Raw genomic sequence first — 461,373 nt, 5'->3', positions numbered from 1 at the left:
CATCGGCCGGGTTGGCGGTCGTGTCGACCAACTTGAATTCGAGGCGCGCGGTCTTGCCGAGCAGGTCTTTCAGCTGCTGTGGGTTCTGGAGGCCCGGCACCTGCACCAGAATGCGGTTGTCGCCCTGGCGCACGATCGTCGGCTCACGCGTGCCGAGCGCGTCGATACGACGACGCACGACGTCGGTCGCATCCTCCATCGCGGTCTTGATCGCCTGGTTGAGGCCCGCCTGCGTCGGGGTCAGCACGAAGCGGCTGCCGTCGACGACCTGGATGTCCCATTCGCGCTGGCCGGTCATGCCGGCGCCGCCGCCGGTGATGCCGAGCAGGCGCTCGCGCGCCGCATCGACCTGCGCCGGGTTGCGCAGCATGAACGTGATCTGGTTGTTTCGCGTCGAAATGTCGCCGATGTCGATCCGGGGCGTGCCGTTGCGCATCGTCCCCTGGATCTGGTCGCGCATCGCCTCGATCCGCGTGTTGGCGAGATCCTGCGTATCGGCTTCCAGCATCAGATAGCTGCCGCCGGCGAGGTCCAGCCCCTTGTTGACGCGCGGGTGGAACGGCCAGTTCGCGGTCATCGATTCGGGCAGGAACGTCGGGATGGCCAGCGCGCACAGCAACGCGAGCACCGTCCAGATCGTCGCTACCTTCCAGCGCGGAAAGTCCAGCATCAGTCGTTCGCCGGCTTCGAATTGGGGCTCGTCACTTCGGCCAGCGTCGCCTTCACCACGCGGATGCGCGTGTTCGCGGCGATCTCGACCTCGACGAAGGCGTCCTCCACCTTGGTGACGCGGCCGACGATGCCGCCGGCGGTGACAACCTGATCGTTCTTCTTCACGCCCGCGATCGCGGCCTGCAGCGCCTTCATGCGGCTCTGCTGCGGGCGAATCATCAGGAAGTAGAAGACGACGAAGATGAGGAGCAGCGGTGCGAAGCTGATCAGCGAGGCAAGGCCGCCGGATTCAGCGGCGCCACCCGCGGTCTGGGCATAGGCTGGGGAGATGAACATCTGATCCGTGCATGGCTGATCGGCGGAGGAAATCCCCCGCACTGGAAGCGCCGCGCGCTAGCATCGCACGGCGACTTGCGCAATGTTGCGCCGCTGCAACGGCACACGTGACCGCATTGTATCGGCCAAGCGACGATCAGCGCTTGCATCGCCGGTTCGCCCCGCCTAAAGGCCCGCGCTCTGGGATCGGCAGCGAATGCCGCACGGTCCCTCGGTCGGGGCGTAGCGCAGCCTGGTAGCGCATCACACTGGGGGTGTGGGGGTCGCAGGTTCGAATCCTGTCGCCCCGACCATTTTATCTCGGAAATCGAACACGCTGAACGCGGCGCCCTGGGGCGTCTCGCGTCACGAATCGTGCCGTAGAGGCACCACTGCGAATGGTCAGCGTGGACGCGGCTGGCCGGCGGCTGACGGCCGCGACGCAGCATCGATGGCCGACAGGATGGCGGTGTGGATCGCGATCCGGGCCTCGGCGATCTGCTTGTTGGTCCGGGTGGGATTTACGCGATTGGTCAGCAGGATGACGAACGCGTCGCGCGACCGGTCGATATAGATCGATGTGCCCGTGAAACCGGTGTGGATCAATGCGTCGGGCGAGGCCAGGGGGCCGGCGAAGCTGCCGGCCGGATCGGGCATGTCCCATCCCAGCGCCCGGAAGCTCCCCGGCGGAAAAGCCGTCCGGGTGGTAAAGGCAGCAAGGCTGCCGGGCGTCAGGAATGGGCGACCATTGTGACGGCCATGGTCGAGATAGACCTGCGCGAGGCGCGCAAGGTCTCGCGCGGTGGAAAACAGCCCCGCGTGACCGGCGACCCCGCCGAGGACGAAGGCATTTTCGTCATGCACTTCGCCCCGCACCAGCCGATGACGAAATAGGTCGTCCTGCTCGGTGGGCGGTATCCGGTTGATCCGGCTGGCGGGGGGATTGAAGCCGGTGTCTGTCATGCCCAGCGGCGCGAACACCGCATCGTGCAGGAAGCGGTCGAGCGGCTGACCGGAAAGACGCTCGATGATCTCGCCCATCAGGATCATATTTTCGTCGCGATACTGGTAGTGCGTGCCCGGCGCCCAGGCCATCGGCATCCGGTCGATCAGCGCGAGCAGCTCCTGCCGGTTGCGGCTGTGCTGCCATAACAGATCGGACGTAAAGAGGCCCGAACTGTGGCTGAGCAGGTGGCGTACGGTGATTTTCTCGTGACCCGGCGTGCCGGCGAAGGACGGCAGATAGGCGACGACGGGGCGGTCGAGGTCGAGCAGGCCGCGGTCGTAGAGGATTTCCGCGGCGGTCGTGGTGCCGACCACTTTGGTGAGCGATGCGAGGTCGAAGATCGCATCGCGCGGCATGGGCGGCGCGTCCGGAGCGGAGGAGATTCGCCCGAAGGCCTTCAACGCGACCAGCCGTCCATGCACGCCGACCGCCACCACCGCGCCGGGGAACGCCTTGCCGACCCAGGATTGCACCTCCGCGAAGGCGGCGTCGAAATTGGGCGTGCGCTCTGCGGCGATGGCGGAGGTGGGGACGGGGGCTATCGTGACGGTGCTCAACGCGGACACGAGCGCCGCTACCCTGATGAGGCCTCTCATGGTCGAAGCTCCGTGATCGGGCGTATGGTCGCATCGACGGCGTGCCGGCTAAAGGCGAGGCGGCGCGGTTCGCCCGCGACCCAGGCGGCATAGCTGTCAGAATAATGCGGCGAGCGAGGGTCGATCGACTGGCCCGGCAGCGCGCAGACGAGCGATTCGTCCCAGTCGCCGACGTCACAGACGATCATGAAATTGGCCCCGTGGCTTACGGTGTAATCGCGCGCCGCGACATAGCCGCGCGCCATCACCGTGAAGGCATCGCCGCCCGATCGGCCGCCCTCGATCGCGGGGCTGACGGCGGCGACCTCGGGCAGCGCGGACAGCGGATGGCGCAGCACGACGCGGTGCGCGTCTCCCCAGTTCCAGCCATCGGGATCGGGCCCGAACGCGGCGATGGCCGCCTCCCATCCCGCGGCGAGCGCCGTCGCCAGGAGTCTATCCCGCGCGGTTGCAGCTTCGGGACCGAAGCGGGCATCGGGGTAGGACAGCATCGCCAGCATCGGCCGAGGATCGACGGATGTGACGAGGTCGCGCGCTGCATCCGGCACGATCGCGGAGAGAAAGGCCTTGCCGAGCGCGATCCAGACCATCTCGAACAGGGCAGCCGCCGCGCTGTCGGCCCCCAGACGGCAGTCCCAGTCGCGGAGTAGTGCGGCGGCGCTGGCTGCCGTCCCGTCCAGGTGGCCGGGCAACAATGCCACGAGCGCACGTGCCGGAAGCGACAGATCGTCGTGCTGCAGCGCGACGCTGTCGGCGAGACTATGCCTGTCCTGTTCTTCGAGCGCTTCGACGATCCGATCGTAGCGATAGGGCGCGTTCCAGATGAAGCTGCTGACCCGTTTGTCGGGGCTCCAATCGGCGGGTAGATTGAGCTGGTTGGCCGATGCGAACCAGCCGTCGGGCGGGTTCAGTATCGCCGGCATGTCCTCCTTCGCGACGATGCCCTGCCAGTCGTACCGTCCGTCGCCCGGAACCGGCATCAGCCCGTCGTGATGAGCGCTACGGATCGGCACATGGCCCAGCATCCGCCAGGCGGTGTTCCCGTCGCGATCGGCGTAGTGTAAATTCGTCGGCGCGACATGCAGGCGGACGGCCTGCGCCAGCGCGTCCCAGTCCCGCGCGAGGTTCAGCGCGATGATCGCAAAGGTCATGTTCGCGCCCGGTTGCAACGACACCGACGCCATCGCCGTTGCGCGTCGGCGCGACGGGTCGTGCGACAGAACCGGGCCGTGCACGCACTGGCGGATCGTGACGGTCACGTCCGCCGCGTCTTTCACCCGGATCGTCTCGGTCCGCGTCTCGAACCGCTTCCAGACGTCGTCGTGGCGATAGGTCTCCGGGTCGTCCGGGTGCAGGTCCAGGACGAACAGGTCTTCCTGATCGATGTGCGAGTTGGTGCGCCCGAACGCATAATGATCGGTGTGACCCTGCATGATGCCGGGCATACCCGGGCTGCCGGCGCCGATCACGTCGAACCCCGGCGCGGTCAGGTGCGCGATGTGGCGCGGCGAAAAGCCGCCGATGCCGAGATGGGGATCGTTGGCCAGGATCGGGCGACCGGTTGCGGAGCGGTCCGCGGCGATCGTCCACGCATTGCTGCCATGCGCGTCGCGGTCGAGCCTATCGTGGACGGGATCGTAGCGTGCCTGCACCGCCGCGTCCCATGGCAACGGCCCATCGGTCAGCGCGAGAACGCCGAGGTCGGCGTCGGACACCGCCGCCACGTCGAGCCCGTCGGGCACCACGGGCTGCCAATCCCAGGCGAGGGGCGTCATCAGCCGGTCGAGATCGAGCAGCCCGCGCGCCGCAAGCCGGGCGCGGCGCACCTCGTCGTCGGGCCGGCCCATGTCGCCGCTGCGGATGCGTACCAGATCGGCGATATCCCAGCGGAGCGGGGTCAGCCCCAGCGCAGCATATTCGGGCGGGAGCAGTGCGGGGTCCGCCTCCAGTTCCGCAATCCGGGCATTGATCCCGTCCACGTAAGCGCACGCGCACGCCACAACATCCGGCGGCAAGGCGTCGAGCTCTGCCGCGACATCGCCCCGGAACAGCAGCAGGCGGGCGGTGTGATCATAGGCCACGAACCGCGGCCCGAAGCTTTCCGCCAGCCGCCCAAGGTCGCGGCGCAGTTGCAGATCGATCTGGAACAGTCGATCGCGGGCGACGACATAGCCCTGCCCGAAATAGGCGTCGGGGATCGACCCCGCCCGGATATGGGGCACGCCCCATATGTCGTCGGCGATCGTCACCGGACCACGTGTTGCCGAACTGCTCATTCCGGCGACGCTGATCGCGACCCCGCGGCCGCATCGCCGGGCGGGGCGATGGCGGCGCGGGGTGTCGGGCGAGCTGCGCGACGATGGATCATCGTCGCCGCCCGGCTCAGCGCGTCTGGAAGCGGATGCCGACCCGGAAGGCGCGGCCAAGCAGATCCGAATAGGTGCTGTTCGCCGCCAGCCCGGTTTCAGGCAACAGGATAGGATCGCGGTCGAACAAATTGGTAACGTTGAGGAACAGCTCCGCGCGGCCGCCGCTGTGCGTTTCGATCTTGGTCGTCAGATTGAGGTCGAAATAGATGACGCCGGAGATCGAATTGTTGTCGATCGTCGGGAATTGCGAGACGGTGGCGGCGGGGCGGCCCGTCGGGCAATTGCCGTCGCAGACGATATACGCATTGCCATAGGTGCCGCTGCTGACCCCACGCGCGGTGCCGGTCACCGAGAAGCTGTCCGTCTCATAGCTGGCATTGAAGCGATAGATCCACTTGGGCGGGCTGATGCCGCTCAGCTGGCCGACGGTGTCGACCGGTATCACGTTCGGCACGCCGCTGTCGGTGATGTTGTGGATGTAGCGCGTCGCGAGGCCATGCAGCGTGACCGTGCCCGGCGCGCGCTGGATGATGTTGGCGAGCGGCAGGCGGTAGCTTGCGTCGAAGTCGATGCCGCGGACCCATTGGCGGGCGAAGTTGAACGGGCTGGCGCGGAAGAACAGCTCGCGATCGCCCGTGGGATCGGGGCCATAGGCGGCGCAGAATTCGGTCCGCCCCTCAAAGCAGCGGTTGATGATGTCCTGCGCGAAGAACTGGCCGATCGCGTCCTTCAGCTTGATGTCGAACCCGTCGACCGACGTCGAGAAGCCCGGCAGGAAGGTGGGCTGGAACACCACGCCGACGGAGACGGAGTCCGCCTTTTCGGGGCGCAGGTTCGGGTTTCCGGTGGTCGTCTCGCGGAAGGTGACCGTCGTGCGCCCCGTCGCCGGATCGGTCAACGTGTTGGTGCGTGACGTGCCCGACGCGTACAATTCACTGAGGTTGGGCGCGCGGATGTCGCGCGAGCGGGTGGCGCGGAAGCGGATGTCGGGGATCGGCTGCCACGTCGCGCCGAGCTTCCATGTCGTCACATAGCCCGACGTCGAATAGTCGGTCCCGCGCACGGCGCCGTTGAACTCCAGGCCCAGGCCCAGCGGCACGACCGTTTCGAGATAGGCTTCCTTGACGTTATAGCTGCCGAAGGTGGGCAGGAAATTGCCCACCGACCAGCCGGTCTGGAACTGCGTCGGCACCGAACCAGACACCGATTCGCGCCGATACTCGCCGCCCACCGCGACGCTGACGTCGCCCGCCCAGGTCGCGAATGGCGTGAGCGACAGGTTGACGCCCGCCACCGTCTGCTTGAGCTTCTGGTCGCGATAGGGGTCGCCCAGCACATAAGCGAAGGCGGCCGGGTTGGCGACGCCGATGCCCAGTCGGTTCAGCGGCACGCAGCCGTTGGTCGGCGCGGTCAGCGACGACCGGCACACGACGGTGCCAGCCGCCACGCCCAGCGCGTTGCCGGCCGGCGCCGCGACCGCATCGGTGGCATTGGCCATGTTCGCCGTGTTCATGATGTCGCGCAGCTGCTCGTGCGCGTTCGTCTCGCCATATTGGCCGTAGATGTTCCAGAACGCCTTGTGTCCGAAGGCCTGGAACTCACCCTCCGCACCGATCGCATAGCGCTGCACGTCGCGGCTGCTGTTGTTCTTGCGATAGGGCAGGTCCACTGCGGTGCTACCGACCGTCACCGACGTGACGGCCGCACGCTCCGCTGCGGTGATGAGGCCCGCGGACACCGCATTGGCGAGTGCGCTCTGCAAATAGGGATTGGCTGAGGACAGCGTGATCGACGTCGTCGACTGCGGGCCCGCGTTGAACAGCGTCTTCTGCCAATTGTACGAGGCTTCGGCGAAGAGCGTCACGCCGGTGGCGACTTCGTAGCTCAGCCGCCCGAAGGCGCCGCGGCGATCGTCGTCGGCGTCGAGGCCGATGTTGCGGCCCTGATCGTTGACCTGCCAGTCGCCGCCCTGCGTCAGCGAGGGCGCGGTCGCGCCACCGACCGCGGGGAAGGTGAGCGCGCCATATTGGAACTGGCTCGCCGCTGCGCCCTGGCCGAAATAGATGCCGCGCAGCCGATTGGCGACGCCGCCGCTGGAATTGAGGATGATGCCGCCGGGCGTGGTATTGGCGACACCCACCGGCTGGCGGATCAGGAATTGCGCCTGCCCGTTGGTGTTGGTGTAATTGGGGTTGGTGATCCGCACGACGCCGCGCGCGTTCCACTCACGATCCACGCGGAAAATGCCGTCGCGATGCGCCCATTCGCCGCTCAGCAACAAATGCCCGCGATCGTCGCTGCCGAAGGCAAGACCCGCCGCGGCGCTAAGCGAGTAATTGGCGCCGTCGCCGCGTTCGGTGACGCCGCTATCCGCCTGGATCTTGATGCCCTTGTACGTCTTGTCGAGCACGAAGTTGACCACGCCCGCAACCGCGTCGGAGCCATAGGCCGCCGACGCACCGCCGGTGACGATCTCGACGCTCTTCACCAAAGCCTGCGGGAAGGTGTTGACGTCTACCAGCCCGGTGACGCTCGATCCCACCGTGCGGCGCCCGTCGAGCAGCACCAGCGTACGGATTTCACCCAGCCCGCGCAGGTTGAGCGCGTTGATGCCGGCGAGACCGGAGCTGATCGCGAGGCGTGAGTTCGAGGGGCGGGTGGACCCGACCAGCGCCGGCAGTTGGTTGACGAAGTCGGCGATGTTGTTCGTCGGCGAGGTGTTGAGGATATCCTCCTGCGTCGCCACGGTCAGCGGCGTCGGCGACTTGAAGCCATCGCGCACGATGCGCGTGCCGGTGACCATGATGTCGTCCGGCGCGATGTCGCCGGGGTTGGTCTCCGGCGGGGGCGGACTGGCGTCGGCCGGCGCAGCCGGCGTCGTCTGCGCGAAGGCGGGAGCGGCGAGCGCCATCGACAAGGCCGTCAATGCGGTCCCGGTCGCCATCAACCCGCGCCATGATCCGTCCGTCATCTGCAATCCCCCTTATTCACGATCGTTTGGAACGTGATCACCCTGCGGCCGGTCATGGTCTTGTCGCTGATCCGGGCAGCGGCGATGGTGCAGGCGGGATGCAACCTAGGTCAAGGGTCGACCGACACCGATCGTTGGGTGGGCCATAGCCTGCGATTATGGTGGCATTGCGCGGTCCCGACGCCGGCCTATGCTCCGTCGCGAACCGCCCCGCCGACCGTTGCGCCGCCGATCTTGCGCGGCCGTATCGTGGGTCGGCCGAACAAGGGGAAACCATGGTCTCTCGCCGCACCTTCCTGCTCGGCGCCACGGCATTCGGCGCGCTCGCACCCTGGCGGGCGACGGCACGGCTGTCCGCCGCCCCCGCCTATGCGACGGTGCCGGGGCTGTCGCAGCCGATCACCATCGTCGACGATCTGTGGGGCGTTCCCCATATCCGCGCCGCGACCAAGGCCGATGCCTTTTTCGGGCAAGGCTATGTGGTCGCGCGCGACCGCCTGTTCCAGATCGACTTCGCACATCGCCGCGAGATGGGGCAGATGGCCGAGGTGTTCGGCGGGGACTTCGCCGCGCATGACGCGGCGGCGCGGCTGTTCCATTATCGCGGCGATTTCGACGCCGAGCTGGCGCGCATTCCGCGCGAGGTGCTCGACTGCGTGCGCGGCTATATCGCCGGCATCAACGCGCGGATCGCGGAGGTGGAGCGCGATCGGTCGTTGCTGCCGCTCGAATACCGTATCCTGGGCGTCATGCCGCTGCGCTGGGACGTGCGCGACCTCGTGCAGGCGCGGGGCGGCGGCATCGGCAATGTCGACGACGAGATCCGCCGCGCGCAGCTGGCGGCGTTGGGGTTGCTCGAACTCGACCAGCTGGTGGCGCCGCTACGCCCGTCGATCCCGCTCGAGGTGCCCGACGGACTCGACCCCGCGCAGGTCAGCGAGGCCGACCTGGGCGTGCTGCGGCTCGGCCCGCTGCCGTTCGGACGCGAGACGCATACGCAGGACCCGGACGAGCTGCTGAACGCCGCCAATGCCGGCTCGAATGCCTGGACGGTCGCGGGCAGCCGGACCGCGACCGGGCGCCCGATCCTGGCCAACGATCCGCACCTCGGCATCGGCGGGTTCGGCCCGCGCCATGTCGCGCATCTGACCGCGCCGGGGCTGGACGTGATCGGCGGCGGCGCGCCGGGCCTCGCGGGGATCATGCAAGGCCATACCGATCGCTTCGCCTTCGGCCGCACCAACTTCCACATCGACCAGGAGGATCTGTTCGTCCTGGAACTCGATCCGGCCGACCCCGAACGCTACCGCCACAACGGCGGGTGGAAGCGCTTCACGGCGGTCGACATCGCGATCCCCGTCAAGGACGCGGCGCCCCGCACCGTACGGCTGCGTTATGCCGTGCAGGGGCCCGTCATCGCCCACGATCCGGCCCGCTCGCGCGCCACCGCGCTCGCCTCGGTCGAGATGCAGCCCGGCGGATCGGGCGCGTTCGCCATGGTGGCGATCAACCTCGCGCAGGACTGGGACGGCTTGCGCGAGGCGTTCAAGCTGCACCCGTCACCAACCAATTTCCATTATGCCGACGTGCGCGGCCATCATGGCTGGCAGGCGATTGGTTTCTGGCCACAGCGCAAGCGCGGGCATGGCCTGCTGCCGGTGCCCGGCGACGGCCGTTACGACTGGACCGGAATGCGCGATTTCCGTGCCTTGCCCGGCGTCGTCGATCCACCGGCCGGCTGGTTCGCCTCCGCCAACCAGAACAATCTGCCGGCCGGCTGGCCCGCAGACCACAGCCCGGCTTTTTCGTTCCGCAGCCCTGCACGCTACGACCGGATCGCCGAGGTGCTATCGACGCAGACGCGTCACAGCGTCGCCGACAGTGTCGCGCTCCAACATGACACGCTATCGCTGCCCGCCCGGCGCTTTCAGGCGCTGCTGCCAAGCGCGCCATCCGCCGGGGCGGCTGCCGCCACGGCCATGCTGGCGCGCTGGGACGGCCGGATCGACGGCGCAAGCGGTGCGGCGGCGCTGTACGAGATCGTGCTCCGCGATCTCAACGCGAAGATGATCGCCGCACTGGTGCCTGAGCGCGCCCGCACCCTCATCCCCGCGATCGAGCCGCCCGAGCTGATCCGGGTCGCCGCCACGCGGCCCGACCTGATCGACGCTGCGCTTGCCGATAGCTGGGCCAAAGCGACGACGCTGCTCGGCAACAACCCCGCCGCGTGGCGGTGGGATACGCTTCACCGCGTCCGGATCGCGCACCCACTCGCCCGTATCCCCGCCATCGCCGCGGCCTTTCCGCCGATCGAGGTCGGTGGGTCCGGTGGTGACGGCTTCACCGTCATGGCGCGGTGGCTGGGCAACGGGCCGGACTGGCGGGTCGGCGGCGGCGCGAGCTACCTGCAGGTGATCGATGTCGGCGATTGGGATCGATCGGTCGTGCTCAATCTGCCAGGCCAGTCCAATGATCCGCGGTCCGTCCATCGCGACGATCAGGCGGCCCCGTGGATCGCGGGGCGGATGTTGCCCATGCCCTTCAGCCGGGCGGCGGTCGATGCGGTTGCGGCCGCCACCACCCACCTTCGACCCGAAAGGAGTCCGCGATGAAACGCCTCGCCCTGACCGCTCTCATCTGGTGCGTCGCCACCTCGGCGAGCAACCCGCGCGTCGATGTCGTGATCCACGGCGGCACGATCTATACGGGCGCGGAAGGCGCGCCCTTCGTCGGCGATGTCGAGCTGACCGGCGACCGCATCGTCTATGTCGGGCGACCGCGCGGCACCGCCGCAGGCGAGGTGATCGATGCGCGGGGGATGATCGTCGCGCCGGGGCTGATCGATGCGCACACCCATCCCGACAGCTACATCCGCTCGCCCGATCCCAAGGCGCGCCTCAACCTGCCGTGGCTGACGCAGGGTGTCTCGACGGTCGTGATCGGCGTCGACGGCTATGGCACGTTCGAGGTCGCCAAGGATGCGCACACGCTGGAGGCGAGCGGGATCGGCACCAATATCGTCCCCTTCGTCGGCTTCGGCGCGATCCGCACGCATGTGCTAGGGCAGGACGCCCGCGCACCCACGTCGGCCGAACTGGCGGAGGAACGGCGCCTTGCCGGCAAGGGGATGTGCGAAGGGGCCTATGGTCTGTCAACCGGCCTGTTCTATCCGCCGCAAAGCTTCGCGAAGACCGACGAGGTGGCGGCCGTCGCCAGCGAATCGGGCAAGCGCGGCGGGATGTACGACACGCACCAGCGCGACGAATCCAACTACTCGATCGGCCTGCTCGCCTCGACGCGTGAGGCGATCGCGATCGGGAAGAGCGCCGGCACGCCAGTCCATTTCGCGCATCTGAAGGCGCTGGGCGTGCCCGTGCAGGGGCAGGCCCCCGCGCTGATCGCCACGATCGAGGCGGCGCGGCGCGCGGGGCAGGCCGTGACGGCCGACCAATATCCGTGGCTCGCCTCGGGATCGAGTGTCGATGCCGCGCTGGTGCCGGGCTGGGCGATGGACGGCGGCTATAAGCGGCTGCTTGCGCGCTTCGACGATCCGGCGACGATGGCGCGGCTGAAATCGGCGATGGCGGACAATCTGAGTCGGCGGGGTGGGCCGGGGGCGCTGCTGCTCACCGCACAGGGCCAGCCGTGGACCGGTAAGACGCTCGCCGAGATGGCGACGACGTGGCACCTCTCCCCGATCGACGCGGCGATCCGCATCCTGCGCACGCCCAATGCGGCAGGCGACGGCCCGGCGGGGTCGGACGTCGCCAGTTTCAATATGGTCGACCGCGACGTCGACCTGATCATGAAGCAGCCCTGGGTCGTGACGTCGTCGGACGGATCGGACGGGCACCCGCGGCAATATGCGACCTTCCCGCGGCTGTATCGAACCTATGTCGTCGACCGGAAGGTCATCACGCTGCGGCAGTTCATCCGCCGCTCCACCGGCGCGACCGCGGACATGTACCGGATCCCGCAGCGCGGGTATCTTCGGCCGGGCTATTTTGCGGATCTCGTGGTGCTGGACCCCAAAGGCTATGCGCCCCGCGCAGACTATCTGCATCCCCGCGAAACGAGCGTCGGCGTCGTCGCATTATTCGTCAACGGCCGACGCGCGCTGACCGATGGCGCGGCGACCGGCGCCGCGGCCGGACGGGCGCTGCTCCGCCCGCGCCCCGCGGGCTGCGACCAATAGCCGAACGTTATAGGCAGCGCCGCGAGCGCGATTGGCACCATCGGCGATCCCCCCTCTATCATGCTGGCATCATGACCATTCCCGCTCCCTATCTGCTCTATCTCGGCCATTCCGATGACGAGATCGGCCTCAAGACCTCCCGCGGGCTCGCCGCCTTTCGCGGGGCGGATTGCGTCGGCGAATGGCGGCACAGCGATTGCCCCTTCACGCTCGGTCTGCCGCAGATGAATGCGGACACCGCCCGTGCCGCAGGCGCCCGTACGTTGGTGCTCGGCATCGCCAATCCCGGCGGACGCTTTCCCGGCTGGATGATCGGCGACGCGCTGGCCGCGATCCGTGCCGGGCTGAACGTCGCCTGCGGCCTGCACGAGCGGCTGCGCGACGTGCCGGAACTGGTCGAGGCAGCGAAAGCGGCGGGAGTCCAATTGTTCGACGTGCGCGACGCGCCCGCGGGCCTTCCCGTCGGCAACGGTCGCCGGCGTGCGGGCAACCGCCTGCTGACCGTCGGCACGGATTGTTCGGTCGGCAAGATGTACGCGACGCTCGGCCTGCGCGACGCGCTGCGGGCGCGCGGGGTCACCGCCGATTTCCGCGCGACCGGCCAGACCGGCATCCTGATCGCGGGCGAGGGCGTGCCGCTCGACGCCGTCGTCGCCGATTTCATCGCGGGCGCCATCGAAACGCTCGCTCCGGCACGCGAAGACGATGGCTGGGACCTGATCGAAGGGCAGGGATCGCTGTTCCACCCGGCCTTCGCCGGCGTGTCGACCGGGCTGCTGCACGGCGCGCAGCCGGCCGCGCTGGTGCTATGCCATGATCCGTTGCGTCCGCATATGCGCGGCCTGCCGCATTGCCCGATGCCGGGTCTTGCCGAATGCCTGGAGGCGAACCTGCGCGTCGCCCGGCTGACCAGCCCGAACGTGCGCGGCGTCGGCGTGGCGCTCAACACGGCGAAGCTCGACGAGCTGACCGCCCGCCGGATGTGCCGCGAGGCCGAAGATGCGCTGGGCCTGCCCTGCACCGACCCCTATCGCTTCGGGTCGGAGGCGATCATCGACCTGCTGCTGGAGACATCATGCGCCGCACCCTCATCGTTCGCCATGACCGCTTCCCACTAAGGGCGCCGTTCCGCATCGCCCGCGGCGTGAAGACGGCGGCCGATGTGGTGACGGTCACGATCGCGCAGGGTGACGCACGCGGATGGGGAGAGGGCGTGCCCTATCCCCGCTATGGCGAAACGATCGATGGCGCGATCGCCGCGATCCACGGTGTCCGCGCGCTGATCGAAGGCGGCGGATCACGGCAGGATCTCGCCCAGGCGATGCCGCCGGGCGCCGCACGCAATGCGGTCGACTGCGCTCTATGGGACCTGGAGGCGCGGATCGGCCGTACCGACGTCGCCGCGCTGGCGAGCGTCCCGCCCGTCTCGGCGCTGCCATCCGCGATCACGATCGGCATCGACACGCCCGAGGCCATGGCCGCCGTCGCGACGACGGTGGCGCACGTGCCGCTGCTGAAGATCAAGGTGAACCGCGACGAGGCCGCAGCCCAGATCGCGGCGGTCCGTGCCGCTGCGCCTGCCCCCCGGCTGATCGTCGACCCCAATGAAAGCTGGCGGGTGGAGGACATCGCCGCCTATCTGCCCCTGCTGCGCGCGCAGCGGGTCGATCTGCTCGAACAGCCTGTTCCGGCGGATGACGACGAGGGGCTGGCGGCCCTGGCCGGCGCGATCCCGATCTGTGCGGACGAAGCCTTGCACACCCGCGACCATCTCGATCGGCTGGCCGGCCGCTATAGCCATGTGAACGTCAAGCTCGACAAGACGGGCGGCTTGACTGAAGCGCTTGCGCTCGCTGGTGAGGCGCGGGAGCGGGGGTTTGGGGTGATGGTGGGCTGTATGGTGTGTTCGTCGCTGGGTATCGCGCCGGCGATGCTGGTTGCGAATGGCGCGGACTTCGTCGATCTCGATGGCCCGCTGTGGCTGGCGCAGGATCGCGACGGCGGCGCGCGCGATCACGACGGCATCCTGTCCGCACCGGCGCCTGGCTTTTGGGGCACGCTCGCTTGCGCCTGATCCGGGGCTGGTTCGCCATTCCGCTGTGGCAGCGGGTGGTCGGCGGGTTGATCCTGGGCGTCGCACTCGGGCTGCTGTGGCCTGAGGGGGCGGGCGCGATCCGGCTAATCGGCGATCTGTTCGTGCGCCTGATCAAGATGCTGGTGGTGCCGGTGGTGCTGGTCACAATCGCGGCGGGGATCGCCACGCTGGGTGATCCGCGGCGGCTGGGGTCGATCGGCCTGCGCACCGTGGGCCTGTTCGCGGCCACCACGCTGGTTTCGGTATCGATCGGCATGGCGGCAGGGCTGATCCTGCGCCCCGGCGCGGCCATGTCGCTGGGCGGCGTCGTGCCGCATGTGCTGGGTGCCGCAGTGACGCCGGCCGATCAGCTGCTGTCGATCGTGCCGCTCAATATCGTCGAGGCGCTGGTCCGCGGCGACATGCTGGCGATCATATTCGTCGCGGTGCTGCTGGGCACGGGGACCATCCTGGCGGGCGAGGCGGGCAAGCCGGTCGTGGCCCTGCTACAAGGCTTGTCGGCGGTGCTGTTACAGATCGTCCGGTTGGTGATGGAGGTGACCCCGTTCGGCGTCTTGGCGCTCATCGCACAGGCGGTCGCGGTCAATGGCGCAGGGGTGTTCGTCCATGTCGGCTGGCTGGCGCTGGCCGTGGTGCTCGCGTCGCTCGTCCAGATGCTGGTGGTGCATGCCGGGCTGATCCGCTTCGTCGCGCGCCTGCCGGTGACGCGGTTCTTCAAGGGGATCGTCGACGCGCTGGTCGTAGCCTTTTCGACCGCATCGTCATCGGCGACGCTGCCCGTCGCGCTGCGGGTGGCGCAGGACAATCTGGGCGTCTCGCGGGCGGTCGCTTCCACGGTCCTGCCGCTCGGCGCGTCGATCGGCAAGGACGGGACGGCCATGTATGTCGGGCTGCTTGGCCAGTTCGCGTTGCAGGCGCTGGGCATCGTTCCCGACGCGACAATGCTCGTCACGATGCTGCTGACCGGCGCGCTGGCCGCGTTCGGGACTGCACCCGTGCCGTCCGCCTCGCTGTTCATGCTGGCGGCGATGCTGTCGGCGGTGGGGGTCAGTACGGAGCAGACCGCGCTGGTGATCGGGCTGGTGCTGCCGTTCGACCGCCTGCTCGACATGACGCGCACCGTCCCCTCCGCCTCCGCCAATCTGACGGTGGCGACCCTGGTCGCGCGCGGCGAGGGGGCGTTGGACGCCGCGCGGTTCCGCGGGCCGGTGGCCGAATAGCCTCGGCTTCGCTAGGCTGCTGCCCATGAACCTGCGCCACATCGAGATTTTCCACGCCGTCTACGTCAACGGCTCCGTCTCGGCCGCGGCGCGCGCGCTCAACGTGTCGCAGCCGTCGGTCTCGAAGACGTTGCGGCACGCCGAAAGCCTGTTGGGGTTCGAGCTGTTTCAGCGCTCCAACGGCCGGCTGCTGCCGACCGAAGACGCGCACGCCCTGTTCGCCGATGTCGCCGACATTCAGGAACGCGTCCGCGCGCTGCGCGAGGCGGGCCGCAATCTGCGCGTCGGCGCGGGTACGACGCTTCGCATTTCCGCGCTGCCCAGCCTGGCGCTCAGCGTCCTGCCCGATGCGGTCGCGCGGTTTCTGACGCGCCACCCCGACGTCAGTTTCGATTTGCAGACCGTCCACCACGACGACCTGCTGCGCAAATTGTACGAGCGCGAAAGCGACATCGCGATCGCGAGCGAGCCGCCGCGCGGAGTCGCCTTGTCGCGCAGCTGGCTGGGCGAGGGGGAACTCGTGGTTCTGTATCGCGAACAGACCATGCCCGATGCGCCGCCCCGGATCGAGCTGTCGCAACTGGTCGATCAACCGATCATTTCGATGAAGGGCAGCGGCCCGATCGGCAAGCTGTTCGGCGACGAGATCGACCGGCTGGGTCTTGCATTGAACGAAGTTGCCGTTGCGCGCACTTTCTATATCGCCGCCGCTCTGGTGCAGGCGGGGGTGGGCGTCGCGATCGTCGATAATTTCACCGCGGCGGCGTCGATCAGCCAGGGCCTGTCGATGCGTCCGCTGCGCCCGTCGGTGACGTTCGATGTCCATGCGATCCACCTGCTCGACCGCCCGCCATCGGCGCTGGCCGCCGAGTTCCTGACCCTGTTGAGCGAGGAAATCGAACGTCGATGATCGGTACGGCCCTGCTGCTACCTCTGATGCTGGCGGGACAGGCGGCCCCGGCAGCCGCGCCGCCGGCGCCAAGCCCGCCCCCGCCCGGGGTGGCGGAGGCACTGGCGAAGGCGCCCCCCGGCACGCGCATCGGTTTGCTCGTGGTCGATGCCGACGGGCGGGAGATCGTCGCGATCCGGCCCGACGAGCGGTTCATCCCCGCCTCGAACACCAAGCTGTTCACCACCGCCGCCGCCTTTGCGACGCTCGACGTGGCGGCGCCGGATACGCGCGGTGGCGCAACGGTGCGGCTGGAGGGCACGGAACGCCCGACCGTGATCCTGGCGGGGCATGGCGATGCGCGGCTGTCCTCCGCGCCCGATTGCCGGGTCGATTGCCTGTCGACGCTGGCGACCGCGGTCGCGCAGCGCACCCGGATCGTTGGCGATGTCGTCGGCGACGATACCGCCTTCCCGGACGAGCGCTGGCCGCAGGGCATGAGCTGGAACAACATGGACAGCGTCTACGGCACCGGCGTGTCGGCATTGACACTCGACGACAATGCCGTGCCGCTGACGGTCGTGACGACGACGCCAGGATCGCCGCTGACGGTGACGGGCGACGGCTATTTCCAGATCGACAACAGCGCGACGACCGGTCCGGCTGGCAGCGCGCGCAGGCTGACGGTCGAGCGTATACCGGGCAGCGATCGCCTGCACGTGTCGGGCAGCGTTCCCACCGGCCATGCACCGATCGTCATCCCTCTCGGGATCGACGATCCCGCGCATCACGCCGCGTGGCGCTTCGCGCAACTGTTGCGCGCGGCAGGCGTGACGGTGACGGGGCGGATTATCGTGCGGCACCGCCCACCCGCTCCCGCGGCAATGCCGCAAGAGGTTGGCGCGCCCCCTTTGCCGGTGCTGGCTGGGCTGACCCCGCCGCCGTTGGCCGAGGATATCCAGCGCACCAACAAGATGAGCCAGAACCTCCACGGCGAACTGCTGCTGCGCCGGCTGACTCGCAGCGGGACGGTCGCGGATGGTCATGCCGTGGTCACCGCGACGCTGGCCCGCGCGGGCGTGGCGACGCCGGCGTTCGACTTCGCGGACGGGGCGGGCATGTCGAACTATAACCGCGTCACCCCACGCGCGACGGTGGCCTTGCTCCGCTGGGCGATGACCCAGCCGTGGGGCGCGGCGTGGCGGGCGACGCTGCCGATCGCGGCGACCGATGGTACGCTGATGCGGCGGTTCGTCGGCACGCCTCTCGCGGGACGGCTGTCTGCCAAGACCGGGACGCTCAACGCCGCCAATGCCTTGTCCGGCTATCTCACGGCAGCGAGCGGGCAGACGCTGATCTTCTCGGCCTATGCCAACGACATGGCGGGGGACGCGAGCGCGACCGCGGCGATCGATGCAGCCTTGGTAGCGGTTGCCGCTGCGAACTGAGCGACGGAGCTTAGGCCAGCAGCGCGGCCAGCGCGCTCGATGCGAGGAGCGGGGGCGGGGGCGGCAGTGGTATAGCGCGGGCCACCGGCGTTGCGATCGGCGCAAGCCCGGCGCTCGCGACGGCGGCGAGGACCCTGCGGCGGTCGATCATGCTACCCCCTCCTTCGCGCCGACGGAGAGCCCCGCCAGATACAGCGCGCCGTCCAGCGCATCCCCCAACGGCTCGCTCAGCCGCGCGACGGTCCGCGCCCGCAGCCACGGGCGCATCGCCTGCGACAGGCCACCCAGCAGCGCGCAGCGGGTCGCGCCGCGTTCGAAGATCGTTTCGATGAAGCGCTCGATATGGCCAGCGGCATCCTCGACGATCGACCTGGCGATTACGTCGTCCGCCTCCGCATGCGCCATCACCAGCGGTGCGAAACTGCCATAGTCACGCGGGGTCGCCTGATCCATCCACGCGATCGCTCGGGCGGTATCGTGGCCGAAGCGTTCGGTCACCGCCGCGCTCAGCGGCGTCGCGCGCGTGCGGCCATCCAGCGCCCGCATCGCATGGCGCATCGCACTGAGACCCAGCGCGGCACCGCTACCCTCGTCCGATATCGGGAAGCCATAGCCCCCGATCCGAAAGGTCTCGCCGTTGACGCGCACCAGAGCGATGCTCCCCGTGCCGATGATCAGGATCGCGCCATCGGCACCGCCGTGCGCCCCCAGGTTCGCAATCTCCGCATCACTTTCGAAGACCGTGGTGGCGAAGGGAAAGGCGAACCCCTCCAGCGCCGCGCGCACGCCGGAGCGGGAAATCCCGGCCACGCCCATCGCCGCGCTGGTCCGGGCCACATCCGCCGCGGTGAGACCGGCCTGCCGCACCACACAATCGGTCACGTCGCGCAGCGTCGCATGCAGTGCGATCAGCCCCAACCCGGCATTGGCAGGCCCGGCCTGCGCCTCGGCCAGCACCCGACCGTTCGCATCGACCAGACGGCTGCGGCAATGACTGCCGCCAGCGTCCACGCCCAGGAAAAAACGCGTCATTCCGGTCCCCCGCTATTGCGTCTGCACCTCTTCCAGCGTCGTGCGGAAGCGGCCGTCCAGCCAGTCGGTGATTTCGCGCGCGGCCGGATGGTCGATGGCACCATAGCGCGCGCGCAATTCGGCATGGCGCGGCCCCAGATTATCGAGCCCCGTATCCTGCAGCGGCAGGATGTCCCGGCGCAGCGTCGCGGCGAAATCGGGCCCCAGCACCGTTGTCGCCGCCGTCAGAAACGCCTGACCGTAGGCATAATCGTCTCCCTCGCGATAGCTTGCCGCCAGCGTCAGCGCCGGGATGCATGACAGCAACGGTTGCGAGGCGGGATTGATCGCATGGCCGCTGACATGGTTTCGGATCGCCGCGGATCGCCCGGTAAAGGCGCGCAGGTGAAGATATTGCGACATCCGCACACCATCGTTGACCGGATAATTGTCCCACAGGCAGACTTTGCGGCCCAGTTCGTCCTGCACCCGCTTCAGGTGCGCGACACCGATCTCGCGCGAAATCACCTCTTCGCCCGTCCAATAGACCTGGACACGCCGGTCGAGAAACCGGCCGAGATCGGCCAGATATGCCGGCGGGCGGCGGCCCCAGGCGCGTTCGAGGATGGGATCGTCCGAATAGAAGCTGGGGCAGAAGAACACCCGGCTGGCGCGGGTGGCGTTCGCGCAAAAATCGACCAAGTCCGCCTGGCTGCGCGCCAGATCGGGCAGTTCGGCGGGCAGATCGTCGAACAGGATGGCGAGGTCGTCGAGACCCAGCGTGTCGAGGTGCGCGAGCTTCCGCCGCAGCGCCGCGCGTGATGCCTCATCGAAGGGATGCGTGCTGCCGACCGGGGTCAGCGCTACGCCGAAGCGCACGCCCCGCGCCCGGCACTCGGCGGCGAAAGCAGCCAGCGCGGCGAACTGCTCGGGCGGGTGGGGTTCCTGCCAGCGTCGGCGTAGGAAGGGGTCGGCCTTGGGCCCGTAATGGTAGAATCGATAGCCGGCCGGGGCGAGCGTTCGCAGGACGGTGGTGCGATCGGCCCAGCTCCACGGCTTGCCGAACAGACCTTCGATCACGCCGAGGTTCACTGTCATAGCCGTACCTTTCTGCCGTCCCAGATCATTGGCCAGACGCCGCCACCACGCCACGCAACACCGTCTCGCGCAGCGCATCGAGCGATGGATATGGCTCGCCATCGGGACGATGGACGCGATTGGTGAGCAAGACGACGGTCAGCCCCAATTGCGGGGAGACGGCGAACCACGTGCCCGTAAAGCCGGAATGGCCGAAGAAGGGCGCCGCGATACCGGCGAGCTGCGTCTTGCGGAAGCCGAGCGCCTGATCGGGATCGAACGGCGTCTGCTCGAACGCCGACACCGTCGCGGCCGGCGCCAGCCGCCAGCGGCCGTAGCAGCCGCCGTTGCTCAGCACCTGCGCGTAGCGCGCAACGTCCGTCGCCGTCGAGAACAGTCCCGCATGTCCCGCGACGCCGCCCCAGCCGAGCGCGGCATTGGCGTCGTTAGCCTCGCCGACCAGCACCCGGCTGCGATAGCCCGAAAACGGCTGTGCCGGTGGGTAGGGGGCCTGCGGATAGGGTTTACCCGTTTCCGCCATCCGGCGCTGGTACGCATCCCCCTGCGACGTCGCCGCGGCTCGTCGGCGCTGACCCGCGTCCGGCAGGAACCCGGTGCCCGTCATGCCGAGTGGCCGGTAGATCTGCTCGCGTACGTAGCGATCCAGTGGGATCCCCGATACCTTGGCGACGACTGCGCCCAGGATCATGAAGCCGAGGTCCGAATAGGCAAAGCGCGCCCCTATGGGATAGCGCAGCGGTAGCGCCGCGAGATAGGGCAGGGCGCCTCCCGAGGGTACGCGATGCAGCCACGTCGGCTGCCATTCCCACACTCCGCTGCGATGCGTCAGCAACTGGCGCACGGTGATGCCGGCCTTGTCGGTATTGCGGAAGGCGGGCAGCAGCGTGCCGAGTCTGTCGTCGAGCGACACCTGCCCGCGCCCCACGAGGTGAAGCATCGCGGCGGTGGTCGCCTCCACCTTGGTGATCGACGCCATGTCGAACGGCGTATCGACCGTCATCGGCCGCGGCGGGGAGAGGGGGCGTAGATCGCCCTCCGGCGTGGAGGTCAGCGTCTGCGCATTGCCGAAGGCGACGCGATGCACGATCGCGCCATGATGCGCGATCAGCAGCACCGCGCCGGGGTACAGCGTGCCGACACCCCCCCGCACGGTGGAGTCAATCGATGCGAACCGCGTGTCGGGCCTTGGCGACTGATCGTGGAGGATCGGACAGCTGTCGGCCGCGGCCGCCGCACCGGCGGGCGAGGCGGCGAGACATGCCGCCCCTGCTACCAGCCACCCGACCCGCGAGAGGCGGTGGAAGCGGGCTCTGGCCGCGCCGCGGATCGTCCTGCCGTCCATGTCAGCGCGCATAGCATGACCGGTGCCGGCAACCCATTCCACCATGACGCCCGCCCATAACGAAGCGTCATAGGCTGCTTTCGCGACCGCGTTGGTCGACGGGATCGTCAGCGTTGCGCGACGTTGGTCGACCGGTCGCGGTCGGGCAGCTTATGGTCGGGGTCGAGTTCCGCCTTCACGACTGTTCCTGCGGGAACGGAGACTGCGGTCGATGCCTGACGGATCCAGGTTTCCGCGGGCAGGCGGACATCGCGTGTCGTGCCGTTCGCATAGGTCACGCGCAACGTCGCCGGCATCACCAATCGGTCGCGCGACGTGACCCGGACCAGCGGCGTCCCGTCCTTCGCCGTCTCGATCCCCGTCACGGCGAGATCGAGCTGCCAATTATGTGCGTACCAGCCGTTCCACCAATAGGACAAATCCTCGCCCGCCTCACTTTCCATCGCCCGGAAGAAGTCCGCGGGCTGCGGGTGGCGATAGGCCCAGGCGGCGATGAACCGGCGGAAGGCGGGGTCGAAACGGTCCGGCCCCAAGATCTGTTCGCGCAGCAGCACGAGGCCCAGCGCCGACTTGAAATAGGTGACCGGGTGCCGCCACTTTTCGATCACCGTATCTGCGCGGGACAGGATCGGCGGCGCGGTGGGATCGGCCAGGACGGGGAGAATCTCGTCGACCGGATTGCCGCCGCCTTCGGCATATTCGCTGTCGCGCTTGGGCGCATATTCGCCGCGATTGAAATCGTCCGACTGATAGACGTCGATGAACGTGTTGAAGCCCTCGTCCATCCACGCATGCCGCCGTTCGTCGAAGCCGACGATCATCGGAAACCAATTGTGCCCGATCTCATGCGCGGTAACCCAGAATAGCTCCTTGCCCGCATCTTCGGGCGCATCGAAGACGATGCCGGGATATTCCATTCCGCTGGTCGGGCCGGCGACATTGATCGCGGCCGGCCAGGGATAGGGATACCAGCGTGCCGAGAAGCGCTCGATCGTATCCTTCACATATTCGGTCGATCGGCCCCAGCGCGCGGTGCCGGCGCTTTCGGCGGGGTAATAGGACATGGCCAGCGAAGTCTTGCCGTCCGGTAGGCGGATACGCGCTGCATCCCAGGCAAAGGCGGACGAGGCCGAAAACGCGACGTCGCGCGTATTCTGCATGCGGTAATGCCAGGTCAGCGTGCCGGTGTGTCGCGGCCGTGACGCCGGGGCGCCGATCTCCGCGACGCTGCGGATCGGCACGGTCGTGTCGCTGCGCCGCGCCGCATCCAGTCGTGCGGCCTGCGTCGGGGTCAGGACCTCGCGCGGGTTCATCAACTCGCCGGACCCCGCCATCAGCATTGATGCCGGCAGCGTCACCCAATAATCGAAGTCGCCATATTCGAGGTAGAATTCCTGGGCGAGATACGGCGCCGTGTCCCAACCGCGCACGTCGTCGTACACCGCCATGCGCGGATACCATTGTGCGATGTCGTAAATCTCGCCGTCACGCGATCGACCCCAGGATGTGCGTCCACCCCATTCCCCCGGGATGGTGTAATGATAGCGGATCGTGACAACCGCCTTCGCATGCGGCGCAAGCGCCGTCGGCAGCCGCAGCTGCGCTCGCGTATCGCTGACCAGCGGCGTGACCGACACGGCCTTGCCGCTCCCGACCGCGACGCCGACCGCATCCAGCGTCATCCCGTCGGTATGGCCACCCGCCGCACCGCCGCGCGCCATCCCGCCGCGCGAGCCGGGCTTGTAGAGGTTCTGATCGATCTGCAGCCACAGGACGTCGAGCGTATCGGGGCTGTTGTTGGTATAGGTGATCGTTGCCGTCCCCGCGATCGTCTTGGCGACGGGATCGAGCGTCACGCGCAGCTGATAATCGGCGCGATTTTGCCAATAATCGGGGCCGGGCAGCCCGTTCGCACTGCGATAGCGGTTGATCGGCTGCGCCATATCGAACGGCGCGAACGTCTCGCGCGGTTGATAGTCCTGCGCGCTGGCGGCCGTGGCGGCCAGCGCGATCAGGAGCGGTGCGGGCCTCAACGGTCCAGCTTCGGCATCACGCGTTGCGAGACCAGCGCCTCTTCCGCGGCGCAGCCCTGCGGCCGGGGCGTCGCGGGATCGGCGCGCAACCGGTCGATCTCGGCGCGTGCGGCGGCCAGGTCCTGTTGGAAGGCCGGCTTGGTCCGCACCAGCGCCATCGTCGCGCTCGCTGACAGCATGCCGCCCTCGACCGCGCTTTCATTATGCGCACCGCAGACGAAGCGGCTGTCGCCATAGGCCCGGCCGCGCCGCAGGATCGGCCCGGCGCGATCGGGCGCCAGTTCGGTGAGGATCAGCGCCCAGGTCCATCCCCAGGTGGTATGCCCCGACGGATAATCGTAACTGTCGGCAAGCTGCGCGATGGGTTGGCACACCGGCCCCTTGTCCTGGTGATAGGGGCGGGCGCGGCGGTAATAATTTTTGGCGATGTTGGTCTGCGCGGCCGTATCCGCACCGGCGCGGGATATCAGGCGCAGCGTCAGCGGTGCGGTTTCCGGGGTCAGCGCGATGCCGACCGCGCAGCTGAAGTCGCGCATCAGCGCCGGCCGCGAGGTATCGGCGTCGTTCGTCGCGAGCTGCCACCGCGGTGTGCCGACCAGCTTGCGCGTCGCGCGGAAGATGATCCGGTCGGTCTCATAGCGGGGATCGCCCTTGCGCGGCGCCGGTTCGAGGACATGCGTCACGTCGAACTCCCCGGCGCTGAGGTAACCGGGATTGTCGCTTTTCGCGGTGCTGCCCCCCGCCGCGAAGGCGACGAGCAGGCCGCTCGCGACGATCGCGGCAATACGGATGGGACGGCGGGTGACGGGCGAGGGGAGGATGTCGATGGGCATGACCGCACTCGGATGTGAAACTCGGCGGTGACTTTGTATCATTCCCGCCGGCTCCACAACCGGCTGCGATCATGCCGATGGCTGTTCGTCGCTAAGGCGCCGCGCGCCGCTCGATCCAGGCATATAGGCTGGGTAGCAGCAGCAACGTCAGGATCGTCGAGGTGATGATCCCGCCGATCACCACGGTGGCGAGCGGACGCTGCACCTCCGCCCCCGCGCCCGTCGCGATCGCCATCGGCACGAACCCGACCGAGGCGACCAGCGCGGTCGACAACACCGGCCGCAACCGATCGTGCGCGCCCTGCCGCACCGCGTCCTCGACCGGCAGCGGATCGCCCTCGCGTCCATCGCGCAGCGCGTTGATATGGTCGATGAGGACCAAGCCGTTCAGCATCGCGATTCCGGACAAGGCGATGAAGCCGATCGCGGCGGTGATCGAAAAGGGCATGCCGCGCAGCCACAGCGCCAGGACGCCGCCGGTCACGGCAAAGGGGATGCCAGTGTAGACGATCGCCGCCTCGCGTACGCTGCCGAGCGCCGCATAGACCAAGGCGAAGATCAGGATCAGCGCCACCGGCACGACGATCGACAGGCGTCTCTGCGCCGCTTCCAACTGGTGATACTGGCCGCCGAACTCGATGCGATAGCCCGGCGGCAGCTCCACCTGCCCGTCGATCGCGGCTTTCGCCTTCTGCACATAGCCTTCGAGATCGCTGGTCGACAGATTGACCATCAACGCGGCCCGGCGGTTCGTGTCGTCATGCAGGATCGGCTCGACGATCCGCGTCTGCCGCAGCCGCGCGACCCGCGACAGCGGCACCATGCCGTACTCGCCGACCCGCAGGGGCAGCGCGAGAATTGCCGAAGGATCGGCGCGCAGGCTTTCGGGCATGCGGATCACGATTGCGTGGCGGGCGGGGCCATGCGGGATGAAGCCCACCTCCGCGCCCGCGAGCGCGTCGCGGATCGCATTGTTGACCTCCTCGGCGCCGAGATTGAGGCGGATCAGCGCGTCGCGGTCGAGGTCGACGACGATGCTCTTCGGGCGGCCGGCCGTTTCGAACTCGACGCCCTCGGTGCCGGGCAGTTTCTCCAGGATGGCCTTCGCCTTCGCGGCCGCCTGCTCCAGCCGGTCGTAATCGTCGCCGTAAATCTTGACCGATACGTCGGCGCGGACGCCCTCCAGCATCTCGTTGAAGCGCATTTCGATCGGTTGGGCGAATTCAAAGTTCTGACCGGCGTAGACGCGGCGTGCGACCTTTTCGATGCCGGCGATCAGCTCCTGCTTCGTGCGCGGCATGCCATCGCCGGTCGGCCAGTCCTTTTGGGGGCCGTAGAAGATATACAGGTCGTTCTCGTTCGGCGGCATCGGGTCGGTCGCCACCTCGCTGGTGCCGATGCGCGAGAAGGTATGCGTGACCTGCGGATAGGCACGGCGGATCGCAGCCTCGGTCCGCTGTTCGATCGCCAGGCTCTCTTCCAGCGACATGCCCACCGGGCGATAGACCATGGCGGTGATCGCGCCTTCGTCGAGCTGCGGCGTGAACTGCGATCCCAGCGTCTTGAACACGAGGAAGGTCGCAGCGAGCAGCGCCACCGCCCCGATGACGAGCAGTAGCGGGTGCGCCAGCGCCCGGTTCAGCACGGGCGTGTAGACGCGCTCCGCCATGCCGACGAAACCCTTGTGGTGATCGTCCTGCGCATCGGCAGCGGGGGAGCGGAGGAGCCATGCCGACAAAGCCGGGACGATCGTGAAGGTCCATGCGAGCCCGGCGACGATGGCCAGCATCACCGCCTGCGCCATCGGCTGGAACAGCTTACCCTCGACCCCGCCGAGGCTCAGCACCGGCACATAGACCAGAGCGATGATCGCGATGCCGAAGAAGGTCGGCCGCGCGACCATCTGCGCCGCATGCGCGACGACGTCGCGGCGGTCGTCCGCCGTCAGCGCCCCGCCCTTTTCCTGGCGACGCACGGCCATCAATCGCAGGCTGTTCTCGACCACCACGATCGCGCCATCGACGATCAACCCGAAGTCGAGCGCGCCAAGGCTCATCAGATTGCCCGACACGCCGATCGCATGCATGCCCGATACGGTGACGAGGAAGGCGAGCGGAATGACGAGCGCCACGATCAGCGCCGCCCGCCAATTGCCCATCACGAGCAACAGTACGAGCGCCACCAGCAGCGCGCCTTCGCCCAAATTCTTTTCGACCGTGTGGACGGTGCGATCGACCAGATCGGCGCGGCTATACTGGCGATCGATCACCATGCCCTTGGGCAGCGCCGCGCGGATGCCGGGCAGCGCGTCCTCGACCGCCAGCGCGGTTTCGCGGCTGTTTTGCCCGACGAGCATCATCACGGTGCCCAGCACCGTCTCACGCCCGTTCTGCGTCGCCGCACCCTGTCGCGGGGCCGCGCCGATCACGACATCGGCAAGGTCGCGCACCTGCAAGGGCAGTACGCCAGCGGCGAACTTGACCGGGATCGCGCCGATCTGCGTCGCGTTCAGCACGCGCGCGTCGGTGCGGACGGTGAAGCGTTCGGGCCCGCGCCGGATGATGCCGCCGCCCGCATTCTCGACATTCTTCGCCACCGCCGCGGCAAGCTCGCCAGCCGTGACGCCATGCAGCCGCAACCGCACCGGATCGGGCGAGACGACGAACTGTTCCTCCAGCCCGCCGTTCGAATTGACGTCGGCGACGCCCGGCACCGCGCGCAGCATCGGGCGGACGGTGTATTCCTGCGCCTCGTACAGCTCCATCAGCTGGCGCTGCGCGTCCATGCCCGGCGGCGGGCGGCGCCATTCGAGCGTATAGTAGTAAATCTCACCCAGACCGGTGGTGATCGGGGCGAGTTGCGGCGTGCTGCCGGGGGGCAATTGGTTCTGCACCGCCGTCAGCCGTTCGGTGACGAGCTGGCGCGCCTTCAGCTGATCGGTGCCGTCCTTGTAGAGCAACGTGACTTGGCTGAGCCCGGTCTTGGTCAGCGAGCGGGTCTGGTCGAGCCCAGGCTGGCCGCCCATCGCGCGCTCGATCGGCAGCGTCACCAGCCGCTCGATCTCCTCCGGAGCCAGCGCGGGCACCTGCGTGTTGATCTGCACCTGCACGCCCGTGATATCGGGGATCGCATCGATCTGCAGGTTGATGAACGACCACAGGCCGGCTGCGGCAACCAAGGCGGTGACGAGCGCCACCGCAAGCCGGTGGTGCGTGACGTAATGCAGCCAGCGGTTCATCGCGCCAGCGGTTCCCCGCCGTTGAGCGCGCGTAATTGCAGCAGCGCCTCCAGTGCCTCGCGCCGGGTGTCGAGCATCGCGTTGACCGCCTCGACATAGCTCTGCTGCATCTGCGTGTAGGTGGTCAGCGGGATGGCGCCCAACCGGTAGTTGCGATCAGCATCGACCGCCGCCTGAGCAAAGCGCTTGGGCGTCTCGCCGTCCCATTGCGCCAGCGCCTCACGCTTCGCCGCATATTGCGCCGCCTGATCGAAGACGTCGCGCGCGATCCGGCGTTCGGCATTGATCAGCGTCGCATTGGCCTGCGCCTGCCGACCCTGTTCGACCGCGACCTCACCCGCCTGCCGGTTCCACAGCGGAATACTGGTCGACAGGCGGACGCCGTAATTGGTTTCGCGGATGTCGGACCGGGCCCGGTCGTAATAAGGGCCGACGCTGACCGTCGGGATACGCGCTTTCTTCGCCAGATCGACGCGGAGCCCCTGCTGCTCGAATTGCGCACGCAGCGCCTTCAGCTCGAAATTGTTTTCGGACGCGCGGTTCGCAAGCACTTGGCCAGAGGGCAGGGCCGGCAGCGTCATATCGGGGCGGACGATGCGGATGCGGGCGGCGAAGGGCGCGCCGCGCAGCTGGTTGAGTTCGTAGAGGATCGAATTGGCCTCGGCATCGGCCGTCGCGGCGGTGCGCTCGGCGCCGATCGCGCTCGCCACCAGTGATGCAGCCTCCAGCTGCGGCGACGGCCCGGCGGGATCGCGCGAGACGATGACCTTCGCCAGCGTCCGCATCCGCCCGGCGACCTCGCGCGCAGCCGCGGCCTTTTCGTCCGCGGCAAACAAGCCATAGCCCAGCGAACGCGCGCGCGCGGCGAGCGTCGCGTCGAACTGCTGCAACCCGATCCGCGCCAGCGCCACCTGTCGATCGGCGATCGCCCGGCGCAGCGCGATACGCCCGCCGAACTCGATCGGCTGAACGACCGACACGGCGTAGGTCAGCCCTTCGCCGGTGACGGCGCCGCTGGTGACGTCCTGTGCGCGACGCTGGCCGAATTCCACCACCGCCTCGGGATCGGCCCAGCGCCCGGCCGCATCGCGTTCGACCCCCGCCGTCTCGATCTGCCGCTGGTAGAATTGCCGTTCGGGATTGTGGGTGACGACGTCCTGCGCCAGCGCATCGAGCGATAGCGCAGTGGACTGGGCCGCCGCGGGCGACGCCGCAACCATCAGACAGACGCACGCAACGGTCCGCATCGCAAACTCCGGATTCCTGTTGCCCGGCTGGTAGGCATCGGCGCGGCCAGGTGTCGACTAAATCAGGGTTTATTTTCCGGGACCGATCGCCGTCTGGCAGAATGTCCGTGTCCCCAGCCAAAGCGTGAGGAGCGGTCAGCGGCGCGCACGCGGGTCAAACCTAAATTGCTATTCAGTTGACCCCGACCCAGCCGCCCGGCGATCAGACCGGTCATGGCGCGCATCCTGCTTATCGAAGACGACGACGGCACCGCCGACGAGATCGGCCTCGAGCTGAGGTCCAGCGGTCATGACGTCACGCGCGTCGCCGCACTGGAACCGGCACGGACGTTATCGGCCGGCGAGCCCTTCGACCTGCTGATCCTCGATCGCCAGCTGCCCGATGGCGAGGGGCTGGAGCTGCTGTCCGACCTGCGACGGAACGGCCAGCGCACGCCTGCGCTGGTGCTGAGCGCGCTGGGCAGCCTGGACGACCGGGTGCGCGGCCTGCGCGCGGGTGGCGACGATTATCTGCCCAAGCCCTTTGCGCTTGTCGAACTGGTCGCGCGGGTCGAGGCGCTGCTGCGCCGGCCCAACGATACGCGGGCGACGCGGTTAATCGCCGGGCCGCTGGAGCTGGACCTGCTGGCCGGCACCGCGACGCGGGCCGGACGCCCGCTGGGCCTGCTGCCGCGTGAACTCAAGCTGCTCGACTATATGGTTCGCCGCGCCGGACAGATCGTGACCCGCGCGATGCTGTTGCGCGACGTCTGGGGCTATAGCTTCGAACCCGACACCAATGTCGTCGATGTCCACCTCGGTCGCCTTCGCCGCAAGATCGATGGCGAGGGCGAGACACCGATGATCCGCAACGTGCGCGGCCAGGGGTATGTCCTTGACGCGCCGCTTTGATCCGCGCACCCGATCGACCTGGCGCTGGGGCGGGGCGCTGGCGGCGATGCTGGTCGTCCAGTCGCTGGTGATGACCGCCGCCTTCTGGATGCTGGCCAACGGCAGCCACCGACGCGCGATCGAACATGCGCTTGGCGAGGATTGCGCCTTCTTCGCCTTGACCCCGGCGGAAGAGCGGCCCGAGGAATTGCGCGAAAAGCTGACGCGCGACATCCATCGCGATCGGTTCCTGGGGCTGTTCGATGCGCGCGGGCGCCTGATCGCGGGGAATATCGCGCGCCTTCCGACCGCGCCATCGAAGGGGCGATCGTTCATCGCCGACCTTGCGCCGACGGAATTGCCCGGCAAGCGAAGCGACGAAGCGCGCGTCATGGTCTGCCCCATGCCCGATGGTACGCGGTTGCTGACCGGTATCGACCTCGACGATACCGAAGAGGCGTTGCAGCTGATCTGGCAGTCCTTGCTGCTGGGGCTAGTGCCGGGCGTGCTGCTCGCGGTCGCCTTCGGCTTCGTCGCCGGGCGCCGCGCTGCGCGGCAGGTGGATACCGTCCGCCGCCTCACGCAGCAGATCGTGTCGGGGGATTTGGAACAGCGTCTGCCCGTGGCACCCTATCCCGACAGTTTCGGGCTATTGTGCGCGCATATCAACACGATGCTTGATCGCCTGCAGCAGTTGGTGGGCGACGTGCGCGGGATCGGTGACGACATCGCGCACCAGATGCGGACGCCGCTCACGCGCCTGCGCGCCCGGATCGATCGGGGGCTGCGCGATGCTGCCGATCCCGCGGCATTCGCCGCCGTCGCGGATCAGGCGCTTGCCGAGATCGACACGCTGCTTGGCATCGTCAGCGCGCTGCTGCGCCTGCGGGAGATGGAGGACCATGCCCGCCGCAGCCGCTTCGCGCCGGTCGACCTCGCGCGTCTGGTCGACGATGCCTGCGATCTGTATCGCCCCGCCGCGGAGGATCGCGGCCTGACGCTACACTGCTCGATCGCGCCGGTGCCGCCGGTCGAGGGCGACGCCAGCCTGCTGATGGAGGCGATCGCCAATCTGATCGACAATGCGATGAAGTTCGGCCCGGCGGGCGGGACGGTCCACGTTTCGGTGGGGCCCGTGGGCGAGGGCGCGGTCGTCACCGTTGCGGACGATGGCGAGGGCATATCGCTCGCCGACCGCGCCTTGGTGACCCAGCGCTTCTATCGCGCCCGGTCCGATGGCGGCGGCGCGGGGCTGGGGCTCAGCCTCGTCAAGGCGATCGCAGACCTGCACGCCTTCGACCTCCGCTTCGCCGACACGGGCAGCGCGGTGTCGCTGGTCGTCAGGTAACGCCGGCCGGGGCCGCAGCTATCGCGCGGCCCCGGCCGGCGGCACCGGCGCCCAGCCGAGGCCCAGCGCCTTTTGCAGCGAGACGTAATCGCCGGTGAGCGCGGCGAGGCCCGCCGACAGATTCTGCTCTGCCGCGACGCGCTGGCGTTCCGCATCCAGCGTGTCGATCAGCGTCGCGGTGCCGGCCCGGAACCGCTGCTGCATCAGGGCCGCCGCGCGATCGGCGCTGGCCTTGCTGCGCATCAGGCTCGCCACCGTTTCGCGACGTCGGCCGAAGCGCGACAGCGAATCCTCCGCGTCGCGCAGCGCCGCGAGCACCGCGCCCCGATATTGCGCCTCCGCCTCGTCGCGCTGGCCCTTGGCCTGATCCACGCGCGCCCGGCCCCGGCCGAAATCGAGGAAATTCCACTGCAGCATCGGCGCGGCGATGCCGAGCAGCTTGTCCGGGCTGATGTCCGACAGGCGCGTGCCGCCGAGGCCGATGAGGCCCAGGATGTTGAGCCGCGGGAAGCGCGCCGCATTGGCAATGCCGACTTGCGCGGTGCGCTGCGCGAGCTGGCGTTCGGCGGCGCGGATATCGGGGCGGCGTTGCAGCAGCGCGGCGGGATCGCCGACCGCCACCGACGCGGGCGGCAGCGGCACCGGTGCGGACGCCGTCAGCTCGGCATCGAGCGCGCCCGGTTCCTGCCCCGTCAGCACGGCCAGCGCGTTCAGATAACTCTCGAGCTCGGCCTGCAACGGCACGATCTGCCCATTGGTCGCCTCAAGCTGTCCGGTCAGGCGCTCCACGTCGAGCGCGGAGGCGGCGCCCTGATCGAACCGCTGGCGGGTGAGGTCGAGCATGCGCTGCTGCATCTCAGCCGAACGGCGCGACAGCGCGATCCGCTGCTGCCGATCGCGCAGCGCGACATAGGCGTTGGCGACATCGGCGGTCAGGCTGACCTGCGCATCCGCGACATTGGCCTCCGCCGCCTGCGCCTGCGCACGCGCGGCTTCGACCTGTCGGCGCTGACCGCCGAACAGATCGACCTCCCAGCTCGCATCGAAGCCGAGGTTGTACAGGTCGACCGCGCTCGCGCCGGTATCGCCCTTACCCGTCAGGTCAATGCCGGGGATGCGGGCATGCGCATAGACGGCCGAGGCGTTCGCGCTAGGTGCCTGATTGGCGCGTTGCAGCCGCAGGCCGGCGCGGGCCTGACGCAGCCGAGCCTCCGCCACCGCGATAGTGGGATTGCCCGCCAGCGCCTGTTGCTCGAGCGCGGTCAGCGTCGGGTCGTTCAGCTGCGTCCACCAGTCGGCGACGGCCGGCGCCGCGTTGATGGTCGCAGGCCCCGCCCGCTTGAAGCCGGTGGTGCCGGTCGCATCGGCGAGCGTCTTAGGCGGGCCCGCATAATTGGGGCCGACGGTGCAGGCGCCGAGCAGTAGCGCCGGGACGAGAAGGGGGAGGGTACGCATCAATCGCCTCAATGCATCGCCGCCATCTTGCCTTGCGGCAGGGGGCGCAGGAACAGTACCAGCGGCACGACACAGCAGATGCCGACCGACAGCAGCCAGAACAGATCGTTATACGTCATCACCAGCGCCTCGCGCTGGATCGTGCCGCCGAGCGCCCGCAGCGCCGCGGCGGGATCGCCCAGCGCCCGCCCCGTCGCGGCAAGGTAGGATTGCAGGTCGATCGAGTTGGCGTTCAGCGTCTCGTCGATCCGGCGCGCATGCAGATAGCTGCGCTGGTCCTGCAGCGTCGCGATGCCCGCGAGCGCGAACGATCCTCCGATGTTGCGCGCTGCGCTGAACAGCCCGGCGGCATCGCCTGCCTCCGATGGCTTGACCGACGCGATCGCCGCCTGGTTGAGGAATACGAAGCCCAGGATCGTGCCGACCCCGCGCAACAGCTGCGAATCGGTGAAGGCGCTGCCCACCGAGTCCGCCGTCAGCGTCGTGTCGAGGTGGCAGCTCATCGCCATCAGCAACAGGCCGGACGCCACCGCCAGCCGGATGTCGAGATGCCGGATCATGATCGGCACCAGCGGCATCATCAGCAAGCTGGGGATGCCGCTCAGCAGCACGACCTTGCCCGATTGCAACGCGTTATAATCCGCGATCGCCGCGAGGAACTGCGGGATGACGTAGCTGCTGCCGTAGAGCACCATCCCGAGCACCAGGCCCATCGTCGCGACGCTGCCGAACTGGCGGTCAAGCAACAGGCGCAGCTTTACCACCGGGTTCTTGGCGATGAACTGACCTGCAATCAGCATGACGAGGCCGAGCACGGTCAGCGCGGTCAGCTTGATGATGAGCGCCGACTGAAACCATTGTTCGCGCTGCCCCTCTTCCAGCACGACCGTGAGGCCGCCGAGCCCGAGCGCCAGGCCGGCGATACCGAGCCAGTCGGCCTTCAGCAGCTCCTCCAGATGCGCCTTTTGATGCGGCAGACCGACGAGCAGCAGCACGAGCAGCACCGCACCGACCGGCACGTTGAGGAAGAAGGCGTAATGCCAGCTGACGTTTTCCGTCAGATAGCCGCCGATCAACGGCCCGAGTACGGGGCCCAGAATGGCGGTGACGCCAAACAAGGCGGTGCCGATCGGCTGCTGCGATCGCGGCAGACGGGTCGCGATGATCGTCATCGCGGTGGGGATCAGCGCGCCGCCAGTGATGCCTTGCCCGGCGCGGCCGACGATCATCATGCCGAGCGACGTCGACAGGCCGCACACCACCGAAAAGCCGGTGAACAGGATCGACGCGATCAGCAGGAAAGTGCGCAGGCCCAGCACCCGTTCCAGCCAGGCGGCGAGCGGAATGATGATGATCTCGGCGACGAGGTAGGATGTGGCGATCCACGTGCCCTCGGTCCCGCTCGCACCGATCTCGCCCTGAATGACGGGGAGCGCCGAATTGACGATCGAGATGTCGAGCGTCGCCATCAGCGCGCCGAGGCTGCCCGCCGCCACCGCCAGCCACGCGCCGAGGTCGGCCCGCTCCGGCGGCGCGTCGGCGTCCCGCTTTGGCGGCGCCGTGTCGGCGGGGAGCGCCGCGCTGCTCATTGCGCCCGGCGTTCGTTATGCTGGTCCTGCTCTTCACGGATGCGCTTCACGGCACCCTTGGCCGAGCGTGTGTCGACCGTCACGTCGGCAGACATGCCCGGGACGAGCAGGGCGCGCGTTTCGGGGCCGGCATCGATCGCGATGCGAACAGGAATGCGCTGGACAATCTTGGTGAAGTTGCCCGTCGCATTCTGCGGCGGCAGCAGCGAGAATTGCGCGCCGGTGCCCGGCGACACGCTCTGCACGTGGCCCTTGATCTCAACACCCGGCAGCGCATCGACCTCCAGCGTCACCGGCTGGCCGACCCGCATCAGGCCAAGCTGCGTTTCCTTGAAGTTCGCCTCGACGTACAGCTGCTTGACGGGCACGATCGACATCAGGCGCGTGCCGGCCTGCGCGAACTGGCCGACGCGCACCGTCTTGTCGCCGACGCGGCCGTCGATGCTGGCGCGCAGCACGGTCGCCCCCAGGTTGACGTTGGCCGCGGTCAGCTGCGCCCGGCTCGCTTCGCCCTGGGCGCGCGCCTGCTGCACTTGCGCCTGCAGCGTGCCGACGCGACGATTGGCGCTGGTCAGCGCCGCCTGCGCGGCCGCGACCTGCGAATCGGCCTGACGCGCCTGGTTTTGCAGCTGCGACAAACGCTCGCGAGTCTCCGCACCGGACGCCGCCAGCGGCTGATAGCGGGCCACTTCGGCATGGGCGAAGGCGGCATCGCTGCGCGCTGCAGTCAGATCGGCCTGCGCCTTGGTGATGGCTGCCTGCTGTTCGCGGATCTGGGCGCGCACGCCCTCCGCATTCGCCCGCGCGACATCGATTTGCGCCTCGACCTGCGCGGCCTGGGCGCGATAGTCGCGGGCATCGATGCGCAGCAGCGGCTGCCCGGCCTTAACCGCCTGATTATCGGCGACGAACACCTGGTCGACATAGCCCGACACCTTGGGCGCGATCGTGACCGCATCCGCCTGGATATAGGCGTCGTCGGTCGCCTGCATGAACTTGCCCACGCTCTGGTAGCGGACATACCACAGCACGCCGCCGATCACCGCGGCGGCGAGGACCAGCAACAGGATGATCCGCACCCGTGGGTTCTTCAGCGGCGACGGCTTCTCTGTTTCTGCATCGTCCTGCGAGTCGGAATGATCGTCCTGCGTCTGCTCGTGGTCTGCCATGCTCTTCATCTTTTCAGACTGCGTGAGGCACCCTCATGCTCGCACTTGCAGCATAGCGCAAGACCATTTAATGAGGGTCCTCATATATGGCATGCACCGAAAACCTCGCCTCCGACCTGTTCAGCCTGTTCCTGCGCATGCACCGGATGATGAACAAACGCCTCGCGGAGCAGGGTGCATCGCTGGCACGCACGAAATTGCTGCTGTTCCTCGACCGGCGCGGCCCATCCCGCGCGGCGGACATCGCGGATTTCTTCGATCAGGCGCCGCGCACGGTAACCGAGGCGATCGACGGGCTGGAGCGCGACGGCCTCGTCGTCCGGCGACCGCATCCCCACGATCGTCGCGTCAAGCATATCTCGATCACCGAAGCGGGCGGGCGCGTGCTGGGCGAGACCGAACCGCTGCGGCAGGAGCTGATCGGCAGCGTGTTCGGCGCGCTGAACGACGACGAGCAGGCCCAGCTGTCTGTGCTGTTCGGGAAACTGTCTGTGGCGCTCGACGCGCAGGACGCGTCGGCCAACTGACGCACAATCCGGGCTATTTCCTTCCGATCCGGCCCATGTTATCCTTCGCCGGTCGCGCAACGACGCGATCGACAGGAGAGGTGCTATGGACCGGTATCAACCGACCTTGTGCCAATGCGGATTCGGAATACTGTGCTGCGCCAGCGGCATGGCGGCTTCGATCTGTGCGGTGACGTTCCTGCTGCTCGGCTGACCGCCGGCAGCGTCATGGCCGAAACCTTCGCTGCGCGTCAGCAGCAACGCCCGCCGTTGCGCCCGCCGTACCGGGCTTGCTGCCGGTCGCGAAAAAACGCGCTTTTGCTCATGACCGGCCGGTCCGGATGCGCCTCCGCCATATGCGCCCGGTATGTCTCGTAGGACGGCATGCCCACCAGCAGGTGCAGCGCATCGCGGAGCGTCCGGAGCGTGCGGGTGATCGTCACGCCGCCGCTTCCACGGTCGCCGGAAGTTCGCTGACCGAGGGCGCGTCGATCCGTCGCGCCGCCAGGCACGTGCGAACGCCATATGCCACGATCGAAACGACCACCGCCAGGAACAGCGCGCACAGCGCCGCGTCGATCCGGTCGTTCATCACGATCCGCTGCATCTCGGCCAGCGACTTCGCCGGCGCCAGCACCTCGCCGCGCGATGCAGCATCGGCGAAGCGGCTGGCATGAGCGAGGAAGCCGACACGCGGATCCGACGCGAACAATTTCATCAGGCTGGCGGTGACGGTGCAGAGCACCAGCCAGCTCGCGGGCAGGATCGTGACCCAGGCGTAGCGCTGCCGCTTCATGCGGAACAGCACGACCGTCGCCAGCGTCAGCGCGACCGCCGCGAGCATCTGGTTCGAAATGCCGAACAGCGGCCACAGCGTGTTCACGCCGCCCAAGGGATCGGTGACGCCTTGATAGAGGAAGAACCCCCAGGCCGCGACGCACAGACCCGTGCCGGTTAGACCCGGCACGATGGACGTCGCGTTGCGGAAGCTCGGCACCGCCAGCCCGATCAGATCCTGCAACATGAAGCGCCCGGCACGAGTGCCGGCGTCGACCGCGGTCAGGATGAACAGCGCCTCGAACAGGATCGCGAAATGATACCAGAAGGCCATCATCTCACGCCCGCCGATCAGCCGACTGAAGATATGCGCCATGCCGACCGCCAACGTAGGCGCGCCGCCTGCGCGGCTGATGATCGTCGTTTCGCCGACATCCTTCGCGGTCGCGGCGATCGTATCCGCGCTGACGGCAAAGCCCATCTTGGTGACCGCGGCGGATGCGCTGGCGGGATCGGTGCCGACGACCGCGGCGGGGCTGTTCATCGTGAAATAGACGCCCGGATCGATCACCGATGCCGCGACCAGCGCCATGATCGCGACGAAGCTTTCCATCAGCATCGCGCCATAGCCGATGAAGCGGGCATCGCCCTCGCTCGCGATCAGCTTGGGCGTCGTGCCGCTGGCGATCAGCGCGTGGAAGCCTGACACCGCGCCGCAGGCGATGGTGATGAACAGGAACGGGAACAACGACCCCGACCAAACCGGCCCGCTGCCGTCAATGAACTGGGTCAGCGCCGGCATGCGTAGCGGCGGGGCGACGACCACGATGCCGATTGCGAGCGCGGCGATCGCGCCGATCTTGAGGAAGGTCGACAGGTAATCGCGCGGCGCGAGGAGGAGCCACACCGGCAGCAGTGCGGCGATGGCGCCATAGCCGATCAGGATCCAGCACAGCTGAACCGGCGTATAGGTGAACCACGGCGCCAGCGTCGCCGATTCTGCGACATTCTGGCCGTAGACGATCGCAAGGATCAGGCCGACCAGTCCCAGCAGCGACACCTCGCCGATCCGTCCCGGCCGAATCCAGCGCGTATAGACGCCCATCAGCAGCGCGAGCGGGATGGTGGCGGCGACGGTGAACAGGCCCCAGGGACTGCCCGCGAGCGCGCGCACGACGATCAGCGCCAGCACCGCCAGGATGATCACCATGATCATGAAGGCGCCGAACAGCGCGATCGTGCCCGGCACCGCGCCCATCTCCATGCGGATCAGCTCGCCGAGCGAGCGCCCGTCACGCCGCATCGACAGGAACAGCACCATGAAGTCCTGCACCGCCCCCGCCAGCACGACGCCAGCGAGCAGCCACAGCATGCCCGGTAGATAGCCCATCTGCGCCGCCAGCACCGGCCCGACGAGCGGCCCTGCGCCGGCGATCGCCGCGAAATGATGGCCGAACAGCACGCGCCGGTCGGTGGGGACGAAATCGAGACCGTCGGGATGACGCACCGCCGGGGTGGGGCGGGCGGGGTCGATACCGACGATCTTGGCGAGATAGAGCGCGTAGAAGCGATAGGCGATCAGATAGACGGAGACCGCCGCGACGACGATCCAGACGGCGTTCACCGCCTCGCCCCGCGCCGTCGCCACTACGCCCAGCGCCGCTGCCCCGACCAGTGCGAGGACGATCCAGCCGATCCTGCTAGCGATGCCCATCCGTCTGTCTCCCTTTGCGGGAGATGCGTAGAGGGCGAGGGCAGGAGGGGCAACCGGCAGGCGCGTTACGTTGCGTTACAGTCGCCCCAAGTGCCCGTCAGCCCGGACGTGTTCCGGGGTCCACTCCGCGGCGAGGGGCATGGCAAGAGGCTCGAGCGTTGCCCTCGCCGCGCGGTGGACCCCGGAACGAGTCCGGGGTGACGGTGTGGGTGGGACGACCGCGCCGCCTCACCCCACCCGGTTCACCACCAGATCGTCCACCACCGCCGGGTCCGCCAGCGTCGACGTATCGCCCAGGCTCGACACATCGCCCTCGGCGATCTTGCGCAGGATGCGGCGCATGATCTTGCCCGATCGCGTCTTGGGCAGTGCGGGCGCGAACTGGAGCTTGTCGGGCGTTGCGATCGGCCCGATCTCCTGCCGCACCCAGGCGACCAGCGCCTTGTGCAGCTCGTCCGAACCCTCGCGGCCGGCGTTCAGCGTCACGTAGGCGTAGATGCCCTGACCCTTGACGTCATGCGGCATGCCGACGACCGCGGCCTCCGCCACCGCCTCATGCAGCACCAGCGCGCTCTCGACTTCGGCAGTGCCCATCCGGTGACCGCTGACGTTGATGACGTCATCGACGCGGCCGGTGATCCAATAGTAACCGTCCGCGTCACGGCGGCAGCCGTCTCCGGTGAAATAGCTGCCCTTGTAGGTGGTGAAATAGGTCTGGAAGAACCGCTCGGCATCGCCCCACACGCCGCGCATCTGACCCGGCCAGCTTTCGGTGATGCACAGGTTGCCCTGCGCTTCTCCGACCAACGGGCTGCCCTGATCGTCAACCAGTTGCAGCGTCACGCCCGGCAGCGGCTTGGCGGCAGAGCCCGGCTTCATCGGCACCGCACCGGGGATCGGCGCGATCATGATGCCGCCCGTTTCGGTCTGCCACCAGGCATCGACGATCGGCGCACGGCCTTCGCCGACGACGTCGTGATACCAGCGCCACGCCTCCGGGTTGATCGGCTCGCCGACCGATCCCAGCACCTTCAGCGAACTGCGGTCGGTCTTGCGGACGAAATCGTCGCCCTCCTTCATCAGCGCGCGCAGCGCCGTAGGGGCGGTGAACAGCGTGTCGACCTTATGCCGGTCGACAACCTGCCAGATGCGGCTGGCGTCAGGCCAGGTCGGCAGGCCTTCGAACATCACCGTCGTCGCCCGGTTCGCGAGCGGCCCGTAGAGGATGTACGTGTGGCCCGTCACCCAGCCGATATCGGCCGCGCACCAGAAGATCTGGCCGGGCTTGTAGTCGAACGCGATCTGATGAGTGAGGCTCGCCCACAGCAGATACCCGCCCGAGGTGTGCATCACCCCCTTGGGCTTGCCGGTCGAACCGCTGGTGTAGAGGATGAACAGCGGGTACTCGGCGTCCATCTCCTCCGCCGGGCAGTCGGTGCCGACTGCCGCCGCCGCGTCGTGATACCAGACGTCGCGCTCGCCCATCGGCACATCGGCGCCCGTCGCCTTGACGACGATGACCTTTTCGAGGCTAGGCGCGCGCGCCGCTGCTTCGTCGACGCAGGCCTTCAGCTTGATCCGCTTGCCGCCGCGCCGGCCCTCGTCGGCGGTGATCACGATGCGCGATCCGCAATCCTCGATCCGGCCCGCCAGTGCGTCCGCCGAAAAGCCCCCGAACACCACCGAATGGATCGCGCCGATCCGCGCGCAGGCGAGCGCCGCATAGGCCGCCTCCGGGATCATCGGCATGTAGAGGGTGACGCGATCGCCCTTGCCGACACCCTGGCTCTTCAGCACGTTCGCGAAGCGGCAGACCTCAGCATGCAGGTCGCGATAGGTGATGTGCCGCGCCTCTTCGGTCGGCACGTCGGGTTCCCAGATGATCGCCACCGTGTCGCCATGCGCGGCCAGATGCCGATCGATGCAATTGGCCGCGACGTTCAGTTTGCCGTCGGCGAACCATTTGATGTGGAAATCGGCCTCGGCGAACGACCAGTCGCCGGCGATCGTGGGCGTGCGCGTCCAATCGAGGCGCTTGGTCGCCTGATCCAGCCAGAAGCCGCCGGGGTTGCTCGTCGCCGCTTCGTACAACTCGGCATAGGTCTTGGGGTTGAGGCTGGCGTTGGTCCAATCGCCGGTGATTGGATAGATTTCTGGATCGGTCATCACGCTCCCCAACTCAAAACCGCGGGCACCTCCTCGGCGCCCGCGGCACTGCTTACCGATGCATCTCGCCCGGCGCCAGCCGTAGCGTCAGCGGCCGAGGAAGGTCAGCAGATCGTTGGTCAGTCGGTCCCCATGCGTGGCGAACAGGCCGTGGGGGGCGCCGTCATATTCCACCAGCTGGCTGTCCGCGATCGCCTCTGCCGCGGCGCGACCGGTGGCATCGATCGGCACCGTCACGTCGGACGTGCCGTGGATGATCAGAGTCGGCACGCGGAAGGCGCTGAGGTCGGGGCGGAAATCGGTGTGGCCGAACGCCTCGGCGCAGGCGAGCGTCGGTTTCAGTCCGGCCTGCATCGCGGTCGCCGTCGCCGCATCCAGCACCGCATCGCTCACCGGATGGCTGATCACGCCCACGCCGAAGAACTGCTTGAAGAAGGTGCTGCGGAAGAAGTGCGCCCGATCCTTCTGGATGTTCTCGCCGATCTCGGCCAGATCCGCCTCGGCGACGCCATTCGGATTGTCCTCGGTCTTCAGCATATAGGGGACGACCGATCCGACCAGCGCGGCGGCGATCACGCCCTTGCCGCCATGACGGCTCATGTAGCGCGCGACCTCGCCGCCGCCCATCGAGAAGCCGACCAGCGTCGCGTCGCTGTCCGCGCCGGTGGCGGCCATCACGTCGGCCAGATCGTCGGCGAGCGTGTCGTAATCATAGCCGCTCCACGGCTGACCCGACCGTCCGAACCCACGCCGGTCATAGGCGATCGCGCGGAAGCCCGCGTCCGCCAGCGCCATCATCTGCGGGTCCCAGCTGTCCGCCGACAACGGCCAGCCATGGATCAGGATCACGGGCCGGCCCGAGCCCCAGTCCTTGACGTAAATATCGGTGCCGTCGCGCGTTTTGATATAGGGCATGGCGATCATCCTCTCAGGCAATGCGCTGCACCAACGAGGCGGATCGGGCGGCCGTTCCGCAACTTAGATCACATTTCCGCGCAACCGCACGGATAGCCATCGGCGGCTGAAGGGGGTGGCGTCATCAGGTCCGGCCTGTCAGGATCGGCCGCGACAAGCGCCGGAATGGCGGAGTGGAGACGGATATGACGGTGAGGGTCAGGGCATCGCTGTTGGCGATGGCGATTGCGGCAACGGTATCGGCAGGCTGTTCGCGTGGCGCGGCGCCGGCCGCCAACCAGACGGCCACCGCGCCCGCGCCGAAGCCCGTCGCCACCCCCAGCAATTGGGCGCGCTTTCGCGACGGCTTCATCGAAAGCTGGTTCCGGATCGATCCCGCCTTCGCGGTGTATGAAGGCCGCCACGATTTCGACGGTCAGCTGCCCGACTGGAGCGCGGCGGGGCTGAAGCGCCAGTCCGAATTCCTGCACCAGACGATCGATCGCGCCAAGGCGTTCGGCGACGCCGATCTATCGCCGCAGGATCGGTTCGAGCGCGACTATCTGGTGCGCGTTGCGGAGGGCAAGCTGTTCTGGCTCGACGACGCCGACCAGCCGCATAGCAACCCGACCTATTATGTCGGCGGCGGCCTCGACCCCAACGTCTATATCGCGCGGCCCTATGCCGATGCGCCGACGCGGATGAAGGCGGTGATCGCCTTCCTGCAACGCGTGCCGGCGGCGGTCGGCAACATCCGCGCAAACCTGAAGACGCCGATGCCCTTATCGTTCGTGAATTACGGGGTGGCCGGCTTTAACGGCTTTGCCGATTATTACGGCGGCGACGCGGTGAAGGCCTTCGCCGACGTCGACGATCCCGCGCTGCAGGATCAGCTCAAGACCGCCTCCGCCGCCGCCAGCGAGGCAATGCGCGGCCTCGGGACGTGGCTGGCGTCGCAGCGCGGCAGCGCGACTCAGGATTTCGCGCTCGGCGCCGATCGCTTCCAGCGAATGGTCCGCGCGACCGAGGGCGTCGACGCCTCGCTCGACCAGCTCGAGGCGGCGGGTCGCGCCGACCTGAAGCGCAATCAGGACGCACTTACCGCCGCCTGCGCGCTCTACGCCAAGGGCAAGACGATCCCGCAGTGCATCGACAAGATGAACGCCGACAAGGCGCCCGACGGCCCGGTCGCCGAAGCCCGCCGCCAGATCCCCGAGTTGCGCGCCTTCGTCGTCAAGCACGACCTCGTGACCATTCCTGGCACCGAAGAGGCCAAGGTCGAGGAAAGCCCGCCCTACAACCGTCAGAATTCCGCCTATATCGATCCCGCGGGGCCGTTCGAGAAGAACGTGCCGTCAGTCTATTACATCTCGCCGCCCGATCCGGCGTGGGACAAGAAAACGCAGGATGCCTTCGTGCCGGGGCGCAAGGACCTGCTGTTCACCTCGATCCATGAGGTGATGCCGGGGCACTTCCTCCAGTTCCTGCATTCGAACCGGGCCAAATCGCCGATCGGTCGCCTGTTCGTCGGCTACGCCTTTGCCGAAGGGTGGGCGCATTACGCCGAAGAGATGATGTGGGAGGCCGGCATCGACAACGGCAAGCCCGAAACGCACATCGGTCAGCTCAGCAACGCGCTGCTGCGCGACTGCCGCTTCCTGTCCGCCATCGGCCTTCACGCACGCGGCATGACCCAGGCGCAGAGCCTCCAGATGTTCCGCGAACAATGCTATCAGGACGAAGGCAATGCGCGCCAACAGGCGGCCCGCGGCACCTACGATCCCGCGTATCTCAATTACACGATGGGCAAGCTGCTGATCCGCAAGCTCCGCGACGACTGGACCGCCAGCCGTGGCGGACCAAAGGCGTGGAAGGCCTTCCACGATCAATTCCTCAGCTACGGCGGCCCGGCGATCCCGCTCGTCCGCCAGCAGATGATGGGTGAGGACACCGCCCGGGCGGTGTTCTGATCGTGCCTCACCCGTCACCCCGAGCTTGACCCGGGGTCCCGCTGCTTCCGCGCATCGGGTTTAAAAGCGGGGCCCCGGCTCTTCGGCCGGGGTGACGGGATGCGCTCTGATGCCCCACCGCGACCCAGGCCGCGGTCTGATCTCACAATTCCTCCCTCGCTTCAGCGGGGGAGGGGGACCGTTCGCGCCAGCGAATGGTGGAGGGGGCGTTTCCGCACACGCCGAGTTCGCGGCATCTTCCCCCTCCGCAGCTTCGCTGCCACCTCCCCCTGGCGGGGGAGGACTGCACGATTTACCGCGACACCTGTGTCCCCGGCTGCTCGTCCTCCGCCTCGTCGCTGCGCGGATTGCGGATCGACGGGCGCAGTCGCGCAAGGCTGCACAGGCCCGCCACCAGCGCCAGTCCCGCAGCGACCAGCGGCGGGGTCGACGTCGCACCCACGCCCATCGCCAGCAGGGCCGCGACCAGCGTGGCGCCGGTCGTCTGGCCGACCAGCCGCACCGTGCCGACCAGTCCGCCTGCGGCCGCCGCCCGCTCGCGCGGGGCGGATCCGATGATCAGCCGCGCATTGGGCGGTAGGAACAGCCCGAACCCAGACCCGCACAGCGCCATCCGCCACGCGATATCGACATAGGTCGCATCCGCCGGCAGCAGCGCGATCAGCGCCAGCGCGACGATCGATACCGCCATGCCGATGCCGCCGAGCAACCCCGCGGGCACGCGGTCGGACAGCCAACCCGCCAGCGGCGCGACGATCATGTTGGTCAGCGGCCACGGCGCGATCGCCGCGCCCACCGCAGCTGCGCTCCAACCATAACCGTGCGTCAGCCGAAACGGCGTCGACAGCAGCAGCGTCATCGAGGCGGTGAAGGCCGTATAGGCGCCGATCGCCGACAGCGCGATCACGGGCTTCGCCAGCAGGTCGACCGGCAGGATCGGCTTGGCTTCGCCCCGCTCGCGGCGGATGAACACCCAGCCGATCGCAGCGCCAACCGCGACGATCGCGGCAGAGACGACCGGACTGTCGCCATGCACCGCACTCTCCGCCCCGGAAATGACCAGGCCGATCATGCTCGCGCACATCACCGCACCCAGCACGTCGAACGGTTCCTTGCGCGGCTGCGGCGCGGGCAGTGCGCGGCCGAGGACCAGGCTGATGATCGCAAAGGGCACCGCGCTCGCGAACACCCATGGCCAAGGCGCGATCCCCAGCACCAGCCCGCCCAAGGTCGGTGCCAGCGCCGCCGAGCTCGACACGACGACCGAATTGATGCCGAGGCCCCGGCCGAGCTGCGACGAGGGATAGATCGAGCGGATCAGCGCCGACGACACGCTCAACGCCGCCGCTGCGCCCAAGGCCTGCGCCGCCCGCACCACCAGCAGGAACGGCAGGCTTTTGGCGAAGAAGCACAGCACCGTCGCCACGGTGAACAGCAGCTGCCCGAACTGATAGGTGCGCTTCAGTCCGAACCGGTCGCCGAGGCCTGCGAAGGGCAGGATCATCATCGCGAGGATCAGCTGATAGACGGTGACCACCGATACAACCGCGCTGCTGCCGACGTGCAGGTCCGTCGCGATCGTCGGCAGCGCGACCGTGGCGATGCCGCCATCGATGATCGTCAGCGCGGTGCCGGCCGAAATCGCCCCGATCGCCACGAAGCGGCGGGGCAGGGGCAGGCCATCGCCGCTTTCGCGTGCCGGTGCCTTGCCCGTGGAGCCATTGCCCGGCACAACTGGTGCATCGCTGCTCGTAGTACCCTTGGGAGATTGTACCCCGATGATCGTCCGCACGCTGCTGATCGCCTCCACCATGCTTGCCGCGACCTCCGCCTTCGCGCAGAGCACGCCCGTGACCGATACCGATCCCTATATCTGGCTGGAAGACAAGGACGGCGCCAAGCCGCTCGCCTGGGTCGAGGCCGAAAACGCCCGCACGCTGCCCCGGTTGCAGAACGATCCGCGCTACAAGGGCTTTTACGCCGACGCGCTGGCGATTGCCTCTGCCAAGGATCGCATCCCGATGCCGAACCAGCTGTTCGGTCGCATCTACAATTTCTGGCGCGACGCCGATCATCCGCAGGGCATCTGGCGCTGGACGAGCGAGGCGGATTACGCCGCGCCCCAGCCCAAATGGACCGTCGCGCTCGATCTCGACGCGCTATCGAAGGCCGAGGGCAAGAAGTGGGTGTGGAAGGGCGCAAGCTGCCTCCATCCCGAAGAGCGCCTCTGCCTCGTGGCATTGTCCGAAGGCGGCGAGGACGCGATCAGCTACCGCGAGTTCGATCTGGCGACGGGGCAGTTCGTGCCCGGCGGCTTCTCGCTCCCCAAGTCGAAGCAGGGCGCGAGCTGGCTCGACAAGGATACGTTGCTCGTCAGCCGCGACTGGGGCGCCGGCACGATGACCGGATCAAGCTATCCCTTCGTCGTTAAGATGGTGAAACGCGGGCAACCGCTGGATGCCGCCAAGGAAATCTTCCGCGGCGCGCCGACCGATCAGCTCGGCACCTATGCCGGCGTGATCACCGACGGGCAGGGCCATCGTCTGGTCACGATCGAGCGCCGCACCACTTTCTTCGGCGGCGAGACGCATGTCTGGACGCCAGAGGGCACGAAGAAGCTCGACATTCCGGCGCGGACCTTCCCCGCCGGTATGGTCGCCGGGCAGGTGCTGTTCCAGACCAGCGACCCCTGGGGCGCCGTTGCCGCCGGCTCGGTCGCCTCGGCCCCGCTTGCCATGGTCGAAAGCGGCCGGGTGACCCCGACGATCTTGTTCGCGCCCAATCCACGTCAATCGGTGGACGAGGTCGTGACGACCAAGGACCATGTCGTCCTGATCTACAACGACAATGTGCGCGGGCGCGCAGCGGTCTACACGCCGGGCAAGGCGGGCTGGACAGCGCGGCCGATCGCCTTGCCGGACAACGTCTCGCTCGGCGTCGCCAGTGCCGACGATCGCAGCGACCATGGCTATATGACCGTCACCGGCTTCCTGACGCCGACGACGCTGCTGCCGCTCGACGCCGCGACGGCGAGCGTCGGCAAGCCGGTCAAGACGCTGCCGCCCAAGTTCGATTCGGCGGGTCTGGTGGTCGAGCAGCATGAGGCGACCTCGACCGACGGCACCAAGGTCCCGTATTTCATCGTCCACCATAAGGATATTCCGCTCAACGGCAGCACGCCGACGATCATGACGGCCTACGGCGGCTTCGAGCTGCCGATGCTGCCCGCCTATTCGGCGATCACCGGCAAATTGTGGCTGGAGCGCGGCGGCTCCTACGTGCTCGCCAACATCCGTGGCGGCGGCGAATTCGGTCCCGCCTGGCACGATGCCGGTCGCAAGACCAAGCGCCAGATCATCTACGACGATTTCGCCAGCGTCGCGAAGGCACTGTTCGCGCGCAAACTGACCAGCCCGCAGGAGCTGGGCATCTACGGCGGCTCGAACGGGGGCCTGCTGATGGGTGTCGAGTTCAACCAGCACCCTGACCTGTGGAAGGCGGTGACGATCCAGGTCCCGCTGCTCGACATGATGCGCTACGAACAGATCGAAGCGGGTAAGTCCTGGGTCGACGAATATGGCTCGGTCGACGTGCCGGCGGAAAAGGCGTTCCTCCGCACGATCTCGCCCTATCAGAATATCAAGAAGGGGGTGGCGTACCCCGAACCCTATATCTGGACGACGACCAAGGACGACCGCGTCGGCCCGCAGCATGCCCGCAAGTTCGCGGCGCGCCTGAAGGAATACGGCCTGCCGTATCTGTTCTACGAAGACACCGCCGGCGGCCATTCGGGCGATGCCGACATCGAACAGGGTGCGCGTCTGCAAGCGCTGCAGATGACCTATTTCGCGCAGAAGCTGATGGGTCCGGCGCAGCCCGCAAAATAATCGCCGCTGCCTCCCCGGTTTCGGCCGGGGAGCCTTGGCGGAGGGAGTGGGATTCGAACCCACGGTAGGCTTCCACCTACGGCGGTTTTCAAGACCGCTGCCTTAAACCACTCGGCCATCCCTCCGCGTGGAGCGCCCGAATACGCGCACCGCGCTTGTCCGTGCAAGCCCCGCGACGATAGGAGGTTCACGCGGGATGCCGGCTGTGGCACCTGCGAGGGCATGTGGGGGCATCCGATGACGCGCGGGCTGAAGGCCGGTTTGATGGCGACGATCCTGGCGATGGCTTCGGCCGGACCAGTCGCGGCGCAGGACGAGCAGGGCTTCCAGTCCTATCTCGGCACGCTGCGCGCGCAGGCGCTGGCCGAGGGTGTTACGCGTCGCACGGTCGATGAGGTGTTTCCGACGCTGACGCTCAGCGAGCGGACGATCGAGCTCGACCGCGCGCAGCCGGGCAATCCGGGTCGCACCGCGACGCCGCCGTTCGCGCCCTATCGGATCAGCCACGTCGATGCCGCGCGGATCGGCCGTGGGCGAAGCACCTATCAGGCGCAGCGGGCGCGCCTCGCCCGTGTCGAGCGGGAGACGGGCGTCCCCGAATCGATCATGGTCGCAATCTGGGGGCATGAAACGAATTACGGGGCCTATACGGGCAATTTCGATCTGCTTCGCAGCCTTGCGACGCTCGCCTATGAGGGCCGTCGGCGCGAGCTGTTCGCCAGCGAGTTCATCGCCGGCCTCAAGATCCTCGATCGCGGTATCCCGCGCGAGCGGCTGAAGGGCAGTTGGGCAGGCGCCACCGGTAATCCGCAATTCCTGCCCTCTGTTTACCTGCGCCTCGCCCGCGACGGCGATGGCGACGGGCGCGCGGATATCTGGACCAGCCCGGCGGATACGCTCGCCTCGATCGGCAATTATTTCGAGAATGCCGGCTGGCGGCCGGGTCAGCCGTGGGGGATCGCGGTGCGCGTCCCCGCCAGCTTCGACCGCGCCGCCCTGACGACGCGCATGGTGTCACCACGTTGTCCGCGCGTGTTCGAGCGGCACAGCCAGTGGCGGACGATGGCCGAATGGCGTGCGCTGGGCCTCGTGCCGCAGGGCAGGGGCTGGCCCGCCGACAGCGTGCAGGCGACGCTGATCGAGCCGGATGGCCCCAATGCCACCGCCTATCTGCTCACCAGCAATTACCGTGTGATCCTCGATTACAATTGCTCGAACTTCTACGCGCTGTCCGTCGGCCTGCTCGCCGACGCTGTTGAGGGCTGACGCGGCGCAGTTGCGGCGCTATGCCTGACCCATTCCACCCCTATTACCCTGCCGAAAGCCGAACCCGACGTCATGAAACCGCTGATCGCCGCTCCCTTCGCCATCGTCGCGCTCGCCATGCCCTCCGTCGCCGCGGCGCCGCAGTTCCAGGGCATCGCGCCGATCGCCTTCATGCAGGATCTGTCGTCGGGCGCGGTCCTGTATCAGCGTGACGCCGACCGCCGCATGCCGCCCGCATCGATGGCGAAGATGATGACGGTCTACGTGGCCTTCGACATGATCAAGAAGGGCGAGCTGAAGCTCGACCAGATGATCACCGTTCGCCCCGAGACCTGGGCCAAGTGGCATGGGCCGCAGGCGGGATCGACCATGTTCCTCTCGCCCAACGAAAACGTCAGCGTCGAGAACCTGCTGAAGGGCATCGTGACGCTGTCGGGCAACGACGCCTGCGTCGTGCTGGCCGAGGGTATTTCGGGCACCGAGCAAACCTTTACGGACCGGATGAATGCGCAGGCGAAGCGCCTTGGCCTCACCAACAGCCACTTCGGCACCGCCAACGGCTGGCCGGACAATGGCGTCACCTATGTGACCGCGCGCGACCTGGCGCATCTGGCCACCGCGACGATCCAGGATTTCCCGGATCTTTATAAGCGCTTCTACTCGCTGCCAAACTTCACCTGGGGCAAGACGCTGGGGGCAGGGGCCGACATTACGCAGGCGAATCGCGATCCATTGCTCGGCCGCGTCGCCGGCGCCGATGGCCTGAAGACCGGCCATACCGAAGAGGCCGGTTACGGCTTCACCGGCTCTGCTGAGCAGAACGGCCGGCGTCTGGTAATGGTCGTTGCGGGGCTGACGTCGTCCAAGGATCGCGCTGAGGAATCGGTGCGCTTCATGGAATGGGGCTTTCGCGCATGGCAGGCGAAACCCGTCGTCGCGGCGGGCAAGCAGGTGTCGACGGCGGAAGTGCAGATGGGCAGTTCCAGCAACGTCGGTCTCGTCGCGCCGCGCCAGCTGACCGTCACGCTGCCCGCGGGCGCCGTGCCGCAGATGAGCGCCAAGGTCGTCTACGAAGGTCCAATCAAGGCGCCGATCACCAAGGGCCAGCATATCGCCGACCTAGTCGTGACGTCGCCCGATTTGCCCGAACAGCGCCTGCCGCTGGTCGCGGACAAGGACGTCGGTCAGGCGGGCTTCTTCGGTCGCGCCTGGGCAGGGCTGACCTCGTTCTTCGGTTGATCGCGCAACCGCGATGACCGCGTTGTTCGGTAATGCCGAGGCGCAGGGGGCCTTCGCGGCCGCCCTGCGCAGCGGTGTGTTGCATCACGCCTGGTTGCTGGTCGGGCCGCAAGGCGTGGGCAAGGCACGCTTCGCCGAATTGGCGGCGTTGCGCATGCTGGCCGAGGCGAGTGCGAGCGGGGTAACCGCGCCGGGACTGACGGTGCCCGCCGATCATCCCACGCGCGCTCTGGTGGAGGCGGGGTCGCATCCCGACCTGCGTATCCTGCGCCGTCTGCCAAAGGATGCCGACAAGCCCGATCAGGATATCGCGCGGTCGATCAGCATCGCGCAGGTGCGCAGCCTGCAACCGATGTTTGCGACGACGCCGTCGATGGGCGCACGCCGCGTCGTCATTATCGACGCGGCCGATGATCTCGAGCGCAACGGCGCCAATGCGCTGCTCAAGAACCTGGAGGAACCGCCGGTGGGAACGGTGTTTCTGCTGGTGAGCCATGCCCCCGGACGATTGCTCCCCACCATTCGATCGCGATGCCGGGTCCTGCGCTTTGGCGCGCTCGACGAAGCCGACATGCGCCGTGCGTTGCACGACGCGTTGCCCGATGCCGATAGCGACGAGATCGGGATGTTGATCGCGGCGGGGGAGGGCTCGCCGGGGCGGGCGATCCGTTATGCGGGGCTGGACGTTGCCGGCCTCGACACCGCGATCGCCGCGATCGCCACCGACGGCGATCCGATGAACACACGCCGGGCGGCGCTTGCCAAGGCTTTGGCAGGGAAGGGGAATGCCGCGCGCTACGAAGTGTTCCTCGATCGGGTTCCGGCAATTATCGCGCGCGAAGCCCGTGGACGGGCGGGAGCGCGGCTGAAAACCGCGCTCGACGCTCAGGCTGCTGCGCGCGACCTCGCCGGGGCGGCGATGGGCCTGTCGCTCGATGCACAGGCGACGGTGTTCGAGATGGCGGCGATCGTCGCGCGGCTGCGCTGACGCCGCTTCACCTCGCCGGATCGATCGACTAGGGAAGCGCGCTATGGCCGATCCCTATTACATCACCACCGCAATCCATTACCCTAACGGCCGTCCGCACATCGGCCATGCCTATGAAATGATCGCCGCGGATGCGATCGCACGCTTTCAGCGGCAGGCGGGGCGCGACGTGCGCTTCCAGACCGGGACCGACGAACATGGGCTGAAGATGGCACAGACCGCGCGCACCCGCGGCATCGACGTGCGCGCCTTCGCCGACGAGATGTCGTCGTATTTCAGCGCGATGGCGGACACGCTCAACATCTCGTACGACCGCTTCATCCGCACCGTTGAACCCGATCACTATGCGGCCAGCCAGGCGATCTGGCAGGCGATGCGCGATGCCGGCGACCTGTACCTCGATCGGTATGAGGGCTGGTATTCGGTGCGCGACGAGGCCTTCTACGACGAGAAGGAACTGGTGGAGGGGGAAGGGGGCGCCAAGCTGTCCCCCCAGGGTACGCCCGTGGAGTGGACCGCCGAAGAAACGTGGTTCTTCCGCCTGTCGAAATATCAGCAACCGCTGCTCGACCTGTACGCCGCCAACCCCGATTTCATCCGGCCTGAGGCGCGCCGTAACGAGGTGATGCGCTTCGTCGAAGGCGGTCTATCGGACTTGTCGGTGTCGCGGACGAGCTTCGACTGGGGGGTGCCGGTGCCCGACAGCCCCGGACACGTCATGTATGTGTGGGTCGATGCGCTGACCAATTATTTGACCGGTGCCGGTTATCCCAACGATGCCGAGACGATGGCACGCTTCTGGCCCGCCGATTTGCATCTGATCGGCAAGGACATCACGCGCTTTCATACCGTCTACTGGCCGGCGTTCCTGATGTCGGCGAACCTGCCGCTCCCGAAGCAGGTGTTCGCGCACGGCTTCGTGCTTCACCGGGGCGAGAAGATGTCGAAGTCGGTCGGCAATGTCGTCAGCCCCGACGAACTGACCGATGCGTTCGGGGTCGATGCGGTCCGCTATTTCCTGCTGCGCGAGGTCAGCTTCGGACAGGACGGCAGCTATTCGGCCGAGGCGATCGTGACGCGCGTCAATGCGGAACTTGCCAACAGCTTCGGCAATTTGGCGCAGCGCACGCTGTCGTTCATCGCCAAGAATCTGGATGGTGCGCTGCCGGAGGCCGGGCGCAGCGATCCGGCGGACGCAATGCTGATCGAGGAGATGGTCATCGCCTGCGCCGGATTGCGGACGGCATTCGACGATCTGATGCTGAGCCAAGGCATCGAGGCATGGATGCGTGGGGTTTTCGCGTGCAATCAGTATATTGATGCTCAAGCCCCCTGGGCGTTGCGCAAAACCGATCCCGATCGGATGCATGCGGTGCTCGGGACGCTGGTGCGGGCGATCCGGATGCTGGCGATTGCGATCCTGCCCGTCGTGCCGCAATCGGCTGGCAAGGTGCTGGATCAGCTCGGCGCAGACGAGCGAGACCATGCCGCGATCGACGACGATGGCTGGTATGGCCGCCAGCAGGCCGCGGGCTTTACGATCGCACCGCCGTCGCCGGTCTTCCCACGGCTCGAACTGCCTGCCGCCGCGGCATGATGTTCGCCGACAGCCACTGCCACCTCAATTATAAAGGGGTGTTCGAGCAACAGGGTGACGTGCTCGCCCGTGCCCGATCGCGTGGGGTGGGGGCGATGCTCAACATCTCGACGCGCGAAAGCGAATGGGACGCGGTGGTCGCCACGGCAGAGCGTGAACCCGACGTCTGGGCTTCGATCGGTATCCATCCGCACGAGGCTGATCAGCATCCCGACGTCGACATGGCGCGCCTCGTCGACCGAGCAGCGCATCCGCGCATCGTGGGCATCGGTGAATCCGGCCTAGATTATTATTACGATCATTCCGATCGTGCCCGCCAGCAGGCAAGCTTCCGGAGTCATATCGGAGCGTGTCGCGAAACGGGGCTTCCCCTGATCGTGCACACCCGCGATGCGGAAGAGGACACGTTGGCGATCCTGCGCGATGAGATGAAGCAGGGGGCCTATACGGGCGTCATCCACTGTTTCACCGCGAGCGGCGCCTTTGCCGACGCGGCGCTGGAGCTCGGGTTCTACATCTCGATCTCGGGGATCGTAACGTTCAAGAATGCGCGCGACCTGCAGGAGACGGCGGCCCGCCTGCCGATCGAACGGCTACTGATCGAAACCGACGCTCCATTTCTGGCGCCGGTGCCGCATCGCGGCAAACAGGGCGAGCCTTCTTTCGTCGCGGACACCGCGACCTTCCTTGCCCAGCTGCGCGGCGAAGCGATCGAAGAGTTGGCGGCACGAACCGCGGATAACTTCTTCAGTTTGTTCAACAAGGCGCGCGCGTGAAGGTTCGCATTCTCGGATCGGGCACGTCATCGGGCGTGCCGCGGATCGGGAACGACTGGGGCGCTTGCGACCCCAATGAACCACGTAACCGGCGTACGCGCGTATCGTTGCTCGTCGAGCATGACGACACGCGTATCCTGGTCGACACAGGCCCCGATATGCGGGAGCAATTGCTTGCAGCCGATGTGTCGACGGTCGACGCGATCCTGTGGACGCATGACCATGCAGACCATTGTCATGGCATCGACGACGTTCGCCAGATTTTTCACGCCATGCGTCGGCCAGTCCCGGGCTACGCGCGGACAGGCACGCTCACCGCGCTCCGCCATCGGTTCGCCTATGTCTTCGCCGGCCGGCAGGGCTATCCGCCGACGGTGGAGAGCGCGGTGTTGCCGGACAGGCTGACGATCGGTGCGATCACGATCGATGTCGTCGATCAGCCCCACGGTCATATCACCTCGGCCGGCCTGCGCTTTTCCGCGGGTGGCGCGGTGGTAGGATATGCCACCGACTTTCACGAACTGACCCCGGCGATGCGCGCGCTCTACACGGGGCTCGACGTCTGGATCGTCGATGCGCTCCGCTATGCACCGCATCCGACCCATCCGCACGTGCCGGAGGTGCTCGACTGGATCGCGGAGCTTCGGCCGAAACGGTCAGCCTTTATACATATGGATCAGAGCATGGATTACGCCACGCTGGTCCGCGATCTGCCGCTCGGCGTCGAACCCGGCTACGATGGATTAGAATTCGTCCTATGAACCTCGACTCGGGCGGCCAGGCGGTCATCTATCTGCTGCTGCTCATCCTGCCGATCTCGGCGCTGATCGCCCGGCGGGTGCCGGTATTGCGGGTCGTTTTGTCGCTGGTCAGTTGGGCGGTAATCGCGGGGTTGCTGCTGGTGGTGATCACCGAGCGCGAACGGTTCGACCCATATCTGCAATATGTTACGCGACTGCTGAAACTAGACGACCAGAATGTCGTCGGCGAAGAAACCCGCATCAGAATGTCTGCCGACGGGCATTTCTGGGCGAAAGTGACGATCGATGGCGTGAACCGGCGCATGCTCGTCGATAGCGGCGCGACCCTGACGGCATTGTCTACGGACACCGCGGCCGCCGCGTCGCTGGACGTGAGAGACAGCCTGATCCCGATCGTGCTCAATACGGCGAACGGGCGCATCCAGGCGCGGAGCGCGACGGTGCGAGACCTGAAACTCGGCGATATCGTCGCGCGCGATCTGCCCGTGGTCGTATCTCCGGCGTTCGGCGACACCGACGTCCTCGGCATGAACTTCCTGTCGAAACTGAAATCGTGGCGGGTGGAGGGCAACACGCTAATCCTCGTACCACACCATCATCAAGAATTTACATAATGTATATTATCAATCTTACCGTGGACGTGCGATATGGCGGTTGAGCGGCTGTTGGCGATCATGGCGCGCCTGCGCGATCCGCAGCGCGGTTGCGAATGGGACGTGGCCCAGACCTGGGCGACGATCGCGCCCTATACGATCGAAGAAGCCTATGAGGTTGCCGATGCGATCGCGCGGAATGATGCGGACGATCTGAAGGACGAACTGGGCGATCTGTTGCTGCAAGTCGTGTTCCACGCGCGGATCGCGGAGGAAGCCGGTGTCTTCGCCTTTCCCGATGTCGTCGCCGCCATCAGCGACAAAATGGAGCGCCGCCATCCGCACATCTTCGGCGATGCGTCGCATAGCCCCGGTTGGGAGGAATTGAAGGCCGCCGAACGGCGCGATGCGACGCAGGACGATAGCGCGCTTGCCGGCGTCGCAGCGGGCCTGCCCGCTCTGATGCGCGCGGTAAAGCTGCAAAAGCGCGCCGCCCGAACCGGGTTCGATTGGCCCGACCAGACCGGCGCCATCGCCAAGATCATGGAGGAAATTGAGGAAGTTAAGACGGCTTCCGAAGATCAGCGCGAGGATGAGATCGGCGATCTTCTGTTCGCCGTCGTCAATTGGGCACGGCATTTGGGCGTCGATCCCGAAGCTGCCTTGCGATCGGGCAACGCCAAGTTCGAGCGTCGCTTCCGCGCCATGGAAGCCCTAGGCGGCGAGGCGTTCGCCGCACTGAGCCTTGATGACAAGGAAGCGCTCTGGCAGCAGGTCAAGCGCGGCTGAGCCCGTTCATCAACGCTGGAGAAAGCGTTCGTAGTCCCGCTCGGCGAGCCGAACCTCGTAGCGGGTCGACAGCCCCTCGCCCTCTTCTTCCTGCCCCAGGACTTCGCCATGCGCGTGCAGCCATGCGGCGCCCGCACCGTCTCCAGCCGGAAGCGTGATCCAATAACGGCGGTGGCCGGCGGTCAGCTTCGCCGCGACCTGCGCGATGAGCTGATCCACCCCTTCCCCATCCAATGCGGACAGCGCGACAACATCGTCGCGGCGCGCCGCTTCCACCAGCACGTCCTCATGCTGGTCTGCGTCGAGCAGATCGAGCTTGTTCCACGCCTCGAACCGCGGCGTTGTTTCGGACACACCGAGGTCGGCGAGAACGGCCTCGACGTCGGCGCGCTGCGCCTCGGTGTCCGGATGGGCGATGTCACGAACGTGGATCAGCAGATCGGCCGATACCACCTCTTCCAACGTCGCCTTGAACGCCGCGACCAACTGCGTCGGCAGGTCGGAAACAAAGCCGACAGTGTCGGACAGGATCGCCTTGTCGATGCCGGGTAGCGAGATCTGCCGGAGCGTCGGGTCGAGCGTCGCGAATAGCAGGTTTTCCGCCATCACATGCGCGCCAGTCAGCCGGTTGAACAGCGTCGACTTGCCGGCATTGGTATAGCCGACCAGTGCGATCACCGGCCACGGCGCGCGCTGGCGCCGTTCGCGGTGTAGCCCCCGGGTGCGGCTGACCTGTTCGAGTTCGCGCCGCAGTCGCGCCATGCGATCGCGGATCAGCCGGCGGTCGGCCTCGATCTGCGTTTCGCCGGGACCGCCAAGGAAGCCGAAGCCGCCGCGCTGCCGCTCGAGGTGGGTCCAGCTCCGCACCAACCGGCCGGCCTGATAATCGAGGTGGGCGAGCTCGACCTGCAACCGCCCTTCGGCCGTGGCGGCGCGTTCGCCGAAGATTTCGAGGATCAGGCCGGTGCGGTCGATCACCTTGGCCTCCAGCGCGGTTTCCAGATTGCGCTGCTGCACCGGCGTCAGGCTGGCGTCGAACACGACGAGATCGGCTTCGTCCTGCCGGACCTGCACGGCCAGCTGCTCAACCTGCCCGCTGCCGATAAGCGTCGCGGGCTTGGGCTGGCGGACGCGCACCGCCACCTTGTCGGTGACGACGAGGCCGATCGCGGCGGCGAGACCGGCGGTCTCCTCCAGCCGCGCCTCGGCGTCGCGATGCGCGTCGCCCTGATCGGGCAGGACGATCAGCGCGCGACCGCCACGGGCGAACTCGTCGCGGTCACGGTTAAAGCCAGTGCTCATCGCTTATTCGTCCGTCTCGCCCTCATCGGCGAGGTTCAGCGCACGCGACGGCTGGATGGTCGATACCGCGTGCTTGTAGACGAGCTGCGCCATGCCTTCCCGCTGGAGCAGCATGCAGAACAGGTCGAACCCGGCGATCTGGCCCTGCAGCATCACGCCGTTGATCAGGAACATCGTGACCGAATCTTCGGATTTGCGCACCGCGTTCAGGAAAATTTCCTGCAACAGCGGTTGCTTGCGCTGCGCTTCTCCCACGGATTCGATAATCCCGGCCAGGTCCATCGGGCCGGACGGCATGATCGTGGAGATGGCGTGCTTGTAGATCAGCTGCGACTGGCCGTCGCGGCGGAGCAGCACGGAGAAATTGTCGAACCAGGTAACGATACCCTGGAGTTTGACGCCCTTCACCAGGAACATGGTGACCGGGGTCTTGGAGCGGCGCAGCGAATTCAGGAAGAGGTCCTGCAGCGAGCCTTGCTTTTCGGCCATGAGTTGAGCCTTTTTCCGTTATTGGCGGGACGTTCGCCCGCTATCGCGCCGTTTCCCGGCGTCGGGATCGCCGCCCATGATAGGCAGCGACCCCGTATCTATGAACGAAGGCCCGTGCCGTAAAGGCGTCAATCCTCGCGCACGTCGGTAATGCCGAGCAGCTTGAGCTTACGGTGCAGCGCCGATCGCTCCATGCCGATGAAGCTGGCGGTACGGCTGATGTTGCCCGAGAAGCGACGGATCTGGACGCGCAGATATTCGCGCTCGAACGTCTCGCGGGCTTCGCGTAACGGCGCACCCATGATCGCGCCGCCACCTCCGCCGGCCAGATCGCCCTGATCGCCGAGAACCTCGGCGGGCAGGAGATCGAGGTCGATACGGCCGATGCGATCGCCCGGCGCGAGGATGATCGTGCGCTCCACGACGTTGCGCAGCTGGCGGACGTTGCCGGGCCAATCATAGCTTTGCAGCGCGACCATCGCATCGGGTGCGATCTCCGGGGTCGGTACGCGGCGTTCGGAGGCGTAATGCGCCATGAAATGCTCGACCAGCGACGGAATGTCCTCGCGGCGCTCGGCCAAGGCCGGCAGCATTACCGGCACGACGTTGAGGCGGTAATAGAGATCTTCGCGGAACCGCCCCTCGGCAATCTCCTGCGTCAGGTCGCGCGAGGTGGCGGACACGACGCGGACGTCGACCTTGACCGTTCGGGTGCCACCGATGCGGCTGAAGCTCTGATCGGTCAGCACGCGCAGGATACGCGCCTGCGTCGCGATCGGCATGTCGGCGATTTCGTCGAGGAACAACGTGCCGCCATGCGCCTGTTCGAGCAGGCCCGGCCGGACGAGGTCACCCCCCTCCTCCACGCCGAACAGCTCCTCCTCGACGCGCTCCGGCGTCATCCGCGCGGCGCTGACGATGACGAAGGGCGCTTCGGCGCGATTGCTCCAGCCATGCAGCAGGCGGGCGGCGACCTCCTTGCCGACGCCGGCCGGCCCCATGATGAGCACGCGGCTGCCGGTCGCGGCGACGCGCTTCAGCGTGGCGCGGACGCCGTTGATCGCGCCCGAGCGGCCGGTGAGGTCCGTCTCGCGACCGGCCGAGACGCGCAGGCTGGCGAGTTCGCGACGCAGACGTTCGGTTTCGGTCGCGCGGGCGACCAGCAGCAGCAGCCGCTCCGCCTCGAACGGCTTTTCGATGAAATCGCTGGCGCCGCGCCGGATCGCGGCGACGGCGGTGTCGAGATTGCCATGGCCGGAAATGACCAGCACGGGGATCGAGGGATCGCGCCGCTTGATCTCGTCGAGCAGTTCGAGACCGTCGAGGCGAGAGCCCTGCAGCCAGACGTCGAGCAGCACGAGCGACGGGCGTCGAGTGGCGATCGCCTCCAGCGCGGCGTCGCTGTCTGCGGCCGAGCGCGTGTCATAGCCTTCGTCCTCCAGAACGCCGGCGACCAGTTCGCGGATATCGTGTTCGTCGTCGACGACGAGGATGTCGAGCGCCATAATCTCTAATTCCGATTGCGTGTGAGTGCAGCAAGCTGGCCGGCACCGTCATGTTCGGTCACCGGTTCGGGTGGGGCTGCCCCCTGATCGAGCGCCGCGAGGGCCGCGGCATCGAATGTCATGCGCACCACGGTGCCGCCGCCATCGCGATCGGCAAAGGCCATGGTGCCGAAATGGTCCTCGACGATCTTCTTGACGATCGCGAGGCCCAGGCCCGTGCCGCGGGCGCGGGTCGTCATATAGGGTTCGACGATCCGATCGCGATCCGGCGGCAGGCCGACGCCCGTATCCGCGACCTCGACGACGATCGTCGTACCATCGTCATGTATGCCCATGGTGACAGCCCCGCCGCCATCCCCCTTGCTCTCAATCGCCTCGACAGCGTTCTTGACGATGTTGGTGAAGGCGCGACCAAGCTGGTGCCGGTCGCAGACGAGCTGCGGGGCGGGAAAATCGTGGTCGAGCGCGAAGCGGATCGCGGGATGGGCGACCTCGTGCAGGAACAGCGCCTGGCGAGCGATGTCGACGAGCGATTCCTCGCGGAACACCGGCTTCGGCATGCGCGCGAAGGACGAAAATTCGTCGACCATCCGCCTGAGGTCACCAACCTGCCGGACGATCGTTTCGGTCAACCGCGCGAAGGTGGTATCCGCGGAATCGATCTTGTTGCCGTAGCGGCGTTGCAAACGCTCGGCGGCGAGCTGGATCGGAGTCAGCGGGTTCTTGATCTCATGCGCGATGCGCCGCGCCACGTCCGACCACGCCGCGCGGCGCTGATCGAGCAACTGCTGCGTGATATCGTCGAAGGTCAGGATCGGCCCCGCGTCGGTCCGCGCGATCCGGACGGCGAGCGTCCGCGTCTCGCCGCCACGCACGACCTGGACGATCGCCTCGCGCTGGCCACTCGCCACCAGATCGGCGAGTTCGGGCGCGATGAGGGCCAGCGGCTGCCCGACGACGCTGTCGATGCCTGTGCCGATCAGTTCGGACGCCGAATTGTTGGCGATCCGGATCATGCCGTCTTCGCCCGAGGCGATCACGCCGGCCGACACGCCGGCCATCACCGCCTCGATCAAGGCGCGGCGGCTGTCGAGCTGATCGTTTGCGGTGACCAGCGCGCGATTTTGTTCCTGTAACCGCCCGGTCATTCGGTTGAACGCATTGGCCAGCGTGCCGACCTCATCCAAGGTGCGGGGATCGGGCACGCGCGTCGACAGATCACCGTCCGCGACGCGCCGCGCCGCGCCCACAAGCTCGCCCAGGGGGCGAACGAGACGGTCGGCAACGGCCAGCGCGATCCACACCGCAAGGGCCACGATCAGCAAGGAAATGCCGAGCAATGCGGAGTTGAACCGCAACTGCAGTGCACGCGACCGTGATTCCATATCTCGGTAGTCGGCCACAAGCTGCTCGCCGCGTTTCCATTGCTCGACCACGCTGGGATCGAAGACCCGTGCCACGTAGAGATAGGCGCCCTTGCCGTATTTGAACGGCATCAACAGTGCGGCGCGATCCTTGGCCTGAATGACCACGCTGGGCGTCCCGGAATCGATCTTCCTAATCATGCCGGGGGTCACGACGCGATCTAACCGGCGTTCGTACGGATTGACGAAGGCAATCGGAACCGGATCGCCTTTAAGAAAAATCGCCGTTTCAGACATGTTTCGCTGTTTAAGCTGAAAGACGAGCCCCCTGGCAAATGTTTCACTATTGATAGGGTAATCGCGCAAATATCCGGCAAGGTCGACGCGCATAGCGCTAGCCTCAGCGCTTATGCGATCGAGTTCTTGATTATAATTTATCTGCAACAGTGCAGTAGAATTCTCCAGCATTCCGCGGGCGCGGTCTGAATACCAGAATTCGACGCCGTATTGGAACAATAGAGAAGCGAAAATATTAACAAGTACGAGCGGGACAGCCGCGACGAGCGAAAACAGCGCAACGAGCTGCACGTGCAATTGCCCGTTGCCGCCAATCTGGGATTGTACGGCGCGCCGTCTGGCGATCCGCCGCCCGATCAGCATCATCAATGTCGTGCCGGACACCAGATTGGCGACGAGCAGCAACGCAACCAGGGGTGGTGAGATTACGCGGGTGTTGGATGCCCCACCCGTCAACACGAAATAGGTCGCGACGGCGATCGCCAACGCAATCGCCAGCACCAGCGCTTCGACCGCGGGCGTAATCCGCCGGCGGCGAACCGGTAACATGTCGTTCAAATCGGGCGTGGGGGCCGCGTGCATTCGTCCCTCCGTACAACGCGGATTGTTGCACGGAAACCACATAATTGTCGGTTGCGGTGGTTTGGGGCCACAGTACGATCAAGTGCAGCGGTCAGCCGCTACGGATCAATCGTCGCCCTTGGCGCTGATCCCCAGCGTATCCAATCGCTTGCGCAGCGTATTGCGGTTGAGACCCAGCGCCCGCGCCGCGCGTAGCTGATTGCCGCCGTGTCGGGCCAGCATCGCTTCGATCAAGGGTCGTTCCACCTCGCCGATGACGCGATCGTACAAGGTGCCATCGTCCAGGGCGCCGGGGCGCTCACGGGCGATCCGTTCGATCAGGTGGCGCACCGCCTCGGCGATCCCCGCGTCGGGCAAATCCATCTGTCCGCCCGGCACACCGATCATGTCGCGGATCGTCGCCGGATCGATCAGCTCATCTCGTGCCAGCACCGCGAGCCGGCGCATCAGGTTTTCGAGCTCGCGGACGTTGCCCGGCCAGTCATAGGCCGCGAGCGCGGCTTCCGCCTCCGGCTGGAGCTGGCGACGCGGCAAACCCTGGGCGGCAGCGCTGTCGAGGAAGTGACGGGCGAGCAAGGGAATGTCCTGCCGCCGGTCGCGCAGCGCGGGCAGCACGATGGGGACGACGTTCAGGCGATAGAACAGGTCCTCTCGGAATTGGCCCGAAGCGACCTGCTGCGTCAGGTCGCGATTGGTGGCAGCCACGACGCGCACGTCGGCCCGCATCGTCCGAGCGCCGCCGACCGTGGTGAACTCGCCCGACTGCAGCACCCGAAGCAAACGCGTCTGTGCGTCCATCGGCATGTCGCCGATCTCGTCGAGGAACAGGGTGCCGCCCGCGGCCTGTTCGAAACGGCCGGCGTTGCGCTGGCCAGCCCCAGTAAAGGCGCCGCGTTCGTGACCGAACAATTCCGCCTCGATCAACTCGCGCGGGATCGCGGCCATGTTGATCGCGACGAATGGCGCGCTCCGACGTCGCCCGAGATCGTGGATCGCACGCGCGACCAGTTCCTTGCCCGTGCCCGATTCGCCCGAGATTAGAACGGTAAGGTCCGTCGAAACCACCCGGGCGATGACCCGGTAGACGTCCTGCATCGCCGGCGAGCGACCGATCAGGGGGAGCGCGGGATCCTCCCCCTCCCCTTGCGGCGGCATTTCCGCGTGGCGGACCAGCGCACCGGCGACGGCGCGGGTGAGATCGTCGAGATCGAAAGGCTTGGGGAGATACTCGTACGCGCCAACCTCGTTCGCGCGCACTGCCGTCGTCAGCGTATTCTGTGCCGACAGGATGATGATCGGTAAATCGGGGTGGCGGGCGTTGACCTCTGCCACATGAACGATGCCGTCGCCGTCGGGCAGCACCACGTCGGTGATCAGCACGTCCGGCAGCCGCTGCGCCAGCGCACGATCGGCCTGCGACAGGGTTTCCGCCGTCTGGACGTCGTGTCCGGCGCGGCGCAACGCCTGCGCAACGACGGTGCGGATCGCAGCGTCGTCGTCGACGACCAGAACGCGGCTCACTGGACGGCCCGTGGCAGCAGGAGGCGCAGGGTCGTCATCTCAGGCAGTCCTTCACGGGCATATTGAACGATCCCGCCCATGTCGCGCATCAGCTTGTCGACCAGCGCGAGGCCAAGCCCCTGCCCCTCCGGCCGACCCGAGATGAACGGATCGAAGAGATATTCGGCAATGTCGGCGGGGGCGCCGGGGCCGTTATCGGTCACGCAGATCTCGATCGGCAAGGGCACGCGCGGGCCGCCCCGCGTCGCCGCTACCGACATGCCGTGGCGATAGGCGGTGGTGATGACGATGCGGGGATCGGCGACGGTCCGCGTCGCCTCCGCGGCGTTCTTGAGCAGGTTGATCAAAATCTGCAGCAAGGCATCGCGATTGATCGCGGCATGCGGCAGCGAGGGATCGAACCGCTCCTCCATCGACACGCCGCGGGCAAAGCCGGCGAGCGCCAGCCGGCGGGCATGGCCGATCAGCGGATAGATATTCTCCGACTGGATCGGCAGCGGGCGCGTGTCGCTGAAATCCTGCATACGATCGATCAGTGCCGCGATCCGGTCGACCTCGGTCACGATCAGCGTGGTCAGTTCACCGGCATCGAGCAATTGCGCAGCACCGCGGATTCCGGACAGCGGGTTCTTGATCTCATGCGCCAGCATCGCCGCGGCGCCACTTGCCGCGCGGGCGCTGGCCCCACGTCCGCCAAGCTGGCCGACGCTGCGCGTACCCGCAACGCTGTGCAGCGTGATGGCGCGCCAGCCGGGATAATCGGCGAGCTGCGCCTCGGAAAAGTCGACACGGATCTTGGGGCCGTGTGGCGTCGCGATCTCCGTGTCGTAGACGGCAAAGCCGTGCCCCGCCTGCCGATCGCCAGCCGGAGGGCGTGGCAGGATCGCCGATAGCGGCTGCCCGCGCATCACCCGTTCGGACAAATTGAGCAGCAGCTCCGCCTGGGCATTCCCGTGCTGAATACGGTCTTCACCATCGATCACGAGCACGGCGACGGGCAGCGCCGCGAACAGCTCGGCAAAGCCCGGACGGTCCGTCACAATCCTGTCAGGCGGCCTGGCGGACGGCCGCAGGGAGCTGATCACGGTATGGCGCGTAGAAATCGGCAAGCATCGCCTTTACCTTCGCGGCGCTCGGCTCCTGGTTCACGGCGTTGCGGAACTCGGCCGATCCGGTGAGCCCCTTGGTGTACCAACCGATGTGCTTGCGCGCCATGTTGACGCCGGTCATCTCGCCATAATGGTCGAGCATGGCATCGTAGTGCTCGACGATGACGCGATATTGTTCGTCGAGCGACGGGTCGGGAAGCCGTTCGCCGGTCGCGAAATAGTGCATCACCTGCCCGAGTATCCACGGCCGCCCATAGGCGCCACGGCCGATCATGACGCCATCGGCGCCGGACTGATCGAGGGCGTCCACCGCATCGTCGATCGTGCAGATGTCACCGTTTGCGATCACCGGCAGGTCGATCGCGTCCTTGACCGAACGGATGAAGCGCCAGTCCGCCGATCCCTTGTACATCTGGTTGCGGGTGCGCCCGTGGACGGTGATGAGCTTCACCCCAAGATCTTGCGCGATCCGCGACAGTTCGGGCGCGTTGAGGCTGTCGTGGCACCAGCCCATACGCATCTTCAGCGTTACTGGAGCCTTGACCGCCTTTACAACGGCGTCGATCAGGGCCGCGGCGAGTTTGAGGTCGCGCATCAGCGCCGAGCCGGCGTCGCCGTTGGTCACCTTGCGGACCGGGCAGCCCATATTGATGTCGATGATCGCCGCACCGCGATCCTCCGCAAGCTTCGCCGCTTCGCCCATCTCGTACGGGGTGCAGCCGACGAGCTGCATCGAGACCGGCTCTTCCGACAGGTGCCACGCGGCCTTCTGAAGCGACTGCCGTGTCTCGCGGATCGCCGCCTGGCTCGCGATCATTTCGGTGACGTTGAGACCGGAGCCATAGCGGCGCACGAGCGTGCGGAACGGCATGTCGGTGACGCCGGTCATGGGCGCCAGCACGACGGGCTGCTCGATCCGTATGGGACCGATCTGAATGGGCGTGAGATGGGCCATAAATCTGCCTGAAAAACAGGCAGCCCTTACCGTCCTATGCCCGCTCTGGCAAGCATTGCGGGTCTGCGCTAGGCGGCGGCGATGATACACAAGCAGCGGACGGTCGCGCTGATCGTGGCGGCGGGCAGCGGCTCGCGCGCCGGCGGTGCCATCCCGAAACAATATGCCCACGTCGGCGGCAAGGCTTTGCTCGCGCACGCTTATGCCGCCTTTGCCGGGCACACGGCGGTGGACGAGGTGGTGGTGGTGATTGCCGCGGGGGCGGAGCCGTTGGCGGCCGCCGCACTCGGGCCGGTGCGCACGATCGTCGGCGGAGCGACGCGGCGCGAGTCGGTCGCGCGCGGGCTTGCAGCGATCGAGGCCGACAGGGTGCTGGTCCACGATGCGGCACGGCCCTTCGTGCCGGCGCAGGTGATCGACCGGATATTGGCCGCGCTCGATACCGATGAGGGGGCGATCCCCGGCCTCGCCGTTGCGGACACGCTCGTGCGCGACGGTTCGGTCGTCCCGCGCGACGGGCTGTTCCGTGTGCAGACGCCGCAGGGCTTTCGCCTGCCCGCGCTCCGCGCCGCCCATGCCGGCTGGCCCGCCGATGAAGAGGCCACCGACGATGCGCAGATGGTGCAGCGGCTTGGCGGGAGCGTCGCTTTGGTGCAGGGCGATGCGATGCTCGACAAAGTGACGCATCCGCAGGACTTCGCCGCGGCCGAAGCCAAAATCGCCTGGGAGACGCGGAGCGCGTCCGGCTTCGATGTTCATCGGCTGGAAGCAGGCGAGGAATTGTGGCTGGGCGGCGTGCTCATCCCGCACGACAAGGGTTTGTCAGGGCACAGCGATGCCGACGTCGGGCTGCACGCACTGACCGACGCGCTGCTGGGCACGATCGCGGCGGGCGACATCGGCACGCACTTTCCGCCCAGTGACCCGCAGTGGAAGGGCGCCGACTCCGCGCAATTCCTGCAACATGCCGCCACCCTGATCGCCGACAAGGGCGGCCGCATCGACTTCGTCGACCTGACGCTGATCTGCGAGGCCCCGAAGATCGGGCCGCACCGCGAGGCCATGCGCACCCGCATCGGCGCGCTGCTCGGGCTGTCGGAAGACCGCGTCAGCATCAAGGCGACGACGACGGAACGGCTGGGCTTTACCGGCCGCGGCGAAGGCATTGCCGCGCAGGCGGTGGCCACCGTGAGCCTGCCGCGATGAAGACCGCGCTGCTCGCCGTCACAGCCCTGCTCGCGGCCGCGCCTGCCGAAGCGCAGAGCCGCTGCATCACCACGCCCGAGGCGGAGGCGATGACGCTGGTCGCCTTGCCCGATATCATCCAGCAGACCGGCATCGTCTGTTCGGCGCGCTTGCCAGCGACCAGTCTGATCCGGCGGACGGACAGCGACTTTCTGGCGCGCTACCAGTCCGCCGCGGATCGGGCGTGGCCCAATGCCCGTGCCGCGATCGTCAAATTGTCCGATCCGATGATCGATTCGCTGCTGCAATCCGAATTCGCCCGGCCGCTGTTGACGGCGGCACTGGCGCCGTTGCTCGTCGGCCGGATCAACCCCGCCGATTGCGGGACGATCGATCGCTTCGTGACGCAGCTCGCCCCCCTTCCCCCGCAGAACACCGCGGGGGTCATCGTAACGACCCTGCGCTACTTCAAGGCGGAAAAGGCGAAGGGCAAGGCGATCAACGTGCCCGACCTGCCGCTGTGTTCGGAGGCGCGATGATGGACAGCCTGCTCCCCGCGGAACTGATCGATGCCGCACGCCGTGTCGTGGAAGCGAACCGCGCCGCCGGACGGACCGTGGCGCTGGCCGAAAGCTGCACCGGCGGGCTCGTCGCGGCGGCATTGACCGAAATTCCCGGATCGTCCGACGTCTTCGGCGCCGGCTTCGTGACCTATTCGAACGAAGCCAAGATGCGCCTTCTGAAGGTCAATTCCGACGTGCTCGAAACGTTCGGCGCGGTGTCGATCGCCGTCGCCTGGAGCATGGCGCAGGGCGCGCTCGCCAATAGCGATGCCGATGTCGCGGTGGCGATCACCGGCATTGCAGGTCCCGGTGGCGGATCGGAAAAGAAGCCCGTCGGCACGGTCGTCTTCGCCCGCGCGGAACGGGGCGGCGACCCCGCCGATGTCCACGCCGATCGAAAGCAGTTCGGCGACCTGGGGCGCGGCGGAATCCGCCTTCAGGCGGCGCTGGTCGCGCTGGAACTGCTGCTGCCGTAAAGGACGCGGGCGCGGTCTTCGAACGCGCCGATCATCTTCCTGAGCGCGACGCCGAAGACCTGCCCGGCCAGCATTTCGAACATCCGGTTCTTGAACTGGAAGTCGACGCTGAAATCGACCGCGCAGCCGCCCTCCTCCGGGCGGAAGCGCCAATCGTTGTGCAGGTACTTCAGCGGCCCGTCGATATATTCGACGTGGATGCTGCCCGGGCGCTGCTTTTCGACCTTCGACGTGAAGGTTTCGCGCAGGCCCTTGAAGCCGACGATCATGTCGGCAAGCGTCGCGGTGTCGCTGTCCTGGCGCACGCGCATCGCGCTGACCCAGGGCAGGAACTCCGGATAGCGCTTCACGTCGGCGACCATGTCGAACATCTGTTCGGCCGAATACGGCAGATGCCGCGTTTCCGAATGTTTAGGCATGGACGGCGAGCTTGGCCTCACGCGCGGCACGCATCTTCGCGAAATCGTCGCCGGCGTGATAGCTGGAGCGGGTCAAAGGCGAGGACGCGACGAGCAGGAAGCCCTTGGCCCGGGCGATCGCGGCATAGCTGTCGAACGCCTTGGGCGTGACGAATTCGGCGACCTTCGCATGCCGCGGCGTCGGCTGAAGATACTGGCCCATGGTGAGGAAATCGATGTCGGCCGAGCGCATGTCGTCCATCACCTGATGTACCTCGAGCCGTTCTTCGCCCAGCCCCAGCATGACGCCCGACTTGGTGAAGATCGACGGGTCGAGCTTCTTGACGCTCTCCAGTAGCCGGATCGACGCATAATAGCGGGCGCCCGGCCGGATCGTCGGATACAGCCGCGGCACGGTTTCGAGATTGTGGTTGTAGACGTCCGGCCGCGCGGCGACGATCGCCTCGACCGCCGCTTCGTGCTTGTTGCGGAAGTCGGGCGTGAGGATTTCGATCGTCGTTTTCGGATTGGCGCGGCGGATCGCCTCGATCACCTTCACGAATTGCTTGGCGCCGCCGTCGGGCAGATCGTCGCGATCGACCGAGGTGACGACGATATGTTCGAGGCCCATCTGCGCAGCCGCATCGGCGACGTTGTTCGGCTCCATCGGGTCGACGGCGCGCGGCATGCCGGTCTTCACGTTGCAGAAGGCGCAGGCGCGCGTGCAGGTATCGCCGAGGATCATGACGGTCGCATGCTTCTTCGACCAGCATTCGCCGATGTTCGGGCAGGCGGCCTCTTCGCAGACGGTCGTCAGGCTCTTGGACCGCATCAGTTCACGCGTCGCGGCGAAGCCGGCGCTGGTCGGCGCTTTCACGCGAATCCAGTCGGGCTTGCGCTGGCGTTCGGGGCGGGCCACCGGAGTCATCTCGTTCATTCGGGCGAGATAGCGATGTCGGGCGGAAGGAACAACCATCGCTCGATTGTGACGTTGCTTTGCTGACGCGCCCGGGCGGGCACCAGTCGGCCGCAAACGCGTTATCCCCGCCGAACCGGACCTAGACCATAACGGAGGCACAATGACCGACTTTTCCGACATGATTGGTGGCTATCATCGGTTTCGCGACACCGGCTGGTCGGAACAGCGCGAGCGCTGGGACGAACTGAAGGACGGCCAGAGCCCGAAGGTGATGGTGATCGCCTGTTCGGACAGCCGCGTCGATCCGTCGCAGATCTTCGACACGTCGCCCGGCGAAATCTTCGTGGTGCGCAACGTAGCCAACCTGGTGCCCCCCTATGAGGTCGGCGGCGGCTATCACGGCGTGTCGGCGGCGCTGGAATTTGCGGTGACGCAGCTCGAAGTGCCCGAGGTGCTCGTGATGGGCCACGCGTCGTGCGGCGGCTGCAAGGCGGCGCTGACCCATGGCTTCGAGGATGCGAAGGCCGGCGAGGGCAAGTTCATCTCCGACTGGGTCGGGATGCTGGACGCCGCGCGCGAACGGGTGATTGCGAAGCACGGCGATGGCCCTGACGCTTCGCGCGAAATGGAGCATGAGGCGGTGCGCGTCAGCCTGAACAACCTGCGCACCTTCCCCTTCGTGGCGAAGCGCGAGGCGCAGGGCACGCTGAAGCTGCGCGGCGCCTATTTCGCGATCGCCGACGGCGTGCTGCACGTGATGGACGACGACGGCGTGTTCGCGCCGGCCTGAGCCCGAATGAGCCCTCTCCCGACAGTGTCGGGAGGGGGCTTACAGCGAACGCGCGTAGATCACGTCATCGCACAGGGCGCTGCCGACGCGATATTGGCGCGCGCCGACGACGTCGAAGCCTTGCCGTTCGTAAAAGGCGCGCGCGCGAGCGTTGCGGCCCAGCACGCCGAGCAACAGGCGTGTTTTACCCATCGCGATGGCGTCAGCGATGGCCTGTTGCATGAGGGCGCGACCAAGGCCGGTGCCTTGTGCGAGTGGCAAAGTGTAAATGCGGCGCAGCTCGATATCGCTGGCATGCGTGTCGACCGGCAGGTCGGGCGTGGTCAAAACGCTGTAGCCGACAGGGGCGGCGCCGATCGGATGTTCGGCAAGCGTGACGACGCTGCCGGGATCGCCGATCCATGCGGCAAAGGTCGCAGGCGCGCTGTTTTTCGCAACATGCGCGACGATGTCGGCGCCATCGATTATGCCGGCGAAGGTCGCCAGGAAGCTGGCGCCGGCAACCAAAGCGGCCGCGGGCGCATCCTCGACGGACGCACGCCGCAGCCGCCAGTCGGTCATCAGCCGACGATCTCTTCGGGCTTGAAGAAGTAGGCGATCTCGATTTCGGCGTTTTCGTCCGAATCCGAACCGTGGACCGTGTTGGCCTCGATCGACTCCGCGAGCTCCTTGCGGATCGTGCCGGCCTCGGCATTCGCCGGGTTCGTCGCGCCCATGATGTCGCGGTTGCGCTGCATCGCGTTCTCGCCCTCGAGCACCTGCACGACGACCGGACCCGAGATCATGAACTCGACCAGATCGTTGAAGAAGGGGCGCTCCTTATGGACCGCGTAGAAGCCCTCGGCCTGCTCGCGGGTCATGTGAATACGCTTCGACGCGACGACGCGCAGACCGGCGTCCTCCAGCATCTTGGTGACCGCGCCGGTCAGGTTGCGGCGGGTGGCATCGGGCTTGATGATCGAAAAGGTACGGGTCGCGGCCATGATGGTCACGGGCTCCTGTAATTTGGGAGGGGTTTGAAAGTGGCGCCGCCCTAGTCGCGGGGCGGCGGCTTTGCAACCGCTTCGGGTTCAGGCGGCCTGTTCCCAGCGGCCGGTATCGGACTGTTTCCAATAGCGCCGCTCCACCCCGTCGCGGCCGCCGAGCGCGCGCCAAGCCTCCCGCGCGGCGGCGATGTGCTCGTCCTCGAAGAAGTGGAAGGCGCGATCGAAGGCCAGTGCCTCGTCGCGCCACTGGCCATCGACCAGCGCGACGTGGCGGGCCTGGTTCGTCGGCGTGACCGCAGGTGCGAGCAGCACGGGCTGTACGCTGTCGTCCCCTGTCCCCGCCTGCGCGTGCGGAAGGAAGCTGTCGGGGCGGTAGGTCCACAGCAGGCGGTCGAGATCGGCCCGTTGCTCGTCCCGCGCGGTGACGATCAGCAGACGCGCGCCGCTTTCCACGACCTTTGCCGCGATCTGCGGCAGCGCGCGGTCGAGGGGCGTCGCGGTGAGGTGGTAGAAGTCGACCTGCATGCCAGGGGTGTAGCCTGCCGGAGGGCATGGCTCCACCCCCGCATCACTCACGCTTATCCTTCGAAATGCTCCGCGACGAGGCGGTCGAGCAGCTTCACGCCATAACCCGTCGCGCCCTTGTCGTAGGTCGCCGCGGCCTTGTCGCTCCACACCATGCCGGCGATGTCGAGGTGCGCCCATTGCACGCCCTCATCGACGAAGCGCTGGATGAACTGCGCCGCGGTAATCGAACCGGCGCCGCGCGGGCCGACGTTCTTCATGTCGGCGATCGGGGAATCGATCAGCTTGTTGTACGTGTCCGACAGCGGGAAACGCCAGAGCTTGTCGCCAGTCGCGGTGCCGGCGGCGAGCAGCTTGTCGGCGAGACCGTCGTCGTTGGAGAACAGGCCGCCATATTCGTTGCCCAGGCTGACGATCATCGCGCCGGTCAGCGTGGCGAGATCGATGATGGTCTTCGGCCGGAACGTCTGCTGCGTCCAGGTGATCGCATCGCACAGCACCAGCCGCCCTTCGGCATCGGTGTTGAGGATCTCGATCGTCTGGCCGGACATGGAGGTGACGACGTCACCGGGGCGCTGCGCGTTGCCATCGGGCATATTCTCGACGAGGCCCATCACGCCGACGACGTTGACCTTGGCCTTGCGCGCGGCGAGCGCCTTCATCGTGCCCGCGACCGCACCGGCGCCGCCCATGTCCCACTTCATGTCTTCCATGCCCGCGCCGGGCTTCAGCGAGATGCCGCCGGTGTCGAACGTCACGCCCTTGCCGACCAGCGCGAGCGTGGGATCGCCCTCCCCGGCACCGTTCCACTTGAGCGCGAGGATGCGTGCGTCGCGCACCGACCCCTGGCTGACGCCGAGCAACGCGCCCATGCCGTGTTCGCGCATTTCGTCCTCGCCGAGGACGATGATCTCGAGGCCCAGTCCCTCGACCGATTCGCGGACCTGCTCGACGAAGGTTTCGGGGTAGAGGATGTTGGGCGGCGCAGCGACGAGGTTGCGGGTGAGTTCGAGGCCCTGCGTCACGGCGTCCTGCGCGGCCCATGCGGCATCGGTGCCGTCGGGTGCCCCGGCGATCGTCAGCGTGGTCAAGCTCACCTTCTGCTTGTCGGTCAGCTTGGTGCGATAATGATCGTAGCGCCATGCGCGCTGGGCGGCGGCGGCGGCGAAACGCGCGGCGGCCTGCGGGGTGACGTCCGCGTCGCTCAGGTCGGCAACCAATTCGGTCGCGCCAGAGGTCAGCAACCGCGCGACCAGCGCGCCGCCCGCCTTGCTCCAGCCGGCTTCGTCACCGGACCCTACGCCGACCAGCAGCAGCTGTTTCGCCTGACCGTCGTCCGCGACGAACAACTCGACGATCGCGCCCGCCTCGCCGTCGAACCGTGCCGCCTTGGCCGCGGCATCTGCGATCGCGTGATGACCTTCCCCCAAACCGCCCCATTGCCCGCGACCGACAGCATCCTTGTCGATTGGAAGCGCCAGAATGGCGGGCGCGCTCGGCGCAGTGGAGGTGAAGGCGATCTGCATCTTTGGACTTTCCGACAACGACTATGACTGATGCCCGATCTAGGATCGCAGGCGGTGAAGCACAACGATTGCAGGTGCGCATCAGGGGTGCGATAGGCGGCAGACGTGCGGCGTCGATCAGGGCGAGGCCGCGGTGTACGGAAAAGGGTGCCGGGATCATCGTGTTGCGTTTCGACCTACTGGCCGGCTGTGCGCTCGCCGCGACCCTGTTCGCCGGATCGGCGCATGCGCAGGACCTGCAGAGCCGCCCCGTCGCGCCGCCATCCTCCAGCGATCCGGCTCTGTCTGCGCCTGCGGCCAAGCCCAACGATGCCGAGCAGGTGCAGTTCAGCGCCGGCAGCCTGATATATGATACGAACACCGACATCGTCACCGCGCTGACCGACGTGCGGATGTTTCGGCAGGGCGATCGCCTGCGCGCCGACAAGGTGGTGTGGAACCGGAAGACCGGGCGCGTCGTCGCCACCGGCAATATCGCGGTCACCAACCCCGAAGGCGACGTCGCCTACGGCGATTCGATCGAGCTGACCGATTCGATGAAGGACGGCGTCGTCGAGAATATGCTCGTCGTGCTGGAACAGGGCGGGCGCATGGCGGCCGAGCGCGGGCAGCGCTACGCCGACGGCACGCTCCAGCTCGACAAGGCGGCCTATACGCCCTGCACGGTCACCAATCCGCAAGGGTGCCCCAAGGAACCGTCGTGGAAGATCACGGCGATCCGCATCACCTATCGCCCGGATCGCGAGCGCGTGTATTTCGGGGGCGGGCAATTCCATCTGTTCGGCCTGCCCGCGCTTCCCCTGCCCGCCTTCTCGCTGCCGATCGGCGGCAAGGCGGAAAGCGGCCTGCTGGCGCCCGATTTCCAGCTCGATCGGGTCAACGGCCTCGAATTGGTGGCGCCCTATTATTTCCGGCTCGCGCCCAACAAGGGGCTGACGCTGACGCCGCACGTCTTCTCGGCCGTCTTGCCGATGATGGAGGCGCAATATGAGGCGCTGGGCACCAACGGCGCCTTCCGCATCACCGCCTATGGCACCGAAAGCCGGCGCAGCGACGATCTGGTCACGATCACCCCGACCGATACCGAGCGGGCCTTGCGCGGCTACATCGATGGCGTCGCCCGCTACCAGCTGTCGCCCTATTGGAGCGTCAGCGGTTCGGTGCGCCTGGCGAGCGACCGCACGTTCCTGCGCCGCTACAACATCTCGCGCGACGACCGGCTGCGCACGACGGCGTCGCTGGAGCGGATCGACCCCAATACCTATTTCGCGCTGACCGGCTGGTACGTGCAGTCGATGCGCGTCAACGATCCGCAAGGGACGCAGCCGATCGCGCTGCCCGAGCTCGATTTCCGCAAGCGGATGGACCTGGCCGGCGGGCGCTTGCAGCTGCAGGCCAACACACTCGCCCTTACCCGCACGGCCGGGCAGGATACGCAGCGCGCGTTCGTCGCGGGCCAGTGGGACCTTCGTCGCCTGACCAATTGGGGCCAGGAAGTGACGCTGACCGGCTATGCCCGGCTCGACGCGTACAACACGCAGGACACGCAGCTGACCAGCGTCGCCAGCTATCGCGGGCTGGAGGGGTTCCAGACGCGCGCGATCGGTGCGGTGGCGGTGGACGTGAAATGGCCGTTCGTCGGCAGCTTCCTGGGCGGCACGCAGCGCCTGACGCCACGGGTGCAGATCGTCGGTGCGCCGCGGATCGCGAACCTCGCCGTGCCGAACGAGGATGCGCGGGCCGTCGACCTCGAAGATTCGAACCTGTTCGCGCTCAATCGCTTCGCCGGGTACGACCGGTACGAGGACAGCAGCCGTGCGACCTATGGGGCGGAATGGTCCGTCGCGCTGCCCGGCGCGACGCTGGATGCGGTGATCGGCCAGAGCTATCGTCTGTCGGAACGGCCGACGATCCTGCCGAGCGGCACGGGCCTGTCGGACCGCTTTTCCGACATCGTCGGCCGGACGACGCTGCGCATCCGCGATTTCGTGTCGATCACGCATCGTTACCGCCTCGACAAGGACGGGCTGGCCGTGCGCCGCAACGAAGTGGATGCGACGATCGGATCGCGCTCCACCTATGTCATGGCCGGCTATCTGCGGCTCAACCGCAATATCTTCCCCGAAATCGAGGATTTGCAGGACCGCGAGGAATTGCGCCTTGCCGGCCGCGTCCAGTTCGCACGTTTCTGGTCGGCGTTCGGATCGACCGTGATCGACCTGACCGATCGCAACGAAGACCCGTTGTCGCTGTCCGACGGATTCGATCCGATCCGCCATCGTATCGGCGTGCAGTACGAGGACGATTGCATCCGGCTGGGGGCGACGTGGCGCCGCGATTATCAGGATACGGGCGACGCGCGCTCGGGCAACAGCTTCCTGTTGACGCTGGCATTGACCAACCTCGGTCGCTAAGCCGAAGTTCAGCTGCGACGGGGCAAGACGGGCCGCAAGGCCGTGCTGCGGCGCGCCCGCGCTTTTTGGGGTAACGGAACGACGTGACGCACAACATTCGACGCAATCTCCGCGGCAAGGCCGTGCGCCTGCTCGGCTGGACCGCGCTGGCCGCTTTCAGCACCGGCGCGATCGCGCAGACGGTCGCCGACCAGCAGGTGCCCGACACGAACCTGAACATCCCCGCAAACCTGCAGATCTTCGGCAAGCTCGACCCCAACGTCCGTAAGCCGACCGCGATCGTCAACGACACGGTCATCACCGGCACCGATGTCGACCAGCGCCTGGCGCTGACCGTCTTCAACAATGGCGGCCGCACGCCCCCGCCCGACCAGATCGACGAGTTCAAGCTCCAGATCCTGCGCCAGCTGATCGACGAGACGCTGGAAATCCAGGAGGCGAAGAGCGCCGAAATCACCGTGACGCAGGCCGAGCTCGACCAGAGCGAAGCGGGCCTTGCCAAGCGGTTCAACATGACCGTGCCGCAGCTGCGCGTCGCGTTGCGCAAGGCGGGCTCGTCGGAACGCTCGCTGCGTCGTGCGATCGAGGGCGAATTGGCCTGGAGCCGTTACCTGCGCCGCAAGATCGAGCCGTTCGTCAACGTCGGCGACGAAGAGGTGTCGGCGATCCAGAAGCGGATCGAGGCATCGCGCGGCACGGAGGAATATAACCTCAAGGAAATCTACCTGAGCGCCAATGACGCGAATCGCGCGCAGGTGTTCGCCAAGGCCAAGCAGATCATCGGCGAAATCCAGAAGGCGCAGCAGCCCTTCGAACTGTTCGCGCGCAACTATTCCGAAGCGTCGACGCGCGGCGTCGGTGGCGATCTCGGCTGGATCCGCCTCGTCACGCTGCCGCAGCCGCTCGCCGAGGCGACGCAGCAGATGCAGGTCGGCCAGATCGCCGGCCCGATCGAAACGCCGGGCGGCTTTTCGATCCTGTACCTTACCGACAAGCGGACGATCGGTGCGGCCGACCCGCGCGATGCGAAGCTGAGCCTGAAGCAGCTGACCGTCGCCTTCCCGGCGGGCACCACGCAGGCGCAGGCCTCGGCACGCGCCGCGACCTTTGCCAAGACGGTGCAATCGATCCAGGGCTGCGGCACGGTAGAGAAGATTGCTGCCGGCATCGGCGCCGAAGTGGTCGACAACGATTCGATCCGCATCCGCGACCTGCCCGCACCGCTCCAGGAAATTCTGCTGAAGATGCAGGTCGGTCAGGCGACCCCGCCGTTCGGTTCGCCGACCGAAGGCGTGCGCGCGCTGGTGCTGTGCGGTCGTGACGATCCGCAGGCCTCGGTGGTGCCGGGCGCTGCCCAGATCCAGGGCCAGCTGGAGCAGCAGCGCGTCAACCTGCGCGCGCAGAGCAAGCTGCGCGACCTGCGTCGTGACGCGGTCATCGAGTATCGTTGATATGACGGGCGGGGCGGCGCTGGCGATTGCGATGGGCGACCCCGCGGGGGTCGGCCCGGAGATTATCGCCAAGAGCTGGGTGGTGCGCACGCTGCGCAGCCTGCCGCCCTTTGCGATGGTCGGCGATGCCGGCGCCGTCGCGCGTGTGTGGGATGGCCCGATCGAGGTGATCGACGACATCGCCGAGGCGCCCGTCGTGTTCGATCGGGCGCTTCCGGTTTTGGCGGTCGAGCCCGCTGGAGACGTGGTGCCGGGCACGGCCACGATTTCCGGCGCGCGGGCCGCGCTGAGCGCGCTGGAATGCGCGATCGCGCTCGCACAGCGGGGCGCAGCGAAGGCCTTGGTCACGGGACCGGTCTCCAAGGCGCAACTCTACGGCATCGGCTTCAATCAGCCGGGGCAGACGGAATTCGTTGCCGAACGCTGCGGCGTGGCAGCGGAGGATGCGGTGATGATGCTGGCAGGGCCGTCGCTGCGCGTCGTGCCGCTGACCGCGCATGTGCCGCTGGCGGCGGTGCCGTCGCTGCTATCGGTCGATCTGCTCGTGACGAAAGCGCGGACGACCGCGACCGCCCTGCGGCGCGACTTCGGCATTGCCGCGCCGCGCCTGGCCTTTGCCGGCGTCAATCCGCATGCGGGCGAGAGCGGGACGATCGGACGCGAGGAGATCGACATTCTGGAGCCTGCGATCGCGCAGCTCCGTGCCGAGGGCATCGACGCCACCGGGCCGTTCGCGGCCGATACGCTGTTCCATGCCCGCGCACGCAAACATTATGATGCGGCCCTGTGCTGCTATCACGATCAGGCGCTGGTGCCGATCAAGACGCTCCATTTCGACGAGGGCGTCAACATGACGCTGGGCCTGCCGATCGTGCGAACCTCGCCCGATCATGGCACCGCGTTCAATCTGGCGGGCAGCGACCGGGCGCATCCCGGTGCGATGATCGCGGCGATCGCGATGGCGGGGCAGGCGGCGGACCGGCGCGCTCGGGCATGAGCGATGCCCCTGCGACCGGTGCGCCTGCGCCGGTCCTTCCCCCCTTACGCGACGTCATCGCTCGGCACGGTTTGAGCGCCAGTAAGGCGCTGGGGCAGAATTTCCTGTTCGATGGGCAGTTGCTCGCCCGCATCGCAGCGGTGCCGGGCCCGCTTGCGGGTGCCGAGGTGCTGGAGGTCGGCCCAGGTCCCGGTGGTTTGACGCGAGCGCTGCTCGCGGCGGGGGCGCAGGTGACCGCGATCGAGCGCGACCGGCGCTGTATCCCCGCGCTGGCCGAACTCGGTGAAGCCTATCCGGGCAAATTGCGCGTCGTCGAGGGCGACGCGCTGGAAATCGACGCGCCGACGCTGTTCGCCGGGCGGCCGCATATCGTCTCGAACCTGCCCTATAACGTTGGCACCGCGCTGCTCGTCGGCTGGCTGACGAGCGACTGGCAGCCGTGGTGGCAATCCTGCACGCTGATGTTCCAGAAGGAGGTTGCGGACCGGATCGTCGCCGACGCCGGGGACGATGCCTATGGCCGGCTCGCGGTGCTTAGTCAGTGGCGCTCGACCGCGCGGATCGCGATGCCGGTGCATCGCTCCGCCTTCACCCCGCCGCCCAAGGTGATGTCGGCCGTCGTCCATATTGTGCCGGGCGAAGCGCCGGACGGCGTCGATGTGCGCGTGCTGGAGCGGGTGACGGCGGCGGCCTTCGGCCAGCGGCGCAAGATGTTGCGCCAGAGCCTGAAGGGCGTGCCGGGCGCGCTCGCCGCGCTCGAGCGGCTCGGTCTGGACGCCACCCGGCGGGCGGAAACGGTGAGCGTGGCGGAGTTCGTTGCCCTCGCGCGGCAGGTCGGCGCCGGCGCTTAGGGCTTGGCGGTCGCCGGCTTCGCGTCGTTCTGTGCCGTCGTCACCGGCGGGCCCTTGGCGATGACGGCGGCGAGTTCGTTGGCCTCCGGGCAGGCGCCTTTGCAGAGCGTGCGGATCTTCGCGAGGTTGCCCTTCGCGACCGCGACGGCGCCCTTCATCACCAGCGCCTCGCCCTGCCCGCGCAACGCGGCGACATCGTTGGGCTCGAGCGTCAGCGCCTCGCGATACAGGCGGATCGCCTTGCCGGGCAGACCCCGCGTTTCGGCGACCTGCGCCAGCGTGATGAACGCCTGACGGTTGCGCGGATCGACCGCGAGGGCGGTTTCGAGCAGGTCGGTCGCCTGATCGAGATTGCCGGCGGCTTTGGCGGAACGTCCTTCGCTGAGCAATTGCAGCGACCGTGCGTCGATCTGGTCGTCGGGACGCTGGCCGCTGAGCGAAGTGGACACGCAGACGAGGGTCAGCGCGGCAGCAAGGGCGACGGACGTAACGCGCATGAAGGTCTCCACGGGGGGCACGCCCCGAGGACTAGCAGGCGCGGATCAGACGCGCGACAAAAAATCCGTCGGTGCCATGGCTTGCCGGATCGAGCCGCAGACCGGCACCGCGCGGGCTGCCTGCCGGCAGATCGAGCGGCTCGGCGCGCCAGTCCGAATGATCGGCGAGGAACGCCTCCACCTGCCCGGCGCCTTCGGCGTCGAGCAGTGAGCAGACGATATAGACCAATGCCCCGCCGGGTCGGACGAGTTCTGCCCCGACATCCAGCACGTGACGCTGTTGCTCGGCGAAACGCGCGAGCCGGTCGGCGGTGAGCCGCCACCGCGCCTCGGGGTTGCGGCGCCAGGTTCCGGTGCCCGAACAGGGGGCATCGATCAGCACCGTGTCGGCCGTCCCCACCCAGTCGGTCAGCGCTGCCGCCTCGCGCTTGGGATCGAGCAGGCGCGTTTCGACGATCGTCACGCCGGCCTTTTCGGCCCGCGGCGCCAGACGGGACAACCGCGCCCGATCGATATCGGTGGCGAGGATGTGGCCCTCGTTCCGCATCGCTGCGGCGAGCGCCAGCGTCTTGCCACCACCGCCGGCGCACAGGTCGACGATACGCTCGCCGGGCTGCGCAATAGCGGCGAGGCTGACGATCTGGCTGCCGGCATCCTGGACCTCGATCTGGCCGGCATAGGCATCGACGTTGGTGCCGGTCGGCAGGCGAAGCGCATCGGGCACGCCAGGGATCGGTTCGCCATCCAAGGCTGAAGCGATCGACGCCGGATCGGCGCGCAGACGATTGACGCGCACATCCAACGGCGCCCGGTCGATGAGAGCGGCCTGCTGATCGGGTGAGACGCCGGAGGCCGACAAGGCTGCCGCGAGCCACGAGGGCATGACACCGCTGGCCGCCATCGGTTCGTCCGCGCTGATCGGGGCAGGACCGTGCGCGGAGCCGTCGAAGGTCGCAGCGACCGCGGCGTCGCTTGCCGCCACCGACAGCATGGCGGCGCGGCCGGATGTCGGCACGTCCCCTGCTCGCCGGATCGCGGCATAGACGAGGTCGCGCACCGCGCGACGATCCTTCGATCCCGCATAGCGGCGCGTCGCGAAATAGCGCGCGATCAACGTGTCCGCCGCCGCGCCGCCGCTGCGCGCAGCGTCGATCACCGCATCGAGCAACTCGATCGCGGCCTGGGTGCGGGCGGCGGGCGTCACTTAGCGAGTCGGATAATTGGGCGCTTCGCGCGTGATCGTGACGTCGTGGACGTGGCTTTCCTTCAGACCCGCGCCGGTGATCTGGACGAATTGCGCGCGCGTCTGGAGGTCGGGGATCGTGGCCGAACCGGTATAGCCCATCGCCGCCTTGATGCCGCCGACCAGCTGGTGGATCACGTCCTTCGCCGGGCCCTTATAGGCGACCTGCCCCTCGATGCCTTCAGGCACCAGCTTCATCTGGTCCTTGATATCGCCCTGGAAATAGCGATCGGCCGAGCCGCGGCCCATCGCGCCGACCGAGCCCATGCCGCGATAGGATTTGTAGGCGCGGCCCTGATAGAGGAAGGTCTCGCCCGGCGCTTCCTCGGTGCCCGCGAGCAAGGAGCCGACCATGCAGGTCGAGGCGCCCGCGGCCAGCGCCTTGGCGAGGTCGCCCGAGGTGCGCAGGCCACCATCGGCAATGACCGGCACGCCCGCCTTCGCCGCCGCCTCGGCGCAGTCCATCACGGCGGTAAGCTGCGGCACACCGACACCTGCAACGACGCGCGTGGTGCAGATAGAGCCCGGGCCGATGCCGACCTTGATCCCGTCCGCCCCCGCATCGATCAGCGCGCGCGTCGCTTCACCGGTCGCAACGTTGCCGGCGACGACCTGCACCGAATTGCTGAGCTTCTTCACCCGCTCGACCGCGCGCGCGACGTCGCGGTTATGCCCGTGCGCGGTGTCGATGACGATCAGATCGCATTCGGCGTCGACCAGCGCCTCGGTCCGTTCGAAGCCCTTGTCGCCGACCGTCGTCGCGGAGGCGACGCGCAGGCGACCGGCGGCATCCTTCGTCGCCGAGGGATAGGTGACCGCCTTTTCGATATCCTTCACCGTGATCAGGCCGACGCACCGATAGGCGTCGTCGACGACCAGCAGCTTCTCGATCCGGCGCTGGTGAAGCAGGCGTCGCGCCTCTTCCTGCCCGACGTCGGTGGTGACGGTGGCGAGATTCTCATGCGTCATCAGCTCAGCGACGGGCTGCTTCGGGTTGCCGGCGAAGCGCACGTCGCGGTTGGTCAGGATGCCGACGAGCTTGCCGTCGCGTTCGACGACCGGAATGCCGCTGATCCGATGATGCGCCATCAGCGCCTGCGCTTCGGCGAGCGTCGCGGTCGGCGCGATGGTGATGGGGTTGACGACCATGCCCGATTCGAAGCGCTTGACCTGCCGCACCGCAGCGACCTGTTCCTCGATCGACAGGTTACGGTGGAGCACGCCGATCCCGCCCAACTGCGCCATGACGATCGCCATGTCGGCCTCAGTTACCGTGTCCATGGCGGACGAAAGGATCGGGATGTTGAGCGCGATGCCGCGCGTCAGCTGCGTGCGCGTATCCGCGGTGCTCGGCAGGATGTCCGACTCGCCCGGTACGAGCAATACGTCGTCGAAGGTGAGACCGAGCCGGATATCCAAGGTGCCATGTCCTCGCGGGAGGGGAGTAAGTGGCGGGCCATGTAACCGCAGTGCAGCAGAAGCGCTAGAGGGCCGTGCATGGCCAACGGACTGTGCTATCGTCGCACCACAGCGCGGGGCAGATTCGCGCGGCAAGGGGATACGACACCGATGGCCATCACGATCGCCGCCTTCGCCCTCGTCCTGGTGCTGTTCTACCTGATGACGAGCATCAAGATCGTTCGCCAAGGCTATCAATATACGATCGAACATTTCGGCCGATACACGACCACGGCGAGCCCGGGCTTCAACTTCTACCCCGCCTTCTTTTATCGCGTGGGGCGCAAGATGAACATGATGGAGCAGGTGATCGACATTCCGGGTCAGGAGATCATCACCAAGGACAATGCGATCATCTCGACCGACGGCGTCGTCTTCTTCCAGGTGCTCGACGCGGCCAAGGCGGCCTATGAGGTTTCGAACCTCTATACCGCGCTGCTGCAGCTGACGACGACCAACCTGCGCACCGTGATGGGGTCGATGGACCTCGATGAAACGCTGTCGAAGCGCGACGAGATCAACGCGCGACTGCTGTCGGTGGTCGATCATGCGACGGTGCCCTGGGGGGTCAAGATCACCCGCGTCGAGATCAAGGACATCCGCCCGCCGGCCGATATCGTCGCCGCCATGGGCCGGCAGATGAAGGCCGAGCGCGAGAAGCGCGCCAACATCCTGGAGGCCGAGGGCACGCGCGCTTCGGAAATCCTGCGGGCAGAAGGCCAGAAGCAGGCGCGGATCCTCGAAGCCGAGGGACGGCGTGAGTCGGCCTATCGCGATTCCGAAGCGCGCGAACGGGCAGCGGAGGCCGAGGCGAAAGCGACGCGCGTCGTGTCGGAGGCGATCGAGCAAGGCGGGACGCAGGCGATCAACTATTTCGTCGCGCAGAAATATGTCGAGGCGGTCGGCAAGTTCGCGACCAGCCCCAACGCCAAGACGATCCTGTTCCCGGTGGAAGCGACGCAGCTGATCGGCACGCTGGGCGGCATCGGCGAACTGGCGAAGGACGCGCTGGCGAAATCCCCTGCCCCCACCACGGCCAAGCCCGAACCGAAGCGCGGGCCGTTCGAATTGCCGCAGGCGTGACGCTCGACACGATCGGCGGGGCCGGCGGCGCGTGGCTCATCGCTGCGCTGGCGCTCGGCATTGCGGAACTGCTGATCCCGGGCGTGTTCGCGATCTTTCTGGCGGCGGCCGCAGCGGTCGTCGGCGCGGTCGTGCTGGTAGCGCCGGATCTGCCGCTGCCCGCCCAGATCGCGGCCTTCGCCGTCTGGAGCGTCATCGCGGTGCTGGTCGGGCGGCGCTGGTATCGGGACTTTCCCGTGTCGAGCAGCGACCCCAAGCTGAACGACCGGGCGGCGCGCCTGATCGGCGAGATCGTACTGGTCGACGTGGCGATCGGCGAGGCCGGCGGCCGGGTGCGGATCGGCGATGGCAGCTGGCCGGCGAGAGGACCGCATGCGGCAGTGGGGGACCGTGTCCGCATCGTTGCGGTCGACGGCGGCATGGTTACCGTCGAACAGGCGGGCGACTGACCGACGTTCATCGCGCCATTCGTCGCATCCATCCCGATCGGCCCTGTCGGATCGCGCGCGAACTGCTATATCCACAGGCGTGACGCAGAGCATTCCGCATCAATTTCCGGTTCCGATCGATCCGGCCGACATCGACTTCATGGGGCACGTCAACAACGCAAGCTATCTGAAGTGGGTGCAGGACGCCGTCGTCAGCCATTGGCAGAAGCTCGCGCCCGCCGATGCGGTCGCCGCCCATCTGTGGGTCGCGCTGAAGCATGAGATCACCTATCGCAAGCCGACGTTCCTGGGCGACGACGTGATCGCGACGGTCTTGCTGGAAAAGGTCCAGGGCGCACGCGCCTTCTACGACACCGTCATCCGCCGCGGTGAAGAGGTGGTCGCCGAGGTGAAATCGAGCTGGTGCTGCCTCGATGCGGAAACGCTGCGGCCCGCGCGGCTCGCGCGCGATATCGTCGAACGCTTCTTCCAGCTCGGCGAAGGGCCCCTGCCCGCCACGGGTCTGGTCGAACGCCGCTGACGACTCAGGCGATCGTCGCTTCGCAGGCGTAACCGCCCCATAACGCCCGCGTATCGGCCTGTCGGTTGGCTAGCGTGGCGAGGCTCGCGACCTCCTCCGCCAGATCGGCGCGCGGCGTCACGTCGAAATGGCGCAACCAGGCGAGGAACGCCGTGCGCCACCAGGCGGGCCAGCCGCCCTGCGTGCCGAAGTCCATCACCGCGAGCCGCCCGTTCGCTGCCGTGACCGCCAGCCCTTGTTGCAACGCGGCGCGCCAGGGTGGGATCATCGACAGCGTATAGCTGAAGACGACCCGATCGAACCGCGCAATGCCGAACAGCGCGACGGGATCGAAATCTGCGGCATCGGCCTGCGCCAGCGTGATCCGACCCGGCAGACCCGCCGCCGCAACCTTGGCCCGCGCCGTGGTCAGCATCGCGGCCGAGATATCGAGACCATAGAAACGCGCGTCCGGCCATGCCCGCGCTGCCCGGATCAGATTGCGTCCCGTCCCGCAGCCGACCTCCAGCACGGTCGCACCCGGCTGAAGATCCAGCCGATCGATCATCCGATCGCGCCCGAACAGATAATATTTGCGCGTCAGATCATAGATGTGGCGCTGGCCCGCGTAGATGCGGTCCATCCGCGCGGCATGATCCACCTCACGCATCCTGCAGGATGTAGAGGTGGACGCCGCCGTAGATCGCCGATCGATCCTGCGCGGTGAAGGCTTTCGATGCCTCGGCCTGATATGCCCAGCGCGACAGGACGGCGTCGGGGATGCGGCCGGGGATGATGTCCGCCTCCCCGGCGGTGCGGAACAGAATGCGGGCGCCGGGGCGCGCCGTGCGAGTGATCTGCGTCCACAGCGCAGACAGTTGCGCGTCCGTCATCCAGTCCTGTGCGTCGAGCAGGATGTAACGATCGCGCGACGCGTCGGGCAGGCCGGCGAGATGCTCGGTCAGATTGGCGTGGGCGAGCGTGATACGGCCGACGCGGTCGACGATGGCGTCATAATGCTCGGCTTGCAGATAGGGCGGCAGCGGCGCGGCGGGGCCTTCGCCGTACCGGCGGCCGAAGGCCTGCCAGGCGAAGTAATTATCCTTGAGGTCGAAACCACAGGCGAGCTTTTCCAGGCGCTGGCGGAGAACGCCGGCCATACGCTCCTCGCCGGCCAGCGCATCGAATTGCGCGGGGGGAATGCCAAGGCCGAACAGCGAGGCCGGCTGGTCGGTCAACCATTTGACGAAGCGCCGGTCGAAGACGGGCGCGAATTTGTGATCGAAGATCGCGCGCTGTTCCTCGATCGATCGCGCATCGAGCAGCAGGCGTGGATCGACGCCATTGAGCTTGGCGAGCAGATGCGCGGCGCCGATGAACCGGCCCAGCAAACCGCGCTTGTGAACGCCGTGCGCGAAGCCGCCGATGCGGCGTCGACCGATCAGGTCGCGGCCTTCCCAATAGCGGCGCGTCGGCTCGTCGATATGCGGGCGGATGTAGCGCTGATAGGCGTCGAGATTGTCACGGCTGGCGGCGTGGCCGAAGAAGCGCAGGAAGCTCGCGTGATCCGGCAAGTGCCGGGCCGCGGCGAGCTTCAGCGTGCCGAGCGCGATATGCGCGGTGTTGAGATCGACCGCGGTGATCGCCGCCGGGTTGGCGGTCAGATACGACAGCGCGTTGCAGCCGCCCGATGCGATGGTGACGACGTGGCAGTCCGGCGTGATCGCCAGCGCTGCCATATCGACGACCGGGTCTTCCCAGATCTGCGCATAGACGAGGCCGCGAAATGCCCAGGTGAAGGCGCGCTCCAGCAGGCCCTGTTTGGAAAGATGGCCGTGCCGCTGCATCGCGGCGGCCACGGCCTTCTGCGTGTTACCCGTCATCTGCCCACCCCTCGGCTGTGCGTCGAGCGGCGCCATGCGCGCAGATTGTGACGCGCCGGGGAAAGTCCTGCGATGATCGCATGACAGCGCCGCGAGCCCCTCCGGGCCCGCGACGCCATGCGCGCGTCAGGCGGCTTCGGTCGCCTTCACCTGCGGCGCGGACTGACGGACGCCCTCGTCGACATGGTCGGCGAATTGCGCGAAATTCTCGACGAACAGGTCGACCAGACGCGCGGCGGTTGCATCGTACGCGTCCTTATCCGCCCAGGTGCTGCGCGGGTCGAGGATGGCGGCATCGACGCCCGGCACCGCAACCGGCACCTGGAAGCCGAAATTGGGATCGGTACGGAACTCCGCGTCCTTCAGGCTGCCGTCGAGCGCGGCGTTGAGCAGCGCCCGCGTCGCTTTGATCGGCATGCGGTTACCGACGCCGTACTTGCCGCCGGTCCAGCCGGTGTTGACCAGCCAGCAGTCGACGCCGCCCTTGGCGATGCGCTCCTTGAGCAGATTGCCGTAGACCGACGGGTGACGCGGCATGAACGGCGCGCCGAAGCAGGTCGAGAAGGTCGCATCCGGCTCGGTCACGCCGATCTCGGTGCCGGCCACGCGGGCGGTATAGCCCGACAGGAAATGGTACATCGCCTGATCCGGCGTCAGCTTGGCGATCGGCGGCAACACGCCATAGGCATCCGCCGTCAGCATCACGATGTTCTTGGGCACGCCCCCCATATTCTCTTCGGAGGCATTGGGGATGAAGTCGATCGGATAGGCGCCGCGGCTGTTTTCGGCGAGGCTATTGTCGTCGAGGTCGAGCTGACGTGTGACGGGGTCCATGACCACGTTTTCTAGCACCGTGCCGAAACGCTTGGTGGTCGCGAAGATTTCCGGCTCGGCATCGGCCGACAGGCGGATCATCTTGGCATAGCAGCCGCCTTCGAAATTGAAGACGGCCGTGTCCGACCAGCCGTGTTCGTCGTCTCCGATCAGCGTGCGGCTGGCATCGGCGCTCAGCGTCGTCTTGCCGGTGCCCGACAGGCCGAAGAACACCGCAGTCGATCCATCCGCGCCCATATTGGCCGAGCAGTGCATCGGCATGACGCCGGTCGTCGGCAGCAGATAGTTGAGCAGGCCGAACACGCTCTTCTTCATCTCGCCGGCGTAGCGCGTGCCGCCGATCAGGATCAGCTTTTCGGTGAAGTTGACCGCGATCACCGTCTCGCTGCGCGTGCCGTGACGTGCCGGGTCCGCGCGGAAGGTCGGCAGATCGATAATCGTATATTCGGGCTGGAAGTCGCGCAGTTCATGCTCTTCAGGGCGGACCAGCATCGTGCGGATGAACAGATTGTGCCAGGCGAGTTCGTTGATGACGCGCACGCGGACGCGGTTTTCGGGCTGCGATCCGCCGTACAGATCCTGGACGAACAGATGTTCCTTGCTTCCCAGCGCCGTCAGGAAGTCGGCCTTGAGCGCGGCGAAATGCTCCGGCGCCATCGCCTTGTTCGACTTGCCCCACCAGACGGTGCCGTCGGTTTCGGCATCGCGAACGATGAACTTGTCCTGCGCGGACCGGCCGGTGTGGGCGCCGGTTTCGACGACCAAGGGTCCGTCGGCGCTGAGCTTGCCCTCGCCGCGCGCGACGGCGGCCTCGACCAGCCGCGCCGTCACCAGGTTCCAATGCAGGTCGGCGCGCGTTTCGATACCCTGTGCGGCAAGACCCGCGTGCGGAATGCGCTCGTTCACAATCATCCTCCCATGACTCGCCACGGCCTGCACATCCTGGGGAGGGGCTGTGCGCACGCCGCTGATGTTCCATCATATAGGACACGGCGTTTAACACGTCAAACACTTGCAACGGGGCGGGTGTTGAGCCGCGGCACGCTTTGCCCTAGGCCAGCTCTATGGATCGAAGGCGCCCCCGAGCATGACCGCGACGATCGCGCTGGTCGACGACGACCGCAATATCCTGACGTCCGTGTCCATCGCGCTCCAGACGGAGGGGTTCCTGACCCGCGTCTATTCGGATGGCGAGACGGCGTTGAAGGCCCTGACCGACAACCCGCCCGACCTTGCCATCTTCGACATCAAGATGCCGCGGATGGATGGCCTCGAACTGCTTCGGCGATTGCGCGAGAAGAGCCAGATTCCGGTCATCTTCCTGACCAGCAAGGACGACGAGCTGGACGAGGCGCTCGGCCTGGCGATGGGCGCGGACGATTATATCGCCAAGCCTTTCAGCCAACGGCTGCTGATCGCCCGCATTCGCGCGATCCTGCGTCGGACCGAGGCGGTGGCCAGCCCCGCGGAGGAAGGCGATACGACGGCGGCGGCCCCGCTCATCCGCGGGCGCCTGTCGATGGACCCGGCGCGGCATCGCACCACCTGGGATGATGCGCCGGTCACGCTGACCGTCACCGAATTCCTGATCCTCGAAACGCTCGCGCAGCGCCCGGGGATCGTGAAGACGCGCAACCAGCTGATGGATGCCGCCTATCAGGACGACATCTACGTCGACGATCGGACGATCGACAGCCACATCAAGCGGCTGCGACGCAAGTTCCGACAGGTCGATCCCGAATTTGACGCCATCGAGACGCTGTATGGCGCCGGCTACCGCTTCTCCGAAGAGTGAAGGCAGCGACCGGCGACGCGAGGCGAGCGACCTCGCGCTCCGCTGGTCGGGCCAGATCTCGCTCACCCGCCGCATCCTGGCGGTCAACATCTTCGCGTTGCTGCTGTTGGCGGGTGGGTTCTTTTACCTCGATTCGTACCGCAGCCGGCTGCTCGACGCGCGGGTGGCGCAATATGTTCGCGAAGGGCGGCTGATCGCCGAATCGCTGGCGATGGTGGGGCCGGAGCAGCGGGACGATTTGATCACGCGACTGGCGCGGGACACGGGTGCGCGGCTGCGTATCTTCGATGGTGGCGGGCGGACGATCGCCGACAGCCGGGACCTCGGCGTCCGCAACGCGGTGCTGCTCGACCCGGACAAGCAGGCGTGGAACCAGAGCGTCGCCCGCTTCCTCGACGCGGCGATCGATACGATCGTCGGCGCGGTCCGCCCACCCTTGTACCGCGAGCGCGGGGACGGACGCGAATGGCCTGACGTTTCCGTCGCGGCAGCGCAGAGCAAGGTCTCCGGCAGCATCTGGCGCGCGCCCGATCGCACCCCGGTCATCACCGTCGCGGCGCCTCTGCCCGGCAAGCGCGTGGTGATGAGTACGATCAACGCGCGCGACATCACGCAGACGGTGCGGATCGAGCGGTTCCGGCTGAGCATCGTGCTCCTCGTCGTGACGCTCGTCTCGGTGCTGCTGTCGTTGTTCCTGGCACGCACGATCGTCAGGCCGCTGCGACGGCTGGCGCGGGCGGCGGTGCGGGTGCGGCTGGGGCGTGCGCGTGAGGTCGTGGTCCCGCGCCTGCCGTCGCGCCGCGACGAGATCGGCAGCCTCGCTCGCGCCCTGTCCGACATGAGCCTCGCACTCCGCGCGAGGATCGATGCGACGGAGGCGTTTGCGGCCGACGTGACGCATGAGATGAAGAACCCCCTCGCCTCGCTGCGATCGGCGGTCGAGGGGCTGGGGCGGGTGAAAGACCCCGAGTTGCAGGCCCGCCTGCTCGGCATCGTGCGCGACGACGTGCATCGGCTCGATCGGCTGATTACCGACATTTCCGAGGCATCGCGTCTCGATGCGCAGCTCAGCCGCGCGCATTTCGAGCCGATCGATGTCGCCGCGATGATCCATGCGCTCGTCGCCCAGCGCATCGAGCGCGTCGTGGAGCGGCACATCCGGTTGCGGGTCGACGATGATGGCCAACCGCTGGTCGTGCTCGGTGAGGGCGCGCGCTTGGAGCGGGTGTTCGAAAATTTGATCGAGAACGCGTTATCCTTCTCGCCTGACGGTGGCCTCGTCGCCATCGCCGCGGCACGGAGCGACGAGGACGTCGTCATCCGCGTCGAGGATGAAGGCCCCGGCGTGCCCGAAGAAGCGCGTGAGGCGATCTTCCGGCGGTTCCAATCGATCCGGCCCGAGAGCGAGGCGTTCGGCCAGCATAGCGGCCTGGGCCTCGCCATTGCGCGAACCATCGTCGAGGCGCATCAGGGCAGCATCATCGTCGAATCGCGCGAAGACCGGCTGGCGGGCGCGCGGTTCGTCGTGCGCCTGCCGATCGCGGGCGCGCCATCTGCGGCGGACTGAGCATCATGACCATCCTTTCGTCGGAAATGCTGCACGCGACCAGTGTCGCGATCGATGGGCATGTCGTGCTGATCCAGGGTGTGTCCGGCATCGGCAAATCCGATCTGGCGCTGCGCCTGATCGATCGCGGCGCAGTGCTGGTCAGCGACGATCGCACGCTGGTGGTGCGGCAGGGAACCGCCCTGCTCGCGCGGGCGCCGGACACCATCCGTGGCCGGATCGAGGTGCGGGGCCTCGGCATCGTCAGCCTGCCACAGGTCGATGACCTGCCGGTCGCGCTGGTCGTGCATCTGGGCGGCGAGCCCGATCGCATGCCCGAGCGGCGACAGCGCCTGCTCGCAGGGATCGCCGTCCGCGAGCTTTCCTTCGACGCGCATCACGCCTCGACCCCGCTGAAGATCGAATGGGCGGTCCGCCAACCCGGCGCGACGCCCGCGTGACACGCCCTCTCCTCTTTGCCCGCATTGCAGGGACGTATTGATGACCAAGGACATTCTGCTCGTCACCGGCCTGTCGGGGGCGGGCAAGTCGACCGTGCTGAAGACGCTGGAAGACCTGGGATGGGAGGTGGTCGACAATCTGCCGCTCGCCCTGCTGGATCGTCTGTTGGAAGCGCCGCTGGCGCAGGGGGCTGCGGATGGCGCGCAGCCGCTGGCGTTGGGTATCGGTGCGCGGACGCGCGACTTCGACCCGAAACGGATTATCGAGCGCATCCGCGCGCTGCGTGAAGGCCATGGGCTCGACGTCGGCATGCTGTTTCTCGATTGCGCGGGCTCCGAGCTCGAGCGCCGCTATTCGGAAACGCGACGGCGCCATCCGCTGGCACCGGACCGGCCGGCGAGCGACGGCATCGCCCGCGAGCGCGAGTTGCTGGCGCCGCTGCGCGAATGGGCGAATCGTCTGATCGACACCACCGACCTCAGCGCCAACATGCTCGCGCAAAAGGTGCGGTCGACCTTCGCGGTGTCGGGCAGCGACGCGCCGGTGCTGTCGATCCAGTCGTTCGGTTTCGCCCGCGGCATCCCGCGCAATGCCGATCTGGTCTTCGACATGCGGTTCCTGCGCAACCCGCACTGGGACCCCGTGCTGCGCCCGGGCACTGGGCTGGACGCCGACGTTTCCGCTTATGTTGCGGCAGACCCCGCCTATCCCGCCGCGATGGCGCAGATCGGCAGCCTGCTCGAACTGCTGATTCCGCGCTATCGCGCTGAGGGGAAAGCCTATGTCAGCGTCGCGATCGGCTGCACCGGCGGGCGGCATCGCTCGGTCCATGTCGCGGAACATCTCGCTCGACGGTTGCGCGACGCGGGTTTTTCGCCCACCATCACGCATCGCGACCTGGGGGCCGCACCGCAGGACTCGCTCGAGGGGCCGCCGGCCAGCAAATGAGTAACGTAACCGATATGATTGGCCTGGTTCTGGTGACGCACGGACGGCTCGCCGAAGAGTTCGTGACCGCCATGGTGCATGTCGTGGGGCCGCAGGAGCGGATCGCCACCATCTCGATCGGTCCCGACGACGACATGGAAGAGCGCCGCGCGGATATCGCCGCGGCGATCGCGGCGGTCGATACGGGGCGCGGCGTCATCGTGCTGACCGACCTGTTCGGCGGAACGCCCTCCAACCTCGCCATCTCGCTGATGACGCGCGGGCATGTGGAGGTGATTGCGGGGATGAACCTGCCCATGCTGATCCGGCTGGGATCGGCGCGCAAGTCGATGAAGGTGGTCGAGGCGGTCGCTGCGGCGCGCGAGGCGGGACGCAAATATATCTCGGTCGCATCCGAGGTGCTGGGCGAGGCGGCGGCATGAGCGCCGGGATCGAGCGCACCGTCCTGATCACCAACAAGCGCGGCCTGCACGCGCGGGCGAGCGCCAAGTTCGTGACCCTCGCCTCCAGCCAGCCGGTCGAGGTGCAGGTGCGCAAGGACGATGGCGCCGTCACGGGCACGTCGATCATGGGGCTGATGATGCTCGGCGCCGCCAAGGGCGATTCGATCACGATCAGTGCAGCGGGCGACGGGGCCGAGGCGGCGGTGAGCGCCTTGTGCGAACTGGTCGAGGCGAAGTTCGGCGAAGACTGAGCGGGGCGGCCCGCCGCATTTCGGGTGGCGTTCCGTCTAGGGCAGCGCCGCGGCTAAGCCGCGTCGTCGGACGCGGCTGTCGGCCGCGCCGGCCGGGCGTGTCGCTTTTGCCTTGCGTCAGCCTCCGGCTGGCGCGAAGGCCCGACACGCCATGCCCCGAGAGATTACCGCCTTTTCCAACCCGCTGGTCAAATATGCCCGCGAGCTGCGCGACAAGAAGCATCGTCGCGGCGCTCGGCAGTTCATGGCCGAGGGCCTGCGCATCCTGACCGAAGCGCGCGAGACGGGCCGCCTGCCCCGCATCCTGTTCTATGCGGCAGCCAATGCCGACCATCCGTTGGTCCATGCGCTGTCGATCGACGTCGAGATGGCGGGCGGCGAATCGATCCAGACGACGCCCGACATTCTGTCCAAACTGTCGGGCAAGGATAACCCGCAGGCCGTCGTCGGGGTGTTCGACGAGTTCGATCGCACGCTTGCCGACCTCGACCGCAACAGTGCCGGCATCTGGCTAGTTGCCGAGCGGCTGCGCGATCCGGGCAATCTGGGCACCATCCTGCGCACCGCCGATGCGGTGGGGGCCGGCGGGCTGATCCTGATCGGCGAGTGCGTCGATCCCTTCTCGGTCGAGGCCGTTCGCGCGAGCATGGGGGCGCTGTTCACCGTGCCCGTGGTTCGGAGCGGTTGGGAGGAGTTCCTCGGGTGGCTTCGGCATGGGCCGGGACAACTGGTGGGACTGAGCCTCGACACCACCCACGACTATCGCGGGGCGACCTATGCCGCGCCGACGTTCCTGCTGACGGGCAATGAGGCGCAGGGGATGCCGACGGACTATGCCGCGGCGTGCGACCTGCTGGTCAAGATTCCGATGCTGGGCAAGGCGGACAGCCTGAACGCTGCGGTGGCGACGGCGGTGATGGCCTATGAGGTGCTGGCTCAGCAGAGCCGGTGACTGCCCGTTCTTGCAACATGAACACCTTAGCCAAAACGGTCGCGGCTGATCGTTTCGATTGCCGTACCCATGCAGCCAACAGCAAGGCCGCAGGGTACAGCAAGCGATCTACCCGCCGATCATGCCGCTGATGCGCACCGCGCCACCGTCGTTGAAGACACGGCCGGATACCATGCCACTGATCCGGGCGCGGGCCCCCTCTTCGACATAGACGTCGCCCGCGACCATGCCGCTGATGCGGACGTCGCAGCCGGGACGGATGACGACATCGCCGGCGACCATCCCGGCAATGCGGCCGTCCTGATCCATCACGATATCGCCGGGGTGCATGCCCTTCATCGCGGGGTCCTCATTCGGCTGCGTCGGGAAGGCGCAGTACGTCATCGCCGTAGCGCGCCAAGGCCTCGACCGGTTCCGCAACGCCGATCTCGCGTGCCCCGGGTTCGATGTTGAGGTCGCGGAACTTGCGTGCGGACACCAGAGCACGGCTCTCAAAGCTCGACACGAAGCTGTTGTAATTGTTGACCGCAGTGGTGAGGCCGCTGCCGACCTTGCGCAGATCCTCGCCGGCCTTGGCGAGACGGTCGTACAGTTCCTTGCCCAGCGCGCCGATCGCACGGGCTTCGCTGGCAAGCTTCTCCTGACGCCACACCGCCGCGACGGTGCGGGCGATGGCGATGAGGTTGGTGGGGGTGGCGAGCAGAACCTTCTTGTCGAAGGCATAGTCCCACAGGCCGGCGTCATGCTCCAGCGCGGCGGAGAGGAAGTGTTCGCCGGGAACGAACATCACGACATATTCGGGCGTATCGTCGAACTGCGACCAATAGGCCTTGGCGCTGAGGCCATTGATATGCGCGCGCATCGAGGCGGCATGGGCGGTGAGGCCGATATGGCGCTCGTTCTCGTCGACCGCGCCGAACGCGTCCTGATAGGCATTGAGCGACACCTTGGCGTCGATGATGAGCGACTTGCCGCCGGGGACGCGGACGATCGCGTCGGGGCGCAGGCGGCCCCCTTCCCCGTCCGCGACGCTGACCTCCATCGCGAAATCGGTATGCTCGGCAAGTCCGCAGGTTTCGAGGACGTTGCGCAGCTGCTGTTCGCCCCAGCGACCGCGGGCCTTGGGCGCGTTGCGGAGCGCGTTAACAAGCTTGGCGGCCTCGCCCGAGACGCGTTCCTGGCCGAGGCGCATCTGTTCGATCTGCCCCTTGAGGTCGCCGAAGGCGTCGCGGCGCTCGGCCTCGACCTTGGCGACGCCCTCTTCGTAACGCGCCAGGCGATCGTTGACTGGCTGGAGCAGTGACTTGAGGTTGCTGCCGGCAAGCTCTTCGGACTGGCGGAAGCGTGCCTCGGCGCGATCGAGAAACGCCTTTTGCGCGTCGGTCAGCGCCTTGTTGGCGAGATCGTTGAACTGCGTCGCCATCAGCTCCTTCGCTTCGCGCATGTCGGCGAGGCGGGCTTCGAAGGCCTCGCTCTGTGCCTGCATCGCGGCGAGATCGGCGCGGGCGGCATCGCGATCGGCGCGGATCGTCGCCAGTTCGCGGCGGAGCAGGTCGGCAGCGGCGAGGCTCTGATCGATCTGGGCGCGCAGGTCGATAAGCCGGACCTCCGCGGCCTCGACCTGCGCGCCGGCGGCGGCAAGGTCGGCGCGTGCCGCGTCGCGGTCGCTGCGGACGGCGAGGAGTTCGGTGCGCAGCGCGTCGGCGGTGGCGATGCGATCATCAACCTGCGCGCGCAGGCCGGCGAGTTCGCGCATCGCGTCGTTGCGTTCGCGCTCCACCGCGTCACGCGTCCGGGCGACGAGCTCAGCGTCGGCGACCTTGCTCTGCGCGACCGCCAGATCGGCGGCGAGTCGGCCGCTGCGACGGGCCGCCAGCAGCCAACCGATCAGCAGGCCGGCGGCAAGCGCGAGAATGGCAACGACAAGCAACTGGTCCACGAACGTCCCTTCGAAAGGTCACAAAAGTCACGCCGAAGAGGGTGTTTTTCCGTGACGATCCCTTGACCTATGCCGGGAACATAGATCGAACGAAGCGTGTAGGACAGCCCCTTTTTCAATCCGACCGGCTGACAGGTTGGACTCGCGCAACCGGGCGGCTACGATAGCGCTCACAAGAGGCAGGGGAGAATGTCGTGGGCAGTGGTTGGCTGGGTGTCATGGGCGCCGCGGTGCTGGTGTCGGGCGCGGTGCCCTCCGCGGCACAGGTCAGCGTCGCCGGCGATCCCTTTGCAAGCGACCCGACCGGGATCGTCGCAGATCCCTGCCCAGCCCATCCCAAGGTCAGCTGGACCGAGCAGCAACTGCACACTCTGACCCGCGATTTCGGGCAGCTATGCCGCTATCGCGCCGCCAATGCCGCGCTGACGGAACGGCCGCGGGTCGTGTTCGCCGGGGATTCGATCACGGACAATTGGATCAATTTCGATCCAGCCTTCTTCAGCAACGGCGTGATCGATCGCGGGATCGGCGGCCAAACGTCGCCGCAGCTGCTCTTGCGATTCCGGCAGGACGTGATCGACCTGCACCCGCAGGCCGTCCACATCATGATCGGCTCCAACGACATCGCCGGCAACACCGGTGCAGCGACGATCGAGACGGTGGAAGGGCATATCGCGAGCATGGCGGAACTGGCCCGCGCGCATGGCATCCGGGTGATCCTCGCCTCCGTGCCCCCGGCCGGCGCCTTCCCCTGGGCGAAGGACAAGCAGCCGGTGCCGCAGATCGCGGCGCTGAATGCGTGGATCCGGGAATATGCCCAGCGCGAAGGGTTCACCTATGTCGATTATCATCCCATGTTGGACGACGGGCAAGGCGCGATGAAGCCGGGGCTGGCGAGCGACGGCGTGCATCCGACGGCGGCGGGCTATGCGGCGATGCGGCCGGTGGCCGAGGCGGCGATTCGCCGGGCGCTGGGTGAACGGGGAGCGGGCCGATGACGCGCCTCGCCCTGATCGCCGCGCTGCTGGCGGTCAGCGCGCCCGCCTATGCACAGCGGCTGGCGACCGTCGAGCGCCATGGGGCGCTGGTGTCGGTGGAGCCCTACGGACCGGGGATCGTGCGCGTGACGATCGCGACGGATCGGGGCCAAGCGGAAGGCCAACCCGGCTATGGCATTTCCGGCAAGAGCGATGCCGCGGGCTGGACCCGACAGCAGGGCAGCGACGGCGGCGACGTCTTCGCCTCGGGCAACCTGCGCGTCACCGTGGCGGCGCAACCCTGGCCCAAGCCGCCGAGCCAGATGGAGCGCTATTTCGCCCCGTCCCTCCCGCCCGTGTCGATCCGCTTCGACCGTGCCGACGGCACGCCGCTGACCGCGATGACCGGGTGGGAGATGGCGCCGCACGACGTGACGGGCGAGCATACGTTCCGCGTCGGCGCGACCTTCGGCGACACGCCCGACACGCATTATTACGGCCTGGGCCAATATCAGGACGGCGTGCTCGACCTGCGCGGGCGGACGATCGACTGCCGCCACGATTACGATCGCCCCGCCGGCGAAGCGGTGTGCGTGCCGTTCATGGTGACGGACAAAGGCTATGCGATCCTGTGGGACAATCCGTCGGCGACGATGGTCTCGCCCGGCCTGCACAGCCAGACGCATCTGCAATCCAACGTCGGCGAGCGCGTGTCGTTCTTCGTCATCGCCGGGCGGACCAGCGACGATCTGTATGCGGGCTATGCCAGGCTGACCGGCGCGACGCCGCTGCCGCCTAAATCGGCGTTCGGCCTGATCCAGAGCAAGGCGCGCTACGAGACGCAGGCGGAGCTGACCGCCGTGGCGGACGGATACTGGCAGCGCCGCTATCCACTCGACATCATCGTGCTCGACTGGTTCTACTGGACCCGGATGGGGCAGATGGACATCGACCGGACGGCGTTCCCCGATCCGGTCGCCATGAACGCCCATCTGAAATCGCAGGGCGTCCGCAGCATCGTGAGCATCTGGCCGCGGTTCGAGAAGGAGAGCCGCTGGTTCGACACGCTCGCCGCCAAGGGCTGGCTGCTGCACGACGCGGAGGGCAAGCCGGTGGACGAACTGCCGATCCGGTCGGATCGGGCGGGTGCGCTGATCGACAGCACCAACCCGAACGCACGCGCCTGGTATTGGGGCAAGATCCGCGACGATATCTTCAGCGCCGGCTTCGATTTCGCCTGGCTGGACGAGACCGAACCCGATCTGGTGCCGGACGGCTTCCATTATGCGATCGGCACGGGTGATCGCTATCACAACGTCTTCCCGCTGCTGCATACGCTGAGCGTCGCGGAAGGCTCGGCGCGCGACCGGCCGGATATGCGCAACCTGATCCTGTGCCGGGCGGCGTATCTGGGGACACAGGCCAATGGCTGTCTGTTCTGGTCATCGGACGTGCGATCGACGTGGGAGGCGTTGCGGCGGCAGGTGCCGGCAGGGCTCGGCATGACGGCAAGCGGGATCGCCTATTGGTCGAGCGATACGGGCGGGTGGCAGTGGCCCAACGGCCCGGCGGCGCAGCGCCCCGTGCTGATCGATCCGGCGGGGGCGACCGCCATGGCGCCGTCGTATCGCGACTATCCCGAGCTGTTCGTGCGCTGGTTCCAGTATAATGTGTTCACGCCGACGCTCCGCATCCATGGCCAGCGACCGGCGACGGCGATCTGGGACTATGGCACGGCGGCCGAACCGGTGCTCGCCGCATCGCTGCGGCTGCGGTACGAGCTGCTGCCCTATATCTATGCGCTGGGACGCCAGACCAGCCTGACCGGCGCACCGTTCATGCGGGCGCTGTTCATGGACTTCCCCAACGACGCGGCGGCCAAGACGCTGGGCGATGAATATATGTTCGGCCCCGCCCTCTTGGTCGCGCCCGTCACCGAACAGGGGGTGACCAGCCGCCGCGTCTATCTGCCCGCCGGGACGGACTGGTACGATCTGTGGACGGACAAGCGCCACACCGGCGGCCAGTGGATCGACGCGGCGGCGCCGATCGACCGCATCCCGGTGTTCGTACGCGCCGGATCGATCCTGCCGATCGGAGAGCAGGTGCAAAGCACCGCACGCGAGCAAGGGCTGGCCAAGGTCCGCGTCTATCCGGGGCGGGACGCACGCTTCACGCTGTATGACGACGACGGGACGACCAACGCCTGGCGCACGGGGGGCGGACGCAGCGCGACATTGGTGTGGGACGATGCCCGCGGCCAACTGTCGGTGGAGGGGCGGCTGCCGACCGGGCAGGCGCTGGATCCGCTGGTGATGGTGATCGGGCGGTAGCGGCGCTGCGTCCTTGACGGCAGCGGCGGCGAGGCCAATGATAGCGATAACGAAAGTTGGAGAGGCTATCATGGCACCGCCGTCGCGACGCGATATTTTGGGAAGCGCGGCGCTCGCCGTCGCCGGCATGGCGGCGCCGGCTGCATGGGCCGCGCACCCCGCCGACAGTCTGGAGGCGATCGCCGCGCGCAAGGGGCTGCGCTTCGGATCGGCGATCCCGTGGCAGCCGGGCTCGCCGCCGGGCCTGCCGGTCCGCGACCCGGCCTATGCGCGGCTGATCGCCCAGCAATGCGGGCTGGTCGTCGCCGAAAACGAAATGAAGTGGCAGCGGCTGCGCCCGGCGCCCGACGTGTTCGACTTCGCGCCCTTCGATACGATCGTCGCTTGGGCGGAGCACAACGGCCTGGCGGTGCGCGGGCACAATCTGTTGTGGCATCAGCCGAAATGGCAGCCAAAGTGGCTGAACGCCTATGATTTCGGCAGCCGGCCCCGTGCCGAGGGCGAACGGCTGCTGACGACGCATATCCGCACCGTGCTCGGTCGGTATGGCAACAAAATCCGCAGCTACGACGTCGTGAACGAGGCGGTCGATCCGGCGGACGGCCACCTCTACGAGACCGCGCTGTCGAAGGCGATTGGTGGCGCGGAGCCGACGCTGGACCTTGCCTTCCACACCGCGCGCGCAGCCGCGCCGGGCGCGCAGCTGGTCTATAACGATTATATGAGCTGGGAACCGCACAACGAGGCGCACCGCGCGGGGGTGCTGCGGCTGCTCGAGGGGTTCCGGCGGCGCGGCGTGCCGGTGGACGCGCTGGGCGTGCAATCGCACCTCATCACGCAGAGCACGGATGCCCGCGCCGATGTCGGGCGGTTGCAGGGCGAGTGGCGGCGCTTCCTGGATGCGGTGACGGGGATGGGCTATGCGTTGCTGATCACCGAGCTCGACGTGCGCGACAACAACCTGCCTGCGGACATTGCGGTGCGGGATCGTGCGGTGGCGGACTTCACCCGCGGCTATCTGGACGTGACGCTCGCCTATCCGCAGCTGCGCGACGTGCTGGTGTGGGGCCTGAGCGATGCGCACAGCTGGATTCCGGGGTTCGAGCCCCGCGCCGATCGTGCCGCGCGGCGCCCGACCCCGTATGATGCGGCGCTGCGGCCCAAGCCGATGCGCACCGCCATTGCGGACCCCTTTGCCGCGGCGCGTCCGCGCTGATCCGTTTCCGGACCGGCATGAAGCCGGCCGGCCATACAGGGAGACGATGATGAGGGTTATGTTCGCAGCGGCGCTCGCCATAGTGCCGCTGAGCGCCGTGGCGGCGGGACAACAGGCGGCGCCGGCACAGGGGAGCATCTTCGACAAGGCGATCAATCAGCCGGGTATCGGATGGAGCATCTATGGTCCCGGCCAGACCGCCAAGCAGGTGCCGGCGACGGACGTGCCCGGCGGTGCCGCCGTGCGCGTGCAGGTGAGCAAGGCGGGCGCGAACGTATGGGACGTCGGCGCGATCTATCCGACGATCAAGCCGATCGCGGCCGGCGAAACGCTGCTGGTGATGGTCTATCTGCGCGCGCCCGATGCCAAGGACGGCGCGACCGTGCCGATCCCGGTCAACGTCGGCGGCGCCGATGCCCCCTACCCGCAGATTACCGGCGAGACGGTGAACGTCGGCGCTGGCTGGAAGCGCTATTTTGTGTCGGGCGTGTCGAACCAGGCGTTCGCGGCGGGCAAGGCGCGGATCGGCATACAGCTCGCCGGAGCGAAGCAGGTGATCGAGGTGGGGCCGGCGTTCCTGCTCGATTTGGGCGCCGGGTTCGATCGGTCGAAGCTGCCGCATAACTGACGGATACGAACAATGGCCGGCACCTCGATCACGAGGAACCGGCCCGGCACGGTGGAGGCGGCGGGGATATCCCGCCGCCTTTTTCGTCAGAAGTTGCCGCGCAGGATGAACGAGAAGCGGCGGTCGTTCATGAAGTAGGAACGCGGGGCGAGTTGGGCGGGATCGCCCGTATACGCCTGCAATGTCTTGGTGACGGTGTTGGTCAGGTTCACGCCTTGGACGCCGATCTTGATCGCCTTCGTCACATTCAGGAACGCAGACGCGTCGAGCTGACCCGAGGCGTCCTGGAAGATCGACGTATAGGGGAAAATCACGTCCGCCGCGGTCAGCAGATACTTCGAGCGCCAGTTGTAGGCGGCACGCAGCGAGATCGGCCCCTTTTCGTAGAAGAGCGTCGCGTTGACGTTGTGCTTCGACAGGCCCTCCAGCGGCAGGCTGCCACGCACCGTCTGCGCAGCCACGTTCGTCACCGGCGCACCGCCGTTGAGGAACGAGTTCGGCAGGCCCGAGCTTTCGATATACGAATAATTGCCGGTGAAGCCGAAACCGTTGAGGAAGCCGGGCAGGAAGCTGAACGTCTGCTGGTAAGCGACCTCGACACCCTTGATCTTGCCGTGACCGTTATAGTTCGCCGGCCCGCGGGTCAGCAGCGGGAACGTGACGCCATTGTTCTGGAGCGGCAGGCTGACGACCGACTGGTAGAAGAAGTTGGACACATCCTTGTAGAAGGCGTCGACGGTCAACGACCCGACCTTCGAGAAGTACCATTCCGCCGTTGCGTCGAACTGCCATGCCGTTGCCGGCTTCAGATACGGATTGCCGACCGTGCTGAGGAAGTTGCCGTTGCCGTCAATCGTGATCTGCTGGAAGTTGCGGATCAGCGCTGAATCCGGCCGTGTCAGCACCTTCGATCCGGCGAGACGCGCGATCAGGTTACGCGTGACACCGAACTTCAGGTTCACGCTCGGCAGCCAGTAGGTGTAGCTGTTCTTCGCCTGATTGTAGAGGTTGACCGAGTTTACCCCGGCGAACTGCTGCAGCAGCGCATAGCCCGTCGGCCCCAGGTTGCAGACGCCTCCAGGCGTGCTGGGCGTCGCACCGGGAGGGGCACCGGCAGGGGGAGCCGCGATGGCGCAACGCGAGCTGTACGGGTTCGAGATGTTCAGCGTCGCCTGGTTGGGCACCGTGGTCGTGCCGAACGAATCGAGACCCGTGCGCACATAGCGGACGCCGGCGTTGCCGCTGAAGTCGAGACCACTGCGCGACTTGAACGAAATCATCGCATAGGCGGCGGTATCGCGCTGATGCACGCGCTGGATTTCGCTGGGCAGATAGGGCGTGCCCGCCACAACGCCCGGACGCTCGGCGAGCGGCAGCCACTGCTGCTGCGTATTGCCGTTCTGGTTGCGCGATACGGCTTCCACCTGCTTCAGGAAGTTCACCGCCGTGCCGTAGCCGTTGATCATGTCGCCATTGTAGAAATAGGCGCCCGGCGGCGAGTTGGTGGCTCCGCGGAAGAAGTTGGGGAAGGTGTAATATTGCGCCTGGTTGCCGCCGTATTGATCGAGCGTGACCGGATAATTGCCCGCCCAGATTTCGCTGAGCATGCCCCAATTATACGTCGAATACTTCACATTCTGGTCGCGATCGGCATAGCGTGCGCCGAAACGGGCCTTGTTGAAGAAGCTGTCCTCGGCGAAGTCGTAGGTGACGTCCGCCTTGAACTGATATTCCTGACCGACGCTATCTTCGCTGTGGTCCATCGCGGCGCGCCAATATTGCGCGCGGGGATCAGCAAAATACTGGGCGTCGGTTTCGCCCGCGAGGATCGTATTCGCCGGCTGCGCCCAGCTCGCCGACAGCGTGTTCGGCTTATGTGAGATGACGCTGGGCAGCTTGCCCGTCAGATCCAGCTCCTGATCGGCGAAGGTCGCGCCGAAGATGCTCAGGCTGTAGTTATTGTGTTCCGACCGCGTATAGTCCGCATCGAGGTTGATCGACCACCGCTCAGCCGGATGGATTTCGGCGTTGAGGCCGTAATCGCTGACGAGGTTGCGATCATAGGTCTGCCCGCGCGCGAGCTGAAGCTGCGCGCCGCCGGTCGGCAGGAAGGTGGTGGCCGGCGCGCCGCTACGGCTGGTGCGATAGCCGGTGCCCGGCGACGTGATGTAGCCACTCTGAAACAGCCCGTTCGAATCGTAGACGTAATTCTTGAACTGGCCGACCGGGCACTCCGCCCGCACCGTGCCATTGCCGTTGTATAGCGGGCCGTCGTTGTTCTGCACGCAGCCGACCGGGAAGGTGCTGTATTCCGACAGATCGGGCGCCGCTTCGAACGTGTGCTCATCCGTCGTGTTGGTGGTGTGCGAGCGCAGATATTGCGCGGTCAGCAGGAAGGACTTGTCGCGCGTTTCGAACTGCGCGGCCAGCGCGATGCCGTCGCGCTTACGGTCGAATTCCTGCGTGCGATACTGGCCGCCGAGCGGGGCATAGGCCTTGGGCAGCAGATCGGCGAAGCCATCCGCCCCCGCCGTCGATGCCGTGCCGCACGCCGATCCGGCCGGCGGCAGCGTCGTCGTGTTGCTGTTGCTCGGCAACGGGTTGCGGCAGACGAGCACGCCATTGCCGTTCTGGAAGGGCACCTGCGTGTTGTCGCGCGTCTGGAAGTTGGTGATCTGCACGCCATCGGCGCGGCTGCGGATACGTGAATAGGATAGATCGCCCAGGATGCCGAACGTGCCGATCCCGGTTTCGAAGGTGTCGCTGATCAGGATCGAGCCCGTCGGCGTCCACTTCTTGCGGAAGTCGCCGTAATTCCCCTCGGCATCGACGCCCATGTGGAAGCCGCGATTGTCGAAGGGCTTGCGCGTGTTGAGGTTGACCGTACCGGCGAGGCCGCCCTCGATCGCGGCGGCGGTGACGTTCTTGTACACCTCGACCGAGCCGAGCAGTTCGGCGGGAACGTCCGAGAAGTTGAGCGACTGGCCACCGATGCCCGCCGCGAAGGCATCGCGGCCGTTGAATTCGGACCGAACGAAGTTGAGACCGCGGACGACGACGCCCGATCCTTCGACAGAGAAGTGGTCGGGATCGTTGGCGGCAGCGAATCGGCTGATCGACACGCCCGGCACGCGCTGCAGCGCCTCCGTGACCGAGCGATCGGGCAGCGCACCGATGTCGGTCGCGGTGATGGCATCGACGACGGTATCGGAATTGCGCTTGATGTTCTGCGCATTGGCGAGGCTCTGACGAATGCCGGTGACGACGATGTCGTCGGGCGATGCCGACGTATCGCTCGCCTGCGACGTCGCGGCCGGATCGACCTGTGCGCTCGCGGCGGGCGTGGTGGCCGACGCGGTGCCTGCGGTGCCAGTGCCGGCCTTCGCCGCGGTCGGGGAGGTTTGTTCGGTCTGCTCGACCGATTGCGCATGGGCGACGCCCGTTACGCTGGCGATGCAGAGGGCTCCCACCGAGGCGCCGCGCAGGAGGCGGACGAGCGATGTGGCAGTGGAATGCGATGGCGCGGTTGGGCGCATGATGATCCTCCCCAATGAGCCGCACGGTTTCGAATCCGCGGGTCTCCTGTTCTATTTGTCTGAGCAGAGCGGCGGTCCAACTGCAATGGTTGCGGTAACGCCCGCTCCGGTGCCATTACATTTTATGTCTCCAGTGTGATTTTCAAGCAACATTGGCGCATCATCCGAACTGCTGTAGGACATCGACCGGAGAAGACACCGCATGGAATGGGAGCGCCACCATACGGGTGTCGGGGAGGGATGAGGATGGCCGGGGAACGGCAACGGACGACCCGCGTGGTCATCGTGGGCGGCGGGACCGCGGGCTGGATGACCGCGGCGGCGATCGCGCGATTGCTGCCGCATCGCGCTGAGGTTCACCTGATCGAATCGGAGGCGATCGGCGTGGTTGGCGTCGGCGAAGCCACCCTGCCCCATATCCGTGCCTTCAACGAACGGCTGGGCATCCCCGAGGCGGAATTCATGGCGCGGACGCGCGCGACGTTTAAGCTGGGGATCGAGTTTCGCGACTGGGGTGCGATCGGCGACAGCTATATCCACCCGTTCGGTACGTTCGGCACCGGATCGGGCGCGGTCGATTTCCACCATTATTATACGCGACTGCTGCGCGAGGGCGCCGAGCTGCCGCCGCTCGACCGGCTGTCCTATGCCTGCGCGCTGGCGCGCGAGGGGCGGTTCGCCATGCCGGAGATGGACCGGCGGTCGCTCGCGGGGACGTTCGGCTATGCCTATCAGTTCGATGCGCTGCTGTTCGCGCCCTATCTGCGCGGTCTTGCCGAAGAGATGGGCGCACGGCGCAGCGAAGGGATCGTTGTCGACGTGGAACGCGATGGCGAGAGCGGCGATATCGTCGCGGTAACGCTGGCCGATGGCACGCGGATCGAAGGCGACCTGTTCGTCGACTGCTCCGGCTTCCGATCGCTGCTGCTGGGCGAGGCGTTGGGCGAGCCGTTCGAGGACTGGTCGCGCTGGCTGCCCGCCGATCGGGCGGTGGCGATGCCGTGCCGGACCGAGACGGCGGTGACGCCCTATACTAGCGCGATCGCGATGCCGGCGGGGTGGCGCTGGCGCATCCCGCTGCAACACCGCACCGGCAACGGCTATGTCTATGCCAGCGACTTCCTGAGCGACGATGCCGCCGCCGCCGCGCTACGTGGCGTGGTGGAGGGCGAAGCGCTCGCCGACCCGCGGCCGCTGCGCTTCAAGGCGGGGCGGCGGCGGCAGAGCTGGTCGCACAATTGCGTTGGGATCGGGCTGGCGAGCGGGTTTCTGGAGCCGCTCGAATCGACCAGCATCTATCTGGTGCAGCAGGCGATCACGTTGCTGATCGAGCTGTTCCCGGACGGGCGCACCAGCGCAGCGGATCGCGACGAGTTCAACCGTGTGATCGACCTGGAATATGACCGGATCCGCGACTTCCTGATCCTGCACTATCACGCGACGACGCGGAGCGACTCGCCGTTCTGGGATTATGTGCGGACGATGCCGATCCCCGACAGCCTGTCGGAGAAGCTGGAGCTGTGGCGCCGGCGCGGCCGGGTGGTGAAGTATCGTGAGGGCGTGTTCCTGGATGCATCGTGGATCGCGGTCTACATGGGCCAGGGCATCGTACCGCAGGGGTGGGACCCGCGCGCCGATGCGGCCCCCGGCGGCGACCTGCGTCGTGGCATTGGCAATCTTGCCGAACAGATTGCCGCAGAGGTGGGGCGACGGCCTGGGCACCGCGCGTTCATCGACGGCTATTGCCCGATGGCGGACGCGGCGTGACGCAGGATCGCGCCATTCGCAGCATTCTGGTGGCGGGGGGCGGGATCGTCGGCTGGCTGGCCGCCGCCGCCTTGAAGCGGCGCGCGCCGTTTCTGGCGGTGACGCTGCTCGACGCGGCGCCGTCGCCGAATGCGCTGGCCGATCGGATCGCCTACACCCTGCCCTCGCTCGCCGGTTTCCATGCCGATCTGGGCATCGGTGACGAGGACGCCGTGGTGCGCACTGGTGCCGGCTATCGGCTGGGCACGCGCTTCGTCGGGTGGGGACGCGACGACGCGGACTATGTCCATGCCTATGATCATTATGGCCAGGCCTTTGGCGCGACGGCGTTCCACCTGCACTGGCTGCGCGCCGAGCGGGAGGGGGCGGTGCCGCGGTACGACGCGTTCGCGCCCGCCGCCGCGCTCGGTCGGGCCGGGCGATACGCACCGCCGACGCCGGGAACGATCTTCGCTCGGCATCAGCCGGGGCTGACGCTGGACCTGCCGCGCTACACGCGGATGATCCGGGCCTTTGCCGCCCATGTCGGCGTGGACGTGGTGGCGGGAGAGATCGGCGACATCGCACGCGACGGCCGTCGCGGGATCGCGGCGGTGGCGCTCGCCGACGGGAGACAGCTGGCAGCGGACCTGTACGTCGATGCGACCGGGCCCGAGGCGCGGCTGCGCGATGCGATCGACACCGCGCGCGACGATTGGGGCGCGTGGCTGCCGTGCGATCGGGTGATGCTGGCCGATGGGCCGCCGGCCGAGCCGCCGCTGCTGACGCCTGTCACCGCGCATGCGGCGGGCTGGTCGTGGAATGGCGGCACGTAGCGCGGCATCGTCTATGCCGCCGATCGGCTGGCCGATGACGATGCAGTAGCAATGCTGGGGACGGCCGGTGCTGCGCCTGTCATAATCCGACCGGGGACGCGCCGGGAGCCTTGGCGTGGCAATTGCGTCGCGATCGGCGACGCCGCGACGGCAATCGATCCGCTGGAATGGTGCAACCTGCACCTGGCGCTGAGCGCGATCGATCGCCTGATCGCGATGCTGCCCGACCGGGACATGGCGCCGGTGGAGGCTGCGGATTTCAATCGCCAGACGCTCGCGGAGGCGGAACGCGTGCGGGACATGCTGGCGCTGCATTATCGCGCGACCGCCCGGCCGGAACCGATGTGGCGGGCGGTGGCCTTCGCGGCGCCGCCGGATAGCCTGGCCCATACCCTACGCCAGTTCGAAGAGCGCGGGCGCCTGCCCTTCTACGGAGAGGAAACCTTCACGCGCGACGGCTGGGCGGCGGTACTGATCGGTCAGGGGATACGCCCGCGCCGGATCGATCCCTTGGCCGACGCCGTGCCGCTGGCCGACGCGCATGCGGCGATGCATGGCATCACCGATGCCATCGCGGCAGCGCTGCCGCATGCCCCCACCCATGCCGCCTGGCTGGCGGCGCAAGCGAGGCGCCTGGCCCGATGACCCTGCCCGTCCCCGACCATGCCATCCGCAGTATCGTCATCGTCGGCGGCGGCACCGCCGGCTGGATGGCCGCCGCCGCGTTCTCGCGCCTGCTCAACACCGGCTATACGCGCGTCACGCTGATCGAATCGGAAGAGATCGGTACGGTCGGCGTCGGCGAAGCGACCATCCCGCCGCTGCTGAATTTCAACCGGATGCTGGGGATCGACGAAAACGAGTTCCTCGCGGCGACCGCAGGCACGTTCAAGCTCGGCATCGAATTTCGCGACTGGGGCGCGATCGGCGATCGCTACATCCATCCGTTCGGCACCTTCGGGCAGGATTTGCAGGGCATATCCTTCCACCAGCTGTGGCTGCGCGAGCGCAGCCGTCGGGCGATTCCGGACATCACCGCCTGGTCGATGAGCGCGCAGGCGGCGGCGCGCGGGCGGTTCGGCCGAGCGCGCGAAGATGCGCGCTCGCCGGTGCGCGAGCTGTTCTACGCCTATCATTTCGATGCCTCGCTCTATGCGCGCTATCTGCGCGGTTACGCCGAGCGCGGCGGGGTGACGCGGATCGAGGGGCGGATCGCCGACGTCCGGTTGCGGGGCGAGGATGGCTATGTCGAGGCCCTGACGCTCGTCGACGGGCGGCAGGTGGCGGGCGACCTGTTTATCGACTGTTCCGGCTTTCGCGGGCTGTTGATCGAGGAGGCGCTGCACACGGGCTATGAGAGCTATGCGCAGTGGCTGCCTTGCGACCGGGCGGTGGCGGTGCCGTGTGCGCTGCCCAGTGCGCGCGAGCCCGATCCGTACACCCGTGCCACCGCCCGTGCGGCCGGCTGGCAGTGGCGTATCCCGCTGCAGCACCGGATGGGCAACGGCTATGTCTATTGCAGCGAATTCCTGTCCGACGAGGCGGCGGAGTTCGATCTTCTCGCCAGCCTCGAGGGCGAGCCGCTGGGCGATCCCCGCCGCCTGCGCTTCACCGCGGGACGGCGGCGGCAGAGCTGGAACCGCAACGTCATCGCGCTGGGGCTGTCGAGCGGCTTCATCGAACCGCTCGAATCGACCAGCATCCATCTGGTCCAGGCGGGCATTCAGCGGATCGTCGCGATGTTCCCCGACACGCGCTTCGACCCTGCCGAACGCGACGAATTCAACCGCCAGCTGCACGATCTGTACGAGGACATCCGCGACTTCATCATCCTGCATTATGCCCAGACCCGGCGGACCGACACGCCATTCTGGGATCGCGTCCGCACCATGCCGCTGCCGGACAGCCTGACCCGCAAGCTGGAGCTGTGGCGCGGCAAGGGGCGGCTGTTCCGCGAGGGTTACGATCTGTTCAGCGTGCCGAGCTGGGTCGCGGTGTGCCTGGGCCAGGGGCTGGTGCCATCGACCTGGGAGCCGGCCGCAGACGCGCTGGACGAAACTCTGGTCGCCGAGGCAATGGAGACGATGCGGCGCGGCTATGCGGACACCGCCGAGCGGCTGCCGACACATGGCGATTTTCTGCGGATGGTGGCCCCTTCCCCGCTCGCCAATTGGGGGCAGACCCGATGAGCAAGGCCTGGGCGCTGCTGTTGCCGCTGGCGCTGGCGGGCGCGGCGCCACCTCCCCCGGCGGTGTATCTCAACCAGATCGGCTTTCGCCCCGATACGGCGAAATGGGCGATCCTGTCGGACGATGCCAAGGCGCCGCTGCCCTGGCGCGCCGTCGATGCAAGCGGTAAGGCTGTAACGGAGGGCAAGACCCGGCCGTTCGGCGACGATGCGGCATCGGGCGATCACGTCCATCAGATCGACCTGAGCGCGGTGCGGGTGCCCGGCACGTATCGGCTGACGGTGGATGGCGTGACCAGCCACCCCTTTACGATCAAGGCCGACACCTATGCGCCGCTGGCCCGCGCGGCGCTGAACTTCTTCTACCAGAACCGCGCCGGCATCGCGATCGACGCGCGCTTTGCCGGTGGCCCGCAATGGGCACGCGCGGCGGGGCATCCGCATGAGGTTGCGACCTGTTTTGCCGGACGCGATACCGCCGGCACGGTCTGGCCCGGGTGCCGCTATACATTGGACGTGACCGGCGGCTGGTATGATGCGGGCGACCACGGCAAGTATGTGGTCAACGGCGGCATCGCACTGTGGACGTTGCAGAACCTCTACGAGGTCAATGCCGCGGCACCGCCGTTCGCCGATGGCAGCGCGGTGCTGCCCGAGGCAGGCAACGGCATCAACGACCTGCTCGACGAGAGCCGATGGGAAATGCGGTTCCTGCTGGCGATGCAGGTGCCGGATGGCACGCAACTGGCGCTGCCGGTCGGGCCGCAATCACGCCGGCCGATGACGCTGACCAGCGTCGATGCCGGTGGCATGGCGCATCACAAGGTGGCCGATCGCCACTGGACCCCGCTGCCGACCATCCCCGCCGAGGATCGCGAGGAGCGGTTGCTGTATCCGCCGAGCACCGCCGCCACGCTGAACCTGGCAGCCACCGCCGCGCAATGCGCGCGGATCTGGCGAGTGATCGACAAGGCCTTCGCGCATCGCTGCCTGGTGGCGGCCGGCAAGGCCTACCGAGCGGCGGTGCGCAACCCGGATATCTATGCCGCACAGGATTTTGACGGCAGCGGCGGCTATGGCGACACGCACCTCCACGATGAGCGCTATTGGGCGACCGCGGAGTTGTACGCGACGACCAAGATGCCAGAGCTGGCCGAGGCGCTGCATCGCATGCCGCTGCATGGCGCACCGCTGTGGGGCGAAGCGGGCTGGGCCAATGTCGGGACGCTGGGGACGATCACGCTGGCGACCGCCGATGGCGTCCCCTTGGCCGAACGCGATGCGGCACGGGCAAAGCTCGTGGCGCTCGCCGACGCATTCCTGGCGGAGCGGGAGCGGTCGGGGTATCACCTGCCCTATGCGACCACCGACTATGTCTGGGGATCGAACGGCGCGATCCTGAGCCGCGGCATCGTGCTCGCCCTGGCGGCGCGCTTTACCGGTGAGGCGCGCTATCGCGATGCGGTGGTCGATACCGCCGATTACGTGCTGGGGCGCAATCCGCTGGATCAGAGCTATGTCACCGGCTTCGGATGGAAGCCGATGCGGTACCCGCACCATCGCTTCTGGGCGCATCAATTCGACGCGCGACTGCCGGGGCCGCCGCCGGGCGTGCTGAGCGGGGGGGCGAACAACACGTCCTTCGCCGATCCCGTCTCGGCCTCGCTGAAGGGGCGATGCGTCGCGCAGCGGTGCTGGCTGGACGATTCGCGGGCCTTTGCGGACAACGAAGTGGCCATCAACTGGAATGCGCCACTGGTCTGGGTCGCGGCGTATTTGGCGATGCCGCGCTAGGCATCGGGTTGAGAGGATCAGGCGGATGAGGGCGGCATGGCGGGACCGGGAGCGGCGGACGACGATGGTGACGGGCGGCACGCTTCTGCTCGCCGGGATAGCGGCGGCGGGTTGGGCGCAGGGGCCGCACTGGGTGCCCGCCTGGGGATCGGCCCAGATGGTCGCCGCCCAGGCCGAAGCCGACAAGCTGGCAGCGCTGGGGCCGGTGACGGTGCGGCAGATCGTCCACCTTTCGGGCGGTGGCACGATGGTGCGCGTGCGGCTGTCGAACAGCGCCGGCACTGCGCCGCTCCGGATCGACGCCGCCGCGCTGGGCAAGGGTGCGCCCGCCAGTGCTATTGTCACCGCCAATGCGCGGCTGACCTTCTCGGGAGCACCTGCGGTCACCATTCCGGCGGGCGCCGACGTCTATTCGGATCCGCTGCCGCTTGCGACCAAGGCGGGGGACGATCTGACGATCAGCCTGTTCTTCCCCGATGCGCCCGCCCCACGCACCGGCCACCCCGGCGCCCGCGCGACGACCTTTGCGGCGCGCGGCAACCAGACCGCCGCTACGACGCTGACCGACCCGCAGACGATCGGCGGATGGTGGAGCCTCGCCGATGTAGAAGTCAGCGGTGGTGGCACGACGGGGACGATCGTCGCGATCGGCGATTCGATTACCGATGGCCGCGGCGTGCGTGACGATGCGAACACGCGCTGGCCCGACGAATTCGCGCGCCGCCTGTCCGCGAACCGCGCCACGGCGGGCCTGTCGGTGGTCAACGCCGGGATCGGCGGCAATCGGGTGCTGCTCGACGGCGCCGGCCCCAATCTGCTCGCGCGCTTCGATCGGGACGTGATCGACCGGCCCAACGTGCGCGCGGCGATCGTTTTGGAAGGCGTCAACGATCTCGGCACATTGACCCGCGACCGACCCGTGGATGCCGCGACGCATCGCGCGATGGTTACCGCCATCACCGCTGCGTATCGCCAAATCGCGGCGCGAGCTCACGCGCATGGCATCCGGCTGATCGGTGGTACGATTACGCCGCTGGTCGGCAACGCCAATTATCATGCCGGCCCCGAAACCGAGGCGGACCGGCAGGCGATCAATCGCTTCATCCGGACCTCCGGCACGTTCGATGCGGTGGTCGATTTCGACGCGGCGGTCCGCGATCCGGCACATCCGGATCGGCTGCTGCCCGCTTATGATACGGGGGACCATCTTCATCCGAATGAAGCCGGCTATCGCGCGATGGCCCAGGCGATCCCGCTTTCGCTCTTCGCCGAGCGACGCATCCTTGGCGCCGCCGCCCCGATCACGGTCGGGCCGCGGCCCCCGTCGCGGCAGATCGCGCTGACCTTCGACGACCTGCCCGCGCATGGTCCGTTACCGATCGGGGACAATCGCCTGCGCATCGCGCAGCGCATCATCGCGGCGCTGAAGGCCGAACGGGCGCCCGCGTTCGGCTTCTACAACGGCGGCTTCGCCAGCGATGCGACCGCGCCCCAGGTGGTCGCGGCGTGGCGGCGTGCCGGGCTGCCAATCGGCAACCACAGCTGGAGCCACGGCAATCTGGCGACGACGACCGCCCCGGCCTTCCTCGCCGACGTCGCTCGCAACGAGCCGGCGCTGGCCGCGGCCGGCAAAGGCAGCGACTGGCGCTGGTTCCGCTATCCCTTCCTCAGCGAGGGCAAGGACATGGCGCAGGTCGGCGCGGTGCGCGCAGGGTTGCGGGCCAAGGGCTATCGCATCGCCGCGGTGACGATGAGCTTTGGCGATTATGGCTGGAACGATGCTTATGCGCGCTGCGTCGCGAAGAACGACGCCGCCGCCATCACGAGCCTCGAAACCAGCTTTCTCGCCGCCGCACGCGCGCAAGCGCTCCGATCGCGCGCCTTGTCGCAAGCCGCGCTGGGGCGCGACATTCCCTATGTGTTGCTGATGCATCTGGGGGCGTTCGATGCACGGATGATGCCGCGCCTGCTGGCGCAGTATCGCGAGATGGGCTTTACCTTCACGACGCTGCAACGCGCGGAGGCGGACCCCTTCTACGCGGCAGCGACCGATCTGGCCTTGCCGGGCCCCAGCCCGACGCTGGAAGCGGCTGCGGCGGCGAAAGGGGTCCCCATCCCTGCCGACGCCCCGCTGCCGCCCGCCACGCTCTGCACGTGACGGGGCGGCGCATGCGTCAGACCAAGGCGTTGCGGCGGATCAGTTCCTTATACCACAGAGCGCTCAGCTTCGGCGTCCGCTTCTGCGTCGCGAAGTCGACGTGGTGGATGCCGAAGCGCTTGCCATAGCCATCCGCCCATTCGAAATTGTCCATCAGGCTCCAGAGGAAATAGCCCTTGAGCGGATAGCCTTCGGCGGCTGCGCGGCGGAACTGGCCCAGGTAATTGCGCAGGTACATGATCCGGTCGGAATCATCGACCAGCCCGCTCGCGTTGACGGGATCGTCCGCCGAACAGCCGTTTTCGCTGATGTAGATCGCCTTAGGCTTCCACAATTCGCTGACCGCCCGCACGCCCCAATAGGCGACCTCCGGCCCCACATACAGCCAGGGCGATGCCATCCGCGGTGACGAGGGCAGATGCGGCAGCGGCGTGTAACCGCGCGGCGCCGACGGATCGGCCTTCACATAGGTCGGCGTATAGATGTTGAGCGCGACGAAATCGATCGGACTGCCGATCGCCGCCATGTCGCCTGCCTGCACCTTGGGCGCGTCGGCCCCGGCGGCGCTAAGATAGCTGTCCGGATAGGCCCCCTCCATGATCGCGGTCAGGAACATGGCATTGTCGTCGCGCAGCGCCTTTTTCGCCGCCTCGATATGATCGGGCGTCTCGATGACCGGGACGAAGATGTTGGCGTTGTCGGCAAGGCCCACCTCGGTCCCGGCCCGCGCGCTGGCGCGAATGGCCTGCACCCCCAGGCCATGCGCCAGCACGCCATGATGGCGGACCTGGTTGACCTGTCCTTGGGGCAGCTTCAGCCCCGGCGCGTGGATACCGACCATATGGCCGAGATCGGTGAAGCAGCGCAGCTCGTTGACCGTCATGAAGCGGTGGACGCGGTCGGACAGCTTGCCCGCCATGACGCCCGCATAGTCGGCGAAGGCCTTGGCGGTGTCGCGGTTCTGCCAACCGCCGGGCAGCGCCTGCGGCAGATCCCAGTGGAACAGGGTGACGTTGGGCTGGATACCCGCCGCCAGCAGGCCGTCGATCACGCGGTTGTAATAGTCGATGCCCTTCTGGTTCGGCTTGCCGCGACCGTCGGGAAAGATACGCGACCAGGCGATCGACAGGCGATATGCCTTTACGCCGAGGGCCTTCAGGAGGGCGATGTCGTCCGTGTACCGGTGATAGCTGTCGCAGGCGACGTCGCCGGTATCGCCATTGGCGACCTTGCCCGGCGTATGCGAGAAAACGTCCCAATTCGTCTGCCCTCTGCCGTCCTCCGTCACCGCGCCTTCGATCTGATACGAGGCAGTGGCGCAGCCCCACAGGAAATCCTTGGGAAAGCTGAGGTCTTGCGGCTTCATCGGATCGGCGCCCGCAACCGTCGCGAAGCCATTCGCCGCCAAGCCGGCCGCGCCGCCCAACATGCCCTTCGTCAGAAAATCACGGCGATCCATGCGCTCTCTCCCATCGTGATATCGTTAGCATGACGTGTGTCAGAAGATTCGCCCGATGGGAAGCGGGCGACCGTTCTTATGGCTGGAGCCTTTTCTCGTGTCGATGATGGCGCTACCATAGCCGAAAAGGCGTCACCGTCGAGCGCCGATTATTGAGAGGGCCTGTCATGAAACCACTGTTTGCCTTGCTGCTCGTCGGAACGAGTGCCGCGGCCGGTGCCGCGCCCCGGCTCGATGGCGTCCTGACCGACCATGGTGTGATCCAACGCGGCCAAACCGTCGACCTGTCGGGCGATGCGGCCCCCGGCGAAACGGTGATGGTGACGCTCGCCGGGCACAGCGTCACCGCCCGCGCCGACCGCAACGGCCGCTTCGCTGCTCAGCTTCCCGCGCTGCCCGCCGGCGGCCCCTATGACCTGACCATCGCCGCTCCGAGTGGCGCCGTGGTCGTACGCGACCTGCGGGTGGGCGATGTGTTTCTCTGTTCGGGGCAGAGCAACATGGAGATGACCGTCTCGAGCGCGCAGGACATGATCGCCGACGCGCATGCCCCCGCCGACGACAGACTGCGGCTGCTCACGGTGGCGAAGGTGTCTTCCGCGACGCCTCTGGCCCGCTTTGCCGAACAGCCCCGCTGGGTCGCGGCGACACCCGACAACGTCCCCGCCTTTTCGGCCGCCTGCTATTACATGGTGCAGGCGCTGCGCCGCACCGCCGACGTGCCGATCGGCGCGATCCATTCGAGCTGGGGCGGGTCGCGGATCAGCGCGTGGATGAGCGACGCCGCGCTGCGCGCTGCCGGCATGGCGGATGCCGCCGACCTGCTGGCGCTGTATGCGCGCGATCCCGCCGCGGCCAATGCGCGCGCGATGGCCGCGTGGGAGGATTGGTGGCGGAAGGGATCGGGCGATGCAGCAGGACATGAGCCTTGGCAGCCGGAAGCGCGGCTCGACTGGCGGCCGGTGCCGTCGATGACCAACTTCGAATATTGGGGCGTGCCGGAACTCGCCGATTATAACGGTATGCTCTGGTATAGCCGCGATATCGATGTCTCGGCTGAGCAAGCGCAGGGCCCGGCGACGCTCACGCTGGGCGCGATCGACGATGCGGATCGGACCTGGGTCAATGGTAAGGGGGTTGGCGGCAGCAGCCTGGCATCGCAGATGCGGGTCTACGCCCTGCCCGCCGGTACGCTGACCGCTGGACGCAACGTCATCACCGTCAATGACGATGACGTCTACGCGCTCGGCGGGATGACCGGTCCGGCCGAGGCGATGCGGATCACCTTTGCCGATGGCAGCAGCATTCCGCTGGGTTCCGGCTGGCGTTACGCGATCGCCAAGCGCTTGAACGGTGCGGCGCCGCGCGTGCCCTGGGACGACATCAACGGCGCGGGCACGCTGTACAATGCGATGATCGCGCCGCTGGGGCAGACGCACGTCGCGGGCATCGCCTGGTATCAGGGTGAATCGGATACCGGCATTCCGGGATACGACCGGCGCCTTGCCGCCATATTTGCCGACTGGCGCACGCGGCTGGGCAGCTCGCAGGCGGCATGGGGCGTCGTGCAGTTGTCGTCCTACGGCGCCATCCCCAGCGCGCCGAGTGAAAGCGGCTGGGGCGAGGTACGCAACACGCAACGCGTGGTTGCCGAGCGCGACGGACGTGCGGGCATCGCGGTATCGCACGATATCGGAGATCCACTGGATATCCACCCTGGTGAGAAGCATGCGGTGGGCCAGCGGCTTGCCCGCGTCATGCGCGCCATCGTCTACAAGGACGCCATCGGCGCGTCGGGGCCGGCCATTGCGACAGCCCGCACGAGCGGCACCGGCGTGGCGTTACGGTTCACTGGCGTCACCGGGATGCTCCATGCGCGGGGCGCAACGCAGGCGATCGGCTTCGAACTGTGTGACGCTGCGCCGGGCACGTGTCGCTTTGCCGCGGGCACCACGGTCGGTAACGATGGCGTGATGCTGTCGGGCGACGGCAAGCCCGTCACGCGCGTGCGCTACGCATGGGGGGACAGCGCGATCACCAACCTGACCGACGATGCCGGGCTGCCGGTGGGGGCGTTCGAGATATCGGTGTCCTGAACGCCGGTCCGCCATCCCGTCATTCGCACGATTGATGGCCCTATCGTCAATTCGGATTTGCGATTGGTGGCGCGAGCGGCTTTATCGGCGCGATGGCTACTTCGACGACCAATCCGCTGCTCGATACCGATGCGCTGCCCCGTTTCGCCGAGATCACGCCCGAAATGATCGCGCCTGCGCTGGACGTCGCGCTGGCCGAACATCAAGCGACGGTTGCCGCGATCAAGGCGGCAAAGCCCACCGATTTCACGTCCGTATGGCTGCCCTATGAGCGGGCGAACACGCGCATCGACGCGATCTGGTCTGCGGTGTCGCATCTGCACGGCGTTGCCGACACGCCCGACATTCGCGCGGCGCACGCCGAAGCGCAGCGCCGGCTGACCGAGCATAGCATCGCCGTCGGGCAGGACCGCGACTTCTACGACATCCTCGTCGGCCTGACGACATCGCCCGAGTTCGCCGCCCTGCCGGTGGCCGATCGTGTCGCAGTGGAGCATGCGGTGCGTGATTTCCGCCTGTCGGGCGTGGCACTGGATGCCGGGGATCGCGACCGCTTTCGCGACATCTCGGTCGAATTGTCGGCGCTGTCCAACGCCTTCGGCAGCGCGGTGCTGGATGCGACCGAAAGCTGGAGCGAGCATGTCACCGACGTGGCGCTGCTCGATGGCGTATCGGACGCGGACAGGACGATGTTTGCCGCCGCCGCAAAGGCCAAGGGGCTCGACGACTGGCTGGTCACGCTGCAGCAACCCAGTGTCAACGCCATCCTGACCTTCGCGACGAACCGCGATCTGCGGGCGCGGGTCTATCGCGCGTCGGCGACGCGGGCATCGGATCAGGGGCCGGATGCCGGAAAGTTCGACAATTCGCCGCGCATCGCCCGCATCCTGGAGGTGCGGCATGAGGCCGCCCGGCTGCTGGGCTTTGCGGATCCCGTCGAATGGTCGCTCGCCACCAAGATGGCACCCAATGCGGGCGAGGTGCTGGCCTTCCTGCGCGACCTGGCGCGCCGGGCCAAGCCGGCCGCGGAGCGGGACCTCGGCGAATTGCGGGCATTCGCCGCCGCGGAGTTGGGCATCGCCGATCTGCAGCCGTGGGACGTCGGCTTCGCCTCGAACAAGTTGCGCCAGTCGCGCTACGCGGTCGACGAGCAATTGGTGCGCGCCTATTTCCCGGTCGAGCGCGTCGTGGCGGGGTGGCAGGCGCTGCTGACCCGGCTGTTCGGCGTCACGCTGGTCGAGCGTCACGACGTGTCGCTCTATCATCCGGATGCGCGCTATTTCGACGTGATCGACGAGGGCGGCACGGTGGTGGCGGGGATGTACCTCGACCTCCACACCCGCGCCGGCAAACGGGGCGGCGCCTGGATGAGCGAGGCACGGCCGCGGCTGCATGACGGCAATACGATCGCCAATCCGGTGGCCTATCTGGTGTGCAACTTCCCGCCGGCGAGCGAGGGGTCGCCGGCGCTGCTAAGCCACAACGACGTCACCACCTTGCTGCACGAGACGGGCCACGTGCTCCACCTGCTGTTCACGCGGGTGAACCGGCCGAGTATCGCCGGCACCAACGGGTTCGAATGGGACGCGATCGAGCTGCCCAGCCAGCTGATGGAAGATTTCGCCTGGGATGCCGATGTGCTGACCGGCATGTCCGGCCATGTCTCAACCGGCGAGCGCCTGCCGCAGGACCTGTTCGATCGGATGGTGAAGGCGCGGCATTTCCAGGCGGGGCTGTTCATCGTCCGCCAGGTCGAATTCGCGTTGTTCGATCTGCTGCTTCACTTGGGCACGATGGGATCCGACCCAATCGAGGTGATCGAGGCGGTGCGCGCCGAGGTGGCGGTGATCCGCCCGCCGGCGTGGAATCGCTTTCCGCATGCGTTCAGCCATATCTTCGCGGGCGGCTATGCCTCGGGCTATTACAGCTATCTGTGGGCGGAACTGCTCGCCGCCGACGGCTTCGACCGCTTCCGTGAGGCGGGCCTCGTCGACCGCGCGACCGGGGATCTGTTCCGCGAGGAAGTGCTGGCGCGCGGCGCGACACGGCCGGCGGCGGACAGCTTCCGCGCGTTCCGTGGTCGCGACCCCGATCCGGTCGCGATGCTGGTGCGGCACGGCCTGCAATGATGCGGACGCGAACCGACCGAACCTGGCTGGCCGAGGCGGTGCGGCGGATCGAGGCGGACTTCAACCGCTCCGCCGACACGCATCTGATCCGCGTCGACCTGCCGCGCTTTCCGGGCATCACGCTGTATCTGAAGGACGAAAGCTCGCATCCGACCGGCAGCCTGAAGCATCGGCTGGCGCGCTCGCTATTCCTCTACGCCTTGTGCAACGAGTGGATCGGGCCCGACACCTGCGTGATCGAGGCGTCGTCGGGCTCGACCGCAGTGAGCGAAGCCTATTTCGCGCGGATGCTCGGGCTGCGGTTCATCGCGGTGGTGCCCGCCAGCACCGCGGCGCCGAAGCTCGACGCGATCCGTTTCCATGGCGGCGAAATCCATACGGTCGACGATCCGCGTGCGATCTACGAGGCATCGCACCGGCTCGCTGCGGAAACCGGCGGTCATTTCATCGACCAGTTCACCTATGCCGAGCGCGCGACCGACTGGCGTGGCAACAACAACATCGCCGAATCGATCTTCGCGCAAATGGCGGCGGAGGAGCATCCGGTGCCGTCCTGGGTGGTGTGCGGCGCAGGAACCGGCGGCACGTCGGCGACGATCGGGCGGTTCATCCGCTATTGTCGCTATGACAGCGAATTGTGCGTCGCCGACCCCGTGCATTCGGTCTTCCACCGCCATTTCGAGGATGCCACGGTAACCGCCTTGCCCGAAGGCTGCGGTTCGCGGATCGAAGGGATCGGCCGCCCCCGCGTCGAGCCGAGTTTCGTGCCGAGCGTCATCGACCGTATGATCGCGGTCGAGGATGCGGACAGCATCGGCGCGATGCGCGCGCTGTCCGACCGGCTGGGGCGGCGGGTCGGCGGGTCGACCGGCACCAACCTGATCGCCTGCATGACGTTGATCGACGACATGGCGGCGGCGGGCCGCACCGGCAGCGTCGTCACATTGCTGTGCGACGGGGGCGAGCGATACGGATGCACCTATTACGACGATGCGTGGCTCAGCGCCCATGGTGTCCATTGGGAAGCCGCAGCGGCGCGAACCGCTGCGTTCCTGGGGTCATAAGGCGGCTTACACCTTGGCGGCGCTCGCCCCGCCTTCAGCATAAAGCGTGGCATAGCGGCGGGTGATCGTCGGCAAGGCGTCGTCGATCCATGCCGCCATCCGCTCTTCCTCGCCGAGCGATTGCGACAACAACGTCGTCGCCGAGCTGAACCCACCGTCTTCGGCGAGCGTCAGCAGCGATTTGTACGCCGCGATCTCGAAATGCTCGAAGGCGTAGTTGGCGAAGCTGTTCTTCAGGATCTCGTCGCCCGCCGGAACGTGGGCGATCGCCGCCATGGTGCCGGACAGGCTGAGCGCCGCCTCCTTCAACAGCGAACCGCTGGTGTCGAACCCTTCGAGCAGTTCGTCGAGCCGGGCGATCTGCTGGTTGGTTTCCTCGATATGGCGGCGGAGCTGGTCGGCGACTTCGGGATAATGTTCGATGCGGCTGACCTGCGGCGTCATGATCGACAGCGCTTGCTTTTCCACGGCGTGCGCATTGCGCAGGCCGACGATGAAGAGGTCGTGCAGGCGGTCCGGCTGGGCTGTCATGGCGTGCTGTCTTTCGATCGTTGAAGGGGACGATCGATCAACGGCCGGATGGCGCCCAAGTCTCGGCTCTATATAGGTTTTTCTAGTTGATCGGGATCAGGACGGCGCGAGCAGAGCCTGCCCGGCGCCGTCCCGAAAGCCTAGGCTGCGACCGGAGCCTCGGCCAGCGCCGCGCGGATCGCATCGACCGCGTCGGCGGCCTTGCTGCCGTCGGGGCCACCGCCCTGCGCCATGTCAGGACGGCCACCGCCGCCCTGCCCGCCGAGCACCGCCACCGCCTTGCGCAGCAGGTCGACCGCAGTGATGCGTCCGACCAGATCGTCGGTCACGCCGACCGCGATCGAGGCGCGGCCATCGTTCACCGCGACCATCACCGCGACGCCCGAGCCGCCGAGGCGCTGTTTGGCCTCGTCGACCGCACCGCGCAGCCCCTTGGCATCAAAGCCGTCCAGCACCTGGCCGATGAATGCGACGCCGCCGACCTGCTCCGGCCCCGCCGGGCCACCGGCACCGCCGCCCATGGCGAGCGCCTTCTTCGCCTCGGCCAGCTCACGTTCCAACCGGCGTCGCTCGTCGAGCAGCGCGGCGACGCGGGCGGGCACCTCGTCGGGCGTGGTCTTGAGCGTCGCTGCCGCCTCGCGCAGACGTTCGTCGCGGCCGACTAGATAGGCGCGCGCCGCCTCGCCGGTCAGCGCCTCGACACGGCGAACGCCGGACGACACCGCGCCCTCGCCCACCACCTTGAACAGGCCGATGTCGCCGAGCGCGTTGACGTGGGTGCCGCCGCACAGCTCGATCGAATAGGTCTTGCCGCCATCCTCGGTGCCCATCGACACGACGCGGACTTCATCACCATATTTCTCGCCGAACAGCGCCATCGCGCCTTCGGCGATCGCCTCGTCCGGCGTCATCAGGCGGGTGGTGACCGTGCCGTTGCCGCGGATCTGGGCGTTGACCGCGGCTTCTGCGTCGGCGAGTTCGGCCGGCGTCATCGCGACCGGATGCGACACGTCGAAGCGCAGGCGTTCCGGCGCGACCAGCGAGCCCTTCTGCGCGACATGCGTGCCGAGACGCTGACGCAGCGCCTCGTGCAGCAGGTGCGTCGCCGAATGGTTGGCGCGGATCGCGGCGCGGCGGGCGACGTCGATCTGTAGCTTCACCGCATCGCCCACCGTGATCGACCCGGCCTCGACCACTGCATGATGGACGAAGATGCGCCCCAGCTGCTTCGACGTTTCGGTAACGGTGGCGCGCAGGCCCGCGTCGGTCGAGATCGTACCGCTGTCGCCGACCTGGCCGCCGCTCTCGCCATAGAAGGGCGTCTGGTTGACGATGATCGCGACGGTATCGCCCGCAATCGCCGTGTCGACGCGTGCGCCGTCCTTGACCAGCGCGACGACTTCCGCCTCGCCGATATCGGCCGAATAGCCGATGAATTCGGTCGAGCCGGTTTCCTCGGCGATGTCGAACCACAGATCGTCCGACGCCTTGGCGCCAGAGCCCTTCCATGCCGCCCGTGCCGCGCGCTTCTGTTCCGCCATCGCGGCGTCGAAGCCGGCGCGATCGACGTGCAGACCCTGCGTGCGCAGTGCGTCCTCAGTCAGGTCGTAGGGGAAGCCATAGGTGTCATAGAGCTTGAACGCGGTTTCACCGGCGAGCGTATCGCCCTCGCCCATGCCCGCGGTCGCCTCGTCGAGCAGCTTCAGGCCCTTGTCGAGCGTCTTGCGGAACTGCGTCTCCTCCTGGCGCAACGTCGCCTCGATCAGCGGCTGCGCGCGGACGAGCTCGGGATAGGCCGCGCCCATTTCGGCGACCAGCGCCGGCACCAGCCGGTGCATCAACGGCTCCTTCGCGCCGAGTAGATGCGCGTGGCGCATCGCGCGGCGCATGATCCGACGTAGCACGTAACCGCGACCTTCGTTTGCCGGCAGCACGCCGTCGGCGACGAGGAAGCCCGACGAGCGCAGGTGATCGGCGATGACGCGATGCGACGCGCGCCGCTCGCCCTCGGCATCGGTGCCGGTCAGCGAGGTCGATGCGGCGATCAGCGCCTTGAACGTATCCGTATCGTAATTGTCGTGGACGCGCTGCAAGACGGCGGCGATGCGCTCCAGCCCCATGCCGGTGTCGATCGACTTCTTGGGCAGTTCGCCGACGATCTCATTGGCCTCCTGCTCATATTGCATGAACACGAGGTTCCAGATCTCGACGAACCGATCGCCGTCCTCGTCCGGGCTGCCGGGAGGGCCGCCGAAGATATGGTCGCCGTGATCGTAGAAGATTTCCGAGCACGGCCCGCACGGCCCGCTGTCGCCCATCGCCCAGAAATTGTCCTTGGTGGCGATGCGGATGATCCGCTCTTCGGGCAGGTATTTGGTCCAGAGGCCGTACGCCTCGTCGTCGGTGTGGTAGACGGTGGCGGTGAGCTTTTCGGCTGGAATACCCCAGACGCTCGTCAGCAACGTCCAGGCATGGTGGATCGCCTGTTCCTTGAAATAGTCGCCGAACGAGAAATTGCCGAGCATTTCGAAGAAGGTGTGGTGGCGCGCAGTATAGCCGACATTGTCGAGGTCGTTGTGCTTGCCGCCGGCGCGTACCGACTTCTGGCTGCTGGTCGCCGTGACATAGGGCCGGGTTTCCAGCCCCGTGAACACATTCTTGAACGGCACCATGCCGGCGTTGACGAACATCAACGTCGGGTCGTTCTGCGGCACCAACGGCGCGGAGGGTACGATGGTGTGGCCCTGCGACGCGAAGTAATCGAGGAAGCCGCGGCGAATATCGTTGGTCGAGATCATAGGCGTCGTGACTTAGGCGAGAGCGCCCCTCCCCTCAAGCATGATCGGCGGCCCAGCGCAGGCCGCCGGGCAGATCGATCGCGGCGAAGTCCATCTGCAAGACGCGGCGGCGCAGGCCGGACGCGCTGCGCGCCGACGCGTGCAGGATGGGCGTGGCGTAGAACCAGACACCGCCCGCCTCTGCGAGGCACGTCGCGGTGCCGCATCGGGCAACGACGTCGGGAATCGCGTCTTCGGCGAGAAGCCCCATTCGGTGTGTTCCCGGGGCGACATCCAGCGGTGCATTGTCCGCCCCGACGGGATCGAGGTGCAGGCGTACGGTCAGCATCGTTTCCAGCACGTCGATCGGTGGTGCGACATGCAAGCGCCCCTGTTTTACCGTCCATGGACCATAACCGGGAGCATCGACGCGTTCGGCAACCTCGATCGTGCGATCCTGATGCCAGCCGAGCGCCCAATTGCTCGCGTCGCGCTTGTCGAACAGCAGCGCCCGTACCGGCCGCGCGGCGGAACCGATCAAGTGCCGGACATCGTCGTGGATGGCGCGGCAGGCGCTCAAGCGGGCCGCGTCTCCCGGTGCGATCCGCAAACCCGGGCGATCGGCAGGCATGGCGTCGAACAGCCGCTCCAGTTCGGCGAGCGCCGCAGCGTCGAGCCGTCCGGGCCATAGGGTGAAACCCTGCTCTGCCAGCGCCCGCTTCATCCGAACGGCTGTTCGATCGAACGGGGCGGCGTGCTGAACCAGCGGGGGCCATCGGTGGTCATGTGGAAGCAGTCTTCCAGGCGAACGCCGAACTTCCCGGGGAGGTAGAGGCCGGGTTCGTTGGAGAAGCACATGCCAGGTGCGAGGCGGGTCGTTTCGCCGCGGACCAGATTGACGGGCTCGTGGCCGTCCATGCCGATGCCGTGACCGGTGCGGTGCGACAGGCCGGGCAGCTTATAGTCGGGGCCGTAGCCGAGGCTGGTGTAATAGCGGCGGACGGCGTCGTCGACGCTGCCCGCGGTGGCCCCGAGCTTCGCGGCGGCGAAGGCGACCTGCTGGCCGCGGGCGACCTGATCCCAGACCTTGCGATGGTCTGCGCTGGGCGCGCCCTTCGGCACCCAGGTGCGTGAGACGTCGGACTGATAGCCCTGCACGGTGCAACCGCAGTCCATCAGCAGGATTTCGCCCGGCGTGACGCGATATACCTCGCGGCTGCCGTGGGGGAGCGCCGCGGCGGGGCCGATCAGCGCGAGCGCGAATTCGGGATCGCCGCCCAGTTTCCGCGTCGCGGCGTTCATCAGTGCGCCGATCTCCGCACCGGTCATGCCGGTTTCGACGCGGGGGGCGAGCCAGCGATAGGCCGCCAGCGTGACGTCGGTCGCAGTCTGCATCAGCGCGAGTTCGGCCGGCGTCTTCACCATGCGACAGCCGAGGACGATCGGGTTGGCGCTGACTTGGCGTGCGGCGGGTGCGAAGCGGGCGAGGTCGGCGGGGATGAAGCTGCGGACGGTTTCCTCAATGCCGATTTTCGCGTTGGCGAGGCCGCGCTCCTTCAGCCAGCCGGCGACGATGGCGAGCGCGTTGCCGTCCTCCTGCCAGACGCTCACCTCCGCGGGGACGGCGAGCGTCTGACGCACCGAGGGTTCCTCGAAGAAGGGCGTGACGATCAACGGTTGACCCTCGCGGGGCAGGATGGCGAGCGTCGGCCGCTCGCTGCGACCCCAGCGCACGCCGGTGAAGTAGATCATCGACGATCCCGGCTCGATCAGGACGGCGCCGATGTCGTTCTGCGCCATCAGCGCCTGGGCACGGGCCAGGCGGCGGCCGCGTTCGTCGGGACCGATCGGCTGGGCGCCGGTGGTGATGTCACGCAACTCGGACAGGTCGGGTTCGGCGGCGCGGAGGATGGCCGACGAGAGCAGCGGCGTGGCGGCGGCCGCAGTGAGAAACGTGCGGCGCGAAGGGGTGAAGGGCATCGCGGAACGATACGGCGCTTGACCCGGCGCTCGCAATCCCCTTCCCTTAAGCGCGAATCCGGGAGGGAATGAATGGCCAAGCGGCTGACTGTGTTTATTGTTATCGGCCTGTTGCTCGGCATCGTTACCGGCCTGATTCTGAACGGCTGGCTGGACGACGGCACGCCGGAGGCCGCGGCGCGGCTGAAGGCGATCGCCGGCTATTTCACGATCGGCACGACGGTGTTCCTGCGGCTGATCAAGATGATCATCGCGCCGCTCGTCTTCGCGACCCTGGTCAGCGGCATTGCGCAGATGGGCGATACCGCGGCGCTGGGGCGCGTCGGGGCGAAGGCGATCGGCTGGTTCATCGGCGCGAGCCTGGTGTCGCTCGGCCTTGGGCTCGTCCTGGTCAATGCGATCCATCCGGGCGTCGGCATCAACCTCGCCCTGCCGCCCGCCGGCACCGATGCCGGGGTTGCGACCGCGGCATTCAGCCTCGACAAGTTCATCACGCATATCGTCCCCGCATCGATGATCGAGGCGATGGCGACCAACGAGATCCTCCAGATCGTCGTCTTTTCGATCTTCGTCGGCGTCGCGCTGACCGCGGTGGGCGAGCGTGGCGCGCCGCTGGTGCGGGCGGTCGACGGCCTCGTCGCCGTCATGCTGCGGATCACCGACTATGTGATGCGCGTCGCGCCGGTGGCGGTGTTCTGCGCCGTGACCGCAACCCTCGCCGAGCGCGGTGCCGGGGTGATCGGGCAGCTCGCCTTCTTCATGGGCAGTTTCTATTTCGCGCTCCTGTGCCTGTGGGCGGTGCTGCTCGGCGTCGGGTTCCTCGTCATCGGGCCGCGGATCAAGGATCTGATCCGCTACGTTCGCGAGCCCTTGCTGGTCGCCTTCACCACCGCCTCGTCGGAAGCGGCCTATCCGCGGATGCTGGAGGCGCTCGACAAGTTCGGGGTGCCGCCGCGGATCGCGAGTTTCGTCCTGCCGCTGGGCTATTCGTTCAACCTCGACGGGTCGATGATCTACATGACGTTCGCGTCGCTGTTCATCGCCCAGGCCTATGGCATCGACATGCCGCTGGGGACGCAGGTGGCGATGCTGCTGTTCCTGATGATCTCGTCCAAGGGCATTGCGGGCGTGCCGCGGGCCAGCCTGGTGGTAATCGCTGCGGTGCTGCCGGTGTTCGACATTCCGGAGGCGGGGCTGCTGCTGATCTTGGCCATCGACCATTTCCTCGACATGGGCCGCACCGCGACCAACGTGATCGGCAATGCGGTGGCGGCGTCGGTCGTCGCCAAGTGGGAGGGCGGCTTCGATCCGCGCGAGCCGGCCGAGATCGACCCGGCGGTGGCGGAGGGGCCGGCGTTGCCGCCGGCCACCAGCTTCAGGCACTAAACGCCGAAGATCAGGCGTAGGCGTAGGGCCCGCCCTGCGCCAGCGCGGCCTGGTAGGCCGGGCGGGCATGCACCTTTTCCAGCCAGGCGATCGTCGCCGGGCGAGCGGTATCGAGACCGGCGCGGCTGCGCGCCGCCTCCAGCGGGAAGCTCATCATGATGTCGGCGGCGGTCATCGCGTCACCGGCGAACCACGGGCGCTGCTTCAGCTCCGATTCGACATAGTCGAGGTGGACGTCGATCATCGGCTGGATGCGCTTCATCGCAGGTTTGCCCATCAGCGGCACCTTGCTGAGGACGAGCTTCAGCAGCAGCGGCGGCATCAGCGAGCCCTCGGCATAATGCAGCCAGAAGCGGTAGCGGAGCGCCGAATCGCGGTGCGCGGGCGCGCCCAGACGGCCGTCCGCCTTCTCGACCAGATATTCGACGATCGCACCGGTTTCGGCGATGACGTGGCCGCCGTCCGTATCCTCGATGACGGGCGACTTACCCAGGGGGTGGACCTGCTTCAGCTCGGGCGGCGCCAGCATCGTCGTCTTGTTCCGCTCGTAGCGCTTGACCTGATAGGGCAGGCCCAGTTCCTCGAGCATCCACAGCACGCGCTGCGACCGGCTGTTTTCGAGATGGTGGACGATGATCATGGCTGTTCCCCTGTTGCGGTCGCGCGCCAGATCCAGGCGGAGGCCGGGAGCGCGACGATGCCGTCGGCTGTATAACGCTGCAATGCCGATTTGAGCCGATCGTCGAGCGATGGATCGGCGGCGTCCTTGAGTGCCGAGGCGAGCGGGCCGATGTGGTAGAAGAAATCGGCGGCATCGGCGACCGGATCGGGGCCGGCCCCGGCGACATACGCGAAGTCGATGCGGGTGGCGCTGTCGACGCTCCAGCCCGCCTGGGTCAGGATTGCGGCAGTGGCGGTCCGGTCGGCGAACCCGAAGGGCCCGGGGGCGTAGCCTTCGAAGGGCTGCGGGCGGCTGCCGGTGACCTGCTCGATCAGATCGGACGCCCAGACATTGTCGCTGCGGTCGCGGAAGCAGGAGAAGACGAGGCGGGCGCCTGGGCTAGCCGCGGTGCGGAGCGTGGCGAAGGCGGCGACGGGATCCGCGAAGAACATGACGCCGTGGCGCGAGACGATGAGGTCGGCGGGCGGGAGTTGCGGGGCCAGCGCGATGGCGTCGCCATGATGGAAGGTTACCGCGCCGCAGTCACCGGCTCGGGTGCGCGCCGTCCGGATCAGGTCGGCGGACAGGTCCAGGCCGGTGACAGTGGCGTCGGGGCGGGCGTCGGCGAGCGCGAGGCTGGTGGCGCCGGGGCCACAACCGATGTCGATCGCGTGGAAGGGGCCGGCCGGGGCGGCGCTGCGGATCGCGGCGTCGAGATGCGGAGACAAATTGGCGAAGGAACGGTCGGTGCGCTGCCATTCGGCGGCCCAGGTGCGGCCGACGCGACCGGTCCAGTCTGTGGCGGTGGTCATGGGGTGGGTCCGGTTGTGATGGGGTGGGCGCACGTCTGCCCCTTGCTCCGCGTCACCCCGGACTTGTTCCGGGGTTCACTCAGCCGCGGGGGCGAGGCCTGAGCCTCCAACCTTTCCCGTGCCGCACGGTGGACCCCGGAACAAGTCCGGGGTGACGTGGTGAGTGTGGATCGGGCAGGAACGACACCCGCCCCGCCCATACGGCTGCGTGCAAGGCGTGAGGAGCGATACTGATTACGCCCCCAACCCATTTCCGCCAAAACGAGCGTGGAAGTGGACGAAGTGGAGGATACGTCGGCGTCCGGAGCGCCTCCATGCGAAAGGGGCCCGCCGTTGCCGGCGAGCCCCCTCGTAGCATCCGATGGGATGGCGCGGCGATCACAGATCGTCGTCGGCTTCCGGGCCGGCCATCATTTCCTCGGCGACCTTTTCGGTGCGCTGGCGGATCGCCTTTTCGAGGCGGTCGGCCATTTCGGGGTTTTCGCGCAGGTAGTTCTTGGCGTTCTCACGCCCCTGCCCGATCCGCACCGAATCGTAGGAGAACCAGCTGCCCGACTTTTCGACGAGGCCCGCCTTCACGCCGAGGTCGAGGATCTCGCCGATCTTCGAAATGCCCTCGCCGTACATGATGTCGAATTCGACCTGCTTGAACGGCGGCGCGACCTTGTTCTTCACCACCTTCACGCGCGTGGTGTTGCCGGTGACTTCCTCGCGGTCCTTGATCGCGCCCGTGCGGCGGATGTCGAGGCGGACGGAGGCGTAGAACTTCAGCGCGTTGCCGCCCGTCGTCGTTTCCGGATTGCCGTACATCACGCCGATCTTCATGCGCAGCTGGTTGATGAAGATCACCATGCAGCGCGAGCGGCTGATCGAGCCGGTGAGCTTGCGCAGCGACTGCGACATCAGGCGGGCCTGCAGGCCGACGTGGCTGTCGCCCATCTCGCCCTCGATTTCGGCGCGCGGCACCAGCGCGGCGACCGAATCGACCACCAGCACGTCGATCGCGTTCGAGCGGACGAGCGTGTCGGTGATTTCGAGCGCCTGTTCGCCGGTGTCGGGCTGCGACACGATCAGTTCGTCGATGTTGACGCCCAGCTTCTTGGCATAGACGGGATCGAGCGCATGTTCGGCGTCGACGAAGGCGGCGGTGCCGCCGTTCTTCTGCGCTTCGGCGATGACATGCAGCGCAAGCGTCGTCTTGCCCGACGATTCAGGGCCATAGACTTCGATCACGCGGCCGCGCGGCAGGCCGCCGACGCCCAAGGCGATGTCGAGGCCGAGCGAGCCGGTCGAGATCGCCTCGACCTGCATCGTTTCCTTCTGACCGAGCTTCATCGCGCTGCCCTTGCCGAAGGCGCGGTCGATCTGCGCGAGGGCGGCGTCGAGCGCCTTTTGACGGTCTGCGTTTGCGGTTGCCATGCCGGTGTCGATCACTTTCAGATTGGCGGCCATCGGGAGGGTTCCTCGCTAGAGCAAGCGCGCGGCATGAGCAACGCGTCTGTTCTGTATGTACGATGTTTGTTCCATGAGAACAAGAGAGGAACTTTGGTTTTGGGCCATGGAGTTGGTGGATATGGTTCGCGCGAAGACGCGAAGGCGCGAAGAGGTTTTGCGCGCGGAGGCGCGGAGGACGCGGAGGGGTTGCGCTTGTGGCAGCGGCGGCTTTTCGCAGCCTTTTGCGTCACCCTAGCGGAGGCTTGCGTATTTCTCGGCGCTGGTGGCGCGCTGTAACTATAAAATCCCAGCCTGCGCTGGGATGACGGTTGGCGAGCGGGAAGGATAACCTTTTAGGTAAGAGATGTGGCTAGGGTCCACCAGCCTTTGGCTACCGCCGCGTCGCGGGTTGTGTCTCTTGCCGCTTCGTCCGCGAACAAGGCGAAGCAGGTGGCGCCGCTGCCGGACATGCGCGCCAAGTGGACGCTATTTGCCCCTTCGAGGAGCGACAGGACGTCGGCGATGACGGGGGCGAGTGCGAGTGCGGCGGGTTGCAGGTCGTTGCGGCCGGCGGCGGCGCGGGTGAGAAGGTCGCCCTCCCCGGCGATGCCGCCGCGGTCAGTGCCGTCCCAGCGCGCGAAGACCGCGGCGGTGCTGACCGCGACGCCGGGGTTGACCAGGAGCAACGGCGTGCCGGCGAGGCCGGCGATGGGGATCAACGCCTCGCCCTTGCCCGTGCCCAAAGTGGTGCGGCCATCGAGGCAGGCGGGCACGTCGGCGCCGAGCGTTTCGGCAAGGACGAACAGGCGCGGGTCCTGCGGCGCGATCGCGTGGAGGCGGGCGAGCGCGCGCAGCGTCGCGGCGGCGTCGGCCGATCCGCCGCCTATCCCTGAGGCGATGGGGAGATGCTTGTCGAGCGTGATCGCGTGATGCCCGGCGATGCCGAACGTCTCGCGGAAGGCGCCGGCGGCTTTTTGCACGAGGTTCGGGCCGGATGCCGTCTCGAGCGCCGCGGCGAACGGGCCGGTGATCGCAAAGCTATCGGTGTCGGCAGGGACGACGGTCACCGTGTCGCCATCGGCCGCGAAGGCGAACAGCGTTTCAAGCTCGTGATAGCCGTCCGGCCGGCGATGGCGGACGTGGAGCGCGAGGTTGATCTTGGCAGGGGCGGCTTCGACGATCATCGGGCGGGCGGGCCTTGTGCAATCCGGGTGGCGAGCGCCGCGGCGTCCTGGGCCGGAGCGGTCAACGCCGCGGCGCGCCACGCGTAGCGGGCTTCGTAACGGCGGCCCAGCGCCCAATAGACGTCGCCGAGATGTTCGGCGATTTCGGCATTCGTCGGCTCCGCCTCGGCGGCGCGCTCGATCAGCGGCAGCGCGCGCGCGGTGTCGCCGTTGACGAACAGCGCCCAGCCGAGCGAATCGGCGATCGAGGCATCGTCGGGCTTGGCGGCGTGCGCGCGCTGGAGCATCGCGATCGAGGCGGGAACGTCGACGCGGCGTTCGGCCTGCGCATAGCCGAGGTAGTTGAGCGCCAGCGGCTCGGCGGGGGCGAGCGCCACCGCCTTTTTCAGCGCGGCGCGGGCGGCGGGCCAGTCACCCGCCTGCTCCAGCGCGCCGCCATATTGCAGCCAGGCGTTCCACGCGGCGGGCTGCGCCTCGGCGATGCGGCGATACCAGCGGGCGGCTTCGGCGTTGTTGCCGGCGGTGGTGAGCTGGTCGGCGTAGAGCTGCCAGGCGGCGGGACCGGCGTCGGCGCGCTCGGCGTCGCGGCGGGCGAGTGCGAGCGCGTCGGCGGTGCGATCGGCGCGGGCGAGGATCGATATGCGCGCGGCGATGGCGGTGGAGGCGAAGGGGCTGGACGCGGGCACCGCGTCGAGCGTCGCGAGCGCCTGATCGGTCGCATCCTCCCCCGCGAGCGCCTGGGCGAGCAGAAGGCGGGCACGATCGTTGGCGGGCGAGGCGACGAGCGCGGTGCGGGTGAGCGCGATCGACAGCGGCGCGACGTCCTGATCGACGAGGTCGCCGGCGACGCGAGCGAGCAGGCGCGAGACGCCATAGGCGAGCGTCGGTTTGGCGGGGGAACCCTGGCGGAGCGCGGCGAGCGCGGGGTCGTCACCGGCGAGCAGCGCGCGCGCTTCGTCGGGATGGCCGGTGCCGAACAGCAATTGCGCGGCGGACAGGCGCAGATCGACGGGCGAGCCGGTTTCACGGAGCGCCTGCACCCCGCGCAGGCCGCCCTGCACGTCGCCCATCGCGATCTGAAGCAAGGCCGCGGTCTCGGCCGCGAGGCGCTGGGCGACGGGGGTGCTGCCGACATTGGCGGCGATGATCGGGGCGCTCGGATTCCCGCCGCGGCTGTAGGCGATCCACGCCCGAAGCGCCGGAACCATCACCGACAGCGGCGTGCGGGCGAGCGACTGCGTCGCGGCCTCGGCACCTGCCGCATCGTTGCGGGCGGCGGCGAGCGCGAGGGGGAGCAGCGCGAGGTCGGCAGGCGCGCCGGGCTGGTCGCGCAGCACCGCGGCGGCGCGGGTGGCGAGCGGGATGTCGCCGGCGGCCAGCGCTTCGCGATACGCCCTCAGCGCGACCGTTGCGTCGGCAGGCCGGGCGGCGAGCGCGCGGGCGTAGCCGGCAATCGCCGTCGTCACGTCGCCGTCCGCATCGGCGACGCGGGCCTGCATATAGTCCGCGACCGGATCGGCGCGGCGTGCCACATCGGCCTGAGCCGGCGCGGCGACCGCGATGCTCAGAACCGATGCTAGGAATAGACGCTTACATATTGGGATAATTGGGGCCTCCACCGCCCTCCGGCACCACCCAGTTGATGTTCTGCGTGGGGTCCTTGATGTCGCACGTCTTGCAGTGGACGCAATTCTGAGCGTTGATGACGAACTTAGGATCGCCCGTCTCCTGCCCGACGATCTCGTAAACGCCGGCCGGGCAATAGCGTTGCGCGGGCTCATCGTAGAGCGGCAGATCATATTCGACGGGGACGTTGGGATCCTTCAGAGTCAGATGGACGGGCTGGTCCTCCTCATGGTTGGTGTTCGACAGGAACACCGACGACAGGCGGTCGAAGGTCAGGACGCCATCGGGCTTCGGGTAGACCGGAGCCTTCACCAGATCCTTGCGCCACAGCGTCTCGTGATCCGGGTGATGCTTCATCGTGAAGGGCATCTTGAGGCCGAAATGTTCGAGCCACATCGTGATGCCGGCGAGGCCCGACCCCAGGAAATCGCCGAACTTCTTGACCAAGGGCACGACGTTGCGGACGATCGACAGCTCCTTCTTCACCCAGCTGTGCTCGAACGCTTCGGGGTAAGCGGCCAGTTCGTCATGCTGGCGCTGCGACAGAATCGCGTCGGCCGCGGCTTCGGCGGCCATCATGCCGCTCTTCATCGCGGTGTGCGTGCCCTTGATGCGCGGCACGTTGAGGAAGCCGGCGCTGTCGCCGATCAGCGCGCCGCCCGGGAAGACGAGCTTCGGGATCGACTGGAGCCCGCCGTCGCTGATCGCGCGCGCGCCGTAGCTGACGCGCTTGGCGCCCTTCAGGATCGCTGCGATTTCGGGGTGGGTCTTCCACTTCTGCATCTCCTGGAAGGGCGAGATGTAGGGGTTGGAATAGTTGAGCCAGGTCACGAAGCCCAGGCTGACCTGGCCGTTCGCCTGGTGATACAGCCAACCGCCGCCATTGGCGTCGTCGCCCAGGGGCCAGCCCTGCGTGTGAATGACGCGGCCGGGCTGATGGAGCTCCGGGTCGATGTCCCACAATTCCTTGACGCCCAGGCCATAGACCTGCGGGTCGCTGTCCTTCGCGAGGTCGAAGGTGCGGATCACTTCCTTTGTGAGGTGTCCGCGGCAACCCTCTGCGAAGAAGGTATATTTGGCGTGGAGTTCGAGGCCGGGCTGGTAATCGGGCTTGTGCGTGCCGTCGCGCGCGACGCCCATGTCGCCGGTCGCGACGCCCATCACCCGGCCCTGATCGTCGAACAGGATTTCGGCGGCGGCGAAGCCGGGGAAGATTTCGACGCCGAGTTCTTCGGCCTTGCCCGCGAGCCAGCGGCACAGGTTGCCGAGGCTGCCGGTATAGGTGCCCTTGTTGTGCAGGAACGGCGGCGTCAGCGCGTGCGGCAGGATCGACTTCTTCTTTTCCGTCAGCACCCAGTGGAGGTTTTCGGTTACCGGCACTTCGGCGAGCGGGCAGTCCTGGCGCCAGTCGGGCAGCAGTTCGTCGAGGCTGCGCGGATCGATCACCGCCCCCGACAGGATATGCGCGCCGACCTCCGAGCCCTTTTCGAGCACGCAGACGCTGAGGTCCGCGCCCTTTTCGGCCGCCACCTGTTTGAACCGGATCGCCGCCGACAGGCCCGCCGGGCCGGCGCCGACGATCACCACGTCGTAAGGCATCGATTCACGTTGCGTCATTGTCATCCACTCCCGGATACGGTTGCGGTTGTCGGCGCCGGGGGATAGCGGTCAGGCGCAGGCCGACAACGTCTCGTCTCTGAACCGCGATCGGACAAGTTGACGAAAACGTCAACCTACAGAAAGAGAGAAACGTGGGGGCCGATCAGCATCACAGTTGGAATGAGAGCCTCGCGAGCGCGCTCGACTGGTGGCAGGAGGCGGGCGTCGACACGCTCGTCGAGGCGGATCCGCGCGACTGGCTGACCCAGCCGATGGTCGCGCCGGTCTTCGCGCGGGCGCCCTCCCCCGCCGCGCCGGTGGAGCTGGCCCCGGCGATGCCCGCCGAACTGGCCGACTTCATCGCATGGCGCGGCGGCGATGCCGTGCCCGAGGTGGCGTGGCGCGGCGTGTCGATCGCGGCGACTGGCCCGGCGGATGCCGCGGTGATGGTGCTGGTCGATTGCCCCGACAAGGACGACGATGCCGCCGGCATCCTGATGAGCGGCGAGACGGGGCGGCTGTTCGACCGCATGCTCGCCGCGATTGGCCTGTCGCGCGAGACGATCCACCTCGCCTCGGTCTGCGCAAAGCGGCCCGTGGCGGGGCGGATGCCGCGCGAGGTGGAAACGCAGCTGGCCGATATCGCCAAGCACCACATCGGCCTCGTCGCGCCGAAACGGCTGCTGCTGATGGGCAATGCGGCGAGCCGTGCGATTTTGGGGGCGGAAATGCCGGGGACGCGCGGGTCTTTACACGCGTTTAACCATAGACGGGGAAAGACAGGCGTGGTCGCCAGCTTTCATCCGCGCTTCCTGATCGAGAAGCCCGCGGCGAAGGCGGAGGCCTGGAAGGACCTGCAATTGCTGATGGGGAATTTGTCCGCATGACCCGTATGCTGGCGCCAGGACTAGCGGCACTGGGGATGGCCGCGATCGTCGCGCTGACCGTGCCGCAGGCCGCTTCGGCTGCCGAGCCCGGCACATCCGCAGGCGGCGACGCCCGGATCACCGCCGCCAGCCGCAACGATCGCATTCCCGACCAGCTGGATAGCGCGCAGCGCGAGGGGTATCGCGCGGTGTTCCAGGCGATCCGCGACGGCCGCTGGCAGGATGCGCAGATGGGCCTCGACGCGATGAAGCCGGGTCCGCTTCACGCCATCGCCCGCGCCGAACTCTATACCGCCAAGGGATCGCCCAAGGTCGAACTGGAGCCGCTGGTCGCGCTGCTCAACGAAGCGCCCGAGCTGCCCGAGGCCGCCGATCTGGCCCGGCTGGCCAAGGTACGCGGCGCGAGCGAGCTGCCGCCGCTGCCCGTCGCGCAACGGCTGATCTGGCAGGATGGCGCGCCGCGCCGCGTCCGCGCCAAGACGACCCGCAGCGACGAAATCGCCGCGGAGCTGGCGGTGAAGATGCAGCCCTATATCAAGGGCGACCAGGGCGCCGAGGCGCAGGTGCTGCTCGAATCGACCCCGGGCCTGACGCCCGAGGCGCAGACCGAATGGCAGGCGAAGATCGCCTGGATGTATTTCCTGACCGGCGACGACCTGAACACGCGGGCGATGGCGGCGAAGGCCGCGAACGGCGTGGGCGACTGGGCCGTGCAGGGTCGCTGGATGGGGGCGCTGTCGGCGTGGCGGCAGAATGACTGCGCCGCTGCGGGCACCGGCTTCGAAGGCGTCGCCACGCGTGCGACCGACGTCGATCTGCGTGCGGCCGCGCTCTATTGGGCATCGCGCGCCGACATGGTGTGCGGACGGCCCGACAAGGTGCAGCCGCGCCTGCAGAATGCCGCGCAATATTCGGAAAGCTTCTACGGCCAGCTGGCGCGACAGGCGCTGCTGATCCGCGACAAGGGCCGACCGCAGACGCAGGTGGTCGCCGCTGATTGGGCGCGGCTCGACAAGCGGCCCAACCTCCGCGTCGCGGCCGCGCTGACCGAGATCGGCGAGACCGATCTGGCCGACAGCGTCGTGCGCCAGCAGGCGCGGATCGGCGATCCGTCCGAGTTCGGCAGCCTCGTACGCGTCGCCGAGGCGCTGAGCCTGCCCGCGACCACCGTGTGGCTGGCGCATAACTGCCCGCAGGGCGTCGTCGCCGCTGCCGAGGCACGCTATCCGACGCCGAACTGGACGCCGACCAGCGGCTGGCGCGTCGACAAGGCGCTGGTCTATGCCCATACGCTGGAGGAAAGCGGCTTTCGCAACAAGGTCGTCAGCCCCGCTGGCGCCTATGGCCTGATGCAGATCATGCCCGCCGCCGCCACCGATTACATGCGCGAGAGCGGCTATACCGTCGACAAGAGCGCGCTGACCAAGCCGGCGACGAACATGGACATCGGCCAGCGCCATCTGGAGCGGCTGCGGGACATGGCGGGCGTGACGGGCGGGCTGCTGCCCAAGGTGATCGCCGCTTATAACGCGGGCCCGCGCCCGGTGGGCGACTGGAATGCGATCGTCCACGATAATGGCGATCCGCTGCTTTACATTGAGAGCATCCCCTATTGGGAAACGCGCGGTTACGTGACCACGGTGCTGCGCAACTACTGGATGTATGAGGCACAGGGCGGCCGCAAGGCGTCGGTGAGCCGGTCTGCGCTGGCGCAGGGCATGTGGCCGCGCTTCCCCGGCCTGCCGGGCGCCGCGGCGGTGCGGATGAACGCGCGGCCCGCGACGGCGATCGCTGTGAACGGGCGCGTGTCGCCGCAGTCGACGACGGTGTCGGGGAATTAGGGTCGTCCAAATCCTCCCTCGCAAGGGGGAGGTGGCGCCGCGTTAGCGGTGACGGAGGGGGCGGTACGCGGTGCGTTCGGTAAGGAGGCGTGCCGTGTCCTCCCCCTCCACCATTCGGCTGGCGCCGAACGGCCCCCCTCCCCCTGGCGGGGGAGGACCTGACGGCTGCGCTACCCTTCGGCTGATCGGCGGTGACGGTGACCGGGCGTGTTTCGTCGCAATCGGCAATAGTGCCTGAGAATTAAGCCCCTCCAAGTCCTCCCCCGCCAGGGGGAGGTGGCGCCGCGTAGCGGTGACGGAGGGGGCGGTAAGCGGTGCGCTCGCTAAGGGCGCGTGCCGTGTCCTCCCCCTCCACCATTCGGCTGGCGCCGAACGGTCCCCCTCCCCCTGGCGGGGGAGGACTTGCCCCCTTCGCGACCCTTCGGCTGATCGGCGATGACGGTGACCGGGCGTGTGTCGTCGCGATCGGCGGTGGTCCCTGAGAATTGAGCCCCACCAAGTCCTCCCCCGCCAGGGGGAGGTGGCGCCGCGTAGCGGTGACGGAGGGGGCGGTACGCGGTGCGCTCGGTTAGGGAGTATGTCGTTCCCGTCCCTCCATTCGGCTGATGCCGTACGGTCCCCCGGACCGGGTCAGACTTGCGATGCCTTGGCCGCGGCTATGCCCCGTCACCTCTGCCTAGGCGGGCATCCCGCTTTGAAAGACGGTCTTAGCGGGACCCCGGATCAAGTCCGGGGTGACGGAGAGGCGTGGCAATCAGCCGCCCCTGCCAGCCTCCCCCACCCGCCGCCGGCAATTCTTCGTCACATCGGCCATCTTGCCCTCGCTCCTGTCTCGGGTATGGTCCGCTTCGGCAAGAGGCGCACGGTTGCGCACGGACTGAGAGGAGCCACGGATGCTGGGCGGCATGCAGGATTTCGAACTCAGGGTATCGACACTGCTCGATCATGCGGCGCGCGAACATCCCACGCGCGAGATCGTGACGCATTGGGCGGACGGCCGCCAGACGCGAACCGACTGGCAGGGCGTCGCGCGCGATTCGCGGCGGTTGGCGCGGGCGCTGGAACGGCTGGGCATGCGCGCGGGCGACCGGATCGCGACGCTGGCGATGAACCACGCGCACCACCTGATCGCATGGTACGGCACGATCGGCATGCGCGGCGTGGTCCATACGATCAACCCACGGCTGTTCGACGACCAGCTGGTCTATATCGCCAACCATGCCGAGGACCGGGTGCTGTTCTATGATCGCGCGTTCCAGCCGATCGTCGACCGGCTGCGCGGGCAATGGCCGACGATCGAGCATTATGTGGTGATGGATGGCGACGGTCCGGATAGTTTCGCCGCGCTGATCGCCTCGGAAGACGACGACTATGCCTGGGCGACCGGATCGGAGCGCGACCCGTGCATGCTCTGCTACACCAGCGGGACGACGGGTAACCCCAAGGGCGTGCTGTATGAGCATCGCTCGACCGTGCTGCATGCGATGCTGGCGTCGTCGCCGGCGGTGCTGGGATTGTCGTCGGCCGACGTGCTGCTGCCGGTGGTGCCGCTGTTCCATGCCGCCGCCTGGGGCACGCCGTTCGCGGCGCCGATGGCGGGAACCAAGCTGGTATTCTCCGCGGTCAACGACCCCAAAGTACTGTGCGGGCTGATGAACGAGGAGCGCGTGACGATATCGTCGGGCGTGCCAACGGTGTGGCTGGCGATGTTCGCCTATGCCGATGCGACCGGCGAGAGCCCGCGCCATCTGCGCATGGCGACGATCGGCGGGTCCGCCGCACCGCGCGCGATGATCGCGCGGCTGATGGGCATGGGCGTCGACGTCAAGCATCTGTGGGGCATGACCGAAACCTCGCCCGTCGCGACCGCCGCGGCGCCGCCGCCCGACTGGGACGACTGGTCGGAGGATGCCAAGCTCGACGTGCTGACCAAGCAAGGGCGCATCCCCTATGGCGTCGAACTGGCGGTGATCGACGACGAAGGGCGGCATCTGCCGCGCGACGGCACCAGCGCCGGGCGGCTGCATATCCGCGGGCCGTGGGTGGTGAAACGCTATTACGGCGCGGAGGCGGATGCGATCGACGCGGACGGCTGGTTCGACACCGGCGACGTCGCGGTGCTCCACCCCGACGGCACGATGCAGATTACCGATCGGTCGAAGGACGTGATCAAGTCGGGCGGCGAGTGGATCAGCTCGGTCGAGCTGGAAAATGCCGCGGTTGGCTGCCCCGGCGTGGCGGAGGCAGCGGCGATCGGCATCGCGCATCCCAAATGGGACGAACGCCCGCTGCTGGTTGTGGTGCGCAAGCCGGGCAGCGAGGTGAGCGAGCGCGAGATCGTCGAGCATCTGAAGGGCGCGGTGGCGAAATGGTGGCTGCCCGACGCGGTGGTGTTCGTCGACAGCCTGCCGCACACCGCGACGGGGAAACTGCTGAAGACGGCGCTGCGGGAGCAGTTCAAGGATTTCAAGCTGGCGGCGTGAGGGGGCTGGCCGGTTCGCTCTGTCCCCCGTTCGTCATCCCGGCGGACGCCGGGATACATGGATACGATGACGCCGGGGTAGCGCGCATCATCAGCCGCTTACCACCATGGATCCCGGCGTTCGCGGGTATGACGAATGAGGGGGCTGGCTCCTGCCCCCCCCCCCCACACCCGTCATTCCCGCGAAGGCGGGAATCCATAACCTCTGACGTCGGGGATGGAACCGCACGGCCAGCCAGTCTGGATTCCCGCCTTCGCGGGAATGACGGCTTATTCGGATGGGAGCGCGCGCCGCGTGGGCATGACAATGTGTTGCCGTATGGTAGAAACACCATCCGGGGGCTGACAAATGGCCCACGGTCCCTACAGTCGCCCTTATGGCGATCGGACTGGATAATGCGGGGTTCAGCGACGCGCTGGTGATCCTGGGGGCGGCGGGGCTTGTGATCCCCGCCTTTGCGCGATTTCGGGTGAGCCCCGTCATCGGCTTCATTCTGGTGGGGATGCTGGTCGGGCCGTTCGGGCTGGGGCAGCTGACCACGCAGGCGCCGTGGCTCTATTATCTCACCATATCCAATCCGCATTCGATCGAACCGTTCGCCGAATTCGGCATCATCCTGCTGCTGTTCTCGATCGGGCTGGAGCTGTCGTTCAAGCGGCTGTGGGCGATGCGCGCGCAGGTATTCGGCACCGGGCCGGCGGAGCTGATCGGATCGGCGGTGCTGATCGCGATCGCGGTGCATCTGCTGGGGCAGGATTGGGCGGGCGCGGCGGGGCTGGGCCTGGCGCTGGCGCTGTCGTCGACCGCACTCGTGCTGCCGCTGGTAGGGACGACGAGCCCGGTCGGGCGCGGCGCGTTCGCGATGCTCTTGTTCGAGGACCTCGCGCTGGTCCCGATCATCTTTGCCCTCGGCGCGATGGCGCCGACCGCGAGCGACGAGGGTTGGGTCGGCATCGCCGGCGTCGCGCTGCGCGGGGCGGCGACAGTGGTGGTGATGTATCTGGGCGGGCGGCTGGTGCTGCCGCGCCTGTTCGCACAGGCGGCGCGGACGAAGAGCCCGGAGCTGTTCCTCGCCGCATCGCTGCTGGTGGTGATCGTCGCCAGCGTCGCGACGACCGCGGCGGGGCTGTCGCCGATCGTCGGCGCGCTGCTCGCAGGGCTGCTGATCGCCGAAACCGAATATCACACCGAGGTCGAAGTGATGACCGCGCCGTTCAAGGGGCTGGCGCTCGGTGTGTTTCTGATCACCGTCGGCATGAGCGTCAACCTGCGCGAGGTGCTCGACAATTGGCCGGCGCTGCTGACCGCGGTCGTGGCGGTGGTGGGGGTGAAGGCGGTCGTCACCTTCCTGCTGCTGCGCGTTGCGCAGACCGGGCGCGGGATCGCCGCCGAGACGGGGCTGCTGATGGGCAGCCCGTCGGAGACGACGCTGATCGTGCTCGCCACCGCGGCGCAGGCGCAGCTGATCCTGCCGTCCACCGCCGCCTTCTGGCAGACCGTCACCGCGATCGGGCTGACGATCACGCCGCTGCTTGCCAAGGCCGGGCAGCGGCTGTCGCGCGGCATCGATCGCGCGCCGATCGACGCGGGGCCGATCGACGATGGCGAGGGGCCGGGGACGGTCGTGATCGGCTTCGGGCGCGTCGGGCGGATGGTCGCGGACATGCTGAAGATTCACGGCCAGCGCTATCTCGCGGTGGATGCCGACATCGACAATGTCGCCGATGCGCGGCGGGCGGGGCATCCGGTGCTGTTCGGCGACGTCGCGCGCGCCGAGCTGATCGACCGGCTCGACCTTGCCCGCGCGCGCGCGCTCATCCTGACGATGGACGATCCGGTGCTGACCGTGCGGCTGGCGCGGCGGATGCGCGCGCTAGCGCCCGAGCTGCCGATCATCGCCCGCGCGCGCGATCCGCAGCATGCCGCCGAACTGTATCGCGCCGGCGTGACCGATGCGGTGCCGGAAACGCTCGAAAGCTCGCTGCAATTGTCGGAGGCGGTGCTGGTCGATCTAGGCGTCGCGATGGGCCCGGTGATCGCCTCGATTCACGAAAAGCGCGACGAACTGCGCCAGTCGATCAAGGCCGAAGCGGAGATCGACCGCGAACCGCGCATCCGGCGGGTGAAACGGCTGCGGGAGGCGACATAGCCTCAGGCGTAGAGATCGACCACCTCTACCCCCTCACCCACGGCGTCGAGCAGCAGCGTGCGGTGGCAGTGGGTCGGTTCCCGTTCGTAGCAAAGGAGGGCGCTGGGCTTGTCCTGTGCGAGGTCGAGCATCTGGGCTGCCGCCGCCTGGGCCTCGGGGAGCGCGAGCTGGTCGTCATAGACGGCGGTGAGGGTTGCGACGTCGCCCTTCTTGGCGGCGTCGCGGCCGCGCTTGGGGGTGCCGAGCGCCTTCAGGTGGACATAGTCGATGCCGGCCTCTTTCAGGCTGGCGGCGAGCGAGGATTTGGAGAAGCCGGGGCGGCGGGACAGCGGCAATGCGCGGACGTCGATGACGCGCTTGACGCCCGCCTTGGTGAGCGCGGCGAGGAAGTCGGCCATGGTCGTCGCTTCGTAGCCGATCGTGTAGATGGTCGTCATGGCGTGACAACGCATGGGGCCCCTCGCGCGTTGCCCCCCTGCCCGCTGCGGCCTAGAGGCATGGCGCATGACTCATGACATCCATATCGTCGGCGGCGGGCTCGCCGGATCGGAAGCGGCGTGGCAGCTGGCCGAAGCGGGGTTTCGCGTGCGCCTGTCCGAGATGCGCGGCAGCGGCGAGCGCACGCCGGCGCACCAAACCGATGGCCTGGCCGAACTCGTCTGTTCGAACAGCTTCCGCTCCGACGACGCGGAGGCGAATGCGGTGGGGCTGCTGCATCAGGAGATGCGGCGGCTGGGATCGCTGATCATGGCCCAGGCCGATGCGCATCGCGTGCCGGCGGGGTCGGCGCTGGCGGTGGATCGCGACGGCTATTCGGACGGGGTGACGCAGGCGCTGGCCAACCATCCCAACGTCACTTTGGTGCGCGAGCGGGTGGATGCCTTGCCGGAAGGGCCCGCGATCCTGGCGACCGGGCCGCTGACCGCGGCGTCTTTGGCGCAGGAGATTGGTGGCGCGACGGGAGCGGAGGCGCTGGCGTTCTTCGACGCGCTCGCCCCGATCGTCCATTTCGACACGATCGATATGGATATCGCGTGGAAGGCATCGCGCTGGGACAAGGGCGAGGCGGATTACATCAACTGCCCGATGGACAAGGAGCAGTATCTCGCCTTCCACGCCGCGTTGCTGGCCGGCGAGAAGACCGAGTTCAAGGAATGGGAGAAGGACACGCCCTATTTCGACGGCTGCATGCCGATTGAGGTAATGGCGGAGCGTGGGATCGATACGCTGCGCTACGGGCCGATGAAGCCGGTGGGCCTCGACAATCCGCGTACCGGGCGCTGGCCCTATGCCGTCGTGCAGCTGCGCCAGGACAATCGCCAGGGCACGTTGTGGAACATCGTCGGCTTCCAGACCAAGCTGAAGCATGCCGAGCAGGTGCGATTGTTCCGCACGATCCCGGGCTTGCAGAACGCCGAGTTCGCGCGGCTGGGCGGCCTGCACCGCAACACCTTCATCCGATCGCCCGAACTGCTCGACGAGACGCTGCGGCTGAAGAATCGGCCGAACCTGCGCTTCGCCGGGCAGATCACGGGGTGCGAGGGCTATATCGAGAGCGCGGCGATCGGCCTGCTCGCCGGGCGCTTCGCCGCGGCCGAATTGCGGGGCGAGACGCTCAGCCCCCCGCCGGTGACGACCGCGCTTGGCGCGCTGCTGGGGCATATCACCGGCGGGGCAGAGGCGGAGACGTATCAGCCGATGAACGTCAATTTCGGGCTGATGCCGCCGATTCCCGGCCGCACGAAGAAGGCGGATCGCAAGCGGATGTACACCGACCGCGCGCGCGCCGCGTTCGAACCGTGGCTCAGCTCTCTTCCGACGGAGCCTGCTGCGGCGGCGGACATTTCGCGCGAGACGGTGCCTTCCGCTTGACGGCGGTGGTGGCGAATTCGGCTGCGGTCATCGCGCCGGAGGCGTCCTTGTCGGCGGCGGCGAATTTTGTCGTCGCTTTAATCGCCCATTCGTCGAAGCTGAGCCGGCCGTCGCCGTTGGCGTCGAGCTTGGCGAAGGCCTTGCGGCGGGCGGCGAGATATTCGTCGCGAGTGATGCGGCCGTCGCGATCCTTGTCGTAGCGGTTGAAGCGTTTCTGTTCGCGCGTGGCGGGTGCAGCCTCTGGAACGGCCGGGTCTTCGGCGTCGGTGGTGGTCTGCGCGGCGGCCTGCTGGACGAGCGGCTGGGCGGGCAGCAGGTCGGGCTGAGCGCGATGCCCGGCGATCAACACCCCTGCCCCGACCGCCGCCGCCAGCGCTCCGCCACCCGCCAGATATCGCCACATCGCCCGCCCTCCCGATTGCGGCGGGAGGCTATCATGCGATGGAGCGCAGGCAATGCCGCTATCGCCCCGTGAAGCGGAAGCGCGCGACGCGCCACGCCTTGGCGAGCGGTGTGCCGCCCTCCAGATCGAGCCGGGCGAGAAGTGCGAGAACGCCGACGGCACGCGCGGGCGCCGGCCATGTTGCGGTGAAGGCTTGGGAAAGCGTGGCGCGGGCCTGCGCCGACGCATGATCGGCCAGCACGGCGACAGTGAGATGGCGGGCGAGATCGGCATGGGCCCAGCCCTGCCCCGCGATCCGCAGAACAGTGGGTTGGGCGCCGAGCAATCGTCCCGCCAGCGCGAACAGCGTGCCCCCGCGCGAATCGGCATGCCGCGCGAGCGCCTGATCATTGAGCGGATCGGTGACGACCAGCTCTTCCCACCCGTCGGTCATCGCGGCGAGCGCCGCGCCGCTCACGCCCCGCGGCAGCAGCAGGCGTGCGATGTCCTGGAGCAGAGGTTCGGCCGGCGGCGCCGCGGTGTCGAGCCGCTCCAGCGCATCGTGCCACCAGACGAGCCGCATCTGGCCGACCATCGGTTCGCGGGTCGTCCGGACGATCCCCGCGAGCCGATCGTTGAGGTCGAACAGCGTGCGCAGCGCATCCCGCGCTGCCTGCGGGGCGGCGGCAAGCATCAGTTCGCGATCGGGCGGCGGGGCGGCGGAGGGATCGGACATGGCGGATCGCTGCCCGTCCGCATCACGACTTGCAAGCCCCGCGACCGCGTCGGGCGGATGGAGCGATAGGACCGGACCGGACACGGCATTTACGTAATCGTCAGCATTAAGCGCTTAGAATATCAGTCGATTATGGACAGGGCTCGCGCGGCGTGACGATCGATCGGCAACTGACGGATACCAACGGCCAGCCTTCGTTCCTGTCCCGCTTCGCCCGGGCGAAGGGCGGCAATACGCTCGCGATGCTCGCGGCCTTCCTGATCCCGATGTCAGCGCTCACCGGATCGGCGGTCGATTTCGGGCGCATGTATCTGGTGAAGGTGCGGTTGCAGCAGGCGTGCGATGCGGGCGCGCTGGCCGGCCGCAAGGCGATGGCCGACAGCAGCAGCAGTACGCTGGACGCAGCCGCGGCGGCGACGGCAAAGACGTTCTTCGCCAACAACTTCCCCAGCGGGATCATGGGGACGCCGGCCTATACCAGCGCGACCGTGCCCTTCACGCCGACCAAGACGAGCGACAATCAGGTCGCCGGCACCGCCTCCGTCCGGGTGCCGACGACGGTGATGAAGATGTTCGGGATGCCGGCGCGGACGATGACGGTGAACTGCGAAGCGCGCTTCGACGTCGCCGATTCGGACGTCATGTTCGTGCTCGACACGACCGGGTCGATGGCCTGCACGCCCGCCAACAGCTGCACGAACCAGACCAGCACCTACACCCGTCCCGACGGGACGACCGGCTATTATGCGGTCGAGGCGACTGGATCGAAGATTTCCGGCCTGCGCTCCGCCGTGCTCAGCTTCTTCGACACGATGGAGGCGAACAAGGACAGTTCGACCCGCGTTCGATACGGGTTCGTTACCTATACCTCGACCGTCAACGCCGGCTTCGCGCTGCCGTCGAGCGCGATCGTCGACAACTGGACCTACCAGTCGCGCAAGATCGTCGGGGAGGATGACAACGACAACGGCGGCTGGACCTATTCCTATTATTCCGGCTGGACCAACACGCGCGTCAGCACCACGACGAACACGTCGCGGCCCACCTGCGACAAGCGCGCGACCGGTCGCACGCCGGCGCTGCAGACGAACTCCGATGGCAGCACGCGCTACACGTTCCGGACCGACGGCACCGCGGAATATGTGACGACCGACTGGAACAGTTCGAACGGCGGCACCTGCAACACGACCACCGTCCCCAAGAAGCCGTCGTGGCAATATATGCCCGTCACGCTGGACCTCAGCCAATTCAAGCTGGGCAACGCCGTGGTCGATCCCAGCAAGGTTTCGGGTGCGACGGCGAAATGGCAGGGGTGCCTGGAGGAGCGCGACACCATCAGCGGCGCGACGACGTTCGACCAGAACAATCTGCCGCCCGATCTCGATCCCGATGCGCTGCCGACGAGCGATGCGACCCGCTGGCGGCCGATGTGGCCAGAGGTCACCTATTACCGCAACAATTCCAACGCCTATTCGGGCAACGTCATCAAGCCCAACACGCCGTCTTCGCCCTTCGTCTATGGCGATTATTCGACCACGACGACGTCGGCGACGGTCGCGTGGACGTCGCTCGCCTATCCGGCGAACCTGCGCGCCGCCTATGTCTCGTGCGGCAAGCCCGTGCGGCGGCTGGGGCCGATGAACCGCACCGACGTGTCGGATTACGTCAACGCGGTGGATTTCAAGGCGCAGGGCGGCACGTATCACGATACCGGCATGATCTGGGGCACGCGCCTGTTGTCGCCGACCGGCCTGTTCGCGTCCGACACCGCGGCTGCGGCGGGCCGGCAGACGCCCAACCGCTACATCGTCTTCATGACCGACGGCGACATGGCGCCCAACGCCGCCATTTACGGCATGTACGGGCTGGAGGCGTATGACGGGCGTGTCTCCAACGGCGATACCGGCAATTTGACCGCGTACCACAACGCGCGCTTCCTCGCGGAATGCACCGCGGCCAAGGCGCGAAACATCACCGTGTTCGTCATCGGTTTCGGCCAGACGCTGACACCGCAGCTGACGCAATGCGCCTCGCCCGGCCAAGCATTCTACGCCAGTGACAATGCGTCGCTGGATGCGGCCTTCCGCCGGATCGCGAACCAGGTGGCGCTGCTGCGGGTGTCGAAATGAGGATCGGCCGCGGGCTGCTGTCGCGGCTGGGTCGCGACCGGCGCGGCGTCACCCTCGTCGAATTCGCGATCATCTTTCCGGTGATGGCGCTGATGATGATGGGCCTCGGCGACATGCTGTACCAGATGTACGTCAAGCAGCTGCTGTACGGCGCGATCCAGAAGGCGGCGCGCGATTCGGGGATCCAGGGCGGCGCGCAGCAGACCGCGACCATCGACGCACGCGTGCTGCAGATGATGACGGGCGTCATGGCGATGCCGACCGCGTCCTGCGCCACCACGCCGGGGCCCGGCACCTATTGCTCGACGCGGCTCAGCTACGCGACGTTCGGCGCCGTCGGCCCCGAACCGTTCGAGGATACCAACGGCAACAACCAGCGCGATCCGGGCGAATGCTATCGCGATATCAACGGTAACGGCAGCTGGGATGCGGAGCCGGGCACGACCGGCCAGGGCGGCGCGAACGACGTGACGCTGTACCGGATCCGTATCACCTATCCGCGGATATTCCCGGTCGCGCCGCTGATCGGCGCCTCGCCCTATCAGACGGTGACTGCCGAGACGCTGCTGAAGAACCAGCCCTATGCCACGCAGGCGGCGCCGACGGTGAACCGTCTATGCAATTGACCCCCCGGCCCAAGGCCCTGTGGCGGCAGCTAGCGCGCAACCGCCGCGGCGTGGCGATGATCGAATTCGCCTTCGCCGGGCCGGTCGTGCTGGCGCTCGGCCTGTATGGCGCGGAGATGGGCAACCAGGCCCTGACGCATATGCGGATCAGCCAGATCACGCTCGCCCTTGCCGACAATGCCTCTCGCATGGGGCAGATGGGGGCGAACAACATCGAACAGATGCGCGACGGCGACATGAACGACGTGCTCCAGGCGGCGCGGTTGCAGGGTGCGCCGCTGAAGCTTGGGACGTACGGCCGGGTCACGATCTCTAGCCTGGAATATATCCAGCAGAGCTATGATAGCGCGCGCGTGCAGCGCATTCACTGGCAGCGATGCATGGGTATGAAGCGCGGTGCAGGCTACGAGTCGAGCTATGGCACGACGTCGGCGACCGCCGGGTCGACCGCGACGTCATCGGATGCCGGCACCTTGGCTCCCAACGGCATGGGCGATCCCGGCCGAATGGTCAGCGCGCCCGCCGATACGGGCGTGATCTTCGTCGAGGTGAATTACCAGTATCAGCCGCTGGTCAGCGCGTGGCTCGCGAAGCCGTTCCGCATGCATTACGTCGCGTCGATGATCGTCCGCAACAATCGCGACTTCCGGCAGATCTACAATCCGCTCAATTCGGCGACGCCGTCGACCTGCGACCTGTTCGCGGCGTAAGCGGTCGAAGGGGACGGCGCAGCCGCCCCCTTCCTATCCGTATCAGACGATCTTCTTGACGGTCGCGACGATCTTCGCGGCATCGATCAGCGCCTTCTTTTCGAGGTTCGCGGCATAAGGCAGCGGCACGTCCTCGTTGGTGACGCGCAGCACCGGCGCGTCGAGGTCGTCGAAGCCCTGTTCCATCACCACCGCGGCGATCTCGCTGGCGATCGAGCAGGTCGGCCAACCTTCCTCGACCACGACGAGGCGGTTGGTCTTGGCGAGGCTCTTCAGCACCGTCTTGGTGTCGAGCGGGCGCAGCGTGCGCAGATCGATGACCTCCGCCTCGACGCCGTCCTTCGCCAACGTCTCGGCGGCTTCGAGCGCGAGGCCGACGCCGATCGAATAGCTGACCAACGTGACGTGCTTGCCTTCGCGCATGATCCGCGCCTTGCCGATCGGCAGGACGTGATCGTCGAGCTTGGGCACGTCGAACGAGCGGCCATACATCAGCTCGTTTTCGAGGAAGACGACGGGGTCTTCGCTGCGGATCGCAGCCTTCAGCAGGCCCTTGGCGTCGGCCGCATCGTACGGCGCGATGACGATCAGGCCGGGAACGCTGGCGTACCACGGACCGTAGTTCTGGCTGTGCTGCGCGCCGACGCGGCTCGCTGCGCCGTTCGGACCGCGGAACACGATCGGGCAGCGCATCTGGCCGCCGGACATATAGTTGGTCTTGGCCGCCGAATTGATGATGTGGTCGATCGCCTGCATGGCGAAGTTGAACGTCATGAATTCGATGATAGGGCGCAGGCCGCCCATCGCCGCACCGGTGCCGACGCCGGCAAAGCCATATTCGGTGATCGGCGTGTCGATGACGCGCTTGTCGCCGAACTCGTCGAGCAGGCCCTGCGTCACCTTGTACGCGCCCTGATACTGGGCGACTTCCTCGCCCATCACGAACACGCGCTCGTCGCGGCGCATTTCCTCGGCCATCGCGTCGCGCAGCGCTTCGCGGACGGTGGTCTTCACCATCTCGGTGCCTTCGGGGATCGCCGGGTCCTGCTTGCCCTCGTTCTCGGCCGCTTCGAACATCTGGCGCGTGCCGGTCTCGACCTTCTCCTGCGCGGGGTGAGCCGAATCCTCGACCTTGTCCGCCGGCTTGGCCTCGTCCGCCTTGGGGCTGTCGCTCTTCGTCGTGGCGACCGAATCGGCGCTCTCGCCGTCTTCGAGCAGCACGGCGATGACTTCGCCGACCTTCACGTTATCGGTGCCCTCGGCAACGACGATCTTGCCGATCGTGCCTTCGTCGACGGCTTCGAATTCCATCGTCGCCTTGTCGGTTTCGATCTCGGCCATGATGTCGCCGGACTTCACCGTGTCGCCTTCCTTGACGAGCCACTTGGCGAGCGTGCCCTCTTCCATCGTCGGCGACAGCGCCGGCATCTTAATCTCGATCGCCATCTCAGTACGTCTCCACCAGCACGTCGGTATACAGCTCGGCCTCTTCGGGCTCGGGCGTGCTTTCGGCGAAATCGGCGGCTTCGTTCACGATCTTGCGGATATCCTGTTCGAGCGTCTTGAGATCGGCCTCGGTCACACCGTGGCCCTCAAGCAGCTTCTTGACGTGGTCGATGGGGTCGGACTTGTCGCGGACGCCCTGCACTTCCTCGCGGCTGCGGTACTTGGCAGGGTCGGACATCGAGTGGCCGCGGTAGCGATAGGTCTTCATCTCGAGGATGACGGGGCCCTTGCCCGCACGCACCCAGGCGAGCGCTTCCTCGGCGGCACCGCGGCAGGCGAGCACGTCCATGCCGTCGACCTGGATGCCGGGGATGCGGAAGCTTTCGCCGCGGCGGTACAGCTGGTCTTCCGACGAGGCGCGGTTGACGCTGGTGCCCATGGCGTATTGGTTGTTCTCGATCACGAAGATGATCGGGAGCTTCCACAACTCCGCCATGTTGAAGCTTTCGTAGACCTGGCCCTGGTTGGCCGCGCCGTCACCGAAATAGGCGAGGCAGACGCCGCCGTCGTTGCTGTACTTGTGGCCGAAGGCGAGGCCGGTGCCGAGTGACACCTGCGCGCCGACGATGCCGTGGCCGCCGTAGAACTTATGTTCGGTCGAGAACATGTGCATCGAGCCGCCCTTGCCGCGGCTGATGCCGGCCGCGCGGCCGGTCAGTTCGGCCATGATGACCTTGGGGTCGATGCCATAGGCGAGCATGTGGCCGTGGTCGCGATAGCCGGTGATCACCGAATCCTTGTCGCCGTCCAGCGCCGACTGCAGGCCGACCGCGACCGCTTCCTGGCCGATGTACAGGTGACAGAAGCCGCCGATGAAGCCCAAGCCATAGAGCTGGCCCGCCTTTTCCTCGAACCGGCGGATCAGCAGCATCTGCTTGTAAAAGTCGAGCAGTTGCTCCTTCGTCGCCTCGAACGGCTTGGGATCGGCGGGGCGCTCACGATTGCTGAGCGGTACGGCGGGAGGAGCAGGCGATTTGGCCACGTATTACCTCAACGGTCCTGGGGATGTGACCGAGCCTATAGGCCGGGTTCACGGGGAACATCAATTCCCTGGGGTAAGATGGCTGTGACGTAGCGTTTCTGGTGGCTTCTTTCGTCATCCCGGCGCACGCCGGGATCCACGGACACGCGACGCTCGCGATGGCGCATCACCATCAGCCGCCCGCAACCATGGATCCCGGCGTCCGCCGGGATGACGAAGAGTGGGCAGAACATGAGGGGCACCAAAGCGCAACTATGTTGCCCTTCCCCTCGGCCCGCGCCAAAGCTCGTCCGACATGAGCACGCGCCCCGTCCATCCGTTCCGCATCGCCAACTTCCGCGCCTATTGGCTGTCGCGGTTCAGCGGGACGATCGCCGTATCGGCGATGTCGATCGTCATCGGCTGGCAGGTCTACAATCTGGCGCGTGTGACGATGGACGTGCGGCAGGCGGCGTTCATGCTGGGCATGATCGGCTTTGCGCAGTTCGTGCCGCTGTTCCTGCTGACCCCGGTCACGGGCCTGGTCGCCGACAGCGTCGACCGGCGTTGGATCGTACGGAGCACCACCGCGCTGCTGGTCGCGACGGCGGGGATGCTGTGGTTCCTGACCTGGTCGGGGCACCTGACGCTGATCGCGCTGTTCGCCGCGGCGGTGGCGTTCGGCATCGCGCGGGCGTTTTCGGGGCCCGCCTATTCGGCACTCGCGCCCAATCTGGTGCCGCGCGAGAGCCTGCCGACCGCGATCGCGGTCAGCTCGATCGCGTGGCAGGTGGGCACGATCGCCGGCCCCAGCGTCGGCGGGCTGCTCTACGCGATCCACCCGGAGGTCGCATACGGCGTCGCCACCGCGCTGTTCGCAGTCGCGCTGACGTTCATGTTCCTGATCGGCCCGGTGCCGCAGCCGCCATCGCAGCCCGACCACCGGCCGCTGGCGCGAATCGCCGAGGGCTTTTCCTACGTCCGCCGCAACCGGCTGGTGCAGGCGGCGATCACGCTGGACCTGTTCGCGGTGCTGCTCGCCGGTGCGACCTCGCTGCTGCCCGTCTACGCGCGCGACATCCTGCATGTCGGGTCGCAGGGACTGGGCGTGCTGGCCGCGGGCATGGGAATCGGTGCGGCGACCACCGCGATCTGGTTCTCGTTCAAGCCGATGAGCACCAATGTCGGCGTCAAGATGCTCGCAGCGGTTGTCGTGTTCGGCCTGTCCATCCTGACCTTCGGCATCGCGAGCCACGTCACCGATGCACTCGGGCTGACGACGCGGACGGTTCAGCTCGGCAGCGTCGCGGTGTTTGTCCATCCGGCGTTCCTGCTCAGCCTCGTCGCGCTGATCGTCGCGGGCGGCGCGGACATGGTGTCGGTGTACGTCCGCCAGTCGCTGATCCAGCTCCACACCCCCGACGCGATGCGCGGGCGGGTGAGCGCGGTGTCGCAGCTGACCATCTCGGCGTCCAACGAACTGGGCGAATTCGAGAGCGGGGTGATGGCCTCGCTGCTCGGCCCGGTGGGCGCAGTCGTGTTCGGCGGGCTGGGCGCGATCGGTGTGACCTTGCTGTGGGCGCGGCTGTTTCCGGAACTCGGCGCCGCGCGAACCTTTGACCCGCCAGAGATCCTGCAAACCGAACCTAGCCACGGAGACGCCAAGCCATGAAGGCCAACACCATCCTGGAAACGATCGGCAACACGCCGCACATCCGCGTGTCGAAGCTGTTCCCCGATTCGGAGGTCTGGATCAAATCGGAACGGTCGAACCCCGGCGGATCGATCAAGGACCGGATCGCGCTCGCCATGGTCGAGGCGGCGGAGGCGAACGGCGACTTGAAGCCCGGCGGCACGATCATCGAACCGACCAGCGGCAATACTGGCGTCGGCCTCGCCATGGTCGCGGCGGTGAAGGGCTATAAGCTGATCCTCGTGATGCCCGAATCGATGTCGCTGGAGCGGCGGCGGCTGATGCTCGCCTATGGCGCGACGTTCGATCTCACCCCGCGTGAAAAGGGCATGAAGGGCGCGATCGAGCGTGCGATCGAGCTGGTGCATGCGACGCCGGGTGCGTGGATGCCGCAGCAGTTCGAAAATGGTGCGAACGTCGACGTCCATGTCCGCACGACGGCGCAGGAAATCCTGAACGACTTCCGCGATTCGCCAATCGATGTGATCATCACCGGCGTCGGCACCGGTGGCCATATCACGGGCGTTGCCGAGACGCTGAAGAAGGCATGGCCAAACCTGAAGGTCTTCGCGGTCGAGCCGGCGGCGTCGCCGGTGATCGCAGGCGGCCAGCCCGGGCCGCACCCGATCCAGGGGATCGGGGCGGGCTTCATCCCGCGCAACCTGCACACCCAGGCGCTGGACGGCGTGATCGAGGTGGATGCCGCGGTCGCCAAGGACATGGCGCGGCGTTCGGCGCGCGAAGAGGGCATCCTTGTCGGGATTTCGTCGGGCGCGACGCTGGCGGCGATCCTGCAGAAGCTGCCGGATCTGCCGGATAACGTGCGTGTGCTCGGGTTCAATTACGACACGGGCGAGCGCTATCTGTCGGTGCCGGACTTCCTGCCGGAGCAGTAAGGCACATCTGACCCATTTCCGTCATTCCGGCGCAGGCGGGAATCCAGACTGGCTGACCTCCCAGCTTGATTCGCAACGTTAGCGCGTCTGGATCCCCGCCTTCGCGGGGATGACGAGGATGGGGCGAGTGGACGCCGGATTGCTTCCGGCCCCAAGGCGAAGCACACGCAGCCGTAATGACTTCGGCGAATCACGGCGGCGCGGCCCCCTACCCCCTTTGGCTGCGCCCCGTGCTGGCCGTCACCGCCTTGTTGGCGATCGGCGTGCCGGCGTGGGTAGTGGCGCACCCGCCGGCGATCCCGAAGGCGCATAAGGCGGTTCGACTGCCCCCACGCCACGTCGTGCCCGCCGCTGAGGTGCCGGACGTCGAGCCGGTCGCGTTCGTCGACCTGTCGGCCGAGGATGCCAAGGCGTATAATGACGCCATCCCGTTCTCCACCTTGCCCAATCCCGCGGCGCGGCCGTTCCGCTTCGCCGGGGGCGCGGAAGATCGGGCGCGGGCGCTCGACTGCATGGCGGCGGGCGTGCTGTACGAGGCGGGCGACGATGCCGAGGGGGAGCGCGCGGTCGCGCAGGTGGTGCTCAACCGGCTGCGGCATCCGGCGTTTCCGAAGACGATCTGCGGGGTAATCTTCGAAGGGCAGGAGCGCAGCACCGGCTGCCAGTTCAGCTTCGCCTGCGACCATGCGCTCAGCCGCTGGATCCCGACCGCGGACCAATGGCGGCGGGCGCGCGGCGTGGCGGACGCCGCCTTGTCGGGCGCGGTCTATCGGCCGGTCGGCTATGCGACCCATTACCACACCGACTGGGTCGTCCCCTATTGGCAGGCGAGCCTGGACAAGGTGGTCGCGGTGCATAGCCATCTGTTCTTCCGCTGGACGGGATGGTGGGGCACGCCGCCCGCGTTCAACCGGCAGGTGAGTTCCGCGGAGCCGGTGATCGCCCAGCTCGCCCCCGTGTCCGATGCGCACAAGACCGGCGCGGCGCTGGCCGAGGCGGATACCGCGCTGCTCGATGCGGCGGAGGCGTTGGGGATGCTGGGCGACGACGGTGCGGCCGCGACGGTCGCAGCGACGGCGCCGGCGGCAGACGGGACGAACGAGACGATCCTCGCGACGCTGCCAAAGGGCGTGATGCCGGACCTGTATCCCGCGGTGGCGATGAAGGCGTGCGGCGAGCGCAAGACCTGCCGTTTTTCGGGCTGGACGGAAGCCGCCGCCACGCCCGCCGCGACGCCGCTGACGACCGAGCAAGTGGCGGCGATGGCGTTCAGCTACTGGCGCGATCGAGATGCGGGGATCGAGCGACCGTTGTGGAATTGTACGCTCACCAAACGCGCGGACCGGCGGCAGTGTATGAAGCAGCAGGTTTTGCTGAGCGCCGTGCCGGTGGCGGCGGCGACGCCGGTGCCCGCGGCTGCTCCGGTGGCGAAGGGGCCGGAGGATCTGGGCGGCGTGCGCCGCAAGGGTGACAACGCTGGGGTGAGGTAGGCATCCCCGAACCCACAGTCACCCCGGACTTGTTCCGGGGTCCACCCCGCGGCTGGGGGGATGATAAGAGGCTTCAGCCGACCCCCGGCGGCCCGGTGGACCCCGGAACAAGTCCGGGGTGACGGGTGAAGTGGGGTGAGGTTCGCGCGCCTCTAGCATTGACCCTCACTTATGCCCGCGGATCGCCTTGATCAGCGCGGGCTTGTCCATCTTCGATCGGCCTTCGATGCCGATCTCGCGGGCTTCCTTCATCAGGTCGGCCTTGGTGCGATCTTCGAGGTGCGTCGCCTTGTGGTCGAGCGATCCGTTCGCCTTGGCGTTGGCGATGCGCGCGGCCTTTTCCTTCGAATTGCCCTGTTTGCGAAGCTCTTCGTACAGGCCGTCGTCCTTGATCTGTGCGCCGTGATCCTTCGCCATCGTCCGACTCCACTCCCGAAAGCGCCACAACGAGCGGACGGGGGAAACGGTTCGATCGGTCATGACAAATGCGCGACAAAGCCGGATTGCGCTCCTATATGGCCACCCGCCGTCATGTGAGCCCCCTCCCCATGCTGACTACCAATCCGTTCGAAACCACGACCGAAGACGGCGATACGCTGCGCGAGGAATGCGGCGTGTTCGGCGTGTCCGGCAGCGATAGTGCCGCCGCGCTGGTCGCGCTGGGGCTGCACGCCCTGCAGCACCGCGGACAAGAAGCCGCCGGGATCAGCAGCTTCGACGGCACGCTGTTCCACACGCATCGCGCGATGGGCCATGTCGCGGGCAATTTCGATCGCGACGACGTGATCCGCGCCCTGCCCGGCACCACCGCGGTCGGCCACGTCCGCTATTCGACGACGGGCGAGACGGCGCTGCGCAACGTCCAGCCGCTGTACGCCGACCTGTCGACCGGCGGCTTCGCGGTCGCGCACAATGGCAACATTTCCAACGCGATGAAGCTGCGCCGCGAATTGGTGAGGCGCGGGTCGATCTTTCAGTCGACCAGCGATACCGAGACGATCATCCACCTCGTCGCGACGTCGAACTACCGGACGCTGCTCGACCGGTTCATCGATGCGCTGAAGCAGGTCGAGGGTGCCTATAGCCTGGTCGTGATGACGCCCGAGGGCATGATCGCCTGTCGCGATCCGCTCGGCATCCGGCCGCTGGTGATGGGGCGCCTGGACGGCGCGGTGATCTTCGCATCCGAAACCGTGGCGCTCGACGTGTGCGGCGCGACGTTCGAGCGGCAGGTGGAGCCGGGCGAGCTGGTGATCGTGCAGGGTGCGGACATCCGCTCGATCAAGCCGTTCGAAGCGGTGGCGCCGCGGCCGTGCATCTTCGAATGGGTGTATTTCAGCCGCCCCGATTCGATCGCGGGCGACCAGTCGGTCTATTCGGTGCGCAAGGCGATCGGCGCGCAGCTGGCGATCGAGGCGCCGGTCGAGGCCGACCTCGTCATCCCGGTGCCCGATTCGGGCGTGCCCGCCGCGATCGGCTATGCGCAGGAATCGGGCATTCCGTTCGAGCTGGGCATCATCCGTTCGCATTATGTCGGCCGCACCTTCATCCAGCCGGGCGACAAGGTGCGCCACCTGGGCGTCAAGCTGAAGCACAATGCCAATCGCGCGTTGATCAAGGGCAAGCGCATCGTGCTGATCGACGATTCGATCGTGCGCGGCACGACCAGCCTGAAGATCGTGCAGATGATGCGCGATGCCGGCGCAGCCGAGGTACATATGCGTATCGCCTCGCCCCCGACGCGGCACAGCTGCTTCTATGGCGTCGACACGCCGGAGCGGGCGAAGTTGCTTGCGGCGAAGCATGACGTTGGCGGCATGACCGACTTTATCCATGCCGACACCCTCGCCTTCGTATCGATCGACGGCCTGTACAAGGCGCTGGGCGAGGAACAGCGCGCGTCGCGTCTGCCGAAATATTGCGACGCCTGCTTCACCGGCGACTATCCGACGACGCTGACTGACCATGACGACGTGGCGGACGTCGACCAGTTCGCGATGCTCGAAGAGCGGGTGAACTGATGGCCAAACCGCTCGACAACCAGTTGGCGCTCGTCACCGGCGCCAGCCGCGGCATCGGTGCCGCGACCGCCATCGCGCTGGCGGCGGCGGGCGCGCATGTCGTGCTGACCGCGCGGACGGCGAAAGACCTGGAGGCGGTCGAAGAAACGATCTTCGACGCGGGTGGATCGGCGACGATCGCCCCGCTGGACATGACGCAGACCGACAGCATCGCCCGGCTGGCGAGCGCGGTCGGCGAACGCTGGCAGGCGCTGGACGTCCTGGTGCTCAACGCCGGCATGCTGGGCACGCTGGCGGCGGTGCCGGCGATCGACCCCAAGGAATTCGCGCAGGTGCTGACGCTGAACGTCAGTGCGCAAGTGGCGATGATCCAGGCGTTCGACGCGATGCTGCGCAAGGCGCCGGCGGCCAAGGTGATCGGCGTCACCTCCAGCGTCGGGCGCAACCCGCGCGCCTATTGGGGGGCCTATGGCGCGTCCAAGGCGGCGTTCGAGACGCTGATCGGCGCCTATGGCGACGAGACGAGCGAGATCAGCGGCATCCGTACCGCGATCCTCGACCCCGGCGCGACGCGGACCAAGATGCGCGCGCGCGCCTATCCGGGCGAGGCGCCGGAGTCGGTGAAGCCGCCGGAAGTGGTGGCGGAGCGGATCGCGGCGCTGGCGATCGCGGGCTTCCCGGCGGGGCATCGCGAGCGGGTGGGCTGAGGCGCCCCGCTTCGCAGGCAGAAACAAAGCCTTTCCAAGCCCGTGCTTGATCCGGGCGCGCCTGCGGTCCACATGGCGCCCATGCTGATCGAGACCGAAGCCACACCCAATCCGGCGACACTCAAGTTCCTGCCGGGCCGCATCGTCATGGACGCGGGCACGCGCGATTTCGCGACGCCCGAGGAAGCGGAGGCAAGCCCGCTTGCCGAGATGCTGTTCGCGCTGGGCGATGTGACCGGCGTGTTCTTCGGCCGTGACTTCGTGTCGGTGACGGCGGCGCCGGGCGTCGACTGGGTCGGCCTGAAGCCCGACGTGCTCGCCATCCTGCTCGACCATTTCGCCGCCAACATGCCGCTGTTCCGCCAAGGCAGCGCGGGTTTCAGCGTGCCGGCGGGCGACAGCGACGAGGTGACGACCGACGACCCCGCCGATGCCGAGATCGTCGCGCAGATCCGCGAACTGATCGACACGCGCGTCCGCCCGGCCGTGGCGAACGACGGTGGCGACATCGTCTATCGCGGCTTCGACAAGGGCAAGGTGTACCTGCGCATGCAGGGCGCATGCGCCGGCTGCCCGTCGTCCAGCGCGACGCTGAAGAACGGCATCGAGCAGTTGCTGAAATATTATGTTCCCGAAGTCACTGAAGTGAGGGCCGTCTGATGGCCGCTCCCCTGTCGGATGCCGCGCTCGATACGCTGTTCCGCACCGCGCGCACGTTCAACGGCTATACCGATCGCCCGGTGAGCGACGAGCAGTTGCGCCAGATCTGGGACCTGATGAAATGGGGTCCGACCTCCGCCAACCAGCTGCCCGCGCGGTTGGTCTGGTGCGTCAGCGACGAGGCCAAGGCGAAGCTCGCCGCCTGCGCGTCCGAGGGCAATCGCGACAAGATCCTGAAGGCGCCCGTTACCGTCATCATCGGCATGGACGTCGAGTTCCACGAGCACCTGCCCGAACTGTTCCCGCATACCGACGCCAAGGCATGGTTCGACGGCAATACCGAATTGCGCGTCGCGTCTGCGTTCCGCAATTCGTCGTTGCAGGGCGGCTATCTTATCCTGGCGGCACGGGCGCTGGGGCTGGATACCGGGCCGATGTCGGGCTTCGACCAGGGCGCGGTGGACAAGGCGTTCTTCGCCGACCAGCCGGGCGTGCGCAGCAACTTCATCGCCACCTTGGGCTATGGCGATCCCGCCAGCCTGCACCCGCGCTCGCCGCGGCCGGCGTTCGAGAAATTCAACACGGTCGCGTAAATCCGTCGCCGATCGGGGCTTGCGAGCGTCCCTCCGCATATTCGTCGTTACCCCGGACTTGGTCCGGGGTCCACTATACCGCGGGGGTGGAGCTGGAGCCTCTTGCCGTTCCCTTCGCCGCAGAGTGGACCCCGGACCAAGTCCGGGGTGACGGGGGGCATGTGGTAACCGCCACTCGCATCTTGCCCCGACGCGCGGGCTGCCGCAAAGCAGGCGCTTCATCATGACTGCCCGCACTCTCGTCATCGACACCGCCACCGCCGCCTGCTCGATCGCGCTGATCGAAGGCGGGCAGGCCATCGCAGCCGAGCATCGCGAGGTCGGGCGCGGCCATGCCGAACAGCTGCTGCCGATGATCGCCGCTTTGCCCGATGGCGGACGCGCAGGGCATATCCTAGTCGATGTCGGCCCCGGCAGCTTCACCGGCCTGCGCGTCGGCATCGCCGCAGCCCGGGCGCTGGCGCTCGGCTGGGGCAGCACCGTTGCCGGCTATTCCAGTTTGTCGCTCCTCGCCGCTGCCGCCTTCGCCGGCGGGCGAGAGGGCCAGATCGCCGCGATGCTGGAGGGCGGGCACGGCGAGGTGTTCGTGCAGAGCTTTGCGGCGGGACCGGTACCGCTCGATGCGCTCGCCTCGCTGAAGCCGGAAGCGGCGATCGCCGCTTTGGGCGACCGCTATCCGGTCGGCAACGGCGTGCGCTGGCTGCAACAGGTCGCCCCCGACCTCGCCGGCCAGCCCGCTTTGCCCGATGCGCGCGACGCGTTGCTGCTGCCCGAGGTGTTGCAGACGCTGCCCGCGCGTCCGGTCTATGGCCGTGCACCCGATGCCAAACTGCCCGGCGGCCGCGTGCCGGAGCCAACGGCCTGATGGCGACGCACCAGATCCTGCTGCGCACCGGCGACCCGCGCGACGTCGCGACGGTCGACGCGCTGATGACCGCCGCCTTCGACCCACGCTATGGCGAGGCGTGGACCCGCAATCAGTGCCTGGGCGTGCTCGCGATGCCGGGCGTAAGGCTGACGCTGGCGCTGGTCGACGATCGGCCCGCCGGGTTCGCGATGGTGCGCAGCGTGATGGACGAGGCGGAACTGCTGCTGCTCGCGGTCGATCCGGCCTTTCGTCGGCGGGGCATCGGCACCGCCCTGCTGCGCGCGGTGATCGCCGAGGCGCAGATGACCGGCATCGCGGACCTGCATCTGGAGGTGCGGGCGAACAATCCCGCGGTGGCGCTGTATACCGAGCAGGGCTTTGCCAAGGTGGGCGAGCGGCGCGGCTATTATCGCGGGCGCGGCGGCGAGGCGTTCGACGCGCATACGTATCGGCGGGCGGTGTAACGCAACCGGGCTCGACCGATCGTCGCATCCGATCACTGTTGCGAGTCGGTTTCGCTTTTCGCAACAAGCGCACTGTTCTACACGGTGCTCATGCCTCGCAAGATCGACCTCGAAGCCCTGTGCAACCAGAAGGGCCTGCGCATCACCGAACAGCGTCGCGTCATCGCGCGCGTCCTGTCGGAAGCCGAAGACCATCCCGACGTCGAAAAGGTGTATGAGCGCGCCTCGCTGATCGACCCGGGCATTTCGATCGCCACCGTTTATCGCACCGTGCGCCTGTTCGAAGAGGCCGGCATCCTGGATCGCCACGATTTCGGCGACGGCCGCGCGCGCTACGAACCGTCGCCGGAAGCGCATCACGATCACCTGATCGACGTCGAGACGGGCAAGGTGATCGAATTCGTCGATCCGGAACTGGAGCAGCTGCAAAAGGCGATCGCCGAGAAGCTGGGCTTCCGCCTGGTCGACCATCGCATGGAATTGTACGGCGTCAGCCTCGATCGCAAGGCGTAAGCGCGGGCGCGTGATCGCCAACCTGCGCCTCGCGATCCGGTTGGCGGCGCTGGTGATCGCCCTGATCGCTGCGCTCTGCATCCACGGCCTGTGGCGGGTGTTCCGCCTGCCCTCGCCCTGGCCGCGCCTGTTCCTGGGCAGCGTCGCGTGGATCGTCGGCGCGCGCGTGCGCGTGATCGGCCGGCCGCTGAAGCGCGACGTCGTGTTCCTGGCCAACCATCTGAGCTGGATCGACATCCTCGCCATCGCCGGCGCGACCGGCAGCGCCTTCGTCGCCAAGGCGGAACTGCGCGCAGCGCCGCTGGTCGGCTGGCTGTGTACGCTGAACCGCACGATCTTCGTGACGCGCGAGGACCGGTTGCAGGTATCGGCGCAGATCGCACGGCTGCGCGAAGCGCTGGCCGAAGGCTGGGCGGTGACGATCTTTCCCGAAGGCACGACCAGCGACGGCACGACGCTGCTGCCGTTCAAGGCGGCGTTGCTCGCCGCGCTCGATCCGCCCCCGCCGGGCGGCCGGGTGCAGCCGGTGCGCATCGATTATGGTCCGGCGACCGCCGAGCTTGCGTGGGTCGGGGACGAGCCGGGACAGGTCCATGCGCTGCGCGTGCTGCGGCGCCGCGGTACGTTTCCGGTGACGCTGCACATGCTCGATACCTTCGACCCGGCCGAGATCGGCGGCCGCAAGGCGATCGCCGCGCGGGCGCGGGAGGCGATCGGCGCGGCCTGACCGTCAAGCGGGGGCGCTAGCGACGCCGAGCCCATTCCTGTATGGCCCGCGGCCATGACCCCCACGGATAGCCCCAAGCCTGCGCCCAAGACCTTCCACGTCAAGTCTTTCGGTTGCCAAATGAACGTCTATGACGGCGAGCGCATGGCCGAACTGATGACCGCGGAAGGCATGACCGCCGCCGCCGACGCGGCGGACGCCGATTTGGTCGTGCTCAACACCTGCCATATCCGCGAAAAGGCCACCGAGAAGGTCTATTCGGACATCGGCCGGCTGCGCAAGGACGCCCGCGTCGCTGACCGTGCCGCGCCGATGATCGCGGTTGCTGGCTGCGTTGCGCAGGCGGAGGGCGAGGAGATCGTCCGCCGTGCCAACGTCGACGTCGTGGTGGGGCCGCAGGCGTATCACAACCTTCCCGGCCTCGTCGCCCAGGCGGCGAGCGGCGCGCCAGGTCTCGATACCGATATGCCGTTGCTGTCGAAGTTCGGTGCCTTGCCCGCGCGGCGTCGCGTCGGGCCGTCGGCTTTCCTGACGGTGCAGGAAGGCTGCGACAAATTCTGCACCTATTGCGTCGTGCCCTATACGCGCGGTGCCGAGGTGAGCCGTCCGTTCGCGGCGATCGTCGACGAGGCGAAGGCGCTGGTCGATGCCGGCGCGCGCGAGATCACGCTGCTGGGCCAGAACGTCAACGCCTGGGACGACGACGGGCGGGGCCTGCACGACCTGATCCGCGTGCTCGACCGCATCCCCGGCCTCGCCCGTATCCGCTACACGACCAGCCATCCCAACGACATGGCACAGGGCCTGATCGACGCGCATGGCGACGTCGAGAGCCTGATGCCGTTCCTGCATCTGCCGGTGCAGGCGGGCAGCGACCGCGTCTTGAAGGCGATGAACCGCAGCCACAATTCCGACAGCTACCTGCGCCTGCTCGACCGGGTGCGCGCCGTGCGCCCTGATATCGCGCTGTCGGGCGACTTCATCGTCGGCTTTCCCGGCGAGACGGAGGCGGAGTTCGCCGAGACGCTCGCGCTGGTCGATGCGGTCGGCTACGCGCAGGCCTATTCGTTCAAATACAGCCCCCGCCCCGGCACCCCAGCCGCCGACACCGCCGGCGCCGTGCCGCCTGAGGTGATGGACGAACGGCTGCAGCGTCTGCAAGCCGCGCTGGGCCGCGACCAGCAGGCGTTCAACCAGGCGAGCGTGGGCCGGACGTGCGACGTCCTCATCGAGCGCAAGGCCAAGCTGCCCGGCCAGATGCTCGGCAAGTCGCCCTGGCTGCAATCGGTGCATATGATGACCGATGCCGCGATCGGCGACATCGTGACGGTCGATCTGCTGTCCGCCGGCCCGGTTTCGATGGCGGGCGCGGTGCGGGTGAAGCAGGCCGCATAGATCGGCACGTTTGCCGCTTCCCTTTCGCGCGCGGGCATCCCACATTCGGTGCATGCCATTTCGGCACGAAAGGATTGCATGAGTCGCAAGCCCGTCCCCGCCCGCTCCGGTGAACGCAGCCGGGCGGAGGTGTTGTTCGACAAGCCGCAGCTGCTCGCCACGCTGTTCGGCCAATATGACCAGAATCTGGTGGCGCTCGAAAACCGACTGGGTGTCTATATCACCGCACGCGGCAACCGCGTCGGGCTGGAGGGCGCGGCGGAAAATGTCGCGCTCGCCCGCGACGTGTTGCAGGACCTGTACCAGCGCATCCAGCGCGGCGAGGAAATCGACACCGGCCTGGTCGATGCGTCGATCGCGATGGCGGCCGAACCGACGCTCGACGGCATCGTCAGCACCGAACGCAGCGCGATCCCGTCGATCATGATCCGCACGCGGAAGAAGACGATCGTGCCGCGCACCCCGGCGCAGGCGCATTACATGCGCGAATTGAGCACGCACGACATGATCTTCGCGCTCGGGCCCGCGGGTACGGGCAAGACCTATATCGCGGTCGCACAGGCGGTGTCGCAGCTGATCACCGGCAGCGTCCAGCGGCTGATCCTGTCGCGCCCCGCGGTCGAGGCGGGCGAGAAGCTGGGCTTCCTGCCCGGCGACATGAAGGACAAGGTCGATCCGTATCTGCGGCCACTCTACGATGCGCTGCACGATTGTCTGCCCGCCGAGCAGGTCGAGCGGCGGATCGCGAGCGGCGAGATCGAGATCGCGCCGATCGCCTTCATGCGCGGTCGTACGCTGGCCGATGCCTTCGTCATCCTGGACGAGGCGCAGAACACGACGCCCGCGCAGATGAAGATGTTCCTGACCCGCTTCGGTCAGAACAGCCGGATGGTCATCTGCGGCGATCCCAATCAGACCGACCTGCCCGGTGGCGTCGCGGCGAGCGGCCTGGCCGACGCGACGATGCGGCTGGAGGGTGTCGAGGGTATCTCGATGACGCGCTTCAGCAGTGCCGACGTCGTCCGCCATCCGATTGTCGGGCGGATCGTCGAGGCGTATGAGGGGGCGAACAGCTGAGACGGTCAAGATGAACGCCCCCAATCCCCCGCTGACGCGTGCCGAGGCACAGGCGCTGTCCGTGCCGTTCCTGATCGAAGATGAGGATCTCGTTCGGGCAATTGCGCGTCTCGCTGACGAAAGGGGGACGGCCATGCACGAGATCGTGGCGCTGGCGATCGAAGATTATGCAGCCCGCCACGCGCTCACGTCTCCGCACCCGGAATGGCTGCGCCGATACTGGATCGATCACCCCCTGCCATTGCCGTCCGGCCTGAAAGCCGACAAGCGCTTCTACGATTCGCTCAACGACGAGTGACACTGTTCGTCGATGCCTCCGCGATCGTCGCAATGATCGCGCGCGAGCCGGAAGCGTGGCATTTTTCGCGCCGGATGGATTGGGAAACCGACCGCCTGACCTCCGCCGTCGCGCTCTGGGAAGCCGTCCGCGCTGTGGTTCGCGTTCGCGGCGTCGATCTCGCCGAGGCGAGAACGCTGGTTGCTGACTTCGTGCGCGACGCGCAATTGCGGGTCGTTCCGATCGCCAGCGAGGAAGCCGATCTCGCACTCGACGCCCATCAACGCTTCGAGAGGGGTATGCATCCCGCGGCGCTAAACATGGGCGATTGCTTTTCATATGCCTGTACCCGCCGGCATGACGCGATCATCCTGTTCAAAGGGCAGGATTTCGCGCAGACCGATCTGAAGGACGCAATGCTCGAATGATCCATGTCGAACTCACCCATGAGATGCCCTGGCCCAACTCCCTTGATTGGGATGGGCTCGCCGTCCGGGCCGCGCGCGCGGCGATCGAGCGGACGCCGCATGGCGAATTGCTCACTACGCCTGCGACCGTCGAGATCAGCGTCCGCCTGACTTCCGACGATGAGGTCCACGCGCTCAACCGTCAGTATCGGCAGAAAGACAAGCCGACCAACGTCCTGTCCTTTCCCATGGTGCAGCCGGATCTGATCGATACGGTCAGCCAGAATAGCGACGATGGCGAGCTGTTGCTGGGCGATATCGTGCTTGCGCATGGGGTATGCGAACGCGAGGCGGCCGAAAAGGGCGTTAGCGTGCAGGAACATGCCACGCACCTGCTGGTACATGGCACGCTGCATCTGCTAGGCTATGATCACATGGGGGACGACGAGGCCGAGGCGATGGAGGAGATCGAGCGTCAGGCTCTGGCCACGCTCGGCATCGCGGACCCTTATCTCGTGCGTGAGGACTGACACAGACTGCCATGGCAGAGGACCGAAGTAGCGCCGGTTACGGCGACTCCAACGAATCGAGTATCTGGCGCGGGCTGCGCACGCTGATCTTCGGCGGCGGCCAGGAGGAATCGCTCCGCGACCAGCTGGAAGAGGCGATCGACCGGCATGAGGACGATCCCGGCCCCGACGCCAAGGGCGACCTGACGCCGCTGGAACGGCAGATGGTGCGCAACCTGCTGCATTTCGGCGAGCGCGACGCGGGCGATGTTGGCGTGCCGCGTGCCGACATCATCGCGGTCGAGGAAAATACGACCTTCGCGCATCTGGTACAGATCTTCGCGGAGGCGGGGCACAGCCGCCTGCCGGTCTATCGCGGGCAGCTGGATACGATCATCGGCATGGTCCACATCAAGGATGTGTTCAACATTCTGGCGACCGGCGCCGACCATCCGACGAGCATCGCCGGACTGATCCGCGAGCCGCTGTACGTGCCAATGAGCCGCGGCGCGCTGGACCTGCTCGCCGACATGCGCCAGCGGCATGTCCACCTCGCGATCGTGCTCGACGAATATTCGGGCACCGAAGGCCTGGTGACGATCGAGGATCTGATCGAGGAGATCGTCGGCGAGATCGAGGACGAGCATGACGAGGCGCCGAGCGCGCTACTGGTGCCGATCGACGGCGGCGCGTGGGACGCGGATGCCCGCGCTGAACTGGAAGATGCGGCCGAGCTGATCGATGCGCGGCTTGGCGAAGCCGAGAGCGACGTCGATACGCTGGGCGGCCTTGCGGCGGTGCTGGCGGGGCATGTGCCGCACGTCGGCGAGTGCGTGGATCACCCGTCGGGCTGGAAGTTCGAAGTGCTCGATTCGGACGAGCGGCGTATCCATCGCCTGCGGCTGCATCCGCCGGTGGCGCGCGAGGTGGAAGACGCCTGAGGGTTAGCCCGAGCTTTGGGTCGGGCTGATCGACATTCTGGACAGCGCATTATTCCTCCCCTGCCAGGGGAGGTGACGCCGCTGGAGCCGATGGCTGAGGGGCGGACGGCAGGTCCTTCGTGACAGGGCGATACCCTGACCTTCCCCTCCGTCATGCCTGCGGCATGCCACCTCCCCCTGGCGGGGGAGGACTTGGCCTCGCGCCGAATGTCGCGCGGCCTAGCGCTGCTTGACCAAAGTGACCTGCGCGACGTCGATGCCGCCGCCGCGGAAGCCGCCTTCGCAATACATCAGGTAATAGCGCCACAGGTCGCGGAAGCGGGCATCGAGCCGTTCGGGCAGGCGGCCCGCCTTGTCGGCATTGTCGAACCGTTCGCGCCAGTGGCGCAGCGTCTGCGCATAATCGAGGCCGAAGGCGTGGTGATCGGTCCAGGCGAGGCCGCGCGCTTGGCACAAGGCGCGGAAGCGGCTGTCGGACAGCAGCATGCCGCCGGGGAAGACGTAGCGCTGGATGAAATCGACGCTGGAGGCGTAGCGTTCGAACACGTCGTCGGCGATGCTGATATATTGGATCGCGGCGCGGCCGCCGGGTTTCAGGACGCGGGCGAGCGTGTCGCAATAGGCGGGCCAATAGGCCTGGCCCACCGCCTCCACCATCTCGATGCTCGCGACCGCGTCATAGGTGCCGATGACGTCGCGATAGTCGGTGAGCGAGACGGTGACGCCGGGAAGCCCGCGGGCATCTACCTCCGCTTTCTGTTCGGTCGAGAGGGTGAGGCCATGGACGCTGCAGCCCGCCGCCGATGCCGTGGCGGCAAAGGATCCCCAGCCGCAGCCAATTTCCAAAATGGTGTCGCCGGGCGCGGTGCCGGTGCGGTCGAGGATCGCCGTGAGCTTGCGGCGCTGGGCCTGCGCCAGCGTATCGCCCAAACCGTAGATGCCGCTGGAATAGGTAAGGCTGGGGTCGAGCCATTCGCGGTAGAAATCGTTGCCGAGGTCATAATGGTCGGCGATGTTGCGGCGCGAGCCCTTGCGGTCGTTGCGGCGTAGCGCATGCCAGCCGCGCAACAACAGCTTCGGGATACCGCCGGCGCGCGCGACATTGGCGAGCGGCACGCGGTTGCGCATGAACAGGTCGAACAGCGGCACTGGATCGGGGCTGGACCAGTCGCCGTCCGCCCAGGCTTCATACCATCCCACCGAGCCGCCCGTGGCGAGGCGCACGAGCGAGCGCCAGCGGTGAATGGTGACGAGCGGCACCGGCCCCGGCTTGCGCCCGCCGAGCAACCGATGCGTGCCATCGGGCAGCCGCGCCTCAATCCCACCGCGCACCAGCCCGGTATCGATCCGGTCGAGAAAGCGGTGAAATGCGGGCGCGAAAAGGCGTTGCTGAAATGTGTCCCCGGGCATGTCGGGCGCGCTCATGCCGCAGCTTGGCCGCAGTGGAAAGGGGTCAGGCGATCGCCGCGTCGCGCGCCATCGCTTCACCTAGGGTCAGGATCGCGGTGACGTGGCGGTGGGCGATCTCCAGCGCGTCGTCGCCATAGCCGCCGCCGACGGTGCTCGCGAGCGGCACGCCGTCCGCAAGGCGGGCGATCAGCCGTTCGCGCGCGACCAGCCCATCGAGGCTGAGCGACAGGCGCCCGAGCCGGTCGCCGACGAACGGATCGACGCCTGCCTGGTACAGGATCAGCTGCGGCCGGTGTTCGGCGAGGAACGGCGCGAGCGTCGCCTCCAGCGTGGCGAGATAGCCGGCGTCATCCACGCCATCGGCGAGCGGCACGTCGAGCGTCGAGCGCGCCTTTCGGGCGGGGAAATTCTTTTCGGCATGGATCGAATAGGTGGCGATCCCCGGCCGCCCGGCGAGCAAGGCCGCGGTGCCGTCGCCCTGATGGACGTCGCAGTCGACCACGACGAGGCGATCGACCGTGCCCTCGTCGATCAGACGCACCGCGGCGAGCGCGAGGTCGTTGAACACGCAATAGCCGGCGCCGGTATCGGCGAGCGCATGATGGCTGCCGCCCGCGGTATTGGCGGCAAAGCCATGGCGGAGCGCGAGCTGCGCGGCGAGCCACGTGCCGCCGGGCACCGCCGCGGCACGCGCCGCGACTTCGGGGGTGATCGGAAAACCAATGCGGCGGGCCTTGGGTGCAGGGACGCGCGCTTCCAGCACCTCGGCAACATATTCGGGATCGTGGACCGCCTCCAGCCAGCGCCGCGGCATCGCCTCGGGTTCGTGCCACATCACGCGGTCACCCGCCTCGCGCAGCAGGTCGCGGATCAGGCCGTTCTTGTTCCAGCGGTAGGTGGAACGCGCCGGTGCGGGCGCGACATAGGCGGGATGATGGACGACGGCGATCACGCTGCCTAGGTAGGAGCGATCGAGCGCCGCCCCAAGCGGTGCCCGCCGGAGAGAGCCGAATGACCGAAGCGACCGCCGACCCTACTCCCGCCGACCCTACTCCCTACGTCCGGCCGGACGTGCGCGGATTCCTGGACTATCTGAACGCGATGCCGGGGCCGCGGACGCACCAGATGACGCCGGAGGCAGCTCGGCAGGTGTTCACGGCGATGAAGGACGTCGCCGATCTGCCGGTCGGCGAGCTGGCAGTGATCCGCGATCTGTCGATCCCCGGACCCGGCGGCACCATTCCCGCGCGGCTGTTCGACGCGCGCGACACGCGTCAGCCGGGGCCGGTGCTGGTCTTCTACCACGGTGGTGGCTTCGTGATCGGGAATATCGACACGCATGCGGGCTTCTGTGCCGAGATGGCGCGGGTGCTCGACGTGCCGGTCGTCTCGGTCGACTATCGGCTGGCCCCCGAACATCGCTGGCCCGCCGCACCCGACGATTGCGAGGCGGCGGCGCGCTGGGTGGCAGACAGTCCGGCGGAACTGGAGCGCAGCGTCACCGGCCTGATCCTGTGCGGCGACAGCGCGGGCGGCACGTTGACCATCGTGACGGCGATGGACCTGCGCGACCGGCCGGCGGCGGTGCCGGTGATCGTCCAGGCGCCGATCTATCCGGCAGCCGATTCGTCGCGGCCCTATCCGTCGTTCGACCAGTTCGCCGACGGCTTTCTACTGACGCGTGATACGATGCTATGGTTCGTCGATGCCTATGCGGCGGACATCGCGCATAGCCGGGGATCGCCGCTGCTCGGCCGGCTGGAGGGCCTGCCGCCCGCGGTGATCGTCACCGCCAGCCTGGACCCGATTCGCGATCAGGGCCGCGCCTATGCCGCCGCGTTGGTGCAGGCCGGCATACCGGTGGTGTTCCGCGAGGCGGTGGGGACCGTCCACGGCTTCATCACGCTGCGCAAGGCGATCCCGTCGAGCCAGGGGGACGTCGCCGGCTATCTCGCGGCGCTGAAGGACGTGATCGTCGAGGCGGAGGCGGCGCGCGTTATGGCGCAGGCCGCAGGACAGGAGGCCGTACGATGACCGATCCTGCCACCCTGCCCTATCGCCCCTGTGCCGGCGTGATGCTGCTGAACCGCGAGGGCAAGGTCTTCGTCGGGCAGCGGATCGATACGACGCTGGAGGCGTGGCAGATGCCGCAGGGCGGGATCGATCCGGGCGAAGAGGCCTATGACGCCGCGGTGCGCGAACTGGGCGAGGAAACCGGCGTCGCGCCGCACCATGTCGAGCTGATCGTCGAGGCGCCGCAGGACTTTCTGTACGACCTGCCGCCCGACATGATCGGCAAGGTGTGGAAGGGCAAGTGGCGCGGGCAGCGGCAGCGCTGGTTCCTGTTCCGCTTCCTGGGCGAGGACGGCGACATCGATATCGCGACCGAGCATCAGGAGTTTCGCGCCTGGCGCTGGAGCGACCCCGCCGACCTGCCGACGATGATCGTGCCGTTCAAGCGCGCGCTGTACGAGGACGTGCTCGCCGCGTTCGCGCCTCATCTCGCCGCAGTGGGCCCGCGCTGACCTGCGTTGGGGGGTGTCAGGCGCGCGACGAACGGCTAGAGCGCCGGATGTGCGCGCTACCTTGCTCCTCTCGCTGTGCCTTGCCCCCCTGCTGATCGCCAATGCGCCGGTCGCCGATGGCGGCCAGCCGGACGACACCAAGGTGCCGATCCCCGCCGCGATCCGATCGATGCTGGATGCCGCGATCGAAAGCGGCAACGACGGCGACGTGTCGGTCGTGGTCAAATACGCGCGGCTGGCCGATCCGGCGAGCGCCGATGCGGTGCTCACCATCGCGCAGAAGTGGCGCAGCGACCGGGCGCAGGCGCGACAGACCACGATCAGGCAGGCGGGTATGTTCGACCTGTGGAGCGGCCGGGCGGAGCTGGGCGGTTACATCACCACCGGCAATACCGACAGCAAAGGCGGGTCGGCGATCCTCGATCTGACGCGCGAAGGGCTGCAATGGCGCCACAAGTTCCACGTGCAGGCGGATTATCAGGAAAACGCCAACATCACGACGCGCGAACATTACCTCGCGAGCTACGAACCGAACTACAAGATCAATGACCGCCTGTATGCTTATGGCGCCGCGCAATATGAATCGGATCGGTTCCTGGGCTATTACAACCGCTATTCGGCGTCGGCGGGTGCAGGCTATAGCGCGATCAAGAGCCCCAAGGTGTGGCTCGACGTCGAACTCGGCCCGGCGTTCCGGCAGACGCATTTCACCGACGAAACCCGCCAGAGCAATATCGCCGCGCGCGGGACGCTGGCGTTCAACTGGCGCGTGCTGCCCGGGCTGTCGGTGACGCAGAATGCCTCCGCCTACGTGCAGAGCGCCAATTCGACGCTGAGCGGCACCAGCGCGCTGAATGCCAAGCTGATCGGGCCGCTGTCCGCGGCGTTTTCGTATAATGTCCAATATGAAAGCGAACCGCCGGTGAAGTCCAAGAACACCGACACGATCGGCCGGGCGTCGCTGGTCTATACGTTCTGAACCTGGTTTCATCGGAGACCATATTCGACTAGCCTCCCAGGCATGAGAGGGATGTCGAACGACGAACGCGCCTTGGTCGAGCGGATCGACCAGGCGGCGATGCTGGCGCAGGTCGAGCGATGGGCGGCGGTGAACAGCGGCACACGCAACCTGGCCGGCGTCGGGCAGATGGCCGCACTGCTGGCCGATGCCTTTGCGGTGCTGCCCGGCGAGATCGCGATGGTCGAGCCGGAGCCGGTCGAGGCGGTGGCGGCGGACGGCTCGGTCGCCGCGCTGGCGCATGGCCACCACCTGCACCTGCGAGTCCGGCCCGAGGCGCCGGTTCGCATGCTGTTCACCGGGCATATGGATACGGTCTATCCCGTCGATCATCCGTTTCAGACGCTGACCCACCGCGACGACGGCACGATCAATGGGCCGGGCACGGCGGATATGAAGGGCGGGCTTGCCGTGATGCTCGCCGCGCTGACCGCCGTGGAGGCGGCGGGCGCCGATAGCTTCGGCTATGACGTCGTCATCAATTCGGACGAAGAGACGGGGTCGCTCTCGTCCGCCGGCTTGCTCGCGACGGCGGCACGCGGGGCGGTCGCGGCGCTGACCTACGAGCCGGCGCTCGCCGACGGGACATTGGCCGGCGCACGCGGCGGCACGGGCAACTTTTCCATCGTGATCCGCGGGCGGAGCGCGCATGCGGGGCGCAACCCCGAAGAGGGGCGCAATGCGATCGTCGCCGCCGCCGCGCTGGCGGTACGACTGGCGGAGGCGGGCGGACCGGGCCTGTCAGTCAACCCGGCGCGGATCGACGGCGGTGGGCCGAACAACGTGGTGCCCGACCTCGCCATCCTGCGCGTCAACTTCCGCCCCGCCGCCGCGGATGCGATCGCACGGGCCCAGGCGGCGATCGACGACAGCGTCGCCGCCGTTGCGGCAGCGCACGATGTACGGATCGAGGTGCATGGCCGCTTCAACCGCCCGCCCAAGCCGATCGACCCCGGTGCCGAACGCCTGTTCGCCTGCGTCGCGGACGCCGGCGCGGACCTGGGCCTCAGCATCGGCTGGCGCGCGACCGGGGGCGTGTGCGACGGCAACAACATAGCCGCGGCCGGCGTACCGGTGGTCGACACGATGGGCGTGCGCGGCGGCGCGATCCATTCGACGGACGAATTCATGATCGTCGACAGCCTCGCCGAGCGCGCGGCGCTCTCGGCGCTCACCATCAGTCGTATCGTACAGCGGGGACGGCCATGACCTTTCGCATTCGGGCCGCGCGCGCCGACGATCTGCAGCATCTCTATGAAATGGCGAAGCTGACCGGCGGAGGGTTCACCAACCTGCCCCCCGACCGCAAGGCGCTGCGCACGAAGCTGGACCGCAGCGACGAGGCGTTCGCGCGCGAGGATGGGTCGATCACCGACGAGCTGTTCGTGCTGATGCTGGAGAATAGCGAGACGGGGGAGGTGCGCGGCACCTGTCAGTTGTTCACGCAGGTGGGGCAGAAACACCCCTTCTACAGCTATCGCCTGGGCACGCTGACGCAGCACAGCAAGGAGCTGGAGCGCACGTTTCGCGCGGAAATGCTGGCGCTTACCACCGATCTGGAGGGCGCGTGCGAGGTCGGCGGGCTGTTCCTGCATCCGGGGGAGCGCGCGGGCGGGCTCGGCCTGTTGCTGGCGCGCAGCCGCTATCTGTTTATCCGTGCACACCGGGCGCGCTTCGCCGATCGTATCCTCGCCGAATTGCGCGGCATCATCGACGAGGCGGGTGGATCCCCGTTCTGGGACGGCTTGGCGGGGCGCTTCTTCGGCATGAATTTTCAGGACGCCGACCAGTTCAACGCGACGCACGGCCACCAGTTCATCGCTGATCTGATGCCCAAGCATCCGATCTACACCGCGATGCTCTCCGAAGCGGCGCGCGCGGTGATCGGCCTGCCGCATCCGAGCGGCCGGGCGGCGATGCGGATGCTGGAGAATGAGGGTTTTCACTATGAAAACTATATCGATATCTTCGATGGCGGACCGACGATGACGGCGCGGACCGACCGGGTGCGCACGATCGAAAGCGCACGCGACTGCCCGGTGATCGCGATCGACGACGATGGCGGGGACGAGGCGCTGGTCGCCGCGGGCCGGCTGCAGGACTTCCGCTGCGCCTTCGGGCATGTCCGCATGGTGGGCGACGGTGTGGTGCTGTCGTCCGATTGCGCGAAGGTGCTGTGCGTGCAGCCAGACGATCGCGTCCTGTTCGCGTCGCGGTGGTGAGCATGCTGACCGAAATCAACTTCGACGGGATCGTCGGGCCGAGCCACAATTATGCCGGCCTGTCGGCAGGCAATCTCGCCGCGACGGCGCATGCGGGTCAGGTGTCGCAGCCGCGCGCCGCGGCCTTGCAGGGCCTCGACAAGATGCGGCGCAATCTGGAGCTGGGCCTGCGCCAGGGCGTGCTGCTGCCACATCGCCGGCCGGACCATCGCTGGCTGGCGAGCCTGTCGACCGATTATGCGAGCGCCCCTGCCCTGTTGCAGGCGCAGGCGATGTCGGCCTCGGCGATGTGGGCGGCCAATGCCGCCACCGTCTCGCCTGCGCCGGATACGGCCGATGGGCGCTGCCATCTGTCGGTCGCCAATCTGATGACGATGCCGCATCGCAGCCACGAATGGCCCGAGACGCTGGCGCAACTCCGCACCGCTTTCGCGCACGACGCCTTTGCGGTGCATGGGCCCGTGCCCGCGCCGTTCGGCGACGAGGGCGCGGCCAACCATATGCGGCTGTGCGCGAGCCATGATGCGCCGGGCGTCGAGGTGTTCGTCTACACGCTGCCCGGCGGCCCCTTCCCGGCGCGCCAGCATCCGACGGCCAGCGAGGCGATCGCGCGCGCGCACGGTCTGTCGCCCGAACGGACGCTGTTCGTGCAGCAATCGGCGGAGGCGGTGGCGGCGGGCGCCTTCCACAACGACGTCGTCGCGGTCGCCAACGAACGCGTGCTGTTCGCGCACGAGCTGGCCTTTGCCGACAAGGACGGCTTCTACGCCGACCTGCGCCGCCTGCTGCCCGAGGTGGAGATCGTCGAGGTGCCGGCCAGCGAGGTGAGCCTGGCCGATGCCATCGCTTCCTATCTGTTCAACGCCCAACTCGTCACGACGGTGGACGGGCCGACGCTGGTCGTGCCGATGGAGGCGCGCGCCAATGCCGCCGTCTGGGGCTGGCTGGAGCGACATCAGGCCGGCAACGGGCCGATCCGCCGGGTCGAGACGGTCGACGTCACGCAATCGATGGCGAACGGCGGCGGGCCGGCATGCCTGCGATTGCGCGTGGTCGCCGACCCGGCGACGGTCGATCCGCGCTTCCTGGTCGATGCGGCGAAGCTGGATGCCATCGAAGCCGTGGTGCGGCGCTGGTGGCCGGAGGCGATCGATCCGGCCGCGCTGGGGAATGCGGCGCTGGTTCGGGACGTCGAAACCGCGCACGAACGGCTGCTGGAGGCGCTGGACCTGTCGGGTTACTTGACGGTTAACCACGCCTCTTAACCCGCGATCGACGGAAATCCGCCGTTGGCGCAGGGCTTGCTTAACCTTTCGACATGTGGACCCGCATCAAACGCCTCTTCACCATCAAGACCAAGTTCGAGGCGTTCGTCATCATCTATGGCCTTGCCATGGGGGCGGTGGAGCGCGGCATGCATTACTTGCAGCAATATCCCGGCTGGCAGGGGTGGATGCTGTTCTGCTGCTGCCCGATCGCGGTGTTCATGGTTGGCGGGGTGCTGATCGATTCGGTCGAGCGGCGGCGCGAGGAGTGGGGCCAGCCGGAATAGGGGCGCCCCAAGGATAAGTTGGTCGCATCGCGCGAGCGGAGGCTTATCTGAAAGCCCCATGAGCGGGCTTACCCATTTGCAGCGGCTGGAAGCCGAGAGCATCCACATCATGCGCGAGGTCGTCGCCGAGGCGGAGCGGCCGGTGATGCTCTATTCGGTCGGCAAGGATTCGGCGGTGATGCTGCATCTGGCCAAGAAGGCGTTCTTTCCGGCGCGGCCGCCCTTCCCGCTGCTGCATGTCGATACGACGTGGAAGTTCCGCGCGATGTACGCGCTGCGCGACAAGGCGGCGGCGGACGCCGGGATGGAACTGATCGTCCACAAGAACCCGGAGGCGGAGGCGGCGGGGATCAACCCGTTCGACCATGGCAGCCGGCATACCGATCTGTGGAAGACCGAAGGGCTGAAGCAGGCGCTGAAGGCCGGCGGCTATGACGTCGCCTTTGGCGGGGCGCGGCGCGACGAGGAAAAGTCGCGCGCGAAAGAGCGCATCTTTTCCTTCCGCTCGGCGAGCCAGGGCTGGGATCCCAAGGCGCAGCGGCCCGAACTTTGGAACTTGTACAACGCCCGCATCCATCGCGGCGAGAGCATCCGCGTCTTCCCGCTGTCCAACTGGACCGAGCTCGATATCTGGCAATATATCCTGCGCGAGGGGATCGAGATCGTCCCACTCTATTTCGCCGCACCGCGCCCCACGGTGGAGCGGGACGGCATGCTGCTGATGGTGGACGACGATCGTTTTCGCCTGGCGCCCGGCGAAGTGCCGGTCGAACGATCGATCCGCTTCCGCACCTTGGGCTGCTATCCGCTGACCGGCGCGGTGGAGAGCGAGGCGGCAACGCTGCCGCAGGTGATCCAGGAAATGCTGCTGACCACGACCAGCGAACGCCAGGGCCGCGCGATCGACCACGATCAGGCCGCGAGCATGGAGAAGAAGAAGCGCGAGGGGTATTTCTGATGGCTGCCGTCACGACATCCCTCTCCCGCCAAGGGGAGGTGGCAGCGAAGCGGACGGAGGGAGAAGACAGCGGCGGCTTCGGCATACGCGGAAGCNCCCCCTCCACCACCGCTTCGCGGCGGTCCCCCTCCCCCGCTGACGCGAGGGAGGATTTTGCGGCGTGACCATGTCTACAGGCAGGATATTTCCGATGCTCGCACTCTCATCGGTCCTCCCCCGCCAGGGGGAGGTGGCGCGGCGGAGCCGTGACGGAGGGGGAGGATACGACGAGGCCCACGTGTGCGGCGACGCCCCCTCCACCACCCGCCTGTGGCGGGCGGTCCCCCTCCCCCGCTGCGCGAGGGAGGATGTGTTCGCATGACCGCTTATACACCGGATGCGCTGATCGCGGCGGATATCCATGCCTATCTCGACACGCATCAGACCAAGTCGATGCTGCGCTTCATCACCTGCGGGTCGGTGGATGACGGCAAGTCGACGCTGATCGGGCGGCTGCTGTACGATTCGAAGACGATCTTCGAGGATCAGCTGAGCCAGCTGGAGGCGGACAGCAAGCGTGTCGGCACGCAAGGGCAGAATATCGACTTCGCGCTGCTGGTCGACGGGCTTGCCGCCGAGCGCGAGCAGGGCATTACGATCGACGTCGCCTATCGCTTCTTCGCGACCGAGAAGCGCAAGTTCATCGTCGCCGATACGCCGGGCCACGAACAATATACGCGCAACATGGTGACGGGTGCGTCGACCGCGGATTGCGCGGTGATCCTGATCGATGCGCGCAAGGGCGTGCTGACGCAGACGCGGCGGCATTCGTTCCTGGCGCACCTGATCGGCATCCGTCAGATCGTGCTCGCGGTGAACAAGATGGATCTGGTCGGCCACGATCAGCCGACATTTGACGCGATCGTGGCGGACTATGCCGACTTCGCACGCGGGATCGGGATCGAGGCGTTCACCGCCATTCCGCTGTCGGGGCTGACCGGCGCCAATATCACGACCCGGTCCGAGGCCATGCCGTGGTATAGCGGCCCGGCGCTGCTGCCGCATCTGGAGGCGATCCCCGTCGACAGCGATCGCGCCGCGGCGGGCCCGTTCCGGCTGCCGGTGCAATGGGTCAACCGGCCCGACCTCGATTTCCGTGGCTTTGCCGGGACGATCGCCGGCGGTCGCGTCGCGGTGGGCGATGCGGTGCGGATCGTCCCCTCCGGCAAGACGACGCAGGTCGCGCGGATCGTGACGTTCGATGGCGATCGGGAGACGGCGCAGGCGGGCGAAGCGGTGACTGTGGTGCTGGCCGACGAGGTGGATTGTTCGCGCGGCGACGTGATCGCGGCTGCCGATACACCGCCCGAAGCGGCGAACCAGTTCGAGGCGACGATCGTCTGGCTGTCCGACACGGCACTGGTGCCGGGTCGCGGCTATTGGCTGAAGATCGGCCCACGGACGGTGGGCGCGAGCGTGCAGGCGCCGGGATATGTCGTCGACGTCAACACGCAGGCGCATCTGTCCGCGAAGACGCTGGAACTCAACGACATCGGTGTCGCGGAGGTGTTCACCGACGAGGGCATCGTGTTCGAGCCCTATGCGCAGAGCGCGCCGCTCGGCGGCTTCATCCTGATCGATCGCGAAACCAACGCGACGGTCGCGGCCGGGCTGATCCACCATGCGCTCCGCCGGGCGCAGAACGTGCATTGGCAGTCGGTGGATATCACGCGTGAGGCGCATGCGCGGCAGAAGGGGCAGTCGCCGCGGCTGCTGTGGTTCACCGGCCTGTCGGGATCGGGCAAGTCGACGATCGCCAATCTGGTCGAAAAGAAGCTGCATGCGCTGGGGCGGCACAGTTTCCTGCTCGATGGCGACAATGTGCGCCATGGCCTGAACCGCGATCTGGGCTTCAGCGACGCCGACCGGATCGAGAATATCCGCCGCGTCGGCGAGGTCGCCAAGCTGATGACCGATGCGGGGCTGATCGTGCTGACCGCCTTCATCTCGCCGTTCCGTGCCGAGCGGCAGATGGTGCGCGGGATGCTGCCGCCGGGCGAGTTCGTGGAGATCTTCGTCGATACGCCGCTGGCTGCGGCGGAGGCGCGCGACGTGAAGGGCCTGTACGCCAGGGCGCGGCGCGGGGAGATCGCCCATTTCACCGGCATCTCGAGCCCCTATGAGGCGCCGGATGCGCCCGATATTCGCATCGACACGACGCGCGAGAGCGCCGAGGATGCCGCCGAACGGATCGTCGAGCATGTGCTGGGCGTGTGGAGCTTCGAATTGTGACCTTGCCCGCCGTATCCGACGTCGACCTCGCCCGCAGCGTCGCGCAAGAGGCGGGCGCGCTGCTGCTCGCCATCCGTGCGCGCGGCGGTGCGCAGGGCAAGGCGCTAGGCGATGCCGGCGATGCGGAGGCCAATGCGCTGATCCTCGATCGGCTGCGCGCGGCCCGGCCGGACGATTTCATCCTGTCCGAAGAGTCGCTGGATGATCGGGCGCGGTGTGCGGCGGAGCGGGTGTGGATCGTCGATCCGCTCGACGGCACGCGCGACTATGCCGAGGGGCTGGACGATTGGGCGGTGCATATCGGCCTGGCGGTGGCTGGCCGCCCGGCGGTGGGCGCGGTGGCGGTGCCGGCGACGGGACGCGTCTATACGACCGCTGAGGCGTGCTCGCGCCAGATCGTCTGCGGCGCGCCGCCGCGGATGGTGGTGAGCCGGACGCGGGCGACCGATATGGTCGAGCGCGTCGGCGTGGCGCTGGCGACGACGCGGGTGGGCATGGGATCGGCGGGCGTCAAGGCGATGGCGGTGGTCGATGGCCGCGCCGACATCTATCTGCACGACGGCGGCCAGTATGAGTGGGACAATTGCGCCCCCGCCGCGGTGGCGCTGGCGGCGGGGCTGCATGCCTCTCGGATCGACGGCAGCCCGCTGGTCTATAATTGCGAGAACCCGCTGCTGCCCGACCTGCTGATCTGTCGGCCCGAACTCGCCGATCAGGTGCTGGCGGCGGTTGCCGCGCTACGCTGACACGGCTTCGGCCTCGGCGAGGCTTGCGGCATTGGCATAGCGGCGGGCGATGATCGCGCAGGCGATCAGCTGGATCTGGTGGAACAGCATCACGGGCAGAAGTACCGCGCCGACCTGCGCCGCCGGGAACAATACGCCCGCCATCGGCACGCCCGACGCGAGGCTCTTCTTCGAACCGCAGAACAGCAGCACGATCTGGTCTTCGCGCGTGAAGCCCAGCGCGCGGCCGGCGAGCCAGGTGAAGACCAGGACGATCGCGAGCAACGCGATGCAGGCCGCGGCGATCAGCGCAAGATCGGCCGCGGAAACGCGGTGCCACAGCCCCTCGACCACCGCGGCACCGAAGGCGGTGTAGACGACGAGCAGGATCGAGCCGCGATCGACGATGCCGACCAGTCCCTTGTGCCGGCCGATGAAGCCGCCGATCCACGGGCGCAGCAGATGCCCGGCGACGAACGGCACCAGCAATTGCAGCACGATCGATTCGACGGCGGCAAGGCTGATCCCCGCCTGTCCGCCGACGCCGCTCATGGTCAGCGCGACCAGCGCGGGCGTCAGCACGATGCCGATCAGGTTGGAAAAGGACGCGCTGCACACGGCCGCGGCAACATTGCCGCGCGCAATGGCGGTGAAGGCGATCGAGGACTGTACGGTCGAGGGCAGCAGCGTCAGGAACACCATACCCGCCGCAACCGGTGCGGCGAGGCCGGGCAGCCGCCCGAATGCCAGCCCCAGGAGCGGAAACACCGCGAAGGTCGTCGCGAGGACGGCGAGGTGCAGCCGCCAGTTGCGCGCGCCCTGCCAGATCGCCTCACGCGACAGCTTGGCGCCGTGCAGGAAGAACAGCAGTACGATCCCCGCATCCGCGACGATCCCCGCCACACGCGCCCATTCGCCGCGTGCGGGCAGCACGCTGGCTAGCACGACGGTGCCGAGCAGCATGAGGATGAACGGTTCGACGAAGCTGAGGATACGGCGGATCATGCCGGCCGCCCTAAAGCGCGTTTCGCTGCGCCACAAACGATAACCCCCGCCACATCGATGATGTGAGCGGGGGAAATCCTGGCGCGCCCGGAACGATTCGAACGTCCGACCCTCAGATTCGTAGTCTGATGCTCTATCCAGCTGAGCTACGGGCGCGCATTGGAGGCGCGCTGATAGCAGACGCTTCGAAACGCGCAAGTGCGTTGCGCCATTTTCTTGCACCCCCTACAGCCGAGCCCCATGAAAGTCGCTCTGTCGCTCGCCGTCGCCCTCGCCTCGCTGTCGGCCTGTTCGCGCGACACGACCCGCTATCCCTCGCTGGCGCCGCGGGCGGTGGAGAAGCTTGGCTTCGCCGAGCCCGAAGTGCCGGTGGTCGAGGCCAAGCCCGATCCGGCGCTGGATGCGAAGATCGCTGAGTTCGGCGTAAAGCTCGACCGCTTGGCCAAGGGCTTTGCCGGCGACGCCGCCAAGGCGGATACCGCCGCGGCGAAGGCCAAGGGCAAGGCCGTCGGCAGCGATGCGTGGCTGGATGCGCAGACCGCGCTCGCCCAGCTCGACGACTGGCGGGCGCAGACGTCGTCGCTGTTAAGCGATATCGACGTGATCGCCGCCGACCGGGAGGCCAAGCTGGAGCCGGCCTATCCTGCGCTCGGCGCGGTGCGGGAGCGCATTGCGGCGGAGGCTGCCAAGCAGGCCGCGACGATCGACCGCATCCAGGCGTCGCTTCCCGCCGCTTAAGGCCCCCATTTCAGCAGCGGCAGGATCGTCGAATAATCGTCGGTCCACGGGGTGAGGCCGGCGCGCGGCGTCAGCGGTTGCCACTGGCCGCCCCTTTTCGCGAGGGCGGCTAGCGTCGCGGGGTCGCGAGACAGCGCGATCCACTGGCTGGCCGAGGCGATCGCGGTGTAGCGGGGCGGCTGATAAAAGAGCTTCGCCGCATGCCAGCCCCCGTCCCGCGCCAGCGCCGCGACGACGGGTTCGAGATCGAGGAACCGGTTCGAGATGTGGACGAGCAACAGCCCCTTGGGCTGGAGCACGCGGGCGTAGGCGCGGAACGCTTCGCGCGTCATCAGATGCGCGGGGATCGCATCCGAGGAGAAAGCGTCAAGCGCGAGCAGATCGAGACTGTCGGGTGCGTCCTGCTCCAGGCTGAGGCGCGCGTCGCCGATGCGGATCGTGGGGTTGGGCAGGCAGTTGCGCAGATAGGTGAACTGGCCGGTGTCGCGCGCGATATGCACGACGACGGGATCGATCTCATAGAAGCGCCAGCGCTGGCCCGGCTGCGCGTAGCAGGCGAGCGTGCCCGTCCCGAGCCCGACGACACCAACGCGTGCGCGCGGTCCGTACAGCGGATCGAGCGCGCTCATCGCGCGGCCGATACCGGAGGGCGGCGCGTAATAGGTCGTCGGCAGGCGTTCGAGGATCGGGTTGCCGATGAACTGGATGCCATGGACGGTCGTGCCGTGATCGAGCTCGCGCACGCCGGGACGGTCGCGGACCGTATAGACGCCGAAATAGCTGCGGGTGCGCGCACCCTGTTCCAGCGACAATTCGACCGCACGCCAACCGCCGAAGATCACCAGCGCGACGGCGAGGGTGAGCGCATAGGCCGGACGCGCCCCGATCGCGATCACACCGATCAGCGCGATGACGATGAAGGTCAGGCCCTGATGGCCATCGCCAAACAGATCACTAGGGCCGCGGAAGGTCAGACCCGCCAACACCACGAGCAGGACGGTGACCACCGCATAGGCCAAAAGGCGACGCCGCGGCGTGGTCCACAGCGACCGGACAGCGCGTGTCAGGTACAGTTGCGGCACCAGCAGCCCGGCGGCGAAGATCAGGATCGGATATTCGTACGTCCAGTCGAACACCACCGGCGCGATCAAGGCCGCGAACACGCCGCCCAACGCGCCGCCCACCGCCATGGCGAGGTAGAAGCCGGTCAGACGGTCGGGCGCGGGGCGCAGGCGATAGAGCTGCGTGTGCAGCGCGACCGATGCCATGAACAGCAAGGTCAGCGCGATGGCGAGATTGACCAACGGCGATTCGTTGAATCCGCCGACCATCACGCCGCCGAACAGCAAGATGGTGATCGGCGCGATCCGCGTCAGCAGGTCGGCGAGGAACCGGTCGGTGGCGAAGGCGACGCTGAAGCTCAGCAGATACAGGCCGAGCGGCAGCACCCACAGCAGCGGCATCGCGACGATATCGGTGGTGATATAGGTCGAGGTCGCGAGCATCAGCCCCGAGGGCACCAATGCGAGCGCGATCCAGTGGGCGATACGACGGTGGGTTGCGGGTTCGCTGGTCGGGCGCGCCGCTGCCTTGCCCTCCCCACGCGGCAGATGCCAAGCACAGCCGACGACGAGCGCGATCAGCAGGACGTAGCCCGCGCTCCAGACGAGGCTTTGCGTGCGCAGCGTCAACAGCGGCTCCACGACGAGCGGATAGGCGATCAGGCCGGCGAAGCTGCCGAGGTTCGACGCGGCGTAGAGCGCATAGGGATCGCCCCCCCGGCTCGCCATGCTGAACCAGCGTTGCACCAGCGGTGCCTGCGCGGAAACGGCGAAGAACAGCGGCCCGATCGACGCGCCGAGCAGCCACGGCACCCAGACCGCCAGCGACACGCCGGCAGGCCCCGCCCCCAGCGCCAGCCCGATCGGCAGCCACGCCCCCGCGACGAGCAGCACGCCAAGATGCACCGCCGCCTGCGCCATCGGCCGGATGCGCCCCAGCGCATGGGCATAGGCATAGCCGGCGAGCAGCAGCGTCTGGTAGACGAGCATCGCCGAATTCCACACCGCCGGCGCCCCGCCCAGCCGCGGCAACGCCATGCGCGCCACCATGGGCTGGACTAGGAACAGCAGGAACGATCCCGTCAGGATCGTCGCGACGAACAGCAGGCGGCCGCTACGGCCGATGGCATTGCTTTCGGCGTCGCTCACGCGGGACGGTCGATCCGATAGAGGACGTGCCGGCGCAGCGGGCTATCGTAGGGGACGAAGGGATGATCGAAATCCGCCTGCACGACGTGACGCATTCCAAGCCGCTCCATCAGGCGGCGGCTGGGGATATTGTCTTGCACGGTGATCGCAACGACGCGAGGAGCGCTGGTCTTCTCCCAAGCATAGATCAGGCTCGCCTGCGCGGCTTCCAGCGCATAGCCCTGGCCACGATAATCGGGTTCGAACCGCCAGCCGATCTCCATCTCGCCCGCGATCGGCAAGCCCGGACGCGCCGGCTTCGTGCCGCACATGCCGATCGGCCGGCGGTCGGCGCGGCGCTCGACCAGCCAGCCACAGGTGCCGGCCGTCGCGAAGAACGCTTGCTGGCGATCGAAGGCCTGATCATCCTCCTCACGCGAGCGCAACGGCCCGAGATAGCGCATCGTATCCGGATCATTGCCAAGCCGATGGAACAGCGCGCGATCCTCCTCGCGCCACGGCCGCAAAGTCAGCCGCTCGGTCTCGATCACGCGCCGAGCAGCCGCGCGGCGTGCGCCGCATGATAGGTCAGGACGCCCGAACAGCCGGCGCGCTTGAAGGCCATCAGCGTTTCCAGCACCAGCGCGTCGCGATCGCCTGCGCCGGCGGCGACCGACGCCTCGATCATCGCATATTCGCCCGACACCTGATAGGCGAAGACCGGCACCTCGAAGCGCTGCTTCACGCGGACGATGATGTCGAGATAGGGCAGGCCCGGCTTCACCATCACCGTGTCGGCGCCCTCGGCAAGGTCCAACGCCACCTCGCGCAGCGCTTCCTCGGCGTTGGCATGGTCCATCTGGTAGGTCTTTTTGTCGCCCTTCAGCAGGCCGCGGCTGCCGACCGCGTCGCGGAACGGGCCGTAGAAGCCGCTCGCATATTTCGCGGCATAGCTCATGATCTGGACATTGTGGGCGCCCTCGCCCTCCAGCGCCGCGCGGATCATGCCGATACGGCCGTCCATCATGTCGGACGGCGCGATGATGTCGGCACCGGCGCGCATCTGGTTGACCGCCTGCTGGACCAGCAGGTCGGCCGTGCTGTCGTTGATGACATAGCCCGCCGCATCGACCAGCCCGTCATGGCCGTGGCTGGTATAGGGATCAAGCGCGACGTCGGTCAGCACGCCGACCTCGGGCACCGCATCCTTGATCGCGCGGGTGGCCTGGCACATCAGATTGTCGGGGTTGAGCGCCTCGCGCCCGTCCTCGGTCTTGAGGTGCGCGGGCGTGTAGGGGAAGAGCGCGACGCACGGGATGCCAAGGTCCCTCGCCTCCTTCGCGCGCGCGACGATGCCGTCGACCGACCAGCGCGACACGCCGGGCAGGCTGGCGATCGGCTGCTCCACCCCCTGCCCCTCGACCACGAACAGGGGCCAGATCAGATCGGCCGGCGTCAGGACGGTTTCGGCGTGGAGCCGGCGGCTCCAGTCACTCGCACGGGTGCGACGAAGGCGAAGCGCGGGGTAGGATGCGGACATGGATTCGGCTTTGCGGGATCATAGGCGTCCTCGCAAGCGTTACGCAGGCGTAATCCTTATCCGCATGGAAGTTCTGGGGAATTTTGCGACATGGTGCAATTCCGATCCGCCGCGATGATCGTCAATGCCAAGTCGCGGAAAGGGCAGAAGCTTTTCCAGCGGGCCTGCGCGGCGATGGATGGGCTGGACTTTCCGGTCGATGCCCATGCCGTCGAAAATCCCGACGACCTGGAGGCGACGGTCGAGCGCGCGCTGGCGAAGAAGCCGGACCTGGTGATCCTGGGCGGGGGTGATGGGACGGTCAGCGGCCTCGTCGACCTGCTGGTCGGCAAGGGGGTGACGCTGGCGGTGCTGCCGCTCGGCACGGCGAACAGCTTCGCGCGGACGCTGGGCCTGCCGATCGATGTCGAAGGCGCGATCGAGGTGATCCGTACGGGCGTGCCCAAGCGCATCGACCTGGGCATGATCGACGACGATTATTTCGCCAATTGCGCCGCGATGGGGATCAGCCCGCAGATCGCCGAGACAGTGCCGCACGGCCTGAAGAAGGTGCTGGGACGGATCGGCTACCTCGGCTGGGCGGCGTGGCAGTTCGTTCGGTTCAAGCCGTTCATGCTGACGATCGACGACGGCGTCGAGACGCACCGGCTGCGCGTGGTCGAGGTGCGGATCAGCAACGGGCCCTATCATGGCGGCACATGGCTGGTGGACGAGGCGTCGGTGCAGTCGGGCCGCATCGTCGTGCAGGCGGTGACGGGACGTTACAAGCGGACGCTGGTCAAAAATTGGGCGGCGAGCTTCCTGGGGCTGAAGGCGCGGCACCAGGATACGGTGAGCTTCAGCGGCACCGCGCTGAAGGTGGATACGCGACCATCGCTGCCGATCTCGATCGATGGCGAGGTGCTGGCGCATACGCCCATTACCGCGCGGGTCGCCGCCGGGGCGATCGAAGTCATGGCGCCCGCGTGATCGTCACCGGCGCGGTGTGGAGCGGATAGTCACGGTCGTCCTCCGCCATCACGATGCCGCCCTTGGCATCGCGGAGGTAGAAGCGGCAGAAGATGCTGCGTTCATCGACGAAGCGCAGGCAGACGCGATCGGGCGTGATGCGGTAGCGGCCGCTCGTGTCGGGGCGATCGTAGGCGAGCGTGTAGGCGTCGCCGACGGCGGCGAAGCGCTCGTTCGGACCGGGACGGCCGCCGGTGCCGGGGCGGGTCTGGACGCTGCCGCGCACCAATTGCTCCAGCGCCTGCCCGCGGATCAGCGTCAGCGTTGCGCTATCGCGGATCGGGACCGGCAGGCGCGGCGGGGCGGGATCCGGCGCGGAGGGCGAACAGGCGGCGAGCGCGAGCGGCACGGCGAGGAGAAGCGGACGGAGCATCGTGATGGACTTTGTGAGCAGCCGCCGCGCCCGGCAAGTCCGCGCAGGAACTTAACCTGTGTTCCGCCGATTGGAGCGATCGATGAACGCCCCTACCCTGTTATGGCTGCGGCAGGACCTGCGCCTGCACGATCAGCCCGCCCTCGCCGCCGCTGCCCATGCGGGGCCGGTCATTCCGGTCTACATCCTGGACGACGATGCGCCGGGCGAATGGCGGATCGGCGGGGCGCAGCGATGGTGGCTGCATCACAGCCTCGCTGCGTTGGCCAAGAGCCTGGACAAGAAGCATAGCCGGCTGATCCTGCGACGTGGCGATGCGGTGAGCGTGTTGCGCCAATTGTGCGAAGAGACCGGCGCGGGCGAGATCCACGCCACGCGGCATTACGAGCCATGGTGGCGCGAGGCTGAGGCGGCCCTGGGCGACCGCCTTGTGCTGCACGATGGCGACCGGCTGGCGCGCGTCGAGGATGTGACCACCGGGGCGGGCACGCCGTTCAAAGTCTTTTCGTCGTTCTGGAAGGCGTTGCAGGAGCATCTGCCGCCCCCCGAGCCCGTGCCGATGCCGCGCACTATCGCTGCGCCGGACCATTGGCCGAAGAGCGACACGCTGTCCGATTGGGCTCTGCTGCCGTCGAAGCCGGACTGGTCGGGCGGGTTCGGCGAGGATTGGGTGCCGGGCGAAGCCGAGGCGCTGGCCAAGGTGAAGCACTGGCCCGAAGAGGTCGGCGACTACGACCGGCGCCGCAACCTGCCATCGGAAGAGGGTACGTCGCGCCTGTCGCCGCACCTGCATCAGGGCGAGGTCTCGCCGCGGACGCTGTACCATGCGCTGCGGGGCAAGGCGGACACGATGCCGTATCTACGCGAGATCGCGTGGCGCGATTTTACCGCGGGCGTGCTGCTCGCCATGCCCGATTACGGCACGGTCAACGGGCGGCGGCAATATGACGCGATGCCATGGCGGACGGGCGCGGCGGCAAAGCGCGACCTGAAGGCCTGGCAACAGGGGCGCACCGGCTACCCGATCGTCGATGCGGGCATGCGCCAGCTGTGGACGAGCGGCTGGATCCACAATCGCGTGCGCATGATCGCGGCGAGCTTCCTCGTCAAACATCTGCTGCTCGACTGGCGTGAGGGCGAACGCTGGTATTGGGACTGTCTGGTCGACGCCGATTACGGGAACAATGCGGTCAATTGGCAGTGGATCGCGGGGACCGGCGTCGATGCCAACATGTTCGGGCGGATCATGGCGCCGCTCAGCCAGTCGGAGAAGTTCGACGCGGCCGATTACATCCGCCAATGGGTGCCCGAGCTGGCGGGCCTTTCCGATGCCGCGATCCACGATCCCGATGCGCATGACGCCCGGCCGAAGGGCTATCCGCCCAAGATCATCGGCCATCGCGAGGCGCGCGATCGCGCGTTGACGGCTGCCAAGACGCTACGCTGACCGTCAGGCCCAGGCGGCGGGATCGATCGTGTCGCGCAGGAAATCGATGAAGGCGGTGACGGCGGCCGGGACCGCGGGGCTGCGCAGGTGAACGGCGTAGATGCCGACGTCGGCCGACCCCTCCCATTCGGGCAACACGCGCACGAGTCGGCCCGAGGCGAGGTCATCGCCAACATCCCATAACGAGCGCAATGCGATACCGACGCCGCCCAACGCGAGTTCGCGCACCATTTCGCTGGAATTGGTGCGGACGTAGCTGGGTTCGGTGACGAGCGTCGTGCGTCCGTCGGACACGAGACGCCACGGCATCTGCCCATCGGCCGCCAGCAGGCGATGCGCGGACAGGTTGTCCACCTGTTCAGGCGTGCCGATGTCGACGAGATAGGACGGCGCCGCGCAGAGGATGCGGCGGCTGGTGGCGAGCCGGTGCGCTACGACGGTCTCAGGCACGTCTGCCGCGATACGGATCGCGCAATCGACCCGCGCCCCGAACAGGTCAACGAAGCCGTCGTCGAGATCGAAGCGCAGCTCGACCGCCGGGCAGGCCGCCACGAACCGGCCGAGGTGCGGCGCAACGTGAAGCCGCCCGAATGAGGTCGGCGCCGACACGTGAAGCGGTCCCGCCGGCGCGGTGCGGGCACCGGTCACCCGCGCTTCCGCCGCATCCAGCGCGCCGAGAATGTCACCGAGATCGGCGCGGAACCGCTCGCCTGCCGTCGTCAGCGCCAGACGTCGGGTGGTGCGGTGGACCAAAGTAACGCCGAGGCGCTGCTCGAGCCGTTGCAGCCGCTTGGACACCATCGCGGGCGACAGGCGCAACGCCCGTGCGGCAGCGCTGAGGCTGCCCGCTTCGGCCACGGCGACGAACAGCGCATAATCGGGATCGAAGGCCATTCGTTCCTCTTACGATAAACTGCTTCAATATCTTTGCTGCTACCGAACGGATAGCGATCGGTCTAGGATCGCCGGCAAGACCATAGCGAAGGATGACCCCATGATCGCGCGCGCCGGCCTTGGCATCGCCCCCGAACTTGCCGACTTTCTCGAGCGCGAGGCATTGCCGGGCACCGGTGTTACGCCTGACGCGTTTTGGTCGGGGGTGGCGGCGATCTTCGACCGGTTCACGCCACAGAACCGCGCGCTGCTGGCGACGCGCGACCGGATGCAGGCAGCGATCGACGCGTGGCATCGCGACCATGCGTTCGAGCCCGCCGCCTATGAGGCGTTCCTGCGCGAGATCGGCTATCTGCTGCCCGAACCGGGCCCCTTTGCGGTCGACCCCGCCAATGTCGATCCGGAAATCGCCGAGCGGGCGGGGCCGCAGCTGGTCGTCCCGATCCTCAACGCCCGCTTCCTGCTGAATGCGGCGAATGCGCGCTGGGGCAGCCTGTACGATGCGCTGTACGGCACCGATGCACTACCCGGTGAGGCTGCGTCCGGCGGCTATGACGCGGCGCGCGGGAGCAAGGTCATCGCCTGGGCGAAGGCGTTTCTGGACGAGGCGGTGCCGCTGGCCGACGGCCGCTGGGCGGATTGGACCGGCGGCACGCCCGCGCTCGCCGATCCTGGGCAATGGGTGGGCAACGCCGGCGACACGTTGCTCTTCCGGCACAACGGCCTGCATATCGAGGTGGTCGTCGACCGCGGCCACCCGATCGGTCGCGACGACCCCGCGGGTATCGCCGACGTCGTCCTCGAATCCGCTTTGACGACGATCTGCGACCTTGAGGATTCGGTCGCGGCGGTCGATGCCGAGGACAAGGTCGCTGGCTATGCCAATTGGCTGGGGCTGATGCGGGGCGACCTGACAGCGAGCTTCGACAAGGGCGGGCGGACGGTGAGCCGGACGCTGGCCGAGGATCGCACCTATAGCGCGCCCGACGGCGGCACGATCACCCTGCCCGGCCGCAGCCTGCTGTTCGTCCGCAACGTCGGCCATCTGATGACGACGCCGGCCGTGCGCCTGCCTGACGGCGGCGAGGCGCCCGAAGGCATCCTCGATGCGATCGTCACCAGCCTGATCGGGCTGCATGACGTGCGGGGGCCGAGCCGCAACAGCCGCGCCGGATCGATCTACATCGTCAAGCCCAAGATGCACGGGCCGGACGAAGCGGCCTTGACCAACGCGCTGTTCGACGCTGTCGAGGACCTGCTGGGCCTCGATCGCCACACGATCAAGGTCGGGCTGATGGACGAGGAACGGCGGACCAGCGCGAACCTGGCCGCGTGCATCTACGCCGTCCGCCACCGGCTGGTCTTCATCAACACCGGCTTCCTCGACCGTACCGGCGACGAGATGCACACATCGATGCACGCCGGACCGATGATCCCGAAGGGCGAGATGAAGGCGAGCCGCTGGATCGCGGCCTATGAAAACCGCAACGTGCAGATCGGGCTCGCCTGCGGCCTGTCGGGCAAGGCGCAGATCGGCAAGGGCATGTGGGCCGCGCCGGACCGGATGGCGGACATGCTCGATCAAAAGATCGGCCATCCGCAGACCGGGGCTAATACCGCCTGGGTCCCCTCGCCTACCGCGGCGACGCTACACGCGACGCACTATCACCGCGTCGACGTCTTCGCCCGCCAACGCGAGCGCGCCGCCGAGCCGGTCGCGCCGCTCCGTGACCTGCTGACGATCCCGGTTGCCGAGGCGGGACGGAACTGGACGCCCGACGAGGTGCGCGCTGAACTCGACAACAATGCGCAGGGCATATTGGGCTATGTCGTGCGCTGGATCGATCAGGGCATCGGCTGTTCGAAGGTGCCCGACATCCACGACATCGGCCTGATGGAGGATCGCGCGACGCTGCGTATCTCCTCGCAGCATATGGCGAACTGGCTGCTGCATGGCGTCGCGACGCCGGCCGAGGTCGATGCCGCCTTCACGCGCATGGCGGCGAAGGTCGACGCGCAGAATGCCGACGATCCCCTCTACCGGCCGATGAGCGGGCATCCGGACAGCCTCGCCTGGCAGGCGGCGCGGGCGCTGGTGTTCGAGGGCGTCGAGCTGCCGAACGGGTACACCGAACCGCTGCTCCACCGCTATCGCGCGGAGGCGAAGGCGGCCGGCTGAGGCGTCGGCTGGGAGGCGCCGCCTACAGACGGTGGTAGGCGCGATACCAGTCGACGAACGCCGGCACGCCGACATCGATCGACGTCGTCGGCCGGTAGCCGAGGTCGCCGGCAATCGCGTCGATATCCGCCGCGGTGCGGACGACGTCGCCCGGCTGCATCGGCAGGTTTCGGCGGATCGCCTGGCGGCCCGTCGCCCGTTCCAGCACCTCGATCACGCGGCCCAACGGTTCCGACCGGTTGTTGCCGATATTGTAGAGACGATGCGGCGCAACGCTGCCGCCGGCTTTCTCCGACCCGTCGTCGGGCGGCGGATTGTCGTGCGCCGCGATCACGCCGGCGACGATGTCGGCGATGAAGGTGAAGTCGCGCTCCATCTGGCCGTCGTTGAACACCGGGATCGGCTCGCCCGCGAACATCGCACGGGTGAAGATCCACATCATCATGTCCGGCCGGCCCCATGGGCCATAGACGGTGAAGAAGCGCAGGCCGGTGAGCGGCAGGCGATACAGGTGCGCGTAGCTTTCGCTCATCACCTCGTTCGCGCGCTTGGTGGCGGCATAGAGCGAGACGGGCCGGTCGACGCGATCCTCGACGCGGAACGGTACGGAGGTATTGCCGCCATAGACCGACGACGACGAAGCATAGACCATGTGCGCGACGCCGCGGTGCCGCGCGACCTCGAGCAGGTTGAGGTGGCCGACGAGGTTCGACTGGCCATAGGCCTCGGGATGCTCGATCGAATAGCGCACGCCAGGCTGAGCGCCCAGATGGACGATGCGATCGAAATCGTGCGGCTCCAGCGCGGACTTCAGCGCAATGGCATCGGCGAAGTCGACGTGGAGGAAAGTGAACAGGTCGCCATAGCGTTCGGTCAGGCGGGCGAGGCGCGCGTGCTTGAGGGCGGGGTCGTAGTAATCGTTGATCGAATCCACGCCGATCACCCGCGTGCCGCGCGCCATCAGCGCATCGGCGGTGCTCATGCCGATGAACCCCGCCACGCCCGTCACCAATGTCGTCGGCATTGTCTCGTCCCCGCTTGCGTCGCACGCCGCTCTAGCCGGGGACGCGCGCCGCCTCCACCCGCGTCATCGCTATCGCGGCGAGCAGCAGCGCTCCGGCCGCGAACGCCAGCGTCCAGATCGGTGCGGTCGGGAAGAAGTGCTTGGTGATCGATCCCATCACCGTCGCGACCAGCAGCTGCGGCACGACGACGAAGACATTGAATAGCCCCATGTAGATACCGAGCTTGCGCTGCGGCAGGCTGGACGCGAGGATCGCGTACGGCATGGCGAGGATCGACGCCCAGGCGATGCCGATGCCGATCTCGCTGGCGAGCAGCCATTTGGGATCGGTGATGACGAAGAAGCTGGCAAAGCCCGCCGCGCCGCACAGCAGCCCGATGATGTGCGTCTTCGCCTGCCCGATCCGCCTGGCCAGCACCGGCAGCAGCGTCAGCGCGGCGACCGCGGCGATGCCGTTATAGGTCGCGAACAGCACGTCGACCCAGTTCGCGCCCTCCTGATACAGCGGGCTTTTCGCATCGGGTGCGCCGTAGAAGGCCCCCGCGACGATCGGCGTCGTGTTGATCCACATGATGAACAGCGCCGACCAGCTGAAGAATTGCGCGACCGCCAGTCGCTTCATCAGCAGCGGCATCCCGCCGAAATCGCCAACGATATGGCCGAGCATGCCCGCCACATGCCCTGCCCGCGCCCGAGCAATCGCGACGATGCTGGCGAGACCATAGCCTGCCAGCAACGCGCCGAGCAGGTACACCTCCTTCTCCAGCCGCATCGCGGCGACGGCGACGACCACGATCGCACCCGCAACGATCCAGGCGATGCTGGTGCCGTACTGGCGCGCGGCGAGGATACGGAGCGTGTGGCCATGGTCCTCCGTCGCAGCCCCGTCGAACGCCGCCATTTCCTCGGGCGCATATTCGCGCGTCGTCAGCACGGTCCACAGCACGGCGAGGAACAGCGCCGCGCCGCCGAACCAGAAGGCATAGCGTACGGTATCGGGAATGCCGCCGCCCGCCGCCTGGTTGGACACGCCGAGATGTTCGAGCAGCCAGGGAAAGATCGACCCGAACACCGCGCCCGCGCCGATGAAGGCGGTCTGCACGGCATAGCCTGCGGCATGCTGATCCTTGTCGAGCATATCGCCAACGAAGGCACGGAACGGCTCCATGGAAACGTTGAGCGAGGCGTCGAGCAGCCACAGCAGCATCGCCGCCATCAGCAGCCCCGGGCTTTCCGGCATCAGCAGCAGCGCGATCGCCGCCAGGATCGCGCCGGCGAGAAAATAGGGCCGCCGCCGTCCCAATCGGCCGAGCCATGTCCGGTCGCTGAGGTGGCCGATCACGGGCTGCACCAACAGGCCGGTCAGCGGCGCCGCGACCCAGAGCGCGGGCAGATCGTCGAGGCTGGTGCCGAGCGACTGGAAGATACGGCTCATATTGGCGTTCTGCAGCGCGAAGCCGATCTGGATGCCGAAGAAGCCGAACGAGATATTCCAGAGACCCGCCCAGCTTTGGCGCGGGCGAGTGGCAGTGGGGGTCATGGCATCCTCCGGTGGCCGTCTAGCGCGGCCTGATGATCTGGGAAGTTGAGCAGGCATCCGCTCAGCAAGGTATCGATTGCGGCGAGATCGGCGACGGGGGGAGCCGTGCGCAGCCGCGTCGCATCGGGAAAGGTGCCGTAACCGGCGAGGAGAACCTCCCACGACATGGGCGCGTAATAACCGGCAAGGCCCCGTCCCTCGACCACCGCGGCGACGTCGCCGCCGGTGAACCACGCGGTCATGATCGCCTTCAGGTCGTCGGACAGATCGTCGTTGGCGGCGACGTCGCGCCAGAAGGGGCCGCTGCGGCGGTTGAGGCGGTAATGGGCGACGATATAGTCGCGGATGCCGTCGTAACGGCGCGCGATCGCGGCGTTGAAGGCGTCGCGGCTGCCGGCCTGATAGGCGCCGATGAAGCCCTCGATCGTGGCCTGTACGATATGGAGCGCCGTCGCTTCGAGCGGTTCGATGAAGCCTTGGGCAAGGCCGATCGCGAGGCAGTTGGCGGTCCAGCTCGTCTCGACGCGGCCAACCTTCATGCTGAGGTGGCGGGCGGCGACGTCGGCATCGAGCAGGCCGAGGTGACGGCGCAGCTCCGTCTCGGCTGCGTCGGACGACAGGTAGCGCGAGGCGTAGACGTAGCCGTTGCCGGTGCGGCTGGTCAGCGGAATGCCCCAGGCCCAGCCGGCGGACAGCGCGGTCGCCTTGGTCTGGACCGGCAGCGCGGCCTGCCGCGGGGTGGGCATCACCACGGCACGGTCGGCGAACAGAGTGTTTGCGAAGGAGCGGAACGGCACACCGAGCGCCTGTTGTGCGATGGCGCTGGCGAAACCGCTGGCGTCGACGAACAGCTCGGCGTGGAGGGCATCTCCTTCGTCCAGCGTCAGTGCGACGACCTGACCGGCCGTATCGACCACGACGTCATGCACGCGGCGCGGCAGATGGACGACGCCGCGCGCCACCGCTGCATCGCGCAGGACATGCCCGACCTTGTGCGCGTCGAAATGATAGCCATAGCCGATGCGGAACGGGAAGTGTGCGGGCGCGATCGGGGCGCGGCCCGCCTCCGCCAGCCTCGCGTTCAGAAAGAAGCGGTCCGGATGCGCGGGGACGTCGGCGCCATGACGGCGTGCGCGGGTGCTGGCGAAGAAGGCGCCTTGCGTGTGGAGGTCGATCTGGCCGGCGAAGGGGTGGAAATAAGCGGGCGTATCGTCGGACCAGCCATGGAAGGCGATGCCCGCCTTGTAGGTCGCGTCGGCGGCCGGCATCCAGTCGGCCTCGGCAAGCCCAAGCGCGTCGAACAGCGCCTTGAGCTGCGGGGTCGACCCTTCGCCGACGCCGACGATGCCGATGTCGGGGGATTCGATGACGGTGATGCGCGCCTGCGGCCATGCCTTGGCCATCAGGCAGGCGGCCATCCAGCCGGCGGTGCCGCCGCCGAGGATGGCGATGGAGGAAGGCGGTGGGGTCATCGGTGAAGCGCCGTCGCCTGCCCCATCTTCTCCGTCACCCCGGACTTGTTCTGGGGTCCACTGTGCAACGGGGGGACGGGCAAGAGGCTCAGGCGTTCCCCCCGCGGACGAGTGGACCCCGGAACAAGTCCGGGGTGACGGTTATGGACAGGCAGCCGCGCGTTCACTTACTTCCGGCGGGCCTTGCCGCTTGCGACGAAGCGGATTGCCTGACCGCCGCCGGGCGCCAAAGCGAGCGTCATCGTGTCGCCCTTCTTCACCTGGCGCTTTTCGATCGCGATCGCGTGGCGGGCGTCGGTGCGATAGTCCGCGCCCGTGCCGTCGCGGTAGATTTCGGCGGTATAGCTGCGGCCCGGATCGAGGAAGTCGAGGGCGACGTTCAGCGTCCGGCCGCTGTCGTTGGTGATGCTGCCGAGATACCAGTCGTCGCTCGCGCGATCCTTGCGCGCCACGGTGACGTAATCGCCCACCTCACCGTTCAGCACGCGCGTGTCCGACCAGTCGACCGGCACGTCGCGGATGAACTGGAAGGCATCCATGTGCTTGGCGTAGTTTTCGGGCGTATCCGCCGCCATCTGCACCGGCGAATAGATGACGACGTAGAGCGCCAGCTGCTTCGCCGCGGTCGACATCAACGCGCTGCCGCCCTGCCCTTCCAGGCTCAGCATGCCGGGCGTGAAGTCCATCGGGCCGCCGAGCCACTGGGTGAAGAACATATTGGCTTCGTGATTGGGCGGGTTCTTGCCAGGCCAGGCGTTATATTCCATGCCGCGACCGCCCTCGCGGGCGAGCCAATTGGGGTAGGTGCGGCGCAGGCCGGTGTCCTTGACGGGTTCGTGACTGTCGATCCCAACCTTGTACTTGGCGGCGGTCTGTACGACGCGCAGATAGTGGTTCACCATCCACTGGCCCTCATGCCATTCGCGCTTCTTCGTCCCGTCGGCGTCGACGCGTTCGATCTGCGCGGCGTCGGTGACGTAGCCGGTCTTCACGACCGGAATGCCGTGGTCGCGGGCATAGGCGAAGGCGCGGTCGAGCTGCGCGTCGTAATGGCTGGCCGAGCCGCCCGTCTCGTTATGGCCGACGAGGTGGACGCCCTTCGCCTTGGCGTAGCGGGTCAGTTCCGCGGCGTCGAAATCGGGCGTCGGCTGGTCGAATTGCATGTCGTTGCCGTTGCCGAACCAGTCGCCGTCCCAGCCGACGTTCCAGCCCTCGACCAGCACGCCCGGGATTTTGTTGGCGGCGGCGAAGTCGATATACTTTTTGACGTTGGCGGTGGTCGCGCCGTGCTGCGGCCCGGTCGCCCAGGTCCATTCGCCCTTGATCATCTTCCACCACACGCCGACGAACTTGGCGGGCTTCAGCCAGCTGACGTCGCCGAGCTTGTTCGGCTCGTTGAGGTTCAGCTCGAGGTGGCTCATGTAGAGACCGGGCGCATCGTCCGACAGGATGATCGTCCGCCACGGCGAGGCGAAGGGCGCCGCGCGCGTCACCTTGGGCGCACCGGCGCCGGGCGTGAGCGAGGCCTTGAAGGTATTTCCCTCGCTGCGCGCGAGGTTCATCGCGGCATAGTCGACCAGCGCCGCCTCGTGCAGCGCGGCATGCGTGCCGTCGGCGAGCTTCACCGTCATCACCGTCTGCGCGGTGCCGACCGCGTCGAGCGGCGTCTTGTTGTAGAGATATTCCTCCCGGTTCCACAGATAGGCCGGCTTCCACCAGGCGGTGCCGTTCTGGGCGAAGGCGAATTCGGTCAGCTCGTCCGAGATATTGGCGTTATGCAGGTTCGGCTGGTCGGGGAAACTGTAGCGGAAGCCCAAGCCGTCATCGAACAGGCGGAAGGTGACGTCCATCTCGCGCTTCAAGCCCGTCTTCTCGCGGAAGCGGAGGGTGAGTTCGTTGTGCCGGTCGCGGATCGTCCGCCATTCACCGAACGGCTGCGTCCAGCTGCTATCGCCGCTCGCCTTGGACTGGCCGATCAGTTCGACGTTGCGCTCGATCTTGGGCGCGTCGGTGAACATGATGCCGAGCCGGCTGGGGTTGAGGATCGCCTTGCCCTTGCGGCTGACCGCATAGGTGGGGCGGCCATCGTTATCGAAGGCGATGGTGAGCGCGATGCTGCCGTCGGGCGAGGTGGCGGTGGCGACGGGCTTGAAGCTGGCGGTGGGGATTTGCGCGACCGCATTGGGATCCGTCTGGGCGACGGCAGCGCCCGCCGCCAGCACCAACGCCATCGCGGCGCCGATCGTGAAATGCCTCATCATGCCTCTCCCGTTCTTTTGGCGATCAATGCGCCATATCCGTCGAAATGCCAGCCCTGCGTCGCGGTCTCGGCGACGGTCTGCCACTGGTCGGGCTGCTCCGGCGCCCAGCGCTGCGGCTCGGGCGACAGGTTGAAGACGCACAGCATCGTCTCGTTCGCGCCGCGCCGTTCGATCGCGAGCATGGCGTCGTCCGCCGCGACGATGCGGATGTCGCCGGTCAGCAGCGCCGGATGCGCCTTGCGCAGGGCGAGCACGTCGCGCGTCCAGTGGAGCAGCGCATGCGGGTCCCGCTCCTGGCGGTCCACGGCAAGCGCGCCATGATCGTCACCGATCGGCAGCCACGGCCTGGCCGTAGAGAACCCCAGGTTGGGAGCTTCAGCCTGCCACGGCATCGGCGTCCGCGCACCGTCGCGCGACAACGTGCGCGGCCAGTTGGCGATGGCTTCCGGGTCTTGCAGATCCTCGAACGGCACATCGACCTGGGTCAGACCCAGTTCCTCGCCATAATAGAGGAAGATATTGCCGCGTAAGCTTGCCAGCAGCAGCATCTTCATCCGGGCGAAGGCCCGCGCCTGCTCCGGCGCGACCCAGCGCGAGATGGCGCGGGGGGCGTCGTGGTTCTCGAACGCCCAGCTCGGCCAGCCGACGCCGTCCTGCTCGGGCCATTTCTCCACCGCCTCGGCGACCACGACGGGCGTCAGGCCGGGGGCATAGAGGAAGTCGAAGCCATAGGCGCTGTGCAGGCGACGTCCTTCCGCGGTGAACAGCTTCATCTCGCGGTCGCTGTCCGCCCCGCCGACCTCGGCCACGGTGAAGCGCGCGTCATAGCTGTCGAACAACGCGCGGATGCGTTCGAGGAAGCCGGGAATCGCCTCGTGGCTCTGGTTGTAGGTGTGGAGCTGGTAATCGAACGGGCGCGTGCGCGGGATGCCATCGTCCAGCGGCGCGGGCGGATTGTCGCGGAAGCCGGGATCGAACATCATGAAGTTGATCGCGTCGATGCGGAACCCGTCGATGCCCCGCTCCAGCCAGAAACGTGCGACGTCGAGGAACGCCTGCTGCACCGCCGGATGGTGGCCGTTGACCTGCGGCTGCTCTTTCAGGAAGTTGTGCATGTAATATTGGCGGCGGCGGGCGTCCCATGTCCACGCCGGGCCGCCGAACACCGACTGCCAGTTATTGGGCGGCGAGCCGTCGGGCTTGGGATCGTGCCAGACGTACCAATCGGCGCGGGGGTTGTCGCGGCTGGCCCGGCTTTCCTCGAACCAGGGGTGCCGGTCACTGGTGTGCGCCCAGACCTGATCGATGATGACCTTCACGCCGAGCGCGTGCGCGCGGGCGACGAGCGCGTCAAAGTCGGCAAGCGTGCCGAAGATCGGGTCGACGTCGCAATAATCGGACACGTCATAGCCGAAATCGGCCATCGGCGACCGGAAGAAGGGCGACAGCCAAATCGCCTCGACACCCAGGCTCGCGACATGGTCGAGGTGCGCGGTGATGCCGGGCAGGTCGCCGATGCCGTCGCCGTTCGAATCGGCGAAGCTGCGCGGATAGATCTGATAGATGGTGGCGCCGTGCCACCAGGCACGGTCTTGGGGGCGGTCCTGGGGAGGTTGCATGTGGCTCATCGTGCTGGGGTCAGCGCGCAGATCGCATAGCCGAGCGGCGGCAGCGTGACAGTGAGGCTGCCGGGCGCGGCGACCGCGCCGCATCCGGTGCCGGCGAGCGTCTTTGCGCCGGTGGCGCCGACGCCGATCTCGACCTGACGGGTCAACGGCGTGGTGGACGTGTTGAAGGCCAGCAGCACCTCTGCCCCGTTCGTCGGGTCGAAACGCGAGATGGCGAGGAGGCCGGGCGTATCCTCACGGGCGCGGAGCAACTGGCGGCCGCGGGTCAGCGCGGGGGTGGCGGTGCGCAGCTTGGCGAGCATCGCGGTCTGGCGGAACAGCGGATTGTCCTGGCCGAAGCTCTCCGTCGCAGTCGTCTTGCTGGTGCCGAGCAGGCGGTTGTCGTTATAGCTGGCGACCTTGCTCGCGAACATATCCTCGCGCGCGTCCTGGTCGTTGCCGTCGCTAACGAAGCCCTGTTCGTCGCCCGAATAGATGGTCGGCACGCCGCGCAACGACAGCAGCATCGCGTTCGACAGCATCACGCGTTGCAGCACCTCCGCATCGCTCGCGTTCGGGAAGGCCTTGCGCACGAAGGTGGAGAAGCGCCCATCATCGTGGTTGCCGGTGAAGGTCGGCAGCTGGATCGCGGTGTCATAACCCTTGGCGTAAAGCGCATCGCCGTCGAACAAGGCCTCGAATGCGTCGGTGCCGCGGGTGCCGGCGACCGTTTCGACCACCGCCTGGCGGAACGCAAAGTCGAGCACGGCGGGCAGCTTGTCGACCACCGTGTGCTGGGCGAGCACGGCGGGGCGCACCTCATGGTCGGAGACTTCGCCAAAGATGTGGAAGTTGGGGATGCCCTTCGCCTTGGCGCGCGCTTCCATGGCGGGGACGAAGGCCGCCCAGAATTCGGGATTGACGTGGCGGGCGGTATCGATGCGGAAGCCGTCGATGCCGTAGCGGTCGATCCAGCCGCCGAAGATGTCGATCATGCCGCTGAGGACGCGCGGGTTTTCGGTCATCAGGTCGTCGAGGCCGACGAAGTCGCCCATCGTCGAGCTTTCGTTGCGATAGGTCGTATCGCCGCGATTATGGTAGAGCGTCACGTCGTTCAGCCAGGCGGGGACCTTCACGTCCTTTTCCTTCGCCGGCACGAAGGGCGTGTAGGCGTAGGTCGGGTCGGTGAGCTTCGCGAAGTTCGCGGCGCTGCGGTCCTGGTCACTGGCGAAGCCGGGGTTGATCGCCTTGCCGGTCACGCCGCCACGGCGCTGATAAGGATAGTCGGCGCGACTGCGATAGGGGCATTCGCGCTGGCCGACGCATTCGCGATACTGGATCACGTCGGCGGTGTGGTTGATGATGATGTCCATATAGACCTTCATCCCGCGGCCGTGCGCGGCGGCGACGAGGTCGGCGAAATCCTGATTGGTGCCGAGGTGTGGATCGACCTGTATGAAGTCGGTGATCCAATAGCCGTGATAGCCGGCGGACTGCTGGCCGGGGGCGCCCTGCACCGGCTTGTTCTTGAAGATCGGGCCGACCCACAGGGCCGTCGCGCCGAGCGACTGGATGTAATCGAGGCGCTTGGTCAGCCCCTTGAGGTCGCCGCCGTGGTAGAAGCCCTTGGCGGTGGGATCGAAGCCGGTGACGGTGCGGTCGCCCTTCAGGCCGCCGCGATCGTTGCTGGGATCGGCGTTTTCGAACCGGTCGGGAAGCAGGAAGTAGATCACCTCGTCCTGCGGCAGGCGCGCGCGGTAATCGGTGGCCGCCGTCTGGGCGGGCGCGGCGGAGGCGGCGAGCAGCAGGGCGAGCGCGGTCGCGGTTCGTGTGGCCAGCTTCAGCATGCATCCCCCAAGTCACGCGCAGCCGATCCGTCGCCGGCCGCGTCCGGCCCGCCTTGTGCGGACCCTGCGCCCCCAAGCCAAGCATAGGGCATACGTATTCAACGCCGCTATCCCTACCGCCCGGCTTTGGCTACAGTCCCGCATGGCCGTGAAGAGCAGAGGACGGGGAACGGGCGCGGGCGACAAGCCGCCGACCTCGTTCGACATCGCCGCGCTCGCCGGCGTATCGCAGCCGACGGTCAGCCGCGCGCTGCGTGGCGACCGCACGGTCAGCAGCGCGACGCGGATGCGGATCGAGGCGATCGCGCGGCAGCTGAACTACAAGGTCGACAAGAACGCATCGTCGCTGCGGCGGGGGCAGAGTATGACGCTGGCCCTGCTCTTCTTCGAAGACCCGCTGGACGACGGCAGCTTCATCAACCCCTTCTTCCTCTCCATGCTGGGGTCGATCCTGCGCACCTGCGCGGCGCGGGGGTATGACCTGCTCACCTCGTTCCAGCAGCTCTCCGCCGACTGGCACACCGATTACGAGGACAGTCGCAAGGCGGACGGGATCATCCTGCTCGGCTATGGCGATTACGAACTGTACAAGGCGCGGCTGGAGGCGCTGGTGGCGCAGGGCACGCATTTCGTGCGCTGGGGATCGGTCGACGCGCATCCGATCGGGGTGACGATCGGCTGCGACAATATCGCCGGCGGGCGGATGGCGGGCGAGCATCTGATCGCGCGCGGCGCCACGCGGATCGGTTTCATCGGTGATGCCGACGATCATTATCCCGAGTTCCGCGACCGGTATCGCGGGCTGTGCGCGGCGCTGCGCGCGGCGGGGCTGCCGGTCGATCCGGGCCTGCACGCCGATGCGCTGTCGGTCGAGCAATCGGGCTATGACGCGACGAAGCGACTGCTGGCGCGCGACCTGCCGTTCGACGCGCTGTTCGCCGCATCCGACCTGATCGCGCTGGGCGCGGTGCGCGCACTGACCGAGGCCGGACGGCGGGTGCCCGAGGATGTGGCGATCATCGGCTTCGACGACATTCCCGCCGCGGCGACGACGCAGCCGCCGCTTACCACGATCGCGCAGGATTATCGCAAGGCGGGCGAGGTGCTGGTCGACACGCTGCTGCGCCGGATCGCGGACCAGCCAACCGATACGGCGCTGTTGCAGCCGCGGTTGATCGTGCGGGCGTCGGCCTGAAAAGAGGCAACACGAACGCCTTGGACGAAACGATTCTATACGGGGCGCGGCGACATCCAATGTTTGTCACCCCGGACTTGATCCGGGGTCCCGCTATTTCCGGCCGGTGCAGAAGAAGAAGCGGGATCCCGGCTCAAGGCCGGGATGACGGGAGGCGCAATGTGGTGCGTCTGCACAGAACTTGGCCGCCGTATCGATCCTACACCGGGGATGACGACACCCAACATTCGTCACCCCGGACTTGATCCGGGGTCCCGCTACTCCCAGCCAGCGCAGAAGAAGAAGCGGGATCCCGGCTCAAGGCCGGGATGACGGGGCGGAATGGGATGACGGGGAGGTTCAGGCCCGGACGGCGCAGTGGCGGGCGATGAGGTCGGCGTGGGAGGGCATGGCCTGCGCTTCGCGGCGGTAGAGCAGTTCGAGCGTTTCCATATATTCGCCCAAGTCCTCGACGCCGATCTGGTCGGCGAGCGGGTGATAGGCGGCTGCCTGTACCCCCTGCCCCGCCAGCACCTGCAGCCAGCCGTCTTCGGTGAAGAGTTCCTCGTGCTCACGCGTGATCGTGCCGGCCTGTTGCCAGAGCCCGATCTTGGCGCGGAGCGTGTCGGGTAGGTCGGCCTCGCGGCGTTCCTTCCAGAACGGCTCCGAACGGCCGTTCGCCCAATAATGGAGGATCAGGAAGTCGCGGATGCGCTCGATCTCGAAATCGGTCTGGCGGTTGTATTCGTCGCGCAGCGCGTCGGCGATGGGCAAGGCAGGGAGCAGCTTCACCAGCCGGGCGATGGCCGACTGGATCATGTGGATGCTGGTCGATTCGAGCGGTTCGAGGAAGCCGCTCGCCAAGCCCAGCGCGACGACGTTGCGGTTCCACGCGCGCTTGCGGCGGCCGGTGACGAAGCGCAGGTGGCGGGGCTCTGCCTGTGCCTCGCCCTCAATATTCGCCAGCAGCGCCGCGGCGGCGGCATCGTCGGACAGATGGCGGCTGCAATAGACATAACCGTTGCCCGTCCGGTGCTGAAGCGGGATCCGCCACTGCCACCCCGCCTCACGCGCGATCGCCCGCGTGTAGGGGAGCGGCGCGCCGACGTTGGCGCTGGGCACCGCGACGGCGCGGTCGCAGGGCAGCCAGTGCGTCCAGTCATCGTAGCCCGTTTCGAGAGCGCCCTCGATCAACAGGCCGCGAAAGCCGGTGCAGTCGAGGAACAGGTCGCCCGCGACGCGTTCGCCCGAAGCGAGGACCAGCGCCGCGATATCGCCGGTGCCGCCGTTCCGTTCGACGCGGTCGATCGTGCCTTCGGTGCGCTCGACCCCGCGGTTGACCGCGAAGCGGCGCAGGTAGGCGGCGTACAGCCCCGCGTCGAAGTGGAAGGCGTAGGGCATCGTCGGCAGCGTCTGCGCGGTGATCGGCCCGCCGCGGTGCATGCGGCCGGCGCGCGCGGCGACCTCGTTGAGCGCATAGGCGTCCAATGGCTTGGCAAGGCCGAGTTGGCGCGCGCGCAGCCAGTAATGCTGGAAGGCGATCAGCCCGACGTCGCGGCCGACGTCGCCGAATGCATGCATGTAGCTGTGGCCGGGCTCGCGCCAGCCGTCGAAGGCGATGCCGAGCTTGAACGTGCCGCCGGTGGCGCGGAGAAAGGCGTCCTCATCCAGCCCCAGCGCCTGGTTGAACAGGCGGATCTGCGGGATGGTCGCCTCGCCGACGCCGACCGTGCCGATCTCTTCGGACTCGACCAGCCGTATGCGGTAGCCGCTTTCGAGCAGGCCGCCGAAGGCCGCCGCGGCCATCCAACCCGCGGTGCCGCCACCGGCGATGACGATCGTGGTCATGGGCGTGGTGAGAGGAGTGTCCGCCATGCTGCTGGCCTATCAAGAAAACGGGCTGCCGTCACATGACGACAGCCCGAAGGTTTCCGGGGAAGGAAACGGTAAGGTCTGATCCGAAGCCGACGCGCCAGCGGAGACTGGGGCCTTGTGCGGCTCCCGTCCCGTGCCTTCGCCGTGAGATCCCAGCCTTCGCTGGAATGACGGCTTGGGCACCGGGATCGGAAGGGCCGCCAGGATCAGAACTTGTACGTGATGCCGATGTAATAATCGCGGCCGTAGCGCTGATAGTCGATCACCTGACGGACGTCGTTGTTCTGATAGGTGATGAACGGACGGTCGGTCAGATTCTTCGCCTGGGCGAGGATCGAGAAGCCCTTGAGGAAACCCTCCTGGAATTCGTAGCCGATCTGCGCGTCGAGGATGCCTTCCGACTTTGCCGTGCGGTAGGTCGGCGAGGCCGAAAGGCCCGCGACTTCGGCGAGGAAGTCCGACCGGTAGCGATAGTTGACGCGCGCCTGGAAGCCATACTTTTCGAAGTACAACGTGCCGCTGGCGACCACGTCCGACAGGCCTGGCAGCGTGATCGGCGTCGGATTGTTGCGATAGACGATCCGCGAGTCGGTGTAGTTGCCGGTCACGAACATGCCGAAGCCGTCGAGCGCGCTGGTCAGCGTCTTGAACGGCAGCGACAGCGTGGCTTCGACACCCAGCACTTCGCCGCGGCCGGTGTTGGCCGGGGCTGACACATTGCCGATCTGCAGGTTGTTGCGCGTTATGATCTGCTGCTGCGCCGCCGTCAGGCCGCCGAGCAGGCCCGAGAAGTCATACGCATAGGCATTGTTCGGATCGACGAAGTCGGTGAGGTGCTTGAAGTAGCCCGACAGAGCGACATAGCCGCCGCCGTCGAAATACTTTTCCAGCGAGATGTCGATGTTGGTCGACTGGTACGGCCGCAGCGCGACGTTACCGCCGTTCGACGTGAACACCGGATTCAGCGCCGGATTGGTGTTGTTCGCCTGGATGTTGGCAAGGTTGATCGACACATCCTGGGTCACGCGCTCCTGGTCGAGACGCGGACGGATCATCGTCTGCGACGCACCCAGCTTGACGTAGCCGCTGTCGATCAGCTCGACCGAGAAGGTCGCCGAGGGCAGGACGTTGGTGTAGGTCGACTTCTGGTCGGCCGGCGCGATCGTCACGATGCCGTTGTTGACGCTGGCGATCTGGCCGGTGCCGCGCTGCTCGCTGCGGATGACCTGCACGCCGAGCGCGCCCTTCACCGACTTGCCGCCAAGTTCGCCGTCGATGTTCGCCTGGGCGTAGCCGGTCCAGACGTTTTCGGTCACGACATTGTCGCGGACCAGCGCCGACGGACGACCGTCGAACGCCTTGTTGAGCGCGTTGTTGTAGACGTACAGCGGGTCCCAGGTCAGCATCGCAGGGATGCCGAGATAGGTCAGCGGGATATTGGTGCCGAGCAGCGCGGCGGTGGGCAGCGGTGCGGTCAGCGGGGTACCGCTGGCGACGGTGCAGTTGGTGCCGCCGCCGGTCGGGCAGAGGAAGTAGGAGGTGTAGGCGCTGGTCTTTTCACGACGGCTGTAGTTGCCGCCGACTTCCCAGCTCTTAATGATGCTGCCGTCGATATCGCCCTTCAGCGCGGCGCGCAGCGACTTCAGGTCGTCGCGGAACTTCGGCTGGTTGAGGAAGCCCGACTGGACGACCGGCTGCGTGCCGTTGTTGCCCCAGCCCTGCGGGTCGGTCAGCTTGAAGATGCTGGTGTTGGTGTAATCCAGCGTCGGCACGATCTTGTAAGTGCCATTGGCGTTCTGCGTCACGGTTACGCGATCGGCGACGCCGCTCTTCGCAAAGCCGGTGCCGGTGTTAGTTTCGAGCAGGAAGTCGGTGCGGTCCGCGCGGCTCCAGCTGGCATCGACGTTGAAGTGCAGGTTGTCGGCGATCTTGAAATCGTTGTTCCAGCCGAGCGACAGATTCTCTGCAGTGCGCTTGTTATAGTCGTTGCGCTGCACGGCGAAGACGTTGCTGAACGTCGTCGCGGTGGCGAAGCCGTTGTTCGTCGTGATGCCGCTCTTGACGGGATCCGAGAAGCCGAGCGGGAATTCGATGCCGCGCAGGCGCTGTTCTTCGGTGAAGTGCGAATAGAGCGCGTCGAAGGTCGAGTGGAAATTCTCCGACGGGGCCCATTCGATCGTCGCGACCGCGCCATAGCGGCGCAATTCGTTCGACTGGACATAGGGCTTGGCGCCACCCAGCACATAGGGATCGGCGGCGGTGCCGCTGCCCGAATAGCCCCAGGCGTTGTAGCGTTCGTCCTGCGAGGGCGTCTGCGTCGCCGACACGCCGATCGCGATGCCGAGCGTGTTGTCGGCGAACTTGTCGATGTAGGTTGCCGAGGCGCGATAGCCGTAGCGCGACGAATCCGGGTTCAGATTGTCGATGCCGTTCATCTGGCCGCGCGCATTGATCGCGAAGACGCGCTGCGACTGATCGAGCGGGCGCAGCATGCGCAGGTCGACGGTGCCCGAGATGCCCGCGGCGATCAGCGTGGCGTTCGCCGACTTGTAGACGTTGACGTTGCGGAAGAATTCCGACGGATACTGATCGTATTCGACGCCGCGGTTGTCGCCGACGGTCACCTGTTCGCGGCCGTTGAGCAGCGTCGTGGAGAAGTCGGGGCCGAGGCCGCGGATCGACAGGCGCTGGTCGCGGCCTTCGAGGCGCTGGGCGGTGACGCCGGGCAGGCGGGCAAGGCTGTCGGCGATCGACACGTCGGGCAGCTTGCCGACGTCTTCGGCCGAGACGCTGTCGACGATCAGCGTCGAATCGCGCTTGATCTTCGCCGAATTGGCAAGGCTGGCGCGGATGCCGGTGACGACGATGTCGCCGTCATCGGCCGCGGCGTTGGCGGCGGTCTGCTGGGCGGCGGCGGCCTGGTTCGGCGTGGGGTCGGCGGCGGGGGCCGGCGCCTGCACCGTCGCCGCGGCGGGCGGGTTGGCGGTCGGCGACTGCGGATTGGGCGCTTCCTGCGCGAAGGCGGCGCCGCCGGTGACGAGCAGCACGCTGCCGATCGCAACGGTGCTGGAGCGCAGCGCGATCAGCGCACGACGCGAAAAACTGGAATCGATGTGGGACACGAAAATCCTCCCCCTGACGAATGCCATGCCCCCGCCCGCTACCATCGCGGACGATCGGCTGACTGTGTTGCGGGCTTGTGAACGCGAGAGGATTAGGTGCCAAGTTGGCCACATACGTATTCACGGATGCATGCATTGCGCCTCGCAGCCGCCGTGTCTTTTCCGCAACAGCGGATTAGTCGCGCAATTCCAGGAAGCTATTGACCGTCAGCCGGCCCGTTTCAGGGTCCGGATCGAACGACAGCGTGTCGGGCAGATGCGCACAATGCAGCGTGTTGGAGCGATAGAGGATCGCGCGGTTGAAGCGCCCCTGGTGCAGCGCGATGCGCTCGAACACCGGCGTGTCGCCCGCGATATAGGCGGCGTCCGGCAGGCCATGGGCCGCCAGATCGGCGTCGAGCGCGGTGCGATAGGCGGGCAAGCGCGTGGCATCGATCGATTCGAAGCCGGTGCTGCGATGGCGATAGAAAGCGGTGCCGCTCGATTCGTCGGGCGAGAGATAATGGAGCAATGCGAGGCGGCGCGGCGAGACCTCGTCGAAATGCGGCAGGCGCTGGATCGGGGTGAGCGCCGATGGCGGCGTGGTGACGATCGAATAGAAGGCGTCGACAACCTCCAACGCCCCGGCCCCGAACACCTCCGCAGCGATGGGCGCGAGACGCGCGAGGGGATCGCGCAGCATCGGCGGCGCCACCACCGCGCGGATGCCGGGATAATGCGGGCCGATCGGCGCGAACGACAGGAAGGCGGCGTCGTCGCGAAACCGCGCGGCATCGGCAAAGCCGTCGATCACGACGACGGGCTGTTCCTCTGCGCCGTGGCGCTCGACCGATATCTGCCAGTTCATCCTGTGCGTGTGCCGCCGTCGGCGATACGCTTCAACCGCGACGATAAGTCCGGAACGGATGCGTATCGATCGCGTTTAACGGTCGACCGCGCTACGAACGCGGCGGACAAGCGAGGGACGATCATGATGCGTGGATGGCCGGTCTTGGTTTTGGGCATGGCGCTGGCAGGGTGCGGGACGCAGGGCGGATCGAACGAGGCCGTCGCGGCGAACACCACCGCCACGTCGCAGAGCAGCGGCTATATCGCCAAAGTGCTGGCACTGCCGCCGCGCCAGCTGAACGGCGTGCTGTACCGCGCGATCGATGACGCCAAGCAATCGTGCCAGGGCATCGCGGACACGCTGCGCCAGAAGGATAACAACGGCAAGCCGGTGTGGGCGGTGCGCTGCACCGATGGCGGCGCATGGCTGATCACGATCGGCGACGACGGCACCGCGGACGTGACCGGCGTACCCGCGAAGGCCGGCGGCTAAGCGGCATCGCGGGCGAACCCGTCAGCCCAGCGGCATCTGCCGGGCGGCGGGTTCGACCTCTGCCTTCGCCTGTTCCTCGCAATGCGCGGCGGGCATCAGGCGGCCCTTCCGCCAGTTGCCATAGCGGTAATAAGCGATCGTCATCGCCATCGACGCGAGCGTGCCGGCGGGGAAGCTCCACCAGATCGCATCGGCGTGGAGCATCGGTTGCAGGGCATAGGCGATGCCCAGCCGCACCGGGAACAGCGCAACCGCCAGGATCACCAGCGGCCCAACGACGGCGCCGTTCGCGCGCACGGTCGAGGCGAGCACCATCGACACGCCGAAGAACAGGAAACTGACCGATCCGACGATGTTGATATGCGCGGCAAGGTCGATCGATGTCGCGTCGCTGCCGAGGAACAGGCCGAGCGCGGTCCGATCGGCAAGCGCCACCGCACCGATCAGCGCGGCGGTCATCGCGAGGTTGATCAGCACGCCCGCGCGCGTCACCCGCGCCACCCGGTCCCACCGCCCTGCCCCGATATTCTGCGCCGCCATCGCGCTGACCGCCGCACCCACCGCCATCGCCGGCATCTGGATATAGGTCCACAGCTGGTTCGCCGCGCCATAGGCCGCAGTGGTGGTGGTGCCGTAACTGTTGATCAGGCCGATCATCGCCAGCGCCGAGGCCGTGACGACCAGCATCTGGAGCCCCATCGGCACGCCCTTGGCTACGATCGGCCGCAGCAGCGCGGGATCGGGGATCAGATAGCGCCATTCGGCCCCGCGCAGCCGGACGACGAGGTCCTGCCGGTAGACATAGGCGAGCAGCGCGAGGAAAGAGACGGTGTTCGCGATGCAGGTCGCCAGCGCCGACCCGGCGATGCCGAGTTCGGGCGCGCCGCCGAGGCCGCGGATCAGCACGGGGTTGAGCGTGACGTCGAGCAATGACCCCAGCGCCATGAACTTGAGCGGCGTCACCGAATCCCCCGCCCCGCGCAACGCCATCGACAGCAGGACCGAGAGGAAGCTGGTCGGCATCGAGACGAAAATGACGCGCAGATAATCGAGCGCGAGGTCATAGGCGTCGGCGGGGGTGCGCAACGCGGTAAGGATCGCGGGCGTCGCGAACCAGCCGGCCACCACGACGACGACGGAGAGCAATCCGAACAGGCCGGCCGCGGTGCCGAACACGCGCCGCACGCCATCGATATCGCGCCGGCCCATCGCCTGGCCGATCAGGATCGTCGCGGCCATGCCGAAGCCGAACACCGCGGAGATCAGGAGGAACATGACGAGGCTGGCGTTGGTCGTCGCCGCCAGCGCGCGCTCGCCGAGCAGGCGACCGATCCAGATCGCGTTGATCGATCCATTGACCGACTGCAGCACGCTGGAGCCGAGGGTCGGAAGGGCGAAGAGCAACAGCGTGCGGCCGATCGGGCCGGTGGTGAGGTCACGCTGTGGTTTCGCCATGGTGTGTCCCTGTTTTGTATGTCGTGGCCCCCTGGAGTGAGGCGGCGGCGGAGCGTCTAAGTGCCCGTCACCCCGGACTGGTTCCGGCCGCACGGAGATCGCTCAAGCCCCTGCCGCCGCCCTAGCCGAAGAGAGGACCCGGGAACCAGTCCAGGGTGACGGCGTGGGTGGGGTGAGCGGAGTGGCCTTCTCGCAGCGAGGCAGCCGATCGGTCGGTGAGATCACATTGCGGTTTGGCAGATCGATCGCCGCTCCGCCGCCCTATCTCACTCCGCGAGACGCGGGACAGGCACCGCAAATCCCCCGTCACCCCGGACTTGTTCCGGGGTCCACCGGGCCGCGGGGGGACGATAGAGCCTCCAGCCATCCCCTCGCCGCGGAGTGGACCCCGGAACGAGTCCGGGGTGACGGAGTGGGTGGGGTGAGCGGCGTGATCTTCTCGTAGCGATGCAGCCGCTCGGTCGGTGAGCTCACGTTGCGGTTTAGCGGGTCGATCGCCGCTATGCCGCGCTGTTCCACTCCGCGAGACGCGCGCCAGGCACCGCAAATCCCCCGTCACCCCGGACTTGGTCCGGGGTCCACCAGGCCGCGGGGGGACGATAGAGCCTCCAGCCATCCCCCTCGCCGCAAAGTGGACCCCGGAACGAGTCCGGGGTGACGGGGTGCGCGGGGAGAGCGGTGCGCCCTCCCCTTTAGCCCAGGCGCGCCAGGGCGGCTGACAAACGTTCCGCCTCTGCCGCCTTTTCGGCGTGGTCGGCGCGGGCCTTTTCCACCGCTTCGGGCTTGGCGCGTTCGACGAAGCTGGCGTTGCCGAGGCGGCCGGCGAGCGCGTCGCGTTCCTTTTCCGCGGCGGCGATGCCCTTGGTCAGGCGGGCGCGTTCGGCGTCGAGGTCGATGACGCCCTCGACCGGCAGCATGAAGGTGGTGCCATCGACCACGATCTGGAGCACGCTGCCCGCGGCGGGGGCGTCGAAGCTGACCGTTTCCGTACGGGCGAGGCGGCCGAGCGTGGCAGCGTTGCGCCCCAGGCGGTCACGCAACGCGGCGTCGGCGTCGGCGGTGTGGAGCACCAGTCGCGCACCCGGGGGCACGTTGAGCTCGGTGCGCGCGGTGCGGATTTCGCCGACGAGGCGGATCAGCCACGCGACCTCCGCTTCCGCCGCCGGATCGAGGCTGCGCGCGTCGGTCTGCGGCCATTGTGCCACGATCAGGTCGTGGGCGCGCGGGTTGGCGTGCCACAGCTCTTCGGTGATGAAGGGCATGAACGGGTGGAGCAGGATCAGGATCTGGTCGAGTACCCAGGCGGCGACCGCCTTGGATTCCGGGTCGATCTCGCCGCGGACGCCGTCCACGACCTGCGGCTTGATGAGTTCGAGATACCAATCGCAGAAGCGGCTCCAGACGAACTGGTAGATGGCGTTCGCCGCGGCATCGAAGCGCAGGTCGGCAAGCGCGAGGTCGATCGCCTGCACGGTCTGGATCGTTTCGCCGATGATCCAGGCGTTGACGGGCAGGGTCGCCGCGGGTGCCTCGATTGTCGCGCTCGCGCCGATACCGTTCGCCTGGCAGAAGCGCGCGGCGTTCCACAGCTTGGTCGCGAAGTTGCGATAGCCCTCGACGCGGCGTTCATCCATTTTGATGTCGCGGCCCTGGCTTTCCATCGCCGCCATGAAGAAGCGCAGCGCATCGGCACCGTAGGTATCGATCAGGCCGAGCGGGTCGACGGTATTGCCCTTGGACTTCGACATCTTGGCGCCGTCCGCCGCGCGGACGAGGCCGTGCAGGTAGAGCGTCTTGAAGGGGACGTCCTTCAGGAAGTGCATGCCCTGCATCATCATCCGCGCATCCCAGAAGAACAGGATGTCGAAACCGGAGATCAGCACGTCATTGGGATAGCGACCGCCGAGCGTGGGGTCGGTGTTGTCGGGCCAGCCGAGTGTCGCGAACGGCCAGAGTGCGGAGGAAAACCACGTGTCGAGGACATCGGAATCGCGAATCAGAACAACAGCGGGCTTTTCACCCTCAATGGTCGGCACCTGTCCTTCCTCGCCATCGGAAAACGTGATCTGCCAGGCATCCCCGTAATATTGCTCCGCCTGCTGACGAACATCAGCTTCCGTTTCTCCAACAAAGGCCATCTGTTCCGGCCCGGCGCCGGAGAAGACCTGTCGGCCAATGTCCGCAAACGTCTTCGATGCGTTGGCTTCTAACCATTCCTTTGAAAAGCCAAACCACGCCGGGATCTGATGGCCCCACCACAATTGGCGGCTGACGCACCACGGCTGGATGTTCTCCATCCAGTTGAAGAAGGTCTTTTCCCAGGTTTTCGGGACGATCCTGATCGCCTCGCTGCGCACCGCCTCGATCGCGGGCTGAGCGAGCGTCTTGGCGTCGACATACCATTGGTCGGTCAGCCAGGGTTCGATGACCACGCCGGAGCGGTCGCCGAACGGCGTCTGGATCGTGCGCGGTTCGGCGTCGTGCTCGTTGCCGTCCTTGTCGACGTGCGGGATCAGGACGCCATCGTCCTTCAGGCGGGCGACGATCGCTTTCCGCGCGTCCGCGGTCGATAGGCCAAGCAGGTCGGCGGGGATCAGGCCGTCCGCGGTCTGCACGATCTGTGCCTTGGCATCGAGCATGTTGAGCATGTCGCGCGCCTCGATCCCGGCGCGGCGGCCGACTTCGAAGTCGTTGAAGTCGTGGCCCGGCGTGATCTTCACCGCGCCCGATCCCAGTTCGGGATCGGCATGTTCGTCGGCGACGATCGGGATCAGGCGGCCGGTGATCGGCAGGCGCACCTGCTTGCCGACCAGCGCGGCGTAGCGGGCATCGTCAGGATGCACCGCGACCGCCATGTCGGCGAGCATCGTCTCGGGCCGCGTCGTCGCAACCTCGATGAAGCCCGATCCGTCGGCGAGCGGATAGCGCAGGCGCCAGAAGCTCCCCTTCACCTCACGCGTCTCGACCTCGAGGTCGCTGATCGCGGTGCCGAGGCCCGGGTCCCAGTTGACGAGGCGCTTGTCGCGGTAGAGCAGGCCCTGGCGGTGCAGCTCGACGAAGACCTTGAGCACGGCCTTCGAAAAGCCCTCGTCCATCGTGAAGCGTTCGTTGGCCCAGTCCATCGAACAGCCCAGGCGGCGCAGCTGCTGCGTGATCTGGCCGCCGCTCTCCGCCTTCCACGCCCAAACCTTGGCGATGAAGTCGTCGCGGCTGAGGTCGGTGCGCTTCTGGCCGGCGGCGTTCATCTGGCGCTCGACGACCATCTGCGTCGCGATACCGGCATGGTCGGTGCCGACGACCCAGAGCGCATCCTTGCCCTTCAGCCGGGCATGGCGGGTCAGGATATCCTGCAGCGTGTTGTCGAGCGCGTGGCCGATGTGCAGGCTGCCCGTCACGTTGGGCGGCGGGTTGACGATCGTCCAGGGTTCGGCATTCGGCCGGTCGGGACGGAACAGGCCGTTCGCCTCCCAATGCGCATACCAGCGCTGTTCGATTGTCGCGGGGTCGAAGGTCTTGGGAAGCTCGGTCATGGCAATGCCTGTAGCCATGGCGGACGCATCTGAGAAGAAGGGTGCGTGCAGCACGCCGGAAGCGTCTGGCATCATAGGGTTTTGGTAAATGTTTTGGGGGTACGGCGATCCCCCAACGGACCAGAGTTCGCCAGCCGATGCACGATCTGCACCACGACCATGACGAATTGCGAACGCTGATGCACAGCTTCGCCATGGCGATGGACCAATCGACCGGGTTCGACGCGGACCTGCAACGCGCCCGCGTAAAATTCTATCAGACATTCCAGGCACATGTCGCCCGAGAAGAGGCGTGCTGCCAGCAGCTGCCCGCAGACGACCCGATCCGGATCCAGGGCGCCGCGGACATGCAGGTGCTGATTCGCGACTATAGCGCGCAGGTGGCGGCCTGGCCGCCGCAGCGCGTGAAGGCGGAGTTCCCCGCCTATCGCCGTGCGGTGCTGATGCTACAGGCCAGGCTGCGCCGCCGGCTGGACTGGGAGGAGCGCCACCTGCATCCTCGCCTGTCCGCCTTCAGCCGCGCCGCCTGACCTGCGAGCAAGTTAGCGCTGGTCCTTGGTCCAGCGATCCATCCAGCCCAGCACCTCGCGATACCATTGGCGCGAGTTGGCGGGCTTCAGCACCCAATGGTTCTCGTTCGGGTTGACGAGGAGGCGCGAGGGGATGCCGCGGCGCTGGAGCGCGGTGAAGGCGGCGAGGCCCTGCGTATAGGGAATGCGGAAGTCCTTTTCGCCGGTAATGACCAATTGCGGCGTCTTCCACTGCGCGACGTAATTGACCGGGTTCCACTTTTCGAACGCGGCGGGGTCCTGGAAATAGGTCTTGCCGCCATGTTCCCATTCGTCGAACCACAGTTCGTCGGTTTCATAGGCCATGGCGCGCGCGTCGAAGACGCCGTCGTGCTGGACGATGCACTTGAAGCGATCGGGCCAATTGCCCTCGATCCAGTTCATCATATAGCCGCCATAGGAGGCGCCAAGCGCGCAGGCCTTGTCGCCGTCGAGCCAGCCGAACTTGGTGGTCGCCGCGGCCAGCCCCGCCTTCAGATCGTCGAGCGGCCAGCCGCCCCAATTGTTGCTGATCGAATCGGTGAAGGCCTGACCGTAGCCGGTGGACCCATGGAAATCGACCGCGACGAGGCCATAGCCGGCGCCGGCGAACACCGCGGGGTTCCAGCGATAGGACCAGCTGTTGTCGCTCGATCCCTGCGGGCCGCCATGGACCATGAACGCGACCGGCACCTTGCCCGTGCTGCCATACGGCTTCACCGCATAGCCCCAGACGGTGTCGTTGTTCGCACCGGTAAAGCTGAAGCGGCTGACGGTCGGCATGTCGATGCCGGCGAGCTTGGTCGCATTGACCGCGGTCAGGCGCGCGGGCTTGCCCTTACCGGTGGCGGCGACGGCGTAGAAATCGTCGGGGGCGGTCAGGCTGTTGATCGCGACGACCGCGCCCTTGGGCGTCGGCACGACGGCGGAGACATGACCGGCTTGCGTCAGGCGCGTGACCTTGCCCGTCGCGGGATCGACGGCGAACAGCGGGTTTTCCTGCGTATCCTGCGCCGTCACGTAAATGCGCTTCGAATCGGGCGACCAGGCGATCGACCCGACCGATCGGTCCCAGCCCTCGGTCAGGCTGCGCACCTGGCCGGTCGCGAGATCGCGGAGCATCAATACCTGGCGGTCGGCTTCGAAGCCGGGCCGCTTCATCGCGAACCAGGCGAGGCTGCGGCCGTCGGGCGAGACGGTGGGCAGATTGTCGGTCGCCTGATTGGCGGCGGTCAGATTCACCGGCGCGGCGGAACCGTCGGCGGGCGCGGACCAGATGTCGAGGTTGGTCGACAGCGGTTCGGTGGTGCCGGCGACGCGCAGCGCGAAATAGACGGTCTTGCCGTCGGCGCTCCACGACACCTCTTCGCCGCCGCCGAAGGGACGCGAGGGGGCATCGCCGTCGAGACCGTGTTCGATCGCGACGCCATCACCCGGCGCGCCCGCGGCGGTCAGCGGCAGGACGAAGAGCTGCGACTGCGTGCCGTCCGCCCACGTATCCCAGTGGCGCACGAACAATTTGTCGTAGACGCGGCCCTCGCCGGCCAGCGGGTCCTTCTTCACCATGGCGGGGGCGAGGCTGGGCGCGTTGGGCTTGCGATCGGCCCAGACGAGGATGCGGTCGCCGGTCGGCGCGACCTTGAAGCCGCCGAAGCCGCCCTGGAAACTGGTGAGCTTGCGGGGCGTGCCGCCGGTGACGGGGATCGCCCAGATGGCATCCTCGCCGCCCTTGTTCGACTGGAAGTAGACGGTCGATCCGACGATCTGCGGTGCGTTTTCGTTGACCTCCGCCTCGGCGACCAAAGGTTCGGGCTTGGCGCCCTTGCGGGTCAGATCGAGGCGCCACAGGTCGTAGCGGCCGCGATTGGCGGCGAGATCGGTTTCGCGCTGCGCCCAGACGAGCCACTTGCCGTCCGCCGACGCGGTCGGCGCGCCGACGCGGCTGAGCGTGGTGACGTCATCGATGGTAAGCTGGCGGGCGGCGGCGGGCGCGGCGATGGCAGCGGCGGTGGCGAGCAGGCTCGCGGCAAAGAGGGTCTTCATGCGCGCAAGGTTAAGCAGATCGGCCGTGCCGGGGCAACGGCGGGCCGATGGCGGCAGGAGCGGCGCGTCGCGGTGCCGCCCCTGCCCGCGTCGGTCAGAATTCCGACCAGTCGTCCGATGCGGCGACGACGGCGAGGTTGCCCGTCGCCCGGCGCTTGCTCGCCGCCGCGATCTGGCGTCCGGCCACCGCCGCCCGTTCCTGCAACTGCGCGACGGGTGATGCATTGGACGTGGCCCCACCGCCGGTGCGGAAGCGGGTGATCTGGCGCGCCATCGTCTCCGCTTCGGCGGCAAGGCTGCGCGCGGCGGCGGTCGCTTCCTCGACCATCGCGGCATTCTGCTGCGTCACGCCGTCCATCTCGCTGACCGCGGTGTTGACCTGTTGCAGGCCGGTCGCCTGCTGTTCGGCCGAGCGCGCGATATCGGCGACCAAACCGTCGATCTCGGCGATCCGGTCGATGATCCGCTGCAACGCCTGGCCGGTTTCGCCGACCAGCCGCACGCCCTCGTCCACCTGCTGTGACGAGGCGGTGATCCGCGTCTTGACGTCCTTGGCCGCCTCTGCCGACCGCTGCGCCAGCGCCCGCACTTCCGACGCGACGACGGCGAAGCCCTTGCCCGCGTCCCCTGCCCGCGCCGCCTCGACACCGGCGTTCAGCGCCAGCAGGTTGGTCTGGAAGGCGATGCCGTCGATGACGCTGATGATTTCGGAAATTTCGCCCGACGTGCGCTCGATCCCGCCCATCGCCTCCACGGCGTTGCGCACGACGGCGCCCGAATGCTGCGCTTCGTCGCGGGCGCTGCGTACCGCGGCATTGGCGCTGCCGGCGCGTTCCGCGGTGGAGCGGACGGTGCTGGTGATCTCGTCCATCGCCGCGGCGGTTTCCTCGAGGCTCGCCGCCTGCTGTTCGGTACGTTGCGACAGATCGTCGGAGGCCTGGCGGATGTCGCCGGCGCCGCTGTTGATGCTGGACGCCGATTCGGACATGGCGGCGAGCGTCGTTTGCAGGGCGGATACGGCGGCGTTGAAATCGTCCTTGATGCGCGCGAACGGCCCGGTGAGATCGGCATCGACGCGCGAGACCAGATCACCCTCCGCCAGACGCGACAGCGCCTGGCCGAAGCTGTCGACAATCAACGTCGTCTGGGCCGCCTTGGCCTGTTCGGCGCCGACCAGCTGATCGCGCAGCGCCGTCGTCGCACCCGCGAGCTGCCCCAGCTCGTCACCGCGACCCGTGGCGGGCACGGCCACCGTCAGGTCGCCCGACGTCATCCGGTTGAGGACACCGACCAACTGAAGAAGCGGCGCGACCACATAGCGCCGGCATAGCACGCCGATCGTGCCGACGAGGGCCAGCAACGCCAGGGTCGTCGCGATCAGCGACATGGAGGCGAGGCTGGTGACCCGGTCGGCATCGGCGTCCACCGCGTTCAGATGGGTTTCGAGACGGTTGGACACCGTTTCCATGCCCGATTCCAGGTCGTGGAAGGTGCGCAGGAACGCCGGCAGCATCGTCGATGCGCGATCCTGATCGACGGCAGCCGTCGCCGCGACGGAGCGGGCGCTGGCAATATAGGCGTCGACCTGCGGCTGGATCTGCGTCGCCGCGGCGACGACTTCGGGCGCGGCGGCATAGGCGCGGTCGACGGCCAGCGTCTTGCGCAGCGTCGCCACATCCTGTTCCAGCGCCTTGCGATTGTCCGTCAGGCTGAGGTCGCCGACGCGGATCGCGCGCAGGATCGACAGCACGTCGCCCCGGATCGCATCGTGCATCATATCCGCGGTCATGTGATTGCGCAGCAATCGGGAGGCCGCGCCGACGCGGTCGCGCGCCGCGGACTGCTGGCCATTGGCCCACAGGCTCACCCCGGCCGAGGCCAGGACGAGGGCGATGATCGCGGCAATCGCCGCCATCATCATCGTGTTGATCGATCGCACCCCTAAATTCTCCCGTTCCGCGTCATGTTCCTGTCATTATGTCGGAAACGGATAAAGTTGGGTTAACCGCGCTGACGGGCTTGGCCGACTGGCATCAACCGAAATGCTTTCCGGCCGTCACCAAGTCAAATTAGGTCCATATTGACCAATAAGGGAAACGCCATCGCCATTACCGCTCCCGTAACCAGTCATAACAGGGAGTAGACATGGACAGGATCTTTGCCATTTGCCGCGCCATGCGGTGGGGCGCCGGAATCATCGCGATCAGCGTTGGCTGTGTCGACGCGGCGATTGCCCAAGAGGCGTCGAGCGCATGGAGCCTGTCGGCCGACTACACGGCCGATGTCGCCGGCGTGGCGTCCGGCGGACTCGAACGCGGCGTGCGCTATCTCGACAATATCGACGTGATCGCCGAGGCCGATCTCGACGCGCTGATCGGATGGCATGGCGGCAAGGCGCATGCAGCGCTGCTCAACAACATGGGCGGCAAGCCCAACGATCTCGCCGGATCGATCCAGGGCATCAACAATATCGAAGTGTCGCAGGGGCGCTTCAAACTCTACGAAGCCTGGGTCGAGCAGGCGCTGGCTTCAGGCTGGTCGCTGCGGGCGGGGCTGTACGACGTCAACAGCGAATTCTACCAGAACGATGCGGCGGGATTGCTGATCTCGCCGATGTTCGGCGTCGGATCGGAACTGGCCGCGACGGGCGTCAACGGCCCGGCGATCTTTCCCTCGACGGCGCTCGCCGCCCGGCTGCGGGTCGAGGCCGGCAAGACCTATGGCGCATTCGCCGTGGTCAACGCGCGCGCCGGCACGATCGGCGACGAAAATGGCATCGACTTCACTGGCCGCGACGGCGCGCTGCTGATCGGCGAAGCGGGCTGGACGGGCAACGGCCGCGTCGCCGTCGGCGCATGGACCTATACGCGCACCCAGCCGACGATCATCCTGCCGGAAATCTCGCAAGGGCCCGGTTTCCACGCGTCGCGCGGCGTCTATCTGATCGCCGAGCGCTTGCTCGCCGGCAAGGCCGACGCCCCCCGCCAGCTCGAAGGGTTTTTGCGGCTGGGGCTGTCCGAGGGGAAGACGACGCCGTTTCGCGGTGGTTGGCAAGGCGGCCTGCTGCTGAAACAGCCCTTTGCATCGCGGCCCGACAGCGCCGTTTCGATCGGGGCGGGCAGCGGCGTGCTGTCGAACAGCTATCGTAGCGCCAATCCGCCGGAACTGCCTGCACTCGGCCGGGCGGAAACGATCATCGAGGCGACCTATACCGATACGCTGATGAAGGGTGTCTCCCTGCAACCCGACATCCAATATGTCATCAATCCGGCGGCGGACCGCACGATCCGCAATGCGCTGGTGCTGGGGTTGCGCCTGACGCTGGGCTGGTCGGCGCACTGACGCCCGGGCGCTTTAGAAGAACTACGAAAAAGGGGGCATCACGTAGATCACGCGATGCCCCCTCACATGGGAGTTCTCAGGTCAAGAGGCTGTGCGGTAGAGCGTGCAGCCTCTTTCCTTCCGCACAATCATATCTGTTCTACCTTGCCGGTTCGGCTGCCAGCCGCAGCAATGAACCAAAACAGCGCGCCTGCAATAGCGCCTAATAGGGCAATTTGGCCGACGTAGTAGAAGTTCATCAGCCATCCGTAAGCAGTCAAAGATCCGTCGATGACGGTTGATCGTCCATCAATGCTCGCATTATCCGGTCGACTTATTAACGCGAGCACGAGCCAGGGAAGAGCGGCGACCACTGCACCAGTCGCAGCGCAGTTGATGATTGTCGCATTGACGTGTCGGCGTAACATGAAGAACGCCGGGAGCCCGATGATAAAGGCTGGAGGGTAAGCGCCAAACACGGCAAATGCCACAGCGCTCCGCCAGATCCGTTCGAGCGGATCGGTGATGCCCTCATATGCTGGCATAGCAATAGCCATCAACAAGGCGGCTGCGCCCGGGACCACTACAAAGGCGAGGATCACCCGCCAAATTGAAGGATAGGTGCGCTTGGCTCGTGCGGCGTACATGACGCCAGCTTATCGCTTTGTCGTCGCCATTCCAGATCAATCGTCAGGAATGGTCAGAGCGTCAGGCCATGGTCGTCCTCCTCAATTTCTGGATCACTGGCCTGAGCCTGTTGCAACAAGCGTCCCGGTGACCGGTCCGCTCTAACCTCACATCCGGTCGCCGCTCGTGCGCGGCTGCACCACAATCCCGCTTGCGTCGGGTCTGGCTCAGGAGACGGGACCAACCTTTTTTTCGGCATCTGAAGCCAACAGGGACCTCCGGTCCGTCCACCTGGATCCGGCAGGGACGATGCCCTGCGGGAACTCGTATCGGGTTACGTGCTCATGCGGCCTTCAGCAGCGCGCCTGCGGGCACCACGCCGGCCGAGACGAACTGCCACAGCGCGATCAGCAGCTTGCGTGCGACTGCCACGATCATGACCCGCCGCGCGCGACCACCGTTCGCGCCCACCCGCTCCGCGTACCACTTCGTCAGCTCCGAGTCCGGCTGATGACGCAGCCACAGCCAGGCGACCTGGATCATGGTCGTTCGCAACCGCTTGTTGCCCGCCTTGGACACGCCCTGCTCCCGGTCCATGCTGCCGCTTTGCCACGGTGATGGGGCCAGCCCGGCATAGGCGGCGACCTGTCGTCGATTGCTGAAGCTGCGGAAGAACGCTTCTGCGTGCAGCACGCCGGCGAACTCAGGACCGATGCCGCGCAACTGGATGAGCCGGGGACCAGTGTCCGCCTCACCGGCGGCATCCGACCGCGGCTCGAGCAGCGCGTCGCGCTCGGCTTCGACCTGCTTGATCTGGCCGACGACCATCTCCAGCCGGTCCAGCTCGCGCTCGATCTCGCGGCGAACATGCCGGGGCAGCGGTCGTCCATCGCCGGTCACCAGTTCGTCCAGCCGCGCCCGCCGGTCGGCGCGCAGTGGCTCGTAGTCGCCGACCCCTTGCGCGAACAGCAGGCCCTTGATGCGGTTGACGTGCCGCACCCGCTCCACGACCAAAGCCCGCCGCTCGCGCGAGATGCGTCGCCGGTCCTCGTCCTCGACGCTCGGCACCGCCACCATCGCACACACCCGCGGCTCCCCGCGCTTGTAGGCCAGCAGCGTGCGGACCAGCGCCTCGCCGTCGAGCTTGTCCGTCTTGGCGCGCCGGCTGCGTCGTGAAGCGGCAATCGAGGCGGCGTCGACGACGTAGCTCTCGATACCCTCGCGCACCAGGCAGCGGTGTATCCAGAAGCCGTCGAGGCCCGCCTCCTGGATGACGACCAACGGGTACTGCTCGCCCATCCGCGCCTCGGCCTTCGCCTGTAACTGCGCGAACCGCTCCAGGAGTGCCGGCACGTCGCTGCCCTTCACCTGATGCCGCGAGATCCGCTCGCCGCGACCCGGCGACAGCGACGTCACCAGCCAGGTGGAGCGGCTCAGCTCCAGCGACACGAAGATTGCGTTCAGCTGCGTGCTGACGGCGGCATGGCATGAGACGGACACGGGCACGGGCAACCTCCTTCACGACAAAGCGGGAAGGTCAGTCTGCCTCAACCGGCGCCAGCCCGCGCCCATGGGATCTTTTTTGCTCGTCCGCCCCTAAGGACGGAGGACAGGCCGGATCAGCCCTTCTGCGCAACGCCCGAAGCTGCGGCGACCTCAGCGGCAAAGTCGCTCTCTTCCTTCTCGATGCCTTCACCGAGCTGGAAGCGGACATAGTCGACCAGCTTAATCTCGGCGCCGGCGTCCTTGCCCGCCTTGGCGACGACGTCGCTGATCTTGGTCTTGCCGTCCATCACGAACAGCTGGCTGACGAGCGCATGCTCCTTGCGGAACTTGGCGATCGAGCCTTCGACCATCTTGGCGATGATGTCGGCCGGCTTGCCCGATTCGGCGGCCTTTTCGGTCGCGATCGCGCGCTCGCGCTCGATCTCGCCCTCGTCCAGGTCTTCCTCGTTCAGCGCCTTCGGGAAGGCTGCGGCGATGTGCATCGCCAGCTGCTTGCCGAGCGCCTGAAGCGCCTCTTCACCCGCGTCCGATTCCAGCGCGACGAGCACGCCGATCTTGCCGAGACCCGGCGACGCCTGGTTGTGGACGTAGCTGACGACCGCGCCCTTCGACACTTCGAGGCGCTTGGCGCGGCGCAGCGACTGGTTTTCGCCGATCGTCGCGATGTTGTTGGTCAGCACTTCCTCGACCGTCTTGCCCGAGGGCATCGATTCGGTCTTGAGCGCGTCGACGTCGCCACCGGTCGCCAGCGCGATCTGCGCGACTTCGCGGACGAACTGCTGGAACTGGTCGTTCTTCGCGACGAAGTCGGTTTCCGAGTTCACTTCGACCGCCGCACCCTTGGTGCCGCTGGTCGCGACGGCGACGAGGCCCTCGGCCGCGGTGCGGCTCGACTTCTTCTGCGCGGCGGCAAGGCCCTTGGTACGCAGCCAGTCCAGCGCGGCGTCCATGTCGCCGGCGGTCTCGTTCAGCGCCTTCTTGCAGTCCATCATGCCCGCGCCGCTCTTCTCGCGCAGGTCCTTGACCATCGCTGCGGTGATATCAGCCATGTGCATATCCTCTATAGTCTGAATGTGTTTGCGGGCGGGGTAGAGCGCACGCCCTGCCCCGCCCGCATGAAAGCATCGTGACGGTGCTTACGCGTCGATCTGACGCTCGGCCTCCGCTGCCGCGCCGGCATCCGCCGACACCGGCTCGACGGTCAGCGCTTCCTCGACCGGCGCAACGTCCTGCGCACCCAGGTCGACGCCGCGGCGCGACTGCTGCTCCTGGTTACCGCGGGTCGCGGCGATCGCCACGGCTTCGCAGTACAGGCGGATCGCACGGCTCGCGTCGTCGTTCGCGGGAACCGGGAAGGCGATGCCGTCCGGCGAGACGTTCGAATCGAGGATCGCGACGACGGGGATGCCGAGCGTGTTGGCTTCCTTGATCGCCAGCTCTTCCTTGTTCGCGTCGATCACGAACATCACGTCGGGAATGCCGCCCATGTCGCGGATGCCGCCGAGCGACAGTTCGAGCTTGTCGCGCTCACGGGTGAGCTGCAGCACTTCCTTCTTGGTCAGGCCGTGCGTGTCGCCCGACAGCTGCTCTTCGAGCGCCTTCAGACGCTTGATCGAGTTGCTGATCGTCTTCCAGTTGGTGAGCATGCCGCCCAGCCAGCGGTGGTTGACGAAGTGCTGGCCCGAACGACGCGCTGCATCGGCGACGGCGTCCTGCGCCTGGCGCTTGGTGCCGACGAACAGCACCTTGCCGCCGCTGGCGACCGACGACGAGATGAACTCGAGCGCGCGGGCGAAGAGGGGAACGGTCTGCGACAGGTCGAGGATGTGGACGCCGTTACGGTCGCCAAAGATATAGGGCTTCATCTTCGGGTTCCAGCGGTGGGTCTGGTGGCCGAAGTGGGCGCCGGTCTCGATCAGCTGCTGCATGGTGACGACGGGAGCCGCCATAGGATAAGTCCTTCCGGTTAATGCCTCTGGGAAGCGGATGACGGCGGCCGTTCGGCCACGCGCACCGGGCTATGATGCCTCCCATGCGGGGTTGAGGAGCGCGCCCTTAGCGAAAGCCACGCGCCAGTGCAAGCCGGAACATCCGCTTGACACGTGGAACGTATATGGAACATACCGTGTTCATACGGTGACCCAAGCCCACGCCGCCCCTTGATGGAGATCAACAAGGGGCCGAAATGGTCGAAAATCAGAGGCTTATGGGAACTCACCGATAAAACATGGGTTTAGCGAGTTATCCACAGGGTGCTCGCAACCCTGCGAGGGAGTTGGTTCGATGGTTGCAGTACTGTCCGGTCTGGTGTTCGTGGGCGCGTTTCTGGCGGCGGCCGGGGTGATGATCGCCACGGTCGCGCCGCAATGGCGCCGCATCGCCCGCCTCGCCTCCGGCCATATCGAACCCGCGTTCACGCCGCTGTCGCAGCTTGCCCGCGCCGAGCGCCGCATCGCCGTCAGGCGCTGGGCGTCGGCTCCGGTGCCCGCGGCCGTTCGCCGGCTGCGCGCAGCCGCCTGACCCGGGCGTAGCTGGCGATACTGAACGGGATGGTCAGCAGGTAGCCGAGGCAGATCACGCTAAGCGTGTGCCACGGCGCCGATACCAGCGCGGCGCCCAGGAAGACCACTGCCGCGATCGCCTCGAACCGCACGGTGCGGCGGAGGCGTAGCGAGGTCCACGAGAAGGTCGCGACGCTCGACACCATCAGTAGCGCGACGAAGGCGACCCACAGAGCGACGAGCCAGGGTGACGTGAAGATCGGCTCGTCGGTCCAGAACCAGAAATACATCGGCAGCATGGCGAGGCCCGCTCCGGCAGGCGCCGGAACACCGGTCAAGAACCCCGCCGATTTGTGCGGTTGATCCGTCTCATCGATCTTGGCGTTGAAGCGGGCGAGGCGCAGGGCGCAGAACACCGCCAGCACCAATGCGCTGATCCAGCCGATGCGGGGCAGCGCGGCAAGCGACCAGAGGTAGAGAATCAGCGCCGGCGCCACGCCGAAGGAAATCGCGTCGGACAGCGAATCGAGTTCGGCGCCGAAGCGGCTTTCGCCGTGCAGCATGCGCGCGATGCGGCCGTCGAGACCGTCGAGCACCCCCGCGATCATGATCATGGCAACCGCGCTCTGCCATTCGCCGCCGATCGCGAAGCGGACGCCACTGAGGCCCGAGCACAGCGCAAGGGCGGTGACCGCGTTGGGCGCCACCGCGCGCAGCGGCAGGCCCCGCGGCCGGCGAGGCAGGCGACGGCCGGCGAACCGGCCTTGCGACAGCGGGGGGCGCTGCTCCGACGAATCGTCCATTATTGGGCGATACCGGTGACGGGCACGCCGCCGACGCGGCCGATCACGGTCTCACCGGCGATCGAACGCTGGCCCAATGTCACCTGCGGGATGATATCGTCGGGCAGGAAGACGTCGACGCGGCTGCCGAAGCGGATCAGGCCGATACGCTGGCCGGTCGCAACCATGTCGCCCGGCTTGACGAAGGGTACGATGCGGCGTGCGACGAGACCGGCGATCTGGGTAAAGCCGATGCGGCGACCGTCGCGACCTTCGACGACGATATGCTGGCGTTCGTTTTCGTCCGATGCCTTGTCGAGATCGGCGTTGAGGAACTTGCCGCTGATATAGACGACCTGGCGGATCGTGCCGGCGATAGGCGTGCGATTGATGTGGACGTCGAACACCGACATGAAGATCGACACGCGGGTGAGCGGCGCGTCGCCGAGGTCGCCGATCAGTTCGCGCGGCACCGGCACCTTCTGAATCATCGTGACGAGGCCGTCGGCGGGCGCGATGATCAACCCCTCGCCCGTCGGCGTCGTGCGCACGGGATCGCGGAAGAAGGTGAGCACCCAGACGACGACCGCGAGCAGCGGCCAGAACAGCACCTTGGTGAGCACCGTGCCGAGCAATGTGATGCCCAGGGCGATGGCGGCGTATTTGTGTCCTTCGGGATGCACCGAGGGGAAGCGCCACTTGACGGTCGTCGTCGGCAGCGGCGTGTGGGGAGGCTTTTCAAGCGATGACATAACGCGCAGGTGTAACCGTGACGTTCCTGCAACACAACGCTCTCGGGCCGAAGGCGCGCGCCGGTGGTTGATCCGCGTGGCGCTTGTGCCTAGACGCACACGCAAACTCCCCTTGCAGGAAGAGCATATGGCCAAGATTCAGGTGAAGACGCCCGTCGTGGAGATCGACGGCGACGAAATGACGCGCATCATCTGGGAATGGATCCGCGAACGCCTCATCAAGCCGTATCTCGACATCCAGCTCGACTATTACGACCTCGGCGTCGAGCACCGCGACGCCACCGAGGACAAGGTGACGGTCGATGCCGCCAAGGCGACGCAGAAGTACGGCGTCGCAGTGAAGTGCGCGACGATCACCCCCGACGAAGCGCGCGTCGAGGAATTCGGCCTGAAGAAGATGTGGAAGTCGCCGAACGGCACGATCCGCAACATCCTGGGCGGCGTCGTGTTCCGCGAACCGATCGTGATCAAGAACGTCCCCCGCCTGATCCCGGGCTGGACGCACCCGATCGTCGTCGGCCGTCACGCGTTCGGCGACCAGTATAAGGCGACCGATTTCCGCGTTCCGGGCCCGGGCAAGCTGCGCCTGGTCTTCGAAGGCGAAGACGGCACCGTGATCGACGAAGAAGTCTTCCAGTTCCCGTCGTCGGGTGTCGCGATGGGCATGTACAACCTGGACGATTCGATCCGCGATTTCGCCCGTGCGTCGATGCATTACGGCCTGAACCTGAAGTGGCCGGTGTACCTCAGCACCAAGAACACGATCCTGAAGGCCTATGACGGCCGCTTCAAGGATCTGTTCGCCGAGGTGTTCGAGGCCGAATTCAAGGACAAGTTCAAGGAAGCCGGCATCGTCTACGAACACCGCCTGATCGACGACATGGTCGCATCGGCGCTGAAGTGGAACGGCGAGTTCGTGTGGGCGTGCAAGAACTATGACGGCGACGTGCAGTCGGACCAGGTCGCGCAGGGCTTCGGCTCGCTGGGTCTGATGACCTCGGTGCTGCTGACCCCGGACGGCAAGACCGTTGAGGCGGAAGCGGCGCACGGCACCGTCACGCGCCACTATCGCCAGCACCAGCAGGGCAAGGCGACGTCGACCAACCCGATCGCGTCGATCTTCGCCTGGACCGGCGGCCTGAAGTATCGCGGCAAGTTCGACAACACGCCGGACGTCGTCCGCTTCGCCGAGACGCTGGAGCGCGTCTGCATCGAATGCGTCGAGAACGGCCAGATGACGAAGGATCTCGCGATCCTAATCGGCCCAGATCAGCCCTGGATGACGACCGAACAGTTCTTCGAGGCGGTGCGTTCGAACCTCGAGCAGAAGATGGCGAACTGGGCGTAAGCCCTTCGTCTAACGACTAAAGAAGGCCCGGATGCGTCGCGCGTCCGGGCCTTCTTTCGTATCGACGATCAATCGTCCGCGTCGCCGTGATTGCCGTAGCCGGCACCCGATTCGTCGGGGACGCTGGTATCGGGCACCGCGCCGTCAGGGCGTTCGGTGGGTTCGGGCGTGTCGGGATCGGTCATGCTGCGCTCCTGCCGGCCGCATCAGTGCGGGATGGGGGAACGCACGGATGCGGCCGACTTATCCGTCACGTGCGACAGATCGGCGCGGCGATAGATGGTGATGCCCAGCGCCCGCGCGACAGGGTAATAGTCCGTGACCAGCGTCGCGTGGATCATCGCGTCGGATCGGCCGACGGCGATGGCAGGGGGTTTGGCGGCGAGAATCCGCGCGAGTTCGCGACGCGGATCGATGCCGATCGCGACCGCCTCGCTCGGTTCTATGAGGTGAGGCGGGAACGGATAGCGGGTCGGCAGGCAGGTGTGGGCCGCGGTGTAAAGTGCAGGCGGTGCATCGAAAACGAAGGAGCAACCGCGATCGCGATCCTGCCCGAAGGCGGTGGCGAGCGATGCGAGCTGGCGACGGATCGTCGCGGTCTCGCCCCAATGCGGATAACCGCTCAGATACAGCATCACCGCACCAGCCAGCGCCGCCAGCCAGCGCAGCGCGGGGCGATCGAGCGCGATGCTGGCCGCAACCGCAAGGGGCACCAGCAGCGGCAGCGCATAATGGTTGAAATAGGGTGGGACGAGCAGCCAGCCGATGATGGCGCTCGCCAGCCAGCCGGCCAGAAACCAGCGGCGCTGCCCATGGTGCATCGCGAGACCGCGCACCGCCAAGCCGAACGGTACCAGCAGCACGACGACCGCGCCGATCAGTCGGGTCGCGATCGGATCGCCGGGCGTCAGGCGCCGCAGGAAGATCGACTGGACGTTGGCGAACCACCAGGCGTCACCCTGCCCCATGGCGGCATAGACGCCCGCCGCGATCAAGGTCGGGAGCAAGGCGGCGACCACGTAGACCGCGGCGTCTCGAGCGACGCGTGCGTGACTGCGGTGGTGCCGCCATGACGCGACCACCAGCGTGACTCCGAAGAACGCGCCTTCGAACACCACGGTAGGCTTGATCTGGAGCGCGACGCCGACCAGCAGCATCGCCGCGACCCCGCCGCGGCGCCGGCCCGCCAGCGTCTGCCAGGTCAGCCATGCGGCCAGCACCATCGGCAGGTCGTAGAACACCGGCGACTGCCCGCCGCGCCCGCCGATTAGCGACAGCCAGACGAGATACAGGATGGCGGCGGCGAGCGCGGCTTTCGGTCCGGCAAAGGTGCGCACGAGCATCGCGATGCATCCCGCCGTCACCACCGCCGCGGCCAGCGCGACGAGATGGTAGGCAACGATTGCGTCGATCGGCAGCTCGGCGCTGGCGGCGTAGATCAGGAACAGACCGATCGGCTTGCGATCCCAGATGTCGACATAGGGGATCGCGCCGTCCCACATCCGCTGGCCGACGAGCAGGTACATCTGTTCGTCGAGATCGACGAGCGGATTGCCGATATCGGGCAGCCGCAGCGCCAGCGCGACGAGCGCGAGGATCAGCCAGATGCGGCGCGAGGTCATGGTTCTCCCGATGCGCCTGTTATGGTTAGCGGGTGCCTAACGGCGGCGGGGTGGCGTTGCTTCGGCGGGACTGTTCCCCGTGATTTCGTCGCAGGATCGGATGCCTGCTTCCTCATTCGCTGCGGTCGGGGTAAAAGCGGGACCCCGGATCAAGTCCGGGGTGACGAGGGGGGGCTCTCATGAGCGTGGCGGGCATGTCAGGATGTCTTCGCGATGGTACGGGCAGTGCCCGAAAACGCCCCGTCATCCCGGCCTTGAGCCGGGATCCCGCTTCTTCACCGCAGCCGAAGCAGAAGCGGGACCCCGGATCAAGTCCGGGGTGACGAGGGTTGGTGAAGCGTCCGTCCCCCCGTCAGAACAACTCGCCCTGCGGGCCGGCAGGCGGGCGGAACAGATCGGTGCGGAGCGTCACGCCGCGATTGGCGAGGCCGTGCTTGCGGCAGGCGATGGCGAAACGGGTGCGCATCAGCTCGGCCCATGGCCCTGCCCCCTGCATGCGCGTGAAGAAGCCGGGATCGTTGTCGCGGCCGCCGCGCAGGCTCTGGATCGTGGCCATCACTTTGCCGGCGCGATCGGGGAAATGGGTGTCGAGCCAGGCGCGGAACAGCGGCGCGACCTCGTGCGGCAAGCGGACGGGGATGAAGAAACACGCGCGGGCCCCCGCCCCTGCCGCACGTTCGACCAGATGCTCGATCTCATGATCGGTGATGGCGGGGATCACGGGCGCGATCGAGACATAGACCGGTACGCCCGCATCGGCGAGCGCGCGCACCGCATTCAGCCGCCGTTCGGGATGCGGCGCGCGCGGTTCGATCGTCATGGCGACACGCGGATCGAGCGAGGTGATCGACACCGAAACCGCCGACAGCCCCTCGGCCGCCATCGGGGCCAGCAGGTCGATATCGCGGACCACGCGGTCGGACTTGGTGGTGATCGTCAGCGGATGCCGCGTCTCGCGCAGCACCTCCAGCACGCTACGGGTAACCCGCCAATCGTTCTCGATCGGTTGATAGGGGTCGGTGTTGGTGCCCAGCGCGATCGGTGCGACGGCATAGCCGGGCTTGCGCAGTTCGGCGCGGAGCAGCTCCGCCGCCTGTGGCTTGGCAAAAAGCCGGCTTTCGAAATCGAGACCGGGCGACAAATCGTGGAAGGCGTGCGTCGGCCGTGCGAAGCAATAAATGCAGCCGTGCTCGCAGCCGCGATACGGGTTGACCGAGCGATCGAAGCCGACGTCGGGTGAGGCATTGCGACTGATGATCGTGCGGGGCTGTTCGATCGTCACGCTGGTGCGCAGCGGTGGCGCCTCGCCGTCGATCTCCTCGCGCGCGTCCAGCCAGTCGCCGTCCGCCTCCACCTGCGGCAGGTTGAAGCGGCGGCTTTCGCTGTTGAGCGTCGCACCGCGGACGGCGCGTCGGGGCTTGGGACCGACCATTGCCAAAGGCTAGGCGCGCACGTAGAACGTATCAAGAACGAAATGGGAGGATTCGATGGCGCGTCTGAACTATCTCGAGCTGCCGGTGGGGGATCGCGCGCGGGCCAAGGCGTTCTACGCCGAGGCCTTCGGCTGGACCTTCGCCGATTACGGACCGGACTATGCCGCGACGACCAGCGGCGACACCGATGTCGGACTGGATGCGGCACCGGATCGCGTCGCGGCGCCGTTGCCGGTGATCGAGGTGGACGATCTGGAGGCGGCCCTAGCCGCGGTCGAGGCGGCGGGCGGGCGCGTTACCGTGCCGATCTTCGCCTTTCCGGGCGGCCGGCGCTTTCACCTCGCCGACCCGGACGGACATGTGCTGGCGGTGATGCAGCCGGCGTGACCGTCGCGCCGGCCGGCTTCGGTCAGCGGCGTGCCTTGGCCAGCTTCTTGAGCACCATGTCGCGCTTCAGGCGGCTGATATGGTCGATGAAGAGCACCCCGTTCAGATGGTCGATCTCATGCTGCATGCAGGTGGCGAGCAGGCCGGTCAGCTCTTCCTCATGCGCGGCGCCGGTTTCGTCCTGCCAGCGGACACGGCACGATGCCGGGCGCTGCACATCGGCATATTGTTCGGGGATCGACAGGCAGCCTTCGTTATAGGTGCTCGTCTCGTCGCTGACCGACAGGACTTCGGGATTGATATAGGCCTTGGGCGCCTTGATCGGCTTGTCGTCCTCGTCCTTTTCCTCCTGCAGGTCGATGACGAGAATGCGCTGGTCGACGCCGACCTGGATCGCGGCGAGGCCGATGCCGTGCGCAGCGTACATCGTGTCGATCATGTCCTGCACGAAGGCGCGCGTCTCATCGGTGATCGATTCGACGGGCTTGGAGATCAGGCGCAGGCGCGGATCGGGAATTTCGACGATGGGAAGAACTGCCATCGCGCGGAGCTAGGTCCCGGGGCGTTTGCCGTCAAGATTGGGGTGACCTCGCGATCAGGCGACCGGCCGTCTTGCGCGCAGGGCCTGGGCCAACGTGCCTTCGTCGAGATAGTCGAGTTCGCCGCCGACCGGCAGGCCGTGCGCGAGTTGCGTGACGCGGACGGGAAAGCGCTCGATCCGGTCGGCGAGATAATGGGCCGTCGTCTGGCCCTCCAGCGTGGCGTTCATCGCGAGAACGACCTCGTCGATGCCGCCCGCCTCGATCCGGGCGACGAGCGCGTCGATGGCGAGGTCTTCAGGGCGGACGCCCTCGAGCGCCGACAGGCGGCCGCCGAGCACATGGAAGCGACCGGGAAACAGGCGCGAGCGTTCGAGCGCCCAGAGGTCGGCCACCTCTTCGACGACGCACAGCGAGCGCTGGTCGCGGCGCGGATCGGCGCAGATCGCGCAGGGGTTGGCGGTGTCGACGTTGCCGCAGATGCCGCACGTCTCCAGCCGCTCGTCCACCGCCTCCAACGCGGCGCGCAACGGGCCGAGCGCGGCCTCGCGTTTCTTCAGCAGGTGCAGCACCGCGCGACGGGCGGATCGGGGGCCGAGGCCGGGAAGGCGCGCGAGCGCCTGGGTCAGCGCCTCGATTTCGGGGGATGCCATGGGGAACAGATAGGGGGTTGCGCCCTGCCCCGCCAGCGCGTTGAAGGCCCCCATGCGGATCATCTTCATGGGAACCCCGGCCTTCGCGCGCGACGTGCTGGATGCGGTGTTGGCGGCGCCGGGGCATCAGGTCGTCGCGGTCTATACGCAGCCGGCACGGCCGGGCGGTCGGCGCGGGCGCGAACTGGTCAAGTCGCCGGTCCAATTGCGCGCCGAAGAGGCAGGCCTACCGGTATACGATCCGGTCAGCCTGAAGGGCGCCGAGGCGCAGGCGACGTTTGCGGCGCTGGACGCGGACGTGGCGGTAGTGGCGGCTTACGGGCTGTTGTTGCCGCAGGCGATCCTCGACGCGCCAAAGCATGGCTGTCTCAACGTCCACGGCTCGTTGTTGCCGCGCTGGCGCGGGGCGGCGCCCGTGCAGCGCGCGATCCTGGCCGGCGATGCCGAGACGGGGGTCGGGATCATGCAGATGGAGGCGGGGCTAGACACCGGCCCAGTGCGGCTGGAGGGGCGGGTCGCGATCGAGCGGCAGACCGCGGGCGAACTCACCGATGCGCTGGCGGCGCTGGGCGGGCGGTTGATGATAGAGGTGCTCGACGATCTGGCTGGACATCCACCGGTGCCGCAGCCCGAGGACGGCATCACCTATGCGCGCAAGATCGACAAGGCCGAGGCGCGGATCGATTTTACCAAGAGCGCGGTCGAGGTCGAGCGGCTGATCCGCGCAATGAACCCGGCGCCGGGCGCATGGGTGGAGATTGCGGGCGAGCGGGTGAAGCTGCTCGCTGCCGAGGTCCTGCCCTTCTCTTTCCCCGGCGGCGAGGGAACGACGGTGGATGCGGCGCTGACGATCGCATGCGGCGACGGTGCGATCCGCCCGACGCTGGTGCAGCGCGCCGGGCGCGGCGTGACGAGCGCGGAGGAGATGCTGCGGGGCTTCCCGGTGCGATCGGGGACGCAGCTTTGACGCGGTTCGCGCTGACGATCGAATATGACGGTCGGCCGTTCATGGGCTGGCAGCGGCAGAAGCACGGGCCCAGCGTGCAAGCGGCACTGGAAGAGGCGGTGTTCGCCGTCACCGGTGAGACGGCCGCGGTGCATGCCGCAGGAAGGACCGATGCCGGCGTACATGGGCTGGGCATGCGCGCGCATGTCGACATCGCCAAGACGATCGCGCCGTTCCGGTTGATGGAGGCGCTCAATGCGCGGGTGCGGCCGGCACCGGTCGCGGTGCTCGACTGCGTGGAGGTGGCGGACGATTGGCATGCGCGCTTTTCGTGCGTCGGGCGCAGTTACGAATATCGCATCGTCAACCGGCGCGCGCCGCTGACCTGGGAAGCGGGGCTGGCGTGGCAGGTACCGCAGCCGCTCGACGCCGATGCAATGGCGGCGGCGGCGGCGGTGCTGGTCGGGCGGCACGACTTTACCACTTTCCGCTCTGCGCATTGCCAAGCCGACAGTCCGGTGCGGACGCTGGATCTGCTATCCGTCGAGCGGAATGGCGATCGAATCGCGGTACGGGCGGCGGCGCGATCGTTCCTGCATCATCAGGTGCGATCGATGGTCGGGTGCCTGGCGCTGGTCGGGCGGGGGCAGTGGTCGGTCGCAGACGTCGCCAATGCGCTCGCGGCGCGGGATCGCGCGCGGCTGGGGCTGAATGCGCCGCCCGATGGGTTGTTCTTCATGACGGCAGTGTATTGATTCACGCGAAGACGCGAAGGGGGACACGGACAGGACGGAGGCCGTCCTACCAATCGCCGACGGTGGCGTCTGCCGATCGCGGCGCCCTAGCAGGACCTCTTTGCGTCTTCGCGGCGTCGCGCGAACCCTTTAGCGAACGAACCGCGCGGCGAGTTCGACGTGGGTGGACCAGCGGAACTGGCCGACGGGCTGGATCCAGTCGATCCGCCAGCCGCCCTCCACCATCATCTTCGCATCGCGCGCGAAGCTGCTGGGATTGCACGAAACATAGCCGATGACCTTGGTCTGGGATGCGGCGAGCGCCTCTGCCTGATCGCGCGCCCCCGCGCGCGGCGGATCGATGACGATCGCGTCGAAGCGGTCGAGCTCTGTAATGGTAAGCGGTCGGCGGAACAGGTCGCGATGTTCGGTAAAGATCTGGCGCCCGCCATGAGCCGCTCCGGCTTTCAGCGCCATGATCGCATCCCGCGCGCCCTCGGCGGCGTACACCCGTGCCGGCAGGGCCAGCGCGAAGGTGCCGAGGCCCGCGAACAGATCGGCGATCGTGCCCGCGCCCGCAGTCGCTTCGCGCATGGCGGCGACCAGCGCGTCCTCGCCTTCCTGTGTCGCTTGCAGGAACGATGCGGGCGGCAGCGGCACGGGGTGCCCGCCGAGCGTGATGGTCACCGGCTGCGGCTCCCAGCGCGTTTCGAACCCGTCGCCGCTGTCGAGAGTGAAGCGCGCGATGCCGTGTCGCTCGCAAAAGGCGGTGATCGTCTCCGCGGCGGCGAGGCCGTCCGCCGACAGATTGGTCACAAGGATGTCGGGGCCCTGATCGGACAGGGTCAGATGAACGTCGCCGCGCCGCTTAAAACCGAGCTTCTGCAGCAGCGCGCGCAGCGGCGCGACCACCGCGAACAGCTCTGGCGCAAGAATGTGGCATTCGCGCACATCGACGATGGCGTGGCTCTTCTCGGCGGAGAAGCCCAGCAGGATGCGACCACCCTTACTCTCGACATGCAGCGTCGCGCGGCGGCGCGTTTGCGGCGGCGAGACGAGCGGCGCGCGCAACGGCGCGGTCAGCCCCTGCGCCTCCAGCGCGCTGGCGACGCGATCGCTGACGAAGGCGGCGTAGGATTCGTCATCAAGATGCTGGAGCTGGCAGCCGCCGCATTCGGGGAAATGGTGGCACGGCGGCGTCTGGTGATGCGGGCCGTGGGTCAACGTACCATCGGGGCCGAGCAGATCGCCGGGCGCCGCGAAGGCGGCATGGCGACCGTTGGCAGTGACGCCATCGCCACGGGCGGCGACGCGGACAATCGTATCGGGGGGCAGAATCGTATCGGAATCGGTCATGCGCCCGCCCTGACGGGCGTCAGCGCATTTGCCAAGTCGTCGGCGATGAAGCTGGCGCCGAGCCGGCGTGCCGCCTGGGCGTGGAGCCAGACGCCGGCACTCGCTGCCGCGAGCGGATCGGTGCCGGCATGGGCGAGTTGCGCCGCGATCGCGCCGGCGAGCACGTCGCCGGTCCCGGCGGTCGACAGCCAGGGGTTGCCGCGCGGATGAACGATCGTGCGAGCGGGCGTGGCGACGATGGTTGTCGGGCCCTTCAGGACGACGACGGCGCCGGTGCGCCGCGCTGCCGCACGCGCGCGATCGAGCAAGGAACCCGCGCTCTCGCCGAACAGGGCTTTAAACTCGCCCGCGTGCGGCGTGAGGATGACGGGGTGGGACCGCCCGGCAAGCGTGTCTGGATCGAGCAGGTGTAGCGCATCCCCGTCGATGATCAGCGCGCGTTCGTCGGCGGCGATCAGCGCCTTGAGGCGATGCCGCGCGTCGTCGTCTCGGCCCAGCCCCGGACCGATCAGGATGGCGCCGATCCGCGGATCGGTCAGCGCGTCGGCATCATAGGGGCGGTGAACGAGCGCGTCGGGACCGCCCCAGCTGCCATCGCCATATAGCGCGACGTAGCCTGCCCCGCTGCGCAGGGCGGCGATGCCAGAGAGCCGCGCGGCGCCCTCCATCGCGCCGACGACCACGGCGACCATGCCGCGCGTATATTTGTGCGATTCGGGCCCGGGCTGTGGCAGATGCGGCGCCGTTGCTACGATGCAGTCGGCGGGTCGCTCGCTGAGGCCCAGGTTGATCAGGCGGATCGTGCCGCAGGCGCTGGCCGCCGGTTCGAGGACATGCGCGGGCTTGAGGGCGCCGAGCGCAAGACTGAGCGTCGCGGGATGTGCCGCGGCCCAATCGGGCACGGCGCCCGTGTCGGCATCGACGCCGCTGGGCAGATCGGCGGTGATCACGACCCGCGCTGCACCGGCAAGGCGGGCGAGCGATGCGTCGGTGGCGGCGGGCAGCGGTCGCGACAGCCCCGTGCCGAACAGGCAGTCGATCAGGACCGGCGCGGGCCGTGCCGTGTCCAGAGGCTCGACATCGCCCTGCCAGCCCCGGCATGCGGCGGAGGCGGCGGGCGTCCGAGGGGCTTCATCCGCCGCGACTCGTACGCTCAGGCCGAGACGTTGCAGAACCGATGCGGCAACATAGCCGTCGCCGCCGTTGTTGCCGGGTCCGCAGAGCACGAGCACATCGGCGCCTGCAGTCAGACGGCGCACGGCAGCGGCAATGCCTTCGCCTGCGCGTTGCATCAGCGTCTCGACGGAAATGCCCGACGCGACGGCGGCGTCTTCCGCAGCGCGCATTTGCGCTGCGGTCAGGATCGGCTGGCCTTCGGGCGGGATCATCGTGTCGACGCGATCGTCGCGGGCAGGCGGTAGCGATCGCCACCGATCGCCACCTCGATCAACTGCGGATCGATGATCGACACGTGCGCCGCCTCCGCCCCATCGGCCGCAATAACGCCGCGGCCATCCTGCGTGACGAGCAAGCGGTGAAAACCACCATCGTCGTGGCGGACGGTGAGGATCAGTCCGCGATCCACCCGCGTCCGTTCCACCGTGCAGGTCCGATGGAACGCATCGCTGCCGTGCGCGCAGAAGATCAGGTCTGCGTCGTCGGCAGTTCGACGCTGAACACTTTCCGCGTTGGCCAGCGCCTGATTACTAGTCGCGTCGACACCACGATCGCCGCAGGCGGCAAGGAGAAGCAGGGCGGTTGCCGCCACCACCCTGCCCGCCACCAGCGGGCGATCAGATATCCGCATAGACGTGGCGTTCGGCCTTTGCGCCGGGGTGGGTGACAGCGCCCTGGAAGGCGGGACCGACGTTCTGGGCATAGCGCCACAATGCGCCCGCGCCGTAATCGTTCACGCGCGGCGTCCAGGCGGCGCGGCGGGCGTCGAGCGTGGCGTCGTCGACCAGCAGATCGATCGTCCCGGCCTCAGCATCGATGCGGATCGTGTCGCCGTCCTCGACCAAGGCGATCGGGCCGCCCTCTGCCGCCTCCGGCCCGACATGGCCGATGCAGAAGCCGCGCGTGCCACCCGAGAAGCGGCCATCGGTGATCAGCGCGACCTTTTCGCCCATGCCGAGGCCGTAGAGCGCCGCGGTGGTCGACAGCATTTCGCGCATGCCCGGGCCGCCCTTCGGTCCTTCGTAGCGGATGACGATCACCTCGCCCTCGTTGATCGCGCGCGCTTCGACGGCGGCGAAGGCGTCTTCCTCGCAATCGAAGCATCGCGCCGGGCCTTCGAATTGCAGGCGGTGCATGCCCGCGACCTTCACGATCGCGCCATTGGGGGCGAGGCTGCCACGCAGGCCCACGACACCGCCGGTCGGGGTGATCGGCGTGGCGATATCATAGATGACCTTCTGGTCCGGGTTCCACGTCACTTGATCGATATTCTCGCCGAGCGTCTTGCCGGTGACGGTCATGCAATTGCCATCGAGGAAGCCGCCCGCGAGCATCGTTTTCATCAGCATGTAGACGCCGCCCGCCTCATGCATATCCTTGGCGACATACTGACCACCGGGCTTGAGGTCTGCGATGTAGGGTGTTGTTTTAAAAGCCTCTGCGACGTCGAAGAGGTCGAAATCGATACCGGCTTCGTTCGCCATCGCCGGCAGATGGAGCGCGGCATTGGTCGAGCCGCCGGTCGCGGCGACGACGCGCGCGGCGTTGATGAAGGCTTCACGCGTGCAGATGTCGCGCGGACGCAGGTTACGCGCGACCAGCTCCATCACCTGCGCGCCCGCGGCCACGGCGATCTGCTCACGCGTGGTGTAAGGAGCGGGCACCATGTTACTGTTTGGAAGCGATAAACCGATCGCCTCGCCGACGCAGGCCATGGTGTTGGCAGTGAACTGACCACCGCATGCGCCGTGACCCGGGCAGGCGACCTTTTCCAGCTCGTGCACTTCGGACAGCGGACATGCGCCAGCGGCGTATTTGCCGACGACTTCGAACACGTCGACGACAGTGACGTCGCGGTCGTGGAAGCGGCCCGGCAGGATCGATCCGCCATAGACGAAGATCGACGGGATATTGAGGCGCAGCATCGCCATCATCATGCCGGGCAACGACTTGTCGCAGCCGGCAAAGCCGACAAGCGCGTCATAACAGTGGCCGCGGACCGACACCTCGACCGAATCGGCGATGACTTCGCGGCTGACCAGGCTGGCCTTCATGCCCTGATGGCCCATCGCGATGCCATCGGTGACGGTGATCGTGTTGAACCGGCGCGGCATGCCGCCGCCCTGGATCACGCCCGCCTGCGCGGCATCGGCCTGGGCGTTGAGCGTCGTGTTGCAGGGCGCCGAATTGTTACCGGCGCTCGCCAGCGCGACGAAGGGCTTAGCGATATCCTCTTCGCTGAGGCCCATCGCATAATAATAGCTGCGATGCGGCGCGCGTTCGGGGCCGACGGAGACGTGACGGCTGGGCAGGCGGGTTTTGTCGAACTGGGTCATGGCGACGCCCTATGTCGCGAAAGCCACCTTCTACGCAAGCTTGTTACGCGTAATATCGCACGCGCGCCCGACGGAGAATGCGGTCCTCGATCGAGAAGTACAGCGATATCATGTCGTTCTCGACGATTGTTGACGCGGCGAAGGCGATATCGGTCTTGGCGCGATCTTCCGGCGGTGGCGGCAGGATTAGCGGTTCGATACCGCGGCCGGTGACGGCCGAGAAATCCGGCGAGAAACTGATCCAGCCGATCCGCCAGCGCGCATCCAGCGTCGCGCCATTGTAGAACATCACGGGATCGGCATCGGGCAACTGGCAGATCGGACCAGTCGACAGGTGCCAATTGTCCCAGGATTTCGGCCGGATCGGAAACGGATCGTCGAGCGATGTCCAGGGATCGCCGAGCCGGTCCGCACGGGCGATGCCGACGCGCGACGCGCCAACGCCCTTTTCCTCCGCCGCGGCATATTCGTAGAACAACCGCCAGCCGTCGTGCGGTGTCGGAGCGAAGGTCGCCTCCTTGATATTGCCCTCGCCTTCGGGGGCGGCCAGGACGACGCGGCGCTTGGTCAGCCGGTCGAGCGACGGGCCAGTCGCGGCAATCATCACGCCCTGGCTGCGCTTGGCGTCGACGCCGGTGTAATAGACGACGTAGGTGCCGTCGTCGGTCCTGAGCACGGTCGGGTCTTCGCAGCCTCCTGCGTCCGGGTCCGTCGGATCGCTGCCCGGAGCGATGGCGATATGATCGTCCAGCGTGAAGCTCAGGCCGTCATCGCTCCACCCGCTGGCGATAAGGCCGGTCGGATCACTCGGTCCGAGCGGGTCGGGGACTCCGCGCACCAGCATGCGATAACGCCCGTCCTCGCGCCAGACGAAGGGGCTCATCAGGTCCATGCCATCAAGCGGCGAACCGGGCGCGATCGTGACGTCGTCGAGCGCTTCGACGGCATAGGTCGGCATCGGTCAGGCCCCCTGCGCGATAACCAGGCTGAGCGCGCCGTCGATCGTGACGGTCGTCCCGGTGATGTAATCCGCGGCGGGTGAGAGCAGGAAGGCGACCAGCGTCGCGACCTCCTCGGGCTTGCCGGCGCGCCCCCAGGGAATGTTGGCTTCGAGCGACTGGCGATAGGAGGCATCCTCCATCGCGTGTTCGTTCATCGGCGTCAGGATCATGCCCGGCGCGACGCCGTTGACCGCGATCTTCGCGGGCGCGAGTTCGAGGGCGAGCGTCGCCGTAAGCTGGGCCAAGCCGCCCTTTGCCGCGTCATAGTCCACGCCGCCCGGTCGCGGCGCCCGTTCGTGGATCGAGGATATGTTGACGATCCGCCCGCCCTGCCCGGCTTTCTCCGCCGCACGCACGAAGCGGCGGCAGGTCAGGAAGGGGCCGTAAAGGTCGGAGCGGATGACGCGATCGAAATGGTCGAGCGGCATGTCGACCAGCTTGGTGCCGCTCATGTTGAGGCCCGCGGAATTGACCAGCCACGTCGCAGTACCGAAGCGGCGTTCGGTGTCGGCAAACAGCGCCTCGACCGCGTCTTCACTGGACACGTCGCACTGGATCGCGTGGACTCGATCGGCGCCCGCCGCCTGGGTGACCTTGGCCGCGGCATCCGCATCGCGGAAATAGGTGAAGACGACGCGCGCGCCCGCCTTCGCCAGGGCGGCGACGCACGCCGCCCCGATACCGGACTCGCCGCCGGTCACTACCGCGATCGGATTATCTGTCATGCACCTTGCCCCATCGTTGCGTCCGGAATCGACGCTACCAATGCGATGGGGCGGTCAATCGTTCCGGTGACAAATGCGTCATGCCGGACGAGGGGCGTTACAGCGCGGCGAGAGCCTTGGCGACGCCGTCCATCGTGAAGGGCTTTTGCAGCACCGGGCGATCGCGGAAGCGGCTGTCGACGCTGTCGTCGCTGCCGCCAGTCGCGAACACGAACGGAATGTCGCGTGCGGCGAGCGCTTCGGCGACGGGCGTGCTCTTCTCACCGCCGCGCAGGTTGACGTCGAGGATCGCAGCGTCGATGCCGCCGTCCTCCACCCGCGCCAGGGCGCCGGCCACCGTATCGACGGTGCCGACCGGCGTCTTGTCGAGCACCTCGAGGAAATCCTCGAGCATCATCGCGATGAGCGGTTCGTCCTCGACGATGAGGATCTGGGTGAGCGCAGACATGCCCCAGCCCTTACCCGTGGTTGTCACACGCTGACAACCACTCGTTTGTAACGGTGTGCTACCGCGTCGTGAGGACGTCGCGCGCGGCTTCCGCCAATTGCTGCACGCTGAAGGGCTTGGGCAGGAAGGCGACGTTGTCGAGGTCGATCGACTTGCGCAATTGCTCCTCGGCATAGCCGGACATGAAGATGATCGGCAGGTCGGGGTAGCGGTCGCGCGCGTGGCGGACCATCGTGGGGCCATCCATCGTCGGCATCACCACGTCGCTGATGAGCAGGTCTGGCCGGCCGTTGCGATCGAGCAGCTCCAGCGCCGCCTCGCCATTCTCCGCGGTCATCACGGTATACCCCTGCCGCGTCAGCGCACGTTCGGCGACGGCGCGGACCATATCCTCATCCTCGACGAGGAGGATGGTGCCGGTGCCCCAGACCTCGACCGGCTTGGCGGGGGCCCGCGGCGCAGGTGCGCGGGTCGCGGTGCCTGCGGCGTGGACCGGCAGGTAGATGCTGAAGGTCGCCCCCTGCCCCGGCTTCGTATCGGCGAAAATCCAGCCGCCCGACTGTTTGACGATGCCGTAGACGGTCGACAGGCCGAGCCCGGTGCCCTTGCCCACTTCCTTGGTGGTGAAGAAGGGTTCGAAGATCTTAGGCAGCACGTCGGGTGGGATACCCCCACCGGTATCGCTGACGATCAGCGCGGTGTAATCGGCGACCGGCAGGATGTCGGTGCCCATCGCGCGCACGTCGGCCGCGGTAACGCTGCGCGTCTGGATGGTGAGCGTGCCGCCCCCGCGCGGATTGTGCGCCAGCATCGCGTCGCGCGCATTGACCGCAAGATTGACGACGACCTGTTCGAGCTGCCCCGGATCGGCACGCACCGCGCCGAGGTTGCGGCCATGGCTGACGTCGAGGCGGATCTGTTCGCCCATCAGCCGCTTCAGAAGGTTGGACACCTCCGCCACCACGTCGGGCAGTTGCAGCGTCTGCGGGCGGAGTGTCTGCTGGCGGCTGAATGCGAGCAACTGGCGCGTCAGGCTGGCGGCGCGGTTCGAATTGGTGCGGATCTGCTGAATGTCGTCGTAATCGCTGTCGCCGGGCGAATGGCGCATCATCATCAGATCGCAATGGCCGATGATCGCGGTGAGGATGTTGTTGAAATCGTGCGCGACGCCGCCGGCGAGCTGACCGACCGCCTGCATCTTGGTCGCCTGCGCCACCTCGCGCTTCAGGCGGCTTTCCTCACTGTTGTCCTTGAGGCTGAGCAGCACCGCGGCATCGCCCAGGCCGCGGGCACCGGCAATGGTGAGCGCGACCGGCTCGTCTGGATGGTCCTTCAGCCGCACCGCCATGTCCGACGAATGCGTCGCGCCGCTGGCGAAGCGCCGGATCGCGTCGGCGACCGCCGCCTTGTCCTCGCGCACCACCAGATCGCCCGGATAGAGCGGCGCGGCGGCGGGATCGACGCTCGCGGCACGGACGAAGGCGTCGTTCATCTGGAGGAAGCGGCCCTCGCGATCGACCAGCGCCATGCCGAACGGCATCAGGCTAACGAGGCTGCGCACATGTTCGGAGGCGCTGGCTCCGATCGCCGGGGCGGTGTCCACATCATCGAGCAACGCAATCAGCGTCGGCGCGTCGGGAATATCGGTGAAGGGAATTTCCACCACGCGCAACGGCGTGCCGTCCAGCCCCTCGCGCTCAAAGCGGACGAGGCCACGGCTGTCGGTGATGAGCAGCCGCGCGAAGTCGCGCCCCTCCAGTCCCGTGTCGGCGGCGATCGCGCGTCGGGCGAGCAGGCGGTTGGCGGCACGGACGCGGCCGTCGCTCCCCAGCAGCGCCGCCATGACGCCGGACGTGCCGAGCCGCTCGCCCATCGCCCCGGTAACCAACGCTTCGGTGGAGGCGGCGGCATCGTGCTGCCGGACGATGGCGAAGCGCCAGACGAGCATGTCGCCCTCATCGCCCGCCCGCGCGATCTCTGCGGTCAGCCGGTGTGGCCCGGCACGAAGGCCCCGCACCTCGCCGCGCCCGTCGCGCCAGGCGATGCGGCCAGCGTTGCCAAGTTCGGCGACGCCCTCCCCCGCCAGCGGCAGGCCGGGCGGGGTCGGAAAGCCTTCGAACAGAGCCTCATAGGCGTCGTTGGCGCAGACGAGGCGGCCGGCGCGATCGGTGATCGCCACGGCGTCAGTGCTCGCCTGCGCGACCGCGCGGGTGAAGGCCCAATCGATCGTCGGTGTCGCCGCCACCCTGGCCGGCGCCAGCATCCGCCACGCAATCACCGCGCCTGCGGCCACGATCCCCGTGGCGACGAACCCCGCCGCGGCGACGATGCTGCCGACCAGCCACAGCACGAGCGCCGCGGCCGCCACCGTCGCAGCGCCGGCGACGAGCGCAGCGGCCCGAGTGGGGTTCAGATGTGTCGAAAAGGGGAGCGAGGCCATGCCCGCCCGTCATCGCGGGATCGGGCGGGGCGCGTCAAGCGATTGGTGTAGTGGGATTGCTCCCGCGCCCCAGGGCCGTTCGTGCTGAGCCTGTCGAAGCACGGGTTTCGACCTGCGGGACGACGCTTGTGGCGACCTGCCCTTCGACAAGCTCAGGGCGAACGGCGGTGATAGTGGCCCCGCTTCCCCCGGCACGCCAGAGGAAGCGGGACGGTATCACCAGATGCGGACGCGCTGGTCCGGCGTCAGTACCAGCTTGCCACCCGGCGCTGGCTTGTAGGCGCCGTACCAGGGATCGAGGTTGCGGACGACCCAGGCGCGCTGCTGCGACGGGCTGTGCGGATCGGTCATCAGCCGCTGCTTCAGGTTCGCCTCGCGATAGTTGCGACGCCACACCTGCGCCCAACCGAGGTAGAAGCGCTGATCGCCGGTCAGACCGTCGATCACCGGCGCCTCGCGTCCGCCCAGCGAGGCCTTGTACGCGTCATAGGCGACCGACAGGCCGGCGAGGTCGGCTGTGTTCTCGCCCAAGGTCAGCGCACCGTTGACGTGCATGCCGGGCAGCGGTTCGTATGCATTATACTGGTCGACGAGCCGCTGGGTCAGCGCCTTGAAGCGCGTGACGTCCTCCGGCATCCACCAGTCGGTCAGCTGGCCGTGCGCGTCATACTTCGACCCCTGGTCGTCGAAATGATGGCTCAGCTCGTGGCCGATCACCGCGCCGATACCGCCGTAGTTGACTGCCGGGTCCGCCTTCGGGTCGAAGAAGGGCGGTTGCAGGATCGCGGCGGGGAAGACGATCTCCACCATGCCGAAATTGGCATAAGCGTTCACCGTCATCGGGGTCATGCCCCATTCCCAGCGCTGCAACGGCTTGCCGAGGTGGCTGATGTTATATTCGTGGCCCCACTGGCGCGCGCGCAGGGCGTTGCCGAAGGCGTCGCCCTTGACGATCTTGAGGTTGCTATAATCGCGCCACTGGCTGGGATAGCCGATCTTCGGCGTGAAGGCGGCAAGCTTGGCGTGCGCCTTCACCTTCGTCTCGGGCGCCATCCATTCGAGCTTGTCGATACGCTTGCCCATCGCGGCGATGACGTTCTTGACCAGCTGGTCCGCCGACGCCTTGGTTTCGGGCGGGAAATATTGCGCGACGTACAGCTTGCTGACCTCGTCCGACAGCGCGCCGCTGGTGAAGCCGACCGCGCGCTTCCAGCGATCTTCCTGCTGCGGCGTGCCCGACAAAGTGGTGCCGTAGAAGGCGAATTGTTCGTCGTCGAACGCCTTCGGCAGCACGCCCGCGAATCCGTCGAGGCTACGGACCAGCAATTGATCCTGCAACACGCCGATGGGCGCGGCGCCGATCAGCTTCGCGATGCCGGTGACGGCGCTCGGCTGCGACACGATCAGCGAATCGACGGGCGTGCCGACGCCCTTCAGATAGGTGACGAAGTCGAAGCCCGGCGCGCTCTGCACCAGCTGCGCGACGGTCATCTTGTTGTAGGTCTTGTTGGCGTCGCGGCTGTCGACGCGGCTCCAGCTGACCTGTGCGATCTGCGTTTCGAAATCGACGATCGCCTTGGCGCGCTCCGCGGCATTGGGCTCGCCTGCCAGCGTCAGCACCTTGGTCAGGTGCGCCTCATAGGCGGCCTTTTCCTTGGCGTTCTTCTCCTGCAGGTAATAGTCGCGATCGGGCAGGCCGAGACCCGACTGGCGCATCTCGACGACATAGGTTTCGGGTGCCTTGTCGTCCTGCCCGACGCCGCTGCCGAACGGAATGGAGACGCCGTTGCGGTCCGCCTGGGCGAGCAGCGAGGCGTAGTTCGCCTTGGTCGAGCGCTTGATCGTGTCGAGCCACGGCTTGATCGGTGCCAGGCCCTTCGCCTCGATCGCGCCGGTGTCGAGATAGGTGGCGTAGGCCGTGCCGATCTTGGAGCCCGGCTGCTTGGCCGCCGCTTCCAGAATGCCCCTGGTGCGATCGCGCGACAGATCGGCGAGCGTGTCGAATGCGCCGAAGCTCGACTTGTCGGCGGGGATGGCGGTCGTCTTCGCCCACGTGCCGTTGGCGTAATTGTAGAAATCGTCGCCCGGCGCGATGCTGCGATCCATGCCCGCTTCGTCGAAGCCGAAGGCGCCGATCTGCGGCTTGCCCGCTGCGACGACGGTCGGCGCCTGCTGTGCGTAGACGGCGCCGGCAAGCGCCGAAGCGCCGAGCAGGCCGGCGATGAGATAGGTCTTCATGGTCTCTCCCCGATGGGTCGGTTCTTGTGGGTCGCGATGGTTCGCTTGGGATCAATGTGCCCCAAAGTGCCCCGCGTGGCGAGCGGGCGAATCATTGCCTCAGACATCCCGTCATGCCGGACTCGTTCCGGCATCCACCAGGCCACAAGGGAGTGGCTAGAGCCTCTTGCCGTTCCCTCGCCGAGGAGTGGACCCCGGAACGAGTCCGGGGTGACGGTGGAGTTGGGGTCCGCGTTGCGCGCCTCTCGACGGTTGCGATCAGCTATTCCCAAAACAAAACCGCCGCCCGCGGGTGGTCGCGGGCGGCGGCGGCAGGATCACCAGATCTTGATGCGATCGGCGGGGGCCAGATAGAATTTCTGGCCCGGCTTCACGTTGAACGCCGGATACCAGGCGTCGAGGTTGCGGACGACATAGGCGCGCCACTGGCCCGGGGTGTGCGGGTCGGTGGTCAGCTGGTTCTTGATCGAGGCCTCGCGCGCCTTGGTCTGCCAGACCTGGCCGAAGCCCATGAAGAAGCGCTGGTCGCCGGTGTAACCGTCGATGACGGGCGCCGGCTTGCCCTTCAGCGACAGCTTGTACGCGTCATAGGCGACGTTGATGCCGGCGAGGTCGGCCATGTTCTCACCCAGCGTCAGCTTGCCGTTCACGTGCGTGCCCGGGATCGGCTCATAGGCGCTGTACTGCGCGACGACCTTGTCGGTCAGCGCGTTGAAGCGCGCGACGTCCTGCGGCGTCCACCAGTCCGAGAAATTGCCCTTGGGATCGAACTTGCGGCCCTGGTCGTCGAAGTGGTGGCTCAGCTCGTGGCCGATCACCGCGCCGATCGCGCCATAGTTCACCGCGGGGTCGGCGTTGGGGTCGAAGAACGGCGGCTGGAGGATCGCGGCCGGGAAGACGACCTCGTTCATCAGCGGGTTGGCATAGGCGTTTACCGTCTGCGGCGTCATAAACCATTCGCTGCGGTCGACCGGCTTGCCGATCTTGTTAAGCTGACGGTTGTATTCGAATTCCGCCACGCGATCGGCGTTGCCGAGCACGTCGCCCTTCACGACCTTCAGGGACGTGTAATCGCGGAACTTGTCGGGATAGCCGATCTTGGGCGTGAAGGCGGCGAGCTTGGCACGCGCCTTCAGCTTCGTCTCGGGCGCCATCCAGGTGAGGTTGTTGAGGCGCTTGTCCATTGCCGAAATCAGGTTGCGGACCAGTTCGTCGGCCTTGGCCTTCGATTCGGGCGGGAAATACTTCTGGACGTAGACCTGGCCGACGGCCTCACCCAGGCTGCCGTTGACGAGGTCGACACCACGCTTCCAGCGGTCTTTCAGCTGCGGCGTGCCGTTCAGCGTCGTGCCGTAGAAGGCGAACTGCGTGTTGACGAAGTTCGACGACAGCAAAGGCGCGGCGTTCGAGATCGTGTGGAACGCCAGATATTCCTTCCACACAGGCAGCGGCGTCGCGGCGACAATCTTGGCGGTGCCCGCCTGTGCCGACGGCTGGCCGACGATCACGCGGCTCTGATTGCCCAGGCCCTGCGCGTCGAGCATCGCCTTCCAGTCGAAGCCGGGCATGGCAGTGGCAAGCTGCGCGACCGGCATCGGGTTGTAACCCTTTTCGACCTGGCGCAGCTCGGCGCGATCCCAATGGACCTGCGCGATCTGCTTTTCCAGGTCATAGATGCGCTGCGCCGCGCCCTGCGGGTCGGGCTGGCCAGCCATGTGCATCATGTCGGCGATATAGGTGACGTACTTGGTCCGTGCCTCGGCGAACTTAGGATCGTCCTTGAGGTAATAGTCCTTGTCCGGCAGGCCCAGGCCGCCCTGGCCGATGTAGACGGCGTAGACGGTGTTATCCTTCAGGTCCTGCTGCACGCCGGCGCCGATCGGCACATCGATGCCGTGGCGCGTCGCGTCGCCGAAGGCGCGGGCGAGATCGGTCTGCGAATTGATCGCGGCGATCTTCGCGAGATAGGGCTTGAGCGGCGCGGCGCCGGCCTTTTCGATCGCGGCCGCGTCCATGAAGCTCGCATAGGTGTCGCCGATCTTGGCGGTGACGGGGTCGCTGCCGGGATTGGCGGCGGCGTCTTCGATCACCTTGCGGGTGCGTTCGTCGGACAGGTTGCGCAGGATCGCGAAGCCGCCCCAGCTCGACCGGTCAGCCGGGATCTCGGTGCGGGCCATCCAGGCGCCGTTGACGTAGTTGTAGAAGTCGTCGCCCGGCACGACGCTCTTGTCCATCGCGGTCAGGTCGACGCCGAAGCTGCCGAGCTGCGGCTTGCCGGCGGCTGCGGGCGTGGTGGTTGCGGTCGGGCGAGTGCTTTGGGCGTAGACTACGCCGGATGCAGCGGAGGCGAGCAGGAGAGCGGCGATAACCGGTTTGCGCATCGAAGGTCCCTGGTGAGCGGAGCCGGGATTGGCAGACTCACGATGGGCAGTGTTGTAACCAGTTAAAACGCCTCGTCAAATATGGTTTCCACTGTGACTATGCGCATGGCGATGCCGCCACTTGCGTGCGATCCATAGACGCCAGCCGAGCGCCGTGGCGGCATAGCCGACGACCGCGCACAGACTGGTCAAAACGATGAGGCCTAGGCCGAACGCCGGGCCCTGCGCCCATAGCCAGTGAAAGGCGCCAGTGATCGTCTGCAGCCACCCGGTCGCCTCCGCCGCGGGCTGGGCGATGGCGGGTGCGTCGCTGTGCAGGATCCAGCTGCCGATCTTATAGGCGAGAAACCACAGGAACGGCGTGGTGAAGGGGTTGGTGATGAACGTCGTCAGCGCGGCGACGGGCACGTTGGCGCGGAACGGCAGCGCGAACAGCGCGGCGATGGCGATCTGCGCAACCGGGAACAGGAATCCCGCCACCATGCCCAGCGCCACGCCGCGCGGCACGGAGCGGCGGTTGAAGCGCCACAGGCCCGGCTCCATCACGCGATGCGCGACCGGGCGCAGCAGCCGGTTCGATTCCATCGATTCGCGCGTCGGCATATTGGCGCGCAACCAGCCGAACGTCTTGTGCATCATGCCGGGGCGCCCCGCCGGGCTCAGCCGCGATCGCGCATGATACGTCCGGCTTCCCGCTTCCATTCCCGCTCCTTGATCGCGGCGCGCTTGTCATGATCCTTGCGCCCCTTGGCGAGCGCCAGTTCCACCTTGGCGCGGCCGCGCCCGTTGAAATACACGCTGAGCGGCACGAGGGTCATGCCCTCGCGCGCGACGGCGCCATGGAGCTTGTTTATCTCACGTTCGTGAAGCAGCAATTTACGCGGGCGCTTGGCTTCGTGATTGAAGCGGTTGCCGTGGCTGAATTCGGGGACGTTGGCGTTGACCAGCCACACCTGCCCGTCGCGCACCTCGGCATAGCTTTCGCCGATGCTGCCCTCGCCGAAGCGCAGGGATTTCACCTCGGTGCCGGTGAGCGCGATCCCCGCCTCATAGACGGTATCGATGCTGTATTCGAACCGCGCCTTGCGGTTCTCGGCGACGATCTTCTTCTTGTCGAAGGTGGCGGGCTTGGGACGCGACATTGGGCGCGATGTAGGGAGTGTCCCGGGCCAAGGGAAGCGGGGTGCGATTGCCCGCCTCATAAACCCGTCGTCACCCCGGACTTGGTCCGGGGTCCACTCCGCGGCGAGGGGGGCGGCAAGAGGCCCGGGCCATCCCCCCGTGGATGAGTGGACCCCGGAACACGTCCGGGGTGACGGCTCCCGGAACACCGCAACACCTTGCCCGAAACCGATTGCCGATCGCCCTCCACGTGATAGCATCACATCATGCTGGACTGGCGTGGACTCGTCGGAACCTCGGCCGCCAATGGCGGCTTGGCCCTGATGCTCGCAGGTTTGACTGTCCCTCTCGGACCAACGTGCGCCGATTGCGGCGGCATATGGCTGTTTTCGGACCCGGAAATGCCTCGCATCTTCGACATGGGGCCGAAGGTCACTGTGCTGCCGGTGCAAGCAACCGTGCAGCCGGTCGTCGTCGCGTCTTCGTCCTATCGCGTCCATGTCCGCGGGCCGTGTCCGGGACAGCCGCCGGTGGAGAGGCTGCCAACAATCATCGGATCGCAGGCCATCGCCCTGCCAGCCGTCACTGCCTGTGTCCGCGTCGACGCCGATGGACGGGTCCAGCGCATCCGCACCATCGGGAGGACTTTGGCTGGTACGGACGCGACGCTGCGGCGCCTGACCTTCATACCCGCCATGCGCGATGGCAGGATCGTCGCGTCATGGGTCGAGATCCAAGGTAACCGTTAAATCAGCCCCGCATGCGCCAGCGCCGCGTCCACCGCAGACCGCGAAGCCTCGGACGGCCAGGTCATCGGCAGGCGCAGTCCCCTGGGGAAATCGGGGCGGATACGCGTCATCGCGTACTTGACCGGGCCGGGCGAGGCATCGGTGAACAGCGCATCGTGGAGCGGCCACAGGCGGTCCTGCAATGCCAGCGCCTCGGCATAATCGCCCGACTGGCAGGCCGCCTGAAATTCGGCGCACAGTCGCGGGGCGACATTGGCGGAGACGCTGATGCAGCCCCTGCCGCCCATCGCGTTGAAGGCGAGCGCCATATCGTCGTTGCCGGACAGCTGGACGAAATCCGGGCCGCAGCCTTCGCGGTGGGCCGACACGCGGGCGATGGCGCCACTGGCATCCTTTACCGCGACGAACACCTTGGGGAAGGCAGTGACGATCCGCGCCATCGTGGCGGGCTGGATATCGGTCACGGTACGGCCGGGCACGTTGTAGAGGACGATCGGCAGCTCGGCCGTCTCCGCCAGCCTGGCGAAATGCTGGAAGATGCCCTCCTGGCTCGGGCGATTGTAATAGGGCGGGACCATCAATGCAGCGTCGGCGCCCGCCTGTTTCGCGCGGGCGATATTGGCGGCAGCGACGACGGTGTCGTTCGATCCGGCACCCGCGATCACCGGCACACGGCCCGCGGTCTGGTCGACGCAGACGCCGACGATGTGAAAATGCTCCTCGGCGGTCAGCGTTGCCGCCTCGCCTGTCGTACCGCAGGGCACGAGCGCCGATGAGCCCTCGGCGATCTGCCAGTCGACCAGCGCGCGATAGGCGGCCTCGTCGAACTGGCCGTCATCGGTGAAGGGCGTGACGAGGGCGGGAATCGAACCTGAAAACATGAGGTAATGCGCGCTCCTGCTGCGTCCGATGCAGCGTTTCGTTCAGGACAGATACGGGCGCAGGCCCTATGATGTCCACATGCACTCCGCCACCCTGCCCGTCAGCTTGCTCCTCGCCACCCTCGCCGGCGTCTCCGCCGCGCCGCAACAGGACGGGCAGACGACCCCGTCCGCGTCGGTGCCCGACGCGCTCGACCGCTATCGGACGCAGATGGCGAATATGTCGCCGCAGGCGCCGCAGACCCCGGCGGACGGGGCGATTGCCGCCGCGCTGGCGCAGTGGAAGTCGATCGGCCAGACTGACGCCTTTCCGTTCGACAGCTATGCCGGCTTCCTGATGGCACATCCCGGCTGGCCGAACGAAGCGGCGAACCGCCGCGCCGCCGAGCGCAAGGCGGCGACCGCCAGCCCGACCAGCGTCGTCGCCTTCTTCACCCGCTTCCCGCCGCTGACCGCCACCGGCCTCGTCGCGCAGGCGCGTGCCCTGCAGTCGCTCGGTCGGACGGCGGACGCGCAGGCCGCCGCCCGCGCCGCGTGGCGCAAGGGCGTGCTGTCTGCGGATGACGAAGCGGCAGTGCTGTCGGGCTTCGGCAGCGCGTTGACACCCGACGATCAGGACGCGCGGATGGACGCGTTATTGTGGCAGAATGCGACCGGCGTCGCCGCGCGCCAGATCGGCTTCACCAGCCCCGCGAAGCGTCCGGCGTTCGAGGCGCGGCTCGCCTTCCGCAGCAATGCGGCCAATGCCGCGACTCTGGCGATGACGACGCAAGATCAGTTCGCGAGCGATCCGGGCTATATCGCCGACCGGGCGAGCTATCTGCGGGGTGCTGGCGCCTCTCCCACGGCACGCTCTTGGCTCGCGCGGCCGCGAAGCCTTGCCAGCCGGCCGGGCAATGTCGAAAAATGGTATGAGGTGCTGCTGACCAACGCCCGTGCCGCCAACGCCGACAATCAATATCAGCTCGCCTACGACATCGCGCGGCAGATCGACGACGCCTATCCGGCGGGCACCGACGTATCGACCAAGCCCTATGGCGAACGCGACGATTATACGAGCCTCGCCTGGCTCGCCGGGCAGGTCGCGCTGAAGCAGCTGTCGCGGCCGGCGGATGCGATGGTGATGTTCGAGCGTTATGGCCGTGGCAGCCAGTCGCCGCAGACGCGGGCGAAGGGCTTCTATTGGGCAGGCCGAGCGGCGGAGGCGGCGGGCAAGTCGGCGGAGGCAGCAGGCTATTACGCCCGGGCTGCGGGCTTTCGTGACCAATTCTACGGGCAACTGGCGCTGGAGCGGACCGGACGGCCGCTGACGGCGCCGCCCGCCGTCCCCGCGCTCGCCGTGGCGCCTGCGGTGCGACAGGCGTTCGCGGACCGCGAGACGGTGCGCGCCGCACGTTTCCTGGGCATGATCGGCCAGTATCAGGATCAGACCGCCTTCGTCCGCCAGATCGCTGCGGATGCGACGACCGATACCGATCACGTGCTCGCCGCCGACCTGTCTCGCCAGATCGGGCGGCCGGATCTGGGCGTGATGGTCGGGCGGAGCGCGATGCAGAACGGCTTGAGCGATTATTCGGCGACCGGTTTCCCGACGGTGAGCGTGCCTGCGGGCTATGAGGACAATTGGACGCTGATCCACGCCATCTCCCGCCAGGAAAGCCAGTTCGATCGCGCCGCGGTGAGCCATGCCGGTGCGCGCGGCCTGATGCAGCTGATGCCGGCGACCGCGCGCGAGCAATCGGGGAAGATCGGCCTCGCCTACAATCAGGCCTCGCTGACCACCGACCCCAATATGTCGATCATGCTGGGATCGAGCTATTTCCAGCGCGTCTTCGCCAATTACGGCAGCTATCCGCTGGCCATCGCTGCCTATAACGCGGGCGGCGGCAACGTGAACAAATGGCTGCGCGCCAATGGCGACCCCCGCTCGGGCGCGGTCGACATGGTCGACTGGATCGAGGCGATCCCGTATCAGGAAACCCGCAATTACGTGCAGCGCGTGCTGGAAAATGCCGTCGTCTACGATCTGATGAGCCCGGCGCACGCCAAGTCCAGGGGACCTGCCAACCTCAGCTGGTATCTGGGCAAGGGACGGCCGGGCTGAGCGGCATGGAACAACGCCCCAATTACATCACGCCCGCGGGCTATGCGGCCTTGCGTGGCGAGTATGACCGGTTGTTCGCGACCGAACGCCCGGCGTTGGTCGAGACGATCGCCTGGGCGGCGGGCAACGGCGATCGCTCGGAGAACGGCGACTATATCTATGGCCGCAAGCGGCTGCGCGAGATCGACCGGCGGCTGGGCTGGCTGGCAAAGCGGATGAAGGCGGCCAAGGTGATCGACCCGGCCCGCGCCGAAGATCGCAGCCGCGCGTGGTTCGGCGCGACCGTGACGATCGCCGACGAGGACGACAATCAGCGTGTGCTTACCCTGGTGGGCGACGACGAGGCGGAGGCGGGCGCCGGCCGCGTCGGCTGGAACGCGCCCATCGCACGTGCGCTGCGCGGGGCGACGGTGGGCGACCTGCGCCGCGTAGTGCTGCCCGCGGGTGAAAAGGAATATGAGGTGATGGCCGTCACGTACCCGACAGACTGAGGAACGCTGGCCGCTGCTCCCCCGTTGAAGTCATCACAGGAGAGCAGACATGGCAGACAATCCCCGCACCGACACCGCGCGCGAAACAGATGACCACGACCTGATCGAGGGTATGATCCCGGCTGGCGAGGCCGACGCCGGATCGGCAGGCGGCGCGCTGGCGCAAGACGTCGGCAGCCAGGACGACCTGACGCGCGCGATCGACGATCCCGACGACCACGACCGCGTGACTAAGCAGGATGACATCGACCACGGTCAGGCGCGGCCCGCCGATCGCGGGCCGAACCGCTAGGCGGCGATCGACACGCCTCGAACATCCCACACCCGGCGACGGCTGGGCCCAGCCTGTGGAAGCGCGTACCCTTCGACAGGCTGCGCGCCATCGGGCGAAGGTCGTTTCCCGCAGGCTACCTGCAATAGCAGTTGACCCCGCCGCCCCGCCCCGCAAGGCTCGCGCGCATGGAAGAGCCGACCCGTAACATCGCCCTGCTGATCGACGCCGACAATGCCTCGTGGCATGCGATCGACCCCGTGCTGACCGTGCTCGCCGAGCTCGGCACGGTGAACATCCGCCGCGTCTACGGCAATTGGTCGAAGCCCGCGCTGAAGGGCTGGCGCGACATGACGGTGAAACACGGCATTGAGCCGCAGCAGCAGTTCGACCTGACCAAGGGCAAGAACGCCACCGACATGAAGATGACGATCGACGCCATGGACTTGCTGTTCCGCGGGCGGATCGGCGGGTTCGGCATCATGTCGTCGGACAGCGACTTCATGCCGCTCGCCATGCGCATTCGGCAGGACGGCATCCCCGTCTACGGCTTCGGCAATGCCAAGACGCCCGAGGCTTTCAAACAGGCCTGTACCCGCTTCATCGACGTCGGCGCGCTGGTAAGCGATGCCAAGGCGGAAGCCACCGCCGGCACCACCGCAGCGACGCCAAAGCCGACGAACGTCGACGTCCCGATCGGCGATTCGCTGCCCCCATCGATCGCCGGTACGCCGCGGGTAAAGAAGCCGATCGACCCCGAATTGATCGCGCTGCTGATCGACGCCTATCAATCGGTGAAGCGGGACGAAAAGGGCTATGTCAGCCTGTCCGCCATGGGGCAGCTAGCCGGCAACCGGTCCAGCTTCGACACCCGCAATTACGGCTATCAGCGCCTGTCCGACCTGATCCAGGCGGTGCCGAACTTCCAGTCGGAACGCCGCCCCGACGGGGTGTTCGTCAAGCGGGTGCGGTGATGATTGGCGCTGCGCGTCTCGCGATGGTATGAGGAATGTGTGAATATCCACTCGCCATTTGCGCGTCGTGAACCGGTTCTGCTGACGGCGGACGCCTTTTGGTTGCTGAAAAGCGCGGGCGTATTCTCCGAATACTCCAAGGCGGAACTTCTGGACGGCGCCTTGTTCGGCGTCCCTGTGCAAAGCGATGCGGAACCGGAAAGTGATGCGTCTTTTCCTATCAAGCTGCGGCGACGGGATTATCACCTGCTAACCGACGCGGGTTTGCTGGATGACCGTGAGAAGACAGAGCTGGTCGATGGTGTGGTATACGGCATGAGTCCACAATATCGCCGCCATGGTTTCATCAAGGATGAACTCGCTTATAGGTTACGCCGTGCCCTCGAAGACCTGGGATCGCCCCTCCGCGTCGCCACCGAGCAATCGGTTGCAATCGACGCTTTTAACGAACCGCAGCCTGACATCATCCTCACCGCCGAGCCCAAGGGCGATGGACCGATACCGCTGATGAGCGTCGCCATGCTTGTCGAAGTCTCGGCGAGCACCTTGACCTTTGATCTGACCGACAAGACGCGCATCTACGCCCGAGCTGGCATCATGGAATATTGGGTTGTGGACGCGAACCGGCGCGTCGTTCATCAGTTGTGGAGCCCAGAAGGCGACGCCTACGACCATCATCGCGAGACGGCTTTGGGTCAGAAGATCGAAATAGCGACCATTCGCGACGTCGACATCGAAACGGATGCGCTGTGAACCGCTATCGAACGCGCCAATAGCGGAACGCTTCCGCCTGCCGCCCGCGGACGAACGTCTCGGCATCCGGTCCTGTCCACTGCCCCGTATAGCCGTTGTCCGCCGCTGTGCCGATCCACCAGCCCTGCCCGGGCAGACCGTCCGATTGTCGAACGACCAGCACCGCAAGGCCCGGCTCGCCCGCCGCCGCGCCATCCGTATCGATCCGGTCGAGCGTCGCACACAATGCCCGCATCTTCGGCCGCGTGAAGCGGTGGCCCAGCGCGCCTAGGATTTCGCTGTAGGTCATCGCCCGGCCCTCACGCGCCGCCGCGACCAAAAGGTCGCGAACCCGCGCCACGTCGGCGATGCCGCCCGGCCCGTCCGGTGCTTCGAGACCATTCGCCAACAGCCAGCCGCCAAGGGTATCCCCCGGCGACTGGCGGCCCGGCATCAGCGCGTCAGCTTCTTATAGGCGAGGCGCGTCGGGCGGTCGGCGGCGTCGCCCATGCGGCGGCGCTTGTCTTCCTCGTACGATTCGTAATTGCCCTCGAACCATTCGACATGGCTATCGCCTTCGAACGCCAGGATGTGGGTGCAGAGGCGGTCGAGGAAGAAGCGATCGTGGCTGATGACCACGGCGCAGCCCGCGAAAGTCTCCAGCGCCTCTTCCAGCGCGCGCAGCGTCTCGACGTCGAGGTCGTTGGTCGGTTCGTCGAGCAGCAGAACGTTGCCGCCCTCCTTCAGCATCTTGGCCATGTGGACGCGGTTGCGCTCACCACCCGAAAGCTGGCCGACCTTCTTCTGCTGGTCCGGCCCGCGGAAGTTGAACGCGCCGACATAGGCGCGCGTGCCCAGCTCCTGCTTGCCGAAGCGGAAGACCTCCAGCTCGTCGGAGATTTCCTGCCAGACGTTCTTGTTGGGATCGAGGTCGTCGCGGCTCTGGTCGACATAGCCGAGCTTGACCGTCGAACCGACGCTGATCTCGCCCGCATCGGGCTGTTCCTGGCCGGTGATCAGCTTGAACAGCGTCGACTTGCCCGCGCCGTTCGGCCCGATCACGCCGACGATGCCGCCCGGCGGCAGCGTGAAATCGAGGTTCTCGAACAGCAGCTTGTCGCCGTACGACTTGGTCAGGCCCTTGGCCTCGATCACCTTGCCGCCCAGACGCTCGGGCAGCTGGATGAGGATCTGCGCCTTGCCGGCGACGCGATTCTCCTGCTTTTCCATCAGTTCCTCGAACGCGCGGATACGCGCCTTCGACTTGGTCTGGCGGGCCTTGGGCGTCTGGCGCATCCAGGCGAGCTCGTCGGCGATCGCCTTCTGCTTGCCGGCCTCCTCGCGCTCTTCCTGCTCGAGGCGCTTCGCCTTCTTTTCCAGATAGCCCGAATAGTTCGATTCGTAGGTGTAGTAGCGGCCGCGATCCAGCTCGAGCACCCAGTTGACGACATTGTCGAGGAAGTAACGGTCGTGCGTCACCAGGATGACGTTGCCGGTATATTCCTTTAGGTAGTTTTCCAGCCACGACACGCTTTCCGCGTCGAGGTGGTTGGTCGGTTCGTCGAGCAGCAGAATGTCGGGCTTTTCGAGCAGCAGCTTGCACAGCGCGACGCGGCGCTTTTCACCGCCCGACAGCTTGGTGACGTCGGCATCGCCCGGCGGGCAGCGCAGCGCCTCCATGGCGACTTCGAGCTGGTTGTCGAGCGTCCAGCCGTCGACCGCGTCGATCTTGCCCTGCAGCTCGCCCATCTCTTCCATCAGCGCGTCGAAGTCGGTGTCGTCCTTCGGATCGCCCATTTCGGCCGAGATGGCGTTGAAGCGATCGACCAGGTCGGCGACCGGGCGCACGCCGTCCTTGACGTTGCCCATGACGTCCTTGGTCGGATCGAGCTGCGGCTCCTGCGCCAGATAGCCGACGCGCACGCCCTCTGCCGCCCAGGCTTCGCCGGTGAAGTCGGTGTCCATGCCGGCCATGACCTTCATCAGGGTCGACTTGCCGGCGCCGTTCGGGCCGATGATCGCGATCTTCGCGCCCGGAATGAACTGCAGGTGGATGTTGTTGAGCACGGGCTTGTTGGCGCCCGGGAAGGTCTTGGTCAGACCCTTCATGACGTAGGTATACTGGACGGCCATGTGCCGACGGCTCCTGAAGGCTGGAAAGGGTTGGGAGATTTGCTCCGCCATGTAGCGATTGGCCGGCGCGCGTGCAAATGGGCCGTGTCGCGCTGCGCCTATGCTGACCCGCTTGTGTGCCGGCGCCGCTTCGGGCACGCGTGGGCAGACGATAAAAAACGACAAGGGGATTTACCGAATATGACGCGCGTCGCCCTCGCCCTGCTCTCCCTCGCCGCGACCACCGCCCTGCCCGGCCTCGCGTTCGCGCAGCGGACCGCCCCGCCCGTGCCCGCCCCCGTCGATCCCAAGGTCGCCGCGCTGCGCGATGCGGCGCTGACCGACACGCTGGCCTATGACATCGTCGAGGGGCTGACGACCGAGGTCGGCCAGCGGCTGGCGGCGACCGATGCCGAAGCGCGCGCGCGAATTTGGGCGGTCGCGAAGCTCAAGTCGCTCGGCTTCAAGAACGTACATATTGAAGAATATCAGATGCCCGTGTGGCTGCGCGGGGTCGAAACGGCGGAAGTTCTCGCCCCCTTCCCGCAGCAGCTGAAGCTGGTGGCGCTCGGCAATTCGGGTGCGACACCGGCCAGCGGCCTCACCGCGCCGCTCGTCGTGTTCAAGAGCTATGGCGAGCTTGCCAATGCCGCGCCCGACAGCGTGCGCGGCAAGATCGTCTATGTCGGCAATGCGATGGACCCGACGCAGGACGGGTCGAGCTATGGCGCCTATGGCCCGGCGCGCTTCGTCGGGCCGGCGCTTGCGGCGAAAATGGGCGCCGCGGCGATCGTGATCAAATCGATCGGCACCGATCCCCATCGCAACCCGCACACCGGCGGCACCAACTTCCCGGCCGGCACCGCCCCCATCCCCGCCGCGGCGCTGTCCGTCTCAGATGGCGACCAGATCGAGCGGATCGCCGCCCGCGGCAAGCCGATCACGCTGAAGCTGACGCTCACCCCGCGCTTCGCCGGCACCGGCACCTCGGGCAACGTCATCGCCGAAGTGCCGGGCAGCGATCCGAAGGCCGGCGTCGTGCTGGTCGGCGGGCACCTCGACAGCTGGGACCTCGGCACCGGCGCCATCGATGATGCGAGCGGTGTCGCGATCACCACCGCGGCGGCCAAGCGCCTGCTCGACGGTCCGCGGCCGCGCCGCACGATCCGCGTCGTCTGGTTCGGTGCCGAAGAGCCGGGCGGCTACGGCGGCAAGGACTATGCCCGGGTCCACGGCCAGGAACGCCACGCCATCGCCAGCGAGAGCGATTTCGGCGCCGACCGCGTCTGGCGCTTCGAGGTCAACCTGCCCGACAGTGCGAAGCCTGTGGCCGATCGCCTGCAAAGCGCGCTCGCGCCGCTCGGGATCGCGCGTGGCGCCGGTGTAGGCGGCGACGGCACCGATGTCGGCCCGACGCTGGCGCTGGGCGTCGCGGCGGTCGACCTCAACCAGGACGGCACGCGCTATTTCGATACGCACCACACGCCCGACGATACATTGGAGCGGATCGACCCCGTGCAACTGCGCCAGAACGTCGCTGCCTGGACGACGATGCTGGGCGTCGTCGCCAACGCGCCAGAGGAGATCGGGCCCGTCACGCCACGTCGTTGAACCGCCGTTGCGGCCCGGCCTAACCCGCGGAGAAGGCCCATTTGCTTTCATTTCGATGAATTTCATGATTGACCGCGGGGAGTCGTGCGGTATTTGGGCTGCCTCGCGACGGCGATCGGGCCGGCCGCGATTTTTGCTTTGCTTGGGAGCATTCGAATGAAGAAGATCGCTTTCGTTCTCGCTGCCGCCGGCCTGATGTCCGTCGCTGCCTGCTCGAAGTCGCCTGAAGCCGCCGCCGTTGAGAACAACGCGGACATGCTGGCGGACAACATGGAAATGCAGGCCGACAACCTGGACGCCATGGCCGACAACACCTCGAACGCGACTGCCGAAGCGGTTCTCGAGAACAAGGCCGACAACATCAACGCCGCTGCGGACAACGTCCGTGACGCCGCTGAAGCCAAGGCGGACAACATGTAATCGCGCTGCGTCGGGCATAAGCTCGACGCGCCGATCTGCTGTTGCACGATCGAAAGGGGCGTTTCCCATGCGGGAAGCGCCCCTTTTCTATTGCCGTTTGTGTTGGGATCGCGCGGTTCCCATCTTTCGCTTCTCGCCAAGCTGGGCTAGCGCTCGGGCCAGCATCATGGCGGGGCCTGTAGCTCAATGGTTAGAGCTGGCCGCTCATAACGGCTAGGTTGCGGGTTCGAGTCCTGCCGGGCCCACCAAATGCTTGCGTCCACGGCCTCCACCGCCTAGGCGCATTCCACGTCGGGGAGTGGCGCAGTCCGGTAGCGCGCCTGCTTTGGGAGCAGGATGTCGCAGGTTCGAATCCTGTCTCCCCGACCATTTTCGGCGCGGTCTCACCGGACGATCACAGCCTGCGGCATGTAACAAACGCTCTGCCGCTCCAACATTCAGGCTAAACGGTTCGCAGGGCGCTGCGACCCGGCATTGGAGATCGGCCGACCGGCGACGTCCGGCCTACCGTCCCAGCGCCAGCGTATCTTCTCCCGACGGCACCGCTATGCCATAGCACCCCCACGCCGTCGCTCCCATGGCAATACTTGACTCCGTCAACCATTCCGAGCCAGCATGGCGGACATGGAAGATGCAGACGTCACCGCGATCCGCCGGTTCAACCGCTTGTACACCCAGACGATCGGCGCGCTCGACGGCCAATTCCTCGGCACTGAGGCGACCCTGCCCGAAGCGCGGTTGTTGTTCGAGATCGCGACGCGTGAGCCCGTCACCGCGACCGTGTTGCAGGATGCGCTCGACATGGACGCGGGCTATCTGAGCCGCCTGGTTGCGCGCTTCGAGAAGCGCGACTGGGTCGCACGCGTACGGCGAAGTGATGATGCCCGCGCGCGCGAGCTGCGGCTGACCGAGGCGGGGCGTGCGGCGTTCGCGGTCGTCGACCAGCGCCAGCGCGACGCCGTCAGCGATCTGCTCGGCGCGATGGACGGGCTGGCGCGGCGCGATCTGGTCGAGGCCCTGACGCGCGCACGGTTGCTGCTCGATCCGGCATCGGGTGGCGCGTTCGTCATCCGCCCCTTCCGCACCGGCGAGCCCGCCATGATCGCCGCGCGCCAGTCGCTGCTCTATGCCGAGAGCCATGGCTGGGGTCGCGAACTCGAAACGCTCGAGAGCGAGGTGACTGCGGCGTTCCTGCGCGACTTCAATCCGGCGCGCGAGCAATGCTGGGTCGCCGACATCGACGGGGTCCTGGCAGGCGCCGTGTTCGTCACCGACGAAGGCGATGGCGTTGCCCGGCTGCGCCTGTTGCATGTCGAGCCCTTTGCGCGTCGCCGTGGCATCGGCGATGCGCTGGTCGCCCGCTGTGTCGGCTTCGCGCGGGATACAGGCTACCACACGCTCATGCTGTGGACGCACACGGTGTTGGAATCGGCGCGCCGTATCTATGCCGCGCAGGGGTTCGTGTGTGTCGAGACGGCGATGCACGACGCGTTCGGCGTCCCGCTGCAGGGGGAAACGTGGCGACTGGAGCTGGCCGCATGAGCGCCGCGCTGACCATCCGCATCGCCACCGAAGCCGATCTAGGGGCGTTGCGCGACCTGATGGCGCTGTCGATCGATCGGGGTCAGGCAGAGGTGCTGACCCCGGCGCAGATCGTTGCCAGCCGGGCGGTGATGGGGCTCGACACGCAATTGGTGCGCGACGGCACCTATTTCGTCGTCGAGGATCACGGCGTGCCGGTCGGCTGCGGCGGTTGGAGCCGGCGCGCGACGCTCTATGGCGGCGACCATAGTACCGACTTGCGCAACCCGGCGCTTCTCGATCCGGCGAAGGACGCCGCCCGCATCCGCGCCATGTACACTCACCCGGACCATGTCCGGCGCGGGATCGGCCGAATGATCCTCGACGCTTGCGAGCAGGCGGCGCGGGCGGCAGGGTTTTCGGCGGTCGAACTGATGGGCACGGCGGGCGGCGTGCCGCTATATGCCGCGAGCGGCTATGCGCCGCTTGAGCGGGCTGATACGCATGTCGAGGGCGTCGTCGTGCCATTGACCCGGATGCGCAAGCGGCTGTGACTCGAGGCTAACGGGGCTGCGCGTCAGGCCGGACACACTTCGGCGCGCGGCTGACGCCGGAACGCCAGCAGCATCGCCAGTGCCACAGCCGCCATCGCCGCGCCCGCGAGCGACACGGTGGGCAGCCCCAGCCCTGCCCCGATCACGCCCCCGCCCAGCGCCGCGCCGATGGCGTTGCCGAGGTTGAACGCGCCGATATTCATCGCGGAAGCGAGGTTCGGCGCGTCCGAAGCCGCATCCATCACCCGCATCTGCAAGGGCGGCACGATCGCGAAGCTGGCGATGCCCCAGACCAAGATCGCGACGGCAGCGGTCACCGGCCATTGCATCAGCACCGTGAAGGCAAGCAGCGTTAGCGCCATGATCGTCAGCATGGTCATCAGCGTCCGCTCGACCGATCGGTCCGCCAGCCGACCACCCAAACCATTGCCGATCGTCGCACCGACCCCGAACAGCATCAGCATCGCGGTGACATAGCCGGTCGAGCCATGCGTCACATCGCGCAGGATCGGCACGATATAGGTGAAGACGGTGAAGACGCCGCCAAAGCCGATCGTGGTCAGGGCCAGCGCCATCACCACCGGCCCGCGCGTCAGCACGCGCAACTCGGCGCGCATGTCGCCGCCTTCGTCAGCGGGCAGCGATGGCAGCGCAAGGCGGAGTGACAGCATCGCGATCGCGCCGACGCCCGCGATCCCGGCAAAGGCGGTGCGCCAGCCAACCGCCTCGCTGACCCAGGTCGCCGCCGGCACGCCGCCGATCGTGGCAACGGTCAGCCCGGTGAACATCGCCGCCACCGCGCCCGCGCGCTTGTCCGGCGGCACGAGGCTGGCGGCGACCACCGACCCCACGCCGAAGAACGCGCCATGGTTGAACGAGGTGACGACCCGCGCCGCCATCAGCATCCAATAGCCGCCCGCCATCGCCGACAGTGCGTTGCCGAGCGTGAAGATGCCCATCAACGCGATCAGCAGTGTCCGCCGGTCGATCCGCCCGGTGGTGAGCGTCAACAGCGGCGCTCCGATCAGCACGCCCATCGCATAGGCGCTGATCAGCAGTCCGGCGGCGGGGATCGACACATGCAGGTCGCCCGCGATTACCGGCAACATGCCCATCGGCGCGAACTCGGTCACGCCGATGCCGAAGGCGCCGACCGCCAGCGCGATCAGCCCGAGATTGAACTTCATGATCGTCTTTCCTCAAACCATCGGCGGCGCGAGGCGGGCGAAGCCCTCCTGCTGCCGATAGGGTGTGTGTGGATAGGGCGGCAGCACGTCGCTCGCCGCATCGAGCGCGGCGACCTGCTCGGGCGTCAGGGCCCAGCCGACCGCACCCAGATTGTCGCGCAACTGCGCCTCGTCCCGCGCGCCGATGATGACTGACGACACCGTCGGGCGTCGCAGTAGCCAATTAATCGCGACCTGAGGCACGGTCTTACCCACCTCGGCCGCCACCGCCTCCAGCGCATCGACCACGCGGTGGAGATGCTCATCCTCGACCGGCGGCGCGAACTGGGCGGTGTCGTGCAACCGGCTCCCTGCCGGGATCGGCCGTCCGCGCCCGATCTTGCCGGTCAACCGTCCCCAGCCGAGCGGGCTCCAGACAAGCGCGCCGACGCCCTGATCCGCCGCCAGCGGCATCAGGTCCCATTCGTAGGCGCGGCCGACCAGCGAGTAATAGACCTGATGCGCGACGAGGCGCGGCCAGCCATGACGATCGGCCAAGCCTTGCGCCTTCATGATCTGCCAGCCGGGATAGTTGGAGACGCCCGCATAACGCACCTTGCCGTCCGCGATCAGTCGATCGAGCGTACCCATCACCTCCTCGGTCGGGGTGGAGGCGTCGAAGGCGTGAAGCTGGAGCAGGTCGATGCGGTCGGTGCCGAGCCGCCGCAGCGCCGCCTCGACCGCGCCGATCAGCCGCGCCCGCGACGCGCCCCAGTCCTGCGGGCCGTCACCCATGGGCAGGCCGGTCTTGGTCGAGATGAGGACGGCATCGCGCCGCCCCTTGATCGCCTCGCCGAGCACCTGTTCCGACGCACCATCCGAATAGACGTCGGCGGTGTCGAACAGCGTGACGCCGGCGTCGAGGCAGATATCGACCAGCCGCCGCGCCTCGGCGGCGTCGCTTGTGCCCCAGGCGCTGAACAGCGGCCCCTTACCACCGAACGTGCCCGCGCCGAACGACAGCGCGGGAACGCGCAGGCCGGACGATCCCAATTGCCGATATTCCATGACACCTCCTTTCTCGAATGTCATTCTCAGGCGCATAGATGGACGGTGTCGCGAGGCGGCGGAACCGCCCGCGGGTGCAAAGGATCTATGCCTTGGACGCAAAGGTAGCTGGCAATGACGATCGCGCCCGATCACTCGCCCTGTTCGCGAGCGTGGTGGAGGAAGGCAGCTTTTCCGCCGCCGGCCGCACGCTCGGGCTGACGCCGTCGGCGGTGGCGCGCGCTATCGACCGGATCGAGGCGCGTCTGGGCGTGCGACTGCTGCTCCGCTCCACCCGCGCGCTGACGCTCACCGCCGAAGGGCAGGCCTATCTGCTCGCCGCCCGGCGCATCCTCGCCGATCTCGACGATGCCGAGCAGCAGATCGCCGACCAGGGCGCACCGCGCGGACGGCTGCGGATCAGTGCGGCGCTGGCGCATGGGCGACTGTGCGTCGTACCGCTGCTCGGCGACTTCGCCCGCGCCTATCCGCATATCCTCATCGATATCGCGCTGACCGACACGCTGGTCGACATCGCTGGCGGACAGGCCGATGTCGCGATCCGCTTCGGCCCGCTCGCCGATAGCGGCCTCACCGCCCGCAAATTGTCCGAGGCGCGGCGGGTGATCGTCGCGTCGCCCGACTATCTGGCGCGGGCGGGCACACCGCAGGTGCCCGAAGACCTGCACGCCCACAATTGCCTCAACTTCAATTTTCGCCGCGCCGAACCCATCTGGCCGTTCCGCCGCGACGGCCGGGATTTCGCGTTGTCCGTGGACGGCGGCATCGTCGCCAACAATGGCGAGACGCTGGGTCATCTCGCCGCTGCCGGGGTCGGCATCACCCGGGTCGGACGCTTCAGCGTCGCGGCCGAGATCGCGGACGGGCGGCTCGTGCCGCTGCTGGAGGACTATAATCCTGGCGACGTCGAGCTGATCCACGCCGTCTTCGTCGGCGGCTCCACCACGCCCGCCCGCGTGCGGGTCTTCGTCGACTTCCTCGTCGAAAGGCTTGCCAGCCGCTTCGAATAGCGGGCGCGACGCAAACGCAATCGGACGGCCCGCCGCAAGCAGCCCGACGTTGACGCGACGCGCATAGGCGGGTTCAAGCGGGCCATGATCGACACACCTCTGTTCCGCCCATCCCGCCGTGCCGTCGTCGGGGGCGCGCTTGCGATCGGGCTACTGTCGCGCACCGGCATCGCGGCCCCCATCTCCCGGCTGTTCGCGGGCACCTATGCGCAGGAAGGCGGCGCCGGGCTGGTGTCGTTGGCCGCGGAACAGGGCGGCTGGACCGCGGGCGCCGCCCATGCCGCGATCCGCAACGCCTCCTTCGGCGTCGTGTCGCCACGTCATCGGCTGCGTTACCTGCTGGATGAGCAGCAAAAGGGCATGATGGGGGTCTATGACGCATCGCTGCGGCAGGTCGCCATGTCGTCCACCATGGGCGCAGACCCCTGCCACATCGCCCTGTCGGAGGACGGCACGCTGCTGGCGGCGGCGAACTATTCGAGTGGCAGCGTCGCGCTATGGGCGCTGAACCCGGCGACGGGGCTTCCGACGGGCCGCCCCGCGGTCGCCCAGCACCAGGGCAGCGGGCCAAAAACCAAGCGACAGGCCGGCCCGCATGCGCATTGGGTGGGCTTCGATCGCAGCGGCGACATCCTCCATTCGGTCGACCTCGGTGCCGACGCCATTTTCTCGCACCATATCGATCGCGCGGCGGGCAGGATTGCGAAGACCAGCATCGCCTATCGTGCCGTCGCAGGATCGGGGCCACGGCATCTGGTGCGGCACCCTCGCCTGCCGGTCGCTTATCTCGTTGCCGAGCTGGCCAACACGGTCAGCGTCTTGCGTGGCGGAGCGGACGGCACCTTTGCCCGGCGCGCGGAGGTATCGACCCTGCCCGCCGGCTTCAGCGGCCCGTCCTACGCGGCCCATATCGCGGTGAACGCGGCCGGAACGCGCCTTTACGTCTCCAATCGTGGGCACGACAGCATCGCGGTCTTCGCCATCGGCGCCACCGGTGATCTGCGCCTGCTGCAGCATGTCGGATGCGGGGGTCACTGGCCGCGCTTCTTCCTGCTGATGGAAGACCGGAACGCCATGCTCGTCGCCAATGAACGATCGGGCGGCATCGCCCGCCTGCCGCTGGAGCGGGACGGTCGCCTGCGGCCCGCGGTCGGCACCACCCCGGTGCCGGGCGTCGTGTTTCTGACCGAGTAAGGGCGCCAGCTTTTACGTGGAGACCTTCGGCGCCGACCACGCGTTGAACCGACATGACGCGCAAATTGAAGGTTTTCCGCACCCCGATCGGATTTCACGACGCCTATGTCGCAGCGCCGAGCCAAAAGGCGGCGTTGCAGGCCTGGGGCACGGATACCGATCTGTTCGCCCGCGGTGTCGCGGAGCAGGTGACGGACGCCGCGCTGATGGAAGAGCCCTTGGCGCACCCGGGCGACGTCATCCGCAAGACCCGCGGCACCGTGGACGACCATCTGGCCGCCTTGCCGGCCACACCCAAGCGCAAGCCGGCGGACGCGACGGATGCGCCCCCGGCCAAGCCCCGCCGCACGAAGCCCAAGCCCCGCCCCTCTCGCTCCAAGCTCGATCAGGCCGAACAGGCGATCGATGAGGCGGAGCAGCGATATGATGCGGCGCGCCGCGATCTCGCCGCGCGCGAGGCGGCACTGCGCAAGGAACGTCAGGCGCTGGACAACGACCGGAATCGCGAGCGCGAGCGGCTGGAAACCGCACGCGCAGACCAGGAGCGACACTATCGCGAGGCCATGGCCGCGTGGCGTGAGGGCGAGGCTGACTGACGGCCCCCGCCTCAGATCAAATGACGTTGAGGTCCGTCACGAACTCATAGCGATCGCCGCGATAGACCGAGCGGGTGAATTCGACGATACGGCCATCGGGAATCCGCGTACGGCGCTCGATCCGCAAGACTTCGGAATGCTGGCGGACGCTCAGAATCCCCGCTTCGGTTTCGGTCGCGAGCGACGCGCGGATGCGCTGCGTGCCCGATGTCGGCCGAAAGCCATGGACGTCGAGCGCCTGATACAGCGAATCGCCCAGCGCATCGAGATCGGGCATGAATATCGCCGGGATCACCGCATGTTCGATCGCCAGCGGCTCATCACCGGCCAGCCGTACGCGCCCCAGCCGCGCGACGCGGACATCCGGCGACACCTCCAGCACGGCGGCTTCCTCTTCGGTCGCCAGGGCATAGGATTTGTAGATCCAGACCACCCCCGGATCCTGCCCGCGCGAGCGCGTATCGTCGCTGAAGCTGTTGAGCTTCGCGCCCGCGGTCTCGATCCGCCGCGCGACGAAGGTGCCCGACCCATGTTTGCTGATCACCACGCCTTCGTCGATCAGCTGCTTGATGCCCTTACGCACCGTAACGCGCGACAGGCCCGCCATTTCGCTGAGCTCGCGTTCGGAGGGCAGCGCGCTGCCGGGATCGATACCGCCGCCGTCGATATGCTCGCGCAGGCGTTGGGCGAGCTGCATGTACAAGGGTGTCGCTTCGTCGCTGCGCGTCCAGGCGATATCGCGCACCGTTACGCCTCCCGCTTGCCGATGGCATGTAGGACGTCGCGCAGGCTGCCGCGGTGTGCGTCGAGCAGTTGCGCCGCCGTCTCGACCGGAATCCCCATTGCGACGACGATCCCCAGCCGAATGTCGTTGTCCGCCAGGTCGAGCGAGCGCGCGGCGACCTCGGCATCGACGCCGGCAAGGTCCTGCACCATGCGACGTGCCCGTACCAAGAGCTTTGCATTGGAGACGCGCATCGCCACCATGCGCCCGCGATAGACGAGGCCGAGCCGCAGCATCACCGCGGTCGACAGCAGGTTCAGCACCGCCTTTTGCGCGGTGCCCGCCTTCATCCGCGTCGATCCGGCCAGAACTTCGCTGCCGGTGTCCGCGACGATTACGTGCTCGGCCCGCTCGCTCAGCGGCATATCGGGATTGTTGGTGATGCCGATCGTCAACGCGCCAAGCGCCCGCGCGCGTTCGATCACGGCGACGGTATAGGGCGTCCGCCCGCTGGCGGCGACGCCGATGACGACGTCGGACGCGGTAAGGCCGCAGGCGTCGATGTCGCGATGCGCGGCCTCGACATCGTCCTCCGCCCCCTCGCGCGCTTCCGTCAGCGCGCCCATGCCGCCCGCCATCAGGAAGACCAGGCGATCCATCGGCCAGCCGAAGGTCGGGTGAAGCTCGGTCCCGTCCTGAACCGCCAGTCGGCCCGATGTGCCCGCCCCGACGAAGATCAGCCGCCCGTCATGCTCCAGCCGCGCCGCGGCCGCTTCCGCCGCATCCGCGATCGCGGCGACCTGCGACTGGAGCGCCGCGATCGCGGCCATCTGTCCCTCCAGCATCGCCTCGACGGCCGACTGGGTCGGCCACAGGTCGAGTTCCAGGAATCGGGGATCGAGCGCTTCGGTGTTCATCATATCAACGACCTCGATGCGATGCCGGGCCGGCGGGCGCGGCGCAGACCAGGAAGGCGACGGCCGTTCCCAGACACAGCTGAAACGGAAAGGACAGGCCGGTAAGGACCAGCGGCAGACCGATCGCCTTGGCGATAGCGGGTTGCAGCAACACGATCGTGACAAAGCCGATCAGCAGCGCGGCGATCGCCGATCCGGTCGTGCCGCGGGTGGTGAAGACCGCGGTGAAATAGACGCCCAACAGCCCAGCATAGCTGAACACCATCACCTGCAACGCAAACTCCAGCAGGCCCATCGAACTGTGGCGCTGCCAATAATAAGACGCGACCGCCATCAGGAACATCGCAAAGCCGATCACCCCCATGCCCGCGCGCCCGGCCTGGACGAAGTGATGCTCCTCCACCGGCCCGCGCCGGTCGCGCCAGGGGCGATAGAAGTCCTGCACCAGCACCGACGACATCGCGTTGAGCGCGGAATTGGTCGTCGCGACCGCGGCGGCGCAGATGCCGATCGTCACCAGACCGCGCAGACCGCCGGGCAGTTCGGTGAGGATGTAATGCATGAAGATGCTGATCTTCTCGCCGCCGAACTGGCTGGCCGCGACGGCACCGGTGCCGCCCATCAGGTCCGGGCGATTGTAGAAGATATAGAGTAGCAGGCCGATCACGATGAACATGCCAACCGTCGGCACCGTCGCCAGCACGGACAGGTACAGGCTGCGCGCGCCCGTCTTCGCATCCTTGCACGACAGCAGGCGCTGCGTGGTGTCCTGATCCATGCCCGCATTCGCGATGTAGAGCAGCGCGATGCCGGTCACGATCGCCAGCATCGAGAACGGCCGGGACAGATCGAACGAAAAATCGAACAGCCGCAGCTTGTCGACGCCCTCCGGCGTGTGCGCCAGCGCGTGCAGGATCTGGGCGTTGGACGCCGGGATCGACAGGCGCAGGAACACGACCACCGCCACCGCCGATCCGACATAGACGATGAACTGGATCAGGTCGTTCCACAGCACCGATTTCAGGCCGCCGACGAAGGTGAAGGCGACGCTCGCCACGATCAGCGCGGCCGCCGCGATCATGATCCCCTGCGCCCCGACGCTGCCCGTGACGACCATCGCCAGCGCGATAGCGGCAAGATACACGCGCGCGCCCCCGGCAAAGACGCGCCCGATCAGGAACATGCCGCCCGCCCAGCGCGTCGCCCGTTCGCTGAAGCGAAGCGTCAGCAACTCATAGGCGGTGGTCGCGCGGATGGCGTAAAAGCGCGGGATCAGCACATGAGCGACGAAGATCGCACCGATCAGCCCACCGATATTGCCGGTCAGATAGGTCAGGTCGCCGCGATAGCCGTAATCCGGCCCGCCCAGGAACGTTGCGGCCGACTGGGTCGCCGACAGGACGGACAGCGCCGCCAGCCACGCGGGAACGTTGCCGCCGGCCAGGAAATAGTCGTGGGCGGACTCGGTCTTGCGCGGCGTGAACATCCATCCGCCTGCCACCAGCAACAGCAAATAGGCCGCGATGACGAGCCAGTCGGCAACAGAAAAGGGCAACATCATCGAGCCATGCTCCGCTTGCGTTGGACCGGGTGTCCGCGGCCGATGAACGGTCCGCCCGCCCCGTCGATCGGGCAAATCCGATCTCGATGCCGGGCGATCACAGATGCGCAGTCAGCGAAACGCCGATCGTCCGCCCCAGAATGTCGTACGTGTCGGGGAAGGTGTTGAAGACACCGCCGGACGACACGCGCGGCGGGTTGCGGTCAAACAGATTGTAGACGCCCGCGCTCATCGTCACCCTGTCGGTGAAGTCGTACGAGGCCGACAGGTCGAACGTGTCCTGCGCCTTGATCACCTCGGTCGATCCGACCGTGCTCGACCGGACCTTGCCGATGCGCTGCCAGTCGAACTGGATCACGCCCTTGTCGAGCAGCACGCCGATTCCCGCGGTGTGGCGGTAGGCGGGCTGGACCAGCGTGGTCCCGTCGCTCGAACAGGTGGCACCGAACGTGCCCTTGCACTGCACCGCCGACACGGTGGGGTTCGCCTGGATCAGATACGACGTGACGATATTGCCCTGATAGGTGGCGCGCAGCCCCCTGCCCGGCAGCCAGTCACCGCGCAGCGTATAGGCCGCCGAAATATCGAAGCCGCGTTGCAGCAGCCGGCCGAGATTCTGGTTGTTGACGAAGGCGTCGGCGAAGCTGCCGTTCGGGTTGCGCGTGACCAGCCCGCACAGCGGATTACCCGCGGTCGGATTGGTGATGTAGCAGCTGGTGATCGCCGCGATCGGCTGGATCACACCCACCGCGCCCCGCAGGTCGAGATTGTAATAATCGACCGTGACGTTCAACCCGGGGATAAACGTCGGCGTGAACACCGCGCCCGCGGTCGTCGTGTAGCCCGTCTCCGGCTGGATCGCGGGGTTGCCGCCATAATAATAATTGCCGGTCAGGTAGCTGGCGGCATTCGAATTGGTCGACCCCACCGCCGGCGCGCCGAACCGCTTGCACTGCGCGGCATCGCCCGTGCCGATCACGCACGGATCGCCGCCGTAGCGCGGCTTCAGCCGATCGACGGTGACGAGGCTGCTGAACGGCAGCGACGACGTGGTGGCGGCGAATTCGCCGAAATTGGGGGTGCGGAGCACGCGCTGATAGGTGCCGCGCAGCCGCAGGTTGCGATCCACCTCCCAATTACCCTCGACCTTCCACGTCCCGTGCGTGCCGAAGAGATTATAGTCCGACAGGCGATACGCGCCGCCCACCGCGAGCTTGCGGATCAACGGCGTGTCGTGGATCAGCGGCACCAGTACTTCGCCGTACAGTTCGCGTACGTCGAACGCGCCGCTGTATGCCGCTTGCACGCCCTGGCGATAGGTGTTGCCGGTCAGCAGCGCGCTGTCCTGCGTGATGCTCGCGGTCTCGCGGCGATATTCGACACCGACGGCAAAGCCGATCGGCCCGGCGGGCAGCGCGAACAGGTCGGCGAGGCTGCCGCTGATCGTCGCCGCAGTGACGAACTGGTCGCGCTTGCGATCGAAGCCGTTGATCGGGCTGCCGAGCGCTGCGGCGAGGCCGGGCTGGCGCGGGCCGAAGATGTTCACGGTGTTGACGATCGAGGCGAAGTTGTTCGCACCCGCCGCATTGGTGACGAGCCCGTCGCCCGAGATCAGCGACGATTCGGTCGAGCGGCCATATTGCGCATAGACGTTCCACCGGATCGCATCGGTCAGCGGCCCGCGCAGCCCCGACTGGAACTGCAAGGTGTTGCGTTCGGTCGCATAGGTGATGAGGCCCAGCTCGGCGAGCGAGCGCGAGACGTTCACCTGCGCGACGCCGTTGACGAAGGTCAGCTGGTTGCGGATCGCATCGGTCAGGAACGGGTTGGTGGCGCTGATCCCGACGGTACGGCTGACCGAGGCGGGCGCCGCGCCGGGCGTGCCGGTCTCTTCGGTCCGCGCATTGGTGAACATCGCCCGGCCGTACAGCTCGATCTGCGGCGTGATCGCATATTTGTAGAGCGCGGCGACGTTGATCCTCTTGAGCGGCGAGATCAGCGGATAGCTGGCCGAGATGTTCGAAGTGGCGGACGGACTGGTCGTGAACGTGCCATCGTCGGTGAAGCCGAAGCGACGGCCGCTGGCGACATCGGTGAACACGCCGCCGATGCTGGGGATCGTCTGATTGGGCGTTGCCGCCCAGTCGCGCTGCCCGGCCCGCACGCCATCGCGCTGCGTATAGTCCGCCGCGATCACCAGATTGCCGGCATCGCCGATGCCGGTGCCCATCATCAGCGATGCGCCATATTGCGCGCCACCATGGACCGACAGGCGGCTGGTCGCCGTTCCGCGCAGGCCCTTGTAATCGTCGTTCAGGATGAAGTTCACGACGCCCGCAACCGCATCCGCGCCATAGACCGCGGCTGCACCGCCGGTGAGCACGTCGACGCGCTTGATGAGCGAGGCCGGAATGGCGTTGACGTCGACCGAGTTGCGGAAGCTGAACGGCGCGGCGCGCGTGCCGTCGATCAGCACCAGCGAGCGGCTCTGGCCGAAGTTGCGCAGTTCCAGCACCTGCGCCCCGAACGCATCGCTCCCCTGCGAACCCTGGCGCACGCCGCCCGACAGCTGCGGGATCTTGGTCGAGAAATCCTCGATCGTCAGCGCGGATTGCAGCTTGATCTGCTCCTCGCCGCTCGATGCGACGGGGCTGCTGCTGGTCAGGCCGGGAATCGCGATCCGCGTACCCGTCACCACGATGTCGTCGCCTGTCACGGGCACGCTCGGGTCCGTCGCCGCGGGAACAGTCTGCGCGTGCGCCACACCGGGCATCTGTGCGAGGGCGATGGCCAGAGCCGCGACGGCTACGGTATGTCGGTACGACGTCACCATGATGGAGTCCCTCCCTTGAACCCGAACCCGGCGCCGCCGCCCGGTCATCATGGGCCCCGGCGAGACGCTGGCAAGGCAGGGATAATGCATACCTGTCTTATGCCTGTAAAGAGGTGGTATGGCATATTGGTATTATAGCAGGGATCGGCGTCGGGTGTCGGTGTCAGCTCGGAACGTCCCAACTGCAAACGATCAGGCTGGCGTCGTCGTGCCGCTTGACCCGGGTGTGGCGGCGTAAGGAGTCCGGCTCGCGTTCGATGTCCCGCAGCCGTGCCAGCCACGCCTGCGCCTCGCCCGGCGTGGCGATCGCCAGCAGATCGGCGGGCGTCTCGATGCCGAACAGTTCGACGAGGCGCAGGAAACCGTCACTCGCGATCGCGAAGCGCTGCCCGGGCCGCAAAGGAAGCCTCGCCTGCCAGACATGGTCCGCCGCCGCGGCCTCTGGCCCGAAGACCCAATAGCCGCCCTCGCAATTCTTCAGGCAGCGATTGGCGCGCAATCCGGGCAACAGCCGCAATTTCAGCGCATCGGGATCGATCGTCGGCTCCGCGTCGTAAATCGCCTTCACCGCCGCCAATGTCCGCGCCTCGACGATATCCAGGTCGGACGCGCCGTACAATCGCGCCGCGCCCGCCTCATCGACCGCCGCCACGCGGCAATCGGCAAGGCTGGTGATCTCGACCGCGTCGTCGATGATGCGAACCATGGCGAAGGCGGCCGAGGGAAGATCGCAGGAATCGACATCCGCGCGCAATTGCACCCGCGCCAGCGCTTCGGCGCACCGCGTCATGACGGTGCGCAGCAGCGCGATCGTCGGGCAGTCCGGGTCGTCGGCAAGTGCTTCGGCGAGCAGCCGGTTGGCGGTCTGCGCCAGCCATGCCGCATCGCTCGGCGCGTCCAGTATCGACGGGCCGATGCCGGTGGCGCCATCGATCACCCATGCGGCGTTGCCATGATGGCCGATCGCATCCTCGTTGACAGGGCCCTGCCCATCGGACAGCGCGACGTCGATCCTCAGCATGACATGCTCCAATCCGTACGCGCAGGAGGCTAGCAACTCCGTATCCGACGCGCAAACCAATATGATGCCACTTGTACGTCGTACCGGAGTGGTATCTACTTGCAGGATGGCATTGTACGCTGACATCCGTCCCATACATCAGCCGCGTGGATGGAAGGGATGCGATGACCGACCAGGAGGTGCAAACGCAATGACCCCGGCGCCACGGCCATGACCGACACCGCGGCGCTCCTGGCGACGCTGCGCGCCATCGTCGGCGGGCGTCACCTGCTCACCAGCCCGCGCGCCACGGCGCGGTTCCGCAAGGGATACAGGACCGGCGACGGACCGGCGATCGCGGTCGTGCAGCCGGCCACGTTGGTGGAGCTGTGGCGCGTCGCGCAGGCCTGCGTCGCCGCCGATGTCTCGATCATCATGCAGGCGTCGAATACCGGGCTGACCGGCGGCTCGACACCCGATGGCGACGATTATCCGGGCGGCCTGGTCATCATCAGCACTACCCGTCTGTCCCGGCTGCGCGTGATCCGGGGCGGCGAGCAGGTGGTGTGCCTGCCGGGTGCGACGTTGCACGAGCTCGAACGGACGCTGCGACCCTATGGGCGGGAACCGCATTCGGTGATCGGATCGTCCTGTTTCGGCGCGTCGGTCGTCGGCGGCGTCTGCAACAATTCGGGGGGATCGCTGATCCGGCGCGGCCCCGCCTATACGCAGCTCGCCCTGTTCGCCGCCGTGCAACCGGACGGCAGCCTCAAACTAGTCAATCATCTGGGCATCGCACTCGGCGACGATCCGCACACGATCCTGTCGCGGCTCGACACCGGGGATTTCACTGAGGCAGACGTCGAGGCCACCACCGATCGCTGGGCGCACGATCACAGCTATGCCGAGCATGTCCGCGCGATCGACAGCGACATGCCCGCCCGCTTCAACGCCGACCCACGGTGCCTGTTCGAAGCATCGGGCAGCGCGGGCAAGCTGATCGTCTTCGCGGTGCGCCTCGACACCTTCGCGCGCGAAGAGGATAGCGCAACCTTCTATATCGGCACCAACGATCCCGATCGGCTGACCGACCTGCGCCGAACGATGTTGCGCGATTTCGACCGGCTGCCGATCGCGGGCGAATATATCCACCGGACCGCCTTCGACGTCGCGGATCATTATGGGCGCGACACGTTCCTGGCCATCGAACGGCTCGGTACGCATCGGCTCCCTGCCCTCCTGGCCGCCAAGGCTCGGTTCGATGCGGTCGCGGATCGCGTGTCGAAGGGCTTGAGCGACCGCCTGATGCAATGGTCGGCGCGGTTCATGCCCGATCATCTGCCCGGCTGGATGCGCACCTATCGCGATCTTTTTGCGCATCACCTGATCCTGAAGGTGTCGGGCGATCAGCGCGCCGAGACCCGCGCGCTGCTGGCGCGGCTGTTTCCGGGCGATGCCGTGGGCGACCATCGGGAATGCAGCGCATCGGACAGCGCCAAGGCCTTTCTCCACCGATTCGTGGTGGCGGGTGCCGCCGTCCGATATCGGGCGGTCCACGGCGACGAGGTCGCCGATATCGTCGCGCTCGACGTCGCGCTGCCCCGCAATGCGCAGGCTTGGGTCGAGGACCTGCCGCCAGCGCTGGCCGATCAGGTAATCCACACGCTCTATTACGGCCATTTCTTCTGCCACGTCTTCCATCAGGACTATATCGTCCGACGCGGCAACGATCCCCTCGCCTTTGAACATGCGCTCTGGGCGCTGCTCGACGCGCGCGGCGCCCAATATCCCGCCGAACATAATGTCGGCCACCTCTATGTCGCGCCCGCCCAACTGGCCGAATTCTATCGCGATATAGACCCCCGGAATCAGCTGAATCCAGGGATCGGCCACACACCCCGCACGCGGCACTGGGCCGACAGTGACGGCGGTGATCACAAACGCGCCAAGCTTTAGGATCGATATGGACGGGTCATGACAACCCGTCGCTTTTCTGGCACCGCTCCTTATGGTCCATCGGACCATAAGCACGTGTTCGGAATGGGCGAGGGATTTCGGGAATGAGCGACAGGTTCGACATTGTGATCGTCGGGGCGGGCCATGCCGGCGCACAGGCCGCCATCGCGCTACGCCAGCGTGGCTTTGCGGGGACGATCGCGATCATCGGTGACGAGCCTGAACTGCCCTACGAACGCCCCCCGCTCAGCAAGGATTATCTGGCGCGCGACAAATCGTTTGATCGCCTGCTGCTGCGCCCCGAAAGCTTCTGGCGCGAGCGCGAAGTGACGATGCTGCTGGGCCAGCGCGTGACGGCGATCGATCCGGTTGGTCACGCGATCACACGCGAGGATGGCGACAGCATCGGCTATGGCACGCTGATCTGGGCGACCGGCGGCGCGCCCCGCCGGCTGACCTGCCCGGGCCATGACCTCGCCCGCGTCCATGCCGTGCGCACCCGCGCCGATGTCGATCGCATGATGGCGGAACTGGACGACACCACGCGCGTCGTCGTGATCGGTGGCGGCTACATCGGGCTGGAGGCTGCCGCGGTGCTGTCGAAGCTCGGCAAGTCCGTCACCCTGATCGAAGCGCTCGACCGGGTGCTGGCGCGCGTCGCGGGCGAAGCGGTGTCGCGGTTCTTCGAAGCCGAGCATCGCGCGCATGGCGTCGATATCCGCCTGGGCTGTGCGGTGGAGTGTATCGAGGGCACGGACGGCGCCGCCTCCGGCGTGCGGCTGGCGGACGGAGAAGTAGTGCCGTGCGACATGGTGATCGTCGGCATCGGCATCATCCCGGCGATCGCACCGCTTCAGGCGGCCGGCGCGGCGTGCGGCAACGGCGTGATCGTCGATGCCATGTGCCGCACCACCTTGCCTGACGTCTATGCGATCGGCGACTGTGCCGCCCACCCCAACCCCTATGCGGACGGCGCCGTCATCCGACTGGAATCGGTGCAGAACGCCAACGATCAGGCCGGCACCGTCGCTCGCGCAATCCACGACGCGGCCGAACCCTATGACGCCGTCCCGTGGTTCTGGTCGAACCAGTATGACCTGAAGTTGCAGACCGTCGGCCTGTCGACCGGCCACGATCAGGTGGTGGTGCGCGGCGATCCCGCCTCACGCAGCTTCAGCGCCATCTATCTGAAGGACGGGCAAGTAATCGCGATCGACGCGATCAACAGTGTGAAGGATTACGTGCAGGGCCGCGCGCTCGTGGTCGCCCGCACCGCCGCCGATGCCGCAACACTGGCGCAAACCGACATCCCGCTGAAGACGCTGACGGCCTGAGCCACTTCCGAAGCGAACCCTGCCGCCTCTAGCGCGCCGGCGGCGGGACTAGCGTCCCGAAACGCAAAACCCTCCCCCGGCTATACCGGGGGAGGGCGAATACATCACACCAATCGGCTCTGCTTGACTGCGGCGGCGATGAAGCTGGCGAACAGCGGGTGCGGATCGAAGGGCTTGCTCTTCAGCTCCGGGTGGAACTGCACGCCGACGAACCAGGGGTGATCGGGACGCTCTACGATTTCGGGCAGCGTGCCGTCGGGCGACATGCCGCTGAACACCAGGCCGCCCTTTTCCAGCGCGTCCTTATAGTGCGTGTTCACCTCGTAGCGGTGACGATGGCGTTCCTGAATGGTCGTGCCGCCGTAGATCGACGCGACGACACTGTTGCCGTCGAGCGCGGCTTCATAGGCGCCGAGCCGCATCGTGCCGCCCATATCGCCCGAAGCCTCGCGCTGTTCCAGCCCGTCGCGCCCCATCCATTCGGTGATCAGGCCGACCACCGGCTCGCTCGTCGGGCCGAATTCGGTCGACGAGGCATTGGCGATGCCCGCGGTATCGCGCGCGCCTTCGACGCAGGCCATCTGCATGCCGAAGCAGATGCCGAAATAGGGGATTTCGCGCTCGCGGGCGAACTTGACCGACTTGATCTTGCCCTCCGCGCCACGCTCGCCGAACGCACCGGGGACGAGGATCGCATCGCAGGGTTCGAGCTGGCTCACGATCTCGCTGTCGTCATTCTCGAACAGTTCGGCGTCGATCCAGCGGACGTTGACCTTCACGCGGTTGGCGATGCCGCCATGGACCAGCGCTTCGTTGAGCGACTTATATGCGTCCTGCAGGCCGACATATTTGCCGACGACGCCGACCGTCACCTCGCCCTCCGGGTTGGTCAGGCGATCCATGATGTCGCTCCAGCGCGACAGATCGGGGGCCGACGACGGCGTGATGCCGAAGGCACGCAGCACCTCCGCATCCAGACCCTCGCCGTGATACTGCATCGGCACCGCATAGATGCTCTTGGCGTCGAGCGCGGGGATGACCGCGGTTTCGGGGACGTTGCAGAACAGCGCGATCTTGGCGCGCTCCGACGGCGGCAGCGGCTGTTCGCAGCGACAGACCAGCACGTCGGGCTGCACGCCCAGGGCGGCCAGTTCGCGCACCGAATGCTGCGTCGGCTTGGTCTTCAGTTCGCCCGCGGCGGCGATGTAGGGCACCAGCGTCACGTGGATGCTGATCGCGTTGTTGCGCCCTTCTTCGTTGCGCAGCTGGCGGATCGCCTCGATGAACGGCAGCGATTCGATATCGCCGACCGTGCCGCCGATCTCGCAGAGCACGAAGTCGAGGTCGTCGGTTTCCGCGCGCGCGAACGCCTTGATCGCGTCGGTGACGTGCGGGATCACCTGCACCGTCGCGCCGAGATAGTCGCCGCGACGCTCGCGCTCGATGATCGTCTTGTAGATGCGGCCGGAGGTGACGTTGTCCGACTGGCGGCTCGCAACACCGGTGAAGCGTTCGTAGTGGCCGAGGTCGAGGTCCGTCTCCGCACCGTCGTCGGTCACATAGACCTCGCCGTGCTGATACGGGCTCATCGTGCCCGGATCGACGTTGAGATAGGGATCGAACTTCCGGATCCGGACGCGATAGCCGCGTGCCTGAAGCAGAGCTGCGAGAGAGGCCGCCATGAGGCCTTTGCCGAGCGACGAAACCACGCCGCCGGTGATGAAGATGTACCGCGCCATGGGAGGAATCGCCTAGCTTGGATGGGGGGCAAACGACAAGAGCGCGCGGGGGTCTCCCGCGCGCGATTTACGACGAAACGTTGTGCGGCTTAACGCTGCAGCGGCACCGCGCCGTTATCGGCAGGCGCATTGGGCACCGCATCCTGCGCCGGTGCGAGCGGCTGGGCCGCCGGAGCCGGCGCCGCAGGAAGCGGACGGGCGAGCGAGGTGTCGATCGTCTGCGTCTGGCGGTGCGCCGCGATGAAGGCGAGCGCGATCGACATGCAGACGAACACCGTCGCGAGGATCGAGGTCATGCGGGTCAGGAAGTCCGCCGCGCCGCGCGCCGACATCAGGCCCGACGGGCTGCCGCCCATGCCGAGGCCGCCGCCTTCCGACTTCTGCATCAGGATCACCGTCACGAGCGCGGCGGCGATGATGGCATGAACGACGAGGAGGAAGGTGAACATCGACGACCTTGGGAAAAACGGATGAAGGCGCGCACATAGGCGAGGCGCGCCGAACGATCAACCGGCGTGGGGATGGGGGTGCGGAGGCCTCGCCTGCCAACCTGGTGCCTCCCTTCTTCGTCATCCCCGCGCAGGCGGGGATCCAGACGCGCTACCGTGTCGACTCCATAAATACCGGTAGCGGCTATGAATTCCCGCCTCCGCGGGAATGACGCCATGAAGCGGGATACCGACGCGCAGACCCGCCCCGCCCCGTTTATTCCACCCACCGTTCATTTCCCGGAAACCACCACCGCACCGCGGCGTTATGACCCCGAAACAAAGCCCGAAAATGGCGCAGAAACGGATATTTGCACGTGGGAACAGCCGCGCAATCACTCGCGACGTGGATGAGCGCCCTGGTGGATTACGTGCGGTCGGGCGAGCCCGATCTCACCAACCGGCAGATGGCACTGCTCCTCCTCGTTTACCTCAATCCCGGCCCGCATACGGTGCGCGGCCTGGCCCGGGCGCTCAACGTGTCGAAGCCCGTCGTCACGCGCGCCTTGAATCGGCTGGGCGCCCTCGGCTATCTGCGCCGTCAGCGTGACGACAGCGACAAGCGCAATATCTTCGTCGCACGTACATCCGAAGGGGCAGAGTTTCTTGAAGAGTTCGGGCAATTCCTCGGCGACGGCGAATCACACGCACCTCAACCGGCCCTCGCGTAAAGCCTTTGCGCTAACCGGCCCCTCGGTCGATCTCGATCCGCGTACCCACGCCGTTCGCGGCGATCTGGCAGACGTCCGCCTCGCCGAACAGGTCTTCGCGCCCCATTATGCCGCGCCGATGGTCACCGTCGTGTCGCGCGCTGTCGGACTGTTCGGCGATCGCAACCTCAGCGAGCAGGTCGCCGATCTCAGCGTCGGCGATACGTTCGACGTGCTGGAGCTTGCCGGCAACCACGCCTGGGGCCGGGCCACGGCGCAGAACCTCGTCGGCTATGTCGACCGCACCGCCTTGGATATCGCCGTGCCGCAGGATGACGCGGCATGACCGTCTCGGTCTTCATCGACGGTGCGGTCGGCACCACCGGCATCGACATCCGCGAACGGCTGAGCGGCCGTAGCGATCTCACCATCGTGACGCTCGATGAGGCGCGTCGCAAGGACGCCGCTGCGCGAGCCGAGGCGCTGAACGACTCCGATTTCGCGATCCTCTGCCTGCCCGATGAGGCTGCGAAGGAAGCCGCCGCGCTCGTCCGCGACGGTGGCGCGCGGATCATCGACGCATCGTCGGCGCATCGGGTCGCGACGGGCTGGACCTATGGCTTCCCCGAACTCGACGCAGGCCAGGCGGACCGGATCGCGCAATCCCCACGCGTCTCCAACCCCGGCTGCTACCCCACCGCGTTCCTCGCGCTCGTCGCCCCGCTTATCCGCGCCGGCCTTGTGCCCGCCGACTGGCCGCTGACCTATAACGCCACCTCGGGCTATTCCGGCGGCGGGAAGGCAATGATCGCCGAGTTCGAAGAAGGCGGCACCGACACCGCCTTCCGCGTCTACGCCCTCACCCTCGCGCACAAGCATCTGCCCGAGATGAAGACGCACGCCGGCCTCGCCCACCCACCGATCTTCGCGCCGTCGGTCACGCGGCTCAACCGCGGCATGCTGTCCGAAGTGCCGCTGCCGCTCGCGCAATTGCCCGGCAGCCCCAGCATCGCGCAGATCGAGGACACGCTGGCCGCGGCCTATGCCGACAGCGCGCTCATTTCGGTCGCGCCGGGCGACGTCACCGCAATCGCCATCGAGGAGAATGCGGGCACCGACCGCATGACGCTGCGCGTCTGCGGCAACCCCGGCACCGGCCACGTCCGGCTGATCGCGACGCTCGACAATCTCGGCAAGGGCGCGGGCGGCGCGGCGGTGCAGAACCTCAACATCATGGCCGGGCTCGATCCGCTCGCCGGCCTCATCCTGTAACGTAAAGGATCGTCATGCAGCGCAATCCCGTCGGCAAGCTGCTCCTGTTCGGAGCCACCGGTGACCTCGCCAAGCGCATGTTGCTGCCCTCGCTGTACGGCCTGCACGCCGACGGCCTGCTGCCCAAGGATCTGACGATCACCGGCTCGGCGCGCGGCGACATGGACGACGATGGCTATCGCGACGTCGTGAAGAAGGCGCTCGACGAATTCCTCCCCGCCGACCGCAAGGACGAAAGCGCGCTCGGCACGTTCATGCAGCGCATCCAGTTCCAGCCTGCCGATCTGTCCGACCCCAACAGCTTCCAGCCGCTCGCCGACAAGATCGGCGACGTGTCGGGCGGCCTCGCCATCTATCTCTCAACCGCACCCTCGCTGTTCGAATCGGCGGTGCAGGGCCTCGAGAAGGTCGGACTGACCGGGCCGACCGTGCGCATCGCGCTCGAAAAGCCGCTGGGCTACGACCTCGCCTCGTCGAAGGAGATCAACGACACCGTCGCCAGCGCCTTCCCCGAAGAGCGGACGTTCCGCATCGACCATTATCTGGGCAAGGAAACCGTCCAGAACATCCTGGCGCTGCGCTTCGGCAATTCGATGTTCGAGCCGATCTGGAACGCGCAGGGGATCGACAACGTCCAGATCACCATCGCCGAGACGGTGGGTCTGGAGGATCGCGCCGGCTATTACGAGGGCGCGGGCGCGCTGCGTGACATGGTCGCCAACCATATGCTCCAGCTCGTCGCGCTGATCGCGATGGAGCCGCCGGCGCTGTACGACGGCACCGCGATCCGCGACGAAAAGGCCAAGGTCTTCCGCAGCATGCGCAAGATCACGCCCGAGCAGGTGCCGCAATGCACCGTCACCGGCCAATATGAAGAAGGCGCGGTCGGCGGCAAGGTCGTCAAGGGCTATGACGACGAACTGGGCTATGACAGCAATGTCGAAACCTTCGTCGCAATCAAGGCGCATATCGACAATTGGCGCTGGCAGGGCGTGCCCTTCTACCTGCGCACCGGCAAGCGCATGGCCAAGCGCCGCAGCGAGATCGCGATCCAGTTCAAGCCGGTGCCGCACTCGATGTTCTCGGGCCGCGGCGGCGTGCTGCAGCCCAATACGCTGGTGATCCGCCTGCAGCCGGAGGAATATATCCAGCTGCTGGTGATGACCAAGGAGCCGGGCCTCGACCGCGACGGCCTGCGCCTGCGCGAGGTGCCGCTCAACCTCAGCCTCGACGCCGAATTTGCCGGCACCCGCCGCCGCATCGCCTATGAGCGCCTGCTGCTCGACCTGATCGAGGGCGACCAGACGCTGTTCGTCCGCCGCGACGAGGTGGAGGCGCAATGGACCTGGATCGACGCAATCCGCGCCGGCTGGGATGCGAACCAGACCAAGCCCAAGCATTATGCCGCCGGCACCTGGGGCCCCGCGGGCGCGATCGCGCTGACCGAGCGCGATGGCGTGACCTGGCAGGACGATTGAGGTCGAGCCCCTAGCCCCCTTTCGTCATTCCCGCGAAGGCGGGAATCCAGACGCGCTACCGTCGCACTCCATGCCGCGAGGTCAGAGGTTCTGGATCCCCGCCTTCGCGGGGATGACGATTAGGGAGCACGCGTGACTCGCGCGCGACGCGAACATTTCTGTCCCCCATACGTATGCGGGGGCACTTACCTTGCGTGGGCCACTCCGCTAAGCGAGCCCCGCGCGCCGACATGAAAAGGCTGTACCCATGACCGAGATCGAATGGTGGGAGTATGACGACGCGGGCGAGCTCGCGGACGCGATCGCCGGCGACATCCAGTTCGTCATCGAAAGCGCGATCGATGCGCGCGGCTCCGCGGTCATCGCACTCGCCGGCGGCAAGACCCCCTTCCCGGCCTATGAAAAGCTCGCACAGGCCAAGCTCGACTGGAAGCGCGTGACGATCGTGCCGGGCGACGAGCGCATCGTGCCGCTCGGCGACCCGCTGTCGAACGTGACGCAGCTCGGCAAGCTGTTCATCCCCAAGGGCGCGCGCGTCATCCCGATCGTGCCCAAGCAGACCGAGGATTATAAGTCCGCCGGCCGCTCCGCCGATGCGCTGATGCAGGACCTGCACTGGCCGCTCGACCTGTGCCTGCTCGGCATGGGCGGCGACGGGCATACCGCCTCGATCTTCCCCGGCCCCGATTTCGACGAAGCGCTGAACGGCCCCAAGGAGCGCCGCATGCTGGGCGTGATGCCCGATCCGCTGCCGCCCGAGGCACCGGTCGCACGCGTCACGCTCAGCCGCCAGGGCATCGTGACGGCGCGCGCGCTGATGATCGCGCTGACCGGCAAGGACAAGCGCAAGGTGCTGGAACAGGCGATCGAACAGGGCCCATCGTCGCCCTATCCGATCGGTCGCGTCCTCGCCGATGCCGAGCTGCCCGTCGACATCCACTGGGCGCCGTAAACTCCCTCCTACCGTTCGTGCTGAGCCTGTCGAAGCACGGTGAGACCCACCGCCCTTCGACAAGCTCAGGGCGAACGGTATAGAGGGATCACCCGCGCCCCACCCCTCCCCAGGAATCCGCGCCATGAACCCCGAAGTCTCCGCCGTCACCGACCGCATCATCGCCCGGTCGAAGGACAGCCGCGCCGCCTATCTGTCGCTGATCGAGCGCGAGCGGGACAATGGCGCGCGGCGCCCGCAACTCGGCTGCGCCAACCTCGCCCACGCCTATGCCGGGACCGAGGAAGATCGCGACACGATGCGGTCCGGCCAGGCGATGAACATCGGGATCGTCACCGCGTACAACGACATGCTGTCCGCGCACGCCGTCTACTACCGCTATCCCGAACTGATGAAGGTCTGGGCGCGCGAGGTCGGCGCGACGGCACAGGTCGCCGGCGGCGTACCCGCGATGTGCGATGGCGTGACGCAGGGCTATCCGGGCATGGAGCTGTCGCTGTTCAGCCGCGACACGATCGCGCTATCGACCGCGATCGCGCTCAGCCACGGCACGTTCGAAGGCGCGGCGCTGCTCGGCATCTGCGACAAGATCGTGCCGGGCCTGCTGATGGGGGCGCTGCGCTTCGGTCACCTGCCGATGATGCTGATCCCCGGCGGTCCGATGCCCTCGGGCCTGCCCAACAAGGCGAAGGCCGCGGTGCGCGAAGCCTATGCGGAGGGCAAGGCCGGGCGCGAGGAACTGCTCGACGCCGAAATTTCGGCCTATCATTCGAAGGGCACCTGCACCTTCTACGGCACGGCCAACACCAACCAGATGATGATGGAGGTGATGGGCCTGCACATGCCCGGCGCCGCCTTCGTCAATCCGGGCACCAAGCTGCGCCAGGAGCTGACCCGCGCTGCGGTGCATCGCCTCGCCGGCATGGGCTGGCGCGGTGACGACTATCGCCCGCTGGGCCATTGCGTCGACGAACGCGCGATCGTGAACGCCGCGGTCGGGCTGCTCGCGACCGGCGGCTCGACCAACCACCTGCTCCACGTGCCCGCCATCGCGCGCGCGGCGGGCATCGTCATCGACTGGGAGGATTTCGATCGCCTCAGCCAGGCAGTGCCGCTGATCGCGCGCGTCTATCCCAACGGTTCGGCCGACGTGAACGCGTTCGAGGCGGCGGGCGGCATGCCCTTCGTCATTCGCGAACTGCTCTCGGCCGGTCTGCTGCACGGCGACATCACGACGGTCAGCGGCGACAGCCTCGCCGCTTATGCGCAGAAGCCCGTCATCGCCGACGATCAGCTGGCGTGGGAGCCGGTCGGCGACAGCGGCGACACCAGCATCTTGCGCCCCGTCGCCGAAGCCTTTTCGCCTGATGGCGGCATGCGCATCCTCGCCGGCAACATCGGCCGCGCCTGCATCAAGGTGTCGGCGGTCGATCGCGAGCGTTGGGTGATCGAGGCGCCCGCGCGCGTCTTCCACGACCAGCTCGACGTGCTCGACGCGTTCAAGCGCGGTGAGCTGGAGCAGGACGTCGTCGTCGTCGTCCGCTTCCAGGGCCCGCGCGCCAACGGCATGCCCGAACTGCACAAGCTCACCCCACCGCTGGGCGTGCTCCAGAACCGCGGCTTCAAGGTCGCGCTGGTCACCGACGGCCGCATGTCGGGCGCCAGCGGCAAGGTGCCGTGCGCGATCCATTGCTCGCCCGAAGCCCTGGGCAACGGCGCGATCGGCAAGATCCGCGATGGCGATATCATCCGCGTCGACGCGGTGAACGGCACGCTCGATGCCCTGGTCGATCCTGCCGAATGGCTGGAGCGCCCGCTCTGCGACGCGCCGGGCGCGGCGACGGGCATGGGCCGTGAGCTGTTCGGCATGTTCCGCGGCCTCGCCGACGAAGCCGAAAAGGGCGCGTCGGGGATGCTCGCGGCGGCTGGGTTGTAAGAGACCACCCTCACCCTCCCGGCGCTGCGCGCCTCCCTCCCTCTCCCATCGGGAGAGGGAAGAGACGGCGAAGCCGGCGACAGGGTGAGGGCGGGTCGGAACGATAAGAGAGGAAACGCAATGCAATTGGTCAGCGTAGACATCGGCGGCACCCACGCCCGCTTCGCCATCGCGGAGGTGGAGAACGGCCGCGTCGTATCGCTCGGCGAGCCGGTGACGCTGAAGACCGCCGAACACGCCAGCTTGCAGACCGCATGGCAGCATTTCGCCTCGATCCACGGCACGCCGCTGCCCAAGGCGGCGGCGCTGTCGGTCGCCTCGCCGATCACCGGCGACATCATCCGGCTGACCAACAATCCCTGGGTGATCCGTCCGTCGCTGATCCCCGAACGGCTCGGCGCGGACATCTACACCGTCATCAACGATTTCGGCGCGGTCGGCCACGCGGTGGCCCAGTTGCCCGCTGAAGACTTCGAGCATCTCTGCGGCCCCGACCTGGCCCTACCCGAACAGGGCGTGACCACCGTCTGCGGCCCGGGCACCGGCCTCGGCGTCGCGCAGGTGTTCAAGACCAGCGATCGCTACCACGTCCTCGCCACCGAAGGCGGCCATGTCGATTATGCCCCGCTCGACGGGATCGAGGATGCCTTCGTCAAGCGGCTGCGTCGCCAGTTCACCCGCGTGTCGACCGAGCGCATCTGCTCCGGCCCCGGCATCGTCGCGATCTACGAAACGCTCGCCGCGCTGGAAGGCCGCGCGGTGCCGAACCTCGACGACAAGGCGATCTGGACCGAGGCGCTGGACGGCACCGATTCGATCGCTCTCGCCGCGCTCGATCGCTTCTGCCTGTCGCTGGGTGCGGTGGCAGGCGACCTCGCGCTCGCCCATGGCGCCAAGGCCGTGGTCATCGCCGGTGGCCTGGGCCTGCGCATCAAGGACAAATTGATCCGCTCCGGTTTCGACCAGCGCTTCGTCGCCAAGGGGCGGTTCCAGACGCTGATGGCGGGCATCCCCGTCAAGCTCATCACGCATCCGCAGCCCGGCCTGTTCGGCGCGGCGGCCGCCTTCGCCCAAGAACACGCATAAAAAGGTAGCATCCAGCATGACCGATATCGCCACCATCATGCAGACCAGCGCCGTCATCCCGGTGCTGGTGATCGACGACGCCGCCACCGCCAAGCCACTGGCGCAAGCGCTCGTCGCCGGCGGCCTGCGCGTTCTCGAGGTTACGCTGCGCACCCCCGCCGCGATGGAGGCGATCGCCGAGATGAAGACCGTGCCCGGCGCGATCGTCGGCGCGGGCACCGTCGTCAACGAAGCGCAGGCGAAGGCGGTGATCGATGCCGGCGTCGAATTCATCGTTTCGCCCGGCCTCACCGAACGCCTCGCGCGCCCGATCCTGGACGCTGGCGTCGCTTATCTGCCCGGCACCGCCACGGCGGGCGACATCATGCGCGGGCTCGACCTCGGCCTCACGCACTTCAAATTCTTCCCCGCCGAAACCAGCGGCGGGCTGAAGGCGCTGAAGGCTCTCGCCGCGCCCTTCTACCAGTGCCGCTTCTGCCCCACCGGCGGCATCACCGAAGCGTCTGCGCCCGACTGGCTGGCGTTCGACCCCGTCCTGTGCGTCGGCGGCAGCTGGGTCACGGGCGGCAGCATGGCCGACGTCGAAGCCAAGGCCCGCGCGGCGAGCGCATTGCGGCGCTGAGGCCCGATCACAAACACCACCAGCGATGCCGTGCCCGTCCCGGCATCGCTGTGCGTAACGGCCGCCCCGGTCCCCGTCCGCCACGATGATATCGCGCGCCACAGCCGCCCCTTTGCCGGGGCCATTTCGACGGGCAATCGGCATCAAGATGATCGAATCCCGCCGCTAGTTTAACCGATCCTCCATCCGATCGGTGCAGGGTGAAGGGCATGTACACCTTCGCCTTCGACGAACAGGCCCGCGTCTTCACGATACGGCTCCAGGGCTTCTGGACACCGCCGGTTCTGGCGGCCTTCGTCGACGAGGTGACCGCGCGCAGCGTCGGACAAGCCCGGCGCTATGGCCGCTATGGCGTCTTCGTCGATTGCCGCGACTATCAGGTACAGACCGGCGCGCTGGCCGAGGGCTTCGCGAACGTCATCGGCCGGGCGAGCAGTCAGGAGCGGCCGGTTTGCCTGCTGTTCTCTGCCATGCTCGTCAAATTACAGGCGGAACGCTCGCTCGGTACGACTGCGGCGGCGATCTTTCTGGACGAGACGGCGGCACGTGACTGGCTGGCGGCGCAGCTCGCCACCGCGCCGCGCGTGCTTACCCCCGCCTGATCACATCTCCCCGCGCTGGCGGCGGATCGCGTACCATTTCTGCACATTGGCATTGTGCTGGGCCAGCGTGTCGGCGAACACATGGCCGCCTGTGCCGTCCGCGACGAAGTACAGCGCATTCGACTGCGCCGGATCGAGCACCGCGTCGATCGACGCCCGGCCCGGATTGGCAATCGGCCCGGCCGGCAGCCCCACCTCGGCATAGGTGTTGTAGCCGTTCTTCGCCTGCAATTCGCTGCGTAGAATCCGCCGGCCGAGCGGCCGCCCCTTGGTGATCGGATAGATGACGGTCGGGTCCGCCTGCAACGGCATGCCGCGCTTCAGCCGGTTGCCATAGACCGCGGCGACCATCCGCCGTTCGGACGGCTTGCCGGTTTCCTTCTCGACGATCGAGGCGAGGATGATCGCCTGTTCGGGCGTCGTCACCGCAATGCCGGGCTTCCGCTTCGCCCAGGCCTGGGCGAGATACGCCTTCATCGCCGTCTGCATGCGGGCGACGACCGACACGCGGGTGTCGCCGCGCTGGAAGGCGTAGCTGTCGGGCAGAACCGATCCTTCGGCGGGCACCGGCACGCTGCCGGTCAGGCCATCCGCCTTGGCGAGCGCGTCATGCACCAGCACCGACGGATAGCCCTCGGGCACGACGACAAGGCGCTGGAGCACCTTGCCGCCCTGCAGCATCTTCAGGATATCGGCCTGGCTGGTGTGCGGCGGGATGCGATATTCGCCCGCCTTGATCGAGCCATCCGCCCCGAACACGCGGGCGAACAGGCGGAAGCGGCCGGCGGAGGGGATCGCCCCGGCCCGTTCCAATTCCCGCGCGGCGGCGGCGAGGCTGCTGCCCTCCGCCACCTGCACCGTCACCGTCCGCTGCGCCGGGCCGCTGCCGCCCCAGCTGCGCACGACGACGACCGCCGCGACGATCGCGACGAGCCCGAGCAACAGACCGAGGCAGCCGACCTTGCGCATCGTAAGTGGCTCAGATCGCCTTCATGACCAGCGACGCATTGGTGCCACCGAAGCCGAACGAATTGTTCAGCACCGCCTTCACCTCGCGCTTCTTCGCCGTCAGCGGCACCAGGTCGACGCCCTCGGTGCCCTCGTCGGGATTATGCAGGTTCAGCGTCGGCGGCACGATCTGGTCGCGCAGCGCCAGGATGCAGAAGATGCTCTCCACCGCACCGGCCCCGCCGAGCAGATGCCCGATCGCCGACTTGGTGCTCGACATCGACGCGCCCGACAGATCGTCACCGAACACGCGCTTCGCCGCGGCGAGCTCGATCGTGTCCGCCATGGTCGAGGTGCCATGCGCGTTGATGTAATCAATGTCCGACGGCTCCATGCCCGCCTTGCGCAGCGCCATGCGCATCGCATTCTCGGCGCCCTTGCCCTCGGGGTGCGGCGCGGTGACGTGATAGGCGTCGCCCGACAGGCCATAGCCGACGACCTCGGCATAGATCTTCGCGCCGCGTGCCTTGGCGTGCTCATATTCCTCGAGCACCACCACGCCCGCGCCCTCGCCCATCACGAAGCCGTCGCGGTCCTTGTCATAGGGGCGGCTCGCTTCGGTCGGGCGGTCGTTCATGCTCATGTTGAGCGCGCGCGCCTGCGCGAAGCCGGCGACACCCAGCGGGTTGATCGTGCTTTCCGCACCGCCCGCCAGCATGATGTCGGCATCGTCGTCGCGGATCATCCGCGCGGCATCGCCGATCGAATGCGCGCCGGTCGAGCAGGCGGTGACGACCGCGTGGTTCGGGCCCATCAGGCCGTATTTGATCGAGACCTGACCGCTGATCAGGTTGATCAGGCGGCCATGGACGAAGTGCGGGCTGACCCGGCTGGGGCCGCGCTCATGCAGGTTGATCGATTCGATCTCGATGCCCGGCAGGCCGCCGATGCCCGATCCGATCGACACGCCCGCGCGCAGCTTGGTCGCCTCGTCCATCTCGGTGAGGCCTGCGTCTTCCAGCGCCTGGCCCGCGGCGTCGATGCCATAGATGATGAACGGATCGACCTGACGCTGGACCTTGTGGTCGACGCGCTTGTCGGGGTCGAAACCATATTCGTGATCCTTGGGCTTCACCTCGCACGCGATCGTGCATTTCTGGCCCGTGGTATCGAAGCGGGTGATCGTCCCCGCGCCGGACTTGCCGGCGATCAGATTGGCCCAGGCCGTCTCGACGTCCGCGCCGAGCGGCGTCACGAGGCCCAATCCGGTTACGACAACGCGCCGCATACCCTTACTCCATCCAGTCCATGTACGTCCCCGGCCGCGGGTTTCGCGCCCGGCTGTTACGAAAAACGGCCCCCCGCCCTCTCACAACGGGGACGGGGAGCCGCTTCAATCATGCCCTTGCGGGCGCGAGGCGAGGCGAAAGGCCCGGCCTCAGGCGATTACGCCTTATGCTCGTCGATGTAGGTGATCGCGTCCTTGACGGTCGTGATCTTCTCGGCGGCATCGTCGGGGATCTCGACCCCGAACTCTTCCTCGAACGCCATGACGAGCTCGACGATGTCGAGGCTGTCGGCACCCAGGTCGTCGATGAAGCTCGCGTCCTCGGTCACCTTGTCGGCTTCGACGCCGAGATGCTCGACGACGATCTTCTTCACGCGGTCGGCGGTCTCGCTCATGTGTATTCCCTCTTCACGTTGGGGGGTTTTCAGTAATTCCCGACAGCCCGTAGAACGGGGCCGTCCGGCTGGCAAGCGTCTGTTAAGGGTTGGCGTCGGCCAACCGCCTTAACAAGGGGTTAGATCATCGCCATGCCACCGTTGACGTGCAACGTCTGGCCGGTGACGTACCCTGCCTCCTTCGACGCCAGATAGACGACCGCCGCGGCGATATCCTCGCCGGTGCCCAGGTCGCCCGCCGGGATGCGGCCGAGCAGCGCCGCTTTCTGCGCCTCGGGCAGGACATCGGTCATCGCCGATCGGATGAAGCCGGGCGCGACGCAATTGACCGTGATGTTGCGGCTGGCCAGTTCCTGCGCCAGCGCCTTCGACATGCCGACGAGGCCCGCCTTGGACGCGGCATAATTCGCCTGCCCCGGATTGCCGGTCTGCCCGACGACCGACGTGATCGACACGACACGGCCGAAGCGCTGCTTCATCATCGGCTTGGCGGCGGCGCGGATCAGCCGGAAGGCGGCCTCCAAATTGACGCGGATCACCTGATCCCATTCGTCGTCCTTCATCCGCATCGCCAGGTTGTCGCGCGTGACGCCGGCATTGTTGACCAGGATATCGATCCGCCCGCCCAGCGCCTCGACCGCCTGCGGCACCAGCGCGTCGACCGCCGCGGCATCCGACAGGTTGCACGGCACCGCAACGTGATCCCCGCCAAGGCCCGCACGAAACGCCTCCAGCTTCTCGGCATTCGAACCCGACACCGCCAACCGCGCCCCCTGCGCCGCCAACCCCCTGGCAATGGCAGACCCGATACCCCCCGAAGCCCCCGTCACGAGCGCAGTCATGCCGCTAAGATCGAACATCGTTTAATCTCCAAGATTTTGATTCACGCGGAGACGCGGAGACGCGGAGGGGCGATGGTCGTTGACGATCCGTCGCACTCCCTCCTTGAGCGTCGCGCCACCAAAATTGATCAGCAGCCCTACGGGCTGATGGGTGAGACGAAGGTAGGTCAGCAATTGTTTGGCGTGAATGATAGTCAACCGTTCGATCGACTTGACCTCGACGAGCAGTCGCTCGTCTATAAGCAGGTCGATGCGAAATGCGGCATCGAACCGCATTCCCTCGAATTCAATAGCCACCGGTCGCTGACGCGCGACCTGATAGCCTGCCGCCGATAGTTTGCCCGCGAGGACGGTTTCATAGACGCTTTCCAGAAGGCCGGGACCGAGATCGCGGTGGATCCTCAACGCAATGTCGAGCACGTCACCGCTGATCTGGTCAATGTCTCTCACTTCTTCTCCGCGTCTCCGCGCCTCCGCGTGATCACACCTTCTTAAGCAAATCCTCGATGTCGTCCATCGTCACCACGCTGATCGCATCCACGTCGGGAGCGATGCGCTTGACCATCGGCGACAGCACCTTGCCGCCGAATTCGACGAACTGGGTGACGCCCGCCTCGACCATCGCCAGCACCGATTCGCGCCAGCGGACCATGCCCGTCACCTGCGCGACGAGCGACGCGCGGATCGCCCCCGGATCGGCGATCGCCGCGGCATCGACGTTGGCGAACACCGGCACCAGCGGCGCCCCGATGCGCGCATCGGCCAGCGCGGCGTCCATCGCGTCCGCGGCCGGCTGCATCAGCGGGCAGTGGAACGGCGCCGACACCGGCAGCAATACCGCGCGCTTCGCACTCAGGTCCTTGGCGAGCGCGACCGCGCGTTCGATCGCGGCACGGTGGCCGGAAATCACGACCTGCGAGGGGTCGTTGTCGTTCGCGACGGTGCAGACGAGCTGCTCGCCGCCCTCCGCCAGAATCGCATCGACCGCCGCCCCGGCGATCACCTGCGCCTTGTCGCGATCGGCACCGAGCAGCGCCGCCATCGCGCCCTCGCCCACCGGCACCGCCGCCTGCATCGCCTGCCCACGCAGCTTCAGCAGACGCGCGGTGGTGGACAGGTCGAACGCCTGCGCCGCACACAAAGCGCTATATTCGCCAAGGCTGTGGCCCGCGACATAGTCCGCCTTGTCGGCGAGCGACACGCCCCCTTCCCGCTCCAGCACGCGCAGCGTCGCGATGGCGTTGGCCATGATCGCGGGCTGGGCATTTTCGGTCAGGGTCAGATCGTCCGCGGGTCCTTCGACCATCAGGCGGAACAGATGCTGGCCCAGCGCCTCGTCGACTTCGCCGAACACTTCGCGCGCCACGGGACTCGCGTCGGCCAGCGCCTTGCCCATGCCGACCGCCTGGCTGCCCTGGCCGGGGAAGATGAATGCCCGCATCTGGACTCTCCTTAATTCGCAGGAGGGCGCCACTAGGGCCGCGGCGGGCCTCACGCAACCTGAACGAAGATCGCGGAGTTGCGACACGTTGCGACCGTTTTGACGGATCGGTGGGAGAGGCGTGCGACAGGTGGCGCCCATATCTCCTTCCGACGCCACGAAAAACGGCGCCAGTATCCAATGCATGTTCAACGGGAGTATGAACGATGAAGAAGCTGATCCTGAGCGCGATCGCCGCCACGCTGGTCGCCAGCCCGATGGTTGCCAGCGTCGCCGAAGCCGCGCCGCAGCAGCGCACGGTCACTACCGTCAAGGAACGCGCCAACGGCCGCACCGTCGTGACGACGCGGACCACCGAAACCCGCGGCTGGCGCGCCGGCCAGCGCTTCGATCGCCGTCGCGCGGCCAACTATCGCATCGTGCGCGACTACCGCACCTATCGCCTCGCCCCGCCGCCGCGCGGTGCCTATTGGGCGCGCTCGGGTCGCGATGCGGTGCTGGTCCGCAACAACGGCACGGTCATCCGCGTGATCCAGCGCTCGTTCCGCTGAGCCTCGCCGTTCATGAGGCGGGCCGTTAAGCCTTGCCTTTTGGCGCGAACCCGTTAGGGGACGCCACATCCGGGGTGGAGAGCCAGTCTCTCCGCCCCGGTTCGTATTGCGATTTGAGTGAGAGCGATACGGGGACGACAGCCGGAGGGGCGCCGCATGGGGCGGCGTCAGCGATCGGCCAACGAAGGACAAGGCATGGCTCTGTACGAGCACACGTTCCTTGCGCGCCAGGATCTGGCACAGGCGCAGGTGGACGCGCTGGCGGAAACCGCCACGAAGATCATCGAAGACAATGGCGGCAAGGTCGTCAAGACCGAGACCTGGGGCCTGCGCAGCCTCGCCTATCGCATCGCGAAGAACCGCAAGGCGCATTACGTGATGCTCGAGATCGACGCCCCCGGCAACGTGGTGGCCGAGCTGGAGCGCCAGACCCAGATCAACGAGGACGTGATCCGCTACATGACCGTCAAGGTCGACGAGCTGGAGCAGGGTCCGACCGTCATGATGCGCAAGCAGGAGCGCGACCGTGAGCGTCGCAGCGACCGTGAAGGCGGCCGTGACGGCGCCCCCCGTGGCGACCGCGGCCCGCGTCGTGACCGTGAAGAGGAGGCCGCATAATGGCTCGCCCGTTTTTCCGCCGCCGCAAGTCGTGCCCGTTCAGCGCCAAGGATGCGCCCCGGATCGACTATAAGGACGTCCGTCTGCTCCAGGGCTTCGTGTCCGAGCGTGGCAAGATCGTTCCGTCGCGCATCACCTCGGTGAGCGCCAAGAAGCAGCGCGAACTCGCCCAGGCGATCAAGCGCGCCCGTCATCTGGGCCTGCTGCCCTACGTCGTTAAGTAAGGAGTCCGATCCATGGACGTCATTCTGCTTGAGCGCGTCGAGAAGCTCGGCGCCATCGGCGACGTAGTGAAGGTGAAGGACGGTTTCGCCCGTAACTTCCTGCTGCCGAACAAGAAGGCGCTGCGCGCCAACGAAGCCAACCGCAAGGTGTTCGAGGCGAACCGCGCCCGCATCGAATCGGAAAACGCGAACCGTCGCGGCGAAGCCGAGAAGGAAGCGGTCAACTTCAAGGACGTGTCGGTCACGCTGATCCGTCAGGCGTCGAACACCGGCCAGCTGTACGGCTCGGTCGCGGTGCGCGACCTGGTCGAGGCGCTGGTCGCCGACGGCCTCAAGGTGACCAAGAGCCAGATCGTGCTCGACAAGCCGATCAAGTCGATCGGCCTGTACGACGTGCGCGTCGCGCTCCACCCGGAAGTCGCCGTGACCGTCAAGGTCAACGTCGCCCGCTCGCCCGAAGAGGCCGAGATGCAGGCGTCGGGCGTCGATGTCATGGCATCGATGTTCGAGCGTGACGAAGCCGGCTTCACCGAGGATTACGATCCCAACGCCGAGCCGGGCGCCACTGCCGAAGTGCAGAGCGACGATCGCGCCGAAACGGAGCAGGCGCAGGGCTAACCCCCCGCGTCGGCTATCGCCGATCCACGAAAAGGGCCGTCCGGTGCGTACCGGGCGGCCCTTTTTCGTGCGTCCGACGTGTACTGTCGGCAGGTTTGACGACCGACGCCTCAGGGGCAGGTCACGCAGGCGCTCACGACCGCCGCCAGCGGGATCAGGGCCAGAACGACGGGAAAAATCTGCTTCATCATCAGGTCCTTGCGATTCCCAATGCCCAATGCGCACCCGATGCAAAGGTTGCGTGTTCGTGAACGGGCCGCCGCCACTGGCGTCTCGGGCGAGTCATGCTCCTTTAACCCGCGCCATTAACCTCCATGAAAGTCCGCACCGATATGGACACATTCATGGGTCTGCATTCTCCTGCTCGATTTCGCGTAGAACCGGATACCGCCCGGGGTGTCACCTACATCACTTTGTCGGGATTCTTCCTGTTGCCCGACGTCGCCGCCTTCGATCGCGAATGGGCGCAAGCGCATGCCCTGCTCCGCTGCGCACCCAACGCGCATCTGACGCTCTGCGATATCTCGGACATGAGCATCCAGTCGCAGGATGTCGTCAACGCCTTCACCACCATCGTGCGTGATCCGGTGCGGCAGGGCCGGCGGCTCGCCATGGTCGTCGGCATGTCGCTGTCCCGCCATCAGGCCAAACGCCTCAACCCGCCCGATCGCGAGGGCGTCGCCCATTTCTTCAGCCGTGCGGAAGCGGAAGCCTGGCTGTTCAGCGACGACCGAACAGACGCTCAATATCGCCATGCGCCAGCTTCACCCATGTCGGCCGACCATGGTTACATTGGCCCGAGTGCGGCGTAGCCTCCATCTCGCGCAGCAGCGCATTCATCTCGGCGACGCCCAGCACCCTGCCCGCCCGCACCGACCCATGGCAGGCCATCGTGCCGGCCACCGCATCCAGCCGCTCGCGTAGCGACAGCGCCTCGTCGAACGCGGCGAGTTCGTCCGCCAGATCGGTAATAAGTCCGGACGGATCGGCCTGACCCAGTAAGGCCGGCGTCGCCCGCACCAGCATCGCCGTCGGCCCGAACCGCTCCAGCTCCAGCCCCAGTTCGGCGAGTTCGCCGATCCGCGATTCGAGGCGGTCGCAGGCAGGCTCGTCCAGCTCGACCACTTCGGGGATCAGCAGCGCCTGCGCCGCGACCCGCCCACCCGCCAGTCCCGCGCGCATGCGTTCGAGCACCAGCCGCTCATGCGCGGCATGCTGGTCGACCAGCACCAGCCCGTCCTCCGCTTCCGCGACGATATAGGTCCGCGCCACCTGACCGCGCGCGACGCCGAGCGGGTGCGCGACGGTCGACGGCGGCAGCGCATAGGCCGGCTCGGCGCGCGCGGCGGGAGGCGGCGGGGCGAACGTCGGGCGGGCATCGTTGACGTAGCGCTGCGCGAACAGCCCCGCGCCGTCCGTCGCTCCAGATGCACCGCCCCCCATCGCCGGCGCGGCCCACGCCTCGCCCGCCACCGCGCCCGTGGGATGGGGCGCTACCGGCTCCGGCCGCCACATCGCCAGCGCATCCTCGGCCGGCCGCTGCACGCTGCGGTGCCCCGCCGCATCGAGCGCGCGCCGCAGGCCCGACACGATCATGCCGCGCACCATCGCGGGATCGCGAAAGCGCACCTCGGTCTTCGCGGGATGGACGTTCACGTCCACCTCCGCCGGCGGCACGTCGAGGAACAGCGCCACCACGGCATGCCGATCGCGCGGCAGCATCTCGGCATAGGCACCGCGGATCGCGCCCATCAGCAGGCGGTCGCGCACCGGCCGACCGTTGACGAACAGATATTGGTGGTCGGCGACACCGCGATTGTAGGTCGGGATGCTCGCCACCCCGCCCAGCACGATCGGCCCCGAATCGGTCGGCCGCTCCAGATCGATCGTCACCGCATTGTCGGCGAGCGCCCGGTCGGTGAGCCCGGCGACGCGCGCCGGCCGGTCCTCGGCCAGCATCGCGGCGAGCGCGCGGCGGCCGTCATGCTCCAGCGTGAAGGCGATATCGGGCCGCGCCATCGCCAGCCGGCGTACCGTATCGAGACAGGCGGCATATTCGGCGCGGGATGAGCGCAGGAACTTGCGCCGCGCCGGCACGCGCCCGAACAGATCCTCGACGATCACGCGCGTCCCCGGCGGCAAGGCGGCGGGCCCTTCCCGAGCGACGATGCCGTTGTCGACCGTCCGCGCCCAGCCCTCCGCGCCGCGGACGCGGCTTTCGATCGTCAGCCGTGCGACACTGGCGATCGAGGGCAAGGCCTCGCCGCGAAAGCCCATGGTCGTCACATTTTCAATGGCTTCGTCGGGCAGCTTGGACGTCGCATGCCGTTCCAGCGCCAGCGCCATGTCGGCCGGTGCCATGCCACAGCCGTCATCGACAACCTCGATCCGCGCGAGCCCGCCGTTCGCCAGCATCACCGCGATGCGATTCGCACCGGCGTCGATGGCGTTTTCGACCAGCTCCTTCAACGCGCTGGCGGGCCTTTCCACCACTTCACCGGCGGCGATGCGGTTGACGAGATGTTCGGGCAGACGGCGTATTGACACTGCGCAAGCTCTATACCAAGCGGACGCATCCCGCGAGCCCTACGCAAGACGTGACGAACCTCCTGGCCGACACGGCCTGCGACGGATGAAGCGGTACTTTTTGTGCGTCCCGAACACGGAACCCTGCGCTCCATGGCTCTCCCCCGCTTCTTCAAATTCATGTCCCACGACATGGCGATCGATCTCGGCACCGCGAATACGCTGGTGTACGTCCGCGGGCGCGGCATCGTGCTCAACGAGCCGTCGGTCGTCGCGGTCGAGACGATCAACGGCGTCAAGCGGGTGAAGGCGGTCGGTGACGACGCCAAGCTGATGATGGGCAAGACCCCGGGTTCGATCGAGGCGATCCGCCCGCTGCGCGATGGCGTCATCGCCGACATCGACGTCGCCGAAGAGATGATCAAGCACTTCATCCGCAAGGTCCACGGCCCCCGCAAGTTCGCCCGCTGGCCGGAAATCGTGATCTGCGTGCCGTCGGGCTCGACCAAGGTCGAACGCCGCGCGATCCGCGACGCCGCGTCGAACGCCGGCGCCAGCCAGGTCTATCTGATCGAAGAGCCGATGGCGGCCGCGATCGGCGCCGACATGCCCGTCACCGAACCGATCGGCAGCATGGTCGTCGACATCGGCGGTGGCACCACCGAAGTCGCGGTGCTCAGCTTGCGCGGTCTCGCCTACACCACCTCGGTGCGCGTCGGCGGCGACAAGATGGACGAAGCGATCGTCAGTTACGTCCGCCGCAACCACAACCTGCTGATCGGCGAAGCCACCGCCGAACGGATCAAGCAGGAAGTCGGCATCGCCCGCCCGCCGGTCGACGGCATCGGCAAGATCATCCACATCAAGGGCCGTGACCTCGTCAACGGCGTGCCCAAGGAGATCCAGATCAACCAGGGCCAGATCGCCGAAGCCCTGAGCGAGCCGGTCGCGACGATCGTCGAGGGCGTGCGCGTCGCGCTGGAAAACACCGCGCCGGAACTGGCGGCGGACATCGTCGACCAGGGCATCGTGCTGACCGGCGGCGGCGCGCTGCTCGAAGGGCTGGACGAGGTGCTGCGCGACGAGACCGGCCTGCCGGTGACCGTCGCCGAGGACCCGCTGACCTGCGTCGCGCTCGGCACCGGCCGCGCGCTGGAGGATCCGATGTTCCGTGGCGTGCTGCAAACCGGCTGAACGCCCGCAACGACGTAACGGCTGACCCACACTCAACGGACGGGGGACCCGGCGCATGGCGCCTGCCCGCGACCGTCGCACCGGTTTTTCGCGGCGACGGCAATATTCGACGTTCATCGGCTACGTGCTCGCAGTGGCGGGCGCGGTGGTGGGGGCCGTGTTGCTCGTCGTGTCCACGGTCCACCCGCCGGCGTTCGGCACCGCGCGCATGGCGGTGGCGAGCGTTACCGCGCCGATCGCCGGCGTGCTCGATGCGGGGGTGGATGCCGTCGCGTCCGTGCCGCGCGCGATCGGCACGTGGATCGGCGTGCATGGCGAGAATGCGCAGCTTCGCGCCGAAGTTGCGCGCAGCCGCGCACTGCTGACCCGCGCGCGGATCATTGCCTATGACAATCGCCGCCTGCGCGCGCTGCTGCGCGTCCGCGACCGCACGCCCGAAGTCGTCATAGCCGCGCGCCTCGTCGGATCGACCGCCAGCAGTGGGCGACGCTTCGCGCTGCTCAACGCCGGGCGCATGCAGGGCGTGCAGCCCGGCATGCCGGTGCGCGGGCCGGATGGCCTCGTCGGCCGCGTCCTCGAATCCGGGCCGATCGCCGCGCGCGTGCTGCTGATCACCGATCCCGAAAGCCTCGTCCCCGTCCGCCGCACCCGCGACGGCGTCGCCGCGATCGCGGCAGGGCGCGGAGACGGACGCGTCGATATCCGCTCGGTCGACGCGACCAACGTGCGCTTCAACCGTGGCGACATGTTCGTGACCTCGGGCACGGGCGGCCTGTACGCGCCCGGCGTTCCGGTGGCGCAGGTCGATCGCAACGGCATGGACAGCGTCGTCGCGACGCCGTTCATGGCCCCCGATGCGCTGGATTTCGCGGTGGTCGAGCGCCCCTACGTCCCGATGCCGCCGCCCCCGCCGGCCCGCCCGGCGGTGCCGTGATCCGGTGACGACGCGCAATTCGATCGACTATCGGCCCTTCCAGGCGCCGCTGCCCCCCGGGCGGGCCCGCGCGCTCCCCTGGGTCAGCGTATTGGCTGCATCGACGCTGACCGCCATCGTGCCGGTGGTCGCAAGCCTGCCGCTGATGCCGCCACTGGGGCTGATCCTGCTGCTCAGCTGGCGCCTGCTCGCGCGATTCGCACTGCGCCCCTGGGCCGCGGCGCCGCTCGGCCTGTTCGACGATCTGGTGAGTGGCCAGCCGCTCGGATCGGCGATGCTGCTCTGGTCGCTCTGCTTTATCGCGATCGAATTGATCGAGCAGCGCCTCGTCACCCGCGATTTCTGGCAGGACTGGCTGATCGCCAGCGGCGCGATCGTTTTTTGCACCGCAATCGGCCGCTGGATCGCGGTTCCCATCGGCGCGCACGTCGATACTGTGCTATTGGCACAGACCATGATCTCCGTGATGCTGTTCCCCCTGTCGGCCCGTCTGGTCGCCTGGATCGATCGCAAGCGAGGGCCGACCGCGTGAAGCGTTCCTCCCGGATCGTCACCGAAGCGATGCAGGCATACAGCTTCTCGCGCCGGGCGTGGCTGCTCGGCACCGCGCAGGGCGCCGTCGGCGTCATGCTCGCCGGCCGCATGGGCTATCTCGCGATCGCCCAGAACGAGAAATACAACCTTCTGGCCGAAAGCAACCGCGTCAACCTGACGATGATCCCCCCGCGGCGCGGCTGGATCGTCGATCGTCATGGCGCCGCCATCGCCGACAATCGCACCGATTTCCGCGTCGATATCATTCCCGATCGGCTGGAGGGCGGCGATGCGGGTCGCGACCGCGTGCTCGCGCGGCTCGCCACGCTGCTCGACCTGCCGCCCGACGAGGTCGAGCGAATTCGTATCGACCTGAAGGGGGCGGCGGGCTTCCAGCCGGTGCAGGTGGCGGAAAACATCAGCTGGGATCGCTTCGCCGCGATCAGCCTGCGCCAGCCCGAACTGCCCGGCGTCGCGCCCACCCGCGGCTTCGCGCGCAACTACCCGGCCGGCGCCGCGGTCGCGCACCTGACCGGCTATGTCGGCGCGGCCAACGCCGAACAATATAAGAAGACGCACGATCCCCTGCTCGTCACACCGGGTTTCAAGCTCGGCAAGGATGGCCTTGAAAAGCAGCTGGAAAGTGAACTCCGCGGCACACCAGGCGCCAAGCGCGTCGAAGTCACCGCACGCGGCAAGGTCGTCGCCGAACTGCCCACTCGTGCCGACGTCCCCGGCAAGACGCAGAAGCTGACGATCGACGCCGGGCTGCAGGAATATGCCGCACGCCGGCTTGGCACGAATTCGGGCTCGGCGGTGGTGATCGACTGTCGCACGGGTGAGATGCTCGCGATGGTGTCGATGCCCGCCTACGATCCCAACAGCTTCTCGGACGGCATCAGTCATCTCGAATGGAAGATGCTGTCGGACAATGATCACGTCCCCTTGATGAACAAGGTGACGCAGGGGCTGTACCCGCCGGGATCGACGGTGAAGCCGATGAACGGTCTCGCGTTGCTCGCCGCAGGCGTCGGCGCGCATGACCGCGTCGTCTGCTCGGGCGCGATGCGCGTCGGCACCGGCGTCTTCCACTGCCACAAGCGCGGCGGCCACGGTCCGCTCGACCTGAAGGGCGCGATCGAACAGAGCTGCGACATCTATTTCTACGAAATGATCCGCCGTGTCGGCTACGACAAGATCGCCCCGATCGCGCGGATGATGGGGCTGGGGCAGAAGTTCGATCTGCCGCTGGCGACGCAGCGTTACGGCACGGTGCCAGATTCCGAATGGAAGCTGCGGAAATACAAGACGAAATGGACCGTCGCTGACGGTTTGAACGCGTCGATCGGCCAGGGCTATGTGCTCGCCAACCCGTTGCAGCTTGCCGTCATGGCGGCGCGGCTCGCGTCGGGTCGCGCGTTGCAGCCGAGCCTGCTCTCGCATCACGTCCACCTCGACGCACCGGCGCTGCCGCTCGCTTCGGAGCATCTCGCGATCGTTAGGGACGCGATGTACGGCGTGGTGAACCAGGGCGGCACCGGCGGCGCGGCGCGGCTGCTGATCCCGGGCGTCGCCATCGCGGCGAAGACGGGCACCGCCCAGGTCCGCCGCATCACCATGGCAGAACGGCGCGCGGGCGTGCTCAAGAACGGGCAATTGCCCTTCAAGCTGCGCGACCACGCTTTGTTCGTCTGCTTCGCTCCCGCCGACAATCCCCGCTACGCCGCCGCGGTCGTGCTCGAACACAATGGCCACACCGTCCGCAATCTCGACACGCCGATGATCGGCCGCGACATCATGACGTGGCTGTTCGATCGCGACCGCGCGATGAAGAGCCTCGCTGACGTCGAACCCACTTGGGGCGGCGACATCAAGACGCGCATGGCTGCCGAAGCCGCCGCCTATCGCGCCGCCCAGGCACCGCAGCCCGCGGCCAACGCCACCAAGACCGATTCCACCGTCCCCAGCGATTCGGACGCGGTGGAGGCGGCGACCGATCTCGCCAATGCGACGCAGGCGGCGATGGGCCCCGCCGTCGCCAACGGCGACGTGCCGAGCGACACCGACTCTCCCGACGACGCTGCGGGCAACACGCAGTGAGCCGTGGCCATCTGATCCCCGATCCGATCGCGCGGCTGCCCTGGCGGGTCATTTTGCTCATTATTGCGATCGGCACCTTCGGCCAAATCGTACTCTATTCCGCCGCCGGCGGCTCCCTACAGCCCTGGGCGCTGTCGCAGGGCGTCCGCTTCTTCATCCTGCTGGGCATGGCCCTGGCGGTCTCCTACGTGCCCGAACGCGTCTGGCGATCGGCGGCGTTGCCGGCCTATGTCGTCATCGTCATTGCGCTGGTGCTGGTTGAACTGGTCGGCGCGGTACGCGGCGGCAGCCAGCGCTGGCTCGACGTCGGCATCAAGCTGCAACCATCCGAATTCATGAAGCCCGCCATCGTGCTGGCCTGCGCGCGCTTCTACGACATGCTCCCGCCCGGCGAGACGCGGCGCTTCGGCGCGATCTGGCCTGCCGGCCTGCTGATCGGCATTCCTGCCGCGCTGATCGCCAAGCAACCCGATCTCGGCACCGCGCTGATGGTCACCGGCGGCGGCATCGCGGTGATGTTCCTGGCGGGTGTTCCGATGCGCCTGTTCGTCGGTGGCGCGCTCGGAATCGCGGTCGCAGGCCCCCTCGCCTTCCAATATGCGCTGCACGACTATCAGCGAAATCGCATCCTCATCTTCCTCGATCCCGAAAGTGACCCCCTCGGCACCGGCTATCACATCAGCCAGTCCAAGATCGCGATCGGTTCGGGCGGGCTGTGGGGCAAGGGCTTCCTCAACGGTACGCAGAGCCACCTCGACTATCTGCCCGAAGGCCACACCGACTTCGTCTTCGCAACGATGGCGGAGGAATGGGGCCTCGTCGGGGGCTGTCTGCTGATCCTCGCCTTCCTGCTCGTGATCCGATGGGGCGTGAACGTCGGGCAGCAGGCAAACACGCGCTTCGCCCGCCTCACCGCCGCAGGCCTCGCCACGACGATCTTCTTCTACGTCGCGATCAACCTGTCGATGGTGATGGGCCTGGCACCGGTCGTCGGCATTCCGTTGCCCCTGGTCAGTTTCGGCAGTTCCGCCCAACTTACCGTGCTGTTTTGCATGGGCATTCTGATGTCGATCGACCGCGAAAATCGCCGCCGCGTTCGCTGGTAAGCGAAAAAATCCGCCGCAACGCAAAAAAGGGTTTGCACGATCCGAAACGCCTGCTAATTGGCCGCCTCCCGACGGGGCCGGCGCCTCTCCAAAGCGCCACCAAACAGGCCAGGTCATGGACGCATAGCTCAGTTGGTAGAGCAGCTGACTCTTAATCAGCGGGTCCTTGGTTCGAGCCCAAGTGCGTCCACCACCTCCTTTCCTTCACAATGAATGACTTAAGTCCGCCTCGGCGACGAGCCGGATCCGGGTCGGTCTGTCCCTGTGACCATTTTTGTGCCCTTGACCGGGGTTGATGCCCGAGGGTCGGGCCGGAGCCTTTGTGCCCTCGAAAATCAGCTGGTCTGCGTAGGGCTGCAAATGCTTCGTCGACATGTGCGCGTAGCGGCGCACCATCGCTTCCGATTTCCAGCCGCCCAGCTCCTGAAGCACCCAGGTGGGCACGTCATTCTGCCGTAGCCAGCTCGCCCAGGTATGGCGCAGGTCGTGCCAGCGGAAATCGGCGATGCCGGCCCGATTCAAGGCCGCCCGCCAATGCCGCGTATTCACCTGCCCGATCGGACGCCCCGGCATAGGTGAATACGTGCTCGCACTGCTTGCCCATCTGCCGCTCGAGAACCGAGACCGCGAGATCGTTGAGCGGCACACCCAGCGCCTCGCCATTCTTGGTCTCCCCGTGCTCGATCGTGACGATGTGGCGGGTGAGATCGACCTGATCCCAGGTCAGCCTCTTGATATTTCCCTGCCGCAGCCCGGTGGCGAGCGCGAACAGCATCAGGTCCTGCTGATGAGCCGGAAGTTCCCCGAGGAGACGATCGACCTGCGCATGAGTCAGCCAGCGCACCCGGACCTTGCCGTTCCTCGTGTAGGTCTTGAACGTTGATCGACAAGGGCTACGATGCGCCGTTATCTACGTGATGCCAGAGCCGTCCCGTAATTCCCGGACGGCGAAACCGCAAACGCACGATCCGATATGATAAAGACAGATACCGCGGCCGCCACTTGATCGAGAACGCCTTCTGCCGTCTCAAGGACTTCCGCCGTGTCGCTACCCGCTACGATAAGCTCGCCGTCAACTTCCTCTCAGGCGTCGCCATCGCAACCGCGCTCGCATTCTGGCTCTGATTGAGTCTCAGCCGTAGCATCCTCCATAAACCGACAATTCTATCAAGATGTCGACCTAAAGTATTACAAGCCCAAGCAAGCTTGATTTCCCGATGCTTCCCTGCCCGGCTGTCGCACAAGCAGGCTCAGGACGATGACACAGCCAGCCACCGGCACCACAGTGGCGACGACCGGCAGCAGGTTGCCTCCCTCGACGACATTGTCGGGCAACCCATGCGACACGGCAGCGACGATCACTGCAAGCAGCAGGTTGCCGACCGCTGCTGCTGCTTTCAAAACGGTCAGGAAGAGGCCTACGGGGGTCGCGTCCTGTCGAGTCCCCGTCGCCCATGACGCTTGCACGATGGCAGTCAGCAACGACCAGATGGCAAGGTTCATCCCGCCCAGTGCGACGCCCAGGGTCGCCATCAGGACCATGGCGACCGGCACCGACGTCGTCACGGTCAGGCCGATCAAGGATATCAAGGCGATGCCATGCGCGGCCACGGCGATCCCACGCGCCGAATAGCGGCGCGATGCCGCGATCCAGCCTACCAGCGCGCCGGATTGCGCGATCGTCATCGTCAACAGCGCCGACCCGGCCCAGGCGGGGTCTCCGTGAACGGCGGCGCCATAGAAGGGCAGCGCGCGCTGGAACAGCGGCACCAGCCCCGCCTGTGCGGCGATCACCAGCAGGAGCCGACGGAACTGCGCGTCGCGCCAATAGACCCATAGCGGCCGTAGCCTTCGCTCCTGACGTGCCACAGCCGGGCCTCCCGACAGGTTGCGCGTCGCCCATACGGCCAGAAAGAGGGTCGCGACGTAAAGCGCACCGGCGAGCATCGCCGAACTTGCGAAGGAAGCATGCTGGGCCGACGCACCGGTGCGTGACAGGCTCGATCCCGCGGCGAGGGACAGCAGCGCGACACCCGCCGCACTGAACAACAGACGCAGCCCCGATACCCGACCGGCATCAGCCGATGACCGCGCCACCCGGATCAACAGCGTATTATGGCCGACATCGCAAAACGAATAGCCGATCCGGCACGCGATGATGGCGGCTGCCACCGCTGCAGGCGCTTCTGCCACAAAGATCATCCAGAAACTGATGCCGCACAGTGGCGCGCCGATCAGGACCAGCCTTACGAGGCCCGTCGCTCCCCCATGTGCGTCGGCCCAGCGCGCGACCGCCAGGTCGAATGCCGCATCCCAGAGCAGTGCGACCGCCAGCACCATTCCCGCCGAAAGGGGGGCGAAGCCGGCGATCGTGACCAGGTAGAACAGCATGACGCTTTCGAAACTGGTCCAGATCACGCTCTTGCCGAGATTGCCGGCGCTATACCCCAGCTGCACCGCCAGCGGATGTGATCGCGACGGGCACGGATCGGAGGGAATGGTCGTCATGACCGCGCGCCCTATCCGCGCCGACTTTCATTTATTTGACATCGCGCAAATATATCGGTGCGCCATGGCCCGCCCGCATCGCCCCCTCATCGTGCTGAACGAGCCGCAACGCCGCGTCCTGATGCAGTTGCGCATCGAGGGTGCCGCGCCGCGGACGCGCTTGGCCCATCAGCTCGGCATGAACGGCGCGACGATGACGCGGCTGACGCAATCGCTGCTCGCGCTGGGCCTGATCGAGGAGCGCGAGACGGTGGACGCGCACACCCGCGGCCGGCCGATGGTGCCCCTGACCGTGTCGGGCCAGGGCGGCTGGGCGATCGGCGCGGCGCCGCACCCCGGCTGGCTGGAACTGGTCATCGTCGATTTTCGCGGTCGCGCGCTGGCCCATGACGCGACGCCCTTCGACAGTCCCGATCCGCGCGTCTTCGCCCAGGTCGTCGAACGACGGCTGGCCGCGCTCGCCGCCACGCATGGCTTCATGCGCGGCAAGTTTCTGGGCATGGGCGTCGCGGTGCCCGGCTATGCAATGCCCGGTGATCGCAACCGGCGCATCGTGGTCGACCGCGTGGCGGGCTGGAACGACGTGCCGCTTGCCGAGGTGATCGGCGATGCGCTGGGCATGCCGGTCTGGATCGAGAATGACGCGAGCGCCGCCGCCTTGGCCGAATATTATCAGGACGGCATCATCGGCCGCTACCGATCGGTGCTGACGTTGTTCCTGGGCCACGGCATCGGCGGCGGCCTGATCGCCGAGCGCGACCTGTTCCTGGGCGAACATGGCAATGCCGGCGAGGTCGGCCGCCTGTTCCCGGGCCATCACGAGCGCCCCTCCGGCATCGATCTGCTGCGCGTGCTGCGCGAGGCAGGCGTCGACATCGATTCGCTCGCCCAGATCGAAACGCTGCTCGACACGCAGGGCCCACTGATCGCGGGCTGGGCCGACCGGGTGACGGAGCAGCTGGATCAGGCGGTGATCAGCGGCACCGTGTGGCTCGATCCGGGCGCGGTGGTCGTCTCGGGCGCCCTGCCCTTGCCGCTGCTGCGGCGGATCGCAGACGGCCTGTCGGCGCGATGGCAGACGCGCAACGACAATTATCGGTCGAGCTTGCCCGCCATCCACGCCTCGCCGATCGGCAGTCGTGCGGTCGTGATCGGCGCGGCGATGATCCCGATTCATGCCGTCACGGCGCAATCGGCGATTTAATTACATGTAAGCAAATAAAACTGTCATCGACCGCCGCCATGGCCCCCGCATCCAGACCTTTGGGGGGCCATGATGAAGACCAGATTGCTGATGGGCGCCGCGCTGTGCGGTATGCCGTTCCTGCCGCAGATCGCCGGTGCGCAGACCACCGCTGCAACCGCCGCGGCGCCGACCGCGACTGCGACTGCGACTGCGACCGCAGCCGCGCAGGACGATCAACCGTCCGACATCATCGTCACCGGCTCCGCGCGCCAGCAACGCCGATTCGACGTCTCCTACGCCGTCAACTCGCTGTCGCAGGCCGATATCCAGAAGCTGGCGCCCAAGAGCACGACCGACCTGATCGGCACGCTGCCCGGCATCCATGTCGAGGCGACCGGCGGCGAAGTACAGAACATCACCCGGGTGCGCGGCATCCCGACCGATCGCGGCTTCCTCTATTATCAGCAGGACGGCCTGCCGCTGTTCCAGGAACTGGACGGCTGGTTCTTCAACCAGGGCGACGGCATGAACCGGCTCGACCTGATGACCGACCGGATCGAGGTCGTGCGCGGCGGCCCGGCGCCGATCTACGCCAGCACCGCGGCGGCGATCGCCAACGTGATCGAGGTGACCGGCACCGATACCACGCGTGGCAAGGTGCAGGCGACGGTCGGCGACACGGGCTATTACCGGCTCGACGCCTATCAGGCGGGTCCTCTGGGTGGTGACACCTATTATGCGGTCGGCGGCTTCCTGCGCTATCACGACGGCTATCGCGACTCCGGTTTCCCCAGCGACAAGGGCGGCCAGATCCGCGCCAACATCAAACATGATCTGGCGAACGGGTTCATCAAGCTGTCGGCGCAATATACCGACGATCACAACCTGTTCTATCTGTCGATCCCGACCAACGACCCGCGCAATCCGTCGGTCAGCCTGAACAAATACCTCGATTATTTCGACGGCACGCTGAACACGCCGTCGCTCCGCAACGTGAATATCCGCTATCGCGACGCGACCGGCACGATCCAGGACCAGCGCGGCGACCTCGCCAACGGCCGCCACATCCGCTTCGGCAACTTTGCGGCGGATTACGAAGGTGACTATGGCCCCTGGCACGTCTCCGCCAAAGGCGGGATGACGCTGGGCACCATGCATTTCGACGCCTTCTATTCGACGTCGAACCCCGTCGATGCGACCAGCTTCGCCAATAGCTATCTTGCTCCGGCGACCACTGCCTTCGGGCCGAATGTCGCACGGATGGGCTACAGCTTTTCGGGCACCAACGGCCTTGGCGCCTATGACCCGTCGGCGGATTCGGGGCTGGTGATGCAGGCGCAATATCGCGCGATCCAGACCGATTTCTATTCGACGCAGGGCGACCTGTCGGTCACGCGCAAGCTCGACACCGGCATCGGCACGCATGACGTGCGCATCGGCACCTATGGCTCGCTGTGGGGCCAGAAGATGTTCACCGCCTATCAGAACTATCTGGTGCAGGTGACATCGCAGCCGAAGACGCTCGATCTCGCCGCCTATTCCGCGAACGGCGCGGTGCAGGGCTATGTCACCGACAACGGCTCGCTCAACGATGCGGTATCGCTGAACGCGGGCAACGTCGATGGCCAGCTGATCGCGCTCTACGGCACCGACACCTGGGACATTACCGACCGGCTGCGCCTAGACGCCGGCATCCGCCACGAATGGTACAGCTACAGCGGCTATGGCCGTCTGACCGCATCATACAATCTCGGCGATCCCACGACGTTCGCCGACAACAACACGCGCGGCTTCACCGGTGGCATCGGCACGCTGCGCCTGAAGCAGCAGGCAAGCAACTGGACCGTCGGCGCCAATTACGACCTCACCCACCATATCGGCATGTACCTGCGCGCGTCGCAGCTCGAGGTGCCGCTAAACACGACGATCGCCTTCACCTATCCCACGCCCGCGGTGATCCCGACCAAGGCCAAGCTGTACGAAGCGGGCATCAAGCTCACCGCCGGTGGTTCGTACCTCTACGTCACCGGCTTCTACACCAAGTTCGATCCGCTCAACGCCAGCTTTGCGGGCTTCAACTCGGCAACCGGCCGCGCCGACGTGACGACGACCTTCGTCGGCACCGCCGAAACGAAGGGCATGGAGGCCGATGGCCGCCTGCGCCTGCCCGGCCCCTTCTCGCTCGCCGGGTCGGTGACCGTCCAGAACCCGCGCTACCTCAATTTCAGCAGCAATACGGGCCTCGATGGCAGCCGCGCCAACGGCAAGCAGATCATCCGCGAGCCCAAGCTGTTCCTGAACGTGCGCCCGACCGCCGACTTCACCGTCGGCGCGACCAACGTCAGCCTCTACGGCCGCTACGATTACGTCGGTCGCCGCTACACCGACTTCTTCAATTCCACCGCGCTGCCCGCATATGGTGCGTTCGGGCTCGGCGGGATCGTGTCGAACGGCGCGTGGCAGGTGCAGGTCGTCGGCGACAACATCACCAATGCGCACGGCTTCACCGAAGGCAATACCGCAGGCGACCGCTTCGGCCAAGGTGTGCCGACCGCGATCTTCGGCCGGCCGCTGTTCGGCCGCAACGTGCGCCTGATCGTCAGCCGCGCATGGTGAACCGCTGACCGCTCTGCTCCTCACACCGGGCGGCCCGCCAACGGCCGCCCGCCCCACCTGCCGCCTCCCACGAAAGCCCCCCATGTATCGCCCGCTTCTCGCCATCGCCGCCACGTGTCTTGCCTGTTCCGCCGTCCAGGCGGCCCCGGGCGACGCGCTGCACCGTCTCGCCGATCCCAACGGCGGCCTGATCGTGGTCGCCCATCGCGGCTGTCACGAAGCCGCGCCGCTGCACGGGCTTGGGACCACGCCGGAAAACTCGCTCGCGGCGCTGCGCCAGTGCGTCGCATTGGGCGCCGACGTGATGGAAACCGACGTTCGGCGCAGCCGTGACGGCTATCTCGTCATCATGCACGACGACACCGTCGACCGGACGACGAACGGCACCGGCAAGGTCGCCGACCTCAGCCTCGCGCAGTTGAAGGCTTTGCTGCTGAGGCAGGACGAAGGCGGCGCGGCAGCCCCTCTCTCCGACCAGCAAATCCCTACGCTCGACGAATTGCTCGCTCTGGCGAAGGGCCGCATCGTCCTCAACCTCGACGTGAAGGACATGATCTACGGCGAGGTCGTCGATGCCGTGCATCGCGCCGGCGTGCAGGACCGGGTGATCGTCAAGACCTTCGCGGGCGTCGCCTCCGTCCCGCTCGCCACCATCCCGCCCTACGACCGCGTGCCGTTCATGGTGATCCCGATCACCGCCGATACCGCAGCTGCCGACGTGCCGCAGATCATCGCCACGCAGATGCAAGGGCGGATCAAGCCGATCGCCTTCGAACTGCCGGTCCTGCCGTTGACGACGCTGCCGACGGTCATGACCCGCGCGCGGACGCTGGGCGTGCCGATCTGGATCAACACGCTGTTCACGGGCTTCGTGACCGGCATGGGCGGCGATCCGGAGGCCCGCCGCGATCCCGCCGCGGTCTGGGGGCGTTTGACCGATATGGGCGCGCGCCTGATCCAGACTGACGCCGTAGAAGCGCTCCTGCGCTATCGTGAACAACGTCGAATCGCGCCACGGCGAGCAGGAGAAAACACACGATGACCCAATAGCCGTCATTCGAAGCTGCCAGATCGCTTCCCGCTTTCTGGCATTCGTTCATCACGCGAGACCCAGGTATTGACCCAAATGCTGGGCTGACTGTGTGCCGCCTATTGGGGTAGCAAGAGGAACGGCCGCTTTGGGGATCGAAATGTAACAAGCGGACTTGTCAGCGAAGCAATTTCGGCAGCGGCGAGAACCGGCGAGCGAACTCGATTAGGATACTGGCAGCGCGCTCGTAGGTGCTGTCACACCTGCTCACGCTCGTGCCCGACGTAGTCAGCGAGCCGCGACGCCGTTCGAACGCGTATTTGGTTCCATCGGTGCACAAGCGGTCGCCGCCTGCATAACCATCGGTGACGGCGTCGAACTGCGACATAACCTGGTTAAACTCGGCAACAGGCACTTGGAAGCGGTATGTCTTTTGGTCCTCGGTCTAGTCTGCCCGGCGCTCGAATACCACGACAAGACCTTGCGCTACTGCGCCACGCCTTCGCATTGCCAGCGCATAGGCGTAATCTGACAAGGCGGGATGGACACCCAAACGAACCGCGTCCGGTCCCAACATGGCCATTGGGGCGAACACACCAAGTCGAGAGATTGCTCCGCTGCTCGGATCGATCGCTGTCAGGTCAGTGAGCAATTCGCCACGATGAACGCTTGAATGTGCACGAGCTTCAGCATCACGTTCTCGATCACGCCACCACGCTGATCCAACAAATGCCCCAGCCCAGACGATCTCGATCGCGACAAGAACGGTGCATAGGAAGCCAATGCGATGAAGCCATCGCCAGCGAAAGTTCGTGACAGGATGATTGCCTATCTGTTGAAGCTGGATGAATTTCACCCATCGGGCAAACCGATCTTGGTGGCTAACGTCCGGGTATGGGCAAGAGCTGCAACTCTCCCCTCCGCCACGACGACCCAGAAGCGGTCATCCGGTGAGTCGGGGTCTCGCCTCAGTTCCAACCATTCGTTCATCTTAACCAGGCAGATTGCAGGCCCGTTAACCGGCAGGAGCCGTTTTCGCCTACGCGGTCGAGGCGAGTGCCTCGATCACCTCGTCGAGCAATCCGGTCAGTGTCTGCATCTTTTCTGGTGACAGGCTAACGCTGGCATAATGGTCCTCGCGGCCCGCAAGCAGGCCGAGCCGGGCGACCACCGGCTCCGCCGCGTCAGTCGCATATAGTCGTTTGACCCGGCGGTCGCCGGGATCGCTGCGCCGTTCGACCCATTGCAGCGCCTCCAACCGGTCGAGCGTCTGGCCCATCGCCACCGGACCGATCTCCAGCTTCTCCGCCATCGCCTTCTGCGTAGAGCCGGGATGGAGCCAGATCGCGCCAAGTGCGCGCCATTGCGCCTGGGTCAGCGCCTCGTCTGTGGTCAACGCCATCGCCCGGGCGCGCTCGTCGAAGCGTTTGCGCAGCAGCCTAGCGATCAGCGCGACCTGCGAGGCGAAGCTGCGCTGCCCGTCCGGGACGGCGGGGTCGGGCGAGGCTTCGGCAGCAGGGGTCATCGAACATCCTCGTCAGGCAAATCGTTGCGACGGCACCTCTTTTTGCACGTCCACCGTCCGTGCTTCGAGGCCCCACCGATAAAGGTCAGCTCCTCTTATCAGTAAGTCACCTTATAATCAGGTTGCTTTCCATTTCCAGTGGGTGCACCGGCGCGATATTGACCGAGATCAGCGGGGTGAGTCCCGGATCCGCGAGGTAACATGAGCCTGGACGACCGCCCCGATTCCCGACCCGACCATCCGGCCGGCAGCGACACGCTGACCGATGCGCCGCCAATCACCGATCCGGCCCCCGTCGTCGCGGCGGTCGACCCGACGCCGGCACGACGCAGCCGGCTGCGTCTGCCGCTGCTGCTCGCCGCCCCCGTCCTTGCGATCGTGATCGGCCTGTTCGTCTATCTGAGCGGCGGGCGTTCTCAGTCGACCGACAATGGCTATGTGAAGGCGGGGCTGGTGCCGGTCGCCGCCAGCGTAAGCGGACCGGTGGTCGCGGTCATGGTTCACGACAACCAGCGCGTGCGCGCGGGCGACATCCTGTTCCGCATCGATCCCGCCCCCTTCCAGGCCGCCGTGGACGAGGCGGCGGCAGACCTTGCCAATGCGCGGACGCAGGTGTCGTTGCTGCGCGCCAATTATCGCGAGGGCGAGGCCGGCCTTGCGGCGGCACGCGCACGCCTCGACTATGCGGAACGCGAGGCGGCGCGGCAGAAGTCGCTGCTCGCCGAGGGCATTTCGTCGCAGAACCAATACGACCAGGCGGTGCTCGCCGCGCAGACCGCACGCCAGCAGATCCTGACCTCGGTGCAGCAGAACGCCGGCGTCGCCGCGACGCTGACCGGCAGCGTCGACGCGCCGACCGCGGTGCAGCCGGCGGTGCAGCGGGCGGAGGCCGCGCTGGAGCGCGCCCGCCTCAACCTCGGCTACACGGTCGTGCGCGCCGCGCAGGACGGCATCGTCACCAAGGTCGATCAGTTGCAGCGCGGCAGCTACGTTACCGCCGCCAAGCCGGTGTTCACGCTGGCGGGCACGCGCCTGTGGATCGAGGGCAATTTCAAAGAAGACCAGCTCAACCACATGCGGGTCGGGCAGCGCGCGACCTTCCATGTCGATGCCTTCCCCGACCTCGAACTGACCGGCCGGTTGACCAGCTTCAGCCCCGGCACCGGCAACAGCTTCGCCCTGCTGCCGGCGGAAAATGCCACCGGCAATTGGGTGAAGGTCGTCCAGCGCCTGCCGGTCGAATTCAGCATCGATCGCCTGCCCCAGAACGTGCCGTTGCATGCCGGGCTCAGCGTCGAGGTAACGGTCGACACCGGCTATCGCCGCCGCCTGTTCGGCGGTGACGCCGCCGCCCGATGACCGGCGCCTATCCGGACCCGATATCGCGGCGCTTCATCACCGCTTCGGTGATGGCGGCGACGGTGATGAACTCGCTCGACAGCACGATCGCCAACGTCGCGCTGCCGCATATCCAGGGCAGCGTCTCCGCCTCGGGCGAGGAGATCACCTGGGTGCTCACCTCCTACATCGTCGCCGCCGCGATCATGACCCCGCTGACCGGCTGGCTGGCCGGGCGGTTCGGGCGCAAGCGGCTGATGCTGTGGTCGATCGTCGGCTTCACCGCCGTCTCCGGCCTGTGCGGCATCGCCAACAGCTTGGGCGAGCTGGTCGGCTTCCGCCTGCTGCAGGGCGTGTTCGGCGCGGCGCTGGTGCCGATGAGCCAGGCGATCCTGCTCGATATCAACCCGCCCGAACGCCACGGCCCGGCCATGGCGGTATGGGGGATGGGCGCGATCTTGGGGCCGATCATCGGCCCGGCGCTGGGCGGGTGGCTGACCGACAATCTGTCGTGGCGCTGGGTCTTCTACATCAATCTGCCGATCGGCGCGCTCGCCTTTGCCGGCCTGTCCGCGTTTCTGACCGAAACCAAGGATGCTGCCCGACCGCGGCTCGACCTGTTCGGCTTCGCGATGCTGGCGCTGGCGATTGGTTCGATCCAGCTGATGCTCGATCGCGGTCAGACCAAGGACTGGTTCAGCTCGACCGAAATCTGCCTGGAGGCGGCGCTGGGCGTGTTCTTCGGCTATCTGTTCGTCGTCCACACACTGACTGCCCGCCGCCCGTTCATCGACATCGGCATGTTCAAGGATCGCAACTTCCTGACCGGATCGATCTTCGGCTTCTTCCTCGGCACCGTGCTGTTCGGCGTGCTGGCGCTGCTGCCGACGATGCTGGAAACACTGATGGGCTATCCGGTGGTGCTGACCGGGCTCGTCACCGCGCCGCGCGGCATCGGCACGCTGATCTCGATGATCGTCGTCGGCCGGCTGATCAAGTCGGTCGACGCGCGCCTGCTGATCTTTGTCGGCTTTTCCATCGCCGCGTTTTCGCTGCACATCATGTCGGGCTTCACGCTCGGTATGAACGAGCGGCTGGTGATCGTCTCGGGCTTCATCCAGGGCATCGGCACCGGTCTCGTCTTCGTGCCGTTGACCACGATCGCCTTCGCGACGTTGGATACGCGCTACCGCAACGAAGGCGCGGCGATGTTCACGCTGACCCGTAACATCGGCTCGGCGGTCGGCATCTCGATGTTGCAGGCGCTAACCATCCGCAACGGCGCGACCGTGCACGCGCGACTGGTCGAGGGCATCCGGCCGGACAATCCGCTGCTGCCCTCCACGTTCGACTTCGACGCGCCGTCGGCGGTCGCGATGCTCAACGCGCAGATCACGCGGCAGGCGGCGATGGTCTCGTACGTCGATGCCTTCTGGCTGCTCTTCATCCTTACCCTTGCCGTCATTCCGCTGTTGCTGCTGATGCGCCGCCCCCGCGCCGGCGGCGGCGACGGCCCGACGATCCACATGGACTGATCCGATGCGCATCGCCCCCCTGCTCCTCGCCACCATCGCGTCTGGCGCCCTCGCCGGCTGCACCGTCGGCCCCGATTTCGCGCGGCCGCCGGCCCCCGCCGCGACCGGCTATCAGCCCGCCGGCGAGGCGCCGCCGCCGCGCGTCGTGTTCGGCGACGGGCCCGAGCAGCGCTGGTGGACCGCCTTCGGCTCGCCGCAGCTCGACGCGCTGGTCGATCAGGCGATCGCCCACAACCGCAGCCTCGCGGCGAGCAATGCGACGCTCGCCGCCAGCCGCGACGAGGTCCGCGCGATTGCCGGCCGCCGCCTGCCGCAGGTCGATGCCAATGCGCGCGTCGACCAGCAGCAGGTCAACCTCGCCGCGTTCGGCTTTTCCGGCGCCAACCCGCTCGCTCCCGGCGGCAACCCGCAGTTCCATTTGTACACCGTGGGCGGCGGCATCAGCTACGACCTCGACCTGTTCGGCGGTCTGCGCCGCAGCGTCGAACAGAGCGCCGCCCAGGCCGAAGCGCAGCAGCGCCAGACCGAGGCGGCACACCTGACCATCGCAGGGCAGGTGGTCAATCAGGTGCTGACCATCGCCGCGCTGAACGCGCAGATCGCCACCGCCAAAGCGTTGCTCGCCGACGACCAGCGCAACGTCGACCTGACGCAGAAGCGCCGGACCGGCGGCGAGGGCACGTTGGTCGAGGTGCTCAACGCACAGAGCCAATATGCCGCCGACCGCGGCGACCTGCCGCAGCTCGACCAGCAACTGGCGGAGGCGCGACACCTGCTCGCGACCCTTCTCGGCACCACGCCGGACGCACTACCCCCGACGGATATCGCACTCGACCGGCTGACCCTGCCGGCGACGATCCCTGTTGCGCTGCCGTCAGCGCTGGTCCATCGCCGCCCCGACATCCTCCAGGCAGAGGCGCAGCTGCACGCCGCCACCGCCGCGATCGGCGTCGCCACCGCGCGCCTCTATCCCGACATCACGCTGGGCGCGACGCTGACCCAGGGCGCACCGGGGGTCGGCGACCTCGTCAAGAACGCCTTCCGCGGCTACGACCTGTTCGCCGGCCTGACCGCGCCGATCTTTCATGGCGGCACGCTGAAGGCGCAGCGCGCAGCGGCGGTCAACCGCGCCCGCGCCAGCCAGGCGAGCTACGAACAGACCGTGCTGGTCGCGTTCAGCCAAGTCGCCGATCTGCTGTCGGCGCTGCAGAACGACAGACGCTCGGTCGCCGACCAGCAGGCCTCGGTCCAAGTGGCCGAACGCTCGCGCCATCTGTCGCGGCGCAGCTTCGAGGTCGGCAATTCGGGCATCCTGCAAGTGCTGGAGACCGAACGCCTCTACCAGCGTGCCAGCAATGGCCTGGTCGTTGCGCGGACGCAACAGTTCCTCAACGTCGCACGCCTGTATGTGGCAACGGCAGGGGGATGGCTGCCAAGCCAGCCGGTGACGTCGAAACGATAGGTAAATCCTTGTAAGTGCCGCCCTGCGATAACCCAATTGCGGTCATTCACCAGCATTTTCCCCTTCCCAGAAGCGGACGCCCGTTCAGCTCGGCCGTATGAAGCAAATGCAGATGGTGAGTCTGTATCAGATGGCCGGTCATTCCTCACGCAGACAATCTGACGCGGACTTCTGACGCCCCAAAATTTGCGGAAAACCGCGGGCTTCGGGCTGGCGTCACAACCGGACGATTCCGACGCTCGTAGGAAAGGCGAAACGCCGCCAAGCATGCGGATATTATCTGCTATTGATTCTCATTAGGGAAATTTGTAGCTCCCTTCAAAAGAGGGGCTACAATGAGACTGATCGCTTACCTGCTATGCACCGGCACACTGCTCGCTGCGACACCCTGCCTTGCGCAGGAAGTGCCCGCCTCGACGCAGGAAACGCAACCGGACGACATCATCGTCACCGGTGAGAAGTCGAACCGGACGCTTCAGGAAACGACGACCAGCGTCGCGGTCACGACCCCCGAGCGCATCCGGCAGGAGAACATCCTGACGATCCAGGATGTCTACAACCGCACTGCCAACGTCTCGGAAACCTACGGCTCCGCCGGCTTCACCATCCGCGGAATCAACAACAAGGGTGTAGGTGCCGGCGGCGATGCGGACACGGCGACCGTGTATGTGGACGGTGCGCCCATCCCTCGCCAGGCGCTATTCGGGGGACCTACGGATCTCTGGGATATCGATCAGGTCGAAATCCTGCGCGGGCCGCAATCCACTATCCAGGGCTTGAACGCGCTGGCCGGTGCCATCGTGCTGACGACCCGCGATGCGTCCGTGACCGATTACAGTGCGGATGGACGCATCCTGTGGACGGACCGCAACGATCGCACCTTCTCGGCCGCGGCAGGCGGTCCGTTGATCCGCGACGAGCTGGGCATTCGTCTGTCGGCCGAACGCCGCGCGGATCGCGGCATCATCCGCAACGTCGCGCGAGGTGGTTACGATGACAGCCTGCGCACGCTCAACCTGCGCGCTAAGCTCCACTGGACGCCACGGTCGCTGCCCGGGCTCGACGTGAAGGCAAGCTACAATCGCGTCCGGCGCGATGGCGGCTATCTCTACGAATATACCAATCTCACCACGCCGGACTTCTACGGTCATCGCCGCTCGACCAGCGACCAGCCCAACCGCGGCTATATCCGCTCCGACATCGCGGTGCTGAACGTCGGCTATGAGATCGCCCCCCGCCTGCGGTTGTCGAGTGTCACCTCGTTCAATCGTGCCGCGACGTTGGCGCAGACGGACGCGGACGGCACGGCCGCCGACGTCCAGTTCATCAGCAATGACAGTCGTTATCGGACCTGGACGCAGGAGCTTCGCCTCAACTACGATGGCGAGCGGCTGAGTGGCGTGCTGGGTGCCTGGGCCTATCGTCGCTCCGGCGGGCTCGACGCCAACAACCGCCTGAACATCGCGACGCCTGTCACCACGATCGTCGGACTGTTGCAGAGGGGCGGTTTCCCGGCCGCCGCTGCGAGGCAGATCGCAACGGCCTATGCCACCGCGCTGCCGCAGATCCCGGTCCGCTATAGCGCCGATCAGCCCTTGCTGGTGAAGAACGCCGCGCTGTTCGGCGACGGCCGCCTGCGCGTGACCGATCGCCTCTCGCTGCTTGCCGGCTTCCGCTACGATCACGAGGACAACCGCTACGGCGCGGAAACGATCGCGACCTTCAACGGCACATTGCCGAGCCCGGCCGCGTTCGGCGCGGCTGGCACGCCACTCAACCTGGCAGTGAACGCGATCAACCGCGGCGTGCTCGGCCTGGTCGCGCAGGCGGCATCGGCGCGGGCCAGCAACGCCCGCAGCTTCGACGCCTTCCTGCCGAAGGCCGGCCTCAGCATGGAGTGGACGCCTGACCTGACCACCGCCTTCACCGTGCAGCGCGCCTATCGCTCGGGCGGATCCAGCCAGAACCCGGCGCGCGCGACGCTCGTCGCCTATGATCCGGAATATAGCTGGAACTACGAGGGTTCGCTGCGTTCGCGCTGGCTGGACGGCAGGCTGACGGTCAATGCCAACGTCTTCTACGTCGATTGGAAGGACCAGCAGACGACGGCCTTCTTCGGCCTCAACGCTTTCGACTACAATACGGTGAACGCCGGCAAGTCGCACCTCTATGGCGGGGAGTTGGAGGTGCAGGGCCGCCTCAACCGCGTGTTCGACGCTTATGCTTCGGCTGGCTACGTCCGGACCAAGTACGATCGCTTCGATCTGCCAGCCGGTTCGACCAGCACGGTCAACCTGGCCGGATCGCAATTCCCCTATGCGCCTCGCTGGACGCTGGCGGGCGGGATCAACGGCCGCGTCGGTGCCATCGCCGGCAACGTCAACGCCAATTATCGCAGCGCCGTCTTTACCGATGTCGGAACCGCGCAGAACCAAGCACGTGTGTCCGGCCGCACGGTGGTGAATGCGCGGCTCGGCTATGACGCCGGTCGCTGGACGGTGTTCGCCTTCGCCCGGAACTTGCTGGACGAGGATTACCTCCAGTACCGCACCCCTGACGGCCTTCGCGGCATCGTCGGCGACCCACAGACGTTCGGTGCCGGTCTCGAACTGCATCTGTGACAGCCTTGGCCGCGCTCGTCGCCGTTATCGCTGGGCTGGCCGATGCTGCGCTGCTGCGGCGCGCATGGGCGGATCGGCAGCTTGAGCGTGCCAGCCTGATCGTGAGCGGATAGGCGGCGCTCGCCGCCACCGTCGTGCTCGATGCGGCGTGGGCCGGCTGCGGCAAGGCAAGCGCGGTTGCCGTGGCCGGGATCGGTTTGGCTACGCTGATCGACCCGTGTGCCAATGAGACCGACACGCTACAACGTCTCCACGACCTCCACCCACTGGCGGTCGTAGACGCGCTGAAGGACGGGCAGCTGCCCGCAAGTTGTCCAAGAACGGGCTGCCGTGCGTCGATGCCGAGGCTCGGCTGTACTTCCGGGACGTGCTGGATCACGTCCGCAGGGTGGAGACAATGGCGAGCGGCTTGCGCGATCTGCTGTCATCGGTGTTCGAGTTCAGCAACCTTATCGAGCAGCAGCGCACCGGCGCGATCACACGCCAGCTTGCAGCCTGGGCAGCAATCCTGGCCGTGCCGACTGCAATCGCCGGCATCTACGGCATGAACTTCGAGCATATGCCCGAGCTTCGGAGCCCCTACGGTTATCCCATAACCATTGGCGTGATCCTGACGATCTGTTCGGCGCTGTACTGGCGCTTTCGCAAGGCGCGTTGGCTGTAGAGCACGCGTTCGCCGACCCTAATGCGACGAGCCGTTGGCAGGCTTATGCGCTCTATATGCTCTTTCCCGGAATCGATATCGAAATGCTATGCGGGGGTTCGTACCTGAGAAAAGCGGGCGCTGGACGCTCGATTATCGAAGGTTTGAAAGGCGATATGTCGTCCGAACCCAATCCGGAGCCCGACGAACGCGGGACGATCATCTACGTCGGTCAGGACAAGGCGGGCCACTGGCTCGTGCAGGATAGCGGCCGAAAGATGGAGGGCCGATTCGTCTCACGCGGCGCAGCGCTCAGCTTCGCCGAAGCGGAGCGGCAGATCTACCGCGCGAGCCTTGAGATCGTCTCGGCACCGCTGGTTCCGCTCATTTCCTTCGAGCCGGTAATTCCGGCCGAGCACGCGCTGCGCCGCGCCGCCTAAGGATTTCCCATGACATCGAAACTCAAGCCGTTCGTCACGGCTGATCGTCCGTCGTCCACCTCGACGGTTACCCGGTCCATGATCCTCGGCAGCCGTGCCGCACACAATGATGCGCGCTGGACTGAGATCTGCGCCGCGCTTGCTGCTTTGCGCGCGCAGCGGCGCCATTCCGTCCGTATGGTCGACGCCGACTGCGCCTGCGGCACATTGCTGATCAAGGCAGTGCGTCACGCCAGGGCGCTCGGCTTCACGGCGATCGAAGGCCGCGGCATTGATGGCTCGCCCGCGATGATCGGGCGGGCGCGTGTAGCAGCTGCCCGTCTGCATGAACCGGCGATCGGGCTCACCTTTGAGGTCGCGGACATGATCGAAGCGCTGGCCGACGAAGCCGACGTACCGGCAGACATCGTGCTGTGGCATGGCAGCCGCGCAGACGATAATCGACCGGGCTTGCGCGAAAGCCTCGCAAAGGCTGGAGACATCGTCATCGGCGATCGTGATCTCCCGCGTGACCGGGCACGGGCGGCATGACCCGTCGCGATCTGCAATGGAAAGCCGGCGGCTTTGCGCTGCTGGCATCCTCCTGTGGGATGTGCTTCGCGCTCGACGGCTCCCCGGCGATGATCGTCTTCTTTCCGCTCGCGCTGCTCGGCTTGCCGCTGATGATCCACGGCAAGCGGGTCGGTCAGTTGCTCCGCGCCGAGCGGCGCGGGCACAGCCACACCGCCGACGTCGTCCATGCTGCCCGCGTGCGTCGCCGCGGGCAGACCGACGACGGCTTTGGACACTGACACGCAAGGTCCCCTGTCATGCGCTGCTTCGACTATCGTGATGGCGTCCTGTGCGCCGAGGGCGTCCCCCTGCCCGCTATCGCCGATGCAGTCGGCACCCCCGTCCACGTATATTCGGCAAGCGCGCTCCGGCATGCCGCGGAGGCGTTTACCTCTGCCCTGCAAGGTCTACCGACCGCCCGATTCGCCTTTGCGGTGAAGGCCAACCCCAACGGCGCCGTCCTTCGGCTGCTCGCTGACTGCGGCTACGGGGCCGACATCGTATCGGGCGGCGAGCTGCGCCGGGCCTTGGATGCCGGCATCGCGCCAGCGGACGTGGTCTTCTCTGGCGTCGGGAAGACCGATCGAGAACTGATCGACGCACTGAAGGCCGGCATCGGTCAGTTCAACCTGGAGCTGGAGGAAGAGGGTCGCGTTCTGGCGCAGTTGGCGCGGCAACGCGGCATGCGTGCGCCGGCGGTGTTGCGCGTGAACCCCGATGTCGACGGCGGGACGCACGCCAAGATCACGACCGGCAGGCGGACGAGCAAATTCGGCGTCGATATCGCCGGTGCGCTGGACATGTACGACCGGCTAGCGCGACTCGATGGCCTCGATCTGCAAGGGATCGCGCTTCATATCGGCAGTCAGATCGGCCACCTAAATCCGCTGGAGGCCGCTTACCGCCGGATCGGCGCGCTGATTCTCGAACTGCGCGCACGCGGGCACAGGATCACGCGGGTCGATCTGGGGGGTGGGCTCGGCATCGCTTATCGACCCGAGGATGTGATGCCGTCGCTTGCCGATTACGCGTCGATGATTTCGCGGGTGACGCGCGACTGGAACGTCAGCCTCACGTTCGAACCCGGTCGCATCATCACCGGCCTAGCCGGCGTGCTGTTGACGCGGGTGATTTGGGTTAAACCGAGCCCGAGCCGCCCATTCGTCATTGTCGATGCCGCGATGAACGATCTGGCACGTCCCGCGCTCTACGACGCATATCACCGCTTCGCGGCGGTCCGTCCGGATGGGCGGACGATGGTTGCCAACATCGCCGGGCCCATTTGCGAGACCGGTGACATGTTCGGCATCGACCGGACGATCGATCACGTTGAGCGGGGGGATCTGGCAGTCTTCCATGCAACCGGCGCGTACGGAGCAGCTATGGCCTCAAACTATAATTCGCGCCCGGTCAGCCCTCAGGTAATGGTGGATGAAGACAGTTTCGAGCTGGTCGGTGATCGCACCTTTCCTTCTGATCTGCCGACGCAATTGCAGCATCAACAACAAATAGCCCGTCGTTTCGACGGGGCGATTACACAAGCAGCTTTGCGCAGGCATTCAGTCCAAAGTTGGAGAATAGAGGAAAAGATGCCGCAGCCTCACTCCTCCGTAGCCGCTGAGAGATGTTAATACAGACAACGCAAGGGTAGTCTGCCGAGCCATCGACCACGGAGCAATCATTCGGGAATGCGCCGACGGCAATGCGGTTGGGTTGAACCAGTTTCGGCCATTTGGAGCACCTTGCCCGCTCCCCAGCTTCTGCCGTTCGTTCATATCGCAAACGGTCGCTGACCTGCGATCACCTCTACTTAAGTGATGTCCGGCAATGGGGATGGGGGGGGTAAGCGGACGTTCTTTACGGGCTATAGTCCTCGAACTCCCATAGTGACCAGCGGGCAATCTTACCTGCGATCGTAAGCCAGTCGTCGCCCGACACCTGAGCGATGCGCTTGCGCACATAATCTTCGACGCGTTGAGGGTCGAAAGTGCGCGCGATAAGCAACAACCGCCCTTCGACGATGGTATGGCTATCTAGTTCATACTCCAGCCAAGCTGGCGAACACACGTTGAAATCAAAGGACTCCTCTCCTGGCGCGCCAGCTGGCCCCACAAGCGCTCGTATAGAGACACAGAACGCGTCTCCCCTGGGCCGAATAGACTTAAGGGGTTCATTTTCGGCGGTCAGCAAGGCTCGAAGTTCGGCGATCATCCCCCATGATCCTCCCTACGGTGAATATTCGCAATCGGGCGTAAGCCATGCGGCCGCTTATGGGAGTTAGCAGACGTTTGCATCGCCGTGCAGCGTAGCACTGCCGGACCTCTCCCGCAGTAACCGGGTGATCTCATCTGTAAAGAGTGCAAGAGAATGATAGTTAGTCTCTGATTGGGTGCTGCATCGATTGGCTGGTTTATAGTAGTCTGCAAGGCATATCCATGCGACCAGCCCCTCCCGGTTTTGCCTCTTGGTTCAATGCTAAGACCGGTGATCGTCGTTGCGACTGCTTTTCCCTGTGACGCTTCGCCAAAGCCCCAGTCGGCAGTGACCGGATCGTTCTGTTTGATAGGGTGCGCACGGAGCGCTTCAGCCAAGTCGCTCACATCCTGCCATTGGACCCACATACCGTTGCTCCCGCGGAAGCGCGGTGTCTGCACCTCCGCAGTTAGCCAGCCGAAATCGTCGCCGTCCCTGCTGAACTCGAACGCGACGATGAGTGAACTATTCATTTGACGTGACTGCCACAACGGAAAGGACGACTGCAAATGGGCGTTAGCGGGCGATCCGCCAGTCGAAAAATCCGCGGTCAGCGCACAACTTCAAAATGGCCTTGGATGAACGATCTTAGCACTGGCTTGAGCGTGTGAGCGCCGCTGTCGGCCTCGTATGTACGTATAGCGGGACGCCCAGCATTGTCAGTTAACACGTCTGGCAAGCCACGGCTCGAAAGCTCCCCCACGTTGCGGACACTCGTGTCGCTCACCTGGTAAACACGCACGCGATACACGGAGCCACCGGACCACAACGAGAATACAAGATTGTCCTTATCGCGGGTAAACAATCCCATCGGAACGTCGCCGACAGGTTCGCTGAACTCTATCGGTCGCGCGCACTCGGACACGCATTTGATCCGGATGTGATAGCCCGTACCCGCGCCTTCCTCGACTAACACAGAGAATGTCGATCGCTCACCGCCCACCCGCAATGACGCGACGGGCGGAATGGTGCTCGCCATGAGTGCCGGAGCAGCGATCAATAGATAGCGCATGGCCACATAATACAGACGCCACGGACGTCCGCAAATGGGCGGAAGCGGACTTAGACGTCCGGCGTCAGCCACTGCCCCACGCACCAAAAGCCGAGTATCGTCACGATTATCGCCAGTGCCAAAAGCACGTCGCAGGGGGTCGCGTGGCGCTTCAATGATCCGTCTATATGCCTACTTAAATCCGAAGCAACAGCGCCGCAACGCCGATGTAATTGATGCCGGATTGTGGGCGTAAGCGGCCGCCCTACCCTTCGACCCATAACCCGACATCCACGTCCTGCATCTTTCTTCCCGGAACCGGACGTCCGTTAAGTATTACCCAGCAGACGTCGCAATCCGACGATCAGTCGAGGCAGAGCGCGCCGTGGCAATTGACAAGGCCAGGTCATGATGGCCGATTGCGATCATGGGGACGGCGATCTCCCCACGAGGCGTCAGCTGGAGAATCGCGTCCGCCTATTCATGAAGGACGCCCCATGCCTGCGCCGAACGCCATCACCCCGGACGAGCTATCGCGACTGGTCGGCACCGCCGGCTGCCCGCGCATCGTCGATCTGCGGTCGTCACCCGCGCGCGCGATCCCGGGTGCAATGCCGGGCGATCTTCAACATGCCCCATCGGTCGACACCGTCATCGTCGTCGATCGGTATGGCGGTACGGGGGCCGTTGCCGCAGCGGCGATGATGCGAAGCGATGGCAAGGATGCCGAAGTCCTGGAAGGCGGCCACGCCGCTTGGGAGCGGGCGGGCCTGCCCGCCATAACGCTCGCGCATCGTCCGCCGCGCCGCCGTGATGGCAGGACATGGTGGGTCACTCGCGCGCGGCCGAAGGTCGACCGCATCGCCTGCCCCTGGCTGATCCGCCGCTTCGTCGATCCCGCGGCGCGCTTCCTGTTCGTGGCGCCAGGCGAGGTGCTGACCGTCGCCGCGCAACAGCAGGCCGAACCGTTCGATGTCGCGGACGACGGTGTATTCTGGAGCCATCGCGGCGAGCGGTGTACCTTTGATGTGATGGTCGAGGCGTTCGGGCTCGATACGCACGAACCACTGGTACGTCTGGCCGCGATCGTTCGCGGTGCCGATACCGATCGGCTCGATCTGGCGCCGGAGGCAGCAGGGCTCCTCGCCATCTCGCTAGGCCTGTCGCGCATCCACAGCGACGATCATGCCCAGCTGGAGGCGGGCATGGCGGTCTACGATGCCCTGTATCGCTGCTGTCGCGATGCACAGGGCGAAAAGCACAATTGGTCCTCGCATCAGCCGACGCGCGGCAAGGTGTCGGCATGACCGCGGTGACGGCGGACGCCGCACCACCAGCACGCCCCGCACCGGTGACGCTCGGCCAGGCCTTTTGGGTGTGGCTGCGGATCGCGCTGCTCTCGTTCGGGGGGCCGGCCGGCCAGATCGCGGTCATGCACCGCATCCTGGTCGACGAGAAACGCTGGATCGGCGAGCAGCGGTTCTTGCACGCGCTCAACTACTGCATGCTGCTGCCCGGGCCGGAGGCGCAGCAGCTCGCCACCTATATCGGTTGGCTGATGCACCGTACGAAGGGCGGCATCGTCGTCGGCGTGCTGTTCGTCATCCCCGGCGCCGTTGCGGTCATGGCGCTGAGCTGGGTCTATGCCCTGTACGGCCGCGTCGGCATCGTTTCGGCCCTGTTCTTCGGCCTCAAATGCGCGGTGTTGGCAGTCGTGCTGCAGGCTGTGGTGCGGATCGGCGGGCGGGCGCTCACGACGCCGCCGGCCAGAGCGCTTGCCATGCTGGCCTTCGTCCTGATATTCTTCCTCGGCGTACCCTTCCCGCTGATCGTGCTGGGAGCGGGCCTCATCGGCTGGTGGTCGACGCGGAAGGGCAGCACCGCCTTCAGGGGCGGCGGTCATGGTGCAGTCAAGGGCACGGTCGTAGCCGACGCAGACACGCTGCTTGGCGACGCGCTGCCCGCCCATGCGCGGCCGACATGGGCGGATACGATCCGGGCGGCGCTGGTCTGGCTGGCTCTCTGGCTCGTGCCAGTCGCCGCGTTGCTGATCGCGCTCGGCCCAGACGATGTGTTCAGCCGCATCGCAACCTTCTTTTCGACGATGGCGATGGTGACGTTCGGCGGAGCCTATGCCGTCCTTGCCTATGTCGCCCAGCAGGCGGTCGAGAATTACGGCTGGCTGGGGCCGAAGGAAATGCTCGACGGCCTGGGCATGGCGAAAACGACACCCGGGCCGCTCATCACGGTCCTGCAATTCGTGGGGTTCCTTGGCGCCTATCGCGATCCTGGCGGCGTGTCGCCGCCGGTCGCGGGCACGCTCGGCGGCCTGCTCGCGACCTGGGTGACCTTCGTGCCGTGCTTCCTTTGGATCTTTCTCGGCGCACCCTTCATCGAGCGGCTGCGCGGCAATGCCGCGGTCGCTGGCGCGCTTTCGGCAATTACCGCGGCGGTCGTGGGCGTCGTACTCAATCTCGCGGTCTGGTTCGCGCTGCACACGCTCTTCCGCGCAACGACCTCGGTCGCGGCCGGCCCCTTAGGCTTCGATGCCCCGATCCTGGCCAGCATCGATCCGGTCGCCCTCGCCCTCGCATGCGGCGCGGGCGGCGCTTTGTTCGGGCTTCGGGCAAGCGTGGTGACGACGCTGCTGGCGACGTCCGCCGCCAGCCTCGCGCTCTACGGCCTCGGGATCACCGCCTGACCACGCGTTCGCGCACCATGAGCAAAGCTCGGCTAATCGTACCGCAACATATGCTTTTCCCATTATTCCGATCGAGTCGATAGGTTTTACGTCAGACCCAAACCGGGCCTTAGCGCGGAGACCTCTATGATCCCGATCCGCTTCCACGATCCGCCTGCCGTCGAGGCGACTCCTACCCTAATCTGACACGGCGAGCGGACCGGGCCGACCGGCCTCGTCCGCGCAACAGAAATCCGCCCGGCCGGCGCCATCGGCGCCGCAGCCGGCGACGGAACGTGCCCGTGACGACCGCCAGAACAACGAGAAAGCCAATCCATGAAAAGGGGATTTTCGGCGACGACGGCGCGCGTCCGTCGCCACCGTCGACTGTGGCTTGCCGCCACCGCACTGATGCCGCCCGGCGCTGCGGCACAGATCGTACCCATCGACAGTGACGGTGCGGTCCGCGTCGCAGCGGGCACCGGTTCCGTGCATGCGGACGACACCGCGGCCACCCCGGCCGGCGCGCCCGCCGACGATATCGTCGTCACCGCCCGGCGACGGACGGAGCGGGCGCAGGACGTGCCGATCGCGCTCAGCGTCGTCGGCGCGGAGCAGCTGGGACTACGCGGCGACTATCGGCTCGATCAGGTGCAGCAATTGGTGCCATCGCTCCAGGTGTTCAGCTTCAATCCACGCAACACCAACATCAACATTCGCGGGCTCGGCTCCAACGTCGCACTGACCAACGACGGGCTGGAGAATGGTGTCGGCGTCTACATCGACAACGTATATTACGGCCGCGTCGGGCAGAGCCAGTTCGACCTCGTCGACCTCGATCGCGTCGAAGTGCTGCGCGGGCCGCAGGGCACGCTGTTCGGCAAGAACACCACCGCCGGCGCGATCAACATCTCCAGCCGCCTGCCGCTGTTCCAATGGCATGCCGACGGGCAGGTCGATGTCGGCAATTACGATTACCGGCAGGTGCGCGGCTCGCTCACGGGGCCGCTGATCGACGGGCTCGCCGCCTTCCGGCTGAGCGCGGCCTATACCAGCCGCGACGGCTTCCTCTACGACACGAAGACGCGTCGCCGCGTCCATGATTATGAGAATGCCACGGTGCGCGGCCAGCTGCTGCTGACCCCCGCGTCCGACCTGACGATCCGTATCATCGGCGACTGGGGTCAGCAGGAGCAATCGTGCTGCATCAACCTGCCGGTCAGCACCTTCGCGAGCTATGACAACGGCACCCCGATCGCGAACACCTACCTCCAGCGGATCGCGCACTTCCCCAATTATACGCCGCTGCCGATCGATCCGTTTGCGCGTCGGACGGATGCCAATTCGCCGTTCCAGGCCAACATGGATACCTGGGGCGTGTCGGGTCAGGTCGATTACGATCTGGGTGGGGCGGCGCTCACGTCGATCACCGCGGTCCGGCAGTGGAACTGGTTTCCTCGCAACGATAGCGACCTGACCGCGCTGTCGATCAACACGCAGAACCATATCCTCAATTTCCAGCGCCAGTTCAGCCAGGAACTGCGCCTCGCCTCCACCGGCACGCACACCGTCGACTGGCTGCTGGGTGCCTATTATTTCCAGCAGGTGGTGCGTGGGTACAGCCGTGCCGAATTCGGCGCCGACGCCGCGCTCGCGCTTTTTCCGTCGGACAACCAGACCGTGGCGAGCCTCGCCAGCAACGGCCTGCTCTCCGCCGGTCGGTCCGATCCGCATACCAAGAGCGGCGCGGTCTTCGGTCAGGGCACGTGGCACATCACGCCCGCGCTCAGCCTGACCGCCGGGCTGCGCTACACGCATGAGGAGAAGTGGGGCAGCTATGCGAACCAGCGTCTCTTCGCGCAGCCGACCACCGGCCTGACGGCGGCGCAGATCGCGCGTGTCACCGCGATCCGCAACGCCCTGGCCCCGATCCAGGCCTTCTCCGTCGACACCGACGACGACAGCGTCTCGGGGCTGGCGACGCTGGGCTGGAAGCCGGCGGAGGATGTGCTGCTCTACGCCACCTATTCGCGCGGGGCGAAGTCGCAGGGACTGAACCTGACCAACCTGCCCGCGGGCGTCGACCCCGTCGTTCGACCCGAGACGGTGGACAATGTCGAGGTCGGTCTGAAGTCGCAGTTTCTCGACCGGCGCGTGACGCTGAACCTCGCCGCCTATCAGACCAGCGTCCACGACTATCAGACGACGATCGTCCAGCAGGTCATCGGCACCAACACCTACATCAACTACATCGCCAACATCCCGAAGGTCCGCTCGCGCGGGTTGGAGGGCGATCTGGCGGTTCGCCCCGCGGATTGGCTGAGCCTCACCGGCTCGATCGCTTATACCGACGCGACGTATCGCGACTACCCCAACGGCCCGACCCCGGTCGAAGCGCTGAACCCCACCGCCGCCAATCCCGGCGGCTCCCCGGTGCGCGACTTCACCGGACAGAGGCTGGCGGGCGTACCCAAATGGGCGGCGTCGGTCGGCGCCGACGTAACGCATCCCGTCGGCGGCCGCGCCGAGGGCTACCTCCACAGCGACTGGTCCTACCGGTCCTCCTATTACACGGTGGCGAGCAACAGCCGCTACGGCCTCGTCCCCGGCTATGGCCTGGTCAATGCGCGCGCCGGTGTCCGGCTGGGTGAGGACGGCCGCTACGACCTGTCGGTCTGGGCGCGCAACCTGTTCGACAAACGCTATTTCCAGACCTTGAACGTCATCAATTACGGGCTCGTTTCCGCCATTCTCGGCGATCCGGGCACCTATGGCGCGACCCTCAAGGTCCGGTTCTGAGGAGCGCGACGATGGCGAGCATTCCCTTTGAGGACGTTTATGGCCCACCCCAACGAAGGGCGACGGCGCGACACGAAGGGCATGCGGCCGTCAGGCTGATCGGATTCGGTTCGCTCGCCGTCCCGCTGGCCGGTGCGGGGCTGCCGCTCGTCCTGTTCGTGCCGCAACTCTATGCAAGCCATTTCGGCCTGTCGCTGGCGACGATCGGGTTCATCTTCTTCCTCGGCCGCTTCTGGGACGTGGCGTCGGACCCCATCGTCGGCGCGCTGTCGGACCGGACGCGCACCCGCTTCGGTCGACGACGGCCATGGATCGCGGCGGGTGGCCTGCTGTTCGGGGTCGGATCGGCGCTGCTGTTCTTTCCACCCGCGACCGTCGCGCCGCTCTATTTCGGGGCCGCGCTGTTCGTCTTCTACGCCGGCTGGACGATGATCGAGATTCCCTTTTCCGCCTGGGCGGGGGAATTGTCGGGCCAGTATCACGAGCGCACGCGCATCGTGACCTATCAGCAGACGATGCGGGCGGTCGGCCTGTTGCTTGTCCTGATCCTGCCGACCCTGATCGAGCAGTGGCGGCCCGCCGACGGCGTGCTGAAGCTGCACGCGACCGGCGCGTTCATCCTGACGACGCTGGTGCTAGCACTTATGCTGAGCCTGACCGCCATCGCCGAACCGCCCATCCCGGCGCAACGGACGCACCGCATCGGCTTCTGGCGCAGCGCCGGGCTGGTGTTCCGCGACCGGCTGCTGCTGCGCGTCCTCGCCTCCGACGTGGCGGTGACGGCGGGTCAGTCGATCCGCGCCGGGCTGATCGCCTTCTTCTGCGTCAGCTACATGGGCCTGCCGCAATGGGCGAGCGGGCTGTACCTGCTGCAATTCGTGTTCGGCGTCGCTGCCGGGCCGATCTGGCTCGCGATCGGGCGGCGGCTGGGCAAGCGTGAGACGGCGATCGCGGGTGAACTCGCGCAGGCGGCGATCAACATCGCCCTGCTCGCGGTCTTCCCCGATATGCTCTGGCTGCTGATCGCGCTCGCCGTGGCGCAGGGGCTGACGCAGGGCTCGGGCAATCTGATGCTCCGCGCGATGGTCGCGGACGTCGCCGATGCGCACGAGCTGTCAACCGGCCACAACCGCACCGGCCTATTCTTCTCCGTCTTCAGCCTGGCGACCAAGGCAGGCCCGGCGATCGGCATCGGCCTCGCGCTGCCTTTGCTCGCCTGGCTCGGCTTCCAGCCCAGGGGGCAGAGCGCCCCCGCCGCGCTGGACGCGCTCAAATACGTCTTCGCGCTCGGCCCCGCCGCCGCGCACATCATCTCGGCCGCGCTAATCTGGCACTTTCCGCTCGACCAGACCCGCCACGCCCAGATCCGCCGCGCGCTCGACGCCCGCGCGGCCACCGTTCCCGTCGAAGCCTGAAGGAGTGTGTGACATGACCGTGATCCAACACCAGTTCGACAATGCCGCCGATGCGGACACCCCGCTCGACATCGTTCCCGTCGCAGGGAAGATCGGCGCCGAAATCCGGGGCATCGCGCTGTCGGGCGATCTCGATGATCTTACCATCGCCGCGATCAAACAGGCGCTCGGCCGCCACAAGGTGATCTTCTTCCGCGGCCAGACGCAGCTCGACGACGAGACCCACGAGGCGTTCGCGGCGCGGCTCGGCGAGCCGCTCGCCCACCCGACCGTGCCGGTGGCGGAGGGGTCGCGCTTCCTGCTCGAACTCAACTCGCGTGAGGGTGAGGCCGCGTCGCAATGGCATACGGACATCACCTTCCTGCCCGCCTTCCCCGCCGCGTCGATCCTGCGCGCGCTGGTGATCCCGCCCGCGGGCGGCGACACCCTCTGGGCGAATGCGGTCGCCGCCTATGAAGGGCTGCCCGCGCCGCTCAAGGCGCTGGTCCAAGGTCTGCGCGCGGTCCACACCAACGCCTATGACTATGCCACCGCCCGGCCCGAGGCGACCACGGAGGCCATCCGACGTCATCGCGAGATCTTCGCTTCCACCGTCTACGAAACCGAACATCCGGTGGTTCACGTCCATCCGGTGACCGGCGAGAAGGCGCTGCTGCTCGGCAATTTCGTCAAGCATTTCGTCGGCCTCAATCGGGAGGATTCCAATCGCATCTTCCAGATCCTTCAGGATCAGATCACCAAGCCGGAGAACACGGTGCGATGGCGCTGGCAGCCGGGAGACGTGGCGGTCTGGGACAATCGCGCAACGCAGCATCGCGCCATCGCGGATTTCGGCAAGCAGAAGCGTCACCTGCGCCGCGCGACGATCGCGGGGTCGGTGCCGGTCGCTCTCGACGGCGCCACCAGCCGCGCGCTGAAGCCGGAGCCGCTGCTCGAAGCCGCCGAGTGACCTGTCGCGCCGGTGTCCTCACGCCAGGGACGCCGGCGCTCCTTTTCGGGAGAATGCCCCGTGCGAACGACCGCGCTGACCGTCGCCCTGCTCGCCACCGCGTTGACGGCCGCCGTCTCGCTGACCGCCGCCACCGGCGGCCATGCACAGAACGCGCGCCCCGCCCCCACCAAGGCGGCGACGAAGCCCAACATCCTCATCATCGTCGCCGACGATCTTGGCTATTCGGACCTCGGCGCGTTCGGCGGCGAGATACGGACGCCGAACCTCGACGCGCTGGCCGCACGCGGGCTGAAGCTCACCGGTTTCCATTCCGCGCCAACCTGTTCCCCGACGCGATCAATGCTGTTGTCGGGCACCGACAACCACCTCGCCGGCCTCGGCAACATGGCGGAGATGCTGACGCCCAATCAGGTCGGCAAACCCGGGTACGAAGGGCACCTGCCGGACGACATCGTCACCTTGGCCGACCGGTTGCACGACCTGGGCTATGCGACGCTCATGGCGGGCAAATGGCATCTCGGCACCCGCGCAGAGGACAGCCCCGCCCGCCACGGCTTCGATCAGAGCTTCGACCTCGCCCAGGGCGGCGGCAACCATTATGGGCTCGATCTGGCCAAGGACGGCAAGCCAGGCACCACCTATTGGGAGAACGGGCGGCAGCTCGCCAGCCTACCCGCCGGGTTCTATTCGTCGGACACCTATGCGACGAAGCTGATCGAGCAATTGGGCCGCGCCGATCGCGCCAAACCCTTCTTCGCCTATCTCACCTTCACCGCGCCACACTGGCCGCTTCAGGCGCCGGACGAAGACGTGGCACGCTACCGCGGCCGGTATGATGAGGAGTTCGAGGTCTTGCGCGCCCGCCGCCTCGCAAGGCTGAAAGCGCTCGGTCTGGTCGCGGCGAACGTCACGCCACACGATCTCGTCCTTCCGCCCGGCCGCCACTGGGCCGATCTGTCGGCGCCTGAGCGTAAGGAGCAGGCACGGCTGATGGAAATCTATGCCGCGATGGTCGACCGGATGGACCAGAATGTCGGCCGCGTCATCGCGCATCTGAAAGCGACGGGGCAGTATGACAACACGATCATCCTGTTCACCGCCGACAATGGCGCGGAGGGGATCGACATCGCGCGCTCCGAACTCCCCGAATTCCGCGCCCGCGTCGTCAAGGCCGACAACCGCTTCGTCAATCTCGGCAAGCCGACCTCCTATGCCGGGTACGGCCCCGGCTGGGCACAGGCGGCGACCGCGCCGTCCTGGCTCTACAAAGGCTATACGACCGAGGGCGGCACCCGCGTCGCCGCCTTCATCGACTGGCCCGGCGCCCGGCGCCACGGCGTCGGCACGGCCTATGGCACGGTGATGGACGTGGTGCCGACGCTGGTCGAGGCGGCTGGCGGCGAGTGGCGCGGCACGCGCTACGCCGGTCGCGCGGTGCAGCCGGTGCGCGGCGCAAGCTGGCGCCCCTATCTCAGCGGCACCGCAGAGCGCGTCCATGCCCCCGACGAAGCGATCGGCAGCGAGCTGTTCGGGCGCCGCGCCATCCGGCAGGGCGATTGGAAGGCGGTAAATCTCAGCGACGCATGGCGGCTGTTCAACATCGCCGACGATCCGGGCGAGACCAACGACCTCGCCACGCGCGAACCGGCGCGGCTCAAGGCGCTGGTCACCGCCTGGGACGCCTATGGCAAGGATACGGGCGTCATCATGCCCTCCGAACCCACGCGATACCCATGATCCGTCCGGCTGTGATCGCGGCGCTGCTCGTTGGCGGCCTGCACGCCGATGCCGCGCCGGTCGCGCGCGCCAGCGCATCGCCATCGTGCGCAGGCAGTTTCGCCGACGGCAGCGTGCGCGTGCCGGCCACGCGCTTCCTGATGGGCAGCGACATGTACTATCCGGAGGAACGGCCGCGTGTCGCCGTCTCCGTCCCCACCTTCGGCATCGACGCGCATGAGGTGACCAACCGGCAATTCGCCGCCTTCGTCGCCGCCACCGGCTACGTCACGGAGGCCGAACGGCCCGGCGGCGGCGCGTTCGTCTTCTCGCCGCCGCCCGCCGACCAGCCGTTCCTCGCACCCGATCCGGCGACATGGTGGCGCTTTGTGCGCGGGGCGACGTGGCGCCACCCACGCGGGCCTGGAAGCGACATCGCGGGTCACGCCAACGATCCCGTGGTGGACGTGACCTTCGCTGATGCCAGCGCCTATGCCCGCTGGGCCGGCCGCGCGCTGCCGACTGAAGAACAGTTCGAGGCCGCCGCCCGGATCAAGATCCGCGACGCGGACGCCGAGCCCGAGCGTCACGCGGCCAATTATTGGCAAGGGCATTTCCCGACGACCAACACCGCGACCGATGGCTGGGTCGGCCCCGCCCCGGCGGGCTGCTTCCGCCGCAGTCCGATCGGCACCTACGACCTGATCGGCAATGTGTGGGAATGGACGCGCAGCTGGTATCTGCCCGGCCATGGCGCCTTCGTCACCGGCGACGGCACGCCCGGCAATCCCAGTTTCGATCCCCGCCAGCCGCAAGTCCGCGCCCGCGTCATCAAGGGTGGCTCGTTCCTGTGCGCCGCCAATTACTGCGCCCGCTACCGCCCTGCCGCCCGCCATGCGCAGGACGAAACGCTCGCCGCCTCGCATTTGGGCTTCCGCACCGTCGCTCTGACGCCGCCCCGATAGCATGGCCGGAAAGTGTTTCTTGGGGCGGGCCAAGCCCAAGCCGGTTTGCAGGGCGCCTGCGCTCCGGCATGTCACGGCGCCATGACCGTCGATCTCGCCATTCTCTACGAACATCCCCAATGGTTTACGCCGCTGTTCGCCACGCTCGACCGGCGTGGGATTGCGTATGACACACTGACCCCGCGTACCGCCTTCGACCCCGCCGACGCCGTGCCGCCCGCCCCCGTCATCCTCAGCCGGCTGGCGATGTCGGCGTTCCTGCGCGAGGCGGAGCATCCGATCTTTTGGGCGCAGTCGCTGATCGCTCGCTGGGAACTGTCCGGCGCGCGCGTGCTGAACGGCACCCCCGCCCTCGCGGTCGATACGTCGAAGGCACGCCAGCTCGCACTGATCGCCTCGCTCGGCCTTGCCATTCCCGCCACCCGCGTCGTCCACCGCGCCGCCGACGTCCCCGCGGCGGCGGCGACGATCGGCTTTCCGCTGGTGGTGAAGGCGAACATCGGCGGCGCGGGTGCGGGCATCGCGCGCTTCGACGACTTGGACGCATTGCGCGCTGCGGTCGCCGACGGAACGTTGCCGACCAGCATCGACGGCGTGCTGCTGGTGCAGGACTATGTCCCCGCCCGCGGCGGCACGATCACTCGGATCGAGACGCTCGACCGCGCCTATCTTTACGCGATCGATGTCGCCGGGGCGGGCGCGTTCGACCTGTGCCCGGCAGACGCCTGCCAGGTCCCCGGCAGCGCGATCACGATGACCGCGGCCGAGCCGCCGGCGCCCCTGCGCGAGGCGGCCGAGCGGATCGCCGCCGCCGCCTCGCTCGATCTTGGCGGGGTGGAGGTGATGATCGACGACCGCGACGGCACGCCCCGCTTCTACGACGTCAACGCGCTGTCGAACTTCGTCGCCAGGCCGCTCGACGTGCTGGGCTGGGACCCGCACGAGCGGCTGGTCGACCGGATCGTCGCCTGGATCGGGGAGGCACGCTGATGCGCTATGGTTTCTGGATGCCCGTGTTCGGCGGCTGGCTGCGCAACGTCCCCGACGAGGGCATGGAGGCGAGCTGGGCCTATGCCAAGGCGCTGACGCAGGATGCCGAGCGCTGGGGATATGACCTGACGCTGATCGCGGAGCTCAACCTCAACGACATCAAGGGCACCGACCAGCCCGCGCTCGACGCTTGGTCGACCGCCGCGGCCCTGGCCGCGGTGACCGAGCGGCTGGAGCTGATGGTCGCGGTCCGCCCCAATTTCCATCACCCCGCGCTGTTCGCCAAGGCGGCGGCGAACATCGACCGGATCGCCGGCGGGCGCCTGTCGCTCAACGTCGTGTCGAGCTGGTGGGCCGACGAGGCGCGCCAATACGGCCTGCAATTCGATCAGCACGACGATCGCTATGCGCGCACCGCCGAATGGCTGAGCGTGGTCGACGGCCTGTGGACGCAGGATCGGTTCAGTTTCGCCGGGCAGTTCTACACGACCGACGCGGCGATCTGCGCGCCCAAGCCCGTCAAGCGCCCGACCATCTATGCCGGTGGCGAGAGCGAGGCCGCCAAGGCGATGATCGCCGCGCGCTGCGACGCCTATGTCATGCACGGCGATCCCGTGGCCGCGATGGCGCCCAAGATCGCCGACATGGCCGCCCGCCGCCGCGCCGCCGGAGGGCCGCCGATGCACTACGGCATGGCCGCCTATGCGATCGTGCGCGACAGCGAGGCGGAGGCGAAGCGCGAGCTGGAGCGCATTACCACCGTCACCGATTTACCCGCGGGCTATGCCAATTTCGACCAATGGCTGTCCGGCACGCAGCTGGAGCGCGAGCTGAAGATCCAGGAATATTCGGTGTCCAACCGCGGCCTGCGCCCCAATCTGGTCGGCACGCCCGAACAGCTGAAGGAACGGATCGCCGAATATGAGGCGGCGGGCCTCGACCTGCTGCTCCTGCAAATGAGCCCGCAGGCCGAAGAGATGGAGCGTTTCGCCGCGCAGGTGATGGGCACGACCGCCGTACCGGACGTCGCCACCGCATGAAGATTCCTGCCGTAGGACGCATATGGGCCGGTCTGATCGCCGGTCTGGGGCTGGGGTATTGGGCGGGGCCGAACAGCGCCGCGCTGCCGACCCTGCAGACGATCGGCGGGGTGTGGCTCGACGCCCTGCGCATGCCCATCATCCCGCTCGTCTTCGCATTGGTGGTCACCGGCCTCGGCAGCGGATCGGGCTCGGGCGGATCGAGCCGCGTGGCGCGCCGCGCGATCGGTGCGTTCGTCCTGTTTCTCTCCGCCTCCGCCCTGTTCGGCGTCGTGCTGGGATCGGCGATGTTCAGCGGATGGCAGGTGACGGGCCTGGACGCGGTGCGCGCGACCGGCACCAAGCTACCCGATCTGCCGCCGCTGGGCGAAACGTTGCGCGCGCTGGTGCCGGTCAATCCGATCGCATCGGCGGCGCAGGGCGCGATCGTGCCTGTCGTCCTGTTCGCCTTGCTCTTCGCCATCGCACTGCGCCATATCGACCGAGCGCGCGCGGATGGCATCGTCAACGCCTGCCAGGGCATCGCCGATGCGCTGCTCGTCATCATCGGCTGGGTCCTGCTCGTCGCGCCGATCGGCGTCTTTGCGCTGGCGTTCGATGTCGCTGCGCGCAGCGGCTTTGCGGTCGGCGCGCTGCTGCTCTGGTATGTCGTCGCGCGTATCGTCGGCGGTATCGTCCTGCTGGCGGCGTTCGTCCTGCTCGTCGCGGTCGCTGCGCGAACGCGGCTGTCGACCTTCCTGCGCGCTATACTCCCGGCGCAATCGGTCGCCTTCAGTACGCAATCCTCGCTCGCCTCGCTGCCTGCCATGCTGGAGGCGACGCGCACGCTCGGCCTGCCGGCCCGCCCGGTGGGGACCGTCCTGCCGCTCGCCGTCGCGCTGTTCCGGATCAGCGCGCCGACCGCGATCGGCCTCGCGACGCTCGCGCTGGCGCGCCTCCACGGTATCGAGCTTGGGCTTGGCCAGCTCGGCCTCGTGGCGCTGCTCGCCGTGCTCAACAATCTCGTGATCGCAGGGCTGCCGAACCAGATCAGCTTCTTCGCTGCCTACGCCCCCGTCGGGCTGGCTGTCGGCGTGCCCATCGAGCTGCTGCCGCTATTCCTCGCAGTCGATACCATCCCCGACATGTTCGCCACCGCCGCCAATGTCACCGCCGACGTCGCCGTCACGACCATCCTCACCGAGCGCATACCGACAGACCCCGACGAAATCTGAACGGATCATGGCTGCGCACGCCGGCGACAAGCGCAGCTATCCCCCCACCGATGTTTGCTAGCATTTAATTCCCATTGGATTGATGGATGATCTCCAGCGAAGGAGGTCCGCCATGACGCGCACGTTTGGAGATACCGCGCTCCGCGACGGAGGCACCGGGGTCGAATGGCCGACCGTCGCGGTCGCCGCGCTGATCTATAGTGGCTGGCTGGCGCTGACGTGGTGGCATGCGGCGCTGCCGACAGCGCTGATCGCCGTCGCGGGCAGCTGGCTCGTCGCCTGGCACGGCTCGCTGCAGCATGAAACGATCCACGGGCATCCGACCCGCTGGCGCGCGGTAAATGCGGCGATCGGTGCGGTGCCGCTGTCGCTCTGGCTGCCATACGGCCTCTATCGCGACAGTCACGTCGCGCATCACCGCAGCCCGCACATCACCGATCCGCTCGCCGACCCGGAATCGCGCTACGTCGCAAGCGGGGGCGGGCCGCGCCATGTCGCGGCACGGGTGCAGGCCACGCTGCTCGGTCGACTGCTGATCGGACCATTCCTTACCGTGCTCGCGCTCGCCGCCGATGAAGCGCACCGGCTGCTCCACCGACCCGGAAAGGTCGCGCGCGACTGGCTGCCGCACCTCGTGCTGGTCGTGCCGATCGCCGCCTGGCTCGAATGGACGGGGTTCGGCCTGGTCCGCTATGCACTGCTGGTGGTGTATCCAGGCCTGTCGCTGACGCTCCTGCGCTCGTTCGCCGAGCATCGCGCCGACCTGCCCGGCCCCAGCCGCGCTGCGACGGTCGAGCGCGCCGGGCCGCTCGGTCTGCTCTATCTCAACAACCACCTGCACACCGCCCATCATGATCGCCCCGACCTCGCTTGGTATCGCCTGCCCGCCCACCAGCGGCACCACCATGCGCGCCTCTCCGCGCAGGCGGGGCGTGGCTATCGCAGCTACGGCGAGATCGTCCGCCGCTTCGCACTGGCGCCGCACGACGCCTTGATCCATCCGGGCCGACAGGACCGATGACGAGCGCACCTGTTGCCTCGCTCGGCATGTACGACCATCCGGGTCAGCGCGCCGCCAACGACGCCCTCTGGTCGGCGATCGCCCGGCATCTGCACGGCGTCGGCCTCGCGGCACCGGAGGCGCTCGACCGCGCTCGGCCGGTCGAGGCGATCTGGCACGATCCCGCACTGCTGTTCGCGCAATGCTGCGGCTATCCGCTCGTCGCCGATCCCGACCTCGCGCTTCGCGTGATCGCCATGCCGATCTATGCGTTGCCCGACTGTCCTCCGGGGCGCCATTACAGTCGCATCCTCGTGCGCGCCGAGGATCCGGCGCACGGCTTGGCCACAATCGCTGGGCGTCGCGTGGCGATCAACGCCCCGCTTTCCAACACCGGCGTGAACCTGCTGCGGGCTGCCGCAGCGCAGATTGGGGCGCCGGACGATTTCTTCGGCCCGACGGTCGTCACCGGATCGCACCGCGCCAGCATCGATGCGGTCGCCAGCGGTCACGCGGATATCGCCGCGATCGATGCCGTCACCGCCGCGGTCATCGCTCGCGACGATCCGACCGCGCTGCGGGGCCTGCGCGACCTGGCTAGGACACCGCGTGCGCCCAACCTGCCTTTCGTCACCGCCCGCACGACGCCACCCGCGGTCGTTGCCGCGCTTCGGGAGGCGCTGCACGCCGCCATACTCGATCCCGCCCTGGCGCCAGCGCGCGCTGCGCTGTTTCTCCACGACATCGTGCCGGCGTCCATCCATCGCTATCGCATGCTGGCGCGGATTGCCCGCGAAGCACCGGCGCTCGCCGTCGATCCGTCGGCAACGGAGGTCGCGACTACAGTGCGTTGATCGCCGCATCTCCCTCGATCGCCCTGCTGGTCTCCGGCGAAGCGCTGGATGCTGGCGCCGCCAGCGCCGCCAGCATCGTCGATCGTCAAGGCCTGTTGGGCGGCGTCACCCCTGCGCCATTTGTGGCCACCGAAGCCATTTCCCACGGGCTCGGCACGGCTTGGCGGCGTGCCCTAAATCCTTCGGCCACTGCATAATCCTGGGCGCCACACACGCCATGCGCGACGCCAACACCAACAGATATATTCCATATTACTCATCAGCTGGATCCAGGAAATAATTCGCGCCAACCGCTTCACCTACCAGTAAGACCCAACTGCGGTCGTTCAGCGGGGTCTGCCCCTTCCCGGAAACGGACGCTTGTTCATCTCGGCAGGTACGATGAGGGAGCATATGGTGTGGCTACACCGGCTTTACGGGTTTTCCCGGATGCAGACGATCTGTCGCGGACTTCTGACACCTTGAACCTCGCAAAAACGGGCGTTAGCGCGTCGGTGTCACAACCGGACGGTTATGACACCATCCTCATGCAATCAGGGTACGTAGTATAAGAGGGCTATGACTGGATCGGCGCGGCTGCTGCCTCCTCTATACCCCGAGCCTGACGCTTAAGAAGGTCTGCTACCGCCTGGCTGTCCTCATTGGCGTCGATCGACACGGCCTTACCCCAGCGCAGTACGACGATGTGAACGCCGTGGTTCTCGTAAGGCTGCCCATCAAGAGGTACTCCAGTCGAGGTCCATCGCACGATAGCAATCGTCCTCCACGGGCCGCCCTTCACCCATATGTCTTCGATCGTCTGCGTAAGGCTCGGAACGATGCGACCCAACCGTTGAAATCAGCGTCGCAGGGTGAGTGGGTGCTATTATTCGAGCGTGATCGATGAACAGGGCAGCATCGTCTATCCGGGCCTCTTCCCCACCGAAGCGGTCGCACCGCTCTGCCACGTGTTCCCGATCACGATGCGCAACCGCACCAGGGAAGCGACCGTCGATGCCAACCTGGCCTAAGGCGCCGATTTGCTGGGCGGCACGCACAAGCTGCTGGCCGGGGCCAATTACGACTGGACCAGCTTCTACAGCGCGATGGGCCTGTTCGTCAGCGACGGCCCCTCGGGCACGATCGACCTGTCGATCCTCAGCTACGATCTGCGCTACACACCCTAGCTTCCGGTCAACTCCTACACCGACGATCGCTTCTCGACGTTCGCCGGCTACATCCAGGATCGGGCGACCTATGGCCCGCTTCACCTGACCGGGGGGGGGGGCGCCTGACCTCGCTGAAGTTCGTCGAGAACAGCAATATCGGCGTCGCCAACGACCTACACGCACCTCTCGCCCCGGATTGGCGCGACTTTCGACGTGGTAAAGGGCGTCGCTCTATTCGCGGGCTATGCGACGGCGTTCCGCGCGCCGTTCGGCTTCATCGGAACGTGTCGCCGGTGCCGGAGACAGCGAGCAACATCGAGGGCGGGGTGAAGCTGGCACTGGCCGGCACCGGTCCGTCGGGCACAATCGCGGTGTTCCGCCAGACCCTGACGGACTGTTCAAGAGACACGGCGTGCGTCGCATTTATGCCTATGTGGAGGATAGCAATGTCCGCTCACAGCGCCTGTGCGAACGGCTGGGTATGCGGCGTGAAGGACTGTTCCTCGACTTCGTGTCCTTCATCAACGATGCCGAAGGGCATCCCATCTTCGAAAATACGTTCCAATATGCCATGTTGAGCAGGGAGTGGCGGGCTCGAAATCCAGCGCTTTCACCCTTGTCTTAGCATATTCGACAGGCCTGCATGACGAACGATCACACCATTCCGACCCGTTATCCGCTACCGAACCGGCTACTTCACTGGATCCGCGCGGGGCTGATCCTGGGCCTGATCGGGCTGGGCTGGATCATGACGACGCTACCGGAGAAGATAGCCGCCCGCTTCGACTGGTTCTATCCGGTTCACAAGGAGTTCGGCGTACTTGCCTTCCTGACAGGCACGGTGGCGATCGTGGCGCGGACGCGCTCGATCCTGCCCGGCCACCCGCCGGGGCTTGCGCCGTGGGAAGCACGGCTCTCGACCGTCGTGCAATATGCGATATTGACACTCGCGATCATCGTGCCGCTGATGGGTTATGCGATGTCGAGCAGCTTCACCCAGAGCGATGGCGTGCCATTCTTCGGCATCGAACTGCCCGAACTGCTGGCGAAGAATGATCGCGCCTTCGCCATCTTCCAATGGCTGCACAAGACGCTCGCCTATACGCTGCTCGGCCTGATCATCCTGCATATCGCCGGTGTGCTAAAGCATCGGTTCGTCGACGCCGGGAAGGATACCGACGTCTTGCCGCGGATGCTGTAGGGACTTTTGCAGTTCGAAGGCCGCATGTCGTCTGATGACGATCAGGGACGCGCACCGCCGATAAGCTGGGCAAACGTAGCGATGGCATCCGCCTCGCGCTTTGACCTCTGCCCGCAGCGCTCCCCGAGCGACCGATCGTTTGATGCCTTCAGATGGTGGCTCTCAGCTCGTCCGGGCTCCCGTCGCACGCTCCGCCTCTCTTACCGTCCGACGTAGCATTCGGATCGGCGAAGTGACGTGCGGCTCAGTCCGCCGCCAAACCCTTGCATCGCCTTATATCGATAGTGATATAGATGCTTCGATGACCAAGCTCTCAACACTAGGAAACATCGGCCATGTCGGCGCGCCTGCAATCGCTTCATCATATCGGCGTCATCGTACAGGATCTCGATGCCACGATCGCGTGGTATGAACGCCATCTGGGCTTTGCGGTCCTGTCGACCTTCGGGTTTCCCGGTGCGCGGGTCGCGTTCATCGGGCGCGGCGCGGTGAAGCTGGAGCTGTTTCAGATCGACGGCGCCGCCCCGATGGCGCCGGAGCGCAAGGAAGCGCTCAGCAACCTGCGTATCGGCGGGATCAACCATTTCGCGATCCTCATCGACGATATCGACGCGACGCTGGCCGAGCTGCTGGCGAACGGCGTCGAGCAGGCGTATCCGGTCAGCGATGTGCCCGATGGCAGCGGCGACCGCTGGGTCTTCATTCGCGACAATGAAGGCATGTTGATCGAGCTGTACCAGACCGCCGCCTGATCGTGCGACCGGTTCCGGCGCTACCGGGACCGGCGATCGTCACGCGACTGGTTCGGCGGCTCGCCCAGTCGCCAGCGGATAGTCGGGCAGGTCGACCTTTTCGGCATCACGCGCGAAGTTCGCTGTCACCAGCTTTTGCAGCGGCGCAGCGCTGACGACCCGGGCGGCGGTGCGCAGCGCTCCGACGCCGAGCCGACTGTGCGGCCACATCAGCCGGGGCACGATCTTGGGGAGGCTTTGCCCCTCCTCGACATAGGGCCGCATCACCGCTTCATAGCCTCGCGCGGCTGCCATCGGATCGGCATGCCGGCAGAGTTCGCCCACCAATACATAGCTGCCGACGATCGCCAGCGTGGTCCCCATCCCCGACAGACCGGTCGGGCACCACGCCGCATCCCCGGTCAGGAACACTCGGCCGTTCGACCAGCGGTCCATCCGCACCTGCCGCATCGCGTCATAATAGAAGTCGTCGGTCGCCTGCATCGCGTCGAGCAGTCGCGGCATTTCCCATCCGACATCGGCGAAGCGTTCACGGACATGGCGCTTTTGGCGGTCACTGTCCCAATCCTGCGTGCCGTCGGCCTTGCCCTGCATGCCGATATACGCGCCCAGCGTCGTCGCCTCCCGATCGGGCTTCAGGATCGCACCGCGCCCCTCGGTCGTGTTGTAGAGGCGGGCATAATCGCCGTCATGATCGCGGCGCGGGACCGAAAAATAGGCGACGGTCATGTCCATCCAGCGCGGATCGTTCTCGCCGGGAAAGACGAGCTCGCGTGTCGACGACCCGACCCCCTCGGCGACGATTACCGTCGCATAGCGCCCGGGGCGGCCACTTGCGAAGGTGACGTCGACGCCGGCATCGTCCTGCGCGATGCCCGCGACATGGTCGCCGAACCGCGCGTCGACGCCGTCGCCGAGATCGTCGTAGATCAGCCGCGCGATGTCGCCGCGACGGATTTTCAGCTCGGCGGTGGGACCCCGGTCGCCACCCTCGTCGACGCCGAAGCGGGCGATCACCTGGTTGTCGCTGTCGACTAGGTCGGTGCCGTATTCGCTGGTGCTGAGATCGAGCGCCGCCTGTTCCAATGCCATGCGGCGCAACACCGCACGGCCTGCGCCGCGGACGTCCACATTCTGTCCGCCATCGCGAAACGACGCGACTCGCTCGACCAGATCGACTGGCATGCCCTGTCGCGCCAGCCACCATGCCGCTGTGACGCCGGCGACGCTTGCGCCAGTGACCAAAACCCTGCCTTTCATGTCTGCCAACCTCCAACAGGATTGTTGGCATAACAGATACATCACATATGATGTTCCATAGTGCTTCATTGATCCCGGTGCCGTCCCGACCCTACGGTGTGGCATGACCGACCGAACCGACATGCATCCCGAGGCGATCGCCGCGCCGGGCTATCTCGCCAACCATGCCGCAACGGTGTTCAACCGGGTGGTCGATGCGGCGCTGCGCCCGCACGGGGTGACGTTGGCGCTGATCGGGCCGATCATGCTGCTGTCTTGGAAGGGGCCGATGGCGCAGCGCGACCTGGTATGTGCGTCTGCGGTGAAGCAGCCTGCGATGGTTGCGCTGCTGGGGCGGCTCGAGACGTTGGACCTGATTGCCCGCACGCCGCACGAAAGCGACCGGCGATCGGCGATGATCGCATTGACCGAGCGCGGACAGGCGATCGCCGCGATCGGGCGCGAGGTGCTGCTGGGCAAGAATGCGCGCGCGCTGCGTGGGTTCAGCGCGCTGGAGACCGATATCCTCGTCGCCCTGCTCCACCGCCTGATCGCGAACCTCGAGGCCGACGAGCAGGCCGCGGCAGATGTCGCCTGACGCGACGGGGCGGCTGTCAGGGACGCGGGTGCAGGATAGCCTCCAGATCGCGTTCGCGATCGAGGCGCACCTGGACGTCGACGCGACGCTGACGATCGCCCCGCTACCAGCGGGGTCGTCTGGCGGCGCCGATACCCAGCAGCAGGAGTAGCGGCACGAGCATGAGGGGACCGAGCGACGATCGTCCGTCGGCTGCGGCGATCGCGCTGTCGGCAACCTCCTTCAACTCGAAGCCAGAGACCTGCGGGACGGCAGGCGCGCCCGCACGTGGCGGGCGCGCGATCGTCGCGGGTGTCGCAGCGGTGGCCGGGATGCCGCTCGACGGGGCCGTCGACAGTCCCACGCGAGCGGTCGCGGTGCCGGCGAACCCCTGTGCCGCTTCGATCAGTTTCGCTCCCGCTGCCGGGTTGTTGCGCGCGAACCATTTGCGGAGGCCGAGCTTGTAGCGGTCCTCGACATAGACCTCGCGCACCGCCCGCCAGTCGCGGTCGGAAACCAGATCAGGCTTTGTCGCCTCCCATAGCTGCATCGCTTCGACCAGATCCGCCATATGGCGGGCGCCGTCGTAGCCGCCCGCCATCATCGCCTTGATCCACGCCGGGTTGAGATAGCGGCTGTCGCGCTCGCGGGCATAGAAGCGGTCGAGGCTCTCGATCCGTGCCGACCCGCTTACCTGACCGTTAGCGACATAGGCGTCGATCGACCGGCCGGTCTGGCCGCGCACCGCGCCGATCAGCCCGCCGAGGTAGGCGGCGGGCAACGGCGTATCGAGCACGCCATATGCGTTGGAGGTGCGACCGAACACGGCGGCGTCCACCCGGTCCAGATTGGCGGCGAAGGCAGCGGCGTCGGGCTCGCCGTTGGCACCATCGTCGCCGTAGGCGTGGCCCAGCCGGTCGCGATACAGTCGGTCGAGCCGTTCGGCGTTCCAGCCCTGCTTGATCGCGAACTGGGTCGAGGGAGAATAGGCGCCCGGCGCGGTCGAGAAGATTCGGCGCAGCGCGCATTTCTCGGCCAGGTCCGGCGCGACGCCAGCGCGGATTGCCGCGTCCACGCGGGCGCGGGTGTCGATGCGCACCGCATTGTCGGGCTCGTCCGCCTGCGAGGCAAGTAGCACCGCACGGGCGATCAACGCCAGCTTCTCGCCGAAATGATCGCGATAGGTGCCCGAGGTGGTGACGAGTACGTCGACGCGCGGGCGGCCGAGTGTCGCGCGCGGCACCAGCGCCACGTCGGTAACCTGCCCGCGCGCGTTCCACACCGGCTCCAGCCCGAGCAGGTGGAGGATCTGCGCCTCGGCGGTCCCGCCGTTCTGAGCCGTCTCGCCGGACCACAGGATGAAGGCGACCTTGCGCGGGGCGCCGTTGTGCTTCGCGCGATAGGCTGCGAGCATCTCGTCGGCGAGGCGCTTACCGGTCACCCAGGCTTCGCGTGTCGGCACAGCACGGACGTCGAGCGTGTAGGGATTACGACCGGCGGGCAGCGCGTCGGGGTTACGGATCGCGTCCTGCATCGGCCCGGGCTCGACATAGCCGCCAGCCAGCGCCGTCACGATCGCGTCGATCTCGCGCGGGGCGTGCGCCAGCCGTGTGGCGTAGTCGCGCGCACGTGTGGCCAGGTCGGCGGGAAGCGCATCCTCGCCGGCGATCGCCCGGGCAATGGCGTCGAGCGGCGGAGCGTCATTGCCGTCACCGGCCAGCATCGCCTGCACCAGCCGCGCTGTCGTTCCGGCATCAGGTGCTCGACCAAGCACATGACCGCCATCGGGCATTGGCGCCGCCGCCGTCTCCGCGAGGTAGCGTCGCAACGCCGGCTTCAGCGTCGACCATGGCGCGCGCGCCGGATCGCTCCCCAGCGCGCCGGCAAGCCCGGCCCGCACCGCCGCACCGCGCACCGCGGCCTGGTCGACCGGTGCGGCGGCAAGAAGCCGCTCGATCGCGGCGAGATCAGGCGACAGGCCCGCGCGCACGAGCCCCGGCATAAAGCCGATCGTGACCGCCTGCGCGCGCCGCTTGTTGCCGACCCCGCCGTTGGCCTGGAGCGGCAGCGGCGAGATGTGCGGCAGTGCGCCGATCAGCACGCCGACCGGGTCGTCCGCCGCCGGACCTTCCTGCTTGCCCGGCATCAGCGACAGCTGGGTGAAGATCGGCAGGAAGGCATCGGCGCGCTCCCGCCGCTGCATCCACAGGTAAAAGGCGAGATACTGGTGATGCGGCGGCAGTGCGCCGAGCGTGCCGACCGCATCCGCGTCCTGCGGCCCCCATAGCGGATGCGCGGCGATCGTGACCTTGCCGATGCGGAACGCCGGCACGACGATGACGCGCCGGCCGTCGATCGCGGTGGTCATCAGCCCGCCTGGCGGCCGCCCCCATTGACGCTCGGTTGCGGCGCGCACGGCGGCGGGCAGGCCGGCATACCAGCTGAGATATTCGCCTTCCGGTATCGTGATCGCGCCGTCGGCGATCCGCCGGCGCAGCGCCGCGTCGTCGCCGCGCGCGACGTTGGTCTGCGCCGCCATCATCCGGCCGAGTCCGGCGGCATCGGGCAGCAGCGCGGTGCCGGTGTCATAGCCTTCGTGCCGCAACCGGTCGAGCAGCGCGGCAAGGCTCGCCTGCGCGTCGAGATAGCTGTCGGGATCGCTGCCGACGTCGGCTGCGCCCGGTTCTTCGTTATGGTAGGTGACGACGATCCGCTTGTCTGCGTTGGGCAGCCGGTGCAGGCGCGCCCAGGCCATCGCCCGCGCGACGCGCCAGCGCACCTGTTCGGGCAGCGCGACATATGCGGCGGTACCATCGGCGGCGACCGCGCGGGCGCCCACCGTCATCGGCTCGACGATCCCCTCCAGCTCGGACAGCGCCAACTCGCCGGTTTGACCAGGTGCGAACCCGCCGGAGTTCGCGCGCCATTCCTCCGGGCTGCGGCGATAGTCGGTGGCGCAGCCGAGCGGTGGCACGCCCAGCCGCTTCGCCTCCGCGACGCCGCGGACGGCGTCGGCATAGTCGATGCGGTTGGCGCACAGGATCAACGCGTCGATCCCCCAGTCGCCGAGCAGCGAGGAGGCAAGGTCGCCGCTCCCCTCGCGCCAGACCGGCACCGGCAGTCCGCCCTGCGCCTCGACTTCGCGGAACAGCGCGGCGATGACCGCCGTGTTCCGCGCAAGCACGAGGTTGCGGTAGAACAGGATGCCGATCCGCGGTCTGTTCGCGGCGTTTGGCACGCGCCTGACTTCCCAGGCCAGATAGTCGGCCAGCGTTGCGAACGGCCCGTCGGCGTCGGGATGCCACAGTGCGAGCGCGGGGTGGACGACCGGCGGCGGGACGGTGCCGGTCGTCCACCCGGCTAGCCGCGCGGCATAGAGGAACAGGCCGGCGTAATTGTCCTCGGTCGCGTTGCTCCAGTAGCGCGCGATATCGGGATGCTCGGCGGGATCGATATTGCCGGTCACCGGCGTGCCGGCCCCGACAATCAGCACCTTCGTTCGGCGTTTCACCGCCTCGATCTGCGCGCTGAAGTTGAGCAGGCGCGGCCCCGCCGCGTCGATGATGACGAGGTCGTAGCGACCGAGATCGACCCCCTCGATACCAGGCAGCAGGCCGCCGCCAAGACCGTAGAAGTCGACCGCGACGTCGCCCGCCACCCGCTTCGCCGCCGCCCGCGCGATCGTCGGCATCTCGGCGATGTGGATCGATACGACCGCGATGCGCGGCCGGTGCTGCGCCGTCGCGACGGACGGCAGCAGCGCGACCAGGAACAGGATCGCCGCGACCAGCCTCACCGCGCCGGCCCCGCCTCGCCCTCCGGCACATAGACGACGCGCCCGTCGGGCAGGCGATAGGCGACCCCCAACCGGTCGCCGTTGCCGCTCAGCGTCCTGTCGCTGACCTGTTCCACCTTGATCTGGCGGCCGTCCTTGCGGACGATCTCCATCCGCCCGTCGGGGGTGGTGCGAGTCATCGTCCAGTTGCTCGACGGATCCATCAGCGAGGGGACGCGCAGCGTCGAGAACAGCGCGACCACCATCGCGACGATGAAGGCGAGGCTGATGTCGAACAGGTTGGCAACGCCCGACAACGGATCGTCCTGCCAGCTCTGGTCATCGCGACGACGGGCGAAGCGGACCGCGCGGCGACTCATTCCTCTAACCTCAACGCGCGCTCGGCGTGGAACCGGACGGCGTCGAGGTCGGCGCGCGCCCAGCCTTCGCGGACCATCGCGACGACATAGGCGACGACGCCGACCGCGAGGCCGACGACGGTCGCCGAAAAGGCGATCGTCATGTTGGCGGCGAGCAATTGCAGGTCGCCGCGCGCGAGGCCCGACAGCGCGGTCGCCATCGGGATCAGCGTGCCCATCAGCCCCAGCGACGGGCCGACCCGGATCGCGAAGCGGACAGTGTTGAGCGAGCGTGCGGCGTCCGCCTCCGCCCGCGCGACGATCTCCTCCACCGCGAGTTCGTCTGTATGGGCATCTCCGGTCAGCGCGGCATCGATGCGCGCGCGATAGCGGTCGCGCGCCGGTCGCCGGCCACGCCAGCGTTCGATCAGCGCGCGCAGGAACAGGCCGCTGGCGATCGCCGTCCACGCGACCACGCCAATCAGCGCGACGACGACCGGCAGGAACAGGAGATCGGAGATCGCGGCGAGCGCGTCCTTGGCCCACATGTCAGAGCCTCCGCACGTAGCGGGCGAAGACCGTGCGGCCGGGCATCGGATAATCCCCCTTCTCATAATAGGCGACGTCGAATGCGTTCGCGGCTTCCAGCCGGATCGTGTCGCGCGGCGTCACCCGCCAGCGACCGCTGAAATCGACCGTGGTGAACGGGTCGTAGGTGAACAGTCCGCCGCGGCCGCCGGTGAACAGCCGCCCTTGGCTATTGTCGGTGTCGAACCGGTCGCCCACGGTGCGGATGGTGCCGGTCAGCGACAGGCGGTCGCCGTCGGACAGCGTGAGCGATCCCGTCGCGGTCCAGTCCGCCACGTTGCGGATCGGCGTCGCGCCGGCCGGCAGCAGATCCTCCGACTCGATCAAGTGGGTGACGTTGCCGGTCAGGCTGATGCGTCCCTCGGGCAGGCCGGCGAGCAACCCGGCGTCGAGCGCCACATTGCCCTCGATTCCGCGCGACCGGGAACGGTCGGAATTGACGTAGCTCGTCTGCCGCAGCGTCGGCGTCTCGCTGACGACGACGGTGGTGATGCGATTGCGGGTGCGGGAATCGAAATAGGTGACGTCGGCGTCGATCCAGGCGTTGGAGTAGCCGACGCCGGCATCCCACGTCGTGTTGCGCTCGGGCTGGAGGTTGGGGTTGCCGAAGGTCACGCGGCGTTGCCGGCCGGCGAACTCCTCGCTTTCGCCGGCGAGCTGGATCGCCTGCGCCGGCACGAAGGCGCGGCCGATGGTGCCGTGCAGCCGCAGCGTGTCGGTCAGCTTCACGACCGCACCGCCGCGAGGGTTGAACACCCCGAAATCCGCCGTTCCGGGCGTGAAGTTCAGGCGAAAAGGCGTCGCGAGCGTCCGCACGGTGATCCAGTCGTAGCGTCCGCCCGCGGTCAGGATCAGCCGGTCGTCGAGCAGGTCGAGTCGCGCTTCGCCGAACACCGCCTTGGTGGTCCGCTCTTCGTTCGGGGCTGAGGGGGAACGCCGCGCGCCACTCGCGAGGTAGGAGGCGCGCGTGGCGGCGACCTTCTGGTAATCGAACCCGTAGGTGACGCGCAGCGGATCGAACAGCTGCCACGTGTCCTGCACCTGCGCACCGCGATAGCGGGTGATCGTGTAGTTCGACAGGTAGCGCGGGGCCGCCGCCGGCACTTCCGAATAGCGATAGTCCTCGCGCGATCCGTAGCCGACCACCCGGATATCATGGGCCGTCGGCGTGATCTCGAGGCGGGTGTCGCCGCTGATCCGGCCGACATTGTTCGCCGAACGGCTCTGCGGGTTGAAGGACAGCGGCCCCGGCGCGTTGTTGTCCAGGTTTGAGAAGTCGACGCTGCTATCCAGCCGGACGATCGGTGACAGCGTCGCGCCGATCCGTCCCCGGCCGGACGCCCGCATCGAGTCGCTGTTCGGTCGGATCAGGCCGTCGCCGGTGCGGAACTCGCCGTTCTGGCGGACATAGCCGAGGTCCAGGTCGAAGTCTGCGCCGCCCCCAAGATCGCCGCCCAGCGTCACGCCGGAACGGATCGTCTCGAACGATCCGCCGCCCACCGTGAATTGGCCCGAGAGCGGGCCGCTCGAACGGCGGGTGATGATGTTGACGACGCCGCCGATCGCCGATGCGCCATAAACCGCAGACGCCGGCCCACGCAGCACCTCGACGCGGGCGATGCTTTCCGGCGCGACGGTGTTGAGGCTGGTCGATCCCGACGGGCGGCCGTCGACCAGCACCAAGGTGCGCGGATTGATCGTGAACTCGAAATCCGGCCGCAGACCGCGCAGGCTGATGCCGCCCAGCCCGTTGGGATATTGGATCACGTCGATCGCGGCGTTCTTCTTGAGCAGGTCGAGGAAATTGGTCGCGACCGTCCGGTCGAGCTGCTGGTCGGTGATGACCTGGATGGCCGAGGCGACATCCTGCCGCCGTTCCTGCGTGCGGGCGGCGGTGACGACGATGTCTCCGGATATCTCCGTCGCGTCATCAACCTGCTTCTGCGCGAACGCATTTCCTGTCGTCAGACCGGCCATAACGGCTGCGACAATCGCTCCGCTCCTCATTCACGCCCCCGCCCAAATTGGAGCGCGCTGAGTAATGATACATCGTCACATTGACAACCCCGGTTGATCGAATGCTGTCACGAGAACCTGATCAGTCGATGGCGATTGCGGCAAACAAAAGCCGGCACGTTTCCGTCAACGCGATGCCGGCCTCGTGCATGTCGCCACCGACCCCGTCGACGTGCTGCCGAGCCCACATGCCGAACGAGGCTATCAACAGGAATCCGATCGCCAGCACCGGATAGAGCGCGGACATACCAAGCGGCAGGGCGCCCCAGCCGAGCAGATCACGTGTGCGCACCGCCCCCGCGATCGCCGCCCGAGACGATCGGCATCGCCGAAGCGGATCATCGAACGTCACCGCCCCGTCCTCCGCCCGCACAGGCCTGGCGAAGGACAGGAGAGGACAAGCCCGAAATGCCGGCCAGGACCGCGTAGGCCGAGGCCCGGCGTCGTCAGCGTTACCGACCCGCCGGACGGTTCTGCGCGGATGCGGCCACTGTCTCGTCATAGAAGTGGGCCAGATCGGTGTGAAGCTGGTGCAAGGCCTCCGGGTTGAGGTAGATCATGTGGCCTGAGGGGTAATATTTGAAACTGACATTACCACGCAGCTTCTTGTCCAGAAGCATGTGAGAGATGTCGTATTCGGTGGCGAAGAAGGGCGTCGCCATGTCGTACCACCCGTTCAGCGACAGGACTTTGAGATAGGGGTTGGTGCGGATCGCGGCGGCAAGATCGACGGCGACGTCGGGGTTGTTCATCGGATATCCCGATCCCGGCGCCTTGTGCTTCCAGTTCCAATCGAAGTCCTTAAGGCCATAGGCACCGATGCGATAATCCAGCCCCGGCTTATAGTTCAGGTCGCGCTGCACATAGTCGCTGAACGTCGTGACGAACGCGCCGGAAATCGCGGTGTCCGAGGCGTCGAAATCGGGGTTTTCGCCGGCCGAGTCCGCATCGACGCCCGTGTAGCGGCTGTCGAACCGCCCCACGGTCAGCGCCTGGTCGCGGAGCAGTTCCTTCTGGAACCGGCCGAGATCGACGCGCAGCTTGGCGCGCTTGATGAAGGTCGCGGACAGGCCGGTATAGGCGGCCATGCGGGTGGCGATCGCATCCTCCTCCGCATCGGACAGATTCTGTCCCTTGCTGAGGGCCTGCGCATAGGGGCCGGCAGCGAAGGCGCGTACTTCTGTCAGGAAGGCCGGAAGATCGGCGGGCTTGTTCGCGAGGCGATCATGATACCATGCGGTCGCGGCATAGCTTGGCAGATAGCTGATATAACTCTGGTCATAGCCCTGCTGCTCGATGCCGTAGTTGAGGATCGAGGAAAGCAGCACGACGCCGTTCAGCGCCATGCCCCGATCCTGCAACTGATAGGCAAGGGCCGCCGAACGTGTCGTGCCGTAGCTTTCGCCGAACAGGAATTTCGGGCTGGTCCAGCGGCCGTTCTTCGTCGTCCAGCGAAGGATCGTCTTGGCGAAGGCGTCGGCATCCTCGTCGACACCCCAGAACTGCTTGCCCGTCGCATCGCCGAGCGGGCGCGAATAGCCTGCGCCGACCATGTCGATGAAGACGAGATCGGTCTTGTCCAGCAGCGTGTCCGGGTTGGGGCCGAAGCCATAAGGGGCGGGGCGGATATATTCGGGATTGGCGGTCTTCACCCGCATCGGCGCGAATGAGCCCATGTGCAGCCACACCGACGAGGAGCCGGGGCCACCATTGTAGAAGAAGGTTACCGGCCGCGTGCCGGGCGCGGCGCCGTCGAGCGTATAGGCGACGTAGAAGACGCTGGCGGTCGGCTTGGCGCTATCGTCCTTGATCGTGACCGTACCCGCAGTCGCATGATATTTCAGCGTACGGCCATCGACGACGACGCTATGCGCGGTCACGCTTTCCTGCTCCGTCGCGGGGGGCATCACCCAGGCGTCGCCCACAGCCTTCGCCACCTTCTCGTCATAGACTGCAACCGGAGACTTGCCGCCGGGCTGCGCTTCCTTGGGCGCGTCCTGCGCCGTAGCGGGGGCTGCGATCGTAAGGGCGGTAACGAGCGGGATCGTCAGGAAACGCATAGGTATGTCAGTTCCTTTGCTGAGGTTGAGGACGGGACGGGAAAGGCTGACCGGCAAAATGAACCGCTCCGGCCATGGCGGCGATGCCACACAGGCTCGCCAGCCCGCTTGCCACACAGGACCGTCCGCTCCGGCTGCGGGGCAGCAGCTCCGACGCTCCGATATAGAGGACGCCACCGGCGAATAGCGCCTAGCGGCAGCGAGACGCGTCCGAGATCGACGGGTATCGCCTGACCGGTCGCGACACCGACAAGCGGCGCGGCGGCATTGACCATGAGCCACCAATGCCCTCGTTCGGTCTCGCCCGACCGCGCGCTCAAGCCGACCATGTTCGCGCCATCGGCCATGTCATGCGCGAGCACCGCGATCGCGACCAGCCAGCCGGTTGCGCTCGAAAGCTGGAAGGCGATGCCAAGGCCGAGGCCGTATATGACGCTGTGCCGGATGAGGCTGATGCGCCCTGCCGCACCGGCGGCTGGCAACCGGCGGAGCAGGATATAGAGGACCGCGCCGGCCACCGTCGCACCGAAGACGATGTGGGCGCCGTGTACGCTTTGGCCGCTTTCCAATGCCTCGGGTAACAGATCGAGAAGGGCCAGTCCGATGACCATAGCACCGGTCAGCCCAAATAACAGGTCGCGCCGTTGCCCCCAGCGCATCGCGAGCCTGCCGCCGACATAGGTCGACAGGCCGGCCACAGCGCCGAGCAGGAAGGGCAGGATAATCACGGCCCGCGTTCCGGCCACAGCGATGCCGAACCGGCATGCATGGGGACGTGGTCGAGCAGGGTTATGCTATCCATGGTCGCACGACCGGAGAGTGTCGCTATGCGCCAGATCCCGAAGGTGCAGTACCGCGACACCAGAATTCCTTTATGTGACGATATACCATATCGTATTAAGTCCCGTTGTCGGCGTAAATAGGCTTGTCTTACGGTTCGACCGTATATTGGCATCGCGTTCCCCAACTTCGCGTTTGGAAACGACGGCAACCGGTACGCTTCGATCGGCCGGGGGCGCCAGATCAGCACGTGAACGGCCGCCATCCAAGGGCGGTGCGGATAATCAGTCGACGATCGCAATCAAAGCCATCACCGCAAAGCCGAACCACGGCGCCAGCCAGCGCCCGCGCGCGATGCCGGAAGCCTGGTCTTACGTGCGATCGCGCTGCGTGGCGAGGTGAAGAAACGTGCCTGCACCCAGCGCCAGGATCGTCGGCTTGCCGCGCGTGTTGGTGACGTAGCTCTCCAGCACCTCGCCCTCGTGGCCCACCGCCCGCCACAGATGGACCATCTCGCCGTTGAGCTTCACGTACATCTCGTCGAGATGCCATCGCCATCGACGAAAGCCCCGCATCCGGCTGACCCGCTGGCGACGGATATAACCGGCAAATAGCGGCGCGAACCTGTTCCACCACAGCCGCACCGTCTCATGGCAGATGTCGATCTCCCGCTCGATCAGAATTGGACGAACTGTCGTTCTGGGAGCAATCGAACGCTGTCATGGCTGAAATCTTCTCGAGCCCCGATGCTCAAGAGGGGAGCACTGCCTTTCTGGAAAAGCGACAACCGCATTGGGCATCCTGGAGACCATGGAAGTTGGCCAAGTTCGCGTCATCTTCGACACTTGAGAAAATCGAACGCTTTCGGGCAATGACAGCCAAGCCTTTCGCGACGCTATTTTACGGCGACGACTAACGCGCACTCGAAGGCGAGCCGCTCCCCATGCAATTGTCCGAACGCGATTTAGTCGCATCTTTCATGTGACTAGAATGGGGCTGTAAGCCATTGGCCGGCGTTTTTATTTTGAAGTAGTTAAAGACAAAATTGATATGCACGAATACAACTAAGTATTTCATTTATAGTTCGGTATTCCGCTCTCTTAATCAGCGGGCCCTTGGTTCGAGCCCAAGTGCGTCACCACCTTCCGTGGGCTTCTCTATCTTGCCGAAGCTTTCAAGACGTTAGGCGTTCTGAGGTATCTACGCGGCACCGCCGGCCGTGGGAGCGCAAGTCCGGCATATCGTCGACGCCCGTGTCGTGCGATCACGCCACCGTCCACTCTGCCTTTCACTGACGCCGCGTTCGCTCGGTTCCGACCTTGCCCGAAATCTCGTCGCGACAGCCCCACCCGCACCCCCGCCGCACGCAACCGATCCCGAAATCGCTGGCAGGCGCGATGGCCTCGTGGCACATGAACGAACCGTCACATAAGGGGTTACGAATGCGCGCTGGTGCCTGCCTGATCGCTCTGCTGCTTGCCACCACGGCCCATGCCCAGCCGGCCGGCACCACCTATCACCGCGCACCGGATGCGATCGCCAAGGCGCTGGAGGCGTCCCCCACCCCCGCGGTGGCCGTCAGCCCCGATCACAACACGCTTGCCATCTTCGGGCGCGAGAACCTGCCGTCGATCGCCAATCTCTCCAAGCCGATCCTGCGGCTGGGCGGCTATCGGATCGACCCCGCGACCAACGGTCAGGCCGAGGTTCGCGTGCAGTGGCTGAACGCGCTGAGCTTCAAGGATATTGCCAGCGGCCGAACGGTGGCCGCCCACCTGCCGGCGGGGCTGCGCTTCGCCGCGCCGGACTGGTCGCCCGATGGCCGCCACGTCGCCTTCTACGCGCAGGAGCCCGATAGCCTGTCGCTCTGGATCGCGGAGCGTGACGGTAGCGCACGCGTCGTCGCCAAGGGTTTGAACGGCAGCTTCGGCACGCCGTTCGTCTGGACGCCCGACAGCAAAGCCCTGATCGCCTATACCGTCCCCGCCGGGCGCGGGCCCGCACCGGTCGCGTCGACTACGCCGACCGGCCCGGTGGTGCAGGAAAGCAACGGCCGCACCTCGGCCGCGCGCACCTATGAGGATCTGCTCGGCGACGCGCATGACGAGGCGCTGTTCGACCATTATTTCACCGGCCAGCTGACCCGCGTCGCGCTCGACGGAACCGCGCAGCCGATCGGAACGCCGGGGCTGATCACCGACTTCAGCGTGTCGCCCGACGGCCGTTACCTGCTGACCGAGCGGCTGAAGCGGCCCTATTCCTATCTGCTGCCCGCGCGCTTCTTCCCTACCGAGATTGCGGTGTCGACGATCGACGGCAAGCCGGTGAAGACGCTCGTCGACCGCCCGCTGGCCGACGACTTGCCCGTCGACTTCGACGCGACCGTCAAAGGCCCACGCGACGCGGAATGGCGCGCCGATGCGCCCGCGACGCTGGTCTGGGCCGAAGCGCTCGATGGCGGCAACCCGCGCGTGAAGATCGCCTTCCACGACAAGGTGATGATGCAGGCCGCGCCCTTCGACGCCGCGCCAGTCGAGCTGGCCAAGACGCCCGCGCGCTACGCGACGACGTTATGGGGCGACGACGGCTTTGCGATGGTGATCGACCGCGAATGGCGATCGCGCACCGAACATCGTCAGGCCGTCGCTCCGTCGCGTCCGGGAGAGAGCCGGATGCTGCTCACCCGCAATTACCAGGATCAATATGGCGATCCCGGCGATCCGATCCTGGAGGACAATGCCGCGGGCAAGCGGGTGATGCGCTTCACCCCCCGCCATGACGCCGTCTATGTGCGGGGCGACGGCGCGACCAAGGCGGGCGCCTTCCCCTTCCTCGCGACCATGCCCCTCGCCGGCGGCGCACAGACCCGGCTGTGGACGGCCAAGGCGCCCTATTACGAAAGCGTCGTGGCGCTGCTCGACGACAGCGGGCAGCGGATCCTGACCCGGCGGGAGAGCGCCAAGCTCGCACCCAATTACATGATCCGCAGCGTCAAGGGCGGCCAGGCGAAGGCCGTCACCGCCTTCGCCGATCCCGCACCGGTGTTCGCGGGCGTGACCCAGAAGACGATCACCTATGCCCGCGCCGACGGCGTGCCGCTGTCGGGGACGCTGTATCTGCCGGCCGGCTATGACGCCAAGCGTGACGGGCCGTTGCCGACGTTGCTCTGGGCCTATCCGGCCGAATATACCGACGCCAAGGTCGCCGGTCAGACGGTCGACCAGGGCAATCGCTTCGTGCGCCCGCGCGGCATCAGCCATCTGTTCCTGCTGACGCAAGGCTATGCGATCCTCGACAATCCCGCGATGCCGATCATCGGCGAAGGCGGCGCGGAGGCGAACGACACCTATGTCAAACAGCTGCGCGAGGATGCCGAGGCCGCCGTCGATGCAGTGGTGAAGCTCGGCGTTAGCGACCGTAACCGCATGGCGGTGGGCGGCCACAGCTATGGCGCGTTCATGACCGCCAACCTGCTCGCGCACACCGATCTGTTCCGCGCCGGCATCGCCCGGTCGGGTGCGTACAACCGCACGCTGACCCCGTTCGGCTTCCAGGCGGAACAGCGCACCTATTGGCAGGCGACGCCGACCTATACCGAGATGAGCCCGTTTACCTATGCGAACCGGATCAAGGCGCCGATCCTGCTGATCCACGGCGGCGCCGACGACAATAGCGGCACCTTCCCGATCCAGTCGGAGCGGATGTATGCCGCGCTGAAGGGTAATGGCGCGACCGTCCGCTATGTCGTCCTGCCGAACGAGCCGCACGGCTATCGCGCGCTGGAATCGACCGAAGAGACGCTGTGGCAGATGACCGACTGGCTCGATCGCTACGTCAAGCCAAAGCAGGCCGCCCGCCCCGCCCCGACAGGAACGGCCGCGGACTGAGCGGACCGGGATTACGACCGTCGGCGCTCCGACGACGGTCGTGGATCGCCCGTCAGCCCGCGACTACGCGGCCGATCCGATAGGGACCGCTGCGTTTGGGAAGCGTCTTCCCCTTCCAGCTGAGCTGAACGCGGCCCTCTTCGACCAGCCTATCGATGGCGGCATGGACCGACGGCATCGCCGCGCGCCAGCCCTCCGGTGCGATCGCGCGCGCGACCTCGCTCGGGCACACGCTCGCGTCCGCCGCCCGGGATGCGAGCAGCATGAGCGCCGTTTCACGCGGGCTTGCGGTCACCTTGCCTCTCCAATCCACGCGCTGTGCGGTCGACGCCACGTCACGGGGATAACGTCTCGGCCGCGGATCCGCCCCAGAGACTGAGCCTCCCCACACGCAGGCTGCATCCTCCCAATAACGGAGTATTTCCGACAATTCCTCGATCGCGGACCAATGGCGCAAGCGATAGCAAGCATCCGTCCTCAAAATGCCAATTGCGAGCGACGTTATACCATCGCATACGTTGGGTTAGATATGGGACGAAGAACGAATGCCCCCTCTCCTGCACCTGCTGCCGGTTGGACGGCCGACGGACACGCGCGATCGACAATGGCTCGATGGCAACGGTCTGCGGCGCATGCCCATGCCCCAGCGCGCGCCGGTGACGTCGCGCCATGACAGGCTAGGCCCCCTGCCCCGCCTCAGGGGTCACGCACCCCCGCCGAACCGCATCACCGTAGCGGACCGACTCACAGCGTCGTGACGGACCGCATGCGGCCGCCTCGTACGCACAATCGCAGACGCAGCCTCAATACGCTGAAGCGCAGCAGGACGGGCGACCCACGATCGCCCCGCTGACAGGATCGAACGGGAGCAGCAGCATCATGCACCGGGACCTTCTTCTTGGTCTTCTCACCGCAATATTGGTCGTCGTCGCGATGGCCGCCGCCGCCCCGGTTTTTCGCACGACCCCGTCGTCGCGCCGGTCCGCCGTCGCCGCCACCGCGGATGCGCTCGCCGCCGGCATCTTCCTGGGTGCGGGCCTGATCCACATGCTGCCCGATTCCGCGCAGGGCTATTGGACCTATGGCGCCAGCTATCCCTGGCCGTTCGTCATTTGCGGCGCGACGATCATGGGCCTCGCCCTGCTCGAACGTCTGGCGTGGGGGAGCGGCCGGTCCGCTGCCCCCGCACTCGCCGCTGCCATCGCCCTCGCCGCCCACAGTTTCCTGGCCGGCGCCGCGCTAGGTGCCACCTCGCGTCAGGCCGCCATTCTCGTACTGTTTCTCGCGCTCATTGCGCACAAGGGCGCAGCGTCCTTCTCCTTGGCGCAGATCCTGACCGACAGCTCGCTGTCCCGCCGCAGGGCGATGATCGTGCAGAGCGCGTTCGTCGTCGCCCTGCCGCTCGGCGTCGTGCTGGGCGCGGTGGCCACGCGGCAGGAGCAGGCTTGGCCGCTCGTCAAACCGACGATCCTCGCGCTGGGTGCCGGCACGTTCCTGCACTTCGGCATGCAGCGCCATCGCACGACGGCACAGGCGCTCGGTATCGCGCGACAGCTGGCGCCCTGGTGCGGCTTTGCGCTGATGGCGCTGATCGCGATCGTCGACTGAACGCACCCGCGACGCCCCAACTCAGGCGTCGACGTGCAGATTTTGGTTTGGGTGGGAGCAGCAGGCTAGGATGTATCCTTCCTCGATCTCGTCATCCAGAATGCCGCCATTGTGCGCGATTTCGACGCTGCCGTGCTGCTTGAGGATCTTGCACGTCCCGCATAGACCGGATTCGCACGCCGCCGGGATACGGACGCCGGCCTGACGCGCGACCTCGAGCACCGTTTGCCCCGGCTGGCACGGCGCGGTGACGCCCGATGCGGTGAAGGTGATCGACACCGCCTCGCCCGATGCACAGGGCGCTGGCACCACCTGCTCGCTCGGCGCATGCGCCGGTGCTTCGCCGAAACTCTCCTGGTGATACCGGACCATGTCGAGCCCGGCGTTGCGCACGATGTCACCGGCGAGCGCCATGAACGTATCCGGGCCGCAGCAGAACACCTCGCGCGAGAGGAGGTCGGGCACCAGCATCGCCAGCCGCGCCGCATCCAGCCGGCCGCGATGCCCGCTCCAGGTGTCGCCCGGCGGATTGTCGCGCACCAGCATCGCAAGCGACAGGTTCGGCATCTGCCGGTCGAGCAATTCCAGCTCGCAGCGGAAGATGAGATCCTCCGGCCGCCGCGCGACCGTGACGAACGCGACGTCGCTGGCGGGCGCGCAATCGGCCATCCAGCGCAGCATCGACATCATCGGGGTGATGCCCGATCCCGCCGACAGGAACAGATAGCGCGCGGCGGGATGCGCGACATGCGTGAACTGCCCCGCCGGACCATAAGCGCGAATGCGCGCACCGACCCGCAGATGCTGGAACATCCAGCGCGTGCCGACGCTGTCCGCCTGCGCCTTCACCGTCACCGCGATCGAGAAGGGGCGCGACGGCGACGACGACAGCGTATAGGTGCGCAACAGCGGGCCGCCGTCCGCGGGCAGCTCCAGCGTCACGAACTGACCGGGACGATACCGGAACCAGCGGTCGGGATCGGAGCGGAAGGTGAAGGTCTTCACCCCCGGCGCCTCGTCGGCGATGCCGATGACTTCCAGATGATGCAGCCGGTCGCTCCACGGCGACATCTCGTCGAGGTGCAGATACCGCCCAGCCGTCATCGACCGCTCCGTCGGCGTACGGTCACGCGACCCGCCGCACCCGGTCCTGACCCGTGTCGTCCAATCGCGCCTCGATCGCGCGCGTATACCAGTCGACGAACTGGATCACCCCGCCTTCGTGCAACGGCGAATAGGGGCCGGGCTCATAGGCGGGCGACCGGATGCCGACCGCATTTTCCTCGACGATGCGGCGATCCTGATCGTTGGTCTGCGTCCAGACGTGCGTCAGCGTATCGAGGTCATAATCGACACCCTCGACCGCATCCCTGTGGACCAGCCACTTGGTCGTCACCGCCGTCTCGTTCGGGCCGATCGGCATCACGCGGAAGGTAACCGCATGATCGACGAGCACGTGGTTCCACGTCGTCGGATAGTTGAACAGCATCAGCGCACCGATACGGTCGGCCGTGACGCTCTCCGACAGGCCGCGCGCGACCGCCCGCTTGCCGGTCATCGTATAGCTTTCCGCTTCCCGCAGCAGCGGCGCGCGGATCGCGCGGAATTGCCCGCTGTCATGCATGCGGAACTGCGCGGGCAGCCCGGCGGCCTCGCACCGCGCCCAATGCTCCGCCATTTCCGGATCGTCCTCGCCGCCGGCCACGCCGGTGACGTTGGGCGATTCCGAATAGGTCTTGCACAATTCGGGATGGCTGCCCGCGCAATGATAGCATTCGCGGTTGTTTTCCCAGACGAGCTTCCAATTGCCCTTTTCGACGATCGTCGACTGGAACGCGATCTTGGCGTCGGCCAGATTATGGGGCGCGAAATAGGGGCGCATCAGGTCGCCGAAGGGTGCGAAGGCGGGCGGCCGATCGGCGAGGCAGATGAAGATATACCCCGCGACGCTCTCACAGGCGACGGGCTTCAGGCCATGCTGCGTGCGGTCGAACCCCTCCCCCATCTGGCGGGCGAAGGCGAGCGAGCCGTCGAGATTATAGGTCCATTGGTGGTACGGGCAGACCAGCTTGGGCGCGACGCCGCGTTCGGCCTTGCACACCCGGCTGCCGCGATGCCGACAGCTGTTGTGAAAGGCGCGCAGCGTGCCGTCGCGATCGCGCACGACGACGATCGGATAGGCGCCGACCTGCAGCGTGAAATAGCTGCCGGGCTTGGTCAGCTCGCAATCATGCCCGGCGAACAGCCAATCCCGATACCAGATGAGTTCCAGGTCCAGATCGAAGAATTGCTGATCGACGTAAAAGGGCTGGGGCAGCGAATAGCCCTGCTTCCGGTGGCGGATCAGATCCAGCATCTCGCTACGGGCGTCCATCATGCCATCCTTCCCCACGCAATCCCCGACCCCGCCGCACGTCGGCGCAGCGAGGCCCACGCCATTCTTGCGCCGCCAGTATTATGAGCAACGCGATAATTCCTAATGGTCGCCACGATATTCAGACGCGGTCTTGCGAAAATAGGACAGGTGCGTCGCCCGCACCCTGCGATCGCGACACCGTGGCATCGGCGGCAGGGATCGTGTCCGCGGGTGGCCACGCGACCTCCACCTCGACATGGTCCAGGATACCGTCGATCGGCACGCACGGCTTGCGCAGCCGGATGACCGCGCCCGCGAAGGCGGGAAAGCGATCGCACAGCCCCCGCGCAATCTCCAGCGCGAGCGATTCGATCAGCAGGTGCCGTCGCCCGCGCACCAGCCGCTCGATCTCGGCGAAGAGCGCGCCGTAATCGACCGTGCCGACGATGCTGCCGCCATCATCGCCGAGTGCGGCATCGACCTGCACCTGCGCATCGACGTGGAAGCGCTGACCCAGCCGCTCCTCCTCGTCGAACACGCCGTGCCGCGCGAAGAAGGCGCAATTTTCCAGACGGATGACGTATCGCACGCTGGCCACCGGCGCCGGACGATCAGCTCTTCGGCTTGCGATTGTCGGGATCGTACAGCGGGCGATAGCCCACCGACGCGACCTCGACCGGATAGCGCTCGCCGAAATATTCGACCTCCAGCATGCGCCCTTCCTGACAGAGCGCCCAGGGCAGATAGGCCAGCGCGATGTTCTTGCCGATCGAGGGGCCATAGGCGATGGAGGTGGTGTAGGACCGCCGCCCCAGTGCGTCGACCGGCACCTCGCCCGTTTCGGGATCGATGACCGGCAGGATACCGACCGGATAGCGCTTCACGCCTTGGCTATCGACATTGTCGGTCATCACCAGCGTACACAGCTTGGCGGGCTGATGCGCGCGGGCGCGGTGTTCCAGATGTTTGGCCTTGCCCCGGAAATCGGCTTCCTTGGCCTTCGGGCGGGCCAGATCGGCCTCCAGCAAATTGTAATGCGTCAGCAGGTCGGCGTTCTGGAGGCGCAGGCTCTTCTCCATGCGCCGCGAATTGGCATAGGTCTCAATGCCCACCGCGATGACGCCGGTGGAGCGAAGCGCGTCCCACACCGCCAGCCCGTCCTCATAGGCCATGTGCAGCTCCCAGCCCTGCTCCCCGACATAGGAGATGCGGAACGCCATCACGTCCTTGCCCGCGATGCGGACGGTGCGGATCGCCGCGAAAGGGAAATTCTCCAGCGACAGCGCGTCGGGGTCGTCGACGACCTTCTGCAAATTGACGCGCGCGTTCGGGCCCCAGATGCCGACGGTCACATATTTCTCGGTCACGTCGGTGACGGTGACGTCGAGCCCACGATCCTGCGCCACGCGGCGCATGTAGTGGACGTCGCGCGGGCCCGCATCGGCGCCGTTCACCAACCGGCAGCGATCGGCAAGGCGGAAGACGGTGAAGTCCGCGCGCACATTGCCCTCGTCATCCAGGAAATGGGTGTAGACGCCCTTCCCCACCGTCGCATCGCCGCCGACCTTGGCCGCGCACAGCCATTCCATCAGCGCGACATGATCCGGCCCTTCGATATCGGTGATATGGAAGTGCGACAGGTTGATGAGCCCGCAGTCGGCGCTCAGCTCCAGCTGTTCGGCATTCGACACGCGCCAGAAGTGGCGATTGTCCCACTCATTCTCGCGCACCGGCACCTGATCGGCGTATTTCTCCAGCAGATGCTCGTTCGCGGCATAGCCGTGCGCGCGTTCCCAGCCGCCCAGCTCCATGAAATAGCCGCCGAGTTCCTTCTCGCGCTCCCAGAAGGGCGAGCGGCGGATGCCGCGCCCGCCCGCGAACGGCTCGCGCGGGTGGACCGGCGGGTTGTAGATCTTGGCCGCCGTCTCGAGACAGCGTTCCTCGATGAACTTAGGCTCGAGCTGGAACGGGTTGAAGCGCGCATAGTCGATGCTGGCATGGTCGATCGCGGTGCGCCCGTCGGTCATCCAGTCGGCGACCAGCTTGCCCATGCCGGGGCCGTCCTTCACCCAGATGCCGACCGCATACCACAGGCCGCGCACCTTCTGGCTCTCGCCGATCGACGGCCCACCGTCGGTGGTCGTCTGCAGCAACCCGTTGAACGAATGGCTTTCGTTATAGCCCAGCTCGCCCAGGATCGGCGTCAGCTCCATCGCCCGCTCCAGCGGCGCGATGATCTGCTCCATCTCCAGGTCGCGCTGCGACGGCGACAGGCGGGCGAATTCCTTTTCCAGCAGATCGCGCGGGTGGACGAGGCGCGGGGCATGCTCCTCGTAATAGCCCCATTCGATCTGGCCGCCCTCGGTCGTCTTGGGGTCGCCGGTGTCGCGCATATAGGCCGAATTGCCCTGATCGCGCAGCAGCGGATAGCCGATGTCCTTCCCCGTCCCCTCGAACGCGGTATAGGGCCCGAAGAAGGTCAACGGATGGTCGACCGGGAAGACCGGCAGGTCCTCGCCCGCCATCTCCGCGATCAGCCGCCCCCACAGGCCCGTGCAGACCACCACGTAATCGGCCATGATCGTGCCGCGCGTCGTCACGACGCCCTTGATCCGCCCATCCTCGATGATCAGCGATTCCGCCTGATTGTTGGCGAAGACGGTCAGCGCGCCGGCATCGACCGCCTGGTCGATCAGCTTGCCCGCCACCGTCTGCGACCGCGGCACGACCAGCCCTGCATCCGGATCCCACAGCCCGCCCTGGATCAGGCTTTCCTCGATCAGCGGGAATTTCGCCTTGATGGTCGCGGCGTCGACCAGCTCCGCCCGCGTGCCGAACGCCTTGCCCGAGGCGACCTTACGGCGGATCTCGTCCATCCGCTGATCGTCGCCGACGCGCGCAACCTCCAGCCCGCCGATCCGCGAATAATGCCCCATCTTCTCGAAGAAGTTCATCGAGTAGAGCGTCGTCCACGTCGTCAGATAATCGTGGCTGGTCGCGTAGCAGAAATCGGAGGCATGCGCGGTGGAGCCGATGTCGGTCGGCACGCCCGACTTGTCGATGCCGACGATGTCGGTCCAGCCCCGCTCGACCAGATGATGGACGACCGATGCGCCGACGATGCCGCCGACGCCGACGATCACGACACGGGCCTTTTCGGGGATCGCAGCCATTCTCTATTCCTCTCGGTACGGGATCGCGCGGACGCAGCGCGGTGATGGGGGCGTGACCATGGTCGACGCGGCGCTCAGGGCGTGAACACCACCGTCCGGTGGCTGTTGAGCATCACCCGCCCTTCGAGGTGGTATTTGACCGCACGGGCCAGCACGCGCGATTCGATGTCGCGCCCGGCGGCGACGAAATCCTCGCTCGTCATCATATGGCTGACGCGCTCGGTTTCCTGTTCGATGATCGGCCCTTCGTCCAGGTCGGGCGTGACGTAATGCGCGGTTGCGCCGATCAGCTTCACGCCGCGCTCGTGCGCCTGGTGATAGGGCTTGGCGCCCTTGAAGCTCGGCAGGAACGAATGGTGGATGTTGATCACCCGGCCGTACAGGCGTTCGGACAGCTCGTTCGACAGCACCTGCATGTAGCGGGCGAGCACCACCAGCTCCGCGCCGGTTTCCTCGACCAGCGCGAGCAGCTTCTGCTCCTGTTCGGCCTTGTTGTCCTTGGTGACCGGCCAGTGATGGAAGGGCACGCCCTCGATCTGAGCCGCGGCGCGCGCGCCGTCGTGGTTGGAGACGATCGCGACGACCTCGGCGTTCAGCCAGCGCACTTTGATCTGGTAGAGCAGGTGGTGCATCGCGTGGTCGAACTTCGAGACCATGACGATGATCTTCGGGCGTTCGGCGACGTCGACGACCGTCAGGTCGAGCGCGAAGCGGGCGGTGGCGGGGCGCAGCGCCTCCTCGATCGCATCGCGCGTCACCCAGGCGGGGACGGTGATCGCGATCCGCAGGAAGAAATGGTCCGCCTGCCGATCCCAGAACTGGTTCGATTCCAGGATATTGCCGCCCATATGCGCCAGGACGGTGGTCACGGTGGCGACGATACCGGGCTGGTCCTTGCAGCCCAGCCGTACGACATAGGTTTTCTCGGTCATGGACGGCCTTTCGATGGCTCAGAGCTGGCGTTCGAGTTCGGGCAGGACATCGAACAGGTCGCCGACCAGGCCGTAATCGGCGACCTGGAAGATCGGCGCGTCCGCATCCTTGTTGATCGCGACGATCACTTTGGCGTCCTTCATCCCGGCAAGATGCTGGATCGCGCCGGATATCCCGCAGGCGATGTAGAGTTCGGGGGCGACGACCTTGCCCGTCTGGCCGACCTGCCAGTCGTTGGGCGCATAGCCGGCGTCGACCGCGGCGCGCGACGCGCCGACCGCCGCGCCCAGTTTGTCGGCGAGCGGCAGGATCGTCGCCTGGAACTGCGCCGCCGAACCGAGCGCCCGGCCGCCCGACACGACGATCCGCGCCGCGCCCAGATCGGGCCGGTCGCTCGCCGCGAACCGGTTCTCGACGAAGCGGGACAGGCCGGGATCGCTGGCATCGCCGATCGTGACGACGTCGGCGGTGCCATCGCCCGCCACCGTCGGCGCAAAGGCTGCCGTGCGGACGGTGACCACCTTCACGGCGTCGCTCGATCGCACCGTCTGGATCGCATTGCCGGCGTAGATCGGCCGTTTGAACGTGTCGGGCGCGACGACCTCGACCACTTCGGACAGCTGCATCACGTCGAGCAGCGCCGCGACGCGCGGCAGCACGTTCTTGCCAGTGCTGGTCGCCGGTGCGACGATCGCGCCATAATCCTTGGCCAGCGCCACGATCAGCGCGGCGGTCGGTTCGGCCAGCCGATGCTCGAAGGCCGGAGCGTCGGCCAGCAGGACGCGGCGGACACCGGACAGCCGCGCCGCCGCCGCCGCGACGCCATCCACGCCGCGCCCCGCGACGAGGATATCGACCGCCTCGCCCATCTGCGACGCGGCGGTCAGCGCCCGCGCGGTCAATTCGGACAGGGCGACATTGTCATGTTCGGCAAGCAGCAGGACGGTCATTTCCGGGCTCTCCCGATCGCGATCACAGGACACAGGCCTGGGCCTTCAGCGTGTCGGCCAGCTCGGCGACCGAGGCGACGCGGACACCCGGTCCGCGCATGGCCGGCTCTTCGGTCGACAGGATCGCAAGGCGCGGCGCAACATCGATCCCGAAGTCCGCCAGCGCGCGCTCCTCGAGCGGCTTCTTCTTCGCTTTCATGATGTTGGGCAGCGTCGCATAGCGCGGCTCGTTGAGGCGCAGATCGACCGAGACGACCGCGGGCAGCGCGACATCGATCAGCTGAAGCCCGCCATCGACCTCGCGCGTCACCGTCGCCCGGCCCTCCGCGATCGCGATGTGCGACGCGAACGTCGCCTGCGACCAGCCGAGCAGCGCCGACAGCATCTGGCCGGTCTGATTGGCATCGTCGTCGATCGCCTGCTTGCCGAGCAGGACGAGGCCGGGCTGCTCGTCGTCCACCACCGCCTTCAGCAGCTTCGCCACCGCGAGCGGTTCGGGCATCGCGTCCGCGCGGATCAGGATCGCGCGGTCCGCGCCCACGGCCAAGGCTGTGCGTAATACGTCCTGCGCCGGGGCCGGGCCGATCGACACGACCAGGATCTCGCTCGCGACCCCGGCCTCTTTTAGGCGAACCGCTTCTTCCAACGCGATTTCATCGAACGGATTGATCGACATCTTCACGTTGGCGAGGTCGACCCCCGACCCGTCGCCTTTGACGCGAATCTTGACGTTATGGTCGACCACCCGTTTGACCGGCACCAAGACTTTCATATTGCCGCCCCCCGCCGCGCCGATCAGCGCGGATATGCAAGATTAGCCTTGAACCTCAGTAGGTTTGCGACAAGCTCTGCGGGCCGGGAAAGGATAATTGCGTCAGACCACCACAAACTCTACGACATGGGGTGCAAGATCTCTCGAACTGGGGGCGGGTTGGAGCATGGCGCAATCGGTATTGGACGCGTCCTTGCGCCGTCGGGCGGCGGGCCTGCGTTTGTCGGTGGGCTTCATTCTCGCCCGGCGCTTCACGCTTTGCGCCTTCGCCAATTTCGTCGACGTCCTGCGCCTCGCGGCGGACGAAGGCGATCGCAGCCGGCACATCGCCTGCGATTGGAAGGTAATATCCGACAGTTCCTCGCCGATCCCGTCCAGCTCCGGGATCGCCATCCAGCCCGATGAACACCTCGGCGATCCCGCCCGCTTCGACTATATCGTCGTGGTCGGCGGCCTGATCGACGAAATCGACGGGTTCGGCAGCGAATATACCGCTTATCTGCGCCGCGCGGCGGCGCTGGGGATACCGCTGGTCGGTGTCTGTACCGGTGCCTTCCTGCTCCACAGTGCGGGCCTGCTCGACGGGTATAAATGCTGCGTCAGCTGGTTCCATCATCGCGACTTTCTGGAACAGTTCGACGGGCTCGATCCGGTCTCCGACCGCATCTTCATCGTCGATCGCGATCGGCTGACCTGTTCGGGCGGCGCCAGTTCCGCGCATCTCGCCGCCTATCTGGTCGACCGCCACGTCGGCCGCGCGCAGGCGAGCAAGAGCCTGCACATCATGATCATCGACGAGGCGCTGGGCGGCGAAAAGGCGCAGCCGGGTGCGATGCTCAACTATCGCACCGACGATCCGATCGTCCTGCGCGCGTTGCTGATCACGCAGCAGAGCATCGACATGCCCTTGTCGGTCGCGGGCATCGCCGAACGGATGGGCAAGAGCAAACGGCAGCTCGAACGCCGGTTCAAGACCGCACTCGGCGTCTCGCCGCAGGTCGCGTTCATGGACGTACGGCTGTCGCTGGCGCAGCACATGTTGGAAACCACGGACAAGTCGATCACGGCGATCGCGGTCGAATGCGGCTTCTGCGATTCCTCGCACATGAGCCGCATGTTCCGGCGCCGCTTCGGCCGTTCGCCGCTGGAAGCGCGGGCGTCGCTGGCGGGCGCGCGCCAGACGGCAGCAGCCGCGACGACCGCGGCGCTGCCCCGGGCCGCCGCCGGCTAGGCTATTCGCCCCAGCTCACGCAATCGGCGATCCAAGGCTCTTTGTCGATCAGCTGCGCCAGCTTGCCGGCTTGCAGCAGCGCGGTCGATCGCGTCGCGATCTCCTGCGGCAGGCCACCGAACTCACCCCTGCGCGCGACCAATTGAATGCGGCGGCGGAAGCTCGCCCGCGGCATCGGCGCCACGCGCAGCCCCGGCAACAGCTCCAGCTGGCTCGCCAGGCATAACGGCGTGGTGATGCTCCATCCAACGCCCGCAGCGACGCTGGACACCTGCTGAAACGTCGAATCCACCTCGATCACGTTGGGCATTTGCATCCGCATCCGCGACAACTGCCTCTCAATCCGCTGCCCCATCGCCGACAGTAACGAATAGCGCACGAGCGGGAGATCCGTCAGCGTCTCGATCGGCTCCAGCGGACCCACGTATTCAGCCGGCGCGATGATGACGAAGGCCTCGTCCATGATCGGGAAGTGTTCGACCTCCTCCAGATTTTCGAGCTGGCTCGACCCGGTAATGAGCAAATCGATGCTCCGCGACAGGAACTCGCGCTGCTGCATGAGCGAGATACCCGATCGCATCTGCCAGCGTAGCGCGCGCGGACCGACCGCCTTCAGCAGCGGCGCGGTCAGGTGATTGGCGAGGCTTTCGGCCATTGCGATCGTGATGCAATCGGCCGGCCGGGCGGTTTCGTCGCGCACCTCACGCGCCAGCAGCTTCGCCGCGGCGATCAGCTCACCGCCATCCCGGCGCAGCAGCTTGCCCGCCGGCGTCAGCGCCACCGGGCGCATCGTACGATCGAACAGGCGGGCACCAAGCGCCTGCTCCAGCTTCGAAATGGTCTGGGACACGGCGGACTGCGTCATGCCCAGATGCCGCGCGCTTTGCGTCATCCCCCCGAGTTCGGCGGTGAGGATGAAGACCTCCACCGAATTAAGGTCGAAGCCGGGCGACAGCTTGGTGGACATGATCGGCCCTTTCAGCGTCCCCTATCCGCGATGCGGACGTTCATCGTGATCCGCGCGATCTGGCGCCAGCGTCGTCGATCGCACCGCGCTCGACCGATCAAGGGAGCGCTACGGTGCGCACAGCGTGTCCGCGCGCTTCGAGCCACGTCACGAGCGCGGCGAAGGGCATCGCGACGGTGGCGGTGTTCCGCAACGGATGCACCGCGATCCGGTCGGCCCCGGCGAATGCGGCGTCGAACACCAGCGATACCTCGCCGGGCGTCGTATTCGCGATCGCCAGCGGCGTCACCGAACCGGGCGAGACGCCGAGCACCTGCTCCATTTCGTCCGCCTTGCCGAACGAGAATTTGCCCGCCCCGAGCAACTCCGCAAAGGCTTTCAAATCGGCGCGCCGATCGCTCGGCAGGACGATCAGCCACAGCCGCTTGTGCTTGTCCTTCAGGAACAGGTTCTTCGTATGCGCCGCTGGCAGCGCGTCATGAATCGCGGTGCTTTGGTCGACGGTGTAGACGGGGGGATGTTCAATCGTCTCGGTGGCGATGCCGGCTTTGGCGAATTCGGCGTATAATTCGTCTTCGGTCATGATCCACCATTCAGCATTCGGGGAAATTCACGGCAAGGCCGCCCTGCGACGTTTCCTTGTATTTGGCGTGCATGTCGGTGCCGGTGCGCATCATCGTTTCGATGACCTGATCGAGCGAGACGATATGCTGGCCGTCGCCGCGCAGCGCGAGGGAGGCGGCGTTGATCGCCTTCACGGCGCCGAAGGCGTTGCGTTCGATACAGGGCACCTGGACCAGCCCCGCGATCGGATCGCAGGTCATGCCCAGGTGATGCTCCATCGCGATCTCGGCGGCATTTTCCACCTGCAGATCGGTCGCGCCCATCACGGCGGCGAGCCCCGCCGCGGCCATCGCGCTTGCCGTCCCCACCTCGCCCTGGCAGCCGACCTCGGCGCCCGAGATCGAGGCATTGAGCTTGGTCAGCACGCCGATCGCGCTGGCAGTGAGGAGCATGTCGTGCATCCCGGCACGGTCGGCACCGGGCCAGAAGTCGCGATAATAGCGCAGCACCGCCGGCACGACGCCGGCCGCGCCGTTCGTCGGAGCCGTGACGATACGCCCCCCCGCCGCATTCTCCTCGTTTACCGCGATCGCGAACAGGCTGACATGGTCCATGATGCTGTGCGGCGCCTGCCGATTCCGGAAGCGATCGCCATCCAGCTTCTGCCGCAGCGGGCGGGCGCGGCGCGGCACCTTCAACCGACCCGGCAGGATGCCATCGGTCTGCATCCCCCTGTCGATACAGGTCATCATCACGTCGATGATGCGATCGAGATAGGCGTCGAGCTCCGCCGCCGAGGTGCGCGACAATTCGTTCGCGCGCATCACCTCTGCAATGCTGAGACCATGGCAGCGGCAGATGGCAAGAAGTTCCTCGGCGCGCCGGAAGGGGAATGGTGGCGGCGCCTCGTCCTCTTCCAGCGTCGCGTCGCCGACCCGATCCTCGGGAACGATGAAGCCACCGCCGATCGAACACCAGCGTTCGCTGACCACCACCGCCCCGTCGGCATCGAAGGCGGAGAAACGCAGCGTGTTGGGATGGACAGGCGTCTCGCTGTCGCGGTCGAACACGATGTCGGTTTCGGGATCGAAGGCGATGGCGCGCCCCGCGACGATCAGGCTGCGATCGTTACGCGCCTGCTCCACCACCCGGTCGATCTGCTCCGGCTCGATCGTGTCGGGCAGGAAGCCCGCCAGGCCCAGCACGACCGCCGTATCGGTCGCATGGCCCGTCCCCGTCCAGGCGAGCGAGCCCAGCAGGTCGCAGCGGATGCGGGCGAAGGTCGAGGCCCGCAAGGTGCTGGCGAACGCGTGGGCGGCCCGCATCGGCCCGACGGTGTGCGACGAAGACGGCCCGATGCCGATCCGAAACAGATCCCGTACGCCGAGCATCGCTTACGCCTCGGCCTCGGCGATCCGCAGCAGCCCTTCGACATAGCGGGCGAACGAGCGCCACACCTCGATGTGGAAGCGGTCGGGCGCGCGGCGCCACAGGACGATCTCTGCCTTGTCGTACATCGTGCGGGTACACATGCCGACGGGGAAGCCACGCAGCGACAGGTCCAGCGCGCAGCCGCTCGCCAGCAGCGTCTTCGCATCGACGGCGCCGTCTTTCACCTCGAGCGCGACCTGGCGGTGGCTGACATCGACGAGCGAGCATAGGACATCGCCCAGCCGCGCCTGCAACGAGGCCACCCAATCGTCCGCTGCGTCCGGCGCCAGAAGCAACCACTCGTCCGGCCCGAGCCACAGCGCCGACAGGCCGGCAGCCTCGGCGGAGCGGCAGGCTTCGATGGGCAGCGCGACGCCCAGACGCTCCGCGACCGTGTCGATCATCGTTGCCGGGCAGCGCAAGACGGCGCGACCGGCATGTCCCAACGGGCGGATCGACGCGGTGCTGGCTGAGAAGGGCGTGGCGGGAGACAGGTCAGACATCGATGCGGGTGCCTTCCGGATCGTAGAAGATGGGTGAGACGACCTGCACCGCGATCGGCCCTGCCGGCATCGGGATGTGCAGCGTCTCGCCGAGCCGCGCGCGACCGCCGCGCACCAGCGCCAGCGCGATCGGCGCGTTCACCGCCCCGCTGTAATAGGCCGAGGTGACATGGCCGATCGGTGTCGTGGCGGCGGACGGCGTGACGATCTGTGCGCCCTCCTCCAGCACCGTGCGACCATCGACCGTCTTGAGGCCGACCAGCTGTTTGCGATCGGGCGCGGACATTGCGGGGCGCGCCAGCGACCGCTTTCCGACGAAATCGGGCTTGGCCTTGCCGATCGCCCAGGAGAGGCCAACGTCGTCGGGGGTCACCGTGCCATCGGTTTCCTGGCCGACGATGATGTAGCCCTTTTCGGCGCGCAAAACGTGCATCGTCTCGGTGCCATAGGGGACCATGTCGAACGCCTTGCCCCGCGCCCAGATCGCCTCCCACACCATGCGGCCGTAACCGCTCGGCACGTTCACCTCGAAACCCAGTTCGCCCGTGAAGCTGACCCGCATCAACCGCATCGGCACGCCGCAGATGCGCGCGTCGGCGATGCTCATATGCGGGAAGGCCTCGGCCGAAACGTCCAGCCCCTCGATCAGCGGCGCGATCACCTCACGGGCGCGCGGGCCCTGCACGGCGATGACCGACCATTGTTCGGTGGTGGAGGTGAGCCAGACGTTAAGGTCGGGCCATTCGGTCTGGAGGTAATCCTCCATCATGTTCAGCACGCGCGCCGCGCCGCCCGTCGTGGTCGTGACGTGGAAGCGATCCGCCGCCAGCCGCCCGACCACGCCGTCGTCCATCACGAAGCCGTCCTCGCGCAGCAGCACGCCGTAGCGGCACTTGCCGACGCCCAGCTTGGTCCAGGCGTTGACGAAGAAGCGGTTCATGAACTCGGCCGCGTCCGGGCCGACCACCTCGATCTTGCCTAGCGTCGAGGCGTCGAAGATGCCGACACCCTGCCGGACGGCGACGCATTCGCGGTTCACCGCCGCGTGCATGTCCTCAGCCCCGCGCGGGAAGTAGTGCGCGCGCCGCCAGTTGCCGACATCCTCGAACGCGGCGCCATGTTCCTTCGCCCAGTCGTTGATCGCGGTGATCCGCGCCGGGTCGAACAGATCGCCGCGCGCATGACCCGCCAGCGTGCCGAACGTCACTGGCGTATAGGGCGAGCGGAAGGTCGTCAGCCCGATCTCCGGGATCGACCGGCCCGTCGCTTCCGACACGATGCCCAGCGCGTTGATGTTGGACAGCTTGCCCTGGTCGGTCGCCATGCCGGTGGTGGTGTAGCGTTTGACATGCTCGATCGACAGGAACCCCTCGCGCGTGGCGAGCATGATGTCCTTGGCGGTCACGTCATTCTGCCAGTCGACGAACGCCTTGGCCTTGGTCAGGTCGCTCGTCGTCGGCGCGGCGCCCATATAACCGCCAACACCCTGAGCGTGGCGGACGGACACGGCGGGCATTGATGCCGGTGCGGACGGGGCGAAGCCTGCGGCCGACGCCGCGTCGCGTCCGGCGTCGATTCCGTCGGCGATCGCCTCCGCCAGCGCGAAGCGGCCGCGGCACGCGCCCGCCGATCGCTCCGCCTCGGCGGACACGGACGGGAGATAGGCCTGGAGCGCCTCATCCCAGGCGAGCTTGCCGCGCGACTGTGAGAAGAGGTGGACGCTGGGGGTGAAGCCGCCCGACATCAGCACCGCATCGCAGGGGTAACGGCGCGTCGCCCCATCGGCGGTGATGGTAATCGACGAGACGCGCAGCCCGCCGGTCGTCCCGTCGATCTTCGCATCGGTGACGACCGGCAGGCCCGCCAGCCGCGCCGCCTCCGACACGGCGGAGTGCGGGCGGATATCGGCGACCGCCGCGATCGTGACGCCCGCCGCCGCCATTTCCTGCGCGACGCGATAGGCATTGTCATGGGCGCCGACGATCACGATCATCCGCCCCACCGCGACGCCATATTGCTGCAGATAGGTGCGCGCCGCATCCGCCAGCATGATGCCCGGCCGGTCGTTGTCGGGGAACACCAGCGGCCGCTCGATCGCGCCGGTCGCGAGCACCACCTGCGCCGCGCGCACCTGCCACAACCGCTCACGCGGGCGGCCGGGCGCCGGCGACGCGAGGTGATCGGTCAGCTTTTCGGTCAGGCCGATCCAATTGTGCGGATAATAGCCGAAGGCGATCGTGCGGGGCAGCAACGTCACGTTGGGCAGCGCGGCGAGCGCCGCCAGTGCGTCGTCCAACCAAGCGGCCGCCGGCTGACCCGTGATGTCGGTATCGACCGCCGCCAGCAGCGACCCGCCGAGCCGCGCGCGATCGTCGCACAGGATCACCCGCGCGCCTGTCTCCGCCGCCTCGCGCGCCGCGACGATGCCGGCGGGGCCGCCGCCGATCACCAGGACGTCGCAATGGGCATAGCGCTGCGTATAGTGATCGGGGTCGGGATCCGACGGCGCGACGCCCAGCCCCGCCGCCTCGCGGATGCGGGGTTCGTACAGCCGGTCCCACGCCTTTTTCGGCCACATGAACGTCTTGTAGTAGAAGCCCGCCGGGATGAAGCGGCTGAGCAGCTTGTCGTTGACCGCCATGCGGTCGTTTTCCAGGCTGGGGTGCCGGTTCTGGCTGACCGCATCGAGCCCGTCATACAGTTCCACCTGCGTCGCCAGCAGGTTGGGCGCGTAGCGCGCACGGTCGCGCCGAATGCCGACCAGCGCATTGGGCTCGTCCGCGCCTGCGCCCAGAACGCCGCGCGGGCGGTGGTATTTGAACGATCGGCCGACCAGATGCACGCCGTTCGCGAGCAACGCGGAGGCGAGCGTATCCCCCTCCCGCCCCGCATAGCGCTTGCCGTCGAAGGTAAAGTGGATCGTCGTGTCGCGGATCACGGTGCCGCGCGCGATCCGGTGATCGGCGGTCTTCATGCGTAATCCACCTCCGGGGCCTGTTCGCCGACCTTGTACGTCGCCAGGAAAACGTCGCTGCGCGTGTCGCGGATGGCGTTGAAGAAGCGCCCGCACCCATGCAGGTGCCGCCACCGTTCGGCGTGCGCGCCCTTCGGATTGGAGCGCGTATAGAGATACGTCGTCCAATCCTCGTCATTCAGATCGGCCGGGCGCACCGGGCGGTCGATATGCGCCTCACCGGCGTAGCTGAACTCCAGCTCGGGCCGCTGGCCGCAATAGGGACAGGTGATGAGCAGCATCGGTGCGCCTCTCAGTGGGCGACGGCGGCGGCCGCCGCCTCGTCGATCATATAGCCGTCGCGGAAGCGCTCGATCGTATAGGGCGCGTTGATGGCATGCGGCGCGTCGTTGGCGATCGTGTGGGCGAGCAGATGCGCCGCGCCCGGCGTCGCCTTGAACCCGCCGGTGCCCCAGCCGCAGTTGACGTACAGGCCCTGGACCGGCGTCTTGGCGATGATCGGCGAGCGATCGGGCGTCACGTCGACGATCCCGCCCCAGCTGCGCAGCATCCGCATCCGGCGGAATTGCGGGAACAGCTCGCAGATCGCCTCCAGCGTGTGCGTCGCGATGTGCAGGCCGCCGCGCTGGGTGTAGCTGGTATAGGCGTCGGTGCCCGCGCCGATCACCAGTTCGCCCTTGTCCGACTGGCTCATATAGGCGTGGATGGTGTTCGACATGACGACGCAGGGGAAGATCGGCTTCACCGGCTCCGACACCAACGCCTGAAGCGGATAGCTTTCCAGCGGCAGGCGGACGCCCGCCATGCCCAGCACGACACTGGTATGCCCGGCCGCCGAGACGCCGATCCGCTTGGAGCCGATGAAGCCCCGCGTCGTCTCCACGCCCGATACCGCTCCGCTTGCATCGCGGCGGATGCCGGTGACTTCGCAATTCTCGATGATGTCGACGCCCAGCGCGTCGGCGGCGCGGGCATAGCCCCAGGCGACCGCGTCGTGCCGCGCCGTGCCGCCGCGCCGCTGCAACGCCGCGCCCAGCACTGGATAGCGCATGTTGGGTTCGATATTGAGCGGCGGGCAGAAGGCCTTGGCCTCTTCGGGCGTCAGCCATTCATTGTCGACGCCGTTGATCCGGTTGGCGTGGACGTGGCGCTTGAACACCTGCACGTCATGGATGTTGTGCGCCAGCATCATCACGCCGCGCTGCGAGAACATGACGTTGTAGTTGAGCTCCTGGCTCAACCCCTCCCACATCTTCAGCGCATGGTCGTAGAGCGCGGCGCTCTCGTCGAAGAGATAGTTGGAGCGGATGATCGTCGTGTTGCGGCCGGTATTGCCGCCACCGATCCAGCCCTTCTCGACCACCGCGACGTTGCGCATCCCGAACTGGCTGGCGAGATAATAGGCCGCGCCCAGCCCGTGCCCGCCGCCGCCGACGATGATCGCGTCGTAGGAGGGTTTGGGCGCAGCATTGCGCCACTGGGGCTTCCACCCCTTGTGCCCGCCAAGTCCCTGCCGGAACAGCGAGAATGCGGAGAAGCGCTGCATCAGCCGCGCGCCGTGTCGTAGATCGGATAGCGATCGCACAGGGCGATCACATCGCCCCGCACCGCGTCGATCAGTGCCTGCGGCACCTCCCCCTCCGACGCGGCGTCGAGGATGCGGTTGATGAGGCGCCCCACCTGCTGGATGGCGGCGACGTCGAACCCGCGGCTGGTCAGGGCGCCGCTCCCCAGGCGAATGCCGGATGTCACGGCGGGTTTCTCCGGATCGAACGGGATGCCGTTCTTGTTGCAGGTGATGCCGGCCTCATCGAGGACCAGCTCGGCGCGCTTGCCGGTCAGCCCCTTGGGGCGCAGGTCGACGAGGACGATGTGCGTGTCGGTGCCGCCCGAGACGATCGAATAGCCGTTGGCGGACAGCACCGCGGCCAGCGCCTGGGCATTCTCCACCACGCGGCGCGCATAGTCCCTGAAGGACGGGCGCAACGCCTCGCCGAACGCGACCGCCTTGGCGGCGATGACATGTTCCAGCGGGCCGCCCTGGATGCCGGGGAAAATGGCCGAGTTGAACTTCTTGGCCAGGGCCTCGTCATTGGTCAGGATCATGCCGCCGCGCGGCCCCCGCAGCGTCTTGTGCGTCGTGGTGGTGACGACATGCGCATGGTCGAGCGGATTGGGATGCACGCCGCCCGCGACCAGCCCGGCGAAATGCGCCATGTCGACCATCAGCAGCGCGTCGACCGAATCCGCGATCTCGCGGAACCGGGCAAAGTCGATCTGGCGGGGATAGGCCGATCCGCCCGCGATGATCAGCTTCGGGTGATAGTCGCGGGCCAGCTCGGCGACCGCGTCATAGTCGATCCGCTGATCCTCCTCGCGCACGCCATAGGGGATGGCGTTCAGCCACTTGCCCGAAAAGGTCGGCGCCGCGCCGTGCGTCAGGTGGCCGCCATGCGCCAGGCTCATGCCCATCAGCGTCTCGCCGGGCTTCATCAACGCGAACTGCACCGCCATATTGGCCTGCGCGCCCGAATGCGGCTGGACGTTGGCGAACTTGGCGCCGAAGAGCCGACACGCGCGATCGATCGCGAGCTGCTCGGTGACGTCGACATGCTCGCAGCCGCCATAATAGCGGCGACCCGGATACCCTTCCGCATATTTGTTGGTCAGCACCGAGCCCTGCGCCTGCAACACGGCGGTGGAGACGATATTTTCCGACGCGATCAGTTCCAGCTTGTCGCGCTGCCGCCCGAGTTCGGCATTGATGGCCGCATCGACTTCGGGATCCGCCTCGCGCAACGCACCGCCGAAAAACGCCGCTGTCGCGAAGGCCGGATCGGCGTCACCGCTGCGCATGCTCATCTCCGCCATGATGGCTCCCCCGTCATCGTCGAGCGCAGGATGAGGGCTCGCCGCCCGCGCCGCCGGGACAAGCGCGTCGCGCACCACGCAGATTTGCGACACCGTCCATCGGGGGGCCAAGTGACGAGGGACACGCGCAAAACATCAGGCGCAGACCTGCGCCTGCGCCTGATGTGTGGTGTTGTCGGTGATGCTGTTGCGGCGAGCGCGCCCGCGCGAAATATGGATCAGCGATCCCGTACGATCCTGACGCCGGGTTGCGACAGGGCCCGTTTCACGCGGTTTGGCTTATGCCTAGCGCTGCCGCGCTTCCCACCCCTTGGAGCGGTAATATTCCGCATTCGAGGCGGACAGCGTCGGGCGACCCAGGATGTGATCGGCCGCCTTCTCGCCGATCATGATCGTCGGCGCGTTGAGGTTCCCGGTCGTGATCGACGGCATCACCGAGGAATCGACGACGCGCAGGCCCTCGATGCCATGCACCCGCAGCATGGGATCGACCACCGCCATCGGGTTCGACGCCTCGCCCATCGCGCAGGAGCAGGACGGATGATAGGCGCTTTCGACGTGCGTGCGGACGAAGGCGTCGATCGCCGCGTCGTCGGTGACGTCCGTTCCGGGCTGGATCTCGCGCCCGGCGTAGGGCGCCATCGCCGGCTGGGCGAAGATCTCGCGCGTCAGGCGCACGCATGCGCGCATCTCGGTCCAATCGTCCGGATGGCTCATATAGTTGAAGCGGATCGACGGCTTGTCCGCCGGATCGGCGCTGCGCAGGCGGACATGGCCGCGGCTCTTCGATCGCATCGGCCCGACATGCGCCTGGAAGCCGTGGCCGGTCGCGAGCGCCGATCCGTCGTAGCTGACCGCCAGCGGCAGGAAGTGATATTGGATGTCCGGATAGGCGACCCCGGCACGGCTGCGGATGAAGCCGCAGCTTTCGAAATGGTTGGTCGCGCCCAATCCGCTTTTCCCGAACAGCCAGCGCGCGCCGATCAGCGCTTTTCGCAGCGGATTCATCGCCGGATAGAGGGTGATCGGTTGCTTGGATTCGATCTGGAAATAGAATTCCAGATGGTCCTGCAAATTCTCGCCCACGCCGGGAAGATGATGGACCGGCGTAATGCCATGCGCGCGCAATTCGTCGGCCGGGCCGATCCCCGACAGCTTCAGCAATTGCGGCGAATTGATCGGCCCGCCTGCCAGGATCACCTCGCGCCGGGCGTGGACGACCGTCTCCAAGCCGTTGCGGCGATAGACGATCCCCGTCGCCCGCCGCCCGTCGAGGACGATGCGGCTGGCCAGCGCATGGGGCACCACGGTCAGGTTCGGGCGGCGCATCGCCGGTTTGAGATACGCGCTGGCGGCGCTCCAGCGGCGTCCGCGATGGACGGTCATGTCCATCCGGCCGAAGCCTTCCTGCTGGTAACCGTTGATGTCCGCCGTTTCGGGATAGCCCGCTTCGCGCGCGGCATCGATGAAGGCGCGATACAGCGGATTGGCCAATTGGCCATATTGCGTGTGGAGCGGCCCGGCGTCGCCGCGCCAGGCGTCCCCGCCTTCCTGCCGCGTTTCCGCGCGCCGGAAATAGGGCAGCACATGGCGATAGCCCCAGCCGGTCGCCCCTTCCCCTTCCCACCGATCGAAATCGGCGGGATTGCCGCGCACATAGACCATGCCATTGATCGAAGACGAACCGCCGATCACCTTGCCGCGCGGCGTGTGCAGCCGTCGACCGCCCAGATGCGGCTCCGGCTCCGTCTCATATTGCCAATTGTAGCGCGCCATGTTCATCGGGATCGACAGCGCGCTGGGCATCTGGATGAAGACCGATCGATCGGACCCGCCCTGTTCGAGCACCAGCACGCTATGCCGTCCGTCCTCGGTCAATCGGGCGGCGAGCACGCACCCCGCCGATCCGGCGCCGACGATGATGTAATCGAAGCTGTCGGTCATCAGCGCTACCTCAATAGGGGCAGTCGATGTCGGCCATCGCGACATAGACGCTCTTCAGACGGGTATAATGTTCGATGGCGGCCAGCCCGTTCTCACGCCCGAGGCCAGAGGCCTTGTAGCCGCCGAACGGCAGCTCGATCGGGGTGACGTTGTACTGGTTGATCCAGCACGTCCCGGCCTCCAGCCGCGCGATCACGCGATGCGCCCGCGTGATGTCGGCGGTGAAGACGCCCGCGGCGAGCCCGAATTCGGTCGCATTGGCGCGGGCGACGACATCGTCCTCATCGTCGAACGGCAGCACCGTCATCACCGGGCCGAACACCTCGTCGCGCACGATCGAGGCGCGGTCGTCCTGCGCGACGAAGATCGTCGGCGCGACGAACCAGCCGCGCGCCAGATCGCCATCGGTCAGCCGCTTGCCGCCCGCCAGCAGCCGCACGCCCTCGCGCCGCGCGCGCTCGATATGGCCGAGCACGATGTTCATCTGCGTCTCGGACACCAGTGGCCCGATCTGCGTGGCGGGATCGAGCGGATCGCCGACGACGAGGCGCGCGGTGCGCGCCGCGAGCCGCTCCAGAAAGTCGTTCAGCATCGATCGATGGACGAACACGCGGGTGCCGTTCGAACAGACCTGACCGGTGGAATAGAAGTTGGCGAGCATCGCGCCGGACACCGCATTGTCGAGCGCGGCATCCTCGAACACGATCAGCGGCGACTTGCCGCCCAGTTCCAGCGTCACCGCCTTCAACCCCGGCGCGGCCGCCGCCATCACCGCCCGCCCCGTCGGCACCGATCCGGTCAGCGAGACCTTGGCGATATCCTTGTGGGTGACGAGCGCGCGGCCGAGCGGACCATAGCCCTGCACGACCTGGAATATGCCATCCGGCAGCCCCGCGTCGCGAAACACCGACTCGAGCGCCGCCGCGGTCAAAGGTGTCTGCTCGGCCGGCTTGAAGATCATCGCATTGCCGCACGCCAGCGCGGGCGCCGCCTTCCAGCAGGCGATCTGCAACGGATAGTTCCACGCGCCGATGCCGGCGACGACGCCCAGCGGCTCGCGCCGCGTATAGCCGTACGCTTCCGCACCCAGATCCAGATGCTGCCCCGCCACCGTGGCGGCGACGCCGGCATAATATTCCAGGCAATCGGCACCCGACAGGACGTCGACCGCCTCCGTCTCCTGCACGGGCTTGCCGGTGTTGAGCGTTTCGATCCGCGCCAGTTCGACGTTGCGCTCGCGTAGAATGTCGGCGGCACGGCGCAGGATGCGGCCGCGGTCGCGCGGCGCCAGCGCCGCCCATGCCGGCTGTGCGGCGCGGGCGCGGGCGATGGCAGCGTCCAGCGCAGGCGTGTCCGTCACCGCGATGCGCGCCAGCGCCTCTCCCGTCGCGGGATTGCATGGTATGATTTCGCGGCGCGGCGGCGCGGCAGCCGGCATGGCGGCGAGACGGCTGTCGACGAACGATCCCAGCAGATGACGCGCGCTATCGCCGTCGATCTCGCTCCATCCCGACAGCGCGCCGCGCAGCCATACGCCATCGATCATCGCCGCGATCGTCGCCGCGAGCGCGGGCGCCTCCTCGGCCGGCACCAGCGCGCGGAGCGGATGGCGCAGGTTGGACAGCATGCGACGCTGATAGACGTGCTGGATGCGGAACAGGCGCGGCTGGTGCCGGACGTGTCCCCAAAAGGCCAGCCAGACCTTGCTGGTCGTGCCGTCGAGTTCCTCGGGCGCCAGGTTCGTGTCGATCACTGCCTGCAAACGTTCGCGCGGCCCCTCCGCCTGCGCGAGACGCAAGCGCAGCCGTGCGCCGAGGCGCGACAGCAACAGGCGGAACGCCGCCTCCAGCAGCCCTTCCTTGTCGCCGAAATAATGCGCCACCAATCCCGGCGACACGCCCGCGCGCCCCGCGATCTGGATCAGCGTCGTGCCGACGAACCCCACTTCGGACAGGCTGTCGATCGTCATTTCGACAAGCTGTCTGGCGCGGCCATCGTCAGCGATCGGCGAGGAACGGGGCATAAGCAACAGGTCCTGATCAGGCGTTCAATGTTGGGGCGGCGTAGCCACAAGCGTGCTGCGATTCGAAGAAGACGCCGCCATCTACAGTGTGAGCCTGCGTTGAACGGTCAGTCAATGCCTGTATCGTGACTTGGCATCTATCTGGGCGCTGACGCAGCGGCATGGGACAGCCACGTCACCCCGGCAGCACGGAGAGGTGGTGCGACACCCCAATCACCACCGCGGCAAGCGCCAGCGCGGCGAAGGGCAGGATGCCGGCGCGCGGCGGATCGGGCAGCCGCGCCTCCTCAGGTTGCGCGGCGGCGGGAAACCGGCCGCCGTCCTGAATGTAGTGCCGGAAGACGAACACCGGCAGGATCAGGGCTGCGGCGATGAGGCCGTTGCGCAAGGTGCCGGGGCCCCACACCTCCGCCCCCGCGCCGAGCAGCACCAGATTGACGAAGCCCAAGGCGGCTCCCACGCCGAGCAGCCAGGTCGGCGCTCGGAACGGGCGCGGCCAGTGCGGCCGGTCGATGCGGTGGATCCAGCCCGCCTGCAGGTTCAGGAAGATGAAGATCATGTAGCAGACGTTGGAGAGCATCAGGACCATGAAATAGTCCGACATCATCAGCAGGATCAGGTTGAACGCCAGATCGGTCCACATCGCCGCGGTCGGCGCGCCGTGGCGATTGACCCGCGACAGATACCGCGGCAGCCAGCCATCGACCGACGCCTGATACAGCGTGCGCGACGATCCCATCATCGATGACATGACGATCAGCAGCAGCGCCAGAATGAACATCGCAATGAACAGGTTGGTGACGATCACCCCGCCCTTGACGATGCTCGCCAGCGCCAGCGCCACGCCCGTGCCGTCATAGATGGCGGGGTTCGTCATGCCGCTGAGCCCCAGCGAGGCCTGAAATGCCAAGGGAACGAGCGTGAAGACCGCCAGGCACAGCAACCCTGCCGAGATGATCGCCTTATAGGTATCGCGGGCGGGGTCCTTGAACTCGCGCACGTAGCAGACCGCGCCTTCGAAGCCGTAGGTCGACCAGCCGGCCCCGAACAGACCCGCCGCCAGCAACGTCAGCCCGGCGGCATTCCAGCTGCCGAAGCCGATATGACCCGCCGCATCGCGCACGATCGGGAGCAGGGGAAACAGATGGTCGGACGGCAGGTCGCCCGTGACGATCGGCACCAGCCCGACCAGCAGCAGCGGGCAGAGGCAGACGAGCGCCAGCACCTTTTGCGTGCCGGCCGCGCGCGCCGCGCCCTGATGCTGCAACAGGAAGGTCATGAGCAGGAACCCGGCGGCGATGAACGCGACCGCATTGATCCGCAGCGTCAGCCCGGGTTTGACGGCGCTCAGATCGAGCAGCGTGAGATGCCACGTATTGATCGCCGCATCCGCCGGGAACAGGCTGGTCAGGACGTAACCGGCGGCCAGCCCCGTGCCCAGCGCCAGGACCGGAGACCAGGCGAGCCAATTGCACCAGACGGACACGGGCGCGACGAACTTGCTGTATTTGATCCAGGCCGCCGCGCCATACACCGAGGCGCCGCCGGACTTGTCGGGATACAGGCCCGCGATTTCGGCATAGACGAAGCATTGCAGGAAGCCGATCAGCACCGAGACGATCCAGACCGCCCAGGACGCCTGCCCGACCACGGTGGAAACGCCGCCCATCGTCAGCAGCACCCCGGCCGGAACACCGCTGATCGCCCAGAACGCCCCCCGCCAATCCAGCGCACGCAGCAGCGTGGGGCGCGACGCAGCGCCTGTGGCATGCCGGGCAGCGAGCCTGCCGTCGTACGGTTCCGCGATCATCACCTCGTCCGCCATTCCGCCGCCCCCTTTTGATTTTGTATGGACCAGAGTCATGCGACCGGCGCGTCACGCGCCGACGGCACCTCTCTGCCACCCGAAAGACATCATCCGTCACCGCCCATGTGTGCGAGATTGCCGGTCCACGACCGGACGCGGGAGCGCCGGCGGACCGAGCCGAGATGGCTCCGCCCGTCGATCGTGCGCGACGTCTCGGTGTCCGGCGCGCTGCCGGCTATGGACTGATGACTGGTCCGCCCGAATCGTCGCAGGCGGCACGCAACGGCATTTCGCATTCCGCACCTGCTCCCATGAAGGTCCAGTACGGCCGGATTCGGCGTTCAAATCTTCGCCGGTGACGAAATTATTGCAAGATGCCTTGTCCGATTGAACGCTCAATCAGCAGCATGCATGATAAGCATAAGAGCGCGTTATACCGGATGTAACAGCCGATGATCGGCGTGCGTACCGCCGAGGGCTCTCCATGGGGCCGAGGACACATTTTTTCATATTAATTGATCGATTATTCAATGGTTAAACACTGGAGCGTCCCAGCGGCGCGGGATATGCCGCGACACCACACCGCGGACCGCGGACGGTCGATCATGCCGTCGCCCTAGCTGCGAGACGCAAACCTTTAAGAACACAGCGAATTATCGTGATCGCGAGGGAAGAGAGTGAGGCCATCGACCGTCGCGGCATCCCATCAAGATGCCAGGTAACGCACGACGATGCGACGCCGCGCTCGAACGTCAGGGAACCGTGACGCATAGGCCCAGCCTTCGGCGGAGGGCAACAAAAGTCCTGATTTATCAAATACAAATCACTTAAAGACCCTGTATATACCAGCATATTCAAAGCTCGTTTTTCAGTTTTACTAAGCAATTTTTATTTTCTCGGTCCTCACTTCAGTAACATTCCTCCTATATCAGCATTGCAGCGACGACTGACTGCGTGACCCCCGCCGTCCGCGTCGCATCTATACTGCATTACTGTCGAATCCATTCAATCCGTTCCATCGCATCGTCGCAGGATAGTCGTCGATAAAGATCGGGGAGAGGCGGACTATCGACGTGCCGGTGTCACGATTGACCTTTCCCCAGTCGTGATGCCCGCCACACCAAAAGGGGGTCATTCCATGCATCGCGAACACCGTTCGGGCGATCTTCGCCGCCTGTTGCTGTCTACGGTTACGACATGTGCCGTCTTGGCATGGTCCCCGATCGCTGCCGCGCAGGACAAGGAACACTCCGAGGAACACTCCAAGGATCAGGCCAAAGACTCGGACGACATCGTCGTCACGGCCCAACGGCGTGAACAAAAACTTCAGGATGTCGGTATCGCCGTATCGGTGATGACGGCGGATTCGCTGCGCGACATGAACGTGCAGACCGCGACGGATCTGACACGCGCCGTCCCGGAATTGAAGATGAACGCCTATTCCAGCTCGCAGGTGGTGTTCAACATTCGCGGTGTGTCGCAGAACGATTATGGCGACCAGCAGGAGCCGCCCGTCGCCGTCTATCAGGACGACAGCTATTCCAGCTCGATCAACCTCGCCAGCTTCCCGACCTTCGACCTCGCACGGGTCGAGGTGCTGCGTGGGCCGCAGGGGACGCTGTTCGGCCGCAACGCAACGGGCGGCGCGGTGCAGTTCATCTCCAACCAGCCGACCCGCGAGCTGGACGGCTACGGCTCCGTCACGGTCGGAAGCTATGGGCAGATCATCACCGAGGGCGCCGTGTCGGGGCCGCTGACCGACAATCTCCAGGTCCGCGTCGCGGGCACCCGCAACCGGGACAAGGGGTACATCCGCAATATCAACCCGGGCGCGCCTGCCCGCGGCGCCAACAATCACTGGGCCTTGCGCGGCATCGTGGCATGGCAACCCAATGCCGATATCGAGTCGACGCTGACGCTGCGCTACATGCGCGCCGACAAGGAACGGCAGGCCGGTCTGTATTCGCTGGTCGCGAGCTGTCCCAATGCCCGACTGCAAGGCGAGGTGCTGGCCCCCGATCGCAGCTGCGCCTTTTGGGGGACCGGCCCGGGCGAAACGGGCGCGGGCTATCGCAACGACGCGATCAATCCCGCACGCGGCGGCGATCCGTACAAGACGGCCGCGACCGATCCGAGCTATGTCGATCGCAAGGTCTTCGGTGCGGACCTGAAGATCCAGGCACGCGTGTCGGATGCGGTGACGCTGGTCACGATCACCGATTACCAGCACGGCGACAAATTCTACACCGAAGACGGCGATTCCTCGCCCGCCAGTGGCGTGTACTTCACGCAAGGATCGCGGATCGACCAATGGTCGCAGGAAGTCCGCCTGCAGGCGGATCTGGGCGCCAATCAGCTGACCGCCGGCGCCTTCGCCATGTCGATCGACGGCAATTATACCGGCAAATACGCCTCGCTCTTCTACGGCTACGACCCCACCGTCGCCTTTTCGCAGAACACGCGGTCCTACGCCTTCTTCGTGCAGAACGAATGGAAGGTTGCCGATCGCGTGACGCTGGTCGGTGGCCTGCGCTATTGGAACGATCGCAAGACCGGCCGCTATTTCGGGTCGGAGCCCAGCACCGGCGTGTCGATCATCTTCAACCCGCGCCAGGTCGCTTATGGCTCGTTCGGCGTGATTCAACCGCGGACCGGCATCACCGCGACGCCGGCCGATGCCACCCCCGTGTTTGACGGGGTCACGGCGCGTGCGCTGATCAACTACAAGCCGACCGACCACGTGCTGCTGTATGCGAGCTATAACCGCGGGTCGAAGAGCGGTGGCTTCACCTTCTCGACGGGCACGCCCTTCCCCGGATCGGAGGCGGCGGCGCTGAACGGCATCAACTATCGGCCAGAAACGCTCAACGCCTGGGAAGTCGGCGCCAAGACGCGGCTTGCACCGGGCACGACGCTGAACCTGTCGGCCTTCTACTACGATTATCAGAATTACCAGGCCTTCGCCCAATATTCGACCGTGCAGACGGTCGTGAACCTGCCCGCAAAATCGGCGGGGCTGGAGGTCGAGTTCGCGACGCGCCCGATCCGGGGCCTGACGCTACAGGCCAATGCGTCGTTCCTCGACACGAAGGTCCGCAACGTCGAGCTGCCCGATCTGGTCACCGTGGAAGACCACCGCCTGCCGCAGGCGCCGAGCTTTTCGGGCAACCTCTTGGCCCGCTACGAATTCGCGGTCGCGGGTGGCACCGCCTCGCTGCAGGCGGATGCGCAGCATTCGAGCAGCTTCTGCTTCACGGTGCTGTGCGCGCCGGTCGAGCGGGAGCGAGCCTATACGGTCGCCAATGCGCGGATCGGCTTTGCCGGCCCGGCGGACCGCTGGGACATCGCCCTGTTCGTCAACAACCTGTTTGCCGAGCGCTATCGCGTCTACGGCTATGACAATACGCTGTTCGACGGGACGGTTGCCGGCGTCTACGCCAAGCCCCGCACGTGGGGGCTGACCGGGACGGTGCATTTCGGCGCCTGATGACCGGTGGCGCCGCGCGGGACGCGATGGGATCGCATCCGCGCGGCGTTGCCCGTTCAGAAGCCCAGCCGCATGCCGAACTGCGCCGAGCGCGGCGCGCCGGGTGCCTGAAACGACGCGTGCAGCAATGGCCGTTCGCCGTCGATCACCGGCGCGGCAAACGGCCGTGCGACGAACCGGCCGGACGCATCGAAGGCGGTCGCGCCAAGCTGTGCCGCGGTCGTGTAGCGCTTGTCGAACACGTTGCTCACCTGGACGTAGAGCGTGATGCCCCTGCCCGGTCGCACCTCTGCCGCGGCATTGGCCACCGCATAGGGACTGGTGCGCCCCTGCCCCAAATAATAGACGCCGTCGGGCCGATGCGCGCCATTCTCGTTGCCGCGCGCGATCACGCCGGCGCTGGCGACGACGTCCGCGGAGAGCGTCAGCCAGCGTGTGGCATCGACCGTCACGGCGCCCTTGAGCAGATGACGCGGGATCAACGGGATTCGGTCGCCGCGCGCGATGGCGATCGTGCCGTCGAAGCCCGGTGCGGGGCCGTCGTTGCTGCTGTTGCCGGCGCCGCCGACCGTCTCGGCACTGCGATAGGTGGCGTCGAGCAAGGTGTAATGCGCCGACAGCCCGATCGCACCGAGCCGTGCCGACAGATCGAGGTCTGCGCCCTGCCGCCGGGTACGGCCGAAGTTGCGGAAATAGCCCAAGCCGGTCTGGTCGCTGGCGACGAACAGGATGTCGTCGCGGCTGACGGTGCGGAACGCGTCAGCCCTTAGCCGGACGGCGCCGTGCGTCAGCGTCACCCCGCCCTCCACCGTCTGCGCGACGACCTGCGCGAGCGGCGGGTCGCCGGCGAGCGCATTCGGTAGGCGGCACGGGCTGCGCGGATCGGCGCAACCGAGCTCGATTGCCGACGGCGCCCGGCTGGTCCGGGCGACCGCGAGATCGATTGCCACCGGCGCCAGCGGGGTCCAGCGCAGCGCGATGGCGGGGTTGAACCGCTGGAAGCGGTGATCGCCATCCAACGATCCCGTGCCACCGCCCGGCGTGATCCGGTCGCGGTTGCGCACGATCGTCCAGTCGAACCGCCCCGACAGATCGACATGGAGCGTCGGCGTGACGTCCAGCCCGTCGAGCGCGTAAAGACTGACGACGCGGGTGCCGGCAGACAGATCGACGCGCGCATCGAACGCATTTTCCGACGCCTGCGTCCCATCGGCGAAGGCCCCCGGCCCCGTCACCGCGACCACGCCACGATCCGACGTCAGATAGCCGAATTGCGACGACTGGGTGAAGTCGGCACGCCCATCGACATAGGCCGCACCCAGCGTCAGTCGGTTCGCACCGGCGGTCCACGTCAGCTCCGCCGTCGCGCCCCATTCGCGCTGGCGGGTCGCGGTGCGGTTGACCAGGCCGTTGCATTTCTCGTTCGGCTCGCTGTTCAACAGCACGTTGGCGATGCAGCGCCAGCGTGGAAACGGGGTGTTCGCCTGCGTTTCGCCGGAGGTGGGGACGCCCGAATAGCCCGCCGTCGCCAGAGCGGCACGCTCTACCGCATTGGGTTGGTACAGGTTTTCGCCTAACGCGCCTTCGTTGACGTCGCCGTTGACCGTGCGGGTACGGATGCCACGGTAGAAGGCGTTGGCGGACAGCGTCAGCCGGTCCGACAGCTGCTGCGACAGCGTCGCATTGCCGTACCAGCCGCGATTCCGTGTCGTGTCGGGGTGCGTGTAGACGCTCGCCGGCTCCTTCGCGAGCAGCCGCATCTCCTGCAGGCCGTTACCGTTGAGGTCGCTGTCGGCGACACTGCCCGACAGCGCGATATCGGTGCCGCCATCGACCCAGCCGACCTTGCCGAACAGCTGGCCGGCGCGCGAGGGCGAATAGTCGCGCCATCCCCGTTCCCGGAAATAATCAGCGGAGGCGAACCAATGCCAACTCTTGTGCCTCCCGCCGACGGTCGCGCGCGTGACCGAGCGGCCGAAACTGCCATAGCCGATGTCGGCGGTCATGCCCGGATCGGATCGGCCGTCCTTGGTGCGGATCGCCAGCGCCCCGCCCAGCGAATTGCGCCCGAACAGCGGATTCGCCCCCGGCACCAACGTCGTCGACCGGATCGCGGAGGTGGAAATCAAATCCCAGCTGACCACGTCGCCGAACGGCTGATTCATGCGGATGCCGTCGAGGTAGACCGACAAGCCCTGCGGCGTGCCGAGCAGCGGCGAGGCGGTGAAGCCGCGATAGTTGATGTCCGGTTGCAGCGGGTTGCCCTGCACCTCGTTGACGAACACGCCCCCGGCCAGTCTGCGCAGATAGTCGGACAGGTCCAGCGCATGGCTGCGCGCGATCTGTTCGTCGGACACGTGCTGTGCGGGATAGCCGACGATATCCTCGCCCGGATCGACCAGCGGCGTGCCGACGATCACCAGCGGCTCGCCACCGTCCTGCGCTGCGGGGTCAAGCGTCTGCGCCGCGGCAGGTGTTGCGATCAGCGCGGTCGCAGCCAGTAGACCATAGCGCAGCGGACGCACCCCCGTCATCGCGCATCGACCCGCGGCAGGAGCGTGCGCTCCAGTGTCGGATAGAAATGCGCGACCGAGCGCTGCAATTCGTATCGCGCCGCGGCCAGCGTCGCGAACCGGGGCGGGATCGGCAGATCGCCCGCCTCCACCATGTCGAGCCCGTCTGTCACCGCCCGGCGCAGCGCGGCGTCGAGCCAGTCGATCCAATCGCGGGTCTGGTCGATGGCGGCATTGGGCGTCGGGTCGAACGGGCCATGGCCGGGGATCAACGCGCGATGCCCCAGCCCCTTCAGCGTATCGAGCGAGCGCCGCCACGTCGACAGATCGGCATGCGGCGTCGAGGGCGCGCGATCGTGGAAGACGAGATCACCCGCCACCAGCGTCCCCGTCGCCTCGTCGAGGATGGCGAGATCGTCGGCGCTATGCCCCGACAGCGGCAGCATACGGAACGTCCGCCCACCCACGACCTCCTGCGGGCTCGACACGACATGCGCCGGGATGCGCAGCTCGGTGCCGCGCATCCAGTCGCCCAGCAGGCGGTACATGCCATCGGCAAACCCCGGCCCGTCGCGCGTCAGCGTCGCGATCAGTCCCGGGGTCGCCGCGACGATCGCCGGCGCGAACGCCGCGTCGCCATAGCTGTGGTCGGGATGGAGATGCGTGAGGTAGACGCGCGCCACGGGCTTGCCCGTCAGCGTCTTCGCCAGCGCCTGCAACGCCTCGCCATAGCGTAGCGACGGTCCCGCATCGATCAGTACCGGACCGGCATCGGTGGCGATCAGCGCGATGTTGGCGATCGCACCGCCATTGTCGCGCGCGATCGGCGCATCGGCCCCGCGGATCAGCCAGAGGCCGTCCCCAACCATGTGCGGCGTCAGGTGATAGGCCAGCGCCTGCCCCAGCACTGGCGCGGCGAGGGCGGCGCCCGCCGCGGCGATCAACGTCCGCCGATCGATCATGCGGCGGGACCGCCGCGATCCGCCAGCGTGCCGCGATAGTCGATGCCGTTGGTGTCGCGCGCGTGGAAGCGTACCACTTCGCCCGTCCGCGCATGCGGCAACAGCGTCAGCACTGGGTCCTCGGCGACCGCGGCCTGCATCGCGACCATGCCGAGCGACCGTCCATCCGCGCCAGTCAACGTCAGCTGATCGATATAATAGCTCGCGATATTGGCGACGAAGCCGGTGTCCATCGGGTGGCGGAAGGCGATCTGCGCGCGTGGGCCCGTCGCGGTCCGCCACAGGCCGCCGCGCACCTCGCCCAGATGCTGCGCCCAGTCGCCGCCGACCCGGCTGGCCGGCGGCGCCGAACAGCCGCCACCCGCCGCATCGATCCAGCCGCCCGACACCAGCCACGATCCGTCGGCGAGCTGCACCGCCCCCCGCACCGGCGTGCGCTGGTCGAGCTTGATCCGCGTCGCGATGAACGGCTCGGCATCGTCCAGCCGATAATCGATCGGCAGCTGGATCGGGTTGAGATCGACCAAAATGACGATCCGCTTCACGTCGGCGATGCCCCGCGCGTCGACCTCGACCGGGAAGACGCGCTGGTTTTCGGCGATGTCCGGGAAGCGGACCTTGACGCGCGGATCGAAGGCGACGCGTGCGCCGGCTCCAAACGCCTGATCGGCGACGAAATCCCACATCGGCGATGCCAGCGGATCGGCCGGCAGCGTGGCGGAAGCCGGGGCGGAGACGGCGACAAGCAGTGCCGCGACGAGAGAGCCTGATGCGATCCTCATCCCTAAGTCTGGTAGGCAGGTCGCCCGTCCGCGACCATGACACCTTGGTACGATGCGACGCCACCTGCCCCTCTGCCTTATCGCCCTGATCGCCCCCGCGGCGGCGACGCCCGATGCGCGCTTCGATGCGCGGAGCGGCTATCGCATCGCCGACTATCGCGGCGTCGTGCCGGCGCCACCGCCCGGGGTCGCGCGCATCGATGCCGCCACGGTCGCCGCACTGGTCGATGCCGGCCGCGCGACGCTGATCGACGTCGTGCCTGCCGAGGGCGCGGTACGGACGGCCGACGGCCACTGGCGGCTCGCCCGCGAGCAGCGCAGTATCGCGGGCGCGGCCTGGTTTCCCGAAGCGGGGCGCGGAGCGATCGACCCTGCCGTCGAACGCTGGTTCCTTCGCGGCGTCGCCCGTCTGCATGCCGCCGCACCGCGCGCCACGCTGATCGTCTTCTGTCTGGCGGATTGCTGGATGAGCTGGAATGCGGCGTGGCGTTTGCGCCGGGCGGGCTATAGGCGGGTGCGCTGGTTCGCCGAAGGCGTCGATGGCTGGCGCGACCTGGGCCGCCCGCTGGTGCCGATCACCCCCTATCCGGAGCCGTTATGATCGTTCGAGCCATCGCCCTGTTGCTGTGCGGCACCTCCGCCCTTCCCGCCGCCGCGCAGGACCGGGCTGCCGCCGACCCCTCTGCCACGCAGGACATCGTCGTGATCGGTCGCGGCCTGCCCGCCCGACCGGGCGATCGCACGGCGGACGTCGTCGCGATCGACGCGGCGCGCATCCGCGAAAGCGCCAGCGGTCGGCTGGAAACGGTGCTCGCCGATGTCGCGGGGCTGCAGCAGTTCCGCCGCAGCGATTCGCGCTCGGCCAATCCGACCAGCCAGGGGCTGTCGCTGCGCGGGATCGGCGGCAATGCGTCCAGCCGCGCGCTCCTTGTTCTGGATGGCGTGCCGCAGGCGGACCCGTTCGGCGGCTGGGTGCCCTTCCCCGCTTATGCCACCGATCGCATCGGCCTGATCCGCGTGACGCGTGGTGGCGGCAGCGGCTATTTCGGGCCCGGCGCGCTCGCCGGCACGATCGAGATCGACAGCGCCGATCCCGCCGATCAGCCTACGCTTGCCGCAGACCTCGCGTACGGCAGCCGCCGGTCGCTATCCGCTGCCGCATCGGGTCTGCTGCGCCGTGACGGCGGCTTCGCCACGCTGTCCGCCGCCTATGATCGCGGAGACGGCTTCGTGCCGACCGTCGCGGAGAGCCGCGGCCCCGCCGATCGCGCAGCACCGTTCGAGCAGTTTTCCGCCGCGGCACGCAGCGTGGTCGCGCTCGGTGGACAGACCGAATTGCAGACCAACCTGTCGGGCTTCACCGACACGCGCGAACGCGGCACGGCCTTCACCCGCAACCGCAGCCAGGGCGCCGACGCCAGCGTCCGCCTGATCGGGCGCGGCGACTGGGGCTGGTCCGCGCTCGCCTATCTACAGACGCGCGCCTTCGCGTCGCAATTCGCCAGCGTCGATGCCGCCCGGACGACCGCAACGCAGACGCTCGACCAATATAACACGCCCGCCACCGGCACCGGCGGCCGCATCGAAGTGAAGCCCCCGGTCGGCGAAGGCCGCGATCTGCGGCTCGGCGCCGACGTGCGACGCGTCTCCGGGCAGACGCAGGAGCTGTACACCTACGTCAACGCGCTGCCCACGCGGCGGCGCGTGGCGGGCGGCACTGCGCTGACCTATGGCCTGTTCACGGACGCGAGCCTGACCGCCGGACCCGCGACACTGACACTCGGCGGGCGGGTGGATCGCTGGCGGCTGACGGACGGCGCGCTGCGCGAGGCGGTGATTGCCACCGGCGCGCCGCTGACCAACGCCATCTTTCCGGAGCGGCGGGGGACGGAATGGACCGGACGGGCCGGTATTGCCGTCACGCCGGTCGCGCCGGTGACGCTGCGCGCGTCCGCCTATCGCGGCTGGCGCCTGCCGACGCTCAACGAGCTGTACCGGCCGTTCCGCGTCGGCGCCGATGCGGTCGCCGCCAATGCCGCGCTAAAGCCCGAACGGTTGAGCGGGATCGACGGCGGCGTCACGCTGGCGCCGGGTGCCGGCATCTCATTCGCCGCGACCGTGTTCTGGAACCGGCTGGACGGCGCGATCGCCAACGTTACGGCTGGGCGCGGGCCCGGCACCTTCCCCGGCGTCGGCTTCGTCGCCGCGAACGGCATCTACCGCGTTCGCCGCAATCTGGATGCGATTCGCTCGACCGGCCTGGAGCTGGACGCCCGCTGGCAGAGCGGGCCGGCGTTCGCCCAGGCGTCCTGGTCGCATGTCGATCCCCGCGTCGTCGCCAGCGGCGCTGCGGCAGCGCTCGACGGGTTGCGGCCCGCGCAGACGCCGCGCGACCTGACGTCCGCTACGCTCGGCTGGCGCAAGGGCGGCGCGGCGATCTCGACGACGCTGCGGCACGCCGCCCGCCAGTTCGAGGACGACCAGAACAGCCGCTCGCTCGCGCCGGCGACGACGCTGGACGGCTATGCCGCCTTGCCGCTCACGCGCACGCTGGGGGTCGAGCTGCGCGCGGAGAACGTCTTCGATGCGCGGGTCGAAACGGGGATCAGCGGCAATGCGATCGTCGAGCGTGCGACGCCGCGGACCGTGTGGGTGGGGCTGACGCTGCGGACCGGGTAACCCCGGCCCGCCCCGACGTCAGGCGACCGTCATCGGCATCGGGATCGGCGTTGCGGTCGTGAAATTGGCGATGTCGGCGAACACCGGCGCCGCCTCGCGCGACGCCAGCGCCGCGTCACGCGACGCGGCATCGGTGAAGGTCAGGATGGCGACCGCGAGCATGTCGCCCACGTGATCGGGGAAATAGCCCGCAACACCGGTCAGCCCGTGCGGCGTCAGCGCGTGCCGGACGAGCGGCAGGTGCGTCGCGACATAATATTCGCGATCGAAGGCGGCGCCCCCGTCGGCGGGATAGGCGACCATCAGCGCGGCAGACATCGGCGTTTCCTCCCGCGCGCTCACTTGGCCTGCGCCAGCATCGGCGTCATCCGCTTGGCGGCGAACGGCGGCAGCTTCACGGCCCGCGCGGCGGCGAGATTGGCGGACGGGCCGTTGCCCACTTGCACCAGCGCGACCATGCCCATCGAAAAGTGCGGCATGCACTTGATGCCGTACAGCCCCGGCACGGTGACCGGCAGTACGAATTCCTTGTTCATCTGACCCTTGGACGGCGCGACGCCGGCAGGCAGGATCGTCGGGATCGTCTCTGCATTGTGGCTGGGGTCGGTCGGCTTGAAGTGGATGGTGTCGCCCGGCTGCGCTTTGATGAAGGCTGGTTCGAACACCATCGATCCGCCCGTACCGACGTTCTTCATCTGCACGACGATGTCGCGCGCGGCGGCCGGCGCGGCAGCGGCGAGGGTGGCGACGGCGGCGGCGCCGACGATGGCGAGCTTCAACATGGTGACATTCCTCTCCCGTACGCGCCGTCAGGGACCGACGCCGAATGCGGCCGGGGTGCCCGCATCGCGCCGCCAGCGGCAATTGCCCTTTGGTGCAATGGCGCAGGGCGCCCCGCAGGCAGACAGTGGGGCATCGCAACGAGACCGAACCGGCAGGACCGCCGGCGCGCGACCCCTAGGAGACGACCCATGCTGCAACAGGCGCTTGACGAGCTGAAAGGGCAGATCGCGATCCGCCCGCGCTACGACAATTTCATCGGCGGCGACTGGGTGGCGCCGGTGCGGGGCCAGTATTTCGACAACCCCTCGCCCGTCACCGGCAAGACCGTCTGCTCGGTCGCGCGCGGCACCGCCGAGGACATCGAACTGGCGCTCGACGCCGCGCACAAGGCGAAAGACGCCTGGGGCCGGATGAGCGCGACCGAGCGCTCGCGCATCCTGCTCAAGATCGCCGACCGGATGGAGGAACGGCTGTCGCTGCTGGCGCTGGTCGAGACGATCGACAACGGCAAGCCGATCCGCGAGACCACCGCCGCCGACCTGCCGCTGGCGATCGATCATTTTCGCTATTTCGCCGGCTGCCTGCGCGCGCAGGAAGGGTCAATCGCCGAGATCGACCACGACACCGTCGCCTATCACTTCCACGAACCGCTGGGCGTCGTCGGCCAGATCATTCCCTGGAATTTCCCGCTGCTGATGGCGGTGTGGAAGCTCGCGCCGGCGCTCGCCGCGGGCAATTGCGTGGTGCTGAAACCCGCCGAACAGACGCCGATGTCGATCATGGTGCTGATGGACGTGATCGGCGACCTGCTGCCGCCGGGCGTGCTCAACGTCGTCAACGGCTTCGGTGTCGAGGCAGGCAAGCCGCTGGCGCAGAACAAGCGGATCGCCAAGATCGCCTTCACCGGCGAAACGACGACCGGCCGCCTGATCATGCAATATGCGACCGAAAACCTGATCCCCGTCACGCTGGAGCTGGGCGGCAAGAGCCCCAACATCTTCTTCGCCGACGTGATGACCGCGCACGACGATTATCTGGACAAGGCGCTGGAAGGCTTCGCCTTGTTCGCGCTCAACCAGGGTGAGGTGTGTACCTGCCCCAGCCGCGCGCTGATCCACGAATCGATCTACGACCGCTTCATGGAAAAGGCGATCGCACGGGTACAGGCGATCAAGCAGGGCAGCCCGCTGGACGCATCGACGATGATCGGTGCGCAGGCCTCGAACGACCAGCTCGAAAAGATCCTGTCGTACATCGACATCGGCAAGGCGGAGGGGGCGAAGGTGCTGACCGGCGGCACCCGCGCGCAGCTCGGCGGCGAACTGGACGCAGGCTATTACGTCACGCCGACGATCCTGGAAGGGCACAACAAGATGCGCGTGTTCCAGGAGGAAATCTTCGGCCCCGTCGTCGCGGTGACCACCTTCAAGGACTTCGACGATGCGATGGCGATCGCCAACGACACGCTCTACGGGCTGGGCGCCGGGGTATGGTCGCGCGACGGGACGACCGCCTATCGTGCCGGCCGGACGATCCAGGCGGGACGCGTCTGGACCAATTGCTACCACGCCTATCCCGCCCATGCCGCGTTTGGCGGCTACAAACAGTCGGGCATCGGCCGCGAAACGCACAAGATGATGCTGGACCATTATCAGCAGACCAAGAACCTGCTGGTCAGCTACAGCCCCAAGGCGCTGGGTTTCTTCTGATCCTTGCCACCGCGGGGGACTGTCTGCCCACTCTTCCACCCACCCCCGCATCCTACAGCGGCGGCCCTCTTCGCGAGGGTCGCCGTCCTTGTCTGCGAAGGCCCCGCCGATGACCGTTCCGCCGCGCGTCCTGTCCACCGCCGCCGCCGATGCGGTCATGGCGGATCTGACCCGCCGGCACGGGGCGCTGATGTTCCATCAGTCGGGCGGCTGCTGCGATGGCTCCGCGCCGATGTGCTATCCGGCGGGCGAGTTCCGCGTCGGCGGGCAGGACATCCTGCTCGGCACCGTCGGGCCGGACTACGCCGCCATCCCCGTGTGGATCGGCGCGGCGCAGTTCGACTATTGGCGCCACACCCAGATCACGATCGACGTCGTCCCCGGTCGCGGCGCCGGCTTTTCGCTGGAAGGCCCCGACGGCCTGCGCTTCATCGTGCGCAGCCGTGTGTTCACCGATGCCGAGGTCGACGCACTGGACGCCGCCGGCCCACCGCCGCGCGGAGATGATACGTGACGGCCGCCCGCTCCGCTGCCATCATCGCCGCCGTGCCCACCTCGTCCCACCTTCGCGTCGCCGCGACGCGCGAACACGATCCCGAACTGGCGATCCGCGCGCTGTTCCGGCAGCTCGACGTGCCGGAACTGTCGGGCATCCTGCTATTCTGTTCGAGCCGGTATCCGCTGGACGCGCTGGCGCAGTCGATCGCCAGCCGCAGCGAGGGGCTGACGATCGTCGGCTGCACGTCGTCGGGCGAACTGACCCCCGACGGTATGGGCGAAGGAACGCTGACCGCGATCGGTTTCCCCGCCAGCGACTTTCGCCTGACCGCGACCTGCTTCACCGATCTCGACCATTTCGACGGCGGCGATGCGCAGCGGCGCGTCCGGTCGATGGTGGCCCAGGCGACCGAGGAGACGCGGCATTTCGGCGGACGCGTCAATCATGCGGCGATCTTCCTGGTCGACGGCCTGTCGCACCGCGAAGAGATGCTGACGCTGACGTTGCAGGATGCGCTGGGCGACGTGCCGCTGATCGGTGGGTCGTCGGGCGACGGCCTCGATTTCCGCGAGACCTTCGTCCTGTACGACGGCGCGTTTCGCCGCGACGCCGCGGTGATCGCGATCCTGTCGACTGCGCGGCCGATGACCGTGTTCCGCGCGCAGCATTATCGGCCGGGCGAGGTGAAGATGGTGATCACCGCCGCGGACACGACACGGCGCATCGTCCATGAAATCAACGCCGAGCCTGCCGCGGAGGAATATGCCCGGCTGGTCGGGACACAGGTCGATCAGCTCGGCCTGCCGGTATTCGCGGCGCACCCGCTGATGGTGCGGGCGGGCGGCGAATATTACGTCCGCTCGATCCAGTCCGCCAACCCGGACGGCAGCCTCACCTTCTATTGCGCGATCGACGAGGGGATCGTGCTGACGCTGGGCGAGGCCGACGATATCGTTGGCCGGCTGGAGGCGTTGTTCGACCGGCTCGACAGCGACATCGGCGGCGTCGATCGCATCCTCGGCTTCGATTGCGTGCTCAATTCGGTCGAGATCGCGCAGCGTCAGCTGCGCACACCGGTGTCCGACCTCTACGCACGACGCGGCGTCATCGGCTTCAACACCTATGGCGAGCAATTCCGTGCGCTGCACGTCAACCAGACCTTCGCCGGTCTGGCGATCGGGCGGCCATGACCGGCCAGCGAGACGACGCCGCGCACGTCGCCGCGCTGGAGGCGCGGATCGCGAAGCTGGAGCGGATCAATCGGTCGCTGATGGACCGGGTCGAACGCTCGACCGACCTGCAGGGCAACGCCTTTTCGGTGTTCGAAACCGCGATCGCGCTGGAGAGCAAGGTCCGCGAACGCACCGCCGATCTGGAACGCGCACTCGACGACCTGGCGGCGAGCAATGCCGCGCTCGCCCACGCCCGCGATGCCGCCGATGCCGCACGGCGGCGACTGGGCGATGCGATCGAGGCGCTCGACGAGGGCTTCGCCATCTTCGACACCGACGATCGGCTGGTGCTGTGCAACCGCACCTATCTGTCGCTGTGGCCGACGATCGCCGATCGCATCCAGCCGGGCGTCGCCTTCGACGAGATCGCCGGTGCGATCTGCGAGGTGGGATCGACGCTCGGCCCGCTCGTCTCGCCGGCGCGCTGGGTGTCCGAGCGCGTCGGCCGCCATCAGGTCGCCGATGGCGGGCAGGTGATCCTGCTCGCCGACGGGCGCTGGATCCAGGTCAACGAACAGCGCACCAGCGAAGGCGGGATCGTCGGCGTCTACACCGACATCACCGACATCAAGGCGGAGGATGCACGGCAACGGGCACGCGAGCTGGCCGAGCGCGCGGTGGTGTTGCAGGGAACGCTGGACGCCATGCCGCAGGGCGTGTGCCTGTTCGCCCCCGATCGCTCGCTGCTCGCCTGGAACGATCCGCTGCTGACCCTGCTCGATCTGGCGCCGCAGCGGATGCGGCAGCGCATCTCCGATCACGCCGCGCTCGTCAAATGGTGCAAGACGAAGCTGCCGCGCGCCGATGCCGCCGACACGCTGGGCTGGGTCGATACGCAGGGCAGTGATCCCACCGAGACGACGCAGGAGATCGTCGCCATCCGCCGCCTGGCGGATGGCCGCTCGATCGAAATCCGTCGCCAGCCGATGGCCGACGGCGGCATGGTGATGAGCTTCGACGACGTCACCGAACGGCTGAAAACCGCCGATGCCCTCGAACAGCGGGTCGCCGCGCGGACGCGTGAGCTGGAACAGGAGGTGCGCGAACGGCAGGCGGCCGAGCTGGCGATGCGCGCGGCCAAGATGGCGGCGGAACAGGCCAATCTATCGAAGACGCGGTTCCTCGCCGCCGCCAGCCACGATCTGCTGCAACCGCTGAACGCCGCGCGCCTGTTCGTCTCCGCACTGGCCGGCCGCCGCCTTGCCGAGAGCAATCGCAAGATCGTCGACCAGGCGGCATCGGCGCTCGATTCGATCGAAGGCCTGCTGGAGGCGTTGCTCGAAATCTCCAAGCTCGATGCCGGCGCGATCACCCCGGACCTCGGCGATGTCCCGCTCGACGAGATGTTCACCGCGTTGCGCGCCGAATTCGCGGTCGTGGCCGCCGAGCGGGGGCTGACGCTGAACGTCGTGCCGACGCGGCTATGGGTGCATTCCGACCGGCGGCTGCTGCGGCGCGTGTTGCAGAACTTCCTGTCCAACGCCGTGCGCTATACCGAGCGGGGCAGCATCACCATGACCGCGCGAGCCGAGGGGCGATCGGTCGCGATCACCGTCGCCGATACCGGTCCCGGCATCGATCCGTCGCATCATGCCGAGATCTTCGACGAATTCCGCCGGCTCAACACGGGCGCGTCGCAGGGCATCGGATTGGGCCTCGCCATCGTGCAGCGCGCCAGCCGCATGCTCGGCCACCCGGTGCGCGTGGATAGCGCGCTCGGCGCAGGGGCGATCTTCTCGATCGAAGCCCCCCTCGCCGCGACGGGTGTGGCGGGCGCCACAGCCAGCGCGGCGCCGGCACGCGGGCTGGGCGTGTCGACCGTGCTCGTGCTCGACAATGAGGAATCGATCCTCGCCGGCATGCAGGCGATGCTGGGCGGCTGGGGTGTGCGGGTGCGCACCGCGGCGACGCTGGAGGATGCGCGCGCGATCGTCCGCCGGTCTCGGCTACGGCCGGACGTCATCCTCGCGGACTATCATCTGGGGTCGGACACGCTGGGCGATGCGGCGGTCGCGACGCTGCGCGAGGATATCGGCGCGAAGGTGCCCGCGGCGATCATCACGGCGGACCGTATGCCCGATCTGCGCGAACAGCTGCTCGCCGCCGGGCTCCACGTCCTGCAGAAACCGGTGAAGCCCGCGCAACTGCGGGCGCTGCTCGCCAGCGTTCGCTAGCGCCCTAGCCCGACCTTGTTCGCCAGGATCACCGCCTGCGTGCGGCTGTAGACGTTCAGTTTCGACAGGATGGCGGAGACATGCGCCTTCACCGTCGTCATCGACACGTCGAGCTCATAGGCGATCTGCTTGTTGAGCTTGCCTGCGACGACCAGCCCCAGCACCACGCGCTGCTGCGGCGTCAGCGTGCCGATCCGGCGGCGGATGCCCTCGATCTCCGCCTCGGCATCCGACGGGGCGGCGAAATCGTCGGGGATATAGACGTTGCCCGACAGGATCGACTGGATCGCCGCGACGATCTGGCTGCGCTTCAGCGATTTGGGGATGAACCCGGCGGCACCGTTGGCGATCGCGCCGTTGACGACCTGGCTATCCGCCGCGGCGGACACGAGCACGATGGGCAGCGACGGAAACCGGTCGCGCAGCATCGTCAGCCCGGAAAAGCCGCGCGCATCGGGCATGTTGAGATCGAGCAGGACGAGGTCGAAATCACCCTCGCGATCGACGATCTCGACCGCCTCGGCGACCGATGATGCCTCGAACAGGTCGGCCTGGTCGAAGGCGACCGAAATGACGGTACGCAAGCCGTCACGCACCAGCGGATGATCGTCCGCGATCAGGACTCGTTCCACGCCCCCTCTCCCCGCAGACGATTGTAATATAAGTGCGATCGGATGCGAAGAGGGCGCCGCGACCGGCGACGCCCCCTGCGAACCGATCATGCCTTGGGCAGCTTGAAGACCCAGAGCGCGCCGCCCTGGTTGATATGCTGCACCGCCTTCGCGACCTCGCCGCCCCACAGCGGCACCGCGCCGCCCCAGCCGCTCATGACCGCGACATATTGCTCGCCGTCCTGCTCCCACGTCACCGGGCTGCCGACGACGCCGGAGCCGGTGTTGAACTTCCACAGCTCCTTGCCAGTCTTGGCGTCGAACGCCTTCAAATAGCCCTCGGGCGTGCCGGTGAAGACCAGATTGCCGGCGGTGGTCAGTACACCGCCCCACAACGGCGCCTTGTTCCTGTATTCCCACGCGATCTTGCCCGTCTTGGGGTCCATCGCACGCAGCACGCCGATATAGTCGGGGTTCAGCGGCTTGATCGTGAAGCCGGCACCCAGATAGGCCGCGCCCTTCTTATAGGCGATCGGCTCGTTCCAGATGTCCATGCCCCATTCGTTGGAGGGGATGTAGAACATGCCGGTCTGCTGGCTGTACGCCATCGGCATCCAGTTCTTGCCGCCGAGGAAGCTGGGCGCGGCGAACACGCTGGCGCCCTTTTCGGCGCTGGGCGCGGGCGGGCGCTTGGCGGGATCGTAAATCGGCTTGCCGTCCTTGGTGAAGCCGGTCGCCCAGTCGGTGCGCGAGACGAAGCGATTGGCGGAGACGAACTTACCGTTCGTCCGGTCGAGCACGAAGAAATAGCCGTTGCGATCGGCCTTCGCCCCCAGCTTCCGCCCGTCCATATCAAACGGAATGAATTCGTTGACGCCGTCGAAGTCCCAGCCGTCATGCGGGGTCGTCTGGTAATGCCATTTGATCTCGCCCGTGTCGGGATCGATCGCCAGCGTCGACGAGGTATAGAGGTTGTTGCCGGGCCGCAGATGGCTGTTCCACGGCGCGGGATTGCCGGTGCCCATGTAGATCAGGTTGGTATCGGGATCGTAGGTGCCGCCCAGCCAGGTCGCGCCGCCGCCGTTCTTCCACTGATCGCCCTGCCAGCTCGCATTGAGCTTGCCGGTCATGGTCGAATCCTTGCCGTTCAGCTGGCCCATATGGCCCTCGATCGTCGGACGCGACCAGATTAGCTCGCCGGTGTTGACGTCGCGCGCTTCGACCTTGCCGACGATGCCGAATTCGCCGCCGGAATTACCGTAGATCACCTTGCCCTTCACGATCATCGGCGCGGCGGTGAAGCTGTAGCCCGCGTCATAGGGGGCCAAAGTCTTGTTCCAGATGACCTTGCCGGTCTTGCGGTTCAGCGCGACCATGTGGGCATCGAGCGTGCCGAAGATGATCTTGTCGCCATAGATGGCGGCGCCGCGATTGACGACGTCGCAGCACGGCATGATCCCGTCGGGCAGGCGCGCGTCATACTGCCACAGTTCCTCGCCCGAACGCGCGTCGAACGCGAACAGGCGGCTGTAGCTGCCGGTGACGTAGATCACGCCGTCATAGACGATCGGCTGCGCTTCCTGCCCGCGCTGCTTCTCACCGCCCAGGCTGGCGGAGAAAGCGGGGACCAGGCGCGCAACATTGGCGGCGTTGACCTGCGTCAGCGTGCTGAACCGCTGCGCACGCGGCCCCATGCCATAGGTCAGGACGTCGCCGGGGGTCGCCGCATCGTTCATCAGGTCCGCATCTGTCGGCCCTGCACCCGCAGCAGGGGCAGGAGCGGCAGCCGGGGCGGCGGCGGGCGGGGTCGTGGCGGCCGCCGTGATGGCTGCGCGCGGTTCGGTCGCAGTCACCGCCGTCGCCAGCATCGTGCCGGCCAGCAGCATCGCGCACCGGGTCGCCATGGTCTTCATCGCTCTCGTCTCCCCTCCGTTCGGCCGTCCATGCGACCTTGGTTGATGACGCCGAGCCTAATCCGGGATCCGCGTCGGTGGCATTGGACCTTGGATCAAGTCGCCAGCGGCGCGCGGTCGCTGACGCCGTGGTGGGCGAGGATCGCCGCGACGGTGCCGTCGCTACGCAGGCCGGCGACGATCCGGTCGAGCCGGTCGGCGAGGTCGCGGCTGTCGTCCTTCACCGCCAGGCCCACGTCCCAGCCTGCGCTGGGCAGCGCCGGCAGAGGCCCCTTGCGCGTCTTCACCCGCGGCGCGCCAGCCGCGAGCGCATGCTCGATCTGCGCGCGTGTCGCGAGCACGACATCCGCTTCTCCTGTCTTGACCGCATCGACCGCCGCCGAGCCGCTCATCAAATGGCGCGTGTCGGTGCGCAACACGCCGCCGAAGCTGCCCGAAAAGTAGAAGTCGGGCACGCTGTCCAGCTCGGCCACCAGCCGCTTGCCCTTCAAGGCGGCGGGGGCGACCTCGCAATCGGTGTCGACCCCGCAGGCCATCAGGAAGCCCTCGCGATAATAAGGCGCGCCGATCACCGCGCGGTCGTTGGCGCGGGCCAGCTGCCGGTCCACCGGCACGTGCATCATGATGTCGCACGTCTGTCCGCCGACCAAGGAGCCCCGCCACACCATGTTGCGCAGATCGTCGCCGACATCCTCGTCGGCCAGAAAGTCGACGATCTCCGCGCGCACCCCCAAAGCCTTGGCGATCGCACGGCCGAGGTCGACGTCGATGCCCATGACGGTGCCATCGGCGCCCTTCCACGACCAAGGTTCGAAATCGCGATAGACCGCGATGCGCACGACACCCGCCGCGGTGATCGTGTCGAGCCCCCGTGCCATCGCTCCGACGGGGGCGAAGGCCGCCGCGAGTGCGCCCGCGATCATCGCGCGGCGGGTGGGTGCGCGGCAGGACGCCCCGCTCATTCCTCGTGCTTCGTGTCGAGCCAGGAGCGGATCGCCCAGCCGGCCTTCTGCCCCAGCGCATCGCCCATCGGCGGCATATAGACCTTGCCGTCGCGCGACGAGCCGTGCTGGAACCGCTGGATGAACCATTCGTCGCCGGCCTCGCCCTTGTCGAGGTAGCGCAGATCGGGGGCGATGCCGCCCGAGATCGCATCGAGCCCGTGGCAGCGGGCGCAATTGCCGCCATAGGCGCTCTCGCCGATCTTCTTGGCCATCGCATAGACCTGAGGGTCGTCGCGATAGGGGTTCTTCGTCACCCATGTCGTGTTGTCGGGCTTGATGTCGGGCAGCTTGCTGGTGTCGACCGCCTGCGGCGTGACGTTGCCATGCGCGAACACGTTATAGCCGATCGACGACGCCGCGATCAGTGCCGAACAGACGAATGCGATACGCGAACCCTTCACCGGCATCATCCTCTCCCGCCGCCCTGACGGCGGCTCGGCAGAGACCCTAACCGCGGCGAAGCATCGGGACTTATTGGACTTTGGTACGAAGGGGCGGCGCGCCGGGATGGGCTAGGATGCGGTCATGCGATCCCTGCTCCTCATTGCGGCCCTCGCCGCCCCCCTCGCTCCCGCTACCGCCGAGACGATCTATGTCTCGAACGAGCGCGCCAATACGATCAGCGTCATCGACGCCGCCACGCTCAAGGTCACCGCGACCTGGCCCGTCGGCCGACGCCCGCGCGGCATCGTCCTGTCGCGTGACGGCAAGCAATTGTACGTCTGCGCCAGCGACGAAAACGCCGTGCAGGTGGTCGATCTGGCATCGGGCAAGGTCGTCGCCAACCTGCCGTCGGGGGAGGATCCCGAAACCTTCGCGCTGTCGCCGGACGGCACCTTGCTGTTCGCCTCGAACGAACGCGATGCGACGGTGACCGCGATCGACGTGCCGGGCCGCAAGGTCGCGTTCCAGGTCGTCGTCGGCGTCGAGCCCGAAGGGATGGCGGTCAGCCCCGACGGACGGTTCGCGGTCTCCACCTCCGAAACGGACAATGCGGTCCACTGGATCGACATCGCGCGGCGCGAGGTGGTGGCGACCACGCCGACGGGCGACCGGCCGCGCCACGCCGAATTCACTGCGGACGGCAAGCAACTGTGGGTGTCGGCGGAGCTGGGCAACAGCGTGGCGGTGATCGACGTCGCCAGCCGCCAAGTGATCGACACGTTGCACTTCACCGTGCCGGGCATCGCTCCCGAGAAGGTCATGCCCGTGCAGATCCGCTTCACCCCCGATGCGCGACAGGCGGTGATCGCTCTGGGTCGCGGCAATGCGATCGCGATCGTCGACACCGCGACGCGCAAGACGCGCGCCATCGTTCCCGTCGGCCCGCGCGTGTGGGGCGTTGCGATCACGCCGGATGGACGCCGCGCCATTTCCAGCGACGGCCTGTCCGACACGGTCACCGTCGTCGATCTCGCCAGTGCCAAGGCCGTCGCCACGGTCCCGGTCGGCCGCGCACCCTGGGGCGTCGTCGTCCGCTAGGGGTCGTGCGGTAGGGAAGGCGGGGTCATCGCCGCGCCATCCCACTTTGGTCCGGGATCGAAAGTCCAATACCGCGCCGCGCCCGTCTCCATCAGCCTTGCCGACACGAGCCCGAGACCACGGGCCGAACAGGGGAGGATTAGCATGAAAGCCGTTGCCCGCCTGCTGGGCGCCGTCGCCCTCGCATCCATCGCCATCGCCACGCCCGCCGCGGCGCAGGATGCGACCGACGGGCTGCTGCTGAAGCTGAAGGAAAAGGGAATCCTGACCGAGGACGAATATCAGGCGCTGCTCGCCCGCAAGACGGCACAACCCAGCCCCGTCCCCGCCGCCAACACCGCAGAGGCGCCGCAGCAGGCCGCCGCCGAACGGCTCGACGACAAGAAGCTGGTGCGCATGGCGGACAGCGGCGTCGGGCTGATGATCGGCGATGTCGCGCTGAAGTTCTCCGGCTCCGTCAACGGCTTCTACGTCCATGACAGCGCCGATGCGGCGACGCCGGCGAACACCGTCGCGGGCGGGCTCGCCAGCGTCGGCAACGACACGTCGGCGATCCGCAACGGGCTGTTGCCCGGCTTCCTGAAGGTCGACGTTTCGACGACCCAAGGCGGCTGGGACGTCGGCGCGCATTTCGGCATGTATCCCGGCATCAATTCCAGCCTGGGCAATTCCGGCGCGAACGGCGCGGGCGCCCCCCAGGCGCTGCAAACCTCCGGCATCGATTTCCGCCAGACCTATCTGACGTTCGGTCGCAGTGGCTTCGGCGAGATCAAGATCGGCCGCGATATCGGCCTGTTCGGGTCGGATGCGATCCTGAACGACATCACATTGCTGTCGGTCGGCACCGCCGCGGGCAATGCCGCGCCGTCCAATACGTCGCTCGGCCGGATCGGGCTGGGGTATATCTACACCGACTTCCAGCCACAGATCACCTATGCCTCGCCCAAGTTCGGCGGCTTCCAGTTCGCGGCAGGCATCTTCCAGCCACTCACCACGATCGGCCGCACCGAGACGAACGAGACGATCGGCTTCCAGGCCAAGGCGACCTACGACCTCGTGCCGACCGAAGGAGGCCTCGGTGCGCATCTGTGGGTCAGCGGGCTGATCCAGGGCCATGACGCGATCGGCGGCTTGCCGGCCTATACTGGCCGCGCGATCGATGCCGGCGCCAAACTGTCCTACGGTTCGGCAAGCCTGACCGGCTATTATTACACCGGCACCGGCGTCGGCACGATCGGCCTGTTCCTGCTGTCGACCGATGCGCTCGGCCGCAAGCGCGACAGCAACGGCTACTACGTCCAGGGCACCTACGGCATCGGCAAGCTGACGCTGGGGGCGAGCTATGGCGCGAGCTACCTGTCGCGCGCCCAGGGTGAGGCGATCTCCGCCCTCGTCCGCCGCAACGCGAGCTGGGTCGGCCAGACGCGCTATGGCCTGAACAGCTGGGTGACGCTGATCGGCGAATACACCCACACCATGTCGCGCGCGCACAACGGCAATGACGCGAGCTCCGACGCCTTGGCGCTCGGCGCGATCCTGTTCTTCTGATCCCACCGCATCGACGGGCTGTGCATTCCCGCCGGATGCGCAGCCCGCGTCACGAAAGGCCGCCTCATGCGCGATATCGTTCCAGCGACCCCTGCACGTTCCGGCGGCATCGGCCCTGCCGAGTATGCGCACCAGTGCCGCGCCGCGATCGAGACGCCCGATGCCTATTGGCGCGATCAGGCCGCACAGCTCGACTGGATGCGGCCGTTCGATACGGTGAAGGACGTGTCCTTCGCGGCCGACGATTTCCGGATCCGCTGGTTCGACGGCGGCCAGATCAACGTATCGGCCAATTGCCTCGACCGGCATCTGGCGACGCGGGGCGATCAGGTCGCGATCCTGTGGGAAGGCGACGAACCCGGCGAAAGCGCGCGCATCACCTATCGCGCCTTGCACGATCGCGTCTGCCGGATGGCGAATGTGCTGACGTCGCTTGGCGTCGGACGCGGTGACCGCGTGACGCTCTACCTGCCGATGGTGCCCGATGCGGCGGCGGCGATGCTCGCCTGTACGCGGATCGGCGCGATCCATTCGATCGTGTTCGGCGGCTTTTCCTCCGACGCGCTCGCCGACCGGATCCGCGATTGCGGATCGAAACTGGTCATTACCGCCGACGAAGGCTGCCGCGGCGGCCGTCGCATTCCGCTGAAGGCCAATGTCGATGCCGCGCTCAGCGCCTGCCCCTCGGTCGAGCATGTGCTGGTCCTGCGCCGCACCGGTGGCGATATCGCGATGACGCCTAGCCGCGATCTGTGGCTGGACGCGGCGATCGCCGACGCCTCGCCCGACTGCCCGCCGGTGGCGATGGAGGCCGAGGACCCGTTGTTCATCCTCTACACCAGCGGATCGACGGGCAAGCCCAAGGGCGTGCTCCACACGACCGCCGGCTATCTGCTGTGGGTCGCCAAGACGTTCCGCGACGTCTTCGACCACCGCGACGGTGACGTCTTCTGGTGTACCGCCGACATCGGCTGGGTCACCGGGCACAGCTATGTCGTCTATGGTCCGCTCGCCAACGGTGCGACGACGGTGATGTTCGACGGCGTGCCCAATTATCCCGACCACGGGCGGCTTTGGGATACGGTCGACCGGCTCGGGGTAAGCGTGCTCTACACCGCGCCGACCGCGATCCGGGCGCTGATGCGCGAAGGCGACGATCACGTCACCCGCCACCGCCGCACCAGCCTGCGCCTGCTCGGCAGCGTCGGCGAACCGATCAATCCGGAGGCCTGGGCCTGGTATCACCGCGTCGTCGGCGACGGCCGCTGCCCGATCGTCGACACCTGGTGGCAGACCGAGACGGGCGGCGTGCTGATCTGTCCCCTGCCCCACACGCCCGATCCCAAGCCCGGTGCCGCGACGAAGCCGCTGCCCGGCGTCCAGGTGGAGCTGGTCGACGCCGAGGGCGGTGTCCTGCACGGTGCGGCGGAGGGCAATCTGGTCCTTACCGATAGCTGGCCCGGCCAAATGCGATCGGTGTGGGGCGATCACGACCGCTTCATCCAGACCTATTTCACCACCTATCCGGGCAAATATTTCACCGGCGACGGCTGCCGCCGCGATGCGGACGGCGATTATTGGATCACCGGCCGCGTCGACGACGTCATCAACGTCAGCGGCCACCGCCTCGGCACCGCGGAAATCGAGAGCGCGCTCGTTGCCCATCCCAGCGTCGCGGAGGCTGCCGTCGTCGGCATGCCGCACGACGTGAAGGGCCAGGGCATCTACGCCTTCGTCACGCTCCACGCGGACGCGACGGAGGACGAGGCGTTGCGCGGCACCTTGCGCGCCTGGGTCCGGCGACAGATCGGCCCGGTCGCGACGCCCGACGCGATCCAGTTCGCCCCCGCTTTGCCCAAGACCCGCTCCGGCAAGATCATGCGCCGCATCCTGCGCAAGATCGCGGAAGGCGCGATCGACACGATCGGCGACACCTCGACGCTCGCCGATCCGTCGGTCGTCGCGACGCTGATCCGCGACCGGCAGGCATGAGGTAAGCGTGCACGGCGTTCGAGCCCCGCCCTCGACATACGCCGGACGGACGTCCACACGCGCCCCTGCCCGCCCGCCGCCGGACCGACCGGCAGGGGCCGAAGCCGCTGGACCGCCCCATGACCGCACGCCCACGTTCGATCCGGCTGACGCCGCGAGACATTCCGTCGCCCAACTCGATCAGCCCCGAGGCGCAGGCGGCGCTGGAGCGGCTGATCGACGCGGACGGCGTGCCGGTCAACGCGCATTTCACGATGCCGGACCATGACGACGTGGCGGGGTGGCAGGCAGTCAAGGCATCGGTCGATGCCCATTATGCGCGCATGCTGGCCGCGGCCTCGGACGCGCCCACCGCCGCGGTCGAGACGATCCGGTGCGACGATGCGGTCGTCCATGTCGCCACGCCCGCTGCGCCGATCGCCGAGGACGCTGTGTACATCGACCTGCACGGCGGTGCGCTGGTCTTCGGTGGTGGCGAGGGGTGTCGGCACGGCGCGCGAACGCTGGCCGATCAATTGGGCTTACGCGTCTGGAGCGTCGACTATCGCCTGCCGCCCGAACACCCCTTCCCGGCGGGCCTCGACGATGGCCTGGCGACCTATCGTGCTGCGCTTCGGTCGTACCCGGCCGAACGGATCGTCGTTGGCGGACGCTCCGCCGGCGGCAATCTCGCCGCCGCGATGCTGCTGCGCGCGAAGGCGGAGGGCCTGCCGCCGCCGGCCGGGCTGGTCCTGCTGTCGCCGCAGGTCGATCTGACGGAGAGTGGCGACAGTTTCGTGGTCAACGCCGGCATGGACGGGATGCTGCCGACGTCGCTGATGTCGAGCAATCGGCTCTATGCGGGCGGGGCCGATCTCAGCGACCCTCTCGTGTCACCGCTGTTCGGTGACGTCGCCAACTTCCCCCCGACCTTCCTTCTGACGGGCACGCGCGACCTGTTCCTGTCCAACACCGTGCGCATGCACCGCCGGCTCGTGTCGGCCGGGGTTCCTGCAGACCTCCATGTCTTCGAAGCCATGCCCCATGGCGGTTTCGGCGGAGCGCCGGAGGATTGGGAGGCGGCGCACTGTATGACGCAGTTTGTCCGAGACCGTCTATCGGCGCGCTGACCGGGCGTTCAACTCGCCATTCTGCCGCAGTTTTGGCCCCGACGATTGACGTTCCTGGAGCACGAATGCCACGATAAGACAGTAATGGATCAATAGTCGCACGCCGCCCCCGATCGCTATGAGGCAAGAAGCGGATTGATCTGCGTCTATACGAAAAACAGAGGGTGTGACGGAACCAATAAGTCGTTGCGCTAAATAGTATTTCTCGTGTTTCCCGCTGGATACAAATCGACCAAACTGTCGTTGAGCCCCGATAAAGCGAAAAGGGGCGCTCGTGATCATCGTACATCTGGCGCTCGGCGGTTGTCTGAAGGCGCCGCCCGTCAATTTCGGCGTGACGGCAGATACCGGTGGCCATATCGCCTATGTCCTCGATGCGGCATGCCATCAGGCGCTGCGCTCCGATGTCGATGCGGTGACGATCGTCACACGCTGCTTCTCCGACGAACGGCTCGATCCCGTCCACGCGCAAGCGGAGGAGGTCGTCGCGCCGAAGGTGACGATCCGCCGGATCGCGACCGCAGACCATCGCTACCTCGAGAAGGAGGCGCTGGGCGCCGACCTCGCCGCCTTCACCGAGGCGTTCTGCGAAATGATCGAACGGGAAGAGCGGCGCCCCGACGTGATTCACGCGCATTTCGCCGATGCCGCCGCCGTGGCCATGGCGGCACAGCGTCGATTCGGCATCCCCTTCGTCTACACGCCGCACGCGCTCGGCATCGACAAGCGGATGCAGCGCCTGGAATGCCCCGGCCTCGACGCCCGGATCGCCGCCGAACGCGCCGCGATCGAAGGGGCCTCAGCGATCGTGGTGTCGACCGAGGAAGAGGCGGCGCGTCAGGTCGGCGGTTATGGCGTTGCGCTGGGCGACCGGGTGACCGTCGTCGCGCCCGGCGTGCCGCGCCGCGACTGCGTGCCGGGGCCGGATACGCTGGCCGACCGGCTGGGCGACTGGTTCGAGTGCCCGGACCTGCCGATCATCCTCGCCATCGCGCGGCCCGTCGCGAAGAAGAACCTCGCAGCGCTCGCTCGCGCCTATGCCGACGATCCCGCGCTACAGGCACAGGCGAACCTCGTCATTCTGGCCGGGCAACATGCCTATGCCTCGGCCGACGAGCGGGCATCGCTGGCTGAGTTGCAGGCGATCGCCGACCGGCCGGGCATGCGCGGCCGCATCGCCTTGCCGCCGCAGCACGATGCCGATGACGTGGCGGCGCTATATGCGCGGGCGGCGCGCGGCGGGGTTTTCGTCAACCCGGCGCTGCATGAACCCTTCGGTCTGACGCTGGTCGAGGCGGCGGCGGCGGGCGTGCCGGTGGTCGCGACGCGCAACGGCGGTCCCGCCGATATCGTCGCCACGATCGGCCATGGCGTGCTGATCGATCCTGAGGATACGGCCGCGATCGGTGCGGCAATCCGCGCGATCGTGGGCGATCCAACCCGGCATCTCGCCTTTGCCACCGCTGCGCGCACCCGTGCTGATCTGTATTGCTGGCATCGCTATGCGGCCGCGACCTGCGCGCTGTACGGCGACCTCGCCGCACCACGACTACTCGCCTGCGACATCGACAATACGCTGACCGGCTGCGTCGAGGGCGCACGGGCCTTCGCGGTGTGGCGGGCGGCGAGCCCCCTGCCCTTCATCATCGCCACCGGCCGCGGCTTCGATGCGGCGCGGATGATCCTGAAGCGCTGGCGCCTGCCGCAGCCCGATGCCTTCATCGTCGATGTCGGCACCCGGTTGATGCTGCCCGATGGAACCGGCGGCTGGCGCGCCTGCGCGGAGTATGCGCGCACGCTCGACGCAGGATGGGATCGCGAGGCCGTCGCCGCAACGCTCGCGCCGCTGGGCGTGACGGCGCAACCGGCGGCGACGGCGGGGCCGCACAAGATCAGCTTCTACGGCGGCGCAGCGGACGCCGGCCGCATCCGCGGCGCGCTCTCGGCAGCGGGGCTGGCGGCACGCGTCATCTTCTCGCACGGGCGCCTGATCGACGTGCTCGCCCCCACCGGCGGCAAGGCACAGGCGATCGCGGCCTATGCCGCCCGGCGCGGCCTGACGCTGGCGGATTGTATCGCGGCGGGGGACAGCGGCAACGACGCCGACATGCTGGCGGCGTGCGGTCATGCCATCGTCGTCGGCAATGCGGGGGGCGAGCTGGCCCATCTGTCGCCACGCCCCGGCCTGCTGCGCGTGCGGCGCCATCATGCCGGTGGCGTGCTGGAGGGGCTGGCGACCTTGGGGCTGGCGGATGCGTCCCCGGCCGACCTGCCCGTGCCGGTGGCCGCATGATGCGCCCCTTCGGCTATTTCGTCCATCATCAGGGTCGCGGCCATGCCGAACGCTGCGCCGCGATCGCGAACGCGCTGCCGCCGACGCGACCGATGACGATCTTCTGCGCGCGCGACGACATCTTTCCCGCGCTGCCCCCGCAGGTCGACATCGTCCGCCTGCCCTCGTTGTTCGAAGCCACAGGCGACGAGGCGACGACGATGGACTGGGTGCCGACGCCGCAGACGTTGCACTGCGCGCCGCTGGGCTGGCCCGGCATCCGCCGCGCGATGGCCGTGCTGGCGGGGTGGTTCGACAGCGCCGATCCCGCACTGATGATCTGCGACGTCTCCGCCGAGATCGCGCAGCTGTCGCGCATCTGTTCGGTGCCACACGTCAAGGTGCTGCAACACGGCGACCGCGGCGATGCCGGCCACCGCGCAGCTTATGAGGGCGCGGCCGGACTGCTCGCGCCCTTCCACGCCGACCTCGCGCAGCCCGACTGGGATGCAGCGTTGCGCGCGCGGACCTGTTTCGCCGGCGGCCTCGGCGTCGATGTCCGCGTGCCCGAGCGCGAGGTCGCGCGGCAGCGGATCGGCATCGGCGCGGACGAAGAGATGATCCTCGTCCTGTCGGGGGGCGGCGGCGATGGCTTCGCGCAGGCGCCGATCGGCGTCGGTGCGCGCGCGCGCCCGGCCGCACGCTGGATCACGATCGGCAAGGTCCAGCGCGACTGGCACGCCACCGAGCCCGCCAATGTCGAGCATCGCGGCTGGGTGGACGATGCCGCCGACCATATCGCGGCGGCGGACCTCGTCATCGCCTCGACCGGCAACACCACCTGCCAGCAGATCCTCGCGTCGGGCCGGCCATGGCTGGCGGTGCCGGAATGGCGCTATTTCGACGAACAGCATCGCAAGGCCGACGCACTCGCCGCCGCCGGCGTCGCGACCGTCAGGCCGCACCTGCCTTCGTCAGCGCATGGCTGGATCGCGGCACTGGCCGACACGCTGCGCGACCACCGCCCCGACCGCCAGCGCGCGATGATCGACGACACGCCGGCCGACCGCGCCGCCCTCTGGCTCGAAGCGCTCGCCGACCGGTTGTGGACGCCGCTCGCCGCCACTCCTTCCCTCTCCCTGGAGCCCCGCATCCTATGACCTCCGTCTCCGTCGTGACCCTGGCGAAGGGCCGCCCCGATCACCTCGTCAACGTCGTGCGCGGCCTATCGCAGCAGACGATGCGGCCGACCGAGCTGATCGTCGCGGTGATGCAGGACACGCTCTACGACCTGCCCGACGCGCCCTTTCCCATCCGCCAGATCCGAATCGACGCCGATGCGCTGCCGCTCGCGATGGCACGCAACGTCGCAGCGGGCGCGGCGCAGGGCGAGGTGCTCGTGTTCCTCGACATGGACTGTATTCCGACGCCGGAGCTGGTCGCCGATTACGCCGGCTTCGCCGCCACGTTCGACGGCCTGCTGATGGGCGAGGTGATGTATCTGCCGGGCGGCGCTACGGCGGGCGACTGGTCCTATCCCGGCTTCGCCGCGGTCGCCGAACGGCACTCGGATCGCCGTGGTCCGCCCGCGGAGGGGCTGGAAGTGTGTGCCGACTATCGCTGCTTCTGGTCGCTCAATTTCGCGATGCGCCGCGAAACCTTCCTGCGCGTCGGCGGCTTCGACGAACGCTATGTCGGCTATGGCGGCGAGGATACCGATTTCGGCAAGACGCTGGATCAGGCGAACGTCACGATCGCGTGGATCAAGGGCGGGCTCGCCTATCACCAATATCACCCGCACCACATGCCGCCCGTCCACCATATCGACAGCGTGGTCCGCAACGCGCAGCTGTTCGAGGCGAAATGGGGCTATCGGACGATGGGTCACTGGCTGCACGCGTTCCGCCTGATGGGGCTGATCGACGACACGCCTGGCCGGCCGATCCGCATCCTGCGCGAAGCCCATGACGGCGACCGCGCGCTCACCGGCCAGCAGAGCCATCAGCCCTATGCCAATACCGCGCGCGTTCTGCGCGAGCTGGAAGCCGCCGCCGCCCGCGCACCGGAGGCGGTCGCCGCGTGAGGATCGCCATCCTCGCGCATGTCCGCCAGCGTATCGCGCAGCCGTTCGCAGGCGGCATGGAGGCGCATTGCTGGCACCTCGCCGCCGGGCTGCAGGATCGCGGGCACGACGTCGTCCTGTTCGCCTCGGGCGACAGCGATCCGCGCTTTGCGATCGATCCCGTGCTCGCCGAGCATTACGAGCGTACCTTTCCCTGGGCCGAGCATCGCGGCTCGGCGCCGCTGATCGCGCACCTCGACGCCGGCTATGCCGCGGCGTGCGACCGGATCGCGGCGGGCGGGTTCGATGTCGTCCACAACAACAGCCTGCACCGCTTCCCGCTGGAGCAACGCCGGACGGAGGCGGTGCCGACCGTCACCTCGCTGCACGTGCCCCCCTATGACGCGCTACACTGGTTCGTGCAGCAGAGCCCGTCGCCGCGCCATCATCTGACCGTCACCTCGGCGCGGCAGCGCGAGGCGTGGTGGCCGAACGGCGCACCGGCGGAGGTATCGGTGCTGCACAACGGTATCGATATCGATCGCTGGCCCTTTCGCCCGCACGGCAATGGCGAAGCGGTCTGGTGCGGGCGCATCACGCCCAACAAGGGGCCGCATCTCGCCGCCCAGGCCGCACGCGCCGCCGGCATCCGCCTGACGCTGTTCGGGGGCATCGAGGACCCCGATTATTACGGGGCAGAGGTCGCGCCGCTGCTCGGCGACGGCGTCGTCTATGCCGGGCACCGCAACGCCGAGGACCTGGCGGTGGAGCTTGGCCGCGCCTCGCTGTTCGTCTTCACCCCCTGTTGGGACGAGCCGTTCGGACTGGTCGCGGCAGAGGCGATGGCGTGCGGCCTGCCCGTCGCCGCATTCGACATGGGTGCGGCGCGCGAGGTCGTCGGCGACGCCGGCCGGTTCGCGCCCCCGGGCGATGTCGCCGCGCTGGCCACGGCGATGCGCGAGGCGATGGCGATTCCCCCCGACGTCCCGCGCGACCGCGTGCAGCGGCTGTTCACGCACGATCGCTGGCTCGACCGCTGCGAAGCGCTCTACCGCACCGTGATCGCCGGCGACGTCAGGCTGGCGGCATGAGCGACGTCGTCGCGGCGCAGCGAGCCGCGCTCGATACCCTCTACCGCCGGCACCTGACGCTGGGCAGCCGCTATGCGCTGCTCGACTTTCCCGATCACGCCAATGTCGGCGACAGTGCGATCTGGCTGGGCGAACTGGTCATGCTGCGCGGCATCACCGGGCGCGATCCGGACTATGTCTGCACGTGGCACGATTTCGACGAACAGGCTCTCCGCGACGCCTGCCCGGACGGCATCGTCTTCCTGCACGGGGGCGGCAATCTGGGGGATATCTGGCCGCACCACCAGCAGTTGCGCGAAACCGTGCTCGAGCAGCTGCGCGACCGCATCGTGGTGCAATTGCCGCAGTCCATCCACTTCCGCGATGCGTCGGCAGCGGTGCGCTTCGCAGGCATCGCGGCACGGCACCCGCAGCTGACGCTCTACGCACGCGACACCGCCAGCCTCGCCATCGCGCAGCAGATGGTTGGGACGGTCGCTTCGCTCGCCCCGGATTCCGCCTTCGCACTGGGGGGGCAGGCGCGCCGGGAGCCGGACGTGCCGGTGCTGGCGCTGATGCGCACCGACAAGGAGCGGGTCGACAAGACTCCGGCGCTGCCGGCGGGCGCATTCGTCTGCGACTGGCTGGAAGACGACGACCACCTGACCGGCGACCACGCCGCCCTCGCCACGGCGCGTGTCGCGCGTGGCCTGCGCCTGCTGTCGCGCGGACAGACGGTCGCCACCGATCGCCTGCACGGCCATATCCTCGCGCTGCTGCTCGACATCCCCCACGTCGTCTTCGACAATGATTACGGCAAGATCGGCCGCTACGTCGCGACATGGACCCGCGACAGCCCGCGCCTGCTCCACGCACTGCCATCGTCGCCGCGATCCGTCGCGGCATGACCGCCATCCCGGCGATCAGCCTGCTCGTCTGCACACGCAACCGCGCCGCCGCTTTGCCGCGCCTGCTCGCCTCGATCACCCACGCCGCCGCGCAGGAAGGGGCACCGGCGATCGAGGTCGTCATCGTCGACAATGGCTCGACCGACGCGACGGCCGATCGGCTGGAGGCATGGCAGGCGCAACAGTCCTTCCCCGTCCACCTGCTCCAGAGCGACAGGCCCGGCCTGGCGCGCGCGCGAAATGTGGGTCTCGCCGCCGTACGCGGCGCGATCGTCGCGATGACCGACGACGACTGCCGCCTCCACCCCGATTATTTCATCGCGCTCGCCCGCTGTTTCGCGGCGCTCGACGGATCGGCCATCGTCGGCGGCCGCATCCTGCCCGGCGACCCCAATGACTTGCCGATCACGATCAAGCTGGAAGACCACCCGATGATCGCGACGCCCGATCGGTTTCCGGGCGGGTTCGTGATGGGCGCCAATCTGGCGATGACGCGCGACGTGCTGCACCGGGTCGGCGCCTTCGACGAGCGGTTCGGCGCGGGCGCGCCGTTCCGCGCCGCCGAGGACACCGACTATCTGCTGCGTGCGCAGGCCGCGGGGATCGCGCTGCGTTACGAGCCCCATTTCGTCGTCGACCATCACCACGGACGGCGGCTCGCCGCCGAGGAACGCGCCCTGCTGGCGGGGTACAGCGTCGGCGATGGCGCGCTCTACGCCAAATTCCTGTTCAAGGACCGGCGGGTGCTGCGCTACCTCATGCAGGACGTCGGATCGCTACGTCTCGACCTGCTACGCCCGGTCCGCGCGCATAAGAGCATTCGGGCATTCTACACGTTCTGCCTGCGCCACAAGCTGATCGGCATGGCCGCCTTCCTGACCGCGAGCGCCAGGAGCGGCCGACGCCCTACCGATCAGTACGGCCGGGCATAAGCGTCAGGGCCGATCGACGCGGCCGCCCGGCAGCGGATGCGGCACGCCGGTCGTACCGGGGAAGCTGATCGGCAGCCCCTTCAGCGTCCGCACCGCCATATAGGCGAAGCCCTCCGCCTCCATCGCGTCGCCGTCCCAGCCGAGCGTATCGCTGGCTTCCGGTGCGATACCGGTGCGCTCGCCGATCATGCGCAGCAGCGTCGGGTTGTGCCGGCCCCCGCCCGCGACGATCAGGCGCTTCGGCCGCGCGGGCAGCTGGTCCAGCGCCTCGGCCACGGTCGCCGCGGTAAAGGCGGTCAGCGTCGCTGCGCCGTCCGCCGCCGACAGGCCGCGCGCCGGCTGAATGGTGAAGTCGTTGCGATCGAGGCTCTTGGGCGACGGTGCGGCGAAATAGGGGTGGTCGAGCATCGCCGTCAGCACCGCCTCGTCCACATGCCCCGACGCGGCAAGCGCGCCATCGGCGTCATAGCGCGCGCCGGTTTCCGCCTCGACCCAGCTGTCGATCAGGCCGTTCGCCGGACCGGTGTCGAAGGCGACCAGCGCGCCATCCTCGCCGACGAAGGTGACATTGCCGACGCCACCGAGATTGAGCACCGCCACCGGCCGCTCCAGCCCGGCCGTCAGCGCGGCGTGATAGATCGGGAGCAGCGGCGCCCCCTGCCCGCCTGCCGCAACGTCCGCGCTGCGCATATCGCTGACCACCGCAATGCCGGTGGCGCGCGCCAGCACCGCGCCATCACCGATCTGCCACGTCCAGCCGCGATCGGGCCGGTGCGCGACGGTCTGCCCGTGATAGCCGATCACCGCCACGTCCGCCGCCGCCACGCCCGCATCGCGCAGCAGCTTGTGAACGGCAAAGGCGTGCGTCCGGTCGATCAGTTCGCCCGCCGCGACGATATCGGGCGAAGCGCGCGGCCGATCGAAGGTCAGCGCCAGCGCGGTCGCCGCGGCCAGTTGCTCGCGGGCCGCATCCGAATAGGGCTCGCCGCGAAAGGCCAGCGGCCGCACCTCACCTTCGCCATCCGTATCGATCAGCGCCGCGTCGATCCCGTCGAGCGACGTCCCGGACATCAATCCTATTGCCAGCATGCACGATCACTCCCGTCGGTTCGATGTGGCGGCTGCGCGGCAGGCTGTCGAGCGGCATCGCCCCCGGATGCGACGAATGGCCGCCCCTGCCGCGCCATCTGGCAAAAGCGCGCGAAATCGACTATGTCGCGCGCTCTCATGGCAACTCGTCTTCCTTCTCCGCCGCGCGTCGGCATGGTGTCGCTCGGCTGTCCCAAGAATCTGGTCGACAGCGAACGCATCCTCACCCAGCTGCGCGCCGACGGCTATCAGATGTCCGCCGATTATGCCGGCGCCGACGTCGTGCTGGTCAACACCTGCGGTTTCCTCGATTCCGCCAAGGAAGAAAGCCTTGAGGCGATCGGCGAAGCGATCGCGGAAAACGGCCGCGTGATCGTGACGGGCTGTATGGGCAAAGAGGCGGAGGTGATCCGCGCCCGCTTCCCGCAGGTGCTCGCCGTCACCGGCGCGCATCAATACGAACAGGTGGTCGAGGCGGTGCATGAGGCGGCGCCGGCGAACCTGTCGCCCTATATCGACCTGATCCCCGACGCCGGGCTGAAGCTGACGCCGCGCCACTACAGCTATCTGAAGATTTCGGAAGGCTGCAACCACCGCTGCTCCTTCTGCATCATCCCCAGCTTACGCGGCGACCTCGTCAGCCGCCGCCCCGACGCCATCCTGCGCGAGGCGGAGAAACTGGTCGCCGCCGGCACGCGCGAGCTTCTCGTCATCAGCCAGGACACCAGCGCCTACGGCATCGACATCCGCAAGGAACCGCGGATGTGGAAGGGGCGCGAGGTCGTGCCGCACATGACCGATCTCGCCCGCGAACTCGGCCAGATCGCGCCCTGGGTGCGGCTGCACTACGTCTATCCCTATCCGCATGTCGATCAGGTCATTCCGCTGATGGCGGAAGGGCTCGTGCTCCCCTATCTCGACATCCCGTTCCAGCATGCCGCGCCGTCGGTGCTGAAGGCGATGAAGCGCCCCGGCAACGACGCCAAGGTGTTGCAGCGTATCCACCAGTGGCGGGACATCTGCCCGGATATCGCGATCCGATCGACCTTCGTCGTCGGCTTCCCCGGCGAGACCGAGGCGGACTTCCAATATCTGCTCGACTGGCTGGACGAGGCGCAGCTCGACCGCGTCGGCGCGTTCCGCTTCGAGCCGGTCGAGGGTGCCGCCGCCAATGCGCTGCCCGATCCGGTGCCGGAGGAGGTCAAGGAAGAGCGCTATCAGCGGATCATGGAAAAGACCGCCGCGATCAGCGCCGCGAAGCTCGCCGCCAAGGTCGGCCGCACCCTGCCCGTCATCATCGACGAGGTCGGCGAGGAAGGCGCAACGGGCCGCAGCCAGGCCGATGCCCCCGAAATCGACGGCCAGGTCTTCCTGCGCGACGCCGCCCATCTGTCGGTCGGCGATATCGTACCGGTGACGATCGAGGACGCCGACGAGCACGACCTGTACGGCGTGCCGGCGTAAGCACTTAGCGGTCCGCGCTGGACGTCGCAGCGCTCCCCTGCAAGGATCATCGGTCTGCGGCGGGAGACGATGGCGATGATGACGCGGCTGGCGATCGGCGGCTATCGTTCGATCCGCGACCTTACGCTGGAGCTATCGCCGCTAACGATCGTCACCGGACCGAATGGTTCGGGCAAATCCAGCCTGCATCGCGCGTTGCGTCTGCTGGCCGACGTAGCGCAGGGCCGGCTCATCGCCTCGCTCGCCCAGGACGGCGGACTGGCGTCGGTGTTATGGGCTGGTCCTGAGACGATCAGCCGCGACATGCGCGCCGGGCGCGTGCCTGTGCAGGGAACGGTGCGGACCGGACCGGTCAGCCTCAGGCTCGGTTTCTCCGGGCCCGACTTCGGTTATGCGATCGATATCGGGCCGCCGATCCCCGGCACCGGCTTCGCGGGCGATCCTGAGATCAAGGTAGAGGCGATGTGGACGGGCGAAAGGCTCGGCCGCGCCAATGCCTTCGCCGAGCGTCGAGGGCGCGTCGTCAACCTGCGCACGGCCGACACCGGCGAATGGCGGCGAAGCCCCATCGACCTGTCGGGCTTCGAATCGATGGTCACGCACGCGGCCGATCCCGTCGATGGCCTGGAGTTGCTGCTGATGCGTGAGCGCATGCGCAACTGGCGCTTCTACGACAGCCTCCGGACGGATTTGGACGCACCGGTCCGGCGGCCGCAGATCGTCACCTACACGCCCGTCATGGCGGGCGATGGATCGGACCTCGTTGCCGCGATCGCGACCATCCAATTCTTTGGCGATGGGGAGGCATTGGCAGCGGCGATTGACGACGCCTTTCCCGGGTCGACGATCACGCTTATCGGTGGCGAGGGCGCTCGTCCGTCGTTCGGCCTGCGCCAACCCGGTATGCTGCGGGCGCTCGACGCACGCGAATTGTCCGACGGCACCCTGCGGTACGTCCTGCTGGTCGCAGCGTTACTGTCGCCTCGTCCGCCCGAGCTGATGGTGCTGAACGAGCCTGAGGCGAACCTCCACCCGTCTTTGCTGCTGCCGCTCGCCCGACTCCTCACCGCCACCGCCCGCTCCTGCCAGATCATCGTTGTCTCCCACAGCAGCGCCTTGCTCGATGCGCTGCGCGCCAGCGGCGACGTCGGCGACATCGCGCTGGAAAAGGAATTGGGCGAAACGCACACGCAGGATCGCTTCGGCCCGCAATGGGCGTGGCCCAAACGCTGACGTCGATTTCACTTTCGCCCATCGCGGCCGATGTGGCAGCTAGGCGCGATGAAGCTCCCGACATTCGCCGCAGCCTGTGCGCTCGCCATCGCTCCCGCATCGGTGCAGGCGCAGGCGCTCTCCCCCACCGAACTCGCTGCGGTCGACAAGGTCGTTGCCGATGGCCTCGCCGCCACGGCCACGCCGTCTGCGCAGGTCGCGATCGTGCGCGGTGGCAAGATCGTGCTGGTCAAGGCCTATGGCGAGCAGGCGAAGGGCGTGCCCGCCCGCACCGACGCGCCGTATCAGATCGCGTCGATCTCCAAACAGTTCACCGCCGCGGCGCTGCTGCTGCTCGCCGACGACGGCAAATTATCGATGGACGATACCGTCGCCAAATGGCTGCCGGGGATCAGCGGCGGCGACAAAATCACGATCCGCCAGTTGCTCAGCCACACCTCGGGCCTGCAGGATTACTGGCCGCAGGACTATAGCTTCGCCGCAATGGAAAAGCCGACGACGCCGCAGGCGATCGTCGATCGCTGGGCGAAGAAGCCGCTCGATTTCGCGCCGGGCACGCAGTGGCAATATTCGAACACCGGCTATGTCGTCGCCGGTATGATCGCCGAGAAGGCGGCGGGCGAGCCACTGATGACCTTCCTGCAACGGCGCATCTTCGCGCCTTTGGGGATCAAGGCGATCGATCAGGACAAGGCGGTCGGCAACGGTTTCCCCGTCGGCTATCACCGCAATGCTTTGGGCCCGGTCCGCGCCGCGCCGCCGCCCGCGGAGGGCTGGCTGTTCGCCGCCGGCGAGCTGTCGATGAGCGCCGCCGATCTCGCGAAATGGGACGTCGCGCGCATGGATCGCAGCCTGCTGCCCGCCGCCGACTGGGCCGCGCAGGAAAAGCCGGTGCTGCTCAACGACGGCAGCACGACCAATTACGGCCTGGGCGTCAGCCTCGGCAAGCGCGCCGGCGTGCCCTATGTCGAGCATAGCGGCGAGGCGGTCGGCTTCCTGTCCGAAAACATCGTCTTTCCCGAACAGAAAGCGGCGGTGGTCGTGCTGACCAACGCCGATTTCGGCGACGCCTTCGTCACCATCGCCAATGGCATTGCGAAGGTCGTGCTGCCCGCGACGGCGGATGCGGCCGAAGTCCAGAAGACCGCGCAGGCCCGCGCGCTGTTCGATTCGCTGCGGTCGGGCACGCTCGACCGGTCGAAGCTGACGCCCAATGCATCCTATTATTTCACGCCGCAGGTGCTCGCCGACTATAAGAGCAGCCTCGCCCCGCTGGGCGCGCCGACCAGCTTCGAACTCGCCGGACCCAAGCGGCTGCGCGGTGGCTTCGTCCAGCGCCGATACGTCGTGACCTATCCCGACCGGAAGCTGTCGATCGCGACCTTCGCGGAACCCGATGGCGCGCAGCGCTACGAACAATTCCTCGTGTTCCCGGCCAACTGACATGCCCGATACCCTGCTCCAGCCCGACCGTGGACAAGCCGCCCGCACGATCGACCTGATCGCCCCCGATGCCTATGACGCGTGGCTGGGTGGCCAGCCGCAGCGGGTGCGCACCGCGCTCGCCGCGCAGCGCTTCACCGGCAAGGCGGGCAGCGCGGCGGTGTTCGTCGACGAGGACATCCACGGCATCGCCATCGCCGGCCCCGCCGACCCGTGGTCGCTCGCCAAGCTTGCCGAGACGCTGCCGGCTGGCACCTATCGCGTCGCGGGCGAGATCGGTCCGGCGGCGCTCGGCTGGGTGTTGGGGCAATATCGCTTCGACCGCTATCGCCGCCCCGACGACACCGGGCCCCGCATCCTGCTGACCCGCGATGCGGCGGGGATCGAAGAGGTGCTGCGCGTCGCCGCCGCGACCGCGCTGGTCCGCGACCTCGTCAACACCGGCGCCGGCGACCTCGGGCCGACCGAGCTGGAATTGGCCGCCGAGAAGTTGGCGCGCGAGCATCATGCGGCGCTCACCGTCACGCGCGGCGACACGCTCGCCGCCGACTATCCGATGATCCACGCGGTCGGGCAGGCCGCGGTGAAGGAACGCCATCCGCGCCTGATCGAGCTGGAATGGGGCGACCCCGCGCATCCGCGCATCGCATTGGTCGGCAAGGGCGTGGTGTTCGACACCGGCGGTCTCGATATCAAGCCGTCCGCCGGCATGCGGTTGATGAAGAAGGATATGGGCGGCGCCGCACATGCGCTGGCGCTGGCGAGCCTCGTGATGGCGGCACGCCTGCCGGTGCGGCTCCACCTGCTGATCCCGGCGGTGGAAAATGCGATCGCCGGCAACGCCTTCCGCCCCGGCGACGTGCTGCGCAGCCGCGCGGGGCTGACGGTCGAGAACACCAATACCGACGCCGAGGGACGCCTGATCCTGGGCGATGCGCTGACCAAGGCGGGCGAAGGAAAGCCAGAGCTCATCCTCGACTTCGCGACGCTGACCGGCGCGGCCCGCGTGGCCCTCGGCCCCGATCTGCCGCCGCTGTTCACCGACGACGAGGACCTGGCGCGCGATATCCTGGCCGCCGGCGATGCGCTCAGCGATCCGCTGTGGCGGATGCCGCTGTGGAGCGCCTACGACGACATGCTGAAGTCGGACATCGCCGACATGGTCAACGCGCCCGACGGCGGCTTCGCCGGTGCCGTCACCGCCGCGCTGTTCCTCCGCCGCTTCGTGCCGCAGGACGTCGCCTGGGCGCATATGGATGTCTTCGCCTGGCGCCCGACCGCCAAGCCCGGCCGGCCCAAGGGCGGCGAGGCCTATGCGCTGCGGGCGTGTTATGCGGTGCTGAAGGCGCGCTATCCGCGCGGTTGAGGTCGCGCGCCGACATCGATGCGGTTCCCATCGGGGTCCGCGAAGACGAAGGCACGCTGGCCATAATCCTTGTCCGCCAGCCGCTTGATGATCCGCGTGCCCGCGGACTCCAGCCGGCGATAGAGTGCATCGGCATCGTCGACGAACAGGTGCATGACGTTGGCCGTGGAGGCGACGTGATCGGCCTTGCGGGTCAGATGCACCTCGGCCGCATCCTTCTTCAGCACCGCAAAGCCCAGCGGATCGCCGTTTTCGAAGACGGTCGCGAAGCCCAGCACGCCGCCATAAAAGCGCAAGGCCGCTTGCATATCGCGCACGCAGATTGTCGGCGCCGCACGCCCGAACGTAACCGGCTCATCCATCGGAATTCATCCTGTCGGGCAGCGGCGGCAGTGCGCATGCCGGGTGATGGAGCGGTGTCCGTCGCCTAGCTGCGCCGCGGAGCCCGCACTGTCAACGCATCACCGATCGGTCGCGGGCGGGTCGATATCCCATTGCTGGTCGCGCAACACGGTCGACGCCACGGGCTTGCCCGCCGCATCGCGCCACGGATCGTAGCGGAAGCGCTTTTCGATCGCCCGGCACGTCGCCTGATCCATCAGCGCATTGCCGCTCGATTGTGCGATCCGGCAATTGGTGACGTGGCCATTGGTCTCGACCCGGTAGCGGACGCTCACAACGCCCCGAAAACCGGTGTCGAGGATCGAATCGGGAATGTCCGATCCCTTGATCCGCCCGTTGATCAGTCGCGGCACGCGTTCCCAGCCGCTGCCGTCGCCATCGCCGTCGCCACCTGCGCCATTGCCGTTGCCGATCCCGCCGGAGCCCGTGCCCGGCCCCGGCTTGTCCGACGCGCCGGAGGTGGCCTGCACGCCGATATTGGGCAGCGGCGCGACGATCACCGGCGGCGGCGGCGCGACCTGGATGATCGGCACCGGCGCGGTCACCTCGGTCGCCTTGGAGCGCAGGTTCGGCGGCGAGGCCTTGCCGCTCGGCCGGTTGATCTTCTTGGGCGGCGGCACCACGCGTTCGGGCGGCGGTGGATCGGGCATGACGGTAAAGGTCGCCAACGCCTGCTGCACCGCCTGCGGCGCGCCGTGAAAGGCCAGCCCCATCACCAAGGCATAGCCCAGCGTCGCCACGACGCCCCCGGTCAGGAGCGCCGCACCGATCCGCTCGCGCCGCGAAGCGCCGTATTGCGAAGGGCCATAGGTCGTCACCATGCGACAGATGATGTCGCATGGCGCCTTTCGCAACGCTGACTGGCAGCGTCGATCGGGCGTTACAGCGTCGCCGCCGCCTCGATGATCGGCACGAACTTCGCCGCGGTCAGGCTCGCGCCGCCGACCAGGGCGCCATCGACATTCTCGCAGGCGAGGATCGTTGCCGCGTTATCGCCCGTCACCGATCCGCCGTACAGGATGCGGATCCCGTCCGCCGCGTCGCCGACCAGCTGGCGCAGCTTGGCGCGGGCGATCGAATGGATCGCGGCGATCTGGTCCAGCGTCGGCGTACGGCCGGTGCCGATCGCCCAGCGCGGTTCGTAGGCGAGCGTGAACCAGCTGCCATCGGCATTGTCGGGCACCGATTTCTCGATCTGCGCCTGCACCACACGCTCGGCGCGGTCGGCGTCGCGCTCGGCCTCGGTCTCGCCGCAGCAGGAGATGACGTGCAGCCCCGCGCGCCGTGCCGCCGCGGCCTTGGCCCAGGCGTCATGGCTGGTTTCGCCCTGGTCCGCCCGGCGCTCGCTATGGCCGACGATGGTGAAGCGCGCGCCGGCCTCCGCCACCATGCCCGCCGAGACGCAACCGGTATGTGCGCCGCTGTCCGCCTCATGCACATCCTCGGCACCGATCGACAGGTTGGGCACCCGTTCCGCCGCGCCCGCGATCAGCGTGAAAGGCACGGCGACCGCCACGTCCACCCCCGGTGCTGCCTCTGCCGCGGCGGCAATCGCGTCCAGTTCGGCGAGCGCCGCGCGCGATCCGTTCATTTTCCAGTTTCCCGCCACGAACTTGCGCCGAGTCATCCGACCTCCCGTCCTGCCTTATCAGTCGTTTTACACGTTAAACGCGTCATGCCTGCCCGCGCGCTTGATGGCAAGGCACTGCCCCCCTAAAGCGTGGACCAAATCTTACAGGGACGATCGGCCACTCCATGCTCAGCTTCTTCCGCCGGATCATCAATTCCAAGGCCGGCGTCGTCGTCACCTTCATCGTGCTGGGCGTCATCGCGCTCGCCTTCGCCGCGGGCGACATCACCGGCCTCGCCGGCAACGGCCCCAGCCTGTCGGGCGGCAGCGTCGCCACCGTCGGCGGCACGAAGATCTCGCCCGCCGAGCTGCGCCAGCGCGTGCAGACCGAACTGGCCGGCGCCCGCCAGCGCATCCCGACGCTGACCATGGAACAGCTGCTCGAACAGGGCGGCCTGCAATCCACGCTGGACCGCGCCATCAACGGCGTCGCGCTGGAACGCTTCGGCCAGGACCAGGGCATGGTCGTCAGCAAGCGGTCGATCGACGGCGTCATCGCCGGCATCCCCGGCCTGCGCGGTCCCAACGGCCAATTCGATCCCGTCCGCTACCAGCAGCTGCTCGCCGACCAGAAGCTGACCGACGCGCAGGTCCGCACCGACATCGCGCGCGACATCATCGCGCAGCAGCTGATGCTGCCGACGCAGGGGGCGACGCAGGTGCCGCAGAAGATCGCGCTGCCCTATGCCTCGCTGATGCTCGAAAAGCGGTCCGGCCAGATCGCGTTCGTCCCCGCCTCCGCGCTCGCCGGCGGCCCGGCGCCGACCGACGCCGAATTGCAGGCCTTCTATCGCCGCAACGTTGCGCGCTTCACCGTGCCGGAACGCCGCGTGATCCGCTACGCCCGCGTCACGCCCGAGATGGTGAAAGCCGCCGCCACGCCGACCGATGCCGAAATCGCCGCCGCCTACAAGAGCCAGGCGCCGCGCTTCGCCGCTGCCGAAAAGCGCACGATCGCGCAGGTTGTGGTCGCCGATCAGGCCGGCGCCAACGCCATCGCCGCCAAGGTGAAGGGCGGCACGTCGCTGACCGACGCCGCCCGCGCCGCCGGCCTGGAAGCCGCGACGCAGACCGCCGTCACCAAGTCGGCCTATGCCGGCACGACCAGCACCGCGATCGCCGACGCCGCCTTCGCCGCGCCGCGCGGCGGCGTGATCGGTCCGGTGCGCGGGCCGCTCGGCTGGGTCGTCGCCAAGGTCGAATCGATCGAACAATCGCCCGGCAAGACGCTGGAACAGGCGAAGCCGGAACTGATCGCCGCGCTGTCGAAGGACAAGCTCGCCCGCGCGCTGTCGGACCTGCATGACAAGCTGGACGATGCGCTCGGCAAGAGCGCGACGTTCGACGAGGTGACCGCCGACCAGAAGCTCAGCGCCACCACCACGCCCGCGCTGCTCGCCAACGGCACCAACCCCGATTCGCCCGGCACCGCCGCCGATCCGGCGATCGCCCCGATCGTCGGTGCCGCCTTCCAGATGGCGGAGGGCGACCCCGCACAGCTGGTGCCGACCGGCCAGGACGGCAGCTTCGCCGTGGTCGCGCTCGGCCGTGTCGTCCCCGCCGCGCCGCGCCCGCTGGATCAGGTGCGCGCACAGGTCGCCGCGGACTATGCCGCCGATCGCGCCCGCGCCGCCGCGCGCAAGCTCGCGACCGACATCCTCGCCAAGGTGAACAAGGGCACGCCGCTGGCGCAGGCGATGGCGACCGCCGGCCGTCCGCTGCCGCCGGTCCAGCCCGCCGTCGCGACGCGCGCGCAGCTCGCGTCCGCGCAGGGCCAGGTGCAGGCGCCGCTCGCTCTGATGTTCGCGATGGCCAAGGGCAATGCCAAGCTGCTCGAAGCGCCGAACAATGCCGGCTGGCTGATCGTCAAGCTCGACCAGATCGTGCCCGGCGACGCCAAGGGCGTGCCGCAGGCGGTGGCCGGTGCCCGCGCCAGCATCGCGCAGCTCGTCGGCCGCGAATATGCCGAACAGTTCGCCCGCGCCGTCCGCAACGCCGTCGGCGTGAAGACCGATGCGGCCGCGCTGGCCAAGGTGCGCGCCGATCTTACCGGCGCCGGCAACTGAGATGAGCGCCAGCGCCGCGGCGATCGCGACCCTCGCCGCCGGGCGCCCGGCGTTCGTCTGGCGGCGGCAGGTCGCCGACACCGAAACGCCGGTCGCCGCCGCGCTTAAGCTCATCGAGCCGGGCCGCGGCGACTTCCTGCTCGAATCGGTCGAAGGCGGCGCGACGCGCGGGCGGCACAGCCTGATCGGCCTCGCGCCCGATCTCGTCTTCCGTGCGCATGGCGACACCGCCGAGATCAACCGCCACTGGGCCACCGATCGCACCGCCTTCCAGCCGACCGGGACGCCGACGCTCGCCGCGCTGCGCGCGCTGGTCGCGGAATGCCAGGGTCAGGTCCCTGCGGAATTACCGCGCGCGCTCGCCTGCCTCGTCGGTTATTTCGGCTATGAGACGATCGGCCTCGTCGAACGGCTCGACGCCCCGGCCGCCGATCCGCTCGGCCTGCCCGACATGCTATTCGTCCGGCCGACGGTGATCTGCGTGTTCGATCGCCTCGCCGATGCCCTCTATCTGGTCGCCCCGGTATGGCCCGATGCCACGCGCACGCCGGAAAAGCTGGTCGCGGCCGCGGAGGACCGTCTAGACGACGTCGCCGCCCGCCTTGCGCATACCCCGCTGCCGGCGCCCGTCACCGCAGACCCCGAAGAGCCCGCCTATACGCCCGCCATCGCGCCGCAGGACTATGCGACGATGGTCACCCGCGCGCAGGACTATATCGCTGCGGGCGACATTTTTCAGGTGGTGCTGGCGCAGCGCTTCTCCGCGCCGTTTGCGCTGCCGCCGTTCGAACTGTACCGCAGCCTGCGCCGCATCAACCCCTCGCCCTTCCTCTATCACCTCGATCTGCCCGGCTTTGCGCTGATCGGCTCGAGCCCCGAAATCCTCGTCCGGGTCCGCGACGGTCAGGTGACGATCCGTCCGATCGCCGGCACCCGCCCGCGCGGCAAGACCGCGGCGGAGGACGAGGCGAATCGCGAAAGCCTGCTCGCCGATCCCAAGGAACGCGCCGAGCATCTCATGCTGCTCGATCTCGGCCGCAACGACGTCGGCCGGGCGGCGGCGCCGGGCACGGTGCGCGTCACGTCGAGCTACGGTATCGAATTGTACAGCCACGTCATGCACATCGTCTCGAACGTGGTGGGCGACCTGTCCCCCGCCGCCGACGCGATCGACGCCCTGTTCGCCGGCTTTCCCGCCGGCACGGTCAGCGGCGCCCCAAAAGTGCGCGCCTGCCAGATCATCGCCGAACTCGAGCCCGAACGGCGCGGCGCCTATGCCGGCGGCGTCGGCTATTTCTCGCCGGACGGATCGATGGATTCGTGCATCGTCCTGCGCACCGCGATCGTAAAGGACGGCACCATCCACGCGCAGGCCGGCGCCGGCATCGTCGCCGACAGTGTGCCGGCTTACGAACAGCGCGAGTGCGAAGCGAAGGCTGGAGCGATCCTCGCGGCCGCCCGCGACGCCGTAGCGCGCGCGGCGGATGGGCAGTTCGGGCAGTAGGCCCTAGGCACCGCGCTCCGACGAAACCTCAGCCAATCCGTCATCCCAGCGAAGGCTGGGATCTCCCGGTTGGTGTGCGCGCCGAAAGCCGCAAGAGACCCCAGCCTCCGCTGGGGTGACGAACTGAACTAGGACCGTAGTAGTCCCAGCCTCAGGGGATCTGCGCCTGCGCATCGCGCTGCGCACGCCGCTCGGCCGCCCACTGGCGGTTCTGCATCAGCGCACAGCCGCTCTGCCCACCGGTGCCGACGGGCGAGCACGTATCCGGCAACCCGGCCGCGGCGCGACCGATCTGGTCCTGCACCGCCACCTTGTTCGACCATGCCTGGTTCTGCGCCGGGATCGGCCCGCTGTCGCGGAACTGCTTCGGGATGCGATAGGGCTGATCGAGCGTCGAACACACGACGATCTCGGTCGACGTGCTCTGCGGGCACTTCTGTCCCACGCCCAGCGTCACGCTGCGCACCCGCTGCGGCGGCGAGCCCGCCTCCGCCGTCCCGTCCGTCCCGGTGGCGGGGGTGGTCTGCGCGGAAGCGACCGCCGGCAGGGCGATGAGGGCGGCGAGCAGCAACGGGCGGATCATGACGGGCACTCCTTCAAGTCGTTCAACGTGCAGCCGCCGCCATGGCTCCCGCCGGCGTGGCATGGTTTTTCGGGTCTAACCGAACCGACATTGCTACAGGATTGCCGCGACGCAAGAGGGTGCGACAGGTTGCACGCCCGCGCTCTTCGGCTATGGCGGCGCGATGATCCTCGTCGTCGACAATTACGACAGCTTCACCTGGAACCTCGTCCACTACCTCATGGAGCTGGGCAGCGAGGTCGAGGTGGTGCGCAACGACGCCATTTCGGCGGGGCAGGCGCTGTCGTCGGGCGCCAGCGCCTTCCTCATCTCGCCCGGCCCCTGCACCCCGACCGAGGCGGGCGTCAGCCTCGATCTCGTCGCCGCGGCCGCGGATGCGGGGCGTCCGCTGCTCGGCGTGTGCCTGGGCCATCAGGCGATCGGCCAGCATTTCGGTGGCAAGGTCGAACGCGGCGGGCTGATGCACGGCAAGACATCCCCGGTCGACCATGACGGCACCGGCCTGTTCGAAGGGCTGCCCTCGCCGTTCATGGCGACGCGCTATCACAGCCTGATCGTCAACGACGTGGCCTCGCCCCTGGTCGTCAACGCGCGGACCCAGGACGGCATTGTCATGGGCTTCCGCCACGAACACCTGCCGATCCATGGCGTGCAATTCCACCCGGAAAGCATCGCGACCGAACACGGCCATGCCATGCTCGCCAACTTCCTGACGATCGCCGGCATTCCGGTGCGCGAGCGCCCGTGACCAGCGTCGTCCTGCTTCCCGATCCATCGACCCCGCTGTCGCGCGAAAGCGCGGCGCAGGCGTTTGCCGATATCCTCGACGCGCGCGTCTCGGCAGAGGCGATCGGCGACTTCCTGCTCGCTCTGTCCGATCGCGGCGAAACCAGCATCGAAATCGCCGAGGCCGCCCGTGCCCTGCGTGCCCGCCTGATCCCGATCGCCGCTCCCGATGGCGCGATCGACGTCTGCGGCACGGGCGGTGACGGGCATCATACGCTCAACGTCTCGACCGCCGTCGCGCTGGTCGTCGCGGCCTGCGGCGTACCGGTCGCCAAGCACGGCAACCGTGCCGCCTCGTCCAAGGCCGGCGCTGCGGATACGCTGGAGGCGCTCGGCCTCGACATGGAGATCGCCGGCGCGACCGCGGAGGCTAGCCTCGCCGATATCGGCATCGCCTTCCTCTTCGCCGCCAACCATCACCCGGCGATGGCGCGGATCACGCCGATCCGCCGCCGCATCGGCAAGCGTACGATCTTCAACCTGATGGGGCCGCTCGCCAATCCGGCGCGCGTGTCGCACCAGCTGATCGGCATCGCCCGCCCCGATTACGCCGGCCTCTATGCCGAGGCGCTGGAACAGCTCGGCACCGCACGCGCCGCGGTGATTTCGGGCGAAGAGGGCCTGGACGAGCTCTCCACCGCCGGCCCCAGCCTCGCGGTGAATGTCGGCAGCGCGGCGCTGCCATCGCGCATCACGCCGGAAGACGCCGGCCTGCCCCGCCACCCGCTCGCCGCCATCCGCGGCGGTGACCCGGCCTATAACGCCGCCGCACTGCGCCGCCTGCTCGATGGAGAGGCGGGCGCGTATCGCGACGCCGTGCTGCTCAACGCGGCGGCGGCGCTTGTCGTCGCCGACCGCGCACCCAATCTCACTGCGGGCGCACAGGCCGCCGCCGAAGCGCTCGACGCCGGCCGCGCCGCCGCGCTCCTCGACCGCTGGATCGCCTACCGATGACCATTTTGTCCCGCATTATCGAAACCAAGCGCGCAGAGGTTGCCGCGCGCAAGGCGACGATCAGCCTCGCGGATCTCGACGCGCGCATCGCCGCGGTGACGCGCCCACGCGGCTTCCGCGCCGCGCTCGACGCAAAGTCGGGCCATGCGCTCATTGCCGAAATCAAAAAGGCCAGCCCGTCCAAGGGGCTGATCCGTGCCGATTTCGATCCGCCCGCCCATGCGCGCGCCTATCAGGCGGGTGGCGCGGCCTGCCTGTCGGTGCTCACCGACGAACAGTGGTTCCAGGGCAGCGACGACTATCTGATCGCCGCGCGCGCCGCCTGCGACCTGCCGGTGATCCGCAAGGATTTCATGGTCGATCCCTGGCAGGCAACCGAAAGCCGCTCGATCGGCGCCGACGCCATCCTCATCATCGTTGCCGCGCTGGACGACAATCAGATGGCGGAAATCGAGGCCTCGGCGCTCGATTGCGGCATGGACGTGCTGGTCGAGGTGCATGACGAATCCGAACTGGACCGCGCGCTCCGCCTCAAGTCGCGGCTGATCGGCGTCAACAACCGCAATCTGCACGACTTCTCCGTCGACTTCGCCCGCACCTACGAGCTGGTCGGCAAGGCGCCAAAGGGCTGCACCTTCGTTGCGGAAAGCGGCCTCGAAACCCGCGCCGACCTCGACGCGATGGCGGCGCATGGCGTGCGCTGCTTCCTCATCGGCGAGGCGCTAATGCGCGCCGACGACGTCGAGGCCGCGACGCGGGCCTTGGTCGGGTGAGCCACCTCACCCATCTCGACGTCGACGGTGCCGCGCATATGGTCGATGTCGGCGATAAAGCCGTGACGCAGCGTCGCGCAGTCGCCTCCGGCCGCATCGCCATCGCCCCCGACGCCCTCTCTGCGATCCGCGACGGCGCCGCGAAGAAGGGCGACGTGCTCGCCGTTGCCCGCGTCGCCGGGATCATGGCGGCGAAGAAAACCGCGGACCTCATCCCGCTCTGCCACCCCTTGCCCCTCACCCGCGTCACGCTCGACCTGACGCTGGACGATGCCGGCATCACCGCGACCGCGCTGACCGCCACCGACGGCAAGACCGGCGTCGAGATGGAGGCACTGACCGCCGTGTCGGTCGCCTTGCTCACCATCTACGACATGGCGAAGGCGATGGATCGCGCGATGACGATCTCGGACATCCGCCTGCTCGAAAAGGCCGGCGGCGCGTCGGGCGACTGGCGCGCCTGACGCCATGGCGCTGCTCCCGATCGACGAAGCCCAGGCGCGGCTGTTCGCGCACGCCCCGCCGGTCGGGACCGAAACCGTGCCTCTGGCCGCCGCCGCCGGCCGCTGGGCGGCAGACGACATCGCCGCCCGCCGCACCCAGCCCGCCACCGATTTGTCGGCGATGGATGGCTATGCGATCCGCTTCGCCGATCTGCCCGGGCCCTGGACGCTGATCGGCGAAAGCGCCGCCGGCCGCCCCTTTGCCGGCACCGTCGGTCCTGGCGAGACCGCGCGCATCTTCACCGGCGCGGCCCTGCCCGCCGGCGCCGACACGGTGATGGTGCAGGAAGAGGTCGCCGCCTCCGGCACCACGATCCGCCTCACTGGCGAAGGCCCAGCAACGCTCGGCCGCAACACCCGCCGCCGCGGCCTCGACTTTCACGCTGGGGATCGCCTGATCGCGCGTGGCGAGCGGCTGACGCCCGCGCGCATCGCCGTCGCCGCGACCGGCGGCATCGGCACGATCGCGGTCCACCGCCGAGTGCGCGTCGCCATCTGTGCGACGGGCGACGAACTGGTCGATCCGGGCGCTGGCGGCGACCCGAGCGCGCTGCCCGAATCGAACCGCGCGATGCTGGCCGCGATGCTCGCCGACCTGCCGATCGAGCTGATCGACCTCGGCATCCTGCCCGATGATCTCGATCGCCTGCGCGATGCGTTCGCGCGCGTCGACGCCGATCTGCTCGTCACCACCGGCGGCGCGTCGGTCGGCGACCATGACCTCGTGCGGCCAGCGCTGGAGGCGGCGGGCGGCGTCATCGATTTCTGGCGGATCGCACTGCGACCGGGCAAGCCGATGATGGCGGGACGGCGCGGCGCGATGCAGGTGCTGGGCCTGCCGGGCAACCCGGTATCCGCCTTCGTCACCGCCCTACTCTTCGTCAAACCGTTGATCGCGCACCTGTCCGGCGCCGCAGACCCGCTGCTGCGCAGCACGATGGCGATCCTGGGCGAAGACTTGCCCGCCAACGGCCCGCGCACCGATTATCTGCGCGCGGAGCTGCGCGACGGCCGCGCCTATGCCTCGACCATTCAGGACAGCTCGATGCTGCTGACGCTGGCGCGTTCGCATTGCCTGATCGTGCGGCCGGTCGATGCCCCCGCCGCGCGCGCGGGCGACTCGGTGGAAATCCTCGTCATCGCTTGACGCCCCACGAATTGTTCCCTAGAAGTTCCGCGTCTGTTCTGACGGGGAAGGACCGCTTATGCTCACGCGCAAGCAGCACGAGCTTGTATGCTTCATCAACGACCGGCTCGAGGAGACGGGCATCTCGCCGTCGTTCGAGGAGATGAAGGACGCGCTCGACCTCAAGTCCAAGTCCGGCGTCCACCGCCTGATCAGCGCGCTCGAGGAACGCAACTTCATCCGCCGCCTGCCCAACCGTGCGCGCGCGCTGGAAGTGCTGCGCATGCCGGAACGCTCCGAACGCAAGGCGCCCGAAACGCCCGCTCCCGCGGCGCCGCCGAGCGCGCCGGCCACGGACAACGTGCGTCCCGCGCCCTCGCCCGCGAACGACGTCGTCGAAATCCCGCTGCACGGCCGGATCGCCGCGGGCGTGCCGATCGAGGCGTTCGAAGGCAGTTCGATGCTCGCCGTCCCCGCGGCGTTGCTCGGCACCGGGGAACATTATGCGCTGGAAGTCTCCGGCGACTCGATGGTCGAGGCTGGTATTCTCGATGGCGACTATGCGCTGATCCGCCGCACCGACATCGCCCGCGATGGCGAGATCGTCGTTGCGTTGATCGAGGACAGCGAGGCGACGCTCAAATATTTCCGTCGCGAAGGCGCGATGATCCGCCTCGATCCCGCCAACCGCGCCTACGAACCGCAGCGCTATGTCCCCTCGCACGTCCGCGTGCAGGGCAAATTGTCGGGTATCCTCCGCCGCTACGACTGACGGGATTCCGCCGTGGTGGCGCGCCGCAACATATGGTCGTCCGTGAGACTTTTGTGACTTTCCAAACGGCGGCTTTAGCCCCCCGTCGAGGGCCGGGCATCCCGGCTTCCCGCTGATTGCGCGAATGAAAATGTCTAGATATCAAATGTCTAGACAGGGGCGCCATGGCGAGCCTAACGAAGCAATGACGGATCGACCCTATGTCATCCCGCTACAGGAGGCAGCGTCCCGTCGCCATGGCCCAGCGCGCCGGTGGGGGTCATCGCGACGGCACGGCCGCCGGGATATCGTCCGGCCGAGGCGGGGCGACCTTGGCTCCCACCAGCCACGGATGCCGATCCCCTGGCTGCATCACCGTCCGCACACGTCCGCTCGCCAGGGTCAGCATGACGCCGCCGGTGCGCCGCAGCACGGGCGCGTCTAGCCGCAGCCAGCGCGGCCGGCACGCCCGCGGCAGCCGCCGGTCGCTCACCACGACGTCCGCTCTCCCACAGGCCGCGACCACATCCCGCCATGCCAGTTGGTAGCCGCTGCGGGTCGCCAGGACGCGGAACGACTGCCCTCCCCCGTCCCGCAGGACCGCCACGCACGCATCGCGGCTGCACCGCGCCTCCGGCAGATCGTCGAGCAGCCACGGCTCGCCATCGGTCCCGCCGTTTTCGGCAAGCATCACCCGCGTATAGTCCCCGGCGCGATCGCGCAGCAGCGCCAGCCGTCCGCCCACCCGGATCGCCATATGCCGCCCATCGCCCGTCACCAGCAGATCGGGTGGCGGGGTCAGCGCCGCCCAGACGGCACCGGCGACGATCGGCAGCGCGCCGACCCAGCGCAGCCGCGTGCTCCACAGCGTCAGCCACAGCCCACCCGCGACCATCGCCAGAAACGCCCCCAGCGGCATCGACGGCACCGCCAGCGACGCGCCCGGCGCATCCGCCACCACATGCGCCAGCCACAGCAGCCCGCGCAGCGCCCCATCGGTCAGCCACCACACGGGCCCGCCCAGCCCGACCGTGTCCAGCACCAACGCCCCCGCCTCCAGCGGCATGACGACGAACGTCGTCAGCGGAATAGCGACCATGTTGGCGGCAGCCCCATACAGACCCGCCTTGTGAAAGTGATAGACCGCGATCGGCATCAGCGCAGCCTCCACCACCACGCCCGTCAGCAGCAGCGACCCGAGCCCGCGTAGCAGACGGCGTGCACGCGCTTCCTCCCGCGGCTCGAACCACCCGCGCACCCGCGGATGCTCATGCAGCGCGACGATCGCGACGATCGCAGCGAACGACAGCTGGAAGCTCGGCCCCACCAGCGCTTCCGGCCGCACCGCCAGCACCACCATCGCACCGGCCGCGACCAGCCGCAGCGTCATCGCCTCCCGCCCCATCGCCAGCGCCGCCAGCACCAGCAGCGCGGCGACGCACGATCGGATCGTGGGAACCTGGGATCCGGTGAGCAACGTATAGCCGATGGCGGCCAACGCCCCCATCCCCGCCGCGACCAGCGGCAATCGAACGCGAATGGCAAGCCATGGCCACAGCGCGAGCAGCCGCAACGTCACGAACATCGTCGCCGCCACCGCCGCAGTGATGTGCAGCCCGCTGACCGACAGCAGGTGCGCCAGGCCCGCCCGCCGCATCGCCTCCGCATCGCGCTCGCTGATCGCTCCCTCGTCTCCGGTCGCCAGCGCCGCCGCGATGCCGCCCCGGCTCCCCTCCAGCCGATCGGTGATATGCGCGGTCAGGCGTCGCCGAAGGCTGCCCTCCGGCATGCCGGGCGACACCAGCTCCACCGGCGCGAACCCCCGACCGGTCGCGCCGATCCCGGCGAACCACGCGGCCCGCGCAAAGTCATATGCGCCCGGCACCGACGCCGCCGCCGGCGGCATCAGCCGCGCGCGCAGCCGGACTCGCGCCGCCTCGCCCAGCCCCTTTGGCACATCGTCGGTCGACAGGTTGACCCGCACCCGCGGTGGCAATCCCAGCCCCGGATCGCTCTCGATCGTCAGCCGCACCAGGTCGCGCGCGACGAGCGCCTCCATCCCGATCACCCGCCCGGTCACCACGGCGACGACCGGCCGCGCCAGCACCGGTGCCGCGACCTGCTCGGCGCGCCACCACGCGGTCGCCACGCCTGCCGCCATCAGGATACCGCCGACAGCGACGCTATGCGCCGCCCGCCCGCCCCGCCCGATCGCCGCCGCAGCGCAGGCGATGGCCAGTGCCGCCAGCATCGCTGCGATCCACTGGTTGGGGTCAGGCATCAGGAACCAGCCGCCAGCGCCCGCCCCGAACGCCACCGGCACCCATAAAGCAATCCGATCGCGTTCCGCGTGCAGCCACGCTTCCACACGATCGCGCAACCGATGCCACCCCTGGGGCATTTGAAGGCGCACGGAGCGCGTGCTAGAGGCCGCGGCGGCTGAACTGGCCATCAGGTTTCAAACTTTGGGAGCAAGCGCGGTTGGGCGCAACAGTTGAAAATCGTTCGGGCGACGGCGCGGGAATAGTCACGCGATTCGCCCCCTCGCCCACCGGCTATCTGCACCTCGGCGGCGCGCGCACCGCGCTGTTCAATTGGCTGTACGCGCGTCACCATGGCGGCACGTTCCTGCTGCGGATCGAGGATACCGATCGTGCCCGCTCGACGCAGCCGGCGATCGACGCGATCCTCGCCGGACTGCAATGGCTGGGCATCGACTGGGACGGCGATGCCGTCTTCCAGTTCGCGCGCGCCGATCGCCATGCCGAAGTGGCGCATCAGATGGTGGCGAACGGCCATGCCTATCGCTGCTACATGACGCAGGAGGAGATCGCCGCGCAACGCGAAGCGGCGCAGGCGGCGAAGCAGCCGTTGCGCATCCGCTCGCCCTGGCGCGATGCCGATCCCTCGACCGCGCCGGACGGCCAGCCCTTCGTCGTGCGCCTGAAGGCGCCGCATGACGGCGCGACGACGATCGACGACCAGGTGCAGGGGTCGGTGACGGTCCAGAACAGCGAGCTTGACGACCTGATCCTCCTGCGCTCGGACGGCACGCCGACCTATATGCTCGCGGTGGTGGTCGACGATCACGACATGGGCGTGACGCATGTGATCCGCGGCGACGATCACCTCAACAACGCCTTCCGCCAGCTACCGATCTACAAGGCGAATGGCTGGCCGGAGCCGGTCTATGCGCATATCCCGCTGATCCACGGCACCGACGGCGCCAAGCTGTCGAAGCGCCACGGCGCGGTGGGGATCGAGGCGTATCGCGACGAGCTCGGCATCCTGCCCGAAGCCTTCGACAATTACCTGCTCCGCCTCGGCTGGGGCCATGGCGACGATGAGATCATCAGCCGCGAACAGGCGACCGAATGGTTCGACCTCGACGCGGTCGGCAAGAGCCCGTCGCGCTTCGATCTGAAGAAGCTCGAAAACCTCAACGGCCATTACATCCGTGCTGCCGACGATGCGCGGCTGGCGGGATTGGTCGCTGAGATCGGCGGCTATACCGACGTCGATCTGCTCACGCGCGCGATGCCGGTGCTGAAGGCGCGCGCCGCCAATCTCAACGAACTGAGCGACGGCGCCGCTTTCCTGTTTGCGGTCCGGCCGCTCGCGATGGATCAGGCAGCTTCGGACCTGCTGACCGCCGATGCCCGTGCGCTCCTCGCTGCGCTGCACGCCGCGCTTGACGCGGTGCAGCAGTGGGATCAGGAGACAATCGAAGCAGCGGTACGGCAGGTGGCGGACAGCACGGGCGCAAAGCTCGGACAGGTCGCCCAGCCGCTCCGCGCCGCTCTCACCGGGCGCAAGACCTCGCCCGGCATTTTCGACGTGCTCGCGTTGCTCGGCAAAGAGGAAAGCCTCGGCCGCATCGCGGACCAGATGCAAGTCTGATAGGAAGGACAACCAGATGACCGAAGCCGCAAAGGTATCCGTGAACGGCAAGGATTTCGACTACCCGGTCATGTCCGGCACTGTCGGACCCGACGTCGTCGACATCCGCAAGTTCTACGCGCAGACCGGGGACTTCACCTATGATCCGGGGTTCACCTCGACGGCGTCGTGCCAGTCGAAGCTGACCTATATCGACGGCGACGAAGGCGTTCTGCTGCATCGCGGCTATCCGATCGGCGAACTCGCCGAACAGTCGAGCTTCATGGAAGTCGCCTATCTGCTGCTGAACGGCGAGCTGCCCTCGGCGGATGAGCTGACGGGCTTCACCAACACGATCACGCGCCACACCATGGTGCATGAACAGCTGGCCGCGTTCTTCCGTGGCTTCCGCCGCGATGCGCACCCGATGGCGATCATGTGCGGCGTCGTCGGCGCGCTGTCGGCCTTCTACCACGACTCGACCGACATCCACGATCCGGTGCAGCGCACCATCGCCTCGCACCGCCTGATCGCCAAGATCCCGACGATCGCGGCGATGGCGTACAAGTATTCGGTGGGCCAGCCCTTCCTGTACCCGGACAACTCGCTGTCCTACACCGGCAACTTCCTGCGCATGACCTTCGGCGTTCCGGCCGAGCCGTATGAAGTGAACCCGGCCGTCGAAAAGGCGATGGACCGCATCTTCATCCTGCACGCCGATCACGAGCAGAACGCCTCGACCTCGACCGTTCGTCTGGCGGGTTCGTCGGGCGCGAACCCGTTCGCGTGCATCGCGGCGGGCATCGCATGCCTCTGGGGTCCGGCGCATGGCGGCGCGAACGAAGCCGCGCTCAACATGCTGCGCGAGATCGGCACGCCCGAGCGTATCCCCGAGTTCATCGCGCGCGCGAAGGACAAGAACGATCCGTTCCGCCTGATGGGCTTCGGTCACCGCGTCTATAAGAACTACGATCCGCGCGCGACCGTGATGCAGAAGACCGTGCGTGAGGTCTTCGACGCGCTGAAGGTCAATGATCCGCTCTTCGACACCGCGCTGCGGCTGGAAGAGCTGGCGCTGTCGGACGATTACTTCATCGAGAAGAAACTGTTCCCGAACGTCGACTTCTATTCGGGCGTCATCCTGTCGGCGATCGGCTTCCCGACCGAGATGTTCACCGTGCTGTTCGCCCTCGCCCGCACCGTCGGCTGGGTCGCGCAGTGGAACGAGATGATCACCGATCCCGACCAGAAGATCGGCCGTCCGCGTCAGCTGTACACCGGCCCGACGCAGCGGTCGTACGTGCCGGTCGAGCAGCGCTGATGCGCCGCGCCCGGCCGGTCCTCATCTCGATCGGCGTCATGCTGACGCTGGTCGGGTTGCTGTGGGTCGGCCAGGGCCTCGGCTACGTCCATTGGCCGCAGGAGAGCTTCATGCTCGACCAGCGGCCATGGGCGGACCGTGGTGCCGCGCTCGCTGTCGGTGGATTACTCTTGATCCTGGTCGCGCGCCGCATCCGACGCTGACGCCCCGCAGAACGCTTAGGGGGCCCGCTCAGACCGGCAGGCTGAGCGTAAACCGCGCGCCCTCACCGGGCGCACTTTCTACCGTCAGATCGCCGCCCATCGCCCGCGCCAGACGCCGCGCGATATAGAGGCCCAGCCCATTGCCGCCCGCCTCAGTCGGATCGACGCGTTCGAACTTCTCGAAAATGCGCGCCTGATCCTCAATCGCGATGCCCTTGCCCTGATCGGCGACCACCGCCTCTGCCATGCCGCCGGTGCGCAGCGCGGTGACGCTCACGACGCCACCCTCCGGCGAGTAGCGCACGGCATTGCCGACGAGATTGACCATGATCTGCAACGCACGGCGGAAATCGCCCTGTGCCGGCATGCGCAGCTCGGGCAGCGGCCGCGCGATCGCGACGCCCGCGTTGCTCGCGCGGACGGAAAGCAACCCCGCCGCGCGGCGCGCGACGTCGGCGAGATCGATCGAATCGGTATCCAGCGCGAAATCGGGCCGCTCGATCGCCTGCAGATCCACCAGATCGTCGACCAGTCCGAGCAGATGCCGGCCCGCATTGGCGATGTCCGACGCATAATCGGCATAGTCGCGCTGCACCGGCCCCTCGGCCTCGGCATGGATCGTGTCGGCATGCGCGATGATCCGGGCAAGCGGCGTGCGCAGCGCCTTGTCGAGCCCTTCGGTGAAGGCCGGCGCAATTGTCGAGGGAGAGGCCGGAGCGGGCGCCTCGTCCTCAACCCGCGCGATGCCGGACAGACCGGCAAACTGGCCCGAGGGGTCTCGGCGCACATGCGCGGTCAGCAGGACGCGGACGTCGCGACCGCGCACACGCGCACGCTGGCGCTCGAGCGGCCGCTGACGCGCCACCGCCTCAAGGATTGGGAGCGCACCGTCACCATCCGAATCGAGCGTGAACAAGGCGGTCAACGGCTGACCGAGCAGCGACAAGGCGTCGAGCCCCAGCCGCCGCGCCGCATCGATCGACACGAATGTCAGTCGAAGCCCGCCGTCCGTATCCCAGGCAAGATCGTCCGATTCGACCAATCGGGCCGCGGGCGATGCGACGACCGGCCGCGCCCGCATCTCACGCCAGCCGCTGACAGCTATGCGTACGCCCTCGCCATCCGGTTGGGCTCGTATCCACAGGTCGAGGTCGGTATCCCCGTCGGCAACCACGACGCCGCGCGACACGAGAATGCCGAGCCGCCGCGCCAGACGCGCCACCGTCGCCAGTTGCGGCACCGCCAGCGCGGCGCCCATCATGCCGCCGGCCGCTTCGTTGAGCGCGAGCAGAGCCGGGTCGGCCGCAACCAGCCGTCCGTCGCCATCGATCATCGCATGGCTGACAGGAACGTCGGGGATGCCGTCCAGTCTCATCGTCCAGCCTCTCGCGCCAAAGCATCGATCGCGAGACGCAAGTCATGGTGCAGCGTCAGCGGGGCCAACGCCGATCGCGCAGCCTCGACCGGAACGGCGGCAATGGCGTCGAGTTCCTCGGCAAAGATATCGATGTCGCGCCGTGGATCGGCGTCGGCGAGTGCCAGCGCGATCCGCGCGATCGTCGGGCGATCGAGCGCCGCCGCCCGCAGCGCCAGCCACAGCCGGTCGCCCTCAGGCTCCAGCACGATCGCGCGCGCGCCGGTGAAGTCGAGATCGACCGCGCGGCCGAGGATTGCAATAAACAGGATCAGGCGGCGATCACCGAGGGCTTCGACCAGCAGGTCGCCGAGTTCGTGCGCTCGTGCATCGATCGCACTCGCCAGGCGGACCGCCAATGCTTCGACCCGCTGGCCCTCGTCGTGCGCGGCAAGACTGCGCTGCGCTGCCTCGACGATCGCACGATCGACTGCGGCATCCTCGCCCGATACCGCAAGGCGACCTTCGCGAATCGAGGCGGCGACCCACCAGACCAGTTGATGATGCCGCTCAGCGGGTAGCAAGCCGGGCATTGCACCACCTTGCTCCACCGCGGCGCGGCGGCGAGCCTCTGCGGTCATCAACGCCCGCGCCGCGGCGGCGACGACGCCGTCATCGACCTCGGCTAGGCGAACGAGCAGGCTCGGCTGATCGGGCGTACCCGCCTGCGACGGCAGCGCGGCGGCGATTCGGTCGCATCGCACCTGCGCGATCAATTCGTCCATCAGACCACGGTCGCGCAGCAGGCCCGCACGCGACAGGCGTCGCACCACGTCCTCATGCCCTTTCAGCAGCTGTTCGGCCTGCGTATCGGCGCCCTGCCCTGCGAGCACGCGGGCCGCGTGACGGCGGATCTCCGTCTCGACGCCCTGTACGACAGCCGCGAGCATGCGCCCAAGCGCCACGCGCGTCCGCTCATCCAGCCGCGAATCCTCGGCCACGAAGAAATCGTCGATCGCACCGGTCAGGCGTGCGTCGGCGCGCGCCGCGAGACGGGTCGCAGCGCCGATGCGCGTGGCGAGCGCATCCCGCTCCGCCTGATCCGTTCCGACCGCCATGATGTGGTTGCCTACGCTTCCATCATTAAGACAGCGTTATGCAAGGGTCCGCAATCGCTCGATTCCAGCGGCCAATGTTGCGGCGGCATAGGTCGCCGCAAGCCCCAGTCCCAGCATGGGCGACGACAGGAGCGCGCCCAGCCAGACGAGCAGAAGATACGCCGGAGGACTGCCCCACCACATCCGCCGCGGCGCCGGCCCCAGCGCGCGCTCGCCAAGGCCCGCAAGCACGACACCGGCGATCGCCAGCATCTGCTCGCTGCCATCGACCGATAACTGAGTCGCATCATGGCCATAGGCCAACACCGCCAGCGCCGGCAGGATCGCGGCTGCCCGAGTCAGCCATGTCGCGCTGCCCGATTCGTCGCGCAGATCGGCGAGGATCGCACCGAGCGACAGGCCCAGCGTGCCGACCAAGGTCAACAGCAGACCCGACACGTCGTACCCGAACGCGGTCAGCGTCGTACCGAGCAGCCCCACCACGCCTCCGGCGGCTGCCACGGCGAGGACGGGCACCGTCCGCGGCACCAGCAAAGGAATGACCGACCGGGCGAGCGGGGCAGTCACATAGCGTTCGAACCACCCACTGCGCGACGACACCATCGCCGCCATCGCGCGCCGGCTTCGCGCGTCGAGCGCCTGCGCGGAATGACCGACGCCATGGCTCGCGCGAACCGCCTCTTGCGGCAGCAGGATATGCGTCGCCCGGGCCTGCGACGCGAGGCGGACAAGGGTCGAAGGCACGTCATAGTCGCGGGGCATCGCCGCCAGCTCGGCGAGGCGACGCGGTTCCAGCCGGGCAACGCCTGCCCAGACCATGCCACCGCCCAGCCGCTCATAGCCCGGGCCCACCTGATCCTCCGGCACGACCAGCAGCGCATCGCCGCCCTCGCGCGCCAGTACGGCGAGCGTATCGCCGGTCGTGGTCAACCCATCCGCCAGCATCAGCACGCGGGCCAGCGGGTGCAAGGTCTCGGCCGCCTCGGCGGCGGTCCGCACCGTGTCGACTGCAATGCCCCGTTTGCCTATCCGGTTGATCGCGCCCAGCAATTCAGGCGTCAGGCGGGCAACGACGATGATGATCTGCGATGCGCCAGCGGCGATCAGCAGCCGCGCCTGGTATTCGATCAGCGTCACGCCACCGAACGGCAGCGTTGCGGTCAGCATGTTGGGCCGATCGTCCGCGTCGTGCATGGCGAAGAGAAGGCCGGCGAGCATCTGGCGCTGTTAAGGGGTCATCTTCCTCCTGCCTAGGGCGGATTGCGGCTAAAGGCGCATCACCGATCGACGCAGCTTGCCGAGGATAGCCGTATCGCGCGCACCGTCGGCCGCCTGTGCCGCCAGGGCCATCAGCCGGACCGCCCCGAAGCTCGCCGCCAGCCCCTTCAATCGCGAGGCCGCGTCACGCCATTGGTCGCGGGTCGTCGCCGCGTCCATCGCCGCCAGCGCCCGTTCGGCGCTTTCGGTAAAGGCCAGCCGCAATTCGGCGATCAACCCGGGTTCGTCACCCACTGCGGCGGCCAGCGCCGCGTCGATCGCTCCGGGATCATACGCCATGAGAGGCCGCTTAGCGCACCACCACTTAATCAAGTGTTGCAGTTTCGCTTTATGACGGTGCCGAACATGGTTAAGCCCGGCGGACACGAACGGGGGTTCCATGATTATCGACATGCGGGCGGAAGCCGCAGCCACCGACGATGCCCTGGGCCGGTACGAGCTGGAACCGACCACGCCCGAATCGATGGGTGGCCACGGCGACTATCACGGCGGCGAACCGCTTGCCTGGACCGAGGCGGTCGAGGTCGAGCCGCGCCGCGCGACGTGGCTGGCGCCGACGCTGGCGATCACCGCCTCCGTCGCCTGGATCGGCGGCATGCTCTGGCTCGCCCGCGACCAGCTTCCGTTCCTGCTGCCCGTCCCCCTCGCCCAATATATCGCCGCGCTGGCGGTGATCCCCGCCCTCATCGGCATCGTCTATCTGCTCGCCATGCGGACCAGCCGGCGCGAGGCAACCCGATTCCGCAGCACCGCCCAGGCGATGCGTGCCGAGGCCGCCAGTCTGGAACGGACGGTCGCCGCCGTCTCCCGATCGCTCGACGCCAACCGCCGCCAGCTCGCCGACCAGATCACCACGCTGATCGCGATGGGCGATGGCGCCAACGAACGGCTGGCTGCCGTCGGGCGCGGCATGGCACTGGAGATCGGGCAGGCCGATGCGCACGCCCGCGCGCTGTCCGAAGCCGTAGCCGAGGCGCAGACGCACCTCGGCGTCCTCCTCGCCTCGCTGCCGCGTGCGCAGGCCGAGGTGGCGGAGGCCGGCCGGCTGCTCGACGATACCGGGCTCGCCGCTGGCGAGCATGCCGCGGCATTGGAGGCGAAGCTCGCCGCGCTGGCCGACCGCGGCCGGGAGGCGGACCTCGTCGCTGGCGGCGCCGCACAGAAACTCGCTGCGCATATCGCGCGGATGGAGGCGACCAGCGAAACCGCAGGCGCGCGGCTCGAATCGGTCACGGGCGACATGTCCGACGCGGTCGACGCGCTGCTCGGCCGCACGGCCGATGCCGTGGACGAGGCGCGCAAGGGCATAGCCGCGCAGGGCGAGGCGATGCTGGCGATGCTGCGCGCCAACCAGGCTGCGCTGGACACCGCCGCGCGACAGAGCGCAGACGCTTTGGGCGAACGGATCGCCGCCGTCGAAGACGTCATCGACCGAGTGACGCTGCGCCTGCACGACCAGCGTGGGGCCAGCGAATCGCTGCTCGCCGGGCTCGATGCCGGGATCGAGCGGGTCGAGACGCGGCTGGATACGTTGCACGCACAGGGCGTCGACCGGTCGCAGTTGCTCGCCGCGTCGATCAGCGCGCTGGGTGGCTCGGCGGATGCGATGACGGAAGCGTTGCGCACTGGCGAAGCGATGGCGACGCGAACGATCGGCACCACCGAATCGCTGCTCATCGCGCTCGACGCCGCGGCGCGTGAGATCGACGAGACGCTGCCCGAAGCACTCGCCCGACTCGATTCGCGCATCGCCTCCAGCAAGCAGGTCGTCGTCGCCGCCAAGCCGGAGCTGCTCGCACTCGTCACGGCCGCGGAAAGCACGCACGATGCGATCGAGGCGATCGCAGGCGTCATCGCCGAACAGACGACGACGCTCGATCGCCTGTCGGGCACTCTCCTCCAGACGCTCAACGACGGTCGCGCCAAGGCCGACGCGCTCGGCATGATGGTCGACGAAACGATCGATCGCACGCATCGCTTCGCCGAAGAGGCCGCGCCGCGGCTCGTCGACGCGCTGCTCCGCGTCCGCGACACCGCATCCGTCGCGGCGGACAAGGCGCGCGAGACGCTGGCGAGCGTCATTCCCGATGCGGCCAGCCAGATGGAGGAAGCGAGCGCCGAGGCGATGCGCCGCGCCACCGGCGACACGGTCGAGCGGCAGGTGCGGGCGATCGCCGATGCGACGGGGCATGCCGTCGATGCCGCCACCCGCGCGACCGAACGGCTATCCGCGCAGGTCCAGCAGATCCTCGATCAGACGGCGCTGGTCGAGACGCGGCTGGAGGATGCCCGCACCGAGCGCGAAGAGGCGGAGCGCGACACATTCGCCCGCCGCGCCTCCCTGCTGATCGAATCGCTCAACTCGGCAGCGATCGACATCACGAAGGCATTTGCACCCGAAGTGTCCGACAGCGCCTGGGCCGCCTATCTGAAGGGCGATCGCGGTGTCTTCACCCGCCGTGCGGTGCGCGTGCTGGAACCGGGTGACGCCCGCGATATCGCACGGCTGTACGACGACGACGCCCGGTTCCGGGAGTCGGTCAATCGCTACATCCACGATTTCGAAGGAATGCTCCGGACGATCCTGGCACAGCGGGACGGCTCGCCGCTCAGCGTGACCTTGCTGTCGTCGGACATGGGTAAACTGTACGTCGCACTCGCGCAGGCGATCGAACGGCTGCGCTAGGGCGTCAGTTCGGGTGTTGCTCGCGGACCTTCGGGTCGCGTAGCAGATCGTCGATCGCGGCGGCGATGCGCGCTGCGACCAGCGGCCGCCCTTCTTCATCCATCAGGTGGAGCGCGCGTTCGAGCAAGTCGAGCGCTTGGCCGTGCCTGTCGTACACCGATCGGGCCTTTCGTCAGTCACCACCCTCTGTGGCGGCGGCAAAAGCCTATCAGGCAACGACTTGCGCGAACCTGACACGAACATGACAATCAAGTCAGGCCGATCGGGACTAGCTGCGATTGTAGACGGCCTCGCGATCAAACAGGTCGAGCATCTGCGGTGTGACCCAGCCGAACTCGTAATTGGCGATGAACAGGCCGAACAGGATCGTCGCCACGATGGTCACGCGGACCGCGAGGCGGCCGAGGCGGAATTCGTGCGGCGCACTTTCCGCCTGACCCGCGACGTGCTCACCCCCAACTTCGTGGGTCGTGCGCACGCCCCAGGGCAATACGAGGAACACCGAGAACGCCCAGAACAGGACGTAGATCGCAAGCATCGACGTCCAGCGCATGGGATCAGGCCTCGACGATCAACACGTCGACGATCGGCTTCTTGCCCGTCCAGCGGGTCGCGATGCGCCGCACCGCGAGCCGGACGTCCTCGCGCCGGCGGTCGAGTTCGCGCCGCTGGCCCTTCAGCGCTTCGGCAGCGGCCTCGGCGGCATCTTCGATAAAGGCCGCGCGATCCTCTTCGACCGGAACGCCTTGGACGCGCACCTGCGGCCGGCCGAGCAGCCGCCCATCCTTGCCGATCGCGACCGCGACCGAAATCTGGCCATTGATCGCCAGCTTGCGACGTTCGTTGATCGTCGATCCGTCCGCCGGCAGGATCACGTCACCGTCGAGCACCAGGCGGCCGACACTGGCATTGCCGATCTTCTCGGGCTTGCCGGGCAGCAGCCGAATGACGTCGCCATCGCTCTGCACGATCGACTGCGGCACGCCCTCGCTCAGCGCGAAACGGGCATGCTCCATCATGTGACGCATCTCGCCATGGACCGGCACCAACGTCTGCGGACGGATCCACTTGTACATCTGTGCGAGTTCCGGCCGGCCGGGGTGACCCGAGACGTGGACGTGCGCCTGCCGCTCGGTAATCATCACCACGCCTTTGGACGCCAGTGTGTTCTGGATCTTGCCAATCGCAACCTCGTTGCCCGGAATCTGCTTCGATGAGAAGATCACCGTGTCGCCAAGGTCGAGCTTGATCGTGTGCGAGCCATCGGCAACCCGTGCCAGCGCCGCGCGAGGCTCACCCTGGCCGCCCGTGGCGACGATCAGCACCTTGTTCTTCGGCAGCCGCATCGCGGTGTCGGGATCCACCGTCTCAGGGAAATCGGCCAGATAGCCCGTCGCCTGCGCGACCTTCAGAATCCGGTCGAGCGAGCGGCCGGTGACGCACAGCTTGCGGCCCGTCTCCCGCGCGACCTGCCCCAAAGTATGGAGGCGCGCCGCATTGGACGCGAAGGTGGTGACAAGCACCCGCCCCTTCGCGCGCGCGATCTGCTCTGCCAGGCCGCGACGCACCGATGCCTCGGAGCCGGATGCTTCCGCGTTGAAGACGTTGGTCGAATCGCAGACCAGCACATCGACGCCGGCATCGCCGATCTGGGTCAGCCGTTCGGGGCTGGTCGGCTTGCCGATCACCGGCGTGGGATCGAGCTTCCAATCGCCGGTGTGGAACACGCGGCCGGCCTTGGTTTCGATCACCAGCGCATTTGGCTCGGGGATCGAGTGCGACAGTTCGATGAAGCTGACGCCGAAGGGGCCGATCTGCGCGCCCGCGACGCCGCTCTTGCCCGGCTGGATCACGCGCAGCTTGACGCGATGGGCGTTGCCCTCTTCCTCCAGCTTGCCGCGGATCAGGCCGGCCGTGAACGGCGTCGCATACAGCGGCACGCCCAGGTCTTCGGCGAGATAGGGCAGTGCGCCGATGTGGTCTTCATGCCCGTGCGTCAGGACGATCCCGACGAGATCGTTCAGGCGATCCTCGATGAAGGACAGATCGGGCAGGACGATATCGATGCCGGGATACGCGGCGTCGGCGAAGGTCACGCCCAGATCGACCATCAGCCACTTGCCGGCGTGGCCATAGAGATTGACGTTCATGCCGATCTCGCCCGAGCCACCCAGGGCGCAGAAGAGAAGTTCGTTGGTTTTGGGAGTCATTGATGTCTTTCGTGAATTGCGTAGCGCCCGCAGGCCGGTGAATGGCGCGAGCGCGTCTCAGCCGATATGGGCGTTTTGGTACATGATCGCCAGCCCCTGGATGGTCAGGTCCGGCTCGATGACGTCGAAGACGTCGGTATGTTGTTCGAATAACGTCGCCAGGCCGCCGGTCGCGATCACCTTAGCGGGTCGGCCGATCTCCGCCTTCATGCGTGCGACCAGTCCTTCGATCATCGCGATATACCCGAAATAGACCCCGATCGTCATCTGATCGACCGTGTTGCGGCCGATGACGCTGCCGTTCACCGGCGCTTCGATCGCGATGCGCGGCAGTTTGGCCGCGGCGCTGACCAGAGCATCCAACGACAGGTTGATACCGGGTGCGATGATCCCGCCCTTATACGCGCCGCTATAGTCGCTCACGTCGAAGGTCGTCGCCGTGCCGAAATCGATGACGATCAGGTCCCCCGGGTGCAGCGCGTGCGCCGCAATGGTGTTGACCGCGCGGTCCGCGCCCAGATTCTGCGGCTCGTCGACATCCAGCGCGATCCCCCATTCCACCGGCGCGCGGCCGGCGATCAGCGCCTCCGACCCGAAATACTTGCTGCTGAGCACCTGCAAATTGTGGAGGGCGCGGGGTACGACGGTCGCGATGATGACGGCGTCGATCTGCGACCGGTCATAGCCTTCCAGCGCGAGCAGCTGGCTCAGCCATACGGCATATTCGTCCGCCGTCCGCCGCGGATCGGTGGCGATGCGCCAGCGCGCCTTGATCGTGCGGGCACCGGCCTCGCTCATGTCCACCAGCGCAAACACGACATTGGTGTTGCCGGCATCGACGGCGAGCAGCATCCTCACTCCTTCACAGCAGAAAAACGTCGCCGGCATGAATGACATGCCGGGCACCCGACGCCAAGCGCAGGATCAGCGCGCCGTCAGCGTCCAGCCCATCGAACAGGCCGTCGACCGCGCTTCCATCGGGCAGACGGGCGGTGAGTGGCGTGCCGAGCGGATGCGCAGCCGCAAGCCATGCCGAGCGAATGGCTGCGATCCCCTCGCCGCGCCAGCGCGCCAGCCATCGCGCGAACGCTTCGGAGAGCACTTCGGCAAAGGTCGCCGGATCGACGATGGCGCCGTGCGCGGCAAGGCTCGTTGTCGGGCGATCGGCGAGGTCGGGATGATGCGCCAGATTGACGCCGATGCCGACGACCACCGCATCGCCGCTCCGCTCCAGCAGAATGCCTGACAGCTTCGCACCAGCGATGACCACGTCATTCGGCCATTTCAGCCGAGCCGTCCCGGATGGCGTCAGAAAAACACCCAAAGCATCGTGGAGAGCAACCGCAGCGGTGAGCGCCAGCGTCGCAGGCGGTGGATCGCTAGCCCGGAGACGGACCAGCGTCGATCCCGAGAAATTACCCGGCGGCGCGCTCCATGTCCGTCCCAGCCGGCCGCGCCCCGCCGTCTGCCGCTCGGCACGGAGCCACAGCCCCTCCTCCGCGCCCTGCGTGGCGAGGAGGAGCATATCGGCGTTTGTGGATCCCGTTTCCGAGATGAAGCGGATGGTCAAACGCCTGGGAACAATGCGCGAGCGGCGGCCATCGTCCAGCCACCGAGCAGCGGGATGGCGAGATAGCCGAGCGGCGACACGAAGGCGGCCGTCAGCACGATCAGGCCGCCCTCGACGGGGCTGTTACCCTTCACGAACGCCGGTGCCGGTTCGTCGAAGTACATCGTCTTGACGACGCGCAGGTAATAATAGGCGCCGATCGTCGACGCCGCGATACCGATCACCGCGAGCGGGAACAGCCCGGCCTTCACCGCCGCGTCGAACACCGCAAACTTCGCGTAGAAGCCGAACAGCGGCGGAATGCCGGCGAGGCTGAACATGAAGATCGCGAGCGCCGCGGCAAGACCCGGACGGGTCCGCGACATGCCCGACAGCGAGGCGATGCTCTCGACGGGCTGGCCCGCCTCGTCACGCATCTGCAGGACGATCAGGAACGATCCCAGCGTCATGGCGATGTAGATCGTCATGTAGGTGAGCACGCCCGCCACGCCCTCCGGCGTACCCGCCGCAAGGCCGACCAGCGCGAAGCCGACGTTGTTGATCGACGAATAGGCGAGCAGGCGCTTGATGTTGCTCTGGCCGATCGCGGCGACCGCGCCGAGGATGATCGAGGCGAGCGCGGCGAAGATGACGATCTGGCGCCACTGGTCGGTCGCCGGGCCCATCGCCTCGACCGCGACGCGGACGGCGAGGCCCATCGCCGCGACCTTCGGCGCCGAGGCGAAGAAGGCGGTGACCGGCGTCGGCGCGCCTTCATACACGTCGGGCGTCCACATATGGAACGGCACGGCCGAAATCTTGAAGGCGATACCGGCGAAGACGAACACCAGCCCGAACAGCAGGCCCAGCGACTTCGTGCCGGCATAGGCCGCGGCGATCCCGCCGAACAGCGTCGTGCCCGAGAAGCCATAGACCAGGCTGATGCCGTAGAGCAGGATGCCGCTCGCCAGCGCGCCGAGGATGAAATATTTGAGGCCTGCTTCCGCGGACCGCGTGTCGCGGCGCATGAAGCTCGCCAGCACATAGGCCGAGAGGCTCTGCAGTTCGAGACCGACGTACAGCGTCAGCAGGTCGCTCGCCGACACCATCATGCCCATGCCGGCCGCAGACAGCAGGATGAGCACCGGATATTCGGGACGCAGGTCGTCGCCGCTGGTGCGCTGGAAGAAGTCCGGTGCCATCAGGATAGCGACGGCGGCGGCGACGAAGATCAGCACCTTGGCGAACGCGGCAAACGCGTCGGCGCGGTACAGCCCGCCGAACGCGCTGCCGCCCGAACCCGCAGGCCCCATCAACGCGACGCACGCGCCGGCCAGGATCGCAACCGCAGCCCAGGACACCGCGCGGGTCGACGCCGGTCCACCCCAGGCGGCGACCAGCATCAGGACGATGGCGCCGACGCCGAGGATCACCTCGGGCAGCGTCATGGCGAGATTGGCGGCGTAATCCATCAGTGCGTGGTTCCGTGGGCAGCGGCGGCGTGCGCCGCGGCAGGAGTGGTCGCGGCGGGCTTGCCGGCGGTCGGCTTGGAATCGGACGGCGGCGCTGCCCGATCGACGCGGGTCAGAAGGACGGCGACGTCCTTGCGCATCGGCGCCATGAAGCTTTCCGGATAGACACCCATCCACAGCGCGACCGCGGCGATCGGGGCCAGCAACCAAAGCTCGCGATGCGACAGGTCTTCCATCGCGCGGACCTCGTCCGACTTGATCTCGCCAAAGGCGATACGACGGTAGAGATAGAGCATGTACGCGGCGCCGAGGATGATGCTGGTCGTGCAGAGCAGCGCGATCCAGGTCGACACCTGATACGTGCCCATCAGCGACAGGAATTCGGCGACGAAGCCGCTCGTCCCCGGCAGACCGATCGACGCCATGGTGAAGAACAGGAAGAACAGCGCGTAGCGCGGCATGTTGATCGCCAGACCGCCGTAGCGGCTGATCTCACGCGTGTGCAGGCGATCGTAGATGACGCCGACGCACAGGAACAGCGCACCCGACACCAGGCCGTGGCTCAGCATCATGATCATCGCGCCTTCGATACCCTGCCGGTTGAAGGCGAACAGGCCGATCGTCACGATCGCCATGTGCGCAACCGACGAATAGGCGATCAGCTTCTTCATGTCCGACTGCACCAGCGCGACGAGGCTGGTGTAGATGACCGCGACCGCCGACAGGCCGAAGATCAGCCAGGTGAGCTGGCCCGACGCCTCGGGGAACATCGGCAGGCTGAAGCGCAGGAAGCCGTAGCCGCCGAGCTTCAGCAGCACGCCCGCCAGGATCACCGACCCCGCGGTCGGCGCCTGCACGTGCGCGTCGGGCAGCCAGGTGTGGACCGGCCACATCGGCATCTTCACCGCGAACGAGGCGAAGAACGCCAGCCACAGCCACGTCTGCACATGCGCCGGGAAGTCGAAGCTCTGCAGCGCCGGGATGCTGGACGTGCCCGCGGTCTGCACCATGTACAGCATCGCGATCAGCATCAGCAGCGAGCCGAGCAGCGTATAGAGAAAGAACTTGTACGACGCGTAGATGCGGTTCACGCCGCCCCAGATACCGATGATCAGATACATCGGGATCAGGCCGGCCTCGAAGAACAGGTAGAACAGGAACAGGTCCTGCGCCGCGAACGTGCCGATCATCAGCGTTTCGGTGAGCAGGAACGCGGCCATATATTCCGGCACGCGGTTCGTCACCGACCGCCAGCTCGCCCCGATGCAGATCGGCATCAGGAAGACGCTGAGCATGATCAGCATCAGCGCTAAGCCGTCGATGCCGAGGTCCCAGGCGAAGAAGCCGAGGCGCGGGCCGTGCTCGACGAACTGCCACTGCGCTCCGCCGATGTCGAAGTTCGCCCAGAGCAGGATGCCCAGCGCAAAGTCGGCAAAAGTCGCGCCCAGTGCGACCATCCGCGCGGTCGCGGCGGGGACGAACAGGCAGGCGATCGCCGCGAGCGCGGGGATCAACAGCATGATCGTCAGGATGGGGAAGCCGCTCATTGTGCGATCGCCCAGGTGACGACGGCGGTCAGACCGATCAGCATGACGAAGGCATAGGTATAGACATATCCGTTCTGGAGCCGGCCGGCGATGCGGCTGGACCGCTCGACGATCCACGCCGAACCGTTCGGCCCGAAGCGATCGATCGTCTTTTCGTCACCGCGATGCCACAGGAAGCGGCCGATCGCGAAGGCGGGGCGGACGAAGAGCAGGTTATACAGCTCGTCGAAATAATATTTGTGGGTGAGGAAGCGGTACAGGACGCGGAACTGCTCCGCCACCGCGGCGGGGAAGGTCGGCGCCTTGATATAGGCGTACCAGGCGGTGAACAGGCCGGTCAGCATCGCGACCGTCGCCGACAGCTTTACCCAGGTCGGCACCTCATGCATCGCGTGCATCAGATGCTCGCGGAAAGCGATGTCGCCCTTCCAGAAGCTCTCCCCCGCACTCGGCTCGATGAAATAGCCGTGGAAGACGAAGCCGGCCGCGATCGCGCCGATCGACAGCACGATCAGCGGGATCAGCATCGGCAGCGGGCTTTCGTGCGGATGATAGCCACCCGTCCCCGCCGGCAGATCATGCTGCGCCGGCCCGTGCGTCGAGGGATGGTCGCCCGCATCCTCGGCCTGCGCCGGGTTGCCGTGCGCCTCATCGGCGTGATGCGCGTCGTGTGCATGGGCGTCATGACCGTGAGCGTGATCGTCATGGCCGTGGCCATGTGCATCATGGAGCGCGTGCTGGATATGCTCCGACGCGGCCCAGCGCGGCTTGCCCCAGAAGGTCAGGAACATCAGCCGCCACGAGTAGAAGCTGGTGATCAGCGCGACGAGCACACCGACGAACCACACACCGGGCTCGCCGGCGGCCCAGCTTGCCTCGATGATCGCATCCTTCGAATGAAAGCCTGCGAAACCGATGCCGAGCGGATTGCCGAACACCGCGGGCAGGCCGACGCCGGTGATCGCCAGCGTGCCCATCATCATGCCCCAGAAGGTCAGCGGGATGCTTTTCCGCAGACCGCCATAATAGCGCATGTCCTGCTCGTGGTGCATCGCGTGGATGACCGAGCCGGCCCCCAGGAACAGCAGCGCCTTGAAGAAGGCGTGCGTGAACAGGTGGAACATCGCCGCACCATAGGCCCCGACGCCGGCGGCGAAGAACATGTAGCCGAGCTGCGAACAGGTCGAATAGGCGATGACGCGCTTGATGTCGGTCTGCACCATGCCGACGGTCGCGGCGAACAGGCAGGTCGCGGCGCCGATGAAGGTGACGAAGTGCAGCGCGGTCGGCGACATTTCGAACATCGGCGACAGGCGGCACACCATGAAGACGCCGGCGGTAACCATCGTCGCGGCGTGGATCAGCGCCGACACCGGGGTCGGGCCCTCCATCGCGTCCGGCAACCAGGTATGCAGGCCGAGCTGCGCCGACTTGCCCATCGCGCCGACGAACAGCAGCAGACAGAGCACGGTCATCGTGTCGGCGCGGAACCACAGGAAGCCGATCGTCGATCCGGCCATGTTCGGTGCCGCGGCGAGGATCGCCGGGATCGAGACGGTGCCGAACACCAGAAAAGTGCCAAAGATGCCGAGCATGAAGCCCAGATCGCCGACGCGGTTGACGACGAACGCCTTGGTCGCGGCCGCATTGGCCGACGGCTTGCGGAACCAGAAACCGATCAGGAGGTACGAGGCGAGGCCCACGCCCTCCCAACCGAAGAACATCTGGACCAGCGTGTCCGCGGTCACCAGCATCAGCATCGCGAAGGTGAACAGCGACAGATAGGCGAAGAAGCGCGGCTGGTCCGGATCCTCGCTCATATAGCCCCAGCTATAGAGGTGGACGAGCGCCGACACGCTGGTGATGACCACCAGCATGATCGCGGTCAGCTGGTCGACGCGCAGCGACCAATCGACCGCCATGTCACCGCTGACGATCCAGGTGAGCACCGGTACGACCTGCGCCGTGCTGGTGCCGGCGAGGAAGCCGAGGAAGATCGGCCACGACAGCAGGCACGATACGAACAGCGCGCCGGTCGTGATGACCTTGGCCGGCACGAAGCCGATCGCCTTGTTGCCCAGCCCCGCGACCGCGGCCGCGAGCAGCGGCAGGAATACGATGAATAAGATGGCGTGCACCGAAATCAGCCCTTCATCCGGTTGACGTCATCGACCGCGATCGTGCCGCGGCCACGGAAATAGATCACCAGGATCGCCAGCCCGATCGCCGCCTCACCCGCCGCGACGGTCAGCACGAACATCGCGAAGATCTGGCCGACCAGATCGTGGAGGAAGGCCGAGAAGGCGACGAGATTGATGTTCACGGCGAGCAGGATCAGCTCGATCGCCATCAGGATGACGATCAGATTCTTGCGGTTCATGAAGATGCCGAGCACCCCCATGGTGAACAGGATCGCCGCGACGACCAGATAATGCGTCAGACCAATCACAGCTGGACCCCCTGGCCGACCGTCGGCTGCGTGTTGCGCGTCGCATCCTGAGGACGGCGCGCATTCTGGCGGGCGATATTCTGCCCGCGCACGCCGCCACGCTGACGATGCGTCAGCACGATCGCACCGATCATGGCGACCAGCAGCACGAAGCCCGCCGCCTCGAACACGAACAGATAGCGCGTGTAGAGCAGCTGCCCCATCGCCTGGATGTTCGGCACGGTGCCGTCGATCGGCGCGATGCGCTGGCTGATCTTCAGGCCGCCGGCGCTCCACGCACCGATACCGATCAGGATCTCGGCGGCGAGCGCCACCGCCAGCGCCAGGCCCAGCGCCGCATAGCGCGCGAACCCGGCGCGCAGCTGCGCGACCTCGATGTCCAGCATCATGACGACGAACAGGAACAGCACCGCGACCGCGCCGACATAGACGATGACGAGCAGCATCGCGATGAATTCGGCGCCGACGAGCACCATCAGCCCCGCCGCGTTGAAGAAGGCGAGGATCAGCCACATGACCGAATGCACCGGGTTGCGCGACGAGATCGTCATCGCACCCGACCCGATCACGACGATCGCGAAGAGATAAAAGGCTATGGCCTGGATCACGAGTTGGTCGGCCCCCTCAGCCCGGAATCAAGTGCGGCGCGCATTAACGGTACGGCGCATCGGCGGCAAGGTTCGCCGCGATCGCCCGCTCCCAGCGGTCACCGTTGTCGAGGAGCTTGGCCTTGTCGTAGATCAGCTCTTCGCGCGTTTCGGTCGAAAATTCGTAGTTCGGCCCTTCGACGATCGCGTCGACCGGGCACGCTTCCTGACACAGGCCGCAATAGATGCACTTGGTCATGTCGATGTCGTAACGCGTCGTGCGGCGGCTGCCGTCGTCGCGCGGCTCGGCCTCGATCGTGATCGCCTGCGCCGGGCACACCGCCTCGCACAGCTTGCACGCGATGCAGCGTTCCTCGCCATTGGGATAGCGACGCAGCGCATGCTCGCCGCGGAAGCGCGGGGAGATCGGGTTGCGCTCGTAGGGATAGTTGATCGTCGCCTTGGGCTTGAAGAAATACTTCAGCGTGAGGGCGTGCGCCTTCACGAACTCCCAGAGCGTGAACGATTTGACGAGTTGACCTACGGTCACGATCCGAACCCCATAACCCGGTCGATGGCGACGACCGTCAATCCGATAATCACGCCGCCCAAGGCACGGCGCCACAGGTTGCTGGCGAGCATGGCGCTCATAGCGGCACCCGCATCCACATCAGCACGCCCGACACCAGGAACACCCAGAGCAGCGACAGCGGCAGGAACACCTTCCACCCCAAACGCATCAGCTGATCGTAGCGGTAGCGCGGGACGGTCGCCTTCACCCAGCTGAAGATGAAGAAGAAGATCAGCATCTTGATGAAGAGATTGATGATCCCCGGCACCCAGGTGAACGGCGCGAAGTTGAAGAACGGCAGCCAGCCACCCCAGAATAGCGTCGCGTTGAGCGCACACATCAAGAGCACGTTGGCATATTCGCCGAGCCAGAAGAGCGCGAAGCTCATCGAGCTATATTCGGTCTGATACCCGGCGACGAGCTCGCTCTCCGCCTCGGTCAGGTCGAACGGCGCGCGCTGCGTTTCCGCCATCGACGAGATGAGGAACACCACTGACATCGGGAAGAGCAGCGGGTTGAGCACGAAGCCGTTGATCGGCAGGCCGTAGAGGTTCTGCTGCGCCAGCACGATCGCGGACAGGTTGAAGCTGCCCGCCCACAGCACGACGGTGACGAGGACGAAGCCGATCGCGACTTCGTAGCTGACCATCTGTGCCGCGGCACGCAGCGCCGAATAGAAGGGATATTTCGAGTTCGACGCCCAGCCCGACAGGATGATGCCGTAGACGCCGAGCGACGAGGCCGCGAGCACGTAGAGCAGGCCGACGTTGATGTCGGAGAGCACGACGCCCGCGCCGAACGGCACCACCGCCCAGACGATCAACGCCACCGTGAAGGTGATGATCGGCGCCAGCAGGAACAGCGTGCGATTGGCCGCGGCCGGCACGATCGTTTCCTGCAGGAAGACCTTCAGGCCGTCGGCGAACGACTGCAGCAGGCCGAGCGGGCCGACGACGTTCGGACCGCGACGCAGCGCCATCGCCGCCCAGATCTTGCGATCGGCATAGATGATCATCGCGACGGCGAGCATCAGCGGCAGCGCGATGACCAGGATACCGATGATGGTCGAGACGAACCACGCCCAACCATAGGGCAGCCCGACCGTGGTGTTGAAGAAATCGGTCACTCCGCCGCCTCCGCGAACGTCTCGCCATGGACCAGTTCAGCCGAGCAGCGCTGCATCGTCGGGGACGCGCGGCAGATGGCGTTGGTCAGATAAAAGTCCTTGATCGGATAGCCGGCAAGGCTCCCCTGCCCCGCGCCATCCAGCGCCGGCGGGTTCCATTCGTAGCCGGCCAGCTGACCGACATGGCGCAGCGCCGGCACCTCGGTCGCCATCGCTTCGCGCAGACCGCCAAGCGTGTCGAACGGCAGCGTGTGGCCGAGCACTTCCGACAAGGCACGGAAGATCGTCCAGTCTTCGCGCGCGTCGCCCGGTGCGAACACCGCGCGCTCGCCGCGCTGGACACGGCCTTCGGTGTTGACCCAGGTGCCCGACTTTTCGGCATAGGTCGCACCCGGCAGGATCACGTCGGCGTGATGCGCGCCCTGATCGCCGTGATGGCCGACATAGACCTTGAAGCCGCCGAACGCGGTGAAATCCACCTCGTCCGCGCCCAGGAAGAAGGTGACGCCCGCGCCGCGCAGATCGGCGATACCGCCCTTCTGCGCATAGCCGAGCATCAGCCCGCCCATACGGCTCGCCGCCATGTGAACGACGTTGAAGCCGTTCCAGCCGTCACGCACCAGGTTGAACTGCTTGGCGAAAGCGAGTGCGGCGCCATGGCCACCCTTCAGCGCACCACCACCGACGATCACCATCGGCGCCTTGGCGTCGGTGAAAATCTTGGCAGCCGCCTCCGGCAGATTGCCGAGCAGCGACAGGTCGGCGCCGAGCCATTCGACCTTGTAGGTCAGCTCCGTCTCCGGTCCGATCGCGAAGACCTTCGCGCCCTTTTTGATCGCTTTGCGGATGCGCGTGTTGATCAGCGGCGCTTCCCAGCGCAGGTTGGTGCCGACCAGCAGGATCGCGTCCGCCTGTTCGACGCCCGCGATCGTGGTGTTGAAGTTCACCGCGGCGAGGCTGGACGTATCATAGTCCATGCCGGTCTGGCGGCCTTCGAGCTTGGTCGAACCGAGCGTCGCGAGCAACGCCTTAGCGGCATACATCGTCTCGCAATCGACGAGATCGCCCGCCACCGCAGCGACGTTCGATCCGGCTGCGGCGACGCGATCCTTGATCACGCCAAACGCCTCATCCCAGCTGACCGCGACGAGCTTGCCGTCACGACGCACGTACGGGCGATCCAGGCGACGACGCACCAGACCATCGACGTGGTGGCGCGTCTTGTCGTGCGCCCATTCCTCGTTGACGTCTTCGTTGATGCGCGGGACGCAGCGCAGCACCTGACGGCCGCGGCTGTCGAGGCGGATATTGGTGCCGACCGCGTCCTGGACGTCAATCGTCAGCGTCTTCTTGAGCTCCCATGGCCGCGCTTCATAGGCGTAGGGCTTCGACGTCAGCGCACCGACCGGGCACAGGTCGACGACGTTGCCGCTCAATTCGCTCGTCACCGCCTGTTCGAGGTAGCTGGTGATCTGCATGTCCTCGCCGCGATAGATCGCGCCGATTTCCTCCACGCCCGCAACCTCTTCCGCGAAGCGGACGCAGCGGGTGCACTGGATGCAGCGGGTCATGATCGTCTTGACGATCGGACCCATATACTTCTCGGTCACCGCCCGCTTGTTCTCGGTATAGCGGCTGTGGCCCTTGCCGTAGGCGACGGACTGGTCCTGCAGGTCGCACTCGCCGCCCTGATCGCAGATCGGGCAGTCGAGCGGATGGTTGATGAGCAGGAATTCCATCACGCCTTCGCGCGCGTTCTTCACCATCGGCGTGGTGGTGAACACTTCCTGATTGTCCGCGGCGGGCAGCGCACACGACGCCTGGGGCTTGGGCGGCCCCGGCTTCACCTCGACGAGGCACATGCGGCAATTGCCGGCGATCGACAGCCGTTCGTGGTAGCAGAAGCGCGGGATTTCCTTGCCCGCCGCCTCGCACGCCTGGAGCACGGTCGCTCCCTGCGGCACCTCGACCTCGATCCCGTCTACTTTAAGCTTCGGCATTATTCGGCAGCTTCCTGCATCGGGGCGAGATCGCCGCCGTTGCGCGAGTTGATGCGACGTTCCAGTTCCGGGCGGAAGTGGCGGATGAGGCCCTGGATCGGCCACGCCGCGGCATCGCCCAGCGCACAGATCGTGTGGCCTTCCACCTGCTTCGTCACCTGCTGCAGCGTGTCGATCTCGGCAATGTCGGCGTCACCGGTGCGCAACCGCTCCATCACGCGCCACATCCAGCCGGTGCCTTCGCGGCACGGCGTACACTGGCCGCAGCTTTCGTGCTTGTAGAAGTAGCTGATCCGGCTGATCGCGCGGACGATGTCGGTCGACTTGTCCATGACGATGACCGCCGCGGTGCCGAGGCCCGAGCCGACCGCCTTCAGACCATCGAAGTCCATCGGCGCATCGATGATGTCCTTGGCCGGCACCAGCGGCACCGACGAGCCGCCGGGAATGACCGCCAGCAGATTGTCCCAGCCGCCGCGGATACCGCCGCAATGCGTCTCGATCAGTTCGCGGAAGGTGAGGCCCATCGCGTCTTCGACGACGCAGGGCTTGTTCACGTGACCGCTGATCTGGAAGAGCTTGGTGCCCTTGTTGTTCTCGCGACCGAAGCTGGAGAACCATTCGGCGCCGCGCCGCAAGATCGTCGGGCCGACCGCGATCGATTCGACGTTGTTGACCGTCGTCGGGCAGCCATACAAGCCCGCGCCCGCCGGGAACGGCGGCTTGAGGCGCGGCTGGCCCTTCTTTCCTTCGAGGCTTTCGAGCATCGCGGTTTCTTCGCCGCAGATGTACGCGCCGGCGCCACGATGGACGAAGACGTCGAAGTCGTAACCCGATCCGCAGGCATTCTTGCCGATCAGCCCGGCGTCATACGCCTCGGCGACGGCCGCAAACAGCGTCTCGGCCTCGCGGATATATTCGCCGCGAATGTAGATATAGGCGGCGCGCGCGCGCATCGCGAAGCCAGCGATCAGCGCGCCCTCGATCAGCTTGTGCGGATCGTGACGGATGATCTCGCGGTCCTTGCACGAACCGGGTTCGGATTCGTCGGCGTTGATGACGAGGAAGTTCGGCCGATCGGGCTTCGGCTCCTTCGGCATGAACGACCATTTGGTGCCCGTGGGGAAGCCCGCGCCGCCACGACCGCGAAGACCCGACGCCTTGATGACGTCGATGATCGCGTCCTGGCCGAGCGCCATCAGCGCCTTGGTATTGTCCCAGTCGCCACGCTTCAACGCCGCTGCCAAGTTCCAGGGCTGGAACCCGTAGACGTTGGTGAAGATGCGATCCTTGTCGGCAAGCATCAGGCCCACTCGCTCCGGTAATCGTGGTTCTCTTGCGTCATCGCGGTCAGCGTCGTCGGGCCGCCTTCGGGGCAGCTCGTCTGGCGGCCGATGGTCGAGCCGGTCTTCGGCTGCTCGCCCTTGGCCAGCGCCTCCAGCACCTCGATGGTGCGGTCGTAGTCGAGATCCTCGTAATTGTCGTCGTTGATCTGGACCATCGGCGCGTTGGCGCAGGTGCCGAGGCACTCGACCTCGGTCAGCGTGAACAGGCCGTCGGGCGTCGTCTTGCCCTTGATCAGCCCCTTGTTCTTGCACGCCGCCAGCACGTCATCCGACCCGCGTAGCATGCACGGCGTCGTGCCGCAGACCTGGACGTGATAGCGGCCGACCGGCGCGAGGTTGAACATCGTGTAGAAGGTCGCGACCTCGAACACGCGCATGTACGGCACGCCGATCTGGCGCGCGACGAACTCGATCACCGGAACCGGCAGCCAGCCTTGCGTCTGCGTTTCCGCACCGACCTGACGCTGCGCCAGGTCGAGGAACGGGATCGAGGCCGACTGTTCGCGGCCTGCGGGATAGCGCGCGAGGATCTCGTTCGCCTTCTTCTGGTTCTCTTCGGTCCACGCAAAACCGCCCCAGCGTGCGCGGGTTTCGGCTTCGTCGGGGATCTGGGCTGCTTCAGCCATCAGCGGATGAACTCCACGCGCGACACCTTGTCGCCTTCAAACGAATAGACGGACATGACTTCGAACGTCTCGCCACCGGGCGCACGCTCGACCGCCTCATGCAGGACGACCGTCTCCCCCAGCTCAAACGTCGCAAGAATGTCCGCACGATTTTGCGGATATTGCGCGAACATCGCCTTCAGGCCCGACCGCACGCCCTCCCGACCCTCGCGCAACACGGCGCCGCGATAGCCCGCCTCGCAGGCATCGTCGGTCATGAACGCGACATAGGCGTCGGCGTCCTGCGCATTGTAGCGCGCGATCATGGCGTGCGCGATGCCGAGCCGGTCGATGCTCACCGGTCGCACTCGCCGAACACGATGTCCATCGCGCCCAAGATCGCGGTCGTATCCGCCAGCATGTGGCCCTTCGACATGAAGTCCATGGCCTGCAGGTGGCTGAACGCGGTCGGGCGGATCTTGCAGCGATAGGGCTTGTTCGATCCGTCGGCGACCAGGAACACGCCGAACTCGCCCTTGGGGCTTTCGGTCGCGACATACACTTCGCCGGCCGGGACGTGATAGCCCTCGGTGTAGAGCTTGAAGTGATGGATCAACGCTTCCATCGAGCTCTTCATCTCGGCGCGCTTGGGCGGCACAACCTTACGGTCGGTCGATGCGATCGGCCCTTCCGGCATTTCGGCGAGGCACTGCTTCATGATCCGCGCGGACTGGCGAACCTCTTCGACGCGCACCATGAAGCGGTCGTAGCAATCGCCGCGCGTGCCGACCGGAATGTCGAAGTCCATGCGCGCATAGGCGTCATAGGGCTGCGACTTGCGCAAATCCCACGGAATGCCCGCGGCGCGGATCATCGGGCCGGAGAAGCCCCAGGCGATCGCATCTTCGCGGCTGACCGTCGCGATATCGACGTTGCGCTGCTTGAAAATGCGATTGTCGGCGACCAGCGAAATCGCGTCCTCGAACAGGCGCGGCAGGCGCGTGTCGAGCCAGTCGGCGATATCGGTCAGCAGCTTGAGCGGCACGTCCTGATGGACGCCGCCGGGGCGCATGTAATTGTGGTGCATGCGCGCGCCCGAGGCACGCTCGAAGAAGTTGAGGCAGTCTTCGCGGATCTCGAACAGCCACAGGTTCGGCGTCATCGCGCCGACGTCCATGACGTGGCTGCCGAGGTTGAGCATGTGGTTCGAGATGCGGGTCAGTTCGGCGAAAAAGACGCGCAGATACTGGGCACGCAGCGGCACCTCGATATCGAGCAGCTTTTCGACGGCGAGCACGAAGCTGTGCTCCATGCACATCGGCGAACAGTAATCGAGCCGGTCGAAATACGGCAGCGCCTGCGCGTAGGTCTTGTACTCGATCAGCTTCTCGGTGCCGCGATGCAGCAGGCCGACATGCGGATCGACACGCTCGATGATCTCGCCGTCGAGCTCCATGACGAGGCGCAACACGCCGTGCGCCGCGGGATGCTGCGGACCGAAGTTGATCGTGTAGTTCTGAATCGTCACGTCGCCGGTCGTCGGATCGGCGGCATCGGTGACGTGCATCAGTTCGTCGACATAGTCGCTCACTGGTTCTGTCCTTGGCCCTTGGTCGGGATCACGTCGGACGCGGCCGGCTTGTCGCCGCCCTTGTTGCCCGCATGCGGTTCGCCCGCGCCCGTTTGCGACGGCGCCTCCGTGGTCTTCGGCTCGTTCGTGACGGGCGCCGCCTTCGGCTGCGTCGGCGCGTCGGCCTTGACGATCGTATCCGCCTTCAGCGGCGTCGGCGCGCCCTTGGCTTCGGGGACCATGCCCTTCTCGTCGCCCGGCAGCACATATTGCGCGCCTTCCCACGGGCTCTGGAAGTCGAAGTTGCGGAAGTCCTGCGCCAGCTGAACCGGCTGATAGACGACGCGCTTCGCCTCTTCCGAATAGCGCATCTCGACGAACCCGGAGAGCGGGAAGTCCTTGCGCTGCGGATGGCCGCGGAAGCCATAGTCCGTCAGGATGCGGCGCAGGTCGGCGTTACCGGCGAACAGCACGCCGTACATGTCGTACACCTCGCGCTCCAGCCAACCGGCGACCGGCCAGATGCCCGTGACCGACGGCACCGGCTTGCCCTCGTCGGTGGCGACGTGGACGTGCAGGCGATGGTTCCGCGTCAGCGACAGCAGGCAATAGACGACCTCGAACCGCTCCGCACGATCCGGATAGTCGACGCCGGCGATTTCCATCAGCTGCTGATATTCGAGGCCGGGCGTATCGCGCAGCTTGGTCAGCGCGTCGGCGATCGCCTCACGCTCTACGTAGAGCGCAACCTCGCCGACCTGGTCAACCGCGTCGATCAGCGCCGCGCCGAGCGTCGCGCGGACCGCTTCGATCGTTTCGCCATTGAGGTTCGCCGCAAAGGCGGGAGCGGGCGCCCTCACCGTTCGATGCTCCCGCTGCGGCGGATCTTCCGCTGCAACTGCATGATGCCATAGAGTAGCGCTTCCGCGGTCGGCGGGCAGCCGGGGACATAGATGTCCACGGGCACCACGCGATCGCAACCGCGCACGACGCTGTAGCTGTAATGGTAGTAGCCGCCGCCGTTGGCGCAGCTGCCCATCGAGATGACGTACTTCGGCTCCGACATCTGGTCGTAGACCTTGCGCAGCGCCGGCGCCATCTTGTTGCACAGCGTGCCGGCGACGATCATCACGTCCGACTGACGCGGGCTGGCGCGCGGCGCGGCACCGAAGCGTTCGAGATCGTAGCGCGGCATGTTGACGTGGATCATCTCGACCGCGCAGCAGGCGAGGCCAAACGTCATCCACCACAGCGAGCCGGTACGCGCCCACTGGAACAGCTCTTCGGTCGAGGTGACAAGGAAGCCCTTGTCGGTCAGCTCGCCGTTCAGGCTGTCGAAAAAGCCCTGGTCCGGCTGCACCAGAGCGGTGCCCGCGGCCGAGCGATCGAGTTCAACGGGTCCGGACATGGGGGTCATTCCCAATCCAACGCTCCCTTTTTCCAGGCGTAGACGAGGCCGAGGGCCAGTTCGCCGATGAAGATCATCATGGAGATCCATGCGGTCCAGCCGATGCTGAAAACCGAGACTGCCCAAGGATATAGGAACGCGGCTTCAAGATCGAAGATGATGAACAGGATCGCGACGAGATAAAAACGCACGTCGAACTGGCTGCGCGGATCCTCGAACGCGGGGAAGCCGCACTCATATTCCGACAGCTTCTGCTCGTTCGGCTTGTTGCTGCCGGTCAGCCGCGACACCGCCATCGGCAGGAACACGAAAGTGCTCGACAGCGCGATGGCGACGCCCAGGAACAGCAGGATCGGCAGATATTGCGACAGGTCAACCAAAGGGCATCTCGCACATGCGATAGGAATGGGGTGGCTTTAGGCCTCCGCGCCGGGTCGGGCAAGGCCGTGGGGCGTGAGAATGAATCGCAGAAAGGCGCGGTTCAGGCGCGCACCCTCACCCTTCCCACTGCCTGCGGCAGTGGGCCCCTTCCCTCTCCCGACGGGAGAGGGACAAGCAGGCGCAGCCTGAGAGAGGGTGAAAGCGGGTCGGACCGCCCTGCAATCAGCGCAGCGCGCCGGCGACC

At 67.2% G+C, this 461,373-nt stretch carries 396 protein-coding genes, 6 tRNA genes and 4 pseudogenes (2 of these 406 cut by a window edge); 206 read left to right on the top strand and 200 right to left on the bottom strand.

All coding sequences use genetic code 11. The annotated features are described in order from the left end of the window. Positions 1-670, bottom strand: partial view of a protein translocase subunit SecD gene (gene secD / locus SPHME3_RS0112665; protein WP_017978787.1) — the 5' end (the start) only. 929 nt of this gene lie to the left of the window's left edge; 670 of the gene's 1,599 nt are visible here — the first part of the coding sequence; it begins with the start codon at positions 668-670; the stop codon falls past the left edge of the window. After that, the gene (gene yajC / locus SPHME3_RS0112660; RefSeq protein WP_017978788.1) at positions 670-1,008 is read right to left on the bottom strand and encodes a preprotein translocase subunit YajC; all 339 of its coding nucleotides are present in this window, start codon (positions 1,006-1,008) and stop codon (positions 670-672) included. The genes secD and yajC overlap by 1 nt, the downstream gene beginning before the upstream one ends. A gap of 216 nt (positions 1,009-1,224) precedes the next feature. Here yajC and SPHME3_RS0112655 point away from each other — a divergent pair. Beyond that, positions 1,225-1,301: transfer RNA gene (locus tag SPHME3_RS0112655), tRNA-Pro, on the top strand. Positions 1,302-1,389: 88 nt separating this feature from the next. Here the strand turns inward: SPHME3_RS0112655 and SPHME3_RS0112650 are convergent. The 3 genes from SPHME3_RS0112650 to SPHME3_RS0112640 all read right to left on the bottom strand — a co-directional run bounded on the left by SPHME3_RS0112650 (position 1,390) and on the right by SPHME3_RS0112640 (position 7,929). Further along, on the bottom strand, positions 1,390-2,589 hold the full coding sequence (locus SPHME3_RS0112650; protein WP_051066228.1) for a serine hydrolase domain-containing protein: 1,200 nt from the start codon (positions 2,587-2,589) through the stop codon (positions 1,390-1,392). Further along, positions 2,586-4,865, bottom strand: a complete 2,280-nt coding sequence (locus tag SPHME3_RS0112645) for a penicillin acylase family protein (protein WP_020493487.1) — start codon at positions 4,863-4,865, stop codon at positions 2,586-2,588. The genes SPHME3_RS0112650 and SPHME3_RS0112645 overlap by 4 nt, the downstream gene beginning before the upstream one ends. Positions 4,866-4,971: 106 nt before the next feature. Next, positions 4,972-7,929, bottom strand: coding sequence for a TonB-dependent receptor plug domain-containing protein (locus tag SPHME3_RS0112640; RefSeq protein ID WP_018250756.1), 2,958 nt, complete (start codon positions 7,927-7,929; stop codon positions 4,972-4,974). A 275-nt stretch (positions 7,930-8,204) separates the two neighbouring features. Here SPHME3_RS0112640 and SPHME3_RS0112635 point away from each other — a divergent pair, with 275 nt between their 5' ends. The 7 genes from SPHME3_RS0112635 to dacB all read left to right on the top strand — a co-directional run bounded on the left by SPHME3_RS0112635 (position 8,205) and on the right by dacB (position 17,776). After that, positions 8,205-10,541 carry a penicillin acylase family protein gene (locus tag SPHME3_RS0112635; RefSeq protein ID WP_020486495.1) on the top strand — a complete coding sequence of 779 codons (2,337 nt, stop codon included), beginning with the start codon at positions 8,205-8,207 and terminating at the stop codon, positions 10,539-10,541. After that, the gene (locus SPHME3_RS0112630; protein WP_017978793.1) at positions 10,538-12,124 is read left to right on the top strand and encodes an N-acyl-D-amino-acid deacylase family protein; all 1,587 of its coding nucleotides are present in this window, start codon (positions 10,538-10,540) and stop codon (positions 12,122-12,124) included. Before SPHME3_RS0112635 ends, SPHME3_RS0112630 begins: the two co-directional genes overlap by 4 nt. Before the next feature lie 71 nt (positions 12,125-12,195). Then, entirely contained in the window at positions 12,196-13,242 is a 1,047-nt protein-coding gene (dgcN, locus tag SPHME3_RS0112625) for an N-acetyltransferase DgcN (protein WP_017978794.1), read from the top strand. After that, a complete protein-coding gene (gene dgcA, locus SPHME3_RS0112620) occupies positions 13,200-14,198 on the top strand; it encodes an N-acetyl-D-Glu racemase DgcA (protein ID WP_018250755.1) in 999 nt (332 codons plus the stop codon). Before dgcN ends, dgcA begins: the two co-directional genes overlap by 43 nt. After that, on the top strand, positions 14,189-15,439 hold the full coding sequence (locus tag SPHME3_RS0112615) for a dicarboxylate/amino acid:cation symporter (RefSeq protein ID WP_017978796.1): 1,251 nt from the start codon (positions 14,189-14,191) through the stop codon (positions 15,437-15,439). The genes dgcA and SPHME3_RS0112615 overlap by 10 nt, the downstream gene beginning before the upstream one ends. A 25-nt stretch (positions 15,440-15,464) precedes the next feature. Further along, the gene (locus tag SPHME3_RS0112610) at positions 15,465-16,349 is read left to right on the top strand and encodes a LysR family transcriptional regulator (protein WP_017978797.1); all 885 of its coding nucleotides are present in this window, start codon (positions 15,465-15,467) and stop codon (positions 16,347-16,349) included. Continuing rightward, a complete protein-coding gene (gene dacB, locus SPHME3_RS0112605; RefSeq protein ID WP_017978798.1) occupies positions 16,346-17,776 on the top strand; it encodes a D-alanyl-D-alanine carboxypeptidase/D-alanyl-D-alanine endopeptidase in 1,431 nt (476 codons plus the stop codon). Before SPHME3_RS0112610 ends, dacB begins: the two co-directional genes overlap by 4 nt. Positions 17,777-17,786: 10 nt before the next feature. Here dacB and SPHME3_RS21365 read toward each other — a convergent pair whose 3' ends face one another. The 8 genes from SPHME3_RS21365 to SPHME3_RS0112565 all read right to left on the bottom strand — a co-directional run bounded on the left by SPHME3_RS21365 (position 17,787) and on the right by SPHME3_RS0112565 (position 28,578). Further along, positions 17,787-17,927: a hypothetical protein gene (locus tag SPHME3_RS21365; protein WP_018250754.1), complete on the bottom strand. Its 141-nt coding sequence runs from the start codon at positions 17,925-17,927 to the stop codon at positions 17,787-17,789. Beyond that, positions 17,924-18,808 (bottom strand): BadF/BadG/BcrA/BcrD ATPase family protein, encoded by an 885-nt coding sequence (locus tag SPHME3_RS0112595; protein ID WP_017978799.1) that lies wholly within the window; start codon positions 18,806-18,808, stop codon positions 17,924-17,926. The genes SPHME3_RS21365 and SPHME3_RS0112595 overlap by 4 nt, the downstream gene beginning before the upstream one ends. Before the next feature lie 12 nt (positions 18,809-18,820). Then, positions 18,821-19,885 (bottom strand): beta-N-acetylglucosaminidase domain-containing protein, encoded by a 1,065-nt coding sequence (locus SPHME3_RS0112590; protein ID WP_017978800.1) that lies wholly within the window; start codon positions 19,883-19,885, stop codon positions 18,821-18,823. Between the two features lie 25 nt (positions 19,886-19,910). Then, positions 19,911-21,272, bottom strand: a complete 1,362-nt coding sequence (locus SPHME3_RS0112585; protein WP_018250753.1) for a serine hydrolase domain-containing protein — start codon at positions 21,270-21,272, stop codon at positions 19,911-19,913. A gap of 62 nt (positions 21,273-21,334) precedes the next feature. Further along, entirely contained in the window at positions 21,335-23,260 is a 1,926-nt protein-coding gene (locus tag SPHME3_RS0112580; protein ID WP_017978802.1) for a M1 family metallopeptidase, read from the bottom strand. Then, positions 23,257-24,093 carry an acid phosphatase gene (locus SPHME3_RS0112575; RefSeq protein ID WP_018250752.1) on the bottom strand — a complete coding sequence of 279 codons (837 nt, stop codon included), beginning with the start codon at positions 24,091-24,093 and terminating at the stop codon, positions 23,257-23,259. Before SPHME3_RS0112575 ends, SPHME3_RS0112580 begins: the two co-directional genes overlap by 4 nt. 91 nt (positions 24,094-24,184) lie before the next feature. Continuing rightward, on the bottom strand, positions 24,185-27,331 hold the full coding sequence (locus SPHME3_RS0112570) for an efflux RND transporter permease subunit (protein ID WP_018250751.1): 3,147 nt from the start codon (positions 27,329-27,331) through the stop codon (positions 24,185-24,187). After that, positions 27,328-28,578 (bottom strand): TolC family protein, encoded by a 1,251-nt coding sequence (locus tag SPHME3_RS0112565; protein WP_020486496.1) that lies wholly within the window; start codon positions 28,576-28,578, stop codon positions 27,328-27,330. The genes SPHME3_RS0112570 and SPHME3_RS0112565 overlap by 4 nt, the downstream gene beginning before the upstream one ends. Before the next feature lie 213 nt (positions 28,579-28,791). On the opposite strand from SPHME3_RS0112565, the gene SPHME3_RS0112560 reads away from it, so the two are divergent. Both SPHME3_RS0112560 and SPHME3_RS0112555 read left to right on the top strand, forming a co-directional pair. Further along, on the top strand, positions 28,792-29,469 hold the full coding sequence (locus SPHME3_RS0112560) for a response regulator transcription factor (RefSeq protein WP_017978806.1): 678 nt from the start codon (positions 28,792-28,794) through the stop codon (positions 29,467-29,469). Beyond that, positions 29,447-30,796, top strand: coding sequence for a sensor histidine kinase (locus tag SPHME3_RS0112555; RefSeq protein WP_017978807.1), 1,350 nt, complete (start codon positions 29,447-29,449; stop codon positions 30,794-30,796). Before SPHME3_RS0112560 ends, SPHME3_RS0112555 begins: the two co-directional genes overlap by 23 nt. Positions 30,797-30,814: 18 nt before the next feature. Here the strand turns inward: SPHME3_RS0112555 and SPHME3_RS0112550 are convergent, their stop codons facing one another. Genes SPHME3_RS0112550 through SPHME3_RS0112540 form a run of 3 tightly spaced genes read right to left on the bottom strand, consistent with a single transcriptional unit; the run spans position 30,815 to position 35,009 of the window. Continuing rightward, positions 30,815-32,251, bottom strand: a complete 1,437-nt coding sequence (locus SPHME3_RS0112550; RefSeq protein WP_017978808.1) for an efflux transporter outer membrane subunit — start codon at positions 32,249-32,251, stop codon at positions 30,815-30,817. A gap of 8 nt (positions 32,252-32,259) precedes the next feature. Next, positions 32,260-33,840, bottom strand: a complete 1,581-nt coding sequence (locus SPHME3_RS0112545; protein ID WP_017978809.1) for an MDR family MFS transporter — start codon at positions 33,838-33,840, stop codon at positions 32,260-32,262. Then, positions 33,837-35,009: an HlyD family secretion protein gene (locus SPHME3_RS0112540; protein WP_020486497.1), complete on the bottom strand. Its 1,173-nt coding sequence runs from the start codon at positions 35,007-35,009 to the stop codon at positions 33,837-33,839. The genes SPHME3_RS0112545 and SPHME3_RS0112540 overlap by 4 nt, the downstream gene beginning before the upstream one ends. 86 nt (positions 35,010-35,095) lie before the next feature. On the opposite strand from SPHME3_RS0112540, the gene SPHME3_RS0112535 reads away from it, so the two are divergent. Then, the gene (locus tag SPHME3_RS0112535) at positions 35,096-35,536 is read left to right on the top strand and encodes a MarR family winged helix-turn-helix transcriptional regulator (RefSeq protein ID WP_017978811.1); all 441 of its coding nucleotides are present in this window, start codon (positions 35,096-35,098) and stop codon (positions 35,534-35,536) included. A 96-nt stretch (positions 35,537-35,632) separates the two neighbouring features. Here the strand turns inward: SPHME3_RS0112535 and SPHME3_RS21360 are convergent, their stop codons facing one another. From SPHME3_RS21360 to SPHME3_RS0112510, 5 genes are all read right to left on the bottom strand, one after another. Then, on the bottom strand, positions 35,633-35,776 hold the full coding sequence (locus tag SPHME3_RS21360) for a hypothetical protein (protein WP_017978812.1): 144 nt from the start codon (positions 35,774-35,776) through the stop codon (positions 35,633-35,635). Next, positions 35,767-35,958, bottom strand: coding sequence for a YbdD/YjiX family protein (locus SPHME3_RS0112525; protein ID WP_017978813.1), 192 nt, complete (start codon positions 35,956-35,958; stop codon positions 35,767-35,769). The genes SPHME3_RS21360 and SPHME3_RS0112525 overlap by 10 nt, the downstream gene beginning before the upstream one ends. After that, positions 35,955-38,006 carry a carbon starvation CstA family protein gene (locus SPHME3_RS0112520; RefSeq protein ID WP_017978814.1) on the bottom strand — a complete coding sequence of 684 codons (2,052 nt, stop codon included), beginning with the start codon at positions 38,004-38,006 and terminating at the stop codon, positions 35,955-35,957. Before SPHME3_RS0112520 ends, SPHME3_RS0112525 begins: the two co-directional genes overlap by 4 nt. Positions 38,007-38,234: 228 nt before the next feature. After that, complete coding sequence (gene acs, locus SPHME3_RS0112515; RefSeq protein ID WP_017978815.1) at positions 38,235-40,172, bottom strand: acetate--CoA ligase; 1,938 nt, start codon at positions 40,170-40,172, stop codon at positions 38,235-38,237. An 87-nt stretch (positions 40,173-40,259) separates the two neighbouring features. After that, on the bottom strand, positions 40,260-41,087 hold the full coding sequence (locus tag SPHME3_RS0112510; RefSeq protein ID WP_020486498.1) for an alpha/beta fold hydrolase: 828 nt from the start codon (positions 41,085-41,087) through the stop codon (positions 40,260-40,262). A gap of 218 nt (positions 41,088-41,305) precedes the next feature. On the opposite strand from SPHME3_RS0112510, the gene SPHME3_RS0112505 reads away from it, so the two are divergent. Further along, on the top strand, positions 41,306-43,036 hold the full coding sequence (locus tag SPHME3_RS0112505) for a DUF885 domain-containing protein (protein ID WP_017978817.1): 1,731 nt from the start codon (positions 41,306-41,308) through the stop codon (positions 43,034-43,036). Positions 43,037-43,328: 292 nt separating this feature from the next. Here SPHME3_RS0112505 and SPHME3_RS0112500 read toward each other — a convergent pair whose 3' ends face one another. After that, a complete protein-coding gene (locus tag SPHME3_RS0112500) occupies positions 43,329-44,768 on the bottom strand; it encodes an MFS transporter (RefSeq protein WP_017978818.1) in 1,440 nt (479 codons plus the stop codon). 46 nt (positions 44,769-44,814) lie between these two features. On the opposite strand from SPHME3_RS0112500, the gene SPHME3_RS0112495 reads away from it, so the two are divergent. Beyond that, complete coding sequence (locus SPHME3_RS0112495) at positions 44,815-46,923, top strand: prolyl oligopeptidase family serine peptidase (RefSeq protein ID WP_017978819.1); 2,109 nt, start codon at positions 44,815-44,817, stop codon at positions 46,921-46,923. A gap of 35 nt (positions 46,924-46,958) precedes the next feature. On the opposite strand, the gene SPHME3_RS0112490 is transcribed toward SPHME3_RS0112495, so the two are convergent. Then, positions 46,959-47,048: transfer RNA gene (locus SPHME3_RS0112490), tRNA-Ser, on the bottom strand. A 139-nt stretch (positions 47,049-47,187) separates the two neighbouring features. Here SPHME3_RS0112490 and SPHME3_RS0112485 point away from each other — a divergent pair. The 8 genes from SPHME3_RS0112485 to mazG all read left to right on the top strand — a co-directional run bounded on the left by SPHME3_RS0112485 (position 47,188) and on the right by mazG (position 54,932). Then, positions 47,188-48,189, top strand: coding sequence for a lytic murein transglycosylase (locus SPHME3_RS0112485; RefSeq protein ID WP_231292081.1), 1,002 nt, complete (start codon positions 47,188-47,190; stop codon positions 48,187-48,189). Positions 48,190-48,261: 72 nt separating this feature from the next. Next, positions 48,262-49,428 (top strand): D-alanyl-D-alanine carboxypeptidase family protein, encoded by a 1,167-nt coding sequence (locus SPHME3_RS0112480; protein WP_017978821.1) that lies wholly within the window; start codon positions 48,262-48,264, stop codon positions 49,426-49,428. Between the two features lie 13 nt (positions 49,429-49,441). Further along, positions 49,442-50,416, top strand: coding sequence for a DNA polymerase III subunit delta' (locus tag SPHME3_RS0112475; protein ID WP_017978822.1), 975 nt, complete (start codon positions 49,442-49,444; stop codon positions 50,414-50,416). Between the two features lie 43 nt (positions 50,417-50,459). Beyond that, positions 50,460-52,013 carry a methionine--tRNA ligase gene (gene metG / locus SPHME3_RS0112470; protein WP_017978823.1) on the top strand — a complete coding sequence of 518 codons (1,554 nt, stop codon included), beginning with the start codon at positions 50,460-50,462 and terminating at the stop codon, positions 52,011-52,013. Further along, positions 52,013-52,789 carry a TatD family hydrolase gene (locus tag SPHME3_RS0112465; protein ID WP_017978824.1) on the top strand — a complete coding sequence of 259 codons (777 nt, stop codon included), beginning with the start codon at positions 52,013-52,015 and terminating at the stop codon, positions 52,787-52,789. The genes metG and SPHME3_RS0112465 overlap by 1 nt, the downstream gene beginning before the upstream one ends. Beyond that, positions 52,786-53,550 (top strand): MBL fold metallo-hydrolase, encoded by a 765-nt coding sequence (locus SPHME3_RS0112460; protein ID WP_024310543.1) that lies wholly within the window; start codon positions 52,786-52,788, stop codon positions 53,548-53,550. The genes SPHME3_RS0112465 and SPHME3_RS0112460 overlap by 4 nt, the downstream gene beginning before the upstream one ends. Then, entirely contained in the window at positions 53,547-54,164 is a 618-nt protein-coding gene (locus SPHME3_RS0112455) for a retropepsin-like aspartic protease family protein (RefSeq protein WP_018250750.1), read from the top strand. Before SPHME3_RS0112460 ends, SPHME3_RS0112455 begins: the two co-directional genes overlap by 4 nt. A 33-nt stretch (positions 54,165-54,197) precedes the next feature. After that, a complete protein-coding gene (gene mazG / locus SPHME3_RS0112450) occupies positions 54,198-54,932 on the top strand; it encodes a nucleoside triphosphate pyrophosphohydrolase (protein ID WP_017978828.1) in 735 nt (244 codons plus the stop codon). 9 nt (positions 54,933-54,941) lie between these two features. Here the strand turns inward: mazG and hflX are convergent, their stop codons facing one another. The 7 genes from hflX to dusB all read right to left on the bottom strand — a co-directional run bounded on the left by hflX (position 54,942) and on the right by dusB (position 64,056). After that, positions 54,942-56,234 carry a GTPase HflX gene (gene hflX / locus SPHME3_RS0112445; RefSeq protein WP_017978829.1) on the bottom strand — a complete coding sequence of 431 codons (1,293 nt, stop codon included), beginning with the start codon at positions 56,232-56,234 and terminating at the stop codon, positions 54,942-54,944. Positions 56,235-56,237: 3 nt separating this feature from the next. Next, entirely contained in the window at positions 56,238-56,723 is a 486-nt protein-coding gene (hfq, locus tag SPHME3_RS0112440) for an RNA chaperone Hfq (protein ID WP_017978830.1), read from the bottom strand. A 128-nt stretch (positions 56,724-56,851) separates the two neighbouring features. Further along, a complete protein-coding gene (gene ntrX / locus SPHME3_RS0112435; RefSeq protein ID WP_017978831.1) occupies positions 56,852-58,228 on the bottom strand; it encodes a nitrogen assimilation response regulator NtrX in 1,377 nt (458 codons plus the stop codon). A 5-nt stretch (positions 58,229-58,233) separates the two neighbouring features. After that, the gene (locus tag SPHME3_RS0112430; protein WP_017978832.1) at positions 58,234-60,471 is read right to left on the bottom strand and encodes a sensor histidine kinase; all 2,238 of its coding nucleotides are present in this window, start codon (positions 60,469-60,471) and stop codon (positions 58,234-58,236) included. A gap of 105 nt (positions 60,472-60,576) precedes the next feature. Then, positions 60,577-61,992 (bottom strand): nitrogen regulation protein NR(I), encoded by a 1,416-nt coding sequence (gene ntrC / locus SPHME3_RS0112425; protein ID WP_017978833.1) that lies wholly within the window; start codon positions 61,990-61,992, stop codon positions 60,577-60,579. Next, positions 61,989-63,032 (bottom strand): two-component system sensor histidine kinase NtrB, encoded by a 1,044-nt coding sequence (locus SPHME3_RS0112420; RefSeq protein WP_017978834.1) that lies wholly within the window; start codon positions 63,030-63,032, stop codon positions 61,989-61,991. Before SPHME3_RS0112420 ends, ntrC begins: the two co-directional genes overlap by 4 nt. 7 nt (positions 63,033-63,039) lie before the next feature. After that, on the bottom strand, positions 63,040-64,056 hold the full coding sequence (gene dusB / locus SPHME3_RS0112415; RefSeq protein WP_017978835.1) for a tRNA dihydrouridine synthase DusB: 1,017 nt from the start codon (positions 64,054-64,056) through the stop codon (positions 63,040-63,042). A gap of 81 nt (positions 64,057-64,137) precedes the next feature. Here dusB and SPHME3_RS0112410 point away from each other — a divergent pair, with 81 nt between their 5' ends. From SPHME3_RS0112410 to SPHME3_RS0112400, 3 genes are read left to right on the top strand one after another with little or no spacing between them, the layout of a single operon-like run. Beyond that, the gene (locus SPHME3_RS0112410; RefSeq protein WP_017978836.1) at positions 64,138-65,262 is read left to right on the top strand and encodes a bifunctional 2-C-methyl-D-erythritol 4-phosphate cytidylyltransferase/2-C-methyl-D-erythritol 2,4-cyclodiphosphate synthase; all 1,125 of its coding nucleotides are present in this window, start codon (positions 64,138-64,140) and stop codon (positions 65,260-65,262) included. Next, the gene (locus SPHME3_RS0112405) at positions 65,259-65,780 is read left to right on the top strand and encodes a hypothetical protein (RefSeq protein WP_017978837.1); all 522 of its coding nucleotides are present in this window, start codon (positions 65,259-65,261) and stop codon (positions 65,778-65,780) included. Before SPHME3_RS0112410 ends, SPHME3_RS0112405 begins: the two co-directional genes overlap by 4 nt. Further along, the gene (locus tag SPHME3_RS0112400; RefSeq protein WP_024310545.1) at positions 65,777-66,280 is read left to right on the top strand and encodes a CinA family protein; all 504 of its coding nucleotides are present in this window, start codon (positions 65,777-65,779) and stop codon (positions 66,278-66,280) included. The genes SPHME3_RS0112405 and SPHME3_RS0112400 overlap by 4 nt, the downstream gene beginning before the upstream one ends. Here the strand turns inward: SPHME3_RS0112400 and SPHME3_RS0112395 are convergent. Continuing rightward, complete coding sequence (locus SPHME3_RS0112395) at positions 66,241-66,699, bottom strand: type II toxin-antitoxin system RatA family toxin (protein WP_017978839.1); 459 nt, start codon at positions 66,697-66,699, stop codon at positions 66,241-66,243. The two genes, SPHME3_RS0112400 and SPHME3_RS0112395, sit on opposite strands and share 40 nt — an antisense overlap. Then, entirely contained in the window at positions 66,692-67,615 is a 924-nt protein-coding gene (gene lipA, locus SPHME3_RS0112390; protein ID WP_017978840.1) for a lipoyl synthase, read from the bottom strand. The genes SPHME3_RS0112395 and lipA overlap by 8 nt, the downstream gene beginning before the upstream one ends. Before the next feature lie 142 nt (positions 67,616-67,757). On the opposite strand from lipA, the gene SPHME3_RS0112385 reads away from it, so the two are divergent. Then, on the top strand, positions 67,758-68,387 hold the full coding sequence (locus SPHME3_RS0112385) for a carbonic anhydrase (RefSeq protein ID WP_017978841.1): 630 nt from the start codon (positions 67,758-67,760) through the stop codon (positions 68,385-68,387). 39 nt (positions 68,388-68,426) lie between these two features. On the opposite strand, the gene SPHME3_RS0112380 is transcribed toward SPHME3_RS0112385, so the two are convergent. From SPHME3_RS0112380 to SPHME3_RS0112365, 4 genes are all read right to left on the bottom strand, one after another. Then, on the bottom strand, positions 68,427-68,948 hold the full coding sequence (locus tag SPHME3_RS0112380) for a GNAT family N-acetyltransferase (RefSeq protein WP_017978842.1): 522 nt from the start codon (positions 68,946-68,948) through the stop codon (positions 68,427-68,429). Then, the gene (gene ndk, locus SPHME3_RS0112375; protein ID WP_017978843.1) at positions 68,948-69,370 is read right to left on the bottom strand and encodes a nucleoside-diphosphate kinase; all 423 of its coding nucleotides are present in this window, start codon (positions 69,368-69,370) and stop codon (positions 68,948-68,950) included. The genes SPHME3_RS0112380 and ndk overlap by 1 nt, the downstream gene beginning before the upstream one ends. An 87-nt stretch (positions 69,371-69,457) precedes the next feature. Continuing rightward, positions 69,458-69,898: a DNA polymerase III subunit chi gene (locus SPHME3_RS0112370; RefSeq protein WP_017978844.1), complete on the bottom strand. Its 441-nt coding sequence runs from the start codon at positions 69,896-69,898 to the stop codon at positions 69,458-69,460. 53 nt (positions 69,899-69,951) lie between these two features. Continuing rightward, entirely contained in the window at positions 69,952-71,424 is a 1,473-nt protein-coding gene (locus SPHME3_RS0112365; RefSeq protein WP_017978845.1) for a leucyl aminopeptidase, read from the bottom strand. A 161-nt stretch (positions 71,425-71,585) separates the two neighbouring features. Here SPHME3_RS0112365 and SPHME3_RS0112360 point away from each other — a divergent pair, with 161 nt between their 5' ends. The 4 genes from SPHME3_RS0112360 (at position 71,586) to rsmA (ending at position 77,137) form a co-directional block, all read left to right on the top strand. Continuing rightward, positions 71,586-73,838, top strand: coding sequence for an LPS-assembly protein LptD (locus SPHME3_RS0112360; RefSeq protein ID WP_018250748.1), 2,253 nt, complete (start codon positions 71,586-71,588; stop codon positions 73,836-73,838). Between the two features lie 83 nt (positions 73,839-73,921). Next, entirely contained in the window at positions 73,922-75,289 is a 1,368-nt protein-coding gene (locus tag SPHME3_RS0112355) for a peptidylprolyl isomerase (protein WP_017978847.1), read from the top strand. Position 75,290: 1 nt separating this feature from the next. After that, entirely contained in the window at positions 75,291-76,286 is a 996-nt protein-coding gene (pdxA, locus tag SPHME3_RS0112350) for a 4-hydroxythreonine-4-phosphate dehydrogenase PdxA (RefSeq protein ID WP_017978848.1), read from the top strand. After that, complete coding sequence (rsmA, locus tag SPHME3_RS0112345) at positions 76,283-77,137, top strand: 16S rRNA (adenine(1518)-N(6)/adenine(1519)-N(6))-dimethyltransferase RsmA (RefSeq protein WP_018250747.1); 855 nt, start codon at positions 76,283-76,285, stop codon at positions 77,135-77,137. The genes pdxA and rsmA overlap by 4 nt, the downstream gene beginning before the upstream one ends. Here the strand turns inward: rsmA and SPHME3_RS0112340 are convergent. From SPHME3_RS0112340 to guaB, 3 genes are read right to left on the bottom strand one after another with little or no spacing between them, the layout of a single operon-like run. Next, positions 77,134-77,634 (bottom strand): tetratricopeptide repeat protein, encoded by a 501-nt coding sequence (locus tag SPHME3_RS0112340; protein ID WP_020486501.1) that lies wholly within the window; start codon positions 77,632-77,634, stop codon positions 77,134-77,136. The two genes, rsmA and SPHME3_RS0112340, sit on opposite strands and share 4 nt — an antisense overlap. A 31-nt stretch (positions 77,635-77,665) precedes the next feature. Then, positions 77,666-78,838: an RsmB/NOP family class I SAM-dependent RNA methyltransferase gene (locus SPHME3_RS0112335; protein ID WP_017978851.1), complete on the bottom strand. Its 1,173-nt coding sequence runs from the start codon at positions 78,836-78,838 to the stop codon at positions 77,666-77,668. Next, positions 78,839-80,296 (bottom strand): IMP dehydrogenase, encoded by a 1,458-nt coding sequence (gene guaB, locus SPHME3_RS0112330; RefSeq protein ID WP_017978852.1) that lies wholly within the window; start codon positions 80,294-80,296, stop codon positions 78,839-78,841. A gap of 150 nt (positions 80,297-80,446) precedes the next feature. Between guaB and SPHME3_RS0112325 the strand changes: the two genes are divergently transcribed. The 3 genes from SPHME3_RS0112325 (at position 80,447) to SPHME3_RS0112315 (ending at position 82,387) form a co-directional block, all read left to right on the top strand. Next, positions 80,447-81,418, top strand: a complete 972-nt coding sequence (locus SPHME3_RS0112325) for an SPFH domain-containing protein (protein ID WP_017978853.1) — start codon at positions 80,447-80,449, stop codon at positions 81,416-81,418. Next, positions 81,415-81,867 (top strand): NfeD family protein, encoded by a 453-nt coding sequence (locus SPHME3_RS0112320; protein WP_017978854.1) that lies wholly within the window; start codon positions 81,415-81,417, stop codon positions 81,865-81,867. Before SPHME3_RS0112325 ends, SPHME3_RS0112320 begins: the two co-directional genes overlap by 4 nt. 79 nt (positions 81,868-81,946) lie before the next feature. After that, positions 81,947-82,387, top strand: a complete 441-nt coding sequence (locus SPHME3_RS0112315; RefSeq protein ID WP_017978855.1) for an acyl-CoA thioesterase — start codon at positions 81,947-81,949, stop codon at positions 82,385-82,387. Positions 82,388-82,391: 4 nt separating this feature from the next. Here the strand turns inward: SPHME3_RS0112315 and SPHME3_RS0112310 are convergent, their stop codons facing one another. The 3 genes from SPHME3_RS0112310 to SPHME3_RS0112300 form a co-directional block, all read right to left on the bottom strand. Next, on the bottom strand, positions 82,392-83,036 hold the full coding sequence (locus tag SPHME3_RS0112310; RefSeq protein ID WP_017978856.1) for a class I SAM-dependent methyltransferase: 645 nt from the start codon (positions 83,034-83,036) through the stop codon (positions 82,392-82,394). Next, complete coding sequence (locus SPHME3_RS0112305; RefSeq protein WP_017978857.1) at positions 83,029-84,249, bottom strand: DUF3419 family protein; 1,221 nt, start codon at positions 84,247-84,249, stop codon at positions 83,029-83,031. Before SPHME3_RS0112305 ends, SPHME3_RS0112310 begins: the two co-directional genes overlap by 8 nt. Positions 84,250-84,375: 126 nt before the next feature. After that, positions 84,376-85,995 (bottom strand): phosphoenolpyruvate carboxykinase, encoded by a 1,620-nt coding sequence (locus SPHME3_RS0112300; protein WP_017978858.1) that lies wholly within the window; start codon positions 85,993-85,995, stop codon positions 84,376-84,378. 175 nt (positions 85,996-86,170) lie between these two features. Here SPHME3_RS0112300 and SPHME3_RS0112295 point away from each other — a divergent pair, with 175 nt between their 5' ends. The 7 genes from SPHME3_RS0112295 (at position 86,171) to SPHME3_RS0112265 (ending at position 91,480) form a co-directional block, all read left to right on the top strand. After that, a complete protein-coding gene (locus SPHME3_RS0112295) occupies positions 86,171-86,878 on the top strand; it encodes a response regulator transcription factor (RefSeq protein ID WP_017978859.1) in 708 nt (235 codons plus the stop codon). Beyond that, entirely contained in the window at positions 86,847-88,445 is a 1,599-nt protein-coding gene (locus tag SPHME3_RS0112290; RefSeq protein WP_017978860.1) for a sensor histidine kinase, read from the top strand. The genes SPHME3_RS0112295 and SPHME3_RS0112290 overlap by 32 nt, the downstream gene beginning before the upstream one ends. A 5-nt stretch (positions 88,446-88,450) precedes the next feature. After that, the gene (locus SPHME3_RS0112285) at positions 88,451-88,885 is read left to right on the top strand and encodes an HPr kinase/phosphorylase (RefSeq protein WP_017978861.1); all 435 of its coding nucleotides are present in this window, start codon (positions 88,451-88,453) and stop codon (positions 88,883-88,885) included. Between the two features lie 40 nt (positions 88,886-88,925). Further along, complete coding sequence (gene rapZ, locus SPHME3_RS0112280; protein WP_017978862.1) at positions 88,926-89,834, top strand: RNase adapter RapZ; 909 nt, start codon at positions 88,926-88,928, stop codon at positions 89,832-89,834. Between the two features lie 14 nt (positions 89,835-89,848). Next, on the top strand, positions 89,849-90,256 hold the full coding sequence (locus tag SPHME3_RS0112275; RefSeq protein WP_017978863.1) for a PTS sugar transporter subunit IIA: 408 nt from the start codon (positions 89,849-89,851) through the stop codon (positions 90,254-90,256). Further along, positions 90,253-90,528, top strand: coding sequence for an HPr family phosphocarrier protein (locus SPHME3_RS0112270; RefSeq protein WP_017978864.1), 276 nt, complete (start codon positions 90,253-90,255; stop codon positions 90,526-90,528). The genes SPHME3_RS0112275 and SPHME3_RS0112270 overlap by 4 nt, the downstream gene beginning before the upstream one ends. Positions 90,529-90,679: 151 nt before the next feature. Continuing rightward, the gene (locus SPHME3_RS0112265) at positions 90,680-91,480 is read left to right on the top strand and encodes a TrmH family RNA methyltransferase (RefSeq protein WP_017978865.1); all 801 of its coding nucleotides are present in this window, start codon (positions 90,680-90,682) and stop codon (positions 91,478-91,480) included. Positions 91,481-91,588: 108 nt separating this feature from the next. On the opposite strand, the gene SPHME3_RS0112260 is transcribed toward SPHME3_RS0112265, so the two are convergent. Next, on the bottom strand, positions 91,589-91,819 hold the full coding sequence (locus tag SPHME3_RS0112260) for a hypothetical protein (RefSeq protein ID WP_017978866.1): 231 nt from the start codon (positions 91,817-91,819) through the stop codon (positions 91,589-91,591). Between the two features lie 10 nt (positions 91,820-91,829). Further along, complete coding sequence (gene rmuC, locus SPHME3_RS0112255) at positions 91,830-93,419, bottom strand: DNA recombination protein RmuC (protein WP_017978867.1); 1,590 nt, start codon at positions 93,417-93,419, stop codon at positions 91,830-91,832. 218 nt (positions 93,420-93,637) lie between these two features. Here rmuC and SPHME3_RS0112250 point away from each other — a divergent pair, with 218 nt between their 5' ends. The 4 genes from SPHME3_RS0112250 to SPHME3_RS0112235 all read left to right on the top strand — a co-directional run bounded on the left by SPHME3_RS0112250 (position 93,638) and on the right by SPHME3_RS0112235 (position 98,573). Continuing rightward, entirely contained in the window at positions 93,638-94,417 is a 780-nt protein-coding gene (locus tag SPHME3_RS0112250) for an SGNH/GDSL hydrolase family protein (protein WP_017978868.1), read from the top strand. Beyond that, entirely contained in the window at positions 94,414-96,729 is a 2,316-nt protein-coding gene (locus SPHME3_RS0112245; protein WP_017978869.1) for a glycoside hydrolase family 31 protein, read from the top strand. The genes SPHME3_RS0112250 and SPHME3_RS0112245 overlap by 4 nt, the downstream gene beginning before the upstream one ends. 70 nt (positions 96,730-96,799) lie before the next feature. Next, positions 96,800-97,945 (top strand): endo-1,4-beta-xylanase, encoded by a 1,146-nt coding sequence (locus tag SPHME3_RS0112240; protein ID WP_017978870.1) that lies wholly within the window; start codon positions 96,800-96,802, stop codon positions 97,943-97,945. Between the two features lie 49 nt (positions 97,946-97,994). Beyond that, entirely contained in the window at positions 97,995-98,573 is a 579-nt protein-coding gene (locus tag SPHME3_RS0112235; protein WP_231292011.1) for a carbohydrate binding domain-containing protein, read from the top strand. Positions 98,574-98,659: 86 nt separating this feature from the next. On the opposite strand, the gene SPHME3_RS0112230 is transcribed toward SPHME3_RS0112235, so the two are convergent. Next, on the bottom strand, positions 98,660-102,109 hold the full coding sequence (locus tag SPHME3_RS0112230) for a TonB-dependent receptor (RefSeq protein WP_017978872.1): 3,450 nt from the start codon (positions 102,107-102,109) through the stop codon (positions 98,660-98,662). A 246-nt stretch (positions 102,110-102,355) separates the two neighbouring features. Between SPHME3_RS0112230 and SPHME3_RS0112225 the strand changes: the two genes are divergently transcribed. The 5 genes and pseudogenes from SPHME3_RS0112225 to SPHME3_RS0112205 all read left to right on the top strand — a co-directional run bounded on the left by SPHME3_RS0112225 (position 102,356) and on the right by SPHME3_RS0112205 (position 110,831). Then, entirely contained in the window at positions 102,356-103,876 is a 1,521-nt protein-coding gene (locus SPHME3_RS0112225; protein WP_018250746.1) for a tryptophan halogenase family protein, read from the top strand. Next, positions 103,873-105,336, top strand: a pseudogene (locus SPHME3_RS20065) (tryptophan 7-halogenase). Before SPHME3_RS0112225 ends, SPHME3_RS20065 begins: the two are co-directional and overlap by 4 nt. Then, positions 105,333-106,880 carry a tryptophan halogenase family protein gene (locus tag SPHME3_RS0112215; RefSeq protein ID WP_018250743.1) on the top strand — a complete coding sequence of 516 codons (1,548 nt, stop codon included), beginning with the start codon at positions 105,333-105,335 and terminating at the stop codon, positions 106,878-106,880. The pseudogene SPHME3_RS20065 and the gene SPHME3_RS0112215 overlap by 4 nt, the downstream one beginning before the upstream one ends. Continuing rightward, positions 106,877-108,673, top strand: coding sequence for a glycoside hydrolase family 9 protein (locus tag SPHME3_RS0112210; RefSeq protein WP_017978876.1), 1,797 nt, complete (start codon positions 106,877-106,879; stop codon positions 108,671-108,673). The genes SPHME3_RS0112215 and SPHME3_RS0112210 overlap by 4 nt, the downstream gene beginning before the upstream one ends. A 25-nt stretch (positions 108,674-108,698) precedes the next feature. Then, entirely contained in the window at positions 108,699-110,831 is a 2,133-nt protein-coding gene (locus SPHME3_RS0112205; protein WP_231292012.1) for a GDSL-type esterase/lipase family protein, read from the top strand. Between the two features lie 16 nt (positions 110,832-110,847). On the opposite strand, the gene SPHME3_RS0112200 is transcribed toward SPHME3_RS0112205, so the two are convergent. Continuing rightward, on the bottom strand, positions 110,848-112,290 hold the full coding sequence (locus SPHME3_RS0112200) for a GH1 family beta-glucosidase (protein ID WP_017978878.1): 1,443 nt from the start codon (positions 112,288-112,290) through the stop codon (positions 110,848-110,850). Positions 112,291-112,457: 167 nt separating this feature from the next. Here SPHME3_RS0112200 and SPHME3_RS0112195 point away from each other — a divergent pair, with 167 nt between their 5' ends. The 3 genes from SPHME3_RS0112195 to SPHME3_RS0112185 all read left to right on the top strand — a co-directional run bounded on the left by SPHME3_RS0112195 (position 112,458) and on the right by SPHME3_RS0112185 (position 117,579). Continuing rightward, positions 112,458-114,386 (top strand): sialate O-acetylesterase, encoded by a 1,929-nt coding sequence (locus SPHME3_RS0112195; protein ID WP_017978879.1) that lies wholly within the window; start codon positions 112,458-112,460, stop codon positions 114,384-114,386. A 92-nt stretch (positions 114,387-114,478) separates the two neighbouring features. After that, positions 114,479-116,515: a M3 family metallopeptidase gene (locus SPHME3_RS0112190; protein WP_017978880.1), complete on the top strand. Its 2,037-nt coding sequence runs from the start codon at positions 114,479-114,481 to the stop codon at positions 116,513-116,515. Beyond that, positions 116,512-117,579 (top strand): PLP-dependent cysteine synthase family protein, encoded by a 1,068-nt coding sequence (locus SPHME3_RS0112185; RefSeq protein ID WP_017978881.1) that lies wholly within the window; start codon positions 116,512-116,514, stop codon positions 117,577-117,579. The genes SPHME3_RS0112190 and SPHME3_RS0112185 overlap by 4 nt, the downstream gene beginning before the upstream one ends. Positions 117,580-117,585: 6 nt before the next feature. Here the strand turns inward: SPHME3_RS0112185 and SPHME3_RS0112180 are convergent, their stop codons facing one another. From SPHME3_RS0112180 to SPHME3_RS0112165, 4 genes are all read right to left on the bottom strand, one after another. Beyond that, the gene (locus SPHME3_RS0112180; protein WP_017978882.1) at positions 117,586-118,110 is read right to left on the bottom strand and encodes a ferritin-like domain-containing protein; all 525 of its coding nucleotides are present in this window, start codon (positions 118,108-118,110) and stop codon (positions 117,586-117,588) included. 140 nt (positions 118,111-118,250) lie between these two features. Next, on the bottom strand, positions 118,251-120,908 hold the full coding sequence (alaS, locus tag SPHME3_RS0112175) for an alanine--tRNA ligase (RefSeq protein WP_017978883.1): 2,658 nt from the start codon (positions 120,906-120,908) through the stop codon (positions 118,251-118,253). A gap of 34 nt (positions 120,909-120,942) precedes the next feature. Beyond that, complete coding sequence (locus SPHME3_RS0112170; RefSeq protein WP_017978884.1) at positions 120,943-121,611, bottom strand: phytanoyl-CoA dioxygenase family protein; 669 nt, start codon at positions 121,609-121,611, stop codon at positions 120,943-120,945. Continuing rightward, a complete protein-coding gene (locus SPHME3_RS0112165) occupies positions 121,608-122,867 on the bottom strand; it encodes a M24 family metallopeptidase (RefSeq protein ID WP_017978885.1) in 1,260 nt (419 codons plus the stop codon). Before SPHME3_RS0112165 ends, SPHME3_RS0112170 begins: the two co-directional genes overlap by 4 nt. Before the next feature lie 72 nt (positions 122,868-122,939). Between SPHME3_RS0112165 and SPHME3_RS0112160 the strand changes: the two genes are divergently transcribed. Beyond that, positions 122,940-124,253: a dicarboxylate/amino acid:cation symporter gene (locus SPHME3_RS0112160; protein WP_017978886.1), complete on the top strand. Its 1,314-nt coding sequence runs from the start codon at positions 122,940-122,942 to the stop codon at positions 124,251-124,253. Between the two features lie 10 nt (positions 124,254-124,263). Here SPHME3_RS0112160 and SPHME3_RS0112155 read toward each other — a convergent pair whose 3' ends face one another. The 6 genes from SPHME3_RS0112155 to SPHME3_RS0112130 form a co-directional block, all read right to left on the bottom strand. Next, entirely contained in the window at positions 124,264-124,893 is a 630-nt protein-coding gene (locus tag SPHME3_RS0112155; protein WP_017978887.1) for a glutathione S-transferase family protein, read from the bottom strand. Then, positions 124,890-125,726: a class I SAM-dependent methyltransferase gene (locus SPHME3_RS0112150; protein ID WP_017978888.1), complete on the bottom strand. Its 837-nt coding sequence runs from the start codon at positions 125,724-125,726 to the stop codon at positions 124,890-124,892. Before SPHME3_RS0112150 ends, SPHME3_RS0112155 begins: the two co-directional genes overlap by 4 nt. 378 nt (positions 125,727-126,104) lie before the next feature. After that, positions 126,105-127,178 carry a recombinase RecA gene (recA, locus tag SPHME3_RS0112145; RefSeq protein ID WP_017978889.1) on the bottom strand — a complete coding sequence of 358 codons (1,074 nt, stop codon included), beginning with the start codon at positions 127,176-127,178 and terminating at the stop codon, positions 126,105-126,107. Positions 127,179-127,513: 335 nt separating this feature from the next. Further along, positions 127,514-128,344 carry a 4-(cytidine 5'-diphospho)-2-C-methyl-D-erythritol kinase gene (locus SPHME3_RS0112140; RefSeq protein ID WP_017978890.1) on the bottom strand — a complete coding sequence of 277 codons (831 nt, stop codon included), beginning with the start codon at positions 128,342-128,344 and terminating at the stop codon, positions 127,514-127,516. Continuing rightward, complete coding sequence (locus SPHME3_RS0112135) at positions 128,341-129,876, bottom strand: tetratricopeptide repeat protein (protein ID WP_017978891.1); 1,536 nt, start codon at positions 129,874-129,876, stop codon at positions 128,341-128,343. Before SPHME3_RS0112135 ends, SPHME3_RS0112140 begins: the two co-directional genes overlap by 4 nt. A 58-nt stretch (positions 129,877-129,934) precedes the next feature. Beyond that, the gene (locus SPHME3_RS0112130; protein WP_017978892.1) at positions 129,935-131,587 is read right to left on the bottom strand and encodes an electron transfer flavoprotein-ubiquinone oxidoreductase; all 1,653 of its coding nucleotides are present in this window, start codon (positions 131,585-131,587) and stop codon (positions 129,935-129,937) included. Between the two features lie 134 nt (positions 131,588-131,721). Here SPHME3_RS0112130 and SPHME3_RS0112125 point away from each other — a divergent pair, with 134 nt between their 5' ends. The 4 genes from SPHME3_RS0112125 (at position 131,722) to SPHME3_RS0112110 (ending at position 138,929) form a co-directional block, all read left to right on the top strand. Beyond that, complete coding sequence (locus tag SPHME3_RS0112125) at positions 131,722-132,456, top strand: uracil-DNA glycosylase (RefSeq protein WP_017978893.1); 735 nt, start codon at positions 131,722-131,724, stop codon at positions 132,454-132,456. A gap of 35 nt (positions 132,457-132,491) precedes the next feature. Further along, entirely contained in the window at positions 132,492-134,297 is a 1,806-nt protein-coding gene (locus SPHME3_RS0112120) for a lytic transglycosylase domain-containing protein (RefSeq protein ID WP_017978894.1), read from the top strand. A gap of 893 nt (positions 134,298-135,190) precedes the next feature. After that, on the top strand, positions 135,191-136,780 hold the full coding sequence (locus tag SPHME3_RS0112115; RefSeq protein ID WP_017978895.1) for a long-chain fatty acid--CoA ligase: 1,590 nt from the start codon (positions 135,191-135,193) through the stop codon (positions 136,778-136,780). A 376-nt stretch (positions 136,781-137,156) separates the two neighbouring features. Beyond that, positions 137,157-138,929: a cation:proton antiporter domain-containing protein gene (locus SPHME3_RS0112110; RefSeq protein WP_017978896.1), complete on the top strand. Its 1,773-nt coding sequence runs from the start codon at positions 137,157-137,159 to the stop codon at positions 138,927-138,929. 2 nt (positions 138,930-138,931) lie between these two features. Here SPHME3_RS0112110 and SPHME3_RS0112105 read toward each other — a convergent pair whose 3' ends face one another. After that, positions 138,932-139,366 (bottom strand): DUF488 domain-containing protein, encoded by a 435-nt coding sequence (locus SPHME3_RS0112105; RefSeq protein ID WP_017978897.1) that lies wholly within the window; start codon positions 139,364-139,366, stop codon positions 138,932-138,934. Between the two features lie 67 nt (positions 139,367-139,433). Between SPHME3_RS0112105 and trmFO the strand changes: the two genes are divergently transcribed. Next, a complete protein-coding gene (trmFO, locus tag SPHME3_RS0112100) occupies positions 139,434-140,801 on the top strand; it encodes a methylenetetrahydrofolate--tRNA-(uracil(54)-C(5))-methyltransferase (FADH(2)-oxidizing) TrmFO (protein WP_017978898.1) in 1,368 nt (455 codons plus the stop codon). On the opposite strand, the gene SPHME3_RS0112095 is transcribed toward trmFO, so the two are convergent. Both SPHME3_RS0112095 and SPHME3_RS0112090 read right to left on the bottom strand, forming a co-directional pair. Continuing rightward, a complete protein-coding gene (locus tag SPHME3_RS0112095; RefSeq protein WP_017978899.1) occupies positions 140,734-141,204 on the bottom strand; it encodes an EF-hand domain-containing protein in 471 nt (156 codons plus the stop codon). The genes trmFO and SPHME3_RS0112095 overlap by 68 nt on opposite strands. Positions 141,205-141,262: 58 nt before the next feature. Beyond that, positions 141,263-141,919 carry a squalene/phytoene synthase family protein gene (locus SPHME3_RS0112090; protein ID WP_017978900.1) on the bottom strand — a complete coding sequence of 219 codons (657 nt, stop codon included), beginning with the start codon at positions 141,917-141,919 and terminating at the stop codon, positions 141,263-141,265. Between the two features lie 152 nt (positions 141,920-142,071). On the opposite strand from SPHME3_RS0112090, the gene SPHME3_RS0112085 reads away from it, so the two are divergent. Genes SPHME3_RS0112085 through SPHME3_RS0112075 form a run of 3 tightly spaced genes read left to right on the top strand, consistent with a single transcriptional unit; the run spans position 142,072 to position 145,384 of the window. After that, positions 142,072-144,048: a TadE/TadG family type IV pilus assembly protein gene (locus tag SPHME3_RS0112085; RefSeq protein ID WP_017978901.1), complete on the top strand. Its 1,977-nt coding sequence runs from the start codon at positions 142,072-142,074 to the stop codon at positions 144,046-144,048. Next, on the top strand, positions 144,045-144,674 hold the full coding sequence (locus SPHME3_RS0112080) for a TadE/TadG family type IV pilus assembly protein (RefSeq protein ID WP_017978902.1): 630 nt from the start codon (positions 144,045-144,047) through the stop codon (positions 144,672-144,674). Before SPHME3_RS0112085 ends, SPHME3_RS0112080 begins: the two co-directional genes overlap by 4 nt. Beyond that, positions 144,665-145,384 carry a TadE/TadG family type IV pilus assembly protein gene (locus SPHME3_RS0112075; protein ID WP_017978903.1) on the top strand — a complete coding sequence of 240 codons (720 nt, stop codon included), beginning with the start codon at positions 144,665-144,667 and terminating at the stop codon, positions 145,382-145,384. The genes SPHME3_RS0112080 and SPHME3_RS0112075 overlap by 10 nt, the downstream gene beginning before the upstream one ends. Before the next feature lie 42 nt (positions 145,385-145,426). Here the strand turns inward: SPHME3_RS0112075 and SPHME3_RS0112070 are convergent, their stop codons facing one another. Next, entirely contained in the window at positions 145,427-146,830 is a 1,404-nt protein-coding gene (locus SPHME3_RS0112070) for a pyruvate dehydrogenase complex E1 component subunit beta (protein WP_017978904.1), read from the bottom strand. A gap of 1 nt (position 146,831) precedes the next feature. Continuing rightward, positions 146,832-147,872 (bottom strand): pyruvate dehydrogenase (acetyl-transferring) E1 component subunit alpha, encoded by a 1,041-nt coding sequence (pdhA, locus tag SPHME3_RS0112065; RefSeq protein ID WP_017978905.1) that lies wholly within the window; start codon positions 147,870-147,872, stop codon positions 146,832-146,834. 295 nt (positions 147,873-148,167) lie between these two features. Here pdhA and SPHME3_RS0112060 point away from each other — a divergent pair, with 295 nt between their 5' ends. The 3 genes from SPHME3_RS0112060 to SPHME3_RS0112050 all read left to right on the top strand — a co-directional run bounded on the left by SPHME3_RS0112060 (position 148,168) and on the right by SPHME3_RS0112050 (position 151,930). After that, positions 148,168-149,523 carry an MFS transporter gene (locus SPHME3_RS0112060; protein WP_017978906.1) on the top strand — a complete coding sequence of 452 codons (1,356 nt, stop codon included), beginning with the start codon at positions 148,168-148,170 and terminating at the stop codon, positions 149,521-149,523. Continuing rightward, a complete protein-coding gene (cysK, locus tag SPHME3_RS0112055; protein WP_017978907.1) occupies positions 149,520-150,440 on the top strand; it encodes a cysteine synthase A in 921 nt (306 codons plus the stop codon). Before SPHME3_RS0112060 ends, cysK begins: the two co-directional genes overlap by 4 nt. A gap of 230 nt (positions 150,441-150,670) precedes the next feature. Next, positions 150,671-151,930: a cell wall hydrolase gene (locus SPHME3_RS0112050; protein WP_231292014.1), complete on the top strand. Its 1,260-nt coding sequence runs from the start codon at positions 150,671-150,673 to the stop codon at positions 151,928-151,930. 165 nt (positions 151,931-152,095) lie between these two features. Here SPHME3_RS0112050 and SPHME3_RS0112045 read toward each other — a convergent pair whose 3' ends face one another. Next, positions 152,096-152,347 carry a DUF7218 family protein gene (locus SPHME3_RS0112045; RefSeq protein WP_017978909.1) on the bottom strand — a complete coding sequence of 84 codons (252 nt, stop codon included), beginning with the start codon at positions 152,345-152,347 and terminating at the stop codon, positions 152,096-152,098. 131 nt (positions 152,348-152,478) lie between these two features. Between SPHME3_RS0112045 and purF the strand changes: the two genes are divergently transcribed. The 14 genes from purF to SPHME3_RS0111975 all read left to right on the top strand — a co-directional run bounded on the left by purF (position 152,479) and on the right by SPHME3_RS0111975 (position 163,089). Beyond that, the gene (gene purF, locus SPHME3_RS0112040) at positions 152,479-153,951 is read left to right on the top strand and encodes an amidophosphoribosyltransferase (protein WP_017978910.1); all 1,473 of its coding nucleotides are present in this window, start codon (positions 152,479-152,481) and stop codon (positions 153,949-153,951) included. Beyond that, the gene (locus SPHME3_RS0112035; protein WP_017978911.1) at positions 153,951-154,658 is read left to right on the top strand and encodes an SDR family NAD(P)-dependent oxidoreductase; all 708 of its coding nucleotides are present in this window, start codon (positions 153,951-153,953) and stop codon (positions 154,656-154,658) included. The genes purF and SPHME3_RS0112035 overlap by 1 nt, the downstream gene beginning before the upstream one ends. Positions 154,659-154,739: 81 nt before the next feature. Further along, positions 154,740-155,318 carry a NifU family protein gene (locus SPHME3_RS0112030; RefSeq protein ID WP_024310548.1) on the top strand — a complete coding sequence of 193 codons (579 nt, stop codon included), beginning with the start codon at positions 154,740-154,742 and terminating at the stop codon, positions 155,316-155,318. Beyond that, entirely contained in the window at positions 155,318-155,911 is a 594-nt protein-coding gene (locus tag SPHME3_RS0112025; protein ID WP_017978913.1) for a malonic semialdehyde reductase, read from the top strand. Before SPHME3_RS0112030 ends, SPHME3_RS0112025 begins: the two co-directional genes overlap by 1 nt. Positions 155,912-156,134: 223 nt before the next feature. Then, positions 156,135-156,776: a tRNA (adenosine(37)-N6)-threonylcarbamoyltransferase complex dimerization subunit type 1 TsaB gene (gene tsaB, locus SPHME3_RS0112020; RefSeq protein ID WP_017978914.1), complete on the top strand. Its 642-nt coding sequence runs from the start codon at positions 156,135-156,137 to the stop codon at positions 156,774-156,776. Continuing rightward, positions 156,776-157,243 (top strand): GNAT family N-acetyltransferase, encoded by a 468-nt coding sequence (locus SPHME3_RS0112015; protein WP_017978915.1) that lies wholly within the window; start codon positions 156,776-156,778, stop codon positions 157,241-157,243. Before tsaB ends, SPHME3_RS0112015 begins: the two co-directional genes overlap by 1 nt. A gap of 90 nt (positions 157,244-157,333) precedes the next feature. Continuing rightward, entirely contained in the window at positions 157,334-157,756 is a 423-nt protein-coding gene (locus SPHME3_RS0112010; protein ID WP_017978916.1) for a Fur family transcriptional regulator, read from the top strand. 10 nt (positions 157,757-157,766) lie between these two features. Further along, positions 157,767-158,483: a lysophospholipid acyltransferase family protein gene (locus SPHME3_RS0112005; RefSeq protein ID WP_017978917.1), complete on the top strand. Its 717-nt coding sequence runs from the start codon at positions 157,767-157,769 to the stop codon at positions 158,481-158,483. 54 nt (positions 158,484-158,537) lie between these two features. Further along, a complete protein-coding gene (gene miaB / locus SPHME3_RS0112000; RefSeq protein WP_081609132.1) occupies positions 158,538-159,878 on the top strand; it encodes a tRNA (N6-isopentenyl adenosine(37)-C2)-methylthiotransferase MiaB in 1,341 nt (446 codons plus the stop codon). Between the two features lie 78 nt (positions 159,879-159,956). Further along, positions 159,957-160,955, top strand: a complete 999-nt coding sequence (locus SPHME3_RS0111995) for a PhoH family protein (RefSeq protein ID WP_017978919.1) — start codon at positions 159,957-159,959, stop codon at positions 160,953-160,955. A gap of 10 nt (positions 160,956-160,965) precedes the next feature. Then, a complete protein-coding gene (locus tag SPHME3_RS0111990) occupies positions 160,966-161,253 on the top strand; it encodes a ribbon-helix-helix domain-containing protein (RefSeq protein ID WP_017978920.1) in 288 nt (95 codons plus the stop codon). Then, positions 161,250-161,660, top strand: coding sequence for a type II toxin-antitoxin system VapC family toxin (locus tag SPHME3_RS0111985; RefSeq protein ID WP_017978921.1), 411 nt, complete (start codon positions 161,250-161,252; stop codon positions 161,658-161,660). Before SPHME3_RS0111990 ends, SPHME3_RS0111985 begins: the two co-directional genes overlap by 4 nt. Further along, positions 161,657-162,169, top strand: coding sequence for an rRNA maturation RNase YbeY (ybeY, locus tag SPHME3_RS0111980; protein ID WP_017978922.1), 513 nt, complete (start codon positions 161,657-161,659; stop codon positions 162,167-162,169). The genes SPHME3_RS0111985 and ybeY overlap by 4 nt, the downstream gene beginning before the upstream one ends. Positions 162,170-162,180: 11 nt before the next feature. Beyond that, positions 162,181-163,089 (top strand): hemolysin family protein, encoded by a 909-nt coding sequence (locus tag SPHME3_RS0111975; protein ID WP_017978923.1) that lies wholly within the window; start codon positions 162,181-162,183, stop codon positions 163,087-163,089. Positions 163,090-163,308: 219 nt separating this feature from the next. Here the strand turns inward: SPHME3_RS0111975 and SPHME3_RS0111970 are convergent, their stop codons facing one another. Both SPHME3_RS0111970 and SPHME3_RS0111965 read right to left on the bottom strand, forming a co-directional pair. After that, the gene (locus SPHME3_RS0111970; protein ID WP_018250742.1) at positions 163,309-164,514 is read right to left on the bottom strand and encodes an SAM-dependent methyltransferase; all 1,206 of its coding nucleotides are present in this window, start codon (positions 164,512-164,514) and stop codon (positions 163,309-163,311) included. A gap of 28 nt (positions 164,515-164,542) precedes the next feature. Then, the gene (locus SPHME3_RS0111965) at positions 164,543-165,451 is read right to left on the bottom strand and encodes a histone deacetylase family protein (RefSeq protein ID WP_017978925.1); all 909 of its coding nucleotides are present in this window, start codon (positions 165,449-165,451) and stop codon (positions 164,543-164,545) included. 59 nt (positions 165,452-165,510) lie between these two features. On the opposite strand from SPHME3_RS0111965, the gene SPHME3_RS0111960 reads away from it, so the two are divergent. The 10 genes from SPHME3_RS0111960 (at position 165,511) to SPHME3_RS0111910 (ending at position 175,791) form a co-directional block, all read left to right on the top strand. Continuing rightward, complete coding sequence (locus SPHME3_RS0111960) at positions 165,511-166,533, top strand: alpha/beta hydrolase (RefSeq protein ID WP_018250741.1); 1,023 nt, start codon at positions 165,511-165,513, stop codon at positions 166,531-166,533. Further along, positions 166,530-167,024, top strand: coding sequence for an RNA pyrophosphohydrolase (locus SPHME3_RS0111955; RefSeq protein ID WP_017978927.1), 495 nt, complete (start codon positions 166,530-166,532; stop codon positions 167,022-167,024). The genes SPHME3_RS0111960 and SPHME3_RS0111955 overlap by 4 nt, the downstream gene beginning before the upstream one ends. 49 nt (positions 167,025-167,073) lie before the next feature. Beyond that, the gene (locus SPHME3_RS0111950; protein WP_026189073.1) at positions 167,074-168,003 is read left to right on the top strand and encodes a DUF481 domain-containing protein; all 930 of its coding nucleotides are present in this window, start codon (positions 167,074-167,076) and stop codon (positions 168,001-168,003) included. Between the two features lie 51 nt (positions 168,004-168,054). Then, positions 168,055-169,251, top strand: a complete 1,197-nt coding sequence (locus tag SPHME3_RS0111945) for a hydrolase (protein WP_017978929.1) — start codon at positions 168,055-168,057, stop codon at positions 169,249-169,251. Continuing rightward, positions 169,248-170,264, top strand: a complete 1,017-nt coding sequence (locus tag SPHME3_RS0111940) for an arginine N-succinyltransferase (RefSeq protein WP_017978930.1) — start codon at positions 169,248-169,250, stop codon at positions 170,262-170,264. Before SPHME3_RS0111945 ends, SPHME3_RS0111940 begins: the two co-directional genes overlap by 4 nt. A gap of 2 nt (positions 170,265-170,266) precedes the next feature. Continuing rightward, positions 170,267-171,529 carry an N-succinylarginine dihydrolase gene (locus tag SPHME3_RS0111935; protein WP_020486508.1) on the top strand — a complete coding sequence of 421 codons (1,263 nt, stop codon included), beginning with the start codon at positions 170,267-170,269 and terminating at the stop codon, positions 171,527-171,529. A 53-nt stretch (positions 171,530-171,582) separates the two neighbouring features. Then, positions 171,583-171,816 (top strand): hypothetical protein, encoded by a 234-nt coding sequence (locus SPHME3_RS0111930; protein WP_017978932.1) that lies wholly within the window; start codon positions 171,583-171,585, stop codon positions 171,814-171,816. 13 nt (positions 171,817-171,829) lie between these two features. Continuing rightward, the gene (gene cysD, locus SPHME3_RS0111925) at positions 171,830-172,774 is read left to right on the top strand and encodes a sulfate adenylyltransferase subunit CysD (protein WP_257785370.1); all 945 of its coding nucleotides are present in this window, start codon (positions 171,830-171,832) and stop codon (positions 172,772-172,774) included. A gap of 357 nt (positions 172,775-173,131) precedes the next feature. After that, complete coding sequence (gene cysN / locus SPHME3_RS0111915) at positions 173,132-175,045, top strand: sulfate adenylyltransferase subunit CysN (RefSeq protein ID WP_017978935.1); 1,914 nt, start codon at positions 173,132-173,134, stop codon at positions 175,043-175,045. Next, a complete protein-coding gene (locus tag SPHME3_RS0111910) occupies positions 175,042-175,791 on the top strand; it encodes a 3'(2'),5'-bisphosphate nucleotidase CysQ (protein ID WP_017978936.1) in 750 nt (249 codons plus the stop codon). The genes cysN and SPHME3_RS0111910 overlap by 4 nt, the downstream gene beginning before the upstream one ends. Here the strand turns inward: SPHME3_RS0111910 and SPHME3_RS0111905 are convergent. Both SPHME3_RS0111905 and SPHME3_RS0111900 read right to left on the bottom strand, forming a co-directional pair. After that, a complete protein-coding gene (locus SPHME3_RS0111905; RefSeq protein ID WP_017978937.1) occupies positions 175,783-176,775 on the bottom strand; it encodes a bile acid:sodium symporter family protein in 993 nt (330 codons plus the stop codon). The genes SPHME3_RS0111910 and SPHME3_RS0111905 overlap by 9 nt on opposite strands. Before the next feature lie 79 nt (positions 176,776-176,854). Next, positions 176,855-176,931 (bottom strand) — tRNA-Arg (locus tag SPHME3_RS0111900). Between the two features lie 84 nt (positions 176,932-177,015). On the opposite strand from SPHME3_RS0111900, the gene SPHME3_RS0111895 reads away from it, so the two are divergent. Beyond that, positions 177,016-177,513, top strand: coding sequence for a hypothetical protein (locus SPHME3_RS0111895; protein ID WP_018250739.1), 498 nt, complete (start codon positions 177,016-177,018; stop codon positions 177,511-177,513). Here the strand turns inward: SPHME3_RS0111895 and SPHME3_RS0111890 are convergent. Genes SPHME3_RS0111890 through hemB form a run of 3 tightly spaced genes read right to left on the bottom strand, consistent with a single transcriptional unit; the run spans position 177,510 to position 181,242 of the window. Continuing rightward, complete coding sequence (locus tag SPHME3_RS0111890; RefSeq protein WP_017978939.1) at positions 177,510-179,723, bottom strand: spermidine synthase; 2,214 nt, start codon at positions 179,721-179,723, stop codon at positions 177,510-177,512. The two genes, SPHME3_RS0111895 and SPHME3_RS0111890, sit on opposite strands and share 4 nt — an antisense overlap. Next, positions 179,720-180,253, bottom strand: a complete 534-nt coding sequence (locus SPHME3_RS0111885) for a GNAT family N-acetyltransferase (RefSeq protein ID WP_017978940.1) — start codon at positions 180,251-180,253, stop codon at positions 179,720-179,722. Before SPHME3_RS0111885 ends, SPHME3_RS0111890 begins: the two co-directional genes overlap by 4 nt. Further along, the gene (hemB, locus tag SPHME3_RS0111880) at positions 180,250-181,242 is read right to left on the bottom strand and encodes a porphobilinogen synthase (RefSeq protein WP_017978941.1); all 993 of its coding nucleotides are present in this window, start codon (positions 181,240-181,242) and stop codon (positions 180,250-180,252) included. The genes SPHME3_RS0111885 and hemB overlap by 4 nt, the downstream gene beginning before the upstream one ends. A 90-nt stretch (positions 181,243-181,332) precedes the next feature. Between hemB and SPHME3_RS0111875 the strand changes: the two genes are divergently transcribed. Continuing rightward, the gene (locus SPHME3_RS0111875; protein ID WP_017978942.1) at positions 181,333-182,211 is read left to right on the top strand and encodes a diacylglycerol/lipid kinase family protein; all 879 of its coding nucleotides are present in this window, start codon (positions 181,333-181,335) and stop codon (positions 182,209-182,211) included. Here the strand turns inward: SPHME3_RS0111875 and SPHME3_RS0111870 are convergent. Further along, positions 182,195-182,623 (bottom strand): hypothetical protein, encoded by a 429-nt coding sequence (locus SPHME3_RS0111870; RefSeq protein ID WP_017978943.1) that lies wholly within the window; start codon positions 182,621-182,623, stop codon positions 182,195-182,197. The genes SPHME3_RS0111875 and SPHME3_RS0111870 overlap by 17 nt on opposite strands. Before the next feature lie 82 nt (positions 182,624-182,705). Here SPHME3_RS0111870 and SPHME3_RS0111865 point away from each other — a divergent pair, with 82 nt between their 5' ends. Next, the gene (locus tag SPHME3_RS0111865) at positions 182,706-184,070 is read left to right on the top strand and encodes a cryptochrome/photolyase family protein (RefSeq protein ID WP_017978944.1); all 1,365 of its coding nucleotides are present in this window, start codon (positions 182,706-182,708) and stop codon (positions 184,068-184,070) included. A 3-nt stretch (positions 184,071-184,073) separates the two neighbouring features. On the opposite strand, the gene SPHME3_RS0111860 is transcribed toward SPHME3_RS0111865, so the two are convergent. Next, entirely contained in the window at positions 184,074-184,964 is an 891-nt protein-coding gene (locus SPHME3_RS0111860; RefSeq protein ID WP_017978945.1) for a LysR family transcriptional regulator, read from the bottom strand. Positions 184,965-185,064: 100 nt separating this feature from the next. Between SPHME3_RS0111860 and SPHME3_RS0111855 the strand changes: the two genes are divergently transcribed. Beyond that, positions 185,065-187,143 (top strand): malate synthase G, encoded by a 2,079-nt coding sequence (locus SPHME3_RS0111855; RefSeq protein WP_017978946.1) that lies wholly within the window; start codon positions 185,065-185,067, stop codon positions 187,141-187,143. 22 nt (positions 187,144-187,165) lie between these two features. Here SPHME3_RS0111855 and SPHME3_RS0111850 read toward each other — a convergent pair whose 3' ends face one another. From SPHME3_RS0111850 to SPHME3_RS0111825, 6 genes are all read right to left on the bottom strand, one after another. Continuing rightward, positions 187,166-188,167, bottom strand: a complete 1,002-nt coding sequence (locus tag SPHME3_RS0111850; protein ID WP_018250738.1) for an NAD-dependent epimerase/dehydratase family protein — start codon at positions 188,165-188,167, stop codon at positions 187,166-187,168. A 31-nt stretch (positions 188,168-188,198) separates the two neighbouring features. After that, positions 188,199-189,707, bottom strand: a complete 1,509-nt coding sequence (locus SPHME3_RS0111845; RefSeq protein WP_017978948.1) for an MFS transporter — start codon at positions 189,705-189,707, stop codon at positions 188,199-188,201. Then, on the bottom strand, positions 189,704-191,179 hold the full coding sequence (locus tag SPHME3_RS0111840) for a tryptophan halogenase family protein (RefSeq protein ID WP_017978949.1): 1,476 nt from the start codon (positions 191,177-191,179) through the stop codon (positions 189,704-189,706). The genes SPHME3_RS0111845 and SPHME3_RS0111840 overlap by 4 nt, the downstream gene beginning before the upstream one ends. 167 nt (positions 191,180-191,346) lie before the next feature. Further along, a complete protein-coding gene (locus SPHME3_RS0111835) occupies positions 191,347-193,440 on the bottom strand; it encodes a glycoside hydrolase family 97 protein (protein ID WP_018250737.1) in 2,094 nt (697 codons plus the stop codon). After that, a complete protein-coding gene (locus tag SPHME3_RS0111830) occupies positions 193,437-195,059 on the bottom strand; it encodes an alpha-glucosidase (RefSeq protein WP_018250736.1) in 1,623 nt (540 codons plus the stop codon). Before SPHME3_RS0111830 ends, SPHME3_RS0111835 begins: the two co-directional genes overlap by 4 nt. Before the next feature lie 5 nt (positions 195,060-195,064). Beyond that, positions 195,065-196,894: an alpha-amylase family glycosyl hydrolase gene (locus SPHME3_RS0111825; protein ID WP_017978952.1), complete on the bottom strand. Its 1,830-nt coding sequence runs from the start codon at positions 196,892-196,894 to the stop codon at positions 195,065-195,067. A gap of 142 nt (positions 196,895-197,036) precedes the next feature. Here SPHME3_RS0111825 and SPHME3_RS0111820 point away from each other — a divergent pair, with 142 nt between their 5' ends. After that, entirely contained in the window at positions 197,037-198,089 is a 1,053-nt protein-coding gene (locus SPHME3_RS0111820; RefSeq protein WP_017978953.1) for a LacI family DNA-binding transcriptional regulator, read from the top strand. Positions 198,090-198,428: 339 nt separating this feature from the next. Here SPHME3_RS0111820 and SPHME3_RS0111815 read toward each other — a convergent pair whose 3' ends face one another. The 3 genes from SPHME3_RS0111815 to SPHME3_RS0111805 form a co-directional block, all read right to left on the bottom strand. Continuing rightward, a complete protein-coding gene (locus tag SPHME3_RS0111815; RefSeq protein WP_017978954.1) occupies positions 198,429-199,916 on the bottom strand; it encodes a tryptophan halogenase family protein in 1,488 nt (495 codons plus the stop codon). Positions 199,917-200,149: 233 nt separating this feature from the next. Continuing rightward, positions 200,150-203,065: a TonB-dependent receptor gene (locus tag SPHME3_RS0111810; RefSeq protein WP_017978955.1), complete on the bottom strand. Its 2,916-nt coding sequence runs from the start codon at positions 203,063-203,065 to the stop codon at positions 200,150-200,152. A gap of 175 nt (positions 203,066-203,240) precedes the next feature. Further along, a complete protein-coding gene (locus SPHME3_RS0111805) occupies positions 203,241-203,912 on the bottom strand; it encodes a DUF6445 family protein (protein WP_017978956.1) in 672 nt (223 codons plus the stop codon). A gap of 123 nt (positions 203,913-204,035) precedes the next feature. Here SPHME3_RS0111805 and SPHME3_RS20460 point away from each other — a divergent pair, with 123 nt between their 5' ends. Further along, complete coding sequence (locus SPHME3_RS20460) at positions 204,036-204,386, top strand: putative periplasmic lipoprotein (RefSeq protein ID WP_063113152.1); 351 nt, start codon at positions 204,036-204,038, stop codon at positions 204,384-204,386. Between the two features lie 21 nt (positions 204,387-204,407). On the opposite strand, the gene SPHME3_RS0111795 is transcribed toward SPHME3_RS20460, so the two are convergent. Then, entirely contained in the window at positions 204,408-205,841 is a 1,434-nt protein-coding gene (locus tag SPHME3_RS0111795; RefSeq protein WP_017978958.1) for an MATE family efflux transporter, read from the bottom strand. A gap of 692 nt (positions 205,842-206,533) precedes the next feature. Further along, complete coding sequence (locus tag SPHME3_RS0111790; RefSeq protein ID WP_017978959.1) at positions 206,534-209,371, bottom strand: valine--tRNA ligase; 2,838 nt, start codon at positions 209,369-209,371, stop codon at positions 206,534-206,536. 137 nt (positions 209,372-209,508) lie between these two features. Between SPHME3_RS0111790 and SPHME3_RS0111785 the strand changes: the two genes are divergently transcribed. Beyond that, positions 209,509-209,901, top strand: a complete 393-nt coding sequence (locus SPHME3_RS0111785; RefSeq protein WP_017978960.1) for a hypothetical protein — start codon at positions 209,509-209,511, stop codon at positions 209,899-209,901. 12 nt (positions 209,902-209,913) lie between these two features. On the opposite strand, the gene SPHME3_RS0111780 is transcribed toward SPHME3_RS0111785, so the two are convergent. Continuing rightward, positions 209,914-211,962 carry a S9 family peptidase gene (locus SPHME3_RS0111780; RefSeq protein WP_017978961.1) on the bottom strand — a complete coding sequence of 683 codons (2,049 nt, stop codon included), beginning with the start codon at positions 211,960-211,962 and terminating at the stop codon, positions 209,914-209,916. Between the two features lie 94 nt (positions 211,963-212,056). Next, the gene (locus SPHME3_RS0111775) at positions 212,057-213,901 is read right to left on the bottom strand and encodes a methyl-accepting chemotaxis protein (protein ID WP_017978962.1); all 1,845 of its coding nucleotides are present in this window, start codon (positions 213,899-213,901) and stop codon (positions 212,057-212,059) included. Positions 213,902-214,107: 206 nt separating this feature from the next. On the opposite strand from SPHME3_RS0111775, the gene SPHME3_RS0111770 reads away from it, so the two are divergent. Then, on the top strand, positions 214,108-215,304 hold the full coding sequence (locus SPHME3_RS0111770) for a carbohydrate porin (protein WP_231292017.1): 1,197 nt from the start codon (positions 214,108-214,110) through the stop codon (positions 215,302-215,304). 128 nt (positions 215,305-215,432) lie between these two features. Here SPHME3_RS0111770 and SPHME3_RS0111765 read toward each other — a convergent pair whose 3' ends face one another. The 4 genes from SPHME3_RS0111765 to rpsB all read right to left on the bottom strand — a co-directional run bounded on the left by SPHME3_RS0111765 (position 215,433) and on the right by rpsB (position 219,365). Then, entirely contained in the window at positions 215,433-215,930 is a 498-nt protein-coding gene (locus SPHME3_RS0111765; protein ID WP_018250504.1) for a hypothetical protein, read from the bottom strand. A gap of 322 nt (positions 215,931-216,252) precedes the next feature. After that, entirely contained in the window at positions 216,253-217,410 is a 1,158-nt protein-coding gene (locus SPHME3_RS0111760) for an IS110 family RNA-guided transposase (RefSeq protein WP_172436192.1), read from the bottom strand. A 119-nt stretch (positions 217,411-217,529) separates the two neighbouring features. After that, complete coding sequence (gene tsf, locus SPHME3_RS0111755; protein ID WP_017978964.1) at positions 217,530-218,465, bottom strand: translation elongation factor Ts; 936 nt, start codon at positions 218,463-218,465, stop codon at positions 217,530-217,532. A gap of 87 nt (positions 218,466-218,552) precedes the next feature. Continuing rightward, positions 218,553-219,365, bottom strand: coding sequence for a 30S ribosomal protein S2 (gene rpsB / locus SPHME3_RS0111750; RefSeq protein ID WP_017978965.1), 813 nt, complete (start codon positions 219,363-219,365; stop codon positions 218,553-218,555). A gap of 334 nt (positions 219,366-219,699) precedes the next feature. Between rpsB and SPHME3_RS0111745 the strand changes: the two genes are divergently transcribed. Further along, positions 219,700-219,936, top strand: a complete 237-nt coding sequence (locus SPHME3_RS0111745) for a hypothetical protein (protein WP_018250733.1) — start codon at positions 219,700-219,702, stop codon at positions 219,934-219,936. Here the strand turns inward: SPHME3_RS0111745 and SPHME3_RS0111740 are convergent. Further along, on the bottom strand, positions 219,875-220,720 hold the full coding sequence (locus SPHME3_RS0111740; RefSeq protein WP_017978966.1) for a CDP-alcohol phosphatidyltransferase family protein: 846 nt from the start codon (positions 220,718-220,720) through the stop codon (positions 219,875-219,877). The two genes, SPHME3_RS0111745 and SPHME3_RS0111740, sit on opposite strands and share 62 nt — an antisense overlap. Further along, the gene (locus SPHME3_RS0111735) at positions 220,720-221,451 is read right to left on the bottom strand and encodes a phosphatidylserine decarboxylase (protein WP_017978967.1); all 732 of its coding nucleotides are present in this window, start codon (positions 221,449-221,451) and stop codon (positions 220,720-220,722) included. Before SPHME3_RS0111735 ends, SPHME3_RS0111740 begins: the two co-directional genes overlap by 1 nt. Positions 221,452-221,578: 127 nt before the next feature. Here SPHME3_RS0111735 and SPHME3_RS0111730 point away from each other — a divergent pair, with 127 nt between their 5' ends. Continuing rightward, positions 221,579-222,799, top strand: a complete 1,221-nt coding sequence (locus tag SPHME3_RS0111730; protein ID WP_017978968.1) for an NADP-dependent isocitrate dehydrogenase — start codon at positions 221,579-221,581, stop codon at positions 222,797-222,799. A 206-nt stretch (positions 222,800-223,005) separates the two neighbouring features. On the opposite strand, the gene SPHME3_RS0111720 is transcribed toward SPHME3_RS0111730, so the two are convergent. Together SPHME3_RS0111720 and SPHME3_RS0111715 are read right to left on the bottom strand one after the other, a co-directional pair. Further along, complete coding sequence (locus SPHME3_RS0111720) at positions 223,006-224,421, bottom strand: glycosyltransferase family 39 protein (RefSeq protein ID WP_017978970.1); 1,416 nt, start codon at positions 224,419-224,421, stop codon at positions 223,006-223,008. Between the two features lie 352 nt (positions 224,422-224,773). Continuing rightward, positions 224,774-225,853 (bottom strand): PA0069 family radical SAM protein, encoded by a 1,080-nt coding sequence (locus tag SPHME3_RS0111715; RefSeq protein WP_017978971.1) that lies wholly within the window; start codon positions 225,851-225,853, stop codon positions 224,774-224,776. A 55-nt stretch (positions 225,854-225,908) separates the two neighbouring features. Between SPHME3_RS0111715 and SPHME3_RS0111710 the strand changes: the two genes are divergently transcribed. Next, the gene (locus tag SPHME3_RS0111710) at positions 225,909-226,241 is read left to right on the top strand and encodes a VOC family protein (RefSeq protein ID WP_017978972.1); all 333 of its coding nucleotides are present in this window, start codon (positions 225,909-225,911) and stop codon (positions 226,239-226,241) included. A gap of 22 nt (positions 226,242-226,263) precedes the next feature. Here SPHME3_RS0111710 and def read toward each other — a convergent pair whose 3' ends face one another. After that, positions 226,264-226,782: a peptide deformylase gene (def, locus tag SPHME3_RS0111705; protein WP_017978973.1), complete on the bottom strand. Its 519-nt coding sequence runs from the start codon at positions 226,780-226,782 to the stop codon at positions 226,264-226,266. 54 nt (positions 226,783-226,836) lie between these two features. Beyond that, complete coding sequence (gene recR, locus SPHME3_RS0111700) at positions 226,837-227,433, bottom strand: recombination mediator RecR (RefSeq protein ID WP_024310551.1); 597 nt, start codon at positions 227,431-227,433, stop codon at positions 226,837-226,839. A 52-nt stretch (positions 227,434-227,485) separates the two neighbouring features. On the opposite strand from recR, the gene fmt reads away from it, so the two are divergent. Together fmt and truA are read left to right on the top strand one after the other, a co-directional pair. Continuing rightward, on the top strand, positions 227,486-228,400 hold the full coding sequence (gene fmt, locus SPHME3_RS0111695) for a methionyl-tRNA formyltransferase (protein ID WP_018250732.1): 915 nt from the start codon (positions 227,486-227,488) through the stop codon (positions 228,398-228,400). Further along, positions 228,397-229,134 (top strand): tRNA pseudouridine(38-40) synthase TruA, encoded by a 738-nt coding sequence (gene truA / locus SPHME3_RS0111690; protein WP_017978976.1) that lies wholly within the window; start codon positions 228,397-228,399, stop codon positions 229,132-229,134. Before fmt ends, truA begins: the two co-directional genes overlap by 4 nt. Positions 229,135-229,263: 129 nt before the next feature. Here truA and SPHME3_RS0111685 read toward each other — a convergent pair whose 3' ends face one another. From SPHME3_RS0111685 to smpB, 12 genes are all read right to left on the bottom strand, one after another. After that, entirely contained in the window at positions 229,264-230,469 is a 1,206-nt protein-coding gene (locus tag SPHME3_RS0111685) for a class I SAM-dependent RNA methyltransferase (protein WP_017978977.1), read from the bottom strand. After that, entirely contained in the window at positions 230,466-231,857 is a 1,392-nt protein-coding gene (locus tag SPHME3_RS0111680; RefSeq protein ID WP_017978978.1) for a bifunctional ADP-dependent NAD(P)H-hydrate dehydratase/NAD(P)H-hydrate epimerase, read from the bottom strand. The genes SPHME3_RS0111685 and SPHME3_RS0111680 overlap by 4 nt, the downstream gene beginning before the upstream one ends. After that, complete coding sequence (locus SPHME3_RS0111675; RefSeq protein WP_232479686.1) at positions 231,854-232,276, bottom strand: hypothetical protein; 423 nt, start codon at positions 232,274-232,276, stop codon at positions 231,854-231,856. Before SPHME3_RS0111675 ends, SPHME3_RS0111680 begins: the two co-directional genes overlap by 4 nt. Next, entirely contained in the window at positions 232,263-233,981 is a 1,719-nt protein-coding gene (gene ilvD / locus SPHME3_RS0111670; RefSeq protein ID WP_017978980.1) for a dihydroxy-acid dehydratase, read from the bottom strand. Before ilvD ends, SPHME3_RS0111675 begins: the two co-directional genes overlap by 14 nt. A 43-nt stretch (positions 233,982-234,024) precedes the next feature. Then, positions 234,025-234,939 carry a glycoside hydrolase family protein gene (locus SPHME3_RS0111665; RefSeq protein WP_017978981.1) on the bottom strand — a complete coding sequence of 305 codons (915 nt, stop codon included), beginning with the start codon at positions 234,937-234,939 and terminating at the stop codon, positions 234,025-234,027. Between the two features lie 3 nt (positions 234,940-234,942). Further along, on the bottom strand, positions 234,943-235,707 hold the full coding sequence (locus SPHME3_RS0111660; protein WP_017978982.1) for an SDR family NAD(P)-dependent oxidoreductase: 765 nt from the start codon (positions 235,705-235,707) through the stop codon (positions 234,943-234,945). Between the two features lie 97 nt (positions 235,708-235,804). Continuing rightward, the gene (locus tag SPHME3_RS0111655; RefSeq protein ID WP_017978983.1) at positions 235,805-236,155 is read right to left on the bottom strand and encodes a response regulator; all 351 of its coding nucleotides are present in this window, start codon (positions 236,153-236,155) and stop codon (positions 235,805-235,807) included. A 58-nt stretch (positions 236,156-236,213) separates the two neighbouring features. Then, complete coding sequence (locus SPHME3_RS0111650) at positions 236,214-238,595, bottom strand: hybrid sensor histidine kinase/response regulator (protein WP_017978984.1); 2,382 nt, start codon at positions 238,593-238,595, stop codon at positions 236,214-236,216. Positions 238,596-238,811: 216 nt separating this feature from the next. Beyond that, positions 238,812-240,833, bottom strand: coding sequence for a M13 family metallopeptidase (locus tag SPHME3_RS0111645; protein WP_017978985.1), 2,022 nt, complete (start codon positions 240,831-240,833; stop codon positions 238,812-238,814). Between the two features lie 317 nt (positions 240,834-241,150). Continuing rightward, on the bottom strand, positions 241,151-243,214 hold the full coding sequence (locus tag SPHME3_RS0111640) for a M13 family metallopeptidase (protein ID WP_017978986.1): 2,064 nt from the start codon (positions 243,212-243,214) through the stop codon (positions 241,151-241,153). Between the two features lie 75 nt (positions 243,215-243,289). After that, positions 243,290-243,853, bottom strand: a complete 564-nt coding sequence (locus SPHME3_RS0111635; protein ID WP_017978987.1) for a DUF2062 domain-containing protein — start codon at positions 243,851-243,853, stop codon at positions 243,290-243,292. Positions 243,854-243,873: 20 nt separating this feature from the next. Beyond that, complete coding sequence (gene smpB / locus SPHME3_RS0111630) at positions 243,874-244,356, bottom strand: SsrA-binding protein SmpB (protein ID WP_017978988.1); 483 nt, start codon at positions 244,354-244,356, stop codon at positions 243,874-243,876. 246 nt (positions 244,357-244,602) lie between these two features. Between smpB and SPHME3_RS0111625 the strand changes: the two genes are divergently transcribed. Continuing rightward, complete coding sequence (locus tag SPHME3_RS0111625; RefSeq protein WP_017978989.1) at positions 244,603-245,085, top strand: hypothetical protein; 483 nt, start codon at positions 244,603-244,605, stop codon at positions 245,083-245,085. Here the strand turns inward: SPHME3_RS0111625 and dapA are convergent. Further along, positions 245,082-245,966, bottom strand: a complete 885-nt coding sequence (gene dapA / locus SPHME3_RS0111620) for a 4-hydroxy-tetrahydrodipicolinate synthase (RefSeq protein WP_017978990.1) — start codon at positions 245,964-245,966, stop codon at positions 245,082-245,084. The two genes, SPHME3_RS0111625 and dapA, sit on opposite strands and share 4 nt — an antisense overlap. Before the next feature lie 79 nt (positions 245,967-246,045). Here dapA and SPHME3_RS0111615 point away from each other — a divergent pair, with 79 nt between their 5' ends. The 5 genes from SPHME3_RS0111615 (at position 246,046) to SPHME3_RS0111595 (ending at position 250,559) form a co-directional block, all read left to right on the top strand. Beyond that, entirely contained in the window at positions 246,046-248,070 is a 2,025-nt protein-coding gene (locus SPHME3_RS0111615; RefSeq protein ID WP_017978991.1) for a lytic transglycosylase domain-containing protein, read from the top strand. A gap of 5 nt (positions 248,071-248,075) precedes the next feature. Then, positions 248,076-248,561 carry a GreA/GreB family elongation factor gene (locus SPHME3_RS0111610; protein ID WP_017978992.1) on the top strand — a complete coding sequence of 162 codons (486 nt, stop codon included), beginning with the start codon at positions 248,076-248,078 and terminating at the stop codon, positions 248,559-248,561. Between the two features lie 49 nt (positions 248,562-248,610). After that, positions 248,611-248,853, top strand: a complete 243-nt coding sequence (locus tag SPHME3_RS0111605) for a hypothetical protein (RefSeq protein ID WP_017978993.1) — start codon at positions 248,611-248,613, stop codon at positions 248,851-248,853. Between the two features lie 167 nt (positions 248,854-249,020). After that, the gene (locus tag SPHME3_RS0111600) at positions 249,021-249,806 is read left to right on the top strand and encodes an NYN domain-containing protein (protein ID WP_017978994.1); all 786 of its coding nucleotides are present in this window, start codon (positions 249,021-249,023) and stop codon (positions 249,804-249,806) included. Positions 249,807-249,845: 39 nt separating this feature from the next. Further along, positions 249,846-250,559 (top strand): Uma2 family endonuclease, encoded by a 714-nt coding sequence (locus tag SPHME3_RS0111595; RefSeq protein WP_017978995.1) that lies wholly within the window; start codon positions 249,846-249,848, stop codon positions 250,557-250,559. Positions 250,560-250,563: 4 nt separating this feature from the next. Here the strand turns inward: SPHME3_RS0111595 and SPHME3_RS0111590 are convergent, their stop codons facing one another. Both SPHME3_RS0111590 and ettA read right to left on the bottom strand, forming a co-directional pair. Then, on the bottom strand, positions 250,564-250,992 hold the full coding sequence (locus SPHME3_RS0111590; protein WP_017978996.1) for a hypothetical protein: 429 nt from the start codon (positions 250,990-250,992) through the stop codon (positions 250,564-250,566). Continuing rightward, positions 250,992-252,671 (bottom strand): energy-dependent translational throttle protein EttA, encoded by a 1,680-nt coding sequence (gene ettA, locus SPHME3_RS0111585; protein WP_017978997.1) that lies wholly within the window; start codon positions 252,669-252,671, stop codon positions 250,992-250,994. Before ettA ends, SPHME3_RS0111590 begins: the two co-directional genes overlap by 1 nt. A gap of 180 nt (positions 252,672-252,851) precedes the next feature. Here ettA and SPHME3_RS0111580 point away from each other — a divergent pair, with 180 nt between their 5' ends. From SPHME3_RS0111580 to SPHME3_RS0111555, 6 genes are all read left to right on the top strand, one after another. Beyond that, entirely contained in the window at positions 252,852-254,261 is a 1,410-nt protein-coding gene (locus SPHME3_RS0111580) for a M28 family peptidase (RefSeq protein ID WP_017978998.1), read from the top strand. 156 nt (positions 254,262-254,417) lie between these two features. After that, positions 254,418-254,681: a hypothetical protein gene (locus SPHME3_RS0111575; RefSeq protein WP_017978999.1), complete on the top strand. Its 264-nt coding sequence runs from the start codon at positions 254,418-254,420 to the stop codon at positions 254,679-254,681. 172 nt (positions 254,682-254,853) lie between these two features. After that, positions 254,854-254,929, top strand: a tRNA-Ile gene (locus tag SPHME3_RS0111570). Between the two features lie 44 nt (positions 254,930-254,973). Further along, positions 254,974-255,050: transfer RNA gene (locus SPHME3_RS0111565), tRNA-Pro, on the top strand. Positions 255,051-255,305: 255 nt separating this feature from the next. After that, positions 255,306-256,223, top strand: a complete 918-nt coding sequence (locus tag SPHME3_RS0111560) for a bifunctional helix-turn-helix transcriptional regulator/GNAT family N-acetyltransferase (protein ID WP_017979000.1) — start codon at positions 255,306-255,308, stop codon at positions 256,221-256,223. Beyond that, a complete protein-coding gene (locus tag SPHME3_RS0111555) occupies positions 256,220-256,756 on the top strand; it encodes a GNAT family N-acetyltransferase (protein WP_017979001.1) in 537 nt (178 codons plus the stop codon). Before SPHME3_RS0111560 ends, SPHME3_RS0111555 begins: the two co-directional genes overlap by 4 nt. A gap of 23 nt (positions 256,757-256,779) precedes the next feature. On the opposite strand, the gene SPHME3_RS0111550 is transcribed toward SPHME3_RS0111555, so the two are convergent. Both SPHME3_RS0111550 and SPHME3_RS0111545 read right to left on the bottom strand, forming a co-directional pair. Further along, positions 256,780-257,943, bottom strand: coding sequence for an MFS transporter (locus tag SPHME3_RS0111550; RefSeq protein ID WP_018250729.1), 1,164 nt, complete (start codon positions 257,941-257,943; stop codon positions 256,780-256,782). Between the two features lie 12 nt (positions 257,944-257,955). Further along, complete coding sequence (locus SPHME3_RS0111545; protein ID WP_017979003.1) at positions 257,956-258,990, bottom strand: aldo/keto reductase; 1,035 nt, start codon at positions 258,988-258,990, stop codon at positions 257,956-257,958. A 92-nt stretch (positions 258,991-259,082) separates the two neighbouring features. Here SPHME3_RS0111545 and SPHME3_RS0111540 point away from each other — a divergent pair, with 92 nt between their 5' ends. The 3 genes from SPHME3_RS0111540 (at position 259,083) to SPHME3_RS0111530 (ending at position 261,790) form a co-directional block, all read left to right on the top strand. Continuing rightward, positions 259,083-260,000, top strand: a complete 918-nt coding sequence (locus SPHME3_RS0111540) for a LysR family transcriptional regulator (protein WP_018250728.1) — start codon at positions 259,083-259,085, stop codon at positions 259,998-260,000. 84 nt (positions 260,001-260,084) lie between these two features. After that, positions 260,085-261,194, top strand: a complete 1,110-nt coding sequence (locus tag SPHME3_RS0111535; RefSeq protein ID WP_017979005.1) for a lactonase family protein — start codon at positions 260,085-260,087, stop codon at positions 261,192-261,194. A gap of 53 nt (positions 261,195-261,247) precedes the next feature. Then, entirely contained in the window at positions 261,248-261,790 is a 543-nt protein-coding gene (locus SPHME3_RS0111530; protein WP_017979006.1) for a hypothetical protein, read from the top strand. A 16-nt stretch (positions 261,791-261,806) separates the two neighbouring features. On the opposite strand, the gene SPHME3_RS0111525 is transcribed toward SPHME3_RS0111530, so the two are convergent. From SPHME3_RS0111525 to SPHME3_RS0111505, 5 genes are all read right to left on the bottom strand, one after another. Then, positions 261,807-262,535 (bottom strand): GntR family transcriptional regulator, encoded by a 729-nt coding sequence (locus SPHME3_RS0111525; protein ID WP_017979007.1) that lies wholly within the window; start codon positions 262,533-262,535, stop codon positions 261,807-261,809. A 2-nt stretch (positions 262,536-262,537) separates the two neighbouring features. Continuing rightward, positions 262,538-263,431: an N-acetylmuramic acid 6-phosphate etherase gene (locus SPHME3_RS0111520; RefSeq protein WP_024310552.1), complete on the bottom strand. Its 894-nt coding sequence runs from the start codon at positions 263,429-263,431 to the stop codon at positions 262,538-262,540. Positions 263,432-263,435: 4 nt separating this feature from the next. Continuing rightward, complete coding sequence (locus tag SPHME3_RS0111515) at positions 263,436-264,992, bottom strand: sodium:solute symporter (protein WP_017979009.1); 1,557 nt, start codon at positions 264,990-264,992, stop codon at positions 263,436-263,438. A gap of 97 nt (positions 264,993-265,089) precedes the next feature. Next, entirely contained in the window at positions 265,090-267,825 is a 2,736-nt protein-coding gene (locus tag SPHME3_RS0111510) for a TonB-dependent receptor plug domain-containing protein (protein ID WP_017979010.1), read from the bottom strand. Positions 267,826-267,988: 163 nt separating this feature from the next. Further along, complete coding sequence (locus SPHME3_RS0111505; RefSeq protein ID WP_017979011.1) at positions 267,989-268,846, bottom strand: protein phosphatase 2C domain-containing protein; 858 nt, start codon at positions 268,844-268,846, stop codon at positions 267,989-267,991. A gap of 210 nt (positions 268,847-269,056) precedes the next feature. On the opposite strand from SPHME3_RS0111505, the gene dld reads away from it, so the two are divergent. Together dld and SPHME3_RS0111495 are read left to right on the top strand one after the other, a co-directional pair. Continuing rightward, complete coding sequence (gene dld, locus SPHME3_RS0111500; protein ID WP_017979012.1) at positions 269,057-270,781, top strand: D-lactate dehydrogenase; 1,725 nt, start codon at positions 269,057-269,059, stop codon at positions 270,779-270,781. A 104-nt stretch (positions 270,782-270,885) separates the two neighbouring features. Then, on the top strand, positions 270,886-272,115 hold the full coding sequence (locus SPHME3_RS0111495) for an NAD(P)/FAD-dependent oxidoreductase (protein WP_017979013.1): 1,230 nt from the start codon (positions 270,886-270,888) through the stop codon (positions 272,113-272,115). Positions 272,116-272,219: 104 nt separating this feature from the next. Here SPHME3_RS0111495 and SPHME3_RS0111490 read toward each other — a convergent pair whose 3' ends face one another. Then, positions 272,220-273,854, bottom strand: a complete 1,635-nt coding sequence (locus SPHME3_RS0111490) for a CTP synthase (protein ID WP_017979014.1) — start codon at positions 273,852-273,854, stop codon at positions 272,220-272,222. A gap of 89 nt (positions 273,855-273,943) precedes the next feature. Further along, positions 273,944-274,303 (bottom strand): preprotein translocase subunit SecG, encoded by a 360-nt coding sequence (secG, locus tag SPHME3_RS0111485; RefSeq protein WP_017979015.1) that lies wholly within the window; start codon positions 274,301-274,303, stop codon positions 273,944-273,946. A gap of 389 nt (positions 274,304-274,692) precedes the next feature. Here secG and SPHME3_RS0111480 point away from each other — a divergent pair, with 389 nt between their 5' ends. The 9 genes from SPHME3_RS0111480 to SPHME3_RS0111435 all read left to right on the top strand — a co-directional run bounded on the left by SPHME3_RS0111480 (position 274,693) and on the right by SPHME3_RS0111435 (position 282,940). Continuing rightward, on the top strand, positions 274,693-275,013 hold the full coding sequence (locus tag SPHME3_RS0111480) for a MarR family transcriptional regulator (RefSeq protein ID WP_017979016.1): 321 nt from the start codon (positions 274,693-274,695) through the stop codon (positions 275,011-275,013). Continuing rightward, positions 274,949-275,338 (top strand): SH3 domain-containing protein, encoded by a 390-nt coding sequence (locus SPHME3_RS21560; protein ID WP_231376750.1) that lies wholly within the window; start codon positions 274,949-274,951, stop codon positions 275,336-275,338. The genes SPHME3_RS0111480 and SPHME3_RS21560 overlap by 65 nt, the downstream gene beginning before the upstream one ends. Then, positions 275,335-276,264, top strand: a complete 930-nt coding sequence (gene argC / locus SPHME3_RS0111465) for an N-acetyl-gamma-glutamyl-phosphate reductase (RefSeq protein ID WP_017979019.1) — start codon at positions 275,335-275,337, stop codon at positions 276,262-276,264. The genes SPHME3_RS21560 and argC overlap by 4 nt, the downstream gene beginning before the upstream one ends. 14 nt (positions 276,265-276,278) lie before the next feature. Continuing rightward, positions 276,279-277,742: a glucose-6-phosphate dehydrogenase gene (gene zwf / locus SPHME3_RS0111460; RefSeq protein ID WP_017979020.1), complete on the top strand. Its 1,464-nt coding sequence runs from the start codon at positions 276,279-276,281 to the stop codon at positions 277,740-277,742. Positions 277,743-277,989: 247 nt separating this feature from the next. Further along, a complete protein-coding gene (gene pgl / locus SPHME3_RS0111455; protein WP_017979021.1) occupies positions 277,990-278,694 on the top strand; it encodes a 6-phosphogluconolactonase in 705 nt (234 codons plus the stop codon). A 124-nt stretch (positions 278,695-278,818) separates the two neighbouring features. Beyond that, positions 278,819-280,630: a phosphogluconate dehydratase gene (gene edd / locus SPHME3_RS0111450; RefSeq protein WP_017979022.1), complete on the top strand. Its 1,812-nt coding sequence runs from the start codon at positions 278,819-278,821 to the stop codon at positions 280,628-280,630. Between the two features lie 120 nt (positions 280,631-280,750). Continuing rightward, entirely contained in the window at positions 280,751-281,716 is a 966-nt protein-coding gene (glk, locus tag SPHME3_RS0111445; RefSeq protein WP_017979023.1) for a glucokinase, read from the top strand. A 16-nt stretch (positions 281,717-281,732) separates the two neighbouring features. Further along, entirely contained in the window at positions 281,733-282,338 is a 606-nt protein-coding gene (gene eda / locus SPHME3_RS0111440; RefSeq protein ID WP_017979024.1) for a bifunctional 4-hydroxy-2-oxoglutarate aldolase/2-dehydro-3-deoxy-phosphogluconate aldolase, read from the top strand. Positions 282,339-282,547: 209 nt separating this feature from the next. Then, on the top strand, positions 282,548-282,940 hold the full coding sequence (locus SPHME3_RS0111435; RefSeq protein ID WP_017979025.1) for a hypothetical protein: 393 nt from the start codon (positions 282,548-282,550) through the stop codon (positions 282,938-282,940). Here SPHME3_RS0111435 and mltG read toward each other — a convergent pair whose 3' ends face one another. From mltG to fabD, 6 genes are all read right to left on the bottom strand, one after another. Further along, on the bottom strand, positions 282,941-283,909 hold the full coding sequence (gene mltG, locus SPHME3_RS0111430) for an endolytic transglycosylase MltG (RefSeq protein ID WP_017979026.1): 969 nt from the start codon (positions 283,907-283,909) through the stop codon (positions 282,941-282,943). Between the two features lie 10 nt (positions 283,910-283,919). Next, positions 283,920-285,176: a beta-ketoacyl-ACP synthase II gene (gene fabF, locus SPHME3_RS0111425; RefSeq protein ID WP_020486511.1), complete on the bottom strand. Its 1,257-nt coding sequence runs from the start codon at positions 285,174-285,176 to the stop codon at positions 283,920-283,922. 158 nt (positions 285,177-285,334) lie between these two features. Further along, a complete protein-coding gene (locus SPHME3_RS0111420; RefSeq protein ID WP_017979028.1) occupies positions 285,335-285,571 on the bottom strand; it encodes an acyl carrier protein in 237 nt (78 codons plus the stop codon). 119 nt (positions 285,572-285,690) lie between these two features. Further along, the gene (gene fabG / locus SPHME3_RS0111415; RefSeq protein ID WP_024310553.1) at positions 285,691-286,431 is read right to left on the bottom strand and encodes a 3-oxoacyl-[acyl-carrier-protein] reductase; all 741 of its coding nucleotides are present in this window, start codon (positions 286,429-286,431) and stop codon (positions 285,691-285,693) included. A gap of 3 nt (positions 286,432-286,434) precedes the next feature. Beyond that, positions 286,435-286,863 carry a GxxExxY protein gene (locus SPHME3_RS0111410; RefSeq protein WP_017979030.1) on the bottom strand — a complete coding sequence of 143 codons (429 nt, stop codon included), beginning with the start codon at positions 286,861-286,863 and terminating at the stop codon, positions 286,435-286,437. A gap of 31 nt (positions 286,864-286,894) precedes the next feature. Further along, positions 286,895-287,854 (bottom strand): ACP S-malonyltransferase, encoded by a 960-nt coding sequence (fabD, locus tag SPHME3_RS0111405; protein WP_017979031.1) that lies wholly within the window; start codon positions 287,852-287,854, stop codon positions 286,895-286,897. 206 nt (positions 287,855-288,060) lie between these two features. Here fabD and SPHME3_RS0111400 point away from each other — a divergent pair, with 206 nt between their 5' ends. From SPHME3_RS0111400 to SPHME3_RS21050, 5 genes are all read left to right on the top strand, one after another. Then, the gene (locus tag SPHME3_RS0111400) at positions 288,061-288,405 is read left to right on the top strand and encodes an RcnB family protein (RefSeq protein ID WP_017979032.1); all 345 of its coding nucleotides are present in this window, start codon (positions 288,061-288,063) and stop codon (positions 288,403-288,405) included. A 195-nt stretch (positions 288,406-288,600) separates the two neighbouring features. Then, positions 288,601-289,023, top strand: a complete 423-nt coding sequence (gene rpsF, locus SPHME3_RS0111395) for a 30S ribosomal protein S6 (protein WP_017979033.1) — start codon at positions 288,601-288,603, stop codon at positions 289,021-289,023. After that, on the top strand, positions 289,023-289,247 hold the full coding sequence (rpsR, locus tag SPHME3_RS0111390) for a 30S ribosomal protein S18 (RefSeq protein WP_007403456.1): 225 nt from the start codon (positions 289,023-289,025) through the stop codon (positions 289,245-289,247). The genes rpsF and rpsR overlap by 1 nt, the downstream gene beginning before the upstream one ends. A 12-nt stretch (positions 289,248-289,259) precedes the next feature. Continuing rightward, on the top strand, positions 289,260-289,865 hold the full coding sequence (gene rplI / locus SPHME3_RS0111385) for a 50S ribosomal protein L9 (RefSeq protein WP_018250724.1): 606 nt from the start codon (positions 289,260-289,262) through the stop codon (positions 289,863-289,865). Positions 289,866-290,179: 314 nt separating this feature from the next. Further along, on the top strand, positions 290,180-290,677 hold the full coding sequence (locus SPHME3_RS21050; protein ID WP_145957875.1) for a hypothetical protein: 498 nt from the start codon (positions 290,180-290,182) through the stop codon (positions 290,675-290,677). On the opposite strand, the gene mutL is transcribed toward SPHME3_RS21050, so the two are convergent. Next, positions 290,586-292,412, bottom strand: coding sequence for a DNA mismatch repair endonuclease MutL (gene mutL, locus SPHME3_RS0111370; protein WP_017979037.1), 1,827 nt, complete (start codon positions 292,410-292,412; stop codon positions 290,586-290,588). The two genes, SPHME3_RS21050 and mutL, sit on opposite strands and share 92 nt — an antisense overlap. Before the next feature lie 132 nt (positions 292,413-292,544). Here mutL and SPHME3_RS0111365 point away from each other — a divergent pair, with 132 nt between their 5' ends. From SPHME3_RS0111365 to SPHME3_RS0111340, 6 genes are all read left to right on the top strand, one after another. Continuing rightward, positions 292,545-293,585 carry a rod shape-determining protein gene (locus tag SPHME3_RS0111365; RefSeq protein ID WP_018250722.1) on the top strand — a complete coding sequence of 347 codons (1,041 nt, stop codon included), beginning with the start codon at positions 292,545-292,547 and terminating at the stop codon, positions 293,583-293,585. A gap of 55 nt (positions 293,586-293,640) precedes the next feature. Continuing rightward, positions 293,641-294,519, top strand: coding sequence for a rod shape-determining protein MreC (gene mreC, locus SPHME3_RS0111360; RefSeq protein ID WP_017979039.1), 879 nt, complete (start codon positions 293,641-293,643; stop codon positions 294,517-294,519). 4 nt (positions 294,520-294,523) lie between these two features. Beyond that, the gene (gene mreD / locus SPHME3_RS0111355; RefSeq protein WP_017979040.1) at positions 294,524-295,051 is read left to right on the top strand and encodes a rod shape-determining protein MreD; all 528 of its coding nucleotides are present in this window, start codon (positions 294,524-294,526) and stop codon (positions 295,049-295,051) included. Positions 295,052-295,080: 29 nt separating this feature from the next. Next, positions 295,081-297,153 carry a penicillin-binding protein 2 gene (gene mrdA, locus SPHME3_RS0111350; protein WP_232479717.1) on the top strand — a complete coding sequence of 691 codons (2,073 nt, stop codon included), beginning with the start codon at positions 295,081-295,083 and terminating at the stop codon, positions 297,151-297,153. Next, on the top strand, positions 297,150-298,259 hold the full coding sequence (rodA, locus tag SPHME3_RS0111345; RefSeq protein ID WP_017979042.1) for a rod shape-determining protein RodA: 1,110 nt from the start codon (positions 297,150-297,152) through the stop codon (positions 298,257-298,259). Before mrdA ends, rodA begins: the two co-directional genes overlap by 4 nt. A 117-nt stretch (positions 298,260-298,376) precedes the next feature. After that, positions 298,377-298,452: transfer RNA gene (locus SPHME3_RS0111340), tRNA-Lys, on the top strand. 11 nt (positions 298,453-298,463) lie between these two features. On the opposite strand, the gene SPHME3_RS21690 is transcribed toward SPHME3_RS0111340, so the two are convergent. Together SPHME3_RS21690 and SPHME3_RS21685 are read right to left on the bottom strand one after the other, a co-directional pair. Continuing rightward, on the bottom strand, positions 298,464-298,808 hold the full coding sequence (locus SPHME3_RS21690) for a tyrosine-type recombinase/integrase (RefSeq protein WP_250638205.1): 345 nt from the start codon (positions 298,806-298,808) through the stop codon (positions 298,464-298,466). Continuing rightward, positions 298,705-299,103, bottom strand: a complete 399-nt coding sequence (locus SPHME3_RS21685) for a tyrosine-type recombinase/integrase (RefSeq protein WP_024310554.1) — start codon at positions 299,101-299,103, stop codon at positions 298,705-298,707. The genes SPHME3_RS21690 and SPHME3_RS21685 overlap by 104 nt, the downstream gene beginning before the upstream one ends. 86 nt (positions 299,104-299,189) lie before the next feature. Between SPHME3_RS21685 and SPHME3_RS20705 the strand changes: the two are divergent. Then, a pseudogene (locus SPHME3_RS20705) lies at positions 299,190-299,384 on the top strand (IS5/IS1182 family transposase); the annotation flags it as partial. 63 nt (positions 299,385-299,447) lie between these two features. On the opposite strand, the gene SPHME3_RS0111325 reads toward SPHME3_RS20705, so the two are convergent. Continuing rightward, positions 299,448-300,767: an MFS transporter gene (locus SPHME3_RS0111325; RefSeq protein ID WP_020486513.1), complete on the bottom strand. Its 1,320-nt coding sequence runs from the start codon at positions 300,765-300,767 to the stop codon at positions 299,448-299,450. A 64-nt stretch (positions 300,768-300,831) separates the two neighbouring features. Here SPHME3_RS0111325 and SPHME3_RS0111320 point away from each other — a divergent pair, with 64 nt between their 5' ends. The 3 genes from SPHME3_RS0111320 to SPHME3_RS0111310 all read left to right on the top strand — a co-directional run bounded on the left by SPHME3_RS0111320 (position 300,832) and on the right by SPHME3_RS0111310 (position 305,611). Beyond that, entirely contained in the window at positions 300,832-301,971 is a 1,140-nt protein-coding gene (locus tag SPHME3_RS0111320; RefSeq protein WP_026151816.1) for an ROK family transcriptional regulator, read from the top strand. 69 nt (positions 301,972-302,040) lie between these two features. After that, the gene (locus tag SPHME3_RS0111315) at positions 302,041-304,569 is read left to right on the top strand and encodes a TonB-dependent receptor (protein ID WP_017979046.1); all 2,529 of its coding nucleotides are present in this window, start codon (positions 302,041-302,043) and stop codon (positions 304,567-304,569) included. A gap of 82 nt (positions 304,570-304,651) precedes the next feature. Next, positions 304,652-305,611, top strand: coding sequence for a glycerophosphodiester phosphodiesterase family protein (locus tag SPHME3_RS0111310; protein WP_017979047.1), 960 nt, complete (start codon positions 304,652-304,654; stop codon positions 305,609-305,611). Between the two features lie 166 nt (positions 305,612-305,777). Here the strand turns inward: SPHME3_RS0111310 and SPHME3_RS0111305 are convergent, their stop codons facing one another. Then, positions 305,778-306,014 carry a hypothetical protein gene (locus SPHME3_RS0111305; protein ID WP_020486515.1) on the bottom strand — a complete coding sequence of 79 codons (237 nt, stop codon included), beginning with the start codon at positions 306,012-306,014 and terminating at the stop codon, positions 305,778-305,780. 624 nt (positions 306,015-306,638) lie between these two features. Beyond that, the gene (locus SPHME3_RS0111295; protein ID WP_017979050.1) at positions 306,639-307,124 is read right to left on the bottom strand and encodes a MarR family winged helix-turn-helix transcriptional regulator; all 486 of its coding nucleotides are present in this window, start codon (positions 307,122-307,124) and stop codon (positions 306,639-306,641) included. 201 nt (positions 307,125-307,325) lie between these two features. On the opposite strand from SPHME3_RS0111295, the gene SPHME3_RS0111290 reads away from it, so the two are divergent. From SPHME3_RS0111290 to lysA, 9 genes and pseudogenes are all read left to right on the top strand, one after another. Next, complete coding sequence (locus SPHME3_RS0111290) at positions 307,326-308,483, top strand: HlyD family secretion protein (RefSeq protein ID WP_018250720.1); 1,158 nt, start codon at positions 307,326-307,328, stop codon at positions 308,481-308,483. Continuing rightward, positions 308,480-309,997, top strand: coding sequence for a DHA2 family efflux MFS transporter permease subunit (locus SPHME3_RS0111285; RefSeq protein ID WP_017979052.1), 1,518 nt, complete (start codon positions 308,480-308,482; stop codon positions 309,995-309,997). The genes SPHME3_RS0111290 and SPHME3_RS0111285 overlap by 4 nt, the downstream gene beginning before the upstream one ends. Before the next feature lie 4 nt (positions 309,998-310,001). After that, complete coding sequence (locus SPHME3_RS0111280; protein WP_017979053.1) at positions 310,002-311,459, top strand: efflux transporter outer membrane subunit; 1,458 nt, start codon at positions 310,002-310,004, stop codon at positions 311,457-311,459. Between the two features lie 335 nt (positions 311,460-311,794). Then, complete coding sequence (locus SPHME3_RS0111275) at positions 311,795-314,080, top strand: TonB-dependent receptor (protein WP_017979054.1); 2,286 nt, start codon at positions 311,795-311,797, stop codon at positions 314,078-314,080. 301 nt (positions 314,081-314,381) lie between these two features. Beyond that, positions 314,382-314,744, top strand: a pseudogene (locus SPHME3_RS0111265) (CorA family divalent cation transporter); the annotation flags it as partial. After that, positions 314,735-315,163 carry a hypothetical protein gene (locus SPHME3_RS21550; protein ID WP_231292021.1) on the top strand — a complete coding sequence of 143 codons (429 nt, stop codon included), beginning with the start codon at positions 314,735-314,737 and terminating at the stop codon, positions 315,161-315,163. The pseudogene SPHME3_RS0111265 and the gene SPHME3_RS21550, both read left to right, overlap by 10 nt. 9 nt (positions 315,164-315,172) lie before the next feature. After that, entirely contained in the window at positions 315,173-315,694 is a 522-nt protein-coding gene (locus SPHME3_RS0111255; protein WP_020486516.1) for a class I SAM-dependent methyltransferase, read from the top strand. Then, complete coding sequence (locus SPHME3_RS0111250; RefSeq protein ID WP_017979059.1) at positions 315,691-315,954, top strand: hypothetical protein; 264 nt, start codon at positions 315,691-315,693, stop codon at positions 315,952-315,954. The genes SPHME3_RS0111255 and SPHME3_RS0111250 overlap by 4 nt, the downstream gene beginning before the upstream one ends. An 18-nt stretch (positions 315,955-315,972) precedes the next feature. Continuing rightward, the gene (gene lysA, locus SPHME3_RS0111245) at positions 315,973-317,346 is read left to right on the top strand and encodes a diaminopimelate decarboxylase (protein ID WP_017979060.1); all 1,374 of its coding nucleotides are present in this window, start codon (positions 315,973-315,975) and stop codon (positions 317,344-317,346) included. 226 nt (positions 317,347-317,572) lie between these two features. Here lysA and SPHME3_RS0111240 read toward each other — a convergent pair whose 3' ends face one another. Next, the gene (locus SPHME3_RS0111240) at positions 317,573-317,926 is read right to left on the bottom strand and encodes an Imm8 family immunity protein (RefSeq protein WP_017979061.1); all 354 of its coding nucleotides are present in this window, start codon (positions 317,924-317,926) and stop codon (positions 317,573-317,575) included. Positions 317,927-318,518: 592 nt separating this feature from the next. Continuing rightward, positions 318,519-318,980, bottom strand: a complete 462-nt coding sequence (locus SPHME3_RS21045) for a hypothetical protein (RefSeq protein WP_017979062.1) — start codon at positions 318,978-318,980, stop codon at positions 318,519-318,521. 476 nt (positions 318,981-319,456) lie between these two features. Between SPHME3_RS21045 and SPHME3_RS0111235 the strand changes: the two genes are divergently transcribed. The 19 genes from SPHME3_RS0111235 (at position 319,457) to SPHME3_RS0111155 (ending at position 337,685) form a co-directional block, all read left to right on the top strand. After that, complete coding sequence (locus tag SPHME3_RS0111235; protein WP_017979064.1) at positions 319,457-320,266, top strand: chromate resistance protein ChrB domain-containing protein; 810 nt, start codon at positions 319,457-319,459, stop codon at positions 320,264-320,266. Beyond that, a complete protein-coding gene (chrA, locus tag SPHME3_RS0111230) occupies positions 320,263-321,660 on the top strand; it encodes a chromate efflux transporter (RefSeq protein WP_017979065.1) in 1,398 nt (465 codons plus the stop codon). Before SPHME3_RS0111235 ends, chrA begins: the two co-directional genes overlap by 4 nt. A gap of 315 nt (positions 321,661-321,975) precedes the next feature. Beyond that, positions 321,976-324,438 carry a TonB-dependent receptor gene (locus tag SPHME3_RS0111225; protein ID WP_018250719.1) on the top strand — a complete coding sequence of 821 codons (2,463 nt, stop codon included), beginning with the start codon at positions 321,976-321,978 and terminating at the stop codon, positions 324,436-324,438. A gap of 11 nt (positions 324,439-324,449) precedes the next feature. Next, positions 324,450-325,853: an MFS transporter gene (locus tag SPHME3_RS0111220; RefSeq protein WP_017979067.1), complete on the top strand. Its 1,404-nt coding sequence runs from the start codon at positions 324,450-324,452 to the stop codon at positions 325,851-325,853. A gap of 13 nt (positions 325,854-325,866) precedes the next feature. Further along, positions 325,867-326,802 carry a TauD/TfdA dioxygenase family protein gene (locus SPHME3_RS0111215; protein WP_017979068.1) on the top strand — a complete coding sequence of 312 codons (936 nt, stop codon included), beginning with the start codon at positions 325,867-325,869 and terminating at the stop codon, positions 326,800-326,802. Between the two features lie 60 nt (positions 326,803-326,862). Next, positions 326,863-328,542 carry an arylsulfatase gene (locus tag SPHME3_RS0111210; RefSeq protein ID WP_017979069.1) on the top strand — a complete coding sequence of 560 codons (1,680 nt, stop codon included), beginning with the start codon at positions 326,863-326,865 and terminating at the stop codon, positions 328,540-328,542. After that, positions 328,539-329,486, top strand: coding sequence for a formylglycine-generating enzyme family protein (locus tag SPHME3_RS0111205; RefSeq protein WP_017979070.1), 948 nt, complete (start codon positions 328,539-328,541; stop codon positions 329,484-329,486). The genes SPHME3_RS0111210 and SPHME3_RS0111205 overlap by 4 nt, the downstream gene beginning before the upstream one ends. An 81-nt stretch (positions 329,487-329,567) precedes the next feature. After that, complete coding sequence (locus SPHME3_RS0111200; protein ID WP_017979071.1) at positions 329,568-330,476, top strand: ATP-grasp domain-containing protein; 909 nt, start codon at positions 329,568-329,570, stop codon at positions 330,474-330,476. Beyond that, a complete protein-coding gene (locus tag SPHME3_RS0111195) occupies positions 330,476-331,516 on the top strand; it encodes an LLM class flavin-dependent oxidoreductase (RefSeq protein ID WP_017979072.1) in 1,041 nt (346 codons plus the stop codon). Before SPHME3_RS0111200 ends, SPHME3_RS0111195 begins: the two co-directional genes overlap by 1 nt. Beyond that, positions 331,513-332,730, top strand: coding sequence for a dicarboxylate/amino acid:cation symporter (locus tag SPHME3_RS0111190; RefSeq protein WP_017979073.1), 1,218 nt, complete (start codon positions 331,513-331,515; stop codon positions 332,728-332,730). The genes SPHME3_RS0111195 and SPHME3_RS0111190 overlap by 4 nt, the downstream gene beginning before the upstream one ends. Before the next feature lie 112 nt (positions 332,731-332,842). After that, positions 332,843-333,751: a fatty acid desaturase gene (locus tag SPHME3_RS0111185; protein WP_017979074.1), complete on the top strand. Its 909-nt coding sequence runs from the start codon at positions 332,843-332,845 to the stop codon at positions 333,749-333,751. Then, positions 333,748-334,584, top strand: a complete 837-nt coding sequence (locus SPHME3_RS0111180) for a phosphate/phosphite/phosphonate ABC transporter substrate-binding protein (protein WP_231292022.1) — start codon at positions 333,748-333,750, stop codon at positions 334,582-334,584. The genes SPHME3_RS0111185 and SPHME3_RS0111180 overlap by 4 nt, the downstream gene beginning before the upstream one ends. Next, positions 334,581-334,781, top strand: a complete 201-nt coding sequence (locus SPHME3_RS21040; protein ID WP_156002631.1) for a hypothetical protein — start codon at positions 334,581-334,583, stop codon at positions 334,779-334,781. Before SPHME3_RS0111180 ends, SPHME3_RS21040 begins: the two co-directional genes overlap by 4 nt. Positions 334,782-335,459: 678 nt before the next feature. Beyond that, positions 335,460-335,594 (top strand): hypothetical protein, encoded by a 135-nt coding sequence (locus SPHME3_RS21680; RefSeq protein WP_257785366.1) that lies wholly within the window; start codon positions 335,460-335,462, stop codon positions 335,592-335,594. Positions 335,595-335,603: 9 nt separating this feature from the next. Continuing rightward, positions 335,604-335,750: a hypothetical protein gene (locus SPHME3_RS21355; RefSeq protein ID WP_017979077.1), complete on the top strand. Its 147-nt coding sequence runs from the start codon at positions 335,604-335,606 to the stop codon at positions 335,748-335,750. A 135-nt stretch (positions 335,751-335,885) separates the two neighbouring features. Beyond that, positions 335,886-336,062, top strand: a complete 177-nt coding sequence (locus tag SPHME3_RS21750) for a TonB-dependent receptor domain-containing protein (RefSeq protein WP_145957907.1) — start codon at positions 335,886-335,888, stop codon at positions 336,060-336,062. Between the two features lie 82 nt (positions 336,063-336,144). Next, the gene (locus SPHME3_RS20700) at positions 336,145-336,357 is read left to right on the top strand and encodes a GNAT family N-acetyltransferase (RefSeq protein WP_196801617.1); all 213 of its coding nucleotides are present in this window, start codon (positions 336,145-336,147) and stop codon (positions 336,355-336,357) included. A gap of 18 nt (positions 336,358-336,375) precedes the next feature. After that, on the top strand, positions 336,376-336,933 hold the full coding sequence (locus SPHME3_RS0111160) for a cytochrome b (RefSeq protein WP_017979079.1): 558 nt from the start codon (positions 336,376-336,378) through the stop codon (positions 336,931-336,933). Positions 336,934-337,268: 335 nt separating this feature from the next. After that, entirely contained in the window at positions 337,269-337,685 is a 417-nt protein-coding gene (locus SPHME3_RS0111155; protein WP_017979080.1) for a VOC family protein, read from the top strand. Between the two features lie 39 nt (positions 337,686-337,724). On the opposite strand, the gene SPHME3_RS20050 is transcribed toward SPHME3_RS0111155, so the two are convergent. Beyond that, entirely contained in the window at positions 337,725-338,945 is a 1,221-nt protein-coding gene (locus SPHME3_RS20050; protein ID WP_037476567.1) for an FAD-dependent monooxygenase, read from the bottom strand. 103 nt (positions 338,946-339,048) lie between these two features. Between SPHME3_RS20050 and SPHME3_RS0111145 the strand changes: the two genes are divergently transcribed. Continuing rightward, entirely contained in the window at positions 339,049-339,522 is a 474-nt protein-coding gene (locus SPHME3_RS0111145; RefSeq protein ID WP_017979082.1) for a MarR family winged helix-turn-helix transcriptional regulator, read from the top strand. Positions 339,523-339,625: 103 nt separating this feature from the next. On the opposite strand, the gene SPHME3_RS0111135 is transcribed toward SPHME3_RS0111145, so the two are convergent. The 8 genes and pseudogenes from SPHME3_RS0111135 to SPHME3_RS21800 all read right to left on the bottom strand — a co-directional run. Continuing rightward, the gene (locus SPHME3_RS0111135) at positions 339,626-343,297 is read right to left on the bottom strand and encodes a cobaltochelatase subunit CobN (protein WP_017979083.1); all 3,672 of its coding nucleotides are present in this window, start codon (positions 343,295-343,297) and stop codon (positions 339,626-339,628) included. Beyond that, positions 343,294-343,656: a DUF2149 domain-containing protein gene (locus SPHME3_RS0111130; RefSeq protein WP_017979084.1), complete on the bottom strand. Its 363-nt coding sequence runs from the start codon at positions 343,654-343,656 to the stop codon at positions 343,294-343,296. Before SPHME3_RS0111130 ends, SPHME3_RS0111135 begins: the two co-directional genes overlap by 4 nt. Next, positions 343,653-344,183, bottom strand: a complete 531-nt coding sequence (locus tag SPHME3_RS0111125; RefSeq protein WP_017979085.1) for a MotA/TolQ/ExbB proton channel family protein — start codon at positions 344,181-344,183, stop codon at positions 343,653-343,655. Before SPHME3_RS0111125 ends, SPHME3_RS0111130 begins: the two co-directional genes overlap by 4 nt. A gap of 1 nt (position 344,184) precedes the next feature. Next, positions 344,185-346,200 carry a TonB-dependent receptor gene (locus SPHME3_RS0111120; RefSeq protein ID WP_017979086.1) on the bottom strand — a complete coding sequence of 672 codons (2,016 nt, stop codon included), beginning with the start codon at positions 346,198-346,200 and terminating at the stop codon, positions 344,185-344,187. A 121-nt stretch (positions 346,201-346,321) separates the two neighbouring features. Beyond that, positions 346,322-346,591 (bottom strand): hypothetical protein, encoded by a 270-nt coding sequence (locus SPHME3_RS0111115; RefSeq protein WP_020486519.1) that lies wholly within the window; start codon positions 346,589-346,591, stop codon positions 346,322-346,324. A 100-nt stretch (positions 346,592-346,691) separates the two neighbouring features. Further along, on the bottom strand, positions 346,692-348,299 hold the full coding sequence (locus SPHME3_RS0111110) for a S10 family peptidase (protein ID WP_017979088.1): 1,608 nt from the start codon (positions 348,297-348,299) through the stop codon (positions 346,692-346,694). Next, positions 348,287-349,027: a ZIP family metal transporter gene (locus SPHME3_RS20045; RefSeq protein ID WP_196795640.1), complete on the bottom strand. Its 741-nt coding sequence runs from the start codon at positions 349,025-349,027 to the stop codon at positions 348,287-348,289. The genes SPHME3_RS0111110 and SPHME3_RS20045 overlap by 13 nt, the downstream gene beginning before the upstream one ends. Before the next feature lie 435 nt (positions 349,028-349,462). Further along, positions 349,463-349,771, bottom strand: a pseudogene (locus SPHME3_RS21800) (DDE-type integrase/transposase/recombinase); the annotation flags it as partial. 750 nt (positions 349,772-350,521) lie between these two features. Here SPHME3_RS21800 and SPHME3_RS0111095 point away from each other — a divergent pair. Further along, positions 350,522-352,966, top strand: coding sequence for an alpha/beta hydrolase family protein (locus SPHME3_RS0111095; RefSeq protein WP_017979090.1), 2,445 nt, complete (start codon positions 350,522-350,524; stop codon positions 352,964-352,966). A gap of 52 nt (positions 352,967-353,018) precedes the next feature. Here the strand turns inward: SPHME3_RS0111095 and SPHME3_RS0111090 are convergent, their stop codons facing one another. After that, on the bottom strand, positions 353,019-353,261 hold the full coding sequence (locus SPHME3_RS0111090; protein ID WP_024310556.1) for a DUF3253 domain-containing protein: 243 nt from the start codon (positions 353,259-353,261) through the stop codon (positions 353,019-353,021). 584 nt (positions 353,262-353,845) lie between these two features. On the opposite strand from SPHME3_RS0111090, the gene SPHME3_RS0111085 reads away from it, so the two are divergent. Next, positions 353,846-354,574, top strand: coding sequence for a ZIP family metal transporter (locus SPHME3_RS0111085; protein WP_231292023.1), 729 nt, complete (start codon positions 353,846-353,848; stop codon positions 354,572-354,574). A 21-nt stretch (positions 354,575-354,595) separates the two neighbouring features. Here SPHME3_RS0111085 and SPHME3_RS0111080 read toward each other — a convergent pair whose 3' ends face one another. The 7 genes from SPHME3_RS0111080 to SPHME3_RS0111050 all read right to left on the bottom strand — a co-directional run bounded on the left by SPHME3_RS0111080 (position 354,596) and on the right by SPHME3_RS0111050 (position 362,758). Next, positions 354,596-355,678: a hybrid-cluster NAD(P)-dependent oxidoreductase gene (locus SPHME3_RS0111080; RefSeq protein WP_017979093.1), complete on the bottom strand. Its 1,083-nt coding sequence runs from the start codon at positions 355,676-355,678 to the stop codon at positions 354,596-354,598. A 22-nt stretch (positions 355,679-355,700) separates the two neighbouring features. Further along, positions 355,701-356,951 (bottom strand): aromatic ring-hydroxylating oxygenase subunit alpha, encoded by a 1,251-nt coding sequence (locus tag SPHME3_RS0111075; RefSeq protein WP_017979094.1) that lies wholly within the window; start codon positions 356,949-356,951, stop codon positions 355,701-355,703. A gap of 118 nt (positions 356,952-357,069) precedes the next feature. Continuing rightward, complete coding sequence (gene folB, locus SPHME3_RS0111070; protein WP_024310557.1) at positions 357,070-357,519, bottom strand: dihydroneopterin aldolase; 450 nt, start codon at positions 357,517-357,519, stop codon at positions 357,070-357,072. 22 nt (positions 357,520-357,541) lie between these two features. Next, positions 357,542-360,103 carry a GcvT family protein gene (locus tag SPHME3_RS0111065; RefSeq protein ID WP_017979096.1) on the bottom strand — a complete coding sequence of 854 codons (2,562 nt, stop codon included), beginning with the start codon at positions 360,101-360,103 and terminating at the stop codon, positions 357,542-357,544. A 74-nt stretch (positions 360,104-360,177) separates the two neighbouring features. After that, a complete protein-coding gene (purU, locus tag SPHME3_RS0111060; RefSeq protein WP_017979097.1) occupies positions 360,178-361,035 on the bottom strand; it encodes a formyltetrahydrofolate deformylase in 858 nt (285 codons plus the stop codon). 18 nt (positions 361,036-361,053) lie between these two features. Continuing rightward, positions 361,054-361,986: an electron transfer flavoprotein subunit alpha/FixB family protein gene (locus tag SPHME3_RS0111055; RefSeq protein WP_017979098.1), complete on the bottom strand. Its 933-nt coding sequence runs from the start codon at positions 361,984-361,986 to the stop codon at positions 361,054-361,056. A gap of 22 nt (positions 361,987-362,008) precedes the next feature. After that, a complete protein-coding gene (locus SPHME3_RS0111050) occupies positions 362,009-362,758 on the bottom strand; it encodes an electron transfer flavoprotein subunit beta/FixA family protein (protein WP_017979099.1) in 750 nt (249 codons plus the stop codon). A gap of 193 nt (positions 362,759-362,951) precedes the next feature. Between SPHME3_RS0111050 and SPHME3_RS0111045 the strand changes: the two genes are divergently transcribed. Beyond that, positions 362,952-363,989, top strand: a complete 1,038-nt coding sequence (locus SPHME3_RS0111045) for a GlxA family transcriptional regulator (protein WP_231372518.1) — start codon at positions 362,952-362,954, stop codon at positions 363,987-363,989. Between the two features lies 1 nt (position 363,990). On the opposite strand, the gene SPHME3_RS0111040 is transcribed toward SPHME3_RS0111045, so the two are convergent. The 11 genes from SPHME3_RS0111040 to SPHME3_RS0110990 all read right to left on the bottom strand — a co-directional run bounded on the left by SPHME3_RS0111040 (position 363,991) and on the right by SPHME3_RS0110990 (position 379,076). Continuing rightward, a complete protein-coding gene (locus SPHME3_RS0111040; protein ID WP_017979101.1) occupies positions 363,991-364,956 on the bottom strand; it encodes a LysR family transcriptional regulator in 966 nt (321 codons plus the stop codon). Positions 364,957-365,053: 97 nt separating this feature from the next. Beyond that, positions 365,054-365,539 carry a prolyl-tRNA synthetase associated domain-containing protein gene (locus SPHME3_RS0111035; RefSeq protein ID WP_017979102.1) on the bottom strand — a complete coding sequence of 162 codons (486 nt, stop codon included), beginning with the start codon at positions 365,537-365,539 and terminating at the stop codon, positions 365,054-365,056. Between the two features lie 10 nt (positions 365,540-365,549). Further along, positions 365,550-366,911 carry an L-serine ammonia-lyase gene (locus SPHME3_RS0111030; protein WP_017979103.1) on the bottom strand — a complete coding sequence of 454 codons (1,362 nt, stop codon included), beginning with the start codon at positions 366,909-366,911 and terminating at the stop codon, positions 365,550-365,552. A gap of 3 nt (positions 366,912-366,914) precedes the next feature. Further along, the gene (locus SPHME3_RS0111025; RefSeq protein WP_024310558.1) at positions 366,915-367,454 is read right to left on the bottom strand and encodes a sarcosine oxidase subunit gamma; all 540 of its coding nucleotides are present in this window, start codon (positions 367,452-367,454) and stop codon (positions 366,915-366,917) included. Next, complete coding sequence (locus SPHME3_RS0111020; RefSeq protein ID WP_017979105.1) at positions 367,447-370,428, bottom strand: sarcosine oxidase subunit alpha family protein; 2,982 nt, start codon at positions 370,426-370,428, stop codon at positions 367,447-367,449. Before SPHME3_RS0111020 ends, SPHME3_RS0111025 begins: the two co-directional genes overlap by 8 nt. Beyond that, positions 370,425-370,709 carry a sarcosine oxidase subunit delta gene (locus tag SPHME3_RS0111015; protein WP_017979106.1) on the bottom strand — a complete coding sequence of 95 codons (285 nt, stop codon included), beginning with the start codon at positions 370,707-370,709 and terminating at the stop codon, positions 370,425-370,427. The genes SPHME3_RS0111020 and SPHME3_RS0111015 overlap by 4 nt, the downstream gene beginning before the upstream one ends. An 11-nt stretch (positions 370,710-370,720) precedes the next feature. Then, the gene (locus tag SPHME3_RS0111010) at positions 370,721-371,974 is read right to left on the bottom strand and encodes a sarcosine oxidase subunit beta family protein (protein WP_017979107.1); all 1,254 of its coding nucleotides are present in this window, start codon (positions 371,972-371,974) and stop codon (positions 370,721-370,723) included. Then, positions 371,974-373,284, bottom strand: coding sequence for a serine hydroxymethyltransferase (glyA, locus tag SPHME3_RS0111005; protein WP_231292083.1), 1,311 nt, complete (start codon positions 373,282-373,284; stop codon positions 371,974-371,976). The genes SPHME3_RS0111010 and glyA overlap by 1 nt, the downstream gene beginning before the upstream one ends. A 300-nt stretch (positions 373,285-373,584) precedes the next feature. Then, positions 373,585-375,243: a choline dehydrogenase gene (gene betA / locus SPHME3_RS0111000; protein ID WP_017979109.1), complete on the bottom strand. Its 1,659-nt coding sequence runs from the start codon at positions 375,241-375,243 to the stop codon at positions 373,585-373,587. 10 nt (positions 375,244-375,253) lie between these two features. Continuing rightward, on the bottom strand, positions 375,254-377,266 hold the full coding sequence (gene betB / locus SPHME3_RS0110995) for a betaine-aldehyde dehydrogenase (protein ID WP_020486522.1): 2,013 nt from the start codon (positions 377,264-377,266) through the stop codon (positions 375,254-375,256). A gap of 175 nt (positions 377,267-377,441) precedes the next feature. Beyond that, complete coding sequence (locus tag SPHME3_RS0110990) at positions 377,442-379,076, bottom strand: APC family permease (protein ID WP_231376748.1); 1,635 nt, start codon at positions 379,074-379,076, stop codon at positions 377,442-377,444. Positions 379,077-380,280: 1,204 nt separating this feature from the next. On the opposite strand from SPHME3_RS0110990, the gene SPHME3_RS0110985 reads away from it, so the two are divergent. Next, on the top strand, positions 380,281-382,560 hold the full coding sequence (locus tag SPHME3_RS0110985) for a TonB-dependent receptor (protein WP_231372520.1): 2,280 nt from the start codon (positions 380,281-380,283) through the stop codon (positions 382,558-382,560). Positions 382,561-382,616: 56 nt separating this feature from the next. On the opposite strand, the gene SPHME3_RS0110980 is transcribed toward SPHME3_RS0110985, so the two are convergent. Genes SPHME3_RS0110980 through SPHME3_RS0110970 form a run of 3 tightly spaced genes read right to left on the bottom strand, consistent with a single transcriptional unit; the run spans position 382,617 to position 386,817 of the window. Then, positions 382,617-385,094, bottom strand: coding sequence for a TonB-dependent receptor (locus tag SPHME3_RS0110980; RefSeq protein WP_018250714.1), 2,478 nt, complete (start codon positions 385,092-385,094; stop codon positions 382,617-382,619). After that, complete coding sequence (locus SPHME3_RS0110975; protein WP_017979114.1) at positions 385,091-386,035, bottom strand: quinoprotein relay system zinc metallohydrolase 1; 945 nt, start codon at positions 386,033-386,035, stop codon at positions 385,091-385,093. The genes SPHME3_RS0110980 and SPHME3_RS0110975 overlap by 4 nt, the downstream gene beginning before the upstream one ends. Then, positions 386,032-386,817: a quinoprotein dehydrogenase-associated SoxYZ-like carrier gene (locus tag SPHME3_RS0110970; protein WP_020486523.1), complete on the bottom strand. Its 786-nt coding sequence runs from the start codon at positions 386,815-386,817 to the stop codon at positions 386,032-386,034. Before SPHME3_RS0110970 ends, SPHME3_RS0110975 begins: the two co-directional genes overlap by 4 nt. A gap of 52 nt (positions 386,818-386,869) precedes the next feature. Here SPHME3_RS0110970 and SPHME3_RS0110965 point away from each other — a divergent pair, with 52 nt between their 5' ends. Next, the gene (locus SPHME3_RS0110965; RefSeq protein ID WP_017979116.1) at positions 386,870-387,418 is read left to right on the top strand and encodes a rhodanese-like domain-containing protein; all 549 of its coding nucleotides are present in this window, start codon (positions 386,870-386,872) and stop codon (positions 387,416-387,418) included. Further along, positions 387,415-389,496: a TonB-dependent receptor gene (locus SPHME3_RS0110960; protein WP_017979117.1), complete on the top strand. Its 2,082-nt coding sequence runs from the start codon at positions 387,415-387,417 to the stop codon at positions 389,494-389,496. The genes SPHME3_RS0110965 and SPHME3_RS0110960 overlap by 4 nt, the downstream gene beginning before the upstream one ends. Before the next feature lie 18 nt (positions 389,497-389,514). On the opposite strand, the gene SPHME3_RS0110955 is transcribed toward SPHME3_RS0110960, so the two are convergent. Together SPHME3_RS0110955 and SPHME3_RS0110950 are read right to left on the bottom strand one after the other, a co-directional pair. Then, positions 389,515-389,814 (bottom strand): EthD family reductase, encoded by a 300-nt coding sequence (locus SPHME3_RS0110955; RefSeq protein WP_020486524.1) that lies wholly within the window; start codon positions 389,812-389,814, stop codon positions 389,515-389,517. A 20-nt stretch (positions 389,815-389,834) separates the two neighbouring features. Next, complete coding sequence (locus SPHME3_RS0110950) at positions 389,835-390,278, bottom strand: pseudoazurin (RefSeq protein WP_017979119.1); 444 nt, start codon at positions 390,276-390,278, stop codon at positions 389,835-389,837. Between the two features lie 189 nt (positions 390,279-390,467). On the opposite strand from SPHME3_RS0110950, the gene adh reads away from it, so the two are divergent. The 4 genes from adh to SPHME3_RS0110930 all read left to right on the top strand — a co-directional run bounded on the left by adh (position 390,468) and on the right by SPHME3_RS0110930 (position 395,893). Beyond that, on the top strand, positions 390,468-391,988 hold the full coding sequence (gene adh / locus SPHME3_RS0110945) for an aldehyde dehydrogenase (protein WP_017979120.1): 1,521 nt from the start codon (positions 390,468-390,470) through the stop codon (positions 391,986-391,988). A gap of 109 nt (positions 391,989-392,097) precedes the next feature. Next, positions 392,098-392,502 (top strand): DUF779 domain-containing protein, encoded by a 405-nt coding sequence (locus SPHME3_RS0110940; protein WP_017979121.1) that lies wholly within the window; start codon positions 392,098-392,100, stop codon positions 392,500-392,502. Further along, a complete protein-coding gene (locus tag SPHME3_RS0110935; RefSeq protein ID WP_017979122.1) occupies positions 392,499-393,677 on the top strand; it encodes an FIST N-terminal domain-containing protein in 1,179 nt (392 codons plus the stop codon). The genes SPHME3_RS0110940 and SPHME3_RS0110935 overlap by 4 nt, the downstream gene beginning before the upstream one ends. Beyond that, positions 393,674-395,893 carry a hybrid sensor histidine kinase/response regulator gene (locus tag SPHME3_RS0110930; RefSeq protein ID WP_017979123.1) on the top strand — a complete coding sequence of 740 codons (2,220 nt, stop codon included), beginning with the start codon at positions 393,674-393,676 and terminating at the stop codon, positions 395,891-395,893. The genes SPHME3_RS0110935 and SPHME3_RS0110930 overlap by 4 nt, the downstream gene beginning before the upstream one ends. On the opposite strand, the gene SPHME3_RS0110925 is transcribed toward SPHME3_RS0110930, so the two are convergent. From SPHME3_RS0110925 to pedF, 4 genes are all read right to left on the bottom strand, one after another. Next, a complete protein-coding gene (locus SPHME3_RS0110925; protein WP_017979124.1) occupies positions 395,890-396,525 on the bottom strand; it encodes a response regulator in 636 nt (211 codons plus the stop codon). The genes SPHME3_RS0110930 and SPHME3_RS0110925 overlap by 4 nt on opposite strands. 86 nt (positions 396,526-396,611) lie before the next feature. Beyond that, a complete protein-coding gene (locus SPHME3_RS0110920) occupies positions 396,612-398,372 on the bottom strand; it encodes a methanol/ethanol family PQQ-dependent dehydrogenase (RefSeq protein ID WP_375292521.1) in 1,761 nt (586 codons plus the stop codon). 140 nt (positions 398,373-398,512) lie between these two features. Continuing rightward, the gene (locus tag SPHME3_RS0110915; protein WP_017979126.1) at positions 398,513-399,379 is read right to left on the bottom strand and encodes a substrate-binding periplasmic protein; all 867 of its coding nucleotides are present in this window, start codon (positions 399,377-399,379) and stop codon (positions 398,513-398,515) included. Continuing rightward, on the bottom strand, positions 399,376-399,828 hold the full coding sequence (gene pedF, locus SPHME3_RS0110910) for a cytochrome c-550 PedF (protein WP_017979127.1): 453 nt from the start codon (positions 399,826-399,828) through the stop codon (positions 399,376-399,378). The genes SPHME3_RS0110915 and pedF overlap by 4 nt, the downstream gene beginning before the upstream one ends. Before the next feature lie 118 nt (positions 399,829-399,946). Here pedF and SPHME3_RS0110905 point away from each other — a divergent pair, with 118 nt between their 5' ends. From SPHME3_RS0110905 to SPHME3_RS0110860, 10 genes are all read left to right on the top strand, one after another. Beyond that, positions 399,947-400,903, top strand: a complete 957-nt coding sequence (locus tag SPHME3_RS0110905; protein ID WP_017979128.1) for a PQQ-dependent catabolism-associated beta-propeller protein — start codon at positions 399,947-399,949, stop codon at positions 400,901-400,903. Between the two features lie 144 nt (positions 400,904-401,047). Then, positions 401,048-402,451, top strand: a complete 1,404-nt coding sequence (locus SPHME3_RS0110900; RefSeq protein WP_017979129.1) for a porin family protein — start codon at positions 401,048-401,050, stop codon at positions 402,449-402,451. A gap of 66 nt (positions 402,452-402,517) precedes the next feature. Then, positions 402,518-404,443 carry an acetate--CoA ligase gene (gene acs / locus SPHME3_RS0110895; RefSeq protein ID WP_017979130.1) on the top strand — a complete coding sequence of 642 codons (1,926 nt, stop codon included), beginning with the start codon at positions 402,518-402,520 and terminating at the stop codon, positions 404,441-404,443. 119 nt (positions 404,444-404,562) lie between these two features. Then, positions 404,563-405,552 (top strand): alpha/beta hydrolase, encoded by a 990-nt coding sequence (locus tag SPHME3_RS0110890; protein ID WP_017979131.1) that lies wholly within the window; start codon positions 404,563-404,565, stop codon positions 405,550-405,552. Positions 405,553-405,826: 274 nt separating this feature from the next. Next, entirely contained in the window at positions 405,827-407,845 is a 2,019-nt protein-coding gene (locus SPHME3_RS0110885) for an HAD family hydrolase (RefSeq protein ID WP_017979132.1), read from the top strand. Next, complete coding sequence (locus SPHME3_RS0110880) at positions 407,842-408,984, top strand: glycosyltransferase (protein ID WP_017979133.1); 1,143 nt, start codon at positions 407,842-407,844, stop codon at positions 408,982-408,984. The genes SPHME3_RS0110885 and SPHME3_RS0110880 overlap by 4 nt, the downstream gene beginning before the upstream one ends. Next, on the top strand, positions 408,981-409,907 hold the full coding sequence (locus SPHME3_RS0110875; RefSeq protein ID WP_017979134.1) for a galactosyltransferase-related protein: 927 nt from the start codon (positions 408,981-408,983) through the stop codon (positions 409,905-409,907). Before SPHME3_RS0110880 ends, SPHME3_RS0110875 begins: the two co-directional genes overlap by 4 nt. Further along, positions 409,904-410,977: a glycosyltransferase gene (locus SPHME3_RS0110870; protein WP_017979135.1), complete on the top strand. Its 1,074-nt coding sequence runs from the start codon at positions 409,904-409,906 to the stop codon at positions 410,975-410,977. Before SPHME3_RS0110875 ends, SPHME3_RS0110870 begins: the two co-directional genes overlap by 4 nt. Continuing rightward, on the top strand, positions 410,974-411,864 hold the full coding sequence (locus SPHME3_RS0110865) for a polysaccharide pyruvyl transferase family protein (protein WP_020486525.1): 891 nt from the start codon (positions 410,974-410,976) through the stop codon (positions 411,862-411,864). Before SPHME3_RS0110870 ends, SPHME3_RS0110865 begins: the two co-directional genes overlap by 4 nt. Further along, positions 411,861-412,796: a glycosyltransferase family 2 protein gene (locus SPHME3_RS0110860; protein ID WP_017979137.1), complete on the top strand. Its 936-nt coding sequence runs from the start codon at positions 411,861-411,863 to the stop codon at positions 412,794-412,796. Before SPHME3_RS0110865 ends, SPHME3_RS0110860 begins: the two co-directional genes overlap by 4 nt. 3 nt (positions 412,797-412,799) lie before the next feature. Here SPHME3_RS0110860 and SPHME3_RS0110855 read toward each other — a convergent pair whose 3' ends face one another. After that, a complete protein-coding gene (locus SPHME3_RS0110855) occupies positions 412,800-413,885 on the bottom strand; it encodes an anhydro-N-acetylmuramic acid kinase (RefSeq protein ID WP_024310561.1) in 1,086 nt (361 codons plus the stop codon). Between the two features lie 138 nt (positions 413,886-414,023). Between SPHME3_RS0110855 and rimO the strand changes: the two genes are divergently transcribed. From rimO to SPHME3_RS0110835, 4 genes are all read left to right on the top strand, one after another. After that, on the top strand, positions 414,024-415,349 hold the full coding sequence (gene rimO, locus SPHME3_RS0110850; protein WP_024310562.1) for a 30S ribosomal protein S12 methylthiotransferase RimO: 1,326 nt from the start codon (positions 414,024-414,026) through the stop codon (positions 415,347-415,349). 75 nt (positions 415,350-415,424) lie between these two features. After that, on the top strand, positions 415,425-416,582 hold the full coding sequence (locus SPHME3_RS0110845; RefSeq protein WP_024310563.1) for an AAA family ATPase: 1,158 nt from the start codon (positions 415,425-415,427) through the stop codon (positions 416,580-416,582). A gap of 30 nt (positions 416,583-416,612) precedes the next feature. Next, complete coding sequence (locus tag SPHME3_RS0110840) at positions 416,613-418,025, top strand: serine hydrolase domain-containing protein (RefSeq protein ID WP_017979141.1); 1,413 nt, start codon at positions 416,613-416,615, stop codon at positions 418,023-418,025. A 1-nt stretch (position 418,026) separates the two neighbouring features. Continuing rightward, positions 418,027-419,391, top strand: a complete 1,365-nt coding sequence (locus SPHME3_RS0110835) for a leucyl aminopeptidase family protein (RefSeq protein ID WP_017979142.1) — start codon at positions 418,027-418,029, stop codon at positions 419,389-419,391. On the opposite strand, the gene SPHME3_RS0110830 is transcribed toward SPHME3_RS0110835, so the two are convergent. From SPHME3_RS0110830 to tpiA, 3 genes are all read right to left on the bottom strand, one after another. After that, entirely contained in the window at positions 419,376-419,753 is a 378-nt protein-coding gene (locus SPHME3_RS0110830) for a VOC family protein (RefSeq protein ID WP_017979143.1), read from the bottom strand. The genes SPHME3_RS0110835 and SPHME3_RS0110830 overlap by 16 nt on opposite strands. Positions 419,754-419,852: 99 nt before the next feature. Continuing rightward, positions 419,853-420,614, bottom strand: a complete 762-nt coding sequence (locus tag SPHME3_RS0110825; protein WP_017979144.1) for an energy transducer TonB — start codon at positions 420,612-420,614, stop codon at positions 419,853-419,855. Positions 420,615-420,673: 59 nt separating this feature from the next. Further along, entirely contained in the window at positions 420,674-421,420 is a 747-nt protein-coding gene (gene tpiA, locus SPHME3_RS0110820) for a triose-phosphate isomerase (protein ID WP_024310564.1), read from the bottom strand. A 128-nt stretch (positions 421,421-421,548) separates the two neighbouring features. Between tpiA and SPHME3_RS0110815 the strand changes: the two genes are divergently transcribed. Together SPHME3_RS0110815 and trpE are read left to right on the top strand one after the other, a co-directional pair. Continuing rightward, on the top strand, positions 421,549-423,489 hold the full coding sequence (locus SPHME3_RS0110815) for a peptidylprolyl isomerase (RefSeq protein ID WP_017979146.1): 1,941 nt from the start codon (positions 421,549-421,551) through the stop codon (positions 423,487-423,489). A 1-nt stretch (position 423,490) separates the two neighbouring features. Then, positions 423,491-424,993: an anthranilate synthase component I gene (gene trpE, locus SPHME3_RS0110810; RefSeq protein ID WP_017979147.1), complete on the top strand. Its 1,503-nt coding sequence runs from the start codon at positions 423,491-423,493 to the stop codon at positions 424,991-424,993. Positions 424,994-425,144: 151 nt separating this feature from the next. Here the strand turns inward: trpE and SPHME3_RS0110805 are convergent, their stop codons facing one another. Further along, positions 425,145-425,576 (bottom strand): hypothetical protein, encoded by a 432-nt coding sequence (locus tag SPHME3_RS0110805; protein WP_017979148.1) that lies wholly within the window; start codon positions 425,574-425,576, stop codon positions 425,145-425,147. A 163-nt stretch (positions 425,577-425,739) separates the two neighbouring features. On the opposite strand from SPHME3_RS0110805, the gene SPHME3_RS0110800 reads away from it, so the two are divergent. From SPHME3_RS0110800 to lexA, 6 genes are read left to right on the top strand one after another with little or no spacing between them, the layout of a single operon-like run. Continuing rightward, positions 425,740-426,324: an anthranilate synthase component II gene (locus tag SPHME3_RS0110800; RefSeq protein WP_017979149.1), complete on the top strand. Its 585-nt coding sequence runs from the start codon at positions 425,740-425,742 to the stop codon at positions 426,322-426,324. Further along, positions 426,321-427,316: an anthranilate phosphoribosyltransferase gene (trpD, locus tag SPHME3_RS0110795; RefSeq protein ID WP_017979150.1), complete on the top strand. Its 996-nt coding sequence runs from the start codon at positions 426,321-426,323 to the stop codon at positions 427,314-427,316. Before SPHME3_RS0110800 ends, trpD begins: the two co-directional genes overlap by 4 nt. Next, a complete protein-coding gene (gene trpC, locus SPHME3_RS0110790) occupies positions 427,313-428,089 on the top strand; it encodes an indole-3-glycerol phosphate synthase TrpC (RefSeq protein WP_017979151.1) in 777 nt (258 codons plus the stop codon). Before trpD ends, trpC begins: the two co-directional genes overlap by 4 nt. Continuing rightward, positions 428,086-428,553 (top strand): cyclic pyranopterin monophosphate synthase MoaC, encoded by a 468-nt coding sequence (gene moaC, locus SPHME3_RS0110785; protein ID WP_017979152.1) that lies wholly within the window; start codon positions 428,086-428,088, stop codon positions 428,551-428,553. Before trpC ends, moaC begins: the two co-directional genes overlap by 4 nt. A gap of 4 nt (positions 428,554-428,557) precedes the next feature. After that, a complete protein-coding gene (locus tag SPHME3_RS0110780; RefSeq protein ID WP_017979153.1) occupies positions 428,558-429,739 on the top strand; it encodes a molybdopterin molybdotransferase MoeA in 1,182 nt (393 codons plus the stop codon). 58 nt (positions 429,740-429,797) lie between these two features. Then, entirely contained in the window at positions 429,798-430,490 is a 693-nt protein-coding gene (gene lexA / locus SPHME3_RS0110775) for a transcriptional repressor LexA (protein WP_017979154.1), read from the top strand. Positions 430,491-430,749: 259 nt separating this feature from the next. On the opposite strand, the gene SPHME3_RS0110770 is transcribed toward lexA, so the two are convergent. Further along, a complete protein-coding gene (locus SPHME3_RS0110770) occupies positions 430,750-432,870 on the bottom strand; it encodes a ComEC/Rec2 family competence protein (protein ID WP_231292024.1) in 2,121 nt (706 codons plus the stop codon). A gap of 80 nt (positions 432,871-432,950) precedes the next feature. On the opposite strand from SPHME3_RS0110770, the gene gltX reads away from it, so the two are divergent. The 3 genes from gltX to SPHME3_RS0110755 are packed head-to-tail and all read left to right on the top strand — an operon-like array spanning position 432,951 to position 435,872. Continuing rightward, positions 432,951-434,369 (top strand): glutamate--tRNA ligase, encoded by a 1,419-nt coding sequence (gltX, locus tag SPHME3_RS0110765; protein ID WP_017979156.1) that lies wholly within the window; start codon positions 432,951-432,953, stop codon positions 434,367-434,369. A gap of 16 nt (positions 434,370-434,385) precedes the next feature. Continuing rightward, entirely contained in the window at positions 434,386-435,669 is a 1,284-nt protein-coding gene (locus tag SPHME3_RS0110760; RefSeq protein WP_017979157.1) for a citrate synthase, read from the top strand. Then, a complete protein-coding gene (locus SPHME3_RS0110755; RefSeq protein WP_017979158.1) occupies positions 435,669-435,872 on the top strand; it encodes a hypothetical protein in 204 nt (67 codons plus the stop codon). Before SPHME3_RS0110760 ends, SPHME3_RS0110755 begins: the two co-directional genes overlap by 1 nt. A gap of 28 nt (positions 435,873-435,900) precedes the next feature. Here SPHME3_RS0110755 and SPHME3_RS0110750 read toward each other — a convergent pair whose 3' ends face one another. The 4 genes from SPHME3_RS0110750 to SPHME3_RS0110735 are packed head-to-tail and all read right to left on the bottom strand — an operon-like array spanning position 435,901 to position 439,901. Continuing rightward, a complete protein-coding gene (locus tag SPHME3_RS0110750) occupies positions 435,901-437,247 on the bottom strand; it encodes a sensor histidine kinase (RefSeq protein WP_017979159.1) in 1,347 nt (448 codons plus the stop codon). After that, a complete protein-coding gene (locus SPHME3_RS0110745; protein WP_017979160.1) occupies positions 437,244-438,344 on the bottom strand; it encodes a hypothetical protein in 1,101 nt (366 codons plus the stop codon). Before SPHME3_RS0110745 ends, SPHME3_RS0110750 begins: the two co-directional genes overlap by 4 nt. 36 nt (positions 438,345-438,380) lie before the next feature. Continuing rightward, positions 438,381-439,562 carry a glycosyltransferase family protein gene (locus SPHME3_RS0110740; RefSeq protein ID WP_017979161.1) on the bottom strand — a complete coding sequence of 394 codons (1,182 nt, stop codon included), beginning with the start codon at positions 439,560-439,562 and terminating at the stop codon, positions 438,381-438,383. Between the two features lie 48 nt (positions 439,563-439,610). Continuing rightward, entirely contained in the window at positions 439,611-439,901 is a 291-nt protein-coding gene (locus tag SPHME3_RS0110735) for an Hpt domain-containing protein (protein ID WP_017979162.1), read from the bottom strand. A 100-nt stretch (positions 439,902-440,001) separates the two neighbouring features. Between SPHME3_RS0110735 and SPHME3_RS0110730 the strand changes: the two genes are divergently transcribed. After that, positions 440,002-442,308, top strand: a complete 2,307-nt coding sequence (locus SPHME3_RS0110730) for a coiled-coil domain-containing protein (protein WP_017979163.1) — start codon at positions 440,002-440,004, stop codon at positions 442,306-442,308. Positions 442,309-442,312: 4 nt separating this feature from the next. On the opposite strand, the gene SPHME3_RS21345 is transcribed toward SPHME3_RS0110730, so the two are convergent. The 21 genes from SPHME3_RS21345 to SPHME3_RS0110620 all read right to left on the bottom strand — a co-directional run. Then, complete coding sequence (locus SPHME3_RS21345) at positions 442,313-442,465, bottom strand: hypothetical protein (protein ID WP_017979164.1); 153 nt, start codon at positions 442,463-442,465, stop codon at positions 442,313-442,315. A gap of 111 nt (positions 442,466-442,576) precedes the next feature. Next, positions 442,577-442,861: a DUF1467 family protein gene (locus tag SPHME3_RS0110720; RefSeq protein WP_017979165.1), complete on the bottom strand. Its 285-nt coding sequence runs from the start codon at positions 442,859-442,861 to the stop codon at positions 442,577-442,579. Between the two features lie 4 nt (positions 442,862-442,865). Beyond that, the gene (locus SPHME3_RS0110715; RefSeq protein WP_017979166.1) at positions 442,866-444,518 is read right to left on the bottom strand and encodes a ribonuclease J; all 1,653 of its coding nucleotides are present in this window, start codon (positions 444,516-444,518) and stop codon (positions 442,866-442,868) included. Positions 444,519-444,575: 57 nt separating this feature from the next. Next, entirely contained in the window at positions 444,576-445,370 is a 795-nt protein-coding gene (locus SPHME3_RS0110710; protein WP_017979167.1) for a type III pantothenate kinase, read from the bottom strand. Positions 445,371-445,380: 10 nt separating this feature from the next. Beyond that, positions 445,381-446,088: a biotin--[acetyl-CoA-carboxylase] ligase gene (locus SPHME3_RS0110705; RefSeq protein ID WP_017979168.1), complete on the bottom strand. Its 708-nt coding sequence runs from the start codon at positions 446,086-446,088 to the stop codon at positions 445,381-445,383. Next, a complete protein-coding gene (nuoN, locus tag SPHME3_RS0110700; RefSeq protein ID WP_017979169.1) occupies positions 446,085-447,539 on the bottom strand; it encodes an NADH-quinone oxidoreductase subunit NuoN in 1,455 nt (484 codons plus the stop codon). The genes SPHME3_RS0110705 and nuoN overlap by 4 nt, the downstream gene beginning before the upstream one ends. Beyond that, on the bottom strand, positions 447,539-449,086 hold the full coding sequence (locus tag SPHME3_RS0110695; protein ID WP_017979170.1) for an NADH-quinone oxidoreductase subunit M: 1,548 nt from the start codon (positions 449,084-449,086) through the stop codon (positions 447,539-447,541). Before SPHME3_RS0110695 ends, nuoN begins: the two co-directional genes overlap by 1 nt. After that, positions 449,083-451,224: an NADH-quinone oxidoreductase subunit L gene (gene nuoL / locus SPHME3_RS0110690; RefSeq protein ID WP_017979171.1), complete on the bottom strand. Its 2,142-nt coding sequence runs from the start codon at positions 451,222-451,224 to the stop codon at positions 449,083-449,085. The genes SPHME3_RS0110695 and nuoL overlap by 4 nt, the downstream gene beginning before the upstream one ends. A 5-nt stretch (positions 451,225-451,229) precedes the next feature. After that, positions 451,230-451,535, bottom strand: coding sequence for an NADH-quinone oxidoreductase subunit NuoK (gene nuoK / locus SPHME3_RS0110685; protein WP_017979172.1), 306 nt, complete (start codon positions 451,533-451,535; stop codon positions 451,230-451,232). Next, positions 451,532-452,143: an NADH-quinone oxidoreductase subunit J gene (locus tag SPHME3_RS0110680; protein ID WP_017979173.1), complete on the bottom strand. Its 612-nt coding sequence runs from the start codon at positions 452,141-452,143 to the stop codon at positions 451,532-451,534. Before SPHME3_RS0110680 ends, nuoK begins: the two co-directional genes overlap by 4 nt. 43 nt (positions 452,144-452,186) lie before the next feature. Then, complete coding sequence (gene nuoI / locus SPHME3_RS0110675) at positions 452,187-452,675, bottom strand: NADH-quinone oxidoreductase subunit NuoI (protein WP_172436196.1); 489 nt, start codon at positions 452,673-452,675, stop codon at positions 452,187-452,189. 94 nt (positions 452,676-452,769) lie between these two features. After that, entirely contained in the window at positions 452,770-453,819 is a 1,050-nt protein-coding gene (gene nuoH, locus SPHME3_RS0110665; protein WP_017979176.1) for an NADH-quinone oxidoreductase subunit NuoH, read from the bottom strand. Continuing rightward, positions 453,816-455,819: an NADH-quinone oxidoreductase subunit NuoG gene (nuoG, locus tag SPHME3_RS0110660; protein ID WP_017979177.1), complete on the bottom strand. Its 2,004-nt coding sequence runs from the start codon at positions 455,817-455,819 to the stop codon at positions 453,816-453,818. Before nuoG ends, nuoH begins: the two co-directional genes overlap by 4 nt. After that, positions 455,819-457,123, bottom strand: a complete 1,305-nt coding sequence (gene nuoF, locus SPHME3_RS0110655) for an NADH-quinone oxidoreductase subunit NuoF (protein WP_024310282.1) — start codon at positions 457,121-457,123, stop codon at positions 455,819-455,821. The genes nuoG and nuoF overlap by 1 nt, the downstream gene beginning before the upstream one ends. Beyond that, the gene (locus SPHME3_RS0110650) at positions 457,123-457,791 is read right to left on the bottom strand and encodes a complex I 24 kDa subunit family protein (RefSeq protein WP_017979179.1); all 669 of its coding nucleotides are present in this window, start codon (positions 457,789-457,791) and stop codon (positions 457,123-457,125) included. Before SPHME3_RS0110650 ends, nuoF begins: the two co-directional genes overlap by 1 nt. Then, a complete protein-coding gene (locus SPHME3_RS0110645) occupies positions 457,791-458,096 on the bottom strand; it encodes a nuclear transport factor 2 family protein (protein ID WP_232479821.1) in 306 nt (101 codons plus the stop codon). Before SPHME3_RS0110645 ends, SPHME3_RS0110650 begins: the two co-directional genes overlap by 1 nt. Before the next feature lie 29 nt (positions 458,097-458,125). After that, complete coding sequence (locus tag SPHME3_RS0110640) at positions 458,126-459,337, bottom strand: NADH-quinone oxidoreductase subunit D (protein WP_172436197.1); 1,212 nt, start codon at positions 459,335-459,337, stop codon at positions 458,126-458,128. Between the two features lie 20 nt (positions 459,338-459,357). Next, the gene (locus tag SPHME3_RS0110635; protein WP_017979182.1) at positions 459,358-460,200 is read right to left on the bottom strand and encodes an NADH-quinone oxidoreductase subunit C; all 843 of its coding nucleotides are present in this window, start codon (positions 460,198-460,200) and stop codon (positions 459,358-459,360) included. Then, positions 460,197-460,748: a NuoB/complex I 20 kDa subunit family protein gene (locus SPHME3_RS0110630; RefSeq protein ID WP_017979183.1), complete on the bottom strand. Its 552-nt coding sequence runs from the start codon at positions 460,746-460,748 to the stop codon at positions 460,197-460,199. The genes SPHME3_RS0110635 and SPHME3_RS0110630 overlap by 4 nt, the downstream gene beginning before the upstream one ends. A gap of 5 nt (positions 460,749-460,753) precedes the next feature. Beyond that, complete coding sequence (locus tag SPHME3_RS0110625; RefSeq protein WP_017979184.1) at positions 460,754-461,128, bottom strand: NADH-quinone oxidoreductase subunit A; 375 nt, start codon at positions 461,126-461,128, stop codon at positions 460,754-460,756. 223 nt (positions 461,129-461,351) lie between these two features. Then, positions 461,352-461,373 carry the 3' portion of an inositol monophosphatase family protein gene (locus SPHME3_RS0110620; RefSeq protein WP_017979185.1) on the bottom strand. It continues 791 nt past the right edge of the window, so the window shows 22 of its 813 coding nt (coding positions 792-813); the start codon falls outside the window, past its right edge — the gene reads right to left on this strand; the stop codon is at positions 461,352-461,354.

This window comes from Sphingomonas melonis DAPP-PG 224, from assembly GCF_000379045.1.
In the GTDB taxonomy this organism is placed as follows: Bacteria; Pseudomonadota; Alphaproteobacteria; order Sphingomonadales; family Sphingomonadaceae; genus Sphingomonas; species Sphingomonas aquatilis.
This window is presented reverse-complemented; position numbering and strand designations above follow the sequence as displayed.

Bases quoted from the DNA above. Each gene is read 5' to 3' on its own strand.
- yajC (WP_017978788.1), bottom strand. From the start codon at position 1,008: ATGTTCATCTCCCCAGCCTATGCCCAGACCGCGGGTGGCGCCGCTGAA.
- SPHME3_RS0112650 (WP_051066228.1), bottom strand. From the start codon at position 2,589: ATGAGAGGCCTCATCAGGGTAGCGGCGCTCGTGTCCGCGTTGAGCACC.
- SPHME3_RS0112645 (WP_020493487.1), bottom strand. From the start codon at position 4,865: ATGAGCAGTTCGGCAACACGTGGTCCGGTGACGATCGCCGACGACATA.
- SPHME3_RS0112640 (WP_018250756.1), bottom strand. From the start codon at position 7,929: ATGACGGACGGATCATGGCGCGGGTTGATGGCGACCGGGACCGCATTG.
- SPHME3_RS0112635 (WP_020486495.1), top strand. From the start codon at position 8,205: ATGGTCTCTCGCCGCACCTTCCTGCTCGGCGCCACGGCATTCGGCGCG.
- SPHME3_RS0112630 (WP_017978793.1), top strand. From the start codon at position 10,538: ATGAAACGCCTCGCCCTGACCGCTCTCATCTGGTGCGTCGCCACCTCG.
- dgcN (WP_017978794.1), top strand. From the start codon at position 12,196: ATGACCATTCCCGCTCCCTATCTGCTCTATCTCGGCCATTCCGATGAC.
- dgcA (WP_018250755.1), top strand. From the start codon at position 13,200: ATGCGCCGCACCCTCATCGTTCGCCATGACCGCTTCCCACTAAGGGCG.
- SPHME3_RS0112610 (WP_017978797.1), top strand. From the start codon at position 15,465: ATGAACCTGCGCCACATCGAGATTTTCCACGCCGTCTACGTCAACGGC.
- dacB (WP_017978798.1), top strand. From the start codon at position 16,346: ATGATCGGTACGGCCCTGCTGCTACCTCTGATGCTGGCGGGACAGGCG.
- SPHME3_RS21365 (WP_018250754.1), bottom strand. From the start codon at position 17,927: ATGATCGACCGCCGCAGGGTCCTCGCCGCCGTCGCGAGCGCCGGGCTT.
- SPHME3_RS0112595 (WP_017978799.1), bottom strand. From the start codon at position 18,808: ATGACGCGTTTTTTCCTGGGCGTGGACGCTGGCGGCAGTCATTGCCGC.
- SPHME3_RS0112590 (WP_017978800.1), bottom strand. From the start codon at position 19,885: ATGACAGTGAACCTCGGCGTGATCGAAGGTCTGTTCGGCAAGCCGTGG.
- SPHME3_RS0112585 (WP_018250753.1), bottom strand. From the start codon at position 21,272: ATGGTGGAATGGGTTGCCGGCACCGGTCATGCTATGCGCGCTGACATG.
- SPHME3_RS0112575 (WP_018250752.1), bottom strand. From the start codon at position 24,093: ATGCCCATCGACATCCTCCCCTCGCCCGTCACCCGCCGTCCCATCCGT.
- SPHME3_RS0112570 (WP_018250751.1), bottom strand. From the start codon at position 27,331: ATGAACCGCTGGCTGCATTACGTCACGCACCACCGGCTTGCGGTGGCG.
- SPHME3_RS0112565 (WP_020486496.1), bottom strand. From the start codon at position 28,578: ATGCGGACCGTTGCGTGCGTCTGTCTGATGGTTGCGGCGTCGCCCGCG.
- SPHME3_RS0112560 (WP_017978806.1), top strand. From the start codon at position 28,792: ATGGCGCGCATCCTGCTTATCGAAGACGACGACGGCACCGCCGACGAG.
- SPHME3_RS0112555 (WP_017978807.1), top strand. From the start codon at position 29,447: ATGTCCTTGACGCGCCGCTTTGATCCGCGCACCCGATCGACCTGGCGC.
- SPHME3_RS0112550 (WP_017978808.1), bottom strand. From the start codon at position 32,251: ATGCGTACCCTCCCCCTTCTCGTCCCGGCGCTACTGCTCGGCGCCTGC.
- SPHME3_RS0112545 (WP_017978809.1), bottom strand. From the start codon at position 33,840: ATGAGCAGCGCGGCGCTCCCCGCCGACACGGCGCCGCCAAAGCGGGAC.
- SPHME3_RS0112540 (WP_020486497.1), bottom strand. From the start codon at position 35,009: ATGGCAGACCACGAGCAGACGCAGGACGATCATTCCGACTCGCAGGAC.
- SPHME3_RS0112535 (WP_017978811.1), top strand. From the start codon at position 35,096: ATGGCATGCACCGAAAACCTCGCCTCCGACCTGTTCAGCCTGTTCCTG.
- SPHME3_RS0112520 (WP_017978814.1), bottom strand. From the start codon at position 38,006: ATGGGCATCGCTAGCAGGATCGGCTGGATCGTCCTCGCACTGGTCGGG.
- acs (WP_017978815.1), bottom strand. From the start codon at position 40,172: ATGACCGATCCAGAAATCTATCCAATCACCGGCGATTGGACCAACGCC.
- SPHME3_RS0112510 (WP_020486498.1), bottom strand. From the start codon at position 41,087: ATGCCCTATATCAAAACGCGCGACGGCACCGATATTTACGTCAAGGAC.
- SPHME3_RS0112505 (WP_017978817.1), top strand. From the start codon at position 41,306: ATGGCGATTGCGGCAACGGTATCGGCAGGCTGTTCGCGTGGCGCGGCG.
- SPHME3_RS0112495 (WP_017978819.1), top strand. From the start codon at position 44,815: ATGATCGTCCGCACGCTGCTGATCGCCTCCACCATGCTTGCCGCGACC.
- SPHME3_RS0112485 (WP_231292081.1), top strand. From the start codon at position 47,188: ATGGCGACGATCCTGGCGATGGCTTCGGCCGGACCAGTCGCGGCGCAG.
- SPHME3_RS0112480 (WP_017978821.1), top strand. From the start codon at position 48,262: ATGAAACCGCTGATCGCCGCTCCCTTCGCCATCGTCGCGCTCGCCATG.
- SPHME3_RS0112475 (WP_017978822.1), top strand. From the start codon at position 49,442: ATGACCGCGTTGTTCGGTAATGCCGAGGCGCAGGGGGCCTTCGCGGCC.
- metG (WP_017978823.1), top strand. From the start codon at position 50,460: ATGGCCGATCCCTATTACATCACCACCGCAATCCATTACCCTAACGGC.
- SPHME3_RS0112465 (WP_017978824.1), top strand. From the start codon at position 52,013: ATGTTCGCCGACAGCCACTGCCACCTCAATTATAAAGGGGTGTTCGAG.
- SPHME3_RS0112455 (WP_018250750.1), top strand. From the start codon at position 53,547: ATGAACCTCGACTCGGGCGGCCAGGCGGTCATCTATCTGCTGCTGCTC.
- mazG (WP_017978828.1), top strand. From the start codon at position 54,198: ATGGCGGTTGAGCGGCTGTTGGCGATCATGGCGCGCCTGCGCGATCCG.
- hflX (WP_017978829.1), bottom strand. From the start codon at position 56,234: ATGAGCACTGGCTTTAACCGTGACCGCGACGAGTTCGCCCGTGGCGGT.
- hfq (WP_017978830.1), bottom strand. From the start codon at position 56,723: ATGGCCGAAAAGCAAGGCTCGCTGCAGGACCTCTTCCTGAATTCGCTG.
- ntrX (WP_017978831.1), bottom strand. From the start codon at position 58,228: ATGGCGCTCGACATCCTCGTCGTCGACGACGAACACGATATCCGCGAA.
- SPHME3_RS0112430 (WP_017978832.1), bottom strand. From the start codon at position 60,471: ATGCACGCGGCCCCCACGCCCGATTTGAACGACATGTTACCGGTTCGC.
- dusB (WP_017978835.1), bottom strand. From the start codon at position 64,056: ATGGCCCATCTCACGCCCATTCAGATCGGTCCCATACGGATCGAGCAG.
- SPHME3_RS0112410 (WP_017978836.1), top strand. From the start codon at position 64,138: ATGATACACAAGCAGCGGACGGTCGCGCTGATCGTGGCGGCGGGCAGC.
- SPHME3_RS0112405 (WP_017978837.1), top strand. From the start codon at position 65,259: ATGAAGACCGCGCTGCTCGCCGTCACAGCCCTGCTCGCGGCCGCGCCT.
- SPHME3_RS0112400 (WP_024310545.1), top strand. From the start codon at position 65,777: ATGATGGACAGCCTGCTCCCCGCGGAACTGATCGATGCCGCACGCCGT.
- SPHME3_RS0112395 (WP_017978839.1), bottom strand. From the start codon at position 66,699: ATGCCTAAACATTCGGAAACGCGGCATCTGCCGTATTCGGCCGAACAG.
- lipA (WP_017978840.1), bottom strand. From the start codon at position 67,615: ATGAACGAGATGACTCCGGTGGCCCGCCCCGAACGCCAGCGCAAGCCC.
- SPHME3_RS0112385 (WP_017978841.1), top strand. From the start codon at position 67,758: ATGACCGACTTTTCCGACATGATTGGTGGCTATCATCGGTTTCGCGAC.
- SPHME3_RS0112380 (WP_017978842.1), bottom strand. From the start codon at position 68,948: ATGACCGACTGGCGGCTGCGGCGTGCGTCCGTCGAGGATGCGCCCGCG.
- ndk (WP_017978843.1), bottom strand. From the start codon at position 69,370: ATGGCCGCGACCCGTACCTTTTCGATCATCAAGCCCGATGCCACCCGC.
- SPHME3_RS0112370 (WP_017978844.1), bottom strand. From the start codon at position 69,898: ATGCAGGTCGACTTCTACCACCTCACCGCGACGCCCCTCGACCGCGCG.
- SPHME3_RS0112365 (WP_017978845.1), bottom strand. From the start codon at position 71,424: ATGCAGATCGCCTTCACCTCCACTGCGCCGAGCGCGCCCGCCATTCTG.
- pdxA (WP_017978848.1), top strand. From the start codon at position 75,291: ATGACGGGCGGGGCGGCGCTGGCGATTGCGATGGGCGACCCCGCGGGG.
- rsmA (WP_018250747.1), top strand. From the start codon at position 76,283: ATGAGCGATGCCCCTGCGACCGGTGCGCCTGCGCCGGTCCTTCCCCCC.
- SPHME3_RS0112340 (WP_020486501.1), bottom strand. From the start codon at position 77,634: ATGCGCGTTACGTCCGTCGCCCTTGCTGCCGCGCTGACCCTCGTCTGC.
- SPHME3_RS0112325 (WP_017978853.1), top strand. From the start codon at position 80,447: ATGGCCATCACGATCGCCGCCTTCGCCCTCGTCCTGGTGCTGTTCTAC.
- SPHME3_RS0112310 (WP_017978856.1), bottom strand. From the start codon at position 83,036: ATGCGTGAGGTGGATCATGCCGCGCGGATGGACCGCATCTACGCGGGC.
- SPHME3_RS0112305 (WP_017978857.1), bottom strand. From the start codon at position 84,249: ATGACGGGTAACACGCAGAAGGCCGTGGCCGCCGCGATGCAGCGGCAC.
- SPHME3_RS0112300 (WP_017978858.1), bottom strand. From the start codon at position 85,995: ATGATTGTGAACGAGCGCATTCCGCACGCGGGTCTTGCCGCACAGGGT.
- SPHME3_RS0112295 (WP_017978859.1), top strand. From the start codon at position 86,171: ATGACCGCGACGATCGCGCTGGTCGACGACGACCGCAATATCCTGACG.
- SPHME3_RS0112290 (WP_017978860.1), top strand. From the start codon at position 86,847: ATGGCGCCGGCTACCGCTTCTCCGAAGAGTGAAGGCAGCGACCGGCGA.
- SPHME3_RS0112285 (WP_017978861.1), top strand. From the start codon at position 88,451: ATGACCATCCTTTCGTCGGAAATGCTGCACGCGACCAGTGTCGCGATC.
- rapZ (WP_017978862.1), top strand. From the start codon at position 88,926: ATGACCAAGGACATTCTGCTCGTCACCGGCCTGTCGGGGGCGGGCAAG.
- SPHME3_RS0112275 (WP_017978863.1), top strand. From the start codon at position 89,849: ATGATTGGCCTGGTTCTGGTGACGCACGGACGGCTCGCCGAAGAGTTC.
- SPHME3_RS0112270 (WP_017978864.1), top strand. From the start codon at position 90,253: ATGAGCGCCGGGATCGAGCGCACCGTCCTGATCACCAACAAGCGCGGC.
- SPHME3_RS0112265 (WP_017978865.1), top strand. From the start codon at position 90,680: ATGCCCCGAGAGATTACCGCCTTTTCCAACCCGCTGGTCAAATATGCC.
- SPHME3_RS0112260 (WP_017978866.1), bottom strand. From the start codon at position 91,819: ATGAAGGGCATGCACCCCGGCGATATCGTGATGGATCAGGACGGCCGC.
- SPHME3_RS0112250 (WP_017978868.1), top strand. From the start codon at position 93,638: ATGGGCGCCGCGGTGCTGGTGTCGGGCGCGGTGCCCTCCGCGGCACAG.
- SPHME3_RS0112245 (WP_017978869.1), top strand. From the start codon at position 94,414: ATGACGCGCCTCGCCCTGATCGCCGCGCTGCTGGCGGTCAGCGCGCCC.
- SPHME3_RS0112240 (WP_017978870.1), top strand. From the start codon at position 96,800: ATGGCACCGCCGTCGCGACGCGATATTTTGGGAAGCGCGGCGCTCGCC.
- SPHME3_RS0112235 (WP_231292011.1), top strand. From the start codon at position 97,995: ATGAGGGTTATGTTCGCAGCGGCGCTCGCCATAGTGCCGCTGAGCGCC.
- SPHME3_RS0112230 (WP_017978872.1), bottom strand. From the start codon at position 102,109: ATGCGCCCAACCGCGCCATCGCATTCCACTGCCACATCGCTCGTCCGC.
- SPHME3_RS0112225 (WP_018250746.1), top strand. From the start codon at position 102,356: ATGGCCGGGGAACGGCAACGGACGACCCGCGTGGTCATCGTGGGCGGC.
- SPHME3_RS0112215 (WP_018250743.1), top strand. From the start codon at position 105,333: ATGACCCTGCCCGTCCCCGACCATGCCATCCGCAGTATCGTCATCGTC.
- SPHME3_RS0112210 (WP_017978876.1), top strand. From the start codon at position 106,877: ATGAGCAAGGCCTGGGCGCTGCTGTTGCCGCTGGCGCTGGCGGGCGCG.
- SPHME3_RS0112205 (WP_231292012.1), top strand. From the start codon at position 108,699: ATGAGGGCGGCATGGCGGGACCGGGAGCGGCGGACGACGATGGTGACG.
- SPHME3_RS0112200 (WP_017978878.1), bottom strand. From the start codon at position 112,290: ATGGATCGCCGTGATTTTCTGACGAAGGGCATGTTGGGCGGCGCGGCC.
- SPHME3_RS0112195 (WP_017978879.1), top strand. From the start codon at position 112,458: ATGAAACCACTGTTTGCCTTGCTGCTCGTCGGAACGAGTGCCGCGGCC.
- SPHME3_RS0112190 (WP_017978880.1), top strand. From the start codon at position 114,479: ATGGCTACTTCGACGACCAATCCGCTGCTCGATACCGATGCGCTGCCC.
- SPHME3_RS0112185 (WP_017978881.1), top strand. From the start codon at position 116,512: ATGATGCGGACGCGAACCGACCGAACCTGGCTGGCCGAGGCGGTGCGG.
- SPHME3_RS0112180 (WP_017978882.1), bottom strand. From the start codon at position 118,110: ATGACAGCCCAGCCGGACCGCCTGCACGACCTCTTCATCGTCGGCCTG.
- alaS (WP_017978883.1), bottom strand. From the start codon at position 120,908: ATGATCTCGACCAACGATATTCGCCGCGGCTTCCTCGATTACTTCGCG.
- SPHME3_RS0112170 (WP_017978884.1), bottom strand. From the start codon at position 121,611: ATGAAGCGGGCGCTGGCAGAGCAGGGTTTCACCCTATGGCCCGGACGG.
- SPHME3_RS0112165 (WP_017978885.1), bottom strand. From the start codon at position 122,867: ATGCCCTTCACCCCTTCGCGCCGCACGTTTCTCACTGCGGCCGCCGCC.
- SPHME3_RS0112160 (WP_017978886.1), top strand. From the start codon at position 122,940: ATGGCCAAGCGGCTGACTGTGTTTATTGTTATCGGCCTGTTGCTCGGC.
- SPHME3_RS0112155 (WP_017978887.1), bottom strand. From the start codon at position 124,893: ATGATCATCGTCCACCATCTCGAAAACAGCCGGTCGCAGCGCGTGCTG.
- SPHME3_RS0112150 (WP_017978888.1), bottom strand. From the start codon at position 125,726: ATGACCACCGCCACAGACTGGACCGGTCGCGTCGGCCGCACCTGGGCC.
- recA (WP_017978889.1), bottom strand. From the start codon at position 127,178: ATGGCCGCCAATCTGAAAGTGATCGACACCGGCATGGCAACCGCAAAC.
- SPHME3_RS0112140 (WP_017978890.1), bottom strand. From the start codon at position 128,344: ATGATCGTCGAAGCCGCCCCTGCCAAGATCAACCTCGCGCTCCACGTC.
- SPHME3_RS0112130 (WP_017978892.1), bottom strand. From the start codon at position 131,587: ATGACGCAACGTGAATCGATGCCTTACGACGTGGTGATCGTCGGCGCC.
- SPHME3_RS0112120 (WP_017978894.1), top strand. From the start codon at position 132,492: ATGGCCGCGATCGTCGCGCTGACCGTGCCGCAGGCCGCTTCGGCTGCC.
- SPHME3_RS0112115 (WP_017978895.1), top strand. From the start codon at position 135,191: ATGCTGGGCGGCATGCAGGATTTCGAACTCAGGGTATCGACACTGCTC.
- SPHME3_RS0112110 (WP_017978896.1), top strand. From the start codon at position 137,157: ATGGCGATCGGACTGGATAATGCGGGGTTCAGCGACGCGCTGGTGATC.
- SPHME3_RS0112105 (WP_017978897.1), bottom strand. From the start codon at position 139,366: ATGACGACCATCTACACGATCGGCTACGAAGCGACGACCATGGCCGAC.
- trmFO (WP_017978898.1), top strand. From the start codon at position 139,434: ATGACTCATGACATCCATATCGTCGGCGGCGGGCTCGCCGGATCGGAA.
- SPHME3_RS0112095 (WP_017978899.1), bottom strand. From the start codon at position 141,204: ATGTGGCGATATCTGGCGGGTGGCGGAGCGCTGGCGGCGGCGGTCGGG.
- SPHME3_RS0112090 (WP_017978900.1), bottom strand. From the start codon at position 141,919: ATGTCCGATCCCTCCGCCGCCCCGCCGCCCGATCGCGAACTGATGCTT.
- SPHME3_RS0112080 (WP_017978902.1), top strand. From the start codon at position 144,045: ATGAGGATCGGCCGCGGGCTGCTGTCGCGGCTGGGTCGCGACCGGCGC.
- SPHME3_RS0112075 (WP_017978903.1), top strand. From the start codon at position 144,665: ATGCAATTGACCCCCCGGCCCAAGGCCCTGTGGCGGCAGCTAGCGCGC.
- SPHME3_RS0112070 (WP_017978904.1), bottom strand. From the start codon at position 146,830: ATGGCGATCGAGATTAAGATGCCGGCGCTGTCGCCGACGATGGAAGAG.
- SPHME3_RS0112060 (WP_017978906.1), top strand. From the start codon at position 148,168: ATGAGCACGCGCCCCGTCCATCCGTTCCGCATCGCCAACTTCCGCGCC.
- cysK (WP_017978907.1), top strand. From the start codon at position 149,520: ATGAAGGCCAACACCATCCTGGAAACGATCGGCAACACGCCGCACATC.
- SPHME3_RS0112045 (WP_017978909.1), bottom strand. From the start codon at position 152,347: ATGGCGAAGGATCACGGCGCACAGATCAAGGACGACGGCCTGTACGAA.
- purF (WP_017978910.1), top strand. From the start codon at position 152,479: ATGCTGACTACCAATCCGTTCGAAACCACGACCGAAGACGGCGATACG.
- SPHME3_RS0112035 (WP_017978911.1), top strand. From the start codon at position 153,951: ATGGCCAAACCGCTCGACAACCAGTTGGCGCTCGTCACCGGCGCCAGC.
- SPHME3_RS0112030 (WP_024310548.1), top strand. From the start codon at position 154,740: ATGCTGATCGAGACCGAAGCCACACCCAATCCGGCGACACTCAAGTTC.
- SPHME3_RS0112025 (WP_017978913.1), top strand. From the start codon at position 155,318: ATGGCCGCTCCCCTGTCGGATGCCGCGCTCGATACGCTGTTCCGCACC.
- tsaB (WP_017978914.1), top strand. From the start codon at position 156,135: ATGACTGCCCGCACTCTCGTCATCGACACCGCCACCGCCGCCTGCTCG.
- SPHME3_RS0112015 (WP_017978915.1), top strand. From the start codon at position 156,776: ATGGCGACGCACCAGATCCTGCTGCGCACCGGCGACCCGCGCGACGTC.
- SPHME3_RS0112010 (WP_017978916.1), top strand. From the start codon at position 157,334: ATGCCTCGCAAGATCGACCTCGAAGCCCTGTGCAACCAGAAGGGCCTG.
- miaB (WP_081609132.1), top strand. From the start codon at position 158,538: ATGACCCCCACGGATAGCCCCAAGCCTGCGCCCAAGACCTTCCACGTC.
- SPHME3_RS0111995 (WP_017978919.1), top strand. From the start codon at position 159,957: ATGAGTCGCAAGCCCGTCCCCGCCCGCTCCGGTGAACGCAGCCGGGCG.
- SPHME3_RS0111990 (WP_017978920.1), top strand. From the start codon at position 160,966: ATGAACGCCCCCAATCCCCCGCTGACGCGTGCCGAGGCACAGGCGCTG.
- ybeY (WP_017978922.1), top strand. From the start codon at position 161,657: ATGATCCATGTCGAACTCACCCATGAGATGCCCTGGCCCAACTCCCTT.
- SPHME3_RS0111975 (WP_017978923.1), top strand. From the start codon at position 162,181: ATGGCAGAGGACCGAAGTAGCGCCGGTTACGGCGACTCCAACGAATCG.
- SPHME3_RS0111970 (WP_018250742.1), bottom strand. From the start codon at position 164,514: ATGAGCGCGCCCGACATGCCCGGGGACACATTTCAGCAACGCCTTTTC.
- SPHME3_RS0111960 (WP_018250741.1), top strand. From the start codon at position 165,511: ATGACCGAAGCGACCGCCGACCCTACTCCCGCCGACCCTACTCCCTAC.
- SPHME3_RS0111955 (WP_017978927.1), top strand. From the start codon at position 166,530: ATGACCGATCCTGCCACCCTGCCCTATCGCCCCTGTGCCGGCGTGATG.
- SPHME3_RS0111945 (WP_017978929.1), top strand. From the start codon at position 168,055: ATGTCGAACGACGAACGCGCCTTGGTCGAGCGGATCGACCAGGCGGCG.
- SPHME3_RS0111940 (WP_017978930.1), top strand. From the start codon at position 169,248: ATGACCTTTCGCATTCGGGCCGCGCGCGCCGACGATCTGCAGCATCTC.
- SPHME3_RS0111935 (WP_020486508.1), top strand. From the start codon at position 170,267: ATGCTGACCGAAATCAACTTCGACGGGATCGTCGGGCCGAGCCACAAT.
- SPHME3_RS0111930 (WP_017978932.1), top strand. From the start codon at position 171,583: ATGTGGACCCGCATCAAACGCCTCTTCACCATCAAGACCAAGTTCGAG.
- cysN (WP_017978935.1), top strand. From the start codon at position 173,132: ATGACCGCTTATACACCGGATGCGCTGATCGCGGCGGATATCCATGCC.
- SPHME3_RS0111905 (WP_017978937.1), bottom strand. From the start codon at position 176,775: ATGATCCGCCGTATCCTCAGCTTCGTCGAACCGTTCATCCTCATGCTG.
- SPHME3_RS0111895 (WP_018250739.1), top strand. From the start codon at position 177,016: ATGAAAGTCGCTCTGTCGCTCGCCGTCGCCCTCGCCTCGCTGTCGGCC.
- hemB (WP_017978941.1), bottom strand. From the start codon at position 181,242: ATGTCCGCATCCTACCCCGCGCTTCGCCTTCGTCGCACCCGTGCGAGT.
- SPHME3_RS0111875 (WP_017978942.1), top strand. From the start codon at position 181,333: ATGGTGCAATTCCGATCCGCCGCGATGATCGTCAATGCCAAGTCGCGG.
- SPHME3_RS0111870 (WP_017978943.1), bottom strand. From the start codon at position 182,623: ATGCTCCGTCCGCTTCTCCTCGCCGTGCCGCTCGCGCTCGCCGCCTGT.
- SPHME3_RS0111865 (WP_017978944.1), top strand. From the start codon at position 182,706: ATGAACGCCCCTACCCTGTTATGGCTGCGGCAGGACCTGCGCCTGCAC.
- SPHME3_RS0111860 (WP_017978945.1), bottom strand. From the start codon at position 184,964: ATGGCCTTCGATCCCGATTATGCGCTGTTCGTCGCCGTGGCCGAAGCG.
- SPHME3_RS0111855 (WP_017978946.1), top strand. From the start codon at position 185,065: ATGATCGCGCGCGCCGGCCTTGGCATCGCCCCCGAACTTGCCGACTTT.
- SPHME3_RS0111850 (WP_018250738.1), bottom strand. From the start codon at position 188,167: ATGCCGACGACATTGGTGACGGGCGTGGCGGGGTTCATCGGCATGAGC.
- SPHME3_RS0111845 (WP_017978948.1), bottom strand. From the start codon at position 189,707: ATGACCCCCACTGCCACTCGCCCGCGCCAAAGCTGGGCGGGTCTCTGG.
- SPHME3_RS0111840 (WP_017978949.1), bottom strand. From the start codon at position 191,179: ATGACCCCACCGCCTTCCTCCATCGCCATCCTCGGCGGCGGCACCGCC.
- SPHME3_RS0111835 (WP_018250737.1), bottom strand. From the start codon at position 193,440: ATGATGAGGCATTTCACGATCGGCGCCGCGATGGCGTTGGTGCTGGCG.
- SPHME3_RS0111830 (WP_018250736.1), bottom strand. From the start codon at position 195,059: ATGCAACCTCCCCAGGACCGCCCCCAAGACCGTGCCTGGTGGCACGGC.
- SPHME3_RS0111825 (WP_017978952.1), bottom strand. From the start codon at position 196,894: ATGCTGAAGCTGGCCACACGAACCGCGACCGCGCTCGCCCTGCTGCTC.
- SPHME3_RS0111820 (WP_017978953.1), top strand. From the start codon at position 197,037: ATGGCCGTGAAGAGCAGAGGACGGGGAACGGGCGCGGGCGACAAGCCG.
- SPHME3_RS0111815 (WP_017978954.1), bottom strand. From the start codon at position 199,916: ATGACCACGATCGTCATCGCCGGTGGCGGCACCGCGGGTTGGATGGCC.
- SPHME3_RS0111805 (WP_017978956.1), bottom strand. From the start codon at position 203,912: ATGAACTGGCAGATATCGGTCGAGCGCCACGGCGCAGAGGAACAGCCC.
- SPHME3_RS20460 (WP_063113152.1), top strand. From the start codon at position 204,036: ATGATGCGTGGATGGCCGGTCTTGGTTTTGGGCATGGCGCTGGCAGGG.
- SPHME3_RS0111795 (WP_017978958.1), bottom strand. From the start codon at position 205,841: ATGGCGAAACCACAGCGTGACCTCACCACCGGCCCGATCGGCCGCACG.
- SPHME3_RS0111790 (WP_017978959.1), bottom strand. From the start codon at position 209,371: ATGACCGAGCTTCCCAAGACCTTCGACCCCGCGACAATCGAACAGCGC.
- SPHME3_RS0111785 (WP_017978960.1), top strand. From the start codon at position 209,509: ATGCACGATCTGCACCACGACCATGACGAATTGCGAACGCTGATGCAC.
- SPHME3_RS0111780 (WP_017978961.1), bottom strand. From the start codon at position 211,962: ATGAAGACCCTCTTTGCCGCGAGCCTGCTCGCCACCGCCGCTGCCATC.
- SPHME3_RS0111770 (WP_231292017.1), top strand. From the start codon at position 214,108: ATGGACAGGATCTTTGCCATTTGCCGCGCCATGCGGTGGGGCGCCGGA.
- SPHME3_RS0111765 (WP_018250504.1), bottom strand. From the start codon at position 215,930: ATGTACGCCGCACGAGCCAAGCGCACCTATCCTTCAATTTGGCGGGTG.
- tsf (WP_017978964.1), bottom strand. From the start codon at position 218,465: ATGGCTGATATCACCGCAGCGATGGTCAAGGACCTGCGCGAGAAGAGC.
- rpsB (WP_017978965.1), bottom strand. From the start codon at position 219,365: ATGGCGGCTCCCGTCGTCACCATGCAGCAGCTGATCGAGACCGGCGCC.
- SPHME3_RS0111745 (WP_018250733.1), top strand. From the start codon at position 219,700: ATGGTTGCAGTACTGTCCGGTCTGGTGTTCGTGGGCGCGTTTCTGGCG.
- SPHME3_RS0111740 (WP_017978966.1), bottom strand. From the start codon at position 220,720: ATGGACGATTCGTCGGAGCAGCGCCCCCCGCTGTCGCAAGGCCGGTTC.
- SPHME3_RS0111735 (WP_017978967.1), bottom strand. From the start codon at position 221,451: ATGTCATCGCTTGAAAAGCCTCCCCACACGCCGCTGCCGACGACGACC.
- SPHME3_RS0111730 (WP_017978968.1), top strand. From the start codon at position 221,579: ATGGCCAAGATTCAGGTGAAGACGCCCGTCGTGGAGATCGACGGCGAC.
- SPHME3_RS0111720 (WP_017978970.1), bottom strand. From the start codon at position 224,421: ATGACCTCGCGCCGCATCTGGCTGATCCTCGCGCTCGTCGCGCTGGCG.
- SPHME3_RS0111715 (WP_017978971.1), bottom strand. From the start codon at position 225,853: ATGGTCGGTCCCAAGCCCCGACGCGCCGTCCGCGGTGCGACGCTCAAC.
- SPHME3_RS0111710 (WP_017978972.1), top strand. From the start codon at position 225,909: ATGGCGCGTCTGAACTATCTCGAGCTGCCGGTGGGGGATCGCGCGCGG.
- def (WP_017978973.1), bottom strand. From the start codon at position 226,782: ATGGCAGTTCTTCCCATCGTCGAAATTCCCGATCCGCGCCTGCGCCTG.
- recR (WP_024310551.1), bottom strand. From the start codon at position 227,433: ATGGCATCCCCCGAAATCGAGGCGCTGACCCAGGCGCTCGCGCGCCTT.
- fmt (WP_018250732.1), top strand. From the start codon at position 227,486: ATGCGGATCATCTTCATGGGAACCCCGGCCTTCGCGCGCGACGTGCTG.
- SPHME3_RS0111685 (WP_017978977.1), bottom strand. From the start codon at position 230,469: ATGACCGATTCCGATACGATTCTGCCCCCCGATACGATTGTCCGCGTC.
- SPHME3_RS0111680 (WP_017978978.1), bottom strand. From the start codon at position 231,857: ATGATCCCGCCCGAAGGCCAGCCGATCCTGACCGCAGCGCAAATGCGC.
- SPHME3_RS0111675 (WP_232479686.1), bottom strand. From the start codon at position 232,276: ATGCGGATATCTGATCGCCCGCTGGTGGCGGGCAGGGTGGTGGCGGCA.
- ilvD (WP_017978980.1), bottom strand. From the start codon at position 233,981: ATGACCCAGTTCGACAAAACCCGCCTGCCCAGCCGTCACGTCTCCGTC.
- SPHME3_RS0111665 (WP_017978981.1), bottom strand. From the start codon at position 234,939: ATGCCGACCTATGCCGTCGAAGCGCTCGACGACGTCACGATCGCGCCC.
- SPHME3_RS0111660 (WP_017978982.1), bottom strand. From the start codon at position 235,707: ATGACAGATAATCCGATCGCGGTAGTGACCGGCGGCGAGTCCGGTATC.
- SPHME3_RS0111655 (WP_017978983.1), bottom strand. From the start codon at position 236,155: ATGTCTGCGCTCACCCAGATCCTCATCGTCGAGGACGAACCGCTCATC.
- SPHME3_RS0111650 (WP_017978984.1), bottom strand. From the start codon at position 238,595: ATGGCCTCGCTCCCCTTTTCGACACATCTGAACCCCACTCGGGCCGCT.
- SPHME3_RS0111645 (WP_017978985.1), bottom strand. From the start codon at position 240,833: ATGAAGACCTATCTCATCGCCGGCCTGCTCGGCGCTTCGGCGCTTGCC.
- SPHME3_RS0111640 (WP_017978986.1), bottom strand. From the start codon at position 243,214: ATGCGCAAACCGGTTATCGCCGCTCTCCTGCTCGCCTCCGCTGCATCC.
- SPHME3_RS0111635 (WP_017978987.1), bottom strand. From the start codon at position 243,853: ATGATGCACAAGACGTTCGGCTGGTTGCGCGCCAATATGCCGACGCGC.
- smpB (WP_017978988.1), bottom strand. From the start codon at position 244,356: ATGTCGCGTCCCAAGCCCGCCACCTTCGACAAGAAGAAGATCGTCGCC.
- SPHME3_RS0111625 (WP_017978989.1), top strand. From the start codon at position 244,603: ATGCTGGACTGGCGTGGACTCGTCGGAACCTCGGCCGCCAATGGCGGC.
- dapA (WP_017978990.1), bottom strand. From the start codon at position 245,966: ATGTTTTCAGGTTCGATTCCCGCCCTCGTCACGCCCTTCACCGATGAC.
- SPHME3_RS0111615 (WP_017978991.1), top strand. From the start codon at position 246,046: ATGCACTCCGCCACCCTGCCCGTCAGCTTGCTCCTCGCCACCCTCGCC.
- SPHME3_RS0111610 (WP_017978992.1), top strand. From the start codon at position 248,076: ATGGAACAACGCCCCAATTACATCACGCCCGCGGGCTATGCGGCCTTG.
- SPHME3_RS0111605 (WP_017978993.1), top strand. From the start codon at position 248,611: ATGGCAGACAATCCCCGCACCGACACCGCGCGCGAAACAGATGACCAC.
- SPHME3_RS0111600 (WP_017978994.1), top strand. From the start codon at position 249,021: ATGGAAGAGCCGACCCGTAACATCGCCCTGCTGATCGACGCCGACAAT.
- SPHME3_RS0111590 (WP_017978996.1), bottom strand. From the start codon at position 250,992: ATGCCGGGCCGCCAGTCGCCGGGGGATACCCTTGGCGGCTGGCTGTTG.
- ettA (WP_017978997.1), bottom strand. From the start codon at position 252,671: ATGGCCGTCCAGTATACCTACGTCATGAAGGGTCTGACCAAGACCTTC.
- SPHME3_RS0111580 (WP_017978998.1), top strand. From the start codon at position 252,852: ATGACGCGCGTCGCCCTCGCCCTGCTCTCCCTCGCCGCGACCACCGCC.
- SPHME3_RS0111575 (WP_017978999.1), top strand. From the start codon at position 254,418: ATGAAGAAGATCGCTTTCGTTCTCGCTGCCGCCGGCCTGATGTCCGTC.
- SPHME3_RS0111560 (WP_017979000.1), top strand. From the start codon at position 255,306: ATGGAAGATGCAGACGTCACCGCGATCCGCCGGTTCAACCGCTTGTAC.
- SPHME3_RS0111555 (WP_017979001.1), top strand. From the start codon at position 256,220: ATGAGCGCCGCGCTGACCATCCGCATCGCCACCGAAGCCGATCTAGGG.
- SPHME3_RS0111550 (WP_018250729.1), bottom strand. From the start codon at position 257,943: ATGAAGTTCAATCTCGGGCTGATCGCGCTGGCGGTCGGCGCCTTCGGC.
- SPHME3_RS0111545 (WP_017979003.1), bottom strand. From the start codon at position 258,990: ATGGAATATCGGCAATTGGGATCGTCCGGCCTGCGCGTTCCCGCGCTG.
- SPHME3_RS0111535 (WP_017979005.1), top strand. From the start codon at position 260,085: ATGATCGACACACCTCTGTTCCGCCCATCCCGCCGTGCCGTCGTCGGG.
- SPHME3_RS0111530 (WP_017979006.1), top strand. From the start codon at position 261,248: ATGACGCGCAAATTGAAGGTTTTCCGCACCCCGATCGGATTTCACGAC.
- SPHME3_RS0111520 (WP_024310552.1), bottom strand. From the start codon at position 263,431: ATGAACACCGAAGCGCTCGATCCCCGATTCCTGGAACTCGACCTGTGG.
- SPHME3_RS0111515 (WP_017979009.1), bottom strand. From the start codon at position 264,992: ATGATGTTGCCCTTTTCTGTTGCCGACTGGCTCGTCATCGCGGCCTAT.
- SPHME3_RS0111510 (WP_017979010.1), bottom strand. From the start codon at position 267,825: ATGGTGACGTCGTACCGACATACCGTAGCCGTCGCGGCTCTGGCCATC.
- SPHME3_RS0111505 (WP_017979011.1), bottom strand. From the start codon at position 268,846: ATGCTGAGGATCGACGTCGCGCTGTCCGATGGGCAGGGCCCTGTCAAC.
- dld (WP_017979012.1), top strand. From the start codon at position 269,057: ATGACCGACACCGCGGCGCTCCTGGCGACGCTGCGCGCCATCGTCGGC.
- SPHME3_RS0111495 (WP_017979013.1), top strand. From the start codon at position 270,886: ATGAGCGACAGGTTCGACATTGTGATCGTCGGGGCGGGCCATGCCGGC.
- SPHME3_RS0111490 (WP_017979014.1), bottom strand. From the start codon at position 273,854: ATGGCGCGGTACATCTTCATCACCGGCGGCGTGGTTTCGTCGCTCGGC.
- secG (WP_017979015.1), bottom strand. From the start codon at position 274,303: ATGTTCACCTTCCTCCTCGTCGTTCATGCCATCATCGCCGCCGCGCTC.
- SPHME3_RS0111480 (WP_017979016.1), top strand. From the start codon at position 274,693: ATGAGCGCCCTGGTGGATTACGTGCGGTCGGGCGAGCCCGATCTCACC.
- argC (WP_017979019.1), top strand. From the start codon at position 275,335: ATGACCGTCTCGGTCTTCATCGACGGTGCGGTCGGCACCACCGGCATC.
- zwf (WP_017979020.1), top strand. From the start codon at position 276,279: ATGCAGCGCAATCCCGTCGGCAAGCTGCTCCTGTTCGGAGCCACCGGT.
- pgl (WP_017979021.1), top strand. From the start codon at position 277,990: ATGACCGAGATCGAATGGTGGGAGTATGACGACGCGGGCGAGCTCGCG.
- edd (WP_017979022.1), top strand. From the start codon at position 278,819: ATGAACCCCGAAGTCTCCGCCGTCACCGACCGCATCATCGCCCGGTCG.
- glk (WP_017979023.1), top strand. From the start codon at position 280,751: ATGCAATTGGTCAGCGTAGACATCGGCGGCACCCACGCCCGCTTCGCC.
- eda (WP_017979024.1), top strand. From the start codon at position 281,733: ATGACCGATATCGCCACCATCATGCAGACCAGCGCCGTCATCCCGGTG.
- SPHME3_RS0111435 (WP_017979025.1), top strand. From the start codon at position 282,548: ATGTACACCTTCGCCTTCGACGAACAGGCCCGCGTCTTCACGATACGG.
- mltG (WP_017979026.1), bottom strand. From the start codon at position 283,909: ATGCGCAAGGTCGGCTGCCTCGGTCTGTTGCTCGGGCTCGTCGCGATC.
- fabF (WP_020486511.1), bottom strand. From the start codon at position 285,176: ATGCGGCGCGTTGTCGTAACCGGATTGGGCCTCGTGACGCCGCTCGGC.
- SPHME3_RS0111420 (WP_017979028.1), bottom strand. From the start codon at position 285,571: ATGAGCGAGACCGCCGACCGCGTGAAGAAGATCGTCGTCGAGCATCTC.
- fabG (WP_024310553.1), bottom strand. From the start codon at position 286,431: ATGTTCGATCTTAGCGGCATGACTGCGCTCGTGACGGGGGCTTCGGGG.
- fabD (WP_017979031.1), bottom strand. From the start codon at position 287,854: ATGCGGGCATTCATCTTCCCCGGCCAGGGCAGCCAGGCGGTCGGCATG.
- SPHME3_RS0111400 (WP_017979032.1), top strand. From the start codon at position 288,061: ATGAAGAAGCTGATCCTGAGCGCGATCGCCGCCACGCTGGTCGCCAGC.
- rpsF (WP_017979033.1), top strand. From the start codon at position 288,601: ATGGCTCTGTACGAGCACACGTTCCTTGCGCGCCAGGATCTGGCACAG.
- rpsR (WP_007403456.1), top strand. From the start codon at position 289,023: ATGGCTCGCCCGTTTTTCCGCCGCCGCAAGTCGTGCCCGTTCAGCGCC.
- rplI (WP_018250724.1), top strand. From the start codon at position 289,260: ATGGACGTCATTCTGCTTGAGCGCGTCGAGAAGCTCGGCGCCATCGGC.
- SPHME3_RS21050 (WP_145957875.1), top strand. From the start codon at position 290,180: ATGAAAGTCCGCACCGATATGGACACATTCATGGGTCTGCATTCTCCT.
- SPHME3_RS0111365 (WP_018250722.1), top strand. From the start codon at position 292,545: ATGGCTCTCCCCCGCTTCTTCAAATTCATGTCCCACGACATGGCGATC.
- mreC (WP_017979039.1), top strand. From the start codon at position 293,641: ATGGCGCCTGCCCGCGACCGTCGCACCGGTTTTTCGCGGCGACGGCAA.
- mrdA (WP_232479717.1), top strand. From the start codon at position 295,081: ATGCAGGCATACAGCTTCTCGCGCCGGGCGTGGCTGCTCGGCACCGCG.
- SPHME3_RS0111325 (WP_020486513.1), bottom strand. From the start codon at position 300,767: ATGACGACCATTCCCTCCGATCCGTGCCCGTCGCGATCACATCCGCTG.
- SPHME3_RS0111320 (WP_026151816.1), top strand. From the start codon at position 300,832: ATGGCCCGCCCGCATCGCCCCCTCATCGTGCTGAACGAGCCGCAACGC.
- SPHME3_RS0111315 (WP_017979046.1), top strand. From the start codon at position 302,041: ATGATGAAGACCAGATTGCTGATGGGCGCCGCGCTGTGCGGTATGCCG.
- SPHME3_RS0111310 (WP_017979047.1), top strand. From the start codon at position 304,652: ATGTATCGCCCGCTTCTCGCCATCGCCGCCACGTGTCTTGCCTGTTCC.
- SPHME3_RS0111295 (WP_017979050.1), bottom strand. From the start codon at position 307,124: ATGACCCCTGCTGCCGAAGCCTCGCCCGACCCCGCCGTCCCGGACGGG.
- SPHME3_RS0111290 (WP_018250720.1), top strand. From the start codon at position 307,326: ATGAGCCTGGACGACCGCCCCGATTCCCGACCCGACCATCCGGCCGGC.
- SPHME3_RS0111285 (WP_017979052.1), top strand. From the start codon at position 308,480: ATGACCGGCGCCTATCCGGACCCGATATCGCGGCGCTTCATCACCGCT.
- SPHME3_RS0111280 (WP_017979053.1), top strand. From the start codon at position 310,002: ATGCGCATCGCCCCCCTGCTCCTCGCCACCATCGCGTCTGGCGCCCTC.
- SPHME3_RS0111275 (WP_017979054.1), top strand. From the start codon at position 311,795: ATGAGACTGATCGCTTACCTGCTATGCACCGGCACACTGCTCGCTGCG.
- SPHME3_RS0111255 (WP_020486516.1), top strand. From the start codon at position 315,173: ATGACATCGAAACTCAAGCCGTTCGTCACGGCTGATCGTCCGTCGTCC.
- SPHME3_RS0111250 (WP_017979059.1), top strand. From the start codon at position 315,691: ATGACCCGTCGCGATCTGCAATGGAAAGCCGGCGGCTTTGCGCTGCTG.
- lysA (WP_017979060.1), top strand. From the start codon at position 315,973: ATGCGCTGCTTCGACTATCGTGATGGCGTCCTGTGCGCCGAGGGCGTC.
- SPHME3_RS0111240 (WP_017979061.1), bottom strand. From the start codon at position 317,926: ATGATCGCCGAACTTCGAGCCTTGCTGACCGCCGAAAATGAACCCCTT.
- SPHME3_RS21045 (WP_017979062.1), bottom strand. From the start codon at position 318,980: ATGCGCTATCTATTGATCGCTGCTCCGGCACTCATGGCGAGCACCATT.
- SPHME3_RS0111235 (WP_017979064.1), top strand. From the start codon at position 319,457: ATGCCTGCGCCGAACGCCATCACCCCGGACGAGCTATCGCGACTGGTC.
- chrA (WP_017979065.1), top strand. From the start codon at position 320,263: ATGACCGCGGTGACGGCGGACGCCGCACCACCAGCACGCCCCGCACCG.
- SPHME3_RS0111225 (WP_018250719.1), top strand. From the start codon at position 321,976: ATGAAAAGGGGATTTTCGGCGACGACGGCGCGCGTCCGTCGCCACCGT.
- SPHME3_RS0111220 (WP_017979067.1), top strand. From the start codon at position 324,450: ATGGCGAGCATTCCCTTTGAGGACGTTTATGGCCCACCCCAACGAAGG.
- SPHME3_RS0111215 (WP_017979068.1), top strand. From the start codon at position 325,867: ATGACCGTGATCCAACACCAGTTCGACAATGCCGCCGATGCGGACACC.
- SPHME3_RS0111205 (WP_017979070.1), top strand. From the start codon at position 328,539: ATGATCCGTCCGGCTGTGATCGCGGCGCTGCTCGTTGGCGGCCTGCAC.
- SPHME3_RS0111200 (WP_017979071.1), top strand. From the start codon at position 329,568: ATGACCGTCGATCTCGCCATTCTCTACGAACATCCCCAATGGTTTACG.
- SPHME3_RS0111195 (WP_017979072.1), top strand. From the start codon at position 330,476: ATGCGCTATGGTTTCTGGATGCCCGTGTTCGGCGGCTGGCTGCGCAAC.
- SPHME3_RS0111190 (WP_017979073.1), top strand. From the start codon at position 331,513: ATGAAGATTCCTGCCGTAGGACGCATATGGGCCGGTCTGATCGCCGGT.
- SPHME3_RS0111185 (WP_017979074.1), top strand. From the start codon at position 332,843: ATGACGCGCACGTTTGGAGATACCGCGCTCCGCGACGGAGGCACCGGG.
- SPHME3_RS0111180 (WP_231292022.1), top strand. From the start codon at position 333,748: ATGACGAGCGCACCTGTTGCCTCGCTCGGCATGTACGACCATCCGGGT.
- SPHME3_RS0111160 (WP_017979079.1), top strand. From the start codon at position 336,376: ATGACGAACGATCACACCATTCCGACCCGTTATCCGCTACCGAACCGG.
- SPHME3_RS0111155 (WP_017979080.1), top strand. From the start codon at position 337,269: ATGTCGGCGCGCCTGCAATCGCTTCATCATATCGGCGTCATCGTACAG.
- SPHME3_RS20050 (WP_037476567.1), bottom strand. From the start codon at position 338,945: ATGAAAGGCAGGGTTTTGGTCACTGGCGCAAGCGTCGCCGGCGTCACA.
- SPHME3_RS0111145 (WP_017979082.1), top strand. From the start codon at position 339,049: ATGACCGACCGAACCGACATGCATCCCGAGGCGATCGCCGCGCCGGGC.
- SPHME3_RS0111130 (WP_017979084.1), bottom strand. From the start codon at position 343,656: ATGAGTCGCCGCGCGGTCCGCTTCGCCCGTCGTCGCGATGACCAGAGC.
- SPHME3_RS0111125 (WP_017979085.1), bottom strand. From the start codon at position 344,183: ATGTGGGCCAAGGACGCGCTCGCCGCGATCTCCGATCTCCTGTTCCTG.
- SPHME3_RS0111120 (WP_017979086.1), bottom strand. From the start codon at position 346,200: ATGGCCGGTCTGACGACAGGAAATGCGTTCGCGCAGAAGCAGGTTGAT.
- SPHME3_RS0111110 (WP_017979088.1), bottom strand. From the start codon at position 348,299: ATGCGTTTCCTGACGATCCCGCTCGTTACCGCCCTTACGATCGCAGCC.
- SPHME3_RS0111095 (WP_017979090.1), top strand. From the start codon at position 350,522: ATGCGCGCTGGTGCCTGCCTGATCGCTCTGCTGCTTGCCACCACGGCC.
- SPHME3_RS0111085 (WP_231292023.1), top strand. From the start codon at position 353,846: ATGCACCGGGACCTTCTTCTTGGTCTTCTCACCGCAATATTGGTCGTC.
- SPHME3_RS0111080 (WP_017979093.1), bottom strand. From the start codon at position 355,678: ATGACGGCTGGGCGGTATCTGCACCTCGACGAGATGTCGCCGTGGAGC.
- SPHME3_RS0111075 (WP_017979094.1), bottom strand. From the start codon at position 356,951: ATGATGGACGCCCGTAGCGAGATGCTGGATCTGATCCGCCACCGGAAG.
- SPHME3_RS0111065 (WP_017979096.1), bottom strand. From the start codon at position 360,103: ATGGCTGCGATCCCCGAAAAGGCCCGTGTCGTGATCGTCGGCGTCGGC.
- purU (WP_017979097.1), bottom strand. From the start codon at position 361,035: ATGACCGAGAAAACCTATGTCGTACGGCTGGGCTGCAAGGACCAGCCC.
- SPHME3_RS0111055 (WP_017979098.1), bottom strand. From the start codon at position 361,986: ATGACCGTCCTGCTGCTTGCCGAACATGACAATGTCGCCCTGTCCGAA.
- SPHME3_RS0111050 (WP_017979099.1), bottom strand. From the start codon at position 362,758: ATGAAAGTCTTGGTGCCGGTCAAACGGGTGGTCGACCATAACGTCAAG.
- SPHME3_RS0111040 (WP_017979101.1), bottom strand. From the start codon at position 364,956: ATGTCCACCAAGCTGTCGCCCGGCTTCGACCTTAATTCGGTGGAGGTC.
- SPHME3_RS0111035 (WP_017979102.1), bottom strand. From the start codon at position 365,539: ATGACCGAAGACGAATTATACGCCGAATTCGCCAAAGCCGGCATCGCC.
- SPHME3_RS0111030 (WP_017979103.1), bottom strand. From the start codon at position 366,911: ATGCTCGGCGTACGGGATCTGTTTCGGATCGGCATCGGGCCGTCTTCG.
- SPHME3_RS0111025 (WP_024310558.1), bottom strand. From the start codon at position 367,454: ATGTCTGACCTGTCTCCCGCCACGCCCTTCTCAGCCAGCACCGCGTCG.
- SPHME3_RS0111020 (WP_017979105.1), bottom strand. From the start codon at position 370,428: ATGAAGACCGCCGATCACCGGATCGCGCGCGGCACCGTGATCCGCGAC.
- SPHME3_RS0111015 (WP_017979106.1), bottom strand. From the start codon at position 370,709: ATGCTGCTCATCACCTGTCCCTATTGCGGCCAGCGGCCCGAGCTGGAG.
- SPHME3_RS0111010 (WP_017979107.1), bottom strand. From the start codon at position 371,974: ATGCAGCGCTTCTCCGCATTCTCGCTGTTCCGGCAGGGACTTGGCGGG.
- glyA (WP_231292083.1), bottom strand. From the start codon at position 373,284: ATGCGCAGCGGTGACGCCGATCCGGCCTTCGCGACAGCGGCGTTTTTC.
- betA (WP_017979109.1), bottom strand. From the start codon at position 375,243: ATGACCGACAGCTTCGATTACATCATCGTCGGCGCCGGATCGGCGGGG.
- betB (WP_020486522.1), bottom strand. From the start codon at position 377,266: ATGCCCCGTTCCTCGCCGATCGCTGACGATGGCCGCGCCAGACAGCTT.
- SPHME3_RS0110990 (WP_231376748.1), bottom strand. From the start codon at position 379,076: ATGATCGCGGAACCGTACGACGGCAGGCTCGCTGCCCGGCATGCCACA.
- SPHME3_RS0110980 (WP_018250714.1), bottom strand. From the start codon at position 385,094: ATGACGGGGGTGCGTCCGCTGCGCTATGGTCTACTGGCTGCGACCGCG.
- SPHME3_RS0110975 (WP_017979114.1), bottom strand. From the start codon at position 386,035: ATGATCGATCGGCGGACGTTGATCGCCGCGGCGGGCGCCGCCCTCGCC.
- SPHME3_RS0110970 (WP_020486523.1), bottom strand. From the start codon at position 386,817: ATGAGGATCGCATCAGGCTCTCTCGTCGCGGCACTGCTTGTCGCCGTC.
- SPHME3_RS0110965 (WP_017979116.1), top strand. From the start codon at position 386,870: ATGCGACGCCACCTGCCCCTCTGCCTTATCGCCCTGATCGCCCCCGCG.
- SPHME3_RS0110960 (WP_017979117.1), top strand. From the start codon at position 387,415: ATGATCGTTCGAGCCATCGCCCTGTTGCTGTGCGGCACCTCCGCCCTT.
- SPHME3_RS0110955 (WP_020486524.1), bottom strand. From the start codon at position 389,814: ATGTCTGCCGCGCTGATGGTCGCCTATCCCGCCGACGGGGGCGCCGCC.
- SPHME3_RS0110950 (WP_017979119.1), bottom strand. From the start codon at position 390,278: ATGTTGAAGCTCGCCATCGTCGGCGCCGCCGCCGTCGCCACCCTCGCC.
- adh (WP_017979120.1), top strand. From the start codon at position 390,468: ATGCTGCAACAGGCGCTTGACGAGCTGAAAGGGCAGATCGCGATCCGC.
- SPHME3_RS0110940 (WP_017979121.1), top strand. From the start codon at position 392,098: ATGACCGTTCCGCCGCGCGTCCTGTCCACCGCCGCCGCCGATGCGGTC.
- SPHME3_RS0110930 (WP_017979123.1), top strand. From the start codon at position 393,674: ATGACCGGCCAGCGAGACGACGCCGCGCACGTCGCCGCGCTGGAGGCG.
- SPHME3_RS0110920 (WP_375292521.1), bottom strand. From the start codon at position 398,372: ATGCTGGCGACGGCGGTGACTGCGACCGAACCGCGCGCAGCCATCACG.
- SPHME3_RS0110915 (WP_017979126.1), bottom strand. From the start codon at position 399,379: ATGAGCGGGGCGTCCTGCCGCGCACCCACCCGCCGCGCGATGATCGCG.
- pedF (WP_017979127.1), bottom strand. From the start codon at position 399,828: ATGCCGGTGAAGGGTTCGCGTATCGCATTCGTCTGTTCGGCACTGATC.
- SPHME3_RS0110905 (WP_017979128.1), top strand. From the start codon at position 399,947: ATGCGATCCCTGCTCCTCATTGCGGCCCTCGCCGCCCCCCTCGCTCCC.
- SPHME3_RS0110900 (WP_017979129.1), top strand. From the start codon at position 401,048: ATGAAAGCCGTTGCCCGCCTGCTGGGCGCCGTCGCCCTCGCATCCATC.
- acs (WP_017979130.1), top strand. From the start codon at position 402,518: ATGCGCGATATCGTTCCAGCGACCCCTGCACGTTCCGGCGGCATCGGC.
- SPHME3_RS0110890 (WP_017979131.1), top strand. From the start codon at position 404,563: ATGACCGCACGCCCACGTTCGATCCGGCTGACGCCGCGAGACATTCCG.
- SPHME3_RS0110880 (WP_017979133.1), top strand. From the start codon at position 407,842: ATGATGCGCCCCTTCGGCTATTTCGTCCATCATCAGGGTCGCGGCCAT.
- SPHME3_RS0110875 (WP_017979134.1), top strand. From the start codon at position 408,981: ATGACCTCCGTCTCCGTCGTGACCCTGGCGAAGGGCCGCCCCGATCAC.
- SPHME3_RS0110865 (WP_020486525.1), top strand. From the start codon at position 410,974: ATGAGCGACGTCGTCGCGGCGCAGCGAGCCGCGCTCGATACCCTCTAC.
- SPHME3_RS0110860 (WP_017979137.1), top strand. From the start codon at position 411,861: ATGACCGCCATCCCGGCGATCAGCCTGCTCGTCTGCACACGCAACCGC.
- SPHME3_RS0110855 (WP_024310561.1), bottom strand. From the start codon at position 413,885: ATGCTGGCAATAGGATTGATGTCCGGGACGTCGCTCGACGGGATCGAC.
- rimO (WP_024310562.1), top strand. From the start codon at position 414,024: ATGGCAACTCGTCTTCCTTCTCCGCCGCGCGTCGGCATGGTGTCGCTC.
- SPHME3_RS0110845 (WP_024310563.1), top strand. From the start codon at position 415,425: ATGATGACGCGGCTGGCGATCGGCGGCTATCGTTCGATCCGCGACCTT.
- SPHME3_RS0110840 (WP_017979141.1), top strand. From the start codon at position 416,613: ATGTGGCAGCTAGGCGCGATGAAGCTCCCGACATTCGCCGCAGCCTGT.
- SPHME3_RS0110835 (WP_017979142.1), top strand. From the start codon at position 418,027: ATGCCCGATACCCTGCTCCAGCCCGACCGTGGACAAGCCGCCCGCACG.
- SPHME3_RS0110830 (WP_017979143.1), bottom strand. From the start codon at position 419,753: ATGGATGAGCCGGTTACGTTCGGGCGTGCGGCGCCGACAATCTGCGTG.
- SPHME3_RS0110825 (WP_017979144.1), bottom strand. From the start codon at position 420,614: ATGGTGACGACCTATGGCCCTTCGCAATACGGCGCTTCGCGGCGCGAG.
- tpiA (WP_024310564.1), bottom strand. From the start codon at position 421,420: ATGACTCGGCGCAAGTTCGTGGCGGGAAACTGGAAAATGAACGGATCG.
- SPHME3_RS0110815 (WP_017979146.1), top strand. From the start codon at position 421,549: ATGCTCAGCTTCTTCCGCCGGATCATCAATTCCAAGGCCGGCGTCGTC.
- trpE (WP_017979147.1), top strand. From the start codon at position 423,491: ATGAGCGCCAGCGCCGCGGCGATCGCGACCCTCGCCGCCGGGCGCCCG.
- SPHME3_RS0110805 (WP_017979148.1), bottom strand. From the start codon at position 425,576: ATGATCCGCCCGTTGCTGCTCGCCGCCCTCATCGCCCTGCCGGCGGTC.
- SPHME3_RS0110800 (WP_017979149.1), top strand. From the start codon at position 425,740: ATGATCCTCGTCGTCGACAATTACGACAGCTTCACCTGGAACCTCGTC.
- trpC (WP_017979151.1), top strand. From the start codon at position 427,313: ATGACCATTTTGTCCCGCATTATCGAAACCAAGCGCGCAGAGGTTGCC.
- SPHME3_RS0110780 (WP_017979153.1), top strand. From the start codon at position 428,558: ATGGCGCTGCTCCCGATCGACGAAGCCCAGGCGCGGCTGTTCGCGCAC.
- lexA (WP_017979154.1), top strand. From the start codon at position 429,798: ATGCTCACGCGCAAGCAGCACGAGCTTGTATGCTTCATCAACGACCGG.
- SPHME3_RS0110770 (WP_231292024.1), bottom strand. From the start codon at position 432,870: ATGCCCCAGGGGTGGCATCGGTTGCGCGATCGTGTGGAAGCGTGGCTG.
- SPHME3_RS0110760 (WP_017979157.1), top strand. From the start codon at position 434,386: ATGACCGAAGCCGCAAAGGTATCCGTGAACGGCAAGGATTTCGACTAC.
- SPHME3_RS0110755 (WP_017979158.1), top strand. From the start codon at position 435,669: ATGCGCCGCGCCCGGCCGGTCCTCATCTCGATCGGCGTCATGCTGACG.
- SPHME3_RS0110750 (WP_017979159.1), bottom strand. From the start codon at position 437,247: ATGAGACTGGACGGCATCCCCGACGTTCCTGTCAGCCATGCGATGATC.
- SPHME3_RS0110745 (WP_017979160.1), bottom strand. From the start codon at position 438,344: ATGGCGGTCGGAACGGATCAGGCGGAGCGGGATGCGCTCGCCACGCGC.
- SPHME3_RS0110740 (WP_017979161.1), bottom strand. From the start codon at position 439,562: ATGCTCGCCGGCCTTCTCTTCGCCATGCACGACGCGGACGATCGGCCC.
- SPHME3_RS0110735 (WP_017979162.1), bottom strand. From the start codon at position 439,901: ATGGCGTATGATCCCGGAGCGATCGACGCGGCGCTGGCCGCCGCAGTG.
- SPHME3_RS0110730 (WP_017979163.1), top strand. From the start codon at position 440,002: ATGATTATCGACATGCGGGCGGAAGCCGCAGCCACCGACGATGCCCTG.
- SPHME3_RS0110720 (WP_017979165.1), bottom strand. From the start codon at position 442,861: ATGCGCTGGACGTCGATGCTTGCGATCTACGTCCTGTTCTGGGCGTTC.
- SPHME3_RS0110715 (WP_017979166.1), bottom strand. From the start codon at position 444,518: ATGACTCCCAAAACCAACGAACTTCTCTTCTGCGCCCTGGGTGGCTCG.
- SPHME3_RS0110710 (WP_017979167.1), bottom strand. From the start codon at position 445,370: ATGCTGCTCGCCGTCGATGCCGGCAACACCAATGTCGTGTTTGCGCTG.
- nuoN (WP_017979169.1), bottom strand. From the start codon at position 447,539: ATGGATTACGCCGCCAATCTCGCCATGACGCTGCCCGAGGTGATCCTC.
- SPHME3_RS0110695 (WP_017979170.1), bottom strand. From the start codon at position 449,086: ATGAGCGGCTTCCCCATCCTGACGATCATGCTGTTGATCCCCGCGCTC.
- nuoG (WP_017979177.1), bottom strand. From the start codon at position 455,819: ATGCCGAAGCTTAAAGTAGACGGGATCGAGGTCGAGGTGCCGCAGGGA.
- nuoF (WP_024310282.1), bottom strand. From the start codon at position 457,123: ATGCTTGCCGACAAGGATCGCATCTTCACCAACGTCTACGGGTTCCAG.
- SPHME3_RS0110650 (WP_017979179.1), bottom strand. From the start codon at position 457,791: ATGGCTGAAGCAGCCCAGATCCCCGACGAAGCCGAAACCCGCGCACGC.
- SPHME3_RS0110645 (WP_232479821.1), bottom strand. From the start codon at position 458,096: ATGATCGCGCGCTACAATGCGCAGGACGCCGACGCCTATGTCGCGTTC.
- SPHME3_RS0110640 (WP_172436197.1), bottom strand. From the start codon at position 459,337: ATGCACGTCACCGATGCCGCCGATCCGACGACCGGCGACGTGACGATT.
- SPHME3_RS0110630 (WP_017979183.1), bottom strand. From the start codon at position 460,748: ATGTCCGGACCCGTTGAACTCGATCGCTCGGCCGCGGGCACCGCTCTG.